416 protein-coding genes, 2 tRNA genes, 5 pseudogenes and 2 riboswitches (2 of these 425 running past the window's edge) are annotated in these 453,608 nt (G+C 71.4%); of the genes and pseudogenes, 235 read left to right on the plus strand and 188 right to left on the minus strand.

The features are described 5' to 3' along the window. The 4 genes from RWE79_RS23920 to sucD all read left to right on the plus strand — a co-directional run. Nucleotides 1-384, plus strand: the end of a protein-coding gene (locus RWE79_RS23920; protein WP_475942101.1) for a DUF5682 family protein. 1,869 nt of this gene lie to the left of the window's left edge; the window shows 384 of its 2,253 coding nt (coding positions 1,870-2,253); the start codon falls outside the window, past its left edge; its stop codon occupies nt 382-384. Further along, a complete protein-coding gene (locus RWE79_RS23925; protein WP_475942102.1) occupies nt 381-1,550 on the plus strand; it encodes a VWA domain-containing protein in 1,170 nt (389 codons plus the stop codon). Before RWE79_RS23920 ends, RWE79_RS23925 begins: the two co-directional genes overlap by 4 nt. 218 nt (nt 1,551-1,768) lie before the next feature. Further along, nucleotides 1,769-2,944: an ADP-forming succinate--CoA ligase subunit beta gene (gene sucC, locus RWE79_RS23930; RefSeq protein ID WP_475942103.1), complete on the plus strand. Its 1,176-nt coding sequence runs from the start codon at nt 1,769-1,771 to the stop codon at nt 2,942-2,944. 20 nt (nt 2,945-2,964) lie between these two features. Beyond that, the gene (gene sucD, locus RWE79_RS23935) at nt 2,965-3,849 is read left to right on the plus strand and encodes a succinate--CoA ligase subunit alpha (RefSeq protein WP_475942104.1); all 885 of its coding nucleotides are present in this window, start codon (nt 2,965-2,967) and stop codon (nt 3,847-3,849) included. A 74-nt stretch (nt 3,850-3,923) separates the two neighbouring features. Here sucD and RWE79_RS23940 read toward each other — a convergent pair whose 3' ends face one another. Beyond that, entirely contained in the window at nt 3,924-4,796 is an 873-nt protein-coding gene (locus tag RWE79_RS23940) for a sigma factor-like helix-turn-helix DNA-binding protein (RefSeq protein WP_475942105.1), read from the minus strand. A 79-nt stretch (nt 4,797-4,875) separates the two neighbouring features. Here RWE79_RS23940 and RWE79_RS23945 point away from each other — a divergent pair, with 79 nt between their 5' ends. Beyond that, nucleotides 4,876-6,459 (plus strand): cell division protein PerM, encoded by a 1,584-nt coding sequence (locus tag RWE79_RS23945; RefSeq protein ID WP_475942106.1) that lies wholly within the window; start codon nt 4,876-4,878, stop codon nt 6,457-6,459. Here the strand turns inward: RWE79_RS23945 and RWE79_RS23950 are convergent. Beyond that, nucleotides 6,363-7,211, minus strand: coding sequence for a hypothetical protein (locus tag RWE79_RS23950; RefSeq protein WP_475942107.1), 849 nt, complete (start codon nt 7,209-7,211; stop codon nt 6,363-6,365). The two genes, RWE79_RS23945 and RWE79_RS23950, sit on opposite strands and share 97 nt — an antisense overlap. A gap of 229 nt (nt 7,212-7,440) precedes the next feature. Between RWE79_RS23950 and purN the strand changes: the two genes are divergently transcribed. Together purN and purH are read left to right on the plus strand one after the other, a co-directional pair. Beyond that, complete coding sequence (gene purN / locus RWE79_RS23955) at nt 7,441-8,055, plus strand: phosphoribosylglycinamide formyltransferase (RefSeq protein WP_475942108.1); 615 nt, start codon at nt 7,441-7,443, stop codon at nt 8,053-8,055. Further along, nucleotides 8,052-9,611, plus strand: a complete 1,560-nt coding sequence (gene purH / locus RWE79_RS23960; protein ID WP_475942109.1) for a bifunctional phosphoribosylaminoimidazolecarboxamide formyltransferase/IMP cyclohydrolase — start codon at nt 8,052-8,054, stop codon at nt 9,609-9,611. The genes purN and purH overlap by 4 nt, the downstream gene beginning before the upstream one ends. A gap of 70 nt (nt 9,612-9,681) precedes the next feature. Here the strand turns inward: purH and RWE79_RS23965 are convergent, their stop codons facing one another. After that, nucleotides 9,682-10,263, minus strand: coding sequence for a hypothetical protein (locus tag RWE79_RS23965; RefSeq protein ID WP_475942110.1), 582 nt, complete (start codon nt 10,261-10,263; stop codon nt 9,682-9,684). A gap of 56 nt (nt 10,264-10,319) precedes the next feature. Beyond that, nucleotides 10,320-11,102, minus strand: a complete 783-nt coding sequence (locus tag RWE79_RS23970; protein WP_475942111.1) for an RDD family protein — start codon at nt 11,100-11,102, stop codon at nt 10,320-10,322. A 135-nt stretch (nt 11,103-11,237) separates the two neighbouring features. Between RWE79_RS23970 and RWE79_RS23975 the strand changes: the two genes are divergently transcribed. The 9 genes from RWE79_RS23975 to RWE79_RS24015 all read left to right on the plus strand — a co-directional run bounded on the left by RWE79_RS23975 (nt 11,238) and on the right by RWE79_RS24015 (nt 20,101). Then, nucleotides 11,238-12,104 (plus strand): bifunctional methylenetetrahydrofolate dehydrogenase/methenyltetrahydrofolate cyclohydrolase, encoded by an 867-nt coding sequence (locus RWE79_RS23975; protein WP_475942112.1) that lies wholly within the window; start codon nt 11,238-11,240, stop codon nt 12,102-12,104. Then, on the plus strand, nt 12,094-12,489 hold the full coding sequence (locus tag RWE79_RS23980) for a DUF3017 domain-containing protein (RefSeq protein WP_475942113.1): 396 nt from the start codon (nt 12,094-12,096) through the stop codon (nt 12,487-12,489). Before RWE79_RS23975 ends, RWE79_RS23980 begins: the two co-directional genes overlap by 11 nt. A gap of 101 nt (nt 12,490-12,590) precedes the next feature. Continuing rightward, a complete protein-coding gene (locus RWE79_RS23985) occupies nt 12,591-13,436 on the plus strand; it encodes a helix-turn-helix domain-containing protein (protein ID WP_475942114.1) in 846 nt (281 codons plus the stop codon). 87 nt (nt 13,437-13,523) lie between these two features. Then, nucleotides 13,524-14,414, plus strand: coding sequence for a helix-turn-helix domain-containing protein (locus RWE79_RS23990; protein ID WP_475942115.1), 891 nt, complete (start codon nt 13,524-13,526; stop codon nt 14,412-14,414). Nucleotides 14,415-14,562: 148 nt separating this feature from the next. Then, nucleotides 14,563-15,552, plus strand: a complete 990-nt coding sequence (locus tag RWE79_RS23995; protein ID WP_475942116.1) for a malate dehydrogenase — start codon at nt 14,563-14,565, stop codon at nt 15,550-15,552. Between the two features lie 124 nt (nt 15,553-15,676). After that, nucleotides 15,677-15,762, plus strand: a riboswitch (ZMP/ZTP riboswitch). 25 nt (nt 15,763-15,787) lie between these two features. Then, nucleotides 15,788-17,236 carry a glycine hydroxymethyltransferase gene (locus RWE79_RS24000; protein WP_475942117.1) on the plus strand — a complete coding sequence of 483 codons (1,449 nt, stop codon included), beginning with the start codon at nt 15,788-15,790 and terminating at the stop codon, nt 17,234-17,236. A 54-nt stretch (nt 17,237-17,290) separates the two neighbouring features. Continuing rightward, complete coding sequence (trpS, locus tag RWE79_RS24005; protein WP_475942118.1) at nt 17,291-18,304, plus strand: tryptophan--tRNA ligase; 1,014 nt, start codon at nt 17,291-17,293, stop codon at nt 18,302-18,304. A gap of 152 nt (nt 18,305-18,456) precedes the next feature. Then, on the plus strand, nt 18,457-19,053 hold the full coding sequence (locus RWE79_RS24010; RefSeq protein WP_475942119.1) for a 2'-5' RNA ligase family protein: 597 nt from the start codon (nt 18,457-18,459) through the stop codon (nt 19,051-19,053). 94 nt (nt 19,054-19,147) lie between these two features. After that, nucleotides 19,148-20,101 (plus strand): YihY/virulence factor BrkB family protein, encoded by a 954-nt coding sequence (locus RWE79_RS24015; RefSeq protein ID WP_475942120.1) that lies wholly within the window; start codon nt 19,148-19,150, stop codon nt 20,099-20,101. Here RWE79_RS24015 and RWE79_RS24020 read toward each other — a convergent pair. After that, the gene (locus tag RWE79_RS24020) at nt 20,070-21,320 is read right to left on the minus strand and encodes a D-alanyl-D-alanine carboxypeptidase family protein (RefSeq protein WP_475942121.1); all 1,251 of its coding nucleotides are present in this window, start codon (nt 21,318-21,320) and stop codon (nt 20,070-20,072) included. The two genes, RWE79_RS24015 and RWE79_RS24020, sit on opposite strands and share 32 nt — an antisense overlap. A gap of 150 nt (nt 21,321-21,470) precedes the next feature. Here RWE79_RS24020 and RWE79_RS24025 point away from each other — a divergent pair, with 150 nt between their 5' ends. After that, nucleotides 21,471-21,725: an SCO4848 family membrane protein gene (locus tag RWE79_RS24025; protein ID WP_475942122.1), complete on the plus strand. Its 255-nt coding sequence runs from the start codon at nt 21,471-21,473 to the stop codon at nt 21,723-21,725. Next, nucleotides 21,722-22,957 (plus strand): metallophosphoesterase, encoded by a 1,236-nt coding sequence (locus tag RWE79_RS24030; RefSeq protein WP_475942123.1) that lies wholly within the window; start codon nt 21,722-21,724, stop codon nt 22,955-22,957. The genes RWE79_RS24025 and RWE79_RS24030 overlap by 4 nt, the downstream gene beginning before the upstream one ends. Here RWE79_RS24030 and RWE79_RS24035 read toward each other — a convergent pair. The 4 genes from RWE79_RS24035 to RWE79_RS24050 form a co-directional block, all read right to left on the minus strand. After that, entirely contained in the window at nt 22,947-23,747 is an 801-nt protein-coding gene (locus RWE79_RS24035; protein ID WP_475942124.1) for a TetR/AcrR family transcriptional regulator, read from the minus strand. The two genes, RWE79_RS24030 and RWE79_RS24035, sit on opposite strands and share 11 nt — an antisense overlap. 10 nt (nt 23,748-23,757) lie before the next feature. Next, nucleotides 23,758-24,255, minus strand: coding sequence for a thiol-disulfide oxidoreductase DCC family protein (locus RWE79_RS24040; protein WP_475942125.1), 498 nt, complete (start codon nt 24,253-24,255; stop codon nt 23,758-23,760). Then, nucleotides 24,252-24,662, minus strand: coding sequence for a hypothetical protein (locus tag RWE79_RS24045; RefSeq protein WP_475942126.1), 411 nt, complete (start codon nt 24,660-24,662; stop codon nt 24,252-24,254). Before RWE79_RS24045 ends, RWE79_RS24040 begins: the two co-directional genes overlap by 4 nt. A 143-nt stretch (nt 24,663-24,805) precedes the next feature. Continuing rightward, nucleotides 24,806-26,998: an MMPL family transporter gene (locus RWE79_RS24050; protein WP_475942127.1), complete on the minus strand. Its 2,193-nt coding sequence runs from the start codon at nt 26,996-26,998 to the stop codon at nt 24,806-24,808. A 251-nt stretch (nt 26,999-27,249) separates the two neighbouring features. On the opposite strand from RWE79_RS24050, the gene RWE79_RS24055 reads away from it, so the two are divergent. From RWE79_RS24055 to RWE79_RS24070, 4 genes are all read left to right on the plus strand, one after another. Further along, entirely contained in the window at nt 27,250-27,930 is a 681-nt protein-coding gene (locus tag RWE79_RS24055; protein WP_475946056.1) for a response regulator transcription factor, read from the plus strand. After that, a complete protein-coding gene (locus RWE79_RS24060; protein WP_475942128.1) occupies nt 27,927-29,516 on the plus strand; it encodes a sensor histidine kinase in 1,590 nt (529 codons plus the stop codon). The genes RWE79_RS24055 and RWE79_RS24060 overlap by 4 nt, the downstream gene beginning before the upstream one ends. Before the next feature lie 40 nt (nt 29,517-29,556). Further along, complete coding sequence (locus tag RWE79_RS24065) at nt 29,557-30,207, plus strand: class I SAM-dependent DNA methyltransferase (protein WP_475942129.1); 651 nt, start codon at nt 29,557-29,559, stop codon at nt 30,205-30,207. Between the two features lie 292 nt (nt 30,208-30,499). Further along, nucleotides 30,500-30,919 (plus strand): hypothetical protein, encoded by a 420-nt coding sequence (locus RWE79_RS24070; RefSeq protein ID WP_475942130.1) that lies wholly within the window; start codon nt 30,500-30,502, stop codon nt 30,917-30,919. Between the two features lie 23 nt (nt 30,920-30,942). On the opposite strand, the gene RWE79_RS24075 is transcribed toward RWE79_RS24070, so the two are convergent. From RWE79_RS24075 to RWE79_RS24100, 6 genes are all read right to left on the minus strand, one after another. Then, on the minus strand, nt 30,943-31,590 hold the full coding sequence (locus tag RWE79_RS24075; protein WP_475942131.1) for a PhzF family phenazine biosynthesis protein: 648 nt from the start codon (nt 31,588-31,590) through the stop codon (nt 30,943-30,945). 93 nt (nt 31,591-31,683) lie between these two features. Next, nucleotides 31,684-32,457: a succinate dehydrogenase iron-sulfur subunit gene (locus RWE79_RS24080; protein ID WP_475942132.1), complete on the minus strand. Its 774-nt coding sequence runs from the start codon at nt 32,455-32,457 to the stop codon at nt 31,684-31,686. Then, nucleotides 32,457-34,211: a succinate dehydrogenase flavoprotein subunit gene (gene sdhA / locus RWE79_RS24085; RefSeq protein ID WP_475942133.1), complete on the minus strand. Its 1,755-nt coding sequence runs from the start codon at nt 34,209-34,211 to the stop codon at nt 32,457-32,459. Before sdhA ends, RWE79_RS24080 begins: the two co-directional genes overlap by 1 nt. 29 nt (nt 34,212-34,240) lie before the next feature. Further along, complete coding sequence (locus RWE79_RS24090; protein ID WP_475942134.1) at nt 34,241-34,720, minus strand: succinate dehydrogenase hydrophobic membrane anchor subunit; 480 nt, start codon at nt 34,718-34,720, stop codon at nt 34,241-34,243. A gap of 3 nt (nt 34,721-34,723) precedes the next feature. Then, entirely contained in the window at nt 34,724-35,104 is a 381-nt protein-coding gene (sdhC, locus tag RWE79_RS24095; RefSeq protein ID WP_475942135.1) for a succinate dehydrogenase, cytochrome b556 subunit, read from the minus strand. Nucleotides 35,105-35,294: 190 nt separating this feature from the next. Continuing rightward, complete coding sequence (locus tag RWE79_RS24100) at nt 35,295-35,876, minus strand: 2-oxo-4-hydroxy-4-carboxy-5-ureidoimidazoline decarboxylase (RefSeq protein WP_475942136.1); 582 nt, start codon at nt 35,874-35,876, stop codon at nt 35,295-35,297. 97 nt (nt 35,877-35,973) lie between these two features. Between RWE79_RS24100 and RWE79_RS24105 the strand changes: the two genes are divergently transcribed. The 5 genes from RWE79_RS24105 (at nt 35,974) to RWE79_RS24125 (ending at nt 41,926) form a co-directional block, all read left to right on the plus strand. Then, complete coding sequence (locus RWE79_RS24105; protein ID WP_475942137.1) at nt 35,974-37,491, plus strand: beta-N-acetylhexosaminidase; 1,518 nt, start codon at nt 35,974-35,976, stop codon at nt 37,489-37,491. A gap of 171 nt (nt 37,492-37,662) precedes the next feature. Beyond that, the gene (locus RWE79_RS24110; protein ID WP_475942138.1) at nt 37,663-38,235 is read left to right on the plus strand and encodes an RNA polymerase sigma factor; all 573 of its coding nucleotides are present in this window, start codon (nt 37,663-37,665) and stop codon (nt 38,233-38,235) included. A 21-nt stretch (nt 38,236-38,256) separates the two neighbouring features. After that, nucleotides 38,257-38,877, plus strand: coding sequence for an RNA polymerase sigma factor (locus RWE79_RS24115; RefSeq protein ID WP_475942139.1), 621 nt, complete (start codon nt 38,257-38,259; stop codon nt 38,875-38,877). Continuing rightward, nucleotides 38,874-39,764 (plus strand): hypothetical protein, encoded by an 891-nt coding sequence (locus RWE79_RS24120; protein WP_475942140.1) that lies wholly within the window; start codon nt 38,874-38,876, stop codon nt 39,762-39,764. Before RWE79_RS24115 ends, RWE79_RS24120 begins: the two co-directional genes overlap by 4 nt. 572 nt (nt 39,765-40,336) lie before the next feature. After that, nucleotides 40,337-41,926 (plus strand): acyl-CoA mutase large subunit family protein, encoded by a 1,590-nt coding sequence (locus RWE79_RS24125; RefSeq protein ID WP_475942141.1) that lies wholly within the window; start codon nt 40,337-40,339, stop codon nt 41,924-41,926. Between the two features lie 12 nt (nt 41,927-41,938). Here RWE79_RS24125 and RWE79_RS24130 read toward each other — a convergent pair whose 3' ends face one another. Continuing rightward, nucleotides 41,939-43,411, minus strand: coding sequence for an FAD-dependent monooxygenase (locus RWE79_RS24130; RefSeq protein ID WP_475942142.1), 1,473 nt, complete (start codon nt 43,409-43,411; stop codon nt 41,939-41,941). 47 nt (nt 43,412-43,458) lie between these two features. Between RWE79_RS24130 and RWE79_RS24135 the strand changes: the two genes are divergently transcribed. Beyond that, nucleotides 43,459-44,088 (plus strand): TetR/AcrR family transcriptional regulator C-terminal domain-containing protein, encoded by a 630-nt coding sequence (locus tag RWE79_RS24135; RefSeq protein WP_475942143.1) that lies wholly within the window; start codon nt 43,459-43,461, stop codon nt 44,086-44,088. Here the strand turns inward: RWE79_RS24135 and RWE79_RS24140 are convergent. Continuing rightward, nucleotides 44,066-45,415: a polysialyltransferase family glycosyltransferase gene (locus tag RWE79_RS24140; protein WP_475942144.1), complete on the minus strand. Its 1,350-nt coding sequence runs from the start codon at nt 45,413-45,415 to the stop codon at nt 44,066-44,068. The two genes, RWE79_RS24135 and RWE79_RS24140, sit on opposite strands and share 23 nt — an antisense overlap. Then, nucleotides 45,415-46,386, minus strand: a complete 972-nt coding sequence (locus RWE79_RS24145) for a glycosyltransferase family 2 protein (RefSeq protein ID WP_475946058.1) — start codon at nt 46,384-46,386, stop codon at nt 45,415-45,417. The genes RWE79_RS24140 and RWE79_RS24145 overlap by 1 nt, the downstream gene beginning before the upstream one ends. Nucleotides 46,387-46,573: 187 nt before the next feature. Between RWE79_RS24145 and RWE79_RS24150 the strand changes: the two genes are divergently transcribed. The 12 genes from RWE79_RS24150 (at nt 46,574) to RWE79_RS24205 (ending at nt 61,430) form a co-directional block, all read left to right on the plus strand. Beyond that, nucleotides 46,574-47,914, plus strand: a complete 1,341-nt coding sequence (locus RWE79_RS24150) for a DUF6716 putative glycosyltransferase (protein WP_475942145.1) — start codon at nt 46,574-46,576, stop codon at nt 47,912-47,914. Continuing rightward, nucleotides 47,911-49,167 carry a cytidylyltransferase domain-containing protein gene (locus RWE79_RS24155; RefSeq protein ID WP_475942146.1) on the plus strand — a complete coding sequence of 419 codons (1,257 nt, stop codon included), beginning with the start codon at nt 47,911-47,913 and terminating at the stop codon, nt 49,165-49,167. The genes RWE79_RS24150 and RWE79_RS24155 overlap by 4 nt, the downstream gene beginning before the upstream one ends. After that, a complete protein-coding gene (locus tag RWE79_RS24160; protein ID WP_475942147.1) occupies nt 49,164-50,120 on the plus strand; it encodes an N-acetylneuraminate synthase family protein in 957 nt (318 codons plus the stop codon). Before RWE79_RS24155 ends, RWE79_RS24160 begins: the two co-directional genes overlap by 4 nt. A 5-nt stretch (nt 50,121-50,125) precedes the next feature. After that, nucleotides 50,126-51,172 (plus strand): hypothetical protein, encoded by a 1,047-nt coding sequence (locus RWE79_RS24165; RefSeq protein ID WP_475942148.1) that lies wholly within the window; start codon nt 50,126-50,128, stop codon nt 51,170-51,172. 140 nt (nt 51,173-51,312) lie between these two features. Further along, on the plus strand, nt 51,313-52,821 hold the full coding sequence (locus RWE79_RS24170) for a glycosyltransferase (RefSeq protein WP_475942149.1): 1,509 nt from the start codon (nt 51,313-51,315) through the stop codon (nt 52,819-52,821). Nucleotides 52,822-53,010: 189 nt separating this feature from the next. Next, on the plus strand, nt 53,011-54,261 hold the full coding sequence (locus RWE79_RS24175; protein WP_475946060.1) for an amidohydrolase: 1,251 nt from the start codon (nt 53,011-53,013) through the stop codon (nt 54,259-54,261). 168 nt (nt 54,262-54,429) lie between these two features. Then, nucleotides 54,430-55,473, plus strand: a complete 1,044-nt coding sequence (locus RWE79_RS24180) for a BMP family lipoprotein (protein WP_475942150.1) — start codon at nt 54,430-54,432, stop codon at nt 55,471-55,473. A gap of 297 nt (nt 55,474-55,770) precedes the next feature. Further along, on the plus strand, nt 55,771-57,330 hold the full coding sequence (locus RWE79_RS24185) for an ABC transporter ATP-binding protein (protein WP_475946062.1): 1,560 nt from the start codon (nt 55,771-55,773) through the stop codon (nt 57,328-57,330). After that, on the plus strand, nt 57,327-58,439 hold the full coding sequence (locus tag RWE79_RS24190; RefSeq protein WP_475942151.1) for an ABC transporter permease: 1,113 nt from the start codon (nt 57,327-57,329) through the stop codon (nt 58,437-58,439). Before RWE79_RS24185 ends, RWE79_RS24190 begins: the two co-directional genes overlap by 4 nt. Next, on the plus strand, nt 58,436-59,719 hold the full coding sequence (locus tag RWE79_RS24195; RefSeq protein WP_475942152.1) for an ABC transporter permease: 1,284 nt from the start codon (nt 58,436-58,438) through the stop codon (nt 59,717-59,719). The genes RWE79_RS24190 and RWE79_RS24195 overlap by 4 nt, the downstream gene beginning before the upstream one ends. Next, nucleotides 59,716-60,132, plus strand: a complete 417-nt coding sequence (locus RWE79_RS24200; protein WP_475942153.1) for a cytidine deaminase — start codon at nt 59,716-59,718, stop codon at nt 60,130-60,132. The genes RWE79_RS24195 and RWE79_RS24200 overlap by 4 nt, the downstream gene beginning before the upstream one ends. A gap of 14 nt (nt 60,133-60,146) precedes the next feature. Continuing rightward, the gene (locus tag RWE79_RS24205; RefSeq protein WP_475942154.1) at nt 60,147-61,430 is read left to right on the plus strand and encodes a thymidine phosphorylase; all 1,284 of its coding nucleotides are present in this window, start codon (nt 60,147-60,149) and stop codon (nt 61,428-61,430) included. 488 nt (nt 61,431-61,918) lie between these two features. Here the strand turns inward: RWE79_RS24205 and RWE79_RS24210 are convergent, their stop codons facing one another. Next, the gene (locus RWE79_RS24210) at nt 61,919-62,365 is read right to left on the minus strand and encodes an ATP-binding protein (RefSeq protein ID WP_475942155.1); all 447 of its coding nucleotides are present in this window, start codon (nt 62,363-62,365) and stop codon (nt 61,919-61,921) included. Nucleotides 62,366-62,604: 239 nt separating this feature from the next. Between RWE79_RS24210 and RWE79_RS24215 the strand changes: the two genes are divergently transcribed. The 3 genes from RWE79_RS24215 (at nt 62,605) to RWE79_RS24225 (ending at nt 64,756) form a co-directional block, all read left to right on the plus strand. Next, on the plus strand, nt 62,605-63,456 hold the full coding sequence (locus RWE79_RS24215) for a helix-turn-helix domain-containing protein (protein WP_475942156.1): 852 nt from the start codon (nt 62,605-62,607) through the stop codon (nt 63,454-63,456). A 12-nt stretch (nt 63,457-63,468) separates the two neighbouring features. Continuing rightward, the gene (locus RWE79_RS24220; RefSeq protein ID WP_475942157.1) at nt 63,469-63,663 is read left to right on the plus strand and encodes a DUF397 domain-containing protein; all 195 of its coding nucleotides are present in this window, start codon (nt 63,469-63,471) and stop codon (nt 63,661-63,663) included. A gap of 196 nt (nt 63,664-63,859) precedes the next feature. Beyond that, nucleotides 63,860-64,756, plus strand: a complete 897-nt coding sequence (locus RWE79_RS24225) for a Uma2 family endonuclease (RefSeq protein ID WP_475942158.1) — start codon at nt 63,860-63,862, stop codon at nt 64,754-64,756. A gap of 186 nt (nt 64,757-64,942) precedes the next feature. Here the strand turns inward: RWE79_RS24225 and RWE79_RS24230 are convergent, their stop codons facing one another. Next, nucleotides 64,943-66,220 carry an MFS transporter gene (locus RWE79_RS24230; protein ID WP_475942159.1) on the minus strand — a complete coding sequence of 426 codons (1,278 nt, stop codon included), beginning with the start codon at nt 66,218-66,220 and terminating at the stop codon, nt 64,943-64,945. 62 nt (nt 66,221-66,282) lie between these two features. Here RWE79_RS24230 and RWE79_RS24235 point away from each other — a divergent pair, with 62 nt between their 5' ends. Next, a complete protein-coding gene (locus RWE79_RS24235; protein WP_475942160.1) occupies nt 66,283-67,272 on the plus strand; it encodes a LysR family transcriptional regulator in 990 nt (329 codons plus the stop codon). Nucleotides 67,273-67,448: 176 nt separating this feature from the next. Here the strand turns inward: RWE79_RS24235 and RWE79_RS24240 are convergent, their stop codons facing one another. Then, nucleotides 67,449-68,240 (minus strand): alpha/beta hydrolase, encoded by a 792-nt coding sequence (locus RWE79_RS24240; protein ID WP_475942161.1) that lies wholly within the window; start codon nt 68,238-68,240, stop codon nt 67,449-67,451. A gap of 120 nt (nt 68,241-68,360) precedes the next feature. On the opposite strand from RWE79_RS24240, the gene RWE79_RS24245 reads away from it, so the two are divergent. Further along, nucleotides 68,361-69,527, plus strand: coding sequence for an adenosine deaminase (locus RWE79_RS24245; RefSeq protein ID WP_475942162.1), 1,167 nt, complete (start codon nt 68,361-68,363; stop codon nt 69,525-69,527). A gap of 188 nt (nt 69,528-69,715) precedes the next feature. Then, entirely contained in the window at nt 69,716-70,039 is a 324-nt protein-coding gene (locus RWE79_RS24250; protein ID WP_475942163.1) for a hypothetical protein, read from the plus strand. A 60-nt stretch (nt 70,040-70,099) separates the two neighbouring features. Here RWE79_RS24250 and RWE79_RS24255 read toward each other — a convergent pair whose 3' ends face one another. From RWE79_RS24255 to RWE79_RS24275, 5 genes are all read right to left on the minus strand, one after another. Next, the gene (locus tag RWE79_RS24255; protein WP_475942164.1) at nt 70,100-70,294 is read right to left on the minus strand and encodes a PspC domain-containing protein; all 195 of its coding nucleotides are present in this window, start codon (nt 70,292-70,294) and stop codon (nt 70,100-70,102) included. A gap of 406 nt (nt 70,295-70,700) precedes the next feature. After that, entirely contained in the window at nt 70,701-71,192 is a 492-nt protein-coding gene (locus RWE79_RS24260; protein WP_475942165.1) for a VanZ family protein, read from the minus strand. Nucleotides 71,193-71,236: 44 nt separating this feature from the next. Continuing rightward, nucleotides 71,237-71,845: a hypothetical protein gene (locus tag RWE79_RS24265; protein ID WP_475942166.1), complete on the minus strand. Its 609-nt coding sequence runs from the start codon at nt 71,843-71,845 to the stop codon at nt 71,237-71,239. After that, nucleotides 71,842-73,320, minus strand: a complete 1,479-nt coding sequence (locus tag RWE79_RS24270; RefSeq protein WP_475946064.1) for a sensor histidine kinase — start codon at nt 73,318-73,320, stop codon at nt 71,842-71,844. Before RWE79_RS24270 ends, RWE79_RS24265 begins: the two co-directional genes overlap by 4 nt. A 62-nt stretch (nt 73,321-73,382) precedes the next feature. Next, nucleotides 73,383-74,060 carry a response regulator gene (locus RWE79_RS24275; RefSeq protein ID WP_475942167.1) on the minus strand — a complete coding sequence of 226 codons (678 nt, stop codon included), beginning with the start codon at nt 74,058-74,060 and terminating at the stop codon, nt 73,383-73,385. A gap of 202 nt (nt 74,061-74,262) precedes the next feature. Here RWE79_RS24275 and RWE79_RS24280 point away from each other — a divergent pair, with 202 nt between their 5' ends. Further along, nucleotides 74,263-75,036: a SigE family RNA polymerase sigma factor gene (locus RWE79_RS24280; protein WP_475942168.1), complete on the plus strand. Its 774-nt coding sequence runs from the start codon at nt 74,263-74,265 to the stop codon at nt 75,034-75,036. A 175-nt stretch (nt 75,037-75,211) separates the two neighbouring features. On the opposite strand, the gene RWE79_RS24285 is transcribed toward RWE79_RS24280, so the two are convergent. Continuing rightward, nucleotides 75,212-75,847, minus strand: coding sequence for an ATP-binding protein (locus tag RWE79_RS24285; RefSeq protein ID WP_475946066.1), 636 nt, complete (start codon nt 75,845-75,847; stop codon nt 75,212-75,214). A gap of 115 nt (nt 75,848-75,962) precedes the next feature. On the opposite strand from RWE79_RS24285, the gene RWE79_RS24290 reads away from it, so the two are divergent. After that, the gene (locus tag RWE79_RS24290; RefSeq protein WP_475942169.1) at nt 75,963-76,331 is read left to right on the plus strand and encodes a hypothetical protein; all 369 of its coding nucleotides are present in this window, start codon (nt 75,963-75,965) and stop codon (nt 76,329-76,331) included. Between the two features lie 33 nt (nt 76,332-76,364). Here the strand turns inward: RWE79_RS24290 and RWE79_RS24295 are convergent, their stop codons facing one another. Genes RWE79_RS24295 through deoC form a run of 3 tightly spaced genes read right to left on the minus strand, consistent with a single transcriptional unit; the run spans nt 76,365 to nt 79,719 of the window. Next, nucleotides 76,365-77,261, minus strand: a complete 897-nt coding sequence (locus RWE79_RS24295) for an aldehyde dehydrogenase family protein (RefSeq protein ID WP_475942170.1) — start codon at nt 77,259-77,261, stop codon at nt 76,365-76,367. Beyond that, nucleotides 77,261-78,715 (minus strand): aldehyde dehydrogenase family protein, encoded by a 1,455-nt coding sequence (locus RWE79_RS24300; RefSeq protein WP_475942171.1) that lies wholly within the window; start codon nt 78,713-78,715, stop codon nt 77,261-77,263. Before RWE79_RS24300 ends, RWE79_RS24295 begins: the two co-directional genes overlap by 1 nt. Nucleotides 78,716-78,720: 5 nt before the next feature. Beyond that, entirely contained in the window at nt 78,721-79,719 is a 999-nt protein-coding gene (deoC, locus tag RWE79_RS24305) for a deoxyribose-phosphate aldolase (protein ID WP_475946068.1), read from the minus strand. A gap of 261 nt (nt 79,720-79,980) precedes the next feature. Here deoC and RWE79_RS24310 point away from each other — a divergent pair, with 261 nt between their 5' ends. Further along, nucleotides 79,981-80,562 (plus strand): PH domain-containing protein, encoded by a 582-nt coding sequence (locus RWE79_RS24310; RefSeq protein ID WP_475942172.1) that lies wholly within the window; start codon nt 79,981-79,983, stop codon nt 80,560-80,562. A 341-nt stretch (nt 80,563-80,903) separates the two neighbouring features. Then, complete coding sequence (locus tag RWE79_RS24315) at nt 80,904-81,371, plus strand: hypothetical protein (RefSeq protein WP_475942173.1); 468 nt, start codon at nt 80,904-80,906, stop codon at nt 81,369-81,371. 77 nt (nt 81,372-81,448) lie between these two features. On the opposite strand, the gene RWE79_RS24320 is transcribed toward RWE79_RS24315, so the two are convergent. Both RWE79_RS24320 and RWE79_RS24325 read right to left on the minus strand, forming a co-directional pair. After that, complete coding sequence (locus RWE79_RS24320) at nt 81,449-81,868, minus strand: PIN domain-containing protein (RefSeq protein ID WP_475942174.1); 420 nt, start codon at nt 81,866-81,868, stop codon at nt 81,449-81,451. Then, nucleotides 81,865-82,074, minus strand: coding sequence for a type II toxin-antitoxin system VapB family antitoxin (locus RWE79_RS24325; RefSeq protein ID WP_475942175.1), 210 nt, complete (start codon nt 82,072-82,074; stop codon nt 81,865-81,867). The genes RWE79_RS24320 and RWE79_RS24325 overlap by 4 nt, the downstream gene beginning before the upstream one ends. Nucleotides 82,075-82,236: 162 nt before the next feature. On the opposite strand from RWE79_RS24325, the pseudogene RWE79_RS24330 reads away from it, so the two are divergent. Then, nucleotides 82,237-82,495 (plus strand): annotated as a pseudogene (locus tag RWE79_RS24330) (helix-turn-helix domain-containing protein); the annotation flags it as partial. Nucleotides 82,496-82,644: 149 nt separating this feature from the next. Here the strand turns inward: RWE79_RS24330 and RWE79_RS24335 are convergent. Next, on the minus strand, nt 82,645-83,067 hold the full coding sequence (locus RWE79_RS24335) for a MarR family winged helix-turn-helix transcriptional regulator (RefSeq protein ID WP_475942176.1): 423 nt from the start codon (nt 83,065-83,067) through the stop codon (nt 82,645-82,647). 146 nt (nt 83,068-83,213) lie between these two features. On the opposite strand from RWE79_RS24335, the gene RWE79_RS24340 reads away from it, so the two are divergent. Next, nucleotides 83,214-84,143 carry an alpha/beta fold hydrolase gene (locus tag RWE79_RS24340; protein WP_475942177.1) on the plus strand — a complete coding sequence of 310 codons (930 nt, stop codon included), beginning with the start codon at nt 83,214-83,216 and terminating at the stop codon, nt 84,141-84,143. A gap of 461 nt (nt 84,144-84,604) precedes the next feature. Here RWE79_RS24340 and RWE79_RS24345 read toward each other — a convergent pair whose 3' ends face one another. The 4 genes from RWE79_RS24345 to RWE79_RS24360 all read right to left on the minus strand — a co-directional run bounded on the left by RWE79_RS24345 (nt 84,605) and on the right by RWE79_RS24360 (nt 89,128). Beyond that, complete coding sequence (locus tag RWE79_RS24345) at nt 84,605-85,783, minus strand: IS4 family transposase (RefSeq protein WP_475938055.1); 1,179 nt, start codon at nt 85,781-85,783, stop codon at nt 84,605-84,607. Between the two features lie 65 nt (nt 85,784-85,848). Continuing rightward, on the minus strand, nt 85,849-87,549 hold the full coding sequence (locus RWE79_RS24350; protein WP_475942178.1) for a phospho-sugar mutase: 1,701 nt from the start codon (nt 87,547-87,549) through the stop codon (nt 85,849-85,851). A 127-nt stretch (nt 87,550-87,676) separates the two neighbouring features. Next, on the minus strand, nt 87,677-88,510 hold the full coding sequence (locus RWE79_RS24355; RefSeq protein WP_475942179.1) for a purine-nucleoside phosphorylase: 834 nt from the start codon (nt 88,508-88,510) through the stop codon (nt 87,677-87,679). A gap of 180 nt (nt 88,511-88,690) precedes the next feature. Then, nucleotides 88,691-89,128, minus strand: coding sequence for a gamma-glutamylcyclotransferase family protein (locus RWE79_RS24360; RefSeq protein WP_475942180.1), 438 nt, complete (start codon nt 89,126-89,128; stop codon nt 88,691-88,693). Nucleotides 89,129-89,191: 63 nt separating this feature from the next. Between RWE79_RS24360 and RWE79_RS24365 the strand changes: the two genes are divergently transcribed. Then, nucleotides 89,192-90,700 (plus strand): NAD(P)H-quinone dehydrogenase, encoded by a 1,509-nt coding sequence (locus RWE79_RS24365; protein ID WP_475942181.1) that lies wholly within the window; start codon nt 89,192-89,194, stop codon nt 90,698-90,700. Nucleotides 90,701-90,823: 123 nt separating this feature from the next. Further along, nucleotides 90,824-91,804 (plus strand): DeoR/GlpR family DNA-binding transcription regulator, encoded by a 981-nt coding sequence (locus tag RWE79_RS24370; RefSeq protein ID WP_475942182.1) that lies wholly within the window; start codon nt 90,824-90,826, stop codon nt 91,802-91,804. A gap of 145 nt (nt 91,805-91,949) precedes the next feature. Here RWE79_RS24370 and RWE79_RS24375 read toward each other — a convergent pair whose 3' ends face one another. After that, nucleotides 91,950-92,549, minus strand: a complete 600-nt coding sequence (locus RWE79_RS24375; RefSeq protein ID WP_475942183.1) for a TetR/AcrR family transcriptional regulator — start codon at nt 92,547-92,549, stop codon at nt 91,950-91,952. Nucleotides 92,550-92,688: 139 nt separating this feature from the next. Between RWE79_RS24375 and RWE79_RS24380 the strand changes: the two genes are divergently transcribed. Then, nucleotides 92,689-94,143: an MFS transporter gene (locus RWE79_RS24380; RefSeq protein ID WP_475942184.1), complete on the plus strand. Its 1,455-nt coding sequence runs from the start codon at nt 92,689-92,691 to the stop codon at nt 94,141-94,143. 64 nt (nt 94,144-94,207) lie between these two features. Here RWE79_RS24380 and RWE79_RS24385 read toward each other — a convergent pair whose 3' ends face one another. Continuing rightward, nucleotides 94,208-95,968, minus strand: coding sequence for an acetyl/propionyl/methylcrotonyl-CoA carboxylase subunit alpha (locus RWE79_RS24385; protein ID WP_475942185.1), 1,761 nt, complete (start codon nt 95,966-95,968; stop codon nt 94,208-94,210). Nucleotides 95,969-96,368: 400 nt separating this feature from the next. On the opposite strand from RWE79_RS24385, the gene RWE79_RS24390 reads away from it, so the two are divergent. After that, nucleotides 96,369-96,770, plus strand: a complete 402-nt coding sequence (locus tag RWE79_RS24390; protein WP_475942186.1) for a hypothetical protein — start codon at nt 96,369-96,371, stop codon at nt 96,768-96,770. Here RWE79_RS24390 and RWE79_RS24395 read toward each other — a convergent pair. The 4 genes from RWE79_RS24395 to RWE79_RS24410 all read right to left on the minus strand — a co-directional run bounded on the left by RWE79_RS24395 (nt 96,710) and on the right by RWE79_RS24410 (nt 99,653). Beyond that, nucleotides 96,710-97,369, minus strand: coding sequence for a nucleoside triphosphate pyrophosphatase (locus tag RWE79_RS24395; protein WP_475942187.1), 660 nt, complete (start codon nt 97,367-97,369; stop codon nt 96,710-96,712). The genes RWE79_RS24390 and RWE79_RS24395 overlap by 61 nt on opposite strands. A 22-nt stretch (nt 97,370-97,391) precedes the next feature. Further along, on the minus strand, nt 97,392-97,523 hold the full coding sequence (gene mmpB / locus RWE79_RS24400; protein WP_475942188.1) for a morphogenic membrane protein MmpB: 132 nt from the start codon (nt 97,521-97,523) through the stop codon (nt 97,392-97,394). A gap of 295 nt (nt 97,524-97,818) precedes the next feature. Further along, nucleotides 97,819-98,040, minus strand: coding sequence for an acyl-CoA carboxylase subunit epsilon (locus tag RWE79_RS24405; RefSeq protein WP_475942189.1), 222 nt, complete (start codon nt 98,038-98,040; stop codon nt 97,819-97,821). Between the two features lie 14 nt (nt 98,041-98,054). Continuing rightward, nucleotides 98,055-99,653, minus strand: coding sequence for an acyl-CoA carboxylase subunit beta (locus RWE79_RS24410; protein WP_475942190.1), 1,599 nt, complete (start codon nt 99,651-99,653; stop codon nt 98,055-98,057). A 130-nt stretch (nt 99,654-99,783) separates the two neighbouring features. On the opposite strand from RWE79_RS24410, the gene RWE79_RS24415 reads away from it, so the two are divergent. The 5 genes from RWE79_RS24415 to hutH all read left to right on the plus strand — a co-directional run bounded on the left by RWE79_RS24415 (nt 99,784) and on the right by hutH (nt 105,766). Continuing rightward, the gene (locus RWE79_RS24415) at nt 99,784-100,635 is read left to right on the plus strand and encodes a biotin--[acetyl-CoA-carboxylase] ligase (protein ID WP_475942191.1); all 852 of its coding nucleotides are present in this window, start codon (nt 99,784-99,786) and stop codon (nt 100,633-100,635) included. Between the two features lie 99 nt (nt 100,636-100,734). Further along, nucleotides 100,735-101,949 (plus strand): adenylate/guanylate cyclase domain-containing protein, encoded by a 1,215-nt coding sequence (locus RWE79_RS24420; RefSeq protein WP_475942192.1) that lies wholly within the window; start codon nt 100,735-100,737, stop codon nt 101,947-101,949. Between the two features lie 61 nt (nt 101,950-102,010). Next, a complete protein-coding gene (locus RWE79_RS24425) occupies nt 102,011-102,814 on the plus strand; it encodes an enoyl-CoA hydratase/isomerase family protein (protein ID WP_475942193.1) in 804 nt (267 codons plus the stop codon). A gap of 190 nt (nt 102,815-103,004) precedes the next feature. Then, nucleotides 103,005-104,078 carry a GGDEF domain-containing protein gene (locus RWE79_RS24430; protein WP_475946070.1) on the plus strand — a complete coding sequence of 358 codons (1,074 nt, stop codon included), beginning with the start codon at nt 103,005-103,007 and terminating at the stop codon, nt 104,076-104,078. Nucleotides 104,079-104,215: 137 nt separating this feature from the next. Beyond that, entirely contained in the window at nt 104,216-105,766 is a 1,551-nt protein-coding gene (gene hutH, locus RWE79_RS24435; RefSeq protein WP_475946072.1) for a histidine ammonia-lyase, read from the plus strand. A gap of 43 nt (nt 105,767-105,809) precedes the next feature. On the opposite strand, the gene RWE79_RS24440 is transcribed toward hutH, so the two are convergent. After that, nucleotides 105,810-106,088, minus strand: a complete 279-nt coding sequence (locus tag RWE79_RS24440) for a hypothetical protein (protein ID WP_475942194.1) — start codon at nt 106,086-106,088, stop codon at nt 105,810-105,812. A gap of 164 nt (nt 106,089-106,252) precedes the next feature. On the opposite strand from RWE79_RS24440, the gene RWE79_RS24445 reads away from it, so the two are divergent. Together RWE79_RS24445 and RWE79_RS24450 are read left to right on the plus strand one after the other, a co-directional pair. Further along, nucleotides 106,253-106,615, plus strand: coding sequence for a hypothetical protein (locus tag RWE79_RS24445; protein WP_475942195.1), 363 nt, complete (start codon nt 106,253-106,255; stop codon nt 106,613-106,615). 275 nt (nt 106,616-106,890) lie between these two features. Beyond that, nucleotides 106,891-108,147, plus strand: coding sequence for a L,D-transpeptidase (locus tag RWE79_RS24450; protein WP_475946074.1), 1,257 nt, complete (start codon nt 106,891-106,893; stop codon nt 108,145-108,147). A gap of 72 nt (nt 108,148-108,219) precedes the next feature. On the opposite strand, the gene RWE79_RS24455 is transcribed toward RWE79_RS24450, so the two are convergent. Next, the gene (locus RWE79_RS24455; protein WP_475942196.1) at nt 108,220-111,084 is read right to left on the minus strand and encodes a glycoside hydrolase family 3 C-terminal domain-containing protein; all 2,865 of its coding nucleotides are present in this window, start codon (nt 111,082-111,084) and stop codon (nt 108,220-108,222) included. Nucleotides 111,085-111,421: 337 nt separating this feature from the next. On the opposite strand from RWE79_RS24455, the gene RWE79_RS24460 reads away from it, so the two are divergent. Genes RWE79_RS24460 through RWE79_RS24470 form a run of 3 tightly spaced genes read left to right on the plus strand, consistent with a single transcriptional unit; the run spans nt 111,422 to nt 115,133 of the window. Continuing rightward, nucleotides 111,422-113,086 carry an extracellular solute-binding protein gene (locus RWE79_RS24460; RefSeq protein ID WP_475942197.1) on the plus strand — a complete coding sequence of 555 codons (1,665 nt, stop codon included), beginning with the start codon at nt 111,422-111,424 and terminating at the stop codon, nt 113,084-113,086. Beyond that, a complete protein-coding gene (locus RWE79_RS24465; RefSeq protein ID WP_475942198.1) occupies nt 113,086-114,177 on the plus strand; it encodes an ABC transporter permease in 1,092 nt (363 codons plus the stop codon). The genes RWE79_RS24460 and RWE79_RS24465 overlap by 1 nt, the downstream gene beginning before the upstream one ends. After that, nucleotides 114,174-115,133 (plus strand): carbohydrate ABC transporter permease, encoded by a 960-nt coding sequence (locus tag RWE79_RS24470; RefSeq protein WP_475942199.1) that lies wholly within the window; start codon nt 114,174-114,176, stop codon nt 115,131-115,133. The genes RWE79_RS24465 and RWE79_RS24470 overlap by 4 nt, the downstream gene beginning before the upstream one ends. Before the next feature lie 392 nt (nt 115,134-115,525). Here the strand turns inward: RWE79_RS24470 and RWE79_RS24475 are convergent, their stop codons facing one another. Continuing rightward, nucleotides 115,526-116,215: a phosphotransferase family protein gene (locus RWE79_RS24475; RefSeq protein ID WP_475942200.1), complete on the minus strand. Its 690-nt coding sequence runs from the start codon at nt 116,213-116,215 to the stop codon at nt 115,526-115,528. Nucleotides 116,216-116,479: 264 nt separating this feature from the next. On the opposite strand from RWE79_RS24475, the gene RWE79_RS24480 reads away from it, so the two are divergent. The 3 genes from RWE79_RS24480 to RWE79_RS24490 are packed head-to-tail and all read left to right on the plus strand — an operon-like array spanning nt 116,480 to nt 121,484. Beyond that, the gene (locus RWE79_RS24480) at nt 116,480-118,474 is read left to right on the plus strand and encodes a beta-galactosidase (protein WP_475942201.1); all 1,995 of its coding nucleotides are present in this window, start codon (nt 116,480-116,482) and stop codon (nt 118,472-118,474) included. Beyond that, entirely contained in the window at nt 118,471-120,813 is a 2,343-nt protein-coding gene (locus tag RWE79_RS24485) for a glycosyl hydrolase family 95 catalytic domain-containing protein (RefSeq protein WP_475942202.1), read from the plus strand. Before RWE79_RS24480 ends, RWE79_RS24485 begins: the two co-directional genes overlap by 4 nt. Beyond that, entirely contained in the window at nt 120,783-121,484 is a 702-nt protein-coding gene (locus RWE79_RS24490) for a GH12 family glycosyl hydrolase domain-containing protein (protein WP_475942203.1), read from the plus strand. The genes RWE79_RS24485 and RWE79_RS24490 overlap by 31 nt, the downstream gene beginning before the upstream one ends. A 92-nt stretch (nt 121,485-121,576) precedes the next feature. Here the strand turns inward: RWE79_RS24490 and RWE79_RS24495 are convergent, their stop codons facing one another. Both RWE79_RS24495 and xylB read right to left on the minus strand, forming a co-directional pair. Continuing rightward, nucleotides 121,577-122,746 (minus strand): ROK family protein, encoded by a 1,170-nt coding sequence (locus RWE79_RS24495; protein ID WP_475942204.1) that lies wholly within the window; start codon nt 122,744-122,746, stop codon nt 121,577-121,579. Between the two features lie 40 nt (nt 122,747-122,786). Next, complete coding sequence (xylB, locus tag RWE79_RS24500) at nt 122,787-124,193, minus strand: xylulokinase (RefSeq protein WP_475942205.1); 1,407 nt, start codon at nt 124,191-124,193, stop codon at nt 122,787-122,789. 74 nt (nt 124,194-124,267) lie between these two features. Here xylB and xylA point away from each other — a divergent pair, with 74 nt between their 5' ends. After that, the gene (gene xylA, locus RWE79_RS24505; protein ID WP_475942206.1) at nt 124,268-125,440 is read left to right on the plus strand and encodes a xylose isomerase; all 1,173 of its coding nucleotides are present in this window, start codon (nt 124,268-124,270) and stop codon (nt 125,438-125,440) included. A 52-nt stretch (nt 125,441-125,492) separates the two neighbouring features. Here xylA and RWE79_RS24510 read toward each other — a convergent pair whose 3' ends face one another. Then, entirely contained in the window at nt 125,493-126,872 is a 1,380-nt protein-coding gene (locus RWE79_RS24510; RefSeq protein WP_475942207.1) for a hypothetical protein, read from the minus strand. A gap of 206 nt (nt 126,873-127,078) precedes the next feature. On the opposite strand from RWE79_RS24510, the gene RWE79_RS24515 reads away from it, so the two are divergent. The 4 genes from RWE79_RS24515 to RWE79_RS24530 all read left to right on the plus strand — a co-directional run bounded on the left by RWE79_RS24515 (nt 127,079) and on the right by RWE79_RS24530 (nt 131,863). Continuing rightward, on the plus strand, nt 127,079-128,524 hold the full coding sequence (locus RWE79_RS24515) for an ABC transporter permease (protein WP_475942208.1): 1,446 nt from the start codon (nt 127,079-127,081) through the stop codon (nt 128,522-128,524). Between the two features lie 165 nt (nt 128,525-128,689). Further along, on the plus strand, nt 128,690-129,421 hold the full coding sequence (locus RWE79_RS24520; protein ID WP_475942209.1) for an ABC transporter ATP-binding protein: 732 nt from the start codon (nt 128,690-128,692) through the stop codon (nt 129,419-129,421). A gap of 244 nt (nt 129,422-129,665) precedes the next feature. Next, nucleotides 129,666-131,123, plus strand: a complete 1,458-nt coding sequence (locus RWE79_RS24525; protein WP_475942210.1) for an ABC transporter permease — start codon at nt 129,666-129,668, stop codon at nt 131,121-131,123. Nucleotides 131,124-131,173: 50 nt separating this feature from the next. Continuing rightward, nucleotides 131,174-131,863 carry an ABC transporter ATP-binding protein gene (locus tag RWE79_RS24530; protein WP_475942211.1) on the plus strand — a complete coding sequence of 230 codons (690 nt, stop codon included), beginning with the start codon at nt 131,174-131,176 and terminating at the stop codon, nt 131,861-131,863. A gap of 105 nt (nt 131,864-131,968) precedes the next feature. Here the strand turns inward: RWE79_RS24530 and RWE79_RS24535 are convergent, their stop codons facing one another. Then, nucleotides 131,969-132,982 carry a LacI family DNA-binding transcriptional regulator gene (locus tag RWE79_RS24535; protein WP_475942212.1) on the minus strand — a complete coding sequence of 338 codons (1,014 nt, stop codon included), beginning with the start codon at nt 132,980-132,982 and terminating at the stop codon, nt 131,969-131,971. Between the two features lie 326 nt (nt 132,983-133,308). On the opposite strand from RWE79_RS24535, the gene RWE79_RS24540 reads away from it, so the two are divergent. Both RWE79_RS24540 and RWE79_RS24545 read left to right on the plus strand, forming a co-directional pair. Beyond that, nucleotides 133,309-136,623, plus strand: a complete 3,315-nt coding sequence (locus tag RWE79_RS24540) for a S8 family peptidase (protein WP_475942213.1) — start codon at nt 133,309-133,311, stop codon at nt 136,621-136,623. 281 nt (nt 136,624-136,904) lie between these two features. After that, a complete protein-coding gene (locus RWE79_RS24545) occupies nt 136,905-140,276 on the plus strand; it encodes a S8 family peptidase (RefSeq protein WP_475942214.1) in 3,372 nt (1,123 codons plus the stop codon). A 76-nt stretch (nt 140,277-140,352) separates the two neighbouring features. Here the strand turns inward: RWE79_RS24545 and RWE79_RS24550 are convergent, their stop codons facing one another. The 3 genes from RWE79_RS24550 to RWE79_RS24560 form a co-directional block, all read right to left on the minus strand. Further along, a complete protein-coding gene (locus tag RWE79_RS24550; protein WP_475942215.1) occupies nt 140,353-141,102 on the minus strand; it encodes an SCO6745 family protein in 750 nt (249 codons plus the stop codon). Nucleotides 141,103-141,184: 82 nt separating this feature from the next. Further along, on the minus strand, nt 141,185-142,150 hold the full coding sequence (locus tag RWE79_RS24555; protein ID WP_475942216.1) for a D-alanyl-D-alanine carboxypeptidase family protein: 966 nt from the start codon (nt 142,148-142,150) through the stop codon (nt 141,185-141,187). Between the two features lie 260 nt (nt 142,151-142,410). Next, nucleotides 142,411-143,139, minus strand: a complete 729-nt coding sequence (locus RWE79_RS24560) for an N-acetylmuramoyl-L-alanine amidase (protein ID WP_475942217.1) — start codon at nt 143,137-143,139, stop codon at nt 142,411-142,413. Between the two features lie 170 nt (nt 143,140-143,309). Here RWE79_RS24560 and RWE79_RS24565 point away from each other — a divergent pair, with 170 nt between their 5' ends. From RWE79_RS24565 to RWE79_RS24575, 3 genes are all read left to right on the plus strand, one after another. After that, a complete protein-coding gene (locus tag RWE79_RS24565; protein ID WP_475942218.1) occupies nt 143,310-143,975 on the plus strand; it encodes a hypothetical protein in 666 nt (221 codons plus the stop codon). Between the two features lie 19 nt (nt 143,976-143,994). Then, nucleotides 143,995-144,642, plus strand: a complete 648-nt coding sequence (locus RWE79_RS24570) for a hypothetical protein (RefSeq protein WP_475942219.1) — start codon at nt 143,995-143,997, stop codon at nt 144,640-144,642. A 193-nt stretch (nt 144,643-144,835) separates the two neighbouring features. Further along, nucleotides 144,836-146,935, plus strand: a complete 2,100-nt coding sequence (locus RWE79_RS24575; protein WP_475942220.1) for a restriction endonuclease — start codon at nt 144,836-144,838, stop codon at nt 146,933-146,935. A 416-nt stretch (nt 146,936-147,351) separates the two neighbouring features. On the opposite strand, the gene RWE79_RS24580 is transcribed toward RWE79_RS24575, so the two are convergent. Next, a complete protein-coding gene (locus RWE79_RS24580; protein ID WP_475942221.1) occupies nt 147,352-147,945 on the minus strand; it encodes a DUF3885 domain-containing protein in 594 nt (197 codons plus the stop codon). Continuing rightward, a complete protein-coding gene (msrA, locus tag RWE79_RS24585) occupies nt 147,942-148,601 on the minus strand; it encodes a peptide-methionine (S)-S-oxide reductase MsrA (protein WP_475942222.1) in 660 nt (219 codons plus the stop codon). The genes RWE79_RS24580 and msrA overlap by 4 nt, the downstream gene beginning before the upstream one ends. Nucleotides 148,602-148,737: 136 nt before the next feature. On the opposite strand from msrA, the gene RWE79_RS24590 reads away from it, so the two are divergent. Next, nucleotides 148,738-149,901 carry a cystathionine gamma-synthase gene (locus tag RWE79_RS24590; protein WP_475942223.1) on the plus strand — a complete coding sequence of 388 codons (1,164 nt, stop codon included), beginning with the start codon at nt 148,738-148,740 and terminating at the stop codon, nt 149,899-149,901. A 54-nt stretch (nt 149,902-149,955) separates the two neighbouring features. Here the strand turns inward: RWE79_RS24590 and RWE79_RS24595 are convergent, their stop codons facing one another. The 7 genes from RWE79_RS24595 to RWE79_RS24625 form a co-directional block, all read right to left on the minus strand. Further along, nucleotides 149,956-150,195: a hypothetical protein gene (locus RWE79_RS24595; RefSeq protein WP_475942224.1), complete on the minus strand. Its 240-nt coding sequence runs from the start codon at nt 150,193-150,195 to the stop codon at nt 149,956-149,958. A gap of 53 nt (nt 150,196-150,248) precedes the next feature. After that, nucleotides 150,249-152,267, minus strand: coding sequence for a beta-galactosidase (locus tag RWE79_RS24600; RefSeq protein WP_475942225.1), 2,019 nt, complete (start codon nt 152,265-152,267; stop codon nt 150,249-150,251). Nucleotides 152,268-152,432: 165 nt separating this feature from the next. Next, nucleotides 152,433-153,320: a carbohydrate ABC transporter permease gene (locus RWE79_RS24605; RefSeq protein WP_475942226.1), complete on the minus strand. Its 888-nt coding sequence runs from the start codon at nt 153,318-153,320 to the stop codon at nt 152,433-152,435. Beyond that, on the minus strand, nt 153,317-154,327 hold the full coding sequence (locus RWE79_RS24610; protein ID WP_475942227.1) for a carbohydrate ABC transporter permease: 1,011 nt from the start codon (nt 154,325-154,327) through the stop codon (nt 153,317-153,319). Before RWE79_RS24610 ends, RWE79_RS24605 begins: the two co-directional genes overlap by 4 nt. Further along, nucleotides 154,324-155,634: an ABC transporter substrate-binding protein gene (locus tag RWE79_RS24615; RefSeq protein ID WP_475942228.1), complete on the minus strand. Its 1,311-nt coding sequence runs from the start codon at nt 155,632-155,634 to the stop codon at nt 154,324-154,326. The genes RWE79_RS24610 and RWE79_RS24615 overlap by 4 nt, the downstream gene beginning before the upstream one ends. A 189-nt stretch (nt 155,635-155,823) precedes the next feature. Then, nucleotides 155,824-156,291 carry a sigma factor-like helix-turn-helix DNA-binding protein gene (locus RWE79_RS24620; protein ID WP_475942229.1) on the minus strand — a complete coding sequence of 156 codons (468 nt, stop codon included), beginning with the start codon at nt 156,289-156,291 and terminating at the stop codon, nt 155,824-155,826. Between the two features lie 32 nt (nt 156,292-156,323). Continuing rightward, nucleotides 156,324-156,815, minus strand: a complete 492-nt coding sequence (locus tag RWE79_RS24625; protein WP_475942230.1) for a MarR family winged helix-turn-helix transcriptional regulator — start codon at nt 156,813-156,815, stop codon at nt 156,324-156,326. Between the two features lie 197 nt (nt 156,816-157,012). Between RWE79_RS24625 and ilvA the strand changes: the two genes are divergently transcribed. From ilvA to RWE79_RS24640, 3 genes are all read left to right on the plus strand, one after another. Beyond that, nucleotides 157,013-158,245, plus strand: a complete 1,233-nt coding sequence (gene ilvA, locus RWE79_RS24630) for a threonine ammonia-lyase (protein WP_475942231.1) — start codon at nt 157,013-157,015, stop codon at nt 158,243-158,245. Between the two features lie 268 nt (nt 158,246-158,513). Further along, entirely contained in the window at nt 158,514-159,479 is a 966-nt protein-coding gene (locus RWE79_RS24635; RefSeq protein ID WP_475942232.1) for an ATP-binding cassette domain-containing protein, read from the plus strand. After that, entirely contained in the window at nt 159,476-160,321 is an 846-nt protein-coding gene (locus RWE79_RS24640) for an ABC transporter permease (RefSeq protein WP_475942233.1), read from the plus strand. The genes RWE79_RS24635 and RWE79_RS24640 overlap by 4 nt, the downstream gene beginning before the upstream one ends. Before the next feature lie 102 nt (nt 160,322-160,423). Here RWE79_RS24640 and greA read toward each other — a convergent pair whose 3' ends face one another. Together greA and RWE79_RS24650 are read right to left on the minus strand one after the other, a co-directional pair. After that, nucleotides 160,424-160,921 (minus strand): transcription elongation factor GreA, encoded by a 498-nt coding sequence (greA, locus tag RWE79_RS24645; RefSeq protein WP_475942234.1) that lies wholly within the window; start codon nt 160,919-160,921, stop codon nt 160,424-160,426. A 144-nt stretch (nt 160,922-161,065) separates the two neighbouring features. Next, a complete protein-coding gene (locus RWE79_RS24650) occupies nt 161,066-161,470 on the minus strand; it encodes a DUF4307 domain-containing protein (protein WP_475942235.1) in 405 nt (134 codons plus the stop codon). 98 nt (nt 161,471-161,568) lie between these two features. On the opposite strand from RWE79_RS24650, the gene mca reads away from it, so the two are divergent. Both mca and RWE79_RS24660 read left to right on the plus strand, forming a co-directional pair. After that, nucleotides 161,569-162,444 (plus strand): mycothiol conjugate amidase Mca, encoded by an 876-nt coding sequence (gene mca / locus RWE79_RS24655; RefSeq protein ID WP_475942236.1) that lies wholly within the window; start codon nt 161,569-161,571, stop codon nt 162,442-162,444. A 3-nt stretch (nt 162,445-162,447) separates the two neighbouring features. After that, nucleotides 162,448-162,720, plus strand: a complete 273-nt coding sequence (locus tag RWE79_RS24660) for a hypothetical protein (protein ID WP_475942237.1) — start codon at nt 162,448-162,450, stop codon at nt 162,718-162,720. 72 nt (nt 162,721-162,792) lie between these two features. On the opposite strand, the gene RWE79_RS24665 is transcribed toward RWE79_RS24660, so the two are convergent. Next, complete coding sequence (locus RWE79_RS24665; protein WP_475942238.1) at nt 162,793-163,200, minus strand: type II toxin-antitoxin system VapC family toxin; 408 nt, start codon at nt 163,198-163,200, stop codon at nt 162,793-162,795. Beyond that, nucleotides 163,197-163,472, minus strand: a complete 276-nt coding sequence (locus RWE79_RS24670) for a ribbon-helix-helix domain-containing protein (RefSeq protein ID WP_475942239.1) — start codon at nt 163,470-163,472, stop codon at nt 163,197-163,199. Before RWE79_RS24670 ends, RWE79_RS24665 begins: the two co-directional genes overlap by 4 nt. Before the next feature lie 155 nt (nt 163,473-163,627). On the opposite strand from RWE79_RS24670, the gene RWE79_RS24675 reads away from it, so the two are divergent. Continuing rightward, entirely contained in the window at nt 163,628-164,059 is a 432-nt protein-coding gene (locus tag RWE79_RS24675) for a DUF6086 family protein (protein ID WP_475942240.1), read from the plus strand. A gap of 78 nt (nt 164,060-164,137) precedes the next feature. Then, the gene (locus RWE79_RS24680) at nt 164,138-166,153 is read left to right on the plus strand and encodes a thioredoxin domain-containing protein (RefSeq protein WP_475942241.1); all 2,016 of its coding nucleotides are present in this window, start codon (nt 164,138-164,140) and stop codon (nt 166,151-166,153) included. Nucleotides 166,154-166,169: 16 nt separating this feature from the next. On the opposite strand, the gene RWE79_RS24685 is transcribed toward RWE79_RS24680, so the two are convergent. The 3 genes from RWE79_RS24685 to trhA all read right to left on the minus strand — a co-directional run bounded on the left by RWE79_RS24685 (nt 166,170) and on the right by trhA (nt 169,271). Further along, the gene (locus tag RWE79_RS24685; RefSeq protein ID WP_475942242.1) at nt 166,170-166,772 is read right to left on the minus strand and encodes a TetR/AcrR family transcriptional regulator; all 603 of its coding nucleotides are present in this window, start codon (nt 166,770-166,772) and stop codon (nt 166,170-166,172) included. 11 nt (nt 166,773-166,783) lie between these two features. After that, nucleotides 166,784-168,367 carry a DHA2 family efflux MFS transporter permease subunit gene (locus RWE79_RS24690; RefSeq protein WP_475942243.1) on the minus strand — a complete coding sequence of 528 codons (1,584 nt, stop codon included), beginning with the start codon at nt 168,365-168,367 and terminating at the stop codon, nt 166,784-166,786. A gap of 205 nt (nt 168,368-168,572) precedes the next feature. Next, nucleotides 168,573-169,271, minus strand: a complete 699-nt coding sequence (gene trhA / locus RWE79_RS24695; RefSeq protein ID WP_475942244.1) for a PAQR family membrane homeostasis protein TrhA — start codon at nt 169,269-169,271, stop codon at nt 168,573-168,575. A gap of 253 nt (nt 169,272-169,524) precedes the next feature. Here trhA and RWE79_RS24700 point away from each other — a divergent pair, with 253 nt between their 5' ends. Further along, nucleotides 169,525-171,375 carry a phosphoenolpyruvate carboxykinase (GTP) gene (locus tag RWE79_RS24700; protein ID WP_475942245.1) on the plus strand — a complete coding sequence of 617 codons (1,851 nt, stop codon included), beginning with the start codon at nt 169,525-169,527 and terminating at the stop codon, nt 171,373-171,375. Between the two features lie 220 nt (nt 171,376-171,595). Here RWE79_RS24700 and RWE79_RS24705 read toward each other — a convergent pair whose 3' ends face one another. The 4 genes from RWE79_RS24705 to RWE79_RS24720 all read right to left on the minus strand — a co-directional run bounded on the left by RWE79_RS24705 (nt 171,596) and on the right by RWE79_RS24720 (nt 176,283). Then, nucleotides 171,596-172,018, minus strand: coding sequence for an SCO4983 family protein (locus RWE79_RS24705; RefSeq protein ID WP_475942246.1), 423 nt, complete (start codon nt 172,016-172,018; stop codon nt 171,596-171,598). A gap of 122 nt (nt 172,019-172,140) precedes the next feature. Further along, nucleotides 172,141-173,352 carry a pyridoxal phosphate-dependent aminotransferase gene (locus RWE79_RS24710; protein ID WP_475942247.1) on the minus strand — a complete coding sequence of 404 codons (1,212 nt, stop codon included), beginning with the start codon at nt 173,350-173,352 and terminating at the stop codon, nt 172,141-172,143. Between the two features lie 10 nt (nt 173,353-173,362). After that, complete coding sequence (locus RWE79_RS24715; RefSeq protein ID WP_475942248.1) at nt 173,363-174,949, minus strand: N-acyl-D-amino-acid deacylase family protein; 1,587 nt, start codon at nt 174,947-174,949, stop codon at nt 173,363-173,365. A gap of 86 nt (nt 174,950-175,035) precedes the next feature. Further along, the gene (locus tag RWE79_RS24720) at nt 175,036-176,283 is read right to left on the minus strand and encodes an alanine racemase (RefSeq protein WP_475942249.1); all 1,248 of its coding nucleotides are present in this window, start codon (nt 176,281-176,283) and stop codon (nt 175,036-175,038) included. A 71-nt stretch (nt 176,284-176,354) separates the two neighbouring features. On the opposite strand from RWE79_RS24720, the gene RWE79_RS24725 reads away from it, so the two are divergent. After that, the gene (locus RWE79_RS24725; RefSeq protein ID WP_475942250.1) at nt 176,355-176,759 is read left to right on the plus strand and encodes a RidA family protein; all 405 of its coding nucleotides are present in this window, start codon (nt 176,355-176,357) and stop codon (nt 176,757-176,759) included. 86 nt (nt 176,760-176,845) lie between these two features. Here RWE79_RS24725 and RWE79_RS24730 read toward each other — a convergent pair whose 3' ends face one another. Next, complete coding sequence (locus RWE79_RS24730; protein ID WP_475946076.1) at nt 176,846-178,345, minus strand: chitinase; 1,500 nt, start codon at nt 178,343-178,345, stop codon at nt 176,846-176,848. A 97-nt stretch (nt 178,346-178,442) separates the two neighbouring features. Between RWE79_RS24730 and RWE79_RS24735 the strand changes: the two genes are divergently transcribed. The 14 genes from RWE79_RS24735 (at nt 178,443) to RWE79_RS24800 (ending at nt 190,885) form a co-directional block, all read left to right on the plus strand. After that, a complete protein-coding gene (locus tag RWE79_RS24735; protein ID WP_475938232.1) occupies nt 178,443-179,915 on the plus strand; it encodes an NF041680 family putative transposase in 1,473 nt (490 codons plus the stop codon). 298 nt (nt 179,916-180,213) lie between these two features. Then, nucleotides 180,214-181,068, plus strand: a complete 855-nt coding sequence (locus RWE79_RS24740; protein WP_475942251.1) for a hypothetical protein — start codon at nt 180,214-180,216, stop codon at nt 181,066-181,068. Between the two features lie 12 nt (nt 181,069-181,080). Further along, nucleotides 181,081-181,794 (plus strand): Flp pilus assembly protein CpaB, encoded by a 714-nt coding sequence (gene cpaB, locus RWE79_RS24745; protein ID WP_475942252.1) that lies wholly within the window; start codon nt 181,081-181,083, stop codon nt 181,792-181,794. 40 nt (nt 181,795-181,834) lie between these two features. After that, a complete protein-coding gene (locus tag RWE79_RS24750; protein WP_475942253.1) occupies nt 181,835-183,412 on the plus strand; it encodes a CpaE/TadZ family protein in 1,578 nt (525 codons plus the stop codon). Beyond that, the gene (locus RWE79_RS24755) at nt 183,409-183,813 is read left to right on the plus strand and encodes a TadE/TadG family type IV pilus assembly protein (RefSeq protein WP_475942254.1); all 405 of its coding nucleotides are present in this window, start codon (nt 183,409-183,411) and stop codon (nt 183,811-183,813) included. The genes RWE79_RS24750 and RWE79_RS24755 overlap by 4 nt, the downstream gene beginning before the upstream one ends. Beyond that, the gene (locus RWE79_RS24760) at nt 183,810-185,150 is read left to right on the plus strand and encodes a CpaF family protein (protein ID WP_475942255.1); all 1,341 of its coding nucleotides are present in this window, start codon (nt 183,810-183,812) and stop codon (nt 185,148-185,150) included. Before RWE79_RS24755 ends, RWE79_RS24760 begins: the two co-directional genes overlap by 4 nt. Nucleotides 185,151-185,152: 2 nt before the next feature. Continuing rightward, nucleotides 185,153-186,091: a type II secretion system F family protein gene (locus RWE79_RS24765; RefSeq protein ID WP_475942256.1), complete on the plus strand. Its 939-nt coding sequence runs from the start codon at nt 185,153-185,155 to the stop codon at nt 186,089-186,091. Continuing rightward, nucleotides 186,091-186,999 (plus strand): DUF5936 domain-containing protein, encoded by a 909-nt coding sequence (locus RWE79_RS24770; protein ID WP_475942257.1) that lies wholly within the window; start codon nt 186,091-186,093, stop codon nt 186,997-186,999. The genes RWE79_RS24765 and RWE79_RS24770 overlap by 1 nt, the downstream gene beginning before the upstream one ends. Nucleotides 187,000-187,260: 261 nt before the next feature. Further along, nucleotides 187,261-187,467, plus strand: coding sequence for a hypothetical protein (locus tag RWE79_RS24775; RefSeq protein WP_475942258.1), 207 nt, complete (start codon nt 187,261-187,263; stop codon nt 187,465-187,467). 32 nt (nt 187,468-187,499) lie between these two features. After that, nucleotides 187,500-188,054 (plus strand): pilus assembly protein TadG-related protein, encoded by a 555-nt coding sequence (locus RWE79_RS24780; protein WP_475946078.1) that lies wholly within the window; start codon nt 187,500-187,502, stop codon nt 188,052-188,054. Between the two features lie 14 nt (nt 188,055-188,068). Continuing rightward, nucleotides 188,069-188,668, plus strand: a complete 600-nt coding sequence (locus tag RWE79_RS24785; protein ID WP_475942259.1) for a hypothetical protein — start codon at nt 188,069-188,071, stop codon at nt 188,666-188,668. Between the two features lie 3 nt (nt 188,669-188,671). Next, complete coding sequence (locus RWE79_RS24790; RefSeq protein ID WP_475942260.1) at nt 188,672-189,322, plus strand: OmpA family protein; 651 nt, start codon at nt 188,672-188,674, stop codon at nt 189,320-189,322. Between the two features lie 89 nt (nt 189,323-189,411). Beyond that, nucleotides 189,412-189,966, plus strand: a complete 555-nt coding sequence (locus RWE79_RS24795) for a Uma2 family endonuclease (protein WP_475942261.1) — start codon at nt 189,412-189,414, stop codon at nt 189,964-189,966. 433 nt (nt 189,967-190,399) lie between these two features. Then, on the plus strand, nt 190,400-190,885 hold the full coding sequence (locus RWE79_RS24800) for a DUF3592 domain-containing protein (RefSeq protein WP_475942262.1): 486 nt from the start codon (nt 190,400-190,402) through the stop codon (nt 190,883-190,885). 39 nt (nt 190,886-190,924) lie between these two features. Here RWE79_RS24800 and RWE79_RS24805 read toward each other — a convergent pair whose 3' ends face one another. Further along, on the minus strand, nt 190,925-191,296 hold the full coding sequence (locus RWE79_RS24805) for a DUF192 domain-containing protein (protein WP_475942263.1): 372 nt from the start codon (nt 191,294-191,296) through the stop codon (nt 190,925-190,927). Between the two features lie 36 nt (nt 191,297-191,332). Between RWE79_RS24805 and RWE79_RS24810 the strand changes: the two genes are divergently transcribed. The 5 genes from RWE79_RS24810 to RWE79_RS24830 all read left to right on the plus strand — a co-directional run bounded on the left by RWE79_RS24810 (nt 191,333) and on the right by RWE79_RS24830 (nt 197,206). Beyond that, on the plus strand, nt 191,333-192,001 hold the full coding sequence (locus RWE79_RS24810; protein ID WP_475942264.1) for a prepilin peptidase: 669 nt from the start codon (nt 191,333-191,335) through the stop codon (nt 191,999-192,001). A 62-nt stretch (nt 192,002-192,063) separates the two neighbouring features. After that, nucleotides 192,064-192,837, plus strand: a complete 774-nt coding sequence (locus tag RWE79_RS24815; RefSeq protein WP_475942265.1) for an isoprenyl transferase — start codon at nt 192,064-192,066, stop codon at nt 192,835-192,837. 433 nt (nt 192,838-193,270) lie between these two features. After that, a complete protein-coding gene (locus RWE79_RS24820; RefSeq protein ID WP_475942266.1) occupies nt 193,271-194,590 on the plus strand; it encodes a PhoH family protein in 1,320 nt (439 codons plus the stop codon). Between the two features lie 411 nt (nt 194,591-195,001). Continuing rightward, a complete protein-coding gene (locus RWE79_RS24825; protein WP_475942267.1) occupies nt 195,002-195,676 on the plus strand; it encodes an aggregation-promoting factor C-terminal-like domain-containing protein in 675 nt (224 codons plus the stop codon). Nucleotides 195,677-195,853: 177 nt separating this feature from the next. After that, a complete protein-coding gene (locus RWE79_RS24830; protein WP_475942268.1) occupies nt 195,854-197,206 on the plus strand; it encodes an AI-2E family transporter in 1,353 nt (450 codons plus the stop codon). Between the two features lie 259 nt (nt 197,207-197,465). Here the strand turns inward: RWE79_RS24830 and RWE79_RS24835 are convergent, their stop codons facing one another. From RWE79_RS24835 to RWE79_RS24860, 6 genes are all read right to left on the minus strand, one after another. After that, complete coding sequence (locus tag RWE79_RS24835) at nt 197,466-198,920, minus strand: catalase (protein ID WP_475942269.1); 1,455 nt, start codon at nt 198,918-198,920, stop codon at nt 197,466-197,468. A gap of 140 nt (nt 198,921-199,060) precedes the next feature. Beyond that, nucleotides 199,061-199,345, minus strand: coding sequence for a hypothetical protein (locus RWE79_RS24840; protein WP_475942270.1), 285 nt, complete (start codon nt 199,343-199,345; stop codon nt 199,061-199,063). 8 nt (nt 199,346-199,353) lie between these two features. Beyond that, nucleotides 199,354-201,522: an ATP-binding SpoIIE family protein phosphatase gene (locus RWE79_RS24845; protein WP_475942271.1), complete on the minus strand. Its 2,169-nt coding sequence runs from the start codon at nt 201,520-201,522 to the stop codon at nt 199,354-199,356. A 26-nt stretch (nt 201,523-201,548) separates the two neighbouring features. After that, a complete protein-coding gene (locus tag RWE79_RS24850) occupies nt 201,549-202,172 on the minus strand; it encodes a class I SAM-dependent DNA methyltransferase (RefSeq protein ID WP_475946080.1) in 624 nt (207 codons plus the stop codon). 212 nt (nt 202,173-202,384) lie between these two features. Then, complete coding sequence (gene fomD, locus RWE79_RS24855) at nt 202,385-203,062, minus strand: cytidylyl-2-hydroxypropylphosphonate hydrolase (RefSeq protein ID WP_475942272.1); 678 nt, start codon at nt 203,060-203,062, stop codon at nt 202,385-202,387. 55 nt (nt 203,063-203,117) lie between these two features. Then, the gene (locus RWE79_RS24860) at nt 203,118-204,521 is read right to left on the minus strand and encodes a class II fumarate hydratase (protein ID WP_475942273.1); all 1,404 of its coding nucleotides are present in this window, start codon (nt 204,519-204,521) and stop codon (nt 203,118-203,120) included. Nucleotides 204,522-204,596: 75 nt separating this feature from the next. On the opposite strand from RWE79_RS24860, the gene RWE79_RS24865 reads away from it, so the two are divergent. Beyond that, a complete protein-coding gene (locus RWE79_RS24865; protein ID WP_475942274.1) occupies nt 204,597-204,875 on the plus strand; it encodes a type II toxin-antitoxin system Phd/YefM family antitoxin in 279 nt (92 codons plus the stop codon). Next, nucleotides 204,872-205,141, plus strand: coding sequence for a type II toxin-antitoxin system RelE family toxin (locus RWE79_RS24870; protein ID WP_475942275.1), 270 nt, complete (start codon nt 204,872-204,874; stop codon nt 205,139-205,141). Before RWE79_RS24865 ends, RWE79_RS24870 begins: the two co-directional genes overlap by 4 nt. Before the next feature lie 46 nt (nt 205,142-205,187). Here RWE79_RS24870 and RWE79_RS24875 read toward each other — a convergent pair whose 3' ends face one another. Further along, nucleotides 205,188-206,849 (minus strand): fumarate hydratase, encoded by a 1,662-nt coding sequence (locus RWE79_RS24875; protein ID WP_475942276.1) that lies wholly within the window; start codon nt 206,847-206,849, stop codon nt 205,188-205,190. A gap of 151 nt (nt 206,850-207,000) precedes the next feature. On the opposite strand from RWE79_RS24875, the gene RWE79_RS24880 reads away from it, so the two are divergent. The 3 genes from RWE79_RS24880 (at nt 207,001) to RWE79_RS24890 (ending at nt 208,775) form a co-directional block, all read left to right on the plus strand. Further along, nucleotides 207,001-207,657, plus strand: a complete 657-nt coding sequence (locus tag RWE79_RS24880; RefSeq protein ID WP_475942277.1) for a DUF1707 SHOCT-like domain-containing protein — start codon at nt 207,001-207,003, stop codon at nt 207,655-207,657. A 459-nt stretch (nt 207,658-208,116) separates the two neighbouring features. Continuing rightward, a complete protein-coding gene (locus tag RWE79_RS24885; protein WP_475942278.1) occupies nt 208,117-208,254 on the plus strand; it encodes a hypothetical protein in 138 nt (45 codons plus the stop codon). Between the two features lie 149 nt (nt 208,255-208,403). Further along, nucleotides 208,404-208,775 (plus strand): WhiB family transcriptional regulator, encoded by a 372-nt coding sequence (locus RWE79_RS24890; RefSeq protein WP_475942279.1) that lies wholly within the window; start codon nt 208,404-208,406, stop codon nt 208,773-208,775. A 72-nt stretch (nt 208,776-208,847) separates the two neighbouring features. On the opposite strand, the gene glpX is transcribed toward RWE79_RS24890, so the two are convergent. Then, nucleotides 208,848-209,888: a class II fructose-bisphosphatase gene (gene glpX, locus RWE79_RS24895; RefSeq protein WP_475942280.1), complete on the minus strand. Its 1,041-nt coding sequence runs from the start codon at nt 209,886-209,888 to the stop codon at nt 208,848-208,850. Between the two features lie 157 nt (nt 209,889-210,045). Between glpX and RWE79_RS24900 the strand changes: the two genes are divergently transcribed. Next, nucleotides 210,046-210,567, plus strand: a complete 522-nt coding sequence (locus RWE79_RS24900) for a DUF4245 domain-containing protein (protein WP_475946082.1) — start codon at nt 210,046-210,048, stop codon at nt 210,565-210,567. Nucleotides 210,568-210,634: 67 nt separating this feature from the next. On the opposite strand, the gene RWE79_RS24905 is transcribed toward RWE79_RS24900, so the two are convergent. The 4 genes and pseudogenes from RWE79_RS24905 to RWE79_RS24920 all read right to left on the minus strand — a co-directional run bounded on the left by RWE79_RS24905 (nt 210,635) and on the right by RWE79_RS24920 (nt 215,101). After that, on the minus strand, nt 210,635-211,228 hold the full coding sequence (locus RWE79_RS24905) for a malonic semialdehyde reductase (RefSeq protein ID WP_475942281.1): 594 nt from the start codon (nt 211,226-211,228) through the stop codon (nt 210,635-210,637). A 975-nt stretch (nt 211,229-212,203) separates the two neighbouring features. Beyond that, nucleotides 212,204-212,443: an exodeoxyribonuclease VII small subunit gene (locus RWE79_RS24910; protein ID WP_475942282.1), complete on the minus strand. Its 240-nt coding sequence runs from the start codon at nt 212,441-212,443 to the stop codon at nt 212,204-212,206. Between the two features lie 56 nt (nt 212,444-212,499). After that, nucleotides 212,500-213,714 (minus strand): exodeoxyribonuclease VII large subunit, encoded by a 1,215-nt coding sequence (gene xseA, locus RWE79_RS24915; protein ID WP_475942283.1) that lies wholly within the window; start codon nt 213,712-213,714, stop codon nt 212,500-212,502. Between the two features lie 9 nt (nt 213,715-213,723). After that, a pseudogene (locus RWE79_RS24920) lies at nt 213,724-215,101 on the minus strand (APC family permease). Nucleotides 215,102-215,166: 65 nt separating this feature from the next. Between RWE79_RS24920 and RWE79_RS24925 the strand changes: the two are divergent. Then, nucleotides 215,167-216,198, plus strand: coding sequence for a 4-hydroxy-3-methylbut-2-enyl diphosphate reductase (locus RWE79_RS24925; RefSeq protein ID WP_475942284.1), 1,032 nt, complete (start codon nt 215,167-215,169; stop codon nt 216,196-216,198). Between the two features lie 10 nt (nt 216,199-216,208). Next, on the plus strand, nt 216,209-216,961 hold the full coding sequence (gene ppgK, locus RWE79_RS24930) for a polyphosphate--glucose phosphotransferase (protein WP_475942285.1): 753 nt from the start codon (nt 216,209-216,211) through the stop codon (nt 216,959-216,961). Between the two features lie 18 nt (nt 216,962-216,979). Here the strand turns inward: ppgK and RWE79_RS24935 are convergent, their stop codons facing one another. Next, the gene (locus RWE79_RS24935) at nt 216,980-217,471 is read right to left on the minus strand and encodes a DUF6542 domain-containing protein (protein ID WP_475942286.1); all 492 of its coding nucleotides are present in this window, start codon (nt 217,469-217,471) and stop codon (nt 216,980-216,982) included. A gap of 151 nt (nt 217,472-217,622) precedes the next feature. Here RWE79_RS24935 and ychF point away from each other — a divergent pair, with 151 nt between their 5' ends. Next, a complete protein-coding gene (ychF, locus tag RWE79_RS24940) occupies nt 217,623-218,711 on the plus strand; it encodes a redox-regulated ATPase YchF (RefSeq protein WP_475942287.1) in 1,089 nt (362 codons plus the stop codon). Between the two features lie 133 nt (nt 218,712-218,844). On the opposite strand, the pseudogene RWE79_RS24945 reads toward ychF, so the two are convergent. The 5 genes and pseudogenes from RWE79_RS24945 to RWE79_RS24965 all read right to left on the minus strand — a co-directional run. Then, nucleotides 218,845-219,204: pseudogene (locus RWE79_RS24945) on the minus strand (RNaseH domain-containing protein); the annotation flags it as partial. 80 nt (nt 219,205-219,284) lie between these two features. After that, nucleotides 219,285-220,619, minus strand: a complete 1,335-nt coding sequence (locus RWE79_RS24950; RefSeq protein WP_475942288.1) for a hypothetical protein — start codon at nt 220,617-220,619, stop codon at nt 219,285-219,287. After that, nucleotides 220,616-222,601, minus strand: coding sequence for a hypothetical protein (locus RWE79_RS24955; RefSeq protein ID WP_475942289.1), 1,986 nt, complete (start codon nt 222,599-222,601; stop codon nt 220,616-220,618). Before RWE79_RS24955 ends, RWE79_RS24950 begins: the two co-directional genes overlap by 4 nt. After that, nucleotides 222,598-223,392, minus strand: coding sequence for a toll/interleukin-1 receptor domain-containing protein (locus tag RWE79_RS24960; RefSeq protein WP_475942290.1), 795 nt, complete (start codon nt 223,390-223,392; stop codon nt 222,598-222,600). Before RWE79_RS24960 ends, RWE79_RS24955 begins: the two co-directional genes overlap by 4 nt. A gap of 316 nt (nt 223,393-223,708) precedes the next feature. After that, nucleotides 223,709-224,956, minus strand: a complete 1,248-nt coding sequence (locus tag RWE79_RS24965) for a helix-turn-helix domain-containing protein (protein ID WP_475942291.1) — start codon at nt 224,954-224,956, stop codon at nt 223,709-223,711. Between the two features lie 793 nt (nt 224,957-225,749). Here RWE79_RS24965 and RWE79_RS24970 point away from each other — a divergent pair. After that, a complete protein-coding gene (locus tag RWE79_RS24970; protein WP_475942292.1) occupies nt 225,750-227,168 on the plus strand; it encodes an ATP-binding protein in 1,419 nt (472 codons plus the stop codon). Nucleotides 227,169-227,519: 351 nt separating this feature from the next. Here the strand turns inward: RWE79_RS24970 and RWE79_RS24975 are convergent, their stop codons facing one another. Then, nucleotides 227,520-227,912, minus strand: coding sequence for a DNA-binding protein (locus RWE79_RS24975; protein ID WP_475942293.1), 393 nt, complete (start codon nt 227,910-227,912; stop codon nt 227,520-227,522). Further along, entirely contained in the window at nt 227,912-228,163 is a 252-nt protein-coding gene (locus RWE79_RS24980; RefSeq protein ID WP_073946283.1) for a hypothetical protein, read from the minus strand. Before RWE79_RS24980 ends, RWE79_RS24975 begins: the two co-directional genes overlap by 1 nt. Before the next feature lie 286 nt (nt 228,164-228,449). Between RWE79_RS24980 and RWE79_RS24985 the strand changes: the two genes are divergently transcribed. Further along, the gene (locus RWE79_RS24985; RefSeq protein ID WP_475942294.1) at nt 228,450-229,889 is read left to right on the plus strand and encodes an ATP-binding protein; all 1,440 of its coding nucleotides are present in this window, start codon (nt 228,450-228,452) and stop codon (nt 229,887-229,889) included. Nucleotides 229,890-230,072: 183 nt separating this feature from the next. Here the strand turns inward: RWE79_RS24985 and RWE79_RS24990 are convergent, their stop codons facing one another. Together RWE79_RS24990 and RWE79_RS24995 are read right to left on the minus strand one after the other, a co-directional pair. After that, a complete protein-coding gene (locus tag RWE79_RS24990) occupies nt 230,073-230,654 on the minus strand; it encodes a Uma2 family endonuclease (protein WP_475942295.1) in 582 nt (193 codons plus the stop codon). Between the two features lie 269 nt (nt 230,655-230,923). Beyond that, nucleotides 230,924-232,102 (minus strand): S1 family peptidase, encoded by a 1,179-nt coding sequence (locus RWE79_RS24995; protein ID WP_475942296.1) that lies wholly within the window; start codon nt 232,100-232,102, stop codon nt 230,924-230,926. Nucleotides 232,103-232,460: 358 nt separating this feature from the next. Here RWE79_RS24995 and RWE79_RS25000 point away from each other — a divergent pair, with 358 nt between their 5' ends. Next, nucleotides 232,461-235,739 carry an alpha-L-rhamnosidase gene (locus RWE79_RS25000; RefSeq protein ID WP_475946084.1) on the plus strand — a complete coding sequence of 1,093 codons (3,279 nt, stop codon included), beginning with the start codon at nt 232,461-232,463 and terminating at the stop codon, nt 235,737-235,739. 69 nt (nt 235,740-235,808) lie between these two features. Here RWE79_RS25000 and RWE79_RS25005 read toward each other — a convergent pair whose 3' ends face one another. Beyond that, nucleotides 235,809-237,314 carry an arabinofuranosidase catalytic domain-containing protein gene (locus RWE79_RS25005; protein ID WP_475942297.1) on the minus strand — a complete coding sequence of 502 codons (1,506 nt, stop codon included), beginning with the start codon at nt 237,312-237,314 and terminating at the stop codon, nt 235,809-235,811. Nucleotides 237,315-237,730: 416 nt separating this feature from the next. Then, the gene (locus RWE79_RS25010; RefSeq protein WP_475942298.1) at nt 237,731-238,465 is read right to left on the minus strand and encodes a carbonic anhydrase; all 735 of its coding nucleotides are present in this window, start codon (nt 238,463-238,465) and stop codon (nt 237,731-237,733) included. Between the two features lie 483 nt (nt 238,466-238,948). Here RWE79_RS25010 and RWE79_RS25015 point away from each other — a divergent pair, with 483 nt between their 5' ends. From RWE79_RS25015 to RWE79_RS25050, 8 genes are all read left to right on the plus strand, one after another. Beyond that, the gene (locus tag RWE79_RS25015) at nt 238,949-239,902 is read left to right on the plus strand and encodes an LAETG motif-containing sortase-dependent surface protein (RefSeq protein WP_475942299.1); all 954 of its coding nucleotides are present in this window, start codon (nt 238,949-238,951) and stop codon (nt 239,900-239,902) included. A gap of 193 nt (nt 239,903-240,095) precedes the next feature. Continuing rightward, on the plus strand, nt 240,096-241,439 hold the full coding sequence (locus tag RWE79_RS25020) for a M14 family zinc carboxypeptidase (RefSeq protein WP_475942300.1): 1,344 nt from the start codon (nt 240,096-240,098) through the stop codon (nt 241,437-241,439). Nucleotides 241,440-241,523: 84 nt separating this feature from the next. Continuing rightward, nucleotides 241,524-242,279: a GntR family transcriptional regulator gene (locus RWE79_RS25025; RefSeq protein ID WP_475942301.1), complete on the plus strand. Its 756-nt coding sequence runs from the start codon at nt 241,524-241,526 to the stop codon at nt 242,277-242,279. 109 nt (nt 242,280-242,388) lie between these two features. Further along, on the plus strand, nt 242,389-242,826 hold the full coding sequence (locus tag RWE79_RS25030; protein WP_475942302.1) for an RpiB/LacA/LacB family sugar-phosphate isomerase: 438 nt from the start codon (nt 242,389-242,391) through the stop codon (nt 242,824-242,826). Then, a complete protein-coding gene (locus tag RWE79_RS25035; protein WP_475942303.1) occupies nt 242,823-242,990 on the plus strand; it encodes an SPOR domain-containing protein in 168 nt (55 codons plus the stop codon). Before RWE79_RS25030 ends, RWE79_RS25035 begins: the two co-directional genes overlap by 4 nt. A 63-nt stretch (nt 242,991-243,053) precedes the next feature. Further along, the gene (locus RWE79_RS25040; RefSeq protein WP_475942304.1) at nt 243,054-243,506 is read left to right on the plus strand and encodes a (deoxy)nucleoside triphosphate pyrophosphohydrolase; all 453 of its coding nucleotides are present in this window, start codon (nt 243,054-243,056) and stop codon (nt 243,504-243,506) included. A gap of 110 nt (nt 243,507-243,616) precedes the next feature. Next, nucleotides 243,617-246,193 (plus strand): SpoIIE family protein phosphatase, encoded by a 2,577-nt coding sequence (locus RWE79_RS25045; RefSeq protein ID WP_475942305.1) that lies wholly within the window; start codon nt 243,617-243,619, stop codon nt 246,191-246,193. A 134-nt stretch (nt 246,194-246,327) separates the two neighbouring features. Then, nucleotides 246,328-248,943, plus strand: a complete 2,616-nt coding sequence (locus RWE79_RS25050; protein WP_475942306.1) for a SpoIIE family protein phosphatase — start codon at nt 246,328-246,330, stop codon at nt 248,941-248,943. A gap of 75 nt (nt 248,944-249,018) precedes the next feature. Here the strand turns inward: RWE79_RS25050 and RWE79_RS25055 are convergent, their stop codons facing one another. The 4 genes from RWE79_RS25055 to RWE79_RS25070 all read right to left on the minus strand — a co-directional run bounded on the left by RWE79_RS25055 (nt 249,019) and on the right by RWE79_RS25070 (nt 252,940). Continuing rightward, nucleotides 249,019-249,786, minus strand: coding sequence for a succinate dehydrogenase/fumarate reductase iron-sulfur subunit (locus RWE79_RS25055; RefSeq protein ID WP_475942307.1), 768 nt, complete (start codon nt 249,784-249,786; stop codon nt 249,019-249,021). Then, nucleotides 249,783-251,729: a fumarate reductase/succinate dehydrogenase flavoprotein subunit gene (locus RWE79_RS25060; RefSeq protein ID WP_475942308.1), complete on the minus strand. Its 1,947-nt coding sequence runs from the start codon at nt 251,727-251,729 to the stop codon at nt 249,783-249,785. The genes RWE79_RS25055 and RWE79_RS25060 overlap by 4 nt, the downstream gene beginning before the upstream one ends. A 1-nt stretch (nt 251,730) precedes the next feature. After that, the gene (locus RWE79_RS25065; RefSeq protein WP_475942309.1) at nt 251,731-252,582 is read right to left on the minus strand and encodes a hypothetical protein; all 852 of its coding nucleotides are present in this window, start codon (nt 252,580-252,582) and stop codon (nt 251,731-251,733) included. 61 nt (nt 252,583-252,643) lie between these two features. After that, the gene (locus RWE79_RS25070) at nt 252,644-252,940 is read right to left on the minus strand and encodes a hypothetical protein (RefSeq protein ID WP_475942310.1); all 297 of its coding nucleotides are present in this window, start codon (nt 252,938-252,940) and stop codon (nt 252,644-252,646) included. 307 nt (nt 252,941-253,247) lie between these two features. Here RWE79_RS25070 and RWE79_RS25075 point away from each other — a divergent pair, with 307 nt between their 5' ends. Further along, a complete protein-coding gene (locus RWE79_RS25075) occupies nt 253,248-254,999 on the plus strand; it encodes an ABC transporter family substrate-binding protein (RefSeq protein WP_475942311.1) in 1,752 nt (583 codons plus the stop codon). Nucleotides 255,000-255,058: 59 nt separating this feature from the next. On the opposite strand, the gene RWE79_RS25080 is transcribed toward RWE79_RS25075, so the two are convergent. Further along, nucleotides 255,059-256,210, minus strand: coding sequence for a hypothetical protein (locus RWE79_RS25080; protein WP_475942312.1), 1,152 nt, complete (start codon nt 256,208-256,210; stop codon nt 255,059-255,061). A gap of 130 nt (nt 256,211-256,340) precedes the next feature. On the opposite strand from RWE79_RS25080, the gene RWE79_RS25085 reads away from it, so the two are divergent. From RWE79_RS25085 to RWE79_RS25115, 7 genes are all read left to right on the plus strand, one after another. Then, nucleotides 256,341-257,024: a hypothetical protein gene (locus RWE79_RS25085; protein WP_475942313.1), complete on the plus strand. Its 684-nt coding sequence runs from the start codon at nt 256,341-256,343 to the stop codon at nt 257,022-257,024. Nucleotides 257,025-257,167: 143 nt separating this feature from the next. Further along, complete coding sequence (typA, locus tag RWE79_RS25090; protein WP_475942314.1) at nt 257,168-259,033, plus strand: translational GTPase TypA; 1,866 nt, start codon at nt 257,168-257,170, stop codon at nt 259,031-259,033. Between the two features lie 706 nt (nt 259,034-259,739). Further along, a complete protein-coding gene (locus RWE79_RS25095) occupies nt 259,740-261,365 on the plus strand; it encodes a peptide ABC transporter substrate-binding protein (RefSeq protein WP_475942315.1) in 1,626 nt (541 codons plus the stop codon). A gap of 130 nt (nt 261,366-261,495) precedes the next feature. Continuing rightward, the gene (locus tag RWE79_RS25100; protein WP_475942316.1) at nt 261,496-262,422 is read left to right on the plus strand and encodes an ABC transporter permease; all 927 of its coding nucleotides are present in this window, start codon (nt 261,496-261,498) and stop codon (nt 262,420-262,422) included. Continuing rightward, on the plus strand, nt 262,415-263,365 hold the full coding sequence (locus RWE79_RS25105) for an ABC transporter permease (RefSeq protein WP_475942317.1): 951 nt from the start codon (nt 262,415-262,417) through the stop codon (nt 263,363-263,365). Before RWE79_RS25100 ends, RWE79_RS25105 begins: the two co-directional genes overlap by 8 nt. Nucleotides 263,366-263,376: 11 nt before the next feature. Next, nucleotides 263,377-264,438: an ABC transporter ATP-binding protein gene (locus RWE79_RS25110; RefSeq protein ID WP_475942318.1), complete on the plus strand. Its 1,062-nt coding sequence runs from the start codon at nt 263,377-263,379 to the stop codon at nt 264,436-264,438. Then, the gene (locus RWE79_RS25115) at nt 264,431-265,531 is read left to right on the plus strand and encodes an ABC transporter ATP-binding protein (protein ID WP_475942319.1); all 1,101 of its coding nucleotides are present in this window, start codon (nt 264,431-264,433) and stop codon (nt 265,529-265,531) included. The genes RWE79_RS25110 and RWE79_RS25115 overlap by 8 nt, the downstream gene beginning before the upstream one ends. Nucleotides 265,532-265,685: 154 nt before the next feature. Here the strand turns inward: RWE79_RS25115 and RWE79_RS25120 are convergent, their stop codons facing one another. Beyond that, the gene (locus tag RWE79_RS25120; protein ID WP_475942320.1) at nt 265,686-266,537 is read right to left on the minus strand and encodes a GNAT family N-acetyltransferase; all 852 of its coding nucleotides are present in this window, start codon (nt 266,535-266,537) and stop codon (nt 265,686-265,688) included. A gap of 90 nt (nt 266,538-266,627) precedes the next feature. Continuing rightward, complete coding sequence (locus RWE79_RS25125; protein ID WP_475942321.1) at nt 266,628-267,101, minus strand: GNAT family N-acetyltransferase; 474 nt, start codon at nt 267,099-267,101, stop codon at nt 266,628-266,630. Nucleotides 267,102-267,140: 39 nt separating this feature from the next. Here RWE79_RS25125 and pip point away from each other — a divergent pair, with 39 nt between their 5' ends. Beyond that, the gene (gene pip / locus RWE79_RS25130) at nt 267,141-268,106 is read left to right on the plus strand and encodes a prolyl aminopeptidase (protein WP_475942322.1); all 966 of its coding nucleotides are present in this window, start codon (nt 267,141-267,143) and stop codon (nt 268,104-268,106) included. 71 nt (nt 268,107-268,177) lie between these two features. Here pip and RWE79_RS25135 read toward each other — a convergent pair whose 3' ends face one another. The 4 genes from RWE79_RS25135 to RWE79_RS25150 form a co-directional block, all read right to left on the minus strand. Then, the gene (locus RWE79_RS25135; protein WP_475942323.1) at nt 268,178-269,872 is read right to left on the minus strand and encodes an ABC transporter family substrate-binding protein; all 1,695 of its coding nucleotides are present in this window, start codon (nt 269,870-269,872) and stop codon (nt 268,178-268,180) included. A gap of 67 nt (nt 269,873-269,939) precedes the next feature. Further along, nucleotides 269,940-272,015 (minus strand): ABC transporter ATP-binding protein, encoded by a 2,076-nt coding sequence (locus RWE79_RS25140; protein ID WP_475942324.1) that lies wholly within the window; start codon nt 272,013-272,015, stop codon nt 269,940-269,942. Continuing rightward, nucleotides 272,012-273,007: an ABC transporter permease gene (locus RWE79_RS25145; RefSeq protein WP_475942325.1), complete on the minus strand. Its 996-nt coding sequence runs from the start codon at nt 273,005-273,007 to the stop codon at nt 272,012-272,014. The genes RWE79_RS25140 and RWE79_RS25145 overlap by 4 nt, the downstream gene beginning before the upstream one ends. Before the next feature lie 51 nt (nt 273,008-273,058). Further along, complete coding sequence (locus tag RWE79_RS25150; RefSeq protein WP_475942326.1) at nt 273,059-274,039, minus strand: ABC transporter permease; 981 nt, start codon at nt 274,037-274,039, stop codon at nt 273,059-273,061. Nucleotides 274,040-274,564: 525 nt separating this feature from the next. Between RWE79_RS25150 and RWE79_RS25155 the strand changes: the two genes are divergently transcribed. The 3 genes from RWE79_RS25155 to RWE79_RS25165 all read left to right on the plus strand — a co-directional run bounded on the left by RWE79_RS25155 (nt 274,565) and on the right by RWE79_RS25165 (nt 278,190). Then, complete coding sequence (locus RWE79_RS25155) at nt 274,565-276,217, plus strand: peptide ABC transporter substrate-binding protein (protein WP_475942327.1); 1,653 nt, start codon at nt 274,565-274,567, stop codon at nt 276,215-276,217. Between the two features lie 67 nt (nt 276,218-276,284). Continuing rightward, nucleotides 276,285-277,208, plus strand: a complete 924-nt coding sequence (locus RWE79_RS25160) for an ABC transporter permease (protein WP_475942328.1) — start codon at nt 276,285-276,287, stop codon at nt 277,206-277,208. After that, nucleotides 277,201-278,190 carry an ABC transporter permease gene (locus RWE79_RS25165; protein ID WP_475942329.1) on the plus strand — a complete coding sequence of 330 codons (990 nt, stop codon included), beginning with the start codon at nt 277,201-277,203 and terminating at the stop codon, nt 278,188-278,190. Before RWE79_RS25160 ends, RWE79_RS25165 begins: the two co-directional genes overlap by 8 nt. On the opposite strand, the pseudogene RWE79_RS25170 reads toward RWE79_RS25165, so the two are convergent. Continuing rightward, nucleotides 278,141-278,845 (minus strand): annotated as a pseudogene (locus tag RWE79_RS25170) (RNA-guided endonuclease InsQ/TnpB family protein); the annotation flags it as partial. The gene RWE79_RS25165 and the pseudogene RWE79_RS25170 sit on opposite strands and share 50 nt — an antisense overlap. A gap of 107 nt (nt 278,846-278,952) precedes the next feature. On the opposite strand from RWE79_RS25170, the gene RWE79_RS25175 reads away from it, so the two are divergent. Both RWE79_RS25175 and RWE79_RS25180 read left to right on the plus strand, forming a co-directional pair. Next, on the plus strand, nt 278,953-279,981 hold the full coding sequence (locus tag RWE79_RS25175; RefSeq protein WP_475942330.1) for an ABC transporter ATP-binding protein: 1,029 nt from the start codon (nt 278,953-278,955) through the stop codon (nt 279,979-279,981). After that, complete coding sequence (locus RWE79_RS25180) at nt 279,974-281,020, plus strand: ABC transporter ATP-binding protein (RefSeq protein WP_475942331.1); 1,047 nt, start codon at nt 279,974-279,976, stop codon at nt 281,018-281,020. Before RWE79_RS25175 ends, RWE79_RS25180 begins: the two co-directional genes overlap by 8 nt. A gap of 7 nt (nt 281,021-281,027) precedes the next feature. Here RWE79_RS25180 and RWE79_RS25185 read toward each other — a convergent pair whose 3' ends face one another. The 5 genes from RWE79_RS25185 to RWE79_RS25205 all read right to left on the minus strand — a co-directional run bounded on the left by RWE79_RS25185 (nt 281,028) and on the right by RWE79_RS25205 (nt 287,167). Continuing rightward, a complete protein-coding gene (locus RWE79_RS25185) occupies nt 281,028-282,155 on the minus strand; it encodes an ABC transporter ATP-binding protein (protein WP_475942332.1) in 1,128 nt (375 codons plus the stop codon). Nucleotides 282,156-282,187: 32 nt separating this feature from the next. Beyond that, a complete protein-coding gene (locus RWE79_RS25190) occupies nt 282,188-283,255 on the minus strand; it encodes an ABC transporter ATP-binding protein (protein WP_475942333.1) in 1,068 nt (355 codons plus the stop codon). A 13-nt stretch (nt 283,256-283,268) separates the two neighbouring features. Further along, the gene (locus tag RWE79_RS25195) at nt 283,269-284,246 is read right to left on the minus strand and encodes an ABC transporter permease (protein ID WP_475942334.1); all 978 of its coding nucleotides are present in this window, start codon (nt 284,244-284,246) and stop codon (nt 283,269-283,271) included. Between the two features lie 71 nt (nt 284,247-284,317). Further along, nucleotides 284,318-286,099 (minus strand): ABC transporter substrate-binding protein, encoded by a 1,782-nt coding sequence (locus tag RWE79_RS25200; protein WP_475942335.1) that lies wholly within the window; start codon nt 286,097-286,099, stop codon nt 284,318-284,320. A 39-nt stretch (nt 286,100-286,138) separates the two neighbouring features. Further along, a complete protein-coding gene (locus RWE79_RS25205) occupies nt 286,139-287,167 on the minus strand; it encodes an ABC transporter permease (RefSeq protein WP_475942336.1) in 1,029 nt (342 codons plus the stop codon). Nucleotides 287,168-287,604: 437 nt separating this feature from the next. Between RWE79_RS25205 and RWE79_RS25210 the strand changes: the two genes are divergently transcribed. Beyond that, nucleotides 287,605-288,681, plus strand: a complete 1,077-nt coding sequence (locus RWE79_RS25210) for a hypothetical protein (RefSeq protein WP_475942337.1) — start codon at nt 287,605-287,607, stop codon at nt 288,679-288,681. Between the two features lie 204 nt (nt 288,682-288,885). Continuing rightward, nucleotides 288,886-290,358 (plus strand): NF041680 family putative transposase, encoded by a 1,473-nt coding sequence (locus tag RWE79_RS25215; protein WP_475942338.1) that lies wholly within the window; start codon nt 288,886-288,888, stop codon nt 290,356-290,358. Between the two features lie 13 nt (nt 290,359-290,371). Here RWE79_RS25215 and RWE79_RS25220 read toward each other — a convergent pair whose 3' ends face one another. Beyond that, nucleotides 290,372-292,510, minus strand: a complete 2,139-nt coding sequence (locus tag RWE79_RS25220; RefSeq protein WP_475942339.1) for a S9 family peptidase — start codon at nt 292,508-292,510, stop codon at nt 290,372-290,374. Nucleotides 292,511-292,718: 208 nt separating this feature from the next. Here RWE79_RS25220 and RWE79_RS25225 point away from each other — a divergent pair, with 208 nt between their 5' ends. From RWE79_RS25225 to RWE79_RS25260, 8 genes are all read left to right on the plus strand, one after another. Continuing rightward, nucleotides 292,719-292,913, plus strand: coding sequence for a hypothetical protein (locus RWE79_RS25225; RefSeq protein ID WP_475942340.1), 195 nt, complete (start codon nt 292,719-292,721; stop codon nt 292,911-292,913). 17 nt (nt 292,914-292,930) lie between these two features. Next, the gene (gene mshB / locus RWE79_RS25230) at nt 292,931-293,839 is read left to right on the plus strand and encodes an N-acetyl-1-D-myo-inositol-2-amino-2-deoxy-alpha-D-glucopyranoside deacetylase (protein ID WP_475942341.1); all 909 of its coding nucleotides are present in this window, start codon (nt 292,931-292,933) and stop codon (nt 293,837-293,839) included. Then, the gene (locus RWE79_RS25235; protein ID WP_475942342.1) at nt 293,836-294,192 is read left to right on the plus strand and encodes a DUF6113 family protein; all 357 of its coding nucleotides are present in this window, start codon (nt 293,836-293,838) and stop codon (nt 294,190-294,192) included. Before mshB ends, RWE79_RS25235 begins: the two co-directional genes overlap by 4 nt. 136 nt (nt 294,193-294,328) lie before the next feature. Then, nucleotides 294,329-296,443, plus strand: a complete 2,115-nt coding sequence (locus RWE79_RS25240) for a VanW family protein (RefSeq protein WP_475942343.1) — start codon at nt 294,329-294,331, stop codon at nt 296,441-296,443. A 98-nt stretch (nt 296,444-296,541) separates the two neighbouring features. Beyond that, nucleotides 296,542-297,507 (plus strand): ABC transporter ATP-binding protein, encoded by a 966-nt coding sequence (locus tag RWE79_RS25245; protein ID WP_475942344.1) that lies wholly within the window; start codon nt 296,542-296,544, stop codon nt 297,505-297,507. Then, nucleotides 297,504-298,244 (plus strand): ABC transporter permease, encoded by a 741-nt coding sequence (locus tag RWE79_RS25250; protein WP_475942345.1) that lies wholly within the window; start codon nt 297,504-297,506, stop codon nt 298,242-298,244. The genes RWE79_RS25245 and RWE79_RS25250 overlap by 4 nt, the downstream gene beginning before the upstream one ends. Nucleotides 298,245-298,388: 144 nt before the next feature. Then, on the plus strand, nt 298,389-299,558 hold the full coding sequence (locus tag RWE79_RS25255; protein ID WP_475942346.1) for a sensor histidine kinase: 1,170 nt from the start codon (nt 298,389-298,391) through the stop codon (nt 299,556-299,558). Beyond that, entirely contained in the window at nt 299,536-300,141 is a 606-nt protein-coding gene (locus tag RWE79_RS25260) for a response regulator (protein ID WP_475942347.1), read from the plus strand. The genes RWE79_RS25255 and RWE79_RS25260 overlap by 23 nt, the downstream gene beginning before the upstream one ends. 36 nt (nt 300,142-300,177) lie before the next feature. On the opposite strand, the gene RWE79_RS25265 is transcribed toward RWE79_RS25260, so the two are convergent. Together RWE79_RS25265 and RWE79_RS25270 are read right to left on the minus strand one after the other, a co-directional pair. Next, nucleotides 300,178-301,011, minus strand: coding sequence for a transglutaminase family protein (locus RWE79_RS25265; protein WP_475942348.1), 834 nt, complete (start codon nt 301,009-301,011; stop codon nt 300,178-300,180). Between the two features lie 9 nt (nt 301,012-301,020). After that, nucleotides 301,021-302,010: a GNAT family N-acetyltransferase gene (locus RWE79_RS25270; RefSeq protein WP_475942349.1), complete on the minus strand. Its 990-nt coding sequence runs from the start codon at nt 302,008-302,010 to the stop codon at nt 301,021-301,023. Nucleotides 302,011-302,144: 134 nt separating this feature from the next. On the opposite strand from RWE79_RS25270, the gene fdxA reads away from it, so the two are divergent. Both fdxA and dapC read left to right on the plus strand, forming a co-directional pair. Continuing rightward, nucleotides 302,145-302,465, plus strand: a complete 321-nt coding sequence (fdxA, locus tag RWE79_RS25275) for a ferredoxin (RefSeq protein ID WP_003985062.1) — start codon at nt 302,145-302,147, stop codon at nt 302,463-302,465. Between the two features lie 113 nt (nt 302,466-302,578). Further along, nucleotides 302,579-303,679: a succinyldiaminopimelate transaminase gene (dapC, locus tag RWE79_RS25280; RefSeq protein WP_475942350.1), complete on the plus strand. Its 1,101-nt coding sequence runs from the start codon at nt 302,579-302,581 to the stop codon at nt 303,677-303,679. Nucleotides 303,680-303,816: 137 nt separating this feature from the next. Here the strand turns inward: dapC and RWE79_RS25285 are convergent, their stop codons facing one another. Beyond that, the gene (locus RWE79_RS25285; protein WP_475942351.1) at nt 303,817-304,272 is read right to left on the minus strand and encodes an ATP-binding protein; all 456 of its coding nucleotides are present in this window, start codon (nt 304,270-304,272) and stop codon (nt 303,817-303,819) included. Between the two features lie 275 nt (nt 304,273-304,547). After that, nucleotides 304,548-305,525, minus strand: a complete 978-nt coding sequence (locus RWE79_RS25290; RefSeq protein WP_475942352.1) for a VldE C-terminal domain-containing protein — start codon at nt 305,523-305,525, stop codon at nt 304,548-304,550. A 69-nt stretch (nt 305,526-305,594) separates the two neighbouring features. Here RWE79_RS25290 and dapE point away from each other — a divergent pair, with 69 nt between their 5' ends. Both dapE and RWE79_RS25300 read left to right on the plus strand, forming a co-directional pair. Next, a complete protein-coding gene (dapE, locus tag RWE79_RS25295) occupies nt 305,595-306,662 on the plus strand; it encodes a succinyl-diaminopimelate desuccinylase (RefSeq protein ID WP_475942353.1) in 1,068 nt (355 codons plus the stop codon). A 108-nt stretch (nt 306,663-306,770) separates the two neighbouring features. Then, nucleotides 306,771-307,568 carry an LOG family protein gene (locus RWE79_RS25300; RefSeq protein WP_475942354.1) on the plus strand — a complete coding sequence of 266 codons (798 nt, stop codon included), beginning with the start codon at nt 306,771-306,773 and terminating at the stop codon, nt 307,566-307,568. Nucleotides 307,569-307,635: 67 nt separating this feature from the next. Here RWE79_RS25300 and folP read toward each other — a convergent pair whose 3' ends face one another. Beyond that, nucleotides 307,636-308,496: a dihydropteroate synthase gene (folP, locus tag RWE79_RS25305; RefSeq protein ID WP_475942355.1), complete on the minus strand. Its 861-nt coding sequence runs from the start codon at nt 308,494-308,496 to the stop codon at nt 307,636-307,638. A 125-nt stretch (nt 308,497-308,621) separates the two neighbouring features. Here folP and RWE79_RS25310 point away from each other — a divergent pair, with 125 nt between their 5' ends. Continuing rightward, complete coding sequence (locus RWE79_RS25310) at nt 308,622-308,957, plus strand: DivIVA domain-containing protein (protein WP_475942356.1); 336 nt, start codon at nt 308,622-308,624, stop codon at nt 308,955-308,957. 4 nt (nt 308,958-308,961) lie between these two features. Next, nucleotides 308,962-309,636: a DNA-3-methyladenine glycosylase I gene (locus RWE79_RS25315; protein ID WP_475946086.1), complete on the plus strand. Its 675-nt coding sequence runs from the start codon at nt 308,962-308,964 to the stop codon at nt 309,634-309,636. On the opposite strand, the gene chcB is transcribed toward RWE79_RS25315, so the two are convergent. Then, nucleotides 309,602-310,390: a 2-cyclohexenylcarbonyl CoA isomerase gene (gene chcB, locus RWE79_RS25320; RefSeq protein WP_475942357.1), complete on the minus strand. Its 789-nt coding sequence runs from the start codon at nt 310,388-310,390 to the stop codon at nt 309,602-309,604. The genes RWE79_RS25315 and chcB overlap by 35 nt on opposite strands. Before the next feature lie 242 nt (nt 310,391-310,632). Here chcB and RWE79_RS25325 point away from each other — a divergent pair, with 242 nt between their 5' ends. Further along, entirely contained in the window at nt 310,633-310,800 is a 168-nt protein-coding gene (locus RWE79_RS25325) for a DUF3117 domain-containing protein (RefSeq protein WP_018561471.1), read from the plus strand. Between the two features lie 102 nt (nt 310,801-310,902). Here the strand turns inward: RWE79_RS25325 and RWE79_RS25330 are convergent, their stop codons facing one another. Then, a complete protein-coding gene (locus tag RWE79_RS25330) occupies nt 310,903-311,571 on the minus strand; it encodes an O-methyltransferase (RefSeq protein ID WP_475946089.1) in 669 nt (222 codons plus the stop codon). Nucleotides 311,572-311,717: 146 nt separating this feature from the next. Here RWE79_RS25330 and sigE point away from each other — a divergent pair, with 146 nt between their 5' ends. The 5 genes from sigE (at nt 311,718) to RWE79_RS25355 (ending at nt 316,269) form a co-directional block, all read left to right on the plus strand. After that, the gene (sigE, locus tag RWE79_RS25335; RefSeq protein ID WP_475942358.1) at nt 311,718-312,509 is read left to right on the plus strand and encodes an RNA polymerase sigma factor SigE; all 792 of its coding nucleotides are present in this window, start codon (nt 311,718-311,720) and stop codon (nt 312,507-312,509) included. After that, nucleotides 312,506-313,483, plus strand: a complete 978-nt coding sequence (locus RWE79_RS25340) for a zf-HC2 domain-containing protein (protein ID WP_475942359.1) — start codon at nt 312,506-312,508, stop codon at nt 313,481-313,483. The genes sigE and RWE79_RS25340 overlap by 4 nt, the downstream gene beginning before the upstream one ends. An 88-nt stretch (nt 313,484-313,571) precedes the next feature. Then, a complete protein-coding gene (locus tag RWE79_RS25345; protein WP_475942360.1) occupies nt 313,572-315,044 on the plus strand; it encodes a S1C family serine protease in 1,473 nt (490 codons plus the stop codon). 107 nt (nt 315,045-315,151) lie between these two features. Continuing rightward, complete coding sequence (locus tag RWE79_RS25350) at nt 315,152-315,559, plus strand: sec-independent translocase (RefSeq protein ID WP_475942361.1); 408 nt, start codon at nt 315,152-315,154, stop codon at nt 315,557-315,559. Between the two features lie 77 nt (nt 315,560-315,636). Then, on the plus strand, nt 315,637-316,269 hold the full coding sequence (locus RWE79_RS25355; RefSeq protein WP_475942362.1) for a hypothetical protein: 633 nt from the start codon (nt 315,637-315,639) through the stop codon (nt 316,267-316,269). Nucleotides 316,270-316,389: 120 nt separating this feature from the next. Here the strand turns inward: RWE79_RS25355 and RWE79_RS25360 are convergent, their stop codons facing one another. From RWE79_RS25360 to RWE79_RS25370, 3 genes are read right to left on the minus strand one after another with little or no spacing between them, the layout of a single operon-like run. Then, on the minus strand, nt 316,390-317,544 hold the full coding sequence (locus tag RWE79_RS25360) for an Mrp/NBP35 family ATP-binding protein (RefSeq protein WP_475942363.1): 1,155 nt from the start codon (nt 317,542-317,544) through the stop codon (nt 316,390-316,392). Between the two features lie 22 nt (nt 317,545-317,566). Beyond that, nucleotides 317,567-318,094, minus strand: coding sequence for a DUF1003 domain-containing protein (locus RWE79_RS25365; protein WP_475942364.1), 528 nt, complete (start codon nt 318,092-318,094; stop codon nt 317,567-317,569). After that, nucleotides 318,087-319,382 (minus strand): magnesium transporter MgtE N-terminal domain-containing protein, encoded by a 1,296-nt coding sequence (locus tag RWE79_RS25370; protein ID WP_475942365.1) that lies wholly within the window; start codon nt 319,380-319,382, stop codon nt 318,087-318,089. The genes RWE79_RS25365 and RWE79_RS25370 overlap by 8 nt, the downstream gene beginning before the upstream one ends. 115 nt (nt 319,383-319,497) lie before the next feature. On the opposite strand from RWE79_RS25370, the gene RWE79_RS25375 reads away from it, so the two are divergent. Beyond that, the gene (locus RWE79_RS25375) at nt 319,498-320,181 is read left to right on the plus strand and encodes a hypothetical protein (protein ID WP_475942366.1); all 684 of its coding nucleotides are present in this window, start codon (nt 319,498-319,500) and stop codon (nt 320,179-320,181) included. A gap of 250 nt (nt 320,182-320,431) precedes the next feature. Here RWE79_RS25375 and RWE79_RS25380 read toward each other — a convergent pair whose 3' ends face one another. Both RWE79_RS25380 and RWE79_RS25385 read right to left on the minus strand, forming a co-directional pair. Beyond that, entirely contained in the window at nt 320,432-321,610 is a 1,179-nt protein-coding gene (locus RWE79_RS25380; protein WP_475938055.1) for an IS4 family transposase, read from the minus strand. Between the two features lie 65 nt (nt 321,611-321,675). Beyond that, nucleotides 321,676-322,215: a hypothetical protein gene (locus RWE79_RS25385; RefSeq protein WP_475942367.1), complete on the minus strand. Its 540-nt coding sequence runs from the start codon at nt 322,213-322,215 to the stop codon at nt 321,676-321,678. Nucleotides 322,216-322,259: 44 nt separating this feature from the next. Between RWE79_RS25385 and RWE79_RS25390 the strand changes: the two genes are divergently transcribed. After that, the gene (locus RWE79_RS25390) at nt 322,260-323,180 is read left to right on the plus strand and encodes an alpha/beta fold hydrolase (protein WP_475942368.1); all 921 of its coding nucleotides are present in this window, start codon (nt 322,260-322,262) and stop codon (nt 323,178-323,180) included. Nucleotides 323,181-323,249: 69 nt separating this feature from the next. On the opposite strand, the gene RWE79_RS25395 is transcribed toward RWE79_RS25390, so the two are convergent. Beyond that, the gene (locus tag RWE79_RS25395; protein WP_475942369.1) at nt 323,250-324,149 is read right to left on the minus strand and encodes an NYN domain-containing protein; all 900 of its coding nucleotides are present in this window, start codon (nt 324,147-324,149) and stop codon (nt 323,250-323,252) included. 262 nt (nt 324,150-324,411) lie between these two features. Between RWE79_RS25395 and RWE79_RS25400 the strand changes: the two genes are divergently transcribed. Further along, nucleotides 324,412-324,552, plus strand: a complete 141-nt coding sequence (locus tag RWE79_RS25400) for a hypothetical protein (protein ID WP_475942370.1) — start codon at nt 324,412-324,414, stop codon at nt 324,550-324,552. 65 nt (nt 324,553-324,617) lie between these two features. Here the strand turns inward: RWE79_RS25400 and RWE79_RS25405 are convergent, their stop codons facing one another. From RWE79_RS25405 to RWE79_RS25420, 4 genes are all read right to left on the minus strand, one after another. Beyond that, the gene (locus RWE79_RS25405; protein WP_475942371.1) at nt 324,618-325,232 is read right to left on the minus strand and encodes a MarC family protein; all 615 of its coding nucleotides are present in this window, start codon (nt 325,230-325,232) and stop codon (nt 324,618-324,620) included. A gap of 147 nt (nt 325,233-325,379) precedes the next feature. Continuing rightward, the gene (locus RWE79_RS25410) at nt 325,380-326,240 is read right to left on the minus strand and encodes a PHP domain-containing protein (protein WP_475942372.1); all 861 of its coding nucleotides are present in this window, start codon (nt 326,238-326,240) and stop codon (nt 325,380-325,382) included. A 100-nt stretch (nt 326,241-326,340) separates the two neighbouring features. Further along, nucleotides 326,341-326,979, minus strand: a complete 639-nt coding sequence (locus RWE79_RS25415) for a DUF6758 family protein (protein ID WP_475942373.1) — start codon at nt 326,977-326,979, stop codon at nt 326,341-326,343. 126 nt (nt 326,980-327,105) lie between these two features. Further along, entirely contained in the window at nt 327,106-327,696 is a 591-nt protein-coding gene (locus RWE79_RS25420; protein ID WP_475942374.1) for a suppressor of fused domain protein, read from the minus strand. A 376-nt stretch (nt 327,697-328,072) separates the two neighbouring features. Between RWE79_RS25420 and RWE79_RS25425 the strand changes: the two genes are divergently transcribed. Next, on the plus strand, nt 328,073-329,230 hold the full coding sequence (locus RWE79_RS25425; RefSeq protein ID WP_475942375.1) for a magnesium and cobalt transport protein CorA: 1,158 nt from the start codon (nt 328,073-328,075) through the stop codon (nt 329,228-329,230). A 38-nt stretch (nt 329,231-329,268) separates the two neighbouring features. On the opposite strand, the gene RWE79_RS25430 is transcribed toward RWE79_RS25425, so the two are convergent. Continuing rightward, a complete protein-coding gene (locus RWE79_RS25430) occupies nt 329,269-330,213 on the minus strand; it encodes a DMT family transporter (protein WP_475942376.1) in 945 nt (314 codons plus the stop codon). Between the two features lie 177 nt (nt 330,214-330,390). Continuing rightward, entirely contained in the window at nt 330,391-332,016 is a 1,626-nt protein-coding gene (locus tag RWE79_RS25435; protein WP_475942377.1) for a DEAD/DEAH box helicase, read from the minus strand. A 512-nt stretch (nt 332,017-332,528) separates the two neighbouring features. Here RWE79_RS25435 and RWE79_RS25440 point away from each other — a divergent pair. Then, entirely contained in the window at nt 332,529-333,266 is a 738-nt protein-coding gene (locus RWE79_RS25440; RefSeq protein WP_475942378.1) for a ferritin-like fold-containing protein, read from the plus strand. A gap of 54 nt (nt 333,267-333,320) precedes the next feature. Here the strand turns inward: RWE79_RS25440 and RWE79_RS25445 are convergent, their stop codons facing one another. From RWE79_RS25445 to RWE79_RS25460, 4 genes are all read right to left on the minus strand, one after another. After that, nucleotides 333,321-333,599, minus strand: coding sequence for a hypothetical protein (locus tag RWE79_RS25445; protein WP_475942379.1), 279 nt, complete (start codon nt 333,597-333,599; stop codon nt 333,321-333,323). Nucleotides 333,600-333,709: 110 nt separating this feature from the next. Continuing rightward, on the minus strand, nt 333,710-333,940 hold the full coding sequence (locus RWE79_RS25450) for a DUF3107 domain-containing protein (RefSeq protein WP_475942380.1): 231 nt from the start codon (nt 333,938-333,940) through the stop codon (nt 333,710-333,712). A gap of 105 nt (nt 333,941-334,045) precedes the next feature. Next, the gene (locus RWE79_RS25455; RefSeq protein ID WP_475942381.1) at nt 334,046-334,684 is read right to left on the minus strand and encodes a TetR/AcrR family transcriptional regulator; all 639 of its coding nucleotides are present in this window, start codon (nt 334,682-334,684) and stop codon (nt 334,046-334,048) included. A gap of 169 nt (nt 334,685-334,853) precedes the next feature. Next, nucleotides 334,854-335,081: a hypothetical protein gene (locus tag RWE79_RS25460; protein WP_475942382.1), complete on the minus strand. Its 228-nt coding sequence runs from the start codon at nt 335,079-335,081 to the stop codon at nt 334,854-334,856. A 154-nt stretch (nt 335,082-335,235) separates the two neighbouring features. Here RWE79_RS25460 and RWE79_RS25465 point away from each other — a divergent pair, with 154 nt between their 5' ends. From RWE79_RS25465 to moeZ, 13 genes are all read left to right on the plus strand, one after another. Then, nucleotides 335,236-336,222: an alpha/beta fold hydrolase gene (locus tag RWE79_RS25465; protein ID WP_475942383.1), complete on the plus strand. Its 987-nt coding sequence runs from the start codon at nt 335,236-335,238 to the stop codon at nt 336,220-336,222. Between the two features lie 96 nt (nt 336,223-336,318). Beyond that, nucleotides 336,319-337,596: a DUF3152 domain-containing protein gene (locus RWE79_RS25470; RefSeq protein WP_475942384.1), complete on the plus strand. Its 1,278-nt coding sequence runs from the start codon at nt 336,319-336,321 to the stop codon at nt 337,594-337,596. A gap of 72 nt (nt 337,597-337,668) precedes the next feature. Continuing rightward, a complete protein-coding gene (locus RWE79_RS25475; RefSeq protein ID WP_475942385.1) occupies nt 337,669-337,761 on the plus strand; it encodes an Ms4533A family Cys-rich leader peptide in 93 nt (30 codons plus the stop codon). A gap of 146 nt (nt 337,762-337,907) precedes the next feature. Next, nucleotides 337,908-339,620: an ABC transporter substrate-binding protein gene (locus RWE79_RS25480; protein WP_475942386.1), complete on the plus strand. Its 1,713-nt coding sequence runs from the start codon at nt 337,908-337,910 to the stop codon at nt 339,618-339,620. Beyond that, a complete protein-coding gene (locus RWE79_RS25485; RefSeq protein WP_475942387.1) occupies nt 339,617-340,600 on the plus strand; it encodes an ABC transporter permease in 984 nt (327 codons plus the stop codon). The genes RWE79_RS25480 and RWE79_RS25485 overlap by 4 nt, the downstream gene beginning before the upstream one ends. Next, the gene (locus RWE79_RS25490) at nt 340,597-341,586 is read left to right on the plus strand and encodes an ABC transporter permease (protein WP_475942388.1); all 990 of its coding nucleotides are present in this window, start codon (nt 340,597-340,599) and stop codon (nt 341,584-341,586) included. Before RWE79_RS25485 ends, RWE79_RS25490 begins: the two co-directional genes overlap by 4 nt. Beyond that, nucleotides 341,583-343,166 carry a dipeptide ABC transporter ATP-binding protein gene (locus RWE79_RS25495; protein WP_475942389.1) on the plus strand — a complete coding sequence of 528 codons (1,584 nt, stop codon included), beginning with the start codon at nt 341,583-341,585 and terminating at the stop codon, nt 343,164-343,166. Before RWE79_RS25490 ends, RWE79_RS25495 begins: the two co-directional genes overlap by 4 nt. A gap of 85 nt (nt 343,167-343,251) precedes the next feature. Continuing rightward, on the plus strand, nt 343,252-344,112 hold the full coding sequence (locus RWE79_RS25500) for an alpha/beta hydrolase (RefSeq protein ID WP_475942390.1): 861 nt from the start codon (nt 343,252-343,254) through the stop codon (nt 344,110-344,112). Nucleotides 344,113-344,247: 135 nt separating this feature from the next. Then, complete coding sequence (locus RWE79_RS25505; RefSeq protein ID WP_475942391.1) at nt 344,248-346,044, plus strand: DUF3492 domain-containing protein; 1,797 nt, start codon at nt 344,248-344,250, stop codon at nt 346,042-346,044. Beyond that, nucleotides 346,041-347,267 (plus strand): hypothetical protein, encoded by a 1,227-nt coding sequence (locus RWE79_RS25510; RefSeq protein WP_475942392.1) that lies wholly within the window; start codon nt 346,041-346,043, stop codon nt 347,265-347,267. Before RWE79_RS25505 ends, RWE79_RS25510 begins: the two co-directional genes overlap by 4 nt. Beyond that, nucleotides 347,264-348,160 carry an NAD-dependent epimerase/dehydratase family protein gene (locus tag RWE79_RS25515; protein WP_475942393.1) on the plus strand — a complete coding sequence of 299 codons (897 nt, stop codon included), beginning with the start codon at nt 347,264-347,266 and terminating at the stop codon, nt 348,158-348,160. Before RWE79_RS25510 ends, RWE79_RS25515 begins: the two co-directional genes overlap by 4 nt. Then, nucleotides 348,148-348,924, plus strand: coding sequence for a spherulation-specific family 4 protein (locus RWE79_RS25520; protein WP_475942394.1), 777 nt, complete (start codon nt 348,148-348,150; stop codon nt 348,922-348,924). The genes RWE79_RS25515 and RWE79_RS25520 overlap by 13 nt, the downstream gene beginning before the upstream one ends. Nucleotides 348,925-349,039: 115 nt before the next feature. Continuing rightward, complete coding sequence (gene moeZ, locus RWE79_RS25525) at nt 349,040-350,218, plus strand: adenylyltransferase/sulfurtransferase MoeZ (protein ID WP_475942395.1); 1,179 nt, start codon at nt 349,040-349,042, stop codon at nt 350,216-350,218. Nucleotides 350,219-350,720: 502 nt separating this feature from the next. Here the strand turns inward: moeZ and RWE79_RS25530 are convergent. Next, on the minus strand, nt 350,721-351,599 hold the full coding sequence (locus tag RWE79_RS25530; protein WP_475942396.1) for a glycerophosphodiester phosphodiesterase: 879 nt from the start codon (nt 351,597-351,599) through the stop codon (nt 350,721-350,723). A gap of 271 nt (nt 351,600-351,870) precedes the next feature. Here RWE79_RS25530 and RWE79_RS25535 point away from each other — a divergent pair, with 271 nt between their 5' ends. After that, nucleotides 351,871-352,302, plus strand: a complete 432-nt coding sequence (locus RWE79_RS25535; protein WP_475942397.1) for a hypothetical protein — start codon at nt 351,871-351,873, stop codon at nt 352,300-352,302. Nucleotides 352,303-352,335: 33 nt separating this feature from the next. Here RWE79_RS25535 and ligD read toward each other — a convergent pair whose 3' ends face one another. Further along, the gene (ligD, locus tag RWE79_RS25540; RefSeq protein ID WP_475942398.1) at nt 352,336-353,352 is read right to left on the minus strand and encodes a non-homologous end-joining DNA ligase; all 1,017 of its coding nucleotides are present in this window, start codon (nt 353,350-353,352) and stop codon (nt 352,336-352,338) included. A gap of 56 nt (nt 353,353-353,408) precedes the next feature. Here ligD and RWE79_RS25545 point away from each other — a divergent pair, with 56 nt between their 5' ends. Next, nucleotides 353,409-354,467: an ATP-dependent DNA ligase gene (locus tag RWE79_RS25545; protein WP_475942399.1), complete on the plus strand. Its 1,059-nt coding sequence runs from the start codon at nt 353,409-353,411 to the stop codon at nt 354,465-354,467. A gap of 74 nt (nt 354,468-354,541) precedes the next feature. Here RWE79_RS25545 and RWE79_RS25550 read toward each other — a convergent pair whose 3' ends face one another. Together RWE79_RS25550 and RWE79_RS25555 are read right to left on the minus strand one after the other, a co-directional pair. Beyond that, nucleotides 354,542-357,802: an ATP-dependent helicase gene (locus RWE79_RS25550; RefSeq protein ID WP_475942400.1), complete on the minus strand. Its 3,261-nt coding sequence runs from the start codon at nt 357,800-357,802 to the stop codon at nt 354,542-354,544. A gap of 141 nt (nt 357,803-357,943) precedes the next feature. Further along, nucleotides 357,944-358,318, minus strand: coding sequence for an MGMT family protein (locus tag RWE79_RS25555; RefSeq protein ID WP_475946091.1), 375 nt, complete (start codon nt 358,316-358,318; stop codon nt 357,944-357,946). Between the two features lie 293 nt (nt 358,319-358,611). On the opposite strand from RWE79_RS25555, the gene RWE79_RS25560 reads away from it, so the two are divergent. The 4 genes from RWE79_RS25560 (at nt 358,612) to nudC (ending at nt 367,362) form a co-directional block, all read left to right on the plus strand. Beyond that, entirely contained in the window at nt 358,612-361,449 is a 2,838-nt protein-coding gene (locus RWE79_RS25560; RefSeq protein WP_475942401.1) for a lysylphosphatidylglycerol synthase transmembrane domain-containing protein, read from the plus strand. Between the two features lie 63 nt (nt 361,450-361,512). Beyond that, nucleotides 361,513-364,971, plus strand: coding sequence for an ATP-dependent helicase (locus RWE79_RS25565; protein WP_475942402.1), 3,459 nt, complete (start codon nt 361,513-361,515; stop codon nt 364,969-364,971). A gap of 10 nt (nt 364,972-364,981) precedes the next feature. Further along, nucleotides 364,982-366,397, plus strand: a complete 1,416-nt coding sequence (locus RWE79_RS25570; protein WP_475942403.1) for a dipeptidase — start codon at nt 364,982-364,984, stop codon at nt 366,395-366,397. Between the two features lie 41 nt (nt 366,398-366,438). Then, nucleotides 366,439-367,362: an NAD(+) diphosphatase gene (nudC, locus tag RWE79_RS25575; RefSeq protein ID WP_475946093.1), complete on the plus strand. Its 924-nt coding sequence runs from the start codon at nt 366,439-366,441 to the stop codon at nt 367,360-367,362. A gap of 17 nt (nt 367,363-367,379) precedes the next feature. On the opposite strand, the gene RWE79_RS25580 is transcribed toward nudC, so the two are convergent. Continuing rightward, on the minus strand, nt 367,380-367,622 hold the full coding sequence (locus tag RWE79_RS25580) for a mycoredoxin (RefSeq protein ID WP_329312795.1): 243 nt from the start codon (nt 367,620-367,622) through the stop codon (nt 367,380-367,382). Between the two features lie 160 nt (nt 367,623-367,782). Between RWE79_RS25580 and RWE79_RS25585 the strand changes: the two genes are divergently transcribed. The 5 genes from RWE79_RS25585 to RWE79_RS25605 all read left to right on the plus strand — a co-directional run bounded on the left by RWE79_RS25585 (nt 367,783) and on the right by RWE79_RS25605 (nt 371,531). After that, nucleotides 367,783-369,984 (plus strand): ATP-dependent DNA helicase UvrD2, encoded by a 2,202-nt coding sequence (locus tag RWE79_RS25585; protein WP_475942404.1) that lies wholly within the window; start codon nt 367,783-367,785, stop codon nt 369,982-369,984. 131 nt (nt 369,985-370,115) lie between these two features. Next, the gene (locus RWE79_RS25590) at nt 370,116-370,445 is read left to right on the plus strand and encodes a hypothetical protein (RefSeq protein ID WP_475942405.1); all 330 of its coding nucleotides are present in this window, start codon (nt 370,116-370,118) and stop codon (nt 370,443-370,445) included. Nucleotides 370,446-370,538: 93 nt separating this feature from the next. After that, nucleotides 370,539-370,907: a WhiB family transcriptional regulator gene (locus tag RWE79_RS25595; protein WP_475942406.1), complete on the plus strand. Its 369-nt coding sequence runs from the start codon at nt 370,539-370,541 to the stop codon at nt 370,905-370,907. Then, nucleotides 370,904-371,218 (plus strand): hypothetical protein, encoded by a 315-nt coding sequence (locus tag RWE79_RS25600; protein ID WP_475942407.1) that lies wholly within the window; start codon nt 370,904-370,906, stop codon nt 371,216-371,218. Before RWE79_RS25595 ends, RWE79_RS25600 begins: the two co-directional genes overlap by 4 nt. Nucleotides 371,219-371,303: 85 nt before the next feature. Next, nucleotides 371,304-371,531 (plus strand): hypothetical protein, encoded by a 228-nt coding sequence (locus RWE79_RS25605; protein WP_475942408.1) that lies wholly within the window; start codon nt 371,304-371,306, stop codon nt 371,529-371,531. Here RWE79_RS25605 and RWE79_RS25610 read toward each other — a convergent pair whose 3' ends face one another. Further along, the gene (locus RWE79_RS25610) at nt 371,532-372,908 is read right to left on the minus strand and encodes an ABC1 kinase family protein (protein WP_475942409.1); all 1,377 of its coding nucleotides are present in this window, start codon (nt 372,906-372,908) and stop codon (nt 371,532-371,534) included. It lies immediately after the preceding gene. A gap of 21 nt (nt 372,909-372,929) precedes the next feature. After that, on the minus strand, nt 372,930-374,021 hold the full coding sequence (locus RWE79_RS25615; RefSeq protein ID WP_475942410.1) for a TOMM precursor leader peptide-binding protein: 1,092 nt from the start codon (nt 374,019-374,021) through the stop codon (nt 372,930-372,932). A 234-nt stretch (nt 374,022-374,255) separates the two neighbouring features. Here RWE79_RS25615 and RWE79_RS25620 point away from each other — a divergent pair, with 234 nt between their 5' ends. The 4 genes from RWE79_RS25620 to RWE79_RS25635 all read left to right on the plus strand — a co-directional run bounded on the left by RWE79_RS25620 (nt 374,256) and on the right by RWE79_RS25635 (nt 378,021). Beyond that, on the plus strand, nt 374,256-374,831 hold the full coding sequence (locus tag RWE79_RS25620; protein WP_475942411.1) for a M48 metallopeptidase family protein: 576 nt from the start codon (nt 374,256-374,258) through the stop codon (nt 374,829-374,831). A 78-nt stretch (nt 374,832-374,909) separates the two neighbouring features. After that, entirely contained in the window at nt 374,910-376,511 is a 1,602-nt protein-coding gene (locus RWE79_RS25625; protein ID WP_475942412.1) for a TerD family protein, read from the plus strand. Between the two features lie 7 nt (nt 376,512-376,518). Then, the gene (locus RWE79_RS25630; RefSeq protein WP_475942413.1) at nt 376,519-377,202 is read left to right on the plus strand and encodes an AIM24 family protein; all 684 of its coding nucleotides are present in this window, start codon (nt 376,519-376,521) and stop codon (nt 377,200-377,202) included. A 15-nt stretch (nt 377,203-377,217) separates the two neighbouring features. Continuing rightward, nucleotides 377,218-378,021 (plus strand): AIM24 family protein, encoded by an 804-nt coding sequence (locus RWE79_RS25635; protein ID WP_475942414.1) that lies wholly within the window; start codon nt 377,218-377,220, stop codon nt 378,019-378,021. 45 nt (nt 378,022-378,066) lie between these two features. Here the strand turns inward: RWE79_RS25635 and RWE79_RS25640 are convergent, their stop codons facing one another. Together RWE79_RS25640 and RWE79_RS25645 are read right to left on the minus strand one after the other, a co-directional pair. Beyond that, entirely contained in the window at nt 378,067-378,597 is a 531-nt protein-coding gene (locus RWE79_RS25640; RefSeq protein WP_475942415.1) for an NUDIX hydrolase, read from the minus strand. Beyond that, on the minus strand, nt 378,594-380,060 hold the full coding sequence (locus tag RWE79_RS25645) for a zinc-dependent metalloprotease (protein WP_475942416.1): 1,467 nt from the start codon (nt 380,058-380,060) through the stop codon (nt 378,594-378,596). The genes RWE79_RS25640 and RWE79_RS25645 overlap by 4 nt, the downstream gene beginning before the upstream one ends. Before the next feature lie 118 nt (nt 380,061-380,178). Here RWE79_RS25645 and RWE79_RS25650 point away from each other — a divergent pair, with 118 nt between their 5' ends. From RWE79_RS25650 to RWE79_RS25665, 4 genes are all read left to right on the plus strand, one after another. Continuing rightward, a complete protein-coding gene (locus RWE79_RS25650) occupies nt 380,179-381,282 on the plus strand; it encodes an SDR family oxidoreductase (protein ID WP_475942417.1) in 1,104 nt (367 codons plus the stop codon). Between the two features lie 80 nt (nt 381,283-381,362). Further along, a complete protein-coding gene (locus tag RWE79_RS25655; RefSeq protein WP_475942418.1) occupies nt 381,363-381,815 on the plus strand; it encodes a molybdenum cofactor biosynthesis protein MoaE in 453 nt (150 codons plus the stop codon). Between the two features lie 322 nt (nt 381,816-382,137). After that, nucleotides 382,138-382,302 (plus strand): hypothetical protein, encoded by a 165-nt coding sequence (locus RWE79_RS25660; RefSeq protein WP_475942419.1) that lies wholly within the window; start codon nt 382,138-382,140, stop codon nt 382,300-382,302. Between the two features lie 44 nt (nt 382,303-382,346). Beyond that, nucleotides 382,347-383,423 carry a YlbL family protein gene (locus RWE79_RS25665; RefSeq protein ID WP_475942420.1) on the plus strand — a complete coding sequence of 359 codons (1,077 nt, stop codon included), beginning with the start codon at nt 382,347-382,349 and terminating at the stop codon, nt 383,421-383,423. A 77-nt stretch (nt 383,424-383,500) separates the two neighbouring features. Here RWE79_RS25665 and RWE79_RS25670 read toward each other — a convergent pair whose 3' ends face one another. Beyond that, nucleotides 383,501-384,055 carry a PPA1309 family protein gene (locus RWE79_RS25670; protein WP_475942421.1) on the minus strand — a complete coding sequence of 185 codons (555 nt, stop codon included), beginning with the start codon at nt 384,053-384,055 and terminating at the stop codon, nt 383,501-383,503. Nucleotides 384,056-384,227: 172 nt separating this feature from the next. On the opposite strand from RWE79_RS25670, the pseudogene RWE79_RS25675 reads away from it, so the two are divergent. The 4 genes and pseudogenes from RWE79_RS25675 (at nt 384,228) to RWE79_RS25690 (ending at nt 389,366) form a co-directional block, all read left to right on the plus strand. Then, nucleotides 384,228-387,069: pseudogene (locus RWE79_RS25675) on the plus strand (UPF0182 family membrane protein). 41 nt (nt 387,070-387,110) lie between these two features. Continuing rightward, a tRNA-Met gene (locus tag RWE79_RS25680) sits at nt 387,111-387,184 on the plus strand. A gap of 180 nt (nt 387,185-387,364) precedes the next feature. Next, nucleotides 387,365-389,245 (plus strand): tetratricopeptide repeat protein, encoded by a 1,881-nt coding sequence (locus RWE79_RS25685; protein WP_475942422.1) that lies wholly within the window; start codon nt 387,365-387,367, stop codon nt 389,243-389,245. A gap of 47 nt (nt 389,246-389,292) precedes the next feature. Next, nucleotides 389,293-389,366, plus strand: a tRNA-Met gene (locus RWE79_RS25690). 137 nt (nt 389,367-389,503) lie between these two features. Here RWE79_RS25690 and RWE79_RS25695 read toward each other — a convergent pair. After that, nucleotides 389,504-389,914, minus strand: a complete 411-nt coding sequence (locus RWE79_RS25695) for a Fur family transcriptional regulator (RefSeq protein ID WP_475942423.1) — start codon at nt 389,912-389,914, stop codon at nt 389,504-389,506. 154 nt (nt 389,915-390,068) lie between these two features. On the opposite strand from RWE79_RS25695, the gene RWE79_RS25700 reads away from it, so the two are divergent. After that, nucleotides 390,069-391,535, plus strand: coding sequence for a catalase (locus RWE79_RS25700; protein WP_475942424.1), 1,467 nt, complete (start codon nt 390,069-390,071; stop codon nt 391,533-391,535). A gap of 118 nt (nt 391,536-391,653) precedes the next feature. On the opposite strand, the gene RWE79_RS25705 is transcribed toward RWE79_RS25700, so the two are convergent. Continuing rightward, complete coding sequence (locus RWE79_RS25705; protein WP_475942425.1) at nt 391,654-392,046, minus strand: CBS domain-containing protein; 393 nt, start codon at nt 392,044-392,046, stop codon at nt 391,654-391,656. A gap of 216 nt (nt 392,047-392,262) precedes the next feature. Continuing rightward, nucleotides 392,263-393,060: a histidinol-phosphatase gene (gene hisN, locus RWE79_RS25710; RefSeq protein ID WP_475942426.1), complete on the minus strand. Its 798-nt coding sequence runs from the start codon at nt 393,058-393,060 to the stop codon at nt 392,263-392,265. A 135-nt stretch (nt 393,061-393,195) separates the two neighbouring features. Between hisN and RWE79_RS25715 the strand changes: the two genes are divergently transcribed. After that, nucleotides 393,196-393,816, plus strand: a complete 621-nt coding sequence (locus RWE79_RS25715; protein ID WP_475942427.1) for a TetR/AcrR family transcriptional regulator — start codon at nt 393,196-393,198, stop codon at nt 393,814-393,816. A 70-nt stretch (nt 393,817-393,886) separates the two neighbouring features. On the opposite strand, the gene RWE79_RS25720 is transcribed toward RWE79_RS25715, so the two are convergent. The 5 genes from RWE79_RS25720 to RWE79_RS25740 form a co-directional block, all read right to left on the minus strand. Then, on the minus strand, nt 393,887-394,840 hold the full coding sequence (locus tag RWE79_RS25720) for an IS481 family transposase (protein WP_475938753.1): 954 nt from the start codon (nt 394,838-394,840) through the stop codon (nt 393,887-393,889). A 119-nt stretch (nt 394,841-394,959) separates the two neighbouring features. After that, complete coding sequence (locus RWE79_RS25725; protein ID WP_475942428.1) at nt 394,960-395,283, minus strand: DMT family transporter; 324 nt, start codon at nt 395,281-395,283, stop codon at nt 394,960-394,962. 77 nt (nt 395,284-395,360) lie between these two features. Then, nucleotides 395,361-396,392: a ribosome small subunit-dependent GTPase A gene (rsgA, locus tag RWE79_RS25730; RefSeq protein WP_475942429.1), complete on the minus strand. Its 1,032-nt coding sequence runs from the start codon at nt 396,390-396,392 to the stop codon at nt 395,361-395,363. Nucleotides 396,393-396,396: 4 nt separating this feature from the next. Then, nucleotides 396,397-397,725, minus strand: coding sequence for a 3-phosphoshikimate 1-carboxyvinyltransferase (gene aroA, locus RWE79_RS25735; RefSeq protein ID WP_475942430.1), 1,329 nt, complete (start codon nt 397,723-397,725; stop codon nt 396,397-396,399). Nucleotides 397,726-397,879: 154 nt separating this feature from the next. Then, nucleotides 397,880-398,593 (minus strand): M50 family metallopeptidase, encoded by a 714-nt coding sequence (locus tag RWE79_RS25740; RefSeq protein WP_475942431.1) that lies wholly within the window; start codon nt 398,591-398,593, stop codon nt 397,880-397,882. 53 nt (nt 398,594-398,646) lie between these two features. On the opposite strand from RWE79_RS25740, the gene RWE79_RS25745 reads away from it, so the two are divergent. The 7 genes from RWE79_RS25745 (at nt 398,647) to RWE79_RS25775 (ending at nt 404,177) form a co-directional block, all read left to right on the plus strand. After that, nucleotides 398,647-399,459 carry an SOS response-associated peptidase gene (locus tag RWE79_RS25745; protein WP_475942432.1) on the plus strand — a complete coding sequence of 271 codons (813 nt, stop codon included), beginning with the start codon at nt 398,647-398,649 and terminating at the stop codon, nt 399,457-399,459. A 71-nt stretch (nt 399,460-399,530) separates the two neighbouring features. Further along, nucleotides 399,531-400,202 (plus strand): alpha/beta hydrolase family protein, encoded by a 672-nt coding sequence (locus RWE79_RS25750; protein ID WP_475942433.1) that lies wholly within the window; start codon nt 399,531-399,533, stop codon nt 400,200-400,202. Between the two features lie 236 nt (nt 400,203-400,438). After that, nucleotides 400,439-401,083: a sigma-70 family RNA polymerase sigma factor gene (locus tag RWE79_RS25755; protein ID WP_475946095.1), complete on the plus strand. Its 645-nt coding sequence runs from the start codon at nt 400,439-400,441 to the stop codon at nt 401,081-401,083. Further along, complete coding sequence (rsrA, locus tag RWE79_RS25760) at nt 401,080-401,400, plus strand: mycothiol system anti-sigma-R factor (RefSeq protein ID WP_475942434.1); 321 nt, start codon at nt 401,080-401,082, stop codon at nt 401,398-401,400. Before RWE79_RS25755 ends, rsrA begins: the two co-directional genes overlap by 4 nt. A 272-nt stretch (nt 401,401-401,672) precedes the next feature. Next, nucleotides 401,673-402,665 (plus strand): tetratricopeptide repeat protein, encoded by a 993-nt coding sequence (locus RWE79_RS25765; protein WP_475942435.1) that lies wholly within the window; start codon nt 401,673-401,675, stop codon nt 402,663-402,665. A gap of 89 nt (nt 402,666-402,754) precedes the next feature. Then, the gene (def, locus tag RWE79_RS25770) at nt 402,755-403,402 is read left to right on the plus strand and encodes a peptide deformylase (protein ID WP_475942436.1); all 648 of its coding nucleotides are present in this window, start codon (nt 402,755-402,757) and stop codon (nt 403,400-403,402) included. 31 nt (nt 403,403-403,433) lie between these two features. After that, nucleotides 403,434-404,177, plus strand: coding sequence for a sulfite exporter TauE/SafE family protein (locus tag RWE79_RS25775; RefSeq protein WP_475942437.1), 744 nt, complete (start codon nt 403,434-403,436; stop codon nt 404,175-404,177). 18 nt (nt 404,178-404,195) lie between these two features. Here the strand turns inward: RWE79_RS25775 and RWE79_RS25780 are convergent, their stop codons facing one another. The 5 genes from RWE79_RS25780 to RWE79_RS25800 all read right to left on the minus strand — a co-directional run bounded on the left by RWE79_RS25780 (nt 404,196) and on the right by RWE79_RS25800 (nt 409,002). Then, nucleotides 404,196-404,471: a DUF397 domain-containing protein gene (locus RWE79_RS25780; protein WP_475942438.1), complete on the minus strand. Its 276-nt coding sequence runs from the start codon at nt 404,469-404,471 to the stop codon at nt 404,196-404,198. A 123-nt stretch (nt 404,472-404,594) separates the two neighbouring features. Beyond that, nucleotides 404,595-405,608 (minus strand): ribonucleotide-diphosphate reductase subunit beta, encoded by a 1,014-nt coding sequence (locus RWE79_RS25785; RefSeq protein ID WP_475942439.1) that lies wholly within the window; start codon nt 405,606-405,608, stop codon nt 404,595-404,597. Continuing rightward, the gene (locus RWE79_RS25790) at nt 405,608-408,043 is read right to left on the minus strand and encodes a ribonucleoside-diphosphate reductase subunit alpha (protein ID WP_475942440.1); all 2,436 of its coding nucleotides are present in this window, start codon (nt 408,041-408,043) and stop codon (nt 405,608-405,610) included. Before RWE79_RS25790 ends, RWE79_RS25785 begins: the two co-directional genes overlap by 1 nt. 108 nt (nt 408,044-408,151) lie before the next feature. Next, a riboswitch (adenosylcobalamin-variant (AdoCbl-variant) riboswitch) is annotated at nt 408,152-408,249 on the minus strand. 59 nt (nt 408,250-408,308) lie between these two features. Next, a complete protein-coding gene (locus RWE79_RS25795) occupies nt 408,309-408,794 on the minus strand; it encodes a GNAT family N-acetyltransferase (protein WP_475942441.1) in 486 nt (161 codons plus the stop codon). Nucleotides 408,795-408,831: 37 nt separating this feature from the next. Beyond that, complete coding sequence (locus RWE79_RS25800; RefSeq protein WP_475942442.1) at nt 408,832-409,002, minus strand: hypothetical protein; 171 nt, start codon at nt 409,000-409,002, stop codon at nt 408,832-408,834. 92 nt (nt 409,003-409,094) lie between these two features. Between RWE79_RS25800 and RWE79_RS25805 the strand changes: the two genes are divergently transcribed. Then, on the plus strand, nt 409,095-410,057 hold the full coding sequence (locus RWE79_RS25805) for a helix-turn-helix domain-containing protein (RefSeq protein WP_475942443.1): 963 nt from the start codon (nt 409,095-409,097) through the stop codon (nt 410,055-410,057). Nucleotides 410,058-410,183: 126 nt separating this feature from the next. Here RWE79_RS25805 and mctP read toward each other — a convergent pair whose 3' ends face one another. The 3 genes from mctP to RWE79_RS25820 form a co-directional block, all read right to left on the minus strand. Beyond that, nucleotides 410,184-411,815: a monocarboxylate uptake permease MctP gene (mctP, locus tag RWE79_RS25810; protein ID WP_475942444.1), complete on the minus strand. Its 1,632-nt coding sequence runs from the start codon at nt 411,813-411,815 to the stop codon at nt 410,184-410,186. Continuing rightward, nucleotides 411,812-412,090 (minus strand): DUF3311 domain-containing protein, encoded by a 279-nt coding sequence (locus RWE79_RS25815; protein ID WP_475942445.1) that lies wholly within the window; start codon nt 412,088-412,090, stop codon nt 411,812-411,814. The genes mctP and RWE79_RS25815 overlap by 4 nt, the downstream gene beginning before the upstream one ends. An 80-nt stretch (nt 412,091-412,170) precedes the next feature. Next, nucleotides 412,171-412,959, minus strand: a complete 789-nt coding sequence (locus RWE79_RS25820) for a GntR family transcriptional regulator (RefSeq protein ID WP_475942446.1) — start codon at nt 412,957-412,959, stop codon at nt 412,171-412,173. A gap of 189 nt (nt 412,960-413,148) precedes the next feature. Between RWE79_RS25820 and RWE79_RS25825 the strand changes: the two genes are divergently transcribed. The 6 genes from RWE79_RS25825 (at nt 413,149) to RWE79_RS25850 (ending at nt 420,768) form a co-directional block, all read left to right on the plus strand. After that, a complete protein-coding gene (locus RWE79_RS25825; protein ID WP_475942447.1) occupies nt 413,149-414,426 on the plus strand; it encodes an extracellular solute-binding protein in 1,278 nt (425 codons plus the stop codon). A gap of 40 nt (nt 414,427-414,466) precedes the next feature. Continuing rightward, on the plus strand, nt 414,467-415,462 hold the full coding sequence (locus tag RWE79_RS25830; RefSeq protein ID WP_475942448.1) for a carbohydrate ABC transporter permease: 996 nt from the start codon (nt 414,467-414,469) through the stop codon (nt 415,460-415,462). Then, nucleotides 415,459-416,286, plus strand: a complete 828-nt coding sequence (locus RWE79_RS25835; RefSeq protein WP_475942449.1) for a carbohydrate ABC transporter permease — start codon at nt 415,459-415,461, stop codon at nt 416,284-416,286. The genes RWE79_RS25830 and RWE79_RS25835 overlap by 4 nt, the downstream gene beginning before the upstream one ends. Beyond that, nucleotides 416,283-417,827 (plus strand): glycoside hydrolase family 3 protein, encoded by a 1,545-nt coding sequence (locus RWE79_RS25840; protein WP_475942450.1) that lies wholly within the window; start codon nt 416,283-416,285, stop codon nt 417,825-417,827. The genes RWE79_RS25835 and RWE79_RS25840 overlap by 4 nt, the downstream gene beginning before the upstream one ends. Before the next feature lie 16 nt (nt 417,828-417,843). Beyond that, complete coding sequence (locus RWE79_RS25845; RefSeq protein WP_475942451.1) at nt 417,844-418,893, plus strand: SIS domain-containing protein; 1,050 nt, start codon at nt 417,844-417,846, stop codon at nt 418,891-418,893. Between the two features lie 426 nt (nt 418,894-419,319). Further along, the gene (locus RWE79_RS25850; protein ID WP_475946097.1) at nt 419,320-420,768 is read left to right on the plus strand and encodes a sensor histidine kinase; all 1,449 of its coding nucleotides are present in this window, start codon (nt 419,320-419,322) and stop codon (nt 420,766-420,768) included. A gap of 117 nt (nt 420,769-420,885) precedes the next feature. Here the strand turns inward: RWE79_RS25850 and RWE79_RS25855 are convergent, their stop codons facing one another. Both RWE79_RS25855 and RWE79_RS25860 read right to left on the minus strand, forming a co-directional pair. Further along, nucleotides 420,886-421,143: a WhiB family transcriptional regulator gene (locus RWE79_RS25855; RefSeq protein ID WP_018563321.1), complete on the minus strand. Its 258-nt coding sequence runs from the start codon at nt 421,141-421,143 to the stop codon at nt 420,886-420,888. 319 nt (nt 421,144-421,462) lie between these two features. Further along, complete coding sequence (locus tag RWE79_RS25860) at nt 421,463-422,434, minus strand: diacylglycerol/lipid kinase family protein (protein WP_475942452.1); 972 nt, start codon at nt 422,432-422,434, stop codon at nt 421,463-421,465. On the opposite strand from RWE79_RS25860, the gene RWE79_RS25865 reads away from it, so the two are divergent. Further along, a complete protein-coding gene (locus RWE79_RS25865; protein ID WP_475942453.1) occupies nt 422,433-422,924 on the plus strand; it encodes a hypothetical protein in 492 nt (163 codons plus the stop codon). The genes RWE79_RS25860 and RWE79_RS25865 overlap by 2 nt on opposite strands. A 115-nt stretch (nt 422,925-423,039) precedes the next feature. On the opposite strand, the gene RWE79_RS25870 is transcribed toward RWE79_RS25865, so the two are convergent. The 5 genes from RWE79_RS25870 to RWE79_RS25890 form a co-directional block, all read right to left on the minus strand. Then, nucleotides 423,040-423,960, minus strand: a complete 921-nt coding sequence (locus RWE79_RS25870; RefSeq protein ID WP_475942454.1) for an RNA polymerase sigma factor SigF — start codon at nt 423,958-423,960, stop codon at nt 423,040-423,042. A gap of 100 nt (nt 423,961-424,060) precedes the next feature. After that, nucleotides 424,061-424,474: an ATP-binding protein gene (locus RWE79_RS25875; protein ID WP_127358971.1), complete on the minus strand. Its 414-nt coding sequence runs from the start codon at nt 424,472-424,474 to the stop codon at nt 424,061-424,063. Nucleotides 424,475-424,649: 175 nt separating this feature from the next. Continuing rightward, nucleotides 424,650-425,168 carry an N-acetyltransferase family protein gene (locus RWE79_RS25880; RefSeq protein ID WP_475942455.1) on the minus strand — a complete coding sequence of 173 codons (519 nt, stop codon included), beginning with the start codon at nt 425,166-425,168 and terminating at the stop codon, nt 424,650-424,652. 30 nt (nt 425,169-425,198) lie between these two features. Beyond that, nucleotides 425,199-426,101, minus strand: a complete 903-nt coding sequence (locus tag RWE79_RS25885; RefSeq protein WP_475942456.1) for a 1-aminocyclopropane-1-carboxylate deaminase/D-cysteine desulfhydrase — start codon at nt 426,099-426,101, stop codon at nt 425,199-425,201. Nucleotides 426,102-426,111: 10 nt separating this feature from the next. Next, nucleotides 426,112-427,635 (minus strand): hypothetical protein, encoded by a 1,524-nt coding sequence (locus RWE79_RS25890; protein ID WP_475942457.1) that lies wholly within the window; start codon nt 427,633-427,635, stop codon nt 426,112-426,114. Nucleotides 427,636-427,778: 143 nt separating this feature from the next. On the opposite strand from RWE79_RS25890, the gene RWE79_RS25895 reads away from it, so the two are divergent. Both RWE79_RS25895 and RWE79_RS25900 read left to right on the plus strand, forming a co-directional pair. Continuing rightward, on the plus strand, nt 427,779-428,177 hold the full coding sequence (locus RWE79_RS25895; RefSeq protein ID WP_475942458.1) for a BlaI/MecI/CopY family transcriptional regulator: 399 nt from the start codon (nt 427,779-427,781) through the stop codon (nt 428,175-428,177). Continuing rightward, entirely contained in the window at nt 428,174-429,058 is an 885-nt protein-coding gene (locus tag RWE79_RS25900) for a M48 family metalloprotease (protein ID WP_475942459.1), read from the plus strand. The genes RWE79_RS25895 and RWE79_RS25900 overlap by 4 nt, the downstream gene beginning before the upstream one ends. A gap of 42 nt (nt 429,059-429,100) precedes the next feature. On the opposite strand, the gene RWE79_RS25905 is transcribed toward RWE79_RS25900, so the two are convergent. The 3 genes from RWE79_RS25905 to RWE79_RS25915 all read right to left on the minus strand — a co-directional run bounded on the left by RWE79_RS25905 (nt 429,101) and on the right by RWE79_RS25915 (nt 431,464). Further along, complete coding sequence (locus tag RWE79_RS25905) at nt 429,101-429,703, minus strand: TIGR03086 family metal-binding protein (RefSeq protein ID WP_475942460.1); 603 nt, start codon at nt 429,701-429,703, stop codon at nt 429,101-429,103. A 4-nt stretch (nt 429,704-429,707) separates the two neighbouring features. After that, entirely contained in the window at nt 429,708-430,982 is a 1,275-nt protein-coding gene (locus tag RWE79_RS25910; protein WP_475946099.1) for an RNA polymerase sigma factor, read from the minus strand. A gap of 122 nt (nt 430,983-431,104) precedes the next feature. Further along, nucleotides 431,105-431,464, minus strand: a complete 360-nt coding sequence (locus RWE79_RS25915) for a YciI family protein (protein ID WP_475942461.1) — start codon at nt 431,462-431,464, stop codon at nt 431,105-431,107. A gap of 157 nt (nt 431,465-431,621) precedes the next feature. Here RWE79_RS25915 and RWE79_RS25920 point away from each other — a divergent pair, with 157 nt between their 5' ends. Further along, the gene (locus RWE79_RS25920; RefSeq protein WP_475942462.1) at nt 431,622-432,569 is read left to right on the plus strand and encodes a ribose-phosphate diphosphokinase; all 948 of its coding nucleotides are present in this window, start codon (nt 431,622-431,624) and stop codon (nt 432,567-432,569) included. Between the two features lie 104 nt (nt 432,570-432,673). Beyond that, nucleotides 432,674-433,321, plus strand: a complete 648-nt coding sequence (locus RWE79_RS25925) for a pyridoxamine 5'-phosphate oxidase family protein (RefSeq protein ID WP_475942463.1) — start codon at nt 432,674-432,676, stop codon at nt 433,319-433,321. A 31-nt stretch (nt 433,322-433,352) separates the two neighbouring features. Here RWE79_RS25925 and RWE79_RS25930 read toward each other — a convergent pair whose 3' ends face one another. The 8 genes from RWE79_RS25930 to RWE79_RS25965 form a co-directional block, all read right to left on the minus strand. After that, nucleotides 433,353-434,573: an MFS transporter gene (locus RWE79_RS25930; RefSeq protein WP_475942464.1), complete on the minus strand. Its 1,221-nt coding sequence runs from the start codon at nt 434,571-434,573 to the stop codon at nt 433,353-433,355. A gap of 4 nt (nt 434,574-434,577) precedes the next feature. Further along, nucleotides 434,578-435,069 (minus strand): cupin domain-containing protein, encoded by a 492-nt coding sequence (locus RWE79_RS25935; RefSeq protein WP_475942465.1) that lies wholly within the window; start codon nt 435,067-435,069, stop codon nt 434,578-434,580. 5 nt (nt 435,070-435,074) lie between these two features. Then, entirely contained in the window at nt 435,075-436,064 is a 990-nt protein-coding gene (cysK, locus tag RWE79_RS25940; RefSeq protein ID WP_475946101.1) for a cysteine synthase A, read from the minus strand. Nucleotides 436,065-436,168: 104 nt separating this feature from the next. Next, nucleotides 436,169-436,780, minus strand: a complete 612-nt coding sequence (gene epsC, locus RWE79_RS25945; protein ID WP_475942466.1) for a serine O-acetyltransferase EpsC — start codon at nt 436,778-436,780, stop codon at nt 436,169-436,171. Then, entirely contained in the window at nt 436,777-437,763 is a 987-nt protein-coding gene (locus RWE79_RS25950; RefSeq protein WP_475942467.1) for a DMT family transporter, read from the minus strand. The genes epsC and RWE79_RS25950 overlap by 4 nt, the downstream gene beginning before the upstream one ends. 47 nt (nt 437,764-437,810) lie before the next feature. Further along, entirely contained in the window at nt 437,811-438,035 is a 225-nt protein-coding gene (locus RWE79_RS25955) for a tautomerase family protein (protein ID WP_475942468.1), read from the minus strand. 36 nt (nt 438,036-438,071) lie between these two features. Then, nucleotides 438,072-441,938: an amino acid adenylation domain-containing protein gene (locus RWE79_RS25960; RefSeq protein ID WP_475942469.1), complete on the minus strand. Its 3,867-nt coding sequence runs from the start codon at nt 441,936-441,938 to the stop codon at nt 438,072-438,074. A 122-nt stretch (nt 441,939-442,060) separates the two neighbouring features. Then, on the minus strand, nt 442,061-442,228 hold the full coding sequence (locus tag RWE79_RS25965; RefSeq protein ID WP_475942470.1) for a hypothetical protein: 168 nt from the start codon (nt 442,226-442,228) through the stop codon (nt 442,061-442,063). A 294-nt stretch (nt 442,229-442,522) separates the two neighbouring features. Here RWE79_RS25965 and RWE79_RS25970 point away from each other — a divergent pair, with 294 nt between their 5' ends. Further along, nucleotides 442,523-443,428 (plus strand): helix-turn-helix transcriptional regulator, encoded by a 906-nt coding sequence (locus RWE79_RS25970; protein ID WP_475942471.1) that lies wholly within the window; start codon nt 442,523-442,525, stop codon nt 443,426-443,428. 142 nt (nt 443,429-443,570) lie between these two features. On the opposite strand, the gene RWE79_RS25975 is transcribed toward RWE79_RS25970, so the two are convergent. Then, a complete protein-coding gene (locus tag RWE79_RS25975) occupies nt 443,571-444,119 on the minus strand; it encodes a 2'-5' RNA ligase family protein (RefSeq protein ID WP_475942472.1) in 549 nt (182 codons plus the stop codon). Nucleotides 444,120-444,261: 142 nt separating this feature from the next. On the opposite strand from RWE79_RS25975, the gene RWE79_RS25980 reads away from it, so the two are divergent. Further along, on the plus strand, nt 444,262-444,495 hold the full coding sequence (locus RWE79_RS25980; protein WP_475942473.1) for a hypothetical protein: 234 nt from the start codon (nt 444,262-444,264) through the stop codon (nt 444,493-444,495). Continuing rightward, a complete protein-coding gene (locus tag RWE79_RS25985) occupies nt 444,495-444,887 on the plus strand; it encodes a type II toxin-antitoxin system VapC family toxin (protein WP_475942474.1) in 393 nt (130 codons plus the stop codon). Before RWE79_RS25980 ends, RWE79_RS25985 begins: the two co-directional genes overlap by 1 nt. 759 nt (nt 444,888-445,646) lie before the next feature. Here the strand turns inward: RWE79_RS25985 and RWE79_RS25990 are convergent. Then, nucleotides 445,647-445,937, minus strand: coding sequence for a hypothetical protein (locus RWE79_RS25990; protein ID WP_475942475.1), 291 nt, complete (start codon nt 445,935-445,937; stop codon nt 445,647-445,649). Nucleotides 445,938-446,009: 72 nt separating this feature from the next. On the opposite strand from RWE79_RS25990, the gene RWE79_RS25995 reads away from it, so the two are divergent. Together RWE79_RS25995 and RWE79_RS26000 are read left to right on the plus strand one after the other, a co-directional pair. Then, the gene (locus RWE79_RS25995; protein ID WP_475942476.1) at nt 446,010-448,394 is read left to right on the plus strand and encodes a helix-turn-helix domain-containing protein; all 2,385 of its coding nucleotides are present in this window, start codon (nt 446,010-446,012) and stop codon (nt 448,392-448,394) included. A gap of 109 nt (nt 448,395-448,503) precedes the next feature. Continuing rightward, on the plus strand, nt 448,504-449,040 hold the full coding sequence (locus RWE79_RS26000; RefSeq protein WP_475942477.1) for an NUDIX hydrolase: 537 nt from the start codon (nt 448,504-448,506) through the stop codon (nt 449,038-449,040). On the opposite strand, the gene RWE79_RS26005 is transcribed toward RWE79_RS26000, so the two are convergent. Next, on the minus strand, nt 449,037-450,353 hold the full coding sequence (locus RWE79_RS26005; protein ID WP_475942478.1) for a helix-turn-helix domain-containing protein: 1,317 nt from the start codon (nt 450,351-450,353) through the stop codon (nt 449,037-449,039). The two genes, RWE79_RS26000 and RWE79_RS26005, sit on opposite strands and share 4 nt — an antisense overlap. A gap of 220 nt (nt 450,354-450,573) precedes the next feature. On the opposite strand from RWE79_RS26005, the gene RWE79_RS26010 reads away from it, so the two are divergent. Beyond that, nucleotides 450,574-450,912, plus strand: coding sequence for an ATP-binding protein (locus RWE79_RS26010; RefSeq protein ID WP_475946103.1), 339 nt, complete (start codon nt 450,574-450,576; stop codon nt 450,910-450,912). Here the strand turns inward: RWE79_RS26010 and RWE79_RS26015 are convergent. Beyond that, nucleotides 450,840-452,282 carry an NF041680 family putative transposase gene (locus tag RWE79_RS26015; protein WP_475946105.1) on the minus strand — a complete coding sequence of 481 codons (1,443 nt, stop codon included), beginning with the start codon at nt 452,280-452,282 and terminating at the stop codon, nt 450,840-450,842. The genes RWE79_RS26010 and RWE79_RS26015 overlap by 73 nt on opposite strands. Nucleotides 452,283-452,370: 88 nt before the next feature. On the opposite strand from RWE79_RS26015, the gene RWE79_RS26020 reads away from it, so the two are divergent. The 3 genes in view from RWE79_RS26020 to RWE79_RS26030 are tightly spaced (each overlapping or abutting the next) and all read left to right on the plus strand, a layout consistent with a single transcriptional unit that may run on beyond the window. Continuing rightward, nucleotides 452,371-452,628 (plus strand): ATP-binding protein, encoded by a 258-nt coding sequence (locus tag RWE79_RS26020; protein WP_475942479.1) that lies wholly within the window; start codon nt 452,371-452,373, stop codon nt 452,626-452,628. After that, nucleotides 452,622-453,200: a hypothetical protein gene (locus RWE79_RS26025; protein WP_475942480.1), complete on the plus strand. Its 579-nt coding sequence runs from the start codon at nt 452,622-452,624 to the stop codon at nt 453,198-453,200. Before RWE79_RS26020 ends, RWE79_RS26025 begins: the two co-directional genes overlap by 7 nt. Beyond that, nucleotides 453,197-453,608, plus strand: partial view of a radical SAM protein gene (locus tag RWE79_RS26030; RefSeq protein WP_475942481.1) — the start only. Its footprint extends 719 nt past the window's final position; the window shows 412 of its 1,131 coding nt (coding positions 1-412); the start codon lies at nt 453,197-453,199; the stop codon falls past the right edge of the window. The genes RWE79_RS26025 and RWE79_RS26030 overlap by 4 nt, the downstream gene beginning before the upstream one ends.

A 453,608-nucleotide genomic window follows, 5' to 3' on the forward strand; every position in this document is an offset into this window, starting at 1 on the left:
GCCCGGCTGATGGGGCTCGCCCTGTCGCCCGGGGCGGAGCCGCAGGACGCGGCCGGCTGGGTGGAGGGCTTCCTGGCGGGCGGCGGGATGCTGCTGGTGCACGACGAGCGGCTGCTCGCGCTGGTCGACGGCTGGCTGTCGTCGGTCCCTTCCGGGGCCTTCGAGGACGTCCTGCCGTTGCTGCGGCGGACGTTCGCCGACTTCGAGCCGGGGGTGCGCCGGACGCTGGGTGAGCTGGTGCGCCGGGGGAGCCGGACGGTTCCCGGGACGGAGGGGACGACCGGGTTCGGCACGGGGCTGGACGAGACGCGGGCGGAAGCGGTGCTGCCGGCACTGCGGCTGCTGCTGGGGGAGCTGCTGGTGGGACGGAAGGGGACGGCATGAGCGACGAACGGCTGCGGCGCTGGCGGCTGGTGCTGGGCGGCGGCGCGGCGGACGGCACGGGCCGAGAGCTGTCCGGCCGGGACGCGGCGATGGACCGGACGCTGGGCGCGCTCTACGGGAGCGACCCGAGGACGGGCGGCTCCGGGGGCGGTTCCGGCGGCGGTTCGCGCAGAGCCGGCCTGGGTGGTTCGGCGCCGCAGATGGCCCGCTGGCTCGGGGACATCCGGACGTACTTCCCGACCTCGGTGGTCCAGGTGATGCAGCGCGACGCCATCGAGCGGCTCGGGCTCTCGGCGCTGCTGCTGGAGCCGGAGATGCTGGAGGCGGTCGAGGCCGACGTCCATCTGGTCGGCACCCTGCTGTCGCTCCACAAGGCGATGCCGGAGACCACGAGGCAGACCGCGCGGGCGGTGGTCCGCAAGGTGGTGGACGACCTGGAGAAGAGGCTCGCCACCCGTACCCGGGCCACGCTGGGCGGAGCCCTGGACCGGTCGGCGCGGGTGCGCCGCCCCCGGCACCGCGACATCGACTGGGACCGCACGATCCGGGCCAACCTCCGGCACTATCTGCCCGAGCGGGGCACGATCGTGCCGGAGCGGCTGGTCGGCCACGGCCGGGCCTCGCAGGCGGTGAAGAAGGACGTCGTGCTGTGCGTCGACCAGTCGGGATCGATGGCGGCGTCGGTGGTCTACGCGTCGGTCTTCGGGGCCGTGCTGGCCTCGATGCGGAGCCTCGACACCAAGCTGGTCGTCTTCGACACCGCGGTGGTGGATCTCACCGACCGGCTGGAGGACCCGGTCGATGTGCTGTTCGGTACGCAGCTCGGCGGCGGCACCGACATCAACCGCGCGCTCGCCTACTGCCAGTCGTTGATCACCCGGCCGTCGGAGACCGTCGTCGTCCTGATCAGCGATCTGTACGAGGGCGGGATCCGCGACGAGATGCTCAAGCGGGTGGCGGCGATGAAGGCGGCCGGCGTGCGGTTCGTCACGCTGCTCGCGCTGTCCGACGAGGGCGCGCCGTCCTACGACCGCGAACACGCGGCGGCGCTGGCCGCGCTCGGCGCCCCCGCCTTCGCCTGCACTCCGGATCTCTTCCCGGAGATCATGGCGGCGGCCATCGAGAAGCGTCCGCTTCCGATACCCGACGGCGGTACCTGGGCTTGACAGGCCAGGTCTGTGACCGTTCTCACCGCCCTCGTACGAGCTGCGATTTACCGGTGCACCCCGCACGGGGATAACCTGCGAGACGGACATGCCGCGTGCTCGGCCGACGTGTGCGCCCCCCGTACGACCGTTCGCAAATCGTACGAAGACGTCATCGACGACCCGTGGCGGCACGCTCACGCAGACAACGAACCCGCGATAACCAAGGACGGACGCGCGTGGACCTGTTCGAGTACCAGGCGAGGGACCTCTTCGCCAAGCACGGTGTACCGGTGCTGGCCGGTGAAGTCATCGATACGCCTGAGGCGGCGCGCGAGGTGGCAGAGCGTTTGGGCGGCCGAGCGGTCGTCAAGGCGCAGGTGAAGGTCGGCGGCCGTGGCAAGGCCGGCGGTGTGAAGCTGGCCGCCGACCCGGCCGACGCGGTGGTCAAGGCCGGGGCGATCCTCGGCATGGACATCAAGGGCCACACGGTCCACAAGGTGATGCTGGCGGAGACCGCGGACATCGCGGAGGAGTACTACGTCTCCTTCCTGCTGGACCGCACCAACCGCACCTTCCTGGCCATGGCCTCGGTCGAGGGTGGTGTCGAGATCGAGGTCGTCGCCGAGGAGAACCCCGAGGCGCTCGCCAAGATCCCGGTGGACGCGATCGAGGGTGTCACCGAGGCGAAGGCCCGCGAGATCGTCGAGGCGGCGAAGTTCGCCCCCGAGCTGCACGACCAGATCGTGGACGTCCTCAAGACGCTGTGGAAGGTCTTCATCGAGGAGGACGCCCTCCTCGTCGAGGTCAACCCGCTGGTCAAGACCGGTGACGGCAAGGTCATCGCGCTCGACGGCAAGGTCTCGCTGGACGAGAACGCCGAGTTCCGCCAGCCGGACCACGAGGCGCTGGTCGACCACGCGGCGGCCAACCCGCTGGAGGCCGCGGCCAAGGCCAAGAACCTCAACTACGTCAAGCTCGACGGCGAGGTCGGCATCATCGGCAACGGCGCGGGTCTGGTCATGTCGACCCTCGACGTGGTCGCGTACGCCGGCGAGGCGCACGGCGGTGTGAAGCCCGCCAACTTCCTCGACATCGGTGGCGGCGCCTCCGCCCAGGTGATGGCGAACGGCCTGGAGATCATCCTCGGCGACCCGGACGTCAAGTCCGTCTTCGTCAACGTCTTCGGCGGCATCACGGCGTGCGACGAGGTCGCCAACGGCATCGTCCAGGCTCTCGCCCTCCTCGCCGAGAAGGGCGAGGCGGTCAACAAGCCGCTCGTCGTGCGTCTCGACGGCAACAACGCGGAGCTGGGTCGCAAGATCCTTTCCGACGCCAACCACCCGCTCGTGCAGCGCGTGGACACCATGGACGGCGCGGCTGACAAGGCCGCCGAGCTGGCCGCGGCCAAGTAAGGGACGAGGAAACCACAACCATGGCTATCTTCCTCACCAAGGACAGCAAGGTCATCGTCCAGGGCATGACCGGCTCCACCGGCATGAAGCACACCAAGCTCATGCTGGCCGACGGCACCAACATCGTCGGCGGTGTGAACCCGCGCAAGGCCGGTACCTCCGTCGACTTCGACGGCACCGAGGTTCCCGTCTTCGGCACGGTCGCCGAGGCGATCGCGAAGACCGGCGCCAACGTCTCGGTCCTCTTCGTGCCGCCGGCCTTCGCCAAGGCCGCCGTCATCGAGGCCATCGACGCCGAGATCCCGCTGGCCGTCGTCATCACCGAGGGCATCGCGGTGCACGACTCCGCCGCCTTCTGGGCGTACGCCTCCAGCAAGGGCAACAAGACCCGGATCATCGGCCCGAACTGCCCGGGTCTGATCACCCCCGGCCAGTCCAACGCCGGCATCATCCCGGGCGACATCACCAAGCCGGGCCGTATCGGTCTGGTGTCGAAGTCCGGCACGCTGACGTACCAGATGATGTACGAGCTGCGCGACATCGGCTTCTCGTCGGCGGTCGGCATCGGTGGCGACCCGGTCATCGGCACCACCCACATCGACGCGCTCGCGGCCTTCGAGGCCGACCCCGACACCGACCTGATCGTCATGATCGGCGAGATCGGCGGCGACGCGGAGGAGCGGGCGGCCGACTTCATCGCCAAGAACGTCACCAAGCCGGTCGTCGGCTACGTGGCGGGCTTCACCGCCCCCGAGGGCAAGACCATGGGCCACGCGGGCGCCATCGTCTCCGGTTCGTCGGGCACCGCCCAGGCGAAGAAGGAGGCCCTGGAGGCCGCCGGCGTCCAGGTCGGCAAGACCCCGTCCGAGACCGCGCGCCTGGCTCGCGCGATCCTGGAGGGCTGAGTCCTTTCCACGGGGTTCCTCCCCGTACGACGCCGGGCCCGCCCCCTCTCCCGGGGGCGGGCCCGGCGTCGTGTTCAGTGGAACCCCTCGCGCGGCTCGATCTCCGTTTCGTCGCACCGCTGGTCGTACGGCGCGCAGCTCGGCAGGTCGCGGCGCAGCCGCGGCTCCGGATCGGTCTCCGAGGGGTCCTGTACGGAGACGGCCGCGGGCGACGGCGCCGGGGGGCGCGCCGGCCTCGTGAGGTCCATCAGCCCCGCGCTCAGCGCGATCCCGGCGGTGAGCGCGACCACGCCGTAGGTTTGCCGGCGGGTCCGGCGCTCGCTGCGGCGCCGGGAGGCCGCCGCCACCGTGGCGGCCCGGGCCGCAGCCGCCGCCGGAGCCTCGGCGTCCGGGCCGGCCGGGCTGTGCGGGCCGACGGGGCTGTCGGTGCCGTCAGGACCGGCCTCGCCGAGCAGCGCGGCCAGCCGTTCGGTCGTGCCCTCGCCCAGCGCGGCGCGGGCCCGCAGGACCCGCGCGGCGGTGGCGGCCGTACTGGCGGCGGTCTCGGCGGCGATGTCGGACAGATCGAGGCCGAGGCCGTCGTAGAGCAGCACGGCGCGGCGCGAGGCGGGCGGCAGCCGCAGCAGCGCGGTGTGCGACTCGGAACCGATACCGCAACCGCCGGGGTGGGCCCGGCGGCGCGGGCGGCGCCCGGGGATCCAGCGCTGCCAGGGCGCGAGCGCGTGCTCGTGGGCCGCCGCCCTTACCCATCCCACCGGGTCCGGGTCGACGGCGACGGCCGGCCACTGCTGCCAGGCGAGGTCGAAGGCGTACCTCACGGCGCGGCGGGCGAGCGCGGGGTTGCCGGTGAGCAGCTCGACCTGGCGGGCGACGGCGCCGGCGCAGTGCGCGTGGAGAGCGTCGTAGGCAGCCTCAGGTGTTATGCATGACGGTGGGATAAGCCGCATAGCGTCATATTCGGCGACACGATTCCCTCTCGCCATACTGTCGGGGCAAAACGGGTGGTTCAGGGCAGCATGGGGTGCCGTGAACCGCCAACTGACCGATCGCATCCCGGCGCTGCCCGAGCGCGCGCCCACCGCCTTCGCGGGAGGGGTGGCCGCCGCCGGCCTCGGGCTGGGCGGGGTGGCCGTCCTCGTCCTCTTCCTGTGGATCATCTCGCCCTACCCCGACAGCGGGGGCATCCAGGGCGCCCTGCATGTCGCCGCCGACCTGTGGCTGCTGGCCCACGGCACGGGGCTGGTGCGGATGGAGACCTCCGGCGGCGCCCCCGCACCGCTCGGACTGACGCCGCTGCTGCTCGCCGCCCTCCCGGCGTGGCTGCTGTACCGGGCCGGGGCGGACGCCACCGCCGACGAGGCGGACAACCCCGCCGGCGGCCGGACCGGCGGCCGGGCCCTGCTGGGGTGGCTGATCGGCGGCTATACGGCGGTCGGCGCCGCTGCGGTGCTCTACACGTCGTACGGGCCGGTACGCAGCGACGCCCTGCCGGCACTGCTGCATCTGCCGGTGTTCGCCGCGCTGGCCGCCGGGGCCGGAGCCTGGGCCGAGCGGGGCCGGCCGCCCCTCCCGCTGCCCCGCGCGGTGCCGCGCGGCGAGGCGGCGGCCGTCCTGCGGGCCGCCACGGCCGGGTCGGCGGTGCTGCTGGGCGGCGGCGCGCTGCTCGTGGCGGCCTCCCTGGTGCTGCACGCGGGTGCCTCCGCCGCGGCCTTCGCCGACCTCAGCGAGGCGCCCGCCGGGAAGTTCGCCGTTCTGCTGCTGGCCGTCGCGCTGGTGCCGAACGCCGCCGTCTGGGGGGCCTCGTACGCTCTCGGGCCCGGCTTCGCCATCGGCGCCGGCAGCGCCGTTCGTCCCTCGGGTGCGGCCGGCTACCCCGTGCTCCCCGACTTCCCGCTGCTGGCCGCCCTGCCGGACCAGGGCGCCGGTACGCCGCTGACCTGGGCCGCGCTCGCCGTTGCGGTCTGCGCCGGGCTGGCGGTCGGCGACTTCGCCTCCCGCGTGGCGCGTCCGGCCGGCCGTACCGCCGCCGTCGCGGGCTGCGCCGCCGGGCTGTGCGGGACGGGGACGGCGCTGCTGGCCGCCGTCGCCTCCGGCCCGCTCGGCTCGGGCACCCTGGCCGTCTTCGGCCCCCGGGCGTGGCTGGTGGGCGCGGCGGCCCTGGGGTGGACCGGGGTGATCGGGGTGCCGTCCGCGCTGGCTTTCCGCTGGTGGCGGCTGCGCGAGAGCGCGGACGGCCTGGAGGCGGCCGACACGGCAGGCGCGGCAGGCGCGGCGAGCGCGGCAGACATCAGCACCACACCAGTCACACCGGCCACGCCGGCCACGGCAAACGCGGCAAGCGCGCCGGATCGGCTGCCCGGGTCGGTGGCACCCGCCGTGCCGCGCCCGGCCGGGGTGTCCGGCGCCGATCTGTTCGCCGACCTGCCGTGGTGGCGGGAGCCGGAGACGCAGGCGCTCACCGAGTACCCGCCGGTGCCGCCGACGCTTCCGACGACTCCGGCCGCGGGCCAGGATCAGCCGTTGTCGACGACCGACCGCAACGGTGACGGCAGCAGATCGGCGCAGGCGGCCCGCGAGGCCGAGGTGAGGGCGTCCCGGGTGCAGGAGTAGTACTCCTGGTAGACGAGGTGGAAGGTGAAGGTGGCGGCCACCAGCAGGAAGGCGAGGCCGCCGGTGACGATGCCGCTGACGGCGGCCGTGCGCTGGGGCTTTTCGGGGAGCTCGCCGCCGGGGAGCTGGGGGCGGGGGTCGCCCTCGTGGACCGGGGCCCGGGACAGGGCGGCGGCAGCGGCGGCGCGGGCGTCGGCGCGCTGCTCGGGCTTCATGCGCAGCGCGGAGATGCCCCAGTAGACGGCCAGCGCGGCCAGGAGCAGCGACAGGGAGGTCCAGCCCAGGAGCGCGAAGAACAGCCCCCACATGCCGGAGAGCAGGGCGTAACGGGCGCGCCGCTGTGCCGGGTCGGTGGGGTCGAACCGGGGCGCGCTGGATCCGCCGGGGCCGCCGCCCGGCCCGCCGCCGGGGCCGGGACCGCCGCCCGGCCCGGGACCGCCGGGACCGCCGGGACCGCCGGTGCCCTGCGGGCCGCCGCCGAGGCCGCCGGGCTGACGGCCGGGCTGCTGGTCGCTCCACTGGCCGCCCCAGGCCGGCGGCGGAGGCGGGGGAGTGGGCCGGCCGCTCCCGGGCTGATCCGGCTCGCCGGACTGCCCGGGGTGTCCGGCCTGCCCGGCCTGTCCGGTCCCGTGGGGGCGGCGGGGCTGCCAGGGCTGTTCGGGCGCGTCCTCGGGCGGTGGGGCGAACGGGTTGTCCTGTCGCTCCGGGGAACGCTCCGTGCTGCGGCCGCTGCTCATGGTTGCTCGCGTCATCCCCTGCTGCTGCTCGTCTCGTGTCGGTTACGTCACGTCCGCTACGCGCGTACGCCCTTGCTCCTCCGCAGACGCTACCCTCCGCGCGCTCCCCCGTCCCGTGGGGGCGGGGCGGTGTGCCGGTATCGTTGCTGACGGTCGGCGGCCTCGTAGGGTTCCCCGGAATCCGATGGCCCTCCGACTCGTACGATCCTCCAAGTCGCCCGTATCTGCTGAGAGACATCCCGCCGTGGCTGCTTTTCCGCCTCCCGTCCGTCTCGTCGTGCTCGTCTCCGGCTCGGGCACGAACCTCCAGGCGCTGCTCGACGCCGGGGCCGCCCTGGGCGCGACCGTCGTCGCCGTCGGTGCCGACCGGGACGGTATCGCCGGACTGGAGAGGGCCGAGCGGGCCGGGCTGCCGACCTTCGTGTGCCGGGTGAAGGACCACCCGGACCGCGCCGCCTGGGACGCCGCGCTCACCGCGGCCACCGCCGGGTACGAGCCGGACCTGGTGGTCTCCGCCGGGTTCATGAAGATCGTGGGCAAGGACTTCCTCGCCCGCTTCGGCGGCCGTTTCGTCAACACGCATCCCGCCCTGCTGCCGAGTTTCCCCGGCGCGCACGGGGTGCGCGACGCGCTCGACTACGGGGCGAAGGTCACCGGCTGCACGGTCCACTTCGTCGACGACGGTGTCGACACCGGCCCGGTCATCGCGCAGGGCGTGGTCGAGATCCGCACGGACGACACGGAGGAAGCGCTCCACGAGCGCATCAAGGAAGTCGAGCGAAGGCTGCTCGTCGACGTCGTGGGTCGGCTGTCCCGCGACGGCTATCGCATTGAGGGACGAAAGGTTCTGTTGCCGTGAGTGCCGAGAGCAAGCGGGAGATCCGTCGCGCGCTGGTCAGCGTCTACGACAAGACCGGGCTGGAGGAGCTGGCGCGCGGCCTGCACGAGGCCGGGGTCGAGCTGGTCTCCACCGGTTCGACCGCCGCGCGGATCGCCGCCGCCGGGGTGCCGGTGACCAGGGTGGAGGAGCTGACCGGCTTCCCCGAGTGCCTGGACGGCCGGGTCAAGACGCTGCACCCGCGCGTGCACGCCGGCATCCTCGCCGACCTGCGCCTCGACGACCACCAGCGGCAGCTGGCGGAGCTGGGCGTCGAGCCCTTCCAGCTCGTGGTCGTCAACCTCTACCCCTTCAAGGAGACCGTCGCCTCCGGCGCCTCCGACGACGAGTGCGTGGAGCAGATCGACATCGGCGGCCCCTCCATGGTCCGCGCCGCCGCCAAGAACCACCCGTCCGTGGCGGTCGTCACCAGCCCGGCCCGTTACGCCGACGTGCTGGCCGCCGTCCGGGACGGCGGATTCGACCTGGCGCAGCGCAAGCGGCTGGCCGCCGAGGCCTTCCAGCACACCGCCTCCTACGACGTGGCCGTCGCGAGCTGGTTCGCGGGCGGTTACGCCCCGGCCGACGACAGCCCCTTCCCGGACTTCCTGGGCGCCACCTACGAGCGCCAGAACGTGCTGCGCTACGGCGAGAACCCGCACCAGGCCGCCGCCCTGTACGTCGACGGCACCCCCGGTCTGGCCTCCGCCGAGCAGCTGCACGGCAAGGAGATGTCGTACAACAACTACGTCGACACCGAGGCCGCGCGCCGGGCGGCGTACGACCACGACGAGCCGTGCGTGGCGATCATCAAGCACGCCAACCCGTGCGGCATCGCCGTCGGCGCCGATGTGGCGGAGGCCCACCGCAAGGCCCACGCCTGCGACCCGCTGTCCGCGTTCGGCGGCGTCATCGCCGTCAACCGGCCGGTGACCGTCGCGCTGGCCGAGCAGGTCGCCGAGATCTTCACCGAGGTCATCGTGGCGCCCGGCTACGAGGACGGCGCCGTCGAGGTGCTGGCCCGCAAGAAGAACATCCGGGTGCTCTCCGCTCCCGAAGCGCCGTGCGCGGTCAAGGAGTTCCGGCCTGTCGAGGGCGGTCTGCTGCTGCAGGAGAAGGACCGCCTCCAGGCCGGCGGCGACGACCCGGCCAACTGGACGCTGGCCACCGGCGAGGCGCTGTCCGCCGCCGAGTTGTCGGAGCTGCTCTTCGCCTGGCGGGCCTGCCGGGCCGTCAAGTCCAACGCGATCCTGCTGTCCAAGGACGGCGCGACGGTCGGCGTCGGCATGGGCCAGGTCAACCGGGTCGACTCGGCGAAGCTCGCCGTGCGGCGGGCCGGCGCCGAGCGCGCGGCCGGCGCCTACACCGCGTCCGACGCGTTCTTCCCCTTCCCGGACGGCTTCGAGGTGCTGGCCGAGGCGGGCGTGAAGGCAGTGGCCCAGCCGGGCGGTTCGGTCCGTGACGAGCTGGTCGTCGAGGCCGCGAAGAAGGCCGGCGTGACGATGTACTTCACCGGTACGCGGCACTTCTTCCACTGACGTCCCACGACCGGAGCCGCACCCCGGACTGCCCGGGGTGCGGCTCTGGTCTGTGTCGCGTGCGCGCCGTTCAGTAGCGCGGCCGGGCGAACCAGGCCCTGGTCTCGGCCTTGGCCGAGAACACCACGACCAGGATGCCGAGCACCAGGGTGAAGATCGCCAGCACCCCCGCGAACACCATGTTGGCCAGGCTGAGGACCACCACCAGCGAGCCGATGACGATCGCGCCGGTCCGTGTAGCGGGGCCCCCCGTGGTGAACTTGGTGCCCATCGCGATGCACACCGCCCCGAGCGCCAGCTCGAACACCCCGAGGAACCAGCCGATTCCGGTGTAGTTGTGGTAGACGCCCGAGTCGTCCGCCGCTGCCAGGATGCCGGCGAAGGCGAAGGCGACCAGCGCGAAGAGGATCTGGAGGCCCCCCACCACGAACAGCAGTACGCGGGCGCCCTTCGGCCCCGACGGCATCCGGCCCGGCAACTGGCCGGGTATCTGACCTGGGACCCCCGGATACCCGTACGGCACCTGCGGCTGCTGCGGATAGCCGTAGCCGGCCTGTGGCTGGGGCTGCGGCGGTTGCTGCTGCGGATAGCCGTAGGGCTGCTGCGGGGGCTGCTGGCCGTACGGGTTCTGAGGACCGGGCGGATAACTCACGTGCTGATTCCTCCGAGCGGACGAGAGTGGGGCGCCACGCCATTCTTATCGGATGTTTACCGGGTCTTGACGACGACCGACTTGATGATCTTGTCCGCGAAGGTCTGCGACTTGTCGTCCCACAGCGGCCACAGGAAGCCGATGTAGCAGGCGGCACCGTCCAGTCCGTGGCACAGCCGGCGTACGAAGGCCATACCGAAGCCCAGCGGACGGCCGTCCGCCTCGCGCAGCACCATGATGCCCAGGGCCTTCTTGCCCGGGGTCTGGCCCTTGGTGCCCTCCAGGTAGCAGATCACCAGGGTGGCGACGAGCATCAGCAGCGAGCCGAGCAGCAGCAGCACGATCGCGCCGGTGGGCGTCTCGGGGGTCGAGCAGCTGCTGTAGGTGCCGGTGTAGTCGCAGGTGGTGTCGAGCGCGCTGCTGACCAGCTGGCCGTACCCGACGAAGAAAAGGATCATCGGGATCAGGTTGAAGATCAGGCCGTCGACCAGCAGCGCGCCCAGGCGCGCGCCCCAACTCGCGTACGGGGGCATGCCCGGGACGGGGCCGCCGGGGTAACCGCCCGGGTAGCCACCGGGGTAGCCGCCCTGCGGGGGGTAACCGCCCTGCTGGGGATAGCCCTGCTGCGGGTATCCCTGCTGCTGGGGGAAGCCCTGGGGAGCGGCCGGCGGCTGCTGCGGATAGCCGTAACCGGGCTGGGCCGGCTGCTGCTGCGGGGCGGCCGGGGGCTGCTGGGGATAGCCGTACGGCTGCTGCGGCTGCTGCGGCTGCTGCGGCTGCTGGGGCTGCTGTGGCGGCTGCTGGCCGTACGGATTCTGGGGACCGGGCGGATAACTCACGTGCTGATTCCTCCGAGCGGGGACGATGAGTCCGGAAATGGACTGGTGGGACCGACCCCACATCGTCGTGGCCCGCCGGGCGCCCTGTCCAGCGCCTTGTCCCGCCCCGCGGCCCGGGTCTGGGAGGATGGGGCCATGACCGCTCAGATTCTCGATGGCAAGGCCACTGCCGCCGCGATCAAGTCCGAACTGTCCGCCCGCGTCCAGGCGCTCTCGGCGCGGGGCGTCACGCCCGGCCTCGGCACCCTCCTGGTCGGCGACGACCCGGGCAGCCGCTGGTATGTCGCGGGCAAGCACCGCGACTGCGCCGAGGTCGGTATCGCCTCCATCCAGCGCGAACTGCCCGCGACCGCGACCCAGGAGGACATCGAGGCGGTCGTACGCGAACTCAACGACAACGCCGAGTGCACCGGCTACATCGTCCAACTCCCGCTCCCCAAGGGCATCGACACCAACCGCGTCCTGGAACTGATGGACCCGGTCAAGGACGCCGACGGCCTGCACCCGATGAGCCTCGGCCGCCTGGTCCTCAACGAGCCGGGCCCGCTGCCCTGCACGCCCAACGGCATCGTGGAGCTGCTGCGCCGCCACAAGGTCGAGATCAACGGCGCGCATGTGGCCGTCGTCGGCCGCGGTGTCACCGTGGGCCGCTCGATCGGCCTGCTGCTGACCCGTAAGTCGGAGAACGCCACCGTGACGCTGTGCCACACCGGCACCCGCGACCTGGGCGCCCAGCTGCGCCAGGCCGACATCGTCGTCGCGGCGGCCGGTGTTCCGCACCTGGTGAAGCCCGAGTACGTGAAGCCGGGCGCGGCCGTCCTCGACGTCGGCGTCAGCCGGGACGAGCACGGCAAGATCGTCGGCGATGTGCACCCCGGGGTGGCCGAGGTCGCGGCGTGGATCTCCCCCAACCCCGGCGGGGTGGGCCCGATGACCCGCGCGATGCTGCTGGCCAATGTCGTCGAGGCCGCCGAACTGCAGGCCCAGGGCCATGCCGGCTGAGGGCGGCCGGCGCTTTCCGCTCTGGACCCGCGGCACCGCCCGTCCCGAGGGCGGCGGCCGGGTCCTGGGCGCGGACGCCCCTGCCCCGGCCCGGCAGTGGCCCATCCTGCTGGTGCTGGGTGCGGCGGCGGTGGGCCTGCTGCTCACCGCGGCGGGCACGTTCCGGGCCGGCATCGTACTGATCGGCGCGGCCCTGCTGACCGGGGCGGTGCTGCGCTGGCTGCTGCCCTCGGTGGGGATGCTGGCGGTACGGAGCCGGTTCACCGACGTGCTCACCTACGGGGTGCTGGGCACCACCATCGTGCTGCTGGCGCTGATGGCGCAGCCGAACCCGATCCTGGAGATCCCCTTCCTGGAGGACATCGTCAGGTTCTCCGTGCGGTGAGCCGTACGGCCCGTTCGGGGTGATCTGCCGGATTCCGGGCGTCGTTCGCCAGTACGACGCTACGGTGGAGCGATCGTCGAGCGGACATTCCGGGGGGCACTGTGACGCGATGGGAGCCGCTGCCGGACACCATGGGCGCCAACGCTCGCCGGCTGGCCGTGCAGTTACGCAGGATGAAGGACCGCAGCGGGCTCGCGCTGCCCGCGATAGCGGCGCGCACCTCGCTGTCCACCGAGGTCTGGGAGCGCTTTCTCAACGGCGTCAAGGTGCCGCCGCTCGACGCGGTGGAGGCCCTCGGGCAGCTCTGCGGCGCCGACTACGACCGGCTCGACGCCCTGTGGGAACTGGCCGAGCGCGGCGGCGGCAGCCGGGTCCCCGACCCCGACCCGCTGGACCCGCTCGCCCCGTACGAGGGCCTGCCGCGCGGCCGGCGCCGGCGCGGGCGGCTGCTGGTGGCCGCCTTCGGTCTGGTGCCCGCCGTCGCGCTCGGCGTGCTCGTCCTGGCCGGGCTCACCTCGGAGGGCGCCGGAAGCGGGCCCTCCGGGCTGTCCGCCACCTCCCGGCCGCAGGCGTCGGGGCGGTCCGGACCGCAGGCCCCCGGCGGCTTCCCGGTGAACACGGCCCCCGGCGGCCCCGGCGGCGCGGCCACGACGGGCCCGGCGACCCTGTCCGGCGCCGACGACGCGTCGGCCGGTGCCGCCGGCAGCCGGTCCGGCGCCCCTTCCGACGGCACGGACGGCACGGACGGCACCGAGGGCGGCACCGGCACGCCGGGGGCCACCCCGGCAGCGTCGGGCTCCGGCTCGGGGTCCGGCTGGGGCGCCGCTACCGAGGCCCCGGCCGCCTCGGCGTCGGCCTCGCCGTCCGCCCCGGCCCCGGCCGCGGCCCCGACACAGAGCGCCCTGTGCCTGGGAGTGATCATCCTCGACCTCTGCGTCGGCGGCTGAAGCGGAACCGCCGTCCGTGTTCCGGGCATCTCCATGGGTAGTGCGTAAAAGGCACGATTGGCGGCACCGGGGGACAGGATGGCGGCAATGACCCGTTGGCGGGCGCTCGGGGACGATCTGGACCCGCAGATCAGGGAGTTCACCGTCCTGCTGCGGCGCCGGGTCGAGCGCGGCGGGGTGAGCGTCGCCGAACTCGCCGACGCGACCGGCTACAGCCGGAGTTCATGGGAGCGCTATCTCAACGGCAGGATGCTGCCGCCCCGGTACGCCGTCGTCGCCCTCGCCCAGGTGACCGGCACCGAGCCCGGCCACCTCACCACCATGTGGGAGCTGACCGAACGGGCCTGGAACCGTGCCGAGGGCCGCCATGACGTCACCATGACGGCCGCCCGGGTCGCCGAGGCCCGTGCCGCCCTGGGCGAGTTCGGCCCACCGCCGGACGCCGACGCCGACGCCGGGGACCACGCCGACGCCGACGCCGGGGACCACGCCGGCCGGCCGCGGCCCGGGCGGCGCCGGGGGCCGCTCCTCCTCGCCGGGGTCGTGGCCGTCGTGCTCGCCGTCCTCGGCACCACCGTCCTGCTCGGCCGGATCCCCTCCGCCCCCGGCGGCACCGGCCGTGCCCCCGCCTCTCCGTCCGGCTCGCCGTCCGTCACCGCCAGGACCCTGACCGGCAAGGACCCCGAGACCGCGGGCTGCGGCGGCGCCCACGCCCGTACGGCCGCCTCCGCCTGGGTCGGCGGCACGTACCTCGAAATGCGCTACAGCGCCGACTGCGGCACCGTCTGGGCCCGCGTCTCCGCCGCCGCCCCCGGTGACACGGTCTCCGTCACCACCGGCGATGCCACCCGGCGCCGCCGGATCGGCGCGGACGCCGCCGCGTACACCCGCATGCTCACCGTCAGGGCCCCCGACAGGGCGAAGGCCTGCGTCACGCTCGCCACCGGAGTGCACGGCTGTACGCCGCCGGGCCGGTGACCGGGGCCACACGGAGCCGGGGCGCGGGCGCCTGTCGCACGGGTATAGCCTGGCGTGGGTCTCTTGATGCCGAGAGATCCACGTTCCGGGGCAGAGGGACGCTGCCGGGGCGGCCAGGGTTCCAGCAGGAGAAGGCCAGGAGAAGGCAATGACTCGCACCCCCGTCAACGTCACCGTCACCGGAGCGGCCGGACAGATCGGCTACGCGCTGCTCTTCCGCATCGCCTCCGGCCACCTGCTCGGCGCCGACGTGCCGGTGAGGCTGCGTCTGCTGGAGATCACGCCGGCGCTCAAGGCCGCCGAGGGCACCGCGATGGAGCTCGACGACTGCGCGTTCCCGCTGCTCCAGGGCATCGACATCAGCGACGACCCCAACGTGGCCTTCGACGGCGCCAACGTGGCCCTCCTGGTGGGCGCCCGCCCGCGCACCGCCGGCATGGAGCGCGGCGACCTGCTCTCCGCCAACGGCGGCATCTTCGGCCCGCAGGGCAAGGCCATCAACGACAACGCCGCGGACGACATCCGCGTCCTGGTCGTCGGCAACCCGGCCAACACCAACGCCCTCATCGCGCAGGCCTCCGCGCCCGACGTCCCGGCCGACCGCTTCACCGCGATGACCCGCCTGGACCACAACCGCGCGATCTCCCAGCTGTCGAAGAAGACCGGCGTACCGGTGAGCGAGATCCGCCGTCTCACCATCTGGGGCAACCACTCCGCCACCCAGTACCCGGACATCTTCCACGCCGAGGTCGCCGGCAAGAACGCCGCCGAGACCGTCAACGACGAGAAGTGGCTGGCCGAGGACTTCATCCCGACCGTCGCCAAGCGCGGTGCAGCGATCATCGCGGCCCGTGGCGCGTCCTCCGCCGCCTCCGCCGCGAACGCCGCCATCGATCACGTCTTCACCTGGACCAACGGCACCGCCGACGGCGACTGGACCTCCGCCGGTGTCGTCTCCGACGGCTCCTACGGCGTCCCGGAGGGCCTCATCTCCTCCTTCCCGGTCACCGCCAAGGACGGCCGCTTCGAGATCGTCCAGGGCCTGGACGTCAACGAGTTCTCCCGCGCCCGGATCGACGCCTCCGTCAAGGAGCTCGCCGAGGAGCGGGCCGCGGTGCGCGAGCTCGGCCTCATCTGACCCCCGGGTCATGAGCGGTGAGCACCCCGCTCGGCGCGCGTCTGTCGCCCCGGCGAAGGCGTGCCCGGGCGGCGGTGCCGCCGCGGGCCGGTCGGCCCGGGCGATGGGCGGGCTTGGTAGGGTCTGGGTGAGCCGTGACTGGCGCGCTGGGATGGGACCGACCATCGGGGAGCGGCTCAGTACGTAGTGCCGTGCGCCTGGGCCGTCCCGCTCGTCGTCAACGAGGAGGCCCCCCATGCCCAGCAACGTGCCCACCAACGAGACCGTCGCCTACCGGTCCGCGCTCGACGTGATCCGTGCCGTCGAACCCCGGGTCGCCGACGCCATCGGCCAGGAGATCGAGGACCAGCGCGCCTCCCTGAAGCTGATCGCCAGCGAGAACTACGCCTCCCCGGCGACCCTGCTCGCCATGGGCAACTGGTTCAGCGACAAGTACGCCGAGGGCACCGTCGGCCGCCGCTTCTACGCCGGCTGCCGCAACGTCGACACCGTCGAGTCACTCGCCGCCGAGCACGCCCGCGCCCTCTTCGGCGCCGAGCACGCCTACGTACAGCCCCACTCGGGCATCGACGCCAACCTGGTGGCCTTCTGGGCCGTGCTGTCCCAGCGGGTGGAGAGCCCGGCCCTGAAGCGGGCCGAGGTGCGGCAGGTCAACGAGCTGAGCGAGAAGGACTGGGCCGAGCTGCGGGCCGCGTTCAACAACCAGCGGATGCTCGGCATGTCCCTGGACGCGGGCGGCCACCTCACCCACGGCTTCCGGCCCAACATCTCCGGCAAGATGTTCGACCAGCGCAGCTACGGCACAGACCCGCGGACCGGTCTCATCGACTACGACGCGCTGCGCGCGCAGGCCCGCGAGTTCCGCCCGCTGATCCTCGTGGCCGGCTACTCGGCCTACCCCCGACTGGTGAACTTCCGCGTCATGCGCGAGATCGCCGACGAGGTCGGCGCGACCCTGATGGTCGACATGGCGCACTTCGCCGGCCTGGTCGCCGGCAAGGTCCTCACCGGCGACTTCGACCCCGTGCCGCACGCGCAGATCGTCACCAGCACCACCCACAAGTCACTGCGCGGCCCCCGCGGCGGCCTCGTACTGTGCCAGGAGGAACTGGCCGAGCACGTCGACCGCGGCTGCCCGATGGTGCTCGGCGGCCCGCTGCCGCACGTCATGGCCGCCAAGGCCGTCGCCCTGGCCGAGGCCCGCCGGCCCGACTTCCAGGACTACGCCCGCCGTATCGTCGCCAACGCGAACGCCCTCGCCGAGGGCCTGCTGCGCCGGGGCGCCACCCTGGTCACCGGCGGCACCGACAACCACCTGGTGCTGGCCGACGTCGGCGCCGCCTACGGGCTGACCGGCCGGCAGGCCGAGACCGCGCTGCTCGACTCGGGCATCGTCACCAACCGCAACTCCGTCCCCCAGGACCCCAACGGCGCCTGGTACACCTCCGGCATCCGCATCGGCACCCCGGCGCTGACCACCCGCGGCCTCGGCACGGCCGAGATGGACGAGATCGCCGGCCTGATCGACACCGTCCTGCGCAACACGCAGGCCGCCACCGCCGCCAGCGGCAGGCCCTCCAAGGCCCAGCACGTCCTGGACCCGGCCATCGCCGAGCAGGTCGCCAAGCGCGCCGCCGACCTGCTGGCCGGATTCCCGCTCTACCCGGGCATCGACCTGAGCTGAAACCGGCGGTGAGGGATGCCGGAACAGCACCCGGGACCTGAGACAATCGGTGCCATGGCCTTCGATCGTCCCCGTGTCCTCTCCGGCATCCAGCCCACCGCAGGTTCCTTCCACCTCGGGAACTACCTGGGCGCGGTTCGGCAGTGGGTGGCGCTGCAGGAATCCCATGACGCGTTCTACATGGTCGTGGACCTGCACGCGATCACCGTCCCGCAGGATCCGGCCGAGCTGCGCGCCAACACCAGGCTCGCCGCCGCCCAGCTCCTCGCCGCCGGGCTCGACCCGGACCGCTGCACGCTGTTCGTGCAGAGCCATGTCCCGGAACACGCCCAGCTCGGCTGGGTGATGAACTGCATCACCGGCTTCGGCGAGGCGTCCCGGATGACGCAGTTCAAGGACAAGTCGGCCAAGCAGGGCTCGGACCGGGCGACGGTCGGCCTCTTCACGTATCCGGTCCTCCAGGTCGCCGACATCCTGCTCTACCAGGCGAACGCCGTCCCCGTCGGCGAGGACCAGCGCCAGCACATCGAGCTGACCCGCGACCTCGCCGAGCGCTTCAACGGCCGCTTCGGCGAGACCTTCACCATCCCGGCCCCGTACATCGTCAAGGAGACGGCGAAGATCTACGACCTGCAGGAGCCGCTGGCCAAGATGAGCAAGTCGGCGGCCTCCCCCAAGGGCCTGATCAACCTGCTCGACGAGCCGAAGTCCTCCGCGAAGAAGATCAGGAGCGCGGTCACCGACACCGAGACCGAGATCCGCTTCGACGAGAAGGGCAAGCCCGGCGTCAGCAACCTGCTGACCATCTACTCCACCCTCACCGGTACCGGAATCGCCGAACTGGAGCAGCGGTACGAGGGCAAGGGCTACGGTGCGCTCAAGACCGACCTCGCCGAGGTCTTCGTGGAGTGGGTCACGCCCTTCCGGGAGCGCACCGAGGAGTACCTCGGCGATCCCGAGACGTTGGACTCCGTCCTGGCCAAGGGCGCGGAGAAGGCCCGGGCCGTGGCCGCCGAGACCCTGGCGGCGGCCTACGACAGGATCGGTTTCCTGCCCGCGAAGCACTGAGGGACCAACGTCCCGGCAGGGTGTGACGTACGACGCTCGCGCTCGGGGGTGCGCGGGCGTCACACTTGCATCGGGCGGCCCGGCGGCCGAGGAGCCGCCGATCGGGGCCGCGAGGCCGCAGGAGCGAGGGAAGAGGGAAAGGGGTTGAGCGCATGGGGTATCGCACGATCGGAGTGTCGATCGCGGTCCCGGAGCCCTATGGCAGCCTGCTCCAGCAGCGGCGCGCCGGCTTCGGCGACACACAGGCCCACTGCATCCCCACCCATGTGACGCTGCTGCCCCCCACCGAGGTCGAAGTCGACAACCTGCCCGCCTTCCGCGAGCACCTGGTCGCCGTCGCCGCCTCCTTCCGGGACTTCCGGATGAGCCTGGAGGGCACCGCCAGCTTCCGGCCGCTCTCCCCGGTGGTCTACGTACGGCTGGCCGAGGGCACCCGCGAGTGCGCCCGGCTCCAGGAGAAGGTCCGCTCCGGCCCGGTCCGCCGTGAACTGCAGTTCCCCTACCACCCGCACGTCACCGTCGCCCACGGCATCGCCGAGGACGCAATGGACACCGCGCAGCGGGAGCTCGCCGACTTCACCGCCACCTGGACCGCGTCCGGCTTCGCCCTCCACGAGCAGGACGCCGCGGGCGTCTGGCGCAAGCTGCGGGACTTCCCCTTCGGCTCCGTCGGCCCCTCGGCCGGCCCGCGCACGGTCGTCCCGCACCAGCAGGGCGCCCTGGACGCCGCCGCCGCGCCGCCCATGTGAGCAGGCTGGTTCTTCAGGGCGGGTGAGCCGGCCCGGTGAGCCGACACGGTCGCCGCAGCGGAGTGCCCTGCGTGACGGAGGGTATGCGTGACGCATGGACTGGCTGACGCGGCTTCCGGTGATCGGACCCTGGGCGACCCGGCTGATGCGCACCCACGCCTGGCGCGCCTATGAGCACCTGGACGCGGTGCACTGGACGCGGCTGGCCGCCGCCGTCACCTTCACCAGCTTTGTGGCGCTCTTCCCGCTCCTGACCGTGGGGGCGGCGGTCGGCGCCGCGCTGCTGACCCCGTCCCAGCTCAAGAGCCTGGAGGACAAGCTCAGTCAGCAGGTCCCCGGCATCGCCGACCAGCTCAACATCGAGGGCCTGGTCGCCAACGCCGGCACCGTCGGCCTCATCGCCGGCATTCTGCTGCTGCTCACCGGTATCGGCTGGGTCGGCTCGCTGCGCGAGTGCCTGCGCGTCGTCTGGGAGAAGGAGGAGGACCCGGGCAACCCCGTCCTGCGCAGGCTCGCCGACGCCGGGGTGCTGCTCGGCCTGGGCGCCGTGGCCCTGGTCTCCGTCGCCTGCTCGGCGTTCGCGACCTCCACGGTCGGCTGGGCCGCCGACCGGATCGGCCTCGACGAGCACGGTCCCGGGCGCTTCTTCCTCGGCATGGTCGGCGTCGGCATCGCCGTCGTCGTCGACTTCGTCCTCATCACGTATCTGCTGACCTGGCTGCCCCGCGTCACCCCCGCCCGCCGGGCACTGCTGCTGGCCGGGCTCATCGGCGCCGTCGGCTTCGAGCTGCTGAAGGTCCTGCTCAGCGGCTATCTGCAGGGCGTCGCCACCAAGAGCATGTACGGCGCCTTCGGCGTCCCTGTCGCGCTGCTGCTGTGGATCAACTTCATCGCCAAGCTGATGCTGTACTGCGCCTCCTGGACGGCCACCCAGCACGTCGACGGCATCCAGGCGTACGAGCAGACCCGCGAGCGGCGCCGGGGCCGGGACGCGGGGACCGGAGGGGGCCGGTCGGTCAGTGCCGGGGAAGGGGCCAGCGCCGCCTGACCAGGAAGGCCACGCCCGCGACGGCGACCAGCGCCCCGCCCGCGACGGCCAGGGCCGTCCACAGCCCGCCCGTGCCGGAACCGGTGGTGGCGGAGGCGGCGGCCGGGCGCGCGGAGGCCGAGGCCGCGGCCGCCGAGGCGGAGGCGGCGGAGGCGGCCGCCGACGCGGAGGCCTGGGCGGACTTCGGGGGCACCAGGGTCCCGACGGGGGTGACATTGCCAGCGGCCTTGAAACCCCAGTCCAGCAGGGCGGCGGCCTCCTTGTAGACCTTGTCGTGGCCGGAGGCGGGGTGCATCACGGTCACCAGCAGGGTGCGGTCGCCGCGTTGCGCGACGCCCGTGAAGGTGTTGCCGGCCTTGGTGGTGTAGCCGTTCTTGACGCCGGCCAGGCCCGGGTAGGCGTCGATGTCGTAGTCGCCGGCCAGCAGGCGGTCGGTGTTCTGTATCTCGAAGGTGGAACGGGTCTTCTTCTTGCCCTTCTTGGACTTCTTCCACTCGCCGGGGAAGTCGTAGCGCACGGTGGAGCAGTACTCGCGGAAGTCGGCGTTCTGCAGGCCGGAGCGGGCGAAGAGCGAGAGGTCGTACGCGGAGGACTTCTGGCCCGGCATGTCGTAACCGTCGGGGGAGATGACGGTGGTGTCGCCGGCCTGCAGATCCTCGGCCTTGCGCTGCATCTCCTGGACGGTCTCGTCGACGCCGCCGTTCATGGCGGACAGGACGTGGACGGCGTCGTTGCCGGAGCGCAGGAACACCCCGAGCCAGAGGTCGCGGACGGTGTAGGTGAGGCCCTCCTTGACACCGACGAGGCTGCTGCCGGCCCCTATTCCGTCGAAGTCGGAGTTGACGGCCTTGTGGGTCTCGGTCTTGCCGAACTTCGGGAGCAGGGTGTCGGCGAAGAGCATCTTCAGCGTGCTGGCGGGGGCGAGCCGCCAGTGCGCGTTGTGCGCGGCCAGCACCTCACCGCTCTCGGCGTCGGAGATGATCCACGAGCGGGCCGAGATCTTCTTCGGCAGTGCCGGTGCGCCGGTGCGCAGGCCGACCTGGGTGCCGGCTCTGCCGAGCAGTTCGCCGCCGACGGTCGACATGTCCGCCGGGGGAGTCGGGGTCGGCGACGCCTTCGCGTACGCGGCCGGGGCCGTGGTCAACGCGGTGCCGCAGGCGAGCGCGAGGGCGGACAGGGCCAGGGCAGGACGGCGCGCGGCGCGAAAAGGCTTGGGCACGCAGGAGAACGTACAGGGCCAGCCTGAGAATGCGGCAGGTGCGGGGGTGGATCCGCGCCGTGAGGAGTCCCACGTCCGTGAAATGCCCGTAGAACGCAACCTTCCGCCCCCAGCGGCGGTCTTGGTGACAGGCCCGCTCATACTGGAGCCATGAAGCTCAGCCGCCGTGTGTCCTGGTTCCTTGTCGCCTTCGGCGTGTGGAGCTGGGTGGTGTGGACGACGTTCGTGAAGAACCTCTGGAAGGACGCGAGCGGGCTGGCCTTCGCGCACGGTGACCACGGCGCGCCCACGGCCTACTTCTGGGTCCATCTCACCCTGGCCGTCGTCTCGTTCCTCCTCGGGACGGCCATCGGCGTGCTCGGGTTCCGCGGCCTGCGCGCGCTGCGCGGCGAGGCCGCCGCGTGATCCTCGTGATCCTCCCCGTCGTCCTGGTGCTCTTCGGCGCCGTCCACGGGTACCTGTGGAAACGGCTGGTCCGTGATGTGTCGGCGCCGCGCGGGGCATGGCGGCGTACCGGTACGGTCCTGGCCGTCGTCCTGCCGCTGCTGAGCCTGGGCGCCCTCGTCGGCGGGCGGCTCCTGCCGATCGCGGCGGAACGCGTGCTGGCCTGGCCGGGGTATCTGTGGCTGGCGGTGCTGCTCTATCTGACGCTGGCCCTGCTGGTGGGCGAGGCCGTACGGCCGCTGCTGCGGCGGGCGTTGCGCGGCGCGGCCACCGAGGCCGCGCCGGTGCCGGTGCCCGTCGGTGGACCGCCCGAGCCCCGTCCCGAGCCCCGTACCGAGTCCCGTCCCGAGCCGGTTCCCGACGGGCCGTCGCGGCGGCTCTTCGTGGCCCGTACGGTCGCGGTCGGCGCCGCCGTGGCGGCGACGGCCACTGTCGGCCACGGAACGTACGGCGTGCTGCGCGGGCCGCGGCTGAAGTACGTCCGGGTGCCGCTGGCCAAGCTGCCCGCCGGGGCGGACGGTTACCGGATCGCGGTGGTGAGCGACATCCACCTGGGGCCGATCCTGGGACGGGCGCACACCCAGCGGATCGTCGACACGATCAACGGGGCCCGCCCCGACCTGGTGGCGATCGTCGGCGACCTGGTGGACGGCAGTGTGCCGGACCTGGGCCCGGCGGCCGAACCGCTGGCGCGGCTCAGCGCCAGGGACGGAAGCTACTTCGTCACGGGCAACCATGAGTACTTCTCGGGCGCGCGGCCGTGGGTGGACTTCGTCCGGGAACTGGGCGTGCACCCGCTGGAGAACGCCCGGGTCGAGATCGCCGCCGGCTTCGACCTCGCCGGGGTCAACGACATCAGCGGCGCGAGCCACAACGCGGCCCCGGACTACGGCAAGGCGCTGGACGACCGTGACCGCGGCCGGGCCGCCGTACTGCTCGCGCACCAGCCGGTGATGATCCACGAGGCGGTCAGGCACGGTGTCGACCTCCAGCTGTCCGGCCACACCCACGGCGGGCAGCTGTGGCCCGGCAACTACCTCGCCGAGCTGGCGAACCCGACCGTCGCGGGCCTGGAACGGTACGGCGACACCCAGTTGTACGTGACCCGGGGCGCCGGCGCCTGGGGTCCCCCGGTGCGGGTCGGGGCGCCCTCGGACATCACGATCGTGACGCTGGACTCGCTCAGGGCGTGAGCCGCTCCGGGCCCGTCGTGCCGTCCGCCGGTCCGTCCGCCGGTCCGTCCGGGGCCGCCGTGCCGTCCGCCTTGCGGTCCGTGGTGCCGTCCGGGTCCGCCGGTCCGCGGAACATGAGGAACTCGTCCACCGACGCGCGGATCTCCCGGGCGATGGGCCGCAGGACCCGGTAGCGGGAGAGTGCGGCCAGCCGGGCCACCAGGGGCGTGGTGCGGGCGATCAGGCGGCGGGTGCGTTCGGAGCCGGGGGAGCGGTCGTAGACCCAGAAGAGCACCACACCCATCTGGTAGAGCCACATCAACTCCGGCAGGACCTCGGCGAGTTCGGGGTCGGTCCGGACGCCGGAGCCGCTCAGTACCCGCTGGTGGACGGAGATGGCGGCGTCGCGGGCGTGGTGCGAGTCGGGCGAGAAGGGGCTGAGCGGGCTCTCGGGGTCGGCGGCGTTCTTGAAGAACTGGGCGGCGAACCGGCGGTACGGCTCGGCGACGTCGAGCCAGCCGTCCATGACCGCGTGCAGCCGGACGGCCAGATCCCGTTCGCGGCTGTCGAGGACGTGCTGCACGGCCGCCTCGTGCTCGGCGGCGAGCCGGTCGTAGAAGCCCTGGACGAGGTGTTCCTTGCCGGCGAAGTAGTAGTACGCGTTGCCGACCGAGACCCCGGCCTCGCGGGCGATGGCGCGCATCGTCGTCTTGTCGTAGCCGCGTTCCTCGAACAGCCGCAGGGCGGTTTCGAGGATCAGGGCACGCGTCTGCTCGCTCTTGGGGGCCTTGGCCGGCGTCGCGTCTTCCACGTCGGTGAGCCTAACCGGGTGTCCGGCAGCCGTCGGCGCAGGCCTGCGGCTCGGTCCAGGTCCAGCCGCCGGGGCCGTAGCGCCAGCCGGGCCGGGGCTCGGGCCACTGCTGCGGGCGCGGCGGCTGCCACTGCCGTGCCCGGTACTTCGCGGCCGTGAGGACCGCCGCCCGGGCCAGCGGGGCGCCGGCCCGGCCGGCCAGCCGGTGGGAGAGCGGCCGGTACTCGGCCAGCGCCCACAGGCAGACCAGCCAGGCCGCCTCGCCCCGATAGACCTGGCCGGCGTCCCCGACCACGGTGATCTCGGCCCGGGTCGCCGTGTGGTCCAGCTCCGGGAACCGGGCGCGGGCCTCCGGCGACCCCATCGGGAGCAGCGTGAGCGGTACGAGCCGGCGCTGCCGGGCGAGCCAGCCCCGTACGAAGACGCAGAGCGAGCAGTCGGGGTCGTAGAGGACCGTCAGTCCGGTGACGGCCGCCGGGGTGGTCGCCGGGGTGACAGGGGTGGTCATCGGGCCGGCTGGGCGGGCGGGGTCCAGCCCTGGGGCGCGACCGGCGGGGTCTGCTCGCGGTCCATGAAGCCGCGGCGGCGGATCTTGTTGAGGACGTAGACGTTGCCCAGGTGCATGACGCCCAGGACGAGCAGGACGACACCGATCTTGACCGACAGTTCCTCGAAGAGGCCGCGGGCGTCCTCGACGGCGTCCGCCGACTTCAGGTACAGGGCGACGAAGCCCAGGTTGACCAGGTAGAAGCCGACCACCAGCAGGTGGTTGACGGCATCGGCGAGCTTCTCGTTCCCGTGCATGACGTCGGCGAGGAAGACCTTGCCGCTCTGGCTCAGGGTGCGGGCCACCCAGACGGTGAGTCCGACACTGATGACCAGGTAGATGACGTATGTGACGACCGTGAGGTCCATGGATCCGCCTCTGACACGAAGAGTTGAACGTGTTCAAAACCCTGACGGCACTGACACTAGACCTGTTTTTGAACATGTTCAAGGCCCCGTTCCGCAGGAGCGGAACGGGGCCTTGGGGGAATGCCGGAGCCGGTGACCCGGGGTCAGTCGCGGCTCAGTACGGGCTCCTTCGGAGCGGGCGCCGGCTCCTCGTCGGCCGGCTCGACCGCCAGATGCGGCAGCCGCTTCTCCAGCCAGGCCGGGAGCCACCAGTTGGAGCTGCCGAACAGGTGCATCAGGGCCGGCACCATGACCGTCCGCAGGATGAAGGCGTCGAGCGCCACCGCGCCCGCCAGCCCGATACCGAACATCGCGGTGGTGCGCTGCCCCATCAGCACGAAGGCGCCGAAGACGCAGATCATGATGACGGCCGCCGAGTTGATGACCCGGCTGGTCTCGGCGAGGCCGACCCGCACCGCCCGCGCGTTGTCCCTGGTGTGCACCCACTCCTCGTGCATCCGGCTGACCAGGAAGACCTGGTAGTCCATCGAGAGCCCGAAGAGCAGCGACAGCATGATCACCGGAATGAACGAGTCGATCGGACCGGCCCGCCCGGCGCTGAGCAGATCACCGCCCCAGCCCCACTGGAAGACCGCGACCAGGACCCCGAAGGCGGCGGCCGCCGCGACCAGGTTCATCGCGGCCGCCGTCAGCGGCACCACGAGACTGCGGAAGGCCAGCAGCAGGAGCACGAAGCCGAGCGCGATGATCACGCCGATGAACAGCGGCAGCTTGCCCATGATCACATGCGCGAAGTCCTTGAAGATCGCGGTCTGTCCGCCGACGTACGCCCGCATGGTGCTGCCCTTCTCGGCAGCCGGGATCACCTCGCCGCGCAGCGTGTCGATGAGGTCGTCCGTGCCCACCGCCTGCGGCGAACTGGACGGCACCACCTGTACCACCGCCACCGTGGCGCCCTTCTGGACCGGCACCGCGCTGACGGCGGCCACACCCTTGACCGTGCGCAGGTCGGCCACCAGGCCGTCCAGGGCCTTCAGGTCGCCACTGCCGCCCGGGACCTCGGCCAGGATCGTCAGCGGGCCGTTGAAGCCGGGCCCGAAACCGTCGGCGAGCAGGTCGTACGCCTTGCGGGTGGACGTGGAGGCCTGGTTGTTGCCCTGGTCGGAGGAGCCGAGCCGCAGCGAGAGGGTCGGCACGGCCAGCGCGGCCATCACCACCACCGCGACCACCGCCAGCACTCGGGGGTGCCGCTGGACGAAGGCCGACCAGCGGGCGGCGGTGCCGACCGACTCCTCGCTCTCCGGGCCCTGTTCGGCCAGCCGGCGCCGCTGACGGCGGCTGAGCACCCGGATGCCCAGGATGCCCAGCATGGCGGGCAGCAGGGTGACGGCGGCCGCCACCGTGATGACGACCGTCAGCGCCGAGGCGATGGCCAGGCCGTTGAGGAAGCTCAGACCCACCGCGAACATGCCCAGCAGCGCGATGCACACCGTGCCGCCCGCGAACAGCACCGCCCGGCCCGAGGTGTCGACCGCCTTGACGGCCGCCTCCTCCGGGGACAGGCCCCGGGTGAGGCCCTTGCGGTGCCGGGTGACGATGAACAGGGCGTAGTCGATGCCCACGCCGAGACCGACCAGCGAGGCCAGCGTCGGCGATATCTCCGCCAGGTCCATGCCGTGGCTGAGGACCACGATCGCCGACACCGACGTACCGACACCGAAGATCGCGGTGAGGATCGGCAGCAGCATGCCGAAGAGCGAACCGAAGGCGAGATAGAGCACCACGGCGGCGGCGGCGATGCCCACCAGCTCGCTCAGGCCCATCGGCGGCTGCTCGGCGCGCTGCACCGCCTGACCGCCGACCTCCACCTCCAGCCCGCTCCCGCCGGGCGCCCGGGCGGTGTCGATGAACTTCTGCACCTGCTCGACCGTCAGCTCGTTGCCGAGCTTGGTCCAGGTGACGGTCGCGTACGCGGTGCTGCCGTCCTCGCTGATCCGCGCCGCGCCTCCGGCGGCGTACGGGCTCGCGACCGAACCGACGTCGGGGAGCGCGGAGACCTTCGCCAGCGCCGCCTTCATCCTCCGCTCGACCGCCGCGTCCCGCACCGAACCGCTGCCGGTGTGCCAGACGATGCTGTCGGCCTCGCCCGAACTCTTCGGGAACGCCTTGTCCATCAGGCTCAGCACCTTGGCGGACTCGGTGCCCGGCAGCTGGAAGACGTTGGCGTAGTTGCTGCCCAGGGAGTTGCTCGCGGCCCCCACTCCCACCAGGGCCGCGACCCAGATCAGCACCACCAACCATTTGTGCCGGAAGCACCAGCGCGCCAGAGTGGCCACAGCCACAGCTCCTTCGTAGATCAGGGATGTCCGAGGTTCCTCACCAGCCTCCGTGGCCGGGCGGGGCGGTGCCAAGCCACTGAGGGATCTCTCAAGGAACTCCAAAGTTCGCGGGCTCCGGGAGCACCCGTACCGGGGTCGATACTGGGGCCATGGACAGCGCGGACGGCACGGAGAGCACGGAGAGCACGGAGAGCACCGGGACGCGGGCCGACGCCGGGGCGCGGGCCGACGCCGGGGCGACCGTGCTGATCGTGGAGGACCAACCCAGCATCGCCGACATCCTCCGGATCACCCTGAGGTTCCACGGCTACACCGTGCACACCGCCGACAGCGGCCGGCAGGCCCTGGCCGCCGCCCGCGAGCACCGCCCCGACCTGGTGCTGCTCGACGTCATGCTGCCCGACGGCAACGGCTGGGAGGTCTGCCGCACCCTGCGGGCCGAACGCGACACCCTGGGCGACATCGCCGTCATCTTCGTGACCGCCCGGGACGCCCCGCGCGAAGTCGTCGGCGGCCTAGCGCTCGGCGGCGACGACTACATCACCAAGCCGTTCGGCGTCGACGAGGTGGTCGCCCGCGTCCAGGCCGTGCTCCGCCGCACCCGGCGGCGGGACCCGGTCCCCGATCCCGTACTGCGCCACGGCGACCTGGAGATGAACGAGGCCACCTACCGGGTGCGGCGCGGCGGCCGGCCCGTCGAGCTGACGCCGACCGAGTACAACCTGCTGCGGCAGCTGCTGCGCAACGCCGGACGGGTCGTCACCAAGGAGCAGCTGCTGCAGGACGTGTGGAGCTACGACTTCGACGTCGAGTCCACCGTCCTGGAGACCTACATCAGCTATCTGCGGCGCAAACTCGACTGCCTGGGGCCGCCGCTGATCGAGACCCGGCGCGGTATCGGCTACGGCCTGCGGGCGGTGCAGGCGTGAGCCGCCTGCCGCGCCCGCGGCGCCTGCCGCGCCCGCGGCGCCTGCCGCGCCCGCGGCGCCTGCCGCGCCCGTGCCGGCTGTCCTGGCTCCACCGTCTGCGTCCGCGCACGCTGCGCGGGCGCATCACGCTCGCCAACGGCGCGCTGCTGGCAGCCGGCCTGGTGCTGGCCGCGGTCGCCGGCCTGGTCGGCATGTACACCCTGCTGGTCGGCGAGATCGACGACTCCCTGCAGGCCGCGCAGCGGGCGCTGCAACGCTCCACGCTCACCGCCGACAGCCTGCGCAAGCTCTGCACGATGACGGGTCTGGTCGCGAACTCCGGCATGGACCAGGACGCGGCCACCGCCTTCGACCAGGACCTCTTCGTGATCCTCGACGCGCAGGGCGGGGCGGTCGACGTCTGCATGGGCGGCAGCGTCCCGGTCACCGGGGAACGCGCCCGGCTCGCCGGCGCCGTCCCTGATCCGCGGGCCCTCGCCCGCTCCGGCGACGCCGCCACCGTGCGGGTCGGCGGGGACTACTACCGGGTCGCCGTCGCCCGGCTCGACGACGGCAGCATGGTCGTCAAGGGACTGCGCCTGAGCGGCGTACGGCGGGCGGTCTTCCATCTCCTGCTCGTCGAGGTGGTGGTGGCGGTGCTGCTGCTCGGTCTGCTCGCCTTCGGCTCGCTGCGCGCCGTGCGGCGCAGCCTGCTGCCCCTGGAGCACATGGTCGAGACCGCCTCCGCCATCGCCGGCGGCGACCTGTCCCGGCGGGTGCCGCCCGCCTCCGAGTCCAGCGCGGAGGTCGACCAGCTCAGCGTCGCGCTCAACACCATGCTCCACCAGATCGAACGTGCCCTGCTCACCAGCGAGGACGCCGCCGCCCGGCTCCGCCAGTTCGTCGCCGACGCCTCGCACGAGCTGCGCACCCCGCTCGCCACCGTACGCGGCTACCTGGAGCTGTACGAGAAGTGCATGCTCGACGCCGACGAGAGCCATCGCGCCCTGCTGCGCGTCTCCGCCGAGTCCGAGCGCATGAGCCGCCTCGTCGACGAACTCCTCGCGCTCGCGCGCCTGGAGCACCGGCCCGCGCTGCGCCTGCGCGCCGTCGATCTGCGCGAGCTCGTCGACGACGGGGTCGCCGACCTGCGCGCCCAGCAACCGCGCCGACCGGTCCGGATCGAGTACGGCGACGCCACCGGAGACGACGGCACCGGCTGGGACGGGCCGGTCGAGGTGCGCGGCGACGAGGCCAAGCTGCGCCAGGTCATCGCCAATCTGCTGAGCAACGTACGGGTCCACACCCCCGCCGAATCGCCGGTCACCGTCGGCCTGGTGCGCGGGCGCGGCGACGCCGTCCTCAGCATCACCGACACCGGACCCGGCATGCGCGGGGAGGACGCCGCCCGGGTCTTCGACCGCTTCTTCCGCGCCGACCCCGACCGGGCCCGCGCCACCGGCGGCAGCGGTCTGGGCATGTCCATCGTCGAGGCGGTGGTGCACGCGCACGACGGCCGCGTCGCCGTCGACACCGCCCCGGGGGCCGGGCTCACCGTACGGGTCACCCTGCCGGCACGGGCCGACGTACCGGCCGCGCGGCCGTGAGACGGCCGGCTGTCGGAGGCAGCCGGTACGGTCCCCGGCCATGACCGAACCTTCCTACCTGAGCGCCACCCGGGCGGCCTACGACACCGTCGCCGCCGACTACGCCGACCTCCTGCGCGACGAGCTGTCCCGCCGACCCCTGGACCGCGCGATGCTCGGCGCCTTCGCCGAACTCGTACAGGCCGACGGCAACGGGCCGGTGGGCGACATGGGCTGCGGCCCCGGCCGCGTCACGGCGCACCTGGACGCGCTCGGGCTGAACGTCTTCGGTGTCGACCTGTCCCCGGGCATGGTCGCGCAGGCCCGGCGGCGCCATCCCGGGCTGCGCTTCGACGTGGGCTCGATGACCGCGCCGGACCTCGCGGACGGCACCCTCGGCGGAATCGTCGCCTGGTACTCGGTCCTCCACACCCCGCCGGAGCTGCTGCCGGAGGTGTTCGCCGGGTTCCACCGCGTGCTGGCCCCCGGCGGCCGGCTGCTGCTCGCCTTCAAGGCCGGCGACGAGCGGGTCCGGCTGGAGCGGGCGTACGGCCACGAGCTGGCACTCGACGTCTACTGGCTCCCGCCGGACCGGATCGCCGGGCTGCTGTGCGAGGCGGGCTTCGCCGTCGGGGCCCAGCTGGCGCGGGAGTCCGACGGGATCGAGAAGAGCCCGCAGGCGTATCTGCTGGCGCGCAGGACCCCGGCGTGAGAGCGACCCCCGAAGGTCGTCACGGATCGGGCAAAGCGCACACCTTGAACACTCAACCGCCATAAGATCCGCACACGTTGCCCCGCCGCACCCCCAGTGCGCGGGGCAACGTGCCCCCTGCCGCGAAACTGTCCGGAACCTGTGCCGGAAGCCCTGCTGACACGCGTAGAACCAGCGGCTACGTTTGCCTGACTCTCACCCGCGAACGCAGGGCGCGGCAAGCCGTGACCAGGCTTGCCGCGATCCGCCCTGTGCCGACGCGTTCGACCGAGTACGTTCACCTGGGGGCAGGATGATCGACGACATGCACTACCGGGCGGCGGTCCACCCCGTCTCCCCGAGAAGCCGCCTGGCCACCCCCTCCGGTGAGCTGCGCAGCCCGCTCGGTGTCTGGCTGCTCGGGTTCGCCACTCTCGGCCTGTCGTGGCTCGCCTGGTACTACCGCGCCAACCGCGAACTGCGCGACTTCGACCCCGACATCAAGGTCCGCCCGGCCCTGTGCGTGGTCGCCGTCACCTTCGGCGCCCTCGTGGTCCTCCCCGCCGTCGCCTCGCTCTACAACACCGGCTGCCGGATAGCCCAGGCCCAGCGCCGCGCGGGCATCCCCGGTATCGCCTCCGGTTCCACCGGACTGCTGCTGACCCTGGGGCTCGCGCTGACGCCGTACTACTACCAGTCCCACCTCAACGCGGTCTGGATCGCCCGCAACTGACCAGGACGCGCCGCGAGGGGCGCCTACGTACGACCGACCCGCCCTCCGAGGTCGACCGACCCGTCCTCATTCATCCGGGTCAGGATCTGCGACGCGGCCCCCTGCCGGATGTCCAGCCCCCGCCCCAGCTCCCCGGTCAGCACCAGCGCCGCCGCCCCCGTCGCCTCGTCCTCCGCGATCCCGTCCCCGCGCCCCGGGAACGCCCGCGCCCGCACCCGGCCCGCGCTCTCGTCCGCCCACGCCCACGCGTACGTCCAGCCCCCGCCAGGATCCGGCACCGGCAGCGCGTCCACCTCCGCCACGGTCGCGTACCTCACCGTCCGCCGCCCCGCCGCCCACTCCGGCCGCGCCCGGATCCACCGCACCTCGCCCTCCTGCCAGGTCCGCACCGTCCCGGCCTCGGGCCGCAGCGTCCCCGCCCCCAGCAGCCACGCCACCCCGACCAGCGGATGCCCGGCGAACGGCAGCCTCACGGACGGCGTCCAGATGTCCACGGTGCCCGCCGCCGCGTCGTCCACGAACACCGTCTCGCTGAACCCGAGTGCGGCCGCGAGCGCCTGCCGCCCCGCCCGCGACGGCACCGCCGCCCCGTCCCGCACCACCCCGAGCGCGTTCCCGCCCCGGCCGTCCGGCCCGATGAACACCCGCAGCACCTCGTGAAGATCAGCCATGGCCCCATCCAACCCCCTGCCGTCACAGCCGCGGCCCCCGGCACGTGAGACATGTGCCGGGGGCCGCGGGAACCGCGTGGGACGACCGTCAGGTCAGAAGCGACGCGTGATGAGCGCGCGCTTCACCTCCTGGATGGCCTTGGTGACCTCGATGCCGCGCGGGCAGGCGTCCGTGCAGTTGAAGGTGGTCCGGCAACGCCAGACGCCGTCCTTGTCGTTGAGGACCTCCAGCCGCTGCTCGCCGCCCTCGTCGCGGGAGTCGAAGATGAAGCGGTGGGCGTTGACGATCGCCGCCGGGCCGAAGTACTGGCCGTCGTTCCAGAACACCGGGCACGAGGAGGTGCACGCGGCGCAGAGGATGCACTTGGTGGTGTCGTCGAAGCGCTCGCGGTCCTCGGGGGACTGCAGGCGCTCGCGGGTCGGCTCGTTGCCCTTGGTGATGAGGAAGGGCATGACGTCGCGGTAGGCCTGGAAGAAGGGGTCCATGTCGACCACGAGGTCCTTGAGCACGGTCAGGCCCTTGATGGGCTCGACGGTGATCGGCTTCGCGGGGTTGAGGTCCTTGATCAGGGTCTTGCACGCGAGGCGGTTGCGGCCGTTGATGCGCATGGCGTCGGAGCCGCAGATGCCGTGGGCGCAGGAGCGACGGAAGGTCAGGGTGCCGTCGATCTCCCACTTGACCTTGTGGAGGGCGTCGAGGACACGCTCCTTGGGGTCGATGTCCAGCTGGTAGTCGACCCAGTTCGCCTCGTCCGAGACCTCGGAGTTGAAGCGGCGGATCCGCAGCGTGACGGTGATGTTGTGGGAGGCGGTGGCCTCGGCGGCGTCCAGGGCGTCGCTGTGCTTCTCAAGCGTCGGGGTGCTCATCAGTACTTACGCTCCATCGGCTGGTAGCGGGTCTGCACGACCGGCTTGTAGTCGAGACGGATCGACTCGGAGCCGTCGGCGCCCACCTCGCGGTACGCCATGGTGTGCCGCATGAAGTTGACGTCGTCGCGGTTGGGGTAGTCCTCGCGGTAGTGACCGCCGCGCGACTCCTTGCGGGCCAGCGCGGAGACGGCCATGACCTCGGCCAGGTCGAGCAGGTTGCCCAGCTCGATGGCTTCGAGGAGGTCGGTGTTGAACCGCCGGCCCTTGTCCTGCACGGAGACGTTCTTGTAGCGCTCGCGCAGGCCCGCGATCTCCTCGACCGCTTCCTTGATGGTCTGCTCGGTGCGGAAGACCATCACGTTCTTGTCCATGCACTCCTGCAGCGCGAGGCGGATGTCGGCGACCCGCTCCTTGCCGGTGGAGTTGCGCAGACCCTCGACCTGGGCGACGACGGTCGCGGCCGGGTTCTCCGGGAGCTCGACGTAGTCAGTCGTCGCGGAGTACTCGGCGGCGCCGATTCCGGCGCGGCGCCCGAAGACGTTGATGTCGAGCAGCGAGTTGGTGCCCAGGCGGTTGGCGCCGTGCACCGAGACGCAGGCGACCTCGCCGGCGGCGTACAGGCCCGGGACGACGGTGGTGTTGTCCGACAGGACCTCACCCTCGACGTTGGTCGGGATGCCGCCCATGGCGTAGTGCGCGGTCGGCTGGATCGGGATCGGGTCCGTGTAGGGCTCGATGCCGAGGTACGTCCGCGCGAACTCGGTGATGTCCGGGAGCTTGGCGTCCAGCTGCTCCGGCGGGAGGTGGGTGAGGTCGAGGTAGACGTGGTCGCCCTCGGGGCCGCAGCCACGGCCTTCGCGGATCTCGGTGTAGATGGCGCGCGAGACGACGTCGCGGGAGGCGAGGTCCTTCATGACGGGCGCGTACTTCTCCATGAAGCGCTCGCCGTCCTTGTTGCGGAGGATGCCGCCCTCACCGCGGGCGCCCTCCGTCAGCAGGATGCCCATGCGCCAGATGCCCGTCGGGTGGAACTGGAAGAACTCCATGTCCTCCAGCGGCAGCCCGCGCCGGTACGCCACGGCCTGGCCGTCACCGGTCAGGGTGTGGGCGTTGGAGGTCACCTTGAAGAACTTGCCGGTGCCGCCGGAGGCGAAGATGACGGCCTTGGCCTGGAAGACGTGGATCTCGCCGGTGGCCAGCTCGTACGCGACGACGCCGGAGGTGCGCTTCACCCCGTCCACCTCGACGAGCAGCAGGTCCAGGACGTAGAACTCGTTGAAGAACTCCACGCCCTCCTTGACGCAGTTCTGGTACAGCGTCTGGAGGATCATGTGACCGGTGCGGTCCGAGGCGTAGCACGAGCGGCGCACGGCGGCCTCGCCGTGGTTGCGGGTGTGCCCGCCGAAGCGGCGCTGGTCGATGTTGCCCTGCGGCGTCCGGTTGAACGGCAGGCCCATCTTCTCCAGGTCCAGGACCGCGTCGATGGCCTCCTTCGCGAGGATCTCGGCGGCGTCCTGGTCGACCAGGTAGTCACCGCCCTTGATCGTGTCGAAGGTGTGCCACTCCCAGTTGTCCTCCTCGACGTTCGCGAGGGCGGCGGCCATGCCGCCCTGGGCGGCGCCGGTGTGGGAGCGGGTCGGGTAGAGCTTCGTCAGGACGGCGGTGCGGCTGCGCTTGGTCGACTCGATGGCCGCGCGCATGCCGGCGCCGCCCGCGCCGACGATGACGGTGTCGTACTTGTGGATCTGCATGTGGGTCGCTTCCCTGTCCCAGCCCTGGCCTATCGGATGTTCGGGTCGAAGGTGAAGATCACCAACGTGCCGAGCAGTACGGTGAACGCCGTTGCCGTGAACAGCAGCGTCTTGAGCCAGAACCGGGTGTTCGCCCGCTCGGCGTAGTCGTTGATCACGGTGCGCAGGCCGTTGCCGCCGTGCAGCATGGCCAGCCAGAGCATGATCAGGTCCCAGCCCTGCCAGAACGGCGAGGCCCAGCGGCCGGCCACGAAGGCGAAGCCGACCTTGGACACGCCGCCGTCCAGCACCAGCTGGATCAGCAGGTGGCCCAGGACCAGGACGACGAGCACGACGCCGGACAGGCGCATGAAGAGCCAGCCGTACAGCTCGAAGTTGGTCCGGGTCGCGCGCGGGGAGCGCTTGGTGCGGGCACGCGGGGCCTCGATGAAGGGCGCCGGGTTGTCCGGACTGAAGCCGGTGATGGAGCTGTCGGAGCTGGAGGTCAGCTCAACGGAGTCGGTCGTCATGGCTCAGCTCCCGAACAGGACTCGTGCGGCGTGGCCGAGGACGGGGTAGATCGCGCCGATCATCAGCACGACCCAGACTCCGACGACGGACCACAGCATCTGCTTCTGGTACTTCGGGCCCTTGGACCAGAAGTCGACGGCGATGACACGCAGGCCGTTCAGAGCGTGGAAGAGGATGGCCGCGACCAGTCCGTACTCCAGCAGGCTGACGATGGGGGTCTTGTAGGTCGCGACGACCTTGTCGTAATCCTCGGGGGAGACACGGACAAGCGCGGTGTCGAGGACATGGACGAACAGGAAGAAGAAAATGAGGACACCGGTGACTCGATGAGCCACCCATGACCACATGCCTTCCCGGCCGCGGTACAGCGTTCCAGCCGGCACGGAAAACCCTCCGGGAGCGGATTTGGGGCCTGCCGGCTTCTCGGGGTCGGACGGGCCCGGCCGGGTACGGTCCACCGGCCCTGGCCATCGTAGCGACGGGTTGTCGGCTCCGTCCCACGGGGTCGGCCAGGTGTGATCGATCCCGCACGGTTGGGTGCATACGACCGGGAACCGTTCGGGTGGCGAATCGCTACGTCCTGGTGATGGCGTGCGTCCCGGCCACCAGCCGGGTGAGCCGGGCCCGGGTGACCCGGCGCAGCTGCTCGGCCGCGGTCGCGCGCTCCTCGTCCGGCTCGTGGAGCAGCCGGGCGCGGATGCCGGCCAGGACGTGGTCCAGCAGCTCGTCGGGGTGCACGCCGTCCGGCGCCATGACGAACACATGGCCGAATCGGGCCTCGTACGCGGCGTGGGCGGCCCGCAGCGCGGTGAGTGCCGCCAGCCCGCCCCGGGGCGGCAGCGGCGCGGTCGCCGCGGCCTCGGCGGCCAGGGCTTCGCCCAGGTCGGCGGGGGTGAGGTCGTACGCGGCCTCGTCGGCGCCGGCCAGCAGCGAACCGGTGTCGGGGTACGGCCGGTGCGCCGCGACGCGGCGGGCCCAGCGCACGCTGCCGCAGCAGGCCAGCAGTGCGGCCTCGGCGGCGTCGGGTGGTGCGTCGTTGAGACGGGTGAGGCCTGAGGGCCGGTCCGGGCCGCCACGGGACTGGGACGGGAACGGCGGGTCGGCGGACAGCGGGGGGCTCCTGTGGGACGGCTGTGAAGCGAGTGGTTCGGACACCGTATCGACGGCCGATCGCCACTGTCCGACGGATGCGCGATTTTCACCCTTACGTGGGCGAAAGGCGCCGCTTGTTGTTCCGGCTTAGCGTCTACGCATGGTGCATTCATGGTCAAAGCTCGCATCCGTCACCGCAGTGGTGTCGTTCGCCGCGACCGTGTTCGCACCCGAGCCCGTCAGCGCGGCCACCGCCGCGGCGACCGCCATCCCGTCCATACCGGCCGTGCGTGCCTTCACTCCCACGGCCGGTGTGGCCTGGCGGCCCACCGGCGCCACCCGGGTCGTCGCCCCTGTCGGCAGCACCGTCGAGGACGAGGCGCGGCTGCTCGCCTCCGAGCTGAACCTGCCCTACGCGGACGGCCCGGCCCGGCCCGGCGACGTCTCACTTTCACTCGAACGGGTTAACGCGAACCCCGAGGCGTACGACATGACCAGCTCGGCCGCCGGTGTCACCGTGCGCGGCACCACCGACGCCGGTGTGTTCTACGGCACCCGCACCCTCCTGCAGGCACTGCGGGTCGGCGGCGGCCTGCCGGCCGGCCTGATCCGGGACCGGCCCGACCGGCCCCGGCGCGGGCTGATGGTGGACGTCGGCCGCAAGTACTTCACCCGGGGCTGGCTGGAGGCGCGGATCCGGGACATGAGCGACCTCAAGCTCAACGAACTCCATCTGCACCTCAGCGACAACCAGGGCTTCCGCATCGAGAGCGGCAGTCACCCCGAGGTGGTCTCGGCCCGCCACCTCGGCAAGGCCGACATCCGCGCGGTCGTGGCCCTCGCCGCCCGCCGCCACATCACCGTGATCCCCGAGATCGACAGCCCGGGACACCTCGGAGCGGTGCTCGCCGCCCACCCCTCGCTCCAGTTGCGCGACGCCTCCGGCACGCCGGTCACCGGAGCCCTCGACATCTCCCGGCCCGGCTCCGCGACCCTGCTGGACGACCTGATCAAGGAGTACGTGCCGCTCTTCCCGGGACCGTACTGGCACCTCGGCGGCGACGAGTACGGCGCCCTGACCGTGGCCGACCCGCAGAAGTCCTTCCCGCGGCTGGCCGCCTACGCCCGCGGCCGCTTCGGCCCCCGGGGCACCGTCACCGACGCCGTGACCGCCTGGCTCAACGACCGGGCGGCCCTGCTGCGCCGCTACGGCAAGAGCACCACGGCCTGGAACGACGGCTTCTTCGGCAGTCCCCGCAGCCGGCCCGACGCGGGCCGCGAGGTCGACTACTGGTCCAGCAACGTCCAGCGCGGCCCCCCGCCGGAGGCCTATCTCAGCCGGGGCGGCCGGCTGGTCAATCTCAACTCCTGGTACCTCTACTACGTTCTCGGCGGCCCGGCCGCCTTCCCCTACCCCACCGGCCAGGGCATCTACGAGGACTGGACCCCCGCCATGGTCTACCGCGACCGCACCGTCCCCGCCGCGCTCGCGGGCGCCGACCGCATCCTCGGCGGCCGTCTCGCCATCTGGTGCGACCACGCCTCCGCCCAGACCCAGGCCCAGATCGCGGCCGGCATCCGGTTGCCGCTGCGGGCCCTCGCCCAGAAGACCTGGGACCCGCGGCGCCCGGCGCTGAGCTGGACCGACTTCAAGTCCCTGGCCGACCGGGCGGGCTGAATGGGCGGCCGGGGTCCACCTCCCCCCACAGGAGTGTCCCCGGCCGTCCTGTCAGGTACAGCGCCAAGGCCACCGGAAGTGTCACACCGTCAGGGTGTGACAGATCTGTTCGATTCCACGCTGTAGAAGTCGGGGGAGTGGGTGGGGGTGCCCTTGAGGCGGGGAGACGTCGTGGACAGGAGCCGGGGGCGGCGTTCACCCAAGGACGACGACGCGGAACTCGCGGCGGCGGTGGAACGGGCCCAGGGAGGGGACGAGGCCGCGTTCACCGTGGCGTACCGGCTGGTCGACCCGCTGCTGCTGGGTTATGTACGCACCATCGTCGGGCCGGCCGACGCCGAGGACGTGGTCTCCGAGACCTGGCTGGAGATCGCCCGCGACCTCGGCCGCTTCCGGGGCGACGGCGCCGGATTCCGGGGCTGGGCCGCGACCGTCGCCCGGCACCGGGCCCTGGACCATCTGCGCCGGCAGCGCTCGCGCCCCCGGGCCTCCCTCACCGAGCAGGACGTCCTCGGCCTGCCCGGCGCCGACGACACCGCGGCGCGGGCCCTGGAGAACCTGTCCACCGAACACGCCCTGGCCCTGATCGCCACCCTTCCACCGGACCAGGCCGAGGCCGTGCTGCTGCGGGTGGTCATCGGCCTGGACGGCGCCTCGGCCGCCCGGGTACTGGGCAAACGGCCCGGGGCGGTGCGCACGGCCTCGTACCGGGGCCTCAAGCGGCTGGCCCGACTGCTTTCCTGAGCCTGTGACCCATGGTGCAAGATGGGCGCTGTGCAAGGGGGGTACCGAGACGTGGATCTGGCGACCGCGGTGCGCGCGGCGCAAGAGGGGGATGAGGAAGCCTTCCGGCTCCTGTACCGGTCGGTGCAGCCGCAGTTGCTCCAGTACGTACGCGGTTTCGTCGGCGTCTGGGACGCCGAGGACGTGGCGTCCGAGGCGTGGCTCCAGATAGCCCGCGACCTGAGGTCCTTCCGGGGGGACGCGGACGGCGTCCGGGGCTGGACGGCCAGGATCGCCCGCAACCGGGCCCTGGACCATCTGCGGGCCGCCGGGCGCCGCCCGATATCGGCCGTCGGCGTCGAGGAACTGCTCGACCGGCCCGCCGGCGAGGACACGGCGGAGGAGGCGGTCACGGCACTGGGCACCGGGCGGGCGCTGGCCGCGATCGCGTCGCTGCCCAGGGACCAGGCCGAGGCCGTACTGCTGCGGGTGGTGATGGGCCTGGACGCCAAGAGCGCCGCCGAGGTGCTGGGCAAGCGGCCCGGCGCGACCCGGATGGCGACCAGCCGCGGGCTGCGCAGGCTGGCTGAACTGCTGGAATCCGACGGGGGCCCGTCACGTGTGACGTTTTCGGTATCTGACGCGCTTGAGGACATGAGATGAGCGATTACCGAGGACCCGACCGGCAACCCGGCCGGCAGGCCGGCTGGCCCGACGCCGCCACCGCGGAGCGGCTGCTCCGAGGCACGGACACGCCGGACCCGGCCGACCGCCGTGCCGCCGCTCTCGCCGGGCTGCTCGCCGCCGCCTCGGCACCCGCCGACCTCGACCCGGCCCGCGAGGCGGCGGCGGTCGCCGCGTTCCGGGCCGCCCGCGACGAGGGCGCGCTCACCGCGGGCGGGCGCGACCGCGGCCGGGCCGACGACTGGCGGCCCGGAGGGCTGCGCCATCTGGCCCGTTCGGCCAAGGCCGTCACCGGGGCGCTGATCGCCACGGTCGCCCTGGGCGGGGTCGCGGTGGCCGCGGCCGTCGGCGCGCTGCCGATCCCCTTCGGCGGCGGGGCGTCCGGCCCCGCCCCCGTCCACAGCGGCTCCGGTGCCCGCCCCGGCTCCACGGGGCCCGGCCCGTCCGCCTCCGCGTCCGCCCCCGACCGCGAGCGCCCGGCCGGCGGGGCGTCGCGCGGAGTGACGAGCCCCACCCCGTCGGCCTCCGCCACGCGGGACGACACGGAACTGTGCAGGGCCTACGCGGCCGACGGCAGCGGATACCGGAGGCTGCGGCGCGCGGCGGGCGGTGGCAGGCGCCAGGTGCGGCGCTACTGCTCCGGCCTGCTCGGCCGGGACGGCGACAGCGGGTGGTGGTCCTGGGACCACCACGCGGACGACCCGCGGGACGGTGACGGCCGGGACGACACCCAGCAGAGCGAGCGGACCGGCAGCGGCACCGGCGACGCCGGCAGCGCAGGCGCTGCCGACTCCGGTCCCGGCACCGGAGCCGCTGCCGGGACCGGTGACGACCACGCCGACGGCCCGGAACAGAACACGAACTGATGACCGAGTGACGTTTTCCGGGACCGGGGCGCTGTATGAGTTGGGCCGACTGGTCATCGGCCAAGCGGGTCCGGGTTCTCCCCGTACCGAACGGACTCGCGCAAGGGCGTGACCGGGCGCATGCACTACCCCCCGGCCCGGTCACGCCCCCCGAATCCCGGGGGTGTGACGTTTTGGTCCGCCCCGGCGCTGAGACAAGTAGGCCGACTGGTCATCGGCCGTACGGACACACGGTGCCCGCGTACCGGTGTCCTTCCGAGGAACGCGGGCGGGGCGAATTCCCCCCGTCCCGCCCGCGTCTCTCACCGTCCGGCCGGTGCGGCCGGCCCGGCCGGTCCGTGTTCCCGGTGCGGGCGAACGGCACGTCGGTCTTCCCCCTGAATCTCCCCGTATCCCCCTAGGCGCGATTCCCGGGGCCGCCGTTCCCGGGAGATGGCGGCAGACTGTGAGCAAGGTCCCAGCGTGCGGGCCTCCACCGGCCGCATGCCCACCACTACAGTCCGTTGCTAAGAGCAGTGTTCTTACCGAGCGGTAGCAACGTCGCTGCAAGCCCGAGCGGGAGGCATGAACCCATGGCGCGCGAGTCTGAGTCCGGACTGCCCATCGAGCCGGTCTACGGCCCGGACGCCCTCGAAGGCTGGGAGCCCGCGGAGAAGCTGGGCGAGCCGGGCGCGTACCCCTTCACCCGGGGTGTCTACCCCTCCATGTACACCGGGCGCCCCTGGACGATGCGCCAGTACGCCGGGTTCGGCACCGCCACCGAGTCCAACGCCCGCTACAAGCAGCTGATCGCCAACGGCACCATGGGCCTGTCCGTCGCCTTCGACCTGCCCACCCAGATGGGCCACGACTCCGACGCGACCATCTCCAGCGGCGAGGTCGGCAAGGTCGGTGTCGCCATCGACTCCGTCGACGACATGAAGGTGCTCTTCGACGGCATCCCGCTGGACAAGGTGTCCACGTCGATGACGATCAACGCCCCCGCCGCGCTGCTGCTCGTGCTCTACCAGCTCGTCGCCGAGGAGCAGGGCGTCAGCGCCGACAAGCTCACCGGCACCATCCAGAACGATGTCCTCAAGGAGTACATCGCGCGCGGGACCTATATCTTCCCGCCCAAGCCCTCCCTCCGGCTGATCGCCGACATCTTCAAGTACTGCCGCGCCGAGATCCCCAAGTGGAACACCATCTCGATCTCGGGCTACCACATGGCCGAGGCCGGTGCCTCCCCGGCGCAGGAGATCGCCTTCACACTGGCCGACGGCATCGAGTACGTCCGCACGGCCGTCGCCGCCGGTATGGACGTCGACGACTTCGCGCCCCGGCTGTCCTTCTTCTTCGTCTCCCGGACGACGATCCTCGAAGAGGTCGCCAAGTTCCGCGCCGCGCGCCGGATCTGGGCCCGGGTGATGCGCGACGAGTTCGGCGCCAAGAACCCCAAGTCCCAGATGCTGCGCTTCCACACCCAGACGGCGGGTGTGCAGCTCACCGCCCAGCAGCCCGAGGTCAACCTCGTGCGCGTGGCCGTCCAGGGCCTGGCCGCGGTGCTCGGCGGTACGCAGTCGCTGCACACCAACTCCTTCGACGAGGCGATCGCCCTCCCCACCGACAAGTCCGCCCGGCTCGCGCTGCGCACGCAGCAGGTGCTGGCCTACGAGACCGATGTGACGGCGACCGTCGACCCCTTCGCCGGGTCCTACGTCGTGGAGCGGATGACCGACGAGGTCGAGGCGGCCGCCCTGGAACTGATGCGGAAGGTCGAGGACCTCGGGGGCGCCGTCAACGCCATCGAGCACGGCTTCCAGAAGGGCGAGATCGAGCGCAGCGCCTACCGCATCGCCCTGGAGACCGACTCCGCCGAGCGGGTCGTCGTCGGCGTCAACCGTTTCAAGCTGGACGAGGAGGAGCCCTACGAGCCGCTGCGGGTCGACCCGGCCATCGAGGCCCAGCAGGCCGAGCGTCTGGCCAAGCTCCGTGCCGGCCGTGACCAGGGTGCCGTGGACGCGGCCCTCGCCGAGTTGCGCAAGGCCGCCGAGAGCGACGGGGACACCGCCAATGTCCTCTACCCGATGAAGGACGCTCTGCGCGCCCGGGCGACGGTGGGCGAGGTCTGCAACGCCCTCCGCGAGGTCTGGGGCACCTACGTCCCCACCGACGCCTTCTGACGGCCCGCCCCGTCACGCCGTGAAGCGCGCGGCGTACGGCCCGACGTCCGCCGGGTCGGCCGTCGCGAGGCCTATGTAGCCGTCGGGACGGATCAGGAACAGCCCGTCGCCGTAGGCCTGGCGGACCAGCGGGGCATCGGTCTCCCGGACGCGCACCCAGGTGGGCAGCGAGCCGGGTACGGTCGCGCCGCCGACCGCCAGCAGGGTGAAGTGCGGCCCGCGGAACACGTCGAACAGCCGCTCGCCGTCACCCAGCGGGGCGTCGGGAGCCCGGTCGCCGGCGGTGAGGGCGTCCTCGGCGAGCGCGGGCCGGGCCTCGACGCTCAGCGGACCGCCGGCGTACCCCAGGCCGAGCTGATGGGTCTCGGCACCGCGCTGCCGGACCTGCTCCCCGCTGCTGATGCCGGTGCGGTGCAGGCGGGTGCTGAGCCCGAGCATGCCGGCGGCGATGGGCAGCCGCTCCTCCTCGTAGCTGTCCAGCAGCGCGGTGTCCGCGCCGTGCCGCAGCACCTGGCCGAGCTTCCAGCCCAGGTTGTACGCGTCCTGGATGCTGGTGTTGAGCCCCTGTCCGCCCGCCGGGGAGTGGATATGGGCCGCGTCACCGGCGAGGAGGACACGGCCGTCGCGGAAGCGGTCGGCGAGGGCGGCCCGGGGCCTGAAGTCGGAGGCCCAGAGCACCTCCTGGACGGCCTCGGCGGGCAGATGCGTACGGGCGGCGATGAGCCGCCGTACGCCCTCGGCGGAGGTGTCGACCCCGGGCCCGGGCTCCGCTGCGGCCTCCGGGGCGGGAAAGAGCGCCACGAACTGGAAGGTGTCGGTGCCGGCCATCGGAAAGGCGATGGCCGGGCCGGCCGGCTGCTTCCAGGAGTGGGTGTGGTCGCGGTCCAGGCCCTCCAGCCGGACGTCGGCGACCAGCATCGGACGAGGGTCCACCGTCTCGCCGGTCATGGCGATACCCAGTGCTGCGCGCACGGCGCTGCGGCCTCCGTCGGCGGCCACGACATATCCGGCCCGCAGGGCCGAGCCGTCCGAAAGGCCGGCCGTCACACCGGTGTCGTCCTGCCGGAGGCCGGTCAGGGCGAGCCCGAAGTCCACACTGCCGCCGAGCTCGCGCAGCCGCTCGTACAGGATCTCCTGGGTGCGCCACTGGGGGATCATCCACACCTCGCCGTACGGGGCGTGCGGGGTGGGCGGGAACCTCTCGAACATGTCCCACTCCTCGGCCGGTCTGCCGTCCTTCCAGACCTGGGTGACGGGATAGCCGCCACCCGCCGCGTGGATCGCGCCGATCACGCCGAGGTCGTCCAGCACCTCCTGGCTGCGCGGCTGCAGTCCCTTGCCGCGCGAGCCCGGGAAGAGCCGGTCCGCCTTCTCCACGACCCGCGCCCGCACGCCGCGCCGGGCCAGGTCGACCGCCAGGGCGAGGCCGGTCGGGCCCGCGCCGACCACCAGTACATCCGTCTCTTTAACAGCGTTAAGTTCCATGTGTGAGAGCATGGCCTTAACGCCGTTAAATTGTCAAGGGAGTGGTTGTGGCGACCAGACTCGACCGCGAGACGATCGTGGAGACGGCCCTGCGGCTGCTCAACGAAGAAGGGCTGGAGGGCCTGACCCTGCGGCGGCTGGCCAAGGGCCTCGACGTCCAGGCCCCGGCCCTCTACTGGCACTTCGGCAACAAGCAGGCCCTGCTCGACGAGATGGCCACCCGCATGCTGCGCGACATGCTCCTGCCGATGGCCGGGCAGGCCGAGGCCGGCGGCACGGCCTGGCAGGACTGGATCACCGACGCCTGCCGCCGGGCCCGCCGCACCCTGCTCGGCTACCGCGACGGCGCCAAGGTCTTCAGCGGCACCCACCTCACCGACGAGAGCCATCTCGCCCCCCTGGAGACCATCCTCGGCGCCTTCGTGGAGCAGGGCTTCACCCATGCCGACGCCGTCAACGCCTACTTCACCGCCTACTCGTTCACGATCGGGTTCGTGATCGAGGAGCAGGCGGTGGAGCCGGTGCCGGGGGAGCGTGATCCGCGGTACGACGCGGGGGACCGGTCGGGGATGTTCAGTGGTTACGAGGAGCGTTTCGAGGTGGGTCTGCGGGTGGTGGTGGCCGGTATCGGGGTGACTCTGGCACCGGGGCGGATCAGCCCAGGGCGGCCCGGCTGAAGGCCAGGGCGCGCCGGGCGACCCGGCGGACGGCGGGGTGGCGGGGGATGAAGGCGAGCGGGGCGGGGACGGCGCCGGGGAGGGCGAGGGCGGTGAGGCGGCGGCGTTTGAAGTAGCGCCAGGAGCCGGTGCCGAGGGCCGCGGTGAGGTAGTCGACGGCCTCGTCGCGCAGGTGGGGGTATGCGGTCGACTGCATACAGTATCCAACCGCCCGTAGCAGGGAGCCGAGGTCGGGCGGCGCGGCTGCCGGGCCGGGGCCGTCGAGATCGGGGAGGAGCGCGTCGACCAGGGTGACGGGCACGCGGTTGCTGTTCTGGTACGGGGTGAGACGGTCCAGGAGCAGCCCGGTGCCGGTGCGGGCGACGGGGATCCCGTAGAGGGTCGACGCGGTGAGCAGCGCGGTGGAGAAGCAGCCGACGACCAGGGCCGGCCGGGCCCGCTGGTAGAGGACCTCGGCGAGCACGGGCGCGTCGAGGACGGTGAGCGACACACCGAGCGCGGCGGCCTCCCGCTCCAGCGGCCGGGTTCCGTGGGCGGGCGCCGACGGGTGGGGCTTGAAGGCGATCTCGCGGTGCCCTCGCGCGACCGCGCCGCGCAGCATGCGCAGGTGCAGCTCTTCCTCCTCCCCCGGGGTGAGGATGCCGAGCGCCGACAGGTACTGCCCGAGCAACAGGGCGGCGTTCGCGGGCATCGTGGGCCGCGTCGTGGGCCCCGGGAGCGCCGACGGCCCGCAGGCGGCGGCCAGTTCGGCCAGTACGCGGGTGAAGGCAGCCGTGGGCACGACCTCCGCCCCGACCCCGTACTCCGACAGCAGCAGCGGGCGCAGGCCGGGCACCAGATCCAGGTGGAGCAGCCGGTTGATCCGGGTGGTGACCAGCGGATCCAGCCTGTTGCGCGTGGGGCCGTACGACATGAGCCCGTCGGCGTAGACGTCGACCGCCGCCGACGGGAAGACGGCGACGAGCGCGAGGGCGGGTTCGACGTGGACGGACTCCACGATCAGTTCCAGCTCGTCGTCGCCGAGGTACCACAGCCGGCGCAACTGCCGCTCCCACAGCGGCACGTCCTCGTTGCGCGGGGACCAGCCGCCGGGGTGCAGCGGGGCGACGGCCGCGTTCCAGGACAGTACGCCGTCGAAGCGGCCGCGCAGCGCCGCGAAGCCGGGGGCGGTGTCCAGCGCCGGGGTGGTCTCGGGCACGGCGGCGTTGTTGCTGACCAGCAGCAGCCGCCGGCCGGCGGGGCCGAACCGGTCCGCGTCCAGGGCGGCGGCCAGGGTGGCGGCGCCGTACAGCGTGGACGCCAGGAAGATCTGCGTGCGCCCCGGCATCAGGCCCCCACCCCCGACGGCCGGCGCCGCAGCCGGCGCAGCCGCGCGCCGCGTTCCCGGTCCATCGCGTCCAGGGCCTGGGCCAGGACGTCCTGCGGCATCGCCCGCAGCGCGGCGGCACTCAGCGACTTGAGCCGGCGCGCGACCGGCGGCTCGAAACGCTCGATGGAGCCGAGGTGGTGGGAGATGATCGCGCAGTACGTACGGACCGCCTTGGGCAGGAAGCGGTCCGCCTCCGGGTCGGCGGCGGTCTCGGCCAGCACCTGGTCGAAGGAGCGGATGAAGTCCAGCTGGCGGATGTCGCCGATCTGGGTGAGCGAGGTGGCGACCCCGCGCCGGTAGAACACCCCGAGCAGGCCGACGACCGCGAAGGACCTCGCCTCCCGGTGCAGCCGCCAGATCCACGGCCGGTCCTCGGCGGTGCGCAGGCCGCCGGGGAAGTGCAGCAGACCGGCGTCGGCCAGCCGCCGGTGGTAGATCCCGGCCCAGGCGTACGGGTAGTCCACGCAGGTCGAGCGGTCGGCGGGCAGGATCGCCTCGCGCGGGTCGAGGGCGACGCCGCGGCGGCCCTGCGGGACGCGGGCGATGGTGCGCCTGCGGCCGGTGGAGACGACATGGTCGGTGCGGACGAAGTCGGTGCCGAGGGACTCGATCGAGTCGAGGAGCGCGCTCAGATGGCCCTCGGCGATCCAGTCGTCCCCGTCGAGGAAGGTCAGGTAGGTGCCGCGTGCCGCGTCGATTCCGGTGTTGCGGGCGTCGGCCAGACCGCCGTTTCCGGCGCGGGAGATGAGCCGCGCACCGGGGAGACGGGGAGTTTCCCGCTCCAGGATATTCGGTGTCTCATCTGTCGAGCAGTCGTCGACAAGGATGAATTCGAAATCCGATCGGGTGTTCGCGCACAGACTTCTCAGAGTGTCCGGTGCGAAGGTCTGAACATTGTAGAACGGCACGATTACGGAGAGCTTTACCACCTTCCTCACTTTATGAGGGAGGAAGCCTGTGGCGTCGGCCTGCCACGAACTTCGAGATGAACGGGGGATGGCTGCATCATGAATAGGCTCCGTATGCGGCCGGGTTGGCCATTCGGCGGTTCGTTGTTAACCCGCCGTTGTTCTTGCGTATGGCGCCCGCTCGGAATTGATTCCTAGCGTCTGGGACGTGCCAGAAAGTACCGCCGGCCCGCTCCGGGTCACCGTCCTCGCCGATTCGGACACCCGCTGGAAATGGGGTGCGCTGACGGCTCGTCGTATAGTCCCCGTCCCCGCCTCCGGCCCCGCGTCCGGTGTCCGGCTCGACGGGCGGCTGCTGCGCGGCCGGGCCACCCCGACCCCGCGCCAGCTCGCCGAGGTCGGCATCGACGCCGACTCGCTGCGCGAGGTCACGGCGGCGGAGTTCCTGGGCGAGACCACCCGCGACACCGCCGACGTGGTGGTCCTCGCCTGCGTCGGCGGCACCGTCCAGGCGATGCTGCACGGCCTGTCCCGTGCCTGGCGCGGCGCCGCCCGCCGCCCGGTGGTCGTCACCGGGTACGTCGGCGCCGTCTACGAGAAGCTCACCGACGGCCTGCTGCTGCGGGCCGGCGCCGACCTGGTCCTGGCCAACAGCGCGCACGACGCACAGCGCTTCCGCGCGGTGTACGAGGGCGCCGACGCGGACGCGGCGGCCGGCAGCGTCGTGGAGACCGCGCTGCCCTTCCTGGACGGCGCGCCGTATGCGCCGTCCCCGGACCGGCCGTTCACCGTGGTCTTCGCCACGCAGCCCTCCGTGCCGGACAACCGCCGGGACCGGATGTACCTGCTGCGCCGCGCCGCCGAGCACGCCCGCTCGCACCCCGGGCGCGAGGTGCTGGTCAAGCTGCGCAGCGAGCCAGGCGAGCAGACCACCCACATCGAGGAACAGCCCTACCAGAAGCTGGTCGCCCGGCTCGATCCGCCCGCCCCGGCCAACCTCAGGCTGGTCCACGGGAACATGGGCGAGGTCCTGGACCGCACCGACCTGCTGGTCACGGTCAGTTCCACGGCCGCCCTGGAGGCCATGCACCGCGCCGTCCCGGCCGCGATCCTCACCGACCTCGGCATCCGCGAGCCGCTCGGCAACCACCACTTCCTCGGCTCGGGCGCCTACGCCTCCTGGGACCGGCTCGACGCGGGGCATGTGCCGCTCGCCGACCCGCAGTGGGCCCGCGCGCACGGCGTCGCCGGCCGGCACCGCTTCGCCGCCGTACGCGACCGGGTGCACGCCCTGGCCGGGGCGGCCGGACTGCCGCCCCTCACCCCCTACTACACGCCCGCCGTCGCGCCCGGCTACCTGCCCGGTCTGCTCGCCCGGCACGGACTCGACCACCGTGGCGACCCGTTGACCGGTTCCGCCGCCGGCTCCCGGGCCGGGAGCGCCGTACCCGGTGCCCTGCGCCGTGCGGTGCGCGGGGCCGCCCGAACCGTCTACCGACAGGGCGTGCAGCGCGTCGCGCCCCTGATCCGCCGCTGGGGGCAGCTGTGACCGACCACCGACCCGAGACCCGCGTTCTTGCCGTGATTCCGGCGCGGGGTGGTTCGAAGGGTGTGCCGGGCAAGAATCTGGCGCCTGTTGGCGGGGTGCCGTTGGTGGCGCGGGCGGTGCGGGCGTGCCGTGAGGCGCGGTTGGTGACCGATGTGGTGGTCTCCACCGATGATCCGGCGATCGCTCAGTCGGCTCGTTCGGCCGGCGCGGAGGTGGTGTTGCGGCCGGCCGCGATCGCGGGGGACACCGCGACCAGTGAGGCCGCGGTGCTGCACGCGATGGACGAGCACGAGGCCCGGCACGGGGCCCCGGTCGACGTGGTGCTGCTCGTACAGTGCACCAGCCCGTTCATCACCCCCGAGGACATCGAGGGGGTCGCCGCCGCGGTGCTGGAGGACGGCGCCGACACCGCGCACACCGTCGCCCCCTTCCACGGCTTCGTGTGGCGCGAGAGCCCCGGGAGCACCGACGGCCCCGGCCCTGACAGTCCCGGCCCCGACAGCCACGGCGTCAACCACGACAAGTCCTCCCGCCCCCGCCGCCAGGACCGCCCGCAGGAGTTCCTGGAGACCGGCACCGCCTACGCCATGCGCGCCGAAGGCTTCCGCGAGCGCGGCCACCGTTTCTTCGGCCGCACCGCGCTCGTACGTACCGACCCGGCCCGGGTGCTGGAGATCGACGAGCCGGACGACCTGGCAAGGGCCCGCGCGCTGGCCCCGCTCGTGGACGCCACGCGCACCGACGCACTCCCCACCCGCGACGACATCGACGCGGTGGTACTCGACTTCGACGGCACCCAGACCGACGACACGGTGCTGGTCGACTCCGATGGACACGAGACGGTCGCCGTGCACCGCGGCGACGGGCTCGGCATCGCCGCCCTGCGCGACTGCGGGCTGCCGGTGCTGATCCTGTCCACCGAGACCAACCCGGTCGTCGCCGCGCGCGCCCGCAAGCTGCGGGTTCCCGTACTGCACGGCATCGACCGCAAGGACCTCGCACTCAAGCAGTGGTGCGAGGAAGAGGGCATCGACCCGCAGCGGGTCCTCTACGTCGGCAACGACGTCAACGACCTCGGCTGCTTCGAGCTCGTCGGCTGGCCCACAGCCGTCGCGAACGCCCACGACATCGTCAAGGGCCTGGCCCGTTCCATCACCGCAACGCCCGGAGGGCACGGCGCGATCCGCGAGATCGCCGCCTGGATTCTCGGCCCCTCCCTCTCCCGCACCCCTCGAAGGGAACTCTCCCAGTGACCACCAACACCGCCCGCCTCCGCCCGATCGGCGACCGTCTCGTCGGCACCGGCCAGCCCGTCTACGTCACCGGCGAGATCGGGATCAACCACAACGGCAGCCTTGAGGACGCCTTCGCGCTGATCGACGCGGCCGTCGTGGCCGGCGCCGACGCCGTCAAGTTCCAGAAGCGCACCCCCGAGATCTGCACCCCCCGCGACCAGTGGGACATCGAGCGCGACACCCCCTGGGGCCGCATGACCTACATCGACTACCGCCACAAGGTGGAGTTCGGTGAGGACGACTACCGCGCCATCGACGAGTACTGCACCAAGAAGGGCATCGACTGGTTCGCCTCCCCGTGGGACGTCGAGGCCGTCGCCTTCCTGGAGAAGTTCGACAACATCCGCGTCCACAAGGTGGCCTCGGCCTCCCTCACCGACGACGAACTGCTGCGCGCGCTGCGCGCCACCGGCAAGACCGTCATCCTGTCCACCGGGATGTCCACCATGAAGCAGATCCGCCACGCGGTGGAGGTCCTGGGCAGCGACAACATCATTCTCTGCCACGCCACCTCGACCTACCCGGCCAAGAACGAAGAGCTCAACCTGCGGATGATCAACACGCTGCAGCGCGAGTTCCCCAACGTCCCGGTGGGTTACTCCGGTCACGAGATCGGTCTGCAGACCACGCTGGCCGCGGTCGCCCTCGGCGCCGTCTTCGTCGAGCGTCACATCACCCTGGACCGCGCCAACTGGGGCTCCGACCAGGCCGCCTCCGTCGAACCCCAGGGCCTGGACCGCCTGGTCCGCGACATCCGCATCATCGAGTCCGCCCTCGGCGACGGCGTCAAGAAGGTCTACGACGGCGAACTCGGCCCCATGAAGAAGCTCCGCCGCGTCCCCGGCATCATCGCCGAGCGCGAGGCCGCCGAGGCTGCCGCCGCCGGCGAGCGCGAGCCGGTCTCGGCCTGACGGACATGAGCGACAGCGCCACTCTGGCACTCGTGGAGAGCCCCGTTCAGCTTCTCAACGTGCTGGAGTGGGCGCATGTCCGGCCCCCGGACCCCGCCGGTTCGCAACCGGCGGGACCGGGGGGCCGCGCTCTCACCGTCGTCGTACTGTCCCCGCGCGACCCCATGACCCGGGGCCAGTTGCGCCGGATGGCCGAACTGGCCGTGGACGAGGGGCACACCGTGCGCTGGTGCGAGGCACGGACCGGCCGGGGGTCGCTGCCGCGTACCGTCGCCGGACTGCGCCCGGCCCTGCGCGCGGCCCGCCGGATCGCCGTCGGGGACCCGTTCTCGCGCCTCGTCCAGCTGCTGCTGCCGCTGAGCCGGGCCCGGGAGATCACGGTCGTCGACGACGGCACGGCCACCATGGAGTTCACCGATCTGCTCGCCCGGGGTGCCCGCCTCGTCCGCTGGCACCGCAGCGGCCGGCGCGTCTCGCCCGCCGACGCCGCCTTCGGAATGTTCGCCTCCGCCGCCCGGCGCCGGCTCAGCCCGGGACGCGACCGCGAGGTCGAGCTGTTCAGCGCGATGCCCGCCACACCGCCGCCCGGCATGACGCTGCGGGTCAACCGCTTCGCCTGGACCAGGGCCCGCTTCGGGCCGCCCATCATCAGCGCCGGTACCGACATCGTCGGAACGTCGCTGGTCGAGACCGGGGTCGTGGACCCCGACCGTTACCTCACCGCCGTCGCGGCGCTCGCCGCCGAGCACGGCGCCGCCCGCTACTTCGCCCACCGCCGCGAGAGCCCCGACAAGCTGCGCGCCCTGGCCGCCGCCACCGGCCTGGAGATCGTCCGCCCCGACCTGCCGCTGGAACTCGTCGCCCGCCGCGGCCCCATCGGCCATACGGTGCTGAGCTTCCCCTCCACCGTCCTGCACACCCTGCCGACGGCCCTCCAGGGCACCGGGGTGCGCATCATCCCCTGCGAGGTGGACCCCTCCTGGCTCACCGCCGGCGCCTCGCCCCGCGCCCAGGGGTTCCTGGCCTCCATCACGCAGACGGCCCGCACCTGACACGCGCGGCACGTCCGGGGTTCTCGTGAGGGCGCGAGCCGGTACGCGCGCACCCGCCGACCCCGCCCGTTCGACCCCGCGCAATCGCGCGGTCACCGACCGCTCACCCGGCTGCGGTCCGGCTGCGGTTGGCTGACCGTATGGTCCACCGCGTCGCCGTCCTGGCCGACAGCACCATCGACGGCGACTCCCGCGCCCACCGGGTGGCCGCCGCGGCCGCCGACGCCGGTTACGAGGTGACCCTCATCGGCCGTCCCGGTGAGGGCGAACCCCCGCCCGGTGTGCGCGTCCTGCGGGTCCCCGTCGCCGAGGTGCTGCGTCTGCACCGGCAGCGCCACCCCCGTCCCGGCCCGCTCCGGCCGCTGGCCTACCGCAGCGCCGAGTCGTACGAGTACCGCAACGCGCGGCTGACCGTGCGGGCGGCGTTCATCGCCACCCGCGGCGCCGAACTGGACATCGTGCACCGCCCGCTGCCCCTGAAGGCCGCCGCCCGGGCCGGCCACGCCTGCGCCCGCCTGGTGCAGGCGGTGCGCCGGTACTGGACCGCCGCCAGGTCCGCCCAGTACCGGGCCGCCCTGCGGAGCCGGACCGGGCCCGGCGGCCCGGCGGCCGACGCGGTGACCACGCTGACCCGGCTGCTGCGCGGCACCTCGGCCTGGCGCCGGCTCGACCCGCTGCTGCTGGACCTGGAGCTCGCGTACGGCCCGGTGCTGGACGGGCTGCGCCCGCATCTCGTCCACGCCCTCGGCCATCGCGCCCTGGGGGTCGCGGTGCGCGCCGCCTACCGCGCCGAGGGCGCCGGGCACCGTATCGAGGTGATCTGGGACGCCCTGCCCCGGCGGGTCGTCCCGCACCGCGAGGCCACCGCCCGCGACACCCACGAACGTGCCTACGCCCCGCTCGCCGACGGTGTCGTCACCGTCGCCGAGTCCTACGCCGACGAGCTGCGCCGGCGCCACGCGCTGCCCGCCGCGCCGACGGTCGCCCTCAACACCCCGCCGTACGAACCCGCGCCCCCGATGACACCGGGGGCGCGTGCGGGGACGGGCGTGCGGGCCGCCTGCCGCCTCGCCCCGGACGTCCCGCTGCTGGTCCACAGCGGTGCCGTCACCCCCTCGCGCGGCCTGCTCACCGTCGTCGAGGCCCTCCCCAAGCTCTACGACCTGCACGCCGCCTTCGTCGTCCCCGACCCCGCCGACCCGCATCTGCTGGCCCTCACCGCCCGCGCCGCCGAGCTGGGCGTCGCCCGCCGCCTGCACGTACTGCCCTATGTGCCGCCCGCCGCCGTCCCGGCCTTCCTCCGCTCCGCCGACATCGCGGTGCTGCCCGACGTCGCCGCCCACCAGCACCCGTCGAGCCGGCTGGCCCTGCCCGCCCGCTACTTCGAGTACGCGCACGCCCGCCTGCCCGTCGTCGTCGCCGACGCCCGCGCCATGTCCAAGGCCACCCTCGAACTCGGCAACGGCGAGGTCTTCCGCTCCGGCTCCACCCCGGACTTCGTACGCGCGGTCGGCGCCGTCCTCACCAATCCGCGCCGCTACCGCAAGGCCTACGAGCGCGCCGACACGCTGCGTCAGTGGTCGTGGCAGAGCCAGTCCGCCGGGATGCTGGATCTGTACGGACGGCTGCTGGGGCCCGCCGCTCCGTGACGCGGCCGTGAGATGCCCCACGCCGCGTCGCGGACGGCCGGGGCGTGAGCGACCATGGAAAAAGCGGGGATTAAATAGGGGTCATACCCCTGGCTGTGGACGGGTAAGCGCCGAACGGGCGATTTCTTCTGCTCCCCGGGGAATGATTTTACGGCGATGTAGTGATCAGGAGCCCAGATGCGGTCTAGCCTGTCGGAGGTGAACGACTCACCATCCGAATCCCGCGAGCCCTCCGAGTCCGCGCAGGGAGACGTGCAGTCCGACGTACTGCCCCTGCCCGGTGTTCTGCCGGAGCTGCTGCGCGCCGAGCTGATCGCCTTCCGGCGGGACCTGCACATGCACCCGGAACTGGGGCGGCAGGAGTTCCGTACGACGGCCGCGGTCAAGGCCCGGCTGGAGCAGGCGGGGCTCACGCCCTGGGTGCTGCCCGGCGGGACCGGTCTGGTCTGCGACATCGGGGAGAGCGACCCGGCCCGCCCCCGGCTGGCGCTGCGGGCGGATCTGGACGGGCTGCCGATCCCGGACACCAAGCACGTGGACTACCGCTCGACGATCCCGGGCCGGGCGCACGCCTGCGGCCACGACGTGCACACCACGGTCGTGCTGGGCACCGGTCTGGTGCTGGCGGAGCTGGCGCGCGAGGGCCGGCTGGCCCGGCCGGTACGGCTGGTCTTCCAGCCCGCCGAGGAGGTCATGCCCGGCGGGGCGCTGGACGCCATCAAGGCCCATGTGCTGGACGGCGTCGGCCGGATCCTGGCCGTGCACTGCGATCCCAAGGTGGACGTCGGCAGGATCGGGCTGCGCCCGGGGCCGATCACCTCGGCCTGTGACCGGCTGGAACTGTCGCTGGACGGGGCGGGCGGCCACACGGCCCGCCCGCATCTGACCACCGACCTGGTGATGGCCGCCGCGAAGATGGCCACCGAGCTGCCGGCCGTCCTGGCCCGCCGGGTCGACCCGCGCAGCGGGCTGAGCGTGGTGTGGGGCCGTATCGAGGCCGGGCACGCCTGCAACGTCATCCCGCAGCACGCCGAGCTGGAGGGCACGGTCCGCTGCCTGGACCTCGACGCCTGGCGCGAGGCCCCGGACCTGATCCACGAGGTGATCGACCAGGTCGCCGGGATGTACCGGGCCAAGTGGGAGCTGACGTACCACCGGGGTGTGCCGCCGGTGGTCAACGAGGCGGACTCCACCGAGCTGCTGCGGGACGCGATGACGGCCCGCCGGGGCGCGCACAGCGTCGAGGACACCGAGCAGAGCCTCGGCGGCGAGGACTTCTCCTGGTATCTGGAGCAGGTGCCCGGGGCGCTCGCCCGGCTGGGCGTACGGCCGGTGGGGGACACCGCCAGGCGCGACCTCCACCAGGGCGACTTCGATGTGGACGAGGGCGCGATCCAGGTCGGGGTGGAACTGTTCACCGCGGCTGCGTCGCTGGTCTGAGGACGGGGCCGACGTTGGGTGACCGCCCGGGCGCGGGCGGTTCACCTGGCCGAAATGCGTCGATCCGATAACGGGTAGTCAACCCCCCTTTACCTGACATCTACGCGCGTTAAGCTCCGGGTTAAGCCAGCGCCGGACGGGGCGCTTTCGAGTTGAAAGGGTACCCTCTTGCGCCGGGTAACCAAGATCGCCGCCGCGGGAATCGCATCTGCGGCTCTCGCGCTCACTGCCACCGCCTGTGGCAGCAGCTCCAAGGAAGAGACTCCCGGCAGCGGGAAGCTGAAGGTCGGTATCGCGTACGACGTCGGTGGTCGTGGTGACCACTCGTTCAACGACTCCGCCGCCGCCGGTATCGACAAGGCCAAGTCGGACTTCGGGATCGGTCAGGTCAAGGAGCTCACGGCCAAGACCGCCGACACCGACGCCGACCGCGAGACGCGTCTCGAGCAGCTGGCCGGTGCGGGCTTCAACCCCGTCATCGGTGTCGGCTACTCCTACGCGACCGCGATGAAGGCGGCCGCCAAGAAGTACCCCAAGGTCACCTTCGGCATCGTCGACTCGGCCGTCGACGCCAAGAACGTGGACAGCATCCTCTTCACGGAGGAGCAGAGCTCCTACCTGGCGGGTGTCGCGGCCGCGCTCAAGACCAAGACCAACAAGATCGGCTTCATCGGCGGTGTCGACATCCCGCTGATCAAGAAGTTCCAGGCGGGCTTCGAGCAGGGCGTCGAGGACACCAACTCCAAGGCGAAGGTCACCTCGCAGTACCTGTCGCACGGCTCGGACCTGTCCGGCTTCGCCGACCCCGCCAAGGGCAAGGAAGCCGCCCAGGGCATGCTCGACAAGAACATCGACGTCGTCTACTCGGCGGCCGGCTCCTCCGGTAACGGCGCGATCGAGGCCGTGGCCGGCAAGACGGGCACCTGGGCGATCGGTGTCGACTCCGACCAGTACAAGGACAGCTCGCTGGCCAAGTACAAGAACTCGATCCTGACCTCGGCGCTGAAGAACGTCGACGTCGCGGTGTACGACCTGGTCGAGTCGGTCAAGAAGGACGCCCCGCTCACCGGCACCAACAGCTACAGCCTGGCCAAGGACGGCGTCGGCCTGTCCACCAGCGGCGGCTTCATCGACGACATCAAGGCGCAGCTCGCCGCGGCGAAGAAGAAGATCGTCAACGGTGACATCAAGGTGAAGACCACCGTCTCCTGACGCAGGCCACCAGGCCCGCACGACGGATCGGCTTGCCGAGGCTCGGTGGGGTGGAGCTCAGACTCCGCCCCACCGGGCCTCGCCCGTGTCCGCCGGTCATGCCTGGTGGTCAGGTCCGGCCGGTCAGGTCTCCGGGTTAGGTTGGGGCGGGTTAATTTCCGGTCTCGGCCACACCCAGCTATGGATCTAACGGCGCTACGCGCGTAGAGTTCGGTCCTCGCGATACGTTCGCCCCGCCCCCTTCCCCCCGCCCCTGAGCAGCGACCCCCCGCTCTTTTCCCGCGAGGAGAGTGCGCCATCAAAGCGTCCAGTCCGAATGCCGTGGAACTCCGCGGCATTACCAAACGATTCCCCGGAGTCGTGGCCAACCACGACATCGACATCACGGTGCGCCGTGGCACCGTACACGCCCTCATCGGCGAGAACGGGGCCGGCAAGTCGACCCTGATGAAGATCCTCTACGGCATGCAGAAGCCGGACGAGGGCACCATCACCATCGACGGCGAGCAGGCCACCTTCCACGACCCCGGCGACGCCATCGCCCGCGGCATCGGCATGGTGCACCAGCACTTCATGCTCGCCGACAACCTCACCGTCCTGGAGAACGTCGTGCTGGGCAGCGAGAAGCTGCACGGCATCGGCGGCAGGGCCCGCGCCAGGATCCGCGAGATCTCCGACGCGTACAGCCTCGGCGTGCGTCCCGACGCCCTGGTCGAGGACCTCGGTGTCGCCGACCGGCAGCGCGTGGAGATCCTCAAGGTCCTCTACCGGGGCGCCCGTACGCTGATCCTGGACGAGCCGACCGCGGTCCTGGTCCCGCAGGAGGTCGACGCTCTCTTCGACAACCTGCGCGGTCTCAAGGCCGAGGGCCTGACGGTCATCTTCATCTCGCACAAGCTGGGCGAGGTCCTGTCGGTCGCCGACGAGATCACCGTCATCCGGCGCGGCACCACCGTCGGCTCCGCCGACCCCCGGAACACCACGACCAAGCAGCTCGCCGAGCTGATGGTCGGCAGCGAACTGCCCTCGCCGGAGACCCGCGAGTCCACGGTCACCGATGTGCCGATGCTGCGCGTCGAGGGGCTGCACCTGTCCGAGATCGACCTGGAGGGCATCGAGCGCATCGTCCTGGACCAGATCTCGCTGACCATCCACAAGGGCGAGGTGCTGGGCATCGCCGGAGTGGAGGGCAACGGCCAGGCCGAACTGGTCGAGGCCATCATGGGCATGCTCCCGACGGACGCGGGCCGCATCTCCCTCGGCGAGGACGACATCACGCACGTCCCGACGCGCAAGCGGCGCGAGGACGGCATCGGCTACATCCCCGAGGACCGCCACCGGCACGGCCTGCTGCTGGAGGCCCCGCTGTGGGAGAACCGGATCCTCGGCCATGTCACCGAACGCCCCAACAGCAAGGGCGCGCTCCTCGACCCGGCCGCCGCCCGCCGCGACACCGAACGCATCGTGCGCGAGTACGACGTCCGGACCCCGGGCATCGAGGTCACCGCGGCCTCGCTCTCCGGCGGCAACCAGCAGAAGCTGATCGTCGGCCGTGAGATGAGCCATCTGCCCAAGCTGCTGATCGCCGCGCACCCCACCCGGGGCGTGGACGTCGGCGCGCAGGCGCAGATCTGGGACCAGATCCGCGAGGCCCGCCGCGAGGGACTGGCCGTCCTGCTGATCTCCGCCGACCTCGACGAGCTGATCGGCCTGTCCGACACCCTGCGCGTCATGTACCGCGGCCGCCTGGTCGCCGACGCCGACCCCGCCACCATCACCCCCGAGGAACTGGGCTCCGCGATGACCGGTGCCGCCTCCGGTCACCTGGAGCATCACGAAGGGGGAGAGGACCGATGAAGAAAATCGACAAGGAGCGGCTGCTCCTCGCCATCGCCGCCCCCGCGCTCGCCATCGCGGTCTCGTTCGTGGTCACCGCCCTGGTGCTGCTCGCCACCGGCAAGCAGCCCTTCCAGGCGTTCAGCATCATGTTCGAGTACGGCCTCAAGAGCGACAGCCAGGTCTACATCCTCGACAAGGCGACGACGTACTACATCGCCGGTCTCGCGGTCGCCATCGGCTTCCGGATGAACCTGTTCAACATCGGCGTCGACGGCCAGTACCGGATGGGCGCCTTCTTCGCGGCGGCCGTCGGCGGCGCCGTCAGCCTCCCGAGCTTTCTGCAGATCCCGCTGATCATCGTCGTCGCGATGCTGGTCGGCGGCATGTGGGCGGGCATCGCGGGCGTACTGAAGACCACCCGCGGCGTCAGCGAGGTGATCGCCACGATCATGCTCAACGCGATCGCCACCTCGGTCATCGGCTATCTGCTCCAGCCCGGCCGGCTCGGGCACCTGGACTCGGCCAAGACCCAGGTCTCCACCGAGCCGCTGCCCGCCTCCGGCCACCTCTTCAACTTCGACATGGGCGAGCTGAACGGGCAGATCTACGGCTTCATCGTCATCGCCGTCCTGCTCGGTGTCGCCTACTGGTTCGTGCTCGGCCGCACCCGCTTCGGGTTCGACCTGCGGGCCGTCGGCCAGTCCGAGTCGGCCGCCGAGGCCAGCGGCGTCAGCGTCAAGCGCATGGTGATCACCAGCATGCTGATCTCCGGCGCCATGGCCGGCCTGATCGGCATGCCGACGCTGCTCAACGACGCGCACAAGTTCGGCACCGAGTTCCCGGCCGGCGTCGGCTTCGTGGGCATCTCCGTGGCGCTGCTCGGCCGCAACAACCCGGTCGGTGTCGGGCTCGCCGCACTGCTGTGGGCGTTCCTGGAGCGCACCTCCACCCAGCTGGAGTTCGAGGACTACGACAAGGAGATCGTCGGCGTCATGCAGGGCGTCATCGTCCTGAGCGTCGTCATCGCCTACGAGGTCGTCCGCCGTTACGGACTCAAGCGCCAGCAGCAGAAGGTCGGCGAGGAGCTCGCCGCCCAGGCCAGGACCAAGCAGGAGGTGACGGCGTGACTGCCACGATGACCAAGACCCCGCCGCCTGCGGCGCCCAGGGCCGCCAAGGCCGGCAAGCGCCGGCTGTCCCCCGCGATGATCGTGCTGATCATCGCCGGCGCGCTCGCCCTCGTCTCGGCCGTACGGATCATCACCGGCCAGGACCAGCTCACCGCCGAGGGCCAGATCAGTGCCGCGCTCGGCCTCGCCGTGCCGATCGGTCTGGCCGGTCTGGCCGGTCTGTGGTCCGAGCGGTCCGGCGTGGTCAACATCGGCCTCGAAGGCATGATGATCCTCGGCAGCTTCTTCGGTGCCTGGGCCGGCTGGCAGACCAGCCCCTGGATCGGTGTCCTCACCGGCATCCTCGGCGGCATGGTCGGCGGTCTGCTCCACGCGGTCGCCACCGTCACCTTCGGCGTCGACCACATCGTCTCCGGTGTGGCCATCAACATCCTGGCGCTCGGCGCCACCCAGTACCTCGCCAAGCTGTGGTTCAACACCGGTGAGGCGGCGGTCAAGGGCGGCAACCCCAAGCAGTCCCCACCGGTCGACAGTCTGCCGACGGTCACCGTGCCGGGACTGGCGGACTGGCTGCACAGCGTGGAAGGGCACGGCTGGTTCCTGGTCTCCGACGTCGCCGGGATCCTCGGCGGCCTGTTCACCGACCTGTCGGTGCTGACCATCCTGGCCGCGGTGCTCTTCGTCGGCAGCTTCTTCGTGCTGTGGAAGACCTCGTTCGGTCTGCGGCTGCGCTCCTGCGGTGAGAACCCGGTCGCCGCCGAGTCGCTGGGCGTCAACGTCTACCTCTACAAGTACATCGCCGTGATCGTCTCCGGCGGCCTCGCCGGACTCGGCGGCGCCTTCCTGGCGATGGTCCCCTCGCACATCTACCTCGAAGGCCAGACCGGCGGCCGCGGCTACATCGGCCTCGCCGCGATGATCTTCGGCAACTGGCGGGTCGGCGGCCTGGCCACCGGCGCCGGACTCTTCGGCTACTCCGACGCGCTGCAGCTGCGCAACGGCGGTCCCACCGTCCACGCACTGCTGCTCCTGCTCGTGGTGCTGCTGGTCCTCCTGGCGGCCTGGAAGCTGTGGAAGAAGGCCACCGTCCAGGGCCTGGTCAGCGCCGGCATGGCCGCGCTGATCCTGGTCTGGTACCTGACCACCGACGAGGTTCCCGACGACTTCGTCGGCGCCACGCCGTACGTCGTCACTCTGCTGGTGCTCTCCCTGTCGGCACAACGCCTGCGGATGCCCAAGGCTGACGGTATGCGCTACCGGAAGGGCCAGGGCAAGTGAGCACCACTCCCGGTCGGGACGCCGGAATCGACTGGGAGGACCTGCGGACGCGGGCCCGGGACGCCATGTCCCGGGCCTACGCCCCCTACTCCCGCTTCCCCGTCGGCGTCGCGGCGCTGGTCGACGACGGACGCGTCATCACGGCCTGCAATGTGGAGAACGCCAGCTACGGGCTCGGACTGTGCGCCGAGTGCGGGCTGGTCTCCACCCTCCACGCCACGGGCGGCGGCCGGCTGGTGGCCTTCACCTGCGTCGACCGCGCGGGCAGCCTGCTGATGCCGTGCGGCCGCTGCCGCCAGCTGCTGTGGGAACACGGCGGTCCCGAACTGCTCGTCGACATGGCCGACGGTGTCCGCACGATGCGGGACGTCCTGCCGGACGCGTTCGGACCCGAAGACCTGATCAATCGTTAGGAACTTAACTAACTATGGCTACCGACGCTATCTCTGTCATCCGTACGAAGCGGGACCGCGGCCGTCTGAGCGACGAGCAGATCGACTGGGTCATCGACGCCTACACCCGTGGTGAGGTCGCCGACGAGCAGATGTCGGCCCTGGCCATGGCCATCCTCATCAACGGCATGGACCGGGCCGAGATCGCCCGCTGGACCGCCGCGATGATCGCCTCCGGCGAGCGGATGGACTTCTCCTCCCTGCCGCGCCCCACCGCCGACAAGCACTCCACCGGCGGCGTCGGCGACAAGATCACCCTCCCGCTCGCCCCGGTCGTCGCCGCCTGCGGCGCTGCGGTGCCCCAGCTCTCCGGACGCGGCCTCGGCCACACCGGCGGCACCCTGGACAAGCTGGAGTCCATCCCCGGCTGGCGCGCCCTGCTGTCCAACGAGGAGATGCTCCAGGTACTGCGCGACACCGGCGCCGTCATCTGCGCGGCGGGCGACGGGCTCGCCCCGGCCGACAAGAAGCTGTACGCGCTGCGCGACGTCACCGCCACCGTCGAGGCCATCCCGCTGATCGCCTCGTCCATCATGTCCAAGAAGATCGCCGAGGGGACCGGCTCGCTGGTCCTGGACGTCAAGGTCGGCTCGGGCGCCTTCATGAAGAACCTGGCGGACGCCCGCGAGCTCGCCTCCACCATGGTCGGCCTCGGCACCGACCACGGGGTGCGGACGGTCGCCCTCCTCACCGACATGTCCACCCCGCTGGGCCTCACCGCCGGCAACGCCCTTGAGGTCCGCGAGTCCGTCGAGGTACTGGCGGGCGGCGGCCCGGCCGACGTCGTCGAGCTGACCATCGCCCTGGCCCGCGAGATGCTCGACGCGGCCGGCCTCAAGGACGCCGACCCGGCCAAGGCCCTGGCCGACGGTTCCGCGATGGACGTCTGGCGCCGCATGATCGCCGCTCAGGGCGGCGACCCGGACGCGACCCTGCCGGTGGCACGCGAACAGCACGTCGTCACGGCTTCCGCCTCCGGCGTGCTCACCGGCCTGGACGCGTACGCCGTCGGCGTCTCCGCCTGGCGGCTGGGCGCCGGGCGCGCCCGCAAGGAGGACCCGGTCCAGGCCGGCGCCGGCATCGAGATCCACGCCAAGCCGGGCGAGACCGTCACCGCCGGGCAGCCGCTGCTGACGCTGCACACCGACACCCCGGAGAAGTTCGACTACGCCCTGGCCGCGCTTGAGGGCGGCGTGGAGATCTCCCCGGCGGGCACGGCGTACTCGGCGAAGCCGATCGTGCTGGACCGTATCGCCTGACCCGAGGTTCCCCGCGCGCGAGGGAAGAGGCCCGGCGGACACCCGCCGGGCCTCTTCCGCTGCGCCGAACAGTTTCCGGAGCCGGTCCGGTGCCTCCGGGAGGATGCGCACAAATATGCGCAAGCGTCCAGGACCCCCGCCCTCCCCCAGCCTTCGGCCGGGGGTGCCCCCAACGATCCAGGCCTTCCCGTTTCGTCCTCGGCTGCGGGCCGGTGGCCCCGCTCTTCCGACAGGCGGGTCCGTCCTTCTCGTCGTATGCGGTCATGCGCCGATGCCCGCAGTCAGGTCTGACACCGGCCGCGCGCGGAGCGGCATCACAAGCACCGGTCGCCGCGCGCAGCGGCACACGTACATCGCCGGGTCACCGCCCGCGTCCCCGGCCTCCGCTGCTGCGGCCGGTCTCCCGGCCCGCTCGCACGCCGCCATGAGCGCGAGCAGGACCGCGCCGAGCCCGGCGCCGCAGCCGAGCGCGCTCAGCGCCTCGCCCATCACGCCGCCGCCCGCACGGTATCCAGCTCGAACCAGATGCCCTTGGCGAGGATCCCGAGCTTGTCGTCGGTCACCCCGCACCCGTCCGCCAGCGCCCGTACGATCCCGAGCCCCCGGCCGCGTACCTCCTCCGGGGCGGGACGCCTGGCGGTAGGCAGGTCCGTACTGCCGTCGTAGACGGAGATCCGCACCCGGTCCGCCTCGGCGGTGAACTGGAGGTGCACGAGGCCGTCGGCGTACTGGTGGACGTTGGTGACCAGCTCCGATGTGCAGATCGCGGCGGCGTCGGTGAGGTGCGCGAAGCCCAGCAGTGCCAGCACGCCGGTGACGAAGTCCCGGCAGATCTTGGGTGCGATGGCCACGGAGGGCATGAAGAGTGTGCGCGAGTGGGGGAAGCGGAACGCCTCGGGCGGGTCGGGTTGTTCGGGCCGATTGGCGTCGTTCATGGCGAAGCTCCGTTGCGCGTTGGCGAATTGGCGAGAGGCGAAACGACGCGATGGCTCGCTGCTCTGCCACACCATGGCGGAGCAGTGCACTTTCCGATCGTCGCACTGAGCGATTGATGCATTACTGAATGTAGCTCGACTCGACGGCTCTGTGCCACTAGTTCATGACACTTGTGTAGTGAGTGGACTGCTCGGGAGTGTGCCCGTCAGACTGACAGGCGATCCGGGAGGAAGGCCGCATGCCACCTAAGAGCGTCCCGACGCTTCGTCAGAAGCGGCTGGGTGCAGAGCTTCGAAAGATGCGCGAGCATGCCGGGTTGAGCATTCAAGAAGCCTCTGAGCTGCTGGGCGCGGACCGACCACGCATCACGAATATGGAGCTGGCACGCTTCGGCGTGAGTGAGGAGCGGCTACGCACGCTCGCTGCCCTCTACGGCTGTGCGGACACCGAGTTCATCAATGCCCTCGCCGCAATGACCGGACGCCGCAAGCCGGGCTGGTGGGAGAGTTACCGGGGCATCCTGCCCTCGGCCCTCCTGGACCTCGCAGAACTGGAGCACTACGCGCTGGCAATGCGCTGCTTCCTGACCACCCACATGCCAGGTCTTCTCCAGACCGCCGCTCATGCCCGGGCCGTCTTCGAGCACGGCATGCCACTCCTCCCGCCCAGCCAGATCGAGGCCCGGGTCGCCCACCGAAGCAGGCGCCAGGCGATCCTCGACGGGGACGCCGCACCGCCCTACCGCGTGGTCGTGCACGAAGCCGCCCTGCATATGCAGTTCGGAGGCACCGCGGTCGCCCACAAGCAACTCCGGCATCTGCTCGACCAGTCGGAACGCCCCAACGTGAGCCTGCGGGTCATCCCCTTCGCCGCAGGCGGATTCCCCGGTGCAGGCAACTCGGTGTTCCACGCGTCCGGAGCCGTACCCGGGCTGGACACTGTGCAGGTAGACACCGTCCACACCTCGGAGTTCCTGGATGCGCAGACGCATCTGGCCAACTACCGCGACCTTCTTGATCGTGTGGAGACGCTGGCCCTTGAAGTCGGCAAGTCCAGAGACCTCGTCCATCGCATCGCTCAACAACTCTGAAGGCGCACGAACATGTCCTCAATCCGCTGGCAGAAGTCCTCGTACTCCTCGGAGGGCAACGCCTGTGTCGAGATAGCCGTAGCTGCCGAAGTGATACTCATCCGAGAGAGCGACGACCCCGAGACGGTCGTCAGCACCACCCCGGAAAAGCTGTCCGCCTTCATACGCGGCATCAAGGCCGGCGAGTTCGACGACCTCTTGACCTGATGCGAGGTTCCGCGCCTGAATCCGTGCACCCGGGGCCACGCTGCAGGCGCCCCGAGGCTGGATTCACCGGCCGTATCCCGAAGGCGATGAGGCGTTTCTGCACGGGTGCGATCGAGCGGGAGGACCACCGGGCGGTTCTGCCTCCGGCAGCTCTCGCCGCGGGCCGGTTCCGCGGGCTGCAACTCGGTCGCCATCGTTGGACACCCTCTCCGGCGTCCTCACCGGCCTGGACGCGTACGCCGTCGGCGTCTCCTCCTGGCGGCCGGGCGCCGGGCGCCGGGCGCCGGGCGCCGGGCGCGCCCCCGAGGAGGACCCCGTCGAGGCCAACGCCGGCATCGAGATCCATGCCGAGGCGGGCGAGACCGTCACCGCCGGCCAGCCGCTGCTGACGCCGCACACCGACAATCCGGTCCCTCGTTCGGGTGAACGGGACCGGTGGACGCCCACCGGTCCCGTTCGTCATGCTGGGATCGGTGACGTACCGGAAGAGGGGCACACCATGAGCGCACTCACCGTTGAGCATGAGCCGGAGAACGGCAACTGCTGGGACGAGCTCGTCCGTCTCTGGGAAGGGATGGACTGGCCGGAGGGCTCCAAGGTGGAGATCATCGAGGGGATCGTCACCGTGGCGCCACCGCCCGACAGCCTGCACAATGACATCGCGGACAGCGTACAGCGACGCTTGTACGGCGTTATCCCCGACGAGTGGGGCATCTATCAGACGCTCGGAGCTGCCGTTCCATCCCGCAGTGGTCTTTACATTCCCGATCTGGCGGTCGCCCCCAAGCTATTGCTGCGCGCTGAGCGGGCGCCGTATGTCGCGGCGGGAGCCGCTGAGCTGGTCGTCGAGATCACCTCGAAGTCCAATGCGAGCCATGACCGGATCAGCAAGGCTGCGGGTTACGCGCAGGCCGGTGTGCCGCTGTACCTGCTGATCGACAGCTGGGCTCCCGGAGGCCCGACCGTCACGCTGTACGGCGAGCCCAAGGGGGACGTCTACCGAGTGCTCAGGGCCGGCAAGTTCGGGGAGGAAATCCATCTGCCGGACCCCTTCGACCTCACGATCGACACGGGGGACTTCCCGGTCAGCTGACCCCTGCTACCCCGGCGGCCCCCGACCGGGCCGCCGGGGCGGTCTGTGGGTGGGTGGGGTGCCCCGGGCGGCGGACGGAGTCCGGCGCGGCCGGGCGCGGCCCGCGGAGTGGTGCGAGCTCGGCATGGGGGATCGGGTCCGGGCCGCCGGAGTGGTCTTCGGGTGGGCGGGGTGCCCCGGGGGCGTTCATGCGTGGGCGGTGCGGGCGGCTACGACTGCTTGCCGGGTGCCCCAGAGGGTGACGCAGGCTACGCCGACCACCGCTGCCAGGGACAGCGCTACCGTGCCGGGCCAGCCGGCGGAGTGGTAGGCGGAGGCGCCGAAGGTGCCGCCGAGGCTGTTGCCGGCGTAGTAGGCGGTCAGGTAGAGCGCGGAGGCCTGGGCGCGGCCGGTGGTGGCCGTCCGGCTCACCGCGCCGGAGGCGATGGCGTGGCCGGTGAAGAAGCCGCCGGTGATGAGTACCAGGCCGGCCAGGACGAGCGCCAGGGAGTCGGAGAGGGTGAGCAGCAGGCCGCAGGCGGCCAGGGAGACGCCGATGTACAGGGCGCCCCGGCGTCCGAGCCGGGCCAGCAGGACGCCGGAGCCCGCGGAGGCGGCCGTGCCGACCAGGTAGACCAGGAAGATCAGGCCGATCGCGGTCTGGGAGAGGGAGAAGGGCTCCTCGACGAGCCGGTAGCCGAGCACCGTGTAGACGGCGCCGAAGACGGCCATGAACAGCATTCCGATGACGTAGAGGCGCCGCAGCAGGGGGTTCCCCAGGTGGCCGGTGACCGTGTGCCACAGGGCGGCGGGGTTGACCGGGCCGGGGCGGAAGTGCCGGGCGGCGGGCACCAGCAGCCGGAAGGCGACGGCGCAGATGACGGACATCAGGCCGACCGCCAGGAGGGCCGGGCGCCAGCCCGCGTACTGGGCGACGACGCCGGTGAGGACGCGGGAGAGCATGCCGCCGATGCTGTTGCCGGCCACGTAGAGCCCGATGGCGGAGGCGACGGCCTTGGGGTGGACCTCTTCGGCGAGGTAGGCCATACCGGTGGCGGGCAGCCCGGCGAGGGCGACGCCCTGGACGGTGCGCAGTACGACCAGCCAGGTCAGGTTCGGCGCGAAGGGGATGGCCAGAGCGAGTGCCGAGGCGCTGAAGACCGATGCCGTCATGACCGCCGTACGCCCGTACTTCTCGCTCAGCGCGCTCATCGGCAGCAGCGCGAGCGCGAGCGCGCCGGTGGTGGCGGAGACGGTGAGGCTGGCCTGGGCTGGGGTGAGGGAGAGGCCGGCGGAGATCGCCGGGAGCAGCGCCTGCGTGGAGTAGAGCAGGGCGAAGGTGGCGAGGCCGGCGGCGAAGAGCGCGTACAGGGCGCGGCGGTAGCCGGCTTCACCGGGGCTCAGCCTGGGCTGGGGCGGGAGGAGGGACGGTGCGGCGGCGCCCGCGCGGACCACGGCGGACGCCCCTGTATCGGCGGAAGGCATACGTCAAAACTAGGACGGGGCGTTTTATGCGTCCAATGCACAGATCATCGATAATCGTTCCTATGGCGCATGAGCAAAGGTCAGCGAGATCGTTGTCACGTAACGGTGACAGTAATGTCATCCCGGCCACTGCCGCGGAGCTGGAGCCCGAGTCCTGGGCGACGCTGCTGGCCCCCCGGCTGGCGCAGTTCGCCGCGGTCGCCCGCCATGAGCATGTGACGCGCGCCGCGCAGCAGCTCGGTATGCCGCAGTCGACCCTGAGCCGGGCCATGGTCCGGCTCGAACTCGATCTGGGTGTCACGCTGTTCGCCCGGCAGGGCCGCACCGTGTCGCTGACCCCGGCCGGGCGCGGCTTCCTGGCCTCCGTCGAGCGGGCGCTCGCCGAGGTGGAGCGGTCCGCCGAAGCGGTGCGGGCCGAGGCGGATCCGCACGGCGGCCGGGTCGCCTTCGGCTTTCTGCACACGCTGGGTACGGAGACCGTGCCGGGGCTGCTGCGGGCCTTTCGCGCGGACCATCCGCGTGTGCAGTTCACCCTGGTCCAGAACTACGGCGAGGCGATGCTGCGGCTGCTGCGCGCCGGGGAGCTGGACCTGTGCCTGACCTCGCCGGTGCCGGACGCCCCGGACCTGGTGACCCGGCGCCTCGACGAGCAGCGGCTGCGGCTGGTCGTCCCGGAGGGGCACCGGCTGGCGGGCCGCAAGCGGGTACGGCTCGCCGAGGCCGCCGACGACCTCTTCGTGACCCTCGAACCGGGTTACGGGCTGCGCCGGATCACCGACGCCCTCTGCGCGGAGGCGGGCTTCACCCCGAGGGTGGCCTTCGAGGGCGAGGAGGCCGAGACGCTGCGCGGGCTGGTCGCGGCCGGGCTCGGCGTGGCCCTGCTGCCGCCACCGACCGTGCCCAGGCCGGGGGTGGCCGAGCTGACGGTCACCGCCCCCCGCGCGGCCCGCGAGATCGGCGTCGCCTGGCTGGGCGGGCATCCGGACACGCCGCCGGTCGCGGCCTTCAAGAAGTTCCTGCTCGGCCGCCGGGGTCAGCTTCTGGGGCCTTAGGGGCTTCCCGTGCCCGCGTCCCGGGGTATCGGCCGGACCGGAACAGGACAGTTTTCTCCGTCAAACGGCGGGGAGAACATGGGCAGTTGTATGGCTTCCCCGCGCTGACGCCCGGACACGGCACGGCTCCGGGCGCCTCCTGCCGGGGCGGCGCCCGGCCGCCGGCGCCCCGCGGCTCAGGAGTACGCGTGGGTGCCGAAGCCCGCGGCGAGCGGCATCTTGAGCCCCAGCGGCGGTGGCGCCGCCAGCGCGTCGGCCACGGGCCGGGCCAGCGCCCGTCCGAAGAGCGTGCCGAGGGCGAAGTCGGCGGTCAGGGCGGCGACTTCGGAGCGGTGCTCGTGCAGCGGGTGGCCGTCGGAGTGCACCTCGAAACGGCACACGTCACGGTTGACCTTCTTGGCGCGCTCGGCCAGCCGGTACGACAGGTCGGGGTCGGTCTCCAGGTCGTTGGTGCCGTGCACGAAGAGCACCTGACGCCCGATCAACTGCTTGACCGGGTCCGGTTCGGCGCCGGCCGGCAGCCAGGGGGCGATGGCGACCACGGAGCAGACCGCCGGATGGCCCGCCGCCCGCAGCGCGGCCCGTGCCCCCATGTCCATGCCGACCAGGCACACCGGTATGTCGCCGTAGCGGCGGACCATCTCGTCCACGGCCCACGAGGCGTCCTCGGCGGGGTGCGCGTGACCGCCGTTCCAGCCCCGGAAGCGGTAGTGCAGCACATGGGCCGCCAACCCCTCGTCACGCGCCGCCCGGATCAGCCGGCGGCCCAGCGGCAGCATCGCCGCGACGGACAGCGGCGACCGCCGACGGGTACTCAGGGCGTTGCCCCCCGGCAGCAACAGCACGGCGGCGCGCACGGTTTCGTACGTCTCCCGCCGTGCCGCCGGTACCAGTCCTGCCGGAACGAGTCCCGGAGTTATCTGTCTGCCCAACCGCGCACCACGCACAGGCAAAGCTTGCGAAGCCATGGCAGAACCATGGCAGACATTGAGGTGTGCACGAACTGACGAGCAGGTCAATATTCGGCATCGGCACGTCGTATCCGCTATGTCTACGCGCGTAGGGTGCTCAGGCGCTATCGTGCGGTAATGACGAGCTCACGCCTCAGCCTCCCGGACGCGGATCAGATCCGCCGTGCCCCGAAGGTGCTGCTGCACGACCATCTCGACGGTGGCGTCCGCCCGGGGACCGTCGTCGACCTCGCCCGCGAGGCGGGCTACGAGGACCTGCCCGAGAGCGATCCCGGCCGGCTCGGCGCGTGGTTCCGGGAGGCCGCCGACTCCGGTTCGCTGGAACGGTATCTGGAGACCTTCTCGCACACCGTCGGCGTCATGCAGACCCGCGAGGCGCTGGTGCGGGTCGCCGCCGAGTGCGCGGAGGACCTCGCGGCCGACGGTGTCGTCTACGCCGAGGTCCGTTACGCGCCCGAGCTGCACGTCGAGCGCGGTCTCAGCCTCGAAGAGGTCGTCGAGGCGGTCAACGAGGGCTTCCGCGAAGGCGAGCGGCGCGCCCGCCAGGACGGCCGCCGCATCCGCGTCGGCGCCCTGCTCACCGCCATGCGGCACGCCGCCCGCTCCCAGGAGATCGCCGAACTCGCCAACCACTACCGCGATCTGGGCGTCGTCGGCTTCGACATCGCCGGGGCCGAGGCGGGCTTCCCGCCCACCCGGCACCTCGACGCCTTCGAGTACCTCAAGCGCGAGAACAACCACTTCACCATCCACGCCGGTGAGGCCTTCGGTCTGCCCTCCATCTGGCAGGCCCTCCAGTGGTGCGGCGCCGACCGGCTCGGCCACGGCGTCCGCATCATCGACGACATCCATGTCGCCGACGACGGCTCGGTCAAGCTCGGCCGCCTCGCCTCGTACGTGCGCGACAAGCGCGTACCGCTGGAGATGTGCCCGACGTCCAACCTGCAGACCGGCGCCGCCGCCTCGTACGCCGAGCACCCCATCGGGCTGCTGCGCAGGCTGCACTTCCGGGTCACCATCAACACCGACAACCGGCTGATGAGCGGCACGAGCATGAGCCAGGAATGCGAGCGGCTGGTCGAGGCGTTCGGCTACGGCCTGGACGACCTGCAGTGGTTCACCGTCAACGCGATGAAATCGGCGTTCATCCCTTTCGACGAACGACTCGCGATGATCAACGACGTGATCAAGCCGGGCTACTCCGAGCTCAAGGCCGAGTGGCTGTTCCGGCAGACGGCGTCGACACCCCCCGTGGCCAGCGGATCCGGCGACGCCGGGGCGTAACAGGGGCGGTGCCGGGGACGGTACGAGGGCGGGGGCCGGCCGCGCCGCGCGGGGATCGCGGCGGGCGGCGGCCCCGCGCGTCCGGTTGCGCCGGGCGGGCGGTGATCGATACGTTCCGGGTTCCCGCGATTACGTCCTGTCATCGCGTGACGTCGCACGCACCATCCCCCATCGCGAGGACCGCCATCATGAAGACCGGAACCGTCAAGACCCTCGGTGCCGCCGCGCTCGGCATCGCCTTCGCCGGTGCCGCGGCCGGCACGGCCTGCGCCGCGCCCGCCCAGGCCGCCCTTCCGACGCTTCCGGCGCTTCCGGCGGCCGTGCCGGCGGCCGGTATCGCCAAGGCCCTTCCGCTGGACCAGGTCTCGCAGTCGCTGCCCACGAAGACCACCAACGTCGTCCCCGGCGTGATGGACGCCCCCCGCGGCTTGAGCACCCTCCTGGGCGGCCTCCCCACCGGCGCGCTCCCCCTCGGACAGCTCCCCCTCTCCGGCCTGCCGCTGGGCCACTGACCGTTCGCACACGAACGGGCCGCCCCCGGCACGGGGTGCGGCCCGTTCGTGTGTGCGGGGTCAGACGGCGTAGCCCCGCTCCGCCGGCAGCATGATCCACAGCGCGATGTAGAGCAGGAACTGCGGGCCGGGCAGCAGGCAGGACAGCAGGAAGATGACGCGCATCGTCGTCGCCGAGGTGCCGAACCGGTCGGCGAGCCCGGCGCATACTCCGGCGATCATCCGGCCGTGATGGGGGCGGACCAGTGTGGACATGGGGCGGCTCCTCATGGGTGGGTGTGCGATGCGGGTGGTGGGCCGGGCACGGCGGCCGGAGGCCGGCGCGGCCGTCCCGAAGCCGCGGAGCGTGCGAGGGCGGCGAAGAAGGAGGGGCCTCCGGCGGTGATCCGGCCGTGATGGGGGCGGACCAGTGCGGACATGGGGCGGCTCCTCATGGGTGGGTGTGCGATGCGGGTGGTGGGCCGGGCACGGCGGCCGGAGGCCGGCGCGGCCGTCCCGAAGCCGCGGAGCGTGCGAGGGCGGCGAAGAAGGAGGGGCCTCCGGCGGTGATCCGGCCGTGATGGGGGCGGACCAGTGCGGACATGGGGCGGCTCCTCATGGGTGGTTCATCCGTGATCGGACGGTTCCACGGTACGAGCGCGCAGGGGGGCGAAACGTCGCCCTACGGGGCGATCCCGACCCTGGGAATCGTCGGGGCCGGCCCCTGGGGGTGCCGGCGGGGGCCGGTGACGCGGCGGCGCAGCCGGTGGCGTACGGCGGGGACGACCGCGAGGTAGGCCAGCGCGACGCCCGCGGTGTTGAGGAGGAGGGCGTCGACGTCGAAGATCTGGCCCGGGACGCCGGTCTGGAGGAACTCCAGGCCGAGCGAGACCATGAGCCCGGCGAAGACCGTACGGGCGAAGGAGCCGAGGCCGGAGACGGCGACCTGGCCGCCGGCCATCGGCAGGAGTACGCCGAGCGGGGCCAGGAGGGCGAGCCCGGCGCCGAGACGGCGGACGGCCAGCAGCTGGTCGGGCAGGGCGAGGTCGGCGCGGATGGTGGCGAAGGGCCGCAGGTTGGGGGCGTCGACCCACGGGACGTACTGGGGGCGGAGCATGAGCCAGCCGACCAGAGCCAGATAGGCCGCGGCGAGAACCAGGCCCGCCGCGCGCACTTTGGGGAGAGAGCCGTCGCGCCGCACGCCTGCAAGGACGCGTGCTATTTCACGGCGGTTCCCGACGTCCGGGTGGCATCTGTCCGCAGATCGGCGGTGCAGCTGTAGCGCAGCGGCGCCGAGGTGCCGGATCCGCCGAGCACGACGGTGTCGTCCGTGGAGCCGGCCGCGGTTCCGGCGAGGGTGCAGACCAGCTGGGCGAGGGCGAACCGGGGGAGCTCGTCCAGGGGGATGTTCAGCCGCAGGGCGTCCGCCGGGTCGCCGCGCCGGGGGCCGGTCATCCGCAGGTCCTCGGGGACGGTGGTGGCGTAGCCGCCCGAGGTCTCGGCGCGGTCGGGCTGCCGCCGCAGTTCGGCCAGCAGCTGTACGGCGGTGGCCCGCCGCCCGGCGGTGGCGGCGGTGGTGGCGCCGGCGACGCCGGACGCGGCCCGCCAGACCGGGCCGACCTGGGCATTGCGGCACACCAGATAGAGCCGTACGGCCGTTGCCGTGGCGCTGGCCGACGCCTCCGGCGCCGTACACGACACACGGGAGGGAGCGGGCCCCGCGTCCACCGGCACGGACGTGGCGCGGATGCCGCACGCGGACGCGGTGGCGGTGATCGTGAGGACCGCCCCCAGCGCGGCGACGGCCCGCCGACGGGCGGTACTCACTGGTTCTCGTTTCCTTCCAGGGGCACTTCCGGGGGCTCCGGGGGGATCGGCAGCCGCAGGGTGAACACGGCTCCGGCGCCCGGTGCGTTGGCGGCGGTGATCCGGCCGCCGTGGATGTGCGCGTTCTCCAGCGCGATGGACAGGCCCAGACCGCTGCCCTCGGACCGGGCGCGGGAGGCGTCCGCCTTGTAGAAGCGGTCGAAGACATGCGGCAGGACGTCCTCGGGGATGCCGGGGCCGTTGTCCGCGACCTCGATGACCAGTTCCTCACCGATCGCCCGGACCTTGACCCGCACCGGCGAGCCGCCGTGCTTGAGGGCGTTGCCGATGAGGTTGGCCAGGATGACGTCCAGGCGGCGCGGGTCGAGCCGTACGAAGATGCCGCGCGGCGCGTCCAGTTCCACCGAGTCCAGCCAGGCGCGGGCGTCCATGCAGGCGGTCACCTGGTCGGCGACGTCGACCTCGTCGGAGACCAGCTTGGCGGTGCCCGCGTCGAAGCGGGTGACCTCCATCAGGTTCTCCACCAGCTCGTTCAGCCGCCGGGTCTCGCTCACCACCAGGTGCACCGCAGGGGCGATCATCGGGTCGAGGGAGTCCGCCTCGTCCTCCAGCACCTCCGCGACGGCGGTGATCGCGGTCAGCGGCGTACGCAGCTCGTGCGACATGTCGGCGACGAAGCGGCGGCTGGCGGACTCCCGGGCGCTCAGCTCCTCGACCCGCTGCTCCAGGCGCTCGGCGGTGTGGTTGAAGGTCCGCGACAGCTCCGCCAGTTCGTCGGTGCCCGAGACCCGCAGCCGGGTGTCCAGCTTGCCCTCGCCGAGTCTGCGCGCGGCTTCGCCCAGCCGCTGCACGGGGCGCAGCACCGTGGAGGCGGCGGCCTGGGCGAGCAGGGCGGCGCCGATCAGGGCGAGCAAGGTGGCGATGCCGAGCGACCAGGCCAGCGAGTTGAGGTCCTTGCGTTCGGCCTCCAGCGACTTGAACATGTAGCCGGTGGGGCCTCCGCCGATCATTTTCGCGCCGCCCACCAGATACGGCTGGCCGTGCAGGTTCACCCGCTGCCAGTAGAGCCGGTACTCCGACGGGTCGTTCGGCTTGGGGTTCTTCTTGGCGACGGCCTTGCGCAGCGACGCCGGTACGTCGCCCAGGGCGAAGCCGTCCGGCGCGGACTTGCGCAGGCATCGCCCGTCGATCAGCAGCACCTGGTAGTTCTGCGTGCTGGTGGCGATCTCCCCGGCCGCCTCGCCGATCTCCGTACAGGACGCGGTCAGTGACAGCGCGCCGGCGGTACGGGTCATGGAGTCGCGGAAGTCGTTGAGCGCCGCGTTCTGGGCGCGGGTCAGCACCGCGTCGCGGTTGAGCCAGTAGGCGATTCCGGAGGCGGACACGGCGGCGGTCAGGGCCACGGCGGCGAACACCGCCACCAGGCGCAGCCGCAGGCTGGTGAGCCGCAGCAGCCGGGACCGCCAGCCGTTCAGCCGGGCGGGCTCGGCCGGTTCGCCGCCCTGGTCGCAGCCCGGGTCGGTCACGGGGCTCGGTTTCACGAAGGTGTGTCCAGGCGGTACCCGACGCCACGCACCGTACGGATCAGGGTCGGTGAGGACGGGACCTCCTCGATCTTGGCGCGCAGCCGCTGTACGCAGGCGTCCACCAGCCGGGAGTCGCCGAGGTAGTCGTGCTCCCACACCAGCCGCAGGAGCTGCTGCCGGGACAGGGCCTGGCCGGGACGGCGGCTCAGCTCCAGCAGCAACCGCAGTTCGGTCGGGGTGAGCTGGAGGTCCTCGCCGTTCTTGGTGACCGTCATCGCGGAACGGTCGATCACGATGGCGCCGAAGGCCGCCGAGTCCGAACTGTCCCGCTCACCGCGCCGCAGCACGGCCCGGATCCGGGCGTCCAGCACCCGTGGCTGCACCGGCTTGAGCACATAGTCGTCGGCCCCGGACTCCAGCCCGACGACGACGTCGATGTCGTCACTGCGCGCCGTCAGCAGGATGATCGGCAACTGGTCGGTCCGCCGGATCCGGCGGCACACCTCGAAGCCGTCGATGCCCGGCAGCATCACGTCCAGCACGATCAGGTCCGGCCGCTGCTCACGCAGCAGTTTCAGCCCGTCCTCGCCCGTCGCCGCGGCCACCACACGGTGGCCCTGGCGGGACAGGGCGAGTTCGAGGCTGGCTCGGATCGCGTCGTCGTCCTCGATCAGCAACAGGAAAGGCACGGTCGCATTCTCTCCTACGTACTCACGGGTGCGGTACCGCAGGCCGGTTGGCTGCGTACCGGCCACGGCTGTGACGGGGCTGTGACACTCGGCGGACAGGGCCATGAAACTGGCGCGGCAGTCTATTGGGCACAGCAACACCGCAGGGCAGTAAACGCGGCAAGCAACACACCGAAGCAGGCTCCACCGACGGGGGCGCGACATGAACGCACTGCACAGCACGACGACCACCGCAGTACTTCAGCCGCGCCAGCACGCGTCGGTCCGGAGCACGGAGCTGTCCGGTGCCACGGGGCGGGGGTGCGTTCGTGGCGCCGGACGTCAGGTGATCCGTAACCGGCCGCCGTACATGACGGCGATCGAGGGCGGTCACGGGGGTAACACCGGGGGAACCAACGGGGGATCCGCGTACAGGGAGACGGGGGAGCGGCAGCACTCCTCCTCGGCGGAGGCGGACTTCACCGCCTACGTCCAGGAGCGCCGTGCCTCCCTGTACGCGACCGCCTACCACCTGACCGGCGACCGCTTCGAGGCGGAGGACCTGCTGCAGAGCGCGCTGTTCTCCACCTACCGCGCCTGGGACCGGATCAGCGACAAGGCGGCGGTCGGGGGCTATCTGCGGCGCACGATGACCAATCTGCACATCAGTGCCTGGCGCCGCCGCAAGCTCAACGAGTACCCGACGGAGGAACTGCCCGAGACGGTCGGCGAGTCCGACGCGATGCGCGGCACCGAACTGCGCGCCGTGCTGTGGCAGGCACTCGCCAAGCTTCCCGAGACCCAGCGCACCATGCTGGTGCTCCGCTACTACGAGGGCCGCACCGACCCGGAGATCGCCGACATCCTCGGCATCAGCGTCGGCACGGTCAAGAGCAGCATCTGGCGCTCCCTGCGCCGGCTGCGCGAGGACGAGTCGCTCAGTTTCGGTGAGGGCGCGGACGACGCCGCCTTCGCCTTCGGCGAGCTCGTCGCCTGAACCGGGGGGACACGGGGGACGACCAGGGGGAAACGGGGGAACGGGAAAAACGGGGAACAGGGGGAAACGGGGGGAGCGGGACCGTACGGCCGGGGGGCCGGTGCGGTCCCGTCTCTTTTCGCGCCCGCGCCCGCGCCCGGGTCCGTGCCCGGGTCTGTGCCCGCTCCCGGTCCGCCTACGCCCGTACGGGCACCGGCTGCCGCCGCCGCGCCGTACCGATCCGCTCCAGGGCCTCGTCCCGGCCGCACACATGCGCCCCGAACGCCGCGTGCCGCGCCACGATCCCGCGTTCGGCGCGCATCAGCATCCAGCCCCTGCGCAGCAGGAACGGCACCGACTTGCGGCCCTCGCGCAGATCCCGCGCGAAGCGGCGCCAAGCCGTGCGCACCGGACCGCGGCTCAGGCAGATCGCGTCCGCGAGCAATCCGAGCTCCCGGCACCGCGCCGCGATGTCCGCGGCGAAGACGCCCTCGGCGACGAACAGCGGGGCGCCGTCCAGACCGACCGGCGCCCGGCCGGTGATCGAGCTGGAGGAGATCTCGTAGACCGGGGCCGTGGTGCGGCCGGTCGCGCACAGCTCCGCGACGGCGTTCGTGGCGGCGTCGGCGTTCCAGGACCGCGGGGAGTCCCAGTCCGTGCCGGTACCGCCGGGGAGGAGGGGGAGGGTCGGGTCGTCGCCCTCCTTGTAGAAGTCGTCGAGACGGAGGATCGGCAGCCCGGTACGGGCGGCGAGGGACGACTTTCCGGAACCGGAGGGGCCGGTCAGCAGAATGACGCGGGCGGCGGCGGGATGGCTGGGGCTCACGGGGATCCAGTGTGACGCATTAGCCCGTTCGGGTGAGCCCCCGGGACAGGCTTTGGACCGGTGACGTTCAACCAAATACCGTACGTATCCGTATTGTCGCGCTACGAGATCAGGTGTCCCGATGCCGAACCGCTCCCGCGTCCTGCTGCGCGCCGCCGTGACCGTGTCCTCCGTGGCCGCCGCCTTCGCACCGGCCTGCACCGGTTCGGCCTCGGCCGCCGGTGTCGACCCCGGCGCGGCCACCCACGCCGCCGGCTCGGCGCTCGTGGGGACCGTCAACTACCTCCCGGTCAATCCCTTCGCGCACACCAACGCCAACCCCCTGGACAACTCCCTGGGCTCCCAGGTCGCCGACTTCAAGCCGGTCTCCACGGAGATGGTGACGGGGCCGCTGGCCCACAGCCGCTCGGTGGCCGAGCTGCCGGTGGTGGGCGAGGCGGTGAAGAGGCTGCAGGGTGATGCGGCGGCGGCCCCTGCGGGGACACATTGACGCAGGGGCCGCCGCCGGGTCCGGGGCGCGCGGTCAGTAGGCCGAGCCCGAGGAGCCGCTGCCGCCGGCGGGGTGCCAGACGGTCTTGGTCTCCAGGAAGGACGTGAGGCGTGCCGTGCCGGGGTCGGCGGACCAGTCCACAGGCTGTGGACGGCGGACCCGCTTGAGATTGTCGGCGGCGGCGATCTCCAGCTCCTTGGCCAGCGCCTCGTCCGCGCCGGCCAGGTCGATCGCGTTCACGTCCTGGTGGGCGGCGAGCGGGGCGGCGATCTCCGCCGTACGCCCGGACAGCAGGTTGACCACGCCACCGGGGAGGTCCGAGGTGGCCAGCACCTCGCCCAGCGACAGCGCCGGGAGCGGGGACGCCTCGCTGGTCACCACGACCGCGGTGTTGCCGGTGGCGATGACGGGCGCGACCACCGAGACCAGGCCCAGGAAGGACGAGTCCTGCGGGGCCAGCACCGCCACCACGCCGGTCGGCTCGGGCGAGGAGAGGTTGAAGTAGGGCCCGGCGACGGGGTTCGCGCCGCCGGCGATCTGGGCGATCTTGTCCGTCCAGCCCGCGTACCAGACCCAGCGGTCGATCGCGGCGTCGACGACCGCGCCGGCCTTGGACCGGGACAGCCCGTCGGCGTCGGCCACCTCCCGTACGAACTGCTCCCGGCGGCCCTCCAGCATCTCGGCGACGCGGTAGAGGATCTGGCCCCGGTTGTACGCGGTCGCGCCGCTCCAGCCGCCGAAGGCCTTGCGGGCCGCGACGACCGCGTCACGCGCGTCCTTGCGGGAGGACTGCGGGGCGTTGGCGAGCCAGCGGCCCTTGGAGTCGGTCACCTCGTACACCCGTCCGCTCTCGCTGCGGGGGAACTTGCCCCCGACGAACAGCTTGTAGGTCTTGAAGACGCTCAGACGGTTCTGCTCGACGGTGCTCATCAGCGCTTGCCCTCCGGGCTCGACGGGGCGAGGTACCCCTCCAGGCCGTGCCGGCCGCCCTCGCGGCCGAAGCCCGACTCCTTGTAGCCGCCGAACGGCGAGGTCGGGTCGAACTTGTTGAACGTGTTGGCCCACACCACACCCGCGCGGAGCTGGTTCGCGACCGACAGGATGCGCGAGCCCTTCTCCGTCCAGATGCCGGCCGACAGGCCGTACTGGCTGTTGTTGGCCTTCTCCACCGCCTCGGCGGGCGTACGGAAGGTCAGTACGGACAGCACCGGGCCGAAGATCTCCTCGCGGGCGATCCGGTGGGCCTGGGTGACGCCGGTGAAGAGCGTCGGCACGAACCAGTAGCCCGACGAGGGCAGTTCGCAGGCCGGCGACCAGCGTTCGGCGCCCTCCGCCTCGCCGCTGTCGGCCAGCGCGGTGATCCGGGCCAGCTGCTCGGCGGAGTTGATGGCGCCGACATCGGTGTTCTTGTCCAGCGGGTCGCCGACCCGCAGGGTGGACAGCCGGCGCTTCAGCGCGTCCAGCACCTCGTCCGCGACCGACTCCTGGAGGAGCAGACGGGAGCCGGCGCAGCACACCTGGCCCTGGTTGAAGAAGATCCCGTTGACGATGCCCTCGATGGCCTGGTCGATCGGCGCGTCGTCGAAGACGATGTTGGCGCCCTTGCCGCCCAGCTCCAGGGTGACCTTCTTGTCCGTCCCGGCGACGGTACGGGCGATGGCCTTGCCGACGGCGGTGGAGCCGGTGAAGGCGACCTTGTCGACGTCCGGGTGCGCCACGAGTGCGGCGCCGGCGTCCCCGTAACCCGGGAGGATGTTGACGACACCCTTGGGCAGGCCCGCCTGGCGGCAGATGTCCGCGAAGAACAGCGCGGACAGGGGAGTCGTCTCGGCGGGCTTGAGGACGACCGTGTTGCCGGTGGCGAGCGCCGGGGCGATCTTCCAGGCCAGCATGAGGAGCGGGAAGTTCCAGGGGATGACCTGGCCGGCCACGCCCAGCGGCCTGGGGTCGGCGCCGTAGCCGGCGTGGGCGAGCTTGTCGGCCCAGCCGGCGTAGTAGAAGAAGTGCGCGGCGACCAGGGGCAGGTCGGCGTCGCGGGTCTCGCGGATCGGCTTGCCGTTGTCGAGGGTCTCCAGGACGGCCAGCTCGCGGGAGCGCTCCTGGATGATGCGGGCGATCCGGAAGAGGTACTTGGCGCGCTCGGCGCCGGGGAGGGCGGACCAGGTGCCGAACGCCTTGCGGGCGGCCTTGACGGCGCGGTCCACGTCGGCCTCGCCGGCCTGGGCGATCTCGGAGAGCACCTCCTCGGAGGACGGGCTGACGGTCTTGAAGACCCTGCCGTCGGCGGCCTCGGTGAACTCGCCGTCGATGAAGAGCCCGTAGGAGGGCGCGATGTCGACCACGGCCCTCGACTCGGGCGCGGGTGCGTATGCGAATGCGGTCATCGTGATCAGTCCACCGTCACGTAGTCGGGTCCGGAGTATCGGCCGGTGCTCAGCTTCTGCCGCTGCATCAGCAGGTCGTTGAGCAGGCTGGACGCGCCGAAGCGGAACCACTCGTTGCTCAGCCAGTCCTCGCCGACGGTCTCGTTGACGAGGACGAGGAACTTGATCGCGTCCTTGGTGGTGCGGATGCCGCCGGCCGGCTTCACACCGACCTGGACGCCGACCGCCGCGCGGAAGTCGCGTACGGCTTCGAGGAGGATCAGGGTGTTGGGGGGCGTCGCGTTGACCGCGACCTTGCCGGTCGAGGTCTTGATGAAGTCGGCGCCCGCGAGCATGCCCAGCCAGGAGGCGCGGCGGATGTTGTCGTACGTCGACAGCTCGCCGGTCTCGAAGATCACCTTGAGGTGGGCGCTGCTTCCTCCCCCGGGGCGGCGGCAGGCCTCCTTCACGGCGCGGATCTCGTCGTAGACCTTGAGGTAATGGCCCGCGAGGAAGGCGCCGCGGTCGATGACCATGTCCACCTCGTCCGCTCCGGCGGCGACCGCGTCGGCGACGTCTGCGAGCTTGACGGGCAGGGCGGCGCGGCCGGCCGGGAAGGCGGTGGCGACGGAGGCCACCTTGACGCCGGAGTCGCCGAGGGACTCCTTGGCGACCTTCACCATGTCGGGGTAGACGCAGATCGCGGCGACCTTGGGGGTCGTGCGGTCCAGCGGGTCGGGGTGGACGCCCTTGGCGCACAGCGCCCGGACCTTGCCCGGGGTGTCCGCGCCTTCGAGCGTGGTCAGGTCGATCATGGAGATGGCGAGGTCGATGGCGTACGCCTTCGCCGTCGTCTTGACCGAGCGGGTGCCGAGGCCGGCGGCCCGGCCTTCGAGGCCGACCGCGTCGACGCCGGGCAGCCCGTGCAGGAAGCGGCGCAGCGAGCCGTCCGACGCGGTCACGTCCGACATGGACGCCAGCCGGGCCGCGGCTTCGGGGCCGTGGGCGGGAACAGTGAGGGGCATGGTCACCAGATGAGCATATCTACGCGCGTAGCGACTGTCACTAGGGCGATCCCCTGCCGGGGCGGCCGATGCGGGACCGCAACCTTTGCGCTGGTCTCCCAGGGTAAGGGCTGTCCCGTGATACCCGGTGGACCGCCGGGAGCGCTCCGGGAGCCCCGTGGTCCCCGGAGTACTCCGGGGACCACGGGGCAGCCCTTGGCCGGGCGGCCTTACGGGTGCCCCGGATCGGGTTCCGCGCTCACGTCGGGCACAATCGGGCCCATGACGAGCTCCGAGAAGCCCACGCCCTACGCCGAGCGCACGTACCGCTCGGCCGCCGGAGTGGCCGCCGGCGTCCTCCTGCTGGCCCTCGGCCTCTGGCTGGGCGGCGACGCCCTGGTCAACGGCGACGGCCGCATCCCCTGGATCGCCCTGGCCGGGATGCTGCTCGCGGTGCCGCTCGTGGTCGCCTTCACCTTCCGCCCGCTGGTGTCCGCGGGGGAGCAGCGGCTGCGGGTGCGCAATCCGTTCCGTACGATCACCGCGCCGTGGGCCGCGGTGGAGGGCGTCCGGGCCGGGTACACCACCGAGCTGCTGGCCGGTGGTCGCAAGTACCAGCTCTGGGCGATCCCGGTCTCGCTGCGGGCCCGTAAGCGGGCGACCCGGCGGGCCGCCCGGGAGGACGTGGTGGAGCCGGTGCGCGCCTGGTCCGACCAGGCCGTGGACGAGCTGCGGGAGCTGTGCGAGCGGCACGCGGCGAGCGAGGGCGCCCAGGGCGAGGTCGCCGTCCGGTGGGCCTACGAGGTGATCGCCCCCGCGGTGGCCGGTGCGGTGGCCCTGGGCATCGTGCTCGCGCTCGGCTGACGGCCCCGGGGCCTGCGGGGCGGGCGGGGGCCCCGGACCGACATGTCTACGTGCGTGACGGGCCTTTTCGCCGCGTTGCCCGGCATGCTGCACACACATACGCGGAGCGTCCGGGACCCCACCCTCTCCCACCCTCCCCCAGCCTTCGGCCGGTGGTGCCCCCGGCGCCCCCGCGACCCCGCGCCGCGGGGCTCTCGCGGGCCCCGGCGGGGTGGCCGGAATCGTACGGTGCCGGTAAGCGTCTCTCTTGCTCTCTGTAGATCCCTGCGCATCAATGTGCGCTGCGTTACCAGACGGTCCGTCAGAAACGCCGTCACGCGAGAACGAGAAAGGGATCACTCATGAAAGGCACCCTCTTAGGTGTCGGGGTCGCGGCCGCGCTTGTCGCGCTGGCCCCCGCCGCGACAGCCGTAACCCCCACCACCGCTACCGCCAACTACAACTGTGGCACCTGGGGCAGTGGCGCAGCCACCCTCACCGCCACTCAGAGCGGGACGACGGCGACGATCACGCTGAAGTCGTCCGTCACCTCGCCGATCGCCATCGGCGCCAACACCCTCAGCGCGGACCTGCTGCTGACTCTCAACGGAGGCTCCACCCAGACCCACTTCACCGGCACCTCCAACCCCGCCATCCCCGCCAACGGCGCGGTCACCGTCGGCCCGCTGACCGGCACGGTCGCCTCGGGCAACAGCCTCGACTCGTACCTGGCCACCGGCAGCGCGTACTCGCTGAAGATCATCTACCTGGGCGTTCCCGTCACCTGCAAGGCGACGACCGCTCAGACCCCGGGGCCGTTCGTCTTCTGACGGCCGCCCCGGTCGGGCGCCGGGCCCCTGCGGTGCATGCAGGGGCCCGGTCGCCGGGCCCTGTGTGCCGCCGGGCTCTATGTACTGCCGGGCTCGGCGAGCCATCTGGTGCGCAGCCCCGAGCGCCCGGCAACGGTCTCGAAATCCCGGTCGTAGTGCACGAGCGTGAGGCCGGACAACTCGGCGGCGGCCGCGACGACCAGGTCCACCGGGCCTGCCGACCGGTGCTCGGCGTGCTCCGTCAGTACCCTCTGGACGTGGTGGGCACGGGGGAAGACGCCGTCGGGGGTGGGGATCCAGGCGAAGAGGTCGCGCAGCAGTTCCTCCTTGGCCAGGCGATCTGCGAGGGACCGTGCCGAATAGAGGATCTCGAGTTCGGTGATGTCGCAGATGGCGACGATGCCTTCCTCAAGGGGCTTACGCCAGGCTTCCCGCAGCTCCGGGTTGGTGAGGATGCGGACCACCGCGGACGTGTCGGCCAGGTAGACACAGTTCACCGGCGGTAGTTCCTCTTGTCGAGCAGGATGTCGAAGTCGCCGCGCTCCCCCATCTCCGCCAGCGCTTCGAGGGCCATGGCCCGGCGGCGCCGCTTGGCGACTTCCAGCAGCGCCGTGTTCACGGTGTCCTTCTTGGTCTTCGTGCCCAGTATCGAGGCGGCCTCGGCCAGCGCTTCGTCGTCGACCTCGAGCAGCAGCTTGGACATGGTGCCTCCTGTATAGACCGGAAGCATCAATTTTATATACGCCATTTCCGGGCCCGCAATGCCCGGATCGGGTGAATTGGGCCCGGCGGGCCCCTCGCCGTCGCCGTGCCGGCGTGACCGCGTTGGTTCGCCGGGTTGGTGGTCGTGGCGGTCGGATGTGCGGTGGCCGAGCCTGTCCGTGTGCGCGGACCGGCCGACCAGGAGGGGCGGAAGCGGCAGCAGACGCTGCGCCGGGGCAGTACCGACTCGGTGCGCTACCGGCGGGCGATGATGCTGCCGGCCCCGGCGGGCGGAACCGGTGCCGGTGATCGCCCAGCTGGTGCGGGCCGATGAGGACACGGTCCGCGATGTGATCCACCGGGTCGACGACATCGGCCTGGGCTGTCCGGACCCTCGGTGGGCGGGAGGCCGTTCCCGTCGGGCGCCCATGGGACCGCCAACGGTTCCGACTCCGCACGGGGGCGTCAGGGGCGTCAGGGGCGTCAGGGGCAGGATCTCCGATCTGGAGGGACGGAGCCCTCGACGGCGCTGACGCGCAGGGCAGGCGCCCCGCCCTGGGCGGGAGGTGTGTCAGGCCGGTTCGCCGAGGTCCTGCGCGATCCAGCCCGGTGCGTCAAGGCGCACCGGCTGAGCGCCGACCAGGTCCGCCAGGTGTGTCTCAAGGCTCGCGAGCTCGTTGGAACCGATCTGCTGTTTCCATCGATCGCGCAACTCGTCGAAGATCGATTCGCCTTGTCGCAGCACTTCGTGGCCGAGTGGGGTGACGTGCAGGCGCTTGCGGCGGGCGTCGAGGGGGTCCGTGTCCCGTGCCACGTATCCGCGCTCCTGCAGCACCGTGATGGTTTTCGCTGCCGCCTGCTTGGAGACCGACATGCGCCGCCCGAGTTCTGAGGCGTTGTCCGCGCCGGCGGCGATGGCTCGCATGGCGAAGTCGTGGACAGGACGCACGTCCTCGTAGCCGCGGCGGGCCAGCTCGGCGGTCGCGGCGTCCACCAGCGAGCGAAAACCTCCGAGCAGGAGCAGTGCGAGATCAGCGCCAGATCGTGACATGGCAGAAGACTACGGCGATCACGGAGTGGACATCGACAACCTTGTTGTCTATCGTTCTGGACAACAAGGTTGTCTAATTGGGGAGAATGATGGACGCCACACTTCCGGGTCCCACGCTCGCGGGTATCTCCCACCACCTCGCCGAGGTCAACGGAACCCGGTTGCACTACGCAGCGGCGGGAACCAGTGGATCGCCAGTCCTTCTGGTCCACGGGTTTCCCGAGAGCTGGTGGACTTTTCACAAGATCATCCCGCTCCTCGCGGAGAGCCACCGGGTCTTCGCCGTGGATCTGCGCGGCTTCGGGGACTCCGACAACGGGCCGGGCGAGTACGACAGCAGGACCTCGGCCGAGGACCTGCACCTTCTCATCGAACAGCTCGGCATCGGCCCGGTCCACCTGACCGGGCAGGACATCAGCGGAGCGACCGTCTTCCGCCTGGCGGCCACCCACCCGCAGGACGTACGCAGTCTCACCGCGATCGAGATGGGCCTGCCCGGATTCGGCCTCGAAATGCTGGCCGACATCACTCACGGCGGTGCCTGGCACATCGGTGTCCTCGCCGCACCCGGCATCCCCGAGATGCTCCTGGCCGGCCGCGAGCGGGAATTTCTGGGACAGTTCGCATTCCCCGCCCTGAACGCGACCCCGGGAGCCATTACCGACACCGACATCGAGGAGTTCGCCCGCACCTATTCGCGCCCTGACGGCTGGCGCGGAGCGATCGGCCTCTACCAGTCGATGCTGAGGGAGGGGCCCGAGATCAGGGCTCTTGCCGAAACGCACGGCCTGACCGTGCCTGTACTCGCGGTCGGCGCGCGCGGAGGTCCCTTCACGGTTGGCACCATGTCCCGGGCCGCGGCGACCGAAGTGAGCTCGGTGTCACTCGACGGTGTGGGTCACTATGCCGCGATGGAGGCCCCCGCGGAGTTGGCGAAGGCCATTCTCGAATTCATCGGGAACATCGACGCCCCCCAGTGTTCTGACCGCACCGGTTCGGTTCGCCGATCGCGTCAGTGACGAAGGGGCGTCGGCCCCAGCGGATGCCCTGTTCGCCGCGGATGCGTGCGCGTTCCCTGCGTTCGGCCGGTACTGCCCCGGCGCACTGTCTGCCGCAGCTTCCGCCCCTCCTGGCCGGCCGGTCCGCGCACCCGGACAGGCCCGGCCACCGCACATCCGGCAGCCGGAGCGGACATCACCGCACATCCGACCGCCACGACCACCAGCCCGGCGGACCAACCCGGCAAGACGGCCTAGATGCAATGCCGTTGCGTTACGGGCTTGCGGGCTGGGGTCTTGTGATGAGGACCGCTTGAGGTCCGGTGCGGGTCGGCTGTGGCCAGGAACGGTGTTCAGTTCGCTTGAGGCGGTAGTTGGACATCTTGCGTTTCACCACGCGGGGCTGGCTGCGGAGGCGTCTGACGGGCAGGAGCCGTTCCAGGAGGTCCTGCTCGAGCATCACCAGTGCTCTGACCAGGAGGTCAGGGGGAAAAACTGCCCGGCGTGACGGTCACGCTGCGCCGGGCAGAGCGCAGCGTTTCGGTGAAGGAGACCCGGTCAGGGTCCAGGCCACGGGTGGCAGCCGTTCTCAGCATGAGTTCCCGCAGAGCGTGGTGGACCAGCAGGTGTGCCCAGATCTGCTGGTGAACACCGTCGGGTGTTTTACTGCTGAGCACGACGCGTGCGCCACGCTGATGGGTTTTGATCTCGGCGAAGACGGACTCGATCTCCCAGCGTTCGCGGTAGAGCGCGGCCAGCTGCCGGGCAGGATACCGTCGGGCGTCCAGCAGGCTGGTGACCAGGCGATAGTCGTCGGTCTCACCCTCACCGGCCCGGTCCTTGAGCCGGTAGGCCAGGACACGGACCACAACCGGCTCCTTGCGGGCCGGGCCGCCGCTCGCTCTGATGTGTGAGAGCCATGACCCGTCGCGGAACTGTTTGGTGACGGGCAGGACGCGGTTGGCGGGCACCCGCCACAGCAGGTCGGCGCCGGTGGCGGTGAACGCCTGCCACAACGGGACGCCAAGGAACCCACGGTCGGCCAGGACCAGCTGACCTGGGCCGGTCGAACGCGGCAGGCGGCCTACCAGAGTGACTTCCCCGGTGCGGCAGCCGGCCAGTTCCGCGTCCAGCACCGCATGGCTGCCGATCTCCACCAGAGCTGCCATCCGCACTTGCGGAAACGCGCTCCTGCCCGACCCGCGGCCACTGCCCGGACGTCCGAAGGCAGTCTCGTTGGCTTCACTGTCCGCGACGTCCCAGCACGTGCCGTCGACGGCGAGCAGCCGCAAGCCCCGCCAGAACGCGCCGGGCGTCGCCTCGGTCGCCATCGGCTTCGCGGTCGTGGCGAACAGCACCCGCAGCGGCTCGGAGCCCAGCCGCTGCCGGGCCCTGAACAGCGAGGACTTCGCCGGAACACGCCAGTTGCCCAGCAGCCCCGAGCCCCGCAAGCCCTCGACGAGATGGCGCATCACTTCCAGATACGGGGCAGGTGAGAACAGGGCCAACGCCAGCACGAAGTACACCACCAGCCGCGCGGGAAGCAGCCGCTGACGTCGCTCGGCACGGCCGCACGCCGTCACCACCCGGTCCACCAAGCCTGGCGGATACACCCAGGTCAACAGGCCGAGACCCGATAAGTCAGACACACTCGCAGCCATCCGAACCACCCCCGGGACGAACTGCCAAGCACAGTACGCCTACAGCAAAGGCAACGGCATTGGGCCTAGATGCCGGCCGCTTCCGACAGGTCGGCCTTGAGGGCGGCCAGGACCGCGCCTGCGGTGGCGTGGGCGGAGGCGAGGTCGCCGGCACTGGGGACCGGGACGACGACCTCCAGGTAGCACTTGAGCTTGGGCTCGGTGCCGCTGGGGCGGACGATGACGCGGGCGGACGCGACGCCGGAGGACGGCGAGCCGGCGAGGTGGTAGCGCAGGCCGTCGGTGGGCGGCAGCTCCTCGGTGCCCTTGGCGAGGTCCTCGGCGGCGGTGACGGTCAGGCCGGCCAGGGCGGTCGGCGGCTGCTCGCGGAGCCGGTCCATGGCGTCGGCGATCAGCGACAGGTCGGCCACCCGGACCGAGAGCTGGTCGGTGGCGTGGAGGCCGTGCTTGAGGGCGAGGTCGTCGAGCAGGTCGGTCAGGGTGCGGCCGTGCTGCTTGAGCTCGGCGGTGAGTTCGGCGATGAGCAGGGCGGCGCTGATGCCGTCCTTGTCGCGGACGCCCTCGGGGTCGACGCAGTAGCCGAGGGCCTCTTCGTAGCCGTAGCGCAGCCCGTGGACGCGGGAGATCCACTTGAAGCCGGTGAGGGTGTCGGCGTAGTCCAGACCGGCGTCGGCGGCGATGCGGGACAGCAGGGAGGAGGAGACGATGCTGGCCGCGAAGGTGCCGCCGGCCCGCTTGTGGACCAGGTGGGTGGCGAGCAGGGCGCCGACCTCGTCGCCGCGCAGCATGCGCCAGCCGGCCGGGGCGGTGCGGTCGGGGACGGCGACGGCGCAGCGGTCGGCGTCGGGGTCGTGGGCGATGATGATGTCGGGACCGGCCGGGGCGGCCTCCTGGGCCGCCTTGAAGGCCAGGTCCATCGCGCCGGGCTCCTCGGGGTTCGGGAAGGCGACGGTCGGGAAGTCCGGGTCCGGGTCGGCCTGCTCGGGGACGGTCACGGGCGCGGCGAAGCCCACGGCGGCGAAAGCGGCGGTCAGCACCTCGCCGCCGACGCCGTGGAGCGGGGTGTAGACGACGGAGACGTCGCGTGAGGCGTGCCTGTCCACGACGGAGGCGGCGCGCGCGAGGTAGGCATCGACGACCTCCTCGCCGAGGACCCGCGCGCCGTCCTGGGCCAGGGGCACGTCGGACAGCGAGCCGATGGCGGCGATCCGGTCGGCGATACCGGCGTCGGCGGGCGGCACGATCTGGGAGCCGTCGCCGAGGTAGACCTTGTAGCCGTTGTCGCGCGGCGGGTTGTGGCTCGCGGTGACCATCACCCCGGCGGCCGCGCCCAGGTGCCGGATGGCGAAGGCGAGTACGGGGGTCGGCAGCGGGCGCGGGAGCACCGCGGCGCGCAGGCCGGCGCCGACCATGACGGCCGCGGTGTCGCGGGCGAAGTCGTACGACTTGTGGCGGGCGTCGTAGCCGATGACGACCAGCCCGGCTTCGCTGTCGCCGCCCTGCGCCTTGAGGTACGCGGCCAGGCCGGCCGCCGCCCGGATCACCACGGAGCGGTTCATGCGCATGGGGCCGGCACCGATCTCCCCGCGCAGCCCGGCGGTGCCGAACTGCAGGGTGCCGGCGAAGCGGTCGGCCAGGTCGGCGGCGGCCGCCTCGTCTCCGGACCCGACGGCGGACAGCAGGGTCTCCAGCTCGCCCCGGGTGTCCGGGTCGGGGTCCTCGGCGAGCCAGGTGCGCGCCTGCTGGATCAGCTCTGCTGCTGCCACGTGATGCTCCTGCGGGTGTGTACGGGTCAACGGTGTGGGGGGGTGAGGCGTGCGGCTTCGGCCGGTTTGTACGTTCTGGACCGGTACCCGGCCGGGGCGTCTCGCAACCGGCCGGGGTCCGACGGGGTCAGAGGCGGTTGAGCACCCGGGCGAGGAGGGAACCCATGCGGGACGCCGAGTCGCGCCCGGCCTCCAGCACCTCCTCGTGGTTGAGCGGCTCACCGGTCATCCCGGCGGCGAGGTTGGTGACGAGCGAGATGCCGAGCACCTCGGCGCCCGCCTCGCGGACCGCGATGGCCTCCAGGGCGGTCGACATGCCGACCAGGTCGCCGCCGATCGCCCGGACCATGCCGATCTCGGCCGGGGTCTCGTAGTGCGGGCCGGGGAACTGCACGTACACGCCCTCTTCGAGGGTCTCGTCGACCTCCTTGCACAGGGCGCGCAGGCGGGGGGAGTAGAGGTCGGTGAGGTCCACGAAGTTCGCCCCGGCGATCGGGGAGGTCGCGGTGAGGTTGATGTGGTCGCTGATCAGCACCGGCTGGCCGGGGCGCATGCCCTCGCGCAGGCCGCCGCAGCCGTTGGTCAGGACGACGGTCTTGCAGCCGGCGGCCACAGCCGTACGGACGCCGTGCACGACGGTCGCCACGCCCTTGCCCTCGTACAGGTGGTTGCGGCCCAGGAACACCAGGGCGCGCACGCCGCCGATCCGCACCGAGCGGACCTTGCCCGCGTGGCCGGCCACCGCTGGGGCCGGGAAGCCCGGCAGGTCCGTGATCGCGAATTCGGACTCGGCCGCCCCGAGTTCGTCGGCGGCGGGGACCCATCCGGAGCCCATCACCAGGGCCACGTCGTGGGTCTCTGCACCGGTCAGTTCGCGCAGCCGCGCAGCCGCCGCCTCTGCGGCCGCGTGCGGGTCGGCCTGCGGGCCGCCGGTGTTGTCGGAGGAAGGGGAGGAGTTCACGGGACGAGCGTAACGGCTAATCGCCTACGCGCGTAGACCTCCCAGGTGGGAGGATTCTGTTTTTCGGAGGATCCCACGATTGACCCGTTCCTCCACGACCGACGGCCGGCCCGCGTCCGCGGTCCCGGGCCGGTGGCTGAGCGCAGCGGAGGCGAAGCCGCCGCAAAAACAGGGGGTGCTTCAGCAGGGGCGCTTGCGCAGCTCCATCACGTAGTCGTGCGGTGCGCCCGCGGACTCCGCCGCGTCGGCGAGTTCGCCGAGGTAGCGGGCCGAGGGCAGGCCGCCCTCGTAGTCGTTGAGGACGTAGACCCAGGCGGAGATGTCGCCGTCGAGGGTGTGGGCGCGCACGAGGGCGCGGCGGTAGATGCCCAGCGGTACGCCCTCCCAGCGGTCCATGGAGTCCTCGTCGACGGGGGCGATGTCGTAGAGGCCGACGAAGACCTGGTGCAGGGGGTCCTCGACGAGGGTGGCCAGCGCGCCTTCCCAGCCCATCTGCTCGCCGCCGAAGGTGAGCCGCCAGCCGGTCAGCCACCCGGTGCCGCGCAGCGGGGAGTGCGGGGCGCGGCGGGTCATGAGGCGGGCGTCGAGGTTGCCGGCGTACGCGGCGTAGAGCGACATGGTCACGAGAGTACGGGAGCGGGGTGCGGCCCCCGTAAGTGATCACTTGGCGCGTGCGGGACAATGGGGTACGTGACTCGGATCGTGATCATTGGTGGAGGACCCGGCGGATACGAGGCGGCACTCGTTGCCGCCCAGCTCGGCGCGGAGGTGACCGTCGTCGACTGCGACGGTCTCGGCGGGGCGTCGGTGCTGACCGACTGCGTGCCGTCGAAGACTCTGATCGCGACGGCGGAGGTGATGACCACCTTCGACTCGTCGTACGAGGAGCTGGGCATCATCGTGGCCGACGACACCCCGCCCCTGGAGCAGGCGGCCCGGGTGGTCGGCGTGGACCTGGGCAAGGTCAACCGGCGCGTCAAGCGCCTGGCGCTCGCCCAGTCGCACGACATCACGGCCTCGGTGACCCGTGCCGGGGCCCGCGTCATGCGCGGCCGGGGCCGGCTCGACGGCGGGCAGGACCTCGACGGCTCGCGGAAGGTGGTCGTGGAGGCCGCCGACGGCACGAGCGAGACGCTGACCGCGGACGCCGTGCTGATCGCGACCGGCGGCCGTCCGCGCGAGCTGCCCGACGCGCTGCCGGACGGCGAGCGGATCCTGAACTGGACCCAGGTCTACGACCTCGACGAGCTCCCGGAGGAGCTGATCGTGGTCGGTTCCGGTGTCACGGGCGCCGAGTTCGCGGGGGCCTACCAGGCGCTCGGCTCCAAGGTGACGCTGGTCTCCTCCCGCGACCGCGTGCTCCCGGGCGAGGACCCGGACGCGGCGGCGGTGCTGGAGGACGTCTTCCGGCGTCGCGGTATGAACGTCATGGCGCGCTCGCGTGCGGTTTCCGCGAAGCGGGTTCCGGGGCCGTTCACCACGGAGGGACCCTCCTCGCCGAAGGCGGGCAAGGAGGGACGGGCGGGTGACAAGGTCGAGGTGACGCTGGCCGACGGCCGGGTCATCACCGGCAGCCACTGCCTGATGGCGGTCGGCGCCATCCCCAACACCGGTGCCATGGGTCTGGAGGAGTCCGGGGTCAAGCTCAAGGACTCCGGCCACATCTGGACCGACAAGGTGTCCCGGACCACCGCGCCCGGCGTGTACGCGGCCGGGGACGTCACCGGTGTCTTCGCGCTCGCCTCGGTGGCGGCCATGCAGGGCCGGATCGCGATGTACCACTTCCTGGGCGACGCGGTGGCGCCGCTCAACCTCAAGACGGTGTCGTCGAACGTCTTCACCGACCCGGAGATCGCCACCGTCGGCTACACCCAGGCGGACGTCGACGCCGGCCTGATCGACGCGCGCTGCGTGAAGCTGCCGCTGCTGCGCAACCCGCGCGCCAAGATGCAGGGCATCCGGGACGGCTTCGTGAAGCTGTTCTGCCGGCCGGGCACCGGCATCGTGGTGGGCGGTGTGGTGGTCGCGCCGCGGGCGAGCGAGCTGATCCACCCCATCTCGATCGCGGTGGACAACAACCTGACGGTCGAGCAGATCGCCAAGGCGTTCACGGTCTACCCTTCCCTGTCGGGATCGATCGCCGAGGTCGCACGGCAGTTGCACACCCGGAAGTCGGCCGCCGAGCTGTAGGGACGTCCGGTAGTTCGAACGGCGAGTGTCCGTATAGCACTTCACGCCCGTTTTCGCGAACAACTTCTGTTATTCCGTGCAAACTGCTGATAGCAGACGGTCATTGGCATTACTGTCAGTTTCGTGTTCGCAGCAGAACGTCGCCAACTGATCCTCGAAATGGTGCGTGCCAACGGGGCCGTGTCGCTCCGTGAGCTCGCCCGCGTCGTCCAGACCTCCGAAGTAACCGTACGGCGGGACGTGCGGGCGCTGGAGGCAGAAGGACTGCTCGACCGCCGGCATGGCGGTGCGGTACTGCCGGGTGGCTTCACCAGAGAGTCCGGTTTTCCGCAGAAATCCCATCTAGCGGCCGCGGAGAAGACGGCCATCGCCGATCTCGCGGCGAGCCTCGTAGAAGAGGGCGAGGCCATCGTGGTCGGCGCCGGCACCACCACGCAGGAGCTGGCCCGCCGGCTCGCGCGGGTGCCGGGGCTCACCGTGGTCACCAACTCCCTGCTGGTGGCCCAGGCGCTCGCGCACGCCAACCGTGTCGAGGTCGTCATGACCGGCGGCACCCTGCGCGGCTCCAACTACGCCCTGGTCGGCAGCGGTGCGGAGCAGTCCCTCCAGGGGCTGCGGGTGACCCGCGCCTTCCTGTCCGGAGCGGGCCTCACCGCGGAGCGCGGGCTGTCCACCTCCAACATGCTCTCCGCCAGCGTCGACCGGGCCCTGGTCCAGGCGGCGGCGGAGGTCGTGGTGCTCGCCGACCACACCAAGCTCGGTACGGACACCATGTTCCAGACCGTGCCGACCGACGTGGTCACCCGGCTGGTCACCAACGAGCCCCCGCCGGGGGACGAGCGGGCCGCCACCGAACTCCAGGCCCTCGCGGACCGCGGGGTCCATGTCGCCGTCGCCCCGCTGAGCGGCGAGGGCATGTCCGGGGGCACGCCGCCCGGCGGTCGCCGGCGCGAACGCGACCTGCCGCCGGTGCCGGGGCCGCGACGGCACCCGCTGCCGGTCGCCGGACACGGCGGGCAGGCACCGCAGTTGCGCGCGGCCGCCGGCCAGCTCGGAGGCGAACAGGCCGCCCGTATCGCCGACCTGGCACCCCGGCGGCGCTGAGCGCCCGGAGCTGATGCGCGGCGCCGACGCCCGGCGCTGAGCACCGCTTCGCGCGAAGTGCCGGTGCGCCGTGCCGCGCCCCGGACGGGGCGCGGTCGTGCCCCGGCACTTCGCCCGCCCTGCCCGAGGCCGGGCAGGGCGGCGGTCAGGACTCCGTCGGGCGGGTGCGGACGCCGTCCATGGCCAGGGCCATCAGGCGCTGGAAGGTGCCCCGGTGGTCCGCCGGGTTGCGTTCGGCGGCGACCACGATGGCGCTGGTCAGCCGCAACACGTCGGCGATGGCGACATCGTCGCGTGCCTGCCCCGCCTGCTGGGCGCGGACCAGCAACTGGTCCGCCGCCGCGATGGCGGCACCCTTGCAGGCGGGCATCCGGCCCTCGTCCGCCTCCATCAGGGCCACGGCGAGGCCGCGGTAGTGCGAGGAGTGGACGGCATAGGCGGCCAGCCATTCCCGGAGCGCGTCGATCGGTGATTCCGCGTCCAGCATGCCGGCGGCCCGGGTCACGAGCACGGCTGTCTCCTCCTCGAAGACCGCGTCCATGAGCGCGTAGCGGTTCGGGAAGTGACGGTAGAGCGTGCCGATGCCGACGCCCGCGTGGCGGGCGATGTCCTCCAGGGGTGCCTCGGTGCCGTGGACGATGAACGCCTGACGTGCCTCGGTGAGCAGCCGTTCGTAGTTGCGCCGGGCGTCGGCCCGCATCGGCCGCGGGGGGCGGTCTGCGGCGGCCTGCTTGCCTGTGGTCATCGGCACCGTCTCCGTAGCGTCGTGGCCCGGTCGAATTCCTTACGGGGCGAGAATCCCATTGTAAATCCGGAGGCTACCTCCGTATATTGAGCGGAGGCAACCTCCGTTTCTTGGGTTCTCCGCTGGAGGCTTACGTCCCATGTCCACTCCCTCCCTTCGTACGACGACGCCTGCCCGCACACCCGGTCCGGCGCGCCGACAACGTTCCATGCTCGCCCTGTCCGCCATCGTCGGCACCCAGCTGATGCTGCTGCTCGACATGACCGTGGTGAACGTCGCCATCCCCGGCATCGGCCACGACCTGGGCTTCTCCACCACCGGCCGGTCCTGGGTACTGAACATCTACATCCTGGCGTTCGGCGGACTGCTGCTCCTGGGCAGCAGGATCGGCGACCTGATCGGCCGCCGCACCGCGCTGCAGGCCGGGGTGGCCGCGTTCACCCTCGCCTCCGTCATGGGCGGCCTGGCCACCGGGCCGGCGTGGCTGCTGGCGGCCCGGCTGCTCCAGGGCGTCTCCGCCGCCCTGGCCGCGCCCAGCACCCTCGCCCTGATCGCTACCACCTTCCGCGAGGGCACCGACCGCCAGAAGGCGCTGAGCGTCTTCTCCGCCGTCTCCGGGGCGGGTTCGTCGATCGGCCTGATCCTGGGCGGCGCCCTCACCGAGTGGGGCTCCTGGCGGTGGATCTTCTTCATCAACATCCCGATCGGCGCCGCGATCCTGCTGCTCGCCCCGCGCCACATCGCCGAGACCGACCGGCACCGCGGCGGCGGCCGCTTCGACATCGCCGGCGCCGTCACCGGCACGCTCGGCACCGGGTCCCTGGTGTACGGGTTCATCCGGGTCGCCGAGCGCGGCTGGGGCGACCACGGGGCTCTCGGCGCCTTCACCGTCGCCGTGCTGCTGCTGGCCGCCTTCCTGATCAACGAGACCCGGGCCGAACGCCCCCTGGTCGTCATGCGGCTGTTCACGGACCGGACCAGGGTGATCGCGTACAGCTGCTACTTCCTGGTGCCGGCCGGCATGTTCGGGATCTTCTACTTCGTCACCCAGTACATGGAGACGGTCAGCGGCTACAGCCCGCTGCGCACCGGAGCCGCGTTCCTGCCGATGACCGTGCTGCTCTTCGCCGCCGCCAGGACCGCCCCGAAGGCCGTCGTACGCTTCGGCGCCAAGCGGACCGCCGTCGGCGGGCTGATGACCGGCCTCGCCGGGATGCTGTGGCTCGCCACCCTCGACACCGGGGAGGGCTACCTCAGCGGACTCGCCGGCCCGCTGGCCCTGGTCGGGCTCGGGCTGGGCTTTGTGACGATGCCGCTCAACACCCTGATCCTGTCCGGTGTCGAACCGCGTGACGCGGGCTCGGCCTCCGGGCTGCTCCAGACCTTCCAGCAGATCGGCGGCACCCTCGGTCTGTCCGTCCAGGTCACCGTCTTCGGCACGGTCGCCCGGCACGGCGGCCCGGACGCCTTCGCCGACGGCGTGATCGCCGCGCTGGGGACGGCGGCCGGATTCGCGGTACTGGCCTCGCTGCTGCTGCTGACCATGCGGACCGGCACACCCCGGCCGGCGCGCGCCGAGGGCCGGACCCCGTGACGTGACAGGGCTCCGGGTGGTCGTCACGACCACCCGGAGCCCTGTCATCCGCGCGTGGTGCGGGTCAGTCCTTGATCTCGCAGATCGCCGCGCCGGACGACACCGAGGAACCCACCTCGGCGTTCAGGCCCTTGACGGTGCCGGAACGGTGGGCGTTCAGCGGCTGCTCCATCTTCATGGCCTCCAGGACCACGATGAGGTCGCCCTCCTTGACCTCCTGGCCCTCCTCGACGGCCACCTTGACGATGGTGCCCTGCATCGGGGAGGCGAGGGTGTCGCCGGAGGCGGCGGAGCCGGCCTTCTTGGTCGCGCGCCGCTTGGGGCGGGCGCCGCCGGCGGCCGCGGTACGGGCCAGCGTCATGCCCAGCGACGCCGGGAGGGAGACCTCCAGGCGCTTGCCGCCGACCTCGACGACGACGGTCTCGCGACCGGCCTCCTCGGCCTCGTCGTCGGCCACGGGGGTGGCGAAGGCCGGGATGTCGTTGGCGAACTCGGTCTCGATCCAGCGCGTGTGGATCGTGAACGGGCCCTCGGCGGGGGCGAACGCGGGGTCGGTGACCACCTTGCGGTGGAACGGGATGGCGGTGGCCATGCCCTCGACCTCGAACTCGGCCAGCGCGCGGGAGGCCCGCTGGAGGGCCTGCTCGCGGGTGGCACCGGTGACGACCAGCTTGGCCAGCAGCGAGTCCCACGCGGGGCCGATGACCGAACCGGACTCCACGCCCGCGTCCAGCCGCACACCGGGGCCGGACGGCGGCGCGAACCGCGTCACGGTGCCGGGGGCGGGCAGGAAGTTACGGCCCGGGTCCTCGCCGTTGATCCGGAACTCGAAGGAGTGACCGCGCAGCGGCGGGTCGTCGTAACCCAGTTCCTCGCCGTCGGCGATCCGGAACATCTCGCGGACCAGGTCGATGCCGGTGACCTCCTCGCTCACCGGGTGCTCCACCTGGAGGCGGGTGTTGACCTCCAGGAAGGAGATCGTGCCGTCGACGGCGACCAGGAACTCGCAGGTGCCGGCGCCGACATAGCCCGCCTCGCGCAGGATCGCCTTGGACGCGCGGTACAGCTCGGCGTTCTGCGCGTCGCTCAGGTAGGGGGCCGGGGCCTCCTCCACGAGCTTCTGGTGGCGGCGCTGGAGCGAGCAGTCACGGGTGGAGACGACCACCACGTTGCCGTGCTGGTCGGCCAGGCACTGGGTCTCCACGTGCCGGGGCCGGTCCAGGTAGCGCTCCACGAAGCACTCGCCCCGCCCGAAGGCCGCGACGGCCTCGCGCACGGCGGACTCGTACAGCTCCGGCACTTCCTCCAGGTTGCGGGCGACCTTCAGGCCGCGCCCGCCGCCGCCGAAGGCGGCCTTGATCGCGATCGGCAGACCGTGCTGCTCCGCGAATGCCACCACCTCGTCCGCCCCGGACACCGGGTCGGGGGTGCCGGCGACCAGGGGCGCGCCGGCGCGCTGGGCGATGTGCCGGGCGGCCACCTTGTCGCCGAGGTCGCGGATCGCCTGCGGCGGGGGACCGATCCAGGTCAGCCCGGCGTCGATCACCGCCTGCGCGAACTCGGCGTTCTCCGACAGGAACCCGTAGCCGGGGTGAACGGCGTCGGCACCCGACTCGGCGGCCGCGCCCAGGACTTTGGCGACATCCAGATAGCTGCTCGCCGGGGTGTCTCCGCCCAGCGCGTAGGCCTCGTCGGCCGCGCGGACATGCAGCGCGTCCCGGTCGGGTTCTGCGTAGACGGCAACGCTGGCGATCCCGGCGTCCCGGCAGGCCCGGGCGACGCGGACTGCGATTTCACCGCGGTTGGCGATGAGCACCTTGCGCACGATGGCTCCCTCCTTGAAACAAGCCGAGTTTAGGTACTGGTGACACTTCGTGCCGAGGCACCCCTAGGGGTGAGCTTGCCCACACGGAGGGTGATCCGGACGCGGCAGCGGTGTCGTATTGCCGCGTAATTCCACGCTACGGCCGTATATCTCCGGGCGCTTGCACCACGCTTGAGTGAGCTGGATCTCTGTTCACCACCGTGTCCGACGGGGTGCCACCTTTGTGGGAACTCCACGAAGGCACGGGGAAAACTTTGCCCTACGCCCGCCCCGTACGGGTGGCACCGTCAGAACTCTTGCCGCAGGACTTACCCGTTAGTAGCGTGCAGGATGCCAGGTACCGGCGGTAATAGGGGTGGTGGGCGGGGTGCGACGAGGCGTTGCCGTTACGGCGGCGGTGGTGCTGTTTCTTGAGGCGTTCGGGCTCGCCTTCGTCAACTGGGTCATGGGCCTCGCCGTACGGCACCAGGCCATGTCCCTCGCCGGGCTCGCCCCGGACGCGATGGCCGCCGGCGCCTGGGTAGCCGGCGGCCTTCTCGCGGTCTTCCTGATCACCTGCGCCGTCGTCCTGGGCCGCGCCGCCCGCCACGACCGGCGCCCCGGCCGGGCCGGACGGCTGCTGCTCGTGGCGGCGGCCGTGCTCCATGTGGTGCTGGGCGCGGCGGTCGTGGGACTGCTGGGGTGGCCGGCGTATGTGCTGATGATGCTGATCTTCGGGCTGATCGTGCTGAGCCTGCTGCTCTACGCGGGCGTCGAGGAGCCCGCCGCCGCACCGCCCCCGGTGGCGCCCGCCGCCGCCTGAACCCACAGGTCGGTGATCCGCACCCCCAGGTCGGCCAGCAGCCGGCGCAGCAGCGGCAGCGACAGCCCGATGACGTTCCCGGCGTCACCGTCGATACCGTCGACGAACGGCGCGGAACGGCCGTCGAGAGTGAAGGCACCGGCGACGGACAGGGGTTCGCCGGAGGCGACGTAGGCGGCGATCTCCGCGTCGTCGGGGCTGCCGAAACGGACGGTGGTGGACGCGGTCGCGGAGACCCGGCGGCCGGTGGCGAGGTCCACGACACAGTGGCCGGTCCGCAGCACGCCGGACCGTCCCCGCATCGACTTCCAGCGGGCGATGGCGGCTTCGGCGTCGGCGGGCTTGCCGAAGGCCTCGCCGTCGAGCTCCAGCACGGAGTCGCAGCCGATCACCAACTCGCCGCCGGACAGCCGGTCCGCGACCGCGTCCGCCTTCGCCTCGGCCAGCACCCGGGCCAGCTCGCCCGGGGTGGCCGCGGTGATCGCGTCCTCGTCGACACCGCTGACGACGACCTGCGGATCGAGCCCCGCGTGCCGCAGCAGGCCGAGCCGGGCGGGAGACGCGGAGGCGAGGACGAGGGTGCGGCAGGCGTTGGTCATGCCCGCCATCGTAGTGAAGCGGTCAGACCCGCCAGCCGACGATGAACATGATGACCGGCATGGCCACCGCGATGAGCCAGATCGCCCGGCGCATCATCGCCTGCGCGCGGCGCAGCTCCTCGGGGGGCTCCTCGGACGGGTCGGACCACAGCATGCGTCCAGGCTTGCGCGCGGACCGCGGCGGCGCCTGAGTACGAGTACTCAGGCGGCCCCCATTTCCCCGGGTAACCGACCGCCGCGGCCCGGGCGGACGGCCTACCCACAACCCGGGGAGGGCCGGGGTCGTTGGGGGCACCCCCGGCCGAAGGCTGGGGGAGGGTGGGGGTCCTGGACGCTCCGCGTATGTGTGTGCGGCATGCCGGGCAACGCGACGAAAGAGCCCGTCACGCACGTGAACATGCCGGTCCGGGGCCTCCGCACCGGAGGCCCCGGACCGGCACCACGACGTCTCAGCGCGGCCAGTACGTGGCGCGCCAGGCCCCCGGCCCGGGGTGCGGCGCGCGGCCGGGCACGTTCCGCGCGGGGGATGCCCATTCGTCCAGGGGACGTGGGCCGCCGTCGGAACCGTCGGCACCGCCGGAGGCACCGGCGGCGGCCCGCGCCTGGACCAGGGCGACGACGGCCGCGAGCTCCTCGGGTGTGGGGTTGCCCCGTTCGACCTTGATGACCATGGCGAGCACGCTCCTTAGAGGGGGATGTTGCCGTGCTTCTTCGGCGGCAGGCTCTCGCGCTTGTTGCGCAGCGTCCGCAGGGCCCGCACCAGGTGGCTGCGGGTCTCGGACGGCACGATCACCGCGTCGACATAGCCGCGCTCGGCGGCGATGTACGGGTTGAGCAGGGTGTCCTCGTAGTCCGCGATGAGCCGGGCGCGCAGCGCCTCCGTCTCCTCGGGCGTCTCGGCCCCGGCGAGGGTGCGGCGGTGCAGGATGTTGACGGCGCCCTGGGCGCCCATGACGGCGATCTGGGCGGTCGGCCAGGCCAGGTTGAGGTCGGCGCCCAGGTGCTTGGAGCCCATGACGTCGTAGGCGCCGCCGAAGGCCTTCCGGGTGATCACGGTGATCAGCGGGACCGTGGCCTCCGCGTACGCGTAGATCAGCTTGGCGCCGCGCCGGATGATGCCCTCGTGCTCCTGGCCGACGCCGGGCAGGAAGCCGGGGACGTCCACGAAGGTGATCACCGGGACGTTGAAGCTGTCGCAGGTGCGGACGAAGCGCGCGGCCTTCTCGCTGGCGTCGATGTCCAGGCAGCCGGCGAACTGCATCGGCTGGTTGGCGACCAGGCCGACCGGGCGGCCCTCGACACGGCCGAAGCCGGTGAGGATGTTGGGCGCGAACAGGGCCTGGGTCTCCAGGAACTCGCCGTCGTCCAGGACATGCTCGATGACCTTGTGCATGTCGTAGGGCTGGTTGGCGGAGTCCGGGATGAGGGTGTCGAGTTCGGGGTCCGGCGCGAGGTCCTCCTCGGCCGGGTACGCCGGGGGTTCTTCGAGGTTGTTGCTCGGCAGGTAGGACAGGATCGCCTTGACGTACTCGATGGCGTCCTTCTCGTCGCCCGACATGTGGTGGGCCACGCCGGAGACCGAGTTGTGCGCGCGGGCGCCACCCAGCTCCTCGAAGCCGACGTCCTCACCGGTGACGGTCTTGATGACGTCGGGCCCGGTGATGAACATGTGCGAGGTCTGATCCACCATCACCACGAAGTCGGTGATCGCCGGGGAGTAGACCGCACCGCCGGCACACGGCCCGACGATCAGCGAGATCTGCGGAATGACGCCCGACGCATGGGTGTTGCGGCGGAAGATCTCGCCGTACAGGCCCAGCGCGCTGACGCCCTCCTGGATGCGGGCGCCGCCGGAGTCGTTGATGCCGATGACGGGGCAGCCGTTCTTCAGGGCCCAGTCCATGACCTTGACGATCTTCTGGCCGTACACCTCGCCGAGCGCGCCGCCGAAGACGGTGAAGTCCTGGGAGAACACCGCGACCGGGCGGCCGTCGACGGTTCCGTAGCCGGTGACGACGCCGTCGCCGTACGGCCGGGTCTTCTCCAGGCCGAAGTTGGTGCTGCGGTGCCGGGCCAGCTCGTCCAGTTCGGTGAACGAGCCCTCGTCCAGCAGTAGTTCGATGCGCTCACGGGCCGTGAGCTTGCCCTTGGCGTGCTGCTTCTCGACGGCCCGCGCGGAGCCTGCGTGGGTGGCCTCGTCGATACGGCGGCGCAGATCCGCGAGCTTGCCCGCGGTGGTGTGGCTGCTCTGGTCTTTTTCGGGGGCGTACTCCGGCACGGCCATGGGAGGCGGCTCTCCTGCTCTCGGCGGGTCGCGATTGACTGGCGAGTAACCTTGCTTTCGTAGCGTAACCGCGTGGCTGCTCCGCGAGCAGTGCGGCGTTCGACACACTCCCGCTCGTAGGGTGGGACCCATGACCTCGAACCGCTGGTCCGACCTCGACCGGCCGCCGCTGAACGCGGTGGCGCTGCAGCGCGCGATCGTCGCCCCGGACGGCCTGTGGACCGCCGTGGACGTGGTCGCGGCCACCGGCTCCACCAACTCCGACCTGGCGGCCCGCGCCCGGCAGGGGGCGGCGGAGGGCGCCGTGCTGGTCGCCGAGGAGCAGACCGCGGGCCGCGGCCGCCTCGACCGGCAGTGGACGGCGCCGCCGCGTTCCGGGCTCTTCTTCTCCGTACTCCTGCGGCCCGCCGAGGTGCCGGTGCGGCGCTGGGGCTGGCTGCCGCTGCTGGCCGGGGTCGCCACCGCCACCGCCGTCGCGCGGGCCGGGGGCGTCGACACCGGCCTCAAATGGCCCAACGACCTGCTGGTCACCATCGACGGCGAGGAGCGCAAGACCGGCGGCATCCTCGCCGAGCGGGTGAACTCCCCGGCGGGCGACGGCGTGGTCATCGGCATCGGGCTCAATGTGACGCTCCGCGAGGACGAACTGCCGGTCCCGGCCGCCGGGTCGCTGGCGCTGGCCGGCGCCCAGGGCACGGACCGCGATCCGCTGCTGCGGGCGGTGCTGCGCTCGCTGGCCGACTGGTACGGCGAGTGGCGTTCGGCCGGCGGCGACCCGGACGTCTCCCGGCTGCGGCAGGCCTACGCCGCCGGTTGCGTGACGCTGGGGCGGACGGTACGGGCCGAGCTGCCGGGCGGCGAGACGGTGACCGGGAAGGCGGTGGCGGTCGACGACGACGGGCGGCTGGTCATCGCGTCCGACGGGTACCAGGAAAGAGCGGTCGGCGCGGGCGACGTCGTACATCTGCGCAGCGGTGTGTGAGAGTGAGCTACAGCACACCTGCCGTATCGTTGAGGCGGCAGCCGACCCAGTGATCGGAAGGGCAGTGCGCACGCGCAGGGACCGAAGAGGGGGCGGGCGGTGACCGGGGACAACGCGGCGGGCGCCGGGGACACCGACGACGACCCCGGGCCGGACGCGGCCGAGGACGCCGCCACAGGTACCGAGGGCACCACGGGCACGACGGGCGCCGAGGGCGCTGCGGGCGCTGCGGGCGCCACCACGGGCACGACGGGCGCCGCGGGCACGACGGGCGCCGCGGGCACGACGGGCCTGGGGGCCGAGGACCCCATCGCCCTGCGTCTGGAGCAGCTCATCCTCGGCGCCGAGCGCCAGTACACCCCCTTCCGGGCCGCCCGCACCGCGGGCGTCTCCGTCGAACTGGCCGCCCGCTTCTGGCGGGCCATGGGCTTCGCCGACATCGGCCAGGCCATCGCCCTCACCGAGGCCGACGTCATCGCCCTGCGACGGCTGTCCGGCCTGGTCGAGGCCGGGCTGATCAGCGAGCCCACCGCCATCCAGGTCGCCCGGTCCACCGGCCAGACCACCGCCCGGCTCGCCGAATGGCAGACCGACTCCTTCCTGGAGGAGCTCACCGAGCCCCCCGAGCCCGGCATGACCCGCGCCGAGGTCGCCTACCCGCTGGTGGAGCTGCTCCTGCCCGAGCTGGAGGAGTTCCTGATCTACGTCTGGCGGCGGCAGCTCGCCGCGTCCACCAGCCGCGTCGTCCGCTCCGACGACGAGGAGGCCGTGGACCGCCGGCTGGCCGTCGGCTTCGCCGACCTGGTGGGTTTCACGCGGCTCACCCGGCGGCTGGAGGAGGAGGAGCTCGGCGAACTGGTCGAGGCCTTCGAGACCACCGCGGCCGACCAGGTCGCCGCTCACGGCGGGCGCCTGATCAAGACGCTGGGCGACGAGGTCCTCTACGCCGCCGACGATCCCGGGACGGCGGCCGAGATCGGGCTGCGCCTGATCGAGACCATGACCGGCGACGAGACGATGCCCGCGCTGCGGGTCGGGATCGCCTTCGGCACCGTCACGACCCGCATGGGCGACGTCTTCGGCACCACGGTCAACCTGGCCAGCCGGCTCACGTCGATAGCGCCCCGGGACGCGGTCCTGGTGGACGGCGAGCTGGCCCAGGCCCTCGGTCAGAGCGGTGACGCCCCGGTGTCCGAGGTGGACATAGAGGCCGGCGCCGAGAACAAGTACCGCTTCGCGCTCCAGCCGATGTGGCGCCGGCCCGTGCGCGGGCTGGGGATCGTCGAACCCTGGCTTCTCACCCGCCGGGGTTGATCCGCCCGTCTACGATGACCGTGGTTCACGGTCGTTAACCAACGCGGAGGGGCGGCGGCGGATGTCGGAGTCGGAGCAGCGGTTCGGTGAGTGGGTGGCGGTACGCCGGCCGGCGGAGCGGGTGGCGGAGCTGGTCCTGGACCGGCCCGAGGTCATGAACGCGGTGTCCACGGCGATGGCCCGGGCGATCGGCGGGGCCTGCGCGGCGCTCGCGGCGGACCGCACGGTCAGCGCGGTGGTGCTCACCTCGACGCACGAGCGGGCCTTCTGTGTGGGCGCCGACCTGAAGGAGCGCAACTCCTTCACCGACGCCGACCTCTCTCGGCAGCGCCCGTACGCCAGGGCCGCGTACACCGGTGTGCTGGAGCTGCCGATGCCGGTGGTGGCGGCGCTGCACGGCTTCGCCCTGGGCGGCGGCTTCGAACTGGCGCTGGCCTGCGACATCATCGTCGCCGACCCGACGGCGCTGGTCGGGCTGCCCGAGGTGTCGGTGGGCGTCATCCCGGGCGGCGGCGGCACCCAGTTGCTGCCCCGCAGGGTCGGATCGGCCCGGGCGGCGGAGCTGATCTTCACGGCGCGACGGGTGCCGGCCGCCGAGGCGCTGGCGCTGGGGCTGGTCGACACCCTCGTGGAGGAGGGCCAGGACCGTACGGAGGCGCTGGCGCTGGCCGGCCGTATCGCCGCCAACTCCCCGGTCGGGCTGCGCGCCGCCAAGCGGGCCCTGCGGCTCGGCCAGGGCGCCGACCTGAGGGCGGGCCTGGACATCGAGGACGCGGCCTGGCGCACGACGGCCTTCTCGGGTGACCGGGCGGAGGGCGTGGCCGCGTTCAACGACAAGCGGGCGCCCAATTGGCCGGGGGAGTAGCGCGCCGCGCGCTTGTCCCCGGCTTATGGCTCAAAATGGTACAAACGCCTCGGCGTGCTCGGCGGCCGCCGGCCGGTGGGCGAGCCGAAGGGGAGCGGACCGGAGGCGAAACCGAGCCTTGAAGAGCGAAGGAGAGCGGCTGCGGGCCGTCGCCGAGCTGGCGCGTGCGGTGGCGGCGGCCAGGACGCCGATGGAGGCGGTCGCCGCCGCCGCCACCGCCGCCCGGCTGGCGCTGGGCGGCGCCATGTCGGCGGTGTCCCGGTGGGAGCGGGACCGGGGGCGGCTGCGGGTACTGGTCAACGACGGGGAGCTGACCGACGGGGAGGAGCCGCAGCCCCGCAACGAGGTGTACTCGATCGCGGACTTCCCGGAGATCGTGGAGTTCCTGCACGGCCGCTGGGCCGAGGGCGGGGAGCCGCACGCCTGGGTCGAGACCGCGGACGCGAGCGGGCCGGTCAACGGCGGGGCGTACTGCCATCAGCGGGTGGCCGCGCTGCGGCGGCGCGGGCGGTCCTCGTGCGTGGTCGCGCCGATCATGCTGCACGGCCTGGCGTGGGGCGAGCTCTACGTGGCCCGGGCGGCGGGTCAGCCGGTGTTCGACAGGACGGACGCGGAGTTCGCCACCGTACTGGCCGCGCTGATCGCGGCCGGGATCGCGCAGACCGAGCGGCTGGCCGAGGTGCGGCGGCTGGCCTTCACGGATCCGCTGACCGGGCTGGCGAACCGGCGGGCGGTGGACGCCCGGCTGGAGGCGGCGGTCGACCAGCACCGGGAGGAGGGCACCGCGGTCAGCCTGGTGGTGTGCGACCTCAACGGCCTCAAGCGGGTCAACGACGAACTCGGGCACGCGGTCGGCGACCGGCTGCTGGTCGGGTTCGGGTCGGTGCTGTCGCTGTGCGGGGCGGAGCTGCCGGGGAGCCTGGTGGCGCGGCTGGGCGGCGACGAGTTCTGCCTGCTGTCGGTCGGCCGCGCCTCGGCCGACGTGGTCCGGGCGGCGGAGGAACTGTGCGACCGGGCGAAGTGGCTGGGCCTGGGGGACGGGGTCGCGGTGGGCGTCGCCTCCACGGACGAGAACATCGGGCCGGTGACCTCGGGGCGGCGGCTCTTCCGGCTGGCGGACGCCGCGCAGTACCGGGCGAAGGCCGTGCACTCGGACCGGCCGGTGGTGGCGGGGGCCGGGGCGCCCGAGGATCCGGTGGTGCGGCTGGCGGACGAGCCGCCGGGCCAGGCGACGGAGCGGCGGCGGTTCCGCGGCCGGGAGTAGCGGGAAGCGGTAGGAGCGGCGGGAAGGCAGCGCGGGAGGGCGGGGCGGGAGCGGTGCGGCGTGCGGCGGGCGGGGCGGCGGACCGCCCTGCCAGGTGACAGCTCGCGATTCAGTGCTTAAGGTGCGTGAATATGGATATGCATAACGTGGTCATCGGGTCCGGTGGGGTCGGCGCACAGGACGTACTCGCCGTGGCGCGCGGGAACGCACGCGTGGAGCTGTCGACCGAGGCGCTGGCCGGCGTCCGGTCCTCCCGGGACGTCATCGAGGCCCTCGCCGCGAAGCCGGAGCCGGTCTACGGCGTGTCGACGGGCTTCGGGGCGCTGGCGGTGCGGCACATCAGCCCCGCACTGCGTGCGCAGCTCCAGCGCAGCCTCGTACGGTCCCACGCCGCCGGGATGGGCCCGCGCGTCGAGCGCGAGGTGGTCCGGGCGCTGATGTTCCTGCGGCTGAAGACCCTGGCCTCGGGCCGGACCGGGGTACGGCCGGTGGTGGCCGAGACGATGGCGGCCCTGCTGAACGCCGGGATCACCCCCGTGGTCCACGAGTTCGGCTCGCTCGGCTGCTCCGGGGATCTGGCACCGCTGTCGCACTGCGCGCTGGTGCTGATGGGCGAGGGCGAGGCGGAGGGCCCCGACGGCACGGTGCGGCCGGTCCCCGAGCTGCTGGCCGAGCACGGGATCACCCCGGTCGAGCTGCGCGAGAAGGAGGGCCTCGCCCTCATCAACGGCACCGACGGCATGCTGGGCATGCTGGTGATGGCCATCGCCGACCTCGACCGGCTCTTCACCGCCGCCGACATCACCGCGGCGCTGTCCCTCGAAGCGCTGCTCGGCACCGGCAAGGTGCTGGCGCCCGAGCTGCACGCGATCCGCCCGCACCCCGGGCAGGCCGCGAGCGCGGAGAACATGCGGCGGATCCTGGAGGGTTCGGGGCTGACCGGCCACCACCAGGACGACGCCCCCCGGGTGCAGGACGCGTACTCGATCCGCTGTGCGCCGCAGGTCGCGGGCGCGGGCCGCGACACCGTCACGCACGCCCGCCTGGTCGCCGACCGCGAGCTGGTCTCGGCGGTCGACAACCCGGTGGTGCTTCCCGACGGCAGGGTGGAGTCCAACGGCAACTTCCACGGCGCGCCCGTCGCCTATGTGCTGGACTTCCTGGCCATCGCGGCCGCCGACCTGGGCTCGATCGCGGAGCGGCGTACCGACCGGCTGCTCGACAAGAGCCGTTCGCACGGGCTGCCGGCCTTCCTGGCGGACGACCCGGGTGTGGACTCCGGGCTGATGATCGCGCAGTACACGCAGGCGGCCCTGGTCAGCGAGAACAAGCGGCTGGCGGTGCCCGCCTCGGTCGACTCGATCCCCTCCTCGGCGATGCAGGAGGACCATGTGTCGATGGGCTGGTCGGCCGCGCGCAAGCTGCGGCAGTCGGTGGACAACCTGGCCCGGATCATCGCGGTCGAGCTGGTCGCGGCGACGCGCGCGCTGGAGATCCGGGTGCAGGGCAGCGAGGTGCTGAGGGCCGCGCCGGCCACCGAGGCGGTCGTCAAGGCGGTACGCGAGGCCGGCGTGGCCGGGGTCGGGACGGACCGTTTCCTCGCCCCCGACCTGGCGGCGGCCTACGCCTTCGTACGCGACGGAAAGCTGGCCGAGGCCGCCGAGTCCGTGACGGGACCGCTGCTGTAGGGCAGCGGTCCCGTCACGGCCGGCGCTGCTTCTGCGACGCGGCCTACGCGTTGCGCGCCCGGCGGGTGACGCTGACCAGCAGGCCGGCGCCCATGCCGAAGAACGCGGTTCCGCCGATCAGGTAGGGCGTGGTGTCGGCGCCGCCGGTGTCGGCCAGCTGGTTCTGCTTCTCGACCGTCGCGGCGTTCTGCTGCACGGTGGCGGTGGTTCTGGCCGTCGTGGTGTGTTCGACGTTCGCGGAGGCGTTGGGCACGAAGTAGAGCGCCCCGAGAACGGTTGCCGCCGCGGCGGCGACGAAGACGGGCGGGCGGTGCGTGGTCAACGGATCCCCCAGCGGTAGCGGCGACTTGACCGTGGAGGCTGATGTTAGTGAGCCGGTGGCTCCGGAGGGAAGTTCGAACTCGGAATGCTTCCCTCCGGGGGCCCTTTGTCCGCATAATGCGCGCCGCCTCGGCGTGAGCACGGGCTGCGCCTACGCTCCGTGGCATGAGCACTACTGAGATTCCCCGTGGTGAGAGCGGACCGACGTACGTACGCCTCCAGGTCGAGCTGGTCGTGGAGATCACCGACCGTGAGCAGCTGACCGATGCCGCGCTCGACCAGATCGGCGGCGACGACTACCTCCCCGACGAGGAGCGGTCACAGGCGCGGACGGCCGTGCACCAGGACGAGTCGGAGGCGCTGGCCCATCTGGTCGACCCCTTCGATCTCGTCACGACCGTGCCGGGCATCGAGTTGGTGCAGGCGTCCTGGTCCTGCGCCCACACCGAGTATGATCCCGACTCCGACGAGTGGGATCTCTACGACGACGAAGATTTCCCGGCGGGCGGGGAACCGGACGGCACCTGAGGCCGTCTGAGACTGTGCGTGACTCACAGGCCCCGGGCCCATCATGGTCCGGGGTTTGCTGTGCCACGGGCCGAGCAGTCACGGCGCGTGGTGTTCCCCACAGTTTTCCGAGCGGGGAACGGACCAAAGACCCTGGAAGTTCCACTACGTACGACTGAGGCTCGAATGAGGGCCGCGGCTCGCGAAGCCACGCGCGCAGGCGAGCTGGGGGAACGCGTACCGAAGAACCATTGGAGATTCGTGTGAAGCCGTCCGACTCCGGCACCGGCACCGGCATAGCCACCGACCACCGTCCCAGGCGCATCAGGCGCGCGGGCCTGGTGACCATAGCCCTGTTGGTCGGCGGTGCGCTCACGCTGACCGCGTGCGGCGGGGACAAGGGCAGTACCAGCACGAGCGGCTCCGGCAGCGGTAAGTCGCAGGCCTCGGCGGACGCGGCGGCGGCCAAGGACGCCTCGGACGCGAAGATAACGATCACGCCGAAGGACGGCGCCGCCAACGCCGGCATCAACAGCAGCGGGAAGGTCGCGGTCAGCAAGGGCACGCTGACCGCCGTCACCATGACGGTGGCCACCACCGGCGCCAAGGTCGCGGGCACGATATCCGGCGACGGCACCAGCTGGAAGCCCGACGCGCAGCTGGAGCGGGCCACGAAGTACAGCGTCACCGCGAAGGCCAAGGACTCCAAGGGCCGCAAGGCCACCGAGAACGCCGACTTCACCACGGTCTCCCAGACCAACAGCTTCATCGGCTACTACACGCCGGAGAACGGCTCGACCGTCGGTGTCGGCATGCCGGTGTCGATCAACTTCGACAAGGCGATCAGCGACAAGAAGGCCGTGCAGTCGCACATCACGGTCAACTCCACCAGCGGCCAGGAAGTCGTCGGCCACTGGTTCGGCACCCAGCGGCTGGACTTCCGTCCGGACAAGTACTGGAAGGCCGGCTCGACCGTCACCGTCAAGCTGGACCTGGACGGCGTCCAGGGCGCCAGTGGCGTCTACGGCGTCCAGTCCAAGACCATCACCTTCAAGATCGGCCGCAGCCAGGTCTCCACGGTGGACGCCGGCACCCACATGATGAAGGTCGTCCGGGACGGCCAGCTGGTCAAGACCATCCCGATCTCGGCCGGTTCGGACTCCAACACCACCTACAACGGCCAGATGGTGATGTCGGAGAAGTTCAAGGAGACCCGGATGAACGGGGACTCGGTGGGCTTCGACGGTGAGTACGACATCAAGGACGTGCCGCACGCCATCCGGCTGACCAACTCCGGCACCTTCATCCACGGCAACTACTGGGGCGCCAAGTCGATCTTCGGCGCCTCCAACACCAGCCATGGCTGCATCGGTCTGAGCGACACCAAGGGCGCCAACGACACGTCCACCACGGGTTACTGGTTCTACACCAACTCGATGATCGGCGACGTCGTGATCGTCAAGAACTCCAAGGACAAGACCGTCGCGGCCGACAACGGCCTCAACGGCTGGAACCTGTCCTGGAGCGACTGGAAGGCCGGCTCCGCCGTCTGACCCGCGCCCAGCCGTAACAGGGGCCCGGAACCGTTCGGTCGGTTCCGGGCCCCTCCCTCATTCTCCGGACCCTCAGCCGGAGAAGCTCAGCCGCGCCAGGCGCAGCGCGCCCCGCATCGTGATGTGCAGGTCGTGAACCCCGGTCGGCGGGTCGGCCGGCTCCACGCGCAGCGCGGTGTAGGTGTACGCGCCTCCGGTGGACGGCACCGTGACGGTGCCGAGCGCGGTGCCGTCGCCCAGGTGCAGCTCGACCGAGGCCTCGCCGGGCTCGCTGCGCGCCGCGTCGACGATCACGGAGGCCGGTCCCGTCCCGAAGTCGCAGGCGCGGAAGACCAGTCGGCCGACCTCGTCCGCGCCGGAGGCGACGGCGTCGCCGCGCACCTTCGTCCGGTCCACGAGGGTGACCGCGCTCTGGGCGTCGAAGTCGGCCGCCTCCAGGCCGCGTACGAGCAGCGGGCGCGGCGCCGGGTCCTCGCCGGCCACCGCGAAGCCGGCGCTCAGACCGCCGGCCAGGACCTCGTACGTACCCGGGTCGACCGTCCAGCGGCCGTGCGCGACGTCCCACAGGCCCAGCGTGCGCAGCGGCAGGGTGAAGGAGAACGCGCGGATCTCCCCGGCGGCGAGGCGGGCCCGCTCGAAGGCGGCCAGCCGGCGCACCGGGCCGGGCAGCCGGGGGCCGACGGCGCGGGTGTAGAGCTGTACGACCTCGTCGGCGTCGCGGTCGCCGGTGTTGGCGACGGTGAAGGACGTCGTGAAGGCGGACCCGTCGACGGTGACGGTCAGGTTGTCGTACGCGAACGTCGTGTACGACAGGCCGTGCCCGAAGGGGTACAGGGGCGTACCGGTGAACCACAGGTAGGTCGCGCCCGCGCTGATGATGTCGTAGTCGAGCAACTGGTTCGGCAGGTCGTCGTCGCCGGCGTACCAGGTCTGCGGGAGCCGGCCGCCGGGGGAGACGTCGCCGAACAGCACACGGGCCAGGGCGGGGCCGGCCGCCTGGCCGCCGTGGGCGGTCCACAGCAGGGCGGGCAGGGCGGCGTCGGCGTCGCGCAGGGCGTAGGGGTAGGCGGAGGTCACGACAAGCGCGGTGCGCGGGTTGGCGGCGTGCGCGGCCCGCCAGAGGCGGTCCTGCTGGGGCGGCAGGTCGAGGGTGTCGCGGTCCTCGGTCTCGCGGCCGTTGATGTGCGCGTCGTTGCCGGCGACGACGATCACCGTGCCGGCGGACGCGGCGGCCCGCGCCACCGCCTCCTCGCCGCGCTCGACGACCTCCAGCGTGAAGGGGGTGCCCTGCTCGGCAACCTTGAGACCGTCGGCGGCAACATAGACGTACTGTCCGGTCCCTGTGTGCCTGAGGAGGTGCTCCCCGTCGTGCGGTTCGAGGCTGAACGTCTCCTGCACCACCCAGCCGTGGGGGCGTTCGGCGGCGGCCCGTACGAAGCCGTCCTCCGCCACCGTCAGGTAGTGGCCGTCGGGGGCGCGCAGGGTCACTGCCCCGCCGCCCCAGTCGATCAGCGCCAGGTCGCTCGGCTCGTCGCCGGTGGTCAGCGGCGGCAGATCGGTACGGCCCCCGGCGGTGGCCGGGTTGAAGGACGCCTCCTCCCGCCGTTGCTCCTCCCGCTCCTCCACGACCGCGTCCGGCACCCGCACCCACGCGCCGTCGGCGGTGCGCAGGCGTACGGTGTCGGCGCCCTCGGCGAAGACCACGTTCCCGGTGCCGAGCCGCTCGGTCAGGGCCTCGCGCAGCGACTGGCCGCGGCCCTCGATGAGGCTGCCGCTGTACCAGTCGAGCTTGATCTCGTCGGCGAGCAGCCCGACGACGGCCACGGTCCCCTCGGCGGCCAGCGGCAGCAGCCCGTCGTTCTTGAGCAGCACGACCGCCTGCTCGGCGGCCTCCAGGGCCAGCGCCCGGTGCTCCGGGGTGTCGAAGGACTCCTTGCCGATCTCCTCGTAGGGGCAGGAGGAGTCGAACTCGCCGAGCAGGAAGCGCATGGTCAGCAGCCGGCGGACGGCCGTGTCGATGTCCGACGCGTCGATCAGGCCCTTGTCCAGGGCGCCGCGCAGCCGGGCGATGATCTGGGAGGAGTCCTGGTCGTGGTCGGTGAAGCTGTCGACGCCGGCGCGCAGCGAGGCCGCCGTGGACTCCTCGTGGGTGTCGTAGTAGTGCTCGGAGTTCACCAGGTTCGAGGGTGCGCCGGCGTCGGAGCACACCACCAGCTCGCGGTCGGTCCAGCCGCGCAACTGCTCGCGCAGCAGCGGCGACACATGGTTCGGGCGGCCGTTGACCAGGTTGTACGCCGGCATGACACCGATCGCCGTGCTCGCCTCGATCGGGCCCCGGAAGGCTTCGAGGTCGTACTCGTGCAGCACACGCGGGCGCACGGAGGAGGAGGTGAGGTCGCGGCCGGTCTCGTTGTTGTGGGCGAGCCAGTGCTTGAGGATCGGCGCGGTACGCCAGTAGACGGGGTGGTCACCGCGCAGGCCGCGGGTGTAGGCGGTGGCGATCGCCGAGGTGAGGCGGGGGTCCTCGGAGTACCCCTCCTCGTTGCGGCCCCAGCGCGGGTCGCGCAGCAGGTTGACGGTCGGGGCCCACACATTGAGGCCGACCCGCTCGTTCCAGCCGCGCATGGCGCGGACCTCGGTGGACACCGCCTCGCCGACCCGGCGCACCAGGTCCTCGTTCCAGGTCGCGCCCAGGCCGACGGCCTGCGGGAAGACGGTGGCCGGACCCATCCACGCGACGCCGTGCAGTGCTTCCTGGCCGGTACGGAAGGGGGCCAGGCCCAGGCGCGGCACAGCCGGCGCGAACTGGTGCAGCATGGCGATCCGCTCGTCGGACGTGAGCCGGGCCAGCAGGTCCTCGACCCGCTTCGACAATGGCAGGTCCTCGACCTGGAACAGCAATTGGTCGGTTGTCACGCCGGGTCCCCTCGGTGGCATCTTCGGCAAACGTTTCGAAGCGCTTCGATGCTGAGTCCTATGACCAGGGCTGTCAAGACATGGGAAGGCAACAGGCCCTTAACCACTTGGGCTGTCGTTGATCTCAACTCTCCTTACAGCTCCGATGTTTCTTGAGGCCAACTCTTGCGCGTCTTCTCGCTCGCACTTAACCTCGCAGCAACATCGAAGCGCTTCGACCAAAGGTGGTGGCAGCGGGTGTCCCACCTGTGCTCGAAGGGCGCTTCCGTTCAGCCAGTTACGCCAGCACCTCCCACCGAAGATGCCGACCGGCGGCAGCCCCGCCGTGTGTCCTGGCGCGCCACGAAGGGTTGACGCTATGCCGAACTCCCAGGCCCCGAGCCGGAGAACGTTCCTCGCCTCGACGGCGGTCGCCGCAGCGGCGGTCGCCGGCGGGCTCCCGCTGCTCTCGGCGTGCTCCGGCTCCGACAGCGGCGGCGACGGCACCACCTCGGGCAAGGAGGCGCAGAAGATCCTTCCGACCTTCGCGGCGCGCACGGTGGTCACCCCGGACATCGCGAGCAAGAACGGTTCCTCGCTGGGCTTCACCAAGGCCATCGCCACGGCCGACCTGGAGGCCTCGGTCCCGAGCAAGCTCGGCAAGGGCAACGGCATCAAGGTCATGGCGCCCCTGTGGGGCACCCCGCCGAAGCAGGACTGCGCGTACTACACCGCGCTGAACAAGCAGATCGGCGTCAACATCACCTGGCAGAACCAGGACGGCAACACCTACGACGAGAAGCTGGGCGCCATCCTCGCCTCCAGCGACATCCCGGACGTCGTGGTCATCCCCGGCTGGAACCTCGGCGGCAAGATACCCACCGCCATCAACGCCAAGTTCGCCGACCTCGGCCCGTATCTGTCGGGCAGCAAGGCCAAGGACTACCCGAACCTCGCCGCGATCCCCTCCGAGGCCTGGCAGCGTGGCATCTTCGGCGGCAAACTGCGCGGCCTGCCGATGCCCGCCTCGTACGTCCCGAACATCGTGCCCTTCTACCGCAAGGACATCTTCGACGCGAAGGGCTACGAACTGCCCACCAGCGCCGACGACTTCCTGTCGCTCGCCAAGGACATCACCGCGGCCAGGAGCAAGGTGTGGGCCTGCGACGACATGAAGTGGACCGCCTTCCAGATCTTCGGGTCCCTCGGCGGCAGCGAGAAGGCGCTCGCCTGGAAGCTGGACGGCGGCAAGCTGGTCAACCGTCTGGAGACCGACGAGTACATCGAGGCCCTGGAGTGGACCCGCAAGCTCTACGCGGCGGGCGTCGTCCACCCGGACGCCAAGGCCGTACACGGCGACTCCAGCCAGCGCTTCACCTCCGGCCAGATCCTCATGTACAACCAGGACATCTCCGGCTGGTACGGCCTGATGGCCGGACAGGCCGCGGCGAACCCCAAGTTCAAGATCTGGGGCATGGACATCTTCGGCCATGACGGCGGCGACCCCACCCTCTACGCCGGTAACCCCGCCAACATCTGGGCCTTCGTCAGCAAGGGCACCTCGGCCGCCAAGATCAAGGACATCCTGGCCGCCGCCAACTTCACCGCCGCCCCGTACGGCACCAAGGAGCGGATGCTCGTCGACTACGGCGTCGAGGGCACCCACTACACCGTCAAGGACGGCCTGCCGGTCAAGAACGACCAGGGCAACAACGAGGTCAACGGCGCCTACGTCTTCCTCGGCAGCCCCGCCTCGTACATCGCCCACCCGGACTTCCCCGAGGTCACCAAGGCCATGGTCGAGTGGCAGCAGCGGATGGGCGCCTTCGTCACCAAGACCCCCTTCTTCGGGATGACGATCACCGAGCCCACCAAGTGGGCCAACCTCGGCGACAAGTTCGAGGACCTGGAGGACGACATCGTGCGCGGCCGCAAGAAGATCAGCGACATGCAGCAGGCCGTCTCCGAGTGGAAGAGCAACGGCGGCGAGAAGCTCCGCGCCTGGTACAAGAAGATTCTCGACGAGAACGGCAACGCATCCTGATGTCCGTCCAGGCGGACGGCCCGGCCGGCGGGGGCACCACCGCCCCCCGCCGGCCCGGCGGCACACAGCACGAGCAGGTCGCGGCGGCGGTGGTCATCGCGGGGACCGAGGTACCGAGGGCCGGGGCCGGCGGCGAGGCGGCGGGCGGCGAGGCGGCCGGCACCGGCATCACCTGGCGGCACCGCCTCAGGCGCGACCGGGCCCTCCTCCTGATGACCCTGCCCGCACTGCTGCTGGTCCTGGTCTTCAACTACATCCCGATCCTGGGCAACGTCGTCGCCTTCCAGGACTACAACCCCTACCTGGGCGACAACGGCTTCGCCGCGATCCTGCAGAGCCCCTGGGTGGGCCTGGAGCAGTTCCAGCGCATCCTGGGCGATCCCGACTTCTGGTCCGCCGTGCGCAACACGCTGGTGCTCTTCGTCATCCAGCTGACCCTGTTCTTCCCCATTCCCATCGCGCTCGCACTGGTCATCAACAGCGTGGTCCGCCCCCGGATCCGGGCCTTCGCACAGGCGATCCTCTACCTGCCGCACTTCTTCTCCTGGGTCCTGGTCGTCATGGTCTTCCAGCAGATCTTCGGCGGCGCCGGCGTCATCTCCCAGTACCTGCGCCAGCACGGCGTCGAGGGCTTCGACCTCATGACCGACCCGGGGATCTTCAAGTTCCTGGTCACCTCGCAGGGCGTCTGGAAGGACGCCGGCTGGGGAGTCATCGTCTTCCTCGCCGCGCTCGCCTCGGTCAGCCCCGAGCTGTACGAGGCCGCCGCGATGGACGGCGCCAACCGCTGGCGCCGGCTGTGGCACGTCACCCTCCCCGCCCTGCGCCCGGTGATCGCCCTGCTGCTCGTACTGCGGGTGGGCGACGCGCTGAACGTCGGCTTCGAGCAGATCCTGCTGCAACGTGACGCGGTGGGACGCGGCGCCGCCGAAGTGCTCGACACCTACGTCTGGTTCATGGGCATTCGCAGCGGCGACTTCAGCTACGCGGCGGCCGCAGGCCTGGTCAAGGGCATCTTCGGCATCTGCATGGTGCTGGCCGCCAACAAGGTCGCCCACATGATGGGCGAGCAGGGGGTGTACAAGAAGTGAGCAGCGCCACCAGCGCCACCAGCGGCACGGGCAGCACCGGCGGCAGCCCGGTACGGGGCTTCTTCGCCGCCCCGCCCCGCCCCACCTGGGAGGAGAAGCCCAACCGGGCCGGCCTGGCGGGCAAGGGCCTGGTCCTCGGGCTCGCGGTCTTCGCGATCCTCTTCCCGCTGTGGACCATCATCGTGACGAGCCTGTCCTCGAAACGGACCATCACCGAGACCGGCGGGCTGGTGATCATCCCCAAGGGCATCACCTTCATCGCCTACACCGAACTGCTGAGCGGCGGCCAGGTCAGCCGCGCGGCCCTGGTGAGCACCGGCATCACGGTGGTCGGCACGCTCTTCTCCATGACCGTGTCCGTCCTGTGCGCCTACGGCCTGTCCCGGCCCGGGTCGTTCGGGCACCGCTGGATGCTGATCACGCTGCTGGCCACGATGTTCTTCGGGGCCGGGCTGATCCCGACGTATCTGCTGGTGCAGACGCTCGGTCTGACCGACACCTATGCGGCGCTGATCCTGCCGAGCGCGGTGAGCGTCTTCAACATCCTGGTGCTGCGGTCCTTCTTCATGAGCACGTCCCCCGAGCTGATCGACAGCGCGCGGATCGACGGCGCCGGGGAGTTCCGGATCCTCTGGCAGATCGTCATGCCGCTCTCGCGGGCCGTGGTCGCGGTCATCGCGCTCTTCTACGCGGTCGGCTACTGGAGTGCCTGGTTCAACGCGTCCATCTATCTGAGCGACCAGAGCATGATGCCGCTGCAGAACGTCATGATCCAGCTCGTCCAGAAACAGGAGGCCCCGACGGGGCTGGGCCAGGCCGTCAACGCCGGCCCGCTGTCCCCGCTCGCCGTTCAGATGGCCGTGATGGTCCTGGCCCTGCTGCCGGTGGCCATCCTGTCGCCCTTCGTCCAGAAGCACTTCAAGAAGGGCATGCTGACCGGCGCGGTCAAGGGCTGAGCGGACGGCGCCTCCCGCCCCCGAATTCCGCCGTGCCCGCCGGGTGCCTGACGCCCCGGCGGGCGCGGCGGCCCCGGCGGCGGCCCGGCCTAGCCGCGATAGCGGCCCAGCTCGCGCAGGGCGCAGACCCAGTCGTCCAGGGTGCGCCGGCAGGAGGCCCGGTGGTCGGCGTCGTAGCCGCGGGGGCCGCACTCGACCACCAGCAGCAGCCCGAGGTAGAGCCGGTAGAGGGCGAGCCGGTGGTGGAGGGAGGGGCCGAAGGTGAGCCGGCCGCCCGCTTCGAGGTAGCCCGCGGCCAGGGCACTGCCGGGGCCGCAGGCGCCGCCGAACTCCAGGGAGACCAGCTCGGCCGCCGGGTCGCCGTACAGGGCCCGTTCGTGGTCCGAGGCCGCTCACCCGGGGCCGCGGGCCGTCGGCTGCGACGAAGATGTTGCCCGGCCACAGGTCGAAGTGGACCAGGGCCGGGTCGGTGACCTCGGCGAGCGCGTCGGCGCCGTCGGCGACCAGGGACCGTATCTCGTCGGGGTGATGTCGCCGAGCGGGGTGTCCCAGCGGGCGGCGTCCTCCAGGATGGCGTCCATGATCGCCGAGAAGGCCGTCGGCCAGTCCGGCCCGCCGATCCCGGCCTCGGGGGCGGGATAGCCGAAGCGGCCGTCGGGCGAACGGACGGTGTGCAACCGGGCGGCGATCCGGCCCAGTTCGCGCCGCAGTGCGTCCTGGTGGCCGGGCGGTATCGCGTCGGCGGCCTTGTCCCAGGGCGTGCCCTCCAGGACGGAGATGACGAGGAAGTCGGCTCCCTGGTGGATCAGTGAGGGCAGCGGGATGCCGTCCACGTCGGCCAGCCGGCGGTAGACGGACGCCTCGGTGGCCATGATGCCGCGCTCGTAGCGCAGTACCGGTACGTCCGCGGGCGGGGCCACCTTGACGACGGCGGGGCGGCCGTCGTCGAGCCGGACCCGGTAGGCGCTGTTGAACCAGCCGTCGGTCAGCTCGGCCTCCAGCCGGCAGCCTGTGCCCGCCGAGCGGCGCAGCAGGGCGTCCAGTTGCGGTGCGGTGAGCAGTCGTTTGGTCCGGCTCTGCATGGCTGCACCTCTGTGCCGTGTCCCGTCAATCGAAGCGCTTCGATGTTGGGGCGTCGATGCGGGACTGTCAAGGAGTGCGGCAGGGTCGGTGCCGCCGAATCCGGACCGCGGTGGTTCGTGGGTCCGGACTCTTGCGTGTCCTGACGCTCCGCTTTAACCTCGCAGCAACATTGAAGCGCTTCGACAGTCTGCGGCCCCCACTCCTGCCGTTGATCCTCGCTCTCGCTGCCCTTGTTCCTCCAGAACCTCAGGAGACACTCCGCCATGCCCGACCTGAACGACGCGACCCGCGGCCGCATCCTCTTCGGCGGCGACTACAACCCCGAGCAGTGGCCCGAGGAGGTCTGGGCCGAGGATGTCAGGCTCATGGGCGAGGCCGGTGTCAACAGCGTCACGGTCGGCGTCTTCTCCTGGGCGAAGCTCGAACCCCGCCCCGGCGCACGGGACTTCGGCTGGCTCGACCGGCTGCTCGACCTGCTCCACGCCCACGGCGTCGGCGCCGTACTGGCCACCCCGACCGCCTCCCCGCCGCCGTGGATGGGGGCCCGGCACCCTGAGACCCTGCCGCGCGACCGGGAGGGCAACACCGTCTGGTACGGCTCGCGCAACCAGTTCTGCGCCTCCTCGCCGGTCTACCGCGACTACGCCGCCCGGATCACCGAGGACCTCGCGGCCCGCTACGGCGGCCACCCCGCCCTGAGCATGTGGCACATCAACAACGAGTACTGCACCTTCTGCTGGTGCGACGAGACCGCCGCCCACTTCCGCCGCTGGCTGCGGGCCCGGTACGGCACCCTGGACGCCCTCAACGAGGCCTGGGGCACGGCCTTCTGGAGCCAGCGCTACGACTCCTGGGAGGAACTGGTCCCGCCCCGCCGGGCCCAGTACATGATCAACCCCACCCAGGGGCTGGACTTCCACCGCTTCACCTCCGACGCGCTGCTGGAGTGCTTCACCACCGAACGCGACATCGTCGCCCGGCACACCCCGCGGATCCCGGTCACCACCAACTTCATGCCGCTGTGGATCGGGCAGGACGGCTGGAAGTGGTCGCAGCAGGAGGATGTCGTCTCCGTCGACATCTACCCCGACCCCAGGGACCCGCACGGCGGCGCCTACAACGCCATGATCCAGGACATCACCCGCTCCCAGGCCGGCCCCGGCCCCTGGATGCTCATGGAGCAGGCGGCGGGCCCGGTCAACTGGCGCGGCGTCAACCACCCCAAGCCGCGCGGCCTGAACCGGCTGTGGTCGTTGCAGGCCGTGGCCCGGGGCGCCGACGCGGTCTGCTACTTCCAGTGGCGGCAGTCCCGGCAGGGCGCCGAGAAGTTCCACTCCGGGATGCTCACCCACGCCGGCGAGCGGGGCCGTACGTTCCAGCAGGTCAAGGGGCTCGGCGCCGACCTGGCCCGACTGGCCGGGGCGGTCGGCGCGCAGGTCCCCGCCGGAGCCGGGGTGCTGCTGGACTGGGACACCTGGTGGGCGCACCAGCAGTCCGGCCGCCCCTCCGCCGAACTCGACTACCCCGGGACCGTACGGACCTGGCACCAGGCCCTGTGGGACCAGAACATCACCACCGACTTCGTCCACCCGGCCTCCGAGCTCTCCCGCTACCGGCTGCTCGTCGTCCCCAACCTCTATCTGGCGGACGACGCGGCGATCGAGGCCCTGGTGGCCTTCGTACGCGGCGGTGGCGTCCTGGTCAGCGGCTTCTTCACCGGGGTCGCCGACCAGGACGACCGGGTGCGCGAGGGAGGCTTCGACGCCCGGCTGCGCGAGCTGTTCGGTATCGCCGTGCTGCACGAGTGGTGGCCGCTCGACCCGGGGGAGACGGTCGCCACCGACACCTTCGACGGCACCGTCTGGTCCGAGGACCTGGAGCTCTCCTCGACCGCCCGGGTCGAGACCCTGGCCACCTACAAGGGCGGCGAGCTGGACGGCGGACCCGCCGTCACCCGGCACCCGGTGGGGGAGGGCGCCGCCTGGTACCTGTCCACCCTGCCGGAACCCGACGCGCTACGCGGGCTGCTGGCCCGCGCGGCCCGGGAAGCGGGCGTACGGCCTGCGCTCGACAACCTCCCCGCCGGGGTGGAGGCCGTACGCCGCGGTGATCTGCTGTTCGTCCTCAACCACGGGCCGGAGCCGGTGACCGTGCCCGTCGGCGGCACCCATGACGACCTGCTGTCCGGCGCCACCCACACCGGTGAGCTCGCGCTGCCGCGCCACGGCGTCGCCGTCCTGCGGGAGGCCCGGTCGTGACCTGGGAGCCGGCGCCCGCCGCCCGCTGGGAGGACGCCTTCCTCACCGGCAACGGGCGGCACGGCGCCATGGTCCACGGCGACCCCGCCGACGAACGCCTCATCGTCAACCACCATCTGCTGGTGCGCCCCAACGGCTCCGAGACGGCGCGGGCGCCCGAACTGGCCCCCGGCCTGGAGCAGTTGCGCGACGACATCCTGGCCGGCCGCGCCGCGCAGGCCGTCGCCCGTGGCACGGCCGGCCTGGACCTGCGGTGGGTCCGGCCGTTCCACCCCGCCCTGGCGGTACGTGTCGTACGCCCGGCGGGCGCTGTGTCGGGCTACCGCCGCGAGGCCGACTTCCGCACCGGCGTGGTGAGTTCGGTATGGACCGAGGACAGCGCCGGCCGCCGGGCCGACTGGCGGGCCGACACCTTTGTCTCCCGCGCCGACGATGTGATCGTGCACCGGCTGACGGCCCCGGCCGGCGCCGGGGTCGCAGCCGGGGTCACGGCCGGGGTCGCAGCCGGTGTCACGGCCGGCGTCAGCCATGACACGGCACTGGACGGCGCCCCCGACGAGCTGGCGGTCAGCGCCTCGGCCGACGGCGCGCTGCTGCGCACCGACGTCACCTACCCCGGCCCCTCCGGCCTCGGCTACACGGTATGGACCCGGGCCGTGGCGCGCGGCGGCACGCTGCGGGCCGAGGGCGTGGTGCTGCGGGCCGAGGGATGCGCCGAGCTGACCCTCCTCACCTGGGTCGAGCCGTGGGCGGCCGGCGGAACCCGGGGGCGGCGGACCACCACCGCGGACCCGGTCACCGAGGCCCCCTACGAGGAGCTGCTGGCCCGGCACACCGCCCTGCACCGCACCGCCTACGAACGCGTGTCACTGGACCTGGCCGCGCCCGGGGCCGACCGGGCGCAGCCCGGATCCACCCTGCTGGCGGAGCCGGCGGCCCGGCGCGCGGCCACCCTGGAGCGGCTGTTCGCCGCCGGCCGCCACCACCTGCTGTCCTCCTCCGGCCTGCTGCCGCCACGGCTGACCGGGCTCTGGACGGGCTCCTGGGACACCGCGTGGTCGGGAGCCTTCACCTGCGACGCCAACCTCAACCTGCAGATCGCCTCGGCGGCGGTCGGCGCCCTCCCGGAGGTGTCGCTCGCCCACGCCGGGTTCGTGACCGCCCACCTGGACGACTGGCGGGACAACGCGGCCCGGCTCTTCGGCGCCCGCGGCATCGTGGCGCCGGCCCACAGCGACGGGCTGTCCGGCCGGTCCTGTCACTTCGACGACGACTACCCCCTTCATCTGTGGACCGCCGGAGCGGACTGGCTGCTGCACCCCCTTCTGGACCACGTCGCCGTCACCGGCGACGAGGACTTCCTGCGCGGCACCCTCGCCCCGCTGCTGGCCGAGGCCGCCGCCTTCTACGAGGACTTCCTGACCGGCACCGGCACCGGCACCGGCACCGGCACCGGCACCGGCACCAGGACCGACCAGGACGGACGGCTGCTGGTCGTCCCCTCCTACTCACCCGAGAACACTCCCGCCGGCGCCGGCAGCCCCGTCTCGGTGAACGCCACCATGGACATCGCCGCCGCCCGGCACGCCCTGCGCGCCGCCGGCCGCGACGCCCTGGCCGAGCGGCTGCCCTCCTACCGGGTCAACGAGCGCGGCGCACTCGCCGAATGGGCCTGGCCGCAGGCCGGGGACGCCTACGACCACCGGCACCTCAGCCATCTCTACCCCGTGTGGCCGCTGGACGAGATCAACCCCTTCGACACCCCCGGGCAGGCCCGCGCCGCGCACCGCGCGCTCGAACTGCGCGGCGCGGAGAACGACTCCGCCCACGGCTATCTGCACACCGCCCTGGTCGCCGCCCGTCTCGGCGACGCCGAACGCGTCGAGCGCGCGCTGACCGCCGTCCTCGACGGCGACTTCTTCCATCCCTCCCTCATGAGCGGGCACTACCCCCACCGCCACGTCTACAACGCCGACGCTGCCCACACGCTGCCCGCCGTACTGATCGAGGCACTGATCCACTCCTCCCCGGACCGGATCGTGCTCCTCCCCGCCGTGCCCCCCTCACTGCTCCCCTCCGGCACGCTGCGCGGCATCCGTACGCGCTGCCGGGTGACCGTCACCGAACTGGCCTGGGACCTGCGGGCCGGGACCGTCCGTGCCGTCCTGACCGCTGATTCCGACCTCACTGTGAATGTACATCCGGGCACTGACAGTGACCCGGTTCCCCTTGAGCTCCCCGCCGGCCGGGACATCGTGTTCGGCGGGGTGATCCCGAGAAATCCCCCCACCCACAAGGGAGACGTACCGTGCAACGAGCCGCTCGCAAGCTCTTCCTGACCCCGCTGATAGCGCTGCTGGCGCTCATCGGCCTCGCCGCCGCCCCCGCGCAGGCCGCCACCTGGTCCTCCTGCGACCAGTGGGGCAACTGGACCAGCGGCAACTACACCGTCTACAACGACATCTGGGGCAGCGGCGCAGGCGCCCAGTGCGCCTGGGCCAACTCAGGCAGCAACTTCGGTGTCTGGGCGCAGCACCCGGACACCGGCGGCATCAAGTCCTACCCCAACTCCACCCGCTACGTCGGGAAGACGATCACCTCACTGGCCTCGCTGACCAGCAGCTACAACGTCACGGTGCCGTCCTCCGGGGCGTACAACACCGCGTACGACGTCTGGGACAGCGGCAAGACCAAGGAGATCATGCTCTGGATGAACTACAACGGCGCCGTCGGTCCGCTGGGCAGCTCCATCGGCAATCTGACCCTGGGCGGCCACACCTGGACGGTGTACGTCGGCAACAACGGCAACAACGACGTGTACTCCTTCCTGCGGACCTCCGACTCCAACTCCGGTTCGGTGAACATCCTGGCCATCCTGAAGTGGCTCAAGGACACCAAGGGCTATGTCTCCAACTTCACCGTCGGCGATGTACAGCTCGGCTGGGAGATCACGTCCTCCTCGGCCGGCCTGAACTTCACGGCCAACAGCTACAGCGTGTCGTTCAGCTGAGTTCCGCCGGCTGGATCCGCGACTGATCACGGCCCCGGTACGGGCGGGCCTCCGCCGCGCGGTGCATGCGCGGCGGAGGCCCTGCGGTGATGCTACGTCGCCGCGCCCTGGGGGTTGTCAAGCACCGCCCGTACCACGCTGTACGCGGCCCCCAGCAGCACGCCGTCCCGGCCGAGGCGGGAGACGACCACGGCGTCGGCGGGCCACTGCCGGTCGGTGACCCGCTGGGTCAGCTCCCGCTCCAGGGCCGGCCGCAGCCATGGGGCCAGGCCGGCCAGCGGGCCGCCGAGCACCACGGCCTGGGGGTCCAGCAGATTGACCGCGCCGCTCAGCGCGATGCCGAGCGCCTGCCCGGCGGTGGCCAGGGCCTTGAGGGCCGCCGGGTCCCCCGCGTCGGCCGCCGTGCGCAGTGCCTTGAGGGCGCCGGGCCCCTCGGGGGGTATACCCGCCGCCCGCAGCACGGCCTCCTCGCCGGCGTACTGCTCCAGGCAGCCGCGGGCCCCGCAGGAGCAGCGGGGGCCGCCGGGGCGTACGGGTACGTGGCCCAGTTCGCCGGCGAAGCCGCGGGCGCCGCGGAAGAGCCCGCCGTCGACGATGAGGGCGGCCCCGATGCCGATCTCGGCGGAGACGTGGATGAAGTCGGTGACCGGGGTGGGGTGTCCGCCCAGCCACAGTTCGGCCAGGGCGCCGAGGTTGGCCTCGTTGTCGAGGGTGGCCGGCGCCGGGACGACGACGTTCTCCCAGCCCAGGTTGGGCGCCCGCACGACGGTGTGGCGGTCGCGCGCGACCAGCCCGGGTACGGCGACGGTCAGTCCGGCGGGCCGCAGGCCGAGGGCGCGGGCGTCGTCCTCGACCTGGGCGATGAGCGCGCCGAGCTCCCGCAGTACGTCGGCGGGCGGCCGGTCGCGGTTGTGCGCCTCGACGTCGGCCCGGACCCGTACCGTCCCGCGCAGGTCCATGGCGCAGGCCGCGAGGTGGTCGATGCCGACCTCCGCCCCGATGCCGGCCGGGCCGGTGTCGTTGAGGGCCAGCGCGGTGCCGGGGCGGCCGACGGTGCCGGGGCGCTGGGTGCCGAGCTCCACAAGGATGCCGGTGGCGAGCAGCTCGTCGACCAGGGTCGAGACGGTCGCCCGGGTCAGCCCGACCTCCGCCGCCACGGCCGCCCGCGAGATCTCGCCGCGGGCGGCCACGGTGTGCGCCACCAGCGCCAGGTTGTGGCGGCGCAGGCCGGCCTGCGATCCGGGTCCGGGGCCCTTGGGCACGGTGGGGTTCCTCCTCGGCAGTGGGTGGTCGCCCCCACCCTCACCCGGAGCCGGACGCGCGGGCAAGCTCACCCCCCAGCCGGGTCAGCGCCGCCTCGTCGCGCGCCACCGGCTCGTAGCCGGGGCCCTCCGCCGTACGCCACCGCCGCGCGACGTCCGCCGGTGCCTCGCCGGTCAGCAGTCCGGCGGCCTGCGCGGCGGCGCCCAGCGCCACCAGCTCGTCGGCGGCCGGGACCTGGACCGCGCGGCCGGACAGCCGCCGTACGGTCTCGCGCCAGGCGGTGCCGCGGGCGCCGCCGCCGATGAGCAGCAGCGGGGCGTCGGCGGGGGCGCCGTCCACCGCCAGTACCTGGTCGAGGGCGGCGAGCAGGGCGTACGCGGCCCCGTCGTAGGCGGCCTGGAGGATCTGGCCGGGGGTCGTGTCGTGCCGCAGGCCGCTCAGCGTCCCGGAGGCGTACGGGAGGTTGGGGGTGCGCTCGCCGTCGAGGAAGGGCAGCAGGGTCACCGAGCCGCCGGGCTCGACGGCCTCCCGGTCCAGGGACAGCAGGGCGGCGACCTTGTCCACCGCGAGGGTGCAGTTCAGGGTGCAGGCCAGCGGCAGCCAGCCGCCGTGTGCCCCCGCGAAGCCGGCGACCGTGCCGGAGGGGTCGGCGGGCCGGGTCACCGACGGGGTGTAGACGGTGCCGGAGGTGCCCAGGCTGAGCGCCGCCTGGCCGGGCGTGAGGCCCAGCCCGATCGCGGCGGCTGCGTTGTCCCCGGTGCCGGCCGCGACCAGGGCGCCCTCGCGCAGGCCGAGTCCCGGCAGGGTGATCCCGGCCGGCTCGCCGGGGCCGAGCACCCGGGGGAGCAGCGCCGGGTCGAGGCCGATCTCGCCGAGCAGCTCCTCGTCGTAGGCCTCGGTGGCGGTGGACCACCAGCCGGTGCCGGACACGTCGCCGCGGTCGGTGACGGCCGCCCCGGTGAGCCGTTCGGTGAGGAAGTCGTGGGGCAGCCGGACCGCGGCGGCGGCCTTGGCGGCCTCGGGTTCGTGCCGGGCGAGCCAGGCCCACTTGGTCACCGTGAAACTGGCGCCGGGCACGCTGCCGAACCGCCGCGCCCACCACGCGGCCCCGTGCCGTTCGACCAGCGCGGCGGCCTGCGGCGCGGACCGTACGTCGTTCCAGAGCATCGCGGGCCGCAGCGGCCGGCCGTCCTCGTCCAGGACGACCAGTCCGTGCTGCTGGCCGCCCACCGAGACCGCCTCGGCCCGTGTGGCGTACTCCCCGAGCTGGGCCAGCGCCCCGGTCAGGGCCCGCCACCACACCTCCGGGTCGGTCTCACGGGCGGCGCCCCCGCTCACCTCGTGCCTGGCCTGCCCGGTGGCCAGTACCTTCCCGCTGTCGGCGTCGACGGCGAGCACCTTCGTCGACTGGGTGGAGCTGTCCACCCCGAGTACGACACGTCCCATGACTGCGGCTCCCTTCACAATACGGCTTTGGCATACTAATTTGTTCAGTGGTCTTACGAATAGGAGCCGCAGCGATGAGTTTCACCCCCACCCCCGACGACAGGTTCACCTTCGGTCTGTGGACCGTCGGCTGGCAGGGCCGCGACCCGTTCGGCGACGCGACCCGCCCCGCCCTCGACCCCGTCGAGACCGTCACCAAGCTGGCCGGGATGGGCGCCTACGGCGTCACCTTCCACGACGACGACCTGATCCCCTTCGGGTCCGACGAGGCCGCCCGCGAGTCGCACATCAAGCGCTTCCGCCAGGCCCTGGACGCCACCGGCATGAAGGTGCCGATGGCGACCACCAACCTCTTCACGCACCCCGTCTTCAAGGACGGCGCCTTCACCGCGAACGACCGCGACGTGCGCCGCTACGCGCTGCGCAAGACCATCCGCAACATCGACCTCGCCGCCGAACTGGGGGCTCGGACGTATGTCGCCTGGGGCGGCCGCGAGGGCGCCGAGTCCGGCGCCGCCAAGGACGTACGGGTCGCCCTGGACCGTCTCAAGGAGGCCTTCGACCTGCTCGGCGAGTACGTCCTGAGCCAGGGCTACGACCTCAGGTTCGCCGTCGAGCCCAAGCCCAACGAGCCGCGCGGCGACATCCTGCTCCCCACCGTCGGCCACGCCCTGGCGTTCATCAACGAGCTGGCCCACCCCGAGCTCGTCGGCGTCAATCCCGAGGTCGGCCACGAGCAGATGGCGGGGCTGAACTTCACCCACGGCATCGCCCAGGCCCTGTGGCACGGCAAGCTCTTCCACATCGACCTCAACGGCCAGTCCGGCATCAAGTACGACCAGGACCTGCGCTTCGGCGCCGGCGACCTGCGCTCCGCCTTCTGGCTGGTCGACCTGCTGGAGTCGGCCGGCTACTCCGGCCCCCGCCACTTCGACTTCAAGCCCCCGCGCACCGAGGACTTCGACGGGGTGTGGGCGAGCGCGGCCGGCTGCATGCGCAACTACCTGATCCTCAAGGACAAGGCCGCCGCCTTCCGTGCCGACCCCGAGGTCCAGGAGGCGCTGAAGGCCTCCCGCCTGGACCAGCTGGCCCGCACCACGCTGGGCGAGGGCGAGTCCCTCACCGACCTGCTCGGCGACCGTTCCGCCTTCGAGGACTTCGACGTCGAGGCCGCCGCCGAGCGGGGCCTCGCCTTCGAGCAGCTCGACCAGCTCGCCCTGGACCACCTGCTGGGCACACGCGGCTGAACCGCCCTGTCGGGCGGGCCCGTACCCCGGGCCCGCCCGGCGGCGGCCGTGATCAGGCCGAATCGCCGCTGTCGGTGCTGCCGGTGGACTTCGCGCTGCTCGCGAAGCCGGCCTTGAGCTTCTTCAGCTCCTTGTCGGAGACGGTCCTGGCCCAGGCGTCCGGCACGCCCCGCACGGTGTGGTTGCTGTAGCGGGAGGCCGAGTAGGTGGCCCTGCAGGTGAGCGAGACCTTGCCGTTGGCCTTCATGGTGCGGTGGAAGACACAGTGCTTGACCTTGCGGCCGTCGAGTTTGACGTCGATGGTGATGACCGCCTGGACCGATTCGCCGGTGCCGGAGTCCAGCGGGTCGTAGACCAGGTTCCTCAGGGTGAACCTGGCGGTGCAGCTGTAGTTGCCGCAGGGGCTGAAACGGGCCTTCCCGCTGGTGGAGAAGGTCACGTTCGGGTCGACAGCACTCGTGAGGGCGCCCAGGTCCTTCTTGTACGCCTTGGTGAATCCCGACCGTTCGACACCGGTCAGCTCGGTGACCGTGGCGTCCGCGTCGTCCGGCAGCGCCACCGGTCCGGTGGAGTCCGAGGTGCCGGGCGACGCGGTCGAGGACGACGACGAGCCGGCCGCCTGGACGCGGACCAGGGTGTGCGGCGTGGAGACGGTGACGTAGTAGCGCGCCTCGGGGGTGTAGAGGCGCTGGGCCCGCACCCCGTCCAGGATCGTCTCGGTGCCGGGGGTGACATGGCCGCGGTTGGCGGCGTCACGCATCAGCTGGGCCAGGTTCGCCGGGGCCAGCGGCGTGGTGAGGGCGGAGGCGTCGGGGAGCTCGACCGCGGAGTCGAGCCAGTGGTCCGAGAAGCGGCCGACGGTGGTGTCGGAGTAGTCCTGCGCCTTCCAGTAGGCCTTGCCGGCCTTCATCAGATGGTTGTCGTCCGCGGTGAGCAGCCGGACGGTGTGCTTGCCCGAGGTCAGCGAGCCCCGGCTCCATCCCGCGCCGTTGGACTGCAGGCTGAACTTCGAGACCTTGTCGTCGCTGTCGGTGAACCGGCCCTCGTACGAGACCACCTGGGCCCCCGCCAGGGTGTCGGCCGCGGCCCGCAGCGAGGCCTCGGCGATCTTCGCCGGGTCCTTGGGCGAGGACAGCACGGACGGGTTGCCGGCCGGGGTGCCGGCGGAGTCGCTGCTCCAGGGGCTCCAGATGAGAAGCCCGGCGACCACGGCGGCGGTCGTGAGGCCGGCGACTATGAGAACCGGTCCGCGCCGGCGCGGCGGCGGTCCACCGCCGAACGGCGGGTGCGGCGGGTAGGCCGGCGGCGGATAGGCGGGCGGCGGCGGCGAGCCCATCGGGTAGACGTGCGGGGGCAGTTGCGGATGCGACTGCGGAGGCAACTGCGGAGGCGGGCCATAGCCTCCGGAGTTCCACGGTGTTTGGTCTGACATGTCGGATTCTCCCCAGATCACAGCGGCGCGCGCGCCCTACTTTCATACCCGCGTTAGGGCGGTTCTCATACAGCGGCTGACCTTCTCATGCGCCCCACATGCGCGGCTCAGTCTTCCGTAAACATCTGTCCATAGCTTTTCACCGTGGCCCCGCACGGGCTGTCCTGCAACCCACTGTCCCCATGGGGCGAGACGCGAGGATTGACATGTTTCTCATCTATCTCAGGCGTGAGCTGCGCCGCCGTAAGAAGGCGGCCCTGGTCATCTCCATGGGTCTCGCCCTCGGTATCGCCCTGGTCATCACGGTGAACTCGGTGTCGGCAGGCATGTCGCAGGCTCAGGGCAAGGTGCTGGAGTCGCTGTACGGCCTGGGTACGGACATGACCGTCACCAAGGCGCAGACGGCGACGGCCGCGAGCAGCGGCGCCCCGAAGTTCGACTTCGATGCCCAGAGCAGCAGCAAGAAGAAGCAGAGCTCCGACAACGTGCGGGTGCAGGGCTTCCAGTCGCTGGCCTCCTCGGTCGTCGGCAAGGTCGCCGCGCAGACCGGTGTCGCCGACGCGATCGGCGGCCTCAGCCTCAACGTGACCAAGGTCAACGGCTCCTTCACCCAGGGCCAGGCCAAGTCCACCACCGGCAGCGGCAACAGCCAGGGCGGCCCCGGCGGCAGCTCCACCGGCCAGCCCCAGGTCCAGGGCGGCGGCGCCAACTTCAGCGTCAACAGCTACACCGTCTTCGGCACCGACGTCAGTGACCTCGACCTCGGCCCGCTGACCACCTCCAAGATCACCAAGGGCCGGACCTTCAAGTCCACGGAGACCAACGGCAAGGTGGCGGTCGTCGACAGCGCGTACGCCAAGACCAAGAAGTACACGGTCGGTGAGACGGTCACGATCAGCGGCACCAAGTTCAAGATCATCGGTATCGCCACCGCCGACAGCGGCTCCTCCACGGCGAACGTCTACATCCCGCTGAAGCAGGCGCAGACCCTCGCGGACTCCAAGAACAAGGTCACGACGATCTACGTCAAGGCCACGGACTCCAAGAAGATCGACACCGTCAAGGCGACCATCCAGAAGAACATCTCCGGCACCACCGTCACCACCTCCTCCGACCTGGCCTCGACGGTCTCCGGTTCGCTCTCCACCGCCTCCAACCTGGCGACGAGCGTGGGCAAGTGGCTCTCCATCGCGGTCCTGATCGCCGCCTTCCTGGTCGCGGCCCTGCTCACCTCCTCCGCCGTCAGCCGCCGGGTCCGTGAGTTCGGCACGCTCAAGGCGCTGGGCTGGAAGTCCGGCCGGGTGACCCGTCAGGTCATGGGCGAGGCCTTCGTCAACGGCCTGCTCGGCGGCGCCCTCGGCATCGCGCTCGGCCTGGCCGGCGCCTACACCGTCACCGCCATCAGCCCGACCCTGAGCGCCTCGCTCGGCTCCACCTCCTCCGGCGGCGGCCAGGGCGGCCCCGGTGGCGGCGGCCCCGGCCAGCAGACGGCCTCCAAGGCCATCGACATCGCGCTCACCGCTCCGGTCAGCCTCAACACCATCGCCATCGCGGTCGCCCTCGCCGTCGCGGGCGGTCTGATCGCCGGCACCTTCGGCGGCTGGCGTGCCTCGCGGCTGCGCCCGGCCGACGCGCTGCGCCGCGTCGAGTAGCCGAAGGCCGTACGGCCTCACGAGACCGGGTCCGGGCCCCCTCCATCCCCCCGGGGGGCCCGGCCCCAACCCCCTCCCCCCGGTCCCGTGACCCGCGGACCCGCGGCCCCGAAGACCAGCAGACACCCCAAGACTTCAAGACGATCGCAACCCTGGAGCCATCCCATGTACAAGCTGAGCGGCGTGACGAAGCAGTACTCACGCGGTAAGGAGACCGTGCACGCCCTGCGCGGTATCGACCTGGTCATCGAGGACGGCGACCAGGTCGTCATCCAGGGCCCCACCGGCGGCGGCAAGTCCACGCTGCTCCAGATGCTCGGCGCCCTCGACCGGCCGACCGCCGGCAGCGTCGAACTCGACGGTGTCGACCTGGCGAAGCTGAGCGAGACCAAGCTGACCCGGCTGCGCGCCGAGAAGATCGGCATCATCTTCCAGAGCTTCAACCTCATCCCGACGCTCACCGCCCAGGAGAACGTCGAGACCGCCCTGGTCCCGATGGGCACCAAGCCCGCCGAGCGCCGCCGCCTCGCCGCCGAGGCGCTCGCCTCGGTCGGCCTCGGCGAGCGGCTGCACCACCTGCCGGGCGAGCTGTCGGGCGGTCAGCAGCAGCGCGTCGCCATCTCCCGCGCCCTGGTCAAGAAGCCCAAGGTGCTGCTCGCCGACGAGCCCACCGGCGCCCTCGACGAGGGCACCCGCGACGAGATCCTCGCCCTGCTCGACGGGCTGTGGAAGGAGTACGGGCTGACCTTCATCATGGTCACCCACGACTCCCACATCGCCAAGAGCGCGCAGCGCCTGGCCACCATCAAGGCGGGCCAGGTCACCATCACCGACCAGACCGCCCGGCAGGTTTCGATCCCGGCGCAGACGCGGCACGAGGCCGCCCCCGCGCACTGAGCGGACCGCGTCGCGGCCGCCCCCAGCCCCATGACAGCGCGCCGGGACCGCTCTGAGACCGCAATGAGCGGGTTCTGAGCGGCGTATGAGGGTTTCTCATCAGCCTCTCATCCACGCCTCACACGTTCATCACAGCTGATTCCTACCGTCGCCGAAACGGGAGGGAGGCAACTCAACCTGCCTCCCTCCCGTTCCACATCCTGAATAGACCCCCGCAACAGGGGCGGCATCGGCGAGGAATCGCATGTTCTTCACATATCTCCGGCGTGAGCTGGCCCGCCGCAAAAAAGCGGCGATCGTCATTTCGATGGGCCTGGCCCTCGGAATCGCGCTGGTCATCACCGTCAACTCGGTCTCCGCCGGTATGCAGCAGGCCCAGGGCAAGGTTCTGGAGTCGCTGTACGGCCTCGGGACGGACATGACCGTCACCAAGGCGGCCACCCCGGCAGCGGGCAGCTCCGGCCAGCCCCGGTTCGACTTCGGCGCGCGCGACGACAGCAAGAAGCAGAGCAGCGACCGGGTCACGGTCCAGGGCTTCCAGTCGCTGAAGTCCTCCGTGGTCAGCCAGGTCGCCGCCCAGAGCGGGGTCAAGAAGGCGGTCGGCGGCCTGAGCCTGAACGTCGTCAAGGTCGACGGCACCTTCGACCGGGGCACCTTCTCGCAGGCCCCCGGCACCGGCGGCAACAACCGCCAGGGCCAGGGCGGCGGCAACGGCGGCCAGCAGCAGGGCCAGGTCCAGGGCGGCGGCGCCAACTTCAGCATCAACTCCTTCAGTGTCTACGGCACCGACGTCAGCGACCTCGACCTCGGCCCGCTGACCTCCTCGAAGATCACCAGCGGCAAGACGTTCACCAGCGCCGACACCAACGCCAAGGTCGTGGTGCTCGACAAGTCGTACGCCAAGACCAAGAAGCTGACGGTCGGCAAGACCGTCACCATCAGCGACACCAAGTTCAAGATCATCGGCATCGCCACCGCCGACAGCGGTGACTCCGCCGCCAACGCCTACATCCCGCTGAAGCGGGCCCAGACGCTGGCGGACTCCAAGAACAAGGTCACGACGGTCTACGTCCAGGCCAAGGACTCCAAGAAGATCGACTCCGTCAAGGCGACGATCCAGAAGAACATCTCCGGCACGACCGTCACCACCTCCTCCGACCTGGCCTCGACGGTCTCCGGTTCGCTCTCCACCGCCTCCAGCCTCGCCACCAACGTGGGCAAGTGGCTCTCCATCGCGGTCCTGATCGCCGCCTTCCTGGTGGCCGCGCTGCTGACCTCCTCCGCCGTGACCCGCCGGGTCCGTGAGTTCGGCACGCTGAAGGCGCTGGGCTGGAAGTCCGGCCGGGTGACCCGTCAGGTCATGGGCGAGGCCTTCGTCAACGGCCTGATCGGCGGCGCCCTCGGCATCGGCCTGGGCCTGGCCGGCGCCTACACCATCACCGCCATCAGCCCCACCCTCACCGCCTCGGTCGCTTCCAGCTCCGGAGGCGGCGGTCAGGGCGGCCCCGGCGGCGGCCCCGGCGGGCCCGGCCGTCAGGCGGCCTCCAAGGCGCTGGAGATCGCCCTCGAAGCACCGGTCAGCGTCAACACCATCATCCTGGCGGTGGGCCTGGCAGTGGCGGGCGGTCTGATCGCCGGCACCTACGGCGGCTGGCGCGCCTCGCGCCTGCGCCCCGCCGACGCGCTGCGCCGCGTCGAGTAACCGCCGCTCCCCGCAGGCCTTTTCCTCTTCAGGAGTTCAGGAGTCACCACATGTACAAGCTGAGCGGCGTGACGAAGCAGTACTCACGCGGCAAGGACACCGTGCACGCCCTGCGCGGTATCGACCTGGTCATCGAGGACGGCGACCAGCTGGTCATCCAGGGCCCCACCGGCGGCGGCAAGTCCACGCTGCTGCAGATGCTCGGGGGCCTTGACCGGCCGACCGCCGGCAGCGTCGAACTCGACGGTGTCGACATCGCCCGGCTGAGCGAGACCAAGCTGACCAAGGTCCGGGCCGAGAACATCGGCATCATCTTCCAGAGCTTCAACCTCATCCCGACGCTCACCGCCCAGGAGAACGTCGAGACCGCTCTCGTACCGCTCGGCCTGAAGGTCTCCGAGCGCCGCAAGCGCGCCGCCGAGGCCCTGGCGTCGGTGGCGCTGGAGGAGCGGCTGCACCACCTGCCGGGCGAGCTGTCGGGCGGTCAGCAGCAGCGCGTCGCCATCGCCCGCGCGCTGGTCAAGAAGCCCAAGGTGCTGCTCGCCGACGAGCCCACCGGCGCCCTCGACGAGGGCACCCGCGACGACATCCTCGCGCTGCTCGACGGGCTGTGGAAGGAGTACGGGCTGACCTTCATCATGGTCACCCATGACTCGGCCATCGCCAAGCGCGCTCCCCGGGTCGCCACCATCAAGAAGGGCCTGATCACGGTCTCCGAGCGGGCCGCCGCCAAGAAGTAGGCCCCGGGCGTACCCCAGTACTCCGGAAGCCCCGTCACGGCGGTGACGGGGCTTCCGGCCTGATCAGGTACGCACGGCCGCGGCCCGGCTGCGGCATCGCTGGGGTCAGGCGTGGCCGGGTGCGGGTCCGCTGCTGGCGCGGACCGTCAACTCCGGCTGGAGCAGCCGTACTTCTTCCTTGAGCCGGCCCTCGATCTTGGCGATGACCAGTTCGACGGCCCGCCGCCCCATCTGCTGGGCGGGGATGGCCACCGAGGTGAGCTGGGGCGCCGACTGGGTGGCGACCGGCTCGGGGCAGATGGCCACGACCGACACGTCCTCGGGCACGGCGCGGCCCTGCTGGCGCAGCAGGGCGAGCAGCGGCCCTATGGCGGCCTCGTTCTGGACGACCAGGGCGGAGGTGCCGGGGCGTTCCTCGAAGATCCGGGAGACGGTGCCGGCGGTGGACTCGTAACTGCCCTCGCAGGGGCGGTGGATGAGCCGCAGTCCGCGGTTGGCGGCGCGGGAGCGCAGGCCCTGGAGGGTCCGTTCGGCGAAGCCGGTGTGCCGCTGGTAGACGGCGGGGGCCTCACCGAGGAAGGCGATGTCGCGGTGGCCGAGGTCGGCGAGGTGGTCGGCGCACAGCGCGCCGGTCGCCTCGAAGTCGAGGTCGACGCAGGTGAGCCCGGCGGTGTCGGCGGGCAGCCCGATCAGTACGGAGGGCCGCTCGGAGGCCTGGAGCAGGGGGATCCGCTCGTCCTCCAGTTCGACGTCCATGAGGATCATCGCGTCGGCCAGCCCGCTGGCGGCGACCCGGCGGACTGCCTGCGGTCCCTCCTCGCCGGTGAGCAGCAGCACGTCGTGCCCGTACTGGCGGGCGGTGGTGGCCACGGCGATGGCGATCTCCATCATCACCGGCACGTACATGTCTGTACGCAGGGGCACCATGAGCGCAATGATGTTCGAACGGCTGCTGGCCAGTGCGCGGGCCCCCGCGTGCGGGTGGTAACCGAGCTCCTGGATACTCTGCTCCACCCGGCGTCGCGTGGTGTCGGAGATCGACCGCTTGCCGCTGAGGACGTACGACACGGTGCTTGCGGAGACTCCGGCGTGCCGGGCGACCTCGGCGAGGGTGACCATCCAGATTCTCCGTCCAGCCGAGCTCAACAGGTGAAGCGCTTCGATACCAGACCGTAGACCGGTCCGGGTCGGGTGTCCAGAGGGGAGTCGAAGCGCTTCGACGACACGCTTCGACGACGCTGCCGCGCGAGCGTTTTCGCCGTGGGGTCAACCGCCGCTTTCTTGGCGGGATGTTGACAGTGTGACTATTGAGATTTTAGTAAAGTACTTACATAGTATGTATGTAATCGGGGGCCTTGTGGGGGGATCGCCATGGGGGATCACGGTGGCGTGCGCGCCCCGGCACAGGACTCTCGTGTCTGCAGACGACGACACCAGGGGATAAGTTGCACGCAGGTTGGAGAAAGGCGCGCGCGATAGCGCTCGCGACGGGGGTGGCGGCGGCACTCACCGCCTCCGCGGCCATCACGCCGGCAGGGGCGGCGGCCGCACAGAAGACGGCCGGGTCGCTTCAGACCGGCAAGCAGTCCAAGGTCACCTGGATCACGCTGATCACCGGCGACCGGGTCGCGGTCACCGGCAAGGGCAGGGTGCTGGGTGTCCAGCGGGCCCAGGGCCGCCAGGACGTGGTGATCTCCACGCGCAAGATCGACGGTCACACCTATGTGATCCCGCAGGACGCGGCCCGGCTGATCGCCACCGGCAAGGTGGACCGCCGGCTGTTCGACATCACGACGCTGAGCCGCGCCGAGTACCGCAGGGCGCAGGCCAAGGGCCTGGGCTACATCGTCTCCTACAAGGGCGCGGACCCGGACGCCAAGGCCGAGCTCCACCAGGCCGACGGCACCGATGTGACGCACACCTACCGCAAGCTGAACGCCGAGGCCGTCACCGCGGGCAAGCAGGACACCGCCTCGGTCTGGGACGCCCTCACCAACGAGCCCACCAGCGGCACGCCCTACGCCACCGCCGAGTCGGGGCTGAAGACGGTCTGGCTGGACGCGGTGCAGAAGGCCGCCGACCTCGACTGGAGCCGCACCCAGATCGGCGCCCCGACCGCCTGGGACGCCGGCTACGACGGCACCGGCGTGAAGATCGCCATTCTCGACACCGGCATCTACAAGGCGCACGCGGACCTCAACGGCACCAAGGTGGCGGCCGAGAAGAACTTCTCCGACGCCACCTCCGTGACCGACAATTTCGGTCACGGCACCCACGTCGCCTCGATCGCGGCCGGCACCGGCACCAAGGACGCCGCCTACAAGGGCGTCGCCCCGGGTGCGCAGCTGCTCAACGGCAAGGTGTTGGACGACGACGGCTACGGTCAGGACTCCTGGATCCTCGCGGGCCTGGAGTGGGCCGCGACCTCGGGTGCGAAGGTCGCCAACCTGAGTCTCGGCGGCACCGACACCCCCGGCACCGATGTGCTGGAGTCGGCCGTCAACACCCTGTCCGCCGACTACGGCACGCTCTATGTGATCGCCGCCGGCAACGAGGGCGACGGCGCGGGCACCGTGGGCTCGCCCGGCAGCGCGGACGCCGCGCTGACCGTCGGCGCGGTCGACAAGGACAGCGCGCTGGCCGACTTCTCCTCGCGCGGTCCGCGCGTGGGCGACGGTGCGATCAAGCCCGATGTCACCGCCCCCGGCGTGGACATCACGGCCGCCGCCGCGCCCGGCTCCCTCATCGACACCGAGGTCGGCGAGAACCCGGCGGGTTACCTGACGATCTCCGGTACGTCGATGGCCACCCCGCACGTCGCGGGCGCCGCCGCCATCCTGGCCCAGGAGCACCCGAGCTGGACCGGCCGGCAGATCAAGCAGGCCCTGGTCTCCTCCACCACCGACGGTGACCGTGGTTACACGGTCTTCCAGCAGGGCACCGGCCAGGTCGACCTGACCAAGGCCATCACCCAGACCGTCACCGCCGACTCCTCGCTGAGCTTCGCCACCGCCCAGTGGCCGCACACCGACGACACGGCCGAGACCAGGACGCTCACGTACGCCAACACCGGCGACACCGACGTCACCCTCGACCTGGCGGTCAACGGCACCAACCCCAACGGCGGTTCGCTGCCCTCCGGTTTCTTCACCCTCTCCGCCGACTCGGTGACCGTCCCGGCCGGTGGCACCGCCACCGTCGACGTCACCGCCGACCCCAACGCGGGCACGGTCCTCGGCGCGTACAGCGCGTACATCACCGGCACCTCCGCCGACGGCCAGGCGGTCCGTACCGCCGCCGCCATCACGCGTGAGGTCGAGTCGTACACCCTGACCCTCAAGCACGTCGGCCGTGACGGCAACGCCGCGGCGACGTACGACACCTGGGTCATGGGCCAGGACGGCGAGGTCGCCGACGAGGTCTTCGAGGCGGATGGCACCGTCGAACTGCGGCTGGCCAAGGGCACCTACGCCCTGGACAGCCTCATCTACAAGGCCACCGGCTCGACCCTCAGCAGCGCGGACATCATCGTCCGGCCGAAGGTCTCGCTGACCGCCGACACGACCATCACCCTTGACGCCACCAAGACCAAGGCCGTCAAGATCAAGGTGCCGGACAGCAGCGCCAAGCTGGTCGGCGAGAGCCTGAACTACCAGACCGACAACGGCACCGGCGCCTACGGCGGCTGGAACCTGCCCACGTCCAACGTCCGTACGCTGCACAGCGGTTCGGCGCTGACGGCCAGCACCTTCATCGCCAACATCGCCAGCACCTGGAAGGACGGCGGCAAGGAGTACAACACCTCCGCCGACCGGACGAAGAGCTTCTTCAGCGGCTACAGCCACACGGCGAAGGCCTCCGAGTTCGCGAAGATCACCACCAAGGTCGGCTCGGTCAAGAACAGCACCTACGGTGTCCTGCTGACCTACAACGAGTGGGGCGCGGGCGGCCCGGCCTCCCTCACGCCGAGCAAGCTGCCCTTCACCCGGACCGTCTACGTCACCGGCAAGGGCAACGAGTGGGACCAGGTCTTCGCCCAGACGTCCAAGGACCTGACGGCCGTCAAGTCGTTCTACGAGGTCGAGCCCAAGTCGTACACGGCCGGTAAGAGCTACACCCGTTCCTTCAACATCGGCGTCTTCGCGCCGGTGGTGGACACGGACAACGGCATCTACCGCGTGGACAACGACATCTTCGCCTACGTCGGTCTGTTCACCGACGGCTCGGGCCACGACGGGGCCTCGCTCTACGACTCGGCGAAGACCACGCTGTACCGCAACGGCACCAAGCTGAAGTCCTACAGCGGCTCGGTCGACGAGGTCGAGTTCGACGGTGTTCCCGCGGCGAAGGCCACGTACAAGCTGACCACGACGGTCTCGCGGGCCGGGATCGCCTCGATCGGCAGCAAGATCGTCTCCAGCTGGACGTTCTCCTCCGCGAAGACCGACTACGCCAAGCTGGCGGCCTCGACGGTCAAGTTCAGCCCGTCGCTGTCGACCTCCAACAGCTCCAAGGCCAAGGCCTCGGTCAAGATTCCGGTCAAGGTGCAGGGGTCGGGCGCGGGTTCGAACCTGAAGTCGCTGAAGGTGTACGTCTCCTTCGACGGCGGCAAGAACTGGACCAAGGTCACCGTGAAGAGCGGCAAGATCACGGTGAAGAACCCCAAGGCCGGTAAGTACGTCTCGCTCAAGGCCAACGTCACCGCCAAGAACGGCAGCACGCTCAGCGAGCAGCTGATCAACGCCTACGTGGCCAAGTAGTCCCACGCGGGCCACGGCCCGTAACGAAAAGAGCGGCCCCGGACCTTTCCCAGGTCCGGGGCCGCTCGGCGTCTCCGGAGCCGTACGGCCGGGGCGCTGGGCTCAACTGGCTTGATTTGAACGCCTGTTCCTGTAGCGACTCTTGCGGTTTATGAGAAAACCATTACATACTGAGTATGCAATCGGGGGTTCGGTGGGGGGTCGCTCGTGGGGGAACATCGCGAACGTGCGCGCCTTGAAACGGGCTCCCGTGTGTCCAGACGACGACACCAGGGGAAAAGTTGCACGCAGGATGGAACAAGGCGCGCGCTGTCGCGCTCGCAGCGGGGGTGGCGGCGGCACTGACCGCCGGAGCCGTGTCGCCCGCGGGGGCCGCGGGGGCCACCGCGCAGCAGTCGGCAGCCGGCAGGACCGGCGCCACCGCATCCGCCCGCCAGGGCGCGGCGACCACGTGGATCACACTGATCACCGGTGACCGGGTCGGGGTGAACGCCAAGGGCAAGCCCGTCGCCATCAGACACGCCGCGGGCCGCGAGAAGATACCCGTCCAGATCCAGACCACGGACGGGCACACCTACGCGATACCGCTGGACGCCGCCCGGCTGATCCAGAAGGGCCGGGTCGACCGCCGGCTGTTCGACGTGACCACCCAGAGCCGCGCCGAGTACCGCAAGGCGCAGGCCAAGGGCCTGGGCTACATCGTCTCCTACAAGGGCGCCGACCCGGACGCCAAGGCCGAGCTCCACCAGGCCGACGGCACCGATGTGACGCACACCTACCGCAAGCTGAACGCCGAGGCCGTCACCGCGGGCAAGCAGGACACCGCCTCGGTCTGGGACGCCCTCACCAACGAGCCCACCAGCGGCACGCCCTACGCCACCGCCGAGTCGGGGCTGAAGACGGTCTGGCTGGACGCGGTGCAGAAGGCCGCCGACCTCGACTGGAGCCGCACCCAGATCGGCGCCCCGACCGCCTGGGACGCCGGCTACGACGGCACCGGCGTGAAGATCGCGATCCTGGACACCGGCGTCGACAAGGACCACGAGGACCTGGCGAGCCAGGTCGTCGATGTCCAGAACTTCTCCACCGCCGACAACACCGACGACCACTTCGGTCACGGCACCCACGTCGCCTCGATCGCGGCCGGCACCGGCGCCAAGTCGGGCGGCACCTACAAGGGCGTCGCCCCGGGCGCGCGGATCATCGCCGGCAAGGTGCTGGACGACGACGGCTACGGCCAGGACTCCAACATCCTGGCGGGCCTGGAGTGGGCCGCGACCTCGGGTGCGAAGGTCGCCAACCTGAGCCTCGGCGGCACCGACACCCCCGGCACCGATGTGCTGGAGTCGGCCGTCAACACCCTGTCCGCCGACTACGGCACGCTCTATGTGATCGCCGCCGGCAACGAGGGCGACGGCGCGGGCACCGTGGGCTCGCCCGGCAGCGCGGACGCCGCGCTGACCGTCGGCGCGGTCGACAAGGACAGCGCGCTGGCCGACTTCTCCTCGCGCGGTCCGCGCGTGGGCGACGGCGCGATCAAGCCCGATGTCACCGCCCCCGGCGTGGACATCACGGCCGCCGCCGCGCCCGGCTCCCTCATCGACACCGAGGTCGGCGAGAACCCCGAGGGTTACCTGACGATCTCCGGTACGTCGATGGCCACCCCGCACGTCGCGGGCGCCGCCGCCATCCTGGCCCAGGAACACCCGAGCTGGACCGGCCAGCAGATCAAGGCCGCCCTGGTCGCCGCCACCACCGACAGCGGCGCCGGCTACACGGCCTTCCAGCAGGGCACCGGCCAGGTCGACCTGAGCAAGGCCATCAAGCAGACCGTCACCGCGAAGCCCGGCTCGACCAGCCTGAGCTTCGACACGGCCGTCTGGCCGCACACGGACGACGCCAAGCAGACCAAGACCCTGACCTACACCAACACCGGCACCGAGGCCGTCACCCTCGACCTCACCGCCAAGGGCACGGACCCCCGGGGCGACGCCGCTCCCGCCGGCTTCTTCGCCCTCTCCGCCTACGCGGTCACCGTCCCGGCCGGCGGCAGCGCCGACGTGGACCTGACCGTCGACACCACCCTCGGCGGCGACGTCAACGGCGCCTACAGCGCGTACGTCATGGCCGTCGGCCCGGACGGACAGGCCGTCCGTACGGCGGCGGGCGTGACCCGCGAGGAGGAGTCGTACAACGTCACGGTCAACCACCTGGACCGCGACGGCAAGGCGACCGGCATCTACGACACCGAGCTGGTGGGCCTGTCCGGCAGCGAGACCGGCAACTTCATCCCGGTCTACGACGCCGACGGCACCGCGACCGTCCGGGTGCCCAAGGGCCGCTACCTGCTGAGCAGCAACGTCTTCGTCGGTGACGGCACCACCTGGCAGGGCGCCGACTGGATCAACCAGCCGAACCTCACCGTCAGCAGCGACACCGACGTCACGGTCGACGCCCGCACCGCCAAGCCGGTCGACATGACCGTGCCGGACAGCGGGGCCGCCCCGAAGTTCGCCGCGCCGGACTTCTCGATCCAGGCCGGCGACTTCACCGCCGACTTCGGCTGGTGGCTGGAAAGCTACGCCGGCTTCCGCACCGCCCACCTCGGCCCGGCGGTCGCCGCCGGCACGCTGCACGAGACGTACGCGGGCACCTGGACCAACGGCACGAAGCGCTACGACCTGGCCTACGGTCGTAGCAAGACCAAGCTCGCGACCGGCTACACCAAGCACGCCAAGAAGTCCGAGCTGGCCAAGATCGGCGTCAAGGCCGGCACCTCGGTGAAGGGCAAGAAGGGTCTGCTCTTCGTCTCCGGCATGACCTCGGGCAGCAGCGGCGGCAGCAGCGTCGGCTTCACCAAGAAGCTCCCGTACACCAACACCGTGTACGTCAACGGCGGATCGTCGGTGAAGTGGAACTTCGAGTTCATCCAGCTCGACAGCAGCGGCGACAACTTCGAGACGGACTACGGCACCGCGTCCACCGCGTACAAGGCCGGCAAGAGCTACAGCAAGACCTTCAACGTCGGTGTCTTCGGCCCCAAGGTCGGCGGCTTCTACGGTCTCTACCGCGCCGGCAACGAGATCTACGGCTTCGTCCCGCTGCTGGCGGACGGCTCAGGCCGGGCGGGCTTCTCGCTGTACGACAAGGCCAAGACCACCCTGTACCGCAACGGCGCGAAGGTCGGTTCCAACACCGACCCGGTCACCGGTGAGCCCTTCACCGTCCCGTCGGGCAAGGCGAAGTACAAGCTCACCACCTCGCTCACCCGCAGCGGTGTCGCGGCCGTCAGCACCAGGGTGACCGCGGCCTGGACCTTCACCTCCAAGAAGACCTCGGGTGAGGTGAAGCTGCCGGCCTCGGCGGTGAAGTTCAGCCCCTCGCTGAGCACGGCCAGCACCTCCAAGGCCAAGGCCAGTGTCAAGGTGCCGGTCAAGGTCCTGGGCTCGGCCGCCGGTTCGAACCTGAAGTCGCTGAAGGTGTACGTCTCCTTCGACGGCGGCAAGAACTGGAAGAAGCTCACCGTCAAGAAGGGCAAGGTGACGGTGAAGAACCCCAAGGCCGGCAAGGGCGTCTCCTTCAAGGCCAACGTCACCGACAAGAAGGGCAACACGCTCTCCCAGGTGATCTACAACGCGTACCTGGCCAAGTAGGGCCGAGCAGGCAGGCCTGAACGGCGAGCGGCCCCGGACCCCGTACCACAGGGTCCGGGGCCGCTCCATGTCCGCGCTACCCCTCCAGGGCCGTCAGCCGCTCCCGCAGCTCCGCCAGCTCGCCCGCGTCCAGCGCCTCGGCCGCCGCCCGCCCGAAGGCCTCGTCGGTGGCCCGGTGGGCCGCCCGCCAGCGCTCGGTCAGATCAGGGATCCCGGCGGCCCGCGTCAGCAGCGCGTCGGCGTCCTGCTCCGGCCAGCCGGTGCGCAGCAGCCGCCCGCGCCCGCCGGACGGGTCGGCGGTGACGGCGTCCGGCACCCCGACCCCGTACGCCCGCAGGCTCGCGAAGTGCAGGCCGCCGCGCAGCTCGCGCAGCAGCATCACGGCGAAGGCCAGGGCTCCGGCGGCGCTCTGCGGCCGGGCCGCCGCCCGCCAGCCGGCGAAGAGCGGCAGCGCGCTGGCGTCGGCGCCGTCGGTGACGCGGAAGGCCAGCTCGGCGGTCCGCTCCGGCTGCGCGGCCCCGGCCAGGTGCTGCTTGCCCCAGGCGTCGATGACCCGGGTGTACGCGGCCACCGCGTCGGGCGCCGAGATGCCCTTGCCGGCGTCGGCCGCCCAGTCCGCCAGCCAGGCCGGGAAGATCCCGAACAGTTCCTTGAGCACCACGCCCGACAGATCCCCCACCACCGCCGAGCGCCCCCGGAAGTACAGCGCCCGCCCGGGCAGCCCGAGCCGGGTCTCCTCCTCCGCCAGTTCCTGCGAGGTCATGAATTTCGCCCCGACGCCCACCACGGCGGCCTCCGTCGCCACCGCGAACTCCGTGCCCGTCACGTGCCCTCCCCGTTTTCATGGAAGAACCCCGGACCGCATGGTCCGGGGTTCCTTGTCCCGTAGTCCCGCGAACAGGCGGAGACTAGTCGTTCTGCGCGCCCGCCGGGAGCGAACGCAGCTTCATGGTGGTGGCGGTGGTGCTCGACGAGCTGGTGCCGAAGGCGTAGTCCAGCATCTTGGCCGCGTCCTTGTAGCGGGCCGTGGTGCTGGTGCTCTTCAGCAGGACGCCGACTATGGTCCGCCCGTTGCGCGTCGCGGCGAAGATGAAGCACGGACCGGCGACCGAGCCGGTGCCGGTCTTTATGCCGATGGCACCGTCGTAGGAGCCGAGCAGCTTGTTGGTGTTGTACCAGGTGTACGTGCGGGTGCCACCACTGCTGGTGGGGGCCTTCTGCACGGACTTCTGCGACTTCACGACCGTGCGCAGGGTCTTGTACTTCAGCGCCTTGACGGCCAGCTTGGTCGCGTCGCTGGGCGTCGTGTAGTTGTTGCCGTTGGCCGATATGCCGTCGAACGAGTCGTACTTCGTCTTGGTCATACCCAGCGTCGCGGCCTTGCTGTTCATCTTCTTGATGAACGACTTGGTGCGGGCCGCGACGGTGCTGCCGCTGCCGTAGGTGTCGGCCAGGGCCATGGCGGCGTCGCAGCCCGAGGGCAGCATCATCGCGTACAGCAGCTGCCGGACGGTGACCTTGTCACCCTTCTTCAGGTCGGCCGTGCTCGCACCGCTGGCGGTGACGTAGTCGCGGTAGGCCTGCTTGATGGTGACCTTCTTGTCGAGGTCCAGATTGCTCAGGCCGAGGACCACCGTGGCCGTCATGACCTTGGTGGTGCTCGCCATCTGCCGCTTGGTGTCGGCGCTCTTGCTCCACAGCTTCTTGGCCGCCGTGCTGTCGTACAGGTAGGCGCCCTTGGCGGATACCGAAGGGGCGGCGGTGACCGTGGCGGCCGCCTGCGCCGGTGCGACGACCGGGGCTGCGACAACCACAACGCCGGACGCGAGAGCAGCCGCACCGAACCGGCGGACCCCCGTGATCCCGAGTCTCAATGCATCTCCTGGAATCGGATCGATGGACGGTGGAATGTGCGTCCACATCCTGGCATTCACGGGATCGTCATATAACCGGCGGGGTGGGATTGGCCGGATCGGCAAAGGTCGGAGCGGTTGCGGCGGTTGCGGCGGTTGCGGCGGTTGCGGCGCGTGGCGGCGCGTGGCGGTCGCGGCGCTCGTGGCGGTCGCGGACAACCGGGGCCGGCGCGCTCGCGGGGCCCGCGCGCCTCCGGAGCGGATGGACGCGCGGGTGGGCGTCAGCGCCGGGCTCGCTTCGCGGCGTCCCCGCGGACGACGGCCAGCCGCGCGTACATCGTCCCGCCCGGGCAGTCGGTCCCCATCCAGTCCCGGTGCCCGCCCAGCGTCGTGACCTCGCGCTTCGCACCACTTGTCGGGTTGGTGTACTGCGTCCTGGCGGCCGGGTCGAAGTCATGGAAACGGGACATCGCCGCGACCAGCCGCACCAGCGCCGCCTCGGCCGCGCCGGTCGGCGCCCGGTCCACCAGCTTCCCGAGCAGCGCGATCCCGAGGTTGCCCGAGTTGAAACCGGCCACATGGAACCCCGTCACCACCCGGCCGTGCCGGTCGTGCCCGGGGAGCCCGTCACCGCCGGACCAGCGGCCCTCGTAGATCCGGCCCGACTCGTCGATCAGGAAGTGATACCCGATGTCGCCCCAGTCGTTGGTGACGGCGTGGTGTTCGTAGATCGCCCGGACCGTCGCCGCCGGGTCCGGATCGTCGTTGGCGGTGTCCGTGTGATGTACGGTCATCGCCTGCGCCGGGTGGTAGACGGTCGGCGAGTTCTCCGAACCGTCGGCCTTGAACCGCTTGTCCTCGTCCGCCCCCCACTGGGCGCGCGGCACGTACTCCACGTCGTACGCGACCGCGCGCGGCCCCGCGGCAGCCCACGCCGTCGTCGGCACGAGGGCTGTCCCCACGGCCGCTGCTCCGGCGGCTCCGATCACTGTCCGGCGTGAAATCGACATGGGGCCAGGGTAGGAAGATAATTCTTGAAATATAAGGCAAAATGCCACAATCTCACCCAAATGGGTTGTGCGGCTCACTCGTCGGCCGGATCGCGCGGCTGAGGCACCGTCATGAACCCCGGCCACCGCGGTCCCCCGGGGCCGTCGGACCCGTCCGGCAGGATGTTCCCATGACCTCGATGTCCTCAATGACCACAGCGGGCTCACCGGCCACCCGCGCCCGGCCCCCGGCCCTGCTGCTCCTGCTCCCGCTCCTCGCCCTCACCGCCTGCGGCACGGTCACGGCCACCGGATCGGCCACCGGCACCGGCGATGTGGCGGCCCGCTTACGGGCCATGGGCTCGGCCCGCAGCCTCGTCTACGTCACCGACGTCGCCGGCTACGACCTCGCCCGCCAGTCCGTCGGCGTCCACGGCGACGACGGCTTCCAGAGCACCTACTACTCCACGGCCGACGGCGGACAGATACAGCTCACCGTCGACCGCGGCACCCTCGACGCCGCCAACTGCCCCGCCACCCCCATCGACCCCGCCTCCGGCGACACCGTCCGCTGCGAGCGCGAGGGCGCCGACTGGTACCGCGCCACCGCCGACGCCCACGAGTACGCCGTCTCCGTGCGCGGCCACGTCCTGCGGCTCACCGCCAAGCCCCTCCACGTGTCCCGCGCCACCCTGCGCAAGGCGGCCCGCGCCGCCCACCACGCCGGCGACCGCGAACTCGACGCCCTCCTCCCCGAACTCCCCGCCGTCCCCGACCGCACCACGCCCGTCGAGCGCGGCGACCTCCCCTCCTCCGGCGACGGCGCCCCGAACAATGAGGTGGGAGTCGGCGGTTGACCCTTGGTACGGTCCCGCCATGCCTGACGCTGTCACCCCCGACGACCTCCAGCACGCCGTCCGCCTGGCCCTGACCACCCTGCGCGCAGCCGACGGCGCGGACTGGTCGGCCAAGGCCGGCTCCCTGGACTGGGACTGCTGGGAGACCGTCGAGCACCTGGCCGACGACCTCTTCTCGTACGCGGCCCAACTCGGCCCCGCCGCACCGCCGCTGGACGCCCCCGTCCCCCTCGCCTGGACCGAGCGGCGCGCCGGCGGCCCGGCCAACGTCATCTTCGCCGACCGCCGGGCCGGCCCCGCCGGCCTCCTCCAGGTCCTGGAAGCCTGCGCGGCCCTCCTGACCGCCGTCGTGCGCACCACGCCCCCGGCCGCCCGCTCCCACCACGTCTTCGGGGTCTGCGACCCGGAGGGCTTCGCCGCCATGGGCATCGTCGAGACCCTCGTCCACACCCACGACCTCGCCCAGGGACTCAGCCTCCCCTGGACCCCGCCCGCCGACCTCTGCGCCCGCGTCCTCGCCCGCCTCTTCCCCGACGCCCCCACCACCACCGCCCCCTGGCCCACCCTCCTGTGGTCCACCGGACGCACCGACCTCCCCGCCCACCCCCGCCCCACCACCTGGCGCTGGGAAGCCACCCCGAAGCCCGACCGACGCCACCAGGACTGAACCCGCCCCGCCGGCCGGCCGGGGAGGTCGGCCTGCCTCGTCCTGCCCTGCCCGAGCGGCGCCTGTTCCGGAGGTTCCCAGGAGCTCTGCCGACGCGTCGCGCCACGGACTAGAGTTGTCCCGTTACTGCTGGTTGTGGGGCCGGCGCGCGGTTCGGGGGACACCGAGGTCCCCAGGGGAGGGCCTGTACTGCATGAGTCGTCGCTCCAACGGGTTGATCGGTGTCTGGGCCGAGGCACAGCGCCAGCAGCAGCGGCAGCAGGAAGCACAGCGTCGGGTGCAGACGCAGCACCAGCGTGAGCAGGAGCGACAGCAACGGGCGTACGAACGTGATCTCGCCCGCAGTCAGCGCGAGCAGCAGGCCGCCTACCGGCAGCACAGGGAAGCGGACGCGCGGCGCCGTACCGAGGAACTGGACGCGAGGGTCCGGGCCTTGACGGGCCTGCTGGCTGCCGGATGCCGGGCTCCGGCGTTCAGGACGGCGTCGCTCGCCCGTACGGAGCGGATCGAGGCGTTCGCCCCCGGCCGGCTCGCCTCCCCCGTCCCGATGCCGGATCCGAACCAGTACCAGGCCCAGAGCGGAGGCTGGACACTCGGGCCGAACCGCCGGGCCCAGGCCCAGGAGGAGGCGCGGGCACGGTTCGAACGTGACTGTCAGGCGGCTCAGGCCGCGGAGGCCCAGCGCCAGCAGCAGCTGGCGGCGTACCGGCAGCAGTACGACCGGTGGGCCGACGCCCGGCTGGCGGAGATCCGCCGGCACAACGACGGCATCGCGGAGATGGCCGCAGCGCTTCGGGACGGGGATCCTGACACGGCGGTGGAGTACTTCTCGGCCGCGCTGTACGCCTCCACCGCATGGCCGGAGGATCTGCCGCGCCAGGTGTCCGCCGGGTACGACCCGGCGGCCCGCCAGCTGGTGCTGAACTGGGAGCTGCCGAAGTACGACATCGTTCCGGAGACGAAATCCGTGCGGTACATGCCCACCGCCGACCAGGACAAGGAGACGGCCCGCCCGGCCGCGCAGCGCCGGGCGCTGTACCGGGACATGCTCGCGCAGTGCGTGCTGCTGACTCTGCGCGAACTCTTCGCGGCGGATGAGTTCGGCGTACTGGACTCGGTCGCGCTGAACGGTTTCGTGGACGACCACGACCCGGTGACCGGCAGACGGGCCCATGTCTTCCTGGCCACCGTCATGGCCGCCCGCTCAGCCTTCGGCGGAATGCATCTGGAACAGGTCAACGCCGTGGACTGCCTGGTCGACGGGCTTCGGGGACAGCTGTCCCCGCGTCCCGACCAGCGCGCGGCGGTACGGCCGGGGCGGGTCCCCGGCGATCTCGGCGGCGGTGTCGTCTCGCACGGAGGCGACGAGGAACCGGATCTCCACGAGATGGATCCGATCGCGTTCGAGTCGCTCGTCGCCGATCTGTTCCGTGCCATGGGGATGCAAGCGGTGATGACACAGCGCTCGAACGACGGCGGAGTGGACGTCGACGCGATGGATCCGACACCGATCCGCGGCGGCAAGATCGTCGTTCAGGTGAAGCGGTACCGCAACACCGTGCCGCCGACGGCCGTCCGCGACCTGTACGGCACCGTCCAGGACGCAGGGGCCAACAAAGGTGTCCTGGTCACCACCTCCGGCTTCGGTCCTGGCTCGCACACGTTCGCCAACGGCAAGCCGCTGGAACTGGTGTCGGGCAGCGAGCTGGTCGACCTGCTGCACCGCCACGGGCTACGAGGCCGGCTCGGCCAGGGCGGGCAAGCGGTGCCCCCACAACGGACAGCGCCGGATACGGCCGACCCGGCCGCCGATCACAATGTGCTGGGCATGTCGTGGTCGGGGCACGTCGCCCTGGACGTGTGCGCTCTGGTGTGCCACGGCAACCAGGTACTCAGCGACGACCACTTCGTGTTCTACAACAACCCCCGGACCCCGGACGGTTCGGTGCGCGCGGTGCCCAGTGCCTCACCGGACAAAGCCGCGATCCGGGTGGCGTTCGACGCCCTGCCCGCGAGAGCCGACCGGCTCGTCCTCGTCGCCGCGATCGATCCGTCGGTCAATCCGCAGGCGGACCTGTCCGGCTTCACCGATGCCGGTATCCGGCTGCTGGACACCTCCGGCACGGAACTCGACCGTCTGCCGGTCTCCGACGGTCGCTCCGGGGAGACCGCCCTGGTTCTAGGCTCGTTCCGCCGTCGCGCAGGCGGCGACTGGGACTTCGTCATCGGAGGCAAGGGCTACACCGGTGGCCTCGAAGGGCTGATCCAGGAGTACGGCATCAACGTGTCGTAGCCCAGGCACCGCACCGCACTGTCCGGCACAACAGCTGCGGAGTCGTACGTGCCGCCGTGTCGCGTCTGACGGTGACGGCAGCCGCTCGGCATCGTGTTGACTGCGGCGTGCGGGACGAAGGAGAGCCGGGCTTCGTCCATGCGGATGGTCACGTCCAGTTTCGCGTCGAGTGCTCCCGGCAGGGCGCCCAGGAACAGAAGCGTGGCCGCGGCGCTCCGCGGCCGTGGAGCCGGCCGATGCCCGGCGCCGCACGTCATCGTGGACGGCTTGTCCCGTGCGATGGCGGGCCGTCCTACGGATGGCGCGCGGCTGACGGCGTGGCTACCGGCCGGGTCCCGTCCGTCGCTTCGGGTGCTGCTCACCTGGTCGTACGGCTGCACGAGCGGCGTGCCCCGGGCCCTGCGTCAGCCGTCGGCTCACAGGCCGGATGCGTGCCCGGACAGCCAGTCCGGGTGGCGGTCGCTCATGCGGTCGCGTTCCTCCGGGCTGGCCAGGATGGTGTCCGCGCCGCCGTCGTAGGGATGGTGGATCCGCCGCAGTTCGGTGTCGGTGATGAACACTTCCGTGAGTACGTCGTCGGCGACGGCCCGGAGCAGCGGGTCGATGCAGCCCCGCTGCCAGGGGCGGCGGTCGGCGTACAGGTGTGTACAGGTGTGGAATGCGGGATCGGGATCGTCCTGATCCTCGACGGTGAACCAACGGACGCCTTCCGGGTGGAGCGTCTCGCGTTCCGGAGGACGCCCGGGCCCGATCGGTGCTGGTGACCAGCCGACCGTGACCACGTAGACGTCCCGGCCGGCGAACAGTTCGTCGAGGACCGTGTTGTAACGGTCCAGAACGGTTCCGTATTCGCTCTCGGACTCCGGGTAGCGCTTCGAGCCCGGAAGGCTGTGGAAGCGCACCCAGCGGTCGGCGAAGGCGGTACGGAACTCATGAGCCACCGGCCCCTGCGACGGGTGCCGATCCTGCCACAGCGCTGCCAGACGCTCGATGCCGAACCCGGCACTCACCCTTCGACTCTGGCCACGCCGATCGGGCACGACTGGCCGGTGCCGCCGATGCCGCAGTAGCCGGCGGGGTTCTTGTCGAGATATTGCTGGTGGTACGGCTCGGCGGGGTAGAAGGGGCCGGCCGGGAGGATCTCGGTGGTGATGTCGCCGTAGCCGGCGCCGGTGAGGACGGGCTGGTAGGCGGCGCGGGAGGCCTCGGCGGTGGTGAGCTGCTCGGGGGAGTGGGTGTAGACCGCGGAGCGGTACTGGGTGCCGGTGTCGTTGCCCTGGCGGAAGCCCTGGGTGGGGTCGTGGGCCTCCCAGAAGACCTTCAGGAGGGTCTCGTAGGAGACCTTGTCCGGGTCGTACACGACGCGGACGGCCTCGGTGTGACCGGTGTGGCCGGAGCAGACCTCCTCGTAGGTCGGGTTGGCGGTGTGGCCGCCCTGGTAGCCGACGAGGGTGGTCCAGACGCCGGGGGTCTGCCAGAAGACGCGCTCGGCGCCCCAGAAGCAGCCGAGGCCGAAGTCGGCGACGGCGAGTCCGGCCGGGTAGGGGCCGGCGAGGGGGTTGCCCAGGACGGTGTGGCGGTCGGCGAGGGCGGACAGGGGGGTGACGCGGCCCGGAAGGGCCTCGTCGGCGGAAGGGAGTCGCGGGGTGTGACGGTTGAAGAGCATGCGGGCTCCCGTTCGGGGTTACGGACAGGCGCGGCGGGCGCCGCTGACGGATTAACGTACGGCCGGTGTTGCGGAATTCCCGTGGCTGACCTGGCCCGTACGACTCCGGGGCCCCGGGGCGACTACCCTCGGCGACATGACCGACAGCCACCAGCAGCAGCACCAGAACTTCGAGACCCTCGCCATTCACGCGGGGCAGGCCGCGGACGCGCAGACCGGCGCCGTGGTGACACCGATCTACCAGGTGTCCACCTACAAGCAGGACGGCGTCGGCGGGCTGCGCGGCGGCTACGAGTACAGCCGTTCCGCGAACCCCACCCGTACGGCGCTGGAGGAGAATCTCGCCGCGCTGGAGGGCGGCCGGCGCGGGCTCGCCTTCGCGTCGGGGCTCGCGGCGGAGGACTGCCTGCTGCGGACGGTCCTGTCCCCCGGGGATCACGTGGTGATCCCGGACGACGCGTACGGCGGCACCTTCCGGCTCTTCGCCAAGGTCGCCGAGCGGTGGGGCGTGCGGTGGTCGGTGGCCAACACCTCCGACCCGGCGTCGGTACGGGAGCAGCTCCGGCCCAACACCAGGGCGGTCTGGGTGGAGACCCCCAGCAACCCGCTGCTGGGGATCACCGACATCGCGGTGATCGCCGACATCGCGCGGCACGCCGGTGCCCGGCTGGTCGTCGACAACACCTTCGCCAGCCCGTATCTGCAGCAGCCGCTCGCGCTGGGCGCGGATGTGGTCGTCCACTCGACCACCAAGTACATGGGCGGTCACTCGGACGTCGTCGGCGGCGCGCTCGTCACGGCCGACGCGGCGCTCGGCGAGGAACTGGCCTACCACCAGAACGCGATGGGCGCGGTGGCCGGGCCGTTCGACGCCTGGCTGGTGCTGCGGGGCATCAAGACCCTGGCTGTGCGGATGGACCGGCACAGCCAGAACGCCACGAAGGTCGCGGAGCTGCTGGCCTCCCACCCCCGGGTGGAGCAGGTCTACTACCCGGGTCTGCCGGAGCACGCCGGTCACGAGGTCGCCGTCAAGCAGATGAAGGCCTTCGGCGGGATGGTGTCCTTCCGGGTGGCGGGCGGCGAGGAGGCGGCGGTCGAGGTCTGCAACCGGGCGCGGCTGTTCACCCTCGGGGAGTCCCTGGGCGGGGTGGAGTCCCTCATCGAGCACCCCGGGCGGATGACGCACGCCTCGGTGGCCGGCTCCGACCTGGAGGTGCCGGCCGACCTGGTCCGGCTGTCGGTGGGCATCGAGTCGGCGGACGACCTGCTGGCGGATCTGCGGCAGGCGCTGGACGCGTAGTACCGGCCGCGTAGCGCCGATCGTGACGAACGGCTGGTCCGGGCGCGGCCCGGGTCAGCCGTTCGTCACGATCGGCGTGGTGCCGAGCGGGTCCGGGGCGGGCCACCACAGGCTGAGCAGGACGACGGTGGTGATCAGGGCGGCCAGCAGCAGCGCCCAGAGCACGGTGTGCGCGACGCGGCGGCGGCGCAGGACGCGGCGGCCCCGGTCGGCGGCGCGGGCGGCGAGGTCCACCGCGACGACCGGGTGCGGGGTGTCGAGCAGCCGCCGGACCTGCTCCTCCTTGCGGTCCATGAGGCCAGGGGACCGCAAGGAGGAGCGTGGGTCAAGAGGCCGTCGGCCGCGGGTCAGCCCCGGGGTTCGCGGACGACCGCCACTCCGCCCGGCGCGAGGGTGACCGAGCCGGTGACGGGCTTGCCGGTGAGCAGGTCCACGCCGGCCGGGCAGGCCACCTCGGCGCCCTGGCCGGTGTGGTCGATGAGGAACAGGTAGTCCGCCTCTTCGCCGTGCCTCCGGACGGCCTCCACGCCCTGCGGCGCGAGCGGCTCGGTCCGTACGCCGGCCTCGGTCAGGACGCGGCCCAGCAGGGCGCCCAGGGTCGCCGGGTCGGGGTGGGTGGCGAGGTACCAGGCGTGGCCGCGCCGGGTGACGGCGGGGCCGCCGGCGAGCGGGCCGTCGGCGAAGGTGACGACCACCTCGGCGTCCACGGCCCGGACGCGCTCGCTCCACAGGTCGGCCGTGGCGCCGGGCGGTACGTCCTGCCCGGCCAGCCGGAGCGTCTCGCCGGGCAGCAGCGGGAACAGCTCGTCCGTCCGTACGCCCAGGACGTCCCGGAAGGCCCCGGGGTAGCCGCCGAGCCGGATGTGGCAGTTGGCGTCGGTCTGGCCGCTGTGGAAGCCGACGGCGAGCGTGCCGCCGCCCTCGGCGAAGCGCCGCAGGTTGTCCGCGCCGGCGTCGTCGACCAGGTAGAGGCTGGGCACCAGGACCGCCCGGTAGCCGTCCAGGTCGGCGTCCGGGCGGACGAAGTCCACGGCGACTCCGGCCCGCCACAGGGGCGCGTACCAGTCCCGTACGAGGTCCTGGAAGGACAGCTCGCCGCTGGGCTGGGAGGGGAGTTCCAGGGCCCAGCGGGCGTCCCAGTCCCAGGCGATGGCCACGGAGGCGCGCGCGGTGCTGCCCCGTACCTCGGCCAGCGCGGCGAGGTCGGCGCCGAGCCCGACGACGTCCCGCCAGATCTGGCTGTCCGTGCCGGCGTGCGGCAGCATCGCGGAGTGCCACTGCTCGGCGCCGGCCCGGGAGGCCCGCCACTGGAAGTAGGCGATGCCGTCGGCGCCGCGGGCGACGTGGGACAGGGCGTTGCGCCGCAGCTCGCCGGGGCCCTTGGCGCGGTTGACCGGCTGCCAGTTGACGGCGCCGGTGGAGTGCTCCATGAGCAGCCAGGGGCGGCCGCCCGCCAGTGACCGGACCAGATCGCCGCTGAGTGCGATGTCGAGCTCGGACTCGGGGTCGGTGGAGATCAGGTAGTGGTCGTTGGAGACGATGTCGAGTTCGGGTGCCCAGCGCCAGTAGTCCAGGGCGTCGAAGTTGCGCATCACCATGAAGTTGGTGGTCGCGGGGATGCCGGGGGCGGCCTCGCGCAGTACGTCCCGTTCGGCCGTGCACAGGGACAGCAGCTCGTCGGAGCAGAAGCGGCGCCAGTCCAGCTGCTGGGTGGGGTTGCCCACGGCGCCGGTGGCGCGCGGCGGCAGGATCTGGTCCCAGGAGTAGTACCACTGGCTCCAGAAGGCGGTGCCCCAGGCGTGGTTGAGGGCGGCCAGGTCGTCGCCGTAACGGGCCCGCAGCCAGATCCGGAAGGCGGCGGCGCTGGTGTCGCAGTAGCAGGCGGCGTTGTGGCAGCCGTACTCGTTGTGGACGTGCCACATGGCGACGGCGGGGTGCGCGGCGTACCGCTCGGCCAGGGCGCCCGCGATGCGCAGTGCGGCCCGCCGGTAGTCGGGGCTGCTGGGGCAGAAGGTCTGGCGGCTGCCGTACGACAGGCGGCGGCCGTCGTGGTCGACGGGCAGGGCGTCGGGGTGGGCGCGGAAGAACCAGGCGGGCGGGGCGGCGGTGGGGGTGGCCAGGTCGGCGGCGATGCCGTTCTCGTGGAGCAGGTCCAGCAGGCGGTCCATCCGCGTGAAGTCGTAGCGGCCCTCCTCCGGTTCCAGCAGGGCCCAGGAGAAGATGCCGACGCTGACCATGGTCACCCCGGCCTCGCGCATGAGGCGCATGTCCTCGTGCCAGATCTCCTCCGGCCACTGCTCGGGGTTGTAGTCGCCGCCGTAGGCGATGCCGGGCAGACGGAGGGGCGGGGCGGGGCGGTGGTTCACGGGGGATCTCTTTCGGGGCGTGTTCGGGGGCGTCCGCGCGTCGGGCCGTGTTCGGGGGCGTCCGCGCGGGGCACCGGCGGGGCGGGACCGGTCGCGAAAGGCCGCGGCGGGGCCCCGCCCCGCCGGAGGGGGCAGCCTTTCCCTCGGGACTCGGGAGGGGAGGGGTCAGCCCTTGTTCGCGCCCAGGGTCAGTCCGCTGACGAACTGGCGCTGGAGGGCGAAGTAGACGATCAGGGTGGGAATGGCGGTCAGCAGCGCGCCGGCCGCGACCAGGTTGGGGTCGGTGAAGTACTGCCCGGACAGGTTCTTCAGCGCGGACGTCACGGGCATGTTCTCGCCGGTCGAGATGAGAACGACGGCCCAGAAGAAGTCGTTGTAGATCCAGATGGACAGCAGGGTGGCCAGGGCCGCCATCGCGGGCTTGCACAGCGGCAGCACGATCTGCCAGTACAGGCGCCACACGGAGGCGCCGTCCACCAGGGCGGCCTCGGTCAGCTCGTGCGGCAGTGAGCGCATGTAGTTGCTCAGTACGAAGGCGCAGAAGCCGGACTGGAAGGCCACGTGGATGAGGACCAGGCCGAGCGCGGAGTCGTACAGCTTGCCGGAGGCGGTGATGCCGGGGAGGTCGACCAGCAGGTAGAGCCGGTAGAGCGGGGTGATGATGACCTGCTGGGGGAGCAGGTTGCCGGCGGTGAAGACCAGCAGCAGCGACAGGTTGACCCGGAAGTCGAAGCGGCTGACGTAGAAGGCGACGCAGGAGGACAGGAACAGCGTCAGCAGCACCGCCGGGATGGCGATGAGCAGGGTGTTCCCGAAGTAGTGCGTCATGTCGGACTGGGTGAAGGCGTTGGTGAAGTTGTCCAGGCTCAGCTTGCTGGGCCAGGACACGTAGCCCTTGGTGCTGGTCTCCCCGTACGGCCGCAGGGCGGCGTACAGCGCCCACAGCAGGGGCGCGAGCCAGGCCAGCGAGGTAACGGCCAGGAAGACGTGCAGCAGCACCCGGGCGGGGCGGAGTCGCCCGGTCTTGGGGAGAACGGCAGCGGAGGCGCTCATGCTCGCCGCTCCTTCCGGAAGGTGCTGATCAGGTACGGGATGATCACGCCGAGGGAGATCAGCAGCAGGACGACGGCTATCGCGGAGCCGTAGCCGATGCGGCTGGACTCGCCGATGATGTTGTTGGTGACCAGGATCGAGAGCAGCTCGGTGCCCTGGGTGCCGCCGTTGAAGACGTAGACCAGGTCGAAGGCGCGCAGCGACTCGATGATGGTGACGACCAGCACGATGGTGTTGATCGGCCGGAGCACCGGGAAGATGACGTTCTTGAAGGTCTGCCACTCGTTGGCGCCGTCCAGCGCGGAGGCCTCGCGCAGCGAGGGGTCCACACCCTTCAGGCCGGCGAGGTAGAGGATCATCATGTAGCCGGCGTGCCGCCAGGATGCGGCGACGAGGATGGCCCAGAGGTTGAGGTGGGGGTCGCCGATCCAGTCGATGTAGTGGCCGGGCTTGTTCGCCCCGATGACACTGTTGATGAGGCCGGTGTCGGGGTTGTAGACGAGCTGCCAGACGAACCCGGTGACGGCCATCGACACGACGACCGGCATGAAGAAGGCGGTCTGGTAGATCCGGGTGAAGCGGATCTTCTTGTCCAGCTGCACGGCGAGGAAAAGGCCGAACGGGGTGGGGATCAGCACCAGGACGACAAACCAGATGACGTTGTGCTGGACCGCCGGCCAGAACTGCGGGTTGTCGTTGAACAGCTGCTGGAAGTTGTCGAACCCGACCCACTTGATGGAGCCGAAGCCGATGCCGTCCCAGGTGGTGAAGGCGAGCGCGATGGAGGCCAGCGCCGTGACCCACACCAGGGCGACGTGCAGGAAGGTCGGTACGCCGGCCATGAGGCCGAGGGCGACCCGGTCGCGCCGGGTGAGCAGGCGCCGGTGGCCATGCGGCACTCGGCGCTTCTTGCCGGGGGCTGTTCCGGGGGTGCCCGGAGGCGGCGTGGCGGCCGCCTCCGGGGTGCTGGTGGATCCGGTCCCGGTCCCGGTGATCTGGGAACTCATGAGGAAGCGAAGATCGTCTTCTTCTGGCGCTCGATCGACGACAGCAGGCTGTCGATGCCCTTGGGGTTGCGGACGAAGTTCTGGAGCGCGGGCTGCATCACGGTCGAGGTGAAGTCGGGGCGGCTGTCGCGGTCCATGTACTGGGTGAGGTGCTTGGCGCCCGCGATCAGGTCGTATCCCTTCTTCTGAAGGGCGGAGTACGCGTCGGTGCTGGCCTTGTCGGAGGCGGCGACGACACTCGGGTCGGCCTTGAGGTACGTCTCCTCGGCCTTCGGGGTGCCCAGGAACTCCAGCAGCTTGACGGCGCCGGCGTGGTTCTTGGGGCTCTTGCTCATCATGTAGCCGTCGGTGGGCGCCTCGACCGTGTCCTGGCCGAAGGACGGGTCGATCTCGGGGAAGGGGAAGAAGTCCAGGTCGGCCAGGTCGTCGGCGTTGGTGAACTGCTGGGCGACGAACATGCCCAGGAGGTACATGCCGGCCTTCTTGGAGGCCACGGCCTGCGCCGCGTCCTGCCAGGTGCGGCCGATGGAGCCGTCCTGGTGGTAGGCCAGGATCTCGGACCAGTTGTCGAAGGTGGCGCGGGTCTTGGCGTCGGTCCAGGACGCCTCGCCCTTCATCAGCGAGATGTGGAAGTCGTAGCCGTTGGTGCGGCAGTTGATCTGGTCGAAGGTGCCGAGGGCGGGCCACGCGTCCTTGTCGCCGAAGGCGATCGGGACCAGCTTGTCCTTCTTCATCTGCTTGCACAGGGCGATGAAGGCGGACCAGGTGGTCGGCACCTCGTAGCCGTGCTTCTTGAAGACGCTCTTCCGGTAGAAGATCGCCCAGGGGTAGGTCGTGAGCGGCACGAAGTAGAACTTGCCGTCCTGGCCCTTGCTCAGCTCCTGCATGGCGGTCGGGAAGTTGCCCTTGATCGACTTCCACACGTCGTCGATCGGGCTCGCCAGGCCCTTGCCCGCGAAGAACTGCATGCGGTAGCCGGCGAACCAGTTGAACACGTCGTCCGGCGTGCCCTGGAGGTAGGAGTTGATCGACTCCTGGAAGGTGTTGTGATCCTTGGTGTTGACGTCGACGGTGGTCCCGGAGGACGCCTCGAACGCCTTGTAGATGCTCGCGTACGCCTTCTTGGGCACAGCGTCCGAGCCGTTGGAGCCCAGGGTGACCGTCTTGCTGCCGGACGACGAGGTGCTGCCGCCACAGGCGCTCAGCAGGGGAATGCCTGCGCCGAGCGCTGCCGCGCCACCGATGCCGCGCAGGACGGTGCGGCGGCTGGGGCCGGGGACTGTCAGGCCTGAGGGGGTGAGATGCATATCGGCTCCTGTGGGCTCGCCTGCCACGCCTGGCGCTTCGGGGGACACCGAAGTCACCACAATCAAACGTGACCGAACAGGCGTGGCAGCAATGAGAGCCGTATGTCCCATCCAACGTCAAGAGTTTCCGTTTGACTTTGTGGAAATGTAATCGACATACCGAACAGTGCGTCCGTCAACAGGACTGTGCTAGGAAGTGGCCGTGACCGTTGAGGAGGGCGCGGCCGGCGGCGCCGGCGGCCTGCTGCGCAGGGTGCCCGTCGCGCGCAGGCACAGGGCCCGGACGCGTTCCGCGGGCAGTCCCAGCTGGGCGGCGGCCTGCTCCTCGGCCACGCCCTCGTACAGCCGCAGCACCACGACCAGCCGTTCCTGCGGGGTCAGCCGGCCCAGTACGCCGCCGCCCGGGCGCCGCCACCACGGCCGGTGGGCGAAGCGGCGGACCAGCTCGGCCCTGGTGTAGGCGTACGGATCCTCGCCGCGCATGCGGCGCCAGTCGGCGTACGTACGGGTCAGGGCCGCGCACAGCAGGGCGTCGGCGTCGGCGGGGTCGCCGGTCAGGAGTGTGGCGGCATGCAGGAGCCGGCCTGCCGCGCCCGCCGTGAAGGCTTCGAACTCGGCGCTGCGCAGGCGCTCCGCTGCCGCCCGGCGCTCTCCCACAGCGCCATGGGACGGCAGCGGAAGCCCTCAGGTCAAGAGGTGTGTTCCTCGGGCTGGGTCACGGCCGCGTGGTAGTCCGACAGGGCGGTGTTGAAGCGGCCCAGCAACTCGCAGAAGGTGTCCCGCTCGTCCTCGCTCCAGCCGTCGGTGACGACGGCCATCAGCTGCTGCCGGGAGGCCCGTACCTCGTCCAGCCGGGAGCGCCCGCGAGGGGACAGCGCCAGCACCACCGCACGGCCGTCCTCGGGGTGCGAGGTGCGTTTGACCAGGCCGGAGTCGACCAGCGGCGCGACCTGCCGGGTGACGGTGGAGGAGTCGATCCCCATGCCCTCGGCCAGGGCCTTGACACCCATCGGACCCTCGTTGTCGAGACGGTTCAGAAGCAGGTAGGCGGCCCGGTCCATGGAGTTGCGCGCCTTGCCCACCCCGCCCAGGCGCGTCTGCTCCGCGCGCCGGGCGAAGAGGGCCACCTGGTGCTGCAGACGCTCCAGGAGGTCGGTCGTTGTCTCCGATGGAATGGGCATGGCCGGATGCTCGCGTTCTGTCGGTCCTGCGAAGGTTGGGAGAAGAGTACGCGCAGAGATTGCGGCCCGGACCCCACCGGCGAAAAGAAGCCGGGGGGCTTGGTTGCGGGCGCCGGGCTTGTGCCGCGCTAGCGCCCTGCCAGGGGGAGCCATGGGTGTGTTTCAGGCCAACGCCCCGGGACTGCCAGACTGGGCGCATGGAAAGCCACACGGCAGCCGTCTCCCACCCGGTCACGCTCGACGACATCCGCGGCGCGCACAAGATGCTCTCCGGCGTCGCGCGGGTGACCCCGATGGAGGGCAGCCGCTTCCTCTCCTCGCTCATCGGCGCCCCGGTGCACTTCAAGTGCGAGAACCTCCAGCGCACCGGCTCCTTCAAGGTGCGCGGCGCCTACGTGCGCATCGCCGGGCTCAGCCCCGAGGAGCGCGCGGCCGGTGTGGTCGCCGCCAGCGCGGGCAACCACGCGCAGGGCGTCGCGCTGGCCGCGTCGCTGCTGGGGGTGCGCTCCACCGTCTTCATGCCGGTCGGCGCCCCGCTGCCGAAGATCGCGGCGACCCACGACTACGGCGCGGAGGTCCGGCTGGAGGGTGAGGTGGTCGACGAGTCGCTGCGCGCCGCGCAGGCGTACGCGGACCGGACGGGCGCCGTCGTCATCCACCCCTTCGACCACCCCGACATCATCGCCGGGCAGGGCACGGTCGGCCTGGAGATCCTGGAGCAGTGTCCCGAGGTCCGCACCGTCGTGGTGGGCATCGGCGGCGGCGGCCTCGCGGCGGGTGTGGCGCTCGCCGTCAAGTGCCTGCGGCCCGACGTACGGGTGGTGGGCGTGCAGGCGGCCGGTGCGGCCGCGTATCCGCCCTCGCTGGCCGCCGGGTACCCGGTCCAGCTCGACACGGTCGCCACCATGGCCGACGGCATCAAGGTCGGCCGGCCGGGCGATGTGCCGTTCACCGTGGTGCGCGATCTGGTGGACGAGGTCCTCACGGTCTCCGAGGACGACCTGTCCAGCGCGCTGCTGCTGTGCCTGGAGCGCGCCAAGCTGGTCGTCGAGCCGGCCGGCGCCAGCCCCGTGGCGGCCCTCCTGGGGCACCCCGAGGCCTTCGCCGGCCAGGGGCCCGTGGTGGCGGTCCTCAGCGGCGGCAACGTCGACCCGCTGCTGATGCAGCGCATCCTGCGGCACGGCATGGCCGCCGCCGGGCGCTACCTCTCGCTGCGGCTGCGGCTCACCGACCGCCCGGGGGCGCTGGCGGCCCTGCTGGAGGTGCTCTCGCACAGCGACGCGAACGTCCTGGACATCGCGCACGTACGGACCGATCCCCGGCTGGGCCTGACCGAGGCCGAGGTGGAACTCCAGCTGGAGACCAAGGGCCCCGAGCACTGCGAGGCGGTCGCCTCGTCGCTGCGCGAGGCGGGGTACGCGGTCCGCTGAACAGTTCGCCGAGGCGCTCCGCCGGGGCCGTGAACCCCCTGGACCCCTGAACCCCGTGGACCCCTGAACCCCCTGGCCCCCTGAACCCCCTGCAATCACGTCGTTGTCAGTGCCTCATGGCACCGTGGACAGCGATGGCGGAGCCGTACGCGAAAAACGGTTGACGCGATATATCGCGTCTGGGATGCTCGCTCGCGATGCGTTCGGGAGCGGGCTGCTGCCCCGGCATCACGACGTACGCAGGGCAACCCTGGACGGGAGACACGGCATGACAGGCGCCATCCACGCCGAAGGCCTGGTGAAGACCTTCGGAGACGTACGCGCACTGGACGGAGTGGATCTGGACGTGCCGGAAGGCACGGTACTGGGACTGCTGGGTCCGAACGGCGCCGGCAAGACCACCGCCGTGCGGGTGCTGACGACGCTGCTCAGGCCCGACAGCGGCCGGGCCGTCGTGGCCGGGGTGGACGTCCTCCGGCAACCCGACGAGGTACGCCGCAAGATTGGCCTGTCCGGCCAGTTCGCCGCGGTCGACGAGTACCTGACCGGCCGGGAGAACCTCCAGATGGTCGGCCAGCTCTACCAGATGACCGGCCGGGACGCGAAGGCCCGGGCGGTCGAGCTGCTGGACCGGTTCAACCTCGCCGACGCCGCCGACCGGCCCGCCAAGACCTACTCCGGCGGTATGCGCCGCCGGCTGGACCTCGCCGCCGCCCTGGTCGTCAGGCCGCCGGTGATGTTCATGGACGAGCCCACCACCGGCCTGGACCCGCGCAACCGGCTCGCGCTGTGGGACGTGATCCAGGACCTGGTCGCGGGCGGCACGACACTGCTGCTCACCACGCAGTACCTGGAGGAGGCCGACCGGCTCGCGCACAACATCTGCGTGATCGACCACGGCAAGGTGATCGCCCGCGGCACCTCGGACGAGCTCAAGGCCCGCACCGGCGGCGAGCGGGTCGAGGTCGTCGTGCACGACCGCGAGCGCCTCGCGCAGGCCACCGAGGTCCTCAGCGGCTTCGGGAAGGGCGCCGCGAAGGTCGAGGACCACATGCGGCAGATCACCGTCCCGGTGACGGGCGGCGCCAAGCTGCTCGCCGAGGTGATCCGTGAGCTGGACGCCCGCGGCATCGAGATCGACGACATCGGGCTGCGCCGCCCGACCCTGGACGACGTGTTCATCTCGCTGACGGGCCACGTCGCGGAGCTGAAGGAAGAGGAGGACGCCGCATGACCGCCGTCAGTACGGCCCCGGTCGTGGGCCGGCGGCGCAACGCGCTCAGCCAGTCCCTGCGCGACTCGCTGGTGCTCGCCAAGCGCAATCTGATCCGCATGATGCGCATCCCGGAAGTGATCATCTTCGGGATGATCCAGCCGATCATGTTCGTGGTGCTGTTCAGCTATGTCTTCGGCGGTTCGATGAACGTCGGCGGCACCACGAGCGCGAGTGTGTACCGCGAGTTCCTGATGGCCGGCATCTTCGCCCAGACCGTCACCTTCGCCACCGCGGGCGCCGGCGCGGGCATCGCCGACGACATGCACAAGGGCCTGGTCGACCGCTTCCGGTCGCTGCCGATGGCCCGCGGCGCGGTCCTCACCGGCCGCACCCTGGCCGACTCCGTACAGACCGCGCTGACCCTGGTCGTCCTGGCCGTGGTCGCCCTGATCGTCGGCTGGCGGGTCCACGAGGGCATCCCCAAGGCCCTCGGCGGCTTCGCGCTGCTGCTCCTGCTCGGCTACGCCTTCTCGTGGATCGGCGCGCTGATCGGCCTGTCGGTCCGCACCCCGGAGGCGGCCACCTCGGGCGGGCTGATCTGGCTGTTCCCGCTGACGTTCGTGTCGAACGCCTTCGTGGACTCCAGCCAGATGACGCCCTGGCTGCGGCACATCGCGGACTGGAACCCGTTCAGCGCCACCGTGCAGGCCTGCCGTGAGCTGTTCGGCAACCCGGGAGTGTCGGCCTCCGACGCCTGGCCGATGCAGCACCCGGTCTGGGCCTCGCTGATCTGGTCCGTCGCGATCATCGCGCTCTTCCGGACGCTGGCGGTCAGCAAGTACCGCTCCGCCACCTCCTGAGCCTGCCCCGGCCGTCCCGGCCATGACAGAGCCCCCGGTCCGTACCCGAGGTACGGACCGGGGGCTCCGCGCGGTCAGGGGGCCGGGGTGTCAGCGGCCGCCTCAGGCCTGGTAAGGCTTGACCGCGAGGATCTTCACCGAGGCCTTCTTGCCGTTCGGCAGGTCGTAGACCGCTTCGTCACCGGCCTTGCGGCCGTTGACACCCGAGCCCAGCGGGGACTGCGGCGAATAGATGTCCAGGTCGGACGAGACGTACTCGCGCGAGCCCAGCAGAAAGGTCAGCGTGTCGTCCGGGTCGCCGTCGAAGGCGATGGTGACGACCGTGCCGGGAGCGACCACGCCGTTGTCGGCAGGGGCCTCGCCGACCTTCGCGTGCTCCAGGAGCTGGATCAGCTGACGAATCCGGAGCTCCAGTTTGCCCTGGTCCTCGCGTGCCGCGTGGTAACCGGCGTTCTCCTTGAGATCGCCTTCCTGGCGGGCTTCCTCGATCTTGGCAACGATCTCGGCGCGTGCGGGACCAGACAGATGCTCCAGCTCGGCCTTGAGCTGGTCGTACGCCTCCTGGGTCAGCCAGGTGACGCTGTCGCCGGTCTGGGTCACAGGTGCTCCTCGTCGGTGCTTGGCTTGCGCTTGCTTTACAAATCAACGCCCTACCCGAAAACATGCGTCTTCGCGGGAGGGCGAAACCACGAGCGTAACAATTTCCGCCCTCGATGGGCGAGAGGAAAGGCGGCCGGGGGCGGTTCAGCCGGCCTGACAGCCGACCAGTTCGGCACTGGTGCCGCGAGCCGTGGTGCGGATGGTGACCACGGTGTCGATGCGGCTGCTGTGTTCGGTCAGCCGCAGATCCCGGCGGCCCACCTCGGTGCCGTCCTCGGCCACCGAGCGCAGGGTGCACACCCCCGTGACATCGGTGTCCTTGCGGACCTCGACATGTACCTGGACGGCCTGGTCGGAGACCACGTCGAAGGCGATCACCTGGCCGCTGACCTGCGTCCCGGTGATCTTCGCCCACCCGTACCAGCCCACCAGGAGCACCGCGAGCACCGCCAGCACCGCGCCCACCCGCCTCAGGGTGCGGTCGGCCTGGGCATCGGAGCGGCCACGGCCGTAACGCCCCTCCGGCAGCGCCTCGCGGATGGCGGTCATGTGTCGAATCCTCCTGGGAGCGGGCCTCGGGATTAAACAGGCCCTCGCTTCGGTCACTATAGAAGCCGCTTCCACGACCGATGACAGAGGATCGAGCCTTGACCGAGCAGTTGCGACTGATGGCCGTCCACGCCCACCCCGACGACGAGTCGAGCAAGGGCGCGGCCACCATGGCGAAGTACGTGTCCGAGGGGGTGGAGGTCCTGGTCGCCACCTGCACGGGCGGTGAGCGCGGTTCCGTGCTCAATCCCAAGCTCCAGGGCGACCCCTATATCGAGGCCAACATCCACGAGGTCCGTGCCAGGGAGATGGACGAGGCCCGCGAGATCCTCGGCGTCGGCCAGTCCTGGCTGGGCTACGTCGACTCCGGCCTCCCCGAGGGCGACCCGCTGCCCCCGCTTCCCGAGGGCTGTTTCGCCCTCCAGGACGTCGACGAGGCGGCCGGCACCCTGGTGAAGCTGATCCGGGAGTTCCGTCCCCACGTGATCACCACGTACGACGAGAACGGCGGCTACCCGCACCCCGACCACATCATGACCCACAAGATCTCCATGGCCGCCTTCGAGGCCGCCGGCGACCCCGAGCGCTACCCCGACGCGGGTGAGCCCTGGACCCCGCTCAAGCTCTACTACAACCAGGGCTTCAACCGGCAGCGCACCGTCGCCCTCCACGAGGCCCTGCTCGCGCGCGGCCTCGAATCCCCCTACGGCGAGTGGCTGGAGCGCTGGAAGAGCTTCGACCGGCCCGAGCGCTCCATCACCACCCATGTGCCCTGCGCGGAGTTCTTCGAGATCCGCGACAAGGCGCTGCTCGCCCACGCCACCCAGATCGACCCCGACGGTGCCTGGTTCCACGTCCCCATGCACATCCAGAAGGAGGTCTGGCCCACCGAGGACTACGAGCTGGCGCAGTCCCGCGTGGACACCTCGCTGCCAGAGTCCGACCTCTTCGCGGGCATCCGCGAGGCGGGGTAGACAATGGTTCCCGTGAACTCCACTTTCGGCACGGCCGCCGCCCAGCTCGTCCCTCTGGCCGTCAAGGACCTCGACGAGAACAAGGTGACGCCGGGGCTTCTCGGATTCGTCATCTTCGCCTGCATCGGCCTCGCGCTGTGGTGGCTGATGAAGAACATGAACAAGCAGTTCAAGAAGATCGACTTCGAGCAGCCGGCGGAGTCGGTGGCGGAGGCGACGGTTTCGGAGCAGCCCGCTCCGGCCGGTGGGGCGGGCAGTGCCGAGCGCGAGCGGTAGGCCCCCGGCCGGTGCCGCGCCGGAACGGGCGTAGGAACGCCACGGGTACGTAAGGGCAGTGGTCCGGGTCCGTCAGACATCGACGATGCCTACGCGGCCCCCGCACAGTTTCGACCAGTCGTCACGGTCCGAGGTGAGGACCAGAACGGGGGCCGGGGAGCGCAGGGCCATCGCGGCGACGAGAGCGTCGATCGCGTACTTGTGTCCGTGGAGGCCACCCGCGTCCAGCAGCAGGCGCACGGCGGTCACCGAGTCGGCTTGGCTGACCGGCTCGACCTGGAGCCGGGAGAGGATCCAGTTGAGCCGGGCGACATCCGTTGTGCCGTGGACGGCCTCCACCACGGTGAGAACGGAGACGAGGACCGGCACACCCGCCCGGCGGGATGCCTCGATGCGGATGACCATCTGCCGGTCGTTGCCGAGCAGGAGGGACAGTGCCTGGGAGTCGAGGACCAGGGATCGGGCTGCGGGCTCCTTCACGCGGTGTTCTGTCCGGTTCCATGGGACTGCTGCTCTTCGCCGAAGAGTTCACGGTGCGCCGCATCGATCTCCTGATCGGTGAGGGCGCCGTGCTCGGCCTCGTGGTCGGCGACGATCTCGGCCAGGCCGTCCATGGCGAGCTGGTGCCGGACCGCTTCGGTGATGTAGGCGGACACGCCACGTCGGCCGGCGCGCTCGCGCAGCGCTCCGACCAGTTCCGAGGGCAAGGACACGGAGATGTTCTCGGTCGTCCCAGTTCGGTTCGTCTGCATGAGGCCAGTGTACGACAAGAACTATTACAGTCCGGGCCGGCGGGCTTACCCGGGGCATACCCCCCTTATGTCGTGGGGCTCTGCCACGTGCCCTCTGCCGCATCTGCCAGGCGCATGCTGGTTACGCCGGCGCTTCATACACAGGGGGCTCAAGCATGAGCCAGTACTTCGACCTCGGTGGCGAGACGTTGTGGAATCCGTCGAACGGGGCGGCTCGATTGTTCCTCGGCCAGCTGGCCGTCTTCGAGGCGGAGCTGGGTCTTCCCGCTGGAATCGGCCCGATGGAGAACGACGAGTGCCAGGTCGAACCCGTAGCGTTCGGGGTCTTCGCCTCCGCTCTTCTGGCACAGCACCGGCACACCTGGCACGCCGTCATCCGGGCACTTTCCGAGGGCTTCGTCGTCATGGTGCTCGCTCTCGCGGAGCGGGCGGCCATCGAACCGGACTGGGCGGATCCGGGTGTCGCGGCGCAAGGCGAGCGGGATGTCCAGGTCCCCGCGTTCCCCGGCCTGGTCGACCAGGGCGACGCGCAGGGCAGGCGGCTGCGTGAACGAGTACGGGAAATCGACCGAGCCATGGCTCGTTGACGGAACAGCGGCTGGATCCGGCAGAGTGGCAGCGGTGCAGTGGCCGGGCCGGCGACGCCGGCATGGCAGAGTGGAACCATGAATCGACTGGCTGGTTCCCAGTCGCCGTACCTCCTGCAGCACGCCGACAACCCCGTCGACTGGTGGCCGTGGGGGGAAGAGGCGTTCGGGGAAGCGCGCGAGCGCGGGGTGCCGGTGCTGCTGAGCGTGGGGTACTCCAGCTGCCACTGGTGTCATGTGATGGCCCATGAGTCCTTCGAGGACGCCGGGCTGGCCGAGTATCTCAACGAGCACTTCGTGCCGGTGAAGGTCGACCGCGAGGAGCGGCCCGATGTCGACGCCGTCTACATGGAGGCGGTGCAGGCGGCGACCGGGCAGGGCGGCTGGCCGATGACCGTGTTCCTGACGGCGGAGGCCGAGCCCTTCTACTTCGGTACGTACTTCCCGCCCGCGCCGCGCCACGGCATGCCCTCGTTCCGTCAGGTGCTGGAGGGTGTGGTGAGCGCCTGGCGGGACCGCCGGGAAGAGGTCGACGAGGTCGCGGCGCGCGTGGTGAAGGACCTGGGCGGCCGGGCCCTGGCGTACGAGGGGGTCGCGCCGCCCGGTGAGCAGGAGCTGGCGGCGGCGCTGCTGGGGCTGACCCGGGAGTACGACGAGGTGCGCGGCGGGTTCGGGGGCGCGCCGAAGTTCCCGCCGTCCATGGCGCTGGAGTTCCTGCTGCGGCACCACGCCAGGACCGGTGCCGAGGGCGCGTTGGAGATGGCCCGGGACACCTGCGAGGCGATGGCCAGGGGCGGTATCCACGACCAGCTCGGCGGCGGTTTCGCGCGTTACTCGGTCGACCGGGAGTGGACCGTCCCGCACTTCGAGAAGACGCTCTACGACAACGCGCTGCTGTGCCGGGTCTACGCCCACCTGTGGCGGGCCACCGGGTCCGAGGAGGCGCGGCGGGTCGCGGTCGGGACGGCCGACTTCATGGTGCGGGAACTGCGCACGGCGGACGGCGCTTTCGCCTCCGCGCTGGACGCGGACAGCGAGGGCACCGAGGGCGCGTTCTACGTGTGGACGCCGGCCCAGCTGCGCGAGGTGCTCGGCGAGGACGACGCGGCCCTGGCCGCCGAGTACTTCGGTGTGACGGACGAGGGCACCTTCGAGGAGGGGGCGTCCGTGCTGCGGCTGGTGGGCGGCGGCCTCGCGGACGCCGAGCGGATCGCCTCGGTACGGGAACGGCTGCTGGCGGCGCGGGAGGCCCGGCCGCGTCCCGGGCGGGACGACAAGGCGGTCGCGGCCTGGAACGGGCTGGCGGTGGCCGCGCTGGCGGAGACCGGGGCGTACTTCGAGCGGCCGGACCTGGTGGCGGCGGCGGTCGACGCGGCGGACCTGCTCGTACGGGTCCACATGGACGAGCACGGCCGGCTCGCCCGGACCTCCCGGGACGGCGAGGCCGGCCCGCACGGCGGTGTCCTGGAGGACTACGGCGATGTCGCGGAGGGCTTCCTGACCCTGGCCGGGGTGACGGGGGAGGGGGTGTGGCTCGACTTCGCCGGGCTGCTCCTGGACTCCGTACTGCGGCACTTCGTGGGTGAGGACGGCACGCTCTACGACACCGCCGACGACGCCGAGGCGCTGATCCGGCGTCCCCAGGACCCGACGGACAACGCGGCGCCCTCCGGCTGGACGGCGGCGGCCGGGGCCCTGCTTTCCTACGCCGCCCACACCGGCTCCGCTGCCCACCGGGACGCCGCCGAGCGGGCGTTGGGCGTGGTGGGGGCGCTGGCCGGGCGGGTGCCCCGGTTCATCGGCTGGGGGCTGGCGGTCGGCGAGGCGGCGGTGGACGGGCCCCGGGAGGTCGCGGTGGTCGGTGCGGCCGGGGACGCGGCCGCCGCCGACCTGCACCGGGCCGCGCTGCTCGGTACGGCGCCGGGCGCGGTGGTCGCCGCCGGTGAGCCGGACAGCGGCGAGTTCGCGCTGCTGGCCGGCCGGCCCCTGGTGGACGGGCGGCCGGCGGCGTATGTGTGCCGGCACTTCGTCTGTGCCGCGCCCACCACGGACGCCGACGTCCTGCGGCAGCAGGTGGGCGCGGCGGCGCGCTGAGCGCCCCCGGCCCGCGCTACAGGCGGAAGTTGGCGGCGAGGGCCCGCAGGGTGCGGTCGAGTACCTGGGAGAGGTCCTCGACCGCACCGCCCTGGATCCACTGCATCATGCCCTCGCTCCAGGCCCCTGTGATCGCGGCGACGACGATCCGGATCTCCGCCCTGTCGACATGGTGGCCGGCGACCGGGCGGCGCCCGGCGAGGGCGTCGCTCATCAGGCCGCAGGACACCGCCATGTGCTCGCCCAGCCTGGCCCGGACGGCGGGGACGTCCTCGGCCAGCCGCAGCCGCTGGACCATCTCCTCCCGTTCCTCGGTGAACTGCTCGTGGAGCAGCCCGAGTACGGCCTCGCGCACCGACTCGACGATCGGCTCGTCGGCGGGCCGGGCCCGGAGGGCGGCCTCGATGAGCGGGTCGTACTCGTCGGTGAGGACGATGTCCTCCTTGGTCGGGAAGTAGCGGAACACCGTGCTGGCCGAGACGTCGGCCGCCGCCGCGATCTGCTCCACCGTGGTGCCGTCGTAGCCCTGTTCGTCGAAGAGGCGGTACGCGGCGCGGCGGATGGCCTGGCGGGTCTGGATCTTCTTGCGTTCGCGCAGGCCGGTCTTGGGGGCAGTCATGGTCGCTATTGTCAGGCATCGGCCGGTTCTGCGGCCACGGGCGCGGCTCCGGTGCCGGCTCCGGTGCCGGCCTCGGGTGCGGCGGCCGTCCTGGGGTTCGGCAGGAAGATCGCCACCAGCACGGCGGTGGCCAGGGCGGCGGCCGCGCAGGTGAGCAGGGCGAGGTTCATGCCGTGGACGTACGCGGCGTCGGCGGCGGCCGCGAGCGCCGGGTCGCCGAGTGCGGCGGCGACGGCGTGGGCGGCGCCGACCGAGTCGGCGGCGGTGTGCGCGGCGGTCGCGGGCAGCCCCGTGGTGTCGAGGTGGCCGGCGTAGGCGCCCGCGACGACACTGCCGAGGATGGCGACGCCGATGGCGCCGCCGGTCTGGCGGAGCGTCATCAGCAGCCCGGAGCCGCTGCCGGCCCGGTCGCGCGGGAGGGCGCCCAGGGCGGCGTCCATGGCGGGGATCATGGCGAACCCGAAGGCGAAGCCGGTGATGGACAGCCACAGCGCGGTGGTGCCGTAGCCGTCGGAGGCGGTCGTACGGGAGCCGAGTACGGCGGCGGCCGCCAGGGTGAGCAGCCCGGCGGTGATCACCGGGCGCGGCCCGAACCGCCTGGCCAGCGGGGCGCTGCCGCGCGACGCGACGAGCAGGCCGCCCATCAGGGGCAGCAGCCGGACGCCGGTGCCGAAGGCGTCGTTGCCGAGGACGACCTGCAGGTACTGCGGGACCAGGAAGAGCAGCCCGGTGAGGATGAAGGTGACCAGGGTCGCCGAGACGCCGTTCCACAGGAAGCCGCGGTGCCGCAGCAGTTCCAGGTCGAGCAGGGGCCGCTCGGTGCGGCGCTCGCGCAGTACGAGCCCGGTGAGCAGGGCGACGGCGGCGAAGAGCGTGAGCAGCACCAGCGGGTCGCTCCAGCCCCGGCGCGGGCCCTCGATGATGCCGAAGACGAGGGCGCCCAGGCCGGTCACGGACAGGGCGGTGCCGGGCAGGTCGACCCGGGGCGCGGCGGGGTCGCGGGTCTCGGGCAGCAGGAACAGGCAGGCGGTGATGCCGATGGCGACCAGCGGGATGTTGATCAGAAAGATCGAGCCCCACCAGAAGTGGTTGAGCAGGGTGCCGCCGATGATCGGCCCGAGCGGCATGCCCAGGGCCATGGCCGCGGTGACCGCGCCGACCGCCTTGCCGCGCTCCTCGGGGCCGAAGAGCGAGGGCAGTACGGACAGGGCGAGCGGCATCACGAAGGCGGCGCCGAGCCCCATGACCGTACGGGCGGCGATGACCGGTCCCGGGGTGCCGGCGAGGGTGCCGACGAGTGAGCCGGCGAGGAAGACGGCCAGGCCGGCGATGAGCATCCGGCGGCGTCCGAAGCGGTCGCCCAGCAGCCCGGCGGGGAGCATGACGGCGGCGAAGACGACGGTGTAGCCGTCGACGATCCACTGCTGGTCGCCGGTGTCGGCGCCGAGCTGGGTGGCCATGCTGGGCAGGGCGACGTTGAGGATCGTCATGTCGAAGCCGAGGACGATCATGCTGGCCACCAGGGCGCCCAGTGCCCACCAGCGGCGCGGGTCGCGCTCTTCCTCCGGCGCTGCCTGCGGTTCCGTCGTCGTCATGACAGGTCTCCTGGTGAGCGTGAGCGTGAGCGCGGGTGTGGGTGCGGGTGCGGGTGAAGCGTGCGGATAGCCGCGGCCGTATCGAGAGTCACTATCAAGTGACAGTGACTCTCAAAAGAGAGTAGCCATCATTTCGGGTACGCGAAAGCCCCGCCCCCGGGGTTCCGGGAGCGGGGCTGGAAGCCGCGGGTCGGGCGCCCGGGCCCTATGTGTGGGTGTAGGCCACCAGGGAGATCCCGACGTAGTGCGCGACGAACGCCGCCAGGGTGAGGGAGTGGAAGACCTCGTGGAAGCCGAACCAGCGCGGTGACGGGTTCGGTCGCTTGGTGCCGTAGATCACCGCGCCCGCGCTGTAGAGCAGGCCGCCGACGATGATCAGCGCCATCACCGCGATGCCGCCGCTGCGCATGAAGTCGGGCAGGAAGAAGACCGCCGCCCAGCCCAGCGCTATGTAGCAGGGGGTGTAGAGCCACCGCGGCGCGCCCACCCAGAAGACCCGGAACGCTATGCCGGCCAGTGCCCCGGCCCACACCAGCCACAGCAGGACGTCCCGTTTGCCGCCGTCCAGCAGCAGGATCGTCAGCGGTGTATACGTTCCGGCGATGATCAGGAAGATGTTCGCGTGGTCCAGGCGGCGCAGGATCGCCTCGCCGCGCGGGCCCCACTCGCCCCGGTGGTACAGGGCGCTGACCCCGAAGAGCGCGCAGGCGGTGACGGTGAAGACCGCGCAGGCGATCCGGCCCCTGGTGCTCTCGGCGAACGCGGTCAGTGTGACGCCGGCGATCAGCGCGGCCGGAAACATCCCGGCGTGCAGCCACCCCCTGAGCTTGGGCTTTATCGGATGCGCCAGGGCGAGTTCGCTCACGTCGGGGGTCACGGAAGAAGTCTGGTCGACCGTCGTCATGCGGTCAATGCTAGCTACGCCACCGTAGGTTACGCGTCCGTAGCTCCGAGTGTTACGAGTGGCGATGCTCACCCCTCGTGCCCTGGACAGATCCCGTTCGATGTCCCGATACTCATATGAGTGCGGTCGGCACCGGATGAGCATCCCACGAAGCGGCATCCGGGTCGCAGCCCCCAAGGGGCCGACAACAGCGGTTCAACACCCTCAAACAACACACGCCGGGTGAGTGCACACCTGGCGGATCGGAGCGATCGTGGCGCGCGTCAAAGCGGCTCCCACCAATCACCAGGACCTGATCGCATGGGTCGGCGAGATCGCCGAGCTGACCCAGCCCGACGAGATCGTGTGGTGCGACGGCTCGGAGAGCGAGTACGGACGTCTTGCCGACGAACTCGTCGAAAAGGGCACGTTCCGCAAGCTCGACCCGGTCAAGCGCCCCAACTCGTACTACGCCGCCTCCGACCCGACCGACGTCGCTCGTGTCGAGGACCGCACCTTCATCTGCTCCGAGAAGGAGGAGGACGCGGGCCCCACCAACCACTGGAAGCACCCCGACGAGATGCGTGCCATCTTCACGGGTGAGGGCGCCCCCTCCGGGGAGAAGGGCCTCTTCCACGGCTCGATGCGCGGCCGCACGATGTACGTCGTGCCCTTCTGCATGGGCCCGCTGGGCTCGGAGCTGTCGGCCATCGGCGTCGAGATCACCGACTCCGCGTACGTCGCCACCGCCATGCGCACCATGACCCGCATGGGCCAGGAGGTGCTGGACGAGCTCGGCGAGGACGGCTTCTTCGTCAAGGCCGTGCACAGCGTCGGCGCCCCGCTCGCCGAGGGCCAGGCCGACGTGCCGTGGCCCTGCAACTCCACCAAGTACATCTCGCACTTCCCCGAGAGCCGTGAGATCTGGTCCTACGGCTCCGGCTACGGCGGCAACGCGCTGCTGGGCAAGAAGTGCTACGCGCTGCGCATAGCCTCGGTCATGGCCCGTGACGAGGGCTGGCTCGCCGAGCACATGCTCATCCTCAAGCTCACCCCGCCGCGCGGCGGCACCGAGGCCGTCAAGTACATCGCCGCCGCCTTCCCCAGCGCCTGCGGCAAGACCAACCTGGCCATGCTGGAGCCCACCATCCCCGGCTGGACGGTGGAGACCATCGGCGACGACATCGCCTGGATGCGCTTCGGCGAGGACGGCCAGCTGTACGCGATCAACCCCGAGGCCGGCTTCTTCGGCGTCGCCCCCGGCACCGGCGAGGCGACCAACGCCAACGCCATCAAGACGCTGTGGGGCAACTCGGTCTTCACCAACGTCGCCCTCACCGACGACAACGACGTCTGGTGGGAGGGCCTCACCGAGGAGGCCCCGGCCCACCTGACCGACTGGAAGGGCAACGACTGGACGCCGGAGTCCGGCACCCCGGCCGCCCACCCCAACGCCCGCTTCACCACCCCGGCCGGCCAGTGCCCGATCATCGCGCCCGAGTGGGAGGACCCCAAGGGCGTGCCGATCTCGGCCATCCTCTTCGGCGGCCGCCGGGCCTCGGCCGTGCCGCTGGTCACCGAGTCCTTCACCTGGCAGCACGGCGTCTTCCTCGGCGCCAACGTCGCCAGCGAGAAGACCGCGGCGGCCGAGGGCAAGGTCGGCGAGCTGCGCCGCGACCCCTTCGCCATGCTGCCCTTCTGCGGCTACAACATGGGCGACTACATGGCCCACTGGGTCAAGCTCGGCCAGGACGCGGAGCGCGAGGGACGCGGGTCCAAGCTGCCGAAGATCTACTACGTCAACTGGTTCCGCAAGGACGCCGAGGGCCGCTTCGTGTGGCCGGGCTTCGGCGAGAACAGCCGCGTCCTGAAGTGGATCGTCGACCGCCTCAACGGTGTCGCCGAGGGCGTCGAGACCCCGATCGGCATCCTGCCGGCCGAGGGCGCCCTCGACACGGACGGTCTGAAGATCTCCCAGGAGGACCTGGACCTGCTCCTGTCGGTCGACGTCGAGGTCTGGCGGGAGGAGGCCTCCCTCATCCCCCAGCACCTGGAGACCTTCGGGTCCCACACCCCCAAGGAGCTGTGGGACGAGTACCGCGCGCTTGTCGCGCGCCTGGGCTGACCCGGCAGACCGCGGTTTCCGGTCCGCCCGATCCTCCCCGCGCGTGCGGCGCGGGCGGGTGGACCGGTGGTGGGCGACGGCCCCGGCGGTACGGGGATCCCCGACCACGAACCCCTGCCGCGGGGCCGGGCCGACCCTCGCACCGAGGGCCCGGGACATCAGTGATGTCCCGGGCCCTCGGCCTGCGCTCCGCACGGTTCCGCGCGGTTACGCGTATCGCTCAGGCCGCCGCGGCGGCCTCGTGCGCGTCCAGCCGCTTCGCGGCCAGCATCGCGGCGGCGGTGTCCTGACGGGACGCCGCGACGACCAGGGCCCGCCCCGCCAGCGCCTGTGCGCGCCGGTGGAGTGCGGCGATCCGCTCCGGGCCGGCCGGGTCCGTGCCCACCACGGCGGCGGGCAGCGGGAGCCGGGCCGGGGAGCGGCCCTGACGCAGTCGTGCCACGCACGCGGCGAGTTCCTCGGCCGCCCGGCCGATGTCGTCGCCGGGTACGAGGGCGCGCAGCTCGTCGGTGACGGCGAGCAGTGCGGACAGATGACCGGCGAGCTGGAAGTCCAGCTCCTCGTCCCGGCTGCGCCTCGGGAATGCCGGAGTCGTCGTGGCCGCCACGCTGTGGACCGATCTGGTGCGTATCGGTTCGTACATGGGATGCACTCCTCCTGCTTTCAGGAGAACATCCTAACTTAGACAGCGTCTAAAAGGCGAGGGCTCCGGGCTGCCGGGCCCGGGCTGCCGGTTCCGGGCTGCCGGGCCACCGGCCTGTCGGGCTACGGCTGGCTGTAGCCGTCCAGGAAGTTGCCGATCCTGGTGACGGCCTCCGCCAGATCCTCCTTGCTCGGCAGCGTCACCAGCCGGAAGTGGTCCGGCTCCGGCCAGTTGAAGCCCGTGCCCTGGACCACCAGGATCCGTTCGGACCGCAGCAGGTCCAGGACCATCTGCTGGTCGTCCTTGATCTTGAAGACCTTCGGGTCGAGCCGCGGGAACGCGTACAGTGCCCCCTTGGGCTTGACGCAGGAGACGCCGGGGATCCGGGTCAGCAGCTCGTACGCCACGTCCCGCTGCTCGACCAGCCGGCCGCCGGGCAGCACCAGGTCCTTGATCGACTGCCGCCCGCCGAGCGCCGTCGCCACGGCGTGCTGCGCCGGTACGTTCGCGCACAGCCGCATGTTGGCCAGGATCGTCAGCCCCTCCAGATAACTGGACGCGTGCGCCTTGGGGCCGCAGACCGCCAGCCAGCCGCTGCGGTAGCCGGCCACCCGGTAGGCCTTGGACAGGCCGTTGAAGGTCAGCGTCAGCAGATCGGGGGCGATGACGGTGGTGGGGGTGTGGGTGACGTCGTCGTAGAGGATCTTGTCGTAGATCTCGTCACTGCAGACCACCAGGTTGTGGCGGCGGGCGATGTCGGTCAGCTCGCTCAGCAGCCGGTCGTCGTAGACGGCGCCGGTGGGGTTGTTGGGGTTGATGATGACCATGGCCTTGGTGCGGTCGGTGATCTTCCGCTCGATGTCGGCCAGGTCCGGGTACCAGTCCGCCTGCTCGTCGCAGCGGTAGTGCACGGGGGTACCGCCCGACAGGGAGACCGCCGCCGTCCACAGCGGGTAGTCCGGCGAGGGGATCAGCACCTCGTCGCCGTCGTCCAGCAGGGCCTGCATCGACATCTGGATCAGCTCGGACACCCCGTTGCCGAGGAAGATGTCCTCGACGTCCAGATCGACGCCCTTGGTCTGGTAGTGCTGCATGATCGCGCGCCGGGCAGGCAGGATGCCCTTGGAGTCGCCGTAACCGTGCGCCCCGCCCAGGGTGCGGAGCATGTCCTCCAGGATCTCCGGCGGGCACTCGAAGCCGAACGCCGCCGGATTGCCGGTGTTCAGCTTGAGGATGCGATGGCCCGTCGCCTCCAGCCGCATCGCCTCCTCCAGCACCGGACCCCGGATGTCGTAGCAGACGTTGGCGAGCTTCGTGGACTGGATCACCTGCATGTCAGGGAGCTTACGGGGCCGTAACCGCCGACGCACCGTGCTTTGGGCCACGTCGCCGGACGGACCGGCCCACGAGGGCGTCCGTGCGGCGGCCGTCCTCCATGACGAACCGGCCGTCGATCAGCACGTGCGGGATGCCCCGCGGCAGGGCCCGGGGCCGCTCGAAGGTGGCGGCCGAGCCGACGGTCGCGGGGTCGAACAGGACGAGGTCGGCGCGGTGGCCCACCCGGACCAGGCCCCGGTCGGGCAGCCGCAGACGCGCGGCGGGACGGCCGGTCAGATGGGCGACGCACTCCTCAAGACCCAGGACGCCCAGGTCGCGGGCGTAGTGGCCGAGGTAGCGGGGGAAGGTGCCGTACGAACGGGGATGCGGCTTGTCGCCGGTGAGCAGACCGTCACTGCCACCGGTGTGGGCCGGGTGACGCATGATCGCCCGGACGTTCTCCTCGTGACCGACGTGCTGGAGGATCGACGGGGCGAGCCGGTCCTCCAGCAGCAGCCGGCGGGCGGTGGCGAAGTCCGGGACGCGCCTGCCGACGTACCGGGCCAGGGCCGGGTCGGACACCCCGGAGATCTCGATCGTCGACCAGTCCATCGGCACGCCGTGGCAGCCGTCGGACCCCTCGGTCTCCATAATGTGCCGGATCCGCTCCGCAGTGGCGTCGTCCCGCAGCCGGGCGAGGGTCGCCTCCGGGCCGCCCTCGGCGGCCCAGCTCGGCAGCATCGCGGCGAGCGTGGTGCATCCGGGCAGGTAGGGATAGGTGTCCAGGGTGATGTCCGCGCCCTCGGCCAGCGCCCGGTCCAGCAGCGCGACCAGCTCCGGGGCCCGGCCCCGGTTCTCCTCGAAGTTCATGGTGGCGTGGGCGAGATGGAGGGCGCAGCCCGCCCGGCGGGCGACGGTGAGCGTCTCCTCGTACGCCCGCAGGGCCCCGGCGCCGTAACTGCGGTGGTGCGGGCAGTAGTAGCCGCCGTAGCGGGCCACCACGCGGCACAGCTCGGTGATTTCGGCGTCGGAGGCGTACATCCCGGGGGTGTACGTCAGCCCCGAGGACAGGCCGACCGCGCCCTGCTCCAGGCCCTCGGCGACCAGCTGCCTCATCCGGGCCAGCTCGGCCGGGGACGCCGGGCGGTCCTCCCAGCCGACGGCGAGCATCCGGACGGTGCCGTGCGGGACGAGATAGGCGGCGTTGACCGCGATGCCCCGGTCGAGGCGGTCCAGGTACTCGCCGACGCTGCGCCAGTCGTAGTCCAGACCGGGCGGATCGCCGTTCCAGCCGGTGATCTGCCGCCGGACGCCGGCGAGGGTGCGGTCGTCCACGGGGGCGTACGACAGGCCGTCCTGGCCGATCACCTCCAGCGTGACGCCCTGGGCGGCCTTGGCGGTGTGCCCGGGATCGGTCAGCAGCGCGAGGTCGCTGTGGGCGTGCATGTCGATGAAGCCGGGGGCCAGCGCCAGGCCGGTCGCGTCGACCGTCCGCCGGGCGGAGTCCACCCGGCCGATCGCGGCGATCCGGCCCCGGCTGACGCCGACATCGGCCCGCCGGGACGGGCCCCCGGTGCCGTCGATGACCCGCGCGCCGCGGAAGACGAGGTCCATGGTCAGAAGTCAGAAGTCAGAAGTCAGAAGTCAGAAGTCAGAGGTCAGAAGTCAGAGGTCAGAGGTCAGAAGTCAGAGGTCAGAGGTCAGAAGAAGGTGCGGAGGTAGTCGGTGACGGTGCCGTCGGCCGCGACCAGCGGGACGAGCTGCCACTTGTCGAAGGCCGTGCACGGATGGGACAGGCCCAGGGCGACCCAGTCGCCGACCTCGACCGCCGCGCCGGGCGCCACGGTGACGAAAGCGTGCTGGTCGGCGAGCCGGGTGACGGTCAGGCCGTCGGCGGGCCGGACCGTGCCGTCGGGGCCGCGGACGAGCTTGGGCACCGGCAGGTCCAGGTCGTGCGGGGCGTCGCGCTTGCCGGCGTCGAGGATGGCCAGCCCGGCCTCCGGGCGGGAGAGGACCCGGGTCCACAGCCGCAGCGCCGGTTCCAGGGAGCCCTGCTCCGGGATGCGCCGGTGGAAGGGGGTGACCTCGCCGTAGTGCACGTCGTCATGGCTGACGTAGGCACCCGGGCGCAGCAGCCGCAGCACCGGCCGGGACAGCCCGCCGACCGGCTCGAAGGCCTCCGCGACCAGGTCGAACCATTCGCTGCCGCCCGCGCTCAGCACGATCTCCTCCGTCTGCGCGAAGCGCCCCTCGGCGTCGAACCGCCGCAGCAGGGCGACGAGTGCGGCCAGCCAGCGGGGGACGTCGGGGGCCGTGGCCTCGTAGCCGGCCACCCCCACCAGCCGCAGCCGCCGGGCCGCGGCGACCGCGTCGGCGACCCGCACCGCGGCTGCGGCGTCGCGTACGCCCGCCCTCCCGCCCTCCGCGCCGAGTTCGACGACCACGTCGACCGGCCGGCCCGGGGTCCCGGCCAGGGCGGCGTCCATCAGCTCCACGCCGCGTACGGAGTCGACGTACGCGACGAGGCGGAAGTCCGGGTCGGCGGTCAGCTCGGCGGCCAGCCAGCGCAGCGCGGCCGCGTCGACCAGCTCGTTGGTCAGGAACACCCGCCGTACGCCGAACGCGCGGTACACCCGCACCTGCTGGAAGGTGGCGGCGGTGATGCCCCAGGCGCCGTGGGCGAGTTGCCGCGCGAACAGCTGCGGGGCCATCGAGGTCTTGCCGTGCGGTGCGAAGGCCAGCCCGTGGGCGCGGGTGTACGTGGCCAGCTGGGCGAGGTTGTGCTCCAGGGCGGGGGCGGAGAGGGTCAGCAGCGGGGTGGTGAAGCCGCCGCCGAAGAGCGGGCGGCGCTGGGCGGCGAGTTCGCGCACCGTCAGCCCCGCCGCGTCCGGGGGCAGCCCCTTGAAGCGGTGGTCGACGCGCTCGTCGTACAGCGAATCGAGGGTCATGCGGGCCTCCGGGAAAGTCATCGTGCTGTGATACTCCTACACCCTCGCACCGGAAAGGACTAGACCACATCATGAGTGAGAAGACCGCGATCACCCCGCCCGGCCACGCCGCACCGCCGGCCCGGTTCTCCCACGGTGTCCGCAAGGGCGGCATTCTGCAGGTCGCCGGGCAGGTCGGCTTCGGCCCGGCCGCCGCGGGCCGGGCCCCCGCGCCGGTTGGTCCGGGGCTGCGCGAGCAGACCCTGCAGACCCTGGCCAACGTCGGCTCGGTGCTGGAGGCGGGCGGCGCGACCTGGGAGGACGTCGTGATGATCCGGGTCCACCTCACCGACACCGCGCACTTCGCCGAGTTCAACGAGATCTACGACGCCTGGTTCGCGGACCTCCACGGCGTCCCGGCCGCCCGCACCACCGTCTATGTCGGCCTCCCGGCGGGCCTGCTCGTGGAGATCGACGCGCTGGCCGTGCTCGGCTGACTCCTTTCTTCCGCTTTCTTCCGTGGCCCGCGCCGGGCTGTCACCGGGCGGGCCGGGCGGGCCCGGACCGCCCGGCCCGGCAGGGGCTACGGCAGCGTGTCCAGGTGCGCGCCGACCGTGCCGGAGAAGGAGTTCCCGTTGGAGGCGTCCCAGTTGGTGGACCAGGTCATGGCGCCGCGCAGGGCGGGATACGTGGTGGACGGCTTGAAGGAGCCGCAGTTGGTGCCCCGGGTCACGCAGTCCAGCGCCGCGTCCACCACGGAGGGCGACACATAGCCGCTGCCGGCCGCGCTGGTGGATGCGGGCAGCCCCAGGCCGACCTGGGAGGGGGCCAGTCCGCCCTGGAGCTGGACGCAGGCCAGGGCGGTGATGAAGTCGACGGTGCCCTGGGAGTAGACCTTGCCGTCGCAGCCGTTCATGGAACCGCTGTTGTAGAACTGGGTGTTGACGACGGTCAGGATGTCCTTGATGTTGAGGGCGGTGGCGAAGTAACCGCTGGACGTGGACTGCATGTCGATGGTCTGCGGGGCCATGGTGATGACCAGCCCGGAGCCCGCCCTGGCGGACAGCGCGCGCAGCGCCTGTGTCATGTAGGTGGCGTTGAGGCCGTTCTCCAGGTCGATGTCGACGCCGTCGAAGCCGTAGGTCTGCATCAGCGCGTAGACGCTGTTGGCGAAGTTCGTGGCCGAGGCGGAGTCACTGACGCCGACGGTGCCGTTCTGGCCGCCGACCGAGACGACGACCTTCTTGCCGGCCGCCTTCTTCGCCGCGATGTCCGCCTTGAACTGCGCCACCGAGTAGTTCAGCGCCGGGTCGAGGGTGAAAGAGACCGCGCCGGCGGTGGTCGTGGCGTCGGCGAAGGCCACGGCGATGATGTCGTACTGGTCCTGGACCTGGGCGATGGTCTGGACGGTGGCGCCGTTGTTGAAGTTCTGCCAGTAGCCGGTGAGGGCGTGTCGGGGCAGTGAACCGCCACCGGTGCTGGTGGCGGTGGGTGTCGCGGTCGCGGTGGGCGTCGCGGTTGGCGTCGGGGTCGCCGTGGCGGTCGCGGTGGCCGTCGGGGTGGCCGTCGGGGTGGCGGTGCCCGCCGGGCCGGTGAGGCTGATGTCGTCGGCGTAGTAGGCGGGCTGGGCGTACCAGCCGTGCAGGTAGAGGGTGACCGAGGTGGTGCTCGCGCCGGTGGTGAAGCCGGTGCTGAGCAGGCTGTACGAGGTCGCCGAGGGCGTCCAGGCCGACACGTCGGTGGTGCCGGTCCCGGTGGCGCCGAGGTAGACGTAACTGCCCTGCACATAGGCGCTGAGCGTGTAGCTGGAGCCGGGCTTCACGCTGACGGTCTGGGTGCACTGGGCGTTGTCGGACGAGCTCGGGGTGGCCCTGAGGGCCGAAGAGCCGCTGTGCACGGGGCTGGTGACAGCGGCGCCGCTGGACGACGTACAGCTCCAGCCGGACAGTCCGCTCTCGAATCCGGGGTTGACGACCGGATTGGTGTCGGCGGCCTTGGCGGTGCCGGTCGTGGTGGCGACGAGGCCGGCGGCCGCCAGGGCCGCGGTGGCCACGGCGGCTGCCGCTCTGAGCTTGTTCTTTATCTGCCGGCCTCGAACAGCACCTCGAACTGAGTCGCTCACCTGGGGATTCGCCGGACGTGCGGGCGGCCTTCGTCTGATCGTGTGTTCCGACCAAGGAATGCACGTGACCAAGACGAAGGCCGTGAGGGTGAGTCTGCTGCCTGATGCTGTCCGGCGGGAAGCGTTCGCGGAGGCGTCACGCTTCCGGGGTGAGTTCTACGAGTGTCTGACCGCTCGGCGCGATGAGTTGTTCGAGTTGGTGGACGCGGTGCTGTGTGCGGACGGTGCGGTGAAGTCCCCGGTGGACCTGACCCTGTTGCCCGAGCATCGTCGTGGGCACGGAGCGATGTACGGCGGCCTGAATCGCGGCCGGATCGACGTCGATCGGCTGCGGACGGTGCTGGCCGGGCTGCCGCTGCCGCGTTTCGAGGGCGGGCGCCTGGTCCTGGCGGTCGATGTGTCACCGTGGCTTCGTTCGGACGCGCCGTGCTCGGCCGAGCGGCTGTTCTGCCACGTCTACGGCAGGGCGAAGACGGCGTCGCAGTTCATTCCGGGCTGGCCCTACTCCTTCGTCGCCGTGTTGGAGTCCGGCGCCACGTCATGGACCGCGATCCTGGACGTGGTCCGGCTCGGCCCGGCGGACGACGCGACCGCCGTCACCGCCGGCCAGCTGCGAGGCGTCGTCGAACGGCTCATCACTGCGGGCCAGTGGAAACCCGGCGACCCGGACATCACCATCGTCGCCGACGCCGGCTACGACGTCACCCGCCTGGCCTGGGTGCTGCGGGACCTGCCCGTCGAGATGGTCGGCCGCGTCCGCTCCGACCGCGTCATGCGCCTGCCGAGGCCACCGCGGACGCACGGCGTCAACGGCCGGCCGCCCAAGCACGGCCCGGAGTTCCGCTTCGCCAAGCCGGAGACCTGGCCCGAACCCGCGATCACCACCGCCACCGCGACCACGAACTACGGGAAAGCCGAAACCCAGGCATGGGACCGGGTCCACCCCCGGCTCACACACCGCTCCGCCTGGCTCGACCACGAAGGCGAACTTCCCCTGATCGAAGGCACCTTGGTCCGGCTGAAGGTCGAGCATCTGTCGAAGGTACGGGACGCTCCGCCGGTGTGGTTGTGGTCCTCGAAGACCGGCGCCGCCCCGGACGACATCGACCGTTGCTGGCAGGTCTACCTGCGCAGATTCGACCTTGAGCACACGTTCAGGTTCGCAAAACAGACCCTTGGCTGGACGACCCCGAAACTCCGCACTCCGGAGGCAGCGGACCGCTGGACCTGGATTCTGATCGTCGCCCACACCCAGCTCCGGCTTGCCCGGCCGCTCGCCGCAGACCTCCGCCGGCCGTGGGAGAAACCCACCGCCTCCGACCGGATCACCCCGGCCCGGGTCCGCCGGGGGTTCAGGAACATCCGCGCTCACCTCGCCTGCCCGACCCGTGTTCCCAAACCCACAGGCACTGGGCCCGGACGGCCACCCGGCGCCAAGAACAAACGCAGGGCACCCCGCTACGACGTCGGCAAGACTGTCAAACGCCCCGAGACCCTCAAGGCCATCGGCAAGCCTGGAAGATCCTGGTAGATAAAGATCAAGCTGAGCGCACGTTCCACAACTGCCTCCTGGGAAACGGGGAGTTGGGCATGGGGGGATGGTGGAAGCGGTGCGGGAGTGGCCACTCCGCGCGACGCAGTCTGGTCCAGACCATTGCATTGGTCAAGACCTGTTTGCTGGGCGTCCCTTGGGCGTTCCCCGGCTGTTCCCCCGGCCGTTCCCCCTTGTGGAACAGATGAGTTAGCCAAGTGTTCGACGACTTTCCGCGCCGGTCCCGCTACCCTCCGATAGGCTCAGCGCTCAAGGCCGGTCCCGGGGAGGTGCGGGTTTGTCGAGCGTCATGGCGGTCACCGCGAACGATCTCTCGGTCCCGCTCGAACAGCACCTCGTACGCACCGTCGCCGTCCTGGAGGCGTACGGCCATCTCGTCGCCCTCGTACCGCCCGATCCCAACGACCCGGTACGGCGCAGGATGCACACCCTGCGGGCCGCGCTGGAGGCGGACCGGGTGGCGATCGTCCCCGTCGACCTGCCACCGCTGGCCGCGGGGCTCCTCGCCGAGCAGCTGCGGCAGCTGTCCGGCACCGACCTGGGGCCCGGTGTGCTGGCCGGCGCGGCCCGGCTGCTCTCCCACTACCTCTACTGCGGCGCGCTGCTGGGCTCGGTGTCCAAGCTCGACCGCATCGACGTGCCGGTCGGCGCCCACCTGAAGTCCCTGGTCCCCGGACGGCACTTCGTGGCCCTGGCGCACCCCGAGCCGCGGCTGACCGAGGCCGGCTCCGACCCGGCCTCCGTACCGCCCGGCCCGGCCTTCCACACCCAGCTCGCCGTCGCCACCGGCCACAACATGGACCCGGGCTGGGTCCGGAGCACCCTGGCCCGCGCCTGGCGCACCCAGCACACCCGGGACGTGCCGCTGCCGGCGGACTCGCAGGCCTGGTGGGGGACCGGACGGCTGGTCGAGTTCGCCGCCTACATCGCGGACGTCGGCATGCTCTACCAGGTCGTCACCTCGGTGCGGCGGGACACCTGTGGCTGGTGCGGGCTCGAAGTCATCGGAGATCAGTGTCTTTTCTGCTCTGCGAGGGTCGATGGGCGGGTAAGGACTCCGCAGCCGGTGACAACCGGAAGTGCGCGGGCGACGGTCGCCCGGGCGACAGATGCAAGAGCGATAGAGCGATAGGGCCCCACACCCATGAATTCACGTCAGCGTCGCGGCGTCGTCCTCCTCGTGGTCTCCGTCCTGTGCGCGGCCGCGGCCTTCGCCGGAGTGCTCGCGGTCATCGGCGACGCGCGGTCCCAGGTGGGCCCCAAGGTCACCGCCTACCGGCTGACCAAGGACGTACCGGCGTACGAGACGGTGACCCGGGCGCAGCTCCAGGCGGTGCGGATACCCGAGCGGTGGCTGCCGGCTACGGCGGTACGGGCACTGTCCGAGGTGAACGGGAAGATCGCCGCCACCTCGCTCAAGCGCGGCTCGCTGCTCCAGACCGACATGGTGGCCGCCCGGCCCGAACTCCAGGCCGGCCAGATGGAGATCGCCATCATGATCGACGCGGAGACGGGCGTGGCCGGCAAGATCACCCCCGGGTCGAGGGTCAACATCTTCGCGACCTTCGCGCCGCGCAAGACCAGCGATCCGGAGGTCTCCAAGATCATCGTCTCCGGTGCCAGGGTCATCGACGTCGGTGAGATCAAGGCCTTCGACACCGACACCGACTCCTCGCGGGCCTCCAGCAGGGGCGTCCCCATCACCTTCGCCCTCGACGCGGAGAACGCCCAGCGGGTCGCCTTCGCCGAGTCCTTCGCCCGCCATGTCCGGCTCGCCCTGGTCGCGCCCGGGGACGACAGCACACCGAGCCAGAGCGACCGCACGTACACCCTGGCGGGCGACGGGGGCACCTCGTGACCGTCGTCGTCATCGCCGCCGCACCACCGGGAGGCCGCCCGTGACCGTACGCATCCTCTCCGGCACCCCGGACCCGGACACCGCCCGCGCCCTCACCGGCCTGCTCAACCAGCTCCCCGGCACCGAACCGGCCCCCGCCCTCCCCGACTCCACCTCCCTGCTGGAGGCCCTCGCCCGCGCCGCCGAGGCCGGCATCGACGAACTCCCCGAGGCCGTCGTCGTCCACGACCTCATCAGTCCCATGCCGGCCCTTGAGGTCATCCGCGAGATCGCGCTGCGCTTCCCCGCGGTGGGCGTGGTGCTGCTGACCGCGGAGCCCAGCCCCGCCGTCCTGGCCGGTGCGATGGACTCCGGCGCCCGGGGCGTCGTCGCGCTGCCGCTGTCCTACGACGAACTGGGCGCCCGTATCGAGGCCGCCGCGGGCTGGGCGGCCGGCGTACGGCGTCATCTGTCGCCCCAGCGGGCGGCCCTGCCGGCCGTCGCCGGCGGTCTCCTGGTCGCCGTGGCCGGGGCCAAGGGCGGGGTGGGCACCACCGTCACCGCCGTCCAGCTCGCGCTGGCCGCGCACGCGGCGGGCAGGTCCACCGCCCTGGTCGACATGGACCTCCAGGGCGGCGACATCGCCTCCTACCTCGACGTTCAGTTCCGCCGCTCCATGGCCGACCTCGCCGACATCAACGACGTCACCTCCCGGGTGCTCCAGGACGCCATGTACGTCCACGAGGCGGGCCCGGCCCTGCTGCTGGCCCCCGGTGACGGCGAACGCGGCGAGGAGGTCACCGACCGCGCCGCCCGGCACGTACTGCACGCCCTGCGGCAGCGCTACGAGGTCGTGGTGGTCGACTGCGGCACCCAGATGACCAGTGCCAACGCGGTCGCCGTCGAGACCGCCGAGACCGCCGTCCTGGTCACCACGCCGGACGTGGTCTCGGTACGCGCCGCCAAGCGCATGGTCCGTATGTGGGACCGGCTCCAGATCCGCAAGCCGCAGGACATCACCGCCGTCGTCAACCGGTACACCCGGGCCACCGAGATCCAGCCCTCGCTCATCGCCCGCATCACGGGCACCCGGGTCGCCGCCTCCGTCGTCCCGGCCGCCTACAAGGAACTCCAGGCCGTCGTGGACGCCGGACGGCTCCAGGACCTCGACAACCGCTCGACCGTCAAGCAGGGCCTGTGGTCCCTGGCCGCCGAACTCGGGCTCGTCGCACCCGGGCACGCCGCCGCGCGGCCGGCCCGCCGGGGCAGACGCGGCGACCGGGCCGAACGCGGCGACCGGGGCCAGGTCACCCTGGAGACCCTGGGCATGACCCCGGTCATCCTGATCACCCTCATCCTGATCTGGCAGGCCGTACTGGCCGGTTACACCTTCACCCTGGCCGGCAACGCCGCCGACCAGGCGGCCCGCGCGGCCGCGGTCGGCGACAGCGCGCAGGCGGCCGCCGCCGAGGACATACCCGGGGCCTGGCAGATGCAGGCGGTCGGCGTCGAGCGGGCGAACGGCATGGTCTCCGTGACCGTCGGCCTCAAGGTCCCCGTACTGTTCCCCGGCGCCATCGACTTCCCGTCGTGGATCCACGGCCACGCCTCGGCCGTCGACGAGGAGGACGACCGGTGAGGCGGCACCGCGGCCCTGCCACCGGCCCGGGCCTCGGCCCGGCTTCCGGCCGGGAGCGGGGGAGCGCCTCCCTGGAGTTCCTCGGGGTCCTGCCGATCCTGCTGCTCATCGCCCTGGCCGGGGTACAGCTCGGCCTGGTCGCCTACACCGCGAGCCAGGCGGGGACCGCCGCCCGCGCCGCCGCCCGGATGGAGGCCCGCTACGACCCGCCGATCAGCGGCCAGGCCGCCGGCACCGAAGCCGTCAGCGACTGGCTGGACGCGCGGATCGCCACCGAGGACACCGGCGACCAGGTGACCGCGACCGCGACCGTGCGGATCCCCTCGATCATCCCGGGGCTGGGCCTGAACTCCGTGAGCCGCTCCGCCACCATGCCGAAGGAGGACACCACCACCCCATGAGCCTCCGCGACCGCCTCGGCACGGCAGCCGACGACAGCGCCCCCCAGACCCAGGAGGGCCATCTCGTCGCCGTGTACCGGGCCAAGCTCCTCCAGGAGATCGACCTCGCCGAGATGTCGGCGCTGGCCGCGGCCGAACGCCGGCTTCGCCTGGAGCGGGTCCTCGGCCACATCATCAGCCGCGAGGGCCCGGTGCTCTCCCCGAAGGAACGCACCGGCATCATCCGCCGGGTCGTGGACGAGGCCCTCGGCCTGGGCATCCTCGAACCGCTCCTCGAAGACGCCTCGATCACCGAGATCATGGTCAACGGCCCCGACAAGATCTACATCGAGCGCGGCGGCCGTATCGAGCAGGTCGCCGCCCGTTTCAGCTCCGCCGAGCAGCTGCTCCAGACCATCGAGCGCATCGTCTCGACCGTCAACCGCCGGGTCGACGAGTCCAATCCGATGGTCGACGCCCGGCTGCCGTCCGGCGAGCGCGTCAACGTCATCATCCCGCCGCTCGCCCTCTCCGGCCCCACCCTGACCATCCGCCGCTTCCCCCGCGCGTACACCCTCAACGAACTGATCGGCCTCGGCACGCTGGACGAGCACATGCTGATGCTGCTCGCCGCCCTGGTCAGGGCCCGCTTCAACATCATCGTCAGCGGCGGCACCGGCTCCGGCAAGACCACGCTCCTGAACTCGCTCTCCGGCCTGATCCCCGAGATCGAGCGCATCATCACCGTCGAGGACGCCGCCGAACTCCAGCTCCAACAGGAGCACGTCATACGTCTGGAGACCCGCCCGCCCAACGTCGAGGGCGAGGGCCGCATCACCATCCGCGACCTGGTCCGCAACTCGCTGCGCATGCGCCCCGACCGCATCATCGTCGGCGAGGTCCGCGGCGGCGAGACCCTCGACATGCTCCAGGCCATGTCCACCGGCCACGACGGCTCGCTCGCCACCGTCCACGCCAACTCCGCCGAGGACGCCGTGCTGCGCCTGCAGACCCTCGCCTCCATGGCCGAGGTCAAGATCCCCTTCGAGGCGCTGCGCGACCAGATCAACAGCGCCGTCGACATCATCGTCCAGCTCCGCCGGGACGTCGACGGCACCCGCCGGATCTCCGAGATCGCAGCCCTGTCCTCCCGCGGCCGGGACACCTTCCGGCTCACCACCGCCACCCGCTTCCGCGCCGAACCGCTGGGCGCCGACCGCATCGTCCGGGGCTGGTACGAGCACCACCCCGTGCCCCGCGAACTGGCCGAGCGGCTCTACCTGTCCGGCGAACACGTCCCCGCCGCGTACGGTATCGGCGAGAGCGAGCTCGAACTCGCCAGCAGAGAGGCCAAGTAGCGATGACTTCCGGCCAACTGGCGTACCTCGCCCTCGCGATCAGCGCCCTCGCCCTGATCCTGGGCGTGTGGGGGCTGCATGCCTGGTCCGGCGGCCGCGCCGACCGCGCCGCCCTCGTCGACCGCCTCGCCGACATCCCGGGCGGCCGGAGCCGCACCGCCCCCTTCGCCGGCCTCGACCGCCGGGTCCGCCGCACCACCTGGGGCCGCCGCCTCGCCGGACGCCTCGCCGCCACCGGTACCGACCTCACCCCCGGCCAGTTCGTCGCCGCCGCCGTGGGTGTCGTCGGCGGCGCCTGGATCCTCGCCCATGTCGTCCTCGCCCCCTTCTTCGGCCCGATCGCGGCCCTGCTGGCGGGCTGGTCCGCCAGCTCCTTCCTGAGCTGGCGGCAGCGCGTGCGCAACGAACGCTTCATCGCCCAGCTCCCCGAACTCTCCCGCGTCCTGGCCAACGCCACCCAGGCCGGGCTCGCGCTGCGCACGGCCGTGGGCATGGCGGCGGAGGAACTCGAGGCCCCGGCGGGCGAGGAGTTCAAACAGGTGGCCTACGCGCTGGCCCTCGGCCACTCCATCGAGGACGCCCTCGACGAACTGCGCGAACGCCTGCCCAGCCGCGAACTCGTCGTGCTGGTCTCCACGCTGGTGCTCAGCAGCCGGGCCGGCGGCTCCGTCGTGGAGTCCCTGCGGAACCTGACGGTCACCCTGGAGGAACGCAAGGAGACCCGGCGGGAGATCCGCACCCAGATGTCCCAGGTCACCGTCACCGCCTACGCGGTCCCCGTGATCGGCATCGGCTCCCTGCTGCTGCTCAACCAGATCATGCCGGGCTCGCTCAGCGCCATGACCGGCTCCGGCGCGGGCCGGATCGCGGTGCTGGTCGCCCTCGTGCTGTACGTCGTCGGCTTCGCCCTCATCCGGCGCATGTCCCGGATCGACGTGTGATGTCCATGACCCTCCTCATCGGCCTCGCCCTGGCACTGCTGATGGCGCTCGGCGTCACCGGCGTCGTCTACGGCATCGGCCTCTACCGCTCCGAGGTCAAGCTCCCCTCCGACCTCCAACTCGCCCTCGAGGTCGGCCGCACCCGCACCACCGCGGTGGGCAACGCCGTCGACCGCCTGGGCATCCGCTGGGCCCCCCGCGTACTGCGGCTCATGGGCCCCGCCCGGGTCAACAAGGTCCGCGCCCGCATCGACCACGCCGGCCACCCCTACGGCCTCACCGTCGACCGATACGCCGCCCGCCGCGCGGTCTACGGCGCCCTGGGCGCGCTGGCCGCCCTCGTCCTGCTGCGGGCCGGCCACTGGATGCTGGCCCTGGTCATGATCGCGTACGGCCTCGGCTGGACCGACCTGGGCATCTGGCTCGCCGTCCGCAGACGCCGCGACGAGATCGAGCGCACCCTCCCCGACTTCCTCGACGTCCTCGCCGTCGTCGTCAGCTCCGGACTCGGCTTCCGCCAGGCCCTGGAGCGGGTCTCCACCATCTACACCGGCCCCTGGTCCGACGAGATCCGCGTGGCCCTGCGCCAGATGGACGTCGGCATGAGCCGCCGCGACGCCTTCGACCAGCTCCGCCGCCGCAACCGCAGCGACCAGGTGAGCCAGTTCGTCACCGCTCTCCAGCAGGGCGAGGAACTCGGCGCCCCCATCGCCCGCACCCTCCTGCAGATCGCCCAGGACATGCGGCGCACCGAAGCCCAGAACGCCCGCCGCCGCGCCGCCCGTACGGTCCCGCGCGCGACCGGCGTCATCACCACGCTCCTCGTCCCGGCGACCATGATTCTTCTGATGACCGGCACCATCCTCGGATCCCGTATCAACTTCAGCGACCTCTTCGGGAATGGCTGAGGAGGGTGGTGGGTAGTGACGACAGCCGTCATATTGGGTGCACCAGTTGGCCCGGAATGGGCTGCGGAAGGCGGCGGTTGCGGTGTACATTTGCACTCGCAACCAAATTTGCACCTGCAATCAGCGCCAGCGGTGAGAGGCGGTGCGCCGTGGAGGACCTCGTCGTCGACAGCGCCGCCCCTGGCGTTCGCGAGACCCGGCGCCGCGCATGGGGCGTGACTGCCGGTTTTCATCCGGTAACGGAAGCAGGGAGCTGCAGTGATGAGCAGATGGGTTGCGAAGCGGATGTTGGCGCTGTGGACACGGTCCACAGCCGAAGGCGACCGGGGCCAGACGTCGTTCGAGTACCTGGGGATCGCGGTGGTGATCGCCGTGATCATCGGAGTGCTGGCGGGCACGACGGATATCGGAACGGCTGTGCTGAACGGAATCCTAGACAAGATCCAGGACATCATCGACGCCGGCTGAGCCAGCGCGGATGCGGCGACAGCGGGCAGACCCTGGGCATCTACATCGTCGCGGTAGCCGCGTTGTTCTTCCTCGCCTTCGCGTTCTTCGCCGTCGGCCAGGCCAGCGTCACCCGTAACAGCGCGCAGACGGCAGCCGACGCGGCGGCTCTCGGCGCTGCTCGTGCCATGCGCGACGGCATCGAGGACCAGTTCCTCGCTGCCCTCGAAGCGGGTGACGTCGACAAGTTGAACGACCTTCTCAGCGGCAAGGGCATGACAGGGGACGGCGCCTGTGATGCCGCCGGCACCTTGGCGAACGACAACAAAGCGGATCGGACGGGATGCGCGCAGGTCAGCGGGCCGCCCGGATACAAGGTGGACGTGAAGACCCAGGGGACGGTGGGCAAGTCGGTGGTCGACGGCACCGAGACCATGCACGCCAAAGCCACGGCGACCGGGGTCGTCGAGCCCCGGTGCACCGCTGAGGACACCGAGGGGAAGGTCGTCAGGTTCACTTGTAAGGGCGACCGGGTGTCCGTGGATCCCACTGCTGGCGACTTCACACTGAACCTGGCGGAGTTCTTCTCCGTCCATCTCAGCGAATGACGAACGGGGGACCCATGGGCACCCAACAGCGGGCGCGTGGCCGCAGGGCGATGACAACGGCGTTGGCCGCAACGGTCGTTGCCGTGGTGTTGACGGGGTGCGGCGGCGGTGACGGGAACAAGAAGTCCAGCGGTAAGTCGCAGACCACGAGCAGCGCCACGCACAAGAACGGCGGCTCGGACTCGTCCTCGTCATCGCCAACGGCTGATCCGACCGAGACGCTCGCCCAGATCAAGGGGGAGAAGGACATCGTCGTCACCGTCACCGAGGCCACCCGTGACTCAGGCGGCTTCGTGACGATAGAGGGCAGCATCACCAACAGCGGTACGGATTCGTTCAACGCCACGAACTGGATCGGCCAGCAACTCGACATCGCCAAATCAGGGGCCTCGGTTGCGGGCGCTATGCTCGTCGATCTCGCGGGCAAGAAGCGCTACTACGTCCTGCGTGACACGGATGGCGTGTGCCTGTGCACGACCAAGCTCATCGGCATCAAGCCCGGCGAGACACGCCCGTTCTTCGCCCAGTTCCCCGCTCCGCCCGCGTCCACCACGCAGGTGCAGTTCCAGTTGCCGACGATGCCCCCGGCCAATATCGAGATCTCGGAGGGGTGAGCCATGCCCCAGGCTGGAACCGGGAGTGCCGCGGTGGCCACGGCTGCCGTGCTGACGCTCTTCCTGATGCCGGTGACGGCGCGTGCGGACGGCAATCCGACGGCGCAGCCGAGTGCGAGCGCGCCGACCAGGATCGACACGGGTGATTCGGACCTGGAGCTGCCGGAGGGGGCGACGCTGGCGGCGCCCAAGGTCCTGGACATCATCTCGGTGACGGACTCCTCCAGCTCCAGGAACGCCACTGCCGATGACGGGGAGGAGCGGCACGAGGAGTCCAACTCCACGGTGACGTACGCCCTTCAGGCGGATGTCCTGTTCGGCAAGAACAGCGCGAAGCTCAGCTCGACCGCCACGTCCCGGATCAAGGCGATCGCGTCGGACATCGCCGACAAGAACGTCACGTCACCGATCCGGGTCTTCGGCTTCACGGACAACCTCGGGTCGTACGAGCACGGCAAGGCGCTGTCGAAGAACCGGGCGGACGCGGTCTACACGATCCTGGCCTCGGCGCTGGACTCGGCCGGTGGGGACACGTACTCCTTCCAGGTGCGGGGATACAGCGAGGACTACCCGATCGCGGACAACTCCACCGAGTCGGGCCGCAGGCAGAACCGGCGGGTCGAGATCACCTTCACCCCGCCCTCGGCCTCCTGAGTCGCCGTCCCGCCGCGCGGCGAGCGATCACGTGCCTGTCGGCTACGGATCATGGACTGGGAGCAGCGCGATCATCCAGGGAGTCCGTCGTGGAGTACGCGAAGATGCGCGCCATCGCCGACCAGCTCGCTGAGCATGCCCCGCCCCAGGTGCGCGCGATCGAGATCAGCGGTGACCAGATTGTCCTGATGATGTCGCCGTCCGAGTCCAACCCGCACGAGCTTGTGGTGCGCCGGCTGGGACGGCAGCTGGACGCGCAGCTCGAACTGACGTTGCCCGGAGTCATCGCGCACGGCGGGGCCGACCTTGAGGACCCGGAGGCCGGTATCGAGCGGCGCCCGGACCTCATGGTCTTCCCCGAGACGGTTCTGGAGTCGGGTGATGCCGTGCATCCCCGCGATGTCCTCGCCGTGGTCGAGGTCGTCTGCAAGTCGAATCCTGAGAACGACTACATGGGCAAGGTCCGCGACTACGCGGTGATGGGTATCGGCTGGTACCTCATCGTTGATCCCCGCCAGGGAACCGGCGAAATACTGTCCAACCCTGAGGGTGGGCGGTACCGCACCCGCACGACCTTCGCCTTCGGGGACACGGTCGGCCTCGCGAGCTGGACCGTGGACACGTCGGTCTTCCCCACCTACTGACGCCCTTCACTCGTACGGGTGAAGGGCGCGGCTGGGCCCGTAAAGGCTTCGCCAAGCGGGTGGACACATGGAGTTACGTGTCGGGCACGTTGCGGACTTGTGTGGAGCGGGAATGTCGCTCTAAAGGCTGCATTTTGTGACAAGGAAGGCGCTGGATGAGCGTTCTTGTCAAGGGAACTTTCACATGTCCCTCATGCCGTTGGCGCAGAAGGCCAGCTCACAAGCGGTACCTTGGAAGCCCCCCTCGGGCCGGTTCGCTCTCCCCCCCCTGCGAACCGGCCCGTTTTCTTTTCCGCGAGTGCGCGGAGTATCTGCAACCGGAACCAGAGGTTCGGCAGCCCGCCGGGGCCGCGCGGGAACCACGTGGGGCCGCAGCCGGTCTCCGTACCCGAAACGGCATACGGATCGCGGGACTTACGGGGGTTTCTGGGTCATGGACGACGATGTCTTTCCGGTGGTGTTCCTCGGGCTGCTGTCCGTGATCGCGCTGGCGATGCTGGTGATGATGGCGAAGGTCGTCGGGCGGGCGCGGTGGAGCAGCAGGGCGCTGAGCGGCGGGCTGCGGGCGGAGGGCCGGTGTGTGCGGGCCTATACGCGGACGCGCGGCACGGGGGACGGGTCGGTGCGGTCGCATCAGGTGTTCGTCATCGAGTTCACGGCGGAGCAGGGACGGCAGGTGCGGTTCGAGGACGAGTCGGTGCCGTCCACGACGATCGAGGGCGACCACCTGACCGTGGCGTACCTGCCGGAACGGCCGGAGCGGGCCACAGTGGTGCGGGAGGGCGCGCGGGCGCCCTTCGCGGAGGCGGCGTCGACGCTGCTGGTGCTGGGGATGTTCCTGGTGGTCGTGGTCGGGTTCGGGGTGGCGGGGTTCAGCATGATGCACGGCCTGTCCGGCGACCCCGACTCGGGCTTCTAGGGTCGCGGCCGCGACCGCGGCCTTCGGCCGCGCTGTTCCTCAGTCGCCGGACGGGCCGATGGCCACCTCCACGCTCATGCCCGCCCGCAGGCCCCAGGCCGCCATCGTGCCCGCCTCCGACTCCAGGACGTGACGTGCCCGCAGCCGTGGCCGGCCGAGCCGCCCCGGCGGCATCGTGCGGACGGCCAGTACCCGCAGCCGCCGGTCCAGGTAGGCGACGTCGATGGGAAAGCGCATCCCCAGGGTGTGGATGCTCGACGCCGGGGTCAGCAGCAGGGCCCCGGTCAGGCCGTCGCGGCCGAGCAGGCCACGGGTACGGGCCCGGTAGGAGGCGGCGATCCGCAGCGGTACCGCGACCGCCGCGGCGCCGGCGATCGTCAGTGTCGCGTTTCCGTCCCGCCAGCGGGCCATGGGGAGTTGGTCCCTCCGAGTAGTAGCGTCGGCGTGGTGTCTGTCTATCTCACTGTGGCGGCGGCCGTCTGGGGATCGGCGGCGGGGGCCCTGTTGCTGCCGCGGGCCGCGTACCGGCTGGCCGTCGAGCCCGGACAGCCGTGGCGGGCCGCCCGGGGCTGGGTCGGGCCCGGGCCGGGCGGGGTGCCGCTCGCGGCGGTGTGCGCGGTGGCGTGCGCGGCGCTGGCCCTGCGGGTGGGCGGACGGCCCGAGCTGGCGGTGTGGCTGCTGCTGGTCCCGGCCGGGGTGCTGCTGGCCCGGGTGGACCTGGCGGTGCTGCGGCTGCCGGACGTGCTGACGCTGCCCATGACGGCCGGCACGGCGGCCGGGCTCGGGGTCTGCGCGCTGCTGCCCGCCCACGCGGGTTCCTGGCCGCGCGCGCTGCTGGGCGGGGCGGTGCTGCTCGCCCTCTACTTCCTCCTCCACCTGATCTCTCCCGCCGGGATGGGTTTCGGCGACGTCAAGCTCGCCCCGGTGCTGGGCACCTCCCTGGGCTGGTACGGCTGGGGCGCGGTCGTCGCCGGTACGTTCACGGCCTTCGTACTCGGCGCGGTGGCCGGGCTGGTGCTGCTGGCGCTGCGCAGGGCGGACCGCGGGACGGCCATCCCCTTTGGACCCTTCATGCTCGCGGGGGCGCTCGGCGGGCTGCTGCTGGGTACCCGGTAGGGTGGCGAACGGGTGACGTGACAGCACCGCACCCCACCACCGCACCGCAGGAGGGGCCCGGTATGAATCTGCACGACCTGGTGCGTACGAAGGTGGTCGAGTTCTACGCCCGCCGGGTGGAACGCCGCCTCGACCTCACGCAGGTCCCCCAGCACATCGGCGTGATACTCGACGGCAACCGCCGCTGGGCGAAGGCCGCCGGCGGCACCAACGAGCAGGGCCACCGGGCCGGCGCGGACAAGATCACCGAGATGCTGGGCTGGTGCGAGGAGACCGGCGTCAAGGTGGTCACCCTGTGGCTGCTGTCCACCGACAACCTGACCCGTACCGCCGACCAGCTCGTGCCCCTGCTGGGGATCATCGAGGACGCGGTCAGCGGGCTCGCCGCCGACGGCCGCTGGCGCGTGCACCACGTCGGGGCGATGGATCTGCTCCCCGAGCAGACCCAGAAGGTCCTGAAGGAGGCCGAGCAGGCCACCGACGGCATCGACGGCATCCTGGTCAACGTCGCCGTCGGCTACGGCGGCCGCCAGGAGATCGCCGACGCCGTCCGTTCCCTCCTCCAGGAGCACGGCCGCCGCGGCACCTCCATCGAGGACCTCGCCGAGATCCTGGACATCGACCACATCGCCGAACACCTCTACACCCGCGGCCAGCCCGACCCCGACCTCGTCATCCGCACCTCGGGCGAGCAGCGGCTGTCCGGTTTCATGCTGTGGCAGAGCGCGCACAGCGAGTACTACTTCTGCGAGGTGTTCTGGCCGGCGTTCCGGAAGGTGGACTTCCTGCGGGCGCTGCGTGATTTCGGGGCGCGGGCCCGCAGATTCGGGGCGTAGCCGGGTAGCGGGGCGGGGCCGACCGCGCCGGGCCGGCCTTCCGGAAGGTGGACTTCCCCCCGTGCGCCGCGTGATATCCAGGCATGGAACCGCAGGTGAGGGGCTCGGGGAGCGGGTCGCGGGGGGTGCGCCGGGGGAACGGGTTTCGCACCACGGTCATATGCGGCTGCATAGGCCTCCCCTTTCGAGGGAATACACCGGTCAGACCGGCATCCGGACCATGGGTGCCGGACAGCAGCGGGCGGCACGTGGCCGTCCGCCCGGGAGGCCCATTGCACACGGACGAGCTGTCTTCAGGAATTTCGACTCCTGATCCGGACAGCGCCGACCGCGTCGACTCGGAGGGCCGTGGTCCGGCCTTTCTGGTCGGTCCCGGCCCAGTCCCGCGCGACGCAGTCGCACCCCGACCTCTCCCGAGGGGGTTCGTCCACACGTGGTGACCAGCAAGAATCGCCGTGAGCACGACCGGCGCACTTACGTACTCGACACCAGCGTGCTGCTTGCCGACCCGAATGCCCTCACCCGCTTCGACGAGCACGAGGTCGTGCTCCCGGTGGTGGTGGTCACCGAGTTGGAGGCCAAGCGGCACCACCCAGAACTCGGCTACTTCGCCCGCCAGGCGCTGCGGCTGCTCGACGAGTACCGGATCCGGTACGGACGCCTGGACGCGCCCATTCCGATCGGTGAGCTGGGTGGCACACTCCGTGTCGAACTGAACCACTCGGATCCGGGTGTGCTCCCCGCCGGTTTCCGCCTCGGGGACAACGACTCGCGCATCCTGGCCGTGGCCCGCAATCTGCAGGCCGAGGGCTACGACGTGACGGTCGTGTCCAAGGATCTGCCGCTGCGCGTCAAGGCCAGCTCCGTCGGCCTGCTGGCCGAGGAGTACCGGGCCGAGCTGGCGATCACCTCCGGCTACACCGGCATGGAGGAGCTGGTGGTCTCCGCGGAGGACGTGGACTCGCTCTTCCAGGAGGAGTCGGTCTTCCTGCCGGAGGCGGCGGACATGCCGGTGCACACCGGCCTGGTGCTCCAGTCCGACCGGGGCAAGGCGCTCGGCCGGGTCACGGACGACGGCCGGGTCAGGCTCGTACGCGGCGACCGCGAGGCCTTCGGCATCCACGGCCGCAGCGCGGAGCAGCGCATCGCGCTGGATCTGCTGCTCGACCCGGACATCGGCATCGTGTCGATGGGCGGCCGGGCCGGCACCGGCAAGTCGGCGCTCGCGCTGTGCGCGGGCCTGGAAGCGGTGCTGGAGCGCCAGCAGCACAAGAAGGTGATGGTCTTCCGGCCGCTGTACGCCGTCGGCGGGCAGGAGCTGGGCTATCTGCCGGGCAGCGAGTCGGAGAAGATGAGCCCGTGGGCGCAGGCGGTCTTCGACACGCTCTCCGCCGTCACCTCGAAGGAGGTCATCGAGGAGGTCGTGGCGCGCGGGATGCTGGAGGTGCTGCCGCTCACGCACATCCGGGGCCGGTCGCTGCATGACGCGTTCGTCATCGTCGACGAGGCCCAGTCCCTCGAACGGAACGTGCTTTTGACCGTGTTGTCCCGAATCGGGCAGGGGTCACGGGTGGTGCTCACCCATGACGTCGCCCAGCGCGACAACTTGAGGGTCGGCCGCTACGACGGCGTGGTCGCGGTCGTCGAGAAGCTCAAGGGGCACCCGCTCTTCGCCCACATCACCCTCAACCGCTCCGAGCGCTCGGCCATCGCCGCGCTCGTCACCGAGATGCTGGAGGACGGCCACGCGTAACAGGTGAGTTGACGGTCCGCCGGGCTGCTGCGCCGCGAGGGCGCAGCAGCCTAGCGCTGTCCGGGGAGACCGCGCGGGGGTTTCCAAGAAGACCGAGGTTCAAACGGCGTGTGACGTTCGCCACGCAGCAGAGAATTGCGCAACCGCGCCGGGCTGCGGCAGGCTGTCGGTTCTGTCAGGCCCCGCTTACGGCACTCCTGTACCTGCTGAGCCCTCAAGGCCCAGAAGGAACGCAAGAAACCAGAACTCAACAACGTCAGCCGTAAGCCGCCCGAGCACCACACGGACTCTCCGGACGACGGAGGTTCCTACGGGCCAGCGCTTCTTGTGACCGGAGCAGGAGGAAGCCAGCGCCAGGGGCAGGAACGCGTCCGCGAGGTCACCACGCGGGCGATGCTGGAAGGAAACCGTGTGAGCCGGATCTCGGTCCGGGGATTCGCGGTGGCTTCGGCCACTGCGGTCACCACAGTGGGCGCCGTCGTAGGCGTCGCCGCGGGAAGCGTGCCGGCAACGGCCGCTGCCCTGCCCGCCGCTGACGCGACGACCGTACTCGGGGACATACCCTCGGGTCAGCAGGTCCAGCAGGCCTCGCTGACACAGCAGGTGCAGGCGCAGTCGGACGCAGCCGACGCGACCGCGCGCAAGACCGCGGAGGAGACAGCCCGCAAGACGGCAGCCCGGACCGCCGCCGTCAGGAAGCAGGCGGCGGACGACGCGGCCGCGGCCAAGAAGCAGAAGGCCGCCGACGAGAAGAAGGCCAAGGCCCTCACCGCCACGGTCAAGAGCTCGTACAGCGTCGCCGAGGTCCAGGCGATGGCGCAGTCGATCATCGGCGACTCCACGCAGTACCAGTGCTTCTCCAACATCGTCACGCGGGAGAGCGGCTGGAACTACACGGCCACCAACGCCTCCTCGGGTGCCTACGGCCTCGTCCAGGCCCTTCCCGGCACCAAGATGGCCTCGGCCGGCGCCGACTGGCGCACCAACCCGGCCACCCAGATCAAATGGGGCCTCAGCTACATGAACGGCCGTTACGACAGTCCGTGCGGTGCCTGGTCCTTCTGGCAGGCGAACCACTGGTACTGAGTGGTGTCCCGAAGCCCCCGAGTGCTTGGCGCTCGGGGGCTTTGTGCTGTCCGCCCGGCATGAGTGCCGCACTCGGGGGCAACCTGGGTGGCACGTAGAGTCGTCCGTGCACAAGGGCCGCACAGGGGCCCGGGAGCACGGACACCAGTACAGCCAGAGGCAGAGGCAGAGGACGCGATGTCTGAGAAGCGCCAGTGGGGCGCCGGGTTCGCAGCGGAACTGGCGAGACTTGCCGGACGGCTGGAGGAGGCGCGGGCAGCCGCCAAGGCCGCGGCCGAGGCGGAGGCGGCGGCCGAGGAGAGGGCCGAGCGCGCTCTCAGGGCCGCCGAGCGGGGGCCGGTGACCCGGCGCGGCGGGACGGGACCGGCCGATCCGGTGGCTGCGGTGCCGTTCGGCATGCGGGTCGCCGCCGAGGTCGGCTGGCGGCTGCTGGTGCTGGCCGGCACGGTGTGGGTGCTGATGAAGGTGATCGGCACCATCCAGCTCGTCATCCTCGCCTTCGTCGCCGCTCTCCTGATCACCGCGCTGCTGCAGCCCTTCGTGGGCCGGCTCAAGCGGCGCGGGGTGCACCGCGGGCTGGCCACCGCCATCACGTTCATCGGCGGCTTCGTCGTCATGGGCCTGGTCGGCTGGTTCGTGGTGTGGCAGGTCATGGAGAACATAGACAACCTCTCCACCAGCCTCCAGGACGGCATCACCGAGCTCAAGCGCTGGCTTCTCAACAGCCCGTTCCATGTCACCGAGGACCAGATCAACCAGATCGCCAAGAACCTCCAGGACGCGATCGGTTCCAACTCCAAGGCGCTCACCGAGACCGGCCTGGCGGGTGTCACCGTCGTCATCGAGTTCCTCACCGGCATCCTGCTGGCGATGTTCAGCACGCTGTTCCTGCTCTACGACGGCGCCAACATCTGGAACTGGGTCCTCAGGCTCTTCCCCGCCGCCGCCCGCGACGGGCTGTCCGGCGCCGGCCCGCGCGCCTGGCGGACGCTGACCCTGTATGTGCGCGGCACGGTGATAGTGGCCCTGATCGACGCCACCTTCATCGGAGTCGGCATCTACTTCCTCGGTGTGCCGATGGCCGTGCCGCTCGCCGTGATCATCTTCCTGGCGGCCTTCGTGCCGCTGGTCGGCGCGGTGGCGTCGGGGGCGATCGCGATGGTCGTCGCGCTGGTGACGGAGGGACCGTTCACCGCGCTGATGGTGCTGCTGGTGGTGCTGGCCGTGCAGCAGATCGAGGGCCACATCCTCCAGCCGTTCATCCTCGGCCGGGCGGTGCGGGTGCACCCGCTGGGAGTGATCCTGTCGGTCGCCGCCGGTTCACTGGTCGCCGGCATCGGCGGGGCCGTCGTCGCGGTGCCGCTGGTGGCGGTCACCAACACCGTCGTCGGCTACCTGCGCGCCCACGCCCGGGAGGCCGAACCGAGCGAGCCGTCCGACGATCCCGCCCCGCACGGCGCGCCCCCGGCGGCGGCGCCCCCCGCCGCGGCGCCCCCGGCGGCCGGCACACCCCACGACCCCGGGTCCTGAGGCGCCGGGAGACCGTCCGCCGCTGAGCGCCCGCCGGTTACGACCGTCCGGCAGCCAGGACGGCCTCGACATCCAGCTCGACCCCGGACCCGACCGAGGCGGGAAGGGTGACGCGCTCACCGGGGGGCATCGACCGGGGCTGTTCGTCCGGACGTGGGTCATGACGTGATGCAGCCCCGGGGCACGGGCAGGCTCACCGGCCCCGGGGCTGCCGTCGTGGCGGAGACCGGCCGTCAGCCGTCACCGTCAGCCGTCACCGTCAGCCGCCGTTGACGTTCGCGGCGATCCGGTCGCCGACCTCCTTGTCGATGTTGCGCCAGTACTGGAGGGCGCGTTCCACCAACGGGGCGCTGACGCCGTTCTTCAGGTGGCCGGAGACGTTCGACACCAGCCGCGCGCGGGCCTCGTCGTCCAGCACCTGCCGTACCTGGGTGCCGGCCTGTCCCCAGTCGTCGTCCTCGCGGTGCAGCTTGTAGGCCTCGCGCACCATCGCTCCGGCCGACTCCCAGCCCGCCGGGTCGCCGAACCGGTCCAGGTCGGCGGCCGGGCCGCCGTAGGAGTTCGGGGCGTACACCGCGCCCGTACGCGACGGTTCGAAGCGCATGGGCCCGTCCTTGGCGTAGGAGTGCACCGGCACGTGCGGCCGGTTCGGCGGCAGTTGCGCGTAGTTGGGGCCGATCCGGTAGCGGTGCGTGTCGGCGTACGAGAAGAGCCGGCCGAGCAGCATCTTGTCGGGCGAGGGGCCGATGCCGGGGACCATGTTGTTGGGCTCGAAGGCGGCCTGCTCGATGTGGACGAAGTAGTCCTCGGGGTTCCGGTCGAGGGTCATCCGGCCGACGTCGATCAGCGGGTAGTCGCCGTGCGGCCACACCTTGGTGAGGTCGAACGGGTTGAAGCGGTAGTCCGCCGCGTCCTCGAAGGGCATGATCTGCACCTTCAGGGTCCAGGACGGGTGGTCGCCGCGCTCGATCGAGTCGAACAGGTCGCGCCGGTGGAAGTCGCCGTCCGCGCCCGCGAGGTGGTCGGCCTCCGCCTGGGGGAGGTAGTCGATGCCCTGGTCGGTCTTGAAGTGGTACTTGACCCAGAACTTCTGGCCGGTGCCGCTGACCCACATGTAGGTGTGCGACCCGTAGCCGTTCATGTGCCGGTACGTCCGGGGGATGCCCCGGTCGCCCATCAGCCAGGTGACCATGTGCGCGGACTCCGGGGACAGGGTCCAGAAGTCCCACTGCATGTTGTTGTCGCGCAGCCCGCTGTCCGGGCGGCGCTTCTGCGAGCGGATGAAGTCCTGGAACTTGATCGGGTCGCGTACGAAGAAGACCGGCGTGTTGTTGCCGACCAGGTCGTAGTTGCCCTGCTCGGTGTAGAACTTCAGCGCGAAGCCGCGCGGGTCCCGCCAGGTGTCCGGGCTGCCGAGCTCGCCGGCCACGGTGGAGAAGCGGGCCAGCATCTGCGTGCGCTTCCCCGGCTGGAACAGGTCGGCCCTGGTGAACCGGCTGACGTCGTTCGTCACTTCGAAGACGCCGTACGCTCCCGAGCCCTTGGCGTGCACCACCCGCTCGGGGACCCGTTCGCGGTTGAACTGGGCCATCTTCTCGATGAGGTAGTGGTCGTGGAGCAGAATCGGGCCGTCCGAGCCGACCGTGAGCGAGTGGGCGTCGCTCTCCACCGGGATTCCGGCGTTGGTGGTGGTGGGGGGAATGGGGGTGCTCATACGAGTCGGTCCTCCCGTCGTGATCTTGAAAGAGTCCGTCGGGGGCTCACGTTGCAGTCAACCCCGCAGATTGGATATCGGCAACAGCTTGGACCGTGTCCAGGATTGAATGGCGTACATGGCCGTGGGCCGTGCCCGGATCAGCCTCCGGCGGCCATCCGGACGGCTTCCGCCGCCGTCGGCGTCCGGATGCGGACCGTGGCGCCGACCAGCGCGCCGGGCCTCGCCCCCTGGGACCGGTCCGCCGCCCACGGCGGCTGCGGTCCCGCCGGGTCGTGAGCCGGCGAGGGGAGGTCGCGCACCTCCCGGGCGACCCCGGCCGCCCCCCGCGAGCGGCGTCGCAGCTCGGGGCCGGCGGGGCGCTCGTACCCGCCCAGGACCACCGGGCCACCGGCGGCGGACCCCGGACCCCGCTCAGGGTCCACCGCGGTGTCTACCGGTGAAGGCCGCCCGGAATGCCCATCTCGAACCAGACGACCTTGCCGGCGCTCAGCCGGGTCGCGCCCCAGCGCTGCGCCATGCGGGAGACCAGGTAGAGGCCGCGACCACCCTCGTCGTGGGCCTGGGCGTGGCGCATCCGGGGCAGGGTGGGGGCGTCGTCGCCGACCTCGCACCGCAGGACGTCGGTGCGCAGCAGCCGCAGCGTGACGGGACGTTCGGCGTAGCGGACGGCGTTGGTGACGATCTCGCTGACCAGCAGTTCCGTCGCCTCGGTCAGGGGTTCCAGGTCCCAGCGGCGCAGGGCCTGGCGGACCAGGCGGCGGGCCCGGCCGACGGTCTGGGCGCGGGGCTCCAGGAACCAGTAGGCGACATCGCGGGGGGCGATGCCGTCGAAGCGGGCGGCGAGCAGGGCGATGTCGTCGTCCCGGTCGCCGGGACCGAGTATTTCCAGCACCTCGTCGCACAGGGGTTCGAGCGGCGGCGGGGAGACGATCTGCGACGCGGCGTGCAGCCGCTCGCGCAGCATCTCGATGCCGCCCCAGACGTCGCGGGTCCGGGACTCCACCAGGCCGTCGGTGTAGAGCAGCAGGGTCGCCCCGGCGGGCGCGGGCAGCTCCACGGCCTCGAAGGGCACCCCGCCCACGCCGATGGGCGCGCCCGGCGGGACCCGCAGTACCTCGGCCAGGCCGTTGGCGTGCAGCAGCACCGGCGGCGGGTGGCCCGCGTTGGCGATGGTGACCCGGTGCGCTATCGGGTCGTAGACGGCGTAGACGCAGGTGGCCATCCGGTCCTGGCCGAGCCGCTGGGCCTGCTCGTCCAGGTGGTACAGCACCTCCTGCGGGGCCAGGTCCAGCCCGGCCAGGGTCTGGACCGTCGTACGGAGCTGGCCCATGATCGCGGCGGAGGTCATGGAGTGGCCCATGACGTCGCCGACGACCAGCGCGACCCGGCTGCCGGGCAGCGGGATGGCGTCGTACCAGTCGCCGCCGACCCGGGCCGACTCGGCGGCGGGCAGATAGCGGCTGGCCAGGCGTACGCCGGTGGGCTGCGGGAGCGAGTCGGGCAGCATCTCGCGCTGGAGGGAGTCCGCGATGTACGCCTCGCGGTCGTAGAGCACGGCCTTGTCGACGCCGAGCGCGGTGTGGGTGGCCAGCTGCGCGGCGACCAGCAGATCGTCCGGCTCGAAGGGCGGCCGGTCGGGACGGCGCAGCAGCACGGCCGCGCCGATCACCCGGCGGCGTCCGCGCAGCGGCGCGAGGATCGCGCGGCGGCCGGTCGGAAGGATTAAGTCGCCGGTCCGGGAGTCGATGGACGTGGCGTCCGGGCAGCCGCCGACCAGCTCGCTGAGCGCGGCGCCGGCCTGCGGGGTCTCCGAGAACAGCGGCCGCACCCCGCGCAGCACCTCGGCCAGCGGCCCGTCCGTGGGCACGTCGATGGTGTCGGCGGCGGCCCCGTACGCGCCCTCGGTCGACGGCACCACCGGCAGCAGGGCGCCGGTCTCGGGGGACTGCTCGGAGGCGCTCTCGTCCGGGGCCCGGTCGGTACGGCGCAGCCGCAGCACCAGCGGCCCGGAAGGCCGCTCCTCGCCCACCGGCAGCGGGTCGCGCAGATAGACCAGGATGGCGTCGGCGAAGGCCGGCACCGCCGACCGGCACAGACCGAGCAGGATCTCGTCGAGGTCGATGCCCCGGGCGATACGGCGGGTCGCCGCGCCCACGTAGCGCAGCCGCTCGGCCTCGCGGCTCGGCTCGGCGGCCGGGCTCGGCAGCCCCCGGGCCGGCGTTCCGGCGCCCGGTCCGCCGCCGAGCTGTCCGCCGAGTGCCCTGAGGGCCTGGGCGCCGCTGGACTCCTCGTCCGCCGGGTGCCCGGCGGCGACCTGCGCGGCCGCCATGTCCCGGGCCGTGGAGCGGGTGCCGTGCGGCGGGGTGCCGGGCAGCGGGGTGCCGGGCGGCGTGGAGTCGGCCGCGGCCGGTGCCCGGTTACGGCCGCCCTTGTTGCGCTTGGGGCGGGACGTGGCGAAGCCGCTGCGGGGGTCCGGCACCTGCGGGGCGGCGCCGGCGTCCGTGCCCGGGGGAGGACCCGGGGGCGGGGCGACAGGGCGCGCGGCACCCGCCGCCGTCGTCGATGCAGCGGCCTGCTGGGTCGTGCGCTCCGTGCTCACCCTGGTCGTTCCATCCGGTCGGTACGTCACACGCGTCGTCGGCAGTGCAGGAAGAGCTGCTCCTCCGGCGGTCCGTCAAAAGCTGTCGGTGAGCAGGGATGCGAGTCCTCCTTCAGTACGTCAAATCCCGCCTCTTCCACCACCTGACGCAAATCATCCCGTAGATAACCCGATACCCGGACAGTGTTACCAAGGAACGGCATCTCGAAGCCTGCCTCGTCGCCCGCGTCCATTTCCACCATCCCCAGGGTGAACCGGCCGCCGGGGACGAGCAGATCACGGATGACCCCCAGTGCGTGGGGAATCCCTGAACGGGGCAGTGTCAGCAGCGAGAAGAAGGCGGTGACGCCCTCGAAGCGGCAGAGCCGGTCGGCCCGGTCGAGCCGGCCGATGTCGGCGATCCCGGCCCGCAGGAAGGCGGCCTCGGGCACGGACTCGCGGGCCAGCGCGAGCATTCCGGCGGACAGGTCGATGCCGGTCACGTCCAGCCCGGCGTCCACGAGCTGCCGGCAGGTCGGAAGTCCGGTGCCGCAGCCGATGTCGAGCACCCGCGCCCCGATGGGCAGTGCCTCGGTGAGCCAGCCGGCCGCCGCGATCTGCCCCTCCTTCTCGGGGAACTCCGCCTCGGTCCAGCAGGCACCGTGGAGCAGTACGTCGGCGTCGCCGCGACCGTAAACTCCGACTCCCACAGCCTGGGCCTCCTGTGACGTGACTGGACCTTGCGAGCCTGGTGAGCCTCGCGGCTTGTGTCGCTGCCTGGTTGACGTAGCGTCAAACCATAGTGGTGATCCGTAAATTGCGCAGTCTTGCGGAAGACGATCCTACGTTTGATGTAGGAGGGCGCAGCTTCGGACCCATGCGGTCACCCTGCCGGACGGTCCCAGTCGTCCGGAAGAGCCGGTACCGGCCACGCCGGATTAGGACGCCAGTTCTCCCACCCGTCCTGGAACGGACGCCCCCACGCGTGGATCACCCCGACCGCCCGCTGCCCGGCCTCCCGGACCCGCCGCGCCGTCGCCCCCGGCATCAGTCCCACCGCCTGGGCCTGCGCGAACTCGTCCTCGTCCAGCCACTGCCAACTACGGTCCGGGGCGACGGCGATGTCCAGGAAGTGGTCCTGCGAGTCGATGCCGCCGGCCCACCGCCGCCGTGGCTCCTCCAGATTCACGTACCAGTTCTTGAACCGCCAGCCCTGCTCCCAGAACAGCCACACCGACCACGGCTCCCCGGGCCGCGCCAGCTTGAGCACCCCGGTGCCCCACCACTGCTCGACGCGCGTAGTGCGTGGCTTCACATAGCGCGTGGCCAGGGGCTCCCGGTGGATCGCCGAGCCGTCCGCCAGCACCGGCTTCACGCAGGCCGTCCCGGGGGCCATCCACACGGCCAGCAGATCGGGGTCGTCCCGTACGACCGTCACGGGGCGGCAGATGTGCAGTTCGTCGGTGGCGTTGCCGCGGTAGCGCCACAGCACCTGGTCCCCGGGCGACCAGCGGTCGCGGGCCGCCGCCGGTCCCGGGGGAAGAAGGATGTCCGCTGTCATGAACAGATCTTACGGATTGTGTGTTACGTAGACATCACCTTCCGGGCGATACGGACTACGGGCGCGTCATCCGCAGGACGTCGAGGGCCTCGTCGAGCTGCCCCTCGGTGAGCAGCCCGCGCTCCACGTACCCCGCCTCCAGCACCACTTCCCGGATCGTCCGGCGCTCCGCCAGGGCCCGCTTGGCGACCTTCGCGGCCTCCTCGTACCCGATGTACCGGTTGAGCGGCGTCACCACCGACGGCGACGACTCCGCGTACTCCCGGGCGCGTTCGACGTTCGCGGTGATCCCGTCGACGGTGCGGTCCGCCAGCAGCCGGGAGACGTTGGCGAGCAGCCGCACCGACTCCAGGATGTTGCGGGCGATCACCGGCAGCATCACGTTCAGCTCGAAGTTGCCCGCCGCGCCGGCCGCCGCGATCGTCGCGTCGTTGCCGGTCACCTGGGCCGCGACCATCAGCACCGCCTCCGGGATCACCGGGTTCACCTTGCCCGGCATGATCGAGGACCCGGGCTGGAGGTCGGGGAGGTTGATCTCGGCGAGTCCGGTACGGGGGCCCGAGGCCATCCACCGCAGGTCGTTGGCGATCTTCGTCAGCCCGACCGCGACGGTCCGCAGCTGCCCCGAGGTCTCCACGATCCCGTCCCGCGCGCCCTGCGCCTCGAAGTGGTTGCGCGCCTCGGTCAGCGGCAGCCCCGTCACCCGGGCCACCTCGGCGATCACCGCCGCGGAGAAGCCGGGCGGCGTGTTGATCCCCGTCCCCACCGCCGTCCCGCCCAGCGGCAGCTCCGCCAGCCGCGGCAGCGACGCCCGCAGCCGCTCCACGCCGTACCGCACCTGCGCCGCGTACCCGCCGAACTCCTGCCCCAGCGTCACCGGCGTCGCGTCCATCAGATGCGTACGCCCCGACTTCACCACCCCGGCGAACTCCTCCGCCTTCCGCTCCAGCGCGGCCGCCAGGTGCTCCAGCGCCGGTACCAGGTCCCCGGTGACGGCGGCCGTGGCCGCGATGTGCACGGAGGACGGGAAGACGTCGTTGGACGACTGGCTCGCGTTGACGTGGTCGTTGGGGTGCACAGCGCGGCCCAGCCGCTCCGAGGCGAGGGTCGCGATCACCTCGTTCGCATTCATGTTCGACGACGTCCCCGAGCCGGTCTGGAACACGTCGACCGGGAAGTGCTCGTCCCACTTGCCCGCCGCCACCTCCGCGGCCGCCTCCTGGACCGCCTCCGCCACGTCCTTGTCCAGCACCCCGAGGCCGGCGTTGACCTTCGCCGCCGCCCCCTTGATCCGGGCCAGCGCCGCGATGTGCGCCCGCTCGATCCGCTGCCCGCTCACCGGGAAGTTCTCCACCGCCCGCTGCGTCTGCGCCCGCCACTTCGCGTGCGCCGGCACCCGCACCTCGCCCATGGAGTCGTGCTCGGTCCGGTATCCCTCGGCAGCCCTGTCGTCGCTCATACCTATGACAGTGCCCGGGAACGGAGATTCTGTTCCCGGGCACCTTGTGTACGCGTTCGTGCGTACACTTTGGTCATGGACGAGAGCATCAGCGTGCGGGAAGCCCGCACCCACCTGTCCGACCTCATCAACCAGGCCGAGGCGGGGGACTCCACCGTCATCACCCGGAACGGCACGCCGGTCGCCGCCATAGTGCCGATCGCCGAATTCCAGGCGCTCGAAGACGCCGCGGACGAGATGCTCGCCCGTGAAGCCGTCCAGCACCTGGACGAGCCGACCGTCTCCATGGCGGAGTTGCTGGCCGACCTGTTCGCCGAGGACCCCGGGCACTCGACGCGCGGGGATGCCGCGTGAAGTACGCCTTCCGTTTCACCACCGCTGCTCAGCGGCAGCTGCGAGCCATCGATCAACCCACCGCGATGCGGATTCTCACGGCTCTCACACGGCTGGGCGACGATCCGTTCCGTGAGGACGCCGACGTCAAGAAGCTCACCGGTGCCGGGGGTCTCTTCCGGCTGCGTGTCGGCAACTGGCGGGTCGCCTACCAGGTCGACGGCGGACAGCTGATCGTCCTCGTCGTCAGGACCGGCAACCGCAGGGACGTCCACCCCGACTTGTGAGGACGGCGGGGGAGCGAGAGCCCGCCCCCCGCCGTCCTCACCGGCGCTACGCCCCGGGCCGCACCGGGATGGTGGTGAAGGTCGGGGTGGTCGGGGCCGGGTCCTGGAAGAAGTCATTGCCCTTGTCGTCCACTACGACGAAGGCGGGGAAGTCCTCGACCTCGATCTTCCAGACCGCTTCCATGCCGAGCTCGGCGTACTCGATGACCTCGACCTTCTTGATGCAGTCCTGGGCGAGGCGGGCCGCGGGGCCGCCGATGGAGCCGAGGTAGAAGCCGCCGTGGGCGGCGCACGCGTCGGTGACCTGCTGGGAGCGGTTGCCCTTGGCCAGCATGACCTGGGAGCCGCCGGCGGCCTGGAACTGCTCGACGTAGGCGTCCATCCGGCCGGCGGTGGTGGGACCGAAGGAGCCGGAGGCGTAGCCCTCGGGGGTCTTGGCGGGGCCCGCGTAGTAGACGGCGTGGTCGCGGAGGTACTGCGGCATGCCCTCGCCGGCGTCGAGGCGTTCCTTGATCTTGGCGTGGGCGATGTCGCGGGCGACGACCAGCGGCCCGGTCAGGGACAGCCGCGTCTTGACCGGGTACTTGGTCAGCTCGGCGCGGATCTCGTCCATCGGGCGGTTGAGGTCGACGCGCACGACCCCGTCGTCGGACAGGTGCTCGTCGGTGGTCTCCGGCAGGAAGCGCGCCGGGTCGGTCTCCAGCTGCTCCAGGAAGACGCCCTCCGGGGTGATCTTCGCGAGCGCCTGGCGGTCGGCGGAGCAGGAGACCGCGATGGCGACCGGGCAGGACGCGCCGTGCCGGGGGAGGCGGACCACCCGTACGTCGTGGCAGAAGTACTTGCCGCCGAACTGGGCGCCGATGCCGATCCGCTGGGTGAGCTCGAAGACCTTCTGCTCCAGCTCCTTGTCGCGGAAGCCGTGGCCGGTCGCGGAGCCCTCGGCGGGCAGCTCGTCGAGGTAGTGCGCGGAGGCGTACTTCGCGGTCTTGAGCGCGTACTCGGCCGAGGTGCCGCCGACCACGATCGCCAGGTGGTACGGCGGGCAGGCCGAGGTGCCGAGCGAGCGGATCTTCTCCTCCAGGAACTTCATCATGGAGGCCTCGTTCAGGACCGCCTTGGTCTCCTGGTAGAGGAAGGACTTGTTGGCCGAGCCGCCGCCCTTGGCCATGAAGAGGAACTTGTAGGCGCCGCCGTCGGTCGCGTACAGCTCGATCTGGGCGGGCAGGTTGGAGCCGGTGTTCTTCTCGTCCCACATGGTCAGCGGGGCCATCTGCGAGTAGCGCAGATTGAGCCTGGTGTACGCGTCGTACACGCCCCGCGAGAGGGCTTCCTCGTCGCCGCCGGCGGTGAGGACGTTCTGGCCGCGCTTGCCCATGACGATGGCGGTGCCGGTGTCCTGGCACATGGGGAGCACGCCGGCGGCCGCGATGTTGGCGTTCTTGAGCAGGTCCAGGGCGACGAAGCGGTCGTTCGGGGACGCCTCGGGGTCGTCGAGGATGCGGCGCAGCTGGGCGAGGTGGGCCGGGCGCAGATAGTGCGAGATGTCGTGCATGGCCTCGGCGGCGAGCGCGCGCAGCGCCTCCGGCTCGACCTTGAGGAAGGTGCGGCCGTCGGCCTGGAAGGTGCTGACGCCTTCGGCGGTGACCAGACGGTACGGCGTGGTGTCCTCGCCGAGGGGGAGCAGATCGGTATAGGCAAACTCAGGCATTGTGGACAGTCCTCACTGCGCCGCGTCGATGAAGCGCGTCAAGCGTAGAACGTGACCGGCCCGCCGGCGGTGTGAGGTGACCCTCACCTCGGTCGTGCTCGACCCGCACAGGCCCTAGTCGCGATCTATCGCGTTTGTGTACGGTAGGCGGGTGGATGAGTCGTCGCTCCAGAAGCGTGAACAGCCCTCCGTCGCCGAGGCCGTACTCCGTGCGTCCGACGCGGACCGTGACCGTGTCTCCGACATCCTCCGCGACGCGCTCGCGGAGGGCCGGTTGACGACCGAAGAGCACTCCGAGCGGCTCGACGCGGTCTACGAGGCCAAGACCGTCGGCCAACTGGAGCCGCTGGTCAGGGATCTGCCCGTGCCCGGCGGCCACGCCGCCCAAGCGCCGCGGGTGGTGCCGGTGCCGGACGGCACCGGTGAGAACCCCAACCTGATCGGCATCCTGGGCGGCGGGGAACGCAAGGGCCGCTGGCGGGTCGGTAGCCGGATCAACGCGGTCGCGATCATGGGCGGTGTCGAGATCGACCTCACCGAGGCGACCTTCACCTCTCCCGAGCTGGTGATCAACTGCACCGCGATCATGGGCGGTATCTCGATCCGGGTCCCGGAGAACGTCACGCTGCGGGGCGGCGGTGTGGTCGGGATCATGGGCGGTTCCGACATCAAGGCGTACGAGTCCCCGGACCCGGGGGCGCCGGTGATCAGGATCCAGGGCTTCGCCTTCTGGGGCGGTGTGGAGGCCAAACCCAAGCGGGGCAAGCGGCTGAGACCGCACGGCGCCAGGCCCGGACTCGACGGCTGAACCCCGCCGACACGACCACGTCCTCCGGCCGCACAGCCGGCGCCGGGCACCCGGCAGGCGCGGCGCGCGGCGCGCGGCACCCGGCAGGCGCGGCCCGCGGCCCCCGGCCCCCGGCGCCGCGCGCCGCGGTCGCGGTCCGGGAACGTGGGCCTGTCGGCCCGGCCGGCACGGACGGAGGACGCGCCGGAGGTCGGTCTGCCCGCCGCGAGCACGGCGACGGTGAGGGCGGCCGCCGGCCGGGGCCACCGTCGCCGCCACGGCCCGGCGCGCCACGCGCAGGCCCAACTCCCTGCCCTCCGGCGGCTGCAACCGCACGGCCATGGCCACTCGCGCCGACAAGCTCGACGACGAGGGCGGTGACTGCGCCGGCTTCGTCGGCCAGTCCCTGAACGCCCGGCAGGCGGCCGGAAGAACGACTCCGGCAGGTGGTACGAATCCTCGGCCCGGACGGACTCCCGGGTGGGCGCCAACGCGTGGGCGTGGCCCGGGCTTTCCCCGAAGCGGACCACCGACCTGGCCGACGTCCACCAGGCGGAGGCCGGCGACATCGTCCGTACGGACGTCGGCCGGGACGGGGCCGAGGACCACCGCGGCTGATCCTCCGGGCGCCGGGCGGGGGCCCGGGTGGACACGGTGCGCATGAACGTCCGCACAGCGGGTAAGGCTTGGGCACACGTCGCTCGCCGTCGCCGCGCGGCGCGACAGGCAAGGGTGACACAACGCCGAGCCGTCGTCAGGAGTATCCCGTGCTTCAACCGATCGAGCCCCCGGCAGTATCCGCCGTTTCCAGGGGCGCGTCGTCCGTCCAGGGAGGCCAGCCACGGGATCTCGGCGGCCCATGGCACGCGGAGGCGGCCTGCCGCAGTGACGAGGCGGGTCTGTTCTTCGCTCCCTCCAAGGAGCCGACCGCCGCGCGGCTCTCCCGGGAGGAGGCCGCCAAGCGGGTCTGCGCGCGCTGTCCGGTCATGCTGGAGTGCCGGGAGCACGCGCTGCTCCAGCCGGAACCGTACGGCGTCTGGGGCGGCCTGACCGCCGCCGAGCGCCGGGTGGTACTGGCCCGGCGCCGGCGCCGGGAGGCCGAGGTGCAGCGGTCCACGCGGATGCCCGCGGCGGGCTGAGACCACAGGGCCGGGGCCCCGCCGATTCGGCGGGGCCCCGGCTCGTGTGCGTACCCGCGTCCGTACCCGCGGTCAGCGCGCCCGGTCGAAGTCGATCGAGCTGTACGCACGCAGCTTGGACAGCCGGTGTGTGGAGTTGATCTGCCGGATCGTGCCGGACTTCGAACGCACCACCAGTGACTCGGTGGTGGCCGTCTCCGCGCGGTACCGCACGCCGCGCAGCAGTTCGCCGTCCGTGATGCCGGTGGCGACGAAGAACACGTTCTCGCCGCTGACCAGGTCGTGCGTCTGGAGCACCCGGTCGAGGTCGTGGCCCGCGTCCAGGGCCCGGCGTCGTTCGGCGTCGTCCTTGGGCCACAGCCTGCCCTGGATGGTGCCGCCCAGGCACTTGATGGCGCAGGCCGCGATGATGCCCTCGGGGGTGCCGCCGATGCCCATCAGCAGGTCGACGCCGGTGCCCTCGCGGACGGCCATGATCGCGCCGGCCACGTCGCCGTCGGTGATGAACTTGATCCGGGCCCCGGTCTCCCGGATCTCCTTGACGATGCCATCGTGCCGGGGGCGGTCCAGGACCACCACGGTGACGTCCTCCGGCGCGCCGCCCTTGGCCTTGGCGACCCGGCGGATGTTGACCGACGGCGGGGCGGTGATGTCGACGTAGTCCGCCGCCTCGGGTCCGGTGACCAGTTTGTCCATGTAGAAGACGGCCGACGGGTCGTACATCGTGCCGCGGTCGGCGACCGCGAGGACGGACACCGCGTTGCTCATGCCCTTGGCGGTCAGCGTCGTGCCGTCGACGGGGTCCACGGCGACGTCGCACTCCGCGCCGGTCCCGTCGCCGATCCGCTCCCCGTTGAAGAGCATCGGTGCTTCGTCCTTCTCGCCCTCGCCGATGACGACGACGCCGTTCATCGAGACGGTCGAGACCAGGGTCCGCATGGCTTTCACGGCGGCGCCGTCCGCGCCGTTCTTGTCACCGCGGCCGACCCAGCGGCCGGCGGCCATGGCCGCCGCCTCGGTCACCCGGACGAGTTCGAGGGCCAGGTTCCGGTCCGGGGCTTCGGAGCTGACTTCCAGCTGCGGCGGGAGATGGGGTTCGTGCTGCTCGGTCATCACAGCGCACCTTTCTGTACGAGGACGGCCGGAAAAGAGGGTCCTATGACCTTATCGGGCCTACGTGAGAATGAGCAGGGCGCCCGACACATGAGCGGCATACCCCCCGCCTCGCGGCGCGGTTCCTGGTATGGGGGACGATGGACGCGTGGCAAACATGCGCGGCAGGCAGACAGTGTGGGACATGGTGCTCTCGATGGCGGCGATCGGCGCCGTCGTCGCAGGCGTCTATTTCTTCCTCCCCCACAACGAGGGCGACCCGGTCAAGACGGTCAGTTACACGGTCGAGCTCGGCCAGGCGCGCCGCAGCGCCCCCTTCGCGGTCGCCGCCCCGGTGGGCCTCGGCAAGGACTGGCGCGCCACCTCGGTGACGTACGACGCCGTCGACCCGAAGGCCGTCAGCTGGCACCTGGGCTTCGTCGACCCGCAGGACGAGTACGCCGCCGTGGAGCAGAGCAACACCACGAGCGCCGCCGTCTTCGTCGACGACCGGACGCACGGCGCCGTACGGCACGGCAGCCGCACCGTCGACGGCGTGAGCTGGGCCCGCTACCAGGGCACCAAGTACGACGCCCTGGTCCGCGAGCACGACGGTGTCACCACCGTCGTCACCGGCACCGCCCCGATGAGCCGGCTCGCGAAACTGGCCGCCGCGCTCGTGGAGCGCGGCGGCCAGTAGGGCGCTGCTGTCCGGCGGCTGCCGGAGGTGTCCGCGTGTTCGCGAATGCGCGTATGCGCGGGGCAGCTCAGACGGTCGTGACGACCTCGTCGTAGGCCAGCCGCGGGCCGCGCGGGTACCAGGCGTTCTCGCCCGGCTTGCCGATGTTGACGACGGCCAGCACGGAGTGGTCGCCGTCGGCGAAGAACTCCTTGTTGATGCCCTCGGCGTCGAAGCCGGTCATCGGGCCGGCGGCCAGGCCGGCGGCGCGGACGCCCAGGATGAAGTAGCCGGTCTGCAGCGCGGCGTTGAAGGCCGCGGACTTCTCACGGGCCGGACGCTCCGAGTAGAACAGGTCCTTGGCCTGCGGGAAGGCGGGGAACTGGGCCGGAAGCTCCTCGTGGAACTCGTTGTCGGCGGCCAGCACGGCCACCAGCGGGGCGGCGGCGGTCTTCGCCCGGTTGCCCTCGGACAGGTGCTTGACCAGACGCTCGCGGCCCTCGGCCGACCGGACCAGGAGAACCCGCAGCGGCTGCTGGTTGAAAGCGGTGGGGGCGTACTTGACGAGGTCGTAGATCGCCTGGACCTGCTCTTCGGTCACCGGCTCGTCGGTGAAGCTGTTCGCGGTCCGCGCCTCGCGGAAGAGAAGTTCCTGCGCGGCGGAGTCGAGTACGAGAGACATGCTGGGCTACCTCTTGTGGGGAGTTGTGATGCTTGCGCCCATCCGGGCGCTCGCCGACTACCGTACCCAGCATATGTGAAAGTTCAACCATTTCCGGGGTGTCCGTGACCGGCCTCACAGCCACGACACGGCCGCGCGGGCCGCGCCCCGCCCGGGGTGCCCGGTGCCGCGCCCCCGCGACCCGGGCCGGTCCGGCCCCGACGGCCGTCGGGGCGCGTGATCCGCGTTCTCGCCGTCCGGTGACGTCGCGGGCCCCCGCCTGGCGATCACGTACCCGACGCCTCGGGCGTCCATCTCGGGTCTCCCGGCCGCTGGGCGGTTCCGTGGCCCGCCAAGGCCTGACGGCCGTGCGTTGCCGCCGGGAGCCGCGCGCGGCCCGGCGGGCGGCCCGCGCACTGCCTGCGGCGTGCCGCGCCTGCTCGACCCGTCAACGAGGTCCCGGCCACCGTTTCGCGATCGCGCGCCTGGTGCCCCTGGGTGTCCGTGACCGGTCTCCACCGCCGCCGCGGGGCCCTGCGCCCCGCGCCCCGCCCGGGGTGCCCGGTGCCGCGCCCCCGCGACCCGGGCCGGTCCGGCCCCGATGGCCGTCGGGGCGCGTGATCCGCGTTCTCGCCGTCCGGTGACGTCGCGGGCCCCCGCCTGGCGATCACGTACCCGACGCCTCGGGCGTCCATCTCGGGTCTCCCGGCCGCTGGGCGGTTCCGTGGCCCGCCAAGGCCTGACGGCCGTGCGTTGCCGCCGGGAGCCGCGCGCGGCCCGGCGATCCGTGTTCTCGTCGGTCGACGAGGTCGTGGCCACCGCTTTGCGATCGCGTGCCGGATGCCCCTGGGCGTCCGTGACCGGTCTCCGCCACCCGCCGCGCGGCGGGTGGCCCGCCCAACTCCTACGGTGCCGCGCCCGCGCGATCCGGGCCGGTCCTCCCCGACGGTCGTCGGGGCGCCGCGGTCCGCACAGGACCCCGCTGCGCGACGGGTGCTACTCCTCCTCCGGGGCGCCCGTGGCCGGACCGCCGGCGGCACCGTCCTCGGCCAGCGCTGCGTCCAGGCGGGCGCGGGCGCCCTCCAGCCAGCGGCGGCACACACGGGCCAGTTCCTCGCCGCGTTCCCACAGGGCGAGGGACTCCTCCAGCGTGGAGCCACCCGCCTCCAGTCGCCGTACCACCTCGACAAGCTCGTCGCGCGCCTGCTCGTATCCGAGCGTGTCCTGATCAGCCATGCCCTCAGCCTAGGGGTGGCCTCCGACACTCAACCCGTCACACGTCAGCGCACGCGTCACGCGTCACGCGTGACGCGGACCGCGAACTCGCCCTCCGCGACCCGGGCCCGCAGCTTCTCCTCGTCGGCGACGTCGTCCGCGGCCCGCACCACACTGCCGTCCGCCCGCTGGAGCACCGCGTACCCCCGCTGGAGCGTCGCCGACGGCGACAGCGCGACCACCCGCGCCCGGGTGTGGGACAGCTCGTCCTCGGAACGGTCGAGCCGGTGCCGCAGACACCGCCGGGAGCGCTCCAGCAGCGCCGCGACCTGTTCCTCGCGCTCCTCGACCATCCGCTGCGGCCGGGCCATCGAGGGCCGGCTCAGCGCCGCCGCCAGCCCGTTCTCCTCACGGTCCAGCAGCCCGCGCAGCACCCGCAGGGCCCGGTGCCGCGCCTGCTCGACCCGCGCCAGCTCCTCCCCGACGTCCGGCACGACCCGCTTGGCGGCGTCCGTCGGCGTCGAGGCCCGCAGGTCGGCCACCAGGTCCAGCAGCGGGGAGTCCGGCTCGTGCCCGATCGCCGACACCACCGGCGTACGGCACTCGGCCACCGCCCGCACCAACTGCTCGTCGGAGAACGGCAGCAGGTCCTCCACACTGCCGCCACCCCGGGCCACGATGATCACGTCGACCTCGGGATGCGCGTCCAGCCCTCGCACCGCCTCGATCACCTGCGGCACGGCGTACGCGCCCTGCACCGGCACATTGCGCACCTCGAAACGGACCGCGGGCCAGCGCAGCCGGGCGTTCTCCAGTACGTCGTGCTCCGCGGCGGAGGCCCGCCCGCAGACCAGCCCGATCAGCTGCGGCAGGAACGGCAGCGCCTTCTTGCGCTCCGCGGCGAAGAGCCCCTCCGCCGCGAGCCGCTTCTTCAACTGCTCCAGCCGCGCCAGCAGATCGCCGATGCCCACCGGCCGTATCCGCGTCGCGCGCAGCGACAGCTGCCCGCGCGGGGCGTACCACTCAGGCTTCGCCTGCACCACGACCCGCGCGCCCTCACCGACGAGATCGGAGACCTCGTCGAAGACGGCCCGACGGCACGTCACGGAGAGCGAGATGTCCTGCGACGGGTCGCGCAGGGTCAGGAACACCACGCCCGCGCCCGGCCGCCGGGACAGCTGGGTGATCTGCCCCTCCACCCACACCGCGCCGAGCCGGTCGATCCATCCGCCGATCAGTCGCGACACCTCGCCGACCGGGATCGGCGTCTCCGCCGACGTGTTCACCGCCATACGCCGAGACTAGCCCCCGCCACCGACAGAGCCGCCGCGCGCGGCGCCCTGGACGGCCAGCACCACCAGGCCCGCCACCAGCCAGGCGAGGCCGACGAACTGGGCGGAGGCGGCGGCCTCCACGATGACCGCGACGGTGATCGCGAGCCCCAGCAGCGGCATCAGCACATGCCGCACCGGGCTGGGCCGGGCCCCGTCGGGCCGCCGCACGACGAACCAGCCGACGACCGACAGATGCAGCAGGGCGAAGGCGGTGAGGGCGCCGATGTCGACGACCGACACCAGCCGGTCCAGGCCGTCACCGCGGCCGGCCGCCCACACGGCGGCGACCAGGGTGATCAGCGCCGACACCAGCACCGCCCGCCGCGGCACGCCGCTGGGCTCGCTCACCCGCGACAGGGCGCCCGGCAGACGCCGTTCCCGGGCCATGGCGAAGACCAGGCGCCCGGCTGCGGCCTGGCCGGCCAGCGCGGCGAAGGCGGCGCCGATGGCCTTACTGGCGGCCACCAGGTCGTGCAGCCAGGTGCCGACGGCCGCGTCGACGGTGTCGTAGAAGGCGGAGCCCTGGGTGGCGCGTGGCCAGGTCGGCGGCGGACATCGGGGCGAGCAGCGCGGCCAGATAGCTCTGCGTCACGAACAGCACCCCCGCCAGCGCCAGGCAGAACAGCACCGCCCGCGCCACCCGGGCCGAGCCGCCGGTGACCTCCTCCGCGAAGGAGGCGATCGCGTCGAAGCCCAGGAAGGACAGCACCGCCACCGACACCGCACCGAGCACCGCCGTCAGGGAGAAGGCGCCCTGCCCGGTCAGCGGCGTGGCCCGGCCGCGTACGGCGCCGTCGCGCACCAGCACCACGACCGCCGAGACGACGAAGACCGCCGGCACCGCGATCTCCAGGGCCAGCACCAGGAAGCCGGCCAGCGCCGCCGCCCGCACCCCCCACAGGTTCAGCCCGGTGGTGACGGCCACCGCCAGAGCCGTCCACACCCAGCGGTGAACCTGCGGGACCAGGGCCTCCATCGCGATACCGGAGAAGAGATAGGCCACCGCCGGGATCAGCAGGTAGTCCAGCATCGCCATCCACCCGGCGACGAACCCCGGCCCCTCCCCGAGCCCGGCGCGCGCGTACGCGAAGACCGAGCCCGCCCGGGGGACCACCCGCACCATCTGGGCGTAGCTGAACGCGGTGAACGCCATCGCGGCCGTCGCCACCAGGTAGACCAGGGCGACCGCCCCGTGCGACGTGGCCTGGAGCGTGCCGAAGATGCCGACCGGGGCCATCGGCGCGATGAAGAGCATGCCGTAGACGACCAGGTCCCGGAAGCCGAGGCTGCGGTGCAGGGTCGCCGGGGCGGGCGTCGTCGCGGGTGTGGCCTCAGGCGCGGTCATACGCCCCAGCTTCGGGCGGATACGCCGTTCCCGCGCCCTGCGCCACGGCCCGTACGATGGAGGGCATGACTGCTTCGACCTCCCGCCCGTCGCCCGCCGCCGACCCGAGCGGGGACGCCGCGCGTCGCAGTGGCAAACGTGTTCTGCTCGCCGCCCCCCGCGGCTACTGCGCGGGCGTGGACCGGGCGGTGATCGCCGTGGAGAAGGCCCTGGAGCAGTACGGCGCCCCGATCTACGTCCGTAAGGAGATCGTCCACAACAAGTACGTCGTGCGGACCCTGGAGACCAAGGGCGCGATCTTCGTCGACGAGACCGAAGAGGTGCCCGAGGGCAACATCGTGGTCTTCTCCGCCCACGGCGTGGCCCCCGAGGTGCACGACGAGGCCGCCGCCCGCAAGCTCCCCTCCATCGACGCGACCTGCCCGCTGGTGACCAAGGTCCACAAGGAGGCCCAGCGCTTCGCGGCCGAGGACTACGACATCCTCCTCATCGGCCACGAGGGCCACGAGGAGGTCGTCGGCACGATGGGTGAGGCCCCGGACCGTATCCACCTCGTCGACGGCCCGCAGGACGTCGCCGGCCTGGAGGTCCGCGACGAGAGCCGGCTGGTCTGGCTCTCCCAGACCACGCTGTCCGTCGACGAGACGATGGAGACCGTCGGCAAGCTCCAGGAGCGCTTCCCCGCACTGGTCAGCCCGCCCAGCGACGACATCTGCTACGCCACGCAGAACCGCCAGGTCGCGGTCAAGCAGATCGGCGCCGACGCGGACCTCGTCATCGTCGTCGGCTCCCGGAACTCCTCCAACTCCGTACGCCTGGTCGAGGTCGCCCTGCAGGCCGGCGCCAGGGCCGCCTACCTGGTGGACTTCGCCGAGGAGATCGAGGACGCCTGGCTGGACGGCGTCATGACGGTCGGGGTCACCTCGGGCGCTTCGGTGCCGGAGATCCTGGTCGACGGCGTACTTGACCGGCTGGCCGCGCACGGCTACGGCGACGTCGAGATCGTGAAGTCGGCCGACGAGCACATCGCCTTCTCGCTGCCCAAGGAACTGCGCCGGGACCTGCGCGCGGAGGCCGCGGCCCACACCGCCAAGTAGCGTAGTCCCTATGAAGGTTTTCGGCGTGGACATCGGCGGGTCGGGCATCAAGGGTGCTCCGGTAGATCTTGAGGTCGGGGACCTCGCGGACGAGCGGTTCAAGGTGCTGACCCCGCAGCCGGCGACCCCGGAGGCGGTCGTGGACTGCGTCGGCCAGGTCGTCGAGCACTTCGGCTGGTCCGGGCCGATCGGCGTGACCTACCCGGGCGTGGTCACCGGCGGTACGACCCGCACGGCGGCCAACGTCGACCAGGGCTGGATCGGCCTGGAGGCCCAGCGGCTGCTGGCCGAGCGGATCGGCGCCCCGGTGACGCTGCTCAACGACGCGGACGCCGCGGGCATCGCCGAGATGGCCTTCGGCGCCGGCCGCGGCCGCAAGGGCACGGTCATCATGCTCACCCTCGGCACCGGCATCGGCAGCGCCGTCTTCACCGACGGCAGGCTGCTGGCCAACACCGAGCTCGGCCACCTCGAACTGCACGGCCACGACGCCGAGAAGAAGGCGTCCACCAAGGCCAAGGAGGACGAGGACCTCACCTGGGAGCACTGGGCCCACCGGGTGCAGAAGTACCTCGCCCACGTCGAGATGCTCTTCTCGCCCGAGCTGTTCGTCATCGGCGGCGGTGTGAGCCGCAAGTCCGCCAAGTTCCTGCCGCTCATCGAGGGAATCCGCGCCGAGATCGTCCCGGCCGCCCTCCAGAACAACGCCGGCATCGTCGGCGCCGCCATGGCGGCCGCCGCGTCCCAGGACCGGAGCGCCTGAGTCAGGACCGCCAGGGTTTCAGGACGCTGCGCGCCGCCGCGCCCGTCGTACGTCGGCCACCTTCCGTACGGCGACGATCGCGGCGGCGAGCAGCGTCCCCGAGTAGAGCCAGCCCGTCAGCAGCGCCAGCGCGGTGAGCGCGCCCATCACATGTCCCGTGAAGCCGCCGGCGCCGCTGTCGGCGGTCAGGGCGACGGCCACCGCGAAGGCGATCGGCGCGCTGACCGGTGCCGCCGACAGGTCGTACGGGCGGACGAGGACCGCCGCCGCCACGCACGCCAGGACGAAGACCACCCCGAAGAAGACCCCCGGCTCCCCGGTCAGCAGGGCGTCCAGGGCCCCCGCGGCCACCGTGACGGCGGTCAGCGAGAGCCCCGTGCCCAGCGCGGTGAGGCGTGGCTCGGGCGGGCGCGGCCGGCGCGGCCGGCGCGGGGCGCCGGTTCCGCCCGGACGGGAGACGGCGGTGGCGGGGCCCACCCGGGTCTTCGTGTGCGTGCTGTGATGCTCCACGTACCAAAAGTAGGCGCGCCAACCGGGGAAAACAGGGGCAGGACACGCCTTTTCACCTCCCTTGGCCCGGTGTTCGAAGCGAACGCCTGGCCAGCTCGTCCGGGCCCGTAGACTTGGGCACTCCACCTTCATCGCACCGGGAAGTCGTCACGTGTCGCTCACGATCGGAATCGTCGGCCTGCCGAATGTCGGCAAGTCGACCCTGTTCAACGCCCTGACCAAGAACGACGTGCTGGCGGCCAACTACCCGTTCGCCACCATCGAGCCCAACGTCGGCGTCGTCGGGGTCCCCGACCCCCGCCTCGACAAGCTGGCCGAAATCTTCGGTTCCGCCCGCAAGCTCCCGGCCACCGTCGACTTCGTCGACATCGCGGGCATCGTGCGCGGCGCGAGCGAGGGCGAGGGCCTGGGCAACAAGTTCCTCGCCCACATCCGCGAGTCCGACGCGATCTGCCAGGTCATCCGGGCCTTCAAGGACGAGAACGTCGTCCACGTCGACGGCAAGGTCTCGCCCAAGGACGACATCGAGACCATCAACACCGAGCTGATCCTCGCCGACATGCAGTCCGTCGAGAAGGCCGTCCCGCGCCTCACCAAGGAGTCCCGCCTCCAGAAGGAGAAGGCGGCCGTCCTCGCCGCCGTCCTGGACGCCCAGAAGATCCTCGAAGAGGGCCGCACCCTCTTCTCCGCCGGCATCACCGCCGGCACCGAGCAGGGCAGGCTCCTCCACGAGCTGCACCTCCTCACCGTCAAGCCCTTCCTCTACGTCTTCAATGTCGACGAGGACGAGCTCACCGACGAGGACTTCAAGAACGAGCAGCGCGCCCTGGTCGCCCCGGCCGAGGCCATCTTCCTGAACGCCAAGATCGAGTCCGAGCTCATCGAGCTCGACGACGACGAGGCCCTCGAACTCCTCCAGTCCATGGGCCAGGAGGAGCCCGGCATGGCCACCCTCGGCCGCGTCGGCTTCGAGACCCTCGGCCTGCAGACCTACCTCACCGCCGGTCCCAAGGAAGCCCGCGCCTGGACCATCAAGAAGGGCGCCACCGCCCCCGAGGCGGCCGGTGTGATCCACACCGACTTCCAGAAGGGCTTCATCAAGGCCGAGATCGTCTCCTTCGACGACCTCGTCGCCACCGGCTCCGTCCCCGAGGCCCGCGCCAAGGGCAAGGCCCGGATGGAAGGCAAGGACTACGTCATGCAGGACGGCGACGTGGTGGAGTTCCGCTTCAACGTGTAGCGGGTGACATACCACCACATCGCTGATCTGGCAAATATGCAGATCGGAAGGGGTCCGACTCCTCGGAGTCGGGCCTCTAGTTTTTTCCCGTGCTGGGATGGTGCTGGGACAGCTGACCCCTCGTCACCTGTCATCATCCCTGGTCACCCCTACCGTGCTGGGAGTGTGCTGGGATACCGGTGAGGCTCCCGTGCTGGTTCGTGGGCCGCAGCTCCGGAGGCTTTCGCGGAAACAAATCGGCACCTGCACTGTTTGGCTCCGTACAGGGGACGGGGTAGAGGGAGCAGCCGGACCAAGCGATGGTCTTGTGACACAAGCGCGCCGTCGCCGACAGCCCGTGCAAGAGTCGTCCGGCCGACCCCATCGGCCACACGACTGGATAGATCTCGGTCGCCGTGACAGCCCACCACGGCGTCTTGAGTTCGTTCGTCTCCCCGCTCCCCCTCCTCCCATCCTTTGCCCGGGTCAGCGTCCCAGCGAGTGATGGTCTTGCCCAGGTCTCGGGGCAGGAAAGGACTTCCCCGCCGCGGTGTGCGGTGAACGAGAGCCTCGTGGAGCCGACCGCCTACCGGATCAGCTCCCGTCCTTGTCGTCCTTGTCCCGTGCGCGAGGTGCGGCGGGCCGGTGCGGGTTGTGCGAGGTGTCCCAGAAGTACGGAGGTGTCATGTCGTCCTCGTTCGTCTCCCGCCAGCCTTGGTTCCGTTCGCCTGCGCCGCTCTCCGCCGCCCCCGGCGCGAACGTGCCTGCGGCCGCGTCGGTGAACGGGGAACCCTCGGGGGCCGGGAAGCCGGGCGACCAGGGCCCCGGGGTGTCCCCCTCGCCCGAAGGTCCACCTTCCGGCCCCTCGCCCCCGCCTTCGTCGGGCATCGGAAGAAGGGTCCGCCTGATCTCCTCGGCGGCCTCATCCAGCCCGGTCGCTTCCAGGCTCCGCACCACACGATGGACGAACACCGTGTGCTCGTCCATGTCCGGCTTCAGGCCCAGTGCCGCCAGCAGTAGGAGCAGCCGGTCCGAGATCCCTACTTCCTCCTCGCGGTCGGGCATCCCTCCTTCCCGGCCGTCCCCGCCCCACCGCGGGTCCCCGACGGTCGCCTCGCTCCGCGCGCCCACGGGCGGGACGAGCAGGTGGCGGAAGAGCTCGGGCACTTCCTCGTCGTTGGCTGCCGCCGCGATCTGGGCGAGCGGGCCGATCATGTCGACCGCCTTCTCGATTTCGTTCTCGTGACGGGTCAGCCACCAAACCACCGCGCTGCCCGCGCTCTTGAACACGTCGTCACCGAGGTAGCGCCGCTTGTTGCGCTCGTGCTGACGCTCGTACTCCCAGATCTCCTCGTCCTTGCGAAGGTCCTTCAACTTCCGCAGGCGCTCGCGGTCGGCGGGGGCGAGGGTCAGTGTCACATCGGCCGCCATGGCCTTCACCCGCCTGCTCCGGTCCGGGAGCGGGACGCCCAGCTCCCCCTCCAGGAGATACTGCGCGAAGCTCGCCCGGCCGGGCTCCTCGCGGCGGACGACCTCCAGGGCCCGGCTGACGACCGAGGACACGGCGAGGGCCGGGGAGGCACCGTCGGGCCGGTCGGCGTGGTCGAAGACCGGCCTCCACCACACGGTGGCAGAGAACAGGAAGTCGTAGCCGTCCGCGGCGCTCGGCAGCGCCGCGTCGACCACCCGCGCCTCCTGGTACGGCAGCTCCGTCGGCGCTGCGGGCGGTTCGGGTTCCCCGGGCTCGTAGGCGTCTGACGACGCGCGGCCACCGCCGAGGACCGTCATCACGAGCAACAGGGAGCCCGAGGTCGTGACCATGGACGTGAAGCCCCACAGCAACGCCGACCAGTGCAGGAGGTTTCCGAGCACAGTCGGTGCGAGGCCGCAGAGGGCGACGAACAGCAGGCTGGAAATGCGGTGTTTCATCGTGCCTCTTCCGTGGTCCGTGGTCCGGTGCCCGCAGGCTCCGTACTCTCCGTGCGGGCATGCTGCGCATGGTCGATGTGCTGCCAGAAGAGGGCGGCGACGACCGCCCGGGAGGAGTGGCGCGCGGTCCCCGCCCAGCCGCAGGCGATGGCGTAGAGGCGATGGAGAGCGGCCGCGTGGCCGCGAGTCGCCCCGACCATCACGCCCAGCGCCATCTCCCGCGTACTGTCGCCCGCCACGGCGTTCAGCCAGCTACTCACCAGCGGGTTCCAGAGCTCCGTCGGCGGCTGGGCGAAAACCGTCTCCCAGCCCAGGAACAGGTCCGGCCACGGCGGCGGGTCCGGTGCCCGGTCGCTCCTCAACAGTTCCGTGAGCAACCGGAGCTGGGGCTCCGCCCCGCGCGGCTCCCGACGCGTCCGGTCCCGCAGGCGGTCGATTAGCAGCCGGTAGAGCCGGCGGTCGCGGCCGGCGAGGTCGAGAAGCGCCTCCAGGGCCTCGCGCGCCGCCTCCCCCTTCCGTACGGCGAGGTGGTGGAGACGCACCATTGCCTGATCCGGGTGCGTCGCGCCGAGACTCTGAAGGCAGGCGGTGGTCAGGACACGGGCGAGACCGTCCGACAAGGGGCCGGGCCTCGCGCATTCGTACATCCGCCTGCGGAACCATCCTCCGAACCTCTCGTGGCTGAGACCGAGTTCGAGGGCCGCCACGGCTCGCGGGTCGCAGGACGCCCCGGTCGCACGGTCAGCCCAGCGCACCACGAGGTCGAAGAGGTGGTCGGGCCGCCCGATGGACAGAGACCGCTCGCCGAAGCGGACGACGACGTTCACCCGGTCGTCGGTGGTCAGACCGCGCAGCCCGGCGGAATGACCGATCCAGTCCCTGAGGTCGTCGCGCACCCCGGGGAAGTTCGCCCAGAAGTACGTTCGTACCGCGTCGGCGTAGGCCAGCCGTCCGAAGCGGAGCCGACCGTCCGGGCCCCGCTCGATCCCGAGCCCATCCAACCGCTCCCCGAAATCCGTCCGCGCGAGCTCGGTCGTCGCCTCTTCCGCGTGCCCCACCGTCCTCATCAGGCCGTGCCACGCCTCGTAGACGGTGTCGGCGCGGGCCTCCTCGAACACCGCCGTCGCGAGCAGCAGGGCCCGCTCGGGCGCGGTGCGGACCGTGGCCACCTGTTTGCCTACCTCACCAGCACGGTCGGTCACCGCGTGCATCGCCTGGTCGAGCCATCCCGCGAAGTCGGAGCCGAACCGGCCACTGTCGCGAGCTGCCCTCACCAGCCCCGCGAGCCGCGCCAGTTCCCGCATGGGGGAGCGGTCGCACAGGCGCTGGACATCGGCGCTCCCCAGGTCCGCGGGGTGGAAGGCCATTCGGTCCATGCGGAGGTACCGGGTGACAACGGCGATGCCCCGGGGGCGCCCCAGCGTCACCGTGTGCGGTTCGAGGTCCGGCGCGTGGGCGTGCTCCAGGCCCGACGGCAGGACGACGACCATGTGGGCCCCCGCCTCCTGGACCTGTGACCGGCGCACGGCCAGGCGGCGCTGGGCCTTGGTGTACGCCTCCTCTTCGGCGATCCCGGAGAGGTCGAGGAGGAAGCGGTCCCCCTCACCGGGGGCGAGAAGGTTCTCCTCCTTGTCCGTGGCGGGAAGCTCCTCGAACCGGACCCCCTCCTCGTCGGCGCCCCCGTCCTCACCGAGCCCGTGCAGCAGCATGATCGCCGCGGCGCGGCGGCCGCTGCCGGGCGGAGCATCCAGCAGCAGCACCGATCCGGGCTTCTCCAGGCGGTCGGCGGCGACGCGGAAACTCACCGGCGGAACGAACCGGTCGGCCAGGCGCACCCGGTCCTCGCGGGCGATCCGGAGGGACTCGACCCCTTTGCGGATCATCCAGTCCGCGCCGACGCCGTAGAAGACGTACTGGTGCCCCCCGCCGTTTTTCACCGGGCCGCGCGGCTCGTTGACGGTGACGCGGTCCTGCTCGGTCATCGTCCGTCGTCCGAGCGAGGGCGCTCGCCCTCGAAGCGCTGGTGGACCGTACCCCTGTTGTCGCCTGCCGTGAACTGGACCCCGGAGTTGTCACCCTGGAAGTGGGGCGCGTTGTACTGGTTTCCCCGACCGGTGTTCACGGGCCCCTGCGGCTCGTTGACGAAGGTGCCGGACAGGTCTCCGTTCAGGTTTCCGACGCCGCCGCGCACGCGCTGCTCGATGTCGCGCGTCCGCATCCTGGCGTGCCCGGTGTCCTGGGCCGACTTCTTGCGGGACTTCGCCTCCGTCCGCTCCCGCGCCGCACGGGCGTCGCGGTCCACCGCGCCCAGCTCGGGCAGCAGCCGGGCGAGGGCGTCACCGAGCGCCGTCAGGTCCGACTCGGCGTTGCGGTGGTCGAACCGCCTGTACTGGCAGTCCGCCAGCTCCCGCAGATCGTCCGGGAGGACGGCGCGGTCGATCCGCGTGGCCTTCCCGACGAGCACGGGGATCACCAGGATCCCGCGGTCGAGCGCGGTCTGGATCTCACGACGGGTCCAGTCCTGCTCGGCTTCGAGGGCGGGGCGGCTGTCGGCCCCCCGCACCTCCGCCCAGCGCGGGCCGATCACGGCGAGCAGCGCCTGGCACTCCTCCACTGCCCTGACCAGTTCCACCGGGAAGCGGTGTCCGAGCTCGATCGAGTTGCTGGCAAAGAAGATCCGCTCGCCGCCGAACCGCCGGGCGAGCTCCCGAGCGATCATGGTCGCCACGGATTCCTCGTCGCCTGTGCGGTAGTTGACGAAGACGTCGGGCATGAAGGTTCCCTTCGTGAGAGGAAGACGGGGGTGAATGGGTACGAGCGCGGTGGCTGCGGACCGGGGCTCCGAGGCCCGGTCAGCCCGGGCCATGAGGTCCCGACCGTCTGACGGCATGGCGTGTCCACGGGAGGGCGTACGGATGAAGGTGCGCCGCCCGGCGCGTCACTGGTCGCGGGCAGCTCGAAGAAGCCGGGAGCGCGGTGCTACGCGTCGGGCGGGGATCAGAGGGGCCCGCCGGGGATCGTGGGATCCGGGGGGCCGGAGGGGCCGGGGAGTCCGGCGAGCCGGGCCGGTGTCGGTCGTGGCGCCGGTGTCAATCGTGCGCGGGGGCGAGTACCCGTGCCAGCGCCGGCTGCAGATCGCGTACGGCCCGGCTGCTCCGGAACCGGGAGAGTTCCCGCGCGAGACGCCGGACGTCGCTGTTCACCGTCGCCGACGGCACGGCCGGCATCACCGCCAGGAGCTCTCCGGCGATCGTGCACGCGTGCTCGACCTCTCCGGAAGCGGCGTGGGCCAAGGACCTGCGGAAACCGTACCGGGCGCGGGTGCGCAACGCGTGCGGCGGGAGGCGGCGGCACTCCCGGTCGAGGACCTCGGCGGCGGCCTTGGGGCGACCGAGGTCATACAGGCACCAGCCGGTCGTCATCGCCGCCGGATCGCTCACGTGGGTGGTGCCGATCACGGGCTCGGCACTGCTGCGGGCATCGTCACTGTCGAGCAGCTCCCGCGCCCTGTCGAGGCTGCGGAGGCAGTCGCGTTCGTCGCCGACGAGAGCGTGTCCCTGCGCCTCCCGCTGGGTGGCGAGTCCCCGGATGCGCGGCGGGAGTTCATCGCTCTGGGCTCGGCGGGCCAGGGCGACAGTGCCTGCGGCGTCCCCGTCGTAGAGCGTGACCAGGGCGCGGCGCACGAGCGCGTAGGAACCGAGGTACGGATCGCCCCCGGCGCGCGCCAGTTCGGCGGCCTCACCTGTCCAGCCGAGCGCCGCGCCGCTGTCCCCGGCCTCCTGGGCCATCCAGCCTGTGAACTCCGCGAACCGCGACGCGAGCAGGAGCGCGGGGGCCCGAGTGGCGGACGGAGTGTCGGCGGCCAGCCCGGCGACCGTGCGCGTCTGCGTCTCCAGCAGGGGAAGCAGAACCTTCGGCGCGGTGGACTGGCCGAGCTTTCGTAGCTGGTCGAACTGCACGAGGAAGGAGGAGAGGAGGGGGTCGGTGGCAGAGGACGCCTGACCGCCGAGATTCAGGCCGAGGTCGATCACCGCCCCCGTACCCGCCGCGAGGACCGCCCGGCGCCCGACGAGCCAGAGGCTCGGGATAGCGGGGGTTGCGGTAGTGTCCGAGTCGGTCTCGAGGCGGACGACCAGGCGCTGCAGCTCGCCGCTCGCGCCGAGGAAGGCGTCGCACCGCCGGGCCAGTTCAGGAGACGCGGAACGCTCCCCGCGCTCGACCTTGCTGAGGTGCCCCTTGTCGTAGCTGAGCGCCACGGAGAATTCGGTCAGAGTGAGCCCCGCTTCCTGTCGTAAACGCCGAAGTTCCGGGCCAAAAGGTAAATTTATACTCACCATTAACCTCCCCCTGAGCAGTGACCGTGAGGGCCGTGCGCCCTCACGGGGAACTCTCGTTCGATGTTCACCGGTCGACACGAACGCCGGCGGCGAACACCCGTCGTGACCGAGTCGTTTCGCTTCGCATCCGAGAGCGAGTTTGGCACGAGGTGCGCCTCAAGAATCGGGGTTCGGCGGGGTTGCCCGTTGCCTCTTCTGTGCTCCGTTGCTCTCTGTCTGGTCCTTGCCGTGACCGGAGTCGACCACGATCGAGATAAAGGCGATCGAGAATGGCGGGGGAAGAGAATCTGTCGATCGCATCGCAGAGAGGACTGCAATTCGTTCGGGGCAACTCCTGACCAAGGGAGATGCATCGATGACCAGTGACAATGTCACCGAGGCCGAGACAGTCCAGCCGCAGTAGGTGAAGCGATGGATGGCGGCTGATCGACGAGTTGGTCGGCCGCGCCCGGGCTGACGGCCTCCGACTGACTGGCGAGGGTGGGCTGGTTCAGCAGTTGATGAATCGGCTGTCGGAGGCCGCGCTCCATGGCGAGATCGCCGACCGCCTCCTCGGCATCCACCTGGACAACGAAAGTGTGAACTTCGCCAACGACGCTGGCATGGCCCTCGGCGGCGTCGCGTTCGTCTGGGATGCCGGCCTTGGGCGCTGCTTTGCACGACCGCCCAGTGTCGCACGGTCCTCGAAACGCAGGTCCACGACTCATGATCGTGAGCGGCGACTGGTGAGGCTTCCTACTAATGTTTATGTTAGTAACGTTGTCGTTAGTGTCATGCGTGGAGGTCGACGGACGTGGTGGATTTCGTAGGTCGTCGCCAGGAGCTGGCGACGTTGGAGCGAGAGCTGCAGAAAGTGGCGGCAGGGGTTGGCGGGGAGCGGCCCGGTCGGTGCGTGATGTTGCGCGGGCGGCGACGGGTGGGCAAGTCGCGACTGGTCGAGCGGTTTGCAGAGCGCTCCGGAGCCCCGTTCCTGTTCTATGCGGCGACTGGTGCGTCCCCCAGGGATGATCTGGCACGGCTGGCCCGGGACGCCCAAGCCTCGACGTTGCCGTTGGCTGGGCTGGTGGCCGCCGCGCGGCCGGAAAACTGGGATGCCGCGTTCGATGTGCTGGCTGCGGCGCTGCCCGCCGACCGGGCGAGCGTGCTGGTCATCGACGAGGTGCCGTACCTGATGGATGCCGATGGCGCCTTTGAGGGGATGCTGCAACGAGCCTGGGACCGGGTGTTGGAGACCAAGCCAGTGCTGCTGGTCCTCATCGGCTCCGATCTGTCGATGATGGAGGCCCTGAACAGCTACGGACGCCCCTTCCATCAGCGCGGCCGGGAGATGGTGCTAGGACCACTGAACCCCGCCGAGGTGGGGCAGATGCTCGGGTTGGAACCGGCGGAAGCCTTCGACGCCGCGCTGGTCACCGGCGGGCTGCCGCTGATCTGCGCGGAGTGGCCGCGAGGTGCAGGGCTGTGGGACTTCCTCGACGAGGCGCTGAGCGACCCGGTCTCAGCCCTGCTGGTATCGGCCGAGCGCTCGCTGGCTGCCGAGTTCCCTCCGCAGGCCCAGGCGCGTACCGTGCTGGCGGCTATCGGCAGTGGCGAGCGGACCTTCACCAACATCGCCCGTGCAGCCGGCGGAATCGGGGCCACGCCCCTGCAGCGAGCGCTGGAACTGCTTACGGACAAGAGGATCGTCGCTGCGGAGCTGCCCGTATCGCTGCGTCCGTCGAAGGATCGCCGCTACCGGGTGACAGATCCCTACCTGCGGTTTTGGCTGCACCTGCTCGGCCCGTCCATGGAGGAGATCGAGCGGGGGCGGGGCGATCTGACCTTGGCGCGCATCCGGGAGAACTGGACCAGCTGGCGCGGCCGAGCCGTCGAACCCCTTGTCCGCGAGGCTCTGGCACGGATACTGCCCGACGACTTGCTGCCCGCAGCCCCCGCAGTGGGTGGCTACTGGACCCGTACCAACGACGTCGAGATCGATATCGTCGGGTCGGACCGCGCCCCCATTGCCAAGGAACTGCTCTTCGTCGGCTCCATCAAGTGGCTGGAGCAGTCGCCCTTCGACCGACACGACCTGGCAGCTCTCCATCGACACCGGGCCGCCCTCACCGGCGAACCTGTTCCGGTCGTGGCGGTCTCGCGCAGCGGGGTCGACTGTCCGGGGCTCGATGCCGCCTACGGCCCCGGCGATTTGCTGACCGCCTGGCCGCTGTGAGTGGCGGATGGCAGGCGCGGCAAGGGAGTTGGGGGGCGATCAGGCCACAGACGTTGCGGAGAAGTCCCTCAGACCTCGGGCCCCTGCTGGCGTTGTTGTGTAGCTTTGGCGATCCTGAGCTCTCTCGTACTTGTCGCGAATCCCGTGCTGGGACGGTGCTGGGATGACGGTGCATTCCCGCAGTTCAGAGGCTTGTGGTGGAGTTCCGCTTCAACGTGTGACGTTCCGTCAAAGACGGCGCCCGGCCCGCTTGTTGACGGGTCGGGCGGAGGCGCCTGTCCGCGGGGAGTCCTCGTCTGCGAAGCGCTGTGGCTGACGGCCGACCTGGTTGGAGTGGCTGTGGCCGGCGCTTCAGACCTTGACGACCTGTACGGAAGGGCCGCACAGGAGTGTCAGGTCCTCGGGGTCGGAAGTGAGGACGGTGACCGGCTGGGGCGCGTTGCGGGCGATGACGGCGAAGGCGGCGTCGATGGCGTACTGGTGGCCGTGGAGATGGTGGGCGCGAAGCAGGGCGGCGGCTTCGTCGGTGACCTCTCTGGTGACGTCGTGAACGTCGACGTGGGAGAGGACCCACTTGATGCGGGCCGGGTGGATCCGCTCGTAATCGGCCTCAAGGGTGGTCGTGGCGCTGCTGGCCACGCGGATGCCCTCCTCTGATGCCGCCTGCACCAGAGCTACGACGGTGCGGTCCTTGCGGTAGAGCTTGGAGAGTCCTTCGCTGTCGAGCAGCAGGGTGCCGGGCATCAGGCGGCGGCACCGCCGACCTGTCGGTGGTCATGGCGTAGCAGCGCGCGGGCGGCCTCGACCTCCTCGCGGGTGAGCTCGTCATTGTCGGTCTCGAAGTCGGCAACGATCTCCCGAAGCTTGTCCATGGCGACCCGCTGTTCCAGGGCTTCGGCGACGTAGGCGGAGAAGCCTCCGGGCCCGACATGGGCGCGTACGGCCTCGGCAAGGTCCTCGGGCAGGCTGATGGAGTACTTCCTGCTACTGCTCATGGTGTCGATCCTACCGACGGTCGTAACTCTGTGGGTGTGAATGGTTAGGCAGCGCGGGAGGCGCTGCCGCCCGAGGGTGGCGACGAAGACATCGCAGCGGAACTGCGCAGGCACCTCGACTCCGTCGAGACCCCGTAGGCCAGTCCGCAGACAGTCCGCAGGACACCCGCCCGCTATCTCGACCTCCGGTACCCGCCCGCCCTTGGCGCGATCCACCAGGCCGCATAAAATGAAGTAAGATTCAATCTACGTAATAATCAATCTACGTTACTGCGTGGAGTGTGTCGTGGAGTTCCAAGGTCGGGTGGGGGATCTTGAACTGCTGGCCGAGCAGTACCGGACAGTGACAGAGGGTGTTGGAGCCACTCGCGGGCGGGCTGTGATCATGACGGGCCGTCGCCGAGTGGGGAAGTCGCGGCTGGCCCAGGAGTTCTGTGATCGCTCGGGAGCGCCGTACGTGGTGTTCCAGGCCACCCGGGGGCGCAACCCTGTGACGGAACGTGCCGACTTTGCCGCGACCCTCGCGCAGTCGCTGTTGCCAGGGGCGGAACTGGTCGCCGGCCTTCAGTCGCAGGACTGGAACCAGGCCCTGCGCTCGGTTGCGCTCGCGGTACCCGATGACTCTCCCAGCATCGCGGTGATTGACGAGGTGCCCTGGCTGGTCGAGCAGGATCCAGAATTCGAGGGCGCACTCCAAACCGTCTGGGACCGGCACCTGTCGTCCAAGCCCGTACTTCTGCTGTTGGTCGGCAGCGATACATCGGTGATGGAGCTACTGCAGTCGTATGGGCGCCCGTTTTTCGGCCGTGCGGCGAAAATGACCGTCCGTCCCCTGAACCTGGCCGACGTGCAGGCCATGACCGAACTCGACGCCGCGGCGGCCGTCGACGCCCAGTTGATCACTGGCGGATTCCCCGAGATCGTGCAGTCGTGGCGGCCGGGAATGGAGCGCACGGCCTTCTTGCAGGCGTCGGTCGCCAATCCTCTCTCGCCGCTGCTGGTGGCCGGAGAGTTGTCCCTGCTGGGCGAATTCCCCGAAGCTTCGCACTCACGGTCCGTACTGGAAGCGGTTGGCAGCGGTGAGCGCACATTCAGCACGATCGCAGCCCGGGCGGGCGGCGCCGGCGCACTGCCGTCGGGCACGCTCTCCCCGCTACTGGCCATGTTGCAGGCCAAGCGAGTCCTGGCCGCTGATCTCCCCCTGTCCGTCAAGCCGGACACCAAGAACAAGCGTTACCGGATCGCCGACCCGTATCTGCGGTTCTGGCTGGCCTTCCTGGCGCGCGCGATCCCGCTCGTCGAGCGTGGCCGCGGCGACTTGGCGCTGGAACGTATCGAGCGGTCGTGGACCACGTGGCGCGGTCGAGCGGTCGAGCCGCTGATCCGCGAGTCCTTGCTGCGTCTGATGCCCAACGACGAGTGGCCCGGGACCGAGGCCGTCGGCGGTTGGTGGAACCGTCAGAACAACCCCGAGATCGACCTCATCGGTACAGACCGTGAGCCGGTGGCTCGGCAGGTGCACTTCGTCGGGTCGGTCAAGTGGCTGGAGACCCAGCCCTTCGGGCGCCATGAGTACGACGCCTTGGTACGTGACATGCTCGCCGTCCCCGGCACCGCCCCGGACACTCCACTGGTCGCGGTCTCCCGCTGCGGGGTGGCAGATGATCTGCCGCTCGCCGCGCACTGGGGGCCGGAGGACCTCGTACGGGCGTGGCAGCCCCGATAGCCGGATCAGGTCAGACGGGGTCCACTCCTCCGGGAGCCGGCCCCTTGCGTTTCCCGTGCTGGCGATTCGTTGCCGCGCGCTGAACAATCTGGCAAGCGTGCAGCACAGGAGGGGTCGGTCTCTGCTGAATCCGACCCCTTCTGCGTTACCTTGCTGACTTGGTGCTGACCTGGAAGCACTGTGTCAGTCACTACGACCGGGCGCGACTTCGTCGAGATCGATGCTGATCTCGAATGGTAGGGACCGCTTGAGCGTGTGGCGGAAGATTCCTGCTGGTGCGTACGACCTGGTCGGCTCATCGAGCTCGTACACGTGCACGACCGGAACGGTGTCCTCGTCCTCGATGCACCAGTAGTGCCGGATTCCCGCCTCGGCGTACTTGCGCAGTTTTACTGTCCGGTCGCGGTGGGCGGACTCGGGAGAGACGACCTCGATGACGAGCTGGACATCTTCCGGAGCGAACCAGGTGCAGTCAGGGTCATACGGGGCCGTGGTCACCACGAGGTCCGGCTCCGGGCGGTCACGGGCATCGAGGCGGATGGTCATCTCCCGACCGACCTTGAATCCGGCTGGGGCCTGTGCCCTGAGGGCAAGCGTGAGGTCGGTGACAATCTCTCCGTGCCACCAGCGCTGGGGCCACATCATGAATACGAGGGCTCCGTCGATCAGCTCGGTGTGGCGCGGCGCTTCCGGGAGGCGGTCCAGGTCCTCCGCGAACCAGCCTTCCGGGCGAGGCGGGCGCATCCAGTCGGGCAGTGCGGTCATGCTGCAACCCTAGCTATTTCGTCCGTCGGAGGTGGGCGTAGTCGTGCCGCCCGATAACCGGCGCACGGACGCAGTCGGGACAACAGCTGTCCGATCCGGTCTGCTGCCCCGAACCCGCACCAGCCGGCGCTGGATGAACGCTTCGACGTAGGCGGACATGCCGCGCTCGGCGGTCTGTTCTGTGAGCGCTGCGATCGTGCCTTGGCGCAGGGCACGGATGCCGGCCGGGGCGCGGCCCCGGTTCGTTGTGAACCGGGGCCGGCCGCCGGTCAGGCGGTTTGCAGGGTGAGGCCGTACGCGGCCAGGATCGGGTTGACCGGCTGGAACCAGGTCTCGCCGCCGGAGGTGCAGTTGCCGTAGCCGCCGGAGGTGACGCCCTGGGCCTGGTCGCCGCTGATGAAGGAGCCGCCGGAGTCGCCCGGTTCGGCGCACACATTGGTCTCCGTCAGCCCGTAGACGCTGCCCTGGCTGTAGTTGACCGTCTCGTTCTTGCCGAGGACCGTGCCGCAGTGCCAGTGGGTGGTGGAACCCGAGCGGCATACCGAGGCGCCGACCGGTGCCTCGGCGGAGCCGCGTACCAGGGCGTCGGAGACGGTGCCCCAGCCGAGTACGACGGGTACGGTCCACCAGCCGCTGCCGACGTTCACCCAGGAGTAGTCGTTCCCGGGAAAGGTGCCGGCCTGGAAGTTGCCTATGTAGGAGTTGTCCCAGCCGTAGACGGCGGCTCCGGCCTGGGAGCAGTGGCCCGCGGTGATGAAACCGCCGTACACCGAGAAGCCGATGGAGCAGCGGATGCCGTGGCTGTAGTACGGGTCTCCGCCGACCGTGCCCGCCGACAGCGTCGCCGGGGTCGCGGCGGTCGTCCGGTGCACCGTGACGATCCCGGCGGTGTCGTGCCGCTCGGCCCGGGTGATGAATGCGCGTACCGCCGGGTCCTGCGCGGCGTCGGCCCGGACGTCGATCACCACGCTGCTGGTGCGGGGGTCGACGCGCCAACTGCTCACGCCGGCCGGGGCCTTGTGCCTCCTGGCCACCGTGTCGATCGCGGCCTTCGCCGCGTCCAGTTGCCCGGCGGTGTGCGCGACGACCGCCGTGGCCGCCCCGGTCAGCCGTACGGCCGTGGCCGCGCGGGCGTCGGTGACGGCGACGACCAGTTGTCCGCTCGCCGGGTCGAACCACGAACCGCCGTACGAGGTTCCGGCGGCCCGTCTCGCATTCGGCGCGACGCGGGTGGCGGCTGCTTCCCGGCTGAGCCGCCGCCGGGCACCGGCCTTGGACAGACCCAGGTCCCGGGCCATGGCCGAGACGACGGGGTCCAGGGTCGCGGTGCGGGCCGTGATGTGCGGGTCCTGGGCCGGAGCGGCGGTCGCCGCGACCGAGCCGGTGCTGCCGACGGCTGCCGCGAGTAAGGCGGACAGGCTGATGAGGGAGCTGATCCTGCGTCTCATGGGCACTTCTTCTTCCGTCTGTGGGGGAGTGAGACCGAAGTGGGTGAGAGCGCTCTCTGATGACGTCCGGCTCAGGATAGGGGCAGAAAAATGGCATGTATAGACCAATGACGCGGGTGTGGCGCCGCCCGGCGTGAGGTGTCGCGCGAGGCATTGACACGATTCAATTGTGCGACGACAGTGAACGACGCTGCTTCCCGGGGCATCGGACCGTCCCTGATGTTCCCTGCGGAATCCGGTTCGCCGCGCCCGTCAGGCGGTGGCGGACGCAGGCCTGTCCCAGTCCATTTCCGTGCCCGTTCACATCTCCGTGCCCATTCACATCCCCATGCCCATTTTTCGTCAGCGGGAGACGCATGTGATCAGCAGAAGGAACCTCCTCGGCACCGCTACCGCCGCGGGTCCCGCCCTCGTGGGCCTGACCGCCTCAGCGGCGCCGGCCCAGGCGGCCGAGACGGCTCAGGCGGCTCAGGCGGCTCAGGCGGCCGAGGCGGCCCGGCCCGGCAAGGGCGGCAAGGGCGGCAAGGGCGGGCTCCGGGTGGAGAGCACCACCGTGGAGTACACCGCCCATGCGCTCGGACTCGACGCCGCCCGGCCCCGGCTCGGCTGGATCCTCGGGTCGGACCGGAGCCACCAGGAGCAGAGCGCTTACCAGCTCCGCGTCGCGACAACCCCGGATCCGATCCACGCCCCGGATGTCTGGGACAGCGGCAGGGTCGGCTCCCGCCAGTCCGTGCTGGTCCCGTACGACGGGCCGGCGCCGCAGCCGCGGACCCGCTATCACTGGGCTGTCCGCGTCTGGGACGCCCAGGGCCGGCCCTCGCCGTGGAGCGAGCCCGCCTGGTGGGAGTCGGGGCTGGTCAACGCGACGGAGTGGACGGCGAGTTGGATCGCGGCGCCGGACGCGGTGACCCGGGGCCCCGATCTGGCTCCGGCCGACTGGATCTGGTTCCCCGAGGGCGACCCGGCCGCCGGCGCGCCTGCCGGCACCCGGTACTTCCGGGGCACCGTCACCGTATCGGGCCCGCTGCGGCTCGCCCGGCTGGCGATGACCGCGGACGACGGGTTCACCGTGTGGATCAACGGCACCGAGGTCGGAGGCCGCGCTCCCGTCCAGGAGAACTGGCGCCACCCGATCGTCGTCGATGTCACCGCCCTGCTCCACGAAGGCGCCAACACGGTCGCCGTCGCCGCCGTCAACGCCTCGTCGAGCCCCGCCGGGCTGCTGGCCACCGTGGAGCTGACCGACGCGGACGGCGTCCGTTCGGTCACCACCTCGGGAGCCTGGAAGACCATCGACGCGGAGCCGGCCGGTGACTGGCACGCGTCCGGATACGACGACGGCGCCTGGTCCGCCGCCAAGGTGCTCGCCCCGTGGGGCGGCGGCCCGTGGGGCAGGGTGCAGGCGTCGCAGCGGCCCGCCCGGCTGCGCCGCGACTTCCGGATCGCCGCCAAGCCCGTCGCGCGGGCGCGGCTGTACTCGACCGCACTCGGCCTGTACGAGGCCGAGATCAACGGCCACCGGGTGGGCCGTGACCAGCTCGCCCCCGGCTGGACCGACTACCGCAAGCGGGTGCAGTACCAGACGTACGACGTCACCGGCCTGCTCCGGCGCGGCGCCAACGCCATCGGTGTGAGCCTGGCGTCCGGCTGGTACTCCGGCAGCATCGCCTGGTTCGGGCAGCAGCAGTACGGCGAACGCCCCGCCCTGCTGGCGCAGTTGGAGGTCACGTACGCCGACGGCAGCACGGACCGGGTGACCACCGGCACGGACTGGCACAGCGCCACGGGCCCGATCCTGGCCGCCGACCTGATGGCCGGCGAGGAGTACGACGCCCGGCTGGAGGCGGCCGGCTGGTCCTCGCCCGGCTTCGACGACGCCGTGTGGCGGACCGTCGACGCCGTGCCGGCCGCCACCACCTCCGGCGTGGCCGTGGTCGCCCAGACCGACGCCCCGACCCGGGTGGAGCGGGAGGTGGCCGCTGTCAACGTCACCGAGCCGCAGCCCGGCGTGCATGTCTTCGACCTGGGCCAGAACATGGTGGGCTCGGTACGGCTCCGGGTCTCCGGCGGCGAGGCCGGGCGGACCGTGCGGCTGCGCCATGCCGAGGTGCTGAACCCGGACGGCACGCTCTACACCACCAACCTGCGCACCGCCCGGGCGACCGACTCGTACACCCTCAAGGGCTCCGGCGCGGAGGTCTACGAGCCGCGCTTCACCTCGCACGGCTTCCGTTATGTCGAGGTCACCGGCTATCCCGGCACCCCCGCCAGGAACGCCGTCACGGGTCGGGTCATGCACACCGGGGCCCCGTTCACCATGTCCTTCAGGACCGATGTGCCGATGCTCAACCAGCTGCACCGCAACATCACCTGGGGCCAGCGGGGCAACTTCCTGTCCGTCCCCACCGACACCCCCGCCCGCGACGAACGGCTCGGCTGGACCGGCGACATCAACGTCTTCTCCGGCACCGCCGCGTACAACATGGAGTCCGCCCGCTTCCTCGCCAAGTGGCTCCGGGACCTTCGCGACGGCCAGTCCGACGCGGGGGCGTTCCCCAATGTCGCCCCCACCATCGCCTCGGTCGGCGAGGGAGCGGCGGGCTGGGGCGACGCCGGTGTCACCGTGCCGTGGAATCTCTACCAGGCCTACGGCGACCGGCAGGTGCTGGCGGACAACTTCCCGGCGATGCGGGCCTGGATCGCGTACCTGGAGAAGCACAGCACCGGTTACCTGCGGCCCGCCGAGGGCTTCGGTGACTGGCTCAACGTCGGGGACGAGACCCCGAAGGACGTCGTCGCCACCGCCTGGTTCGCGTACAGCACGGGGATCGTCGCCGACACCGCGCGGGTGCTGGGCGAGGACCCGGCCCCGTACGACGCGCTGTCCGCCAAGGTCCGCGGGGCCTTCCGGGCGGCCTACGTCTCCGCCGACGGCACCGTGAAGGGCGACACCCAGACGGCGTACGTACTGGCGCTGTCCATGGACCTGCTCCCCGACGACGTACGAACGCGCGCCGCCGACCGGCTCGTCGAGCTGATCCAGGGCAAGGACTGGCATCTGTCCACCGGCTTCCTCGGCACACCGCGCCTGCTGCCGACGCTCACCGCCACCGGCCACACCGATGTCGCCTACCGCCTGCTGACGCAGCGGACGTTCCCCTCCTGGGGCTACCAGATCGACCGGGGCGCCACGACGATGTGGGAGCGCTGGGACTCCGTGGAGCCCGACGGGGGCTTCGAGGACCCCGCCATGAATTCCTTCAACCACTACGCCTACGGCTCCGTCGGCCAGTGGATGTACCAGAACATCACCGGCATCGGTATCGGCAGCCCCGGCTTCCGGACCGTCGTCATCCGGCCCCGCCCCGGCGGCGGCATACGCGAGGCGAACGGGCGGTACGACTCCCTCTACGGTCCGATCACCACCCGCTGGACGCGGCGCGACGGCGACGGGTTCACCCTCGACGTCTCGGTGCCGGTCAACACCACCGCCGAGGTGTGGGTGCCGGCCCGCACCGCGTCCGACGTCACCCACCCCACCGGGGCCACGCTTCTGCGGCTGGCCGAGGACTGCGCCGTCTACAGCACGGGCTCCGGCTCCCACCGCTTCACCGCCCAGGCCCTGACGGCCTAGGAGGAGGGTTGAGCGCGGAGCCGCCTCGCGGTACTCGCGGACGGCTCCGCGCTCGTCGTCGCCCGGCTGTCAGGGGGCGATGTTCCACTGCTGGCAGGTGTTGTCGAGCTGCTGCCACTGGCGGACGACGGTTCCGTTGGCCGTCGCGCAGTTCGTCACGTCGAGCACCATTCCGTTGCCGACGTTACTGATGGTGTAGTGGCTGCCGACCGCGGTGACGTCCCATTGCTGGCAGAGATTGCCCAGCGCGGCCCACAGGTTGATGGCGGTGCCGTTGGACGATCCGCAGTTCACGGAGTCCAGCTTCGTCCCGCTGTTGACGTTGGTGATGGTGTAGTGGCCGTTGCCCGCGGCGGCGAACTTCCACTGCTGGCAGGTGTTGCCGAGCGACGACCACAGGTCGATCGCGGTTCCGTTGGCGGTTCCGCAGTTCACCGCGTCGAGGACCTTGCCGCTGTTGACGTTCGTCAGCCGGTACGCGGTGCCGGCGACCGGGAAGGAGGCGCTCGGCTTCGTGTAGCCGACCGAGACGATGTTGCTCTGGACGGCGTTGTCGGCCGCGTCCGTCGGGTAGCCGGCCGTCATGACGCCTTCGAAGAACGACCCGTCGGATCCGTTGCTGTTGTCACCGCCGGTGCCCAGGACGATGGAACCCTCCAGATGCATCGGGGTGTAGCCGCCGAGGTTGGGAAGCGCCCCGTTGTACTCGGTGGTCAGGCTGCCCGACTGCGCGTTGCCGTCCTTGATCGCGTAGGTGGTCGTGCCGTTGTTCTTGAGCAGGGCCGTGACGAAGGTGCTGGAGTTGCCCTTGTTGCTGGTGTACGAACCGTTCGCCCCGGCGAAGAGGCCGTTCTCCAGGTCCGCCTGGACCCAGGGGCCGGAGCCGGAGCAGGGGGAGAACCAGCACTCCGTGCCGAAGTTGATGGCGTCCATGTGGCCGTTGCCGGTGTCGTTGCCGGACGTCTCGGCGTTGCCGTAGTCGAAGCAGCAGCGGTTGTTGACGTGATTGCCGGCGGTCACCATGTACATCCCCTCCGGCGAACTGCCGGTGGCGACGCCCGATGTGCTGTTGTCGCGGTAGCCGACGCCGGCCCCCACCCAGACGCCGTAGACCGAGTGGCCGCCGACCGTCACCGGCAGCGCGTTCGCGATCGCGGCGACGTCCTGTCCGCCGTTGCCGCCGGGGCCCTCGATGGTGAGGTGGTTGCCCTTGGCGCTCTGGTCGAAGATCTCGGTGATGGTGCACGTCGTGCCGGAACAGAACGAGTCCTGCGCCGCGGCGTTGGCGTAGCCGCCCGCGGTGAGGGTGCCGATGTTGGTCGTGGCGCTGTCCGAGGCGCGCTTGACCTGGTAGAGGGCGCCGTTGTACGCGGAGTAGAGAGCTCGCGTCGTGCTGTGCGCGGCGACGCAGGGGGTGCCCGCGGAGGCGTAGATGTCGCACGGGAGGGACGTCGCGGCCTGTGCCGTACCGGCCATGCCGGCCATACCGGCCAGCATGGCGGCGATCATCACGGCCGTGGTGCCCACGGCCAGCAGGGTCCTTTTGAAGCGTCTGAGTTGTATTCGAACGATCACGGCTGATCAGTTCCTTCCTGCGGGCGCGGCGTCACGCCGAGGCGCCCCGAGGCTGGACCGGAAATCGAAGGCGTGGGCGGCCCCGCGTGCGGGGGACCGCACGCTCCCGTAGCCAAGGCCAGGTCAGTACTGGCGACCAAGATTGTGAGCGCTAACAACGTTGTTGATCATGGACCGGGCACAGGTGACCTCCGGGGATTGTGCGGCGCGAACGGCTCAGCGGGCATCACTATGGATTCGGTGCCGGGTAACGTCAAGGTTTCGGACACGATTCAATGAGAGCGCAAACATCGATCCGGAGCAGCCCGTTCAGCTCGCGTGCGAACTGCCCCGGCTGTCGTCCGGTCGGTTCCGCGCGGACCCCTGTCCCCCTGCCCGAGCCACCCGGCGAAGCGCGTTCGTCCGTTCGGGCCGGGTCAGGAGGGCGCGCCGGCCAGGACTTCGACCTTGCCGGTGTCGAGCGAGTAGAAGGCGCCGACCACCGCGAGGCTGCCCTTCTTCACCAGGGGGGCCAGATCCTGGTTGGAGCGCAGGTCGGCCGAGGTCAGCGTGACCTGGGCGCGGGCCATGGTCTCGACCGGGTCGGCGCCGCCTTCCTTGACCATCTGCTCGTACGCCGGGCGCAGGGCCCTGACGATCGCCTCCAGGTTGCCGGGCAGCGGTTCGCTGTCACGGATGGACTTGTACGCCGCCTCGACGGCGCCGCACCGCTGGTGCCCGAGGACCACGATGAGCGGGGTGCCGCTGGTCATGGGCCCGTACTCCACGGAACCCGTGACCACCGGGCCGACCGCCTCGCCGCCGGTGCGCATCACGTAGAGGTCCCCCAGCCCGGTGTCGAACAGCAGCTCGGGCGGCACCCGGGAGTCGATGCAGGACAGGACCGCCCCGAAGGGCTCCTGCTTCTGGGCCACGAACTCGCGCCGGTCCGGGTCCCGGTCGGGGTGCCGGAGGTCTCCGTTCACCCAGCGCCTGTTGCCGGCCATCAGCCGCGCGAACGCCGCGGCGGGCGTGGCCGGCCGCGCCTGCGGCGAGGCGTCGGCCGCCAGCGGGACGGTGCCCGTCGACGAGCACCCCGCGAGCGCGGCCGTGGCGGCCGCGAGTCCGCCGGCGAGTAGGGCCCTGCGATCCGGATGTCCCGCTGTGTCCATCGGTCGTTCCCCTCGGTGCGCTTCGACGCGTCCGTACGTTTTGACCCGGCGATTGTTCAGCGCGGTGCGGGAACCCGACGGCAGGCACAAGCGGGTGTGGGCCGCTTTGCCACCGACGGCCCACACGAACCGCCCCGGGCGGCGGACACGGCCGGGCACGGGACACCACTCCCGGCGGGCGGGCGGGCGGGCGGGCGGGCGGGCGCCACGGCGGCGCGCGGCGCGCGGGGCGTCACCAAACGGAAGCTTCCGGGCGTCGACTGACGTGCCACTACCGCTCTTTACGGAATCCATACGGAATACCGGACTCGCGGGTTGACAGCGTTCGACGGCACCGACAACGATGCCTGATGCCACTGTGGCCTCAGTGCCCAGTGCCACCAGACCACTTCTGCCCGGCGCCGCAAATCGGCCTGCCCTCGTACGGGGAAGGCGGCCGTCCTCACGCGCTCCCGGGCCACGTATCGCCAGATTGGTAACTGCATGTCCATATCGAGACGTGTCACCATGCGGCGGCTGCTCGGCGTAAGCGCCGCAGCTCTCGCTCTCTCCGTCGCGGGTAGCACCGCCGCCTACGCCTGCGAGGGCGGCAAGGGCTGGGACAACGGCAAGCCGGCCGGCTACAAGCCCGGCGACGGCGGAGGCACGAAGACCTCCACCGACAAGTGCGAATTCTCCGTCAACGGCACCGACTGGTACGCCTCGGTCAAGGTCGACGACGTCAACCTCAAGCCCGGCGAGGACGGCAAGGTCCACGTCAAGGTGCGGACCGCCTCGGACTCCTCCTCCTGCACGGTCTCGCTGGCCTCGTACCGTACCCACGGCGCGACCTGGCAGACCTCGGGCAAGCAGGTCTTCCACGACTGGGACACCGCGACGGTGAAGTCGGGCGAGACCGACACGCTCGACGTGGCCTTCCCGGACGTCAGCTGCTTCGCGCAGGTCGACCTGTACTACGGCAACACCAAGTACGACGGCGACTACAACGCCAAGGACGGCTACACGCACGGCGATCTGCCCGAGGGCCCGAACCACGCGGTGATCGGCGACAAGAAGATCGCCTGGTGGAACGGCGGCACGAAGGACTGCACCGCGCAGGTCGTCCCCTCGTCGTCCCCCTCGCAGTCCTCGCCCGCCTCGGAGTCGGCCACCCCGTCCTCGTCGGAGTCGACCACTCCGGCCTCGGACGAGTCGACGCCCGCGGCGTCGGAGTCGGCGTCGGAGTCGGCGTCCGCGTCGGGTTCGGCCTCCGCCTCCGCCTCGGAGTCGGAGAGCTCCGCCTCGGCCTCGGTCTCCGCGAGCACCACCTCCGGTGACCTCGCCGAGACCGGCAGCAACGGCACCGGCGTCATCGCGGCCGGCGCCGCGCTGCTGGTCGCGGCGGGCGGCGGCGTGCTGTTCGCCACCCGGCGACGTCAGGCCGCGCGTCGTCACTGACGATACGTAGGGAACAGCAGGGGGCGCGTCCAGCGATGGGCGCGCCCCCTTTCCGTTCGCGGGCCGGTCGGGCCTCCCCCCCCCGCTGCCGTCAAAAGAAGGTGTATACGCGCCGACGCGCTCTAGCCGACGGAGCGGGCGAATTGGAAGAATCCGTCGAGACCACATCAACACGCCCGGGGGGACGGACCGCATGATGGCATCGGGGGAACAGGTCGTCGCTGACCGCTATCCGACCGTGGACGAAGTCACCGCGACGGCCCGCCGTCTGGCCTTACGCCGGCCCGGGCTGTGCCGGCTGCGGCAGATCGGCAGCTCCCGGGCCGGGGAGCCGCTGTGGCTGCTGTCCATCGGTCACGGCAGCCGCAACGTGCTGGTCGTGGCCGGGCCGCACGCCAACGAGATGGTCGGCGGCGCCACCGTGCTGCGGCTCGCCGAGCGGGTGAGTGCCGAACCCCGGCTGGTGGCGGGGGCGGACGCCGCCTGGCATCTGCTGCTGTGCGCCGATCCGGACGGCGCCCGGCTCAACGAGGCAGTCCCGGAAGGCGAGTTCACCATGCTCGGCCACTACCGGCACTTCTTCCGGCCGTGCGCCGCCGAACAGCCCGAGTGGCTGGCCGCCGACGGCGGGCTCGGTGACGCGCTTCCCGAGACGCGGGCGCTGATCGGGGTCATCGACGAGCTGCGGCCGGTGCTCCAGGTCTCGCTGCACGGCATCGACGTCGGCGGCAGCTTCGTCCAGCTCACCCGCGACATCCCGCGGCTGGCCGAGCGGATCGCCAAGTCCGCCGCCGAGTTCGACATTCCCCTGGAGGCGGGCTCCTCCGACGCCTTCCACTGGCCAAGCCCCGGCCCCGGCGTCTATCTCATGCCGCCACCCGCCCGCTTCCGCTCCCGGGAGGACGCCGACTTCTCGACCTGGACGTACCTCCACCGCTACGGCGGCGTCACCGCCATCGCCGAGGTGCCCATGTGGGCCTGCGACCGCGCCGCCGACACCTCCCCGCACCCGGCCGCCGAGCACGCCCTGCGCGCCGCGGGTGAGGCCCTGCGGCAGGGCAGCCATCTGGTCGGCCGGATGATCGCCGAGGCCGGCCCGTACGCCGCCGCCGGCGACGACGGCAGTCCGCTGCTGCGCGCCGCCGCCGAGATCGCCGCCGTCGGCCCGCAGCTCGCCGCCGACTGGGACCCCGCGCTGCGCCGCCCCGGCCGGCCCCCGTTGCCCCCGATGACCCGGGCCAGGGTCAGCAGCGTGGAGATCTACACCCAGCGCCTGCCACTGCGGGCCGCGTCCATGCTGCTGCGCTTCGTACGCGGGGCGGCCGACCGCGCCGCCGACCGCGCCACCGACCGCGCCACCGACCGCGCGGCCGAGCCCTCGCTCGCCCTCAATGAGCTCCGCGGCCGTCTCGAACAGCTCGTCACCGACTGGTGCCGCAGCTACGAGAGCGCCCACCGGGCCCGCTGGATCCCGGTACGCCATCAGGCTGAACAGCACGCCCGGGCGGCCATCGCGTGCTTCGAACTACTCGGGTGAGCCTCTGGCCATGACTTGCGGCGACCACCCTGAGTTGCGAAGCTGTTGCAGTCAGTCAACCCATGGTGTTCGGAGGAGGGGCACGTGCCTTTCGGTGAGCAGCCCGCGTACCTGCGTGTCGCCGACGACCTGCGCCGCAAGATCCTCGACGGCACCCTGCCCCCGCACACCCGGCTCCCCTCCCAGGCCCGCATCCGTACCGAGTACGGGGTGTCGGACACCGTCGCCCTCGAAGCCCGCAAGGTGCTGATGGCCGAGGGCTTCGTCGAGGGCCGCTCCGGCTCGGGGACGTATGTACGGGAGCGCCCCGAGCCGCGCCAGGTCGTCCGTACGGGGTACCGGCCGGCGGCCGGCCAGTCCACGCCGTTCCGGCAGGAGCAGGCGGACGAGGGCTTCAAGGGCACCTGGGAGTCGACCAGTGTGCAGGCCGAGGCCACCGCGTGTGTCGCGGCCCGGCTGCGCATCCAGCCGGGTGACCGCGTCATGTGCACGCACTACCTGTTCCGGACCGAGGGTGAGCCGATGATGCTCTCCACCTCCTGGGAGCCGCTGGCGGTCACCGGCCGCAGTCCCGTGATGCTCCCCGAGGAGGGTCCGGTGGGCGGTCAGGGGGTCGTGGAGCGGATGGCCGCGCTCGACGTGGTCGTCGACAACATCGCCGAGGACATCGGCGCCCGGCCCGGACTCGCGGAGGAGACCTCCGTCCTCGGCGGCGTCCCCGGGCATGTCGTCATCGAGATCCAGCGCACCTACTACGCCTCCGGTCTCCCGGTCGAGACGGCCGACATCGTGATCCCCGCCGACCGCTACCGGGTCGCGTACCGGATGCCGGTCAAGTGACGGAGTAGCGGGACCGAATCGGTCAACTCCCTTACGAAACCAGGCTCGTTCGAGTCGAATCGGGTCCGAACGTGTCCGCCGCGTCACGTTCGGGCGTAGGCTCCGGCATATGCGCATCGCCGTCTCCTCGGATCTCGACGAGCCTGTGGCCCGCGCCGTCGTCGACGAGCTGCGACTGCGCGGCCACACCGTGCTCGCCTACGGGGCACTGCGTCCCGGCGACCGCCACGACTGGGCCTGGAGCGCCGCGGCCGCCGCCCGTGCCGTCTCCGAGGGCCGGGCCGACCAGGCCGTCGTCTGCTGCTGGACGGGCACCGGCGCCTCCATCGCCGCCAACAAGATCCCCGGGGTCCGCGCCGCCCTCTGCCCCGACGCCTACACCGCCGACGGCGCCCGCCGCTGGAACGACGCGAACGCGCTGGCGCTGAGCCTGCGGCTGACCAGTGAACCCCTGCTGAAGGAGATCCTCGACGCCTGGTTCGCCGGCGCCGCGAGCTCCGCCGAGGACGACCGGGCCAACGTCGCCCACCTGGAGGAGACCCGATGACCGAGTTCGCCTGGGTCGTCATACGCCAGGACGACAACGGCAACCGCTACCGGGTCGGCCGCTACGCCACCCGCGAGGAGGCCGAACGTATCGCGGACGGCCTGGACGCCCGCGGACACGAGCAGCTGTACGTGATCGAGCGGATCGACCAGCACGCGTCCTGACGCGGTGAGCGCGGTGAGCGCGGTGGCATTGAGGGCGGGGCGCGGCCGAATAGAGTCCCCCGTATGACCGATCGCGTGCTGGTGGTGGGCGCGGCCCTGTTCGACGGCGGCCGGCTGCTCGCCGCCCGGCGTACCGCCCCGCCCGAACTGGCCGGGCGCTGGGAGTTCCCCGGCGGCAAGGCGGAGCCCGGCGAGACGGCGCCCCAGGCGCTGGTCCGCGAACTGCGGGAGGAACTGGGCGTCGAGGCCGAGGTCCTGGACCGCGTTCCGGGGGAGTGGCCGCTGCCCAGGCCCGGCTTCGTCCTCCAGGTGTGGACCGCCCGCATCCTGTCGGGCACCCCGCGGCCCCTGGAGGACCACGACGAGCTGCGCTGGCTCACCGCCGGCGACCTCGGCTCCGTCGACTGGCTGGACCAGGACCGCCCGGCCGTGGCCCGGATCGCGGCCGGGTGGTCCCGGTCGGGCCGGCCGCTCGGAGGCGCCGTCGGCACCGGCGATGGAACCCCTTCGCGGTAGCGTGGGCGGAATATCGGGTATGGGGGGATTGATCCGCCAATGGCCGGTAAGCAGCCGGCCCGACCCGGTCTGGGGTTGCCCATGCCGAAGGCCAGGGAGATGTGGAGGGCGTGAGCGCCAGCGTCGACGGCAGTGCGAAGGGGACCGGCGAGAGCCCGGAGGAGACGGGGGCGCCGGGACCGGGGGCCCCGCGCGCCCGGAAGGTGCCCGGTCTGCACCCGAGGCCGGCCGGTGGGGTCGCCCGGAAGGCGGGCACGCTGCTGGACACCCTGCGGGTGGCGGTGGTCATGCTGGACACCGGCGGCCGGGTGCTGCTGTGGAGCCCGTTGGCGGAGGAGATCCTCGGCTGGGCGGGTGAGCACGTCGTCGGCCGGCGGCTGACCGGACTGCTCGTGCCCGAGGATCCGCCGGCCGCTCCGGGGCACCGCAGGATGGCGGCCGTGCCGACTCCGGGACGCGCCGAGCAGATCCTCGCCGAACTGCTGCGATCCGGGCGCTGGACGGGCATCCTGTCGCTGCGCCACCGCGACGGCCACACGGTGCAGGTGGAGGCGCGGGCCTCGCTGCTGGTCGACGGGGACGGCCGGCCCTTCGTCCTGGCGTCGGTCGCCGAGACCAGCCGGCTCGCCACCCTGGAGCACGATCTCGCCGCGCTGGACAGCCTCTTCGACAGTTCGCCGCTCGGCGTGGCGATCTTCGACACCGAGCTGCGCTACGTCCGCGTCAACGAGGCGCTGGCCACCATGAACAGCCGTACCGTCGCCGACCACATCGGGCGCCGGGCGGGGGAGATCGTCCATCCGAAGGTGGCCGAGGAGCTGACCCTGCTCCAGCGGCACGTGCTGGCCACCGGCCACCCGGTGATCGACTTCATCGTCCCGGCGCCGCTGGGCGACGGGCACCGCTCGGTCTCGTACCACCGGCTGCAGGACCGGGCGGGGCATGTGCTCGGCATCAGCTGCACGGTGATGGACGTGACCGAGCGGCAGCTCTCGCAGGTGCGGATGGAGCGGGCCCGGGCGCGGCTGGCGCTGCTCAACGACGTCGGGTCGCGGCTGTCGGACCTGCTGGACGTACGCCGGATCGCGGAGGTGCTGGCGCAGGCGCTGGTGCCCCGGCTGAGCGACTACAGCGGGGTGATACTGCACGCCGTCGTGCCGGACGGCGGGGAACTGCCGGGCGATCCGCACAGCGAGAGCACGGAGCTGCGGCAGCTGGGCATCGGGAAGATCGAGGAGGGCCCGCTGGTCGACCGGATGATCGGGATCGGCCGGGTCATCCGGCTCACCACGGAGGGGATCTTCGGCACGGTGCTCCGCAGCGGCAAGCCGCAGCTGGTGGAGGGCGCGGAGGCGCTGCGCGGCACCACCTACCCGGGGGACCCCAAGATCCAGGCCGCCATCGACCTGGGGGTGCACTCGCTGCTGGTGGCGCCGCTGCGGGCGCGGGGCATCGTGCTGGGGCTGCTGGTGGTGAGCCGGGTCGCCGGCCGCGGGCCCTTCGACCAGGACGACATGGCGCTGGTCATGGAGCTGTCCGACCGTTCCGGGGCGGCGTTGGACAACGCGCGGCTGTACGTGCGCGAGCGGGAGGGCGCCCTGATGCTGCAGCGCAGCCTGCTGCCGCAGAGCATGCCCGAGCCGCCCGGGGTGCGGCTGGCCTTCCGGTACGTGCCCGGCAGCAGCGGGGCGGCGGCCGGCGGCGACTGGTTCGACGTGATCCCGCTGGCCGGCGGGCGGATCGCGCTGGTGGTGGGCGATGTGATGGGGCACGGGCTGCGGGCGGCGGCGACCATGGGACGGCTGCGTACCGCGGTCCGGACGCTGGCCGGGCTGGACATGCCCCCGGACGAACTGCTGCGCCGCGTCAACGACCTGGGCGACGACCTGGCCCAGAGCCGTTCCGAGGGCTGGATGGCCACCTGCGTGTACGCGGTCTACGACCCGTCGACCCGGCGCTGCACCCTCGCCCGGGCCGGGCATCTGCCGCCGCTGCTGGTCGGCCCCGACGGCGCCGAGGTGCGGCAGCTGGACATGCCGGCCGGGGTGCCGCTGGGCGTCGGCGGGGTGGAGTTCGAGTCGGTGGAGGTGGACATCCCCGACGGCGCGGTGCTGGTGCTCTACACCGACGGCCTGGTCGAGACCCGCGGTGAGGACATCTCCGAGGGCATCGAGCGGCTCTGCGCGGTCCTGCGCGGGTCCCAGGGGAACGACTCCCTGGAGGACGCCTGCGACGACCTGCTGGACGGCATGGCCCACGGCCGGGAGCCCGACGACGTGGCGCTGCTGATGGCCCGTCTGGGCGGCCTGCCCGAGGGCTCCACGGCGTCCTGGACCTTCGCCGCCGAGCCGAGCGCGGTACGCCAGGCCCGCCGTCATGTGCGCGACACGCTCGGCGAGTGGGGGCTGCACGCGATGGTGGACGTCACCGCGCTGCTGGTGAGCGAGCTGGTCACCAACTCGCTGCGGTACGCGCACGGGCCGATCGGCGTCCGGATGGTGCGCGGTTCGTCGCTGCTGGTCGAGGTCTCCGACCCGCTCCCCGACCCGCCGCGGGAGCGTTCCGCCGGCGAGGACGACGAGGGCGGCCGGGGTCTCCAGCTCGTGGCCCGTGCCTCCCGCCGGTGGGGCACCCGCCACGGCCCGCTGGGCAAAACCGTCTGGTTCGAGCTGGCCCTGTCCTCGTAGGCGTCACGGCAGGCCGCAAAGGGTAGTTGAACTGCGCACGGAGCGGTATCGCTATGTGCTGAGATGATGCTGTGATCGACAAGACCATGTGCGGAACGGGGTGAATGCTGAATACTCGGCACGAGCCGGTCCGTATGTGTGAGCTGGAGGGGTCGGGCGTGAGCGTTGAGCCATCGGGTGGCGAAGAGCCCCGGAACCCTGCGGCACCGCACCAGCACGTCTGGCAGTCCAGCCCGCCAGGATCGATGTACGACTACATACGCGTCGCGTCCTTCTCCCTCGGCCCGGACGGGCATGTCGAGCAATGGAGCGAACGGGCCGAGGAGTTCTTCGGCATGCCGGCCGAGCAGGCCCTCGGCAAGGACCCGATCGAGGCCTTCGTACCGGCGGAGATCCACGACCGCGCGCACGACCGCGTCGCGCGGATACTCGACGGCCATGAGTGGATCGGCGTCGTCCCCTACCGTGACGCCACCGGCAAGGAGGGCCTCGCCGAGATCTATGTGATGCCCTCGGAAAGCCTGGCCGGCGGGCGCGGGGCGCTGTGCGTCGCGGTCGACGTGCACGTACTGCGCTCGATCGAGACCGATCTGGCGTCCTCGCAGGCGGTCTTCGGACAGTCGCCGATGGGCTTCGTCCTCTTCGGCTCCGACCTGAAGCTGCTGCGGGTCAACGAGAGCTTCGCCGCCACCTTCGGGCGCCCCGCCAAGGAGTACCGCGGCCGCACCCCGTACGACTTCCTCTCCCGGGTCGAGGGCGACCGGCTCACCGCCGCGCTGCGCCAGGTGCTGGAGAGCGGCGACCCGGTGCTCAACATGCCCCTGGTCGGTACGGTGCCGGGGGAGCGCGGCGAGCCGCCCGGCGGCCAGAACAGCCGGCGGCGCTGGTCGATGTCGCTGTACCGGCTGCACGGCGGGAGCGGCCGGCCGATCGGAGTGGCGGGCCTGGCACAGGATGTGACGGGCCGTCAGCGAGCCGAGCGGGAGGCCGCGCACACCCGGCGCAACCTCGCGCTGCTCAACGAGGCCGGCCGGCGGATCGGCAGCTCCCTCGACCTGGAGACCACCGCGCGCGAGCTCCTCGACGTCGCCGTGCCGCACTTCTGCGACCTGGCGTCGGTCGACCTGTACCAGTCCCTGCTGTCCGGCGAGGAGGGCCCGGTCGGCACCGCCGACGGCAGCGGCGAGATCCGCCGGGTGGCCTTCGCCAGCGCCGTGTCCGACGCCCCGGTCGGGCTGCTCCCGCCGGTCAAGGAGGGCGAGGACCCGCCGGCCTCCGCCGGGCCCGTCTCGGTCGGCGCGGTGCACCGCTACCCGTTCTCCTCGCCCTTCGCCAGCGCGCTGCGCACCGCCCAGACCCAGGTGCCCGAGCCCGACGAGGGCGACAGCTTCGTACAGTCCACGCTGGCGGTGCCGATGGTCGCCCGCGACACCGTGCTCGGCCTGGTGCAGTTCTCCCGGGCCAAGGGCAGCGAGCCCTTCAACGAACGCGACCGGATGATCGCCGAGGAGCTCGCCTCCCGGGCCGCGGTCTGTATCGACAACGCCCGCCTCTACCGCAGGGAGCATGAGCGGGCGCTGATACTCCAGCGCAGCCTGCTGCCGCCCGGCAACCCGGAGGCGGCCGGGCTGGACATCGCCTGCCGCTACCTCCCGGGCAACATGGAGACCGAGGTCGGCGGCGACTGGTTCGACGTCATAGAGCTCCCCGGCCACCGCACCGCCCTTGTCGTCGGTGACGTGATGGGACGCGGGCTGCGCGCCGCCGTCGCGATGGGCGAACTGCGCACGGCGGTAAGGACGCTGGCGCTGCTCGACCTCGAACCCGCGGATGTCCTCACCGCCCTGGACGAGGTCGCCCAGGGGCTCGGCGGCCCGGCCGAGGGCGGCAGCCGGCGGGCCCGCGACAAGACGGCCTCCGACCTGTCCGAGGTGTACCTCGCGACCTGCGTCTACGCCGTGTACGACGCCGTCACCCGCCGGGTGACCATCGCCAACGCCGGCCATCTCCCGCCGGTCATCGTCGAACCCGGCGAGCCCGCGCTGATGCTGGAGGTCCCGTCCGGTATGCCGCTGGGCGTCGGCGGCGAGCCCTTCGAGGAGGTCGACGTGGACCTGCCCGACGGCGCCCTGCTCGCCCTCTACACCGACGGCCTCGTAGAGTCCCGCAGCCACCCCCTGGACGAGGGCCTCACCGCCTTCCGGGCGGCCCTCGACGACCCCCAGCGCGCGCTGGAGGACGTCTGCGACCACATACTGGCCAGCCTCGACACGGCCCACGGCGAGGACGACATCGCCCTGCTGATGGCCCGCGTCCAGGGCCTCCCCGAGGACTCGGTCGGCGACTGGACGCTCGAACCCGACCCCAAGTCGGTCGCCCGGGCCCGCGAACTGGCCCGCGAGCGGCTGCTGTCATGGGGGCTGGACGCCCTGGTCGACACCACCGAGCTGCTGGTGAGCGAGCTGGTCACCAACGCCCTGCGGCACGGCAAGGGAGACATTCGGCTCCGGCTGCTCCGGGACCGCACCCTGGTCTGCGAGGTCTGGGACGACGCCCTCGTCCAGCCCCGCCGCCGCCGCGCCCGGGACACCGACGAGGGCGGCCGCGGCCTCCAGCTCGTCACCCTGCTCAGCTCCGCGTGGGGCTCCCGGCGTACGCACCGGGGCAAGACGGTGTGGTTCGAACTGGCCCTGCCCGGCGACGAGCCGACCCGCGAGATGTCGGCCGAGGAACTGCTCAGCCTGTTCTAGGGCGTGTGCCTGTCCGCGCCTGTCCGTGCCGTCCGTGCCGCCCGCGGCAGGCGCCCCGCGGCAGGCGCCCCGCGGTCAGCCGCGACGCCGGATGACGTTGCCCAGCCACACCAGCGGGTCGTACTTGCGGTCGGCGGCGCGTTCCTTGAGCGGGATGAGGGCGTTGTCGGTGATCTTGATCTGCTCGGGGCAGACCTCCGTACAGCACTTGGTGATGTTGCAGTAGCCCAGGCCGTGGTCGTCCTGCGCGGAGGACTTGCGGTCCAGCCCGTTGCCGGCCGCCGCGTCGAGCGGGTGCATGTCCAGCTCGGCGATCCGCATCAGGAAGCGCGGCCCGGCGAACGCGGCCTTGTTCTCCTCGTGGTCGCGGACGACATGGCAGGTGTCCTGGCACAGGAAGCACTCGATGCACTTGCGGAACTCCTGGGACCGGGCGACGTCCTCCTGCGCCATCCGGTACTCGCCCGGGGCGAGTCCGGCCGGCGGTACGAAGGCGGGGACCTCCCGCGCCTTGTCGTAGTTGAAGGACACATCGGTCACCAGGTCCCGTACGACGGGGAAGGCCCGCAGCGGCGTCACCGTGATGACCTCGTCCGGGCCGAAGACCGACATCCGGGTCATGCACATCAGCCGGGGGCGCCCGTTGACCTCCGCGCTGCACGAACCGCACTTGCCCGCCTTGCAGTTCCAGCGCACCGCCAGATCGCCCGCCTGGGTGGCCTGGATGCGGTGCACGATGTCCAGCACCACCTCGCCGTCATTGACCTCGACGTCGAAGTCCTTCAGGCCGCCGCCGTCCGGGTCACCGCGCCACACCCGGAACCGCGCTGTGTACGTGCTCACGCGTCCACCTCGCCGACCTCGTCGTCCGTCAGGTACTTGAGCAGCTCGTCCTTCTCGAACAGGGCCAGCAGGTCGTCCCGGATGGGCGGCATGTCCCTGCGTACGAGGGAGACCTGCCCGGAGCCGTCCGTCGTGTCGGAGAGCGTGAGGACCAGGTTGACCCGGCGCCAGCGCCGGTCCATCCCGGGGTGGTCGTCACGGGTGTGGCCGCCGCGCGACTCGGTGCGCTCCAGGGCGGCCCGGGCCACGCACTCGCTGACCAGCAGCATGTTCCGCAGGTCGAGCGAGAGGTGCCAGCCGGGGTTGAACTGGCGGTGCCCCTCGACCCCGGCCCGCTGCGCCCGCTGCCGCAGCCCCGCGAGGCGGCTGAGGGCCTCGCGCATCTCGTCGGCCCGCCGGATGATGCCGACCAGGTCGTTCATGGTCTGCTGGAGCTCCTGGTGGAGCGTGTACGGGTTCTCGGGTGCCGCAGCCGGGGCGTCCGGGGCGTCGGCCGCGCCCCCGGCGGCAGCCTCGGCGCTGAACGGCCGCAGCGCCTCGGCCGCGGCCTCGTCGATCTGTTCCTCGGAGATCGCCGGGAGGTCCCCGGTGAGCCCGGCGGCGTAGCGGGCGGCGTGCAGGCCGGCGCGGCGGCCGAAGACCAGCAGGTCGGACAGGGAGTTGCCGCCGAGCCGGTTGGAGCCGTGCATACCGCCGGCGACCTCCCCGGCCGCGTACAGCCCCGGGACGCCGGTGGCGGCGGCGGTGTCGGGCTCGACGTCGATGCCGCCCATCACGTAGTGGCAGGTGGGGCCGACCTCCATCGGCTCGGCGGTGATGTCGACGTCCGCCAGCTCCTTGAACTGGTGGTGCATCGACGGCAGCCGCCGCTTGATCTCCTCCGCCGGCAGCCGGGTCGACACATCGAGGAAGACCCCGCCGTGCGGAGTGCCCCGGCCCGCCTTCACCTCGGAGTTGATGGCCCGTGCCACCTCGTCGCGGGGCAGCAGCTCGGGCGGGCGGCGGTGCTTGTCGGGGTCGGCGTACCAGCCGTCCGCCTCCTCCTCGCTCTGCGCGTACTTCTCCTTGAAGACGTCCGGGATGTAGTCGAACATGAAGCGTTTGTCGTCGCTGTTGCGCAGCACCCCGCCGTCGCCGCGGACCGACTCGGTGACCAGGATGCCCTTCACCGACGGCGGCCAGACCATCCCGGTCGGGTGGAACTGCACGAACTCCATGTTGATCAGCGGCGCCCCGGCCAGCAGCGCCAGCGCGTGCCCGTCCCCGGTGTACTCCCACGAGTTGGACGTCACCTTGAAGGACTTGCCGATCCCGCCGGTCGCCAGCACCACGGCGGGCGCCCCGATGACGAAGAAGCGCCCGCTCTCGCGTACGTACCCGAAGACCCCGCTCACCCGGGGGCCGTCCTTGAGCACCCGGGTGACCGTGCACTCCTGGAAGACCTTCAGCCGGGCCTCGTAGTCGCCGTGCTCCGCGAAGTCCTCCTGCTGGAGCGAGACGATCTTCTGCTGGAGGGTCCGGATCAGCTCCAGGCCGGTCCGGTCGCCGACATGCGCCAGCCGGGGGTACTCGTGACCGCCGAAGTTGCGCTGCGAGATCCGGCCGTCCTTCGTCCGGTCGAAGAGCGCACCCCAGGTCTCCAGCTCCCACACCCGGTCCGGGGCCTCCCGGGCGTGCAGTTCGGCCATCCGCCACTGGTTGAGGAACTTGCCGCCGCGCATCGTGTCGCGGAAGTGCACCTGCCAGTTGTCCTGGCTGTTGGCGTTGCCCATGCTGGCCGCGATGCCGCCCTCGGCCATCACGGTGTGCGCCTTGCCGAACAGCGACTTGCAGATCACGGCCGTCCGCAGGCCCTGCTCCCGGGCCGCGATGGCCGCGCGCAGCCCGGCGCCGCCCGCGCCGATCACCACGACGTCGTACGTGTGCCGCTCGACCTGCGTCATGTCAGAAGAACCTCGGATCGTCGAATGCGCCGCTCGCGACGAGAAACACGTAGAAGTCGGCCACCGCCACGCTGATCAGTGACGCCCACGCCAGCTGCATGTGCCGGGCGTTCAGCTTCCCGATCCAGCCCCAGAGCCGGTAGCGGACCGGGTGCTTGGAGAAGTGCCGCAGCCGGCCGCCGACGATGTGCCGGCAGGAGTGGCAGGAGAAGGTGTACGCCCAGATCAGGACGATGTTGACCAGCAGGACGAGGGTGCCGAGCCCGGCGTGCCCCCAGTGGCCCCCGGTGTCGCGGAAGGCGAGCACGACGTCGTAGGTGAGGATCCCGGCCACCGGGACCGCGAAGTAGAAGAAGTAGCGGTGGATGTTCTGCAGGATCAGCGGGAAGCGGGTCTCGCCGCTGTACGTGGCGTGCGGCTCGGCCACCGCGCAGGCGGGCGGCGAGGCCCAGAAGCCCCGGTAGTACGCCTTGCGGTAGTAGTAGCACGTCAGCCGGAAGCCCAGCGGGAAGATCAGCACCAGCAGGGCGGGGGACAGCCCCCACCACGGGCCGAACAGCGGCCAGCGGGCGCCCAGCGGCATGTCCACGCAGTTGGTGCTCAGGCAGGGGGAGTAGAAGGGCGACACATACGGTTCGCTGTAGTAGTCGGCGTTGGCGAAGGCCCGCCACGTCGAGTACGCGACGAACGCCGCCAGCCCCAGCGCCGTCACCAGGGGCGGCACCCACCAGCGGTCCGTCCGCAGATGCCGGGCGGTGATCGCCGCGCGGCCCGCGGTCAGGACGCCTCGGCGCGGTGTCGCGCGCCCGGCGGTGGAATCGGTATCGGGTCGGGGTTCGGTTCCGGTGGCCAAGGGGTCACTCCTGGCAGTGGGCGTGCGGGTGGGGGCGAGCGACGAGGCCTCCGGCCGCCCGCTACGGCGCGTGCCCGTACGGCGACCCCAGTCCCTCCTCCTCCGCCCCCGACCACAGCTTCGGGTCGTACGGGGCGTCCGGGATCGTCACCATCTCCGGACGGCTCGCGGTGGAAGGACCGCCTTGCGGCGCGCTCTGCTGGAGCAGCGCGAGATCCTCACGCAGATGGTCCGTATCGGCACGTACGCGGCGCATGTCGACATTGCCGTCGCCGACATGCTGCTCCAGTTGGGACACGGCCCGGTTGAGATCATCGAGCCGACGCTGAACCGTTGACAGGTCGTCCTTCAAGGACATGGCTGCCCTCACCTCCGCCACTCTGCGGGTGCGCGACGCTGACGCCAGGAGAGGTGTTGCGCGTCACCGTCACGCTTGGGAAGAGATCTGCACCGATTCTCCCACGCACCCCCTGCCCCTGCCCGTGCCACACGCCGCCGTCCGGTGGACCGCACGGGGGGCCGCGCCGCGCTACGCCGGCCGGGTGGCGCCACGCGGCGCGCACGCCGTGTCGGCCCGCCGGCGTGCGCGCTGTCGCCTTCAGTAGGTGCGATAAACCGCAAATACCGCCAAGTGATCATGACCCCGCGCGCGGAGGTACGTCAGCATGGCCCGCAGCGTCACCCTCAACGGCACCGCCGTCGCCATCGCCACGGCCGCCGTACTCACCGTCACCGCCGGCTGCACCTCGGCCGGTGACGACTCCGGCACCGGCACCGATGTGGCGACCGCACCCCGGGACGCCGTACGGGACGGCGGTTCCCTGCGCTGGGCCGTCGACTCGGTACCGGCGACGCTGAACGCCTTCCAGGCGGGCGCCGACAGCACGACGGCCCTGGTCACCGGCGCCGTCCTGCCCACCCTCTTCCGGCTGGACGGCCGGGGCCGCCCGCAGCGGGACGCCGACTACCTGGAGTCGGCGGACGTGGTGGAGACCGCGCCCAAGCAGGTGGTGTCGTACCGGCTCAACCCCAAGGCACGCTGGAGCGACGGCCGCGCCGTCGGCGCCGAGGACTTCGCCGCCCAGTGGCGTGCACTGCGCGGCAAGGACGAGGCCTACTGGACGGCCCGCAACGCCGGCTACGACCGCATCGCCTCCGTCAAGCCGGGCAAGCCGGGCAAGGGTGCCGGGGAGCACGGGCCCCGCGAGGTCCGCGTCACCTTCACCGAGCCGTACGCCGACTGGCGCTCCCTCTTCACGCCCCTGTACCCCGCCACCGTCACCCGCACCGCCGCGGCGTTCAACACCTCCGCCCGCCGTGCCCTGCCCGTCTCCGCCGGGCCCTTCACCGTACGTACCGTCTCCGCGAAGGGCGGCACCGTCACGCTGACCCGCGATCCGGCCTGGTGGGGCGACCGGGCCAAGCTCGACAGCCTCGTACTGGCCGCGGTGCCCGGCGCCCGGCGGCCCGCCGCACTGGCCGCCGGGACGCTGGACGTGGCCGAGTTCGAACCGGCGTCGTACCCGGCCCTCAAGAAGCTGGCGGAGGCCGGAAAACCGAAGCTGGCCATCCACAAGACCGCCGGGGCCGCCTACTCGCAGCTCGCCCTCAACGGCGCCACGGGCCCGCTCGCCGACGAGCGGGTACGCCGCGCGGTGGCCCGCGCCATCGACCGCCGGGCCGTCGCGGACGCCGTCCTCAAACCGCTCGGCCTGCCCGCCGAACCGCTCGGCAACCACCTGCTGCTCGCCTCGCAGGAGGGCTACGCCGACCACAGCTCGGCCCTCGGAAAGGCCGACGCCGCCTCCGTGCAGGCCCAGCTCGCCGACGCGGGCTGGCGCCCCGCCAGGATCCAGCCGGCCGCCGACGCGGCGGCGCCGACCCTGCGCAACGCCAGGACCGGCAAGGCCCTGACCCTGCGGTTCGTCCTCCCGCGGTCCTCCCGGACCCTGGACCGGGTGGGCGTCCGGATCGCCCGCATGCTCGCCGCCATCGGCGTACGCACCGAGATCATCCGGGTCGCCGAGGACAGCTTCTTCCGCGACCACGTCGCCGCCGGCGACTTCGACCTGGCCCTCTACTCCTGGCCCGGCACCGCCTACCCCGCCACCGACGACCGGCCGATCTACGCCAAGCCCGAGCCCGCCGCCGACGGCACCCTCACCGTCGAGCAGAACTACGCCCGGGTCGGTACCGACCAGATCGACCAGCTGCTCGACCAGGCCGCCGGTGAGCTCGACACCGGTGCCGCCCGCGACCTCGCGGCCCGCGCCGACGCCAGGATCTGGGCCGCCGCCGGCTCCGTTCCCCTCTACCAGCGCCCCCAGCTCGTCGCGCTGCGTACCCCCGTCACCAACGCCGGCGCCTTCGGCTTCGCGACCCCGCGCTACCAGGACCTCGGCTTCCGCAAGGGGTAGCGCCGGCAGCGCGGCGACCGCGTCGGTTCACCGGGTCCGTGCGGTGGCCGCGGCCCGGTTCAGCCGGAGTGCGCGCCGGTCAGCCGCCGTGCCACCGCGACCCGGTCCAGGCCGGGCGCGGTGCGCTCGGCCGTGGCCAGCACCTTGTGTGCCTTCGCCGTCCGACCGCAGTACGCCAGCGCCACGGCCTGCGTGCACAGCGCCCGCGCCCGCGACACCGCGTCGGGCGCCACCGCGGCGGCGTACCCGGCCTGCTTGACCGCCTGCTGCGGCCACTGCTTCAGCAGCGAGTCGACGGCGCCCAGGTCGGTCATGCGCAGCACGACCGGCTGGATGTCCCGGAGCTGCCGCATCGTCGTCGCGAACTGCGGCAGCGCCTCCTGCGGCTGCCAGTGCCCGGCGGCCACCGCGTCGGCCATCGCCGCCGCGTACACCTGGAGCGCTCCCGCCTTCAGCTGCGGCTCCCGCGACCGCGAGTACAGCTCGTTCGCCTGCTCCGCCGCCTCCGCGAAGCGCCCCTCGGCGAGGGCCAGCGTGCACGCGGTCCCCAGCCACCGCTGGGTGCCGTCGTTCTCGCCGAGCGCCGCCCGCGCCGCCGTTGTCCGGCCGGCCAGCAGCTCCCGCGTCGCGGCCAGCACGGCCGGGCGGTACGTCCACTCCTCCAGCCGCTGTTCCTGCGTGCCGAACGGCAGCCGGAACAGCGTCCAGAACGCCGACATCGGGGTGAGCGGCTTCCCCACCAGCACCATGACGACCACGAACGCCACCCCGATGCCCAGCCGCGACGGGAACAGCAGCGCCGCCGTCACCGCCTCCACAACCAGGATCGCCACCATCGCCGACCACAGCCGCCACTTCCGCGGCCGTACCAGCAGCATGCAGGTGTTCAACGGCACGACCGGCAGCACCCGGAACACCAGCAGCCGCCCGGCGACCCGGGTCGACCCCAGCCATGTCCCGGCCCCGACCGACAGCGACACCGCCGATGTGCCGGCCCACCGGCACAGCGCCAGCGACAGCAGGACATGCAGTTGCAGCCCCAGGACCGCCCCGAGCAGAAAGGTGAACGGCCCGGCCGGTCCGCCCATGTGGATGCCCGTGACGCCCGCGTACACGCCGAACCCGGTGGCCGGGACGATGACGAGCAGCCGGGCGGGCGCGCGGCGCGGCTTCTTGACGGGCGCCAGGGCGCCCGACTCGCTGGATGACATGGACGGGATCATGGCAGAGAGGCGCCAGGGCGGAGACGCCGACCTCAGATGTTCGTCAAGTGCCCGGCCGCCCACAGTCCCGGGGGAGACCATGGGACCGACAACGGGAACATGGGGACACGGGGGAACCATGACGAGAACACGCTGGATCACGGCCGGCACGGCCGCACTCGTCCTGGCCGGCGGCGCCATCACCGCCTGCACGGTGACACAGGCGGGCGCCGGGGCGGAGGTGCCGCGGGCGGTCCGGGCGACCGCGGCGGAGAAGGCATGCGAGGGCGGTATGTACGCCTGGTTCAACGTCCGCCGGGACTGGGTGCTGACGGGGGTCGGCGACGTCGAGAAGGCCGGCAGGGGCAGCAGTGACCTCAAGGACGGCATCCACCGGCTCTACACGCCGCGGACGGCCGTGCGCAGCGAGGGGCCGGCGCTGAAGGGGAAGGACGTGCTGTGGTCCCTGGCCGTGCACATCGGCGAGGTCGACGCCGATGACGCGGGGAGCGTCGACTCGTACTTCACGCATGTGGGCCGCAAGGCACCAGCGATGGACGCCGGAGGCAGGGTCACGTTCGAGCACAGCGCGCGGGTCGTCCGGTACGCGCTGGTCAAGCAGGTCGACGCGGACTTCCGCTACTCCTGCTCCGGCGGCGGGAAGGCCACGACCGGCCACGCCGTCAGCTGGCTGGTGGACGGCCAGGGCGTCCTGGAGTGCTCGACACCGGTCGGTGAGAAGGCCCACAGTCCCGCCCGCGACGCGGCCCGCCTCGCCTGTGGCGCCGGTTCGGTGGCCGCGAAGGGTAGCGGAAAGGCCTGACGGCCGCCCGGCAGGACTGCCCGGGCGGCCGATCCCGCCCGGGCCCCGTACCATGGGGTGAGGCCGTGGCTTGACTCGCCCGGCGGGCAGGTGCGCCGATGAGGGCGCGCCGCCACCCACCAACCCGGGAGAAGCGCCGCAGTATGCCCACGCGCCACGACATTCGTAACGTCGCCATCGTCGCCCACGTCGACCACGGCAAGACGACCCTCGTCGACGCCATGCTGAAGCAGGCGGGTGCGTTCGCGGCCCATCAGCACCTCGACGACCGCATGATGGACAGCAATGACCTTGAGCGCGAGAAGGGCATCACCATTCTCGCGAAGAACACCGCCGTCAAGTACCACCCCAAGGGTGGCGGCGACCCGATCACCATCAACATCATCGACACCCCCGGCCACGCCGACTTCGGCGGTGAGGTCGAGCGCGGCCTGTCGATGGTCGACGCGGTCGTCCTGCTCGTCGACGCCTCCGAGGGCCCGCTCCCGCAGACCCGCTTCGTGCTCCGCAAGGCGCTCCAGGCGAAGATGCCGGTCATCCTCTGCATCAACAAGACGGACCGCCCGGACTCCCGGATCGCCGAGGTCGTCGACGAGACGTACGACCTGTTCCTGGACCTGGACGCGACCGAGGAGCAGATCGAGTTCCCGATCGTCTACGCCTGCGCCCGTGACGGCGTCGCGTCGCTGACCAAGCCGGAGGACGGCACCGTCCCGCCCGACAGCGACAGCCTGGAGCCGTTCTTCTCCACGATCCTGGACGCCGTCCCGGCCCCGGTCTACGACGACGCCGCGCCGCTGCAGGCGCATGTCACCAACCTGGACGCCGACAACTTCCTCGGGCGCATCGCGCTGCTCCGCGTCGAGCAGGGTCACCTGAAGAAGGGCCAGACCGTCGCGTGGATCAAGCGCGACGGCACGATCTCCAACGTCCGGCTCACCGAGCTGATGATGACCGAGGCCCTCACCCGCAGGCCCGTCGAGTCGGCCGGCCCCGGTGACATCTGCGCCGTCGCCGGTATTCCGGAGATCATGATCGGCGAGACGCTGGCCGACCCGGAGAACCCGATCGCGCTGCCGCTGATCTCGGTCGACGAGCCCGCGATCTCCATGACCATCGGCACCAACACCTCGCCGCTGGTCGGCAAGGGCGGCAAGGGCCACAAGGTCACCGCCCGCCTGGTGAAGGACCGCCTGGAGCGCGAGCTGGTCGGTAACGTCTCGCTGCGTGTCCTGCCGACCGAGCGCCCCGACGCCTGGGAGGTCCAGGGCCGTGGTGAGCTGGCGCTGGCGATCCTGATCGAGACCATGCGCCGGGAGGGCTTCGAGCTGACCGTCGGCAAGCCGCAGGTGGTCGTCAAGCAGGTCGACGGCAAGACGCACGAGCCGATCGAGCGCATGACGATCGACTCCCCCGAGGAGTACCTCGGCCCGATCACCCAGCTGATGGCGACCCGCAAGGGCCGCATGGAGACGATGACCAACCACGGCTCCGGCTGGATCCGCATGGAGTGGATCGTGCCGTCGCGCGGTCTCATCGGCTTCCGTACCGAGTTCCTGACCCAGACCCGTGGCACGGGTATCGCGCACTCCATCTTCGAGGGCCACGAGCCGTGGTTCGGCGAGCTGCGCACCCGTAACAACGGCTCGCTGGTGGCGGACCGCTCCGGCGTCGTGACCCCGTTCGCGATGATCAACCTCCAGGAGCGCGGCGTGATCTTCGTCGAGCCCACCACCGAGGTCTACGAGGGCATGATCATCGGTGAGAACTCGCGTTCCGACGACATGGACGTGAACATCACCAAGGAGAAGAAGCTCACCAACATGCGCGCCGCCTCGGCCGACAACACCGAGAACGTCGTGCCGCCGCGCAAGCTCTCGCTGGAGCAGTCGCTGGAGTTCTGCCGCGACGACGAGTGCATCGAGGTGACCCCGGAGACCGTACGCATCCGCAAGGTCGTCCTGGACCAGAAGGAGCGCGGCCGCGCCGCCTCGCGCGCCAAGCGCTGAGGCACCGCCGCGCACGCGGTTCCACGAAGGGCCTGCTGCTCGCCTCGGCGAGCGGCAGGCCCTTTCCCGTGCCCGTTGCCGACTGCCGCTTTCGGGGTCGATCGGGGTCGATCGGGGTCGATCGGGCAACGGTGGGGATAACCCTCGATGCACTGAGGAGGGCGGACATGGGAAGCTGGGGCTCAGAGTCCCCTGGGTCTTGTGCCGATGATCGCCTTGAGTTAAGGGCATTCTGGCGCCGCCGCGAAAGTCACTCACAGTGACGGATTTCGGGTCGTTGTGGGGCTCTCGGATCCACCTGTCCGTTCTGGATGGAAGCGATCACGTCTGTGACGCGACGCGCGTAGCTCTTTTACGCGAGACGCGGCGGTTCGGCAACCCCCTTTCCAGAGCCCCGTGTCCGGATAGCGGACAGCCATCTTCGGAAGTTGTGTTAAGAGTCCGTTTCGCGGCTGTCTGTCTACGTTCTGAATGTCCGAATTGTGGGACAACTTCTCTCTCGATGTGATCAAAGCGAGACCGTTTGGATGTGGTTCAGACGCTGAATGTGCCCGATAGTTGGACGCGTTGAGCTCGGGTTAATGGGTCACAGCGCTTTTGGGGAGCGCCGACTCACGGGCATAGGCAGCCGGTTCCGCTTTCAGGGGTGTCAGCGGAGTGCCGGCACCTTTCACGTACTGACAGTGACTCCTGAGGAGGGGAACCCATGCGCGGTGCCAAGAGCGCCAAGTGGGTCATAGGTGCGACTGTTGTCGCCCTGGCCGCCACTGCTTGTGGTGGGGACAAGGACAGCGGCAGTGACGCCGCTGCCAAGTGGGACCCGAAGGGCGTGGTGAAGTTCGCGTCGGGTGAACCGCAGAACAGCCTGCTGCCGACCAACACCCAGGAGACCTACGGCTCCGACGTGCTGAAGACGGTCTTCTCCGAGCTGGTGAGCTACACCAGCGACGGCAAGATCAAGATGCGGAACGCGGAGTCCATCACCACCACGGACTCCAAGAACTTCACCATCAAGCTGAAGGCCGGCTGGAAGTTCCACAACGGCGAGGCGGTGACCGCCAAGTCCTACGTCGACGCGTGGAACTGGGGCGCCGACTCCAAGAACGCCCAGCTCAACTCCACGTGGTTCTCGGACATCAAGGGCTACGCCGATGTCCACCCGGAGAAGGGCAAGCCGAAGGCGTCCACCATGTCCGGCCTGAAGGTCGTGGACGACAACACCTTCACCGTCGAGCTGTCGACGACGCTGCCGTACTTCGAGTACAAGCTCGCCTACAACGCCTTCGCCCCGATGCCCGCGGCGTTCTACAAGGACACCAAGGCCTTCGGCGAGGCGCCGATCGGCAACGGTCCCTACAAGTTCGTCAAGTGGGACCACAAGAAGGTCATCAAGGTCGCCAAGTTCGCCGGCTACAAGGGCGACAACAAGGCCGAGAACGGCGGTGTGGACTTCGTCAACTACACCACCCCCGACGCGGCCTACCAGGACCTGCAGTCCGACAACGTGGACGTTGTCGACCAGATCCCGACCGCCGACCTGGCGAACTACCAGGACGACCTGGGCAAGCGCGCCGTGAACCAGCCGTTCTCGGCCATCTCGACCATCGCGATCGCCTACTACACCAAGCAGTGGAAGGACATCGACCCCAAGGTCATCCAGGGTCTGTCCATGGCGATCGACCGCAACACCATCACCAAGACGGTGCTGAACGGTCTGCGCACCCCGGCCACCGGCTGGGTCGCCAAGGGCGTCCTGGGCTTCAAGCCCAACGCCGCCGGTGACATCACCACGTACGACCCGGCCAAGGCCAAGGCCCTCATCAAGGAGGGTGGCGGCGTCCCGGGCAACAAGATCTACATCCAGTACAACACCGACGGCGGCCACAAGGACTGGGTCGACGCGGTCTGCAACAGCATCCGCAAGGCCACCGGTGTGGACTGCGTCGGCGACGCCAAGGCCGACTTCCAGGCCGACCTGAAGGCGCGCGACGCCAAGCAGGTCAAGTCGATCTACCGCTCCGGCTGGGTGCTCGACTACCCGGTCAACGCCAACTTCCTCCGTGACCTGTACGGCACGGGCGTCGCGGGCAACTCCGGCGGCTACTCGAACAAGGACTTCGACGCGCTGGTGAAGAAGGCTGACGCGGCCAAGTCGCTGGACGAGTCGGTCAAGCTCTACCAGCAGGCCGAGCAGTCGCTCGTCACCAACATGCCCTCCATCCCGCTCTGGTACTACAACGTCAACGGTGGCTACTCCAACAACGTGAGCACCGGCGACTTCGGTCAGGACGGCACGCCGATCCTCACCACCATCAAGGTGAAGCAGAAGTAGTTCCACAACTCGATCCGGCAGGTGCCGCCGCGAGGCGCACCCCGGTGCAGGTGACAGCCGGCGGGGGAGGCCTGGTCCATACGGTCCAGGTCCCTCCGTCGGCTGCCGTTGCGATTGACATGGAGGCACGATGGGGCGCTACGTCGCACGACGACTGCTCCAGATGATCCCGGTATTCCTGGGAACCACGCTGCTGATCTTCCTCATGGTGTACGCCCTGCCAGGTGACCCCATCAGAGCGCTCTGGGGAGACAAGGCTGCGGATCCGGTGGCACTGGCCGCCCTCCGCCACAAGTACGGGCTCGACCTGCCCATGTGGCACCAGTACTGGAACTACCTCGTGCGTCTGCTGCACGGCAATTTCGGTACCACCTTCAGTGACCGGCCGGTCAGCCAGGCCATGGGTATCGCCTTCCCGGTGACGATCCGCCTCACACTCGTGGCGTTCCTCATCGAGATGATCCTCGGCATCGGCCTGGGCCTGCTGGCGGGCATGCGGGCCGGGCGTGCCGCCGACACCATCGTGCTCATCTTCACCCTGCTGGTGATCTCGGTGCCGGTGTTCGTGCTGGCCTTCGTGCTCCGGCAGGTCTTCGCCACCGAACTGGGCCTGGTGACACCAACGGTCCAGAACTCGGAGGACTTCAGCCAACTCCTGCTGCCAGGTTTCGTCCTGGCGTCGGCGTCGCTCGCGTATGTCGCCCGGCTCACCCGCACCACCGTCGCGGAGAACCTGCGCGCCGACTACCTGCGCACCGCCGTGGCCAAGGGCCTGCCCCGCCGCCGGGTCGTGGGCGTCCACCTCATGCGCAACTCCCTCATCCCGGTCGTCACCTTCCTCGGCACCGACCTCGGCGCCCTGATGGGCGGCGCGATCATCACCGAGGGCATCTTCAACATCCAGGGCGTCGGCCTGCTGCTCTACCAGGGCCTCCAGCGCCGAGAGGGAGCGACGGTCGTCGGTGTCGCGACGGTCCTCGTCCTCGTCTACCTCGCCACCAGCCTGATCGTCGACCTGCTCTACGCGGTCCTGGACCCGAGGATCCGGTATGCCTGAGACCATCACCGCCGCCGACGCCCCCGGCGCACCGACCCCGCCCGTGGAGATCACGGACGGCATACCCGTCAAGCAGGAGAAGGCGCGGAGCCTGTGGTCCGACGCCTGGCACGACCTGCGGCGCAACCCGATCTTCGTGATCTCCAGTGTGCTGATCCTGGTCATCCTCCTGGTCGCCGTCGCGCCCGGTCTGTTCACCAGCGTCTCGCCGCGTGACGGCGACCTGGTGCACCACTTCCTCAGCGATCCGAAGCTGACCCACTTCTTCAAGGCCGACTGGTTCGGCTACGACAACCAGGGCCGCAGCATCTACTCACGTACCGTCTACGGCGCCCGCGCCTCGGTGGTCGTGGGTGTCCTGGTGACGCTGTTCAGCACCGTGGTCGGCGGTCTGGTGGGCATGCTGGCCGGCTACTTCGGCGGCTGGATCGACGCGGTCCTGTCCCGGCTGGTCGACGTGTTCTTCGGTATCCCGTTCCTGCTCGGCAGCATGGTGGTGCTCAACGCGTTCACCACCCGCTCGCCGCTGATCGTGTCGCTGTCACTGGCCTTCCTGGGCTGGACCCAGACCGCCCGTGTGATGCGCGGCTCGGTGATCTCCATCAAGCAGGCCGACTACGTGCACGCCGCCCAGGCACTCGGCGCCAGCACCCCGCGGATCCTGTTCCGGCACATCCTGCCGAACGCCATCGCCCCGGTGATCGTCGTGTCGACCATCGCGCTCGGTGCCTACATCTCGGCCGAGGCCACCCTGTCCTTCCTGGGCATCGGTCTGCAGGACCCGACGGTGTCGTGGGGCATCGACATCTCGTCCGCCACGGCCGTGATCCGCAACGACCCGCATGTGCTGTTCTTCCCCGCGGGCGCTCTGAGCATCACCGTCCTGGCCTTCATCATGCTCGGCGACGCGGTGCGCGACGCCCTCGACCCCAAGCTCCGCTGAGGAGGGCGTACGTGACCATCATCGACCAGACAGCAGGCGTTCCGGCGCCCCGCGAGCCCGAGGACGCCCCCGGCGTCCCGCTGCTCGAAGTCCGCGACCTGCACGTGGAGTTCCACACGCGTGACGGCGTCGCCAAGGCCGTCAACGGCGTGAACTACTCGGTGAACGCCGGCGAGACCCTCGCGGTTCTCGGCGAGTCGGGCTCGGGCAAGTCCGTGACCGCCCAGGCCGTCATGGGCATCCTCGACATGCCGCCCGGCAGGATCCCGCAGGGCGAGATCCTCTTCCGCGGCCAGGACATGCTGAAGATGTCCGGCGAGGAGCGCCGCAGGCTCCGCGGCCGGAAGATCGCCATGATCTTCCAGGACGCGCTCTCCTCCCTCAACCCCGTACTCAGCGTCGGCTACCAGCTCGGCGAGATGTTCCGGGTCCACCAGGGCATGAGCAAGAAGGACGCCAAGGCCAAGTCCATCGAGCTGATGGACCGGGTCCGCATCCCGGCGGCCAAGGAGCGGGTCGGCGACTTCCCGCACCAGTTCTCCGGCGGTATGCGCCAGCGCATCATGATCGCGATGGCGCTGGCCCTGGAGCCGGACCTGATCATCGCCGACGAACCGACCACCGCCCTGGACGTCACCGTCCAGGCCCAGGTCATGGACCTGCTCGCCGAGCTTCAGCGCGAGTACAACATGGGCCTGATCCTCATCACCCACGACCTGGGTGTGGTCGCCGACGTCGCCGACAAGATCGCGGTGATGTACGCGGGCCGGATCGTCGAGACCGCCCCCGTGCACGAGATCTACAAGCGGCCGGCGCATCCGTACACCAAGGGCCTGCTGCGGTCGATCCCGCGCCTGGACCACAAGGGCCAGGAGCTCTACGCCATCAAGGGCCTGCCGCCCAACCTGCTGCGCATCCCGCCCGGCTGCGCCTTCAACCCGCGCTGCGAGATGGCGCAGGACATCTGCCGCACCGAGGTGCCGACGCTGCTCCAGGTGACCGAGCGGGACGGCGCCGAGCTGGCGGGACGCGGCAGCGCCTGCCACTTCTGGAAGGAGACGATCCATGGCTGAGCTCAGCAAGAACGACGAGACCGCAGCCGAGGTCGTCGAGGCGGCCATCGCCGAGCCGGTCGGCCGCGGCGAGCCGATCCTGCAGGTCCGCGGGCTGGTCAAGCACTTCCCGCTGACCCAGGGCATCGTGTTCAAGCGGCAGATCGGCGCGGTCAAGGCGGTCGACGGCGTCGACTTCGACCTCTTCCAGGGCGAGACGCTGGGCATCGTCGGCGAGTCCGGCTGCGGCAAGTCCACGGTCGCCAGGCTCCTGATGAACCTGGAGCGGGCCACCGCCGGCCAGGTCTTCTACAAGGGCCAGGACATCACCCGGCTCTCCGGCCGTGCCCTCAAGGCCGTGCGGCGCAACATCCAGATGGTGTTCCAGGACCCGTACACCTCCCTGAACCCCCGGATGACCGTCGGCGACATCATCGGCGAGACCTTCGACATCCACCCCGAGGTCGCGCCCAAGGGCGAGCGCCGCAAGAAGGTCCAGGACCTGCTGGACGTGGTCGGGCTCAACCCCGAGTACATCAACCGCTACCCGCACCAGTTCTCCGGCGGCCAGCGCCAGCGCATCGGCATCGCGCGCGGCCTCGCCCTCAACCCGGAGATCATCATCTGCGACGAGCCGGTCTCGGCGCTGGACGTCTCGGTGCAGGCGCAGGTCATCAACCTGATGGAGAAGCTGCAGGACGAGTTCGACCTGTCCTACATCTTCATCGCGCACGACCTGTCCATCGTCCGGCACATCTCCGACCGGGTCGGGGTGATGTACCTCGGCAAGATCGCCGAGATCGGCACCGACACCGAGATCTACGAGCACCCGACGCACCCCTACACCCAGGCGCTGCTGTCGGCCGTCCCGGTCCCCGACCCCGAGGCCCGCGAGCACCGCGAGCGGATCATCCTCACCGGCGACGTGCCCTCCCCGGCCAACCCGCCGTCGGGCTGTCGCTTCCGCACCCGCTGCTGGAAGGCCCAGGACAAGTGCGCCACGGAGGAGCCGCTGCTCGCCGTCCCGGAGCGCTTCGTCTCGTCCGACTCGCCGGTCGCGCACCAGTCCGCGTGCCACTTCGCCGAGGAGAAGGACGTCGTCGGCGCCGCCTAGCAGACGGTCGGTCATACGAGTCGACGCGAGGGCGTCCCCGGTTCTGGAACCGGGGACGCCCTCGCGTCCGTTCGGGACCGTACTCGTCGCGACGCGACCGCGGGGCCGGGCAACGACAGCGTGGCCCCCGTCGACGTGGGCCGGGCCGTGAACATCAGGCCACCGAGGTGGTCTGATGCCATATGTGCCAGGGCCGGGCGTCGGGGCGGTGGCCTGCGTGGAGGAGGGCGGCAGCCATGGGGTGGTTGTCCGTGTCGACGTCGGAGAGGAGGGCGTGGAAGCCGCGTCGGCGCGCGGCGAGGTGAGCCGCGCGCAGCAGGTCGTGGATGTGGCCGCGGCCCCGGTGGGCAGGGAGTACGGCGATGTGGGCGATGGTGCCGACGCCGGGTTCGTCGAAGGCGCTGAGGGCGAGGCAGCCGACGGGGCGTCCATCGCGATCCTCGGCCAGGAGCCAGCAGTCGCGGTCGGCAGTGGGGTCGTACCAGGCCATGAGCGGCGCGATGGCACCTCCCTGGGCGCGGAGTCGACGGTCGAGAACACCCGGCTGGGCGGCTGTCATCACGTGGGCGAACCGGTCCTGGCCGACCTCGGCCAGGGTGCGGAAGGTCAGGTGGGCAGGGGCGGGGAGGGGCTGTCCGTCGTCGCTCCACCAGTAGCCCTGCTTCTCCTGGAAGAGGGTGAAGCCGCAGTCCGTGGCCATGGCGAGGCGGTCGGGGATGTGCGGGTGGACCTCGGAGTGGTGCCGCAGGTCCAGGACCTCAACCGGCGCCAGCGAGCTGACGCCGGCGCGGATGACCGCGCGGGCGGCATCGGTGCGGCCCGGTTCCCACCACAGGCCCACGAGCATGCGGGCGCCGGGAGCGGGAGCGAGGTCGGGCGGGGCTTCGGTCATGGCGACGCGGGCCCGTACGGTGCCGTACTCCTCGGCTGTCCAGCAGGCGGGAGGCGGCGGGCAGAGGTGGGCGTACCCCTCGGTGACGCGGGGGTCTGCGGAGGAGATGTTCACGAGGTTGCGAAGCTATCGCCCGGCGAGGCGGCCGGCAACGGAATTCGCCGGCGCCCGCCGGACCATCAGCCGTCATGAACCTCCGTCGACTCAGGCTCCGCCAACCCGCTCCGCGGGCTCCGTACCGTCGTCCAGGCGCTTCAGGAAGTGCACGTCGCTGTGGCCACCCGGCAGGCCTTCGGTGCGGCCGGTCTCCACGTAGCCTTGGCGCCGGTAGAAGCCGGGTGCCTGGAAGGTCATCGAGGAGACGATCATCCGGGTGCAGCCGCGCCGCCGGGCCTCGTCCTCGGCGGCGCGCAGCAGGCGGCTGCCCCAGCCTTCGTGGCGGCGGCCGTCGCGTACCCAGAGCAATTCGATGCCGCCGCACCCGCCCCAGGTCCAGCCGGTGAGGCCGGCGACCAGTGAGGTGTCCGGGTCGGTGACGCGGACCGAGAGAGCCGCCTGGTCGTCGGCGCCGGTGGCGCGGATGTTGAAGCGGGTCAACTCTTCGCCAAGGGTTGCCGAGAGTTCCTGATCGCCCGCGCCGACGTGGAGAGTTGCTTCCGTATGCTGTCGCGTTGTCATGGCTCCGTTGTATCCGCACCCCGAGGGGACCGCACGAACATGGCCGAGCCCGTGCTCAACCCGCCGATCGAGCCGTACGAGCACGGGATGCTCGACGTCGGTGACGGCAACCTCGTCTACTGGGAGGTCTGCGGCAACCCGGAGGGCAGGCCGGCGCTGGTGGTGCACGGTGGCCCCGGGTCGGGGTGCTCGGTCGGAGCGCGCCGCTCCGCTGACCCGGAGCGGTACCGGGTGGTCCTCTTCGACCAGCGCGGATGCGGACGAAGTACGCCGCACGCCGGCGACCCGGCGACGGACATGAGCCACAACACCACCTGGCACCTGGTCGCCGACATGGAGCGGTTGCGCGAGCACCTGGGCATCGAGCGCTGGCTGCTGTTCGGCGGCTCGTGGGGTTCGACGCTCGTACTCGCCTACGCGCAGCGCCACCCGGACCGGGTGACGGAGATCGTCATCCCCTCCGTCACCACGACGCGCCGTTCGGAGATCGACTGGCTGTACCGGGGCGCCAGGCGTTTCTTCCCCGAGGAGTGGGACCGCTTCCGGGCCGGAGTGCCCGAGGCGGACCGGGACGGGGATCTGGTGGCGGCGTACGCGCGCCTGATGGAGCATCCGGACCAGGAGGTACGGGAGAAGGCCGCGAACGACTGGTGCGCCTGGGAGGACGCTGTCCTGTCGCTGGAGCCGAACGGCAGATCCGACGTCTTCGGTGGCCGTCCGTCGGCCGCTCGCCTGGCGTTGGTCCGGATCATCACCCACTACTTCGCCAACGCCGCCTGGCTGGAGGAAGGCGTGCTGCTCCGGGAGGCGGGGCGGCTGGCCGGAATCCCCGGTGTCCTGGTCCACGGCCGGCTCGACATGAGCTGCCCCCTCGACACCGCCTGGGACCTCGCGCGCGCCTGGCCGGACGCCCGGCTGGTCACGGTCGACGACTCCGGTCACAAGGGCAGCGACGGGATGCGGGACGCGCTGCGCGACGCGATCGAGGCGTTCGCCGATCGGTGAGACGGCCGGGCGCGCGACGCGCCGGGGTCCCCGGGGCGCGTGCCCCGGGGACCCCGGCGGTCATGAACCGCTTACTTGGTGAAGCCGATGTCCTGGTAGCGCAGGTCCGCGAAGCCGTAGGCACCGATGTTGGCCAGCGTCTTCTTGACGGCGTAGATGTCGGGGCGCTGGTAGAGCGGCAGCAGGCTGGCCTGCTTCCAGATCAGCACGTCGGCCGCGTTGGTGTCGGTGACGGCCTGGGCCGGGTCGGTGTCGGCCGCGGCCTTGTCCATCGCGGCGTCGAGTTCGGTGCTGCCCACGCCGGTGTAGTTCTGCTGGATGTTGGAGCCCTTGGGCTTCGCGTAGATCGACTTGTTCGAAGAGGTCGGGAACGGGGTGCCCAGCCACGAGAAGACGGTCAGGTCGAAGTTGCCGGGGGTGACGTACTTGTCGAAGAACTCCTGCAGCGGCACCGACTTGATGTTCAGCTTGATTCCCACGGCCTTGAGCATCGGCTGCATGAGCTTGGCCTCGTTGGCCGAGGTGCTGACGGCGGCCGGGATGACGAGGTTGAGCTCCAGCGTCTTGCCGGCCTTCTTCCGGTAGTCGCCGGACAGTTTCCAGCCGGCGGCCTCCAGCGACGCCTTCGCCTTGTCCGGGTCGTACGTGCCGTACTCGCCGGCGTTGTTCTGGTAACCCTTCTGGTTGGTGACGTAGTAGTGGTTGTTCAGGGGCTTGGACGTCCAGTCCAGACCCTGCAGGTCGGAGTCGGCGATGGCCTGGCGGTTGAGCGCCTGGGCGACCGCGAGCCGCACGTTGACGTCCTTGAGCGCTCCGCTGGTGCCGTTCATGGTGACGTGGCGGAAGTTCGGGCCGGCGGCCTTGCGGATGTCGGCGCCCTTGACGTCCTTGGCCTGCTTGTAGGCGGCCGAGTCGGGGCCGACGCTGAAGAAGTCGACCTCACCGTTGGCGAAGGCTCCGGCGGTGGCGTCGGAGTCCAGGGAACGGTAGATGATCTTGTCGAGGAGTGCCTTGTCACCCCACCAGCTGCTGTCCCGGACGACGGTGAGGGTCTTCGCGGTCTTGTCGATCTCCATGAACTTGAACGGGCCGGCGGTGACCGGGATCTTGCCCAGGTAGCCGGTGTTGAAGCCCTCCGGCGTGCCGGTCACCGAGGCCGGGTAGAGGTTGGTGAAGAGGCTCTTCCAGTCACCGAAGGGGCTGGAGAAGGTGATGACCACCTCCTGGTCGCTCTTGCCCTTGGCGACGCTCTTGATGAGCTCGTAGCCGGTGCTGGAGGAGATCTTGTACTTGGGGTTCTTGCCGTTCAGCGCCGTCCACTGGGCCGCGAAGTCCTTGTAGGAGATCGCCGTTCCGTCGGACCACTTGGCCTTCGGGTTGATCTCGTACGTGACGACCTGCTTGCCGGAGCTGTCGTCCACCTTGGCGGAGGTCAGATAGTCCGGGTCGGGAGTGACGTTGCCCGCGGCGTCCGACTTCATGATGATCGGCAGCAGCGACTTCTCCACATCCAAGCCGTCGGAGAGCGTGCCGTCGATCTCGTTGTAGTTGAAGTTCTCGGCGATCTCGCCGATCGGGAAGTTGAGCGTGCCGCCGGTCTTCAGATCGGCCCGGTCCGTCGCGTTGATGTCGTTCACGCTGGACTTGGGCACCGAGTTCTTCTTGGCGCCGGCGTCGTCCCCGTCCCCGCCACCGCACGCGGACAGGGTCAGTGCGCCGGTCGCGACGAGCGCGGCGAGGGCGAGGGGCTTACGGGTTCTCTTCAAGGGACTCTCCTCGTACGAGTGGCTGGGAACGGGGCGGGGGGCCTGCGGAGATGCGTGGATCCGGGCCTCAGACCACGGCCGCGGCCGCGGCGAAGTGGCAGGCCGCGGTGTGGTCGTCGGCCAGCTCACGGGTGCCGGGATCCTCGTCGCGGCAGCGGCTCTGCTCCGCTTCGCCGAGGGCGGCGAACTTCGGGCAGCGGTTACGGAAGCGGCAGCCGGTCGGCACGTCGGCCGGGCTCGGCAGGTCGCCGGTGAGCAGGATCCGCCTGCGCTCGCGTTCCTTGTGCGGATCCGGGATGGGGACGGCCGACAGCAGGGCCTGGGTGTACGGATGGGAGGGAGCGCTGAAGACCGCTTCGGCGGAGCCGAGTTCGACGATCCGTCCGAGGTACATGACGGCGATCCGGTCGGCGATGTGCCGTACGACGGACAGGTCGTGCGCCACGAAGAGGTAGCTCAGCCCCATCCGGGACTTGAGCTCGTCCAGCAGGTTGAGCACGCCCGCCTGGATGGAGACGTCCAGCGCCGACACCGGCTCGTCGAGGACGATCAGCTTCGGTTCCAGGGCGAGGGCGCGGGCGATGCTGATGCGCTGCCGCTGACCGCCGGAGAACTCCGCCGGGTAGCGGTCGACGTGGTCGGGGTCGAGACCGACCTGGTTCAGCAGTTCGGGCACCCGCGCGTCGATCCGGTCCCGGGTCCAGCCGTGGGTCCTCAGTGGTTCGGCGAGGATGTCGCCGACCGGCATCCGGGGATCCAGGGCGGCCATCGGATCCTGGAACACCACCTGGAGGTCCTTGCGCAGTGCCTTGCGGTCCGGGCCCTTGAGACCCCGGATGTCCCTGCCGAACACCGAGACCGTGCCGGCCTGACCCGACGGCAGGTCGAGGATCTCCAGCAGGGTGGTGGTCTTGCCGCAGCCCGACTCGCCGACCAGGCCGAGGGTCTCGCCCTCGCGGATGTCGAAACCGATGCCGTCCACCGCCCGTACGGTGCCGACCCGGCGCTTGAAGACCGCGCCCTTCAGCAGCGGGAAGTGCTTGACCAGCCCGTCGATCTCCAGGACGGTCGCCCGCCGCTCCCGTGGCAGGAGCTGTTCCACCGGAGCTTCGGGCAGCTCCGGGACCGGGTAGATCTCCGCCGGGACGAGCGGGCCGCCGTCCTCCAGTTCATGGCTGCGGTGACAGGCCGTCGGATGCGTGCCGGTTCCCCGTACGAGCAGCTCCGGCTCGACCTCGCGGCACAGGTCCACCGCGACCGGGCAGCGTGCCGCGAAGGGGCAGCCGAGCGGGAGGTCCACCAGCGAGGGCGGGTTGCCGTCGATGGGGGTGAGAGCGTGCCGCCGGCCGTCGTCGAGCCGGGGGATCGAGCCCAGCAGGCCGATGGTGTACGGCATCCGGGGCGCGTAGTACACGTCGTCCACGCTGCCGGTCTCCACCGGCCGGCCCGCGTACATCACCTGGACGCGGTCGGCGAATCCGGCCACCACCCCCAGGTCGTGGGTGATCATGACGATGGCGGCGCCGGTGACCTGCTGGGCCTTCCGCAGCACGTCCAGGATCTGCGCCTGGATGGTGACGTCCAGGGCGGTGGTCGGCTCGTCGGCGATGATGACGGCCGGGTCGTTGGCGATCGCCATGGCGATCATCGCCCGCTGCCGCATGCCGCCGGAGAACTCGTGCGGGAAGGCGTCCACACGGCGGCCGGGGTCGGGGATGCCGACCAGTTCCAGCAGCTCGACGGCGCGCCTGCGGGCAGCGGCCTTGTCCAGGTCCTGATGGATCCGCAGTGCCTCGACGATCTGGACACCGACCGAGTAGACCGGGGTGAGCGCCGACAGCGGGTCCTGGAACACCATGGCGATGTCCTTGCCCCGGATCCTGGTCATCGCGCGGTCGTTCAGCCCCAGCAGTTCACGGCCGTGCAGCTTCACCGAGCCCTTGACGTCCGCCGTGTCCGGCAGCAGTCCCAGGACCGCCAGCGAGGAGACGGATTTGCCGGAGCCCGACTCGCCGACGATGCCGAGGACTTCCCCGGGACGTACGGAGAAGGAGACTCCGCGCACCGCGGGGACCGTTCCGGCCTCGCTCGGGAAGGAGACATGGAGGTCGGTGACCTCCAGAGCGGGGATGTCGGTGGTCACGACGCGAGTCCTTCTTCGGTCTTGGCGGAGGTGCGGGACGTGCGGGACGCACGGGGCTTACGGGCCTTGGCGCGGCTGGAGCCGGGGTCGAGGGCGTCCCGCAGCCCGTCGCCGATGAAGGCGATGGACAGACAGATCAGCACCAGAGCGCCGGCCGGGAAGTAGAACAGCCAGGGGAAGGAGGGCGCGGCCGGCGTGCCGGTGGCGATCACCGTGCCGAGCGAGACGTCCGGGGACTGCACGCCGAAACCGAAGTACGACAGGCTCGTCTCACCGATGATCGCGGTACCGACCTGGATGGTCGCGTCGATGATCAGCATCGAGGCCATCGACGGCAGGATGTGCCGGAAGATGATGACGGGCGCCGGGACGCCCATGTACTTGGCGGCCTTGACGAACTCACGGTCCTTGAGGGTGAGCGTCATGCTGCGTACCACCCGACCGGTGATCATCCAGCTGAACGCCGCGAGGAGCACCACGAACAGCAGCCAGGTGGTGCCCTGGAAGAGTGGGGAGAGCACCGCGATGATCAGGAAGTTGGGCATCACCAGGAGCAGGTCGACGACCCACATCAGGGAACGGTCGGTCCAGCCGCCGAAGTAGCCGGCGCTCGCGCCGACCGCCGCTGCCACGACGGTGCAGATCAGGCCGGTCAGGATGCCGATGACCAGTGACTTCTGCATGCCTCGGGCGGTCATGGCGAAGAGGTCGGAGCCGGTCTGGTCGGTGCCGAACCAGTGGGCGGCCGAGGGCGGCTTCTGGAAGGCGTTGAAGTCCAGGTCCGTGTAGCTCCACTGGTAGAACAGCGGCACCACATAGGCCATCAGGAACAGCACGACGAGCATGAACAGCCCGAAGAGCGCGGTGCGGTTGCGGGCGAAACGTACGGCGGTGAGCCGGGCGCGGCCGCTGCTGCGGCGGCGCCCGGCTGGCCGGTCGGTGACCGGGGCGGTCTGGGCCGGCGGTTGGGCGGAGGGAAACTGGACAGCCATGGGAGGGCTCCTGGAGGCGCGTGACGACGACGGCGGAGGTGCGGGTGGCGGTCAGCGCACCCGTACGCGCGGATCGAGGGCCGCGTAGAGGAGATCGGACAGCAGCCCCGCGACCAGGACGACCACGGCGGTGAACATGCCGACAGCGGCAACCGAGTTGGTGTCGTTGGTGCTGATGGAGCTGACGAGCCACTCGCCCATGCCGTGCCAGCCGAAGATCTTCTCGGTGAAGGTGGCGCCGGTGAAGAGCAGCACGACGTTGTAGACCAGCAGCGGCACCACGGGCAGTACGGCGGTGCGCAGACCGTGCTTCATCAGCGCGTCCCGCCGGGACAGCCCCTTGGCCCTGGCCGTGCGCAGGAAGTCGCTGCCGAGGACGTCCAGCATGGTGCTGCGCTGGTAGCGGCTGTACAGGGCGATCTGGATGACGATCAGGGTCAGGCTGGGCAGCAGCAGATGCTGCAGCCGGCTGAGGAGGATCTCACCGGTGCCGCTGAGACCGGGGTCGTATTCGCCGGTGTACTCGATGATCTTGTGGCCGACCGCGTCGTTCAGATCGATGGCCCACAGTTTGAGCGTCACACCGATCACGAACACGGGCATGGCCAGGACGAAGAACGAGGCCATGGTGGAGATCCGGTCCGAGGCCCGGTACTGCCTGATGGCACCCCAGGCGCCGACCAGTACGCCACCGATGGAGCCCAGCACCGTCGCGATGAGGAGCAGTCGGGTGCTCACCCCCACCCGGCGGCCGAACTCGTCGTTGACCTCGCCGCCGGTGACGGTGCGTCCCAGATCGCCGTGGACCACGCCTGCGGCCCAGTGGCCGAAGCGGACGACGACAGGGGTGTCGGGGTTGAGGTTGTACTCGTTCAGGGTCGAGGTCACCGAGGTGGCGGATACCGGGGGGTTGCGGCCGGCGAAGTTGGCTCTGGGGTTGAGGCTGATGGCGGCCAGGGCGTAGGTGAGCGAGGCCGCGATGATCACCAGCGCCAGGTAGTTGACGAGTCTGCGCAGCAGGTAATGGCCCACGAGTCGCTCTTTCGCTCGGTCGGTCAGGAATCCAACAGAATGCGGTTGCCCTCGTGCCGCCACTTGGCATACTTATGTATTGAGGCCGAAACAATTCCTGGACGCCTAGATGCCTGGTCGGCGTGGTACGGGTAACTCTCCGCCCGCGCTTGCGGGTTGGGTGGACTTTCGCAACTGATTTATGGCGACGTCAATGATCACCGGAAGTCGTAATCGGACCTTTATCATTTTGATCGAAAGTTGACTCTTAATGCGGGATTTCCCTGATTGACAGTCATTTGCATAGGGATAGCCCTATGGGCGTGCCGTGGAAGAGTCGCGCCGAGCCCGCCGCTGGGCGCCGCCGCGCGGTGCGGAAGTGGGCGTCCGTCACCGAGGTCCGCGGTGTCGCCGCGACGGCCCGCCGGCTGGGCCGAACAGGTGATCGCGGGGATCAGGGAATGCGCCGGTGTCCGACTTGCGGTGTCATGGGTAGCCGAGTGTCATTTGCGACCTAGGACCCATGACTCCACAGGGAGGCCCCCGATGCGCGGATCCACGCGCTACAAGTGGACCGTCTGCGCGGCGACCGCCGTCGCACTCGCCGCCACCGCCACAGCCTGCGGTGGTGGCGGTGGCGGCGGCGGAGGCGGCGGGGGGAGCAGCGCGAGCGGGGTGCTCAGCGCCTCCTGGACGGACCCGCAGAACCCGCTGGAGCCCGCCAACACCAACGAGGTGCAGGGCGGCAAGGTGCTGGACATGATCTTCCGGGGGCTGAAGAAGTACAACCCGAGGACCGGCGCCGCCGAGAACGTGATCGCGGACTCGATCACCACGACCGACTCGCAGAACTTCACGATCAAGCTCAAGAGCGGATGGACCTTCAGCAACGGCCAGAAGGTCACCTCCGACTCGTTCATCAACGCCTGGAACTACGCGGCGGTCACCCAGAACAAGCAGATCAACGCGCCCTTCTTCGCCTACATCGACGGGTACGACAAGGTCCACCCCGCGACCGGCACCCCGGCGGTGCGGAAGATGACCGGGCTCAAGCGGACCGGCGACCTGAGCTTCACCGTCAAGCTCAACCAGAAGTTCTCCACCTGGCCGGACACCCTGGGGTACGCGGCCTTCATGCCGCTGCCCCAGGTGTTCTTCACCGACCACGCCGGCTGGCTGAGCAAGCCCATCGGCAACGGCCCGTACGAGGTGGAGTCGTACACCAAGGGCACCGGCATCAAGGTGCGCAAGTGGAGCGGGTACAAGGGCAGCGACAAGGCCGTCAACGGCGGGGTGGACCTGAAGGTCTACACGGACAACAACACCGCCTACACCGACCTCCAGGCGGGCAACCTCGACCTGGTCGACGACGTCCCGGCCTCGCAGCTCAAGAACGTCAAGAACGACCTGGGCGACCGCTACCTCAACACCCCGGCCGGCATCATCCAGACCCTGGCCTTCCCGCTCTACGACAAGAACTGGTCGGGCGCGGGCTCGGCCAAGGTCCGCCAGGGGATCTCGATGGCGATCAACCGCCCGCAGATCACCAAGCAGATCTTCCAGAACACCCGGACGCCCGCCTCCGACTGGACCTCCCCGGTGCTGGGCTCCGCGGGCGGTTACCAGAGCGGCATCTGCGGCGATGTCTGCACCTACGACGCGAAGCAGGCCAAGAAGCTGGTCTCGGACGGCGGCGGCATCCCCGGGGGCACCCTGAAGATCGCCTACAACGCCGACACCGGCTCGCACAAGGACTGGGTCGACGCGGTCTGCAACAGCATCAACAACGCCCTGGGCAACGACAAGGCCTGCGTGGGCAACCCGACCGGTACCTTCGCGGACTTCCGCAACAAGATCACCAACAAGCAGATGACGGGTCCGTTCCGGGCCGGCTGGCAGATGGACTACCCGCTGATCCAGGACTTCCTGCAGCCGCTGTACTACACCGGCGCCTCGTCCAACGACTCGCACTTCAGCAACAAGGACTTCGACAAGCTCGTCGACCGGGCGAACGCCGAGACCGACACCGCGAAGGCCGTCTCCATCTTCCAGGACGCGGAGAAGGTCCTCGCCGAGCAGGTCCCCGCGATCCCGCTGTGGTACCAGAACGGCAGCGCCGGCTGGTCTGACCGGCTGTCGAACGTCACGCTCAACCCGTTCAGCGTCCCGGTCTACAACGAGATCAAGGTCAGCAGCTGACGCGCCCGGCCCGGCCGGCGGGACACCGTCCCGTGAGGCCGGGGCCGCCGACCAGTGGGAAGGCCCCATGGGACGCTATGTGATCCGCCGTCTGCTGCAGATGGTCCCGGTGTTCATCGGCACGACGCTGCTGATCTTCTTCATGGTGTACGCGCTGGGCGACCCCGTCGCCGCCAAGTGCGGGGACCGCGCCTGCGACCCCGCCACCGCCGCGCAGATCCGCCACGACCTCTACCTCGACCACCCCCTGTGGCAGCAGTACCTGCACTACATGGGGCAGATCTTCCAGGGCGACTTCGGCACCGCCTACAACGGCCAGGCGGTCACCGAGCTGATGGCGAGCGCGTTCCCGGTCACCCTGCGGCTGACCATCGTGGCGATCTTCTTCGAGATCGTCATCGGCATCACGCTCGGCGTCGTCACCGGCATGCGGCGCGGCAGGCCCGTCGACACTGGCGCCCTGCTGCTGACCCTGATCGTGATCTCCGTCCCGACCTTCGTCACCGGCTACGTCCTCCAGTACCTGCTGGGCGTCGAGTGGGGCGTCATCGAGCCGTCGGTGTCGGCCGAGGCGCCCTTCAGCGAGCTGATCGTCCCCGGACTGGTCCTCGCCCTGGTCTCGCTCGCGTACGTCACCCGGCTGACCCGCACCTCCATCGCGGAGAACGCCCGCGCCGACTACGTACGCACCGCCATCGCCAAGGGTCTGCCGCGCCGCCGGGTCATCACCCGCCACCTGCTGCGCAACTCCCTGATCCCGGTGGTCACCTTCATCGGCACCGACATCGGCGCGCTCATGGGCGGGGCCATCGTCACCGAACGGATCTTCAACATCCGCGGCGTCGGCTTCCAGCTCTACCAGGGCATCCTGCGGCTGGACTCGGCGACCGTCGTCGGCTTCGTGACGATCCTGGTGATCGTCTTCCTGGTGGCGAACCTCCTGGTCGACCTCCTGTACGCCGTCCTGGACCCGAGGATCCGCTATGCCTGAGCCCGAGAACCACCGTGACGAGGCGATGGAACCGGCCGGCGGCACCGGCGCCACCATGGACTTCGCGCAGAGCGAGGCCAGGACGCTGGAGCGCGCGCCGCAGGGCGAGCCGGTGCCGGGCGGCGGGCCGGCGGAGAGACCGCGCAGCCTGTGGTCGGACGCCTGGCGCGACCTGCGGCGCAACCCGGTCTTCATCCTCTCCGCCCTGGTGATCCTCTTCCTGGTCGTCATCTCCGTCTGGCCCCAGCTGATCGCCACCGGCAACCCGCTCAGCTGCAACCTGGACAACTCCCAGAAGGGCTCGGCCCCCGGCCACCCCTTCGGCTTCGACAACCAGGGCTGCGACGTCTACACCCGGGTCGTCTACGGGGCCCGGGCCTCCGTCACCGTCGGCGTCTGCGCGACGCTGGGCGCGGCAGTCCTCGGCGGAGTGCTGGGCGGCCTGGCCGGCTTCTACGGCGGCTGGGGGGACGCGGTCCTGTCCCGGGTCAGCGACATCTTCTTCGGCATCCCGATCGTGCTGGGCGGCCTGGTGTTCCTGTCGGTGATCACCAACACCACCGTGTGGCCGGTGGTGGGTTTCATCGTGCTGCTGGGCTGGCCGCAGATCGGCCGTATCGCCCGCGGCTCGGTCATCACCGCCCGCCAGAACGACTACGTCCAGGCGGCCCGCGCCCTCGGCGCGGGCAACTCCCGGCTGCTGCTGCGGCACATCGCGCCCAACGCCGTAGCCCCGGTGATCGTGGTGGCGACCATCGCCCTCGGTACGTACATCTCGCTGGAGGCCACGCTGTCCTACCTCGGCGTCGGCCTGAAGCCGCCGACCGTCTCCTGGGGCATCGACATCTCGCAGGCGTCCAGCCAGATCCGCAACGCGCCGCACATGCTGCTGTGGCCGGCCGGCGCGCTGAGCATCACCGTGCTCGCCTTCATCATGCTCGGCGACGCGGTGCGCGACGCCCTCGACCCCAAGCTGCGCTGATACGGACGGACGCTCCGTTGGCTTCCTCTCCCGCCTGAAGGCGGGGGATTCCAGCGGTCGCCCGCTGGGTTTCCTGCTTCATCGACGACCGCCCCGTCCGGGAGGACTCCCGTTGAGGTCTTACACCGTCTCCACAGGCAGACACGGCCGGCCCGGCCGGCCCGGCCGCGAGAATGTTCTTCGCCGCGTTCGCGTCGCGGTCATGCGCCATGCCGCAGTCGCACGTCCACTCGCGGACGTTCAGCGGCGGCTTCGCCCGGATCGTGCCGCGGGCCCCGCACAGCTTCGAACTGGGGAACCAGCGGCCGGTCACGACGAGTTCGCGCCCGTACCGGGCGCATGTGTACTCCAGCATCGTCCGCATGTCGCGCCGGGCCGCGTCCGAGACGGCTCGGGCGAGGCGGGCCCGGTCGCGGCGTTCGTGCCGGGGGTCGGTGATCTGCTCCCCGGTGGACAGGGCCGCCAGGGAGGTGATCCCCGCGTCGATCCCGACAGCGGCCGCGGTGGCCGGGGCCGGGGTGATCGCGTCGTCGCACAGCAGGGAGACGAACCAGCGCCCGGCCGCGTCCCGGGACACGGTCACCGTGGACGGCTGCGCGCCTTCGGTGTACTCGGCGCTCTTGCGGGACTTCTGCCACGACGTGAAACGCGGGTACGTGGACGCCGGTCCGCTCTGGCGGCGAGCCGGCTGTCCCCGCCCCGCTCCGCAGGCAATCCGATTCCTCCCTGGCCTGAAGGCCGGGGTCTCCCCGGAGGTTCCCGATGAATCCACCGACCAGCGAGGTCACCGCCGAGGAGGCCGCACGGGCGTCCGCGCCCCTGCTCGACGTACGGGACCTGCATGTCGAGTTCCGTACCAGGGACGGCGTCGCCCACGCCGTCAACGGGGTCAGCTACACCGTCAGGGCCGCCGAGACCCTCGCCGTACTGGGCGAATCCGGCTCGGGGAAGTCGGTGACCGCCCAGGCCGTCATGGGCATCCTCGACTCGCCGCCGGGGTTCGTGACCCGGGGCGAGATCCTCTTCCAGGGCCGGGACCTGCTGAAGATGAACGCCGAGGAGCGCCGCAAGGTGCGCGGCGCCAGAATGGCGATGATCTTCCAGGACGCGCTCTCCTCGCTCAACCCGGTGCTCAGCGTCGGCGACCAGCTCTCCGAGATGTTCACCGTCCACGAGGGCATGAGCAGGAAGGACGCCAAGGCCAAGGCCGTCGAGCTGATGGACCGGGTCCGCATTCCGGCGGCCAGGGAACGGGTCGGGCAGTATCCCCACCAGTTCTCCGGCGGTATGCGCCAGCGCATCATGATCGCGATGGCGCTGGCCCTGGAGCCGGACCTGATCATCGCCGACGAACCGACCACCGCCCTGGACGTCACCGTCCAGGCCCAGGTCATGGACCTGCTGGCCGAGCTTCAGCGCGAGTACAGCATGGGCCTGATCCTGATCACCCACGACCTGGGTGTGGTCGCCGACGTCGCCGACTGGATCGCGGTGATGTACGCGGGCCGGATCGTCGAGACCGCCCCGGTCCACGAGATCTACAAGCGGCCGGCGCATCCGTACACCAAGGGCCTGCTGCGGTCGATCCCGCGCCTGGACCACAAGGGCCAGGAGCTCTACGCCATCAAGGGCCTGCCGCCCAACCTCCTCCACATCCCGCCCGGCTGCGCCTTCAACCCGCGCTGCCCGATGGCCCGGGCGGTCTGCCGCACGGACGAACCGCCGCTGTACGAGGTGAGCCCCACGCGGGCCAGCGCGTGCCACTTCTGGAAGGAGTGCCTCGATGACTGAAGCGATCCTTCAGGTGCGGGGCCTGGTCAAGCACTTCCCGCTGACCCAGGGCATCGTGTTCAAGAAGCAGGTCGGCGCCGTGCAGGCGGTCGACGGCGTCGACCTCGACCTCCACCGGGGCGAGACGCTGGGCATCGTCGGCGAGTCGGGCTGCGGGAAGTCCACCGTCGCCAAGCTGCTGATGAACCTGGAGCGTCCGACCGCCGGCGAGATCGTCTACAAGGGCGACGACATCACCAAGCTGTCCGGCCGTGCCCTCAAGGCCGTGCGGCGCAACATCCAGATGGTGTTCCAGGACCCGTACACCTCCCTGAACCCCCGGATGACCGTCGGCGACATCATCGGTGAACCGTACGAGATCCATCCCGAGGTGGCCCCCAAGGGCGAGCGCCGCAGAAAGGTGCAGGAGCTGCTGGACGTGGTCGGGCTCAACCCCGAGTACATCAACCGCTACCCGCACCAGTTCTCCGGCGGCCAGCGCCAGCGCATCGGCATCGCCCGGGGCCTGGCGCTGCGACCGGAGATCATCGTCGCCGACGAGCCGGTCTCGGCACTGGACGTCTCGGTGCAGGCGCAGGTCATCAACCTGATGGAACGGCTCCAGGACGAGTTCGACCTCTCGTACATGTTCATCGCGCACGACCTGTCCATCGTCCGGCACATCTCCGACCGGGTCGGGGTGATGTACCTCGGCAAGATCGTCGAGATCGGCGACGACGCCCAGATCTACGAGCACCCCACCCATCCGTACACCCAGGCGCTGCTGTCGGCCGTCCCGGTGCCCGACCCCGAGGCGCGCGAGGGCCGGGAGCGGATCGTCCTCACCGGCGACGTCCCGTCCCCCGCGAATCCGCCGTCGGGCTGCCGCTTCCGCACCCGCTGCTGGAAGGCCCGGGAGCGGTGCGCGCTGGAGATCCCGGCGCTGGCCGTGCCGGCCGTCTTCGTGGGCCTGGAATCGCCGGCCGCGCACGACAGCGCCTGCCATTTCGCGGAGGAGAAGACGACGGTGGTCCCGCCGGAGACACCGCCGCGGGACTGACGCGCGCTCAGGGGGCCGGGTCGGGGGCCGCGTCCTCGGTCGCGGTGAGCGCCGGGTCCAGGACGACGTCCTCGACCCGCGCCGCGGTCGTCGGTTCCTCGGGGAAGTGGCAGGCGGTGAGGTGGCCGTCCTGGTTGCCGTCGAGCCGGACGAGCGGTGGTTCCTCGGCGGCGCAGTGTTCCTGGGCCTTCCAGCAGCGGGTCCGGAAGCGGCAGCCCGACGGCGGGTCGATGGGGGAGGGGACGTCCCCGGCCAGCCGGATCCGCTCGGTGGAGTCCCGTTCGTCGGGGTCGGCCTCGGGCGAGGCGGAGAGGAGGGCGTGGGTGTAGGGGTGGCGGGGGTGCTGGTAGATGTCCTGTCGGTCGCCGATCTCGACGATTTTTCCGAGGTACATGACGGCGACGCGTTGGGAGAAGTGGCGGACGACGGCGAGGTCGTGGGCGATGAAGAGGAAGGCGATGCCGAGTTCCCGCTGGAGGTGCTGGAGGAGGTTGACGACCTGTGCCTGGATGGAGACGTCCAGGGCCGAGACGGGTTCGTCGGCGACGATGAGCCGGGGTTCGAGGGCGAGGGCGCGGGCGACGCCGACGCGCTGGCGCTGGCCGCCGGAGAACTCGTGCGGGAAACGGTTGTAGTGCTCCGGGTTGAGCCCGACGGTCTCCAGCAGCTCACGGACCCGCTTCTCCCGGCCCCCGGGAGGACTGACGCGGTTGATCTCCATCGGCGCGGCGACGATGTTCCCGACGGTCTGGCGCGGGTTGAGCGACGCGTAGGGGTCCTGGAAGATCATCTGGATCTCGGAGCGGATCGGCGCCAGCTCCCTGCGTGAGGCGTGGGTGATGTCCTGGCCCCGGTAGGAGATCGTTCCGCCGGTGGGTTCGAGCAGCCGGGTGATCAGCCGTCCCGTGGTGGACTTGCCGCACCCCGACTCCCCGACCAGGCCCAGGCTCTCGCCCTCGGCGACATGGAAGCCGACGCCGTCCACGGCACGTACGTCGCCCACATGGCGTTTGACGACGAAGCCGCCGTTGATCGGGAAGTACTTGGCCAGCCCGTCGACTTCGAGCAGCGGTGACCGGGAGGTCCCCCGGGGTTCGGGCACCGTGGCCAGGGCGTGCGCCTGCGCTTCGGTCATGGTGGTGGTTTCCTCGACTCCTGGACGGCCGCTCAGCGCAGCCGGGGCTGGATCTGCTCGGTGAAGAACGTCTGCCGCTGTGCCGTCGTGAGATGGCAGGCGGAGCCGCGCCGGACGCCCTCGGGGATCCAGGGACGCTCACCGGCGCAACGGGTGCCGCCCACCTCGCCGGTGAAGGCGCAGCGGGGGTGGAAGGGACAGCCGGAAGGCGGGTTGAGCAGGCTGGGCGGGGCGCCGGGGATCGGTGACAGCGGGACGTCCACGGCCGCCGAGATCCGCGGGATCGAGCCGAGCAGCCCCCAGGTGTAGGGGTGTTCGGGCGACTTGAGGATCTCGGTCACGGTCCCGCGCTCCACACAGCGCCCGGCGTACATCACCATCACGTCGTCGGCGGTGTTGGCGACCACGCCGAGGTCGTGGGTGATGAGAATGATCGCGGTGCCGGTCTCGCGCTGGAGGTCCTTGAGGAGGTCGAGGATCTGCGCCTGGACGGTGACGTCCAGGGCGGTCGTCGGCTCGTCGGCGATGACCAGTTCCGGGTCGCAGACCAGCGCCATGGCGATCATCGCCCGCTGCCGCATGCCCCCGGAGAACTGGTGCGGATAGTCGTCCACCCGGGTCTGCGGCTGCGGGATACCGACCCTGGTCAGCATCTCGACCGCCCGCGCGCGGGCGGCTCTGCGGGAGGCTCCGGTGTGCTTCATGTAGGGCTCGGCGATCTGCCGGCCGACGGTGTAGTAGGGCGAGAGCGCCGTCAGCGAGTCCTGGAAGATCATCGCCATCTTCTTGCCGCGCAGCCGCTCCAGCTGCCGTTCGGTGGCTCCGGTCAGCTCCTGGCCGTCGAGGACGATCTCACCGGTGATCGCGGTGTTGCGCGGGTTGTGCAGCCCGAGGACCGCCATGTTGGTGACCGACTTGCCGGACCCGGACTCGCCGACGATGCCCAGGGTCCGGCCGCGCTCCAGGTCGAAGGACAGCCCGTCGACCGCCTTGACGACGCCGTCCTCGGTGGCGAACCGCACATGCAGGTCGCGCACCGACAGAAAGGCCTGGGAGCCGTCGTCCGCCGGTTCCGCCTCGGGCTTGGTGAGGATGCTCACGGTCGGTTCCCCTTCACGAAAGCCGGATCCGCGGGTCGATGAAGGCGTACGCGGTGTCGACGACGATGTTGCTGATGACGATGATGGTGGCGCCGATCAGCATCACGGCCATCTCCAGTGGCAGATCGGCCCGCAGCACCGCCTGGACCGCCAGGCTGCCGAGCCCGTGCAGCCCGAAGGTGACCTCGGTGATGATCGCGCCGCCCAGCACCGCGCCGAGGTCGATGCCGAAGATGGTGATGATCGACGCGGCGGCGCCGCGCAGGGCGTACCGCAGGAAGACATAGCGCGCGGACATGCCCTTGGCGCGGGCGGTACGGATGTGGTCCTCGGACATCTGCTCCACCAGCAGCGAGCGCGTCTGGCGGCTGTAGTTGGACCAGAAGATGACCGACATCACCAGGCAGGGCAGGATCAGCCCGCCGACCGACCCCAGCGGGTCATGGGTCCAGTCGGGGTCCTGGCCCCGGTTGAGCAGACGCAGGTCGGTGGAGAGCAGCAGGATGGCGATCGGGCCGATGAAGTAGATCTGCACCGAGTTGCCGACCAGGGAGACCGAGCTGGCGATCCGGTCGAAGGCGGTGCCCTGCTTCCAGGCGGAGATCAGACCGAGGCCCACCCCGATGGTCAGGAACGCGCCCGCGCCGCCGATCGCCAGCGACAGGGTGGTCGGGTAACGGTCGGTGATGGTGGGCCAGATCGGCTGCTGGTCGGCGAAGGAGTAGCCGAAGCAGGGGGCCGGGCAGTTGCCGACGGGCAGATCGCGGCCCACGAAGACGCCGGCCATGAAGTGCCAGTACTGGATCCAGATCGGCTGGTCGAGCCCGAGGTTCCGGCGGATCAGGGCGACGTTCTGCGGGCTGCAGTTCTTGCCGCACGACAGCAGCGCCGGGTCCGCCGGCAGGAAGAAGAAGAGGAAGTACGTGATGGCGCTGATGAACAGCAGGATGACCACTGCGCCCAGCACGCGGCGTACGAGAAAACGCAACATGGGTCGGGCTCTTCCGTCCGGGGCGCCGGTCCCGGCCCGCGGGCCGGGACCGGCGCGGTGCTGAGCCGGGACTACGACTTGACGTAGATGGTGCTGGGGTTGACGGTGCCGAACACCTGGTTGTAGGTGACGCCCCCGAGCTTGGAGCCGTGCAGGTTGAAGTACTTGTCGAAGACGAACGGGATCTGCGACGTGTCGTTCTTCAGCACGTACTCCGAGAGGGTCCGCCACTCGCTGTTCTGCTTCTTGATGTCCGTGATCCCGAGGATCCGGTCGATCTCGGTGTTGACGTGGTCGTCGTTGAGGAACGAGTAGTTGTTGGTGCCGTCCTGCAGGTTGCGGCCGTCCAGGGTCGGCGGGACCACGGTCGAGGCGCTGGGCCAGTCGGAGCCCCAGCTGGTGCGGTAGATGTCGTACGGGGTGTCCACCTTGCCGACGACCGTGTAGTACGAGGTCGGGTCGACGGCCTTGCGCTGGACGTCGAAGCCGGCCTTCTCCAGGGCCTTCTCGATGGTGAGCGAGACGGCCTGCCAGCGCGGGTTGTTGGCGAACGCGTAGGACAGTTTGACCTTGCCCTTGACGCCGGCCTCCTTCAGCAGCTCCTTGGCCTTGGCGATGTCACCGGTCGGTTCGGTGAGCTTGCCGAACGGGTCGTACTTCTTCCAGCCGGCGACCGTGGGGCTGAGCAGGGTGGTGCCGAGTTCGCCCTGGGCGCCGCCGCCGAAGGCCTGCAGGACCTGGCTCATGGGGAAGGCGTACATGATCGCCCGGCGGACCCTCGGGTCCTTGATCCGCTTGGTGTTGATGTTGATGACCTCGACGTACGGCTGGTACTGGTTGACGGTCCGGGACTTGTACCGCGAGTCGGTCGTCAGGGTCTGCATCTTCGACGGGTCCGCCGAGCCGGACAGGTTCACCGCGTACCGGTCGGTGCCGGAGTCGGCGGCCAGCCGGTTGGTGAGACCGGGCTCGGCGATCCCGAGCTGGAAGTCCCACTTGTCCGGGTAGGCGTTGCGGATCGGGTCGCTCTTGGGATCCCAGGCCGTGTTGCGGGTCAGGACCAGTTCCTTGCCCGGCTTGTAGCTGGCGATCTTGTACGGGCCCGAGGCGACCGGGTGGTTGTTGTACTTCTGCTTGTCGTCCTTGGCCTTGGGCACCGGCGAGACGTTCGGCATCGACATCGCGTACGGGGCGTCGGCGTGCGGCTCCAGGAAGTGGAAGACGAGCGTCTTGTCGTCCGGGGTGGCGATCTTGGAGGAGGGGATCTCCTTGCCGTCGTACGGGCCGGTGTAGGCCTTGCGGTAGTCCGCGCCGTAGAGCCACTTCTGGACGTACTGCGGACCCTGGGTCTGGTAGTCGGCGAAAAGCCGTTCGATGCCGTACTTGATGTCCTTGGCGGTGATGGCCGAGCCGTCCTGGAACTTGAGGTTGTCCTTGAGGGTGTAGGTCCAGGTTTTCGCGCCGTCGGAGGATTTACCGGTGTCAGTGGCCAGGTCGCCGACGAGAATGGTCTTGCCCGACTTCGGGTCGATCTTGTATCCGGTCAGGGAACGGTTGTACAACAACTGGAGCGAAAGCATGTCACTGACGTACTGCTGACCCGGGTCCAGATAGTCGAATCCGGCCTGGTCCAGGTCGTAGACCGTGCCTCCCTTCTTCGCACCGCTCACCGCGGTCGCCGGTCCGTTCGAATCCGCCGCGGTGCCGACACCGAAGTCCTGGACGGTGGCTTTCTGTCCGTCGCCGCTGTTTCCCCCACCCCCTTCGCCGCCACCGCTGCTGCAGGCCGCGGACAGTGTCAGAGCCCCCACCGCCAGAAACGCGGAGGCGATACGCGCCTTGCGAGTTCTCATTGATCCCTGCCTGTCACTGAAACCGGAATTGCGGGACACTCATCGCACGGTCTTGGGATCGAGCGCGTCCCGGACCGAGTCCCCGAGCAGGTTGAAGGCGACCACGAAGATCACCATGGCGATGCCGGGGAAGAACATGTAGGTGACGTCTGATTCGTAGTACGAGGCACCGGCCTGGAACATCAGTCCCCAGTCGGGGGTGGGCGCCTGGACGCCGACCCCGAGGTACGACAGCCCCGCCTCGGCGGTGACGTTCACCGGCAGCAGCAGCGTCGACTGGACCAGGATCGTGCTCCAGATGTTCGGCAGCAGCTCCTTGCGTATGATCCGCCACGACGACGCGCCGCTCAGCCGGGCCGCCTCGACGAACTCCCGTTCGCGCAGGCTGAGTACCTGGGCGCGCACCAGCCGGCCCACGCTCATCCAGCCGAGCATGAACTGCACGATGATCAGCGCCAGGACCCGGACGTAGGTGGGCTCCTCGTCGCGGGGCGAGACGAACAGCGCGACGATCACCGGGGTGAAGGCGATGAAGAACAGCTGCTGCGGGAACGAGAGCATGAGGTCGGAGAACCGGCCGAGAAAGTAGTCGGTCCGCCCGCTCAGATATCCCTGGATCAGGCCGATCAGGACGCCGGTCACCACCGACACGACGGTCACGGCGAGGGCGATGAAAAGCGAGGTCCTGATTCCGTAGATCAATAGGGTGAACACATCGCGTCCGAGGTTCGGCTCCACGCCGAACCAGTAGGTGCTGTCGATACCGCCGTTCGGCTTGATCGGGATTCCGTAGCTGTTGAGCAGCCCCTCGTCCTGTCCGTACAGGTCATAGGGATTCTTCCCGTACAGTTTTGCGATCAGGGGGGCGGTCAGGGCGATCACGATGAAGGCAATGACGATCAGTGCGCAGAGGATGCCGCTCTTGTCACGCCGGAATCGGATCCAGGCCAGCCGGCCGGGAGATCGTCCGACGAGTTCGACCGCCGGCTTTCCGGTCGCCTCGCCGAGGGCGGGAGAATCCGCGGGTACCGGGTCCGGCTCGGTCGCAGCCGTAGTTGGAGTAGACATATGATCTTCCCCCGCACCGAAGAGGCTTCACGCCGCGCTATTGAGCGCTGTTTACTGATCGGGACTTTCGCAATGAAGTCTGGACCAGTCAAGGGGGCGGTAACCGAAGAAAACACGATCAAGACTATCTGGAGTGAAGGTTTTGCCAAACGACGTGTCCGCGTGCTTGACGGACGACAGTTCGAGTGGACGATCCGGGATGAACCGGGATCAAATTCTGTAACACGCAGGCAACTTGGCCGACGCTTCTCCGATATACGGACGCTGCACGCTGAACAACGTACGGCCGTGCGGGTGCCGTAAGCCGGCCGGGGTGACATTGTCGCCCCGGCCGGCTGCCGTTTGTGGCGGCCACGGTGAAACGCGGGCCCGGGCGGCCCGTATCCACGGGGACAGGTGGCAAGACGGAACTGCCGCCGAGAGGCCAGGAGGTCGCCATGCGGCAGGGATTCGCGCTCGCGCGCCCGGCGAGACGGGCGGGAGCGGTGGTGTGCGGCGTCCTCGCCGTGATCGAGATCGCCTGGGTGATCCAGGACGCGGGGCTGGTGGGGCTGGACGGGCTGGGCCAGGTGTGGGCCGGGCTGGCGGTCCCGGCCGGGGGCGCGCCGCTGAACACCTCGGTGATCGACGCGGTACTGATCGGGCTCTACGCGGGCGCCGTCGCGGCGTCCTTCCGGCCGGTGGTGACCGGGGCGTTCGGGTCGGTGGGCGCACTGACGGTGCTGCTGCGGGCGCCGACCGTGCTGATCCTGGGCGGCCAGTGGAACGGGCAGCTCGACGTACAGGGACAACTGGTGCTGACGGCCGCCGCCGAAGTGGTGGGGGGCATCGCGCTGCTGGCCATCGCGGTGAACCGGCGGCGGGTGCTGCCCGGCTGGGACCCGGCGCCGCCCAGGCCGGCGGCGGGGGTGCTGGCGGGGCTGCTGCTGCTGATCGTCGCGGTGATGTCGGGCGCCTGGCAGTTCTACCGGACGACGGGCTCGCTCCAGGAGACCCAGCCGCCGGGCTTCTTCTGGCGCACCGTCACCGGCGGCTATCTGGTCAACGCGCTGCTGGGGACGCCGTTCGGCTGGCTGTCCTGGACCACGGCGGCGGTGTGCGCCCTGGCCGGGCTGGCGGCGCTGAGACGGACGCCGATCGGCCGGCCGCTGGGCATCGCCGTGGGCTGGCTGCTGGTGCCGCAGGCGGTACCGGTGATCGCCACGGCGGAGCCGACCGAGGTGACGGTGGGCGTGTTCGGCGCGGTCTTCGCGGTGCTGGCGGCCGCGGTGGTGGCGCTCCTCCTGCTGCCCCGGGCCGAGGGGCCGTTCCGCCCGGTGGACGAATCGGGGTACGGCACGGTCTACGGCATGGAGTACGACGACGCCGAGGTGACCGCGGCCCAGCAGACCCTGAGCATGCCCGCGTACGGCCAGTGGTCGCAGGCCCCGCCGCCCCCCGGCCCGCCGCCGTCGGCGCCGGGGCGCGCGGGGGGCGCGGGGGGAGCGGGGTACTGGCGGCCGCCGGGTGTCTGACGGCGGCCGCACGGCCGGGGCGGTGATTCGGGCCGTGACCCGGGCCGTGTCGGGCCGTGTCGGGCCGTGTCGGGCCGTGTCGGTCCGCGGCTCAGCTTGTTCTTTATCTGCCGGCCTCGAACAGCACCTCGAACTGAGTCGCTCACCTGGGGATTCGCCGGACGTGCGGGCGGCCTTCGTCTGATCGTGTGTTCCGACCAAGGAATGCACGTGACCAAGACGAAGGCCGTGAGGGTGAGTCTGCTGCCTGATGCTGTCCGGCGGGAAGCGTTCGCGGAGGCGTCACGCTTCCGGGGTGAGTTCTACGAGTGTCTGACCGCTCGGCGCGATGAGTTGTTCGAGTTGGTGGACGCGGTGCTGTGTGCGGACGGTGCGGTGAAGTCCCCGGTGGACCTGACCCTGTTGCCCGAGCATCGTCGTGGGCACGGAGCGATGTACGGCGGCCTGAATCGCGGCCGGATCGACGTCGATCGGCTGCGGACGGTGCTGGCCGGGCTGCCGCTGCCGCGTTTCGAGGGCGGGCGCCTGGTCCTGGCGGTCGATGTGTCACCGTGGCTTCGTTCGGACGCGCCGTGCTCGGCCGAGCGGCTGTTCTGCCACGTCTACGGCAGGGCGAAGACGGCGTCGCAGTTCATTCCGGGCTGGCCCTACTCCTTCGTCGCCGTGTTGGAGTCCGGCGCCACGTCATGGACCGCGATCCTGGACGTGGTCCGGCTCGGCCCGGCGGACGACGCGACCGCCGTCACCGCCGGCCAGCTGCGAGGCGTCGTCGAACGGCTCATCACTGCGGGCCAGTGGAAACCCGGCGACCCGGACATCACCATCGTCGCCGACGCCGGCTACGACGTCACCCGCCTGGCCTGGGTGCTGCGGGACCTGCCCGTCGAGATGATCGGCCGCGTCCGCTCCGACCGCGTCATGCGCCTGCCGAGGCCACCGCGGACGCACGGCGTCAACGGCCGGCCGCCCAAGCACGGCCCGGAGTTCCGCTTCGCCAAGCCGGAGACCTGGCCCGAACCCGCGATCACCACCGCCACCGCGACCACGAACTACGGGAAAGCCGAAACCCAGGCATGGGACCGGGTCCACCCCCGGCTCACACACCGCTCCGCCTGGCTCGACCACGAAGGCGAACTTCCCCTGATCGAAGGCACCTTGGTCCGGCTGAAGGTCGAGCATCTGTCGAAGGTACGGGACGCTCCGCCGGTGTGGTTGTGGTCCTCGAAGACCGGCGCCGCCCCGGACGACATCGACCGTTGCTGGCAGGTCTACCTGCGCAGATTCGACCTTGAGCACACGTTCAGGTTCGCAAAACAGACCCTTGGCTGGACGACCCCGAAACTCCGCACTCCGGAGGCAGCGGACCGCTGGACCTGGATTCTGATCGTCGCCCACACCCAGCTCCGGCTTGCCCGGCCGCTCGCCGCAGACCTCCGCCGGCCGTGGGAGAAACCCACCGCCTCCGACCGGATCACCCCGGCCCGGGTCCGCCGGGGGTTCAGGAACATCCGCGCTCACCTCGCCTGCCCGACCCGTGTTCCCAAACCCACAGGCACTGGGCCCGGACGGCCACCCGGCGCCAAGAACAAACGCAGGGCACCCCGCTACGACGTCGGCAAGACTGTCAAACGCCCCGAGACCCTCAAGGCCATCGGCAAGCCTGGAAGATCCTGGTAGATAAAGATCAAGCTCAGTCCATGTTCAGGGAGCGCTTGAGGAAGGCGACCTGGAGCAGCAGCAGGTTCTCCGCCACCTGCTCCTGCGGGGTCATATGGGTCACCCCGGACAGCGGCAGCACCTCGTGGGGCCGTCCGGCGGCCAGCAGGGCACTGGACAGCCGCAGGGTGTGGGCGGCGACGACGTTGTCGTCGGCGAGGCCGTGGATGAGCATGAGGGGGCGCGACCGGTCGGCGGCGCCGGACAGCCCCTCGTCGGTGACCAGGGAGTTGGCGGCGTAGACCTCGGGCCGCAGGCCGGGGTCGCCGAGGTAGCGCTCGGTGTAGTGGGTGTCGTAGAGCCGCCAGTCGGTGACGGGGGCTCCGGCGACCGCCGCGTGGAAGACGTCGGGGCGGCGCAGCACGGCCAGGGCGGCCAGGTAGCCGCCGTAGGACCAGCCGCGGATGGCGACCCGTCCGAGGTCGAGCGGGTGGCCGCCGGCGAGGGCGCGCAGCGCGTCGACCTGGTCGTCCAGGGTCGTCCCGGCGAAGTCGTGGGCGACGGCCTTCTCGCGGGCCGGGGAGTGGCCCGGGGTGCCCCGGCCGTCGGCGACGACGACGGCGAAGCCCTGGTCGGCGAGCCACTGGGCCTGGAGATAGGCGCGCTGGGCGTGGACCACCATCTGGCCGTGCGGGCCGCCGTAGGGGTCCATGAGCACGGGCAGCGGCCCGTCGCCGTCCCGGTAGCCGGTGGGGAGGACGACGGCGGCCGGGACGTGGTGCTCGCCGGCGGTGGTGAGCACCGGACGGGCGGCCAGGACGGGGGTCTCGGCGTGACCGGCGATCCCGGCGGGCGGCCGGCCGTCGCGCAGGACCGCGACCACGGTCGCCGGGTCGGCCAGGGACGCCGAGGTGAGGACGGTGACCTCGCCGGAACGTACCGCGGAGTGCACGCCCGGGGTGCCGGAGATTCGAACAGCCCCGTCCGCCGAGACCCGGTACACATGGATCTCGCCGGTCTCCGGCCGGTCGGCGGCGGCGCCCGCCGAGGCCGTGACCAGGATGTCGTCCCCGGCGATGTCGAGCACCGCCCGGACGTGCAGTTCGGGCCCGGTGAGCCGGTGTCCGCCGACCGTCAGGGACCTTGATCCACTTTCGTCAGAGATACATACCAATTGTCCGTCCGGGTTCCAGGCCGGAACGCCGGGGAAAAGATCAAGCCAGATTTCGTCCCGCTCCCTGTGCGCCGAGGTGGTGTTCCCTGTGAGCGGATCGACCGTCAGGAACAGCTGGTCGCGCTGGTCGCGGGCCTGTACGAGGAGCAGCGGCGGACCCGCCGCCGACCAGTGCACCCGGGCCAGGTACGGGTAGGCCTCGCGGTCCCACACCACGGGCGTCGTGGCGCCCGCCGGGCCGGCCGGCCCGTCCAGGCCGACCAGGACCAGACCCACGTCCGCGTTGGCGGTGCCGGCGGCCGGGTAGGCGACCTCGGCGGGCGGCCGCGAGGGGTTGGCCGGGTCGGCGATCCACCAGCGGGCGACCGGGGACTCGTCGGCCCGCGCGACGAGGAGGGCGCTGCCGTCGGGGGCCCACCAGTAGCCGCGGCTGCGGGACATCTCCTCGGCGGCGATGAACTCCGCGAGGCCGTACGTGACCTGCTCGCCCTCGGGCTCGGCCAGCGCCCGGTCCGCCGTCCCGTCGGCGTCCACGACCCGCAGGGCGCCCCCGTGGACGTACGCCACCCGCCGCCCGTCGGGGGAGGGGCGGGGGTCCACCACCGGACCCGGAACATCCAGTTCCCTTGCCGTACCGGCCCGCAGTTCCGCGACGAACAGCCGGCCCGAGAGGGCGAACGCGGCGAGTTCCACGGCGTCGTCGGTGGCATAGCCGACGACTCCGGCGGAGCCCTCGCGGCTGCGCTCGCGCCGGGCGCGCTCCTGCGCGGACAGCTCCTCGCCGGCGCCGGCGAGCAGCGCGGCCGGGTCGGCGGCGATCCGCTCCGCCCCGGTGGCGAGGTCCAGCACCCACAGCAGGTGCTCCCGCTCGGTGCCCGTACGGGAGCGGAGGAAGGCCACCCGCCCGCCGTCCGGCGCGACGGTGAACGAACGGGGGGTGCCCAGCGTGAAGCGCTGGGTCCGGGCGTACTGGCGGGGGAACGACAGCGGTTCGGTCATGCGGCGAGGTTAGTGTCCGGCCCGGCCGCGGGGGCGCCCGAGGCGCGGCTCGGTTGTGCGGACCGACGAAGGATTCCGGCCATGCGCCCCCGCATGCTTCCGTGCACCGACCTGTGCGGTGGGACACAAAGTTATGATCCGTTGCCGAGAGTGGGTAATAACCGGTTGGCAACTGCTGTCGCGACCCTGACCCTGGAGGTGAGCCGCTGTGGCACTTTCGATTTCGGCGGTGCTGCTGCTGCTGATCGTCGTCTTTCTGCTGGTCCGGAAGGCCGGGCTGAAGGCGGGTCATGCGGTGGTCTGTGTGCTGCTCGGTTTCTATCTCGCGACGTCGTCGATGGCGCCGACGATCCGTGATCTGACCAACAACGTGGCGGGCATGATCGGGGACTTCAAGTTCTGAGCCGTAGGCTCTGCCCTGTGACAGTGACTTCCGGCCGTCGTCTGCTCCTCGTCCACGCGCACCCGGACGACGAGTCGATCAACAACGGCGCGACGATGGCCAGGTACGCCGCCGAGGGCGCCCATGTGACCCTCGTCACCTGCACCCTCGGTGAGGAGGGCGAGGTGATCCCGCCCGAGCTGGCGCACCTGGCCCCGGACCGTGACGACACGCTCGGCCCCCACCGGATCGGGGAGCTGGCGGCCGCCATGGCCGAACTGGGGGTCACCGACCACCGGTTCCTCGGCGGGCCCGGTCGCTACCGCGACTCCGGGATGATGGGCGTCGTCCAGAACGAGCGGCCGGAGTGCTTCTGGCAGGCCGATCCGGACGAGGCCGCCGGGTATCTGGTCGACGTCATCCGCGAGGTGCGGCCCCAGGTGCTGGTGACCTACGACCCCAACGGCGGGTACGGCCACCCCGACCACATCCAGGCGCACCGGGTCGCGATGCGGGCCGCCGAACTGGCGGCCGGCGAGGGCCTGGGCATCGAGAAGATCTACTGGAACTGCATTCCGCGCTCCGAGGTCGAGGCGGGCTTCGAGCGGCTGCGGGCGAGCGGGACCAGGGTGCCCTTCGAGGGCATCGCGAAACCCGACGACCTGCCGGGCGTGGTCGAGGACTCCGAGGTCACCGCGGTCATCGACAAGCAGGGTGTGTACGCAGGGCGGAAGGCGGCGGCGATGCGGGCGCACGCCTCGCAGATCGCGGTCGACGGCTTCTTCTTCGCGCTCTCCAACGACCTCGGGCAGCCGCTCTTCGGCGCCGAGTACTACCGGTTGGTGCGCGGAAGCGCGGGCGGGGACCCGGGGGAGCCGGGAGAGCCGGGGGACCTGGAGGACGACCTCTTCGCGGGAGTCCGGGGAGATCGGGGAGCCCGGTCATGAAGTACGCCGCGTATCCGCTGCTCGCCGTGCTCGGCGTGGCGGTGGGCATCGCCGGGGCGCTGGTGCAGGACGCGTGGTTCCCCGGCGGGCTGCTGCTGGCGCTCGCGGGCAGCGCGGCCCTGTTCTGGGGCGGCACCAGACTCACCGGCGACCGGGTGGGCGCGGTGGTGCCCGCCGGGCTGTGGCTGGTGACGGTCCTGCTGCTCAGCTCGGCCCGGCCGGAGGGCGACTTCCTCTTCGCCAACGGCCTCGCGCCCTACGCCTATCTGCTCGGCGGATCCATGGCGGGCGTGATGTGCGCCACGCTTGCCGCCCCCGGCTTCGCCGGTGACAGAACAACTGGTGCACGATAGGCGCCACGTACCGCACGTACTGCTTCGTTGGTCACTGACGGGCGCGCACTCAGCGGCGCCCAGTATGGTGGTGCGCGCCGCCGGGCCGCCCGCGGATGGCCGTGACCGGTGGCGAAGCGAACCGGGAGAGCCTGCTTTGAGTCGTGAAACTGACAATTCGTCCCCTGGCCCTGGCACCCAGGGCCGCGGCGGAGCCGCGTACCCGTCCGGCACTCCGCCGTACGGGACCAGGCCGTTTCCCTCGCTGCACCCGCAGGAGCGGCCTCGGGAGGAAGCGGCGGCCGAGAACGCCGAAGCCGCCGCCCCCGTAGCGGACGAGCCCAGGACCGAGACCACGCTGACCACGCGCGTACGGATCAACATCCCCGGCTCCCGGCCGATTCCGCCGGTGGTCGTGCGCAAGACGGTCGAGGACCAGCCCGCGGCCGAGGCCACCGAGCTGCCGTCCGGCTGGAAGGTCGGCGACGACGCGTCCCCGGCCGCCCAGGCGCCCGCCCCCGCCGCGGCGTCCGCCCCGGCCGCCCCCCCGGCGCCGGCTCCGGCCGCCGAGCCGGGCAAGCCGCCCAGCGACTGGTTCGCCCCGCGCAAGGCGGGCCCGGGGGCTCCGGCGGGTCCGGGTGGCCCCGGCGTTCCCGCGGGCTCCGGTGGTCCGGGTGGTCCTGCGGGCCCCGGTGCTCCGGGTGCCCCCGGTGGTCCTGCGGGTTCGCGGCCGGCTCCCCGCCCGGCTCCGGCCCCCGCCGCCCCGGACGCGGCCGACGCGACGCAGCCGCTCAGCCTCGGCGACATCGCGGCCGCCGGCGGTCCTGGCGGTCCCGGTGGTCCCGGTGGGCAGCTGCCGCAGGGCCCCCGCCCCAACATCCCCTACCTCAACGAGGGTCCGGCCCCCGGCCCGCGCCCCGGTGCCGGCCCTGGCGGCGGACCCGGCGCGCGCCCCCCGCGTGCCGGTGCTCCGGGCCAGCGCCCCTTCCCGGGTGCGCCCGGTGGCCCGGGCGGTCCGGGCGGTCCCGGCGGCCCGGGTGCGCCCGGCGGGACCCCGTTCCCCAGCTACCAGCCGCCCGCCGGGCCCACCACGGGCCCGGCCACCGGCGGGATGCGGGCACCCCAGGGCGGTCCTCAGGGAGGCCCCCAGGGCGGACCCCAGGGAGGCCCCCAGGGCGGACCTCCGGCAGGGTCCTACGGCGAGCGGCTCTCAAGTGACACCGTGGTCAGCGGCATTCCGGCGGTCCCGGCCGGGCCGGCGGTCACCAAGCCGGTGCAGCCGGGCGGCGACGCGTACCGCTTCGAGGCCGACCAGGAGGAGCCCGCCTCCAAGGGCCGCTCCAAGGTGATACTGGCCGCCGTCGCCCTGCTCGGCGTCGCCGGGATCGCGTACGGCGCCGGTCTGCTGATGGACCACGCGGATGTCCCGGCCGGCACGACCGTGCTCGGTATCGACATCGGCGGCAAGTCGAAGGCGGAGGCCGTCGCCCTGCTGGAGGCCGACCTCGGCGACCGCGAGGCCGCCCCGCTGACCGTGACGATCGGCAAGACGCAGAAGCAGCTCAAGCCGTCGTCCGCCGGCCTGGACGTCGACATCGACGCCACCGTCAGCGGTGTCGCCCACCGCGACTACAACCCCGTCACCGTCATCGGCTCCCTCTTCGGCGGCACCCGCCAGGCCGAGCCCGAGATGGTCACGGACGAGGAGAAGCTCCGCTCCCGCCTCAGCACCCTCTCCGACCAGCTGGGTTCCGGCTCCAACGCCACCGAGGGCATGGTGAAGTTCGTCAACGGCAAGGCCGTCGGCGTTCCCGGCAAGGCCCACGAGGCCATCAACGTGGCCGCCTCGGTCGGCACCGTCGAGGCCGCCTACCGCGCCCGCCTCGAAACCGGCAGCACCTCGGCCGTCGCCCTCTCGGTCACCACCGTCCAGCCCAAGGTCACCCAGGCCAGGCTCGACGCGGCCGTCAAGGGCTTCGGCAAGACCGCGATGTCAGGTGTGGTCACCGTCAGCGGCATTCCCTTCAGCCCGGAGAAGTCACTGTCGCAGATCCTCACCATGGTCGCGGACGACGACGGCAACCTCACCCCCCGCATCGACCTCAAGGCCCTGGAAGGGCTCTACGGGAACGCCTACAACGGTGTCCAGGTGGTGCGCGGCGACGGCACGACCAGTGCGGTCAAGCCGACCGACGTGGCCACCGCGATGCTTCCGGCCCTCAAGACCTCCGACCAGGCCAAGAAGTCGGTCACCATCGAAGGCACCTCCTGACCCGACGTGGCCCGGTCTTCCGGGGGTGACAGATGTCATCCCCGGAACAGGACCGCGCACACTGCCGGCCGCCCCCGCCCGTGGGGGAGGCTTGCCGCATGACCGCAACAGCGACCCGTACGGCAACCGGGACCACCACCGTGGTCGGGTTCACCGGCGTGAGCAAGAGCTTCGGCGACGTGCGCGCCGTCGCCGACCTGACCCTGTCCCTGCACCCCGGCGAGACCGTGGCCCTGCTGGGCCCCAACGGCGCGGGGAAGTCGACCGCGCTGGACCTGCTCCTGGGCCTGCGCACCCCGGACACCGGGACCGTGGAGCTCTTCGGCACGAGCCCGCGGCAGGCCATCGCGCAGGGAAGGGTGGGCGCGATGCTGCAGAGCGGCGGGCTGATGAACGAGGTGACGGTCCGGGAGATCGTCCAGCTGGCCTGCGACCTGCATCCCCGCGCCTACCCCGCGGACCAGGTGCTGGCGACGGCCGATCTGACGGAGATCGCCGGCCGGAAGGTCAACAAGCTCTCCGGCGGTCAGGAGCAGCGGGTGCGGTTCGCGCTGGCGACGGCCGGGGCCAACGAACTGATCGTGCTGGACGAGCCGACGACGGGGATGGACGTGTCGGCGCGGCAGGCGTTCTGGGCGGTGATGCGCGCGCAGGCGGCCGAGGGCCGGACGGTCCTGTTCGCCACGCACTACCTGGAGGAGGCGGACGCCATCGCCGACCGCGTCCTGGTCCTGCACCGGGGCCGGCTGCTGGCCGACGGGACGGCGGCCGAGATCAAGGCGCGGGCCGGGGCCCGCCGGATCGTCTTCGACCTGGCGGAGCAGCCAGACGAGGCCGCGCTGCGCGCCCTCCCGTATCTCGCCGGGCTGGAGGTGTCGGGCCGCACCGTACGGATCCGTTCCTCGGACGCCGACGCGACCGTCCACGCCGTCTACGCGGCGGGCCTGTACCCCCGCAATCTCGAAGTGGCCGGACTCGGCCTGGAACAGGCCTTCCTGGCCATCACCGCGCAGGACGCGCAGGACGCGCAGGACGCAGAGAAGAAGGAGGACTCGGCGCGATGAGGACGCTGGTCAAGCTGGAGATCATGCGCGCCCTGCGCAACCGCAAGTTCATGTTCTTCTCGGTGATCTATCCGCCGGTGCTGTTCCTGCTGATGACCGCCGGCCAGGACGCGCACAAGGAACTGGGCGACCTGGGCATCACGGTCGTCGCGTACTACATGGTCGCCATGTGCGCCTTCGGCGCGATGACCGCCGTCCTGATGGGCAACGCCGAGCAGATCGCCCGTGAACGGGAGAAGGGCTGGGTGCGGCAGCTGCGCCTGACCGCGCTGCCCGGCCGCGGCTACGTCACCGCCAAGATCGCCTCGGCGGCCACCATCAGCCTGCCATCGATCGTCCTGGTCCTGCTGACCGGGGCGCTGGTCAAGCAGGTGCGGCTCGACGCCTGGCAGTGGGTGGGGGTCCTGCTCAGCAGCTGGGCCGGGAGCCTCGTCTTCGCGGCCCTGGGCGTGGCCATCGGCTATGTCGCGTCCGCCGACGTGGCCCGGCCGATCGCGATGATCGCGTACTTCGTGCTGGCGATGCTGGGCGGCCTGTGGGTGCCGTTCACGGCGTTCCCGGGCTGGCTGCAGGACATCGCCGACTATCTGCCGGCGCGGCCGTACGCGGCCCTGGGCCAGGCCATCGAGTTCGGCAGCGCGCCGCACGCCAGGGATGTCGCGGTCCTGGCCGTGTATCTCGTGCTCTTCGCGGGCGGCGCGGCCTGGATGTACCGCAAGGACACGGCGAAGGCGTAGGCAGTGGACAGTGGGCAGCGGGACCAGAAAAGGGAACGGGAAGACGGGGCACTGGTGATGGCCGTTCGGAACGTGAGGTGGCCGCCCTGGCGTTGGGAGGCGGCCGGCGTCCCGGTACACACCGGGGCGGCGGGGACCCCGGGCATGGGGCAGGCCCCGGAGAACCGCCGCCAGGCATGGGTGAAGCTGCTGTGGATCGGCATGTGGATGCTCTACCTCGCCTCGCCGGTCTCCGACCTCCTCGACGCCCACCACGGGCTTCTGGCGCTGTTCCTCGGCTGGACCGGCCTGGTCTGCTTCGTGGTCACCTACCTGGCCCTGGTCTTCCTGCGCACCAACCAGCAGTTCCAGCCGCGCTGGGTACACGGCGCGCTGCCGCTGCTCGCGGTGTTCGCGGTGCTGCTCTCGCTGGGGCTCGGGGACGCCTGGCTGGTGCTCTTCGTGTACGCGGCCGTGGCCTGCGGCGCGGTGCTCCAGCCGAGCCGGTCGCGCTGGGCCATCCCCGTCGTCACCGTCCTGCTGTTCGGCACCGGCGCCCTGGTGCACGCCGGCTCCGACCTGGTCGTACCGCTCGGCATCCCCTGCTTCCTGGGCGGTTTCGCGATGGTCGGGATTCGGCAACTGGTCAGCACGATGCGGGAGTTGCGGGAGGCGCGGGAGACCATCGCGCATATGGCCGCCACCGAGGAGCGGCTCCGGCTCGCCCGCGACCTGCACGATCTTCTCGGCCACTCGCTCTCCCTGATCACGCTCAAGAGCGAGCTCGCCGGCCGGATGCTGCCCGACCGGCCGCAGGACGCGGCCGTCCAGGTCGCCGACATCGAGCGGGTCAGCCGGCAGGCCCTCGTCGACGTGCGGGAGGCGGTCAGCGGCTACCGGCGGCCCACCCTGGCCGTCGAACTCGCCGGGGCCTCGGCCGCGTTGCGCGCCGCCGGGGTCGAGGCCGACCTCGACCCCGCGCAGTGGGCGGGCCATGACCGGCTCGCCCCCGACGAGGAGGCCGCGCTGGCCTGGGCGCTGCGCGAGGCCGTGACGAACGTCGTACGGCACAGCGGGGCCGCCCACTGCCGGGTCGCCCTCGCGCGGCAGGGCGACGTGTTCACCCTGTCGGTCAGCGACGACGGCCCCGGCCCGGGCCCCGGCCACGCCCCCGGGAACGGCCTCACGGGACTCGACGAGCGGATGCTCCTGGCGGGCGGCCGGCTGGTGACGTCCGCCGGGCCGGACGGCGGCTTCACCCTGCGCGCATCCGTGCCCCTGGCCGCACCCGGCAGCGGTTACGCTGCTCCGCATGATCAGGGTGCTGCTCGCTGAGGACCAGTCGATGGTGCGCGAGGCTCTGGCCACGCTCCTCGGCCTGGAGGAGGACATCGAGGTCGTCGCCCAGGTGGGCCGGGGTGACGAGGTCGTCGCCGCCGCACGGGCCGGGGGCGTCGAAGTGGCCCTCCTGGACATCGAGATGCCCGGGATGACGGGCCTCGACGCGGCGGCCGCGCTGCGCAGCGAGCTTCCGGCGGTACGGGTCGTCATCGTCACCACCTTCGGCCGTCCCGGCTATCTGCGCCGCGCCATGGAGGCCGGCGCGGCCGCCTTCCTGGTCAAGGACGCCCCCGCCGCGCAACTCGCCGACGCCGTCCGGCGCGTCCTGCGCGGCGAGCGTGTCATCGACCCCGCCCTGGCCGCGGCCGCCCTCGCGGAGGGCGCGGATCCGCTGACCGGGCGCGAACGGGACGTTCTGCGCAGGGTGGCCGGCGGCTCGGCGAACGGGGACATCGCGCGGGCCCTGCATCTGTCGGAGGGCACGGTCCGCAACTACCTCTCGACCGCGATCCAGAAGACCGCCGCCCGCAACCGGGCCGAGGCGGTGCGGATCGCCAGCGAGCGCGGCTGGCTCTGACCGCCCGGTGTCGCAGGAACGGGGCCCGTGTGCCCCTCAGTTCAGCAGCGCCCGAGCCGCCCGGGCCTGCCCCCGTACGGCCTCGGCGGAGGCGGGTTCGACCTCGGCGACGACCTCCGCGTACGCCTCCATCTCGGCGGCCCCGGCGGCGAACTCACCGCGGCGCACCAGCAACTGGGCACGCTCGAAACGCAGCCGGGCAGGATGCCGGGGCAGCAGCAGGCCGAGTTCGACGGCGCAGAGCTGCACGCGCAGCTGCTCGGGGCGGGCCGAGGCCCAGGCGCGGATGTTGTTGAGGATCCGCTGGACGATGTCGAGGGGATCGGCGGGCGAGAGCATCGCGGGGGACAGCGGGGCCCCGGTCGCGCCGGCGACGAGGAGACCGACGTCGTCGTCGCCGAGGAGACGGCCGCCGTTGAACGGGTCGGCGAGGACGAACGTCCCCCGCGGGTCGCCGAAACCGACGACGAAGTGACCCGGGAGGGCGACCCCGTGGACCGGGGCACCGGCGCGGCGGGCCACCTCGATCCAGACCACGGAGAGCAGGATCGGCAGCCCACGCCGGCGCCGCAGCACCTCGTGCAGGAGCGAGGACTCCAGCCGCCGGTAGTCGGCGGGGGTGCCGCCGAAGCCCAGCCGGGTGCCGAGGAGGGCGGCGAGGGCGCGGGCCCACGCGTCGGGCGCCGTCAGGCCGTAGGGCAGCAGGCCGGCCAGCCGGTCGAGTTCGATCTCGGCGGCGTCGAGACCGGGCCCGTCCAGTTCCGGGTCGGCCTCGGCGGCGACCAGCAGGCACAGCGTGGTGAGGTCCGGCTGTTCCTCACGGACCGCCGCCGCGAACCGCTGCCGGACGGAGTCGTCGTCGCTGGACACGGAACGGAATCACCCCTTCGGGGCGCGTCGGTAGTGGTAGGCGTGGTGCGTGGTGAAGCCCAGCCGGTCGTACATGCCGCGCGCTCCGTCATTGTCGGCCTCGACCTGGAGATACGCGCCGGACGCGCCCTCCCGTACGGCCCGCAGCGCGAGTGCGGCCATCACCGCGGTGGCCAGCCCCTGCCGCCGCTGTCGCGGGTCGACCTCCACCGCCCCGAACATCGCCCAGCCGCCGTCCACCACGCAGCGGCCGATGGCGGCCGGGCCGTCGTCACCGGGGACGGTGGCGAACCACACCGAGGGCCCGCCCGTCAGGACCTTCACCGCCTCCTCGGCCAGCGCGCCGGTGCGGTGGTAGCGCGCCAGCCACTCCTCGTCGACCTCGCGCGACAGCCGTACCCGTTCCGCGCCCGGCAGATCCGCCAGCGGCGGCAACGGCGCGGTGCGCAGCAGCGCCTCGGCCTCCCGGGTCCAGCCCAGTGCCCCGAGCCGCGCGGCGAGCCCCTCGTCGGTGACCTGGACGTACGCGGGCAGTCCCCGGTCGGCGTACCAGCGGCTGATCCGGCCGGCGGCGTCCGCCAGGGGCATCCCGGGATCGCCGAAGGGCAGCACGGAGTTGGCCCGACGGGTGAATCCGCCGGCGGCGCGCAGCGTCCATTCGCCCAGCCGCCCGGTCTCCTGCGCGGGCCAGCCGCGGGCTGCGGTCTCCTGCAGTTCCCGGACGCCGGCGCGCGGCGCGCGCACCCCGCGCCGGACGGGCGTGTCCGGGACGACCTTGCCCGCCACGAGGGCGGATTCCGCGATGCGGACGGCTTCGCCGGTGCGGCGCGTCACGATGAGCACGCCCTCGTTCCAGGATGTGAGAACACCGACCGCGTCGGTGAACGCCGGGCGGCCTTCCACGACCTCCGCGATCCGCCGTACTGAGACCCGTTTTCCCACGTCAGAAGTGGTTATGCGTACTTCGGGCCGTCCCTTGGCGGCGAAATCCGTGCACATCGCGGCCCCTCCTGTTCGTCTACTGCCCAAGAACGGAGATACTAGGGGCGGGCATCGACGACGCCGCGCTCCCGCGCGCCACCCGGCGAAGCCGATAATCGGCCGCCGCGCCCTGATCGAGGAGGAACGACAGCGTGACCTACGTCATCGCGCAGCCTTGTGTCGACGTCAAGGACAAGGCGTGCATCGAGGAGTGCCCTGTTGACTGCATCTACGAGGGCTCCCGGTCCTTGTACATCCACCCGGACGAATGCGTGGACTGTGGTGCCTGCGAGCCGGTCTGCCCGGTCGAGGCCATCTTCTACGAGGACGACACCCCGGAGGAGTGGAAGGACTACTACAAGGCGAACGTCGAGTTCTTCGACGAGCTCGGCTCGCCCGGCGGTGCCTCCAAGCTCGGGCTGATCGAGCGCGACCACCCCTTCATCGCCGCACTGCCCCCGCAGAACGGCTGATCGGGAAGTCCGGTCCCGACAAGAGGTCCCGCATGGCCGGTCTGCCGTGCGGGGCCGCCGTATGTGAAGCCGTAGCCGTAGCCGTAGCTGAAGCGTGAAGGAGAAGCACCGCCGTGGCGCCAGTATCCGCCCGTCTCCCGGCCTTCCCGTGGGACCGGCTCGAACCGTACAAGGCCCAGGCGTCCGCCCACCCCGGCGGCGTGGTGGACCTGTCGGTGGGCACCCCCGTGGACCCGGTCCCGGAGATCGTCCAGGACGCCCTGGCGGCCGCGGCGGACAGCCCCGGCTACCCCACGGTGTGGGGCACGGCGGCGCTGCGCGCGGCGATCACCGGCTGGGCGGGACACCGGCTGGGCGCGCAGGGGCTCACCGACGCCAATGTGCTGCCGGTGATCGGCTCCAAGGAACTGGTCGCCTGGCTGCCCACTCAGCTGGGCCTGGGCCCCGGCGACCGGGTCGCCCATCCGCGGCTGGCCTACCCGACGTACGAGGTGGGTGCCCGGCTGGCGCGCGCCGAGCCGGTGGCCTACGACGACCCCACGGAACTGGACCCGGCCGGGCTGAAGCTGCTCTGGCTCAACAGCCCCTCCAACCCCACCGGCCGTGTGCTGACCGCCGACGAACTGCGCGCCGCCGTGGCCTGGGCCCGCGAGCACGGGGTGCTGCTGGTCAGCGACGAGTGCTACCTGGAGCTGGGCTGGGAGAAGGACGCCGAACCGGTGTCCGTACTGCACCCGGAGATCTGCGGCGGCTCGTACGAGGGCATCGTGGCGGTCCACTCGCTGTCCAAGCGGTCCAACCTGGCCGGGTACCGGGCGGCGTTCCTGCTCGGCGACCCGGCGGTGCTGGGCGAGCTGCTGCAGATTCGCAAGCACGGCGGGATGATCGTGCCCGCGCCGGTGCAGACCGCGACCATCGCGGCGCTCGGTGACGACGGGCACGTGGCCGAGCAGCGTGAGGTCTACGCCCGGCGGCGGGCGGCGCTGCGTGCCGCGTTCGAGGGCGCGGGCTTCCGGATCGAGCACAGCCAGGCCGGCCTGTATCTGTGGGCGACCCGGGACGAGAGCTGCTGGGACACCGTCGGCGGTCTCGCCGGGCTCGGCATCCTGGTGGCGCCGGGCGACTTCTACGGTCCGGCGGGGGAGCGGTTCGTACGGATCGCCCTCACGGCCACCGACGAGCGGGTGGACGAGGCGGTCCGCCGCCTGAAGTGAGCTCCCGGGGCGAGCCGGCGAGCCGCCGGAGCGCGCCCCTGGAGCGGAACCGGGGCACGCCCGCCCCGGGGAGCGCATGCGCAAGGGCCCGGGGAGCGGGGGGATGCTCTCCGGGCCCTTCGTGCGGCTGTGGGGGATCAGCCGCCGATCGGGAGGCCGCCGGCCAGGGGCAGCGCGCTCACCGGCAGCTGGCCGACCGGCAGGGCGCCCAGCGGGCCCGCGCTCTTCCCCTTGCCCTTGCCCTTGGCCTTGCCCTTGCCCTTGGCCTTGCCGCCGGTCGCGTGCTTGACCACGCCGCCCGCCTGCGCGGCGGTCTTCTGGGCCAGGGGGGTGGCGGTCCTGGCCGTGTCGGAGAGCGTCCTGCCCGGGTCGGGCAGGGCCTTCTGCACGGACTTCACCGCGCCGGCCTCCTTGGTGACACCGGCCACGGTGTGGCTGAGGTCGGCGGTCTTGTCCAGGCTGGTCAGTCCACCCAGGTCGGTGGCCTGCGGCAGCTCCGCGGCGGAAGCGGCGCCCGCGCCGATCAGAGGCGCTGCTGCCGCGCCGACCAGAAGGGCGGCCCGGGCGATCCGACGCGTGAGGGGGAGAGACATGGTGCTCCTCTTACGGAGAGACGACGTGACATGTCCGCGGGGCGGACGCCGTGACTACCGCGTGAGAAGCCGTAAGGTTGCGGCCGTTCGAGGTAAAGAGTTGGTAATGCAGGGTATTTCGAATGCCGAATGAACCCGGGCAATACGGGCAGTGCGCGGTGTTTTGATGAAACGTCACATCCCTTGACCGGAAAGGGATGCGATGCGCCGGTGGAGTGGTTTCCCATCTGATGGGTTTGGCGTATCAACGATCCGCCCAGGAGTGAGTCGCCGCACTACTGAGCGACGGTGATGGTGACGTCCTCGGCGGTGGTCCCGGCGGGCGCGCTCAGTACTTCGTCCGTCTTCTGCCAGCCGCCGGCGGAATCGGCCGCACGCCATTCACGGTCCCGGAAGCGGACCTTGTCGACCTTGAGTTCGTGCGAGTGCGCCACCGCCCACTGCGCCAGCTCCCAGCCGCGCCGCCGGCGGTCCCCGCGCGTCGCGTTGTCCGTGGCCGCCGACGGTACGGCGACGGTGGCGCCGCCCGCCGCCCGGTCGCCGGACTTGCCGTCGGAGGACGCCGCGGCCCGGCTGACCCGGGGCGTCACCCCCGAGCCGAACTCCCGCGTCAGACGGGTGCGTACGGCCGCCGGATCACCGCCCGAGGGCGCGGTGCCACCCGGGGCCGTCGTGCAGCTCAGCGCGGCCGACACCCGGCCGGTCAGCGCCGAGGCCAGCAGGGCCGCGTCCGGCTCGTGTTTGGCGTAGGCCTGCGGATAGCCGCTCTTCTGCACCTTCTGCGCCGCCACGGTGAGCGGGAGACGCGAATATCCCCGGATCTTCACCAGGCTGTCGAAGAACTCGTTCGACGAGTGCACCGGATCCATGATCTGCGCGGCGGTGCCCCAGCCCTGCGAGGGCCGCTGCTGGAACAGCCCCATCGAGTCCCGGTCGCCGTGATCGAGGTTGCGCAGCGCCGATTCCTGCAGGGAGGTGGCCAGCGCTATGGTCACCGCGCGTTCCGGAAGACCGCGCGAGGACGCCACCGCCGCGATGGTCGAGGCGTTCGACGCCTGCGCCGGCTCCAGCTTCACGGTGCGGCCGTCCGCCGTCACCGTGCAACCGGCCTGCTGCGTACCGCCCGAGACGACATGGTGCACGGCGTAACCGGCGACCCCGACCAGCACAAGGGTCGCCGTGGTGAAGCGGAACAGGCGACCCCGCTTCTTCGGGGCGCCCTGGACCGGGGAGGAGGGCTTCGACTTCGGCACGGCGCACACCGTACCGAAGGCCGCTGTGCGCGCGCCGTGTGTGCGGCGCGCGGCGGTAGGGTCCTGGGTATGCGCACGTCTTCCCTCGACCTCAGCCAGGACGCCGCCGCCGTGACGGCGCAGCTCGTCGACATCCCCTCCGTCAGCCGGGAGGAGAAGCACCTCGCCGATCTCGTCGAGGAGGCGCTGCGCGCGCTGCCCCACCTGACCGTGGACCGCGACGGCGACTCCGTCGTGGCCCGCACCGACCTGGGCCGCGCCGAGCGGGTGGTGCTCGCCGGACACCTGGACACCGTGCCCATCGCCGACAACGTGCCGTCCCGGCTCGACGCCGACGGCGTGCTGTGGGGCTGCGGCACCGCCGACATGAAGTCCGGCGTCGCCGTACAGTTGCGCCTGGCCGCGACGCTCCCCGAGCCCAACCGCGATGTCACCTACGTCTTCTACGACGCCGAGGAGATCGCCTCCGAGTACAACGGTCTCAAGCGGCTCGCCGAGACCCGCCCGCAGTGGCTGACCGGTGACTTCGCCGTCCTGCTGGAGCCCAGCGACGGCAAGGTGGAGGGCGGCTGCCAGGGCACCCTGCGGGTCAGCGTCCAGACCGCCGGCCGGCGCGCCCACTCCGCCCGCAGCTGGCTCGGCGACAACGCCATCCACAAGGCCGCGCCGATCCTCGCCCGGCTCGCCGCGTACGAGCCCCGCCAGGTACTGGTCGACGGACTGACCTACCGCGAGGGCCTCAACGCCGTCATCGTCGAGGGCGGCCACGCCACCAACGTCATCCCGGACTTCTGCGCGGTGACGGTCAACTACCGCTTCGCGCCCAGCCGTTCGGAGGCGGAGGCGCTGGACCACGTCCGCGAGGTCTTCGAGGGGTACGAGGTGGTGCTCACCGACAGCGCCCCCGGAGCGCTGCCCGGGCTGTCCCACCCGTCCGCCGTCGCGTTCGTCGAGGCGCTGGGCCTGGAGCCCGCGCCCAAGGACGGCTGGACCGATGTCGCCCGCTTCTCCGCGCTCGGCGTGCCCGCCGTCAACTACGGCCCCGGCGACCCCAAGCTGGCCCACACCCGCGAGGAACACGTCTCGGCCGCCGCCGTGCTGGAGGCCGAGGAGAAGCTGCGCGCGTGGCTGTCCTGAGCCGCCGCGGCGCCGGGGCGTAACGCGCAGTTAAACGGCGCGTTCTTGATCCGCCCCCGTACCGCGTGCGTACGCTGGGGCACGATCAGCAGCGGAAGGAGCGCGAGCATGAGCGACACGAGCAGCGCGGACGCTGAAGCGGCAGCCGGTGAGGCAACGGCCTCCCACGAGGGCGGACGGACCTGGCCCGAGCGCCGGACCGGTCCCGTCGTGCGCCGCAGGGGCCAGGTGCAGGGATCCACGACCGACCAGCGCCTGCTGGACACCCGCGGCCCCTCGGAATGGGTGCACGGTGATCCCTGGCGGGTCATGCGGATCCAGTCCGAATTCGTCGAGGGCTTCGGCGCGCTGGCCGAACTCGGCCCCGCCATCAGCGTCTTCGGCTCCGCCCGTACCAAGCCCGGTTCCCCCGAGTACGAAACGGGCGTGCGCATCGGCCGGGCGCTGGCCGAGGCCGGCTTCGGCGTCATCACCGGCGGCGGCCCCGGCTCCATGGAGGCCGCCAACCGCGGCGCCTGCGAGGCCGGCGGGGTCTCGGTCGGTCTCGGCATCGAGCTGCCCTTCGAGCAGGGCCTCAACCCCTACGTCGACATCGGCGTCAACTTCCGCTATTTCTTCGTGCGCAAGACGATGTTCGTGAAGTACGCCTCCGGGTTCATCGTCCTGCCCGGCGGCTTCGGCACCCTCGACGAGCTCTTCGAGGCCCTCACCCTCGTCCAGACCCGCAAGGTCACCCGGTTCCCCATCGTGCTGTTCGGCACCGCCTACTGGCAGGGCCTGATCGACTGGGTCCGCCACACCGTCGTCGACGGCGGCAAGGCCTCCGCGGCCGACCTCGACCTGGTGCATCTGACGGACGACGTCGACGAGGCGGTAGCCCTGATGACCAAGGAAGCGGCGACGTAGCCGCGTGTCCCCGGTCGCCGGGCGGGCCGGCCTTTCGGCGCGTCCGGCGACCGAGGACGCGACACGCCTAGGCGAGCCCGCGGCGGGCCACCGCGGGCGGGCGGTGGCCCGCGATCGAGGCCACCATCTCCAGCACCTGCCGGGTCTCGGCCACCTCGTGCACGCGGTAGACCTGCGCGCCGAGCCAGGCCGAGACCGCGGTCGTCGCGAGCGTCCCGACCAGCCGCTCCTTGACCGGCCGGTCCAGGGTCTCGCCGACGAAGTCCTTGTTGGACAGGGAGACCAGCACCGGCCAGCCGGTCGCGGTCATCTCGGGCAGCCGCCGGGTCGCCTCCAGCGAGTGCCGGGTGTTCTTGCCGAAGTCGTGCCCGGGGTCGATGAGGATCGCGTCGCGCCGCACGCCGAGTCCGGCGGCCCGCTCGGCGAGGCCGACGGTGACCCGGAGGATGTCGGCCATGACGTCGTCGTACGCGACCCGGTGCGGCCGGGTACGCGGCCGGGCGCCACCGGCGTGCGTACAGACCAGCCCGACGCCGTACCGGGCCGCGACCTCGGCGAGCCGGGGATCGACGCCGCCCCAGGCGTCGTTGAGCAGGTCGGCGCCGGCCTCGCAGACCGCCTCGCCGACCTCGTGCCGCCAGGTGTCGACGCTGATCACCACATCGGGGTGGCGCCGCCGCACCTCGGCGGTGAAGGCGACCGTCCGGCGGATCTCCTCCTCGGCCGACACCTCCTCGCCGGGACCGGCCTTGACCCCGCCGATGTCGACGACCGCCGCCCCCTCCGCCACCGCCCGCGCCACGCGCTCCAGGGCGGGTTCGTCGGTGAAGGTCGCCCCCTGGTCGTAGAACGAGTCCGGCGTACGGTTCACGATCGCCATGATCACGGGCTCGTGCGGGGCGAATTCCCGGGTCCCCAGCCGCAGCATTACGCAGTCCTCCTCAGGTGGTCCGTCAAGGACCTTATGCGGTCGCTGACGAATCACAGCACGGCGTGGCACGATCGTGCCGTAAACGTCCGTCCGGACCACTCATCACCTTCCGGGAGATCGTCTTGTTCTGGTTCATGCTCATCGCGCTGGTCGCGGTGGTCGCCGCGGTGGCGCTCGCCGTGCTCGGCGACGGCGGGGTGCTGCGCGACGTGGAGCCCGACCGGCTGGACGACCGGCTGCCGGGCGACCGCCCGGTGGAACGTGCCGACATCGACCACCTCCGGCTGCCGGTCACCGTCCGGGGCTACCGGATGATGGACGTGGACGAGGCGCTGGACCGCCTCGGGGCGGAGATCGCCGAGCGGGACGCCCGGATCGCCGAGCTGGAGGCCGAGCGGGCCGGACAGCGGGCCACGTCCCTGGTGAAGGAGCCGGACGACGGCCGGGACGATGGCTGAGTCCATGGCCGGGCCGGTCGCCGGGCCGGTCGCCGGGCCGGTCGCCGGGCCGCAGCCCGCCCGGGGCCCGGTCGCCGGGCCGGACGGGCTGCTGCGATGCCCCTGGGGGCTGTCGGCGCCGGACTACACCGGCTACCACGACACGGAGTGGGGCCGGCCGGTCCACGGGGACGACGCGCTCTTCGAGCGGCTGTGCCTGGAGGCCTTCCAGTCCGGCCTGTCGTGGATCACGATCCTGCGCCGCCGCGAGGGCTTCCGCAAGGCCTTCCACGGCTTCGCGGCCGAGGCGGTCGCCGCCTTCACCGACGCCGACCGCGAGCGGCTGCTCGCCGACACCGGCATCATCCGCAACCGCGCCAAGATCGACGCCTCCATCGCCAACGCCCGTGCCGCGCTGGCCCTGCGGGAGGGCTACGAGGGCGGGCTCGACGCACTCATCTGGTCCCACGCGCCCGACCCGCGGTCCCGCCCGGTGCCGCGCACCCTCGACGACGTCCCGGCGGTGACCCCGGAGTCCACGGCGCTGGCCAAGGACCTCAAGAAGCGCGGCTTCCGCTTCGTCGGCCCGACCACCGCCTACGCCCTGATGCAGGCCTGCGGCCTGGTCGACGACCACCTGGCCGGCTGCCACGCCCGCCGGGCGGTCAGCGGCCCACGTACCGCGGGGCCTCCTTCTTGAGGAAGGCCTCGAGGGCGATCCGGTGGTCCTGCGACGCGCCCGCCACCGTCTGGAGTTCGTCCTCCTTCTCCAGGGTCTCCAGCAGCGAGTGGCCGGCGCCGTAGGCCAGCGAGGCCTTGATCGCCGCGTAGGCGACCGTGGGGCCCTGCGCGAGGCGGCGGGCGACGGCGGCGGCCTCGGCCGCCAGGTCGCCGGCCGGGACGACCCGGTTGGCGATGCCCAGTTCCAGTGCCTCGGAGGCCGGCACCGTACGCGGGAAGTAGAGCAGGTCGGCGGCGCGGCCGGGGCCGACCAGGCGCGGCAGGGTCCAGGAGGCGCCCGAGTCGGCGGTGAGCGCGACGCCGGCGAAGGAGGTGTTGAAGGACGCGCTGTCGGCGACGACCCGGTAGTCGCAGGCGAAGGCGAAGCCCGCGCCGGCTCCGGCCGCGACCCCGTTGACCCCGGCCACCACCGGTTTGGGCATGGTGGTGATCGCGGTCACGATCGGGTTGTAGTGCTCCCGCACGGTCGACATGACCTGGGAGTCCTCCTGGAGGAGCAGGCCGACGTGCTCCTTGAGGTCCTGCCCGACGCAGAACGCCTTTCCGGTCGCCGTGAGCAGTACGGCCCGTACCGCCTCGTCCGCGGCGGCCGAGCGCAGCGCGTCGCGCAGGGCGGCCTTGGCCTCGATGTTGAGCGCGTTCATCGCGTCGGGGCGGTTGAGGGTGATGGTGGCGAGCCCGTCGCTCACCTCGTACAGCACGGTGTCGGCCATTGGGGTCGTCCCTTCGTGTCCACGGCTCTCGTCCGGGGCAAGCATGCCGGAGATCCGCAGGAGCGAACACCGACGCGATCACCGAAATAGCCGGTTTTGTGGGGTCCGGTTCTCGAACGGATGGGAACCCGTGTTGGTCATCGGGCCGCACGATGCGGGATAATGGCCGAGAACCAATGTGTTCGAGTCCGGTGGCGCCTGGCCCCCGGCTGCGGAAGCTGGTTTCAGGAAGGGGAACGAGCATGGCGGCCATGAAGCCGCGGACGGGTGATGGCCCGCTCGAGGTGACCAAGGAGGGGCGGAGCATCATCATGCGAGTTCCGCTCGAGGGCGGCGGACGGCTTGTCGTCGAGCTGACACCCGACGAGGCGGATGCGCTCGGAGAGGCGCTGAAGAAGGCCATCGCCTGACCCCGGCGAACCGAATTCTCGCGGCTCCGGGCTGTACGTGATTCACGTGCGGTTCGGAGCCGTCGCCGTTGTGTGACGCCTCCGTGGCCTCCGTCGCCGCAGTCAGCCCCTGCGCACCGCGCACAGCAGTCCGTCGTCCGTCGGCAGCAGCACCGGGGCCAGCGCCGGGTGGTCGCGCACCGACCGCATCAGTTCGCGCAGCCGTACGACCTCGGGATCCTGGTGGGCGGCGTCCATGGCCCGGCCCTGCGCGAAGGTGCCCTCGAAGCAGACCAGGCCACCCGGACGGAGCAGACGCAGCGATTCGGCCAGGTAGTCGGGGTACTCCAGCCGGTCGCCGTCGCAGAAGACCAGGTCGTAGCCGCCGTCGGCCAGCCGCGGCAGGACGTCCAGCGCGCGGCCCGGGATGAAACGTGCCCGGTTGGCGGCGAAGCCGGCCTCCCGGTACGCGGCGCGGGCGAGTTGCTGGCGGTCGGGTTCGGAGTCGACGGTGGTGAGCACCCCGTCGCGGCGCATGCCGTGCAGGAGATGGATGCCGGAGACGCCGGTGCCGGTACCGATCTCGACCACGGCCTTGGCGTCGGCGGTGGCGGCCAGCAGTCGCAGGGCCGCGCCGGTGCCGGGGGAGACCACGCGCAGCCCGGCTTCGCGAGCATGACCGCGGGCCCGTATCAGCGCGTCGTCCTCGGCGACGAAGGCGTCCGCGAACGCCCAGCTCGCCTGGCGGTTGCCGGTAATCGCCCTCTCCCTGTCCCCGTGCTGTCCCCGAATTCGCTTGTGCCCGCGTTGGCGACTGTATCCGTTGCCGTCGGGAACCCGTTGATGGGACCGCGCGTTAGAGGCAGTGATGCATAGCAGACACGGTGGGGTGCGGTCGTGAGCACCGCACTTATCCGGAGCTAACGGGCGAGGTGGATATGGTAGGGGCTCTACTGGACACCACCAGAGCCGACAGGGGAGGTGCGGCTGCGGCGGGTGACCGGGGAGTGCTGAGGCGCTTTCGCAGGTCGGCCGACGAGCCGAAATCCGTGACCAATACCGCTGACGAACGCCCGTCCACCGACCAGACCTCCGGCCCTGTGGCTGCCCCCGTGGCCGTCACCATGACGGCGAGCTTCGCCACCGACGGGGACGGACACGCGTGGACTCCGCCCTCCTGGGAGGAGATCGTCAGCACCCACAGCGCACGGGTCTACCGCCTCGCCTACCGGCTGACGGGCAACCAGCACGACGCCGAGGACCTCACACAGGAGGTCTTCGTCCGCGTCTTCCGCTCGCTGTCGACGTACACCCCCGGCACCTTCGAGGGCTGGCTGCACCGCATCACCACCAACCTCTTCCTGGACATGGTGCGCCGCCGCCAGCGGATCCGTTTCGACGCCCTCGGCGACGACGCGGCGGAGCGGCTGCCCAGCCGTGAGCCGTCCCCCGCGCAGCACTTCGCGGACACCCACTTCGACGCGGACGTACAGCAGGCCCTGGACACCCTGGCGCCGGAGTTCCGGGCCGCCGTGGTGCTCTGTGACATCGAGGGCCTGTCGTACGAGGAGATCGCGGCCACGCTCGGCGTCAAGCTCGGCACCGTACGCAGCCGGATCCACCGCGGCCGTTCACACCTGCGCAAGGCGCTGGAACACCGGGCCCCCGCCGCCCGCCCCGGGCGGGCGGCTGCGCTGGTGACCCAGCAGCCGGGTCTGGAGAGCGGATGAGCGCGGGCGAGACGCGATGGGGCGGCAGCCCACGACCACAGGCCGCGGGAACGGCCGGCGAGCACCTCACACCCGCGGAACAGCACCTCGGCGACCGGCTCGCCGCCTTTGTCGACGGCGAGCTGCACGACGACGCCCGGGAGCGGGTGCTCGCGCACCTCGCCACCTGTCCGGGCTGCAAGGCCGCCGCCAACGAGCAGCGGCAGCTGAAGAACGCGGTCGCGGCGGCGGCCCCGCCGGCCCTGTCCGCCGATCTGCTGGCCCGTCTGCAGGGCCTGCCCGGGCTTCCCAGCGGTGACGGCGGCGGTGCGGACGGCGGCGACGGCGACCCCGGCTCCGGCCGGGACGGCGTGATCGGGGCCACCAGCCTCGGTGGCCAGCGGCTCAGCGGCAATGTCTTCGGCAGGCGGCGCGCGGGCTTCGTCACCGCACCCGAGCCGGCCGGCGGTTTCCGGATACACGAGGTCGAGCGACCCGGCAGCGGGAGCGCCTCGCGCGGCCGTCGCTTCGCCTTCGCGGCGGCCGGCGCCTTCTCCATGGCCGCGCTCGCCCTCGGCGGCGCGCTGCCGCTGGAGGGCGTGGCGGACGGCGGCACGGAGGACCCGGGCTCGGCGGTGACCCCGCTGAGCGCCCGGGCCAGTGACGTGGCCGATGTACGCAGCGGCCGCGGTGCGCGGGCGGGGCAGGGACGCGACCTGGTGAGTTCGGTGTCGGTGGCCTCGCCGTCGGCCTCCGCCTCCCCGTCGGTCTCCCTCTCGCCGTCGGTGAACTCCCTGCCGGGCTCCGGGACGTCCCCGGTGGTGCCGGTGGCCCGTCCCCTGGTGCTCCCGGACGACGCCACGCTGCTCACCGCGCCGCCGGCGCCCTCGGCGACGGCGGCCTCCTCCGCCACCCCGAGCGCGTCCGCCACTTCGGCCCCCGCGCTGCTCACCTCGGCGGTTCCGCTGCTGGACAGCGCCTCGGCCACCCCCTGACCGACAGCCTGCGGGCGACGCCGACTCCTGGTTCAATCCCAGTGAGTGCAGGTCGTCGTCCGTAGACCGGTCCGTCGGAGGGGAGCGCATGAGCGTGGGGAAGGCCGCCGGGCCGCAGTGGTGGAGCCGCCCGGACCCAGTGACGCCCCCGGCGCCTCCCGGGGCGCCTGCGGGGCCTGCGGGGCCTCCCCCGTCCCAGATGCCGCCGGAGCGGGCCGAGCAGGCTCCTCAGGCGCCCCCGACGCCCGCTGTGCCGCGTCACGCCCCGGATCCCTACGACACCCCTCCCTACGGCGCCCCGGGCCCCTGGGCGCCCGCCCCGCAGGTCCAGCCGGTGCCGCAGGTCCAGCCGGATCAGCCGGTGCGGCAGGTCCCGCTGGTCCCGTCGGCCCAGCCGCTGTCCGTGGGCCACTGGCAGACGGCCCTGCCCATCCCCGTACGGCCCCCCGTGCCGCCCCGTGGGCGCCGTGGGCGGCTCGGGGCGGGCCTGGCCGCGCTGGTCCTGCTGGCGGGCGTGCTGGGCGGCGCCGTGGGGGCGTATCTGCGGGCCGGTGACGGCGGCCACCCGCAGAGCGGCGCGGTGGCCACCCCGCAGGCGACACCGGCCAAGCGGGCCCCGGACAGCGTCGCGGCCATCGCCGCCAGGACCCTGCCCGGGGTGGTCTACATCCACGTCAGGTCCGCCGGGTCGGAGAGCACCGGCACCGGCTTCGTGCTCGACCGGCAGGGCCACATCCTGACCAACAACCATGTGGTGGAACCGGCCGCGGGCGATGCCGGCGGCACCGTCTCCGTGACCTTCAACAACCGCCAGGTCGTGCGGAACGCCAGGATCGTCGGCCGGGACAGCGGCTACGACCTGGCCGTCATCCAGGTCTCCGGCGCCACTTCGCTGCACCCGCTGGCCCTCGGTGACTCCGACTCGGTCCGGGTCGGTGACCCGGTGGTGGCCTTCGGCGCCCCCTACGACCTGGAGGGCACCGTCACCTCCGGCATCATCAGCGCCACCCACCGTCCCATCGCCGCCGGTGGCGACACCGACGCCGGCGGTTCCTCCGACGTGTCCTACGTCGACGCCCTCCAGACCGACGCCCCCATCAACCCCGGCAACTCCGGCGGGCCGCTGGTCGACGCCGGCGGTCTGGTCGTCGGCATCAACAGCGCCATCCGCTCCGCCGGCAGCAGCCTCGGCGGTGGCCAGGGCGGCAGTATCGGCCTCGGTTTCTCCATCCCGGTCAACCAGGCCAGGCCGGTGGCCGACGAACTGATCAGGACCGGCCGGGCCACCCACCCCGTCATCGGCGTCAGCGTCGACATGCACTACACCGGCGACGGCGCGCGGGTCGACGACGAGGTCACCCCGGACGGGCCGGGCGACCGGGCCGGGATCAGGAGCGGCGACGTCATCACCGCGGTCGACGGCGAGCGGATCCACAGCGGCCAGGAGCTGATCGTCCGCATCCGCAGCCACCGGCCCGGCGACCGGCTGGCGCTCACCGTCAGCCGTGACGGCAGGGCGCGCACCGTACGGCTCACCCTGGGCAGCGCGACGGGCAGCTGAACATTCCTTTACTGAGAGTCCGCCTAGTGTTGGAGTCGGGCCCTCCCGGTACCCAGGCCGGGCAGGTACGGTGATATCCGCCGGATCGTTTACGTAGGAGCTGCAGGGTGTTCTTCGATATAGGCCCGCTCGAGATTGTGGCCCTCGTGATCCTTGGCGTGCTCGTCTTCGGTCCGGACAAGCTCCCGAAGGTCATCCAGGACGTGATGGGGTTCGTCCGCAAGGTCCGGGCGTTCTCCGACAGCGCCAAGGAGGACATCCGCAAGGAGCTGGGCCCGGAGTTCAAGGACTTCGAGTTCGAGGACCTGCACCCCAAGAACTTCGTCCGCAAGCAGCTCATGGGCAACGACGAGTTCGGCCTGGACGACATCCGCAACGGTTTCGACTTCAAGGCGGAGGCCGCGTCCATCACCGAGGCGGTGCACAGCAAGCCGTCCGACACGCCGGACCGGCTGCGCAAGCGGGACGTCTCGGACCCCGGTGAGCCCCCGCCGTACGACTCCGACGCCACCTGAGACGGGGGCCCTGCCCCGATCCGGCACCGTGAGTGGCTATTCTCCCTATGTTTGCCCTATGGAGGAGGCGCCGCCGCGTGGAGACGACAGCCGATACAGCGGACCGCACCCGCATCCGTACGACCCCTACGGTCGACGTCTATCTCAAGGCCGACTTTCCCTGGTACGGCCTTGACGAGGCCTTCACCGGCCATCGCTGGCTCAACCCGGCCGGCGTCAGCGCCGACGGCACCGTGGAGCACGGCTCCGTCGGCCACGGCGACGAGCCCTCGGTCAGGACCGAACCCACCCCCGACACCCGGCGCTTCGCGGTGGTCGTCACCGTCGCCGACCGCCCCGGACGGCGCAGCGCCGACGGCACCGGCGTCCTGGACGCCACCTCCGTCGGCTCCGCGGCCTGGCTGGCGGGCTCGGGGCTGCTGTCCTGCACCTGGCCGACCATGATGGAACGCCATCTGCGGCAGGCCTGGCTGGACCAGCAGACGGCCATCGCCTGGGACCTGGCCGAGGGTCTCGACGGGCCGGGATGGTCGACCCTCACCCTGCCGGTGGACGGCTCGCCGGCCGACTTCCACTACCGGGAGTCCGAGTACGGGTGGGTGCTCGCCGGATCGGCCCGGGGTATCCATCTGGGCGCGTACGGACGGGGAATGAGCGCCTACGGGCTCGGGCTGGCGGCCGTGAAGGACGTGGCCGCGTACGCCGTGTAGCGCGGTGACCGGGCTGGTCCACCGGGTCCGTCCGGTGGCCGTCCGGTCACCGGTGGCCGTCCGGTCCTCAATGGCCGGACGGGCCGGCTCGTCAGCCCGTCCGGCGGCGGCGCGCGGCGGTCAGAACTTGTTGCGCGGCGTGATCCCCAGGGACAGCCCCGCGAGGCCGCGCTGGCGGCCGCCGAGCTTGCCGGCGATGGTGCGCAGGGCCGAGCCCGCGGGGGACTCGGGGTCGGTCAGGACGACCGGGCGGCCGTCGTCACCGCCCTCGCGCAGCCGCACGTCGATCGGGATCTGCCCGAGGACGGGCACGGAGGCGCCGGTGGTCCTGGTCAGGCCCTCGGCGACCCGCTGGCCGCCGCCCGAGCCGAAGACGTCGATGATCTCGTCGCAGTGCGGGCACGGCATGCCGGACATGTTCTCGACGACGCCGACGATCTTCTGGTGGGTCTGTACGGCGATGGAACCGGCCCGCTCGGCGACCTCGGCGGCGGCCTGCTGCGGGGTGGTGACCACCAGGATCTCCGCGTTGGGCACGAGCTGGGCCACCGAGATCGCGATGTCGCCGGTGCCCGGCGGGAGGTCCAGGAGGAGCACGTCCAGGTCGCCCCAGTAGACGTCCGCCAGGAACTGCTGGAGCGCGCGGTGGAGCATCGGCCCGCGCCACACCACCGGGGCGTTGCCCGGGGTGAACATGCCGATGGAGATGACCTTCACGCCGTTCGCCGACGGCGGCATGATCATGTTCTCGACCTGGGTGGGCCGGCCCTCCACGCCGAGCATGCGCGGCACGCTGTGCCCGTAGATGTCGGCGTCGACGACGCCGACCTTCAGCCCGTCCGCCGCCATCGCGGCGGCGAGGTTGACCGTCACCGAGGATTTGCCGACGCCGCCCTTGCCGGAGGCGACCGCGTACACCCGGGTCAGCGAGCCCGGCTTGGCGAACGGGATCTCCCGCTCGGCCTGGCCGCCGCGCAGCGAGGAGGCCAGCTCGCGGCGCTGCTCGTCGTTCATCACGTCCAGCTCGACCGTCACACCGGTCACTCCGGCCACCCGGGACACCGCCTCGGTGACCTCACGGGTGATCGTGTCCCGCAGCGGACACCCCGACACCGTCAGATAGACAGCCACCGTGACCGCGCCGTCCTCGGTGATGTCGACCGATTTCACCATGCCGAGGTCGGTGATCGGCTTGTGGATCTCCGGGTCGTTCACCGTCGCGAGCGCGGCGCGCACCGCGTCGGTGGTGGGGGAGTCGTACGCTTCGGTAGCCATGATGTCGATGGTACGGCGCCCGTCAGGGTGCCCGGTCGTCGCCTTCGTCACGCAGCGCGGAGACCTCCGCGAGACGCCGCTCCTCCAGTTCCTTGAGAAGATCCTGCAGTTCGGAACGGATCCAGTCCCGGGTGGCCACCTCGCCCAGGCCCATGCGCAGCGAGGCCACCTCCCGGGTCAGGTACTCGGTGTCGGCGATGCTGCGCTCGTTCTGCTTGCGGTCCTGCTCCAGGTTGACGCGGTCACGGTCGTCCTGGCGGTTCTGCGCCAGCAGGATCAGCGGGGCCGCGTACGAGGCCTGCAACGACAGCATCAGGGTCAGGAAGATGAACGGATAGCGGTCCCAGCGCAGATGGTCGGGCGCGAAGATGTTCCACAGCACCCACATGATGATGACGGCCGTCATCCACGCGATGAACCGCATGGTGCCCAGGAAGCGGGCGATCTTCTCCGAGAGCTGTCCGAGGAACTCGGGGTCGTACGTCGGCAGCAGACGCTGCCGGCGGGCCCGCGGCTGGTCCAGGCGGACGCGGGGGCGGTCATCACTCATAGTCGGTCTCCCGCCAGTCCTCGGGCAGCATGTGGTCCAGGACGTCGTCGACGGTGACCGCGCCCAGCAGGGAGCCGACCTCGTCGACGACGGGTGCGGCGACCATGTTGTACGTCGCGAGATAGCTGGTGATGACCTGGAGCGGGCTGTCCGGCGGCAGCGGCCGCAGATCGCTGTCGACGATCGAGCCGAGGAGCGTGAACGGCGGGTCGCGCAGCAGCCGTTGGAAGTGCACGGTGCCCAGGTACTTGCCCGTCGGGGTCTCGTCCGGCGGCCGGCACACATAGACCTGCGCGGCCAGCGCCGGCGACAGGTCCGGGTTGCGGACCCGGGCCAGGGCGTCGGCGACGGTCGCGTCCGGGCGCAGCACGATCGGGTCGGTGGTCATCAGACCGCCGGCGGTGCGGTCCTCGTACGCCAGCAGCCGGCGCATGTCGGCCGCGTCGTGCGGCTGCATCAGCCCGATGAGCTTCTCCTGTTCCTCCTCCGGCAGCTCGGAGAGCAGGTCGGCCGCGTCGTCCGGGGCCATCGCCTCCAGGACGTCGGCGGCGCGCTCCTCCTTGAGCTTGCCGAGGATCTCGACCCGGTCGTCGTCCGGCAGTTCCTCCATCACATCGGCCAGCCGGTCGTCGTCGAGCGCCGCCGCGACCTCCGCGCGGCGCTTGGCCGACAGATGGTGCATCACGTTCGCCAGGTCGGGGGCGCGCAGCTGCTCGAAGGTGGCCAGCAGTGCCGCCGCGCCCTGGCCGTGCTCGTCGAGCGAGAGGCCGCTGACCGCCGACCACTCCACCGTCAGGGTCTCCCCGCGCCGCCGCAGCGCGCCGCCCTTGCCCCGGCGGACGAAGACCTTGTCGATCTCCCAGTCGCGGCGGGCCGGCAGCCGCAGCATCGACACGTCGAGCACGGTCACCTCCTCGCCCCCCGTGGGGCCTCCCGCGGTGCTTCCCGCGGTGCTTCCCGCGGTGCCGCTGTCGGTGAGCCGGACCCGGCGGTCCAGCAGCTCGCCCAGCACCAGGGTCTCGGTCGGCCGCTGCTCGTAGCGCTGCATGTTCACCACGCCGGTGGTGATCACCTGGCCGGACTCCACCCCGGTGACGCGGGTGATGGGCAGGAAGATCCGGCGGCGGCTCACCACCTCCACCACCAGACCCAGCACGCGCGGCGGGCGCCCGCCGACCCGCAGCATCACCACCAGATCCCGGACCCGGCCCACCTCGTCCCCGTTGGGATCGAAGACGGGTACGCCGGCGAGGTGCGAGACGAAGATCCTGGAGGTACCGGCAGCCATACGGTCAGGCTAGCCCGCCCCGATCATGGTGGGCGCGGCGGACTGCTCCGTGGGCCTCGCGGCGTGACGGTACGCTGCGGTAGCCTCGGCTCCGCTTCGAGGAGGAAGATCACACGTGTCGTGGGTTCGGTGGGTGGCGGGCGCGGCCCTCGCGCTCACGGCGACGGCGGGCTGCGCGGGCGATCCGGACGCGGGAACCAACGGCGTCGCCAAGCTCCCGCCCAGGACCATCGAGAAGCGCGCCCGCACCGCCGCGAAGGCGGCCGACGCGGTCCGGCTCTCCGGCACCGTCTCCAGCAACGGCAAGACCTACCGGCTGGACATGAAGCTCCGCGACAACGGCGGCGTCGGCGAGGTCACCGCCACGGGCAGCACCTTCGAACTTCTCCGGGTCGGCGACGACCTCTACCTCAAGGCCGGCGCCGACTTCTACGGCGACGAGGTCGGCGCCAAGCTCAAGAACAAGTACGTCAAGGTGCCCACCGGCGACCCCGCCTACCGGCAGTTCAGCGGCTTCACCGACAAGGAGGTGCTGCTCGACGGCCTCTTCGTCCTGGACGGCGAACTCGCCGTCGGTGACCACCGCTCCGTCGACGGCACCCGGACGATCGCCGTCACCGCCGACGCCGGTTCCGGCGGCACCCTCGACGTCTCCCTGGAGGGCACCCCCTACCCGCTGCGCTACGAGCGCGCCGGCGACGCCGGCACCCTCACGCTCGACGACTGGGGCCAGGACTTCACCCTGCGGGCGCCCGAGGGCGACGACGTCGTGGACTACGGCAAGTCCGTGACGTCGTAGGCGGTGCCGGTTCAGGCAGGGCCTAGCCGCAATGCCGTTGCGTTACGGGCTTGCGGGCTGGGGTCTTGTGATGAGGACCGCTTGAGGTCCGGTGCGGGTCGGCTGTGGCCAGGAACGGTGTTCAGTTCGCTTGAGGCGGTAGTTGGACATCTTGCGTTTCACCACGCGGGGCTGGCTGCGGAGGCGTCTGACGGGCAGGAGCCGTTCCAGGAGGTCCTGCTCGAGCATCACCAGTGCTCTGACCAGGAGGTCAGGGGGAAAAACTGCCCGGCGTGACGGTCACGCTGCGCCGGGCAGAGCGCAGCGTTTCGGTGAAGGAGACCCGGTCAGGGTCCAGGCCACGGGTGGCAGCCGTTCTCAGCATGAGTTCCCGCAGAGCGTGGTGGACCAGCAGGTGTGCCCAGATCTGCTGGTGAACACCGTCGGGTGTTTTACTGCTGAGCACGACGCGTGCGCCACGCTGATGGGTTTTGATCTCGGCGAAGACGGACTCGATCTCCCAGCGTTCGCGGTAGAGCGCGGCCAGCTGCCGGGCAGGATACCGTCGGGCGTCCAGCAGGCTGGTGACCAGGCGATAGTCGTCGGTCTCACCCTCACCGGCCCGGTCCTTGAGCCGGTAGGCCAGGACACGGACCACAACCGGCTCCTTGCGGGCCGGGCCGCCGCTCGCTCTGATGTGTGAGAGCCATGACCCGTCGCGGAACTGTTTGGTGACGGGCAGGACGCGGTTGGCGGGCACCCGCCACAGCAGGTCGGCGCCGGTGGCGGTGAACGCCTGCCACAACGGGACGCCAAGGAACCCACGGTCGGCCAGGACCAGCTGACCTGGGCCGGTCGAACGCGGCAGGCGGCCTACCAGAGTGACTTCCCCGGTGCGGCAGCCGGCCAGTTCCGCGTCCAGCACCGCATGGCTGCCGATCTCCACCAGAGCTGCCATCCGCACTTGCGGAAACGCGCTCCTGCCCGACCCGCGGCCACTGCCCGGACGTCCGAAGGCAGTCTCGTTGGCTTCACTGTCCGCGACGTCCCAGCACGTGCCGTCGACGGCGAGCAGCCGCAAGCCCCGCCAGAACGCGCCGGGCGTCGCCTCGGTCGCCATCGGCTTCGCGGTCGTGGCGAACAGCACCCGCAGCGGCTCGGAGCCCAGCCGCTGCCGGGCCCTGAACAGCGAGGACTTCGCCGGAACACGCCAGTTGCCCAGCAGCCCCGAGCCCCGCAAGCCCTCGACGAGATGGCGCATCACTTCCAGATACGGGGCAGGTGAGAACAGGGCCAACGCCAGCACGAAGTACACCACCAGCCGCGCGGGAAGCAGCCGCTGACGTCGCTCGGCACGGCCGCACGCCGTCACCACCCGGTCCACCAAGCCTGGCGGATACACCCAGGTCAACAGGCCGAGACCCGATAAGTCAGACACACTCGCAGCCATCCGAACCACCCCCGGGACGAACTGCCAAGCACAGTACGCCTACAGCAAAGGCAACGGCATTGGGCCTAGCCGCGCTTCCTGCGGAAGAGCAGCCGGGGCAGGGCCGCCGGCGCGGCCCGGCGGGTGGTCGCCGCGGTGACCACGGGGGCCGCCGCGCCGCTCCCGGAGGGCATGCTGCCGGGGCGCTGCGCGGGAGCGCCCGCGGGCGTCAGGCGCAGGACGCGGCAGTCGCGGGCCCAGCGGCCGGTCATGGCCTCGCCGTCGGGGGCGTTGAGACGCTTGCCCTTGAGCTCGGCGACGGCGGCGGTCCAGGCCTCCCCGCCGGGTTCCAGCTCGGTGACCGTGGCGGGGAAGGCGACGAGCCGGCCGCCCTTGTCCTTGCTGCGCAGGGTGACGGTGGCGGTACCGCCGTCCGTGAGCCCCGGCAGTGGCTGCTCGCCCTCGCCGTCGCCGACGACGCACACGGCGCCGTCCACCCAGGCGTGCCAGAGGGCCTGCGGCGGGGCCCCGCCGTCGGCCGCCGCGACCCACACCAGGCCGGACTTCTTCGCGGCCTCCTCGACCAGGGCCCGGTCGAGGAGCGTCTGCTCCACGCTCTGCGTCATACCTGAACCCTATTGCGTAACCCCGCACCGTTAGCCTCAGGGGCATGAGCAGGCCTCCCTTCCTCACGCTGTCCGAGCACACCCGAGCCCACCGCCTGGAGACCGCCCGCGGTGCCTTCGCGGTGCTGGACACCACGCCGCCGCCGGGAACGGCGGTCAGCGGCACGGCGCTGCTGGTGCCGGGCTTCACCGGCAGCAAGGAGGACTTCGTCGCCCTGCTGGAGCCGCTGGCGGTGGCCGGCTTCCGTACGGTCGCGGTCGACGGCCGGGGCCAGTACGAGACCGGCGGCCCGCGCTCCGAGGCGGCCTACGCGCAGGAGGAACTGGCGGCGGACGTGGTGGCCCAGGCGCGGGCCCTCGCGGACGGCCCGGTGCATCTGCTGGGGCACTCCATGGGCGGCCTGGTGGCCCGCCGGGCGGTGCTGGCGACCGGCCCCGGCCCGTGGGCCTCGCTGACGGTGATGAGTTCGGGGCCGGCCGCGATCGAGAGCGCCCAGCAGGCCCGTACGAAGATGCTGGTGGACGCGCTGGCAGGGCTCGACCTGGAGACCGTCTGGCGGGCCATGCGCGAGCTGGACGTCGAGGACGCGGGCACCAGCACCGCCCCGGCCGGGGCGGTGGACGGCGTGGACGGCGTGACCGCCGTCGACGCCGCCGACGACGTGGACGCGTTCATGCACCGCCGCTGGCTCGGCAACGTCCCCGAGCAGCTCATCGTCACCGGCCGGCAGCTGATCGGCGAGCCGGACCGGGTCGCCGATCTGGCCGCCGTCCCGCTCCCCAAACTGGTGCTGTCCGGCGCGGTGGACCACGCCTGGCCGGTGCCCTGGCTGGACGACATGGCCGGGCGGCTGGGCGCTGCCCGGGTCGTGATCGACGGCGCCGAGCACTCCCCGAACTCCGAGCGGCCGGCCGCCACGGCGGAGGCCCTGGCAGCCTTCTGGCGCGGCGCCGGCACCGCCTAGCGCGTCCGGCGATCGAGGACGAAGCGGCCACCAGGCGGTCCCGGTGAACAGTGCCGGTCACCGCACCGGCTAGAGCTGCGCCTGCAGGTGCTCCCAGAACCCGTCGCGCAGCACCCGCCGCAGGTCGCCGTGGCCGCGCAGGGAGATGCTGAGCATCGCCTCGGCCTCCATCAGCAGTTCCTGGTCGTAGTTGGGCGGCAGATACGGATGCCCGGGCAGCAGCTCGGCGAGCGCCTCCCGGCCGCGGGTGGAGAGCCACTGCGCGGCGACCCGGGCGCCGACGAAGTGGACGTCGTCGCGGGTCGGGACGGGGCCCGCGCCGGCCGCCAGGTCGCCGTAGACGGGGGTGGTGCGCCGGGTGACGTAGGGCTTGCAGAACTCCAGGTCGAAGGTGCGCTGGCTGTCGACCTCCCACAGCAGGGGGTCGGCCTGGTTGCGGCCGCTGTCCGCCTCGATGCCCCACAGGTGGACGCGGGCGCCGTAGCCCTGGGCCGCCTCGACCGCCGACACCAGGTCCTCGTCGCCGCCGATCAGCACGGCGTCGCTGATGGCCCGGTGCCGGGCCAGTGACTCCAGGTCGGAGCGGATGAGCGAGTCGACGCCCTTCTGCTGCCGGCTGGCGTTGAGGTTGCCGAGCCGGACCTTGACGTCCGGCAGCTCGGCGATCCGCTCCTGTTCCGTGGTGTGGATACGGCGCCGGGCGCCGTCGTACCAGTACACCCGCAGCAGCCGGCTGTCCGGGAAGAGGGTCCGCGCCTTGTCGATGAAGGCCTCGATGATGGCCTCGGCGTCCAGCTCGAAGCCGCGCCGGTCCTCCGTCCCCGCGACGAGCCGGCCGGCGGCGGCGTAGACGTACCCGGCGTCGACGAAGACCGCGTGGGTCGACGGGGTGGTGGCCACCTCGGCGAGTACGCGTTGCAGCAGCTCGTTGGTCCGCTCGATGGCGGCCAGGACAGCGTCGTCGTTCATAGAGGTCACATTGTCGATCGGGGCGGTGCGCGGGCACAACCGGAGGCGGACGGAGTGTAGTGGCTACCGGTGGGTAGTTAGGCTCGGAAAAGTTTTCGTTAGCGTACGGAATGTTTTTTTGGGATAGTTGGTTGTGCACTCATGGATCTGGAAGTCCGAGATGCGCGCTGAGCATCACGCAATCCAGACTTAACGGACAAGCAATCGCTGCGAAGCAGCTCACCTCTCCAATGGAGGAGTGCCCGGACGAAGGGAGAAGCCCATGCGCTTCGAAATCATGCGCCTCAACGACCACGACGGCTCCGCCGTCGACAGTACGGTCGTGGACGCCGCCTCCGTCAAGAAGATCGTTCAGCAGGCCGCAGAGACCGGCCAGCGCCTCTACATCCGCCCGGCGGAGTAGAGGAGACAGTTCCAGCTTCACGCGGTAGGGCCCCGTACGAGGACGTACGGGGCCCTTTGGCCTGTTCAGCCCTCGCCGCGGATGAAGCCGAAGATCCCGTTGGCGATCTGCTGCACCGCGATGGCCGACAGCAGCATGCCGGACAGCCGGGTCACCAGGACCACGCCACCGTCCTTGATCAGCCGGATGATCAGCAGCGAGTAGCGCATGGTCAGCCACAGCACCGCGTGCATGGCCACGATCGCCACCCACACCGAGACCCGCTGCCCGGCGGTGTCCGCCTTCTGCACGGCCAGGATCACCGTCACGATCGCCCCCGGCCCGGCGAGCAGCGGCATGCCCAGCGGTACCAGCGCGACATTGACGTCCTTGGTCTGCGTCGGCTCGTCCGCCTTGCCGGTGAGCAGGTCCAGGGCGATCAGCAGCAGCAGGAGCCCGCCGGCCACCATCAGCGCGGGCACGGACACATGCAGGTAGTCCAGGATCTGCTGGCCGCAGATACCGAAGACGGTGATCACACCGAGTGCGACGGCGGCGGCCTGCCAGGCCATCCGGCGCTGGGTGCGGGATGCCCGGCCGGAGGTGAGGGCGAGGAAGATCGGGGTGATACCGGGCGGGTCCATGATCACGAAGAGCGTGACGAACACGGACCCGAACAGGGTCGGGTCGAAGAGGTCCATGGCGGAGCGGGCGTGCTTTCTGATGGGGCGCGGGCCGGGGCGGCGGCAGGTCGGATCAGGTCGGGGCGGTGCGGGGCCGGTCTGTTCGCGGCCGGTAGGTTCAGGGCCGGTGGGGCCGGTGGGGCCGGTAGGGCCGGTAGGGCCAGCTCAGCCGAGGCCGGGAACGGGCGCGGCGCCGGTCGCGCGGCGCACGATCTCGCCGTAGACCTCCGGGTCGGTGACCTCGTCGCCGAGGCGGCAGGTCTTGCGGGTGCCGTGGTAGTCGCTGGAGCCCGTAACGAGCAGCCCGAGCTCGCCGGCCACACCGCGCAGCCGCGCCCGGGTCGGCCCGTCGTGATCCATGTGGTCGACCTCGATGCCGTCCAGACCGGCGGCGGCGAGGCCGGCGATCACCGAGTCGGGGACGCAGGTGCCGCGCTTGACGGCGGCCGGGTGGGCGAAGACCGTGACGCCGCCGGCGTTCTTGACCAGCCGGACGGCCTCGAAGGGGTCGAACTCGTGCTTCTCGACGTACGCGCGTCCCCCCGGGCCGATCCACTCGGGGGTGAAGGCCTCCGCGATGCTGCCGACCAGGCCCGCCTCGATCAGCGCCTGCGCGATGTGCGGCCGGCCCACGGCGCCGTCACCGGCGATGTCGGCGACCCGCTGCCAGGTGACCGGCACACCGTGCTCGACCAGCTTGCCGACCATGGCTCGGGCGCGCGGCAGCCGGTCGTCGCGCACGAGTTCGCGCTCGCGGAAGAGCTCGGGGTCGCGGGGGTCGAAGAGATACGCCAGCAGGTGCAGGCTCACCCCGTCGATCCGGCAGGACAGCTCGGCGCCGGTCACCAGGGTGAGCGGGGCGCCGAGTTCGCGCAGGGCCTCCTCGGCCTCCGCGTGGCCGCCGACGGTGTCGTGGTCGGTGAGGGCGACCACGTCCAGCCCGGCGGCCGCCGCCTCGCGGATCAGCGCGGCCGGGGTGTCGGTGCCGTCGGACGCCGTGGAGTGGGTGTGCAGGTCGATGCGCACGGCGTGAACTCCAAGGCGGTCGGCAGCTGATCCGGGGGCGGTGAATACCGGAATTGCCAGGATAGCCGCCGTGGAATCCTTTGAATCCCAGGGGTCGCGCTCAGGACAGCAGCCGCGGTGACAACGCCCCGCACGGTACGAGGTCGACCTCCGCCCCCGCGTCGCGCAGGTCGGTCAGTATCAGCTCGTCGTACAGCAGCAGCCCGGACTCCTCCGGCCAGACCACCGCCCACAGCCACAGGCCGAACGACTCGCCCGCGAAGACCGCGCGGTCCGCCGGCACTCCGGACACATGCCACAGCGGGGTCACCCGCCCGGCGGCGGTCACCTTGGCGGCCGGCGGCTTGCCGGCACACATCTGCGGCCCGGGGTCGGGACCGGCGATGCCCGCGAAGCGCGCACCGAGTCCGACCCCCAGCTCCTCGGCCACCAGCACCATCTCGCCCGGCCCGCCGAGCGGTCCTGGCCCCGAACAGGCCACAGCTGTCGCCCGGCCGCCGGCCCGGTCGTCGCCCGCCGACGCCACACCGGTGAACAGCCAGCCCACCGGCAGCGGCCACGGCATCCACACCGGCACATGGGCGCGGTTCACCACCACGCCCAGCGCCTCGACGCTGGGCGGGACGACAGGCTGCAGCGGATGGACGGCGCCGTGCTCGTCGCACTGCCAGGAGTCGGAGAAGAGCCCGGGTGCGCGGACCCGGCCACCGCACTTCGGGCAACTGGGTTCGCCCCTCATAACGCCCAACAGTCCTCCCGCACCGTGCCCGCGTCAAGGACGATCACCCGTCCGGCGTGGATCGGCGCGTCATATGCCGTTGGCGAGGCGGGGGGACGACAGCCCGTGACCGAGAGGAGGCAGCCCCTAACCGAGGGGCACCGCGCCGCGAGCGGGGTCGCGCAGGTCGGTGCCGTGCCGCAGCCACCGCTCCTGGAGCGCGCCCGCGCCGTGCACCCGCTTCCACGCCGCCTCGGTGTGCGTCATGGGCAGCAGCGGGAAGAAACGCACCGGGTCCAGGGGCGGGTCCGGCACCAGGTCCTCGACCAGGCCGCCCGGCTCGGCCACCAGCACCGCGGAGAAGGGTGCCCCTGGCCACAGGGGTTCACCGACGTCGAGCGAGTTCCCCGGCGCGACCACGACCCCCTCGACCTGGGGCGAGGCGGCCAGCACGGCCAGCGGCCGCAGCACCCCGTCGGTGCCGGCCTCCCCGGGGCGCAGCGACAGCACCAGTTCGGCGCGCGGGCCGCGCAGCGGATCCGCCACGGCGGCCGTGGGGTCGTTCATCGGCTCGCGCGACATCCCAAGCGTCGCGTACCGCACCAGACCCGCCCGCGCGTCGGCGAAACGAAGGACCTCGATCCGATCGGTGCCCAGGAACGTCACCGCCGCCCGGCTGTCCGGCGCGCCGAACGCCATGCGCAGCCGCGCCTCCACCAGCTCCAGTACGTCGACCATGGAGGGAGCATAGAGCGCGTATCGAACAGGCAAAGCGCAGCGGTTACGGCGGCGCCCCCTGGTAGGGTTGGCCGCTGGCTACGTTAATCACGCTGATAGCCAGGGACATCTTCCCCCAGCGGGGACCGGCCGGAGGAGGTGGGGCTGCAATGGATCCTAGTCGACCGTGCAGTACCGGCAGCTCTTCCTCCCGGCATCTGACCTTCTGATCCCCAGGCTTCCCCCTTCTTTCCCGCCTCGCGGGCAACGAAACACGGAATCCCCGGGTTTGCCGGCACGTACCGGAAGAGCTCTGTGAACTGCGCTGTGATCACCCCGGTTTGATCAGAACTCAGTACGGCACCATGCCGTCGGCCAGTCCGTGAGGGAGCTTGCCATGTCGATGATCCGCGACCTGCGCGCAGTCGTTCGTCCCCGTCCCAGCCTGCGCAAGAGCCACGCCTCGTACGACTACGGCCCGAGCCGCCCCGCCGCCCCGCTGTCCAGCTCGGTCGTCGACTGCGCCGTCTACCGCGACGGCCGCCGCAGCAGCGACCATCTGAGCCCGCGTGAGGCGCTGGCCCGGGTACGGGGCGACGACAGCTCCGGTGGCGTTTCCGGGAGCGGCTCCGGTAACCCGGAGTTCGTCTGGATCGGCCTGCACGAGCCGTCGGAGCAGGAGTTCTCCGGGATCGCCGAGGTCTTCGGGCTGCACCCGCTGGCGGTCGAGGACGCGGTCCTGGCCCACCAGCGTCCCAAGCTGGAGCGGTACGACGACACGCTGTTCATGGTCTTCAAGACGATCCGCTACGTCGAGCACGCCGAACTCACCTCCACCAGCGAGGTGGTGGAGAGCGGCGAGGTCATGGTCTTCACCGGCCGGAACTTCGTCATCACCGTCCGGCACGGCGGCCACGGCTCGCTCCGCGCGCTGCGCCACCGCCTGGAGGACGACCCCGAGCTGCTCGCCCACGGCCCGTCGGCGGTCTTCCACGCCATCGCCGACCAGGTCGTCGACGACTACCTCGCCGTCACCGACGCCCTCCAGGACGACATCGACGAGGTGGAGATCGACGTCTTCTCCGCCGGCCAGGGCCGTTCCTCGCGCAGCGGCGGCGACGCCGGGCGCATCTACCAACTCAAGCGCGAGGTACTGGAGTTCAAGCGGGCCGTGTCGCCGCTGCTGCGGCCCATGCAACTGCTCAGCGAGCGCCCCATGCGGGTGGTCCACCCGGAGATCCAGAAGTACTTCCGCGATGTCGCCGACCATGTGGCCCGCGTCCACGAGCAGGTCCTCGGCTTCGACGACCTGCTGAACTCGATCCTGCAGGCCAACCTCTCCCAGGCCACCGTCGTCCAGAACGAGGACATGCGCAAGATCACCGCCTGGGCGGCCATCTTCGCCGTCCCCACGATGATCACCGGCGTCTACGGGATGAACTTCGACCACATGCCCGAGCTGCACTACCGCTTCGGTTATCCCATGGTGCTGGCCGGCATGGTCGCGGTCTGCTTCGCCATCCACCGGGGCTTCCGCCGCAACGGCTGGCTCTGACCGGCCGACCGGCCGACCGGCCGACCGGCCGGCCGGGCCTACGAGCTCCTGCGGCCGGCCCGGATCACCAGCGCGAGGCCGAGCAGGATCACGCCGAGGGCCGGGTAGGCGGCGGCCGGCGGGGTCTGGCCCAGCCACAGGGCCGCGATCAGGGCCGCGCCGGGTGTCTCCAGCAGGATCGCCGTCGAGGTCGTCGACGGTCCGAGGCCGCGCACCACGCGGTTGAGGAGGCTGTGGCCGAGCAGCTGCGCGGCCACGGTCAGCACGACCAGCTTGAGCCAGGTCGTGCCGGAGTACCCGCCGAGCGCCGAGCCGGAGACCAGGCAGGCGGCGAGCAGCACCAGCGCGGTCGTTGAGTAGCAGACGTAGGTGTACGCGGTCGTGCTGACGGTCCGTCGGACCTCGGCCCCCAGCAGGACGTACGCCGACGCCGCGATGCCACCGCCCAGTGCGAGGGCGTCGCCCGCCAGGGCCCGGGGCGAGAGGGACAGGTCGACCCCGGTCAGGATCACCACGCCGACCACCGCCAGCACCGTACCGGCCCAGACCATGGCGGGCGGGCGGTGACCGCGCAGGCGCAGGACGAGCGTCGTCCAGATCGGCGTGGTCGTGCACAGAGCCGTCGAGGACGCGACCGAGGTCATCGAAAGGCTCGGCAGCCACAGTCCGAAGTGCAGCGCCAGCACGGCTCCCGCGGCCAGGGAGAGCAGGAACGCCCGCCGTCCCATGCCGCGCAGCTCGCCCCGGTGGCGGACGAGGGCGAAGGGGCTCAGCGCACCGACCGCCATGGCGTTGCGCCAGAACGCGATCGCCAGTGCGGGCGCGGCGGTCGCCGCGATCAACGGGGCCGACAGGGACACGCCGGCGATGGCGACCGCGAGCAGTGTGAAGTCGAGCGTCACCGCGCCGCCGGGTGCCGTGCCGCCCGGATCCTGCCGCGCCGTGGGATCTACGGTGCGCGTGGGCGACTGTGCGGCTGGCACGGCGGCTCCTCCGGGGGCTCTGGCGTTCCTGCCAGTGTAAGGCGCATCTCAGGGGACACACCTGTCCCGTCCGTATGCCGGTCCGGGCCGGGGCCCGGTCCGGGGGCCGGACATGCCGGAAGGGCCGGCCACCTCGCGGTGACCGGCCCTTCCGGGGAGGCGGATGTCGGGCGGGTGTCAGCTCTCGCCGGCACCGGCCCCCGCGCGGGTGCGGCGGCGACGCCGGGCCGGCTTGGCCTCGGCGGGGTCCGCGGCCTCGGCGGACGAGTCGTCGGAGACCGCGTCCGCGGAGGGAGCCGCCGGGGCGGCGGCCTCGACGGCGCCGGCCGGCTCGGCCTGGGCGACGACCGTGCTGGTGCGGGTCCGACGGCGGCGGCGCGGAGCCGCCTTGGCGGCGGCGTCCTCCGCCACCTCGGCCGGAGCGTCGACCGGGGCGGCAGCCGGGGTCTCGGTGACCCCCTCGGCGGTGGCCAGGGCGGCCTCCGCCTCGACCGACTGGCCGCTGCGCGTGCGACGCCGCTGGCGCGGGGTACGGGTGCGGGCCGGACGCTCCTCCTCCACGGCGGGTGCCGCGGCGGCGGCGGGCTTACGGCCACGGCCGCCACGCCCACCGGTCTCGCCGAGGTCCTCGACCTCCTCCGCGCCGAGCCCGGCACGGGTGCGCTCGGCGCGCGGCAGGACACCCTTGGTGCCGGCCGGGATGCCCAGCAGCTCGTAGAGGTGCTCGGAGGTGGAGTAGGTCTCCTCCGGCTCGTCGAAGGGCAGGTCCAGCGCCTTGTTGATGAGCTTCCAGCGCGGGATGTCGTCCCAGTCGACCAGCGTGATGGCGATACCGGACGCGCCCGCGCGGCCGGTGCGGCCGACGCGGTGGAGGTAGGTCTTCTCGTCCTCCGGCGTCTGGTAGTTGATGACGTGGGTGACGCCCTCGACGTCGATGCCGCGGGCTGCCACATCGGTGCAGACCAGGACGTCGACCTTGCCGTTGCGGAAGGCACGCAGCGCCTGCTCGCGGGCGCCCTGGCCGAGGTCGCCGTGGACCGCGCCGGAGGCGAAGCCGCGCTTCTCCAGCTGCTCGGCGACATCGGCGGCGGTGCGCTTGGTACGGCAGAAGACCATCACCAGGCCCCGGCCGTCGGCCTGGAGGATGCGCGAGACGAGCTCGGGCTTGTCCATGTTGTGGGCGCGGAAGACGTGCTGGGTGATGTTGGCCACCGTCGCGCCCTCGTCGTCCGGCGAGGTGGCGCTGATGTGCGTGGGCTGCGACATGTAGCGGCGGGCCAGGCCGATGACGGCGCCCGGCATGGTGGCCGAGAACAGCATCGTCTGGCGCTTGGGCGGCAGCATGTCCATGATCTTCTCGACGTCCGGCAGGAAGCCGAGGTCGAGCATCTCGTCGGCCTCGTCGAGGACGAGCCCGCGGACGTGGCCCAGGTTCAGCTTCTTCTGCCCGGCGAGGTCGAGCAGCCGGCCCGGGGTGCCGACGACCACGTCGACGCCCTTCTTGAGGGCCTCGACCTGGGGCTCGTACGCCCGGCCGCCGTAGATCGCGAGGACGCGGACGTTACGGACCTTGCCGGCGGTCAGCAGGTCGTTGGTGACCTGCTGGCACAGCTCGCGGGTGGGGACGACGACCAGCGCCTGCGGGCCCGGGACGAGGTCCTCGGGCCGGGCGCGGCCGGCCTCGACGTCGGCCGGTACGGTGACGCGCTCCAGCAGCGGCAGGCCGAAGCCCAGCGTCTTGCCGGTGCCGGTCTTGGCCTGGCCGATGACGTCGTTGCCCGCGAGGGCGACGGGGAGCGTCATCTCCTGGATCGGGAACGGGGTGATGATGCCGACGGCCTCAAGGGCCTCGGCGGTCTCGGGAAGGATCCCCAGACTGCGGAAAGTCGTGGTGGTAGTCAGGACGCTGCCTCTTCTTTTTCGTGCGCGACGCTGAGCGGTGAAGGGGGTCGAGCGCACTGGTGGCGCTGACCGCGCAAGGGGTGAGTACACAGCCGTGGGTGGCTGAGAAGCGCGGGACCACTGCCCTCGTACCTGGCTCATGCCGCAAAGTGGGCCCCTCCCCATGTGAGGAGGGCGGTCGTGGAGCCGATCGGGCCAGCGACCGGGCATCCATTGCATTCATGTGCTTCATGCATTCACCCGCCTGTGCGATACCGGCGGGCTCATATCACTGTACCCCGGAATCACGCAGCCGCGGCGGACGGATTTTCCCGGGATGCGGACGGGGTACGGCCCGGGGTACGGGACACCGTCGCCGGGCGCCCCCGCACGGCGTGGTCGCGGCCCAGCCCGGGCGGGCTATTGTGCCCAGCATGGAGACGCCTGACGAGACCACCGAACCTGTTCCCGCGCCGACCGGGATCGCCGCCCTCGACTGGGCCGCCGCCTCCGCCGAACCGCAGTACCGCGCCGCCGTGACGGATCTGCTCGGCGCGCTGGCCTACGGCGAACTGGCCGCGTTCGAGCGCCTCGCGGAGGACGCGAAGCTGGCACCGACCCTGTCCGACAAGGCGCAGCTCGCGGCGATGGCCACCGCCGAGTTCCACCACTTCGAGCAGCTGCGGGACCGCCTCACCACCATCGCGGCCGAGCCGACGGCGGCCATGGAGCCGTTCGCGGCGGCGCTCGACGAGTTCCACCGGCAGACCGCGCCGTCGGACTGGCTGGAGGGCCTGGTCAAGGCGTACGTCGGCGACTCGATCGCCTCCGACTTCTACCGTGAGGTCGCGGCCCGGCTCGACTCCGACACCCGTGAGCTGGTGCTGTCGGTGCTCGACGACACCGGTCACGCGTCCTTCGCGGTGGAGAAGGTCCGCGCCGCGATCGAGGCCGAGCCCCGGGTCGGCGGCCGGCTCGCGCTGTGGGCCCGCCGGCTCATGGGCGAGGCCCTGTCCCAGGCCCAGCGGGTCGTCGCGGACCGCGACGCGCTCTCCACGATGCTGGTGGGCGGCGTCGCGGACGGTTTCGACCTCGCGGAGGTCGGCCGGATGTTCACCCGGATCACCGAGGCGCACACCAAGCGGATGGCCGCGCTGGGGCTGGCCGCGTAGGGCGGTGGCTGTGCCGTGCCCTCAGTCACCGGACCGGGGGCACCGGAGCACGGCCTAGGCGGGGTGCGGGGATGACGGCCTGCGGCCCTGCCGGTCCGCCGGGCGGATCAGCAGCGAGAGCAGGGCGGCGGCGACGGCGAAGGCCGCCGCGAGGCCCAGCAGCACATGGCCGGGGCCGAGGACGGTGTGCGCCAGCAGGCCGCCGACCAGCGCGGCGACCGGGCCGGTGGCCAGCACCAGGGCGCGGCCGGGCAGACGCTCGGGACGCAGCCGTACCGCGCCGTACGCGGCGGCCAGCCCCAGTGCGACGAAGGCGAGCGCTTCCCACAACATTGTGGCCCTCCCGGGGGATCGTGGCGGACGATGACGGTCCTACCCCGCCCCCCGGGGCGCCAAAACTGCGTCGGGCGCGAATGCGTGAACGCACGCGCCCAAAACACGGCCTAGAGCGAGGCGCCGAAGCCGACCCTGCGGGCGGCCGGCTCGCCGATCTCGACGTATGCCAGCCTGTCGGCGGGCACAAGCACCTTGCGGCCGTGCTCGTCCTTCAGGCTCAGCAGCTTGGAAGCGCCGGAGAGGGCGTCCGATACCGCCTTCTCGACCTCCTCGGCCGACTGCGAGCTCTCGATGTTGATCTCGCGCGGCGCGTGCTGCACGCCGATCTTGACCTCCACGGCTTTGTCCCTCCGATGGTCTGGCGGTGCTGTGTACGAAGCAAACATTAGCCCCGTACGCGGCGTGCTGATCGCGATGACCGCACGCCTACAGCGAACAAGGACTCAGTGCTCCGCGCCGTGCAGCGGGAAGCCGGCGATACCGCGCCAGGCCAGGGAGGTCAGCAGCTGGACGGCCTGGTCACGGGGGACGGGGCTGCCGCTGGCGAGCCAGTGGCGGGCGACGACCTGCGAGACGCCGCCGAGACCGACGGCCAGCAGCATGGACTGTTCCGTGGAGAGCCCGGTGTCCTCGGCGATGACCTCGCAGATGGCCTCGGCGCACTGCAGGGAGACCTTCTCGACCCGGTCGCGTACCGCGGGCTCGTTGGTGAGGTCGGACTCGAAGACCAGCCGGAAGGCGCCGCCCTCGTCCTCCACGTACGCGAAGTAGGCGTCCATGGTGGCCTGGACGCGCAGTTTGTTCTCGGTGGTGGAGGCCAGCGCGGTGCGCACCGACTCCAGCAGGGACTCGCAGTGCTGGTCCAGCAGGGCCAGGTACAGATCGAGTTTGCCGGGGAAGTGCTGGTAGAGCACGGGCTTGCTGACCCCTGCCCGCTCGGCGATGTCGTCCATCGCGGCGGCGTGGTAACCCTGGGCGACGAACACCTCCTGGGCCGCGCCCAGCAGCTGGTTCCGACGGGCTCGGCGCGGAAGCCGCGTGCCCCGTGGGCGCGCTGCCTCTGTCTGCTCGATGGCTGTCACGCCGCCTCCCAAGTGTGTCGTTCAGTGCATGCGGTGGCCATCGTACTTTTCAGTAGGGGCACATAGCGCCGCCCGAACGCACATTCTCAGCACCCGGTACTCCGGGGCGGCCTCCCGGGGCCTCCCGGGGCCGCCCGGCACGCTGCTGCGGGCCGTGCCCGGCCGGCCTCTAGCGGTAGTCGTCCTCGTCCAGCTCCACGACCCGCCTCTGGTCGGCGGCGTCCGCCGGATCGGCGTCGTCGGGGCGTTCGGTGATCGGGACGTCGCGGTGCTGGAGCAGTTCGATGTGCTGTTCCGCGGTGTCGGCCTCGGGGGCCTCCAGGTCGAGCTCGTTGTCGTCGCCCTCGTGAGCTTCGCTGTCGAAGGCGTTTTCGAATGTATCGGTGTCGTCGGACACGGCTCGTCCTCTCTCGCGCTTCCCGTCCGTTCACATCCCCCTACCTAGCGAGCGTAGGAGAGAGTGCCCGGAGGTGCAGAGCGACAACCAATGCGGAGGACCTGTGAGGGCGAACAGGTGATCGCACGCGTGATCGTCTCGTAATATTGCGCGCATGTCGTCGACGGAATCCCCCGAGGCCGTACTCGCCGCCGCCGTGCCCGTGCCGCCCTCCGGGCCGAGAGCCGGCGAGGGGGAGGCGGTGCGCGAGGTGGTCCTGCCGGGCCTGACGCTCACCGTGCGGTCGCGCGCGGACGCGGGGGAGGGGCGGGAGCCGGCCCTGTTCGTGCACGGCCTGGGCGGTTCGTCGACGAACTGGTCGGCGCTCATGGCCGTGCTGGACGAGAGGCTGGGCTGCGAGGCGCTGGATCTGCCGGGCTTCGGCTACTCCCCGCCGCCGGACGACGGCGACTACTCGGTGGCCGGGCACGCGCGGGCGGTCGTACGGCTGCTGGAGACCGGCGGGCGCGGCCCCGTGCACCTGTTCGGCAACTCGCTCGGCGGGGCGGTGGCCACCAAGGTCGCGGCCGTCCGGCCCGACCTGGTCAGGACGCTGACCCTGGTCTCACCCGCCCTGCCGGAACTGCCGCCGCAGCGCAGCGCGCTGCCCACCGGGCTGCTCGGCGTGCCGGGTGTCGCCGCCCTGGTCACCCGGGCGACCCGGGACTGGGCGCCGGAACGGCGTACGCGGGAGCTGCTGGCGCTCTGCTACGGGGAGCCGGACCTGGTCAGCGAGGAGGTCTTCGCCGAGCACGCGTCGGAGTACCGGCGCCGGGCGGAGCTGCCGTACTTCTGGGACGCGCTGTCGCGCTCGGCGCGCGGGGTGCTGGACGCGTACACCCTCGGCGGCCAGCAGTCGCTGTGGCGTCAGGCCGAACGCGTACTCGCGCCGACCCTGCTGGTCTACGGTGGCCGGGACAAGCTGGTGTCCTTCCGGATGGCGCGGCGGGCGAGCCGGGCCTTCCGGGACTCGCGGCTGCTGGCGCTGCCGCACAGCGGCCACGTGGCGATGATGGAGCACCCCGATCTGGTGGCCCGTGCGGTACGGGACCTGCTGGACGAGACACACCGGACGAGCGAGACGGGCGGGGGCCTGAAGTAGCCGATGGGCAGGCACAGCGCACCGGGCGGCCGTGACGGCCGCAGTGACGACGCATCCGGGATATCCGGGGCATCCGGGATACCCGGGATACCCGGGATGTCCGGGTTCTCCGGGACCACGGGCGTGCCCGGCGGCCCCCCGCCGTCCCAGGCCGCTCCCGGCTCCGGGCGCCGCCGGGCCGGCGGCCGCGGCCGCGCCGGCGAAGGCACGGCCACCCCGCCGCCGCCGGCCCGTGGCCGCCGTCCGGAGTGGGCCCTCGCCCACCCCGAGCACCGCGAGCACACGGCCTGGGGTGCCGCCGACTCCTGGGAGTCCGGCCCGGCCGGTTCCGGGCTGCTCGAACCGGACCTGGGCGAGCTTCTGGAGGGTGACAGAGACACCCCCTTCCCCGCCCCGCCGGCCTCGCCCCGGATGCCGGGCCGACAGCGGCCGCGGGCGCGGATCCCGGGGCCGCGCAAGGAGTTCGTCGACGCCTTCGACGCCCCGGCCGGCGGTCCGGCCGGCGGTCCGCCGGGTCCCGGCCCGCAATCCGCCGCCGAGGAGCCCGGACCGGGCGGCGGCCGCGGCCGTGCCCTGGGTGGCGCGGCGGCGGCCGCCGTGGTGACGGTGCTCGCCGTGGTCGTCGCCGGGCAGTTCGCGGGAACCGGGAAGCAGAGCGGCGAGGCCGGGGCGTCGGCCGGTACCACCCGCGCCACCGACGGCGCGGCCGCGTCCTCCGGCGGGCGGTCGACGCCGTCGGCCTCCGCTTCGCCCTCGGCGCCGGTGGCCACGCTCTCGTACGACCAGGCGATGCGGCAGGCCTACCCGCTCAAGGCGGACCTCGCCCTGTCCGGGCGGTTCCGCACCGTCGGCGGGCACCAGAAGGCGCCCGGGAAGGGCACGGTGTACCGGGTCCGGGTCGACGTCGAGGAGGGACTGCCGCTGGACGGCGGGGTCTTCGCCGAGGCCGTCTTCAAGACCCTGAACGACAAGCGCAGTTGGGGCCACGGCGGCACCATGACCTTCGAGCGGGTGTCGAGCGGCCGGGCCGACGCCGTAGTGACGCTGGCAAGCCCGGGCACGACGGCCGAGTGGTGTGCCAAGTCCGGTCTCGACACCTCGGTCGAGAACGTGTCGTGCGACTCGGCGTCGACCGCGCGCACGATGATCAACGCCTACCGCTGGGCCCAGGGCTCGAAGACGTACACCTCGGCCCGGATGCTCATGTACCGCCAGATGGTGATCAACCACGAGGTCGGTCACCGGCTGGGGCACCGCCACGATGTGTGCCCGAGGAACGGCGCGCTCGCCCCGGTGATGATGCAGCAGACGAAGTGGCTGACCCTGAACGGGGTGACCTGCAAGCCCAATCCGTGGCCCTACCCCAAGGGGTGACGCGGCCCACTCTCCGGTCGTACGCTCATCCTTTTTTGACATCGGACACATGCATCACGCAATCTTTTTCTCATGTCCGGTCGTCACGCACCTCGCTACGTCAGCCTTGAGCTGGCGCTCATCGGCGTGACCGGGCACACCGTGGCCGACATCCTCTGTCGCTGACCACCCGCTCGCCCGACGCGTAGAGGCGGCTGTTCCGCCTCCGCGTCCCGCTGCGCTCCCACCGGTTCGGAACCTGTCATTCCGGCCGGCTCCGTCATGCCCTGCCGCCGTTTTCCCCCGGCTCGCCGCCGCGAAAGGTCACCCCCATGCGCCCACTGTCCGTCCCACCACGCCGCGCCGCGGCGGCAGCCGTCGTACTGGCCCTGACCGGCGGGGCCGCCGCGTGCGGCCCGCAGGACAGCGGCGCCGGCGCCGGCGGCGGCACCGCCCACAAGGGCGGCACGCTCACCGTCCTCAACAGCCAGCCGCAGGAGGACTTCGACCCGGCCCGGCTCTACACCTCCGGCGGCGGCAAGATCCCCTCGCTGGTCTTCCGCACCCTGACCACCCGCAACCGGGAGAACGGCGCGGCCGGCGCCAAGGTCGTGCCGGACCTGGCGACCACCACCGGCGAGCCCAGCGGCAACGCCACCGTCTGGACCTACCACCTCAAGGACGGCCTGAAGTACGAGGACGGCACGGCCATCACCGCCGCCGACATCAAGTACGGCATCGAGCGCTCCTTCGCCGCCGAACTGTCCGGCGGCGCCCCGTACCTGCGCGACTGGCTGATCGGCGGCACCGACTACCGGGGCCCGTACAAGGACAAGGCCGGCCTGGACTCCATCGAGACCCCGGACGCGAAGACCATCGTCTTCCACCTCAACAAGTCCGAGGGCGACTTCCCCTTCCTGGCCACCCAGACCTCCTTCGCGCCGGTCCCGAAGGCCAAGGACACCGGCACCAAGTACGAGGAACACCCCGTATCCTCCGGCCCGTACAAGGTGCTGAAGAACGAGAACGACGGTGAGCACCTGGTCCTGGTCCGCAACACCCACTGGTCGGCGAAGACCGACACCGAGCGCAAGGCCTACCCGGACCGGATCGACGTACGCTCCGGGCTGTCCTCCACCGTGATCAACCAGCGGCTGGCCACCAGCTCCGGCACGGACGCGGCGGCCATCACCACCGACACCAACCTCGGCCCCGCCGAGCTGGCCAAGGTCACCGCCGACAAGAGCCTGGCGAGCCGGGTGGGAACCGGGCAGTTCGGCTACATCAACTACCTCGCCTTCAACCCGAAGGTGAAGCCGTTCGACAACGCCAAGGTGCGCGAGGCCATCTCGTACGCCGTCGACCGCACCACCGTCGTCAACGCCGCCGGCGGCTCCGCGCTCGCCAAGGCCGCCACCACCGTGCTGCCCGAGCAGGCGTCCTACGGCTACACGCCCTACGACGCCTTCCCGGCGGGCAGCGGCGGCAACGCCGCCAAGGCCCGCGCGCTGCTCAAGGAGGCCGGCTACGCCAAGGGCCTGACCATCACCCTCACCCACTCCACCGCCAAGGACTTCGCGACCAGCCCCGAGATCGCCACCGCCGTCCAGGAGGCGCTGAAGAAGGCCGGTATCACCGTCCGGCTCGACGGCCTGGAGGACAACGCCTACCGCGAGAAGATCGCCGACATCGGCACCGAACCCGGCTTCTTCCTCGCCCACTGGGGTGCCGACTGGCCCTCCGGCGGCCCCTTCCTCGCCCCGCTCTTCGACGGCCGGCAGATCGTCAAGGACGGCTCCAACTTCAACTACGCGCAGCTCGACGACGCGTCGGTGAACAAGGAGATCGACGCGATCAACAAGCTCACCGACGCCAAGGCCGCCGCCGCCCGCTGGGGCGCCCTGGACAAGAAGCTCGGCGAGCGGGCCCTGGTCGTGCCGCTCTTCCACCCGGTCTACAAGCGGCTGTACGGCAAGGACGTCAGGAACATCGTCATCAGCGGCTGGGACGGCGTCCTCGACCCCTCGCAGGTCGCGGTCAAGTGACCACCGAACCGACGGCGTCCGGCGCGGCGGCCCCGCCGCCCGGCGCGCGGCAGTTCTGGCGGCGGCTGCGCGCACAGCGCGCGGCCGCCGCCGGCTCGGCCGTCATCGCGCTGCTCGTCCTGGTCGCGGTGGCCGCCCCGCTGCTCGCCGCCGCCGAGGGCCAGGACACCACCACGTACCACGCGGCCCTGGTCGACTCCGCCTCCGGCGGCGTACCGCTCGGCTCCTTCGGCGGCGTCAGCGCCGAACACTGGCTCGGCGTCGAACCCGGCACCGGCCGGGACCTGTTCGCGCGCCTGACCGAGGGCTCCCGGGTCTCGCTGGTCGTCGCCCTCGGCGCCACCGTCGTCCAGGTGCTGCTGGGCGTCGGGGTCGGCCTCGCGTCCGGCCTGGGCAACCGCTTCACCGACAACCTGCTGGGCCGCACCACCGACTTCATGCTCGCCCTGCCCGGGCTGGTCCTCGCCATCGCGCTCATGGCCGTGGTGCCCGACGGCTTCCCGCGCCCGGTGCTGCTGATGCTGGTCATCGGCCTGCTCGGCTGGGGCGGCACCGCCCGGATCGTACGGGCCCAGACGCTCACCCTGAAGTCCCTGGACTACGTCGCCGCCGCCCGCCTCGGCGGCTCGGGCACCTGGCGGATCGCCCGGCGCGAACTGCTGCCCTCGCTGGCCGCGCCGGTCATCACCTACGCCGCGATCCTGCTGCCGACCAACATCGTCAGCGAGGCCGGCCTGTCCTTCCTCGGCGTCGGCGTCAAGCCGCCGACCCCCTCCTGGGGCCAGATGCTCTCCACCGCCACCACCTGGTACCAGGCCGACCCCATGTACGTCCTGCTGCCCGCCGCCGCGCTCTTCGTCACCGTGCTGTCCTTCACCCTGCTCGGCGACGGCGTGCGCACCGCCCTCGACCCGCGCGCCGCCGGCCGGCTCAACGTGGGCACCGGGCGCCGCCGGCAGCGCGAGGAGACCGTCCGATGACCCGCTTCGTCCTGCGCCGCCTCGGCAGCGCCGTCCTGGTCCTGCTGGCGCTCTCCGCCGTCCTGTACGCGATCTTCTACCTCGCCCCCGGCGACCCCGCCCAGATCGCCTGCGGCGAGAAGTGCAGCCCCGCGCAGGTCGCCTCGGTGCGCGAGCAGCTCCGCCTCGACGAACCCGTCCATGTGCAGTACGGGCACTTCCTGCAGGGCCTGGTCGCCGGACACGACTACAGCACCGGCACCGCCGTCGCCCACTGCGCGGCGCCCTGCCTGGGCCTGTCGTACCAGAGCGGCCGGCCCGTCACCTCCGTCATCGTCGAGAAGCTGCCCGCCACCGCCTCCCTCGCGCTGGGCGCGCTCGTGGTGTGGACGGTGCTCGGCGTCGGCACCGGCGTCCTGTCGGCTCTGCGCAGGGGCCGGTTCACCGAACGCGCGCTCACCGCGCTGACCCTGGCCGGTACCGCCACCCCCGTCTTCGTCGTCGGCATCGTGCTGCTGATGGTCTTCTGCGCCACCTTGCAGTGGCTGCCCTTCCCGACCTACGTACCGCTCACCGAGGACCCGCAGGGGTGGTTCTGGAACATGCTGCTGCCGTGGTTCGCGCTCGGGCTCATCGAGTCCGCCAAGTACGCGCGCCTGACGCGCAGTTCCATGCTGGAGACCCTCGCCGAGGATCACATCCGCACCTTCCGCGCCTACGGGGTCGGCGAGCGGGCCATCACGGTGCGGCACGCCCTGCGCGGCGCGCTCACCCCGGTGATCGCGCTCTCCGCGATGGACCTCGGGACGATGTTCGGCAGCGCGGTCCTGACCGAGACGCTGTTCGGGCTGCCCGGGCTCGGCCAGAAGCTCGTCACCTCCGTGCAGAGCAAGGACCTGCCGATCGTGGTGGGGCTGGTGCTGGTCACCGGATTCTTTGTGGTACTCGCCAACGCCCTCGCGGACGTCCTGTACGCGCTGGCCGACCGACGGGTGGTCCTGGCATGACACCTCTGGTGGAGGTCACCGGCCTCACCGTCGACTTTCCGTCCGACGTGCGCGCCGTGGACGGACTGAGCTTCACCCTGCCGCCCGGCGGCGCCCTCGGCATCGTCGGGGAGTCCGGCAGCGGCAAGAGCGCCACCGCGTACGCCCTGCTGGGCCTGCACCGGGGGACCGGGGCGCGGACCGGCGGCTCCGTCCTGGTCGACGGCACCGATGTGAACGCCGCCGACGACGCCGAGCTGCGCCGGCTGCGCGGCGGCCGGGCCGCCATGGTCTTCCAGGACCCGCTGTCCTCCCTCGACCCGTACTACGCCATCGGCGACCAGATCGCCGAGGTGTACCGGGTGCACTCCCGGGCCGGCCGGCGGGCCGCCCGTGAACGGGCGGTGCGGGTGCTGGACCGGGTCGGCATCCCCGACGCCGCCCGGCGCTCCCGCTCCCGCCCGCACGAGTTCAGCGGCGGCATGCGGCAGCGGGCCCTGATCGCGATGGCCCTGGCCTGCGAGCCCCGGCTGCTGATCGCCGACGAACCGACCACGGCGCTGGACGTCACCGTCCAGGCCCAGATCCTCGACCTGCTGCACGACCTGCGGGCCGAGACCGGCATGGGCCTGCTCCTGGTCACCCACGACCTGGGCGTGGTGGCCGGCAGCGTCGACGAGGTCCTGGTGATGAAGGACGGCCGCGCCGTCGAACACGGTCCCGTCGCCGGTGTACTGAGCGCCCCGCGCGAGCCGTACAGCCGCGCGCTGGTCGCCGCCGTGCCCCGGGTCGACGCGGTGCGGCCGCCGCGCCCGCCGCAGGAGGACGTACTGCTCGAAGCGGTCGGCCTGCGGCGCGAGTTCGGCCGGCGGGGAGGCCGGACCGTCGCCGTCGACGACGTCTCGCTGACCGTGCGGCGCGGCGAGACCCTCGGCGTCGTCGGCGAGTCCGGCAGCGGCAAGACGACCCTGGGGCGGATGCTCGTCGGGCTGCTGGAGCCCACCGGCGGCGAACTGCGCCACCACCTTCCGCGCCGCGCCCTGCAGATGGTCTTCCAGGACCCGGTCTCCTCCCTCAACCCCCGCCGCAGCATCGGCGAGTCCATCGCCGACCCGCTCCGCGCCGCCCGCGAACTCGACGACCGCGCCGTCGTCGCCCGGGTACGCGAACTGCTGGAGCGGGTCGGACTCGACCCCGCCTGGTACGACCGCTACCCGCACGAGTTCTCCGGCGGCCAGCGCCAGCGCGTCGGCATCGCCCGCGCGCTGGCCCCCGGGCCACGGCTCGTGGTCTGTGACGAACCGGTCTCCGCCCTCGACGTCACCACCCAGGCCCAGGTCGTCGCCCTGCTGGCGGAACTCCAGCGCGACCTGGGACTGTCACTGGTCTTCGTCGCCCATGACCTCGCCGTCGTACGGCAGGTCAGCGACCGGGTCCTGGTGATGCGGGCCGGCCGGGTCGTCGAGGACGGCCCCGCCGACCAGGTCTACGAGGACCCCCGGCACCCCTACACCCAGGGCCTGCTGGCGGCCGTCCCGGTGCTGGACCCGGCCGAGTCGGCGGCCCGGCGGGCGGCCCGGCGGGCGCTGGTCACCGCCTGAGGCCCCGCCGGGCCGGGGTGCGCGCGCCGGTACGTACCCTGGCCCGTCGGAGCTTTGCCCGAGGGACCGAGAAAGAGGAGACCGCGTGCGGCGACGCGCATTCATCATCGGCGGAGCGAGTGCGGCGGCGGTGGCCACGGCGGCCGGCGGCGCCGGGGTGGCCACCGAAGTGCTGCCCGGCAGTGTCGCGCTGCGCCGTCGCCTCGGCTGGACCGGGCCGGTCGGGACGGTGCCCGACGTTGCGGCGGGGCGGATCACGCGCCGCGAGGTCACCTCGAAGGCCCGCGGCACGCGGGCCCGGCTCGTGACGATCGCGCCGCACGGGATCTCCGCGGCCGAGGCCGCGCGGCTGCCGGTCTGCGTGATGCTGCACGGGCGGGGCTCGTCCGCGGAGGGCTTCGTGGGGCTGGGCATGCCGCGGTTCCTGACCCAGGCGGTCCGGGCCGGCACCGAGCCCTTCCTGCTGGCCGCGGTCGACGGCGGCGACTCCTCGTACTGGTACGGACCCGCCCAGCGCATGCTGCTGGAGGAGCTGCCCGGCTGGCTGGGCACCGAACCGGCCGCGGCGCTCGGGATATCCATGGGCGGCTTCGGATCGCTGCTGTACGCCCGCGAGCGCGCCGGACTGGGCGCCGTCGCGCTGCTGAGCCCGGCTCTTTTCCGTAACTGGGCCGACGCCCACGCCGTAGGCCCGTTCGCCACCCGCCGGGAGTGGGCGGCGGTCGAACCACTGCGGCACACCGCCGGGCTGCGCGTGCCCGGACGCGACATCGGGCTGTGGTGCGGGCAGGAGGACCCGTTCCACGCCTCGGCCCGCGCACTGGCCGCCAGGGTCCTCCCCGGCGCCGGTTCCTTCGGGCACGGGGCGCACGACCCGGGCTACTGGCGGCGCGTCGCGCCCGACGCGCTGAGCTTCGTCGGTGAGCGGATCGCCGCCCATGCATAGCCGCAACGCCTGACGCAACCGAAGGTTACGCGCGTTCACCCCTTCCGGTGGCGTGGCGGACAACCGTCCAACGCGCCACTGCCCGCCCGGCATACCGTCAACGCGCCGAGTCGAGGACGAAGAAGGGGGGCGCACGTGCGCATCGCATTACTCACCGAGGGTGGCTATCCGTACGCGCGGAGCGATGGTGGCGCCTGGTGCGACCGGCTCGTCCGCGGTCTCACCGGCCATCAGTTCGAGGTTTACGCGCTCGCGCGCACCGAACCGGCGGCCACCGCCGGCCGGTACGCGCCGCCGCGCAACGCCGCGTACGTACGGACCCTGCCGCTGCACGGGCTGCTGCCCGAGGAGGCCGCGGTGCCGGTCCGGGCCCGGCGCCGGCGGTCGCTCGCGCTGGCACGGTTCCGGGAGCTGGCGGGGGCACTGGCGGAGTGCGGCGCGGCCCCGGCGGCCGTGGCGGACCGGTTCGCCGCCGCGCTGTACGACCTCGCGGAACTCGCCCGCGAGGACGGCGGACTCCCGGCCCTGCTGCGCTCCGAGCACGCGCTGCGTGCGCTGGAGGACGCCTGCCGTGCGCCCGGCGTGCGCCCCCTGGTCGGCGCGGCCGGGGCCCATGACCTGCTGACCGCCGCCGACCGGCTGGAACGGGCGCTGCGGCCGCTGTCCGCGCCCTGGTACGAGCCGTACGGGGAGGCCCTGGCCGCGGCTGATCTGTGCCACGCGGTCTCCGGCGGCCCCGCCGTGCTGCCCGGACTGCTGGCCAAACGGTTCTTCGGCACACCGCTGCTGGTCACCGAGTACGGGCCACGGCTCCGCGAGACGCTGCTCGCCCACCACACCGGCGGGCTCCCGGCCCCCGTACGCGCCCTGCTCGCCGCCTTCCACCGGCTGCTGGCCGGCGAGGCCTACCGGGAGGCCGCCGCCGTCACCCCGGGCAACGCGCACACCCGCCGCTGGCAGCAGCACTGCGGTGCCGACCGGGCCCGGATCCGTACCGTCCACCCCGGCTACCCGGGGCTGGACACACTCGCGGCTCCCCCGGAGAGCGGGGGCGGTGCGGGGGAGCGGGCGGGGGCGGCTGAGGCCGAGGCTGAGGCCGAGGCGGCCGGTGCGGATGGTGCGGCCGGGCGCGCCTCCGCCGAGGGGGCCGAGGGGGCCGACGCTGCCGCGGGGGCCGACGCTGCCGACGGGGCCGGGGCCACCCTGGTCTGGGTGGGCCGAGTCGACCCGGGCAAGGATTTGATCGCCCTGCTCCACGCCTTCGCCACTGTCCGCCGCACCCTGCCCCGCGCCCGGCTCCGCGTGATCCACGGCGCCCTCGCCACCGGTCCCGCCTCCGCCGGCTACCTCGCCCACTGCCAGGGGCTGGCCGCCCAGCTTTTCCCGGACGAGGCCGCCGACGCGGTCAGCGTCGGTGAAAGCCCCGTCTCCTTCGAGGAACTCGGCGCCCCGGGCGTGGCCGGCCCGGCGGAGGCGTACGCGGCGGGGGATGTGGTGGTCCTGTCCAGCGTCGTCGAGGGCTTCCCGGTGACCCTGGTCGAGGCGATGGCCTGCGGCCGGGCCACGGTCTCCACGGATGTCGGAGCCGTACGCGAGGTCATCGGCGGTACCGGCCTGGTCGTCCCCCCGCGCAACCCCCGGACCCTGGCCGAGGCGTGCCTCGCGCTGCTCGGCGACCCCGAGCGGCGGCACCGGCTGGGCGCGGCCGCCAGGGAGCGCGCCCTGGAGCTCTTCACCGTCGAGCAGAACCTGCGGGCCTTCCGCGAGATCTACCTCGACCTCGTCGCGCACCACGCCGCCGCCCCGATGGCCGAGCCGGTGCCCTTCGCGCACCCGGCCGAGGCCCATGTGCCCGGCCGCTGGACCGCCCCCGCCTGGGCGCTGCGCGAACCCGCGCTCGCCGGTACGACCACCGGGGAGGACCCGGCATGACCACACAACAGGGTGCCTCGCTGCCGGAGGCCGTCGCCGGACCAGGGGAGCCGGACGAGCCGCCGGACCCGCCGGACCCGCCGGACGAGCCGCCGCAGCCGCCGCACCCGCCGAAGCCGTCCAACGCGCCGGAGCCGCAGGGCCCGCCGGGCTCCCCGGAACGCCGCCCCCGGTCCGTCCCGGGGCGCGGACCCGCCGACCCCGTAAGAAAACTGATGCATCGTCATAGCGCCCTCTGCGCAAGCGCGGTGGACCCGCTGGAGATCGCCGCGGGGCTGGAGGCCCAGGGGTTCACGGACCGGACGGCGGGACACTTCCGGCACCGGGACGTGTTCGGGCTGGCCGAGGAGCTCTACGCCCGGGTGCCCCACGCGGTGCCGGCGCCGCCGCCCCGGGCGCCCGGGGCGCCGCCGCCTCCCCGGCCCCGGGGGCGTGCCGGGTCGCCGAGGTTCGTACTGCATCTGCTCCCCGGCGCCGTCTGCGTGGCGGGCGCCCTCCTGGGCCGGGCGGCGGGCCCTGCGGCCGGCCTGGTCACGGTGCCGCTGGCGCTGGTCGCGCTGATCGGGGTCCTGCGGGCGGGCCCGCTCAGGGCGCCGGGCCGCCTGGCGGCGGGCGGGGTGCTGTGGACGTGCTGGCTGCCGGCCTTCGCGGTGTACGCGGAACGCGCGGCCGGCGGCCGGGCGGCCGGTGGTGTGTTCACCCCGGCCGGTACGGCGGCGCTCACCGCCCTGGCCCTGGCAGCGGCCCCCGCCGCGTGGTGCGCACACCGCTTCGCCGGGCGGGCCCGGGCGCACCTGGGGCCGAGCCGAGGCCTGCGGGAGTTCGCGGGGGCGGTCAGGCCGCTGCTCGCGGGCACTCTGACCGTATTCCTCCTCGCGCAACTGGCCCTGCTCTGCGCCGCGTTCACGGTCGCCGGGATCCGGGTCACGCCTGCCGCGCTGGCCGGGCCCGCCGCACTGGGCCTGCTGCTGTTCACCGCGCGCCTGCTCACCGTGCACGGCTTCCCGGGCGCCGCGGTCGCCGCGACCGGCATCGCATGCGCCGCCGAGGGCCTGGCCCTGGCGGCGCTCCTCTCCCACCGACTGCCGGTCGGCGCGGACGTGGTCGCGACGACGGCCTGCGGCAGTGCCGCGCTCGTCCTGGCCACGTACGCGCTGGTCGTGCTCGCCCGGGCCTCGGCCCACACCCCACAAGACCATCTGATCTGGAGCAATGAACGATGAGAGTCCTCCTGCTGGGCGCCGACGGGTTCCTCGGGCGCCATGTGGCAGAACGGCTGCTCGCCGACCCCGCCGTCCAGCTGACCACCCTCGGGCGCAGCGACGACGCGGACGTCCGGTTCGACCTGTCCACCGGCAGCCCGGGCGCCCTGGCCCGCTTCATGGACGCCGTCCATCCCGGGGTCGTGGTGAACTGCGCCGGTGCCATCCGCGGCGGCGCCCGCGATCTGACCCGGCACAACACCATCGCCGTGGCCAGCGTCTGCGAGGCCCTGCGGCGCAGCGCCGCCACCGCCCGGCTGGTGCAGCTCGGCTGCGGGGCCGAGTACGGGCCGTCGCCCGCCGGCTCGTGCACCGCCGAGGACGCGGTGCCGCGCCCCGGCGGCCCGTACGGGGTGAGCAAGCTCGCCGGAACCGAACTCGTCCTCGGTTCCGGGCTGGACGCGGTGGTGCTGCGCGTCTTCACCCCGGTCGGCCCGGGCACTCCGACCGGCTCCCCGCTGGGCCGGCTCGCGGACGCGCTGCGCAGGTCGATGCAGAGCGGGGACGGTGAGCTGAAGCTCGCCGGCCTGGGTGTGCAGCGGGACTTCATCGACGTACGGGACGTGGCGCGGGCGGTGCACGCCGCCTCGCTGTCGGCCGCGCAGGGCGTGGTCAACATCGGGGGCGGCCGGGCTGTGCGCATGCGGGAGGTGGCGGCCGCGCTGGCACACGCCGCGGGCTACCAGGGCGTCCTGCACGAGCTGGACGACCCGCCCGTGGCCTACCCCGACGGCTGCGGGGCCTGGCAGCAGGCCGACGTGCGCACCGCGCGCGACCGGCTCGGCTGGCGGCCGCGGATCGCCCTGGAGGAGTCGCTCGCCGATGTCTGGATGGAGGCGGCATGCCGCGTCTGACCCCCACCGGCCCGCGCAGCGCGCTCGGCCGCAGCGACCGGCTCGGCTTCGGGGTACCGGCCCACGCCCACCCGCTGGTGGCCCCGGCCGAATGGGCCGAGCTGGCCCGTCCGGGGGCACCGCTGCACTGGGTGGCGCTCAATGTCTCGCGCGGGCCGGGCGCCCGGTCCGACCCCCTGTGCGCGTCGGCGGTGGCGCGGCTGCGCGAGGCCGCGGTGCCGGTCCTGGGCGTTCTGGACGCCCGCTACGGCGGCCGTCCCTTCGCCCAACTGGTCCGCGACGCCCACCACTACCTGGACTGGTACCGGGTCGACGGCTTCTGCCTCGACCGGGCCCCGGCCACCCGCGACGGGCTCGCCGACTGCCGCCGGGTCGTCGCCACCCTGCGCGCGCTGCTCGGGTCCGCCGGCGGTGACGGCGGTGCCGGCGGTCCCGGCCACATCGTGCTGGGCCACGGCCGGTACCCCTACCCCGGCTATGCGGAGGTCGCCGACCAGCTGGTCACCTTCAGCGGGCCGTGGGCGCGGTACCGCTGGTCCGAGGCCCCGCAGTGGACCGCGGGCCACCCTCCGGAGCGCTTCTGTCACATGGTGCACGGCGTCCCGGCCCCGCACCTGGACAACGCCATGCGCGTGGCCCGCTGGCAGGGCGCGGCCACGGTGTTCTTCACCGACCGTGGTGAACACGCGGCCTGGGACGGGCTGCCGGGATACTGGGACGAGGCCTCGCGGATGCTGAGGAGCCAGCCGCCGCCCAGTATGTGACCGAAAACCGTCTCGCCCCTCGGGATGACGGTCTCGGAATGAAGTAGGGCGTGGCAGTGTTACGGGGAGGACCACCCGTACTGCTTTACCGACCACCTGCATTGTTGAGGTCTTCGTGTCGCTGCCACCCCTGGTCGAGCCGGCTGCCGAGCTCACCGTCGACGAGGTCCGCAGGTACTCCCGCCACCTGATCATCCCCGATGTGGGCATGGCCGGGCAGAAGCGGCTGAAGAACGCCAAGGTGCTGTGTGTGGGCGCCGGCGGGCTGGGCTCGCCGGCGCTGATGTACCTGGCCGCAGCCGGTGTCGGCACGCTCGGCATCGTGGAGTTCGACGAGGTCGACGAGTCGAACCTGCAGCGCCAGATCATCCACAGCCAGGCCGACATCGGCCGCTCCAAGGCGGAGTCCGCCCGGGACTCCGTCCTGGGCATCAACCCCTATGTGAACGTCGTCCTTCACCAGGAGCGGCTCGAAGCCGACAACGTGATGGAGATCTTCGCCCAGTACGACCTGATCGTCGACGGCACCGACAACTTCGCCACCCGCTACCTGGTCAACGACGCCGCCGTGCTGCTGAACAAGCCGTACGTCTGGGGTTCGATCTACCGCTTCGACGGCCAGGCCTCCGTCTTCTGGTCCGAGCACGGCCCCTGCTACCGCTGCCTCTACCCCGAGCCCCCGCCGCCGGGCATGGTCCCCAGCTGCGCCGAGGGCGGTGTCCTCGGTGTGCTGTGCGCGTCGATCGGCTCCATCCAGGTCACCGAGGCGATCAAGCTCCTCACCGGCATCGGCGACCCGTTGGTCGGCCGGCTGATGATCTATGACGCCCTGGAGATGACGTACCGCCAGGTCAAGGTCCGCAAGGACCCCGACTGCGCGGTCTGCGGCGAGAACCCGACCGTCACCGAGCTGATCGACTACGAGGCCTTCTGCGGCGTCGTCAGCGAGGAGGCGCAGGCGGCCGCCATGGGCTCCACGATCACTCCGGCGCAGCTCAAGGAGTGGATCGACAGCGAAGAGAAGATCGAGATCATCGACGTCCGCGAGCAGAACGAGTACGAGATCGTCTCGATCCCGGGCGCCAAGCTGATCCCGAAGAACGAGTTCCTGATGGGCGACGCCCTCCAGGACCTCCCGCAGGACCGCAAGATCGTCCTGCACTGCAAGACGGGTGTCCGCAGTGCGGAAGTCCTCGCCGTGCTGAAGTCCGCGGGCTTCGCCGACGCCGTGCACGTCGGCGGCGGCGTGATCGGCTGGGTCAACACCGTCGAGCCGCAGAAGCCCGTCTACTGACGCGGCCGGTGAGCATGCGGCCCACCCGCCGCATGCTCACCGCATCTTCCCGAAGAACTCCCGTATGCCACCCGTCGGCAGCTCCGGCGCCTCGATCGCCGCGAAGTGACCGCCCCGGGCGTCAGCGGCAGATCCCGGTCGACGGGGCGCGAGGCCGGGTCGGTCCACTCGGTGAACTTCTCTGCGATCCAGGCCGGTTGGCCGAGCGGCCACCCGCTCCGGCGCGTGCGCGGCGACCCGCTCCGGCGCGACCCCCATGCCCCAGTCGCGACGGGGTCGGGGACGCGCCGCACCAGGTGGGCGTCGGCTGGTTCGCCCACGGCTCCGACGACGTAGCGGCGGTCGACGCCGGTGCGGCGGCCCCCCGAACCGCCACTGCCGGGCGCCTGAGCCGGCGCCGCAACATCGTCGGCATCACCCCGGCCGGCGTCGCGTCGAGGAACCCGCCCGGCTCGTCCGCCTGCTGGGCCCGGTGCGGGAGGGGCGGGCGGTCGGCTGACCGTCAGATGCCCCAGTCCACCGCGTCCTCGATCACGTCCGGCTTGTTGGTGATGATGCCGTCGACCCCGAACGCGATCAGTCGCGCGGCGGCCCCGGCGTCGTCCACCGTCCAGGCGTTGACCCGCAGCGCCGCCCCGTGCGGCCCGCGGATGTCGTGCACCTCGTTGACGTACGTCCAGTTCACGGTGGACTCGGCCGGGTTGATCTGGTCGGCGAAGGCCGCGTACCTGCCGAGTTCGGCCGCGTCCGGGGTGCCGAGGTAGCCGGTGCGCACGGACGGCCGGAGGCGGTGCGTGGTGCGCAGGGCGGCGGCGCTGAAGCTCTGCACGACCAGCTTGCGCGTGACGTGGTGGTGGTCCAGCCAGCCGTCGTCGCGCAGCACGGCGAGGGTCTGCGACTCGATACCGGGATAGAGCTGGGGCTGCTTCAGCTCCAGCAGTACGCCCTGTCCGGTTCTGTCGAGCTGCCCCAGGTACTGCTTGAGGGTGGGGACGCGCTCTCCCGCGTACTTCCTGCCGAACCAGCCGCCCGCGTCCAGGCGTTTGATCTCCTTGAGCGTGAAGTCGGCGACGCGCCACGGCGATCGGCGTGGATAGAGCTTCTCGACGTTCGTGGTCCGCGAGAGCGTCGTGTCGTGGATGACGACCAACTGCCCGTCCCTGGTGCGCTGGACGTCGTTCTCCACCCACTCGACGCCCAGCCGGTGCGAGTTGCGGATCGCGGCGAGGGTGTTCTCCGGTGCGTACGCGGCCCCCGCCCGGTGCGCGTAGACCGTCGTGGTGCCCTCCTCCGCGTGTGCCGGTCCGGCCGGGAGACCGAAGGGCGCCAGTGCCAGCATCGAGGCCACCGCGGTCGCGGCGATCCGGCTGCGTCGGGGCATAAAAGCTCCTCACCTCTGCTGACCTCTGACTTCACTACGTCAGCAGAGCGTGACAGAACGCAGTCGGAGCGGCGATCCCAGTAGGCCGTGTGGGTGAATGCGCGGCTGCATATCGTCATGCGGTTCACCCGGACGAGGGATCCCCTCCGGGCTCGGGCGGGAGTGGCCCCGGGGCGGCGACACGCTCCGTTCGGACCATCAGACGTGCACATCGTGTGACGAGAGGTAACTCTGTGAAGCGTACCGCCCGTCCTCTCCGAGGGAGACATCCATGCGTATCCGTCGTCTGCTCGCCTCCGGCGCGATCGGCGCCGCGGCTCTCACCGCGATCGTCGGTTCGGCCGCCCCCGCCATGGCCCACGACTGCGACCACGGCCGTCACGACCACGGCCGTCACTCCCACCACGGCCACGACTCCCGCGGCGACCGGCGTCATGACGACCGCGGCGACAACCGCGGTGACAACCGGGGCAACAACCGGGGCAACAACCGTGGCAACGACTGGGGCCACGACCGGGGCAACGGCTGGGGCAACGGCTGGGACGACAACTGGAGCGACAACTGGAACGACCACGGCCGCCACGACGGCGATGACTGCGACAACGACAACGACCACGGCCGTGACCGTGACCACGGCCGTGACCACGGCCGTGGCGGCGATCGTGACCGTGACCGTGACCGCGGCAATCAGTGGAACCACTGATCCACCGCGTCACCCCGGGCCGGACCGGGCGCGCTACGGCGTGCGCCTGGCCCGGCTCGGCTGTACCCGCAGCGGCTCGCCCGGCATCTTGGGGTGGTCCGGGGGATAGGGCAGGTCGCCGAGGCCGTGCTCGCGCTCGTCGCGGGCGGCGAGCTCCAGGACGGCGTCCAGGCGGCAGAGCGCGGCCGGCTCGTCCATCCCGGCGTGGACGTCACCGGCCTCGGCGTAGCGCGCCGGCATCGTGCCCAGGTCGAAGTCGCGCGGGCGGGCGTCCGGCACCTCCTCCCAGCGCAGCGGGGCGGAGACGGGGGCGTGCGGCCGGGGGCGGACCGAGTAGGCGCAGGCGATGGTGCGGTCGCGGGCGGTCTGGTTGTAGTCGACGAAGATCTTCTCGCCGCGCTCCTCCTTCCACCACCTGCTGGTCACCCGCTCCGGCATCCGCCGCTCCAGCTCCCGCGCGATCGCGATGGCCGCCCGCCGCACCTGGACGAAGTCCCACTCGGGGTGGATCGGTACGAAGACGTGCAGGCCCCGCCCACCAGAGGTCTTCGGCCAGCCGCGCAGCCCCAGCTCCTCCAGCAGCGCGCGCAGTTCGTGCGCGGCGCGTACGGCGTCGGTGTAGTCCGTTCCCGGCTGCGGGTCGAGGTCGATGCGCAGCTCGTCCGGGTGCTCCAGGTCGTCCCGCCGTACCGGCCAGGGGTGGAAGGTCAGACAGCCCAGGTTGGCGCCCCACACGACCGCGGCCGTCTCGGTCGGGCAGATCTCGTCCGCGTGCCGGCCGCTGGGGAAGCGGATCCGGCCGGTGGGGATCCAGTCCGGGAGGTTCCGGGGCGCCCGCTTCTGGAAGAACGACTCGCCGGTCACCCCGTCCGGATACCGCTCCAGGGTCGTCGGCCGGTCGCGCAGCGCGCGCAGGACGCCGTCCCCGACGGCGATGTAGTACTCGGCGACGTCCAGCTTGGTGAAGCCCCGCTCGGGGAAGTACACCTTGCCCGGATTCGACAGCCTGACCGACCGCCCGCCGACCGTCAGTTCGATGGCTTCGCCCATGCCGCCCACGGTAGGTCCGGCGGGCGGGCCGCGCCTGTCGGGCGCAGAATCGGATCATGGACCTGCCGGTGATGCCCCCCGTCAAGCCGATGCTCGCCAAGTCGGCGGCGAAGATCCCGCCGGGGATGCTGTACGAGGGCAAGTGGGACGGCTTCCGGGCCATCGTGTTCCGCGACGGGGACGAGGTGGAGATCGGCAGCCGCACCGGCAAGCCGCTGACCAGGTACTTCCCCGAGGTGGTGGAGGCGGTCCTGGAAGGGCTGCCGGCCCGGGCGGTGGTCGACGGCGAGATCGTGATCGCCACCGGCGGGCGGCTGGACTTCGACGCCCTGCTGGAGCGCATCCACCCCGCCGCCTCCCGGGTCCGTACGCTGGCCGAACGCACCCCCGCCTCCTTCGTCGCCTTCGACCTGCTGGCCCTCGGCGACGCCTCCCTGATGGCCGATCCGCTCACCTGGCGCCGCCAGGCCCTCGTCGACGCGGTCGGCCCCGCCCGGCCCCCGGTGCACATCGCGCCCGCGACCACCGACCTCGACCTCGCGAGGCAGTGGTTCGAGCAGTACGAGGGCGCCGGACTGGACGGCGTCGTCGCCAAGCGCCCCGACCTCGGCTACCGGCCGGACGAACGCGTCATGATCAAGGTCAAGCACGAACGCACCGCCGACTGCGTCCTGGCCGGATACCGCCTGCACAAGTCCGGCCCGGTCGTCGGCTCGCTGCTCCTCGGCCTCCACGACGCCGCAGGCCGCCTCCAGCACGTCGGCGTCTGCGCCTCCTTCCCGATGGCCCGCCGGGCCGCGCTGATCGGGGAACTGGAGCCGCTGCGCATGCCGTCCGCCCAGGGCCACCCCTGGGCCGCGTGGGCCGAGGCCGACGCCCACGCGGGCGGCCGGCTGCCCGGTGCGCAGAGCCGCTGGAGCGCGGGCAAGGACCTGTCCTGGGTGCCGCTGCGCCCCGAGCGGGTGGTGGAGGTCGCCTACGACCACATGCAGGGCGACCGCTTCCGGCACACCGTGCGGTTCCGCCGCTGGCGCGACGACCGCGACCCCGCCGACTGCGGCTACGCGCAACTGGAGGAGCCGGTCGGCTTCGACCTCGGCAGGATCCTGGCGTGACTGCGTGACTGCGTGACTGCGTGACTGCGTGACGACCGGCAGCCAGGCCGCCGGCCCGATGCCCGGGGGCGGGGTCACTCCACGACGTGCCGGCCCTCCGGGCGCGCGCTGCACGACGCGCGGAACGCGCAGTGCGCGCAGTGCTGGCCGGCGGAGGGCGTGAAGCGTTCGTCCAGGACCCGCCCGGCCGCGTCGGCGAGCAGGTCGCCGACCCACTCGCCGGACAGCGGCTCCTGGGCCTGGACGGCGGGCAGCGCGTCGCCGCCGTCGCGCCGCGCGGCGCCGATGCGCAACTGGACGAGTTCGGCACCGCCGGGTTCGGGACGGGTGTCCGCGAACAGCGGGTCGACGGCGCCCTCGCGGACGGCCAGCTGGTAGACGGCGAGCTGGGGATGCCGCTCGACCTCGGCGGCCGTGGGTTTCGCGCGGCCGGTCTTGAAGTCGACGACGTAGGCCCGCCCTTCGGCGTCGGTCTCGACCCGGTCCATGCTGCCGCGGATACGCACCTCGACGTCGCCCGCCTCCAGGGTCACCTCGAAGGGGTGCTCGGAGGCGACCGGGGTGCGGCCGCCGCGCTCGCGCACATGCCAGTGGAGGAAGCGCTCCAGGGCGGCTCGCGCGTTCTCCTTCTCCTGCTGGGACTTCCAGGGCGCGTCGAAGACCAGGCCGTCCCAGACCGAGTCCAGCCGTTCCATGAGGACGTCCAGATCGGCGGCGGTCCGCCCGGAGGCGACCTCGTCGGCCAGCACATGGACGACGTTGCCGAAGCCCTGGGCGGTGCTGGACGGCGGCTCGGCCTTGACCTCGCGCCCCAGGAACCACTGCAGGGCGCAGGTGTTGGCGAGCTGGTCCAGGGCGCTGCCCGACAGGGCCACCGGCTGTTCCCGGTCGCGCAGCGGCACACCGGAGCGGGTGGGCTCGTACAGCCCCCACCAGCGGTCCGGGTGGGCGGAGGGGACGAGGGGATGGCCGCCGTCCTCCAGCGCCGCCAGCCGGGCCAGCCGCCGGGCGGCGGCGTCGCGCAGCGCGGGTGAGGCGGCGGGGTCGACGGTGGTGGCGCGCAGCTCGGCGACGAGCGCGGCGACCGACAGCGGCCGCCGGGGCCGCTGGGTGACGTCGACCGGCTCGACGCCCAGTTCGGTCAGGAAGCGGGACGGCTGGTCGCCGTCCTCGGCCGGGGCCTTCACCGCCGTCACGACCAGCCGTTCCCGGGCCCGGGTCGCGGCGACGTAGAACAGCCGGCGCTCCTCGGCGAGCAGCGCGCCCGCCGGCAGTGGTTCGGCGAGACCGTCGCGGCCGATGCGGTCGGCCTCCAGCAGCGAGCCGCGGCGCCGCAGATCCGGCCAGAGCCCCTCCTGCACCCCCGCCACGACCACCAGCCGCCATTCCAGGCCCTTGGAGCGGTGGGCGGTCATCAGCCGTACGGCGTCCGGCCGCACCGCCCGCCGGGTCAGCACGTCGGCGGCGATGTCCTGCGCGTCCAGTTCGTCGAGGAAGTTGAGGGCGCCGCGGCCGCCGGTACGTTCCTCGGCCCGGCCGGCGGTCTCGAACAGGGCGCAGACGGCGTCCAGATCCCGGTCGGCGTTGCGTCCTGCGGCGCCGCCCCTCGCGGCGGACCGCTCCAGCCGGGCCGGCCACGGGGTGCCGTCCCACAGCGCCCACAGCGCGGCCTCGGCGGTGCCGCCGTCGTCCAGCAGGCCGCGCGCGGTCCGCAGCAGCGCGCCGAGCCGCTGCGCGCCCCGGGCGTACGCGGGGTCGTGGGCCGCCAGCCGTTCCGGCTCGGTCAGCGCCTCGGCGACGAGCACGTCGGAGGGCCTGGGCACGGGCCGCCCGGCAGTCCGCTCCTCCTCCCGCAGGGCCCTGCCCAGGCGGCGCAGGTCGGCGGCGTCCATCCCGCCGAGCGGCGAGGTGAGCAGCGTCAGCGCGTCCTCGACACCGACCGCGGCCTCGCCGTCCGCGCAGACGCGCAGCGCCAGCAGCAGCGGTGCCACCGCCGGTTCCTGGTGCAGCGGCAGGTCGTCGCCGTCCACCTCGACCGGCACCCCGGCCGAGGTCAGCGCCCGGCGCAGCCCCGGGATGGAGCGGGCGCCGGCCCGCAGCAGCACCGCCATGTCCCGCCACGGCACGCCGTCCTCCAGATGGGCCCGGCGCATCAGGTCGGCGATGCCTTCGAGTTCGGCGCCGGCGGTCGGATACGTACGGACCGACACCGCGCCGCCGTCCCGTACGGGGGTCAGCTCGCGGTGGGCACGGACGGCGGCGGACGGCAGCCGGGTGAGCGGCATCCGGGCGGTCAGCAGCCGGGTGGCGGCCAGCAGCCGGACGCCGGAGCGGCGCGACACATTGAGTACGCGCACGTCGGCGGGGCGGCCGTCGCGGTGCGGGAAGGCGTCGGGGAAGCCGAGGATGCCGTTCACGTCGGCACCCCGGAACGCGTAGATGGACTGGTCGGGATCGCCGAACGCCACCAGCGTGCGGCCGCCGCCGGCCAGCGCGTGCAGCAGCCGGACCTGCGCCGGGTCGGTGTCCTGGTACTCGTCGACGAAGACCGCCTCGTACTGCCCGGCGAGCACCCGCGCGACCTCGTCCCGCTCGGCCAGCAGCACGGCCCGGTGCACCAGCTCGGCGTAGTCCAGGACTCCCCGCAGGTCCAGGACGTCCAGATACTCCGCGAGGAAGTCCGCCGCCGCCGCCCAGTCGGGCCGGCCGGCCCGGGCCGCGAAGTCCGCCAGGGCCCGCTCGTCCAGTCCCAGCTCGCGGCTGCGGGCCAGCACCGCCCGCACCTCGTCCGCGAAGCCGCGGGTGGTGAGCGCGGCCCGCAGCTCGTCCGGCCAGCGCACCTCGGAGCGGCCCCCGCGCTCCAGCTCCGCCTGCCCGGCCAGCAGCTCCCGGACGAAGACGTCCTGCTCGGGGCCGGACATCAGGCGCAGCGGATCGGCGAACAGCTCGGGATCCTGGTGGGCCCGGACCAGGGCGTAACAGAAGGAGTGGAAGGTGGTGGCGGTCGGCACCACGACGCCGGCCGCGTACCCCATCCGGGCCGCCATCCGGTCGCGCAGCTCGACGGCGGCCTTGCGGCTGAAGGTGAGCACCAGGACGCGGCCGGGATCGGTGCCGCGCCGCACCCGCTCGGCGACCGCCTCGACCAGGGTGGTGGTCTTGCCGGTGCCGGGCCCGGCCAGCACGAGCAGCGGGCCGCCGGGATGTCCGACCACCGCGCGCTGGGCCGCGTCCAGAACAGGGGGCGTCACCGGCGCCGGAGGGGTCCGTAGCAGTCGGTAGCCGCCGGTTCGCGTGCCGGTCCCCGCTCGGGTGGTGAAGGAGGAGGTGGTCACGTGGTTCGCCGGTTCTGTGGGTGCTCGTGTGCTTCGTCTGGTGCCGTCGCGGGTGCCGACGGTACTCCGTACGGACGGCCGTCCGCATGGACCGGGGGCGGATGGCGGAAGCTGGATGGTGTGAGTCTTCTCCGGTCCCCGTCAGCCACCCGCCCCGGCGCGGTCCGCCGCGGCCGTCCCGGCTCCGTCCCACCGGGCGCGCCGCATGTCGAGGCGCGGTATGTGCCCCTCCGTGGTGCGGGAGGCCGCGCGCAGCGGCGTGCCCTCCGCCCGGTAGCGGCCCAGGGCCTCCAGCTCATGTCCGGGCAGGAGCCCGCCGTCGGCCCGCACCACGCGCCACCAGGGGACGGCGCCTCCGTACAGCGCCATGACCCGCCCCACCTGGCGGGGGCCGCCCTCGCCCAGCCACTCGGCCACGTCGCCGTAGGTCATCACCCTGCCGGGCGGGATCCCCTCGGTGACCGCGAGCACCTTCTCCGCGTAATCCGGCATGTGTTCCTCGCTCACCCCGCCCATCCTGCCGCAGCCCACCGACAACGGGCCCCCGCCCGGTCCGGCGGACGGCCGCGACCTGCGCACGACCTGCGAATTGCCCCCTCGTGCGCCCATGGGCCGACGGCTCATGCCACCATCATCCGGGCAGGTGACTGGTGATACGAGATCAAAAGGCGACGACCGGTGAGCACGACGCGGGAGCGGCCGAGGCCCCCCGCGCGCCTCGGCCTGCGCAGACGCACGTGGCCGCACCTGCGGCAGGACCACCGGCGGACGGTGCCCCGGCCGCCGCGCACGGGACGGACAGCGACGCCGTGACCGACAGCGGAACCAGCACGGGCACCGGCGCCGGCACAGGCACCGGCACGACGGCCCCCGGGCCGGACGGCGACCCCGCGGCCCCGGCCCCGGCCGGCGGCGACGCCGAAGGCGCCGGTCGCGGTGACGGTGACGGTCCTCCGCCGCCCGGACCCGGCAGCCCGGACACATCGGACACATCAGCCCCGGCAGGCACATCAGCCCCGGCGGACCCGGCAGTCCCGGAGGGCGGGCCGGGCGAGCCCCTTCCCCGCTGCCCCGTGGCGCCCGGCGCCGCGGGCATCGCGCACACCGACCCCGTCGCGCGCGACGAGCCGCTGCTGCCGGCCCGGGTCCACCGTCCCGTCGACCTCATGCGCTTCCTCTTCGGCATGCTGGGCATCGCCGTCGTCCTCGGGATCGCGGGCTTCGCGCACGCGACGACCTCCGGGGTCGAGCAGGACATCGCGGACGGCGCCACGCACGCCCCCGAACCGCTGATCGCCTTCGCCGGGTTCACCGCGAGCGTGGCGGTACTGATCGTGCCGGTGGCCTTCGCGATCGAGCGCCTGATCAAGCGGGACGGTCTGCGCATCGCGGACGGCGTCCTCGCGGCCGTGCTCGCGCACGGCGTCTCGCTCGCCACCGACCTGTGGGTCTCCGACGCCGCCCCCGCCGCGATCCGGGACGCGCTCACCCGCGACGCGCCCAGCGGCGGGATCACCGACCCCGTCCACGGCTATCTGGCGCCCGTCATCGCCTATATGACGGCCGTCGGCATGGCCCGTCGTCCACGCTGGCGTGTCGCGCTGTGGTGCGTACTGATCCTGGACGCCTTCGCCGTCCTGGTGGGCGGCTACACGACCCCGTTCTCGATCGTCACCACGGTCCTGATCGGCTGGACCGTCGCGTACGGCACCCTCTACGCGGTCGGCTCGCCCAACGTCCGCCCGACCGGCCAGCACCTGCTGGCCGGCCTGCGCAGGGTCGGCTTCGCCCCGCTGACCGCCGTCCGGGGCGAGGAGGAGTTCCCCGAGTCGCCGGACTCCGAGCGCGGCCGCCGCTACCTCGTCACCCTGGAGAGCGGCCCGCCGCTGGACGTGACGGTGGTGGACCGCGAGCAGCAGGCGCACGGCTTCTTCTACCGCGTATGGCGCCGCCTGGCGCTGCGCGGCATCACCCAGCGGCGCAGCCTGCAGTCCCTGCGCCAGGCACTGGAGCAGGAGGCGCTGCTCGCCTACGCGGCCATCGCCGCGGGCGCGAACGCCCCGAAGCTGATCGCCACCTCCGAGCTCGGCCCGGACGCGGTGATGCTGGTCTACGAGCACATCGGCGGCCATCCCCTGGACGCGCTGCCCGACGAGGCGGTCTCCGACGAGCTTCTGCTCGGCGCCTGGGAGCAGGTCAGGGCGCTGCAGTCGCGGCGTATCGCGCACCGCCGCCTGATCGGCGAGTCGCTTCTGGTGGATCGTTCCGGCACGGTCTTCCTCACCGACCTGCGCGGCGGGGAGATCGCGGCCGGCGACATCGTGCTGCGCATGGACATCGCGCAGCTGCTGGCCACGCTGGCGCTGCGGGTGGGTCCCGAACGCGCGGTCGCCTCGGGGGTGGCCGTGCTCGGGCCCGACAGCGTCGCCGACTCGCTGCCGCTGCTCCAGCCGATCGCCCTGAGCCGGACCACCCGGGCCATGCTCAAACAGCTCGCGCGCGAGCGGGGGGAGCGCGAGCGCGAGGCCGTCCTCGCCGCGACGAAGGCCAGCAAGGATCTGTCGGCCGAGGCACAGGACCTGGACCCCAAGGCCGTCAAACAGGCCGAGCGCAAGGCGATCGAAGCGGCGCTGGACGAGGCCCACGAAGAGGACCTGCTCTCCCGGATCCGCCAGGAGATGCTGCTCATCCGGCCGCAGGCCCCGGTCGAGCCGGTCCGTCTGGAGCGCATCAAGCCGCGCACCCTCATCACCTTCATCGCCGGCGCCATCGCCGTCTACTACCTGCTGTCCCAGATCAGCCGGGTGCCGCTGACGGACGCCATCGCCGAGGCGGACTGGGCCTGGGCCGCCGTGGCCCTGGTGGCCTCCGCCCTCAGCTATGTGGCCGCCGCCTGTTCGCTGGCCGGCTTCGTGCCCGAACGGCTGTCGCTGGTCAAAACCGTGCTCGCGCAGGTCGCGGGTTCGTTCGTGAAACTGGTCGCCCCGGCGGCGGTCGGCGGCGTGGCGCTCAACACGCGCTATCTGCAGAAGGCCGGAGTACGGCCCGGACTGGCGGTCGCCAGCGTCGGCGCCTCCCAGCTGGTCGGCCTCGGCTCGCACATCAGCCTGCTGCTGGTCTTCGGCTACATCACGGGCACCGAGAAGACGCCCTCCCTGTCGCCGTCGCGGACCGTCATGGCAGGACTGCTCACGGCGGGCGTGCTGGTGCTGGTGGTGACGGCGATCCCGGCGCTGCGCAAGTTCGTCTCGACCCGGGTGCGGTCGCTGTTCGCCGGGGTCATCCCGCGCATGCTGGACGTGCTCCAGCGGCCCGCCAAGCTCATCACCGGCATCGGCGGCACGCTCGCCCTCACCTTCGTCAACGTCATCTGCCTGGACGCGTGCGTACGTGCCTTCGGCGGCGACCTCAGCTACGCCAGCGTCGCTGTGGTCTTCCTCACGGCCAACGCGGTCGGATCGGCGGTGCCCACCCCCGGCGGCGTCGGCGCGATCGAGGCCGCGACCACCGCCGCCCTGGTGCTGGCCGGGCTCGGCAACGACGTGGCGACCCCGGCCGTACTGCTCTTCCGGCTGCTGACCTTCTGGCTGCCGGTGCTGCCGGGCTGGCTGTCCTTCACCCACCTCACACGCAAGGGGGAGCTGTAGGCCGCCGCCGTCCGGCGGGAGGTTTTGTCCGCGGTGTCGGACCCGCCCGATAGCCTCACTCCCGTGGCCTCCCGTATCACCGACCCCGAGCAGCTCAAGGAGCTGCTGGGCATCCCGTTCACCCCGGAGCAGCTGGCCTGCGTCACCGCGCCGCTCGCCCCGCAGGTGATCGTGGCCGGCGCCGGCTCCGGGAAGACCACGGTGATGGCGGCCCGGGTGGTCTGGCTGGTCGGTACCGGCCAGGTCGCGCCGGAGCGTGTCCTCGGGCTGACGTTCACCAACAAGGCGGCCGGCGAGCTGGCGGAGCGCGTGCGCAAGGCCCTGCTCAGGGCCGGGGTCACCGAGCCCGACCCGGCCGACCCGGAGCACGTGCCCGGGGAACCGCAGATCTCGACCTACCACGCCTTCGCCGGGCAGCTGCTGAAGGAGCACGGCCTGCGGATCGGCCTGGAGCCCACCTCCCGGCTGCTGGCCGACGCGACCCGCTACCAGCTCGCCGCCCAGGTGCTGCGCGCCGCGCCGGGCCCGTTCCCCGCCCTGACCAAGGGCATCCCGACCCTGGTCAGTGACCTGCTCGCGCTGGAGGGCGAACTCGCCGAGCACCTGGTGCCGCTGGACCGCCTGCGCGCGCACGACGGCGAACTGGCGGCCCGGCTGGAGCACATCGACCCCGCGCGGCGCGGATTCGCCTGGGCCAGGGAGGTCACGACCGCGATCCGGGCCCGCCAGGACCTCGCCGGGCTCGCGGCCGCGTACCGGGAGCAGAAGCGGCGCCGCGATCTGCTGGACTTCGGTGACCAGATCGCGCTGTCGGCGACCCTGGCCGGCACCCGCCCCGAGGTCGGCGGGATCCTGCGCGAGCAGTACGGGGTCGTGCTGCTGGACGAGTACCAGGACACCTCGGTGGCCCAGCGGCTGCTGCTCGCCGGGCTGTTCGGGGAGGGCACCGGTCACCCGGTGACAGCCGTCGGCGACCCCTGCCAGGCGATCTACGGCTGGCGCGGCGCGTCCGTGGCGAATCTCGACGACTTCCCCACGCACTTCGCGCGCGCCGACGGCACCCCGGCCGCCCGCTTCTCCCTGTCGGAGAACCGGCGCAGCGGCGGGCGGCTCCTCGACCTGGCCAACGGCCTGGCCGCCGAGCTGCGCGAGCGCCACGAGGGCGTCGAGGCCCTGCGTCCCGCGCCCGGCGCCGAGCGCGACGGCGTGGTGCGGTGCGCGCTGCTGCCCACGCAGGCGGAGGAGATCGGCTGGATCGCCGACTCGGTCGCCCATCTGGTGCGCACCGGCACCGAGCCCGCCGAGATCGCCGTGCTGTGCCGCACCACCTCGCACTTCGCCGACATCCACGCGGCGCTGGTCGAGCGGGACATCCCGGTCGAGGTCGTCGGCCTGTCCGGGCTGCTGCATCTGCCCGAGGTCGCCGACCTGGTCGCGGTGTGCGAGGTGCTGCACGACCCCACCGCCAACGCCGCACTCGTACGGCTGCTCACCGGCCCGCGCTGGCGGATCGGGGCGCGGGACCTGGCACTGCTGGGCCGCCGGGCCCGGCTGCTGGTGCCGGGCCGGGGGGATGCGCAGGACCGGCTGGCGGCGGCCGTGGAGGGCACGGACCCGGCCGAGGTGATCTCGCTCGCCGACGCCCTGGAGACCTTCGTCGCGGGCGAGCCGGGGGACCGGCTGCCGTTCTCGCCGGAGGCCCGGGTGCGCTTCGCCCGCCTGGCCACCGAGATACGGGATCTGCGGCGGGCGCTGGCCGATCCCCTGATGGACGTACTCCACCGGGTGCTCGCCGTCACCGGCCTGGAGGTCGAGCTGTCCGCCTCGCCGCACGCGCTGGCCGCGCGGCGGCGCGAGACCCTCAACGCCTTCCTCGACATCGCCGCCAACTTCGCCTCCCTGGACGGCGACGCGACGCTCCTGGCCTTCCTCGGCTTCCTGCGCACGGCGGCTCAGTACGAGAAGGGCCTCGACAGCTCGCTGCCCGGCGGCGAGAACACCGTCAAGGTGCTCACCGCGCACAAGTCCAAGGGCCTGGAGTGGGACGTCGTGGCCGTCCCCGGCCTCGTGCGCAAGGGCTTCCCCAGCGAGCGCGGGCGCGAGCTGTGGACGACCAACGCCAAGGTGCTGCCGCACGCGCTGCGCGGTGACGCGGCCACCCTGCCGGACGTGGCGGAGTGGAGCCGGGCCGGTCTCGACGGCTTCCGCACGTCCATGGCCGACCACAACCGCGTGGAGGAGCTGCGGCTCGGTTACGTCACCTTCACCCGGCCCCGCTCGCTGCTGCTCGGTTCCGGCCACTGGTGGGGGCCCACCCAGAAGAAGCCCTTCGGGCCCTCGGACTTCCTGGACGCCCTGCGCGAGCACTGCGAGGCCGGGCACGGCGAGATCGAGCACTGGGCCGAGGCGCCCGCCGAGGAGGCCGGGAACCCGTCGCTGGGCGCCGCCGGCGACCAGGCCTGGCCGCTGCCGCTCGATCCGGCCGCCCTGGAGTGGCGCCGCCAGGCGGCCAGGACGGTGCTGGCACACCTCGACGCGACGCCGGAGCCCGTCCACGCCCACGCACAATCCCACGCCTGTGCCGACGACCCCGACTGGCCGCCGCCCCCGGAGGACGACGACGAGCTGCCGCCACCGCCTCCGGACGACAGGGAAGGGGAGCAGGACGACCGCTACGAGTCCGCGCCCCCCGAACCGCCCTTCGACGACCTGGCCGACGGCCGTGGCCGTGGCCGTGACCATGGCCACGACCACGACCACGTACCGGCGCCGCGCACGCCGGAATCCGGGCTGGTCCCCGAGGAGGCCCGGCTCGTCGGCTCCTGGGACCGCGACCTCGAAGCCCTCGCCGGGGAGCTGCGCCGGGCCCGGGCGACGGTGCGCGAGGTCCCCGTCCCACCCACCCTGACCGCCTCCCAGCTCATGCGCCTGGCCGCCGACCCCGACGGCTTCGCCCGTGAGCTCGCCCGCCCCATGCCGCGCCCCCCGCAGCCCGCGGCCCGCCGCGGCACCCGCTTCCACGCCTGGGTCGAGTCCCGCTTCGAGGCGCTGCCCCTGCTCACCCCTGAGGAGCTGCCCGGCATCGAGGGCGACGACGAGATCGCCGACGAGCGCGACCTGGCCGCCCTCAAGGACGCCTTCCTCGCCACCCCCTACGCCGAACGCACCCCGTACCGCGTGGAGGCCCCCTTCCAGCTCACCCTGGCCGGCCGGGTCATCCGCGGCCGGATCGACGCGGTCTACCGCGGCCCCGGCCCCGGCACGTACGAGATCATCGACTGGAAGACCCACCGCGCGCCCACCGCCGATCCCCTCCAGCTCGCCATCTACCGCATCGCCTGGGCCGAACAGCGGCAGGTGCCGCCGGACCGGGTCTCGGCGGCCTTCCTCTACGTGCGCACCGGCGAGGTCGTCCGGCCGTCAGCGCTGCCCGGCCGGGCAGCCCTGGAGCGGCTGCTGCTGGACGACGACCGGGCCCCCGGCGGTGCCCCGCGCAACGGGGCGACCCCCGGGGCCGGATAGGCTCGGTCGCATGAGCACGACCCCGGACAGCGCCGTCCGTACGTACATCCAGGCCCACCAGGCCGCGTTCATCGACGACTTGACCGACTGGCTGCGCATCCCGTCCGTCTCGGCCGACCCGGAGCGCGCGGCCGATGTACGCGGCAGTGCGCAGTGGCTGGCGGCCGCGCTCACCCGTACCGGCTTCCCGGTGACCGAGATCTGGGACACACCGGGCGGCCCGGCCGTCTTCGCCGAGTGGCCGTCCGGGGATCCCGCCGCACCCACCGTCCTGGTCTACGGGCATCACGACGTGCAGCCCGCCGCGCGCGAGGACGGCTGGGACACCGATCCGTTCGACCCGGTGGTCCGCGAGGGCCGGCTGTACGCACGCGGCGCAGCCGACGACAAGGGTCAGGTGTTCTTCCACACGCTCGGCGTTCGGGCGCACCTGGCGGCCACCGGCCGCACCGCGCCCGCGGTCAACCTCAAGCTGCTGATCGAGGGCGAGGAGGAGTCCGGTTCGCCGCACTTCCCCGCCCTGATCGAGGCGCGCGCCGACCGGCTCGCCTGCGATGCGGTGATCGTGTCGGACACCGGTATGTGGGCGCGGGACACACCGACCGTCTGCACCGGCATGCGCGGCCTGGCCGACTGCCAGATCGACCTGTACGGCCCGGACCAGGACATCCACTCCGGCTCGTTCGGCGGCGCGGTGCCCAACCCGGCCACCGAGGCGGCCCGGCTGGCCGCCGCGCTGCACGACGCCGACCGGCGGGTCGCCGTCCCGGGCTTCTACGACGGTGTCGTCGAGCTGACGGACCGTGAGCGCGAACTCTTCGCCGGGCTGCCCTTCGACGAGGCGGCATGGCTGCGTACGGCCCGGTCGTACGCCACCGACGGCGAGGCCGGCCACTCCACCCTGGAGCGGATCTGGGCCCGGCCGACCGCCGAGGTCAACGGCATCCACGGCGGTTACCAGGGCCCCGGCGGCAAGACGATCGTGCCCGCGTCGGCCCAGCTGAAGCTGAGCTTCCGGCTGGTGGCCGGCCAGGACACCGACCGGATCCAGAGGCTGGTCACCCAGTGGGTGGCCGACCGTGTCCCGGCCGGCATCCGGCACGAGATCACCTTCTGGGGCGCGACCCGCCCCTGCCTGACGCCGCTGGACCACCCGGCGCTGCAGTCCGTGGTGCGCGCGATGGGGCGGGCCTTCGGCACCGGGATCCGGTTCACCCGGGAGGGTGGTTCCGGTCCGGCGGCCGACCTTCGGGACGTCCTGGACGTACCCGTGCTGTTCCTGGGAATTTCGGTGCCGTCCGACGGTTGGCACTCGGTGAACGAGAAGGTCGAACTCGACCTCCTCCTCAAGGGCGTGGAGACCTCCGCTTACCTGTGGAGCGACCTCGCCGCGACTTATGCGACGGGGAGTTGGAAGCAGACGTGAACGGGACCAAGGGGATCGGCGGCAGCGGACTCGCGGCGGACCTGACCGGACGGCCGCTGGCGCTCGCACAGCCGGGCCTGGACCGGGCGGCGCACCACCGCCTCGACGAGGCGTGGCTGGCGGCGGCCTGGAGCCACCCCACCACCCGGGTCTTCGTGGTCTCCGGCGGCCAGGTGCTGGTCGAGGACATTGACGAGGGCGGTACGCGACTGGTGATGACGCCGTCCTTCGACGCGCCGCCCACCGAGGCGCACCGCTACTTCCTGGGCATCGACGAGGAGGGTGTGCGCTACTTCGCCCTCCAGAAGGACGCCCTGCCCGGCCGTATCGACGCCGACGAGCGCCCGGCGGGCCTGCGCGAGGTCGGCGGACTCCTGCCGCCGCTGGAGGCCTCCCTGATGGTGCACGCGGTCGCGCTGGAGAACTGGCAGCGCATGCACCGCTTCTGCTCCCGCTGCGGCGAGCGCACCGTCATCGCCGGCGCCGGCCACATCCGCCGCTGCCCGGCCTGCGGCGCCGAGCACTACCCGCGCACCGACCCGGCGGTCATCATGCTGGTCACCGACGCCGAGGACCGCGCCCTGCTGGGCCGCCAGGTGCACTGGCCCGAGGGCCGCTTCTCGACGCTGGCCGGTTTCGTGGAGCCGGGGGAGTCCATCGAGCAGGCCGTCGTGCGCGAGGTCGCCGAGGAGGCCGGGGTCACCGTCGGCCCGGTCGCGTACGTGGCCAGCCAGCCCTGGCCCTTCCCCTCCAGCCTGATGCTCGGCTTCATGGCCCGCGCCACCTCGTCGGAGATCGAGGTCGACGGCGACGAGATCCACGAGGCCCGCTGGTTCTCCCGCGACGACTACCGCAAGGCCATAGAGGCCGGTGAGGTGCTGGCACCTTTCGGCATCTCCATCGCCGCCCGGCTGATCGAGATCTGGTACGGCGAACCCCTGCCCATCAGGCAGGGGCAGGGGTAGCCGGACCGGATCCGGGCTCAGACGCCGAGCTTCTGCTTGACCTGGGCCAGCGAGGGGTTCGGCAGCGCGGACCCGTCGGGGAAGAGCACGGTCGGGACCAGCTGGTTGCCGTTGTTCACCTGTTCCACGAACTTCGCGGACTCCGGGTCCTGCTCGATGTTGATCTCCTTGTACGCGATGCCCTCGCGTTCCATCTGGCTCTTCAGCCGACGGCAGTAGCCGCACCAGGTGGTGCTGTACATCGTCACAGTGCCCGACATCGGTGTTCGCTCCTCAGGTCAGATGGCCGATCGAGAGGAGAACGCCAACCCGGTGCCGCCGCATTCCTCAGCGGTCCCGGACCCCCGAGTCGTACGACAATCGGACCCCACCTGTGGATAACTTTCCCGGCTGCCCCGCGGGACCTGGCAGCATGACAGGGTGACTGCACCAACGCACACCCCGCTCTTCCCGGAGTTCCCGGCCGTCCCGGACTCCGCGGACGCCGTGCTCGACGGGCTCGACCCGGAGCAGCGCGCCGTCGCCACGGCCCTGCACGGGCCGGTCTGCGTGCTGGCCGGTGCCGGTACCGGCAAGACCCGCGCGATCACCCACCGGATCGCGTACGGGGTGAGAGCCGGGATACTGCAGCCCGGCAGTGTGCTCGCGGTCACCTTCACCGCCCGCGCGGCCGGTGAGATGCGCGGCCGGCTGCGCCAGCTCGGCGCGGGCGGGGTGCAGGCGCGCACCTTCCACTCCGCCGCGCTGCGCCAGCTCCAGTACTTCTGGCCGCGTGCCATCGGCGGTGACATGCCGCGCCTGGCCGAGCGCAAGATCCAGCTCGTCGCCGAGGCCGGAGCCCGCTGCCGGATCCGGCTGGACCGCAACGAGCTGCGGGACGTCACCGGCGAGATCGAGTGGTGCAAGGTCACCCAGACCGTCCCCGAGGACTACGCGGGGGCCGCCGCGAAGGCCGGGCGGGACGTGCCGCGCGACCCGGCCGAGATCGCGCGGATCTACACGACGTACGAACAGCTCAAGCGCGACCGCGGGGTCATCGACTTCGAGGACGTCCTGCTGCTCACGGTCGGCGTGCTGCAGGACCGTCCCGATGTCGCGGACACCATCCGCTCCCAGTACCAGCACTTCGTCGTGGACGAGTACCAGGACGTCAGCCCGCTCCAGCAGCGGCTGCTGGAGCTGTGGCTCGGCAACCGGGACAGCATCTGCGTGGTCGGTGACGCCTCGCAGACCATCTACTCCTTCACCGGCGCCACACCGGACTACCTGCTCGGCTTCCGCACCAAGCACCCGGACGCGACGGTGGTCAAGCTGGTCCGCGACTACCGCTCCACCCCGCAGGTCGTGCACCTGGCCAACGGGCTGCTCGCCCAGGCCCGGGGCCAGGCCGCCCAGCACCGGCTGGAGCTGGTGTCGCAGCGCGAGACCGGCCCCGAGCCGGGGTACGCCGAGTACGCGGACGAGCCCGCCGAGGCGGAGGGCACGGCCCGCCGGATCAGGGCCCTGATCGACAGTGGGGTGCGGGCCGGCGAGATCGCGGTGCTGTTCCGCATCAACGCCCAGTCCGAGGTCTACGAGCAGGCGCTCGCCGACGCCGGGGTGTCCTATCAACTGCGGGGCGCCGAGCGGTTCTTCGAGCGGCCCGAGGTGCGCGAGGCGGGGCTGCTGCTGCGCGGCGCGGCCCGGGCGGCCTCGGTGCCCGACGCCGAGGACGCCGGGGTGCCCGAGCAGGTGCGGGCGGTGCTCGGTTCACGCGGCTGGTCGGCGGAGCCGCCGTCCGGCTCGGGCGCGGTGCGGGACCGCTGGGAGTCGCTGGCGGCGCTGGTCCGGCTATCGGAGGACTTCGTCCGGGTGAGGCCGCAGGCCGTGCTCGGGGACTTCGTGGCGGAGCTCGACGAACGGGCGGCCGCCCAGCACGCCCCCGCGGTCGAGGGCGTCACGCTGGCCTCGCTGCACTCGGCCAAGGGCCTGGAGTGGGACGCGGTGTTCCTGGTCGGCCTCACCGAGGGCACCATGCCGATCACCTACGCCAAGACCGACGAGCAGGTCGAGGAGGAGCGCCGGCTGCTCTATGTCGGTGTCACCCGGGCGAGGTTCCACCTCTCGCTGTCCTGGGCGCTGTCCCGCTCGCCGGGCGGCCGGGGCGGCAGACGCCCCTCACGCTTCCTGGACGGCCTGCGGCCGGGTTCGGCAGCCAGAGGCGCGGCCGGCCGGTCCGCGGCGGCCACGGGCACCGTGGAGCGCGCACCCGGCACGGCGGCGGCGCGCCGCCGACGAGGCCCGGTGCTGTGCCGGGTCTGCGGCCGCACCCTGTCCGACGCCGGTGAGATCAAGCTGATGCGCTGTGAGGACTGCCCGTCCGATCTCGACGAGGGCCTGTACGAGCGGCTGCGCGAGTGGCGGATGGAACAGGCGAGGACGATCGGCCAGCCGGCCTACTGCGTCTTCACCGACAAGACCCTGCTGGCGATCGCCGAGGTGCGGCCGACACAACCTAACGAACTGGCCGTTATCGCCGGGGTCGGTGCCCGCAAACTGGACAAGTACGGCGACGATGTCCTGGCCCTGTGCACCGGCGCCGGGCCCGGTGGGGAAGTTGTTGCGAACGAGCCGGAAAAATAGTTTGCGCGCCGCGAGGAAACCCCCATAGCCTTCGGGACGTGGTCATCGCGGCTCTTCCGGGAGTGGCACAAACCATGATGTACTGAGCAAGCAGAACCAGCCCTACGAGACGCCGAGAGGAGGCGAAGATCATGATCAGCTTCATTGAGACCAGCACCCGTGGCATCAAAATGACCGATCGCTCGGTCGTCGCCGCCTGCCCGCTCGGTGGCTCGCTCCGTGGCACCGGTATGTCCGGTCGTCCGTCCGCGCTCTCCCTGTCGGCCACCGCCGGCGTCGTCTCCACCCGGGAGCGCAGCGAGCGACCGATCCAGGCACCTGCGGTAGCAGTGGTGGCACAGGCCAAGGCCTATGCCTTTACCGCGACGACCAATGGTGCCGGAAGCAACGGAAACCAGAAGACGCAGCATCACCTGAAGTGGGCCTTCCGCGGGCTCGAACCCTGGAGTGATCCAGCCTGACGCATGATCAGGCCGGCCGGCACCTTCCAGGGCCGCGGAATCCCAGACCGGGATCCGCGGCCCTTCTGTTTTTCCTCCACAGCCGAACAACAGATGAGGAACGAACCGACCGTGCACTCCACCCCGCCCGCACCGTCTGTCCCCGACCCGCACTCCCCGCCCGACATCCCGGAGGCCCCGTTGCTGCCCCTTTCCGAGCTCGACGACGAGATCGAGCGCCTCGGCGTACCCGTCCCGTGCCGGACGTTCGACCCGGAGGTCTTCTTCGCGGAGTCCCCGGCCGACGTCGAGTACGCCAAGTCGCTCTGCCAGACCTGTCCGGTCCGCGAGGCCTGTCTGGCCGGTGCCAAGGACCGCCGTGAGCCCTGGGGTGTCTGGGGCGGGGAGCTGTTCGTTCAGGGTGTCGTGGTGCCCCGCAAGCGGCCCCGTGGCCGTCCGCGCAAGAACGCGGTCATGGCATGAAACGCACCGCTCTCGGCACGATCGACCGTCCCCTCACGCACGACCCCAAGAAGCAGGTCCCGACGATGAATCCGTCCCTCCACGACAGCCCCGCCCCGGCGTCCGACGCGATGACCTCGCGTCAGAACAGGAACCTCGAAATGCAACTCATGCCAGAAGCTCTGGCCCGTGCCCATATGCAACAGCGCCTCTACGAGGCCGAGCATGAACGCAGGGCTCTGCGTGTGCTCAGCGCCCGGCGTCTCCAGCGCCGCGCCGAACGCGCCTCGCTGCGCGCCCGCCGCGCGCTGGCCATGGCCGTGATGCAGTAGCACAGCGACAGCACGTCACGCACTGGTAACCGACACATAACGCGGGGCCGGCCGAAATCGGCCGGCCCCGCGTTATGGTCGCGAAGTGGACCAGAAGACTCAGGAAGACCGGGTCGGTACGGACCGACACCCGACGTCCGGCACGACCACCGGCACGACCGCCTGCGGCTGCTGCGGGCTCGCCCAGGACGGCCCGCCACCGCTCACCTGGACCTGCTCCGTGGAGAACGGAAGCCGCGTCTATTTCTGTGACGGCTGCGCCCGTGCCCACCTCCGAAGCATCGAAGGCCGTCTCGACTCCGCCTGGTGGTAGTCAGGCGGACTCGCCCCTGGCCTTCGGCACGGGGGCCCCCGCCTCGCCGCCGTTCGCGAAACCGGGCAGCCATCCGCGCAGTTCGTCCCGGAGCCGCACGGTGGCCGCCAGCTGGCACAGCACACCGATGGTGCTCAGCGTCACGCGATGGATCAGCAGATACGAGGGCGGCAGATTCAGCTGCTTGCCCAGCTGGTGCGCCGGCGACCGGGGATCCGCGATCCGGGCCGCCTGCGCCCGCATCCAGCCGCGCCCGAAAGTGAACTCCTCCAGCCCGGCCGGTTCGATGATCGGCCGCAGATAGTCCAGCACCGCGTCCGGGTCGAGCTCGATCGTGGGCCTGACGAAGCCCTCCTGGCGCAGCATCGCGTGCACCGCCTCGGCGTCCCCGTCCAGCGCCAGCCGCAGTGCCGTGCCGATCGGCAGCGGCAGCCCGTCCGGCAGCCGGTCGACGGTGCCGAAGTCCAGGACGCCCAGCCGCCAGCCGCGCGCGGGACCGTCGTCGACCAGCAGCCGGAAGTTGCCCGGGTGGGGGTCCGCGTGCAGCAGTCCGGTGCGCGCCGGGCCCGCGAAGAGGAAGTGCGCCAGCAGTTGGCCGGCCCGGTCGCGCATCTCCTGGCTGCCGGTCGCGATCACCTCCGACAGCGGCACCCCGTTCATCCACTCGGTGATCAGCACCTGCTCGGCCCGGTGCACCACCTGCGGCACCAGCACATCCGGGTCGTCGGCGAACTCGGTGGCGTGCACCTGCTGGGCCTGGGCCTCCAGCTCGTAGTCGAGCTCCTCCGAGATCCGGTCGCGCAGCTCGCTGATCAGCGGCTTGATGTCCATGCCCGGGATGAGCGGGCCGAAGAGCCGCGCCACCCGTCCCAGCTGGTTCAGGTCCGACAGCAGGGCGTCCCCGGCTCCCGGGTACTGGACCTTGACCGCGACCTCCCGGCCGTCCCGCCAGACCGCGCGGTGCACCTGCCCGATCGAGGCCGCGGCGGCCGGCTTGTCCTCGAACTCCGAGAACAGCGAACGCCAGTCGGCGCCCAGCCGCTCCGCCAGCACCGCGTGCACCGTGCGGGCGGGCATCGGAGGGGCGGCCTCCTGCAGCTTGGTGAGCGCGGCCCGGTACGGCCCGGCGACTTCCTCGGGCAGCGCCGCCTCGAAGACCGACAGGGCCTGGCCGAACTTCATGGCCCCGCCCTTGAGCTCACCCAGGACCTTGAAGAGCTGCTCGGCGGTGCGCTGCTGCAGCTCGGTCGCGACCACGTCGGCCGGACGCCCGCCCAGGCGCTTGCCGAGCCCCAGTGTGGCCCGTCCTGCGAAGCCCAGAGGCAGCGCCGCCAACTTGGCCGTACGGGTCACGGCTTTGCGCGGAAGATCAGACATGCGCCCCCTCTTTCCGGTCGGTCACCCCGTCATTGTCCCCTGCCGCTCGCGGGGCGACTCATACAGGACGCCGGCGGAGCCGCACCGGCACCTTTTGTCCCCCGTTACCGGGCGTGTCCTTATGGCCATCCGGGCCAGTCCCACCTCCACCCGCGCCCCGGCGCTGGCCGGTTCCGTCCCGTCCAGGAACGCCAGGGCGTGACCGGCCGCCAGCCCCGCGATCATGGTCGCCAGCGCGATGTCGCAGGCCGGGACCCCGGCCCCGCGTCGGGAGCGCAGCTGGGCGAGCACCCGGGGCCACGCGGGGTCGGCGTCGGCCCGCCCCAGGGCCAGGCAGCCCGCGCAGGCGGTGCGGCCCGGGACGACCAGCGGGCCGACCACGCCGGTGCCCTCCAGCACGCCCGCGTAGAGGTGCGGGATGCCGGCCGTGAGCAACGGTTCGGCCTCGCGGGGGTCGGGTGCGTAGGCGTCCAGACCGTCGCGCGGCGCGATCACCACCAGCCCGAGCCGGGCCTCGGGCGCGGGCCGGGGCCCGGCTCGCGGCACCCGCCGTCCGGGCGCCGCGGCCCGCGGGTCGGGTGCCGCCCGCCGGACGGCCCCGCGGGCCGCGGCGTCCCGGCGGTCGCCGATGTGCTCGGCGGGGATGCCGCAGGGCGAGGTGTCCCAGGGCTCGACCCGGCCACTGTCGCGGACCTCGACCCGGCCGACGCCTGCCGCCGACAGCAGTGCCGCCACGGCAGCCCCCACCCGCCCCGCGCCCAGCACCCGGACCCGGGCCGAGCGGCGTTCCCGCAGGCGGCAGGCGGCGCCCCCGGGCCCGGAGTGGATCACCGACAGTGCCGCCAGGTCCGGCCGCAGCCGGTCCAGGGCCGCTGTCCGGTGCCGTATCGAGCGGGCCAGCTCGGCATGGGCGGTCGCGTCGTCCAGCACTCCGCCCTTGGCGAGCAGGCCGAGCAACCGCCGGGCCTGCGGCGGCTCCAGACCGAGTGCCTCGGCCTCACGGGCCAGCGGGCCGAGACCGCGGGTGCCGTCGAGCAGATCGAGGAAGCCGGCCGCCGCTCCGTCCACGGCCTCCAGCACGACCGCGTGCGCCGGATCCAGTCCGAACTGCACGCATTCACGATTCCGCCAGCTCCGGCGCATGGCGGTTTTGAGCATGGGACGCATGGCCACCCCCGTGGTCCGTTCGGTGCGACGGATCCAGAATGCCCGATGGGGCCCTCGGTGCCCCGAAAGTTATCCACAGGCTGTGGGAAAAGTCATTCGATATGCGCGGACCCGACGGGAAACCCGTCGAACCGGCCGGGAGACAGGACCCGCGGGTGCCGGGACAGGTAACGTCGGGGCGTGTCCGCCGAACCGGCTCACAGCCTTTCCAGCCCGCAGCCGCACGCGCCCCGCACCGGCGCGGTCGAGGTACGCCGCAGCGCCCGCCGCCGCCGTACGGTCTCGGCCTATCGCGAGGGTGACCGCACCATCGTGCTCATCCCGGCCCGGATGTCCGCGGCCGAGGAGAAACGCTGGGTGGCGCTCATGCTCGACAAGCTGGCCGCCCAGGAGAGCCGGCGGATGCTCGGCGACGAGGAACTGGCCGCCAGGGCCGGACAGCTCTCGGCCCAGTACCTCGACGGACGGGCGGCACCGGACACCGTGCGCTGGGTGACCAACCAGAATTCACGGTGGGGTTCCTGCACTCCGTCCGAGGGCAGCATCCGCCTTTCGCACCGGTTGCGGGGCATGCCCGAGTACGTCATCGACTACGTACTCCTCCATGAATTGGCGCATCTTCTGGTGCCCGGCCACGGGCCGGACTTCTGGAAGCTGCTCGACACCTATCCGCGCACCGAGCGGGCCCGCGGCTATCTGGAGGGTGTTGTCGCAGCGCCCCGGCTTCCGCACCTCGCCACGGCCCCCGGGGAATAGCCGCTGTCAGGGCCAGCGGTTAGCCTGTCGGCACGTAACAGGAGCACGTACGCACGGATGGGGGGGACGGTCGTTCGTATGGCCAGGGAATTCCAACGTGGTCACAAGACCAGGATCAGTGACCTGACGGCGGGGACGGATCTGTACATCGGGGTGCAGATCGCCGGGCCCGGGCTGTCGTTCGACATCAGCTGTTTCGGGCTGGACGCGAACGAACAGCTCTCGGACGACCGGTACTTCATCTTCTTCAACCAGCCGAAGTCCCCCGAGGAGTCAATTCAGCTGCTGGGCCCGCAGGCCGGTGACAGCGAATCCTTCAGAGTGACGCTGGACAGGATTCCGCCGCAGATCCAGAAGCTGTCGTTCACCGCGACCGTCGACGGAAACGGCGTCATGTCACAGGTCGCTCCCGGCTGCATCCGGATTGTCGCCGGCGGTGAGGAGGTGGCCCGTTACGCCTTCACCGGTGCCGAGTTCACCACCGAACGCGCGGTGATGCTCGCGGACATCTACCTCAAGGACGTATGGCGCTTCGCCGCCGTAGGACAGGGATTCGACGGCGGCCTGGACGCCCTGCTGAAGAACTTCGGCGGCGAGGTCGCCGAGGAGGAGCCGGCCCCCGCGGCCGCCCCCGCGCCGCAGGGCGCCGCGCCCGGCTTCGCGCCGCCGCCCGGACCGGCCCCGGCCCCGGCAGCCGCTCCGACGGGCGCCGCCGGCCCGCCGCCCGCTCCCGTCTTCGGCGCCCCGGTTCCCGCGCCGGGCGCCCCGCCCATCCATGCCGCGCCCACCATGGTCGCTCCGCTGGCCGTACCCCCCGGCCAGGCGCCGCCCGCCGCACCGCCGTTCGGCCAGGTCCCGCCCCCGCAGCCGCCGCCGGGTCTGCCGGGCCAGCCGCCGATGGGGCAACCGCCCTACGGCCAGCCCCCGATGGGCCAGCCGCCCCTGGGTCAACCGCCCATGGGCCAGCCGCAGGCGTTCGGCCAGCCGCCGGCCCAGCACCAGTTCGGGCAGCCGCCCGCCGGGCTCGCCATCGTCCTGGAGAAGTACCGCGAGGCCCCCACCGGCCGGCGCTGGACGCAGCAGAACCACAAACTCATCCGCGCGGACCTCTCCCAGGCCGGCGGCCAGCCCGTGCTCGCCAAGCAGGGCAGCATGATCCTCTACCAGGGCAAGGTCGATTTCGGCTACAAGGGCGCCGGGTTCACCGGCCGTATCGTCGGCAACGCCACCGGCCAGGAGATGCAGCTGATGCGCTGCACGGGGCAGGGCCAGGTCTTCTTCGCCGACAACGCCGCCCATCTGCATCCGATCGAGCTCCAGGGCGACGCCATCTGTGTCTCCGCCGAGAACGTGCTGGCCTTCGACGAGTCGCTCCAGCACGAGGTGCGCCGCATCGAGGGCCACGGCATCCCCGGCGGCGCGCTGTTCACGATGCTCTTCCAGGGCACCGGCACCGTCGTCGTCAAGACCCACGGCACCCCGGTCGTGCTCCCGGTCACCCCGACCACGTACGCCGACAGCAACGCGATCGTCGCCTGGTCCGCCGCCTCACAGGTGATCCTGTCCAGCCAGGTGCGGCTGCGCCGCAACGCCTACCCCGGCCACAGCGGCGAGACCGTGAACCTCCAGTTCCGCGGTGCCCCCGGCAACTTCATCGTCGTCCAGCCCTACGAGGTGTGAGACCGCAATGGACCAGACCCTGATCGCGGGCTACGCACCGGCACCGGTGACCGCCCGGATGGAAACCCACGGCTCCAGCATGCTCAAGGTCGCCATGACCAGCGGCCAGGACCTCTTCGCACGCACCGGCTCCATGGTCGCGTACGAGGGCTTCGTGCAGTACGAGCCCAACCCGCCGGCCGTGCGTCAGGTGGCCTCGCAGTGGCTCACCGGCGAGGGCGCCCCCATCATGAAGTGCACCGGCGACGGACTGCTCTATCTCGCCGACTACGGCGCCGATGTGGTGCCCGTGTACCTCAACAACGAGTCCCTGTCGGTCAACGGCACCAATCTGCTCGCCTTCGACGCCCATCTGCAGTGGGGTGTCGAGCGCGTCAAGGGGCTGGCGAAGTTCGCCGGCCAGGGCCTGTTCAACGTCGGCATCTCCGGCACCGGCTGGGTCGCCCTCACCTCGCGCGGCACCCCCATGGTCGTCGACTGCGGGCGCGGCGAGGACGAGACCTATGTGGACCCGGACGCGCTGGTGGCCTGGTCGTCCGGTCTCAAAACGAAGTCCAAGCGCAGCTTCAAGGCGTCCTCGCTGATCGGGCGGGGCAGCGGCGAGGCATTCCAGATCGGCTTCTCCGGGCAGGGATTCGTCGTCGTACAGCCCAGCGAAGACAGCACCGACCGCCTCCGAGTCCGGGGCTGAGGGGGAGCGACAGTCATGCAGAGCCCGCTTTTCGGCTACACCGAGGTCCAGTCCGAGAACCACTACGCCCTCCAGAACGACCAGTTGCTCAGGGTCCGACTCGACGGCAGCACCGACTGCCTCGCCCGCAAGGGGGCCATGGTCGCCTACCAGGGCCTCATCGAGTTCGACGGCGAGTACCGCACCCAGGGCCAGCGCAACGCCCGCGCCCGCACCGGTGAGGGCCTCGACCTGATGCGCTGCTCGGGGCAGGGCACGGTCTATCTCGCCAACCTCGCCCAGCACATCCATGTGGTGGACGTCGACGGTCAGGCCCTCGTGGTGCACATCCATGTGGTGGACGTCGACCACGAGGGCCTGACCGTCGACGCGGCGTATGTGCTCGCGCTCGACTCCGGCCTCCACTGGGACGTCATCGCCGTCGACAGCCAGTTCGGCATCTCCGGTACCGGCGCCTACAACCTCAACATCTCGGGGCACGGCAAGGTCGCCCTGATGACCTCGGGCAAGCCGCTGCTGCTGCCCGTCACTCCGGACAAGTACGTCTCCGCCGACTCCGACGCGGTGGTGGCCTGGTCCACGTCGCTGCGCGTGCAGATGCAGGCGCAGACCTCGTCGTCCGGTGTCTGGCGCCGGCGCGGCAGCACGGGGGAGGGCTGGGAGCTCAGCTTCCTGGGCCAGGGGTACGCCCTGGTGCAGCCCAGCGAGCTGATGCCGCCTCAGGGCGCCCAGCTCGGCCAGGGGGCCGCCGCGCAGTACGGCTTCGGCCAGCAGGGCGCCCACGGCCAGAACCAGGGCAACATCTTCAGCAACCGCTGAGCCCGCGGGCTGCCGGCCCGCAGCCCGCGCGCCCCGCGCTCTGCGTCAGAGCAGAGCGCGGGTGCGGGCAAGCAGTGCCGTGACGGAGCTGTCGGCCACCGTGCCGACCTCCTCGTACCCGCACCACCTGAGGTCGAGGGACTCCTCGCTGATCGCCTCGACCGCCCCCGGCGCGGCCAGCGCCGCGTACTGCACGTCCAGGTGCCAGGCGCAGGGCGTCAGATGCCGGTCCAGCCGGACCGGCTCGGCGCGCAGCAGGGTGAGCCCGGCGATGCCGGACTCCTCGGTGGCCTCGCGCAGCGCGGCGTCCGCCAGGGTGGCGTCCTCCGGCTCGCAGTGGCCGCCCATCTGGAGCCACTTGCGGATCTTGCGGTGCAGGGTGAGCAGCACACGCTCCCCGGCCGGGTCCACGACCAGGGCACTGGCCGTGATGTGGCCGGCGCCGCAGGGCTTCCACAGGCCGTCCTCGTGCTCGGCGAGGTGGTCCAGGTAGTCCAGCCGGAGCCGCTCCTGGTCCCCGTCGGGCGCGTCCCACTCCTTCAGGACGCGCACCGCGTCCGCGTACAGCCCGCTCACGTGTCGCTCTCGCCCCTGCTCTCGTCCTTGCCCTCACCCTTGGGGCTGTCCTTGGGGTCGTCCTTCGGGTCGTCCTTGCGGCCGTCCTCGCCGCGGGCCGCGTCCCCGAGCATCTTGTCGAGCTCGGAGAAGTCGATGGACTCGCGGTGGACGAAGCCGTCGGGGTCGTCCAGGTCCTGCGCGGTGGGCAGCATGTCGGGATGGGCCCACAGGCCGTCCCGGCCGTCGACGCCGCGCGCGTCGGTGAGGGAGGCCCACAGCCGTGAGGCGTCCCGCAGCCGGCGCGGCCGCAGCTCCAGGCCGATGAGGGTGGCGAAGGTCTGCTCCGCCGGGCCACCGGTGGCCCGGCGGCGGCGCAGGGTCTCGCGGAGGGCGCCGGCGGACGGCAGATGCGGTGCGGCGGCCGAGTGGACGACGGCGTCGACCCAGCCCTCGACAAGGGCGAGAGCGGTCTCCAGGCGGGCCAGCGCGGCCTTCTGCTCCGGGGTGTCCTCGGGCTGGAACATGCCCTGCTGGAGGGCTTCCTGAAGGGCTTCGGGGTTGGTCGGGTCGAGCTGGCCGACCGCGTCCTCCAGCTTGGCCGTGTCGACCTTGATGCCGCGGGCGTAGCCCTCGACGGCACCGAAGAGGTGCGCGCGCAGCCAGGGCACATGGGCGAAGAGCCGCTGGTGGGCCGCCTCGCGCAGCGCGAGGTAGAGCCGCACCTCCTCCTGCGGGACGCCCAGGTCCTTGCCGAAGGCGGCGACGTTGGCGGGCAGCAGCGCGGCCTTGCCGGCAGGGCCGAGCGGCAGGCCCACGTCGGTCGAGCCGACGACCTCGCCGGCCAGGGTGCCGAGCGCCTGGCCGATCTGGGTGCCGAACATCGCCCCGCCCATGGAGCGCATCATGCCGAGCAGCGGCCCGGCCATGGCCTGCATCTCCTCGGGGAGTACGTCGCCCATGGCGGCGCCGACGCGCTCGGCGACCGGGTCGACCAGGTCCTTCCACACCGGCAGGGTCGCCTCGACCCACTCCGCGCGGCTCCAGGCCACCGCGGATCCGGCCCCGGAGGGCAGCGAGGTGGCGCCGTCCAGCCACAGGTCGGCCAGCCGCACGGCCTCCTCGACCCAGGCCCGGTCCGCGGGACCGACGCTGGCGTCCTTGGTGCCCCCGGTGGTGCCCTGGGAGACGGTCTGGCGGGCGATGTCCTTGGCCATGTCCCAGTTCACCGGGCCGCCCTCGTACGAGAGCATCTGGCCGAGCTGCTGGAAGGCGGCGCCCAGGTCGTTGGGGTTCAGCGATCCGAACATCGCGGCGAAGGGGTTGTCCCCGGCTCCGCCCGTACCGCCGAAGCCGAAGGGGTTCATCGGACCCTGGGAGCCGCCGCCGGAACCGGAGGCGCCGGAACCGCCCGGCTTCCTGCCGTTGTCCCCGTCCTCGGGCTCCTCGGGAGGGAGGCCGAATCCGAATGGATTGTCGCTCACGGGTTTCCTCGGCTCTGTGTGTTGTGGGCTGTACCTCCAGCCTAGACACCCGTCAGGCAGGATGGCTGCGTACTGATTGTCCGCACCTCGCACCAGAAACAACCGTGGGAGACACCCGGTGAGTTCCCCAGAACCGTCCGTTCGCCCAGAGCGGAGCAGCTCCAGGCCCGGCTCCGGACCCGTCGTGGCCATTACCGGCGCGGCCTCCGGCGTGGGCCGGTTGCTCGCCCTGCGGCTTGTCGAGTCGGGGCAGGCCAAGAAGGTCGTGGCCATCGACGAGAGGCGCGGTGAGGTGCCCGGCGCGACCTGGCGCGTGCTGGACGTCCGCGATCCGGTGATCGCCGAGCGGTTGCGCGGGGTTGACGTCGTCGTGCACCTCGGGCTCGACCTGGACCTGGAGTCCGACCCCAAGGCGCGCACCGCCTTCAATGTGCGCGGCACGCAGACCGTGCTGACGGCCGCCGCGGCGGCCGGCGTACGGCGGGTGGTGCTCTGCACCTCGGCCATGGTCTACGGCGCCCAGCCCGACAACGACATCCCGCTCGCCGAGGACGCGCCGCTGCGCGCGACGGCGGAGGCCAGTTTCGTCGGCGACCTGCTGGAGATCGAGCGTCTGGGCAAGCGCGCCCCCCGCGCCCACCCCGGCCTGAATGTGACGATCCTACGGCCCGCCGTCCTGGTCGGCGGCACGGACACCGCCCTGACCCGGTACTTCGAGTCGCCCCGGCTGCTGGTGGTGGCCGGCAGCCGGCCCTGCTGGCAGTTCTGCCATGTGGACGACCTGGTCACGGCTCTGGAGTACGCCGTACTGGAGAAGGTCGACGGCGAGATGGCCGTCGGCTGCGACGGCTGGCTGGAGCAGGAGGAGGTCGAGGAGCTGAGCGGCATCCGCCGGATGGAGCTGCCCCCGGCCATCGCCCTGGGCGCGGCGTCCCGGCTCCACCGGCTGGGCCTGACGCCGTCTCCGGCCGGTGACCTGACGTACACCATGCACCCGTGGGTCGTCAGCGGCAGCCGGCTCCACGAGGCGGGCTGGCGCCCGCACTGGACGAACGAGGAGGTCCTCGCGGAGCTGCTGGAGGAGGTCTCCGGCCGTAACTCGGTCGTCGGCCGCAGGCTGGGCCGCAAGGACGCGGCCACCCTCGGCGCCGCCGGTGCCACGGTCGCCCTCGTCGGCACGGCCGCCATGGTGCGCCGGGTGCGCAAGCGGCGCGGTCTGTGAGCGGCGCTGTGACCGGCGCTGTGAGCGACTCTGTGAGCGGCTCCGGACGGGACTTCCGGCCTCCCGGGCGGTGCGGCAGCATGGACGGTATGGAAGAGACGATCCGCCTGCTGGAGATCCGTGACACCGACCTGTCCGTCGACGAGGTCTTCCGGGCCGTCGGCCATGACGCCGCCGGGGGCACCGCGCTCTTCGTCGGGACGGTCCGCGACCACGACGGCGGCTCGGGCGCCGAGGTGACCGGCCTCGGTTACACGGCGCACCCCTCCGCCGCGGACGAGCTGCGGCGGGTGGCGGAGAAGGTCGCGGCGGACTTCCCGGTCCGCGCGCTGGCCGCCGTGCACCGGGTGGGTGAGCTCCAGGTCGGTGATCTCGCGGTCGTCGTGGCGGTCGCGTGTCCGCACCGCGCGGAGGCCTTCGCGGCCTGCCGGCGCCTGATCGACGACCTCAAGCGGGAGGTGCCGATCTGGAAGCACCAGCGCTTCGCGGACGGTACGCAGGAGTGGGTCGGCGCCTGCGCGCACGAGGGATAGCCGGGGGTCGCCCGACGGTGTCGGCGCGGCTGTCCCGGAGCCGGGTCCGGCGCGGCGTCCCGTGCGGCTGTCCCGGAGCGGCGAAGCGGGCGACGGCCGCCGTAGACCGTGCGGGTGGTCCTCATATGGATGATCCCGCCCAGGCGCGGGTCCGCGAGCCCCGGGATTTCGCCGAGGGAACGGAGGAGCGGGTCGGCGTCCCTGCGCGACGCGGCTTTCACCTGCGGTTGCGTAACCTGCCACCCGCCCCGAACGTTGTAGCAGCGAGTGGTTAATCTGCTCATACGTTCTTGATCGGCAGGCGTGGTTCCGGGAGGCCGCAGTGGCAGCGCTCGCATGGTTGCTCATTCCGTTGGTCGTGGCGATCGCGGCCGCGGTCTGGGGGAGTTGGGCCGCTCGGACGCGGAGCACGGGCGACGGCGCCTCGCTCGCGGACTACGAGCGCTTCCGTGAGGCGATGCGCAAGTCGGACACCGCCGCACCCTGAGGCCCCGTGGGGCGACTGTCGTACCCGTCCCGTACTGTCGTTCCATGCCACGCCGCACCGCGACGCTGCTCGCCTCGACCCTGACGCTGATAGCGCTGCTCTGCGCGGCGCTGCTGATTCCGGTGCCGTACTCGGAGATGTCCCCGGGGCCGACCGTGAACACCCTGGGTGAGCACGGCGGCGAGCCGGTGCTCCAGATCTCCGGGCGCAAGACATACCGGACGACCGGGCACCTCAACATGACGACGGTCCGCGTCACCAGCGCCGACTTCACCATGAACCTGGTCCAGGCGGTCACCGGCTGGCTGGCGCGCGACCAGAAGATCGTGGAGCACGACACGCTCTACCCCAGCGGCCAGACCGCCGAGCAGGCCGACCAGGAGAACGCCGAGGAGTTCACCCAGTCCCAGGACAGCGCCAAGGTGGCGGCGCTCAAGGAGCTGGACATCCCGGTGGGCTCCCGGGTGATCGTGTCCGCGGTGGTCAAGGGCGGCGCGTCGCAGGGCGCGCTGCACGCGGGGGACGTGATCAAGGCGGTGGACGGCACCGCCGTCAAGGGAGCCGCTGACGTCGCCGGACTGCTGACCAAGCACAAGCCGGGGGAGAAGGTCGTCTTCACCGTCGTCCCGGAGAAGAACGCCGGGAAGAAGAACGCGGCCACCCAGAAGGTGTCGATCACCACCAGGAAGTCGAGCGACGACGGCAAGGCGCGCGCCGTCGTGGGCATCCAGGCAGGGGTCGAGCACACCTTCCCGTTCAAGATCGACATCAAGCTGGCGGACGTCGGCGGGCCCAGCGCGGGCCTGATGTTCGCCCTGGGCATCGTCGACAAGCTGACCCCGGACGACCTGACCGGCGGCAAGTTCGTCGCGGGCACCGGCACGATCGACGATGCCGGCAAGGTCGGCGCGATCGGCGGCATAGACATGAAGACCATCGGTGCGCGCAGCAAGGGCGCCCAGTACTTCCTGACCCCCGCCGAGAACTGCGCGGAGGCGGCCAAGGACACCCCGTCCGGGCTGCGCCTGGTCAAGGTCGGCACCATCGACGACGCGCTGGCCGCGCTGAAGAAGATACGGTCCGGCGACACCGCCTCGCTGCCGAGCTGCGCGAAGAGCTGAGGCACCCCCGCCGGGTGGCGCCGGTGCCGCCGGGTGCGGCCCGGTGGCACCGGCGCCGCACCCCACGACCGGGAGGCTCAGCTCTCGAACGTCGCCGCCAGCGCCTCCGCCAGCCCCGGCACCAGCCCGGAGCCGGTGAGCACCTCGGTCGGCGAGTCCTTCTCCCGCAGCCGTACGGCGGACTCGCGCGTGCCGTCGCGCAGGACACCGACCGTCATCCGGACCTCCTGACGCTCGGGGTGCCCGGCGACCCATTTGGCGAGGGCCGCGTCGTCCAGGCCCTCGGGGATCGCCTTCTCGGCGGCCGGCGGCAGCATCAGCCGCTCGACGGTCATCGCGCACCCGGCGATGACGTCGGGCCAGGCGATGGTGGCGAGGAACTCGTCGAGCGGGGTGCCGGCCGGCAGCTCGTCCTGCTCGATCGGGGTGAGGGCGCCGGCCTTCTCCTCGTCGAGACCGAGCTGGTCGGCCAGGCCCGGCTCCTGGCTGCGCAGCTGCGCGGTGTCGACGAGGGCGAAGAGGCGGGCGGGCTGGTCCCAGCCGAGACCTGAGGCGTAGCCGTCGATTTCGAGTACGGCACGGGTGAGCGGGCTGGCGGCGAGTGGCGCACCGTCGGAGGCATTGTTGGACATGGTCAATATCCTGCCTCTTCTGTGACCGAATACGGGAACCGAGTAAAGCCTGGGTAAGTTGCACCAGTGGGCGCCTGCCAGGCGCCCACCCGATCGCCCCAACCGATTCTTCGAGGTGCGCACCTTGGTATTCCAGATGCCGGACCGCGGCGGAGGTCCGCCGGGGCCGCGGATGAGAGCGGGCCGGCCGTCCCGGCGGACCCGGACGCTGCTGATGACACTGGGCGTACTGGCCGTACTGGCCATCGCCTTTGTCATGTTCGCCGGCTTCTGGACCGACTGGCTGTGGTATCGCTCGGTCCACTACTCCTCGGTCTTCACGACCACGTTGTGGACCAAGATCGGCCTGTTCTTCGTCTTCGGCCTGCTGATGGGCACCGCCATCGGCGTCAACATCTATCTCGCCCACCGGCTGCGGCCGCCGCTGAGTGCGATGTCGCTGGAGCAGCAGAGCCTCGACCGGTACCGGATGGGCATCGCCCCGTACAAGAAGTGGGCGCTGCTCGCTGTCTGTTCCCTGGTCGGTCTGATCGCCGGCGCCTCGGCGGCCGGCCAGTGGCGTACCTGGCTGATGTGGACCAACGCCACGCAGTTCGGCACCAAGGACCCGCAGTTCCACATGGACGTCGCGTTCTACGCGTTCGACCTGCCCTGGTTCCGCTTCCTGCTGAGCTTCGGCTTCGCTGCCGTCGTGCTGTCGCTGTTCGCCGCCACGCTCGTGCACTACCTGTACGGCGGGCTGCGTGTCACCTCGCCGGGCGGCAGGGCCACGGCCGCGGCGACCGGTCATCTGTCGGTGCTGCTGGGCCTGTTCGTGTCGCTCAAGGCGGTCGCGTACTGGCTGGACCGGTACTCGCTGGCGGTGAAGGCGGGCAATCTGAAGTCCAGCAGCTGGACGGGTCTGCGCTATGTGGACGCCAACGCCTATCTGCCGGCCAAGACCATCCTCTTCGCGATCGCGATCATCTGCGCGCTGCTGTTCTTCGCGACGCTGTGGCTTCGGGCTGACGCTGTGGCGGCGCACCTGGTCGCTGCCGCTGATCGGCTTCGGGCTGATGGTGCTCTCGGCGATCCTGATCGGCGGGCTGTATCCGGCGATCGTGCAGAAGTTCCAGGTGCAGCCGAACGAGGCGGCCAAGGAGACCCCGTACATCCAGAAGAACATCGACGCCACGCGCAAGGCGTACGGCATCGACGGCACCAAGGTGACGGAGTACTCGGGGACGAGCAAGAGCGCGAAGCAGACCCTGCGCGACACCGCCGACACCACCGCCTCGGTGCGGCTGCTCGACCCGAACGTCGTCTCGCCCACCTTCCAGCAGCTCCAGCAGACCAAGAGCTACTACGCGTTCCCGTCCACCCTGGACGTCGACCGGTACACGGTCGGCGGCAAGGAGCAGGACACCGTGGTCGGCCTGCGCGAGCTGAACGTGAAGGGGATCCCGCAGCACAACTGGATCAACGACCACTTCAAGTACACCCACGGCTACGGCGTGGTCGCGGCCAAGGGCACCTCGGTCAAGGGCAACGGCTCGCCGGACTTCACCGAGTCCGACCTGCCGGCCAAGGGTGAGCTGGGCGACTACCAGCAGCGGATCTACTACGGCGAGCAGACCACGCAGTACTCGATCGTCGGCGACTCCTCCACCAAGGAGATCGACTACACCGACGACAACGGCGAGAAGTCGTACACCTATCAGGGCAACAGCGGCGTCGGGCTGAAGAGCCCGGTCACCCGGGCCGCGTACGCGGTGGCCTTCGGCGAGCCGCAGATCCTGTACTCCGGTGCCATCGGCAGCGACTCCAGGATCCTGTACAACCGCACCCCCAAGGAGCGGGTCGAGGCGGTCGCCCCCTGGCTGACCATCGACGGCGACGTCTACCCGGCCGTGGTCAAGGGCCGTGTCGTCTGGATCGTGGACGCCTACACGACGAGCAACGGCTATCCGTACTCCTCGCGTACGACGCTCGGCGACACCACCGCCGACTCGCTGACCAACGGCCAGCGGGCGGTGCTCGCCCAGCAGAACCAGGTCAACTACATCCGCAACTCGGTCAAGGCGACCGTGGACGCGTACACCGGCAAGGTGTCCCTCTACCAGTGGGACAAGACCGACCCGGTGCTGAAGACCTGGATGAAGGCGTTCCCGGGCACGGTGAAGGCGAAGAGCGCGATCAGCAGCGAGCTGATGGCCCATCTGCGCTACCCGCAGGACCTGTTCAAGGTGCAGCGCCAGCTGCTGACGAAGTATCACGTCACCAAGGCGTCCACCTTCTACAGCGGCAGCGAGGTGTGGCAGGTCCCGGACGACCCGGCCGCCAAGACCGGGAAGTCCGTCCCTCCGTACTACCTGAGCCTCAAGATGCCCGACCAGGCAGCCGAGGCCTTCTCGCTGACCACCACCTTCACCCCCAACAGGCGTGACAACCTGGGTGCCTTCATGGCGGTCGACGCCGACGCGACGAGTTCGGAATACGGCGCCATCAGACTGCTCAAGCTGCCGTCCAACACCACGGTGTCCGGACCGCAGCAGGTGCAGAGCCTGTTCAACTCCGATCCCGATGTCGCGGAGAAGATCCGGCTCCTCAAGGGCGGTGACTCCACGGTCGAGTACGGCAACCTGCTCACGGTCCCGCTCGACGGGGGACTGCTCTACGTGGAACCGGTCTATGTGCGGGGCGCCGGCACCAACTACCCGCTGCTGAAGAAGGTGCTGGTCCACTACGGGGACGACACCGCCTTCGAGAACACCCTGTCGAAGGCCCTCAACGCGGTCTTCGGGGTCGACGGCGGCGGTACGAGTCCACCGGCGGACAACGGTGGCGACAACACCACGACGCCGGCGGACTCGACGGTCGCCCAGGCCCTGGAGGACGCCCAGAAGGCGTACGACGCGGGGCAGAAGGCCCTGCAGGACAGCGACTGGCAGGCCTACGGCGAGGCGCAGAAGGACCTGGCCGACGCCCTGAATCGGGCCGAGGCGGCCGAGAAGTCGGCGGAGAAAAAGGGCTGATCTGACACACCCCGCGTCGTGGTACGGTTAGGACACAACGACGCGGGGTGGAGCAGCTCGGTAGCTCGCTGGGCTCATAACCCAGAGGTCGCAGGTTCAAATCCTGTCCCCGCTACTGCATGAAAGGGCCTGGAGTCAAGCGACTCCGGGCCTTTTCACTTGTGCGGGGGAAGTATGGGGTATGCGAGCGCTTTGAGGTTTCACCTGGCATCATGTCGGGAAGTCGACAAAGCGCTGTAGTGACCCACGTGGGTTGCGACATACCAGGTGTGCTGCGGGTACGGATGGTGCGACGATGGACCTTATGGGGGATGGTGCAAGGCTGCTGAATACTCGTCAGTCCCATGACCGGGGGGCGGCGGGCACCGCTTCCGTGCCCGCGATCGCGCCGACGGTCGCCGACCTGCTGCCGGGGCCGCGCCCGGCCGACGCAGCGTACACCTTCACGCCCGCCGGTACGTACACGGAGACCGCCGAGGACCGCCTCGTCGAGTCCGAACTGCCGGACGAGGAAAGCCTGGAGGCCCGCGAGGAGGCCGAGCTGGAGGCCCGCACCCGCCGGGCCGCCGACCACGGCGACCCCGTCGCCATGAGCATCCTCGGCACCATTCTGCTGCGCCGCGGCGACCTCGACGGCGCCGAGCCCTACCTGCGCAGCGCCACCGCCAACGGTGACCGCGCCGCCGCCAACAACCTGGGTCTGCTGCTGCACCAGCGCGGCTACGCCGACGAGGCGGCCGGGTGGTGGCGGATCGCCGCCGTCGCCGGCTCGGCCGCGGCGGCGCACGCCCTCGGCCGGTACTTCCGCGAGCGCGGCGACGAGCCGGGCGCCGAGTACTGGCTGCGCCAGGCGGCCGAGTCCGGCCATGTACTGGGCGCCTACGCCCTCGCCGACCTGCTGGACCACCGGCGTGACGTCGGCGCCGAGCGCTGGTACCGGGCCGCCGCGGAGCACGGGCACCGCGAGGCGTCGTACCGGCTGGCCCGGATCTGCGCGGACCGCGGCGAGGACCTGGAGGCCGAGCAGTGGTACCACCAGGCGGCCGCGCGCCGGCACCGCCGGGCCGCGCTGCGGCTCGGCACGATCCTGGAGGAGCGCGGCGACAACGCCGAGGCCACCCGCTGGTATCTGACCGCCGCCCGCGACGGCGAGCCCAGGGCCGCCTGCGCACTGGGCTTCCTGCTGCGCGACGCCGGCGACATCGACGGCGCCGCGACCTGGTGGCGTCGCGCCGCGCAGGCCGGTGACGGCAACGCGGCGAACGCGCTGGGCGCGCTGCACGCCCAGGAGGGCGAGACCCAGACCGCCGAGCGCTGGTACCGGGCTGCCCTGGACGCGGGGGACGTCAACGGGGCCTTCAACCTCGGCCTGCTCTGCGCGGGCCAGGGCCGCACCGCGCAGGCCGAGCAGTGGTACCGCAAGGCGGCGTACGCGGGCCACCGCGAGGCCGCCAACGCGCTTGCCGTCCTCCTGCTCCAGCGGGGCGACGCGGCGGGCGCGGAGCCGTGGTTCTCCAAGGCCGCCGAGGCGGGCAGCGTCGACGCCGCCTTCAACCTCGGCATCCTGTACGCCAGCCGCGACGACCAGGCGATGGCGCGGCGCTGGTACGAGCGGGCGGCCTCGGCCGGCCACAGCGAGGCCGCGCTCCAGGTCGCCATCGCCCTCCAGCGTGACGGCGACTCGCACGGCGCCGAGCGCCATCTGCGCTGCGCGGCGGGCGGTGGCAGCCCCGAGGGTGCCTTCCGGCTCGGCGCGCTCCTGGACCGGGGCGGCAGCCCGGAGGAGGCCGAGGAGTGGTACACCCGCGCCGCGGGGCAGGGTCACCGCCGTGCGCAGGTGCGGCTGGGCATGTGCGCCGCCAAGCGCGGTGACGTCGTCGACGCCGCCCACTGGTACCGCGAGGCCGCCGAGGCCGGGAGCAGCAACGGTGCCTTCAACCTCGGCCTGCTCCTGGCCCGCGAGGGCGCGCACCCCGAGGCCGCGCTGTGGTGGACCCGGGCCGCCGACGCGGGACACGGCCGCGCGGCCCTGCGGCTGGCGCTGCTGACCGCCCGGCACGGCGAACTGGCCGACGCCCAGGCGTGGTGCGCGCGGGCCGCCGAGTGCGGTCCCGCGGAGGTCACCGAGCGCGCGGCGCGGCTGGCCGACGCCCTGCGGCACGAGCTGTCCGCATAGCGGTTTGCGCTGCTCAGCGGCGGTGGGCTACAGTAAAGACACAACGACGCGGGGTGGAGCAGCTCGGTAGCTCGCTGGGCTCATAACCCAGAGGTCGCAGGTTCAAATCCTGTCCCCGCTACTGCGAAGAAGGCCCGGAACTCAGGTTCCGGGCCTTCTTGGTGTTCGGGCTGTGTCCGGGTCCGGGTCCGGGTTTGGGCTCGGGTTCGCGTTCGGGCCCGGGGGTGACGGGCGGCGGGCGGGCGCCGGTGGCGGCCGCTACCGGCAGTCGGGGCACAGCCCCCGGTAGGTGACCTCGACGTCGGCGACGACGAAGCCGAAGCGCTCGGTGTCCGGCAGGTCGGCGAGCGGGTTGCCGCCGGGGTGGACGTCCCTGATGGTGCCGCAGCGGGAGCAGACCAGGTGCTGGTGCGGACGGTGCGCGTTGGGGTCGTACCGCTTGGCGCGGCCGTCCGTGGCGACCTCCATGACCTCACCGAGGGTGACCAGCTCGCCCAGGGTGTTGTAGACGGTCGCCCGGGAGATCTCGGGCAGCCGTACGGCGGCGCGCGCATGGACCTCGTCGGCGGTCAGATGGACATGGTCGCCGTCGAGGACCTCGGCCACGACGCGGCGCTGCGCGGTCATGCGCCAGCCGCGTCCGCGCAGTCGTTCCAGAAGGTCGCTCATTGTCAGATTCACCTATCAGTGGGATTGCGCTCCAGCTTAACAGCGCGTGTCCGAGTTATGAATAGGTACGGCTTTGGGCTGCTTCTTGACTTAGACTCTGTCTATTGTAGGATCGGTTCTGGCGCCAGCCGGGGGGCAGGACTCACTCAGGGAGATGTACGTGACGGTTCAGGAGACAGGCCCGCTGACCACCGAGTCGGGGGCACCGGTCGCTGACAACCAGAACAGCGAGACCGCGGGCCTCGGTGGCCCGGTCCTCATCCAGGACCAGAGCCTTCTGGAGAAGCTCGCGCACTTCAACCGGGAGCGCATCCCGGAGCGGATCGTGCACGCCCGCGGCGCCGGCGCGTACGGCACCTTCACGCTGACCCGTGACGTCAGCCGGTGGACCCGGGCGGCGTTCCTGTCCGAGGTCGGCAAGCAGACCGAGACCTTCCTGCGCTTCTCCACGGTGGCCGGCAACCTCGGCTCCGCCGACGCGGTGCGCGACCCGCGCGGCTTCGCGCTGAAGTTCTACACCGAGGAGGGCAACTACGACCTCGTCGGCAACAACACGCCGGTGTTCTTCATCAAGGACGCCATCAAGTTCCCCGACTTCATCCACACCCAGAAGCGCGACCCGTACACCGGCTCTCAGGAGGCGGACAACGTCTGGGACTTCTGGGGTCTGTCGCCCGAGTCCACCCATCAGGTGACCTGGCTGTTCGGCGACCGCGGCATTCCCGCCACGCTGCGCCACATGAACGGCTACGGCTCGCACACGTACCAGTGGAACAACGAGGCCGGCGAGGTCTTCTGGGTCAAGTACCACTTCAAGACCGACCAGGGCATCAGGAACCTCACCACCGAGGAAGCCGTCCAGGTCTCGGGCATGGACCCGGACAGCCACCAGCGCGACCTGCGCGAGGCGATCGAGCGCGGTGAGTTCCCGTCCTGGACCGTGCAGGTGCAGATCATGCCGGCGGCCGATGCGGCGAACTACCGCTTCAACCCGTTCGACCTCACCAAGGTGTGGCCGCACGAGGACTACCCGCCGATCGAGATCGGCAAGCTGGAGCTCAACCGCAACCCGCAGAACATCTTCGCCGAGGTCGAGCAGTCGATCTTCTCGCCGGCGCACTTCGTGCCCGGCATCGGCCCGTCCCCCGACAAGATGCTGCAGGGCCGCCTCTTCGCGTACGGCGACGCCCACCGCTACCGCGTCGGCATCAACGCCGACCACCTGCCGGTGAACCGCCCGCACGCCACCGAGGCCCGCACCAACAGCCGTGACGGCTACGCCTACGACGGCCGGCACGGCGGCGCCAAGAACTACGAGCCGAACAGCTTCAACGCGATCAAGGAGACCGGCCGCCCGCTGTGGCAGACGGTCCCGGTCACAGGCGGCACCGGCAGCCACGAGGCCCCCTCGCACGCCGAGGACAACGACTTCGTGCAGGCGGGCAACCTCTACCGGCTCTACTCCGAGGAGGAGCGGGAGCGCCTGATCGCCAACCTCGCCGGCTTCATCGCCAAGGTGTCGCGCGACGACATCGCCGAGCGCGCGATCAACAACTTCCGCCAGGCGGACGCCGACTACGGCAAGCGGCTGGAAATCGCGGTCCAGGCCCTTCGCGGCTGACCGGCCGCTTGCCGTACCGACCCGGCCGGGGTCGGGTTCGTCCAGGGACCCGACCCCGGCCGATCCACGTCCGGGGCCGGTCCCGTCCAGGACCGGTCCGGGTCAGGACCGGTCCGGGTCAGGCAGGGACCACCGCGTGCTCCGGCGCCCAGCAGCGCACGATGTCGCGCACCGACATCACCCCGACGGCCTGGTCGCCGTCGAGCACGATCAGATGCCGGAAGCCGCCGTGCATCATCGCGGCCGCCGCCTCCTCCAGCGTCCACTGCGGGGCGGCGAAGACCACGTCGGTGGTGGTGTGACGCTGGGCGGTCTCGGTGTCGGGGCTGAGTCCGGCGCCGACCGCGTCGAGGACGTCACGCTCGGTGAGGATGCCGAGGCCGCAGGTGTCGGGATCGAGGACCACCGCCGCGCCGACGCGCCGGGCGGACATCAGCTGGGCGGCCTGGCGGAGGGTGTGGGCGGGGCCGATGGTGAGGACGACGGTGCTCATGGCGTCTCGGACGAGCATGGAATACCCCTTGGGAATCATTTCACAAGTTCACAAGCTCGGGCATTCTCATGTTCACATGCGCGGTGCGGCGCAGCAAGGGCGCCGTAGGGCGTAATTGCCGCAGGACCGGCCGCGACCGCGCGTGGCGGCCGGGCGGGGCCGACGACGGGGCCGACGACGGCCGACGACGGGGCCGACGGCGGCCGGCAGGGACGGCGGTGCGGCCGGCGGCCCTCAGGAGCGGCCCAGGTAGCCCAGCAGCTCCTCGTGCAGCAGCCCGTTGGAGGCGGCCGCGTTCCCGCCGTACGGGCCGGGGATACCGTCCAGGCTGGTGAACCGTCCGCCGGCCTCGCGCACCACGACCTCGCAGGCGGCCATGTCCCACAGGCTCAGCTCCGGCTCCGCGCAGATGTCCACAGAGCCCTCGGCGACCATCATGTACGGCCAGAAGTCCCCGTAGCCGCGGGTGCGCCAGACGGTCCGGGTGAGGTCCAGGAAGCCGTCCAGGCGGCCCTGCTCCTCCCAGCCGCTCAGCGAGGAGTAGGCGAAGGAGGAGTCCTCCAGCCTGCCCACGTTGGACACATGCAGCCGGGTCGCCGAGGACAGGCTGCGGCCGGTGTACGCGCCCGTGCCCTTCGCCGCCCACCAGCGGCGTCCCAGCGCGGGCGCCGACACCACGCCCACCACACCCTCGTCGCCGCCCTCGCCGCGCACCATCAGGGCGATCAGGGTGGCCCAGACGGGCACTCCGCGGACGTAGTTCTTGGTGCCGTCGATCGGGTCGATGATCCAGCGGCGCGGGCCGGTGCCCTCGACGCCGTACTCCTCCCCGAGCACCGCGTCGCGCGGGCGGGCGCGGGCGAGCTGACCACGGATCAGCTCCTCGGCCCGCTTGTCGGCCTCGCTGACGGGCGTCATGTCGGGCTTGGTCTCGACCTTGAGATCGAGGGCCTTGAAGCGCTCCATGGTCGCGGCGTCGGCGGCGTCCGCCAGGATGTGCGCGAGTCGGAGATCATCATTGAAGTCGGGCATGAGGCGAACAGTATCGATCGCACGCCGTCGAGGTCACGCATGGGGCGCGCGGAGCCTTGACACGGGGCGGCGGCGCGTCAATTCTGACGGCACGGCCCCGGCCCTGACCCGGCTTTCCGGGTCCTGGAGGCGATGATGCCCACTGCACGTGAAGCCCTGCTCGACGCGGCGCTGTCGGCACTGGCCGAAAGCCCGTGGGGCGCGGTCCGGATGGTCGACGTGGCCGCCACCGCCGGAGTGTCGCGGCAGACCCTCTACAACGAGTTCGGCAGCAAGGAGGGCATCGCGCGTGCCCTCGCCCGCCGCGAGGCCGACGACTTCCTGGACGGCTTCGGGCACGCCCTGGTCGCAGCCTGCCGCCAGGGAGCCGACCCGGGCGACTGTCTCGCCGCCGCCACCGCGCTGACGCTGCACACCGCCCGTACCGGCCCCCTGGTACGGGCGACCCTCACCGGCTGCCGGGGGGATCGGGTGCCGGCCGCGGCAGTCGTCACCGTCCCCGCCCAGCGACGGCTGCGCGCGCACCAGGAGGACCAGCCCCTCACCGCCACCGAGGTCGTCGCCGGTATGCGCGCACGCGCGGCGCTCGCCCTCGAACGGGGCTTCCCCCGGCTCGACCCCGCCGATGTCGCCTGGGCCTGCGAGGCCGCGGTGCGGCTCGGCCTCGCCTATGTGGTCGCTCCGGCGGGCACCGACGAGGAGGCCTGCCTCCAGGTCGCCCGGCTGGTGCGGACGCTGCTGGCGCGTGGCTGGTAGCGCGTCGGAGCCGCCGCGGTGACCGAGGGCGGGCAGCGGGCGGTACCCGCGCGACGCGGCCGGGACGGCCCTAGCTGTATTGCCCTGAGAGGTTGGGGACGCGGCTGGCGGGTGGTTGGCCTTTCAGCGCGGTGTGTCCGCGGTGGTGATTGTAGGTGTGCAGCCACCCGGGGAACGCCTCGCGGCGTTCGGTCTCCGAGCGGTAGGGGCGGGCGTAGGCCCATTCGTCGAGCAGGGTGCGGTTGAAGCGTTCGACCTTGCCGTTGGTCTGTGGCCGGTAGGGCCGGGTGCGTTTGTGGGTGATCTGGGCTGCTGCCAGCAGGTCGCGCCAGTCGCGTGAGCGGTAGCAGGAGCCGTTGTCGGTCAGGACCCGCTCGACGGTGATCCCGGCCTGGGCGAAGAACGCGTGGGCGCGGGTCCAGAAGCCGGTGGCGGTCTCCTTCTTCTCGTCCGAGAGGATCTCGCTGTAGGCGAGGCGGGAGTGGTCGTCGACGGCGGTGTGGAGGTAGCTGTAGCCGGCGTTCTTGCGGTTCTTGCGGCCGGCCTGGCGGCCCAGGACCTTGTGTCCGCCGCCGTCGGGGATGTTGCCGAGCTTCTTGATGTCGACGTGCACGAGTTCGCCGGGCCGCTCGCGTTCGTAGCGGCGTATGACACGGCCGGTGGCCCGGTCCAGGTGGGTGAGGCGGGCCAGGCCGTAGCGGGTCAGGACGCGGTGCACGGTCGAGGGCACCAGGTGCAGCAGGTGTGCGATGCGGGCCGGGCCCCAGCGGCGCAGGATGCGGACCTTGATGATCCGGCGTTCGATGCGGGTCGGGGTGCGGCGCGGGCTCGTGTGCGGGCGGGAGGACAGATCCCGCATCCCGGCCTCGCCGAGTCGCCGGTAGCGGTCGGCCCAGCGCTGCGCGGTGGTGGGCGAGACCTGGAAGCGTTCGGCGGCCCGGCGCAGGGGCCAGCCGTCCTCGACCACGCAGCGGGCCAGGCGCAGGCGTCCGGTCTCGGTCAGGGGTGCATTACGGTGGGACACGAGGGCCTTTCTGTTGGTGTAGACGTCGCAATCCACACCGAACCGGAAGGCCCTCACCCATTTCAAGATCCCCCAACCGAGATCCTGCTCACCGTCCACAACCTCCCGGGACAGAACACCTAGCGGGCGGATCCGGAGAGTTGGAGTCCGATGACGCCGAGGATGACCAGGGAGATGGAGACCAGCTTCAGGGTGGAGACGATGTCGTCCAGGAACGCCATTCCGTAGATCGCGGTGCCGGCCGCGCCGATGCCCGTCCAGACCGCGTAGGCGGGACCGACGTCGAGCTTGCGCAGCGACAGGGTCAGCAGGCCGAAGGAACCGAGCGCGAAGAGGCAGAAGGCGATGGTGGGCCAGAGGCGGGTGAAACCGTGGGAGAGCTTGAGGCAGACGGCGAAGCCGGTTTCGAGGATGCCTGCGACCACCACGAGGAGCCAGGCCATCGAGGAGCCCTCCCGTTCCGTTCGCGCGTTCCCGTGTGGATGAGCGATCATCACACAGCATGCCCGGAAAAGGAGGGTCAGTCCCCTTCCTTGCGCTCTCGCGTCGCCAGCAGCCGCCGCAGGGACTCCAGTCGGGCCGGTTCCGCGTGGCCGGCGGCCACCCAGGCGTCCAGTGCGCATTCCGGTTCGTCGTGGCTGCAGGAGCGCGGGCACTCCTCCGTACCGGGTTCGAGGTCGGGGAAGGCGTGGATGACGCGGGACGGGTCGATGTGGTGCAGCCCGAAGGAGCGGACGCCGGGAGTGTCGACGACCCACCCTCCCCCGGAGCCTCCGGCCCGGGAGGTGCCCTCGTCGTCCGGGAGGGGCAGCGCCAGTGCCGAGGTGGTGGTGTGCCGCCCGCGGCCGGTGACGGCGTTGACGATGCCGGTGGCGCGCTGCCGTTCGACCAGGGCGTTGACCAGGGTGGTCTTGCCGACGCCGCTGTGGCCGACGAAGGCGGTGATCCGGCCCTTGAGGCGCTCGCGGATCTGGTCGACGCCGCCGGTGAGGAAGTCGTCCCGGTTGGTGACGACGTAGGACAGGCCGAGCGGCCCGTACGTCTCCAGCAGGGGTTCGGCGGGGGCCAGGTCGGACTTGGTCAGGACGAGCAGCGGTTCGAGTCCGGCGTCGTACGCGGCGACCAGACAGCGGTCGATCATGCGCGGGCGGGGCTCGGGGTCGGCGAGGGCGGTGACGATGGCGAGCTGGTCGGCGTTGGCGACGACCACGCGCTCGTACGGGTCGTCGTCGTCGGCGGTGCGGCGCAGTACGGAGCCGCGCTTCTCGACCCGGATGATCCGGGCCAGGGTGTCCTTGGTGCCGGACAGGTCGCCCACCACCGAGACCCGGTCGCCGACCACCGCGCTCTTGCGGCCCAGTTCGCGGGCCTTCATCGCGACGATCGTCCGGTCGCCGATCAGGACGTGGAGCCGGCCGCGGTCGACGGTGAGGACCATGCCCTCGGCGGCGTCCTCGTGCTTGGGTCGGATGCTGGTGCGCGGACGGTTGCCCTTGGGGTTCGGGCGGGAGCGGATGTCGTCCTCGTCGGTGTTCTTGCTGTAGCGCCTCATGACGTCAGGCCCGCACCGCGGAATGACCGAGCATGGCGGACCACATCTCCGGGAACTCCGGCAGCGTCTTGGCCGTCGTGCCGACGTTCTCCACCCGGACGCCCTCCACGGCCAGCCCGAGGACCGCGCCCGCGGTGGCCAGGCGGTGGTCGTCGTAGGTGTGGAAGACACCGGAGTGCAGCGGGCGGGGGCGGATGCGCAGGCCGTCCTCGGTCTCGGTGACGTCGCCACCCAGCTCGTTGATCTCCTTGGTGAGGGCGGCGAGACGGTCGGTCTCGTGCAGTCGCAGGTGGCCGACGCCGCGCAGGACGGACTCGGAGTCGGCGAGCGCGGCGACGGCGGCGATGCCGGGGGTGAGCTCGCCGACATCGGACAGGTCGGCGTCGATGCCGTGGATCCGTCCGCTGCCGGTGAAGGTCAGGCCACGTCCGGTCAGCTCACAGGATCCGCCCATGCGGGTGAACAGTTCGCGCAGCGCGTCGCCTGGCTGGGAGGTGCGTTCGGGCCAGTCGGGGACGGTGACCCGGCCCCCGGTGATGAGGGCGGCGGCCAGGAAGGGCTGGGCGTTGGACAGATCGGGTTCCACGGTCAGGTCGCTGCCGAGCAGTGCGCTCGGGTCGACCCGCCACACGTTCGGTTCGCCGCCGTGCTCGGGGGTGTCCACCTTGGCGCCGGAGGCCCGCAGCATCTCCACCGTCATCCTGATGTGCGGCAGGGAGGGCAGCGTCGGCCCCACGTGGCGCACCTCGACGCCCTGGTTGAAGCGCGGCCCGGACAGCAGCAGCGCGCTCACGAACTGCGAGGACGACGACGCGTCGATCGACACCCGCCCGCCGTCCAGCGCCCCGCCGCCGTGCACGGTGAGCGGCAGCGAGCCGCGCCCCTCGTCGTCGATGCGGGCGCCCAGCACGCGCAGCGCGTCGATCACGCCGTGCAGGGGACGCTCGTACGAGCGAGGGTCGCCGTCGAAGCGGATCGGGCCGTCGGCCAGCGCGGCGACGGGCGGCAGGAAACGCATCACGGTGCCGGCGTTGCCGACATCGACCGTGGCCGGGCCGTGCAGCCCGGCCGGGATGACCCGCCAGGCCTCGCCGCCGTACGGATTGACGGTCTCGTCGATCTGGACGCCCATGGCGCGCAGCGCCTCGGCCATCAGCAGGGTGTCGCGGCTGCGCAGCGGGCGGCGCAGCCAGCCGGGCTCGGAGGCGAGCGCGGAGAGTACGAGCGCGCGGTTGGTCACCGACTTCGACCCGGGCACGGTGACCGTCGCGTCGACGGGGTCGGACGCGACGGGGGCGGGCCACAGGGCGGTGTGCGCGGTGTTACCGGTCATGGGTCACAAGCGTAGTGGTTGCGGCGGAAGGAGATTCTTGATCGTTTGAGGCGAAATACGAGGGAAACAGGGGTCTGCTATGCCCGGCGGACGTTCGCGGACGGCTGCGGACGTTCACGGTCGTTCGTGGCCGCCGGTGATGTCGGTGATGTCCTCACAGTCCCAGGAGCCAGCGGCCGCCACCGAAGAGGCCGATCAGGGCGATGGCGTAGAAGAGCAGCATCCACAGGCCCGCCGGGGTGTGGGTGAGCCGGGCCAGCTGGTCGGCGTCGGAGTCCGGCGCCCCGCCGTGGCGCCGCTTGCGCTGCAGCTCGAACACCGGCCGGACCCCGCCGACCAGCAGGAACCACACGACGAGATAGGCGAAGGCCGCCTGCACGGTGGTGGTGGTCAGCCAGGACACCAGCAGAAAGGCCGCGCCCGTGAGGATGACGGTCAGCGCGCCGTACGCGTTGCGGATCATCACCAGCATCGCCACGAGCAGCGCTGTGGCCCCCCACAGCAGCGCGGTTATATGACCGCCGGACAGCAGCAGGGCGCCCAGGATGCCCAGCAGCGAGGGGGCGCTGTATCCGGCGGCGGCGGTCAGCACCATGCCGACGCCGGTGGGCCTGCCGCGCGAGACGGTCAGCCCCGAGGTGTCGGAGTGCAGCCGGATGCCGTCGAGGCGGCGGCCGCTGAGCAGGGCGACCAGGCCGTGGCCGCCCTCGTGCGCGATGGTGATCGCATTGCGGGTCAGCCGCCATATGCCGTGCGGCAGCACGGCGGCCAGGGCCAGGGTCGCGGTGGCGGCGACCAGCCAGGAGGAGGGGTCCGGCTGGGTGCCGAAGACTTCGTTCCAGACGTCGGTCACTTGGGTGAACTGCACGAGGGGCACCCTATGACGCCGAGCTGTCAGTCGGCCGTGGCAATCTGGCAACTATGTGCGGACGATACGCAGCGAGCCGGCGGCCGGAGGATCTCGTCGGCCTGTTCGAGGTACGGCAGTGGGATCCGGAGGAGGCACTCGCCCCGAACTGGAACGTCGCGCCGACGGACACCACGTACGCGGTTCTCGAACGGCCCGACAAGGAGACCGGCGAGGTCGTGCGGCAGCTGCGCGCGCTGCGGTGGGGGCTGGTGCCGGGGTGGGCCAAGTCACCCGACGTGGGCGTGAAGATGATCAACGCCCGGGCCGAGACCGTGCACGAGAAGGCGTCCTTCCGCCGGCCCTTCGCCGCGCGCCGCTGCCTGCTGCCCGCCGACGGGTACTACGAGTGGGTCACCGCGGCGGGGGAGCGGCAGCTGGAGGAGGAGGGCAAGAAGAAGCGGGCGCGCAAGCAGCCGTACTTCGTGACCCCGGTGGACGGATCCGTCATGGCCATGGCCGGGCTCTACGAGTTCTGGCGGGACCGCACCCTGCCCGACGACCACGCGCGGGCCTGGTGGGTGACGTGCACCGTCATCACCACCGCCGCCGACACCGAGCCCTTCGCCGAGCCCGCGCAGGAGGACCGCCCGCGCTCGCTGGCCGAGATCCACCCGCGCATGCCGCTCATACTGCCGCCCGACCGCTGGGACGACTGGCTGACCCCCTCCCGCACCGACCCGGACGGGCTGCGCGAGCTGCTGGTGCCGCCCCCGGCCGGGACACTGCGGGCCTACCCGGTGCGCACCGAGGTCAGCAATGTGCGCAACAACGGCCCCGAACTGGTCGACCCGCTCCCCGCTCCCGAGGAGCAGACGCTGTTCTGAGGGAGGTACGTCGTCGCGCACGCGGCGGGATCCTCCGCGGGCCGGGCCGCCCGGGGTGCGAGACTCGCCCCATGACTGAGACCGAGGCCGGGAACGGGAACGGGAACGGGGCCGGGGCCGGGGCCGTGACGGTCGGGACGGCGGCGGGTGACGCCCGCATCACCTGGCACCGGGCGCGCGTCCCGCGGACCGTGCTGGCGGTCGGCCACGGCGCCGGGGGCGGCATCGAAGCCGCCGACCTGCTGGCGCTGGCGGAGGCGCTGCCGGGGCGCGGGATCACCGTGGCCCGCGTCGAACAGCCGTGGCGGGTGGCGGGCCGGAAGCTGGCACCGGCACCGAAGGCGCTGGACGCGGCCTGGCGGGAGCTGTGGCCGGCGTTGCGCGACCCCGGCCTGCCGGTGGTCGCCGGAGGGCGCAGCGCGGGCGCCCGGGTGGCCTGCCGGACGGCCCTGGAGCTGGGCGCGCACGGGGTGCTGGCACTGGCCTTCCCGCTGCACCCGCCGGGGAAGCCGGAGAAGTCGCGGGCGGCGGAGCTGCTCGGCGCCGGGGTGCCGACGCTGGTCGTGCAGGGCGCCCGGGATCCCTTCGGACGGCCCGAGGAGTTCCCGCCCGGCGTGGAGCTGGCCGGGATCCCGTACGCCGACCACGGCTTCGCCGTCCCCAAGTCGGCCGGCCTGGACCGCCCACAGGCGCTCGCCCTGCTCGTGGACGCCGTGGCCGGCTGGCTGACCCGGGGGGAATGAGCGGCTCCCCGCATGCGTTGTGCGAGTCGTCAGTACGAGAACGTATACGCAGAAGTGAGGAAGGCAGCCGTATGGTTCCATCAGCTTGCCCGCCCCGCGCCCAAGCGCCATATCTGTCGTGGCCGCAGTGGCCCGCGGGGGGCGCTGGGACGGACGCGTCCGGCACGCCGATCCCTCGCGGGATATCCTCCGATTCGAGCGGGACCGGTTTTGGCCCCGTGATCGTATTGGAGGAGGTGGGTCCGGTCACCGGCACCGAAGACAGCACGGCCGCAGGTCCCCCGGAGTCGGGTGCCGAGCGCAGCGCGCGCTTCGAACGCGACGCTCTGGAGTTCCTCGACCAGATGTACTCGGCCGCGCTGCGCATGACCCGCAATCCGGCCGACGCCGAGGATCTGGTGCAGGAGACGTACGCCAAGGCGTACGCGTCCTTCCACCAGTTCCGTGAGGGCACGAACCTGAAGGCCTGGCTCTACCGCATCCTCACGAACAGTTTCATCAACACCTACCGCAAGAAGCAGCGCGAACCCCAGCGCAGCGGCACCGAGGAGATCGAGGACTGGCAGCTGGCGCGCGCCGAGTCGCACATGTCGACCGGTCTGCGCTCGGCCGAGTCGCAGGCGCTCGACCACCTGCCGGACTCCGACGTCAAGACGGCGCTGCAGACGATCCCGGAGGAGTTCCGGATCGCGGTGTACCTCGCCGACGTCGAGGGGTTCGCGTACAAGGAGATCGCCGACATCATGGGGACACCCATCGGTACGGTGATGTCCCGGCTGCACCGGGGGCGGCGGCAGCTGCGCTCGCTGCTTGAGGACTATGCGCGGGAACGCGGGCTCGTCCCGGCGGGCGCGGGAGACGAGAAGGGCTCGGGCACATGAGCTGCGGCAACCCGCATGAGACGGACTGCTCCGAGGTACTCGATCACCTCTACGAGTATCTCGATGGCGAAATGTCGGACGACGCCTGCGGCAAGTTCAAGCAGCACTTCGACGAATGCCATCCCTGCCTGGAGAAGTACGGGCTGGAGCAGGCGGTGAAGAAGCTGGTCAAACGGTGCTGCGGGCAGGACGACGTACCGACGGACCTGCGGGCGAAGGTGCTCACCCGGATCGAGCTGATCCGGGCCGGCGGAGCCGCCCCCGTCCCGGAGCCGGCCGTGGAGGCCGGGGAGACCAGCGGAACGCCTGCCCCGTAGGCGTTCACCCGGAAGGCGTAACCGGCCGCCGTGGGCATCACGCCCGCGGCGGCCGTACCCGTTTACGGGCCCCATACCGCACCCGGGTCCGGAACCGGACGGTAAGGAGCGGTGCCCCCGGTGTGCGTGGTTGGATGCCGCTGGGCGGCAGGTATCGCGACAAGCCGCCAAACCGACAAGCCCGGCGGGTGTGACAGCACGCGTCGATGGCAAGGAGGATGGCAGACGGTCCGCGAAGCGGGCCGGGCAACCGGACAGCGGCAGGCGGGACATTGAGGATCTTCGGCAGAGTGCGGCACCGGCCCTCCGCCACGTGGCGGCAGGCGACCGACCGCGCCTTCACGCTGATCGGCGACGGGCGGTACGAGGACGCCGGCGCCCTGCTGACGCGCGCCGCCGACCTGGAGCCCTGGCTCTCGGAGTCCTGGTACAACCTGGCCCTGCTGCACAAGTTCCGCCACGACTGGGAGCAGGCCCGCACCGCGGGGCTGCGCGCCGTCGCGCTGCTCGACCGCGCCCCGGGCGCCCCCGACTGGTGGAACGTCGGCATCGCCGCCACCGCCCTGCAGGACTGGCCGCTGGCCCGCCGCGCCTGGCAGGCGTACGGCCTGCGCACGCCCGCGGCCGAGGCGGGCGCCGGGGCGCAGGGGCCCCTGGAGATGGAGCTCGGGAGCGCCGCCGTGCGGCTCTCCCCGGAGGGCGAGGCCGAGGTCGTCTGGGGCCGCCGGATCGACCCGGCCCGGATCGAGGTGCTGAGCATCCCGCTGCCGTCCTCCGGTCGCCGCTGGGGCGAGGTGGTCCTGCACGACGGCGTTCCGCACGGTGAGCGCGCCACCGCCGACGGCGCCTCGTATCCGGTGTTCGACGAGATCGAGCTGTGGGCGCCGTCCCCGGTCCCCACCTGGCTGGTCCTGCTCGAAGCCGCCACCGAGGCCGACCGTGACGCGCTGGAGCGGCTCGCGGCCGACGCCGGTTTCGCGGCCGAGGACTGGTCCTCGTCGGTGCGCCTGCTGTGCCGTACGTGCTCCGAGAGCCGGATGCCCACCGACGACGGCTCGGGCTCCGACGCCTCCCGGGACCCGCACGACCACAGCGAGCCCGGCCATCCCGGCCACCTCAGCCACCGCAGCGCCGGCTCCCTGTGGGTGCCCGAGCGCGAGTGCGGCATCGCCGCGCCGGACGGGCTGGTGCGCGGGCTCCTGGACAGCTGGGTCGCCGACAGCCCGGACACCCGGGACTGGCGCGATCTCGAAGAGGTCTGCTGAGCCGGGAGCTCCGCAGGCCCCTCCCGCCAGGCCTTGCCCGTACCCTTAATGGCTCAAGGACGAAGCCCCAGGAAGGCGTACGGCACACCATGTCGCAGCAGGACACCGCGCAGCAGGACCAGGACCAGACGTCTCCGGAGTCGGAGTTCACCGACGACGTCACGGACGCCGAGGCCCGCGAGGCGGCGCACCGGGCCCGTGGCACCGCGCGTCCGATCACCGTCGTCGGCAACCCGGTGCTGCACCACCCGTGCCGGGCCGTCACCGACTTCGACGCCGCTCTCGGGCAGCTCATCGACGACATGTTCGCCAGCCAGCGCGCCGCCGAGGGGGTGGGTCTGGCCGCCAACCAGATCGGCGTCGACCTGCGTGTCTTCGTCTACGACTGCCCCGACGACGACGGCGTCCGCCACGTCGGCCATGTCGTCAATCCCGTCGTCGACGACATCCCGGCCGGCCGGCGGGTCCTGGACGACGGTGACGAGGGCTGCCTGTCCGTCCCCGGCGCCTTCGCCGAGCTGCCGCGCCCCGACCACGCGGTCGTGCGCGGTCAGGACCTTCACGGCAACGACATCGTCGTCCGGGGCAGCGGCTTCTTCGCCCGCTGCATCCAGCACGAGACCGACCACCTCAACGGCTACCTCTACATCGACCGGCTCTCCAAGCGGGACCGCAAGGACGCCCTGCGGCAGATGGAGGAGTCCACCCCGAGGTACGAGACCGTCCCCAACGACTGAGGCCGAGCGGGCACGTGATGAGGTGGGGTCCGTGACCGGACTCAGCCTTTTGGAGATATCCGCCCTGCTCGTGGCCGCCCTGCTGGTCGGTTTCTCCAAGACCGCCATCAGCGGCGTCAGCGCCGTCAGCGTCGCGCTCTTCGCCTCGGTGCTGCCCGCGCGCGAGTCGACGGGCGCGCTGCTGCCGCTGCTGCTGGTCGGTGACGTGGTCGCGGTCCGCGCCTACCGGCGGCACACCGACTGGCCGGTGCTGCTGCGGCTGCTGCCGTCGGTGGTGGTGGGGGTGCTGGTGGGGGCGGTCTTCGTGGCCCGGGTCGACGACGTGGTCATGCGGCGCACGATCGGCGCCTTCCTGCTCGCCATGGCCGTCTACCACGTCTGGCGCCGCCGCCGTCCGGTCCCGGACGACGTGTCGGGCCGCCCCCGGCACGGCCGGGCGTTCGTCTTCGGGCTGCTGGCCGGTTTCACGACGATGGTCGCCAACGCGGGCGGCCCGGCGATGTCCCTCTACCTGCTGTCGTCGGGCATCGGCATGCTCGGCTTCCTGGGCACCGGCGCGTGGTTCTTCTTCCTCGTCAACCTGTTCAAGCTGCCCTTCAGCGTCGGCCTGGGGCTGATCGACGGGGAGTCGCTGGTGCGCGACGCCTGGCCGGCCGCGGCGGTGCTGGCCGGCGCCTGGCTCGGGCGGATCTGCGTCCACCGCATCGACCAGGCGCTCTTCGAGCGCCTGGTCCTGCTCTTCACGGTGCTGGCCAGCGTGAATCTGCTGCGCTGAACCACCGGCGGTCGACCGTCAGATGTCGAACTCGCCGTCGATGGCGCCGAGTCGGAACGCCTCCCACTCGGCCGGGGTGTAGCGCAGTACGGGACCTTCCGGCTCCGCCGAGTTGCGCATGGCCACGGCGCCACCCTCCAGGAAGGCCAGTTCGACCTGGCCCTCCGCGGGATCGCCGCCCGCGCCGACCCAGGCCGCGCCGGAGATGTCCATCGCGTACAGCGCTTCCTTCTCGGCCTCCTTGCGGGCTGCGATCTCCGCGGCGCTCTCCTGCTGTTGCGTCTGCTCGGTCATGTCGGGATCCTCCCCGTCCGGTGGCCCTCCGGTGGCCGTCCGACGCCAGGGTAGCCGCCGCCTCCGCCGCTGCTCGTACGACGGCGGAAGGCGACCGCATACGACCGAAGACAACCGAAGCCGTCAGAATTCGTCGTCGAAGGAGACCGATCCTTCGACGGCCACCTGGTAGGCGGAGGCGCGCCGTTCGAAGAAGTTGGTCAGCTCCTGGACGTTCTGCAGCTCCATGAAGGAGAAGGGGTTCTCCGAGCCGTAGCGGGCGGGCAGACCGAGGCGGACGAGGCGCTGGTCGGCGACGCACTGCAGGTACTCGCGCATGGAGTCGGTGTTCATACCGGGCAGACCCTCGCCGCACAGGTCCTGCGCGAACTGGAGCTCGGCCTCGACGGCCTCCTCCAGCATGGCCGTTACCTCCTTGGCCATGTCGTCGTCGAAGAGGTCGGGCTCCTCCCGGCGGACGGTGTCGACGACCTGGAAGGCGAAGTCCATGTGCATGGACTCGTCGCGGAAGACCCAGTTGGTGCCGGTGGCCAGGCCGTGCAGCAGGCCGCGCGAGCGGAACCAGTAGACGTAGGCGAAGGCGCCGTAGAAGAACAGGCCCTCGATGCAGGCGGCGAAGCAGATCAGGTTGAGGAGGAAGCGGCGGCGGTCGGCCCTGCTCTCCAGGCGGTCGAGCTTCTCGACCTCGTTGATCCACTTGAAGCAGAACTGCGCCTTCTCACGGATGGAGGGGATGTTCTCCACCGCGTCGAAGGCGGCGGTGCGCTCGTCCGGGTCGGGGAGGTAGGTGTCCAGCAGGGTCAGATAGAACTGGACGTGGACGGCCTCCTCGAAGAGCTGGCGGGACAGGTACAGCCGCGCCTCGGGGGAGTTGATGTGCTTGTAGAGGGTCAGCACCAGGTTGTTGGCCACGATCGAGTCGCCGGTCGCGAAGAAGGCGACCAGCCGGCCGATCATGTGCTGCTCGCCGGGGGAGAGCTTGGCGAGGTCGGTGACGTCGGAGTGGAGGTCGACCTCCTCCACGGTCCAGGTGTTCTTGATGGCGTCGCGGTAGCGCTCGTAGAAGTCCGGGTAGCGCATGGGGCGCAGGGTCAGTTCGAAGCCCGGGTCGAGCAGGTGCTTGGTGGGGGCGGACATTACTGGCAGGCCTCGCAGGACTCGGGGTTCTCAAGGGAGCAGGCGACCGCGTCGGGATCGGCGGCGACCTGCGCGGGCACCGTCGCGCGGGCCGACTGGGCGATCCGGGTCGCCGGGCGGGAACGCAGGTAGTAGGTGGTCTTCAGGCCCTGTTTCCAGGCGTACGCGTACATCGAGCTGAGCTTGCCGATGGTGGGCGTTTCGAGGAAGAGGTTGAGGGACTGCGACTGGTCCAGGTACGGGGTGCGGGCCGCCGCCATGTCGATCAGGCCGCGCTGCGGGATCTCCCAGGCGGTGCGGTAGAGGGCGCGGACGTCCGCCGGGATCCAGTTGAAGCCCGCCACCGAGCCGCTTGCCTCGCGCAGCGCCTCGCGGGACTGGGTGTCCCAGACGCCGAGCTTCTTCAGGTCCTCCACCAGGTAGGAGTTCACCTGGAGGAACTCCCCGGACAGGGTCTCGCGCTTGAAGAGGTTGGAGACCTGGGGCTCGATGCACTCGTACACCCCGGCGATCGAGGCGATGGTGGCGGTGGGGGCGATGGCGAGGAGGAGGGAGTTGCGCATGCCGGTCTTCGCGATGCGCGCGCGCAGCGCGTCCCAGCGCTCCGGCCAGCTCACGGTCACGCCGTAGTGGTCGGGGTGCAGGACGCCCCGTGCCGTGCGGGTCTTCTCCCAGGCGGGCAGCGGACCACTGCGTTCGGCGAGGTCCGCCGAGGCCTCGTACGCGGCGAGCATGATCCGCTCGGAGATCCGGGTCGAGAGGGCCTTCGCCTCGGGCGAGTCGAAGGGCAGGCGCAGCTTGAAGAAGACGTCCTGGAGGCCCATCGCGCCCAGGCCCACCGGGCGCCACTTGGCGTTGGAGCGGCCGGCCTGGTCGGTCGGGTAGAAGTTGATGTCGACGACGCGGTCGAGGAAGGTGACGGCGGTACGGACCGTGGCGTCCAGGCGCTCCCAGTCGATCGAGCCGTCGCTGACGAAGGAACCGAGGTTCACCGAGCCCAGGTTGCAGACGGCCGTCTCCTGGTCGTCCGTGACCTCCAGGATCTCGGTGCACAGGTTCGAGGAGTGGACGACCGAGCCCGGCTCGGCGGTCTGGTTGGCGGTGCGGTTGGCGGCGTCCTTGAAGGTCATCCAGCCCTGGCCGGTCTGGGCCAGGGTGCGCATCATCCGGCCGTAGAGGTCCCGTGCGGGGATGGTCTTCTGGGCCAGGCCGGCCGCCTCGGCCGCGCGGTAGGCGGCGTCGAACGCGTCGCCCCACAGGTCCACCAGTTCCGGGACGTCGGCGGGGGAGAAGAGCGACCATGTGCCGTCGGCGTCGACGCGGCGCATGAACTCGTCGGGGATCCAGTGCGCCAGGTTGAGGTTGTGCGTACGGCGGGCGTCCTCGCCGGTGTTGTCGCGCAGCTCAAGGAACTCCTCGATGTCGGAGTGCCAGGTCTCCAGGTAGACGGCGGCGGCGCCCTTGCGCCGGCCGCCCTGGTTCACCGCGGCGACCGAGGCGTCGAGGGTCTTGAGGAAGGGGACGATGCCGTTGGAGTGGCCGTTGGTGCCCCGGATGAGGGAGCCACGGGCCCGGATGCGGCTGTAGGACAGGCCGATGCCGCCGGCGTGCTTCGACAGGCGGGCGACCTGGTGGTACCGGTCGTAGATGGAGTCCAGCTCGTCCAGCGGGGAGTCCAGCAGGTAGCAGGAGGACATCTGGGGGTGCCGGGTACCGGAGTTGAACAGGGTGGGCGAGCTCGGCAGGTAGTCCAGACGGCTCATCAGGCCGTAGAGCGCGGCGACTTCGTCCAGCGCGCGCACCGTGTGGTTCTCGGCCAGGCCGGAGGCGACCCGCAGCAGGAAGTGCTGCGGGGTCTCGACGACCTGACGGGTGATGGGGTGCCGCAGCAGGTAGCGGCTGTGCAGCGTGCGCAGGCCGAAGTAGCCGAAGCGGTCGTCGGCGCCTTCGGCGAGAGCCTGCTCGATCAGGGCGTCCAGCCGGGCCGCGTGGGTACGGACGAACTCGGCGGTGCCGTCGGCGATCAGGCCCTCGCGGTGGCCCACGGCGATGGAGGAGGTGAAGGACGTGACGCCTTCGCCGGCCGCCTCGTCGGCGATGGCCAGGGTGAGCAGCCGGGCGGCGAGCCGGGAGTACTGGGGGTCCTCCGAGATGAGGCCGGCGGCGGCCTCGGTGGCCAGCGTGCGCAGTTCGGCCTCGGCCGCGGCCCGGTCGGCATGCGGCGACCGGCCCCGCAGCGCGGCGGCGGCCACCCGGCCGGGGTCGGTGTCGGGGAGGTCGGCGGTGAGTTCCGTCAGGGTGCGCAGCAGGGTGCTGCCGGCTGAAGCGGGTTCCGCGTTCGGTGCGACGGGCGCGATGGTCACGTGTGCTCTCTCCCTCGTACGGCGGCGACGCGACGAGGGAATGGCGGGGCGCACGAGGGCTGCACAGGGCATGCCGCGGCGCGTCCACCGGCCCAACCCGCGAGGCCCGGACATGACGGCACCCGGGAGGGCTTCGCCGGACCGGTTCGTTCCGGTCCGGGAGGTGTCCCCTTGGGTGCGCTGCCGGCAGGCCATCGGGCTTGCGGGTACGCCTCATGGCGCCCGTACACCGTTGCGGGGCAGCCCCGGAATTTCACCGGATTTCCCTGCGGCGGCAGCGGTGTTGAGCATACATGTAGTGGTGCCTGCCGTCGGCACCCCCAGATGTTGTGTCTCGTTACAAGTCTATGGAATACACCTGCAAGTCGATGCCGGGCACCGGAGACCAGTCCCGCCCGGGGGCGCGGTCGAAACCGAGCCGTCGGTAGAGCCGGTGGGCGCTGTGCATCGAGGGGCTGGTGGAGATGGCGAGCCGGGACATGCCGAGCTTCCGGGCGCGGTCGAGGCAGGCCCGCACCAGTGCCTCGGCGGCGCCCTGGCCCTGGAAGCGCGGATCCACGCCGAGCATGCGGAACTCGCCCTCGCCCTCCCCGGCCACCTCGGTGTAGACCGAGCCGGGGGGTACGAAGGCGACGCTGCCGAGGATGGTGCCCGACGGGTCCGCGGCGACCAGCAGTTCGGTGTGCTCGGCGCGGTGTGTGGCGTCCCGCAGCCGCTCCAGATACGTGTCGCCGTCGGGGAGCACGGGCTCGTACGCCCGTGCGGTGAGATCCCCGACGGCGGCCAGCTCTTCGGGCCGGACCGGGCGGATGGTGATGTCCATGGTTCGAGTCTGACGCACGGGTCTGACAGTGCCGTTCTCAGGCGGTGATTCCCCAGGTCCGCCGGGCGGCCTCGGCCGCGGCCTCGGCGGCCCGCGCGGCCCGGATCTGGCGGTCGATCCGGCGTTCGTGGGCGAGACCCAGGAGAGCGGGGGCGGCGACGGCGAGGGTGAGGGACAGAACCGCTACGAGGGCGAGGTATGTGTTCATGCATCTAATCTCCTCCCTGCGGGCTGCCGCCGGGAGTGGCAGGACTGCCTTGCTCCCTCGAATTCCTGCCAGCTCTCTGGCATGCTCGGAGGATGCTGAAAAACGTGGCCGCGGTACTGCTCGACGGGGTGCACCCCTTCGAACTCGGCGTGATCTGCGAGGTCTTCGGCGTGGACCGGAGCGAACAGGGTCTGCCCGTCTACGACTTCGCGGTGGTCGCCGCCGAGCGGTCGCCCGTCCAGGTGTACGGCGGCTTCTCCATCAACACCCCGCACGGCCTGGACCGGCTGGCCGAGGCGGATCTGGTCGCCGTCCCGGCCGGCTGCGACATGCCGGACAAGGCCGCCTACCCGCCGGCGCTGCTGCTGGCCCTGCGGGAGGCCGTCGACCGTGGCGCGCGGGTGCTCAGCGTCTGCTCGGGGGCCTTCGTGCTGGGCGCCGCCGGGCTGCTGGACGGCCGCGCCTGCACCACCCACTGGCGGCACACGGACACGCTCGCGCACCGCTTCCCGCTGGCCCGGATCGAGCCCGACGTGCTGTACGTCGACGAGGACCCGGTCATCACCTCGGCCGGTACCGCCGCCGGTATCGACGCCTGCCTCCACCTGGTCCGCAAGGAGCAGGGCAGCGCGGTGGCCAACGCCATCGCCCGCCGTATGGTCGTACCGCCGCACCGCGAGGGCGGCCAGGCGCAGTACGTCGAACGACCGCTGCCGCGCAGCCGCTGCGACACGGTCGGCGACGTGCTCGGCTGGATGGAACAGCACCTCGACCGCGAGGTCACCGTCGACGAACTGGCCGAGCGGGCGCACATGGCGCCGCGGACCTTCGCCCGGCGCTTCCAGCAGGAGACCGGGACGACGCCCTACCGGTGGCTGCTCGGGCAGCGGGTACTGCTCGCCCGTGAGCTGCTGGAGGGCACGGACGAGACGGTGGACGCGATCGCCCTGCGGGCCGGCTTCGGCAACGCGGCCACCCTGCGTCACCATTTCGGCCGCTGGGTGGGCACCACACCGCAGGCCTACCGGCGCACCTTCCGGGTGCCGGTCGGATAGGGCGTCGTGCGCGCGGCCGCGCATGCCCCCGGCCGCGCTTGTCCCGGCCGCGCTTGCCCCGGATCGCCGGGCGGCCCGGGAAACCGGCCCGCCCGGCGATCCGGGACGAGGACGAAACGGTGACCGCTAGTGCCCCGCGGTCACCGGCACTTCCGGTTCCACGCCGGGCTCGCCGGCGTCCGCCGTGTAGTCGCCGGGGGAGGTCTCGTCGACGCCCTCGGGGGTCTTCAGGGCGTGCAGGACCAGGGTCAGGGCCACCGCGACCACGGCGTTGAGAACGAACGCCGTGAGGCCGATGTAGCCGATCTGGCCGATGACCGGGATGGTGTCCGAGGAGCCGCCGAAGTGCTTCTGGGCGGGGCTGGCGACGCCGTACGCCTGCCATGTCCCGTAGACCATGCCGACCGCCCAGCCGGCCAGCAGCGCCCAGCGGTGGAACCAGCGGGTGAACAGGCCGCCCACCAGGGCGGGGAACGTCTGCAGGATCCAGATGCCGCCCAGGAGCTGGAAGTTGATGGCGACCGTCTTGTCCATGGTCAGGACGAAGACCAGCGCGCCGACCTTGACCAGCAGCGAGACCAGCTTGCTGACCCTGGTCTGCTGCTCGGGGGTGGCGTCGGGCCTGAGGAAGTCCTTGTAGATGTTGCGGGTGAAGAGGTTGGCGGCGGCGATCGACATGATGGCCGCCGGAACCAGCGCCCCGATCCCTATGGCGGCGAAGGCGACGCCCGCGAACCACGAGGGGAACATGTTCTCGAAGAGCTGCGGGATCGCCAACTGGCCGTTGTAGCCGGTGATTCCCTTGCCGACACCGCTCGCCAGCGCCATGAAGCCGAGCATCGCCAGCAGCCCGAGCATCAGCGAGTACAGCGGCAGCACGGTGGTGTTGCGGCGGATCACGTCCCGGCTGCGCCCGGACAGCACGGCGGTCACCGAGTGCGGGTACATGAAGAGCGCCAGTGCCGAGCCCATCGCCAGCGTTCCGTACGCCCACTGGGCGGTGTCCCCGGGCGCGAGCGCGCCACGCGGCTTGCCGGTGGCCGGGTTGACCTGGGCGTAGGCCTCGCTCGCCTTGCCGAAGATGTCGTCGAAGCCGCCCAGCCGGTACGGGATGTAGATGATCGCCACCGCGATGACGATGTAGATCAGCGCGTCCTTGACGAAGGCGATCAGTGCGGGCGCCCGCAGCCCCGAGGAGTAGGTGTACGCGGCCAGGACACCGAAGGCGATCAGCAGCGGCAGGTCCTTGACGAACCAGTTGTCGGAGGCGCTGCCGCCGACGCCCATCACGTCCAGCACGGCCTGGATACCGACCAGTTGGAGCGCGATGTACGGCATGGTGGCCAGGATGCCGGTGACCGCGACCGCCAGCGACAGTCCCTTGGAGCCGAAGCGGCCCCGGACGAAGTCGGAGGTGGTGACGTAGCCGTGCTTGTGGGAGACCGACCACAGCCTCGGCAGGAAGACGAAGATCAGCGGGTACACCAGGATGGTGTAGGGCACCGCGAAGAAGCCGGCCGCCCCGGCCGCGTACACGGCCGCCGGGACGGCGACGAAGGTGTACGCGGTGTAGAGGTCGCCGCCGAGCAGGAACCAGGTGACCCAGGAGCCGAAACTGCGTCCGCCCAGGCCCCATTCGTCGAGGTGGAGGGCGTTCTCGGCCTTGCGCCAGCGGGCGGCGAGGAAGCCCATGACCGTGACGGCCACGAAGAAGAAGATGAAGACGGCGAGTGCGACGCCGTTCACGCCGTCCTTCATGCCGGGACCCCCTTGGCCGCCTTGCGGGCGCGCTCCTCACGGCGGACCAGCACATACGCGGTGCAGGTCAGGGCGGAGGAGATGAACACCCAGAGCATCTGGTACCAGTAGAAGAACGGGATGCCGATGAACTCCGGGGTGAGCCGGGCGTAGGAGCCGACCCAGAGCATCGCGACGAAGGGGATTATCAGGCACACGCCGGCTGTCACGCGGGTCGGCGTGACGGCCGGCGGGCGACCGGAGGAAGTTCCTGGTGTTCCTGTTGGTTCGGACACTGCGGCAGCTCCGTCCCTCTGCGTGGGTTTCTCACTCTTTGTGACGAGCAGGAAATCTAGGGCAGAGATCAGCCGCTCGTCTACGGGCGCCGCAGGCGCGCGACGAATTTGTAGCGGTCCCCCCGGTACACCGAACGCACCCATTCCACCGGTTCGCCGGTGGTGTCGATGGAGTGCCGGGACAGCATCAGCATCGGCAGTCCGACATCCGTGCCGAGCAGCCCGGCCTCGCGCGGGGTCGCCAGCGAGGTCTCGATGGTCTCCTCGGCCTCCGCCAGGCGTACGTCGTAGACCTCGGCCAGCGCGGTGTAGAGCGAGGAGTGCTTGGCGAGGCTGCGGCGCAGCGCGGGGAAGCGCTTGGCCGACAGGTGGGTCGTCTCGATGGCCATCGGTTCGCTGTTGGCCAGCCGCAGCCGTTCGATGCGCAGCACCCGGCCGCCGGCCTTCATGTCGAGGAGTTCGGCGAGGCGGTCGTCGGCGCTGATGTAGCCGATGTCCAGCAGCTGGGAGGTGGGTTCCAGGCCCTGGGCGCGCATGTCCTCGGTGTACGAGGTGAGTTGCAGCGCCTGCGAGACCTTGGGCTTGGCGACGAAGGTGCCCTTGCCCTGGATGCGTTCGAGCCGGCCTTCCACGACCAGCTCCTGGAGTGCCTGCCGCACGGTCGTCCGGGAGGTGTCGAAGTCGGCTGCCAGGGTGCGTTCGGGCGGCACGGGTGAGCCCGGGGGCATCGTCTGGGTCAGCTCCAGCAGGTGCCTCTTCAGCCGGTAGTACTTGGGGACGCGGGCGGTCCGCCCGGCGGCGCCGGTGCCGTTCTCCGGCCCTGCGGCGCTGTCCAGGATGCTCGCGTCGGTTTCCCCGTCGCTGCTCATGCTTCCTCCGTCACAAGTCAAACCCACATCGTGGCACGGGCCGTGCCACCCGTGCGGCCCTGGTCCAGGTGTCGGTCCGGTAACGGACTCGCCAGGCTTCTTATACACCCTTGACACCCCAAAAGGTCTAGGCCAAGCTCTCGACCACTGGTCTACACCACTTGGTACCACGACCCTGGGGAGGGTGTTGTGAAGCGCAAGCTGATCGCGGCGATCGGTGTCGCGGCAATGGTTGCCGGCGTTGCGGCCTGCGGTTCGGACAAGGGGTCCGACAAGGCCGAGTCACCCAGGTCCATCACGGTATGGCTGACGGTCGACGCACAGAACAACTGGCCCGGACTGGTCAAGCAGGCCGACGCCGCGCTCAAGAAGAAGCACCCGGGCGTGACGGTCAAGCACGAGTACTACAGCTGGGGCGACAAGAACACGAAGTTCGACGCCGTACTGGCCTCGGACAAGGCCCCCGACGTCATCGAGATGGGCAACACCGAGATGCTCGGCTACGAGATCAAGGGTGCCTTCGCCGAACTCGACGCCTCCGACTTCGACAACTCCTCCGCCTGGCTGGACGGCCTCAAGGCCTCCGGCTCCTACGACGGCAAGACCTACGGCGTCCCCTACTACGCCGGCGCCCGCGTCGCTGCCTGGCGCAAGGACATCGCCGCCAAGGCCGGTGTCACCACCGTCCCGGCCACGTACACGGAGCTGACCGCCGACCTGGACAAGATCCAGAAGAAGAACGGCAAGAAGTTCAACGCCTGGTACCAGCCCTCCCGCGACTGGTACGCCGCGATGTCCTTCGTCTACGACGCCGGAGGCGCCATCGCCACCGACAGCGGCGGCACCTTCAAGGCGAGCCTTTCCAGCGCCGAGTCCGTCCAGGGCCTGACCGCGTGGAAGGCCGCGCTCGGCACGTACATGCACGGCGACCTCACCAAGGACGAGTCCGACCGCTACATCGTCTTCGGCCAGGGCAAGTCCGCGATGATCTACGGCGCGAGCTGGGAGGGCGGCGCGGCCGCCGACCCCAAGGTCGACAAGACCGGCGGCAAGCTCAAGGACAACCTGGTCCAGTTCGTCTTCCCCGGCCCGTCGGGCAAGAACATGCCGGTCTTCCTCGGCGGCTCCGACCTCGCCGTCCCGACCAAGTCCAAGGCCCAGGCCCTGGCCGCCGAGTGGATCAACGACTTCACCGGCACCGCCGGCCAGAAGGTCCTGATCGGCAAGGGCAACCTGCCCAACAACAAGACCCAGCTGGCCACGCTGAAGACGGCGGACGCCACCAAGGCCACCGCGACCGCCGCCGAGAGCAGCTGGTTCATCCCGGCCGCGCCGGGCTGGGGCAACGTCGAGAAGCAGCAGATCCTCCAGGGCATGCTGCAGTCCATCGCCACCGGCAAGAAGACGGTCGAGCAGGCGGCCAAGGACGCGGACGCCGCGATCGACAAGGTCATCAACAACAGCTGACGGCAAGAGAGTTCGAGGGACCGCTGAGGAGCAGTACGTGATGAGTGCCGCCGAGACCACCACCGCGAAGGTGCCGCCGACCCGGCACTCATCACCGGCCCCGGCGCCCGGCCGGGCGCCGGGGCCGGGCAGGAAACGCACCAGGTCCGGTGCGACGGGACTGCCCTGGCTGCTGCTCGCCCCCGCGCTGGCGGTGCTGCTGCTGGTCCTGGGCTACCCCTTCGTACGCCTGGTCACCCTGTCGTTCCAGCACTTCGGGCAGCCCCAGCTGTGGGGGTTCAAGCCCGCCGAATGGGCCGGCCTCGGCAACTTCACCGCGATCCTCGGGGACGGCGAGTTCTGGTCGGTCGTCTGGCGGACCGTCTGGTTCGCGGGCGGCGCGGTGGTGCTGACCATGGTCACCGGGATGCTGCTCGCCCTGCTGCTCCAACGGGTCTCGCCCTGGGTCAAGACCCTGGTCAACATCGCGCTGGTGGCCAGCTGGGCCATGCCGGTCATCGTCGCCGTCACCGTCTTCAAGTGGATGTTCGACAGTGACTACGGCGTCCTGAACTGGCTGGTCAGCAAGATCCCCGGGGTGGACTTCGACGGCCACAACTGGTTCGCCACCGGCCCCCAGGGCCTCACCGTCGTCATGCTGCTGGTGGTCTGGGGCGCGGTCCCGTTCGTCGCGATCACCCTCGGCGCCGGCCTCACCCAGGTGCCCAAGGAGCTGGAGGAGGCGGCCCGTCTGGACGGCGCGGGCTCGATGGCCACCTTCCGCTACGTCACGCTGCCGATCCTCAAGCCGATCATCGTCATGCTGACCACCCTGTCGGTGATCTGGGACATGGGCGTCTTCCCGCAGGTCTACCTGATGCGCGGCGGCCACCCCGAGCCCGAGTTCCAGCTGCTCACCACCTACTCGTACACCAAGGCCTTCGTCGTCAACGACTACGGCGGCGGCTCGGCGATCGCGCTGATCACCGTGGCCCTGCTGCTGGGCGTGGTCGCCGTCTACATGCGCCAGATGCTGAAGATCGGAGAGGTCGAGTGAGTGCCGCGACGAGGACACGTCTGGGCTACAACCTCCTGGGGCTGCTGGCGTTCGCCGGCTTCGGTTTTCCCGTCTACTGGATGCTGAACACGGCCTTCAAACCGGCCAAGGACGCCATCGACCCCGACCCGCACTTCGTGCCCTGGCCGGTGTCGCTGGAGAACTTCCGCCGGGCACTGGACATCGCCGACTTCTGGGGCCCGGTCGGCCGCAGCCTGATCGTGTCGGTCAGCACGGTCGTCATCGGCCTGGTGGTGGGGCTGCTGGCGGCGCTGGCGATCTCCCGCTTCGCCTTCCGGGGCCGCAAGATCGTGATCGTCGGCATCCTCGCGGTCCAGATGGTCCCGCCGGTCGCGATGATCATCCCGGTGTTTCTGCTCCTCAACGACCTGGGTCAGTACGACAAGCTGCCCGGCCTGATGCTCGTCTATCTGACGTTCATCCTGCCCTTCACGGTCTGGACCCTGCGGGGCTTCATCGTCAACATCCCCCGGGAGCTGGAGGAGGCCGCCATGGTCGACGGCTGCAGCCGTACCGGCGCCTTCCTCCGGGTGGTCTTCCCGCTGCTCGCCCCCGGTCTGGTCGCCACCTCGATCTACGGCTTCATCCAGGCCTGGAACGAGTACCTGTACGCGCTGATGCTGCTCAGCCAGGAGCATCAGACCGCCACCGTCTGGCTCAGCAGCTTCACCACCAGCCACGGCACCGAGTACGCCCCGATGATGGCCGGTTCCACGCTGATGGCGATCCCGGTCGTCATCCTGTTCCTCCTGGTCCAGCGCAAGATGGCCGCCGGTCTCACCGCCGGGGCGGTGAAGGGATGAGCGCCTTGCAGGACGACATCGGACGGGACGCGCTCACCGTCCTGCAGCCCGGCTTCCACGGCACGACCGCCCCCGAGTGGCTGCTGCGCCGGCTCGACGAGGGCCTGGGTTCGGTGGCGCTGTTCGCCCGCAACATCGAGACCCCCGAGCAGCTCGCCAAGCTCACCGCCCAGCTGCGCCACGTACGCCCCGACGTGCTGGTGGCCGCCGACGAGGAGGGCGGTGACGTCACCCGGCTCGAAGCCCGCGGCGGCTCCTCCTTCCCCGGCAACCTCGCCCTCGGCGCGGTCGACGACCCCGGGCTGACCCGCTCCGTCGCCGCCGAGCTCGGCCGCCGGCTCGCCGCCTGCGGGGTCAACCTCAACTGGGCGCCCTCCGCCGACGTCAACTCCGACCCCGGCAACCCGGTCATCGGCGTCCGCTCCTTCGGCGCCGAGCCCTGGCGGGTCGCCCGGCACACCGCCGCCTATGTCGAGGGCCTCCAGTCGGCCGGCGTCGCCGCCTGCACCAAGCACTTCCCCGGCCACGGCGACACCGCCGTCGACTCCCACCACGCCCTCCCGCGGGTCGACGTCTCCGCGGCCACCCTGCGCTCCCGCGAGCTGCTGCCCTTCCGGGCCGCCATCGCGGTGGGCACCCGGGCCGTCATGAGCGCCCACATCGTCGTCCCCGCCCTCGACCCCGACCGCCCCGGCACGCTCAGCCGGACCGTACTGACCGGACTGCTCCGCGACGAACTCGGCTACGACGGGCTCATCGTCACCGACGGCATCGAGATGCGGGCGGTCGCCGACACGTACGGCATCGAGCACGGCACCGTCCTGGCACTGGCGGCCGGCGCCGACGCGATCTGCGTCGGCGGGGGACTGGCCGACGAGGAGACCGTGCTGGCCCTGCGCGACGCGATCGTCCGGGCGGTGCGGACCGGTGACCTCGGGGAGCAGCGACTCGCCGAGGCCGCCGCCCGGGTGCGCGAGCTCGCCGGGTGGACCACCTCGGCCGCCGCGTCCGGCACAGGACCCGGCGCCGGGTTCGCCTCCGGGTCCGGGTCCGGTGCCGTGCCGGGGACGGCACCGGACCCCGAAATCGGCCTCGTCGCCGCCCGCCGCGCCCTGCGGGTGACCCGCACGCGGGGCTACGTACCGCTGGGCCCCGGCGCGGCACCGTACGTGGCCGCCTTCACGCCGGTCGCCAATGTCGCGGTCGGCGCCGAGACGCCCTGGGGGATCGCCGCCGAGCTGGAGCGCCTGCTCCCGGGTACGGTGACCGGCAGTTTCCGGCAGGACGACTCCGTGACCGCGGACGTGCTGCGGCAGGCGGCGGACCGTAGGATCGTCGCTGTGGTTCGCGACGTCCACCGGCACCGCTGGATGGCCGAAGCCCTCGGCGCCCTGCTCGCGGCCCGGCCGGACACGGTCGTGGTGGAGATGGGAGTGCCCCAGGCGGAGCCCTCCGGCGCGATGCACATCGCGACCCATGGCGCCGCCCGTGTGTGCGGGAGGGCCGCCGCGGAGGTCATCGCCGGGAACGGGTACGTCTGACACGGAGGCAACGGGAATGTCCGCCACGACAGCGGGCCGGATCATGTCCGGCGAGATGGCCGAGCAGCCGGCGGTACTGCGCCGCATCCTCCAGGAGGGCGCCCCGCACATCCGCCGGGTCGCCGGGCGGATCGCCGCCCGTGCCCCGCGCTTCGTCCTCCTCACCGCCCGCGGCACCTCGGACAACGCCGCGCTGTACGCGAAGTACCTGATCGAGGTGCTGCTGGGGAAACCGGCCGGGCTGACATCGATGTCGACGACCACCGCGTACGGGGCCCGGCCGGACCTGACGGACGTCCTGGTCATCACCGTCAGCCAGTCCGGCGGCTCGCCCGACCTGGTCGCCTCCACCCGCGCCGCCCGTGAGGCCGGCGCGATCACGCTGGCGGTCACCAACAACCCGGACTCGCCGCTCGCCGAGGTCTCCGAGTTCCACATCGACGTACTCGCCGGCCCGGAGAAGGCGCTGCCCGCCACCAAGACGTACACGGCCGAGCTGCTCGCCCTCTATCTGTTCGTGGAGGGGCTGCGCGGCGGCGACGGCACCCCCGCCGAGGTCCTCCCCGACCTCGCCGGGCAGATCCTCGCCCGCTCCGAAGAGGTCCGCGCCCTGGCCGGCCGCTACCGCTTCGCCGAGCGGCTCGTCCTCACCTCGCGCGGCTACGGCTACCCGACGGCCAGGGAAGCCGCCCTGAAGCTGATGGAGACCAGCTACATCCCGGCGCTGGCCTTCTCCGGCGCCGACCTGCTGCACGGCCCGCTGGCCATGGTCGACAACGTCTCCCCGGTGATCGCCGTCGTACCCGAGGGCAAGGGCGGCAAGGCGCTCCAGCCGGTGCTCGACCGCCTCCGCGGACGCGGCGCGGACCTGGTGGTCATCGGCAGCCGCGAGTCGGTCGAGGCGGCCTCGGCGGGCTTCGTGCTGCCCACGGAGGGCGTCGCGGAGGAGGTCCAGCCGATCCTGGAGATCCTGCCCCTGCAGATGCTGGCCTACGAGGTGACCATCGCCCGGGGCCAGGACCCCGACGCCCCGCGGGCGCTGGCCAAGGTCACCGAGACCCACTGAGGCCGCAGCTGTGCCGGGCCCGGAAAGCACTTCGGGCCGCGGGCCTCCGGGCCCCGGAAAGCACTTCGGGCCGCGGCGCCGGGACGGGACCCTCAGCCCGTCCGGCACCGCAGCCCGGAGCTGCCGTCGGACCGTGGCGCGCGAGGTGTGCGGTGCCTCGCGGCCCAGTAGGGCCGACCCGTGAGGCCGGGGCGCAGTCAGGGCAGAGAGCGCCGGGGCCTCGCTCCGTCCTCCTGTGCGGGGAGGGCGGAAGATTTCCGAAGAAGTTCGGTCTGTTCAATTCTGGACTAGACCATTCGCGCTGTCCATAAAACAAAGAACAACGCAGTCAGATCATAAGGTCTCCAAGGCCCCGTTGGGGCCAGGATTCCGGGCGCGATGTGAGCGCTTGCCATGAGCGCGGGTACGCTCACTTGTGTGCCCTCCATGAACGATCTCGTACGCCAGCACACCGCACTCGATGATTCCGATCTCGAATGGCTCCATCTGCTGGTATCGGAGTGGCAGTTGCTCTCCGACCTCTCCTTCGCGGACCTCGTTCTGTGGGTCCCGACCCGCGACGGCACCCGCTATGTCTCGGTCGCGCAGATGCGCCCGAACACCGGGCCCACCTCGTACCAGGACGACATGGTCGGACACCTGGTTCCGCGGGGCCGGCGGCCGATGCTGGACGCGGCACTGGACGAGGGACGGATCGTCCGCGAGGGCGACCCCGAGTGGCGCGAGGAGGTGCCGGTGCGCGTCGAGTCGATCCCGGTACGGCGGGACGGCCGGGTGCTCGGCGTCATCGCCCGCAACACCAACCTGCTGACCGTCCGGACGCCGAGCCGCCTGGAACTGACCTACCTCCAGAGCGCGTCCGACCTGGCGCAGATGATCGCCGCCGGGACGTTCCCCTTCCCGGCCGAGCAGGTCGACATGGACGCCTCACCCCGGGTCGGCGACGGACTGATCCGGCTCGACGCCGACGGCCTGGTCCAGTACGCCAGCCCCAACGCGCTGTCGGCCTACCACCGGCTGGGGCTGGCCACCGACATCGTGGGCCAGCACCTCGGACAGACCACGGCCGAACTCGCCCCCGCCCGGGGGCCGGTGCACGAGGGGCTGGTCAAGCTCGCCAGCGGCTGGGCACCGCGCGAGACCGAAGTCGAGGGCAACGGCGGGGTGATCCAGCTCCGCGCCATCCCGCTGAGCCCCAAGGGCAATCGGATCGGCTCCCTGGTGCTGCTCCGGGACGTCACCGAACTCCGCCGCCGTGAGCGGGAGTTGATCACCAAGGACGCCACCATCCGGGAGATCCACCACCGGGTGAAGAACAACCTGCAGACGGTCGCGGCACTGCTGCGGCTGCAGGCCCGCCGGATCGATTCCGACAAGGGGCGCGAGGCACTGGAGGAGGCGGTACGGCGGGTCGGCTCGATCGCGATCGTCCACGAGACGCTGTCGCAGAACCTGGACGAGCGGGTCGAGTTCGACGAGATCGCCGACCGGGTGCTGTCCATGGTGGCGGAGATCTCACCCGGCAGGGTCACCACCCGCCGGGCCGGCCGCTTCGGGATTCTCACCGCCGAGGTCGCCACCCCGCTGTCCATGGTGCTCACCGAACTGCTGCAGAACGCCATGGAGCACGGCTTCGGCCCCGGCGAGGAGGGCATCGTGGAGGTGACGGCGACCCGGGCGGGGGAGCAGCTGGTGATCACCGTGCGGGACGACGGCCGCGGCCTCCCCGAGGGCTTCGACCCACAGCGGGCCGGCAACCTGGGCCTGCAGATCGTCCGGACCCTGGTGGTAGGCGAGTTGGGCGGCACCTTCGACATGGTGGCCGCGCAGGGGCGCGGTACACAGGTCGTCCTGGAGCTTCCGCTCGACGGCTGAGCGGCTGTGAGCAGCAAGAAGCCCCGGCCGTTCGGGCGGAACGGCCGGGGCTCAAAGCTGTGATGCTGCGCGTATTAGAAGGTGCTGCGCGCTGCGGCTCGGGGGTAAGCGGGCGCGTCAGGCGCTGGCGTTACGGGCGCGGTTGCGGGCGGCGCGGCGCTTCATCGCGCGACGCTCGTCCTCGCTGAGTCCGCCCCAGACGCCGGCGTCCTGGCCGGTCTCCAGCGCCCACTGCAGACACTGCTCCATGACGGGGCAGCGACGACAGACGGCCTTGGCTTCCTCGATCTGCAGCAGCGCAGGACCGGTGTTGCCGATGGGGAAGAAGAGCTCGGGGTCTTCCTCGCGGCAAACGGCGTTGTGACGCCAGTCCATGGCTGCTCCATCTCCTTGTGTTGCTTACAAGTTGCTTGTGAATGTGAACGCTTTCACGAATCCTCCGACACGACACGGGACGGCGCGCCAGTTCCCTGGTGCGGTCCCGCTGGGATGTTGGGGAGGATTCGGGCTCTCAAGGGGGTCCGCTGGGGGGCCGTCCCGATCGCCAAGAAGAGCCTCGCAAACCTGGGCTGCGGATACAACCCCTACCGGAAAGTTTTTTTTGATTCCTCGGTGTCGACTAGGTCACAGCCGTACTTCCATGGGGTGTGGGGCAGCCTAAACGTTCGAGTAAAAGGAATGTAAGTCGTTCTGCTTACACAATCACACGCAGTGCCCGGCGTACGCCTGTGAAGGTTGCGCTCGTACGCAGCCCCAGGTGGTCACCGTCCACCTGGAACGGCAGTGGCGCCTGCGAATGCAAGGTGAAGTCCGTCAGATCGTGCAGGGAGGTCGCGTGCTTGCCGTGCGGGCCGCGTTCCGGGGTGGAAAGCAGCAGCTGGGTGGCGTGTCGCGCCACGGCCGCGGGGGAGAGCCGGGAGAGAGCGAGCACGTCAAGGGCGGTGTCGAAGGACGCCCGCGGTGACGCGTAGACCGGGCGGTTGCCCAGGAAGGTCCACGGGGAGGTGTTGCAGATGATCGCCAGGATCAGATCGGTGACGGGATCGGCCCCCGGGCGCTCCAGGATGATCCCGCCGCCACCGCGGCGGTTCGGCTCGGCCAGGAACTGACGTACGACCTGGCGTATATAGAGCGCGTGTGTGGATTTTCTGCCGTGCTCGCGCTGCTGTTCGACCCGGCCGACCACGCCCGCGTCGAAACCGAAACCCGCGCAGAAGGTGAACCAGCGCGACGGCACCCCCTCGTCCTCGCTGCCCGGCGTGCCGCTCACCAGCCCGAGGCCGACCGTGCGGGAGGTGCCGTCACGCAGCGCGTCCAGGAGGGCGCCGGTGGCCTCCACGGCGTCGTTGGGCAGACCCAGGGCACGGGCGAAGACATTGGTCGAGCCGCCGGGTACGACGGCCAGCTGGGGCAGCCGCTCCGGGTCGGGGCCGTTGTGCAGCAGCCCGTTGACCACCTCGTTGACCGTGCCGTCGCCGCCCAGGGCGACCACCAGCTCGATCTCCCCGCCCTCCGCCGCCTGGCGGGCCAGATCCCTGGCGTGGCCGCGGTAGGCGGTCGCCGCCACCTCCAGCTTCAGATCGCTGGCCAGCGCGTGCGCGAGCACGTCACGCGTCCGCGCGCTGGTGGTAGTGGCGGCGGGGTTGACCACGAGGAGAGCGCGCATGCCCGCCAGGTTACCTACCGAGCGGTACCGGGCGCGCCGGGGGCCGGGATCTCCCGGCTACCCTGCTGGGGTGAGTGGTGAGCAGAGTTCAGGTCCGAAGCACCGCACCCGGCGGCTGGCGGTGGCCGCCGCGGTGGCCACCGTCGAGGGAGCGGCGCTGGCCGCGTGGGGCGTCACGATGATGGTGCTCGGTCTGGTCGGTGACCCCGACAGCCCGGAGCAGGCGGAGGCGGGCGGCCTGACCGTGCTGCTGCTGGCGGCGATGCCGCTGGCGGCCGCGTACGGCCTGTGGCGCGTGCGGCGGTGGAGCCGGGGGCCGGCGCTGATCATCCAGCTGGTGGCGCTGCCGGTGGCCTGGACGATGCTGCACAGCGGCGGGGCGATGATCGCGGCAGGGATCGCGCTGGGCGCCGCCGCGGTGGCCGAGCTGGTGCTGCTCGTCCACCCCGCGGCGACGGACGCGCTGGGTATCGGGCGCACGGCCCACTGAGGCCGGGGCCTTCCCGGAGCCTTTCCAGACCCTTTTCCGGAGCCTTCCCGGCCTTTTCCGGGCCCGGCGGCCGCTTGGCGCCGGGCCGGCGCCACGGAGGAGTGCCGCCTTCCGCCTACTCCTCCACCAGCAGCTTGTCGCGCAGCTGCGCGAGGGTGCGGGCCAGGAGCCGGGAGACGTGCATCTGGGAGATGCCGACCTCCTCCGCGATCTGCGACTGCGTCATGTTGCCGAAGAAGCGCAACAGCAGGATCTTCTTCTCGCGCGGCGGCAGTTGCTCCAGCAGCGGCTTGAGCGACTCTCTGTACTCGACGCCCTCCAGCGCCTCGTCCATCGCGCCGAGCGTGTCCGCGACGGCCGGCGACTCGTCGTCGGTGTCGGGCACGTCGAGGGAGAGGGTGCTGTACGCGTTCGCGGATTCGAGGCCCTCCAGGACCTCCTCCTCCGTGATCTTGAGGTGCTCGGCCAGCTCGTGCACCGTCGGGGCCCGGCCGAACCGCTGGGACAGCTCACCGGTCGCCGTGGTCAGCGACAACCTCAGCTCCTGGAGCCGGCGCGGCACCCGCACCGCCCAGCCCTTGTCGCGGAAGTGCCGCTTGATCTCGCCGACGACGGTGGGCGTGGCGTACGTGGAGAACTCCACGCCACGGTCCACGTCGAACCGGTCGACGGACTTGATCAGGCCGATGGTGGCGACCTGGGTGAGGTCGTCCAGCGGCTCCCCGCGGTTGCGGAAACGGCGGGCGAGGTGCTCGACCAGGGGCAGGTGCATGCGCACCAGCCGGTTGCGCAGCTCGGCCCGCTCCGGGGAGCCCGGCGGGAGCTTGTTCAGCTCCACGAAGAGCGCCCGGGCGCCGGACCGGTCGTGCGGGTCGTGGTGCTGGTGCAGCTCTTCGGTGTCCATGGGAACCTGCTCCGCCGCGTCCGTTCCGTCTCCGTCGATGGGGGGCACGGGACTGGGATGTTGCCGTGCTGCCTGCTGGGCAGGCACGGCGGCACCGCGCACATGGGATGCGCTGCTCTCAAGATCACTCATGGCGATCCCCCGTTCCGAGCACGGTTGTACCGTTACCGGTCCCGGAGGGAGCCGGGACACGCTGACCCCGGGGGGCGTGGGCTGCCTGCATCTGTGGACCTCACGCTTGCCCGGGGCCGGCACCGCGCTTCTTGTGCAGGCTGATACTGACGGTCTTGTCCTCGGCCACGGTGGAGTCGACCTCGCCGGCCAGTGCTGACAGCACCGTCCAGGCGAAGGTGTCGCGCTCCGGCGCGCGGCCGTCGGTCGTGGGCGCGGACACCGTCACCCACAGGGCGTCCCCGACCAGCCGGAAGACGCAACTCAGTACGCTGCCCGGCACGGCCTGCTGCAGCAGGATCGCGCAGGCCTCGTCGACCGCGATGCGTAGGTCTTCGATCTCGTCGAGGGTGAAGTCCAAACGGGCCGCGAGTCCGGCGGTGGCCGTACGCAACACCGACAGGTAGGCCCCCGCTGCGGGCAGCCGGACCTCGACGAAGTCCTTCGACCCGGGCTCGCCTGCGATCTGGGACACCCTCACCTCCACTGGATCTCTGGTTCTCGGTGGTTCTCGGATCGCGGTTCGCGTTCGCGATTCGCCAGCGACGCTATCGCGATCTGCGGTCGGATGTCGCCCGGACGGAGGACGGCGCCACCTGTCACCCATGGTAACCGCACGAGTACGCACCGTGGCTAGAGGGTGGGTGGTCTCAATTCGAAAGCGTTGTTGCCCGGTTGACGTCTGCCTGTTCGGCGAGTGCGGCAAGTGCGCGCAGGGGCCCGCCGGTGAGCCGCTGGGTCGTCCATTCGTCCTGGGGGAGGGCGCCGATCGACCGGTAGAAGCCGATCGACGGTTCGTTCCAGTCCAGTACTGCCCATTCGCAGCGCTCGTAGCCGCGTTCGACGCAGATTGCCGCGAGCGCGGCCAGCAGGGCCTTGCCGTGGCCGCCGCCGCGCGCCGAGGGGCGTACGAACAGGTCCTCCAGGTAGACCCCGTGGGTGCCGGTCCAGGTCGAGAAGTTGCGGAACCACAGGGCGAAGCCGACGACGGCGCCCGTGCCGTCCTCCTCGGCGATCAGCGCGAAGACGGCGGGGCTGTCGCCGAACAGCGCGTCGTGCAGCTGTGCCGGGGTGGCGCGGGCGCTGTCCGGCTCCCGTTCGTACGCGGCGAGTTCGCGGATCATCGCGTGGATCTCCGGAACGTCTTCCGGTGCTGCGGCTCGGATCATGTGCCAAGGCTAACCCGGGGGACCGGCGGCTCAGCCGGTGACGACCGCCGCGACGGTGGTACCGGGGCCGAGGACGCCCTCCTCGGCCAGGGTGATCACGCCGAGCAGCATCTTGGCGACGTAGACCAGGTCCGGGGCCAGGCCGTGGCGGGCGGCGAAGTCGTCGGCGAAGGCGGTCAGACCGGGGGTGGTACGGGCGTAACCGCCGCAGTGGAAGCGGGGGTCGAGCCGCCAGTCGCCGCGCCGGGCGCCGAAGGCGGCGTGCTGGAGACGCAGTATGTCCCCGGCCAGGAAGGCGCCGCCCCTGAGCACCGGGAAGCCGATGGCGCGCTGGCCCGGGGCGAGCCCCGCCGCTAGCCCGGCGAGGGTGCCGCCGGTGCCGCAGGCCACCGTGACCACATCCGCCGCGCCGCGCAGCTCGCGCCCGAGGCCGGCGCAGCCCCGGGCGGCCAGGGCGTTGCTGCCGCCCTCGGGGACGACGTAGGCCGGGCCGTGGCGGTCGAGGAGGGTGGCCAGGACCTCGGGTTCGGCCTTGCGGCGGTAGGTCGCGCGGTCGAGGAAGTGCAGGCGCATGCCGTCGTCGGCCGCCCGGGCGAGGGAGGGGTTCAGCGGGCGGTCGGCGAGTTCGTCGCCGCGCACCACGCCGACGGTCCGCAGACCGAGGAGGCGGCCGGCGGCGGCCGTGGCCCGCAGGTGGTTGGAGTAGGCGCCGCCGAAGGTGAGCAGGGTGCCGTGTCCGGCGTCGGCGGCGGCCCGGAGGTTGAGGTGGAGCTTGCGCCACTTGTTGCCGGGCAGGTCGGGATGGATCAGGTCGTCCCGCTTGAGCAGCAGCCGGACGCCGTGCCGGGTCAGTCGCTCGTCGTCGACGGCGACGAGCGGCGACGGCAGGGCCGCCCCCAGCGCCCCCGGTCCGCTCTGCCGTTCGGTCTCCACCGGGCCATTGTCACCTCGCCGGGGTGGAGGGTGAGAGGTAGACCCGGTATCCGCGGTGCCCCGCCAGGCCGGTCAGCCGGCGCGGGGTCCAGCCACGGGCGTAGGAGGGCACCCGTTGGTGCGGTGGTACGAGCACGGCGACCGGCCGGTCATGCGCGGCGGCCAGGACCTGGGCGCGGGTCATGTTCCGGTTGTGGCCGCTGATCTGGCCGGACCGGCAGCGCGCCTCGTACCCGACGGGGGTGGCCAGCAGCCCGGTGACCAGGCAGGACGGCCGGACGCCGTAGGTGTGCAGGTCGGCGGCGATGCGGCGGTAGTCGCCGGTGGTCCGGGTCGCGCCGCGCACGGCGTCCTCCAGGACCAGGTGCTGGCTCACCAGCTGGGCCAGGACCAGGGCGGCGACCACCGCGGTGGCGGCCTGCCGGGCCCGCGGCCCCACCCGGCGGGGCCGTGCCGCGGCGACCAGGAAGTCGGCGACGGGAACGGAGAGCAGGGCGTAGGCGGGGAGCAGGAAGCGGGGCGCGGCGTAGTCGATGAACAGCAGGTACGGGGCCGCCACGGACAGCCCGCACAGCGCGGGGAATGCGGCGCCGGCGTACTGCCGCCGCCGGGCCGTCCAGGCGCCGGCCACCGCCAGTAGGGGCAGCGCGAACCACCAGAAGGAGGCTGTGAGTTGACCGGGCTGCCCCGGCTGCCGCCATCGGACCGTACAGGGACGGCAGAGCAGGGGGCCGCCGGCCAGGGTGCGCAGCTGGTCGTAGAAGCCGAGGTGCCAGCCGAGACCGCCCTCGATCTCGTTCGACCGGTGCAGGCGGGCGGCGATGCCGCCGTACGAGACGTAGGCCTCGACGATCCACTGCGCGCCGCCCAGGGCCAGGCCGGCGACGATGGCGGCGAGCAGCACCGGGCGCCGCCAGCGGCGGACGATCAGGGCGCCGGCGGCCATCGGAAGGGCGAGCCAGGCCGCGTCCGAGGGGCGGAGGAGGGCCGCGAGGGCGAGACAGAGGGCGAGCCCGGCGAGCGCGTGGCGGTCGTCCCGGTCGGTGGCGGCCCGCAGGAAGCAGCCGGTGGCGGCGAGGGCGCTCAGCGCTATCCAGAGGTTGGGCATCGCCTGGAGGCCGTAGAGCTGGGTGATCCACAGCCCGGCGAAGAGCAGGCCGGCGAGCACGAGCACCGGGACCGGGCGCAGCCGGCGCCAGGCCCGCAGGGCGAGGAGGAGCCCGGCGCCCGAGAGGACCGCCAGATAGACCCGCAGCGCGGCGTCGGACGAGGTCAGCAGTGCCAGCGGGGCGACCAGGGCCGATACGCCGCGGGCGCGGGGTGCGCTGAAGTAGGCCGCCGGGATGTGCGGGGCGACCTGGCTGACGTAGACCGTCTCGTCCCAGCCGAGGCCGAGGCCCGGGCCGACGAAGAGCAGCTGGGCGGCGGTGAAGGCGGCGGCCACGGCGGCCAGCCACCACACGGCCCGCCGGTCCGGGCTTGCCCTCGCCCGGAGGGCGGGTGGCACACGGGGTGTCAGCAGACCCTGCGTCATCGGCAGTCCATCCCCCTCGGTCGGAGCGGCTCGCTCGGATCGTCTCGGTCGAAGCAGCCCTACAGCTTGTAGGGTATAAAAACCCTACAGCATGTAGTGATAAGGTCGGGGTAAACAAACCCTACGGGTTGTAAGGTGCGGTTATGGCAGCCACGGACCCCCGGGACAAGGCGGCGCGCCGCAGCCCCGGCGAGCTGGAGAGCGAGATCCTCGCCACGCTGTGGGCGGCCGGCCGCGCGCTCACTCCCGCCGACATCCAGACCGACCTGGGCGGCGGTCTCGCGTACAACACCGTGCACACCATCCTGAAGCGGCTGTACGACAAGGGGATGGTGATCCGCGACGCCGACGGACGGCGCGGTTCCTACCGGCCCACCAAGAACGCGGCCGAGCTCACCGCCGAGGTCATGCACCGGGCGCTGGACCGCGGACCCGACCCGATCGCGGCACTCCAGCAGTTCGTGACCGGCCTCAGCCCCGCCGAGGAGGCCGCCCTGCGGCTCTTCCTCACCGAGGGCGGAGAGGACGGCTCTGGCTCATGAGGATCGACGTCTACGTCCCGCTGGTGCTCTCCCTGCTGCTCGCCGCCGTCAGCCCGGCCGTCTCCCGCCGGCTCGCGCCCGCCCCGGCCGCCCTCGCCCTGGCGGTCTCCGCCGCCCTCACGGCCGCCGCCACCGTATGGGGTCTGATGCTGCTCGCGGCCACCCTGGTCGGCGACACACCGCCCGTCGTGGACGAGGCCAGGGAGCACCGCTTCCACATCCCCGAGCCGGTGCCCGCCGTCATCGCCCTCGCCGCGCTGGTCGCGCTCGCCGCGGGCCTCGCCCGGCTCTGCCGGACCCTGCGCGCCGCGCGGGCCTCCCGCCGTGCGCTGCGCCTGCTGTCCGCGGCGCACCCCGGCGCCACCGAGCTGATCGTCGCCGAGTCCGCGCAGCCCCAGGCCTTCGCCGTGCCGCCGGGCCGCATCCTGGTGACCTCCGCGATGCTCGCCGTGCTCGACGCCTCGGAACGGCAGGTCCTGCTGGCCCATGAGCGGGCCCATCTGGTCCACCGTCACGCCCGGCTCGCGCTCGTCGCGGAACTCGCCGCCGCGGTCGACCCGCTGCTCGTCCCGGTCCGCGACACCATCGCGTTCCTCCTGGAACGCTGGGCCGACGAACGCGCCGCCGAGACCGCCGGCGACCGCCGTGTCGCGGCGCGCGCCCTGGCCCGCGCCGCTCTCGCCGCCCACGGCGGCGGCATGCGGCTCAGCTTCTCGGAGCACGCGGTGAGCCGCCGGGTCAGCGCGCTCCAGCGGGCCCCGCTGCCCAACGTCCGGGCGGCCGTCCTCGCCGTTCTGCTGCTCGGCCTCATCCCGGCGGTCGGCGCGGCCGACGCCACCCAGGACTTCCTCCACCTGCTCGGCCGGCTTCTGCTGCTCTGAGCGCGGCCCGGAGCCGCGCGGTTCCGGGGTCGGGGTTGCGGGTCAGGGTTCCCGGCCCAGCAGGCACAGCAGCCTGGTCTGGTCGTCGGCCCCGGGCGGCGGGGTGACCGCCGCCGCGAACAGCCCGGTGCCGGGCAGACCGGCGGCGTACGGCTTCACCTCGCGCAGGCAGGCGGCGGCCAGCCCGTCCGGCATCCGTTCGTCGGCGCCTACCGCCCGCGCCAGGTCCCAGCCGTGCACCGCGGCGTCGGCGGTCATCTGCCCGCAGTAGGCGCCGGCCGAGGTGTCGCCGTACGACAGGTGCACGGTGCGCAGCAGCGCCCCCGGCTCCTCGAAGGCGGCGCGCGCCTGCCCGGCGGACCGGTCCCAGGCGCCCACCGGGTCCGCGCCGAGCTGGTCGCCGTCGTAGGCCGTACCCGTCTCGGCGATCGTCTGTCCGTCGCGCACCAGGGGCGGCACCCACAGCTGTTCGACCACCAGGTGGTTCACCAGGTCACGTACGGACCAGTCCGCGCAGGGGGTGCCCGCGTCCCACTGGTGGTCGCCCACACTGTGCACGCCCGCCGAGAAGAAACCGATGGCCAGGGCGTGCGTGCGCAGCTGCCCGTCGTGCTCCGCGTTCGGGTGTCCTTGGTCGGAGGTCATGGCGTCATTGTCCCGCGCGATCCAGCAGCAGCGCGCGTTCGCGCGCGTTGCGGGTCAGGGCCGCGGCGCGTTCGAACTCCGCGCGTGCCTCGGTGCGGCGGCCGAGCCGCATCAGCAGATCACCGCGCACGCTGGGCAGCAGATGGTAGCCGCGCAGCGCGGGTTCACCGGCCAGCTCGTCGACCAGTTCGAGCCCCTTCTGCGGCCCGTACGCCATTGCCACCGCGACCGCCCGGTTCAGCTCCACCACCGGTGAGGCCACCTGCCCGGCCAGGGCCTCGTAGAGCCGGGCGATGCGCGGCCAGTCGGTCTCGCCGGGGGTGAAGGCCCGCGCGTGGCAGGCGGCGATCGCGGCCTGGAGGGCGTACGGGCCCGGCGCGCCGCCCCGGCCGCCCGCACCGCCCCGAGCCGCCGCGCATGCGTCGGCACGGGCGAGGGCGGCGAAACCGCGGCGGATGAGCAGGTGGTCCCAGCGTCGCCGGTCCTGGTCGGCGAGCAGCACCGGTTCCCCGGACGGCCCGGTCCGGGCGGCCGCGCGGGAGGCCTGGATCTCCAGCAGGGCGACCAGCCCGTGCACCTCGGGCTCCCCGGGCATCAGCCCGGCGAGGACCCGGCCGAGCCGCAGCGCGTCCTCGCACAGCCCGGGGCGCATCCAGTCGTCGCCGGCGGTCGCCGAGTAGCCCTCGTTGAAGATCAGGTAGATGACCTCCAGGACCGATGCCAGCCGCTCGGCCCGCCGCTGCCCCCGCGGCACCTCGAAGGGCACCCCGGCCTTCGCCAGTGTCTTCTTCGCCCGGACGACGCGCTGCGCGACGGCCGCCTCCGTGACCAGGAAGGCCCGCGCGATCTCGGCGGTCGTCAGGCCGCCCAGCAGGCGCAGGGTCAGGGCCACCCGTGCCTCGGCCGGCAGCACCGGATGGCAGGCGGTGAACACCAGCCGCAGCAGGTCGTCCTCGATGTCCACCACGCCGTCGGCGGACGCCTCGGCCGCCGCGAAGTCCCGCTCCGGGTCGGGCGCGCCGGACGTCTCCAGCCGGTGGCCCAGCTCTTCGAGCTTGCGCGCGTAGCGCTCCCGGCGGCGTACCAGGTCGATCGCCCGGTGCTTGGCCGTGGCCGTGAGCCAGGCGCCCGGATTGTCCGGGACACCGGACTCCGGCCACTGTTCGAGCGCGGCCACCAGCGCGTCCTGCGCGAGCTCCTCGGCGATGCCGAGGTCGCGGACGATCCGCGCCACCGCCGCGATCACCCGGGCGGCCTCGATCCGCCACACCGCCTCGATCGCCCCGCGCGCGTCGTGCGTACCCGCGCTTGAGCCCGTACCCGTACCCGTACCCGAACCCGCACCCGCACCCGTCGTCACAGCCACCCATCAGAGCAGCCGTCCCGGGCGGCGGCAAGCGATCAGAGTTCGGGCTCCTCGACCTGGCGCAGCTCGCAGGTGACGTCCCAGTCGTCGCCGTGGACCCGAAGGAAGCGCTTGGTCCACTCGATCGCCTCCTCCTTCGACTTCGCCTGGATGACGGCGTAGCCGCCGATGAACTCCTTGGTCTCGGTGAACGGCCCGTCGGTGACGGTCAGCTCGCCGTGGTTCCAGCGCAGCCGGGTGGCCTCGGCGGGCGGGCGCAGGCCGGCGGTGTCGAGCAGCACCCCGGCTTTGGTCATCTCGTCGATGAGCCTGCCCATCTCCTCCATCAGTTCCGGGCCGGGGCCGTCGGCGGGCACGGCGTCCTCGTTGATCCTGACCAATGACATGTAGCGCATGGTGTGACTCCTGTCGGTGGGCCGTGGTCCGGCCTTCTGCTTACGCGTCGAACGGGAGTGGCCCGGATCGACACGTCGGCCGAAGTTTCTTCCCGCGGATGTGCCGATAGAGTTCGGCACGCCACGAAACGATCAACCGAACGCAAAGGACCGTTCCGTGCGAGAGCGAGACATCGCCGTGTTCAGCGGCAGCGCCCATCCCGAGCTGGCCGCCGACATCTGCTCCCACCTGGACGTACCGCTGTATCCGGTGCGGGTGGACCGCTTCGCCAACGACTGCCTGGAAGTGCAGCTCCAGGCCAACTGCCGCGAGCGGGACGTCTTCATCGTCCAGCCGCTGGTACGTCCCGTGCAGGAGAACCTGGTCGAGCTGCTGCTCATGCTCGACGCCGCGCGTGGCGCCTCCGCCGCCCGTACGACCGTCGTGATGCCGCACTACTCCTACGCCCGGTCCGACAAGAAGGACCGCCCGCGGATCTCCATCGGCGGCCGCCTCGTCGCCGACCTGATGGTGGCGGCCGGCGCCAGCCGGGTGCTGGCCCTGACCCTGCACTCCCCGCAGGTGCACGGGTTCTTCAGCGTCCCCGTCGACCATCTGCACGCCCTGCGCGAACTGGCCGCCCACTTCGCGCAGTACGACCTGAGCAACGCCGTCGTCGTCTCCCCCGACCTGGGCAACGCCAAGGAGGCCGCGGCCTTCGCCCGGCTGCTGGGCGTGCCGGTGGCGGCCGGGGCCAAGCAGCGCTTCGCCGACGACCGGGTCAGCATCTCGGCGGTGATCGGCGACGTCGCCGGGCGGGACGTGATCGTCCTGGACGACGAGATCGCCAAGGGCAGCACCGTACTGGAGCTGCTGGAACGCCTCCGGGAGACCGGGGTGGCCTCGGTGCGGGTGGCCTGCACCCACGGGCTCTTCGCGAGCGGGGCCCTGAAGCGGATCGGCGAGCAGCCCGAGGTCCTGGAGATCGTCTGCACCGACAGTGTGCCGGTCCCCGAGGGGCAGCGGACGGAGAAGCTGCGGGTGCTGTCCATCGCCCCGGCCCTGGCCGAGGCGATCCGGCGGATCCACAACGGGGAGTCGGTCAGCGCGCTCTTCGACGCCTAGAGCGGACACCTGGAGCACCGACCGAATCCGTCGATCGATTCCCATCCGGCAACGGATTCTGTCGGAATCTGTCGCATGTCTCGCTGATTCAGTAGTCTCGGCCCATGTCTTCCACGCTGCGCGAAACCGACCGCACCCGGCACCGCCGGCTCCGTGAGCAGGGCAGCCGGGACCGGGCGGAGCTCGACGCGATCCTGCGGGCGGGTTTCGTCTGCCACCTCGGGGTCCTGGTCGACGGGGCCGTCATGGTGGTGCCCACCGTCTACGGTTCCGACGGCGACACCCTCTACCTCCACGGGTCGGTGGCCAGCCGCAGCCTGACCGCCTCGCCGGGCACGACGGTCTGCGTGACCGTGACCCATGTGGACGGTCTGGTGCTGGCCCGCTCGGTCTTCGAGCACGGCGTCAACTACCGCAGTGCCATGGTCTACGGCGTCCCGCGTCAGGTCACCGACGCCGACGAGAAGCTTGCCGGGCTGCGCTGCCTCACCGAGCAGGCCGCCCCGGGGCAGTGGGACTACGCCCGCCGCCCCGACCGCCGGGAACTGGCCGCCACCTCGCTGCTCGCGCTCGCCCTCGACGAGGCCTCCGTCAAGCTCCGTTCCGGGCCGCCGGACGACGGCGACAGCCCTGACGCCGCACTGGGGCTGTGGGCCGGCGTCCTCCCGCTCCGTACGACCTGGGGCGACCCCGAGCCGGACCCCGCGCTGCCGCCGGGGACGGCCGTGCCGCCGCACATCGCGGCCCGCTGATCAGCCAGGCACCCCGGCCCCGGCCCGCTGATCAGGGCACCCCGGCCCCGGCCCGCAGTGGCCGGGCCGACCGGCGGACGGCCGTCAGGGAGAGCGCCAGCAGCAGCGACGCGGTGAGGAAGACCGCCCCGGTGCCGCCGGCGGCCTCGGCGACCAGGCCGCCGCCGGCCGCGCCGAAGCCGGTGCCGGCGTCGAAGGCCAGATTCCAGGTCACGCTTCCGACGCCGAGCCCGAAGTCCCGGGCGTTGTGCAGCGTCACCACCAGGGCCGCGTTCTGGATCACGCCGAAACCGGCCCCGAAGAGCGCCATGCCCGCGATCATGACGACCGGGTCACCGGGTGCCGCCCCGGCGGTCACGCCGACCGCGGCGGTCAGGATCGCCGGGCCGAGCAGCCGCCCGCCGCCGTGGCGGTCGATGACGCCGCCCGAGACCCAGCGGGAGAGGGCGGCGGTCAGCTGGACGACCAGCAGGGCGGCCGGCGCCGCCCAAGCGGGGCCACGGCCGGCCGCCAGCGGCAGGAAGGTGAAGACCACGCCGTACGCGGTGGTGCTCACGGCCTCGACCAGGAACGGTGCGCCGAGCGCCCGCAGCATGCCTCCGGCCCGCACCGGCGCCCGCGCCCCGGCCCCCGCCCTGCCCGCGGCGTCGGCGTCGGCGGGGGCGTCGGCCGGGGTGTCCGGGGCAGGGCGGCCGGAGCCGACACCGGCCGCGGCGGCGACCACGAGCAGCGCCGAGCAGCCCGCCAGCACAAAGGTCCACCCGTAGGCCGCCCGGCGGGCCATCGCCAGCCCCAGCGGTGACCCGATGACCCCGGCGAGCCCGACCAGCGCCCCGTACAGGCCCATGCTCCGGCCCCAGCGCCCGGCGGGGACGAGTTCGGCGACGAGCGCCACGCTCACCACGACGAAGATCCCGAAGCCCAGCCCCCGTACCGCCCCCAGCGCGGCCAGCACGGTCGGCTCCGCCGACCAGGGCAGCAGGAAACAGGGCAGTGCGAGCAGCGCCCCGGCCGAGGCGAGGGTCCGGCGCCGTCCGGCCCTGGCGAGCAGCCGGGGCGTCAGGGGCTGGACGGCGATCGTGGCGAGCATGAGCGCGCCGGTGCACAGACCGGCCCCGGCCGGACCGGCGCCCCCGTCGACGGCGTACCGGGGGACGACGGACAGCAGGAGGTAGAAGCTCGCGAAACCGCCGAACGCCGCGAGGACAGGGCCCCGCAGCGTCCGGCCGTGATGGGGAGGGATGCCGGTCACCGGCTCAGTGGCGGCCCCAGCCGGGAACCGTTCCGTCCAGGCTCAGTTCGAACTGGTCGTACCGGGCCATGAGGTCCAGCAGCTCTCCCTCGCTGGGCCGGTTGCCGTCCTGGTACAGCTCGGCCAGGCCCCTGAAGTACTCCTCGCGGTTCAGGGCGGGGGTGAAGATGATGAGCATCGTCGCCTGGTCCTGGTACGGGTTGCGGAAGCCGTGCGACATGGACTCGGGGACGTTGACGAAGGTCCCGCGCGGCGCCGCGAAGGTCTTCCCGTCGAGGTGCAGTTCGACCACGCCGTCCAGGACGTAGAAGGCCTCCAGCTGCTCGCGGTGGATGTGCGGCGAGGCGCCGGGCGCGCCGGGATCCATGCGGTGCTCGTACATGCCCAGGCGGTTGTCGGTCGCGCCGCCGGTGGCCTTGAAGGTGGTGTTGGTGGTGGTGCCGATCTGTACCGACTCGCCCTCGCCGGGAAGCAGGATGGTGGGCAGCTGTGTCATGGGACCTACTCCGTCGTCTCGTGGTCAGTGATGGTCGAGCCGTCCGCGGGCGCGCCGGCGGCCCCGGCGGCCTCGGCCGCCTCGGCCGCCTCGCTTTCGTCGGCGGCCTGCAGCCAGGACAGATAGCGCTCACCCGTGTCGGGGAACAGGGTGACTATCGTCTTCCCGGCGTACTCGGGCCGGGCGGCGAGGATGCGGCAGGCGTGCGCGGCCGCGCCGGAGGAGACGCCGACCAGCAGGCCCGCGGTACGGGCCAGGCCGCGCGCGGCGGCGAAGGCGTCGTCGTCGGAGACGGTGAGGATGTCGTCGATGATGCCGGTGTCGGTGGTGTCGGCGACGAATCCGCCGTTGAGGCCGGGGATCCGGTGCAGGCCGCCCCAGCCCTGGCTCAGTACGGGGGAGCGCTCCGGCTCGACAGCCACCACCCGGACGGCGGGGTTGCGCTCCTTGAGGTAGCGGGCGGTGCCGCTGAGGGTGCCGCCGGTGCCGACGCCGCAGACGAAGACGTCGATCCGGCCGTCGGTGTCGGCCCAGATCTCGGGGCCGGTGGTGGCGTAGTGCGCCTGGACGTTGTCGGGGTTCTCGTGCTGGCGGGCGAACCAGGAGCCGGGCCGTTGCCGGTGGATCTCCTCGGCCTTCTCGATCGCGGCCACATAGCCCTTCTCGTGCGGGGTGAGCACCACCTCCGCCCCGAAGGCCCGGAGCAGCTGGATCCGTTCGGTGGTCGCGCTGTCCGGCAGCACGATCACGCAGCGGTAGCCCCGCGCGGCCGACAGCGCGGCCAGCGAGATGCCGGTGTTGCCGGAGGACGCCTCCACGACGGTGCCCTCGCCGGGGCTCAGCAGGCCGCGCTTCTCGGCGGCCTCGATCATGTAGAGCCCGGTACGGTCCTTCACGCTCGACAGCGGGTTGGCCATCTCCAGTTTCGCCAGGACGGTGGTGCCGGTGCCGTCGGGGCCGAGGTCCAGCCGGACGGTCGGGGTGCCGCCGATCAGGTCCCTCCAGGGAGGCTGCGGGCGGTCGTTTGGTCGTTGTCAACGCGGTGCACTCCGTTTCGTTGGGCCGGGTCCGGGGCTTGCTGCCGGGTGCCGGGTGCGGGTCACCAGGTGGGGAAGGCGGCGGCCAGGTGCTGGGGACGGCCGGTACGGCTGCCGCGGCGTACGGGGACGGGAACGGCGTCCGCGACCGGCGCCAGGACCCGGCAGCCGGGCGCGACGTCCCGGATGACGAGGGCCTGGGCGCCGATCACCGTGTCGTGGCCGACGGTGATCGGGCCGAGCAGGGTGGCGTTGGCGCCGATCACGACCCGGTCGCCGACCTGGGGGTGCCGGCGTGAGCCCTGCGGCCGCCGCTGGTCGTGCCACCAGCCGACCGAGCCCAGCGTCACCTGGTGGAAGACGGTGACATCGCAGCCGATGACCGCGGTCTCGCCGATCACCACGCCCGACCCGTGGTCGATGAAGAAGCCGCGGCCGATCCGGGCCCCCGGGTGGATCTCGATACCGCCCGACGCCACCCGGGCGATCCCCGACAGCAGCCGGGCCGTGCGCCGCAGGCCACGGCGGTGCAGCCGGTGCGCGACGCGGTAGCCCCAGATCGCGGGCACGGCGGGGTGCATCAGTGCCTCGCCGCGGGACCGCATCGAGGGGTCGCGGTCCCGGATCATGTCCAGGTCGCGGACGGCAGCGCGGTACAGCCGGCGGACGCTCACCGGGACTCCTCGACGGCCGGTGCCCGCGCCGGGGCGGGCGCCGGAGCCGGTGCCGGGGCGGGAGCGGGTGCCGGTGCCGGGGCCGGTGCCTGACCGGCCGGTGTCCCGCGGAGCTGTCCTACGCGGTTCTCCGCCCAGCCCATGCCGACCAGCACCACCACTCCGCCGGCCACCAGGTTCCAGGTCACCGGCTCGCCGAGGGCGGCCACGCTGATCAGGACCGCGGCCACCGGGACCACGTAGTTGACCGCGGAGGCGGTGGTGGCCCCCACATCGCCGATGAGCCGGAAGTACAGCACGTAGGCCAGGCCGGTGCTGAACAGGCCCAGGACGATGATGCTGCCGGTCACCCGGCCGGTGAAGTGCGGTGTGTCCCAGGCCAGGAAGGGGGTGACCACGGCCTGGAGCGTGGCGGCCGCCACGAGTTGGGAGCCGGCGGCGGCCAGCGGCGCGAGCCCCAGGGGGGACAGGAACTTGCGTACGTACACAAAGCCGGTGGCGTAGCTCAGCGCGGCGCCCAGGCAGGCCAGCCGGCCGCCGGTGGAACCGAGGGCCTCGCTCCACGGGCCGATCACCAGCACCACGCCCAGGAAGCCGATGACCAGCCCGATCGCCTTGCGGGGAGTGGCCCGTTCGGCCGGCAGCACCGCCGTGGCGATGGTCAGGGTGAGCAGCGGGGTGCCGCCGACCAGGACTCCGGCGATTCCGGCGCCGGTGGTCCGCTCCCCGTACGACAGCAGGAGGAACGGAATGACGTTCCCGAACAGCGCGGCTGCGGCGACGTGGCCCCAGACGGCGCCCGAGCGGGGCAGGCCCACCTTGCGGATCCCGGCGATCACCAGGAGTACCGCGGCGCCCAGGAGCAGCCGGGTCAGCACCAGTTGACTGGGCGTCAGGCCCTCCAGGGACACCTTGATAAAGGTGAAACTGCTTCCCCACAACGATGCCAGCAGCAGGAATCGGACAACGGTCGCGTTCTTCATCAACCCTCCGTGGGTGGATATCTCGACAGCGGACTGGGCGCCGAGAATCAGTAGTTCGGCTTCTTGACCAGGAGGTTCTTGCGTTCGACGACCTCCGGAAGGTAGACCTGCTCATGCCAGGAGTCGGTGTCGACGGGCTCCAGCGCGATGGAGATGACCCCCTTGTCGCAGCCGAAGGCCTCGGTGATCGCCCCGGCGAGCGCGTCGACGAGTTCCGACTCCTGTTCCTCACTGATCGCCACCGGGAAGTACTTGATGTTGACGTGGGGCATGGTGGGCCTCCTGTCGTGTTCAGGTGATCGGCTTTTTCAGTGGATGGGCAGCAGGCGGATCATCTCGATCAGCCCGTCCACCTGGGGGGCCTTGAGAATTCCGTAGTGATCCGCCTCGATCTCGACGACGGCCGGGTTGTGCGCGGAATAGCCGCTGCTGTTCTCGATGAACGAGTAGTCGTCGCCCCGGGCCTTGAATATCGTCACGGGCGCGCTGATCCGCCGTTCCAGCAGTTCGTCGAAGGTGTACCTGAACTGGTAGGTGCGCTGTACGACCCTCATGACGCGCTTCACCAGATCGCGGTCGAGATGCCGGTACCGGTCCGCGATGAACGAGGCGAAGCTGTCCTCGTCCCGGGCCACGCGCAGGCACTCCTCCAGGACCGGCCCGGTGACGGTTCCGGCGAAGACGGAGAAGAGGATCGTCAGATAGGCCTGGTTGCGGTAGGCCGTCTCGTGGCGGTACGCGGCCCCGTCCGACGACCGTACGGCCGGCGATCCCGGAGCGATCAGGAAGAGACTGGTGACCCGGTCACCGGCCTGTTCCAGCTGGTAGGCCGTCTCGAAGGCGACCCGGGCGCCGAAGGAGTAGCCCCAGAGTGTGTAGGGCCCCTCCGGCTGGAGCCGTTTGATGGCCCGGACGTCGGCCGCGGCCATCTCCTTGATGGTGGGGTACGGAGTCTCGCCCTCGTTGATCCCGTGCGCCTGCACTCCGTAGAAGGGCTGTTCACCGGCGACCGCGTCGGCCAGCGGCCTCAGGTTCATGGTGTAGCCGCCCAGGCCGGGCCAGCAGAAGACCGGAGCCGCGTCGCCGCCGGGCCGCAGGAGCACCAGGCGCGAGACCGGTCCTGCGGTCTCGTCGTCCACCCGCAGCGCCAGTTTCTCCACGGTCGGCGAGTCGAAGAGCACCTGCAGCGGAAGCGAGCCGCCGAACTCCCGGTTGATCCGGTTGATGATCCCGACCGCGAGCAGTGAGTTGCCGCCGGACTCGAAGAAGTCGTCGAGAACCGAGACGGTGTCCCGTTTCATCAGCTTCTTCCAGATCTCGCCGACCCGGCGTTCGGTCTCCGTGCGCGGCGCGGTGAACGGCCGGTCGGTGGGCCGGGCGTCCGTGCTGTCGGGGGTCTCCAGCGCGGCCAGGGCCCTGGCGTCGATCTTCCCGTTGGCGGTGAGCGGGAGCCGGTCCAGCACGGTGACCCGGTTGGGCACCATGAAGTCGGGCAGGAACGCCGCCAGGTCGTCCTTGATCAGCTCGGCGGGGCCCTTCATATGGACCACGTCCTCCTTCATGTCCTCGCCGCGGATCTGCTCGTCGCTCACGCGGCCGCCGACGAAGAAGTAGGAAGCGGCGCCGTCCGGGCCCGGGGCTCCGCCGTCCCGGCCCGTGGCTGCCCCTGCCCGGCCCGTGGCCTCCAGGATCTGCCGCATCCTTTTCGCCGAGGGGAGGTCGTTCCCGGTCTTGGAGCTGTAACCGGAGGACATGAAGCCGAAGTTCAGGTCGTTCATCTGCAGATGCTGGAGCTTCCGGCCGAGTTCGACATATCGCAGCCATCCCCGGTCCGACCGGCTGATGACGGTGATCCCCAGGCTCGCCCGCTCGTACACCTGCTGGTTGATGGCGATGACGTGCTTCTTCAGGACAAGCTCGTCCGATATCCGCAGCAGGTCGCCGTCCCGGTAGCGGTACTGGCCGGCGGGCAGGCCGTCGACACTGCCCGGATGCGGCTGGACGTAGATCTCCAGGGAGTCGTCGTCCGGGGCCGGCGGGGTGTAGCGGACGATCTCGAAGGTGCCCAGGTAGTAGTCCTCGGCGGCGCACTCCAGGTGGTCCCGGGCGGCCGGGGTGTACTCCAGGGGAACGATGCCCAGCCCGTGGCCGGGGAGGATCTCCTCGAAGAGTCCGACCATATGGCCGGTCTCGATCTCCAGGACCTCCTGGATGTTGTTGCGGTAGACCGGCTCGACGGCCCGCCGTTTGCCCATGAAGTGGACCTTGATCCGGGGGTCGCCGCCGGCCGTCTTCGGCCTGATCAGTACCAGCCGGTGATGTACGGGGTGGTAGTAGTGGAAGCCCGGCTCCAGGCCGGCGACACCGTCGACCTCGAAGTACATCTGGGTGGCGTACAGGGAACCGGGAGAGGCGTAGCCGTACTTCGGCAGCAGCCGTTCCTCGCTCAGGTACTGCCCGAAGTACCGCAGGATCCTGCCCAGTTCGAAGCGGCTCAGATCCTGGGGGTCACGGGAGTCGGTGCCGCGGACCCGGCGTCCCAGTAACCGCAGGATGTCGGCCCGGCCGACCGGGCCGCCCTCGAAGAACCGGTACGTCTTGCGGCCGAAGGCCAGCCGCCGCTGCTCGCGCGTCGGTTCCCGGCCGGGGAGGTCGACCACGGGCTTCCCGTCGAGTTCGGAGGTGTCGCGGCAGCCCCGGTTGGACAGCTGGGCCCTGACCTGGAGCCGGCTCGACTTCGACTGGTGGTGCGCGCCGTGGTTGCCCTGGTCCATCAGGGCCGCCTCCTTCGGGTTGAGCTCCACGAAGGAGACCAGGTTCTCGAAGCCGGTGCGCAGGTCCTTCTTGACGATGACGGCGGCGTTGCGCACCCAGTCGTGCGTCTCGATCCGCAGCCGGATCTCGTCCAGCTCGATCCGGAAGCCCCGCAGTTTGATCTGGGTGTCCACCCGGCCGACGTACTGGGCGGTGCCGTCGGCGTTCCAGCGGGCCAGGTCGCCGGTGCGGTAGAGCCGCTCGTGTCCGTCGTCCGTGGTGAACGGGTTGTCGGTGAAGCGGGCCGCCGTCAGCTCCGGCCGGTGCAGATAGCCGCGCGCCAACTGGACGCCGCTGACGTACAGCTCGCCGGTCCCGCCCTCCGGCACCGGCGTCCGGTTGCCGTCGAGGATGTAGTAACGGGTGTTGGCCACCGGGGTGCCGATCGGCACCGAGGGGGAATCGTCGGCCGTGGCGGCCCGTGCGACCGCGAAGGCGGAGGAGTTGATGGTGCACTCGGTCGGACCGTAGAGGTTGACCAGTTCGCACCCCGGCAGCGCGTCGAGGCAGGCCTCGGCCAGGGCGGCGGAAAGGGCCTCCCCGCCGCTGAAGATCTGGGTGAGCGAGGTGCAGCGGCCCAGCTCCTCGGTGTCCACGAGCGCCTGGAGCAGCGTCGGAACACACTGCAGGGTCGTCACCCGGTGCCGTACGACGGCGTCGATCAGCCGCTCCGGATCCCGGTGGATGCCCGGGCCGCCGATGACGACCTCACTGCCGCAGGCGGGCGCCAGGATCTCCCACTGGGCGGCGTCGAAACTCATGGGCGTCTTCTGCAGCACGATCCTGCCCGGCCCCAGGTTGTGAGCGTCGCGCAGCCAGCGCATCTGGTTGGCGATGCCGCGGTGCTCGATCATCACCCCCTTCGGCTGTCCGGTACTGCCCGAGGTGTAGATGACGTACGCCAGGCTCCGCGGGTCCGGCCCGCTGTCCTCGGCGGCTGTGGCCGATCCGGGCTCCCCGGTCGCGGCGGGCCGTGAGCTCGCGAACGCGGCGGCGTCCTCCAGGGTGGCGATCACGGTCCCCTCGGGGGCCAGTTCCGTGAGCCGGGACCGGAGCCGCTGCTGGGAGAAGACCACCCTGGTGCCGGAGTCGGTGAGCATGTAGCGCAGCCGCTCCTCCGGGTAGTCGGGCGACAGCGGCAGATAGGCGCCGCCGGCGAAGAGAATTCCCCAGGCGCCGGTGATCAGATCGGCCGACGGTTCGGCGAAAACACCGACGCATTCGTCGCCGGTCACACCGAGGTGCCGGAGATACGCGGCCAGCTCCTCGCCGGCCCTGACCAGCTCGCGGTAGGTGAGGGTCTCGCTTCCGTGCACCACCGCCGTGTCGTCCGGGTTCTTCTGCAGCTGTTCCCGGAGCATGTGAGGAAGGCACTCGCCGACGGGGAATGCGTCCTTTATTTCGCCGAATTCCTTGGAGGTCAAGTCTTCGTCTCTTTCGGCTCGATGAAAACGGATGCCCGGTGCGCCCGTGCGGCTCCGAGTCAGCCCCAGCCGCTGTCGTCCAGCGCTATGGAGCTTCCTGTTCCGGTTTCTGCGGCCAGGATTCCGGCCGGGTTGATTTCCTTCTGGGAAATAGCACCGCCGGTCGCGGTCAAGGCCAACGCCCAAGCCGCGAGGATTGCTGCGGTGGCGATCCGAAACGACGTCATGTTCTCCGCTCTCCCGTACTCGTACCGTGGTCGCCCGATTGAATTCGACCACCTCAGGAGCATGTCGCGGTTTCCGTCTTGTCTTCAACCACCCTCCGCCGCCATGATGATGCAAACAGTAAGCTGCAGGGGGGCGAAATGGACAATAAGGGTGTTTTCGGCGAGTCCGCGCCCGATTGGAGGCTCAGTGCGACACAAATGCGGGTCTATAAATGGGCCATCGCCCGAGGATTTGTTTCAACGGATGAAACGGCGGATGTACTGGGTCTTTCGCATGCCGAGGCACACGAGGCGATGGAGGCCCTGGCCGGCGTCCATCTGATGGAGTCGCGGGACACCTCGGGGTCGGACGCCGACGAGGGCGGCGAAGGCGCGGACGACGCCGGACGCGAGGGTCCGCGAATACGGTGGCGGGTGCTCAATCCGCAAATCGCGGCGGCCCGTATGGCGGCCACCGAGTCCAGACTGCGACAGATGATGGTCGAACTGAACAGTTCCCGCCAGTCCTTCGACGAACTGGCGGATCTCTATTCCGCCCTGGGTGAGGCACGGACCGGCCAGTATTCGGTGGAGGTGCTCGGATCGCTCTCCGATGTGCTCTCCCTGGTCGACGAGGCCAGCGCGCGGTGCAAGGTCGAGATGATCACCTGCCAGCCGGGCGGAGGCCGCCCGCCCGAGCAGCTGGAACAGGCCGCGGCCCGCGACACCGAACTGCTCGGCAGAGGCGTCCGGATGCGGACGCTCTACCAGCACTCCGCCCGCCACCATGTGCCGACCAGCGAGTACGTCGAGCGGGTCACCGGCTCCGGCGCCGAGGTCCGTACCAGCCCCGAACTCTTCGGCCGGCTCATCGGGTTCGACCGCTCGGTGGTCTTCATCCCGCACCACTCCGTGCCCGGCGGGGCAGCCGTCATCCGGGACCCCTCGACCATCTCGTTCCTCTACGGCGCCTTCAACCGGGCCTGGGACCTGGCCCTGCCCTTCAGCGACAGCCGCCTGAACACGGGAGGCCTCAGCGACGTCCAGCGCAACATCCTGCGTCTGCTCAGCGAGGGCGTGCGGGACGAGACCATGGCCCGCCGGCTCGGGGTCTCGCTGCGCACCTGCCGCAAGTACGTCGCCGAGATCTTCGACCAGCTCGGCGCGGAGAGCAGATTCCAGGCCGGCTACCTCACCGGGGACCGCGCCCTGCTGAAGTGAACCGCGCCGGGCCCGCACCCTCCAGCGGGTCGCGATGAAGCGGTGCCCTTCTGCTCGCGGGTGAGCCTGGAGGCATGCTCGTCGGGACCGCGCCTCTTCGTCTGAAGGACTGACCTTGCGCGAGTGCGCACGCGCAACCGCTTCAGGTCTCCCGGCCCAGCAGGGGGAACGCCGCCCGCTCGTGCCAGTATTCGCCGCCGCAGACCAGGAGCTGAACCGACGAGACGTGGGCCGTGACCGGCAGGCGGCCGGTGAGGTCTGCCTCGATCTCGTCGAATACGCTCCGCTCCTGACCGTGGGCAACCGTCAGGTGCGGGACGACCTCGGCGAACCGGCCCCCATAGGGCGGGGCCTCCGGCCATTGTTCGCAGACGGCTCGGGTGAGAGCCCGCAGCGAATCATCCGGTGCCGGCACCAGGAAGAGCACGTCCGGGAACTGCCCGCAGGCCTGGAACCGAACGTCGAAGGCCCGATGGGCTCCCAGGAATACTCCAAGCGTGCCGAGCACGTCGGCATCGATGCGGGTGTGGTCCAGGAACGGACAGAGCACCGTCACATGCGCCCGGACCCTGGCTCCGGCCGAGGAATCGAACCGCTGACGCCATCCGCCCACGAGCGGCTCGGCTTCGGGCACCTTGACCAGCAGCACCGTTTCGCCTGCCTGATACCGGCCCGACTCGTCTTCCGGCATGAATCCCCGCTGATCACGACCGAGCCGATCAGACCACACAACGACCGGCCGACACCACCCTCTACGAACTGACGCACGACGAGGACGAAGCCGCCGCCGACCAGGGTCTGTGCCGTAAGACGACATGTCTTACACTTCCGGTATGGCCGACACCATCACCATCCGCAGTGATATAGAGACAGAGCGCGCCCTGGACATTCTCACCCGCGACGGCAGTTCGCGTTCGGCCGCCATCCGGCAGGCCGTGCTGGAGAGCGCCATGCGCAAGGAGCGCGCCGCCGCGATGCGCCGCGCAGTTCTGAGCATGCCGCTGGGCGAGCCTGACGGCGTCAACATCTCCGAGGAGATCTCTCGCAGCCGGGGGGATGAACGCTGATGATCTATCTGGACTCGGCCGCCGTCGTCAAACTCGTCCACGCCGAGTCCGAATCGCAGGCCTTGCGCGACTGGCTGGATGAGCGCGCCGACACCGGGTGGATCAGTTCCACGCTGGTCGAGGTCGAGTCGTTTCGAGCACTGGCACGACACGCGCCGGAAGCTGTCGCGCGGCTCCACCCAGTCCTGGACCTCATCGATCTGGTGGATCTGGATCCGAGCATTCGCATCCTCGCTCAGACACTGAAACCGGTGACGGTGAGGAGCCTCGACGCCATCCATCTCGGCACGGCCTTGCATATCCGATCACGACTGACTTCGTTCGTCACCTACGACAAACGACTGGCCGATGCGGCCGCGGGAGCCGGACTCACCGTCGACATGCCAGCGTGAAGGACGCCGGCCCAGAGGGCGAATCCGTGCCGACACCTACCCCGACATCCAGTTGCTGCCCGGCACACGCCTGACGGTCCGGGTACGCGGAAATCTGTCCGAGCGGCTCGGCCCCGGCAGCGTCAGGAACGTCTACCACGTGCTGGTGCGCCTGATGGCGGCAGCCGTTGAGGACCGGGTCATCCCGTCAGCCACCTGCCGACGCATCACACTTCGGCCTCTCGCCGACGAGGACGTCGTCCCGCCGACTGTCGGCCAGGTGCGGCAGATGCTCGGCGAGATGCCCTCGTGGCCCGGAGAAGACGACCGCACCCGGTCCGTGGTGGACTCCGTGCTCGGCGTCCACCACGGACCGGGTGCGGGCCGAAGATTCCAGATCAAGTCATCGCCGCGGGTCGTGCGGCGTAGCGCGGGATCAGGCCTTCTTGGTCTCCTAGTAACGGGCCGGGTCGGTGACCTGCGGCGATGACTGCTACGGGCTGCTGACCTGGCCCTTCTTTGTTTGGTGGCGTTGGCTCCGGATGGTGATGATCGACTGTCTTGCGGACTCTCTGCGGACTGGGGGTGTTCGCACGCAGAGCTTGCTGGCTTGCAAGGTCAGCTGTTGAAGCGCAACATATGTAGGACAAATCGGCCTCTGATGGACTTTCGTCGCGTGCAAGTGTTCAAGCGACCCGGCAAGCCGGAAAGCACTGCATCAGACCCCGGTCAAGCTGAGCTGAGCACGCTCCTCTTGCAGGGCGACGCGTTCACTCTCGTTCAGATGGGGTATTGGGTGAGCACGCCGGCGACGGCAGTGGCGAGGGTGATCACAGCGGCGAAGGTAGCGGCAGCACGCATCAAAGTGGCCGGGTAGGTGGCGCCATCAAGGCGGGCCAGTGTGCCTGCGGCAGCGGCGGCTAGGAGCGCGAAGACAACGACCACGGCGGCGGCCAGTAGGACGACGGCGAAACGGGTCACGATGATCTCCCTGCATACGGTGGGATGCTGATGTGACCGAGGTTCGCCGAAGTGATGTTCGCCGTGGTTCGGCCGAACGATGATGAACATCGGCGAACACATGCGGCTGGGGGCCTGATGCCAAGCGAGGAACTCGATGGACGGGAAAGTCCGCTGGCCAGGTTGCGCGACAAGCTCAGCGATGGGCTGGCTTACAAAGGGCTGACCAAGACCCAGCTCTCTACCCGGTCGGGGTTGGGCCGAACGACTGTCCAGGAAGTGTTCCGGGCGGATGGGGCAGTCCCGTCGGCTGAAACGGTCGTGGCGCTGGCCCGAGTACTCGGCGTGTCAGAAGCGGAGTTGCTGGATCTTCGGCGCAGGGCTGCCGCACCCCGGAGCGATTCGGTGCCCGGGCGCGGCGAGGGACCTGGCAGGCCAATCGGACAGTGGGATCCGCACGACCTGGAGGTCCATCCATCCGGATCCGCCGCATCAGCCAGCTCGGTACGGGCGTTGTCCGGCTACGTCCGCCGTGCCCACGACCAGGTGCTGGTTCAGGCGGTGGGCGAAGTTATGGAAGGCCACAGCCGGATGTTAGTTCTGGTCGGTTCGTCGTCTACGGGCAAGACACGGGCTTGCTGGGAGGCCGTCCAGCCGCTTGCCACAGCGGGGTGGTTACTCTGGCATCCCTACGACCCGACACGGGCCGAAGCAGCACTCGCCGACCTCGAACGCGTCGCGCCGCACACGGTGGTGTGGTTCAACGAAGCCCAGCACTACCTCGGCGATCCGCAAGCAGGCGAGCGTATCTCCGCCGCCCTGCATACCCTCCTCATCGATGCCAGCCGCGGACCGATCCTCATCCTGGGAACCCTCTGGCCCGAGTACGAGGATCAATACACCGCCATCCCCAGACCGGGCAGTCCCGACCCGCACAGCCGCACCCGCGAGTTGCTCGCCGGCCGCACAGTGGCTGTCCCCGACACCTTCAACCAGGACGCACTCGGAACTGCCGCATTCCTCGCCCATGACGGTGACCGGCTGTTGGCGGATGCCCTTACCCGCGCTGGCACCCACGGGCGCGTCGCCCAGGACCTCGCTGGCGCCCCCGAACTGCTGCGCCGCTACAAGCATGGCGCCCCGGCCGTCCGGGCTCTGTTGGAAGCCGCGATGGACGCCCGCCGTCTCGGGATGGGGCTCCATCTCCCCCAAGCGTTCCTCACCGACGCCGCCGCCCACTATCTCACCGACGATGACTGGAACCGACTCACCAACGACTGGGCAGAAGCCGCCTACGGGGACCTCGCCCGCCCCGTCCACGGCAAGCAGGTCCCGCTAGGCCGCACAAGCCCCCGACCCACGCGTCATCCTCCGATCGGTCCGACGCCGACCAGTGCGGCGGCCCCACCAACGGGTCCTATGCTCCGCCTCGCTGACTACCTCGAACAGCACGGGCGGACCGCCCGCCGTCTACTCTGCCCACCAGCATCCTTCTGGCACGCCGCTCACACCCATCTCACTCACCCCGGCGACCTCAACAACCTCGCTGAAGCCGCCGAGAACATGGGCCGTTCACAATGGGCCCACCACCTCCGCCTCCGAGCTGCCGGGGCCGGCCACCCTGGTGCCATGATCAAAGTGGCCTGGGTGAGGGAGGACGTCGGGGACCGGAAGGGCGCTGAATCTCTGTTCTGGCAGGCTGCGGACGCTGGGGACCCCAGAGGCCTAAAGTTTTTGGGCCAGAGACTGGAGATGGCCAGGGACTGGGACGGTGCCGAGGCCCTTTATCGGCGGGCCGCCGACGCCGGTGACCCAGATGCGATACGTGGCCTGGCGCGGTTGCGGGAACGGATCGGAGATTTGGAGGGTGCCGAAGTCCTTTACCTGCGGGCTGCCGAAGCCGGTGACCCCAATTCCCTGTCCGACCTGATGATGATGCGAGAGGACGCCGGGGACCGGGATGGTGCCGAAGTCATCGCCCGGGAAGCCGCCGGCGCTGGCGATACCTTGTGCTTCACCATCCTGGCGCAGATGCGGGAGGAAACTGGGGACCGGGAAAGTGCCGAAGTCATCGCCCGGGAAGCCGCCGGCGCTGGCGATACCTTGTGCTTCACCATCCTGGCGCAGATGCGGGAGGAAACTGGGGACCGGGAAAGTGCCGAAGCCATCGCCCGGGAAGCTGCCGACGGCGGTGACATTTCCCCGCTGTTGGATCTGTGGCGAGACCGGCTCGACGTCGGGGACCTGGAGGGCGCCGAATCCGCCTTCGGGCAGGCCGCGGAGGCCAACGGCGGCCCCACCCCCGCCCACTTGGCACGGATACGGGAGGAGGCCGGGGACCGAGAAGGCGCCGAAGCACTTGCCCTGAAGGCTGCCGATGCTGGTGATTTCTACATCCTGCGCGACCTGGAACGAATGCGGGGAGAGACCGGGGACCAGGAGGGACTCGACGCCCTCTACCGGCACGCCGCCGACGCTGGCCATCTCCGCCCACTGCTGGGCCACGGGAGATGGCAGTACGGGCTGGAACCGGATGGTTCACCCTCATCTCCGTGGAGCGCGGAATAGGAGCACTGTAGCTGCTCAGCGCCTTTCTCCGCCCTCGCCATCCGCCGCATCGCCCAGCGGCTGGCTGAGCTGACATGCTGGAGTTCTGGCGTTGAGAGGGGCTGGGCGTATGCAGTGGGAGATCCACGGTGAGCGGCAGATCTACAACAACCCCTGGGTTAACCTCTGGCTGGTAGACGTCCAGCAGCCCGACGGGCGGCGGTGGGAGCATCACGTCGTACGGATGCGCCACCTGGCGGTCACGGCCGTGGTGGATGACCAGAAGCGGGTGCTGATGATGTGGCGGCACCGGTTCATCACGGACACGTGGGCGTGGGAACTCCCGATGGGTCTGATCGAGGCGGACGAGACTCCGGAGCAGGCGGCCGTACGCGAGGTCGAGGAGGAGACGGGCTGGAGGGTCGAGGGAGCGAAGCCGCTGATCTACGGGCAGCCGGCCAACGGCATCACCGACTCGGAGCACTACGTCTTTCGCGCTGACGCGGCCACGTACAGCGGTCCACCGACGGAGAAGAACGAATCCGACCGGATCGAGTGGATCCCGCTCAAGGACATCCGGGGGATGATCGACCGCCGCGAGGTCGTCAGCAGCGGATCCCTCATTGGACTGCTCTACCTGCTGCTGGACGAGGCCACGGCGGGCTAGGAGAAGGCTTGGCGCATCCGGGCCTCGAAGGCGATCACCGGGATCTCACGGGCATACGGCTGGAGTCGGGCGTGGAACTCGCGGACATGGCCGGTCACGCGGGGTGAGTCAACGCTGGTCGCCAGATCGAGGGCGAGGCCGGCGGTGTCGCAGGCTTGGTCCAGGGCTCCTTTCTGCAGTTGGGTGGTGGCGAGCCAGAAGGCGTGGAAGGCGCGGCCGCGTGCCTGGGTGACGTTCTCGCGGCGGAAGCCCTCGGCGATGAGTGGTTCGGCTTTGTGGGGTTCGCCGAGTTGCGCGAGGGCGATGCCGGTGTCGACGACGAGCTTTGTCTCGTCGAAGTAGCGCACCCACTGTGGCGCCGGGCCTTCGTCTGCGGCGCCTTCGAACTGCTGGTGGGCCTTGGCGAGGGCCTTGTGGCAGGCGACCGGATCGTTGAGTGACGCGAGGGCGAAGGCTTCGCGCAGGTGGAGCATGGACATCACGAGTGCGGACGGCGTGGTGTCGCGGGCAGTGTCCTGGGCGGCACAGGCAAGGGCGACCGCTTCGGCGGCGCCGCCCTCGTAGGTGGCCAGCAGGCTCATGGACGACAGGATGTTGGCGATGAGCTGCCGGTCGTCGATGTCCTTCGCGAGGCGGAGAGCCTGGGAGAAGTAGGAGCGGGCGGTGCTGTAGCGGCGGGCATCGAAGTAGGCCCAGCCCGCGAGCCGGGCCAACTCGGCTGCGAGGGAGTGCAGGCCGCGTTTCAGATCGCCTGCGGCGGTGGTGCCCAGGAGGTGCTGGACGTGCCGTAGTTGGCCGACGACGGCCGGGCGGAGGGCTGCTCCGCCGTGCTGGTCGTCGCGTCGCCAGTAGTCCTCGATGGATGACTGGATCGCGGCGAGTGTGGAGCGGGTGACGCGGCCTTCGTCGACGAGCGACAGGACGTCGTCCAAGGTCCTCGTTTCGCCCCGTTCAGGTTCCTCCGCCTGCTTTGCCACCGGAATTCGGGCGGACTCAGGTTCGGTGACCACGGCCCGCGATGGGATTTCCCATGGACGGTGGGCGAGCCCGAGCATGCCACCGGGAATGCGGAGCCCGTCGGCTACGCGTTCGATGACGTCGATGTGGGCCAGCTTGCGCCGGCCGCTCATGATTTCGCCGACGCGGCTCGGTGTCATCCCGCACAGAGCCGCGATGCGAGAGAGATAGATCCCTGCTCGTCGCCGTACGAGATGGAAGATCGCGGAGAAGTCCCGGATCCGGCAGGCTCGCACCATATCCGGATCGCGCAGCAGCGCGGCGGGCAGCTCGCGCGGTCCCTCCGGAGCGGGCATCGTCGGATTCCCTCCCTCCGAGGGTTTCTGACACGGCGTTCGGCGAACTCGGCGTTCCAGAAAGGTTACCCACGTTGGGTAATCAGGTGGGCCTTATTCGCGGCCCGTCACCCGAGCCAAGCTGATCTTGCGCTTGCCACGCGTCTTCGGGCGTAGGCGGGTGAGATCACTTGGACGCCTTCGAGGAGGCCGTCGGCTTCTCATGGAGGAAGCGGTGCGAATGACGACGTTGCAAGACGGTGTGGATGGCGGAATCCCGCTCGACTCCTACGAGCGGTCGTTCCCCGACAGCTTGACCGCTGTCGCCGATGCGCGGCACTTCGTGGCGGATGCCCTGGCTCGCTGGAACATCACGGAACCGGCCGAGGACATAAGGCTGTGCGTCAGCGAGATGGCCACGAACGCCCTCGTCCACGCGGCTTCTCCCGCTCGTGGCTTCACGCTCCGTGTCTTCGCTTGGGCACATCGACTGAGCTTGATCTTTATCTACCAGGATCTTCCAGGCTTGCCGATGGCCTTGAGGGTCTCGGGGCGTTTGACAGTCTTGCCGACGTCGTAGCGGGGTGCCCTGCGTTTGTTCTTGGCGCCGGGTGGCCGTCCGGGCCCAGTGCCTGTGGGTTTGGGAACACGGGTCGGGCAGGCGAGGTGAGCGCGGATGTTCCTGAACCCCCGGCGGACCCGGGCCGGGGTGATCCGGTCGGAGGCGGTGGGTTTCTCCCACGGCCGGCGGAGGTCTGCGGCGAGCGGCCGGGCAAGCCGGAGCTGGGTGTGGGCGACGATCAGAATCCAGGTCCAGCGGTCCGCTGCCTCCGGAGTGCGGAGTTTCGGGGTCGTCCAGCCAAGGGTCTGTTTTGCGAACCTGAACGTGTGCTCAAGGTCGAATCTGCGCAGGTAGACCTGCCAGCAACGGTCGATGTCGTCCGGGGCGGCGCCGGTCTTCGAGGACCACAACCACACCGGCGGAGCGTCCCGTACCTTCGACAGATGCTCGACCTTCAGCCGGACCAAGGTGCCTTCGATCAGGGGAAGTTCGCCTTCGTGGTCGAGCCAGGCGGAGCGGTGTGTGAGCCGGGGGTGGACCCGGTCCCATGCCTGGGTTTCGGCTTTCCCGTAGTTCGTGGTCGCGGTGGCGGTGGTGATCGCGGGTTCGGGCCAGGTCTCCGGCTTGGCGAAGCGGAACTCCGGGCCGTGCTTGGGCGGCCGGCCGTTGACGCCGTGCGTCCGCGGTGGCCTCGGCAGGCGCATGACGCGGTCGGAGCGGACGCGGCCGATCATCTCGACGGGCAGGTCCCGCAGCACCCAGGCCAGGCGGGTGACGTCGTAGCCGGCGTCGGCGACGATGGTGATGTCCGGGTCGCCGGGTTTCCACTGGCCCGCAGTGATGAGCCGTTCGACGACGCCTCGCAGCTGGCCGGCGGTGACGGCGGTCGCGTCGTCCGCCGGGCCGAGCCGGACCACGTCCAGGATCGCGGTCCATGACGAGGCGCCGGACTCCAACACGGCGACGAAGGAGTAGGGCCAGCCCGGAATGAACTGCGACGCCGTCTTCGCCCTGCCGTAGACGTGGCAGAACAGCCGCTCGGCCGAGCACGGCGCGTCCGAACGAAGCCACGGTGACACATCGACCGCCAGGACCAGGCGCCCGCCCTCGAAACGCGGCAGCGGCAGCCCGGCCAGCACCGTCCGCAGCCGATCGACGTCGATCCGGCCGCGATTCAGGCCGCCGTACATCGCTCCGTGCCCACGACGATGCTCGGGCAACAGGGTCAGGTCCACCGGGGACTTCACCGCACCGTCCGCACACAGCACCGCGTCCACCAACTCGAACAACTCATCGCGCCGAGCGGTCAGACACTCGTAGAACTCACCCCGGAAGCGTGACGCCTCCGCGAACGCTTCCCGCCGGACAGCATCAGGCAGCAGACTCACCCTCACGGCCTTCGTCTTGGTCACGTGCATTCCTTGGTCGGAACACACGATCAGACGAAGGCCGCCCGCACGTCCGGCGAATCCCCAGGTGAGCGACTCAGTTCGAGGTGCTGTTCGAGGCCGGCAGATAAAGAACAAGCTGAGGGTTGAAGTCGACGACCACGGCACCGGTCGGCCGGTACGTCGAACGGCTCGGTGGGAGGACACAACGGGCCGAGGACTGTTGCTCGTCGAGGCGCTGTCCGACGACCGGGGCGTCCTGGAAAGCGAAGGCGGCAAGACGGTGTGGTCGGAGTTCCGGCTTGGAACCGGTGACGGCCCCAGCGTGGAGGCCTTCGCATGCTGACCGGGCCGACACCTGACACGTACGTCTCTCCCGGGTTGCTGTCGTCGCTGAGCGCGTTCACATGGGTCGGCCTCGATCCGGTCGAGGCTCAGGTAGGGATGGTGCTCGTCGCGCACGCCCCGGTGCGCAGCGCCGAGGGCACTGGCCGGACTGTTGACCAGCGGATGCGTGCCTTCGCCTCTGCGCTCGGCATGGGCAGATCCGACGAACCCCTGCCTGACCTGGGCCCATGCCTGTCCGTCGGCCCGGGATCGCGGGTGGTGCTGCGGCCGGAGGGCGCCCGCTACGGGCTGCAGCTTCCCGTCCATCCCCGGTGGGTTCGGCTGCTGCTGGAGCGGCCGGTCGTCGCAGTGGTCGTCGGCCTTGACCCACTCGCACGGACCAGCGCCATGGCCGACATCGATAACTACCTCGACCGCGGGATGGACGCCGGCCGCCTGTTCTTCGGGACGGCCCGTGCCGTGCGAAATCCGCAACGGTGGGGTCAATCAGATGTGGTGACCGAGCTCATAAGGACAGGTCGCAGCGGGGGCGGATCCCGTGCCCACGAGGTGAAGGGAAGGACCAAATGACCCACGAAATCATCGTGAGCCCGTTCCTGGACGGGTACCTGGCCGTACGCCCCGGCAGCGAAACCGGGGTCCGGCTGCCCGAGTCGTCCTTCAAGGAACTGAAGCAGTTGGTGCGTACGCAGGGGCCGGTCCCGCCGTGGTTCAGCGACGCCGCCCGGACGACCTGGGGCCTCGAACTCAGTGTCCACAGCGGGCAGGTACTGCTGGTGCGTGAACCGTCGGCGTACGGCTTCGCGCGGGCGAGCTGGGAGATCAATCTGGGCTGCAACTTCGCCTGCAAGCATTGCTACCTGGGCTTGAAGGAGTTCTCCGGCCTGGCCTGGGACGACAAGGTGCGGCTGCTGGAGATCATGCGGGACGCCGGGGTCCTGTGGCTGCAGATCACCGGCGGTGAGCCGACGATCGACA

Source organism: Streptomyces sp. RLA131 (assembly GCF_056270125.1).

What these genes read in the sequence shown, in the direction of transcription:
- RWE79_RS25435 (WP_475942377.1), bottom strand. Translation starts at nt 332,016, where the DNA reads ATGACGCTCCCCGTCGCCCTCGCGGGCAACGACGTCATCGGCCAGGCC.
- RWE79_RS24010 (WP_475942119.1), top strand. Translation starts at nt 18,457, where the DNA reads ATGGGGTATCGCACGATCGGAGTGTCGATCGCGGTCCCGGAGCCCTAT.
- RWE79_RS25790 (WP_475942440.1), bottom strand. Translation starts at nt 408,043, where the DNA reads ATGCCCTGTGCAGCCCTCGTGCGCCCCGCCATTCCCTCGTCGCGTCGC.
- RWE79_RS24635 (WP_475942232.1), top strand. Translation starts at nt 158,514, where the DNA reads ATGACAGGCGCCATCCACGCCGAAGGCCTGGTGAAGACCTTCGGAGAC.
- RWE79_RS25840 (WP_475942450.1), top strand. Translation starts at nt 416,283, where the DNA reads ATGAGCGCCTTGCAGGACGACATCGGACGGGACGCGCTCACCGTCCTG.
- RWE79_RS24165 (WP_475942148.1), top strand. Translation starts at nt 50,126, where the DNA reads ATGAGCGACAGCGCCACTCTGGCACTCGTGGAGAGCCCCGTTCAGCTT.
- RWE79_RS24535 (WP_475942212.1), bottom strand. Translation starts at nt 132,982, where the DNA reads ATGGTCACCCTCGCCGAGGTCGCCCGGCACGCCGGAGTCTCCGCAAGC.
- RWE79_RS26010 (WP_475946103.1), top strand. Translation starts at nt 450,574, where the DNA reads ATGACGACGTTGCAAGACGGTGTGGATGGCGGAATCCCGCTCGACTCC.
- RWE79_RS24280 (WP_475942168.1), top strand. Translation starts at nt 74,263, where the DNA reads ATGAACGCACTGCACAGCACGACGACCACCGCAGTACTTCAGCCGCGC.
- RWE79_RS25490 (WP_475942388.1), top strand. Translation starts at nt 340,597, where the DNA reads ATGACCCGCTTCGTCCTGCGCCGCCTCGGCAGCGCCGTCCTGGTCCTG.
- RWE79_RS24325 (WP_475942175.1), bottom strand. Translation starts at nt 82,074, where the DNA reads ATGTCCAAGCTGCTGCTCGAGGTCGACGACGAAGCGCTGGCCGAGGCC.
- aroA (WP_475942430.1), bottom strand. Translation starts at nt 397,725, where the DNA reads ATGACCGGTAACACCGCGCACACCGCCCTGTGGCCCGCCCCCGTCGCG.
- RWE79_RS25105 (WP_475942317.1), top strand. Translation starts at nt 262,415, where the DNA reads ATGCCTGAGACCATCACCGCCGCCGACGCCCCCGGCGCACCGACCCCG.
- RWE79_RS24980 (WP_073946283.1), bottom strand. Translation starts at nt 228,163, where the DNA reads ATGAGCAGTAGCAGGAAGTACTCCATCAGCCTGCCCGAGGACCTTGCC.
- trpS (WP_475942118.1), top strand. Translation starts at nt 17,291, where the DNA reads ATGGCCTTCGATCGTCCCCGTGTCCTCTCCGGCATCCAGCCCACCGCA.
- RWE79_RS24075 (WP_475942131.1), bottom strand. Translation starts at nt 31,590, where the DNA reads ATGGCTGATCTTCACGAGGTGCTGCGGGTGTTCATCGGGCCGGACGGC.
- RWE79_RS24340 (WP_475942177.1), top strand. Translation starts at nt 83,214, where the DNA reads ATGGACGCCACACTTCCGGGTCCCACGCTCGCGGGTATCTCCCACCAC.
- hutH (WP_475946072.1), top strand. Translation starts at nt 104,216, where the DNA reads ATGCATAACGTGGTCATCGGGTCCGGTGGGGTCGGCGCACAGGACGTA.
- RWE79_RS24345 (WP_475938055.1), bottom strand. Translation starts at nt 85,783, where the DNA reads ATGGCTGCGAGTGTGTCTGACTTATCGGGTCTCGGCCTGTTGACCTGG.
- RWE79_RS25255 (WP_475942346.1), top strand. Translation starts at nt 298,389, where the DNA reads ATGGGGCAGGCCCCGGAGAACCGCCGCCAGGCATGGGTGAAGCTGCTG.
- RWE79_RS24445 (WP_475942195.1), top strand. Translation starts at nt 106,253, where the DNA reads ATGAGCACTACTGAGATTCCCCGTGGTGAGAGCGGACCGACGTACGTA.
- RWE79_RS24905 (WP_475942281.1), bottom strand. Translation starts at nt 211,228, where the DNA reads ATGTCTCTCGTACTCGACTCCGCCGCGCAGGAACTTCTCTTCCGCGAG.
- RWE79_RS24250 (WP_475942163.1), top strand. Translation starts at nt 69,716, where the DNA reads ATGAAGACCGGAACCGTCAAGACCCTCGGTGCCGCCGCGCTCGGCATC.
- RWE79_RS25030 (WP_475942302.1), top strand. Translation starts at nt 242,389, where the DNA reads ATGCGCATCGCCGTCTCCTCGGATCTCGACGAGCCTGTGGCCCGCGCC.
- RWE79_RS25095 (WP_475942315.1), top strand. Translation starts at nt 259,740, where the DNA reads ATGCGCGGTGCCAAGAGCGCCAAGTGGGTCATAGGTGCGACTGTTGTC.
- RWE79_RS25010 (WP_475942298.1), bottom strand. Translation starts at nt 238,465, where the DNA reads ATGGACACAGCGGGACATCCGGATCGCAGGGCCCTACTCGCCGGCGGA.
- RWE79_RS25905 (WP_475942460.1), bottom strand. Translation starts at nt 429,703, where the DNA reads ATGACCTCCGACCAAGGACACCCGAACGCGGAGCACGACGGGCAGCTG.
- RWE79_RS24105 (WP_475942137.1), top strand. Translation starts at nt 35,974, where the DNA reads ATGGTGCATTCATGGTCAAAGCTCGCATCCGTCACCGCAGTGGTGTCG.
- RWE79_RS25970 (WP_475942471.1), top strand. Translation starts at nt 442,523, where the DNA reads ATGGAGGCCCTGGCCGGCGTCCATCTGATGGAGTCGCGGGACACCTCG.
- RWE79_RS24640 (WP_475942233.1), top strand. Translation starts at nt 159,476, where the DNA reads ATGACCGCCGTCAGTACGGCCCCGGTCGTGGGCCGGCGGCGCAACGCG.
- RWE79_RS23975 (WP_475942112.1), top strand. Translation starts at nt 11,238, where the DNA reads ATGACCGCTCAGATTCTCGATGGCAAGGCCACTGCCGCCGCGATCAAG.
- RWE79_RS25510 (WP_475942392.1), top strand. Translation starts at nt 346,041, where the DNA reads ATGACCACACAACAGGGTGCCTCGCTGCCGGAGGCCGTCGCCGGACCA.
- RWE79_RS24710 (WP_475942247.1), bottom strand. Translation starts at nt 173,352, where the DNA reads ATGCAGGTGATCCAGTCCACGAAGCTCGCCAACGTCTGCTACGACATC.
- RWE79_RS24090 (WP_475942134.1), bottom strand. Translation starts at nt 34,720, where the DNA reads ATGACGACCGACTCCGTTGAGCTGACCTCCAGCTCCGACAGCTCCATC.
- RWE79_RS24650 (WP_475942235.1), bottom strand. Translation starts at nt 161,470, where the DNA reads ATGACCGCCATCCGCGAGGCGCTGCCGGAGGGGCGTTACGGCCGTGGC.
- RWE79_RS25420 (WP_475942374.1), bottom strand. Translation starts at nt 327,696, where the DNA reads ATGGTCGACGTACTGGAGCTGGTGGAGGCGCGGCTGCGCATGGCGTTC.
- RWE79_RS25975 (WP_475942472.1), bottom strand. Translation starts at nt 444,119, where the DNA reads ATGCCGGAAGACGAGTCGGGCCGGTATCAGGCAGGCGAAACGGTGCTG.
- fomD (WP_475942272.1), bottom strand. Translation starts at nt 203,062, where the DNA reads ATGACAGCGGACATCCTTCTTCCCCCGGGACCGGCGGCGGCCCGCGAC.
- RWE79_RS24790 (WP_475942260.1), top strand. Translation starts at nt 188,672, where the DNA reads ATGCCCCAGGCTGGAACCGGGAGTGCCGCGGTGGCCACGGCTGCCGTG.
- RWE79_RS25205 (WP_475942336.1), bottom strand. Translation starts at nt 287,167, where the DNA reads ATGTCTACTCCAACTACGGCTGCGACCGAGCCGGACCCGGTACCCGCG.
- pip (WP_475942322.1), top strand. Translation starts at nt 267,141, where the DNA reads ATGGCCGAGCCCGTGCTCAACCCGCCGATCGAGCCGTACGAGCACGGG.
- RWE79_RS25125 (WP_475942321.1), bottom strand. Translation starts at nt 267,101, where the DNA reads ATGACAACGCGACAGCATACGGAAGCAACTCTCCACGTCGGCGCGGGC.
- RWE79_RS24255 (WP_475942164.1), bottom strand. Translation starts at nt 70,294, where the DNA reads ATGTCCACACTGGTCCGCCCCCATCACGGCCGGATGATCGCCGGAGTA.
- RWE79_RS25900 (WP_475942459.1), top strand. Translation starts at nt 428,174, where the DNA reads ATGAGGATCGACGTCTACGTCCCGCTGGTGCTCTCCCTGCTGCTCGCC.
- RWE79_RS24380 (WP_475942184.1), top strand. Translation starts at nt 92,689, where the DNA reads ATGTCCACTCCCTCCCTTCGTACGACGACGCCTGCCCGCACACCCGGT.
- RWE79_RS24960 (WP_475942290.1), bottom strand. Translation starts at nt 223,392, where the DNA reads ATGCCCGACGTCTTCGTCAACTACCGCACAGGCGACGAGGAATCCGTG.
- RWE79_RS24240 (WP_475942161.1), bottom strand. Translation starts at nt 68,240, where the DNA reads ATGGCTTCGCAAGCTTTGCCTGTGCGTGGTGCGCGGTTGGGCAGACAG.
- RWE79_RS25385 (WP_475942367.1), bottom strand. Translation starts at nt 322,215, where the DNA reads ATGACGCAGAGCGTGGAGCAGACGCTCCTCGACCGGGCCCTGGTCGAG.
- RWE79_RS25220 (WP_475942339.1), bottom strand. Translation starts at nt 292,510, where the DNA reads ATGACCGAACCGCTGTCGTTCCCCCGCCAGTACGCCCGGACCCAGCGC.
- RWE79_RS25370 (WP_475942365.1), bottom strand. Translation starts at nt 319,382, where the DNA reads ATGGCTGCCGGTACCTCCAGGATCTTCGTCTCGCACCTCGCCGGCGTA.
- RWE79_RS24310 (WP_475942172.1), top strand. Translation starts at nt 79,981, where the DNA reads ATGACGAGCTCCGAGAAGCCCACGCCCTACGCCGAGCGCACGTACCGC.
- RWE79_RS25390 (WP_475942368.1), top strand. Translation starts at nt 322,260, where the DNA reads ATGAGCAGGCCTCCCTTCCTCACGCTGTCCGAGCACACCCGAGCCCAC.
- RWE79_RS25440 (WP_475942378.1), top strand. Translation starts at nt 332,529, where the DNA reads ATGGAGACGCCTGACGAGACCACCGAACCTGTTCCCGCGCCGACCGGG.
- RWE79_RS25085 (WP_475942313.1), top strand. Translation starts at nt 256,341, where the DNA reads ATGACGAGAACACGCTGGATCACGGCCGGCACGGCCGCACTCGTCCTG.
- RWE79_RS25175 (WP_475942330.1), top strand. Translation starts at nt 278,953, where the DNA reads ATGAATCCACCGACCAGCGAGGTCACCGCCGAGGAGGCCGCACGGGCG.
- RWE79_RS24000 (WP_475942117.1), top strand. Translation starts at nt 15,788, where the DNA reads ATGCCCAGCAACGTGCCCACCAACGAGACCGTCGCCTACCGGTCCGCG.
- RWE79_RS25300 (WP_475942354.1), top strand. Translation starts at nt 306,771, where the DNA reads ATGAGCGACACGAGCAGCGCGGACGCTGAAGCGGCAGCCGGTGAGGCA.
- RWE79_RS24290 (WP_475942169.1), top strand. Translation starts at nt 75,963, where the DNA reads ATGCCGAACCGCTCCCGCGTCCTGCTGCGCGCCGCCGTGACCGTGTCC.
- RWE79_RS24565 (WP_475942218.1), top strand. Translation starts at nt 143,310, where the DNA reads ATGACCTCGATGTCCTCAATGACCACAGCGGGCTCACCGGCCACCCGC.
- RWE79_RS24680 (WP_475942241.1), top strand. Translation starts at nt 164,138, where the DNA reads ATGAATCGACTGGCTGGTTCCCAGTCGCCGTACCTCCTGCAGCACGCC.
- RWE79_RS24480 (WP_475942201.1), top strand. Translation starts at nt 116,480, where the DNA reads ATGCCCGACCTGAACGACGCGACCCGCGGCCGCATCCTCTTCGGCGGC.
- RWE79_RS24590 (WP_475942223.1), top strand. Translation starts at nt 148,738, where the DNA reads ATGACCGACAGCCACCAGCAGCAGCACCAGAACTTCGAGACCCTCGCC.
- RWE79_RS25195 (WP_475942334.1), bottom strand. Translation starts at nt 284,246, where the DNA reads ATGTTGCGTTTTCTCGTACGCCGCGTGCTGGGCGCAGTGGTCATCCTG.
- RWE79_RS24990 (WP_475942295.1), bottom strand. Translation starts at nt 230,654, where the DNA reads ATGACCGCACTGCCCGACTGGATGCGCCCGCCTCGCCCGGAAGGCTGG.
- RWE79_RS25495 (WP_475942389.1), top strand. Translation starts at nt 341,583, where the DNA reads ATGACACCTCTGGTGGAGGTCACCGGCCTCACCGTCGACTTTCCGTCC.
- RWE79_RS25475 (WP_475942385.1), top strand. Translation starts at nt 337,669, where the DNA reads ATGTCCGGTCGTCACGCACCTCGCTACGTCAGCCTTGAGCTGGCGCTC.
- RWE79_RS25185 (WP_475942332.1), bottom strand. Translation starts at nt 282,155, where the DNA reads ATGACCGAAGCGCAGGCGCACGCCCTGGCCACGGTGCCCGAACCCCGG.
- ilvA (WP_475942231.1), top strand. Translation starts at nt 157,013, where the DNA reads ATGGAAAGCCACACGGCAGCCGTCTCCCACCCGGTCACGCTCGACGAC.
- RWE79_RS24415 (WP_475942191.1), top strand. Translation starts at nt 99,784, where the DNA reads ATGACCTCGAACCGCTGGTCCGACCTCGACCGGCCGCCGCTGAACGCG.
- RWE79_RS25080 (WP_475942312.1), bottom strand. Translation starts at nt 256,210, where the DNA reads ATGTCATCCAGCGAGTCGGGCGCCCTGGCGCCCGTCAAGAAGCCGCGC.
- RWE79_RS24865 (WP_475942274.1), top strand. Translation starts at nt 204,597, where the DNA reads ATGGACGAGAGCATCAGCGTGCGGGAAGCCCGCACCCACCTGTCCGAC.
- RWE79_RS23950 (WP_475942107.1), bottom strand. Translation starts at nt 7,211, where the DNA reads ATGACGCGAGCAACCATGAGCAGCGGCCGCAGCACGGAGCGTTCCCCG.
- RWE79_RS24675 (WP_475942240.1), top strand. Translation starts at nt 163,628, where the DNA reads ATGAGCCAGTACTTCGACCTCGGTGGCGAGACGTTGTGGAATCCGTCG.
- RWE79_RS24950 (WP_475942288.1), bottom strand. Translation starts at nt 220,619, where the DNA reads ATGAAACACCGCATTTCCAGCCTGCTGTTCGTCGCCCTCTGCGGCCTC.
- RWE79_RS26025 (WP_475942480.1), top strand. Translation starts at nt 452,622, where the DNA reads ATGCTGACCGGGCCGACACCTGACACGTACGTCTCTCCCGGGTTGCTG.
- RWE79_RS25635 (WP_475942414.1), top strand. Translation starts at nt 377,218, where the DNA reads ATGCAGAGCCCGCTTTTCGGCTACACCGAGGTCCAGTCCGAGAACCAC.
- RWE79_RS24115 (WP_475942139.1), top strand. Translation starts at nt 38,257, where the DNA reads ATGGGCGCTGTGCAAGGGGGGTACCGAGACGTGGATCTGGCGACCGCG.
- RWE79_RS24560 (WP_475942217.1), bottom strand. Translation starts at nt 143,139, where the DNA reads ATGTCGATTTCACGCCGGACAGTGATCGGAGCCGCCGGAGCAGCGGCC.
- RWE79_RS25480 (WP_475942386.1), top strand. Translation starts at nt 337,908, where the DNA reads ATGCGCCCACTGTCCGTCCCACCACGCCGCGCCGCGGCGGCAGCCGTC.
- RWE79_RS24220 (WP_475942157.1), top strand. Translation starts at nt 63,469, where the DNA reads ATGTCCTCAATCCGCTGGCAGAAGTCCTCGTACTCCTCGGAGGGCAAC.
- RWE79_RS24955 (WP_475942289.1), bottom strand. Translation starts at nt 222,601, where the DNA reads ATGACCGAGCAGGACCGCGTCACCGTCAACGAGCCGCGCGGCCCGGTG.
- RWE79_RS24375 (WP_475942183.1), bottom strand. Translation starts at nt 92,549, where the DNA reads ATGACCACAGGCAAGCAGGCCGCCGCAGACCGCCCCCCGCGGCCGATG.
- RWE79_RS25155 (WP_475942327.1), top strand. Translation starts at nt 274,565, where the DNA reads ATGCGCGGATCCACGCGCTACAAGTGGACCGTCTGCGCGGCGACCGCC.
- RWE79_RS25855 (WP_018563321.1), bottom strand. Translation starts at nt 421,143, where the DNA reads ATGGACTGGCGTCACAACGCCGTTTGCCGCGAGGAAGACCCCGAGCTC.
- RWE79_RS25865 (WP_475942453.1), top strand. Translation starts at nt 422,433, where the DNA reads ATGCCCGCCAGGTTACCTACCGAGCGGTACCGGGCGCGCCGGGGGCCG.
- RWE79_RS25845 (WP_475942451.1), top strand. Translation starts at nt 417,844, where the DNA reads ATGTCCGCCACGACAGCGGGCCGGATCATGTCCGGCGAGATGGCCGAG.
- RWE79_RS25020 (WP_475942300.1), top strand. Translation starts at nt 240,096, where the DNA reads ATGATGGCATCGGGGGAACAGGTCGTCGCTGACCGCTATCCGACCGTG.
- RWE79_RS25610 (WP_475942409.1), bottom strand. Translation starts at nt 372,908, where the DNA reads ATGTCTGATCTTCCGCGCAAAGCCGTGACCCGTACGGCCAAGTTGGCG.
- RWE79_RS25070 (WP_475942310.1), bottom strand. Translation starts at nt 252,940, where the DNA reads ATGTCCTTGAAGGACGACCTGTCAACGGTTCAGCGTCGGCTCGATGAT.
- RWE79_RS25315 (WP_475946086.1), top strand. Translation starts at nt 308,962, where the DNA reads ATGGCCGGGCCGGTCGCCGGGCCGGTCGCCGGGCCGGTCGCCGGGCCG.
- RWE79_RS24685 (WP_475942242.1), bottom strand. Translation starts at nt 166,772, where the DNA reads ATGACTGCCCCCAAGACCGGCCTGCGCGAACGCAAGAAGATCCAGACC.
- RWE79_RS25060 (WP_475942308.1), bottom strand. Translation starts at nt 251,729, where the DNA reads ATGACGCAGGTCGAGCGGCACACGTACGACGTCGTGGTGATCGGCGCG.
- RWE79_RS24065 (WP_475942129.1), top strand. Translation starts at nt 29,557, where the DNA reads ATGACCGAACCTTCCTACCTGAGCGCCACCCGGGCGGCCTACGACACC.
- RWE79_RS25520 (WP_475942394.1), top strand. Translation starts at nt 348,148, where the DNA reads ATGCCGCGTCTGACCCCCACCGGCCCGCGCAGCGCGCTCGGCCGCAGC.
- chcB (WP_475942357.1), bottom strand. Translation starts at nt 310,390, where the DNA reads ATGGCCGACACCGTGCTGTACGAGGTGAGCGACGGGCTCGCCACCATC.
- RWE79_RS25180 (WP_475942331.1), top strand. Translation starts at nt 279,974, where the DNA reads ATGACTGAAGCGATCCTTCAGGTGCGGGGCCTGGTCAAGCACTTCCCG.
- RWE79_RS25050 (WP_475942306.1), top strand. Translation starts at nt 246,328, where the DNA reads ATGTGTGAGCTGGAGGGGTCGGGCGTGAGCGTTGAGCCATCGGGTGGC.
- RWE79_RS24295 (WP_475942170.1), bottom strand. Translation starts at nt 77,261, where the DNA reads ATGAGCACCGTCGAGCAGAACCGTCTGAGCGTCTTCAAGACCTACAAG.
- xylB (WP_475942205.1), bottom strand. Translation starts at nt 124,193, where the DNA reads ATGGGACGTGTCGTACTCGGGGTGGACAGCTCCACCCAGTCGACGAAG.
- RWE79_RS23940 (WP_475942105.1), bottom strand. Translation starts at nt 4,796, where the DNA reads ATGCGGCTTATCCCACCGTCATGCATAACACCTGAGGCTGCCTACGAC.
- RWE79_RS24205 (WP_475942154.1), top strand. Translation starts at nt 60,147, where the DNA reads ATGGCTACCGACGCTATCTCTGTCATCCGTACGAAGCGGGACCGCGGC.
- RWE79_RS24570 (WP_475942219.1), top strand. Translation starts at nt 143,995, where the DNA reads ATGCCTGACGCTGTCACCCCCGACGACCTCCAGCACGCCGTCCGCCTG.
- RWE79_RS24360 (WP_475942180.1), bottom strand. Translation starts at nt 89,128, where the DNA reads ATGTCGCTCTACGCCGCGTACGCCGGCAACCTCGACGCCCGCCTCATG.
- RWE79_RS24715 (WP_475942248.1), bottom strand. Translation starts at nt 174,949, where the DNA reads ATGGACCTCGTCTTCCGCGGCGCGCGGGTCATCGACGGCACCGGGGGC.
- RWE79_RS25890 (WP_475942457.1), bottom strand. Translation starts at nt 427,635, where the DNA reads ATGACGCAGGGTCTGCTGACACCCCGTGTGCCACCCGCCCTCCGGGCG.
- RWE79_RS24720 (WP_475942249.1), bottom strand. Translation starts at nt 176,283, where the DNA reads ATGACCCTCGATTCGCTGTACGACGAGCGCGTCGACCACCGCTTCAAG.
- sucD (WP_475942104.1), top strand. Translation starts at nt 2,965, where the DNA reads ATGGCTATCTTCCTCACCAAGGACAGCAAGGTCATCGTCCAGGGCATG.
- RWE79_RS24875 (WP_475942276.1), bottom strand. Translation starts at nt 206,849, where the DNA reads ATGCCTGAGTTTGCCTATACCGATCTGCTCCCCCTCGGCGAGGACACC.
- hisN (WP_475942426.1), bottom strand. Translation starts at nt 393,060, where the DNA reads ATGCCCGACTTCAATGATGATCTCCGACTCGCGCACATCCTGGCGGAC.
- RWE79_RS24070 (WP_475942130.1), top strand. Translation starts at nt 30,500, where the DNA reads ATGATCGACGACATGCACTACCGGGCGGCGGTCCACCCCGTCTCCCCG.
- RWE79_RS25545 (WP_475942399.1), top strand. Translation starts at nt 353,409, where the DNA reads ATGGACCTGCCGGTGATGCCCCCCGTCAAGCCGATGCTCGCCAAGTCG.
- RWE79_RS24530 (WP_475942211.1), top strand. Translation starts at nt 131,174, where the DNA reads ATGTACAAGCTGAGCGGCGTGACGAAGCAGTACTCACGCGGCAAGGAC.
- RWE79_RS24465 (WP_475942198.1), top strand. Translation starts at nt 113,086, where the DNA reads ATGTCCGTCCAGGCGGACGGCCCGGCCGGCGGGGGCACCACCGCCCCC.
- RWE79_RS25985 (WP_475942474.1), top strand. Translation starts at nt 444,495, where the DNA reads ATGATCTATCTGGACTCGGCCGCCGTCGTCAAACTCGTCCACGCCGAG.
- RWE79_RS24125 (WP_475942141.1), top strand. Translation starts at nt 40,337, where the DNA reads ATGGCGCGCGAGTCTGAGTCCGGACTGCCCATCGAGCCGGTCTACGGC.
- RWE79_RS25365 (WP_475942364.1), bottom strand. Translation starts at nt 318,094, where the DNA reads ATGAGTGATGACCGCCCCCGCGTCCGCCTGGACCAGCCGCGGGCCCGC.
- RWE79_RS25980 (WP_475942473.1), top strand. Translation starts at nt 444,262, where the DNA reads ATGGCCGACACCATCACCATCCGCAGTGATATAGAGACAGAGCGCGCC.
- RWE79_RS24520 (WP_475942209.1), top strand. Translation starts at nt 128,690, where the DNA reads ATGTACAAGCTGAGCGGCGTGACGAAGCAGTACTCACGCGGTAAGGAG.
- RWE79_RS23995 (WP_475942116.1), top strand. Translation starts at nt 14,563, where the DNA reads ATGACTCGCACCCCCGTCAACGTCACCGTCACCGGAGCGGCCGGACAG.
- RWE79_RS24725 (WP_475942250.1), top strand. Translation starts at nt 176,355, where the DNA reads ATGAGTGAGAAGACCGCGATCACCCCGCCCGGCCACGCCGCACCGCCG.
- RWE79_RS25470 (WP_475942384.1), top strand. Translation starts at nt 336,319, where the DNA reads ATGTCCGGGTTCTCCGGGACCACGGGCGTGCCCGGCGGCCCCCCGCCG.
- RWE79_RS24525 (WP_475942210.1), top strand. Translation starts at nt 129,666, where the DNA reads ATGTTCTTCACATATCTCCGGCGTGAGCTGGCCCGCCGCAAAAAAGCG.
- RWE79_RS25750 (WP_475942433.1), top strand. Translation starts at nt 399,531, where the DNA reads ATGACTGAGACCGAGGCCGGGAACGGGAACGGGAACGGGGCCGGGGCC.
- RWE79_RS24605 (WP_475942226.1), bottom strand. Translation starts at nt 153,320, where the DNA reads ATGAGCGCCTCCGCTGCCGTTCTCCCCAAGACCGGGCGACTCCGCCCC.
- RWE79_RS24690 (WP_475942243.1), bottom strand. Translation starts at nt 168,367, where the DNA reads ATGACGACGACGGAACCGCAGGCAGCGCCGGAGGAAGAGCGCGACCCG.
- RWE79_RS25965 (WP_475942470.1), bottom strand. Translation starts at nt 442,228, where the DNA reads ATGACGTCGTTTCGGATCGCCACCGCAGCAATCCTCGCGGCTTGGGCG.
- RWE79_RS24230 (WP_475942159.1), bottom strand. Translation starts at nt 66,220, where the DNA reads ATGCCTTCCGCCGATACAGGGGCGTCCGCCGTGGTCCGCGCGGGCGCC.
- RWE79_RS25870 (WP_475942454.1), bottom strand. Translation starts at nt 423,960, where the DNA reads ATGAGTGATCTTGAGAGCAGCGCATCCCATGTGCGCGGTGCCGCCGTG.
- RWE79_RS25555 (WP_475946091.1), bottom strand. Translation starts at nt 358,318, where the DNA reads ATGGGCGGGGTGAGCGAGGAACACATGCCGGATTACGCGGAGAAGGTG.
- RWE79_RS25570 (WP_475942403.1), top strand. Translation starts at nt 364,982, where the DNA reads ATGAGCACGACCCCGGACAGCGCCGTCCGTACGTACATCCAGGCCCAC.
- RWE79_RS24405 (WP_475942189.1), bottom strand. Translation starts at nt 98,040, where the DNA reads ATGGTCATCAAGGTCGAACGGGGCAACCCCACACCCGAGGAGCTCGCG.
- RWE79_RS25935 (WP_475942465.1), bottom strand. Translation starts at nt 435,069, where the DNA reads ATGACACAGCTGCCCACCATCCTGCTTCCCGGCGAGGGCGAGTCGGTA.
- RWE79_RS25670 (WP_475942421.1), bottom strand. Translation starts at nt 384,055, where the DNA reads ATGTCCAACAATGCCTCCGACGGTGCGCCACTCGCCGCCAGCCCGCTC.
- RWE79_RS24395 (WP_475942187.1), bottom strand. Translation starts at nt 97,369, where the DNA reads ATGACCAACGCCTGCCGCACCCTCGTCCTCGCCTCCGCGTCTCCCGCC.
- RWE79_RS25700 (WP_475942424.1), top strand. Translation starts at nt 390,069, where the DNA reads ATGTACGTGACGGTTCAGGAGACAGGCCCGCTGACCACCGAGTCGGGG.
- sdhA (WP_475942133.1), bottom strand. Translation starts at nt 34,211, where the DNA reads ATGCAGATCCACAAGTACGACACCGTCATCGTCGGCGCGGGCGGCGCC.
- RWE79_RS25725 (WP_475942428.1), bottom strand. Translation starts at nt 395,283, where the DNA reads ATGGCCTGGCTCCTCGTGGTGGTCGCAGGCATCCTCGAAACCGGCTTC.
- RWE79_RS24765 (WP_475942256.1), top strand. Translation starts at nt 185,153, where the DNA reads ATGACTTCCGGCCAACTGGCGTACCTCGCCCTCGCGATCAGCGCCCTC.
- RWE79_RS25235 (WP_475942342.1), top strand. Translation starts at nt 293,836, where the DNA reads ATGAAGTACGCCGCGTATCCGCTGCTCGCCGTGCTCGGCGTGGCGGTG.
- RWE79_RS24040 (WP_475942125.1), bottom strand. Translation starts at nt 24,255, where the DNA reads ATGACCACCCCTGTCACCCCGGCGACCACCCCGGCGGCCGTCACCGGA.
- RWE79_RS23980 (WP_475942113.1), top strand. Translation starts at nt 12,094, where the DNA reads ATGCCGGCTGAGGGCGGCCGGCGCTTTCCGCTCTGGACCCGCGGCACC.
- RWE79_RS24800 (WP_475942262.1), top strand. Translation starts at nt 190,400, where the DNA reads ATGGACGACGATGTCTTTCCGGTGGTGTTCCTCGGGCTGCTGTCCGTG.
- RWE79_RS25380 (WP_475938055.1), bottom strand. Translation starts at nt 321,610, where the DNA reads ATGGCTGCGAGTGTGTCTGACTTATCGGGTCTCGGCCTGTTGACCTGG.
- deoC (WP_475946068.1), bottom strand. Translation starts at nt 79,719, where the DNA reads ATGCCCCTCACTGTTCCCGCCCACGGCCCCGAAGCCGCGGCCCGGCTG.
- xseA (WP_475942283.1), bottom strand. Translation starts at nt 213,714, where the DNA reads ATGGCGGTGAACACGTCGGCGGAGACGCCGATCCCGGTCGGCGAGGTG.
- RWE79_RS24910 (WP_475942282.1), bottom strand. Translation starts at nt 212,443, where the DNA reads ATGGCTGATCAGGACACGCTCGGATACGAGCAGGCGCGCGACGAGCTT.
- RWE79_RS25850 (WP_475946097.1), top strand. Translation starts at nt 419,320, where the DNA reads ATGAACGATCTCGTACGCCAGCACACCGCACTCGATGATTCCGATCTC.
- RWE79_RS25800 (WP_475942442.1), bottom strand. Translation starts at nt 409,002, where the DNA reads ATGAACACATACCTCGCCCTCGTAGCGGTTCTGTCCCTCACCCTCGCC.
- RWE79_RS25165 (WP_475942329.1), top strand. Translation starts at nt 277,201, where the DNA reads ATGCCTGAGCCCGAGAACCACCGTGACGAGGCGATGGAACCGGCCGGC.
- RWE79_RS25595 (WP_475942406.1), top strand. Translation starts at nt 370,539, where the DNA reads ATGAGGAACGAACCGACCGTGCACTCCACCCCGCCCGCACCGTCTGTC.
- RWE79_RS24785 (WP_475942259.1), top strand. Translation starts at nt 188,069, where the DNA reads ATGGGCACCCAACAGCGGGCGCGTGGCCGCAGGGCGATGACAACGGCG.
- RWE79_RS24130 (WP_475942142.1), bottom strand. Translation starts at nt 43,411, where the DNA reads ATGGAACTTAACGCTGTTAAAGAGACGGATGTACTGGTGGTCGGCGCG.
- sigE (WP_475942358.1), top strand. Translation starts at nt 311,718, where the DNA reads ATGGTAGGGGCTCTACTGGACACCACCAGAGCCGACAGGGGAGGTGCG.
- RWE79_RS24965 (WP_475942291.1), bottom strand. Translation starts at nt 224,956, where the DNA reads ATGGTGAGTATAAATTTACCTTTTGGCCCGGAACTTCGGCGTTTACGA.
- RWE79_RS25250 (WP_475942345.1), top strand. Translation starts at nt 297,504, where the DNA reads ATGAGGACGCTGGTCAAGCTGGAGATCATGCGCGCCCTGCGCAACCGC.
- folP (WP_475942355.1), bottom strand. Translation starts at nt 308,496, where the DNA reads ATGCTGCGGCTGGGGACCCGGGAATTCGCCCCGCACGAGCCCGTGATC.
- typA (WP_475942314.1), top strand. Translation starts at nt 257,168, where the DNA reads ATGCCCACGCGCCACGACATTCGTAACGTCGCCATCGTCGCCCACGTC.
- RWE79_RS25040 (WP_475942304.1), top strand. Translation starts at nt 243,054, where the DNA reads ATGACCGATCGCGTGCTGGTGGTGGGCGCGGCCCTGTTCGACGGCGGC.
- RWE79_RS25400 (WP_475942370.1), top strand. Translation starts at nt 324,412, where the DNA reads ATGCGCTTCGAAATCATGCGCCTCAACGACCACGACGGCTCCGCCGTC.
- RWE79_RS25425 (WP_475942375.1), top strand. Translation starts at nt 328,073, where the DNA reads ATGTCGATGATCCGCGACCTGCGCGCAGTCGTTCGTCCCCGTCCCAGC.
- glpX (WP_475942280.1), bottom strand. Translation starts at nt 209,888, where the DNA reads ATGACCGAGCAGCACGAACCCCATCTCCCGCCGCAGCTGGAAGTCAGC.
- RWE79_RS25960 (WP_475942469.1), bottom strand. Translation starts at nt 441,938, where the DNA reads ATGCTCCGGGAACAGCTGCAGAAGAACCCGGACGACACGGCGGTGGTG.
- RWE79_RS25805 (WP_475942443.1), top strand. Translation starts at nt 409,095, where the DNA reads ATGCTGAAAAACGTGGCCGCGGTACTGCTCGACGGGGTGCACCCCTTC.
- RWE79_RS25035 (WP_475942303.1), top strand. Translation starts at nt 242,823, where the DNA reads ATGACCGAGTTCGCCTGGGTCGTCATACGCCAGGACGACAACGGCAAC.
- dapE (WP_475942353.1), top strand. Translation starts at nt 305,595, where the DNA reads ATGCGCACGTCTTCCCTCGACCTCAGCCAGGACGCCGCCGCCGTGACG.
- RWE79_RS24120 (WP_475942140.1), top strand. Translation starts at nt 38,874, where the DNA reads ATGAGCGATTACCGAGGACCCGACCGGCAACCCGGCCGGCAGGCCGGC.
- RWE79_RS25245 (WP_475942344.1), top strand. Translation starts at nt 296,542, where the DNA reads ATGACCGCAACAGCGACCCGTACGGCAACCGGGACCACCACCGTGGTC.
- RWE79_RS24245 (WP_475942162.1), top strand. Translation starts at nt 68,361, where the DNA reads ATGACGAGCTCACGCCTCAGCCTCCCGGACGCGGATCAGATCCGCCGT.
- RWE79_RS24595 (WP_475942224.1), bottom strand. Translation starts at nt 150,195, where the DNA reads ATGGACCGCAAGGAGGAGCAGGTCCGGCGGCTGCTCGACACCCCGCAC.
- RWE79_RS25405 (WP_475942371.1), bottom strand. Translation starts at nt 325,232, where the DNA reads ATGGACCTCTTCGACCCGACCCTGTTCGGGTCCGTGTTCGTCACGCTC.
- RWE79_RS25915 (WP_475942461.1), bottom strand. Translation starts at nt 431,464, where the DNA reads ATGCGCTACATGTCATTGGTCAGGATCAACGAGGACGCCGTGCCCGCC.
- RWE79_RS25535 (WP_475942397.1), top strand. Translation starts at nt 351,871, where the DNA reads ATGCGTATCCGTCGTCTGCTCGCCTCCGGCGCGATCGGCGCCGCGGCT.
- RWE79_RS24080 (WP_475942132.1), bottom strand. Translation starts at nt 32,457, where the DNA reads ATGAGCACCCCGACGCTTGAGAAGCACAGCGACGCCCTGGACGCCGCC.
- rsrA (WP_475942434.1), top strand. Translation starts at nt 401,080, where the DNA reads ATGAGCTGCGGCAACCCGCATGAGACGGACTGCTCCGAGGTACTCGAT.
- RWE79_RS24515 (WP_475942208.1), top strand. Translation starts at nt 127,079, where the DNA reads ATGTTTCTCATCTATCTCAGGCGTGAGCTGCGCCGCCGTAAGAAGGCG.
- RWE79_RS25990 (WP_475942475.1), bottom strand. Translation starts at nt 445,937, where the DNA reads ATGTTCATCATCGTTCGGCCGAACCACGGCGAACATCACTTCGGCGAA.
- RWE79_RS25630 (WP_475942413.1), top strand. Translation starts at nt 376,519, where the DNA reads ATGGACCAGACCCTGATCGCGGGCTACGCACCGGCACCGGTGACCGCC.
- RWE79_RS24170 (WP_475942149.1), top strand. Translation starts at nt 51,313, where the DNA reads ATGGTCCACCGCGTCGCCGTCCTGGCCGACAGCACCATCGACGGCGAC.
- RWE79_RS25515 (WP_475942393.1), top strand. Translation starts at nt 347,264, where the DNA reads ATGAGAGTCCTCCTGCTGGGCGCCGACGGGTTCCTCGGGCGCCATGTG.
- RWE79_RS24775 (WP_475942258.1), top strand. Translation starts at nt 187,261, where the DNA reads ATGAGCAGATGGGTTGCGAAGCGGATGTTGGCGCTGTGGACACGGTCC.
- rsgA (WP_475942429.1), bottom strand. Translation starts at nt 396,392, where the DNA reads ATGAGGCGCTACAGCAAGAACACCGACGAGGACGACATCCGCTCCCGC.
- RWE79_RS25665 (WP_475942420.1), top strand. Translation starts at nt 382,347, where the DNA reads ATGCCACGCCGCACCGCGACGCTGCTCGCCTCGACCCTGACGCTGATA.
- RWE79_RS25745 (WP_475942432.1), top strand. Translation starts at nt 398,647, where the DNA reads ATGTGCGGACGATACGCAGCGAGCCGGCGGCCGGAGGATCTCGTCGGC.
- xylA (WP_475942206.1), top strand. Translation starts at nt 124,268, where the DNA reads ATGAGTTTCACCCCCACCCCCGACGACAGGTTCACCTTCGGTCTGTGG.
- RWE79_RS24315 (WP_475942173.1), top strand. Translation starts at nt 80,904, where the DNA reads ATGAAAGGCACCCTCTTAGGTGTCGGGGTCGCGGCCGCGCTTGTCGCG.
- RWE79_RS24615 (WP_475942228.1), bottom strand. Translation starts at nt 155,634, where the DNA reads ATGCATCTCACCCCCTCAGGCCTGACAGTCCCCGGCCCCAGCCGCCGC.
- RWE79_RS25795 (WP_475942441.1), bottom strand. Translation starts at nt 408,794, where the DNA reads ATGGACATCACCATCCGCCCGGTCCGGCCCGAAGAGCTGGCCGCCGTC.
- RWE79_RS25145 (WP_475942325.1), bottom strand. Translation starts at nt 273,007, where the DNA reads ATGGCTGTCCAGTTTCCCTCCGCCCAACCGCCGGCCCAGACCGCCCCG.
- RWE79_RS25925 (WP_475942463.1), top strand. Translation starts at nt 432,674, where the DNA reads ATGTCTTCCACGCTGCGCGAAACCGACCGCACCCGGCACCGCCGGCTC.
- RWE79_RS24830 (WP_475942268.1), top strand. Translation starts at nt 195,854, where the DNA reads ATGTCTGAGAAGCGCCAGTGGGGCGCCGGGTTCGCAGCGGAACTGGCG.
- trhA (WP_475942244.1), bottom strand. Translation starts at nt 169,271, where the DNA reads ATGACGACGGTCGACCAGACTTCTTCCGTGACCCCCGACGTGAGCGAA.
- RWE79_RS24430 (WP_475946070.1), top strand. Translation starts at nt 103,005, where the DNA reads ATGGAGGCGGTCGCCGCCGCCGCCACCGCCGCCCGGCTGGCGCTGGGC.
- RWE79_RS23990 (WP_475942115.1), top strand. Translation starts at nt 13,524, where the DNA reads ATGACCCGTTGGCGGGCGCTCGGGGACGATCTGGACCCGCAGATCAGG.
- RWE79_RS25340 (WP_475942359.1), top strand. Translation starts at nt 312,506, where the DNA reads ATGAGCGCGGGCGAGACGCGATGGGGCGGCAGCCCACGACCACAGGCC.
- RWE79_RS25950 (WP_475942467.1), bottom strand. Translation starts at nt 437,763, where the DNA reads ATGAAGAACGCGACCGTTGTCCGATTCCTGCTGCTGGCATCGTTGTGG.
- mctP (WP_475942444.1), bottom strand. Translation starts at nt 411,815, where the DNA reads ATGAAGGACGGCGTGAACGGCGTCGCACTCGCCGTCTTCATCTTCTTC.
- RWE79_RS24660 (WP_475942237.1), top strand. Translation starts at nt 162,448, where the DNA reads ATGGTTCCCGTGAACTCCACTTTCGGCACGGCCGCCGCCCAGCTCGTC.
- RWE79_RS24455 (WP_475942196.1), bottom strand. Translation starts at nt 111,084, where the DNA reads ATGCCACCGAGGGGACCCGGCGTGACAACCGACCAATTGCTGTTCCAG.
- RWE79_RS25260 (WP_475942347.1), top strand. Translation starts at nt 299,536, where the DNA reads ATGATCAGGGTGCTGCTCGCTGAGGACCAGTCGATGGTGCGCGAGGCT.
- RWE79_RS24460 (WP_475942197.1), top strand. Translation starts at nt 111,422, where the DNA reads ATGCCGAACTCCCAGGCCCCGAGCCGGAGAACGTTCCTCGCCTCGACG.
- RWE79_RS25955 (WP_475942468.1), bottom strand. Translation starts at nt 438,035, where the DNA reads ATGCCCCACGTCAACATCAAGTACTTCCCGGTGGCGATCAGTGAGGAA.
- RWE79_RS24805 (WP_475942263.1), bottom strand. Translation starts at nt 191,296, where the DNA reads ATGGCCCGCTGGCGGGACGGAAACGCGACACTGACGATCGCCGGCGCC.
- RWE79_RS25530 (WP_475942396.1), bottom strand. Translation starts at nt 351,599, where the DNA reads ATGCCCCGACGCAGCCGGATCGCCGCGACCGCGGTGGCCTCGATGCTG.
- ligD (WP_475942398.1), bottom strand. Translation starts at nt 353,352, where the DNA reads ATGGGCGAAGCCATCGAACTGACGGTCGGCGGGCGGTCGGTCAGGCTG.
- RWE79_RS24860 (WP_475942273.1), bottom strand. Translation starts at nt 204,521, where the DNA reads ATGAGCGACGACAGGGCTGCCGAGGGATACCGGACCGAGCACGACTCC.
- RWE79_RS24925 (WP_475942284.1), top strand. Translation starts at nt 215,167, where the DNA reads ATGACTGCTTCGACCTCCCGCCCGTCGCCCGCCGCCGACCCGAGCGGG.
- RWE79_RS24365 (WP_475942181.1), top strand. Translation starts at nt 89,192, where the DNA reads ATGGGGTACGTGACTCGGATCGTGATCATTGGTGGAGGACCCGGCGGA.
- RWE79_RS24190 (WP_475942151.1), top strand. Translation starts at nt 57,327, where the DNA reads ATGAAGAAAATCGACAAGGAGCGGCTGCTCCTCGCCATCGCCGCCCCC.
- RWE79_RS24670 (WP_475942239.1), bottom strand. Translation starts at nt 163,472, where the DNA reads ATGCAGACGAACCGAACTGGGACGACCGAGAACATCTCCGTGTCCTTG.
- RWE79_RS24760 (WP_475942255.1), top strand. Translation starts at nt 183,810, where the DNA reads ATGAGCCTCCGCGACCGCCTCGGCACGGCAGCCGACGACAGCGCCCCC.
- RWE79_RS24015 (WP_475942120.1), top strand. Translation starts at nt 19,148, where the DNA reads ATGGACTGGCTGACGCGGCTTCCGGTGATCGGACCCTGGGCGACCCGG.
- RWE79_RS25880 (WP_475942455.1), bottom strand. Translation starts at nt 425,168, where the DNA reads ATGATCCGAGCCGCAGCACCGGAAGACGTTCCGGAGATCCACGCGATG.
- RWE79_RS24975 (WP_475942293.1), bottom strand. Translation starts at nt 227,912, where the DNA reads ATGCCCGGCACCCTGCTGCTCGACAGCGAAGGACTCTCCAAGCTCTAC.
- RWE79_RS25100 (WP_475942316.1), top strand. Translation starts at nt 261,496, where the DNA reads ATGGGGCGCTACGTCGCACGACGACTGCTCCAGATGATCCCGGTATTC.
- RWE79_RS25780 (WP_475942438.1), bottom strand. Translation starts at nt 404,471, where the DNA reads ATGACCGAGCAGACGCAACAGCAGGAGAGCGCCGCGGAGATCGCAGCC.
- RWE79_RS24410 (WP_475942190.1), bottom strand. Translation starts at nt 99,653, where the DNA reads ATGGCCGTGCCGGAGTACGCCCCCGAAAAAGACCAGAGCAGCCACACC.
- RWE79_RS24025 (WP_475942122.1), top strand. Translation starts at nt 21,471, where the DNA reads ATGAAGCTCAGCCGCCGTGTGTCCTGGTTCCTTGTCGCCTTCGGCGTG.
- RWE79_RS24770 (WP_475942257.1), top strand. Translation starts at nt 186,091, where the DNA reads ATGTCCATGACCCTCCTCATCGGCCTCGCCCTGGCACTGCTGATGGCG.
- RWE79_RS25200 (WP_475942335.1), bottom strand. Translation starts at nt 286,099, where the DNA reads ATGAGAACTCGCAAGGCGCGTATCGCCTCCGCGTTTCTGGCGGTGGGG.
- mmpB (WP_475942188.1), bottom strand. Translation starts at nt 97,523, where the DNA reads ATGCTGTGGTCCGACCCGTCCGAGGAGCCCCCCGAGGAGCTGCGCCGC.
- RWE79_RS25395 (WP_475942369.1), bottom strand. Translation starts at nt 324,149, where the DNA reads ATGAACGACGACGCTGTCCTGGCCGCCATCGAGCGGACCAACGAGCTG.
- RWE79_RS25215 (WP_475942338.1), top strand. Translation starts at nt 288,886, where the DNA reads ATGCACGTGACCAAGACGAAGGCCGTGAGGGTGAGTCTGCTGCCTGAT.
- RWE79_RS25465 (WP_475942383.1), top strand. Translation starts at nt 335,236, where the DNA reads ATGTCGTCGACGGAATCCCCCGAGGCCGTACTCGCCGCCGCCGTGCCC.
- RWE79_RS24835 (WP_475942269.1), bottom strand. Translation starts at nt 198,920, where the DNA reads ATGAGCACCCCCATTCCCCCCACCACCACCAACGCCGGAATCCCGGTG.
- RWE79_RS24475 (WP_475942200.1), bottom strand. Translation starts at nt 116,215, where the DNA reads ATGCAGAGCCGGACCAAACGACTGCTCACCGCACCGCAACTGGACGCC.
- RWE79_RS24610 (WP_475942227.1), bottom strand. Translation starts at nt 154,327, where the DNA reads ATGAGTTCCCAGATCACCGGGACCGGGACCGGATCCACCAGCACCCCG.
- ppgK (WP_475942285.1), top strand. Translation starts at nt 216,209, where the DNA reads ATGAAGGTTTTCGGCGTGGACATCGGCGGGTCGGGCATCAAGGGTGCT.
- RWE79_RS25445 (WP_475942379.1), bottom strand. Translation starts at nt 333,599, where the DNA reads ATGTTGTGGGAAGCGCTCGCCTTCGTCGCACTGGGGCTGGCCGCCGCG.
- RWE79_RS23925 (WP_475942102.1), top strand. Translation starts at nt 381, where the DNA reads ATGAGCGACGAACGGCTGCGGCGCTGGCGGCTGGTGCTGGGCGGCGGC.
- RWE79_RS25785 (WP_475942439.1), bottom strand. Translation starts at nt 405,608, where the DNA reads ATGTCCGCCCCCACCAAGCACCTGCTCGACCCGGGCTTCGAACTGACC.
- RWE79_RS25160 (WP_475942328.1), top strand. Translation starts at nt 276,285, where the DNA reads ATGGGACGCTATGTGATCCGCCGTCTGCTGCAGATGGTCCCGGTGTTC.
- RWE79_RS24300 (WP_475942171.1), bottom strand. Translation starts at nt 78,715, where the DNA reads ATGACCGCATTCGCATACGCACCCGCGCCCGAGTCGAGGGCCGTGGTC.
- RWE79_RS25325 (WP_018561471.1), top strand. Translation starts at nt 310,633, where the DNA reads ATGGCGGCCATGAAGCCGCGGACGGGTGATGGCCCGCTCGAGGTGACC.
- def (WP_475942436.1), top strand. Translation starts at nt 402,755, where the DNA reads ATGTCGCAGCAGGACACCGCGCAGCAGGACCAGGACCAGACGTCTCCG.
- RWE79_RS25345 (WP_475942360.1), top strand. Translation starts at nt 313,572, where the DNA reads ATGAGCGTGGGGAAGGCCGCCGGGCCGCAGTGGTGGAGCCGCCCGGAC.
- RWE79_RS25600 (WP_475942407.1), top strand. Translation starts at nt 370,904, where the DNA reads ATGAAACGCACCGCTCTCGGCACGATCGACCGTCCCCTCACGCACGAC.
- RWE79_RS25285 (WP_475942351.1), bottom strand. Translation starts at nt 304,272, where the DNA reads ATGTCTCTCCCCCTCACGCGTCGGATCGCCCGGGCCGCCCTTCTGGTC.
- RWE79_RS24215 (WP_475942156.1), top strand. Translation starts at nt 62,605, where the DNA reads ATGCCACCTAAGAGCGTCCCGACGCTTCGTCAGAAGCGGCTGGGTGCA.
- RWE79_RS25115 (WP_475942319.1), top strand. Translation starts at nt 264,431, where the DNA reads ATGGCTGAGCTCAGCAAGAACGACGAGACCGCAGCCGAGGTCGTCGAG.
- RWE79_RS25015 (WP_475942299.1), top strand. Translation starts at nt 238,949, where the DNA reads ATGTCCATATCGAGACGTGTCACCATGCGGCGGCTGCTCGGCGTAAGC.
- RWE79_RS25830 (WP_475942448.1), top strand. Translation starts at nt 414,467, where the DNA reads ATGAGTGCCGCCGAGACCACCACCGCGAAGGTGCCGCCGACCCGGCAC.
- RWE79_RS24235 (WP_475942160.1), top strand. Translation starts at nt 66,283, where the DNA reads ATGGCGCATGAGCAAAGGTCAGCGAGATCGTTGTCACGTAACGGTGAC.
- RWE79_RS24210 (WP_475942155.1), bottom strand. Translation starts at nt 62,365, where the DNA reads ATGAACGACGCCAATCGGCCCGAACAACCCGACCCGCCCGAGGCGTTC.
- RWE79_RS25860 (WP_475942452.1), bottom strand. Translation starts at nt 422,434, where the DNA reads ATGCGCGCTCTCCTCGTGGTCAACCCCGCCGCCACTACCACCAGCGCG.
- RWE79_RS24140 (WP_475942144.1), bottom strand. Translation starts at nt 45,415, where the DNA reads ATGCCGGGGCGCACGCAGATCTTCCTGGCGTCCACGCTGTACGGCGCC.
- RWE79_RS26000 (WP_475942477.1), top strand. Translation starts at nt 448,504, where the DNA reads ATGCAGTGGGAGATCCACGGTGAGCGGCAGATCTACAACAACCCCTGG.
- RWE79_RS25270 (WP_475942349.1), bottom strand. Translation starts at nt 302,010, where the DNA reads ATGTGCACGGATTTCGCCGCCAAGGGACGGCCCGAAGTACGCATAACC.
- RWE79_RS24995 (WP_475942296.1), bottom strand. Translation starts at nt 232,102, where the DNA reads ATGAGACGCAGGATCAGCTCCCTCATCAGCCTGTCCGCCTTACTCGCG.
- RWE79_RS25655 (WP_475942418.1), top strand. Translation starts at nt 381,363, where the DNA reads ATGGACGGTATGGAAGAGACGATCCGCCTGCTGGAGATCCGTGACACC.
- RWE79_RS25415 (WP_475942373.1), bottom strand. Translation starts at nt 326,979, where the DNA reads ATGAGGGGCGAACCCAGTTGCCCGAAGTGCGGTGGCCGGGTCCGCGCA.
- RWE79_RS24510 (WP_475942207.1), bottom strand. Translation starts at nt 126,872, where the DNA reads ATGTCAGACCAAACACCGTGGAACTCCGGAGGCTATGGCCCGCCTCCG.
- RWE79_RS25590 (WP_475942405.1), top strand. Translation starts at nt 370,116, where the DNA reads ATGATCAGCTTCATTGAGACCAGCACCCGTGGCATCAAAATGACCGAT.
- RWE79_RS24815 (WP_475942265.1), top strand. Translation starts at nt 192,064, where the DNA reads ATGAATCTGCACGACCTGGTGCGTACGAAGGTGGTCGAGTTCTACGCC.
- RWE79_RS25820 (WP_475942446.1), bottom strand. Translation starts at nt 412,959, where the DNA reads ATGAGCAGCGACGGGGAAACCGACGCGAGCATCCTGGACAGCGCCGCA.
- RWE79_RS25210 (WP_475942337.1), top strand. Translation starts at nt 287,605, where the DNA reads ATGCGGCAGGGATTCGCGCTCGCGCGCCCGGCGAGACGGGCGGGAGCG.
- RWE79_RS25360 (WP_475942363.1), bottom strand. Translation starts at nt 317,544, where the DNA reads ATGGCTACCGAAGCGTACGACTCCCCCACCACCGACGCGGTGCGCGCC.
- RWE79_RS24425 (WP_475942193.1), top strand. Translation starts at nt 102,011, where the DNA reads ATGTCGGAGTCGGAGCAGCGGTTCGGTGAGTGGGTGGCGGTACGCCGG.
- msrA (WP_475942222.1), bottom strand. Translation starts at nt 148,601, where the DNA reads ATGCTCTTCAACCGTCACACCCCGCGACTCCCTTCCGCCGACGAGGCC.
- RWE79_RS25695 (WP_475942423.1), bottom strand. Translation starts at nt 389,914, where the DNA reads ATGAGCGACCTTCTGGAACGACTGCGCGGACGCGGCTGGCGCATGACC.
- RWE79_RS24900 (WP_475946082.1), top strand. Translation starts at nt 210,046, where the DNA reads ATGCGCGGCAGGCAGACAGTGTGGGACATGGTGCTCTCGATGGCGGCG.
- RWE79_RS24735 (WP_475938232.1), top strand. Translation starts at nt 178,443, where the DNA reads ATGCACGTGACCAAGACGAAGGCCGTGAGGGTGAGTCTGCTGCCTGAT.
- RWE79_RS24045 (WP_475942126.1), bottom strand. Translation starts at nt 24,662, where the DNA reads ATGGACCTCACGGTCGTCACATACGTCATCTACCTGGTCATCAGTGTC.
- RWE79_RS24575 (WP_475942220.1), top strand. Translation starts at nt 144,836, where the DNA reads ATGAGTCGTCGCTCCAACGGGTTGATCGGTGTCTGGGCCGAGGCACAG.
- RWE79_RS25685 (WP_475942422.1), top strand. Translation starts at nt 387,365, where the DNA reads ATGGACCTTATGGGGGATGGTGCAAGGCTGCTGAATACTCGTCAGTCC.
- RWE79_RS26005 (WP_475942478.1), bottom strand. Translation starts at nt 450,353, where the DNA reads ATGCCCGCTCCGGAGGGACCGCGCGAGCTGCCCGCCGCGCTGCTGCGC.
- RWE79_RS24705 (WP_475942246.1), bottom strand. Translation starts at nt 172,018, where the DNA reads ATGTACGAACCGATACGCACCAGATCGGTCCACAGCGTGGCGGCCACG.
- RWE79_RS24625 (WP_475942230.1), bottom strand. Translation starts at nt 156,815, where the DNA reads ATGCCCATTCCATCGGAGACAACGACCGACCTCCTGGAGCGTCTGCAG.
- RWE79_RS25895 (WP_475942458.1), top strand. Translation starts at nt 427,779, where the DNA reads ATGGCAGCCACGGACCCCCGGGACAAGGCGGCGCGCCGCAGCCCCGGC.
- RWE79_RS25715 (WP_475942427.1), top strand. Translation starts at nt 393,196, where the DNA reads ATGCCCACTGCACGTGAAGCCCTGCTCGACGCGGCGCTGTCGGCACTG.
- RWE79_RS25625 (WP_475942412.1), top strand. Translation starts at nt 374,910, where the DNA reads ATGGCCAGGGAATTCCAACGTGGTCACAAGACCAGGATCAGTGACCTG.
- RWE79_RS25580 (WP_329312795.1), bottom strand. Translation starts at nt 367,622, where the DNA reads ATGTCGGGCACTGTGACGATGTACAGCACCACCTGGTGCGGCTACTGC.
- cpaB (WP_475942252.1), top strand. Translation starts at nt 181,081, where the DNA reads ATGAATTCACGTCAGCGTCGCGGCGTCGTCCTCCTCGTGGTCTCCGTC.
- RWE79_RS25705 (WP_475942425.1), bottom strand. Translation starts at nt 392,046, where the DNA reads ATGCTCGTCCGAGACGCCATGAGCACCGTCGTCCTCACCATCGGCCCC.
- RWE79_RS25075 (WP_475942311.1), top strand. Translation starts at nt 253,248, where the DNA reads ATGGCCCGCAGCGTCACCCTCAACGGCACCGCCGTCGCCATCGCCACG.